The following is a 347,295-nucleotide window of genomic DNA, read 5'->3' as shown; positions in this document are numbered from 1 at the left end:
AGCTGTGACGTCAATCCGATCGGTGGTCAGCGCGCGAGTTGGGAGTCCTCGCCCACAGCCGTAGCCTGCATCGTTCATCTGTCCTCATGATGATCAGTGTCGGCTGCGCTTACGAACTCGAGCAGCGTCCTGAAGTAGCAAGACTCGGTCGAGCCAAGCGTTTGGTCGGGTGAGTCTCGCAATGACGAATTCTCGGAGAAGAACGTGAAGCGCACCTTTCAGCCCAACCAACGCCGTCGCTCGAAGAAGCACGGCTTTCGTGCTCGCATGAGCACCCGCGGCGGCCGCGCCGTGTTGAAGTCACGGCGCGACAAGGGCCGCGCCCGCCTCTCCGCTTGATCGATCGGATCCGCACGCGCGAGTCCTTCGAGCGGCTGCGCCGCGAAGGTCGAAGAGTGCGGGTCGGGCCCATTTGGTGTACCTACGTTCACGATCCTTCTGTGACGACGCCACGCGTGGCGTTCGCCATCAGCCGCGCCGTCGGCAATGCGGTCGTCCGCAATCGACTTCGTCGACGCCTTCGGGCCATCCTGGCCGATTCCGACGTCCCGAACGGGCTGCTGCTCATCGGAGTGCGCCCGCCGGTCGTCGAACTGTCGTTCGATCGTCTTCGCACCACGCTGGAGAAACTGCTGACGCAGCTGTGAGCAGCGAGGCGGCGCCGCGCTCGTGGTTCCAGCGCCGAGCGCTCGCCGTCATCGACTTCTATCAGCGTGCGGCCGAGGGCCGGCCGTCGCCGTGTCGCTTCTCGCCGTCGTGTTCGAGCTACGCCCGTGAGGCCTTCGAGGTGCACGGTGGTCGCCGTGGCTCCTGGCTGACCATGCGTCGCTTGCTCCGCTGCCGGCCGTTCGGCCCCTCTGGCTGGGACCCGGTCCCCGAGCCTTCCGCCGACCCGCACCAGATGCCGCACACCGCGTGCGCTGCTGGTGATCACGTCGACGATTCGTCCACCGCGTCTGCGGTGCCGTCGACGCATTCCCCTTCTTTCCGCCCTTCCTTCAAGGACTCGTGATCCATGTTTGAGATTCCCGCAAGTCTGCTGTCCTGGTTCTTCGGATTCACCGGCAGCTACATCATCTCCATCGCCTTCATGGCGGTGATCGTGATGGCCATCACCACGCCGCTCACGCTCAAGAGCACCAAGGGCATGCTCGAGATGCAGCGCATCGCCCCCGAGATGCGCAGGTTGCAGAACGAGTACCGCAACGACCGCACGAAGCTCAACGAAGAGATGATGAAGCTCTATCAGGAGCACAAGGTCAATCCGATGGCCTCGTGTCTCCCGATCTTCGCGCAGATGCCGGTCTTCATCGTCATGTTCCGCGTCCTGCGCGGCCTGACCTACCGGCCTCGTGGCGATGCCGACACGATCGCCGACGCCACCTTGCGAGTCGTGGGCAACGTCCACGAAGACCACGGCTTCATTCCTCGCTACCTCGCTCGCGATTCGGCCATCTTCCAGGACCTCTACGACAAGACGAAGATCCCCGAACTCGGTCTCGACCTCGGCCAGTCGCCGTTCGAGGCCATCACCAACAACCCGGCGACCGGCATCGTCTACGCCCTGCTGGTGGTCGGTCTCGGCGCGCTCTACTTCGGTCAGCAGCGCATGGTGGCTGCTCGTGCAGCGATGAGCCCGACGATGTCGCCGACGCAACAGAAGGTGATGCAGTACCTGCCGGTCGTGTTCGCCGTCTTCCAGATCTTCTTCCTGACGGCGCTGGTCTTCTACTACATCTTCCAGACGCTGCTGCGCATCTTGCAGCAGTACTACATCACCAAGAAGTTCTACGGCGACGACAACTCGCTCGGCCGTCAGGCACAGCGCGCCAGTGAAGCCGCTCGTGACGAAGCCAAGAAGAACGGTGAGTCGGGCGGCATGTTCAGCCAGATGAAGAAAGACCTGGCGGCGGGCCGTGACGACATCCGTGATGGCGCCGACAAGGCCGCCGGCGGAAAGGCCGACAAGCCGAAGAAGCCGGCACGCCCGGTGCCGCAGAGCAAGCGGGTCACGCCGCCGAAGAATCGCCCGACTGCGAAGAGCGCCGACACCGCGGCCGGTGGCAAGGGCCGCCCGACGCCGTCGCGCAAGCAGGCCGAGTCGAACCGCGGGAAGCCACCGAAGGGTTCCCGCCCGAAGTCAACTCGCCCCACCAAGGGCAAGAAGAAGCGCTGACGCCTGTCAGCGCACACCTCGAGTAGAGATCACAGAGAGAAGGAAGACGAGATGGAGTGGGTGGAAACCACGGCAAAGACGGTCGATGACGCCAAGAACGCGGCGCTCGACCAACTGGGAGTCGCCGCAGACGAGGCGGAGTTCGAAGTCGTCGAAGAACCGCGACAGGGACTGTTCGGGCGGACACGCGGCGAAGCCCGGGTCCGGGCACGCGTCAAGCCGGCGCAGGTGCGTCAGAAGAACGAGCGTCGCCGCAAGCCGGCACGCGATCGCTCCAAGCCCAAGGCCGACAAGCGTGACAACGGATCGAACGACGAGTCGACCCCCTCGACGTCCTCGAACGACGAGGTCGCCAGCACCGAAGCTGCAGACGCACCTGCCGAGCAGCGTGAACAGCCCAAGAATCGCAAGGGCGGTGGCGCCAAGGGCGGTCAGCGTCGCAACAACGGATCCCGAGACAACAACCAGGAGCGCAAAATGAATGACGAGAACGAGACCACGGTGGAGCCGCAGGAAGTCGGTGACGCCGCTGTCGCATTCATGGACGGGCTGGTCTCGGCGTTCGGCGCGGAATCCACGTGTGAGCTGACCATCGACGGAACCGAGCTCGACGTTGCCGTCACCGGCGAAGGCCTCGGCCTGCTCGTCGGCCCCGGCGGTCGTACCCTCAACGCCATCCAGGATCTGGCCCGTGTGTCGGCCCAGCGTCGTCTCGGTGATCACGAAACGCGCCTTCGTATCGACGTTGCCGGCTACCGCGTGCGGCGCAGCGAAGCGCTCACCCGGTTCGCACTCGATGTCGCCAGTCAGGTGCGTGAGTCGGGCGAACCGCGTTCGCTCGAGCCGATGTCGTCGGCCGATCGCAAGGTCATCCACGATGCGCTCAACGAGGAAGAGGGCGTCGGCAGTCGCTCCGAAGGCGACGATCCGAACCGTCGCATCGTCATCGTTCCCGCCTGATCCAGCGATCCGCCCACGGCGGAGTTCGAATCCAGCAGCCCGGCCGTCACGGCCGGGCTGCTGCCGTTTTCGGCCGCATGTGAGTCGACATGCGGTCGTGCGTGGTGATGTCGAGCCGGCGTGCCAGACTCATCGTCATGGATCTCGACGACTTGACCGCTGCGCTGACGCTGAGTCAGCGCTTGGGATTTCTCGGGGACCGCCCGATTCCCGAGGTCATCGAGCACGCCGGGGGATTCGTCGACGCACTGGACGATGTGCGTGGGCGGGTGGTCGATCTCGGATCCGGTGGCGGTGTACCGGGCCTGGTGATCGCGCAGCAACGTCCCGATCTCGCGTTGACCCTGGTCGACCGTCGTACGAAGCGGACCGACTTCCTCGATCGAATGGTGCACCGGTATCGCCTTCGTGATCGAGTGTCGGTCGAGGCGTGCGACACCGACTCCCTCATCGGTCGAGAAGGCGGCACCTTCGACGCGGCCGTCGCTCGCGGATTCGGTCCGCCGATGTTCACCTTGGAGACGGGTGTGAAACTTGTCCGTCCGGGTGGTGTGGTCGTCATCAGTGAGCCCCCAGATGGCGACCGGTGGGATGCCGATGCGGTCGCGGCCCTCGGCGTCTATCGCAGGGTGTCGGGGGCTGGTGTGGCGGTCTTCGAACGGCGCTGAAGCCGCATCGTCCCTGGTCACAGACTCGGGGCGGATGTTTCACGTGGAACACTGGACCCGTTGCGAACCCTCGCCCTCACGCGCGAGGTGAGCCCGCGCCACTCCACCGTCGTTTCACGTGAAACATCTGACGGCCCTCATCCTGCTGAGACGGTCGGCGTCGGCGAGTGCAGAATCCCGCCCGAAATGCTTGTAACGCGAGGCGGGATCAGGCACAGTACGTGGACTCATCCTTGCCCCATTTCTCGGGGCGTCTTGACGGGAGTTCACGTGTCAGACCACGACACCGCTACACCAGGCCCGGCCCACCCGCTGCCTCGAGTCATTGCCATCGCGAACCAGAAGGGCGGCGTCGGCAAGACCACCACCACGGTCAACCTCGGCGCGTCCCTGGCAGAGATGGGCCTGCGCACGTTGCTCGTCGACCTCGATCCGCAGGGAAACGCCTCGACGGGCCTCGGCATCGAGAATCGCGGGCTGGAACACTCCATGTATCACGTGCTGATGCACGACGAGCCGCTCGAGAACGTCATCGAACCGACCGACGTCAAGAATCTGTTCGTCGCTCCCGCCTCACTCGACCTCGCAGGCGCCGAGATCGAGCTGGTGCCGGCGTTCAGTCGCGAGCAGCGGTTGAAGCGGGCGATCGAAGCGGTGTTGGACGACTACGACTACGTCTTGATCGACTGTCCCCCGTCGCTCGGCTTGTTGACCGTCAACGGCCTCGCTGCCGCACGCGAAGTGCTCGTCCCGATCCAGTGTGAGTACTACGCACTCGAAGGTCTCGGTCAGTTGCTTCGCAACGTCGACCTGGTCAAGCGCAATCTCAATCCCGATCTCGAGGTCAGCACCATTCTGTGCGTCATGTACGACGCTCGTACCAAACTCGCGGCGCAAGTGGTCGACGAAGTTCGTGAGCACTTCGGCGACAAAGTGCTGCGCTCCGTGATCCCGCGAACCGTCCGTCTGTCGGAAGCCCCGTCGTTCGGGCAGCCCATCAACACATTCGATTCCAAGTCGCGAGGGGCACTCGCCTACCGCGACGCCGCCAAGGAGGTGCACCATGACGCGACGTAGCGGACTCGGAAAGGGACTCAGCTCGCTCATCCCGCAAGAAGCGACCGAAGGTGGTGGCTCGGACGCGCAGTTGCTCGAAGTCACCACGGCATCGGTCAGTCCGAACCCGAATCAGCCGCGCGAGCACTTCGACGAAGAGGCGCTGGTCGAGTTGGCGGCGTCGATCGCCGAGATGGGCGTCTTGCAGCCCATTCTGATTCGCCCGCTCGACGAAGAAGGCACCTACGAGCTGATCGCCGGCGAGCGCCGTTGGCGGGCCGCGCAACGCGCCGGTCTGGCCACGATCCCAGCGATCGTTCGCACGACGAGTGATCTGAGCTCCGTCGAGCAGGCCCTGGTCGAGAACCTGCATCGCCAGGATCTGAGCCCGTTGGAAGAAGCAGCGGCGTACCAGCAACTGCTCGAAGATTTCGGTCTGACGCACGACCAGCTCTCGACTCGCGTCGGCAAGAGCCGGTCAGCGATCACCAACACGATCCGTCTGCTGGGTCTGCCGCCCGCGGTGCAGTCACTGCTCAATGACGGGCAGCTCTCGGCGGGTCACGCGCGAGCGTTGCTCGGCACCCCCGACCGGGCACAGCAAGAAGCACTGGCTCGTCAAGCGGTCAGCGAAGGTTGGTCGGTGCGAGCGGTCGAGCAAGCGGTCCGCGGCGAGGTCGCTCCTGCTGCCGACGCCGATGGCGGGGCCGACGTCGACTCGGGGAGTGACGCCGATGGTTCGGGGTCGACGATCGACGGCGCTGGGCTCACCCCGGCGACCAAGCTCCGTCCGCCAGGGCTGCTCGAACTCGAAGAGCTCCTGGCCGAACATCTGCAGACACGGGTGTCGGTGAACCTCGGTGCAAAGCGCGGCAAGGTGGCCATCGACTTCGCAGATCTCGAGGATCTCGAGCGCATCTATCGACTGATGACGCAGTAGGCACGCGGCTGCTGCCCTCGACTCGCGCGTGAGAGTCGCGCGCGACCTCGCGCGTGAGGGTGAGAGTTAACACCTGTACACTCAGAGTTTACGCGCGGTTCGCGGTCGATTTGCCTGGCGAACACCACATGACGTGAGGGTGTCTTCAAGATGACGTTGAAGGAAACACACAACCTGGGCACAACCCTGTGGATAACCTCTCGATCCCAGGCTGAGCAGGGGTTTTCGACGTCAGTCGGACGCCGTGTCGGCAACGATGAACGGTGCGTCGCTCCACGCCACCACCGCTCGAATCAATGCGTCGGTGATCTCCTGTGAGGCACCGATCACGTCACGCACCGGGCCCATCGAGCACAGCACTGCGGGCATCCGGGTTTCACGGAGTACCGGGAGTCGCATCCCCGACAGCTCCGGAGGGCAGTCGAGTGCACCGTGGAGCGCATTGACGATCTGCGTCGCCAACGACCGCCCACCGATCGACTCGAAGGAGGGGACCGCGAAGTACGACACGGTGGACGCTCGCTCGGTGAGCGCCTCGAGTCCGAGATACACCGTGGCCCCGAACCGATTCGCCGCAGCGGCCTGCGCCGTGGCCTCGTACTCGTCGGTCGGCATGACGTTGGCGCCGGCTTCACGGAGGCCGCGGCGCACCGACCGCGCGATCGAGCTGAGCCCGCCGAACTGTCCGACCACCACACGCTGGGCCGACATGCTGGCCTGGACCCGGAACACCTCGGTTTCACGAATCGAGGCGACGCCCGGGCCCGTTCCGCTCTGACGGCTGACCAGCTGGATCGTGCGCACGGTCTGTTGCCCACAGATGCCGTCGGCCCGCAGGCCCGAGTTGCGTTGGAAGTCGTCGAGCGCGCGGCCCGTGGCGGGCCCGAAGATGCCGTCGGGGCGGCCGCAGTCGAAGCCGAGGTGGTTCAGCCCGTTCTGCAGTTCGGTGACGTCGTCGCCGCGCAGCATCGGCGCGGTGAGCATGAGGAGCCGTTCACCGAGCTTGCGGCCGGCCTCGATCAGCGCGAGCCAGGTCTGCTCGTCGCATTCACCGCTGGGGCGTAGGCCCCGAGTGGTCTGGAACGCCGTGACGGACTCGGCCGTGGACGCGAGAAAAGCGCCCGCCTCGGCACCGTCCGGAGCGAATCCGGCGGCACCGAGGCGGCGCTGTAGGTCTCTGATTGCTTCGCCTCGTTGACCGAGGGTCAGGGGGAAGTGAGAAATCCGTCGATCTCCTGGAGAAGGGCGCCCTTGCTGAGCGCACCGGTGACACGACCGGCGACTTCGCCTTCGTTGAAGACGATCATCGTCGGAATCGACATGACGTTGAACTTCATCGCGATGTCGGGATTGTCGTCGACGTTGATCTTGGCGATGGTGACGTCGTCACGCTCTCCGGCGATCTCTTCGAGGATGGGGGCAATCTTCTTGCAGGGCCCACACCATTCGGCCCAGAAGTCGACGACGACGGGCTTGCCCGCGCCGTTGACCGCTTCGTCGAACGTTGCCGTCGAGAGATCGGTGATTCCGTTTGCCATGTTGATTCCTTTCGGGGAGGTCAGACCAGTACAACCAGGCGGTCGTCCAGCTCATTCCCGACGGGCACTCTACTGCCTCGTCGCCGTGCTCTACGGTGTGCCGGCGGTGCTCAGTCGTGGTCGAGCAGCTCGAGAATGCGCTCGGGTGGACGGGCGATGATCGCCTTGCCGTCACGCACACCGATCGGCCGTTGCATGTCGGCGGGATCGGCCAGCAGCTGAGCGACGACCTCGCCGATCGTCGACGCGTCGGTGGAGGAGCGGACCATGTCGGTCGGGTCGCCCCCGACCATCGTGACGAGTTCGGCGAGCGTCGCCTCGTCGAGCGGATCTTTCACGTAGTCGTGGATCGTGTGCTCGACGCCGCGTTCGTCGAGCAGCGCGGCCGCGCCACGAGACTTACTGCAAGTGGGAACGAAGTACAGCGTGATCATGCGGCCAGTCTCGCAGCCGGGCAGCCCGAGACGCCGCGTTCAGTCGTGCTGGTCTTCGAGCCAGCGTTCGGCGTCGATCGCCGCCATGCAACCGCTGCCGGCGGCGGTGATCGCCTGGCGATACACCGAGTCCTTCACGTCACCACAAGCGAACACGCCGGGAATGTTGGTGTACGTCGAGTCGGGCTTGGTGATGAGGTAGCCGGTCGCCTCGTCCATGTCGAGCACGCCGCGGAACAGATCGGTGTTGGGCTTGTGGCCGATGGCGATGAACAGCCCGGTGATGTCGAGGATGCCGGTGGCGCCCGTGACGTTGTCGACGATGTGGGCACCCGCGAGCTTGTCGTCGCCGATCAGGTCGGTGACGCTGGTGTTCCACAGGATGTCGATCTTCGGGTTGTTCATGGCCCGGTCTTGCATGATCTTGCTGGCGCGCAGCTCGTCACGGCGCACGATCAGCGTGACCTTGTCGGCGAATTTGGTGAGGAAGTTGGCTTCCTCCACCGCGGAGTCGCCACCACCGACCACGCCGATGTTGTGGCCGCGGAAGAAGAACCCGTCACACGTTGCACAGGTGGAGAGGCCGTAGCCCATCAGGCGCTTCTCGGCTTCGAGGCCGAGCATCAGCGACTGGGCACCGGTCGACACGATCACCGACTGCGCCTTGTACGAGCCTTCACGGGTGGTGATCGTGAACGGTCGCTCCGAGAAGTCGACGTCGGTGACCTTGTCGGTGACGATCGACGCGCCGAAGCGTTCGGCCTGCTTGCGCATGTCGGCCATGAGCTCCGGGCCCATGATGCCCTCGGGGAAGCCGGGGAAGTTCTCGACGTCGGTGGTGAGCATGAGTTGCCCGCCCGGCTGGTCGGACGTGGACGACGGCTCGCCTTCGATGAGCAGCGGCTCGAGGTTGGCGCGAGCGGTGTAGATCGCGGCGGTCAGGCCGGCCGGGCCGGACCCGATGATGACGACCTCGCGAACGGCGTCGTTCGAGGCGGTGGTGTCAGACATGGAGATGCTCCTGGGGGTGATGAATCGTGTTCGGGCCGATCACCCCGGCATCGCCGCGGGCACGGGGCCCGGTCGGTCAGCTCGCGGTTTCGGCGTTGCGCTTCTTGAAGAGCAACAACCCGATGAGGCTCAATAATCCGCCGACGATGAAATAGCTGATGTAGACCGAGCGGTGATGGTCGACCACGGCGTCGAGCGCCGCTTGGATGCCGCGGGTGAGGCCGATCAGGACGAGGAGCAGTGCGAAGAGGCCGAGGAAGGCGGCCAGCAGGCCGAACACGAGACCGCGCGCAGCGAGCACCGCGGGCTTCGTGGTCTTGGCCTTGACGTTGTCGACGAAGCGGACCACCGTGTCGGTGGTCTCGGCGGCCCAGTTCGGGTCGGTCAGCGGATTGCCAGGCATGTGGCAGCACGTTAGCCGCGAACTGCCGCCAGGGCTCCAACGACCGCGACAACCGCGAAAACCGCGTCGTTCGCGTCATCCGGGTCATCGTCCCGTCCTCGGTGGTCGCGAGCGGTGAGTAGCTTCGCGACATGAGTGATGACGCACTGGTCCAGGTCGAACGGCACGGACACTGGTCGACGGTGACGATCGATCGCCCCGCCAAGCGCAACGCGTTGTCGGTCGCCGTACGTGAGGCGGTGGCCGATGCGCTCGATCGACTCGCAGCCGACGACGAGACGAAGTGTGTGGTGCTCACCGGGGCGGGGGAGTTCTTCTCGGCCGGCTTCGACCTCGCCGAGTTCGAACGAGCCTTTGCCGACGAGGACTTCGCGACGCAGCTCTGGGCATCGGCCGACCGGTGGCATCGCACACTGCTCTCGTATCCCGTTCCGCTGATCGCTGCGGTGAACGGGCCGGCGCTCGCCGGCGGCTTCGACGTGGCGGTGTGCTGCGACGTGCGTGTGGTGTCGACCACGGCGACGTTCAGCCACCCCGAGTTCACCTTCGGCGACGTCGTCTACGGCCCACTGCGCGAGTTGGTCGGCGGTTCGATCGCGCGTGAGCTCTGTCTGACCGGCAAGAAGATCGACGCAGCCGAAGCACACCGGATCGGGCTCGCCAACGAACTGGTGGCTCCCGACGAGGTGCTCTCGACGGCGGCCATCATCGCCGAGCGAGTCTGTGCGGCGCCGCGCGATCTGCTCGTGCGGACGAAGGCCAAGGTCGTGCGCTGCTCCGGCATCGAACCAGGGGCCACACTCGACCTCTGAGCTCGCTCCCTGATCGTGCGTCTGGTGGCGCAGGCCCGTGATCGCTGTCGCCCAGCTGCCGTGGGCGGTCGCAGGCGTCAGGTGTCGGGTTGCTCGTCGAGCGAACGTTGCTCGTAGGCCTCTTGGCTCGGCAACGGCGCAGAGGCGACGAACTCGCACTCCTCGCTGTAGGCGATGACGCTCGGCGGGTCGGCGGTGATGTCGACGGCGACGATGACCGGCGTTCCCTGATACAGCGCCGGCCCGGCGAACGTGTCGAACTCGAAGAGCCCGGCGAACTCCACGTCACACGTGTTGAAGGTCCGTTCGATGTCGTCGTCGGCTGGCGCGTTCGGATCGACGGGTGCATACGCCGCGGCTGCGCCGAAGTCGCCGAGGTCTTGCGACGTCTGCAACGGGAACAGGTCGATCTCCGGGCGTGTCGGGTCCTCGGTCGGGTCGGACGACTCCTCGGCGGGTGCCTCTTCTTCGGCGTCGGCGGGCGCTTCTTCGGCGGCGACCTCGGCACTGGCTTCTTCCTCGGCCGGTTCCTCGGCGGGTTCGTCGGCGGCGAGCTCGTCGAAGCGACCGTCTGCGCCCTCGACGTCGTCGCTGTTGACCTCGATCGGGGCGCTCTCGACCTCGTCGCCGACGAACTCGCTGGCGGCCATGTCGGACACGATCTCGTCTTCGCTCACGGCTTCGGCTGCGGGTGCCTGCTCGTCGCCGGCCTCGGAGGCGTCGCCGCTGTCGTCGTCGGAACCGAGGCCCTGCAGCACGATGCCCGCCCCGGCGAGGACGGCGAGACCGGCGGCGGCGCCGAGCAGCCACTTGGTCGAGCCACCACCCGAGCGGCGGTTGCGGCGCGAGTCGAGCGAGGTGGGCGATGGAGTCGAGATGGCGGCTGCGGCTGCCGCGTCCATCCCGGCGCTCGGGGTGACCTCACCCGCTCGTTCGCTCTCGGGCATGCGATCCCACACGTCGAGCGCGGCGGCGAGGTGCGCTTCGCGGACCGAGATGGCCGGCGGTTCGGTCGTGGCGCCGAGGACGGCGCGGACCTGGCGGAGGCGTTCGACCTCGGCGAGCAGTTCGGGGCTCGACTCGACCCGAGCGCGCTCGTCGGCGGTGACCTCGCTGTCGAGGTACGCGCTGGCCAGCAGCTCGTTGCCCGTGGGATCGGCGCCCTGGGTTCCGGTCGTGTCGCTCATGTCAGATCTGTTGGACGTTCGAAGTCGGCAGCGCGGTTCCCGATGTCTCTCGATGTTTCGGACGTCACATCGGCGACGAGGTCGGGAAGGTCCTCGAGACGCAGCCGATCGGCCAACTGTTTGCGGCCGCGCGCGATGCGCGACTTGACGGTGCCGACCGGGATCTCGAGCACGTCGGCGATCTCGGCATAGTCGAGGTCGGCGATGTCGCGCATGACCACCACGGTGCGGAAGTCTTCGTCGAGGTCGTCGAGTGCTTCGTCGATCGCGAGCCGGTCGGCAACGGCGTCGACGCGCATCGACGCGAGCTCGTCGACCGGGTCGACCGAGACGGGGCCGCCCGCGTCGTCGTCGCGATCATCGACCATGTGGAGTGCGGGCCGACGCTTGCGTTTGCGGAGTTCGTCGAGCGCAGCGTTGGTGGCGATGCGGTACGCCCAGGTGCCGAACGACGACCGACCATCGAACTTGGGGAGGTTGCGCACGATCTTGATGAGCGCTTCCTGGCAGGCGTCGTCGGCGTCGCGAGTGCCCCCGGCGATGCGCTTGGTGACGGCATGAATGCGGTCGTAGTGGCGTCGCAACAGCTGATCGAGCGCGAAGCGGTCACCGTTCCTCGCAGCTGCCACCAGCTCGTTGTCGTCGGTCTGCACAGCGATGTTTCGACACTACTGACGCCGCGCGCATCACACCGGTCATTGCCTCCAAATGCATGCACCCCGGACGCTTTGTCTCAGAGACAAACCGTCCGGTCAGTTGGCGAGGGCGATCTCGGAGATGCGGCCGCGGAACGGGTTGGTGTCGCTGCACCCGTCGTCGGGACCGAGCTGCTGAATCAGCACGAGCATGTGGCTCACCGGCTGGCTCGGGCTCGCCGATGTGATGGTCGTGCCCTCGGTGCCGAACGCGGTGTCGACTTCGGCACCCCAGTCACCGAAGGTGGTGGGAGCGTCGTCGCTGATCGCCCCGTAGAACGTGACGATGTACGGGCCGTGCTCGACGCCGACCTGGAGCGGACGAGCGACCGGCGTGTCGAAGCTGACCACGATGCCCACACCGCTCTTCGCGCCCATGAACTCGTTGGAGTAGCACGACGTGCGCCAGGTGGTCGAGGGGTCGCCGTCGGTGGCGAAGGCCAGCGTGTCGTCCTCCTCTTCGAAGTCGCCGTCGGGATCGAACGTGACGGTGGAGATGATCGACGCCTGGCTCGGATCGACGATCGGCTCGGGGTCGACGACGGGTGCGGGGTCGGGTTCGACCGCGACCGAGGCGATCGGTTCGTCGGTGACTGCCTCGTCGGCAGCCGGCGCGGACTCGGCCTCGACCTGATCGGCGGGCAGCACCGTGGTGGTCGTGGTCGGCTCGCCACCGCCGAACTCGAGCGCAGCCCACAGCACCAACACCAGGACGACTGCGACTGCGACGAGTCCGCCGACGAGTGCGAGCGACGGCCCCCACTTCTGATCCATGCCCTTGGCCGGCGCGCCGCGCAACGTGGCACCGGCGGGCGGCGTGTGGTCGCGTGACGATGCGGCGCCGGCCGGCGCGGGGGAGCGCGGCGCGGTCGGTGCGCCGGGCGAGGCGACGGAGGTGGTCGGCGAAGGCGGGGTGACCGGCGTGCGGCCGGTGATGTGCGGCGGCTCGCCGGGAATCGCGACGGGGCCCGAGAGCATCGGGTCGATCGGCTGACCCGGTGCCTCGGGTTGCATGCTCGGATGCGGAGCTGCGCGACCGGGACGGCGATCGCCGGGACGCGGTGTCGGCCGGCTCGGCGCGTCGCCGCGCTTCTGCTTGCCGCGCGGTGGTGTGGGTGTCTGACGACCGCGGTCGCGGTCTTTGGCTCGACCGCGGAGATCGGACGGCGCGCGCATCAGGCGGCCGGCCGAGAACGGTGCCACCGGTGAGCGCTCGGCGTCGGTGGGGTCGATCTCGGGCGGACCTTCGGCCGATGCGGCTTTGAGTTCGACGATCAGCGCGTCGCCGGTCGCGGGGCGCTTGTCGGGGTTGCGCGCCAGCAGATCGTGGATGACGTTGACGAGCCGTGTCGGCAGCGTGGCGCGCAACCGAGCGAGGTCGGTCGGGTCGCGCTGCAGTCGAGCCAACGCGGTGTCGGCGTCGGATTCGCCGAGGAACGGCACCCGCCCGGCGAGGCACTCGTAGAGCACGAGGCCCAGCGAGTAGAGGTCGGCGCGCCCGTCGAGCTTCTTGCCACGGACCTGCTCGGGCGACAGGTACTTCGCGGTGCCCATCATGATGTTGTCGCTGGTCAGATCGTCACCGGTGTCGCCGTGGAGCCCCTTGGCGATGCCGAAGTCGGTGAGCAGCACGCGGCCGTCGGGCGTGATCATGATGTTGCCGGGCTTGACGTCGCGGTGGACGAAGCCGGCTTCGTGGGCGTGGTCGAGTGCGGCCGCGACCGCCGAGCCGATGTGGCACGTGAGTTCGGGCGACAGGCGCTTCTGCGTGTCGAGCAACTGGCGCAGGCTCTTGCCGTCGACGAGCTGCATGACCACCGCTTGGCGCCCGTCGTGTTCGAACACGTCGTACACGGCGACGATGTTGGCGTGATCGAGGCTGGCGGCGGCCTTGGCCTCACGCCGGAAGCGTTCGGCGACGACTTCGTCGGTCGCGAGCGTGGGCTTCAGCCACTTGACGGCCACGCGCCGGTCGAGGGTGAGATCGATCGCCAACCACACCTCGGCCATGCCGCCCTGAGCGAGTCGTCGCTGAAGCTCGTAGCGCCCAGCAATGATCGTTCGAGTAGGCGCAGACATACGGCGTGGCCAAATCTAGTTGTGCCCGCTGCCCGATCCGGGGCAATGAGTTGGTTACATCGCTCCGGGAGCGATGTAACCAGGTTGGCCGGCGAGTGGGCCGGCGCGATGGCGCGGTTCAGACTCGTTCGTGGAAGGCGACGCCGATGGTGCCGCGGCCGCCGTGGCTGCCGATGACCGGGCCGATCTCGCCGACGACGATCTCGCCGTCGTAGTGCGGGCGCAGCATCTCGACGAACATGTCGACGTCGGAGCAGTCGGCGTGCAACACGGCGAGGTTCTCGATGCGACCTTCGTACGTGGTGACCTTGTCGACGAGGTGTTTGAGGGCTTTCGAGCGAGTGCGCTGCTTGCCACCCTGCTCGACGATGCCGTCGACGACCTCGATGATCGGTTTGATCGAGAGCGCGGTGGCCAGCAGCGCCTTGGCGTTGCCGATGCGACCACCCTTCTTCAGGTTGTCGAGCGTGTCGAGTGCACCGATGACGCGAGTGCGCTTGGCGAGGTCGGTGGCGAGGGCTTCGATCTCGTCGACCGTGCCGCCGGCCGCGGCCGCTCGGGCACACGCGATGGCGATGGTGCCGATACCGAGCGTGACCGTGCGGCTGTCGACGATGCGCACGTCGAGATCGATCGAATCGTCGTCGGCGATCGATCGTGCCGCGAGCTCGGCGCTCTGGATCGTGGCCGACAGTGCGCCCGACAGCGACACGACGACCACGCCGGTGGCGCCCTCGGCAGCGAGCTTGCGGTACGTCGACTCGAACTGGCCGGGCGCCGGTGCGGCGGTCTCGGGGAGCACCGGTGCGTTGACGCACCGGTTCCAGAACTCGGCGACCGTCAGCTGCTCACGGTCGATGAACTCCTCGTCGCCGAAGCGAATGCTCAGCGGGACGATCTCGATGCCGAGTTCTTCGGCGATCTCGGCAGGAAGATCGCAGGCGCTGTCGGTGACGATTCGAACGGTACTCACGCCGCGAGAGGCTACTGCCCGGATGGCGAGGCGTCGTCGGGTGCGGGCATCGCGTCGTCGCTCCGCGATCCGGCGCGAGCGTCTTCACCGTCGTCGGCGTCGGCGCGCCGCTTCTTGCGCCAGTTGGAGAACCACCAGCTCAGGAGGATCAGCACGAGTCCGGCGGTGAGCACCTGACCCAAGCCGGTGAGTGCGTTGACGCGTGATTTGAGCGTGACCGGTTCGATCAGCTGCGCGCACGGCGGACCGTCTTCGTCGAGGCACGACGGGGTGAGGATCTCGACCCGCACCGCAGAGGTGCCGTTGGTCCGAGCGATGACAGGGACCTCGACGACGCGCGACGCCGAGGCCGGCAGGGTGATCAGCCGGTCGCCGTCGGGGAACGTGAGACGTGGCGAACTGAGCCGCAGCACCACCGAGATCGGTTCGTCGAGACGGTTGCCGATCCGAAGATCGATGCTGCCCTCGTTGCCGGTGAGCGTGAACGAGATCGGGTCGGGTGGGATGACCGCGCTGCGGATCTCTTCGGCCTCGGCGACGATCTCACTGATCGCCACCTCGACGTCGTCGTCGTCATACGCCGTCGACACGAAGCTGTCGAGCTGGCGACTCCACTGCGGGAAGCGGTCGTCGTCGTCGGGGAGCATCGACGCAACCGACGCCAGCGACGCCTGGGTGAACGTGATGAGGTCGAGGCGTTCGGTCAGCGACGGGCCGGCCGCTTCGGGAAACGAACGGTCGTCGTCGAGAGGGAGTCGGGTCGTGACGCCGCTGAGCTCGGAGGCGGGCGAGAACCGGATCGCATCGGTGGTCGTGGCGAGGCGTTCGAGTTCGAGGAGCAGTCGCGGGTCGGGTGCCGACAGGTCGGGCGTGCCGAGGATCCGACTGCGCTCGTCACCGCGTTCCGACAGCGACGCGTCGTACTGCTCGAAGCGGAGGCGGGCGATGGTCTGGATCGACCATTCGGTTGCCGTCAGCTCGTCGAGGATCTCGTCGGTGGCTTCCTTCGTGAAGCTCTCGCCCAGGTCGTCGACGACGAGCACAGGCATGCTGTTGCCGTCGCCGATGTCGATGTCGATGAATCGGTCGGTCGCCGGAACCTCGTCGGAGATCGACTCGACGAACAGGGTCTCGGGCATCACGATGAAGCGCACCGACAAGGCGCGCAACTCGGCCGCCGCCTCGGCGCTGATCGGCGACGTGACCAGCCACGCGTCGCGTCGCACGTTGGTGCTGGGCAGTGCCGCCTGGAGCTGTTCTTCACCGAACGTCAACTGTCGGATGAACGCGTCGACGCGGTCGATCGCGGTCGCCGACGACACGTCGAACGGCGTGGCCGGCGCAGCGATGAGCTCGTCGTCGGCGAGCGCTTCGGGCAGGTTGTTGCTGGTGCTCGACTCCGACGCGACGCGGGCGATGTTCGGTGGCACCGACAGCGTGAGCGGTGACGCCAGCACCTCGGCGACGTCGGCGGTCCGATCGAGTGCTTCGACGCCGGCGAACAGTTGGCCAGCGGTGCCGGTGGGGCCCGGGTCGGCAATGTAAGTGAGCAGCGACAGGTCGATCGTCGGCAGGGTCCGATCGTTGGCGTCGCGGCGTTCGATGATCGTGCCGTGGTTGGCCACGACCTGGCCGGCGACCTTCAGTTCGACGACGATCGGGTGGAGTCCGATCTCGCGGAACTCCAGGTGATCGGCATCGGACGGGTCCTGATCGGTCGGGACCGAGAGCTCGAGGATCGCCGTGCCGGCGTCTTCACCTTCGCCGACGGTGATCATCGGACGGACGTCGGTGATCAGAACGCCGTCGATGACCGGGGTGAGCAGCGCGCTGCGAATGTCGGGGCCCACCGCTCGCTCCAGCGTCGAGAGACCGTCGATCGGTTCGTGGTTGGTGACCTGCACGTCGAGTTCGACCGGGGGCGGAGGAGGCGGTGGCGGCTCGGTGGTGGTCGTGGTCGTCGACGCCGGCGGTGGGGGAGCCGGTGTGGTCTGGGGGGCCGGTTCACCGGCGACCGTGGTGGGCGGCACCGTCGTGGTGGTCGTGGTGGTGGTCGTCGTGCTGGTGGTGGTCGTGGTCGTGGTGGTCGGCGGTGAGAGTTCGGCGAGGGTCTCGAGGTCGCCGGTCAGCCGGTAGGTCAGCTCGATGTCGGCACCGGGTTCGACGTCGAAGCTCTGGTCGATGAGCGTCATCGTGATGTCGCCGTCGGGGAGCTCGCGCAGCGTCGTCGGCGTCTCGTCGTCGGTCTGCGCAGCTGCCGGGCCGAGTGCGAGCAGCGAGAGTCCGACCCCGACGACGGTGGCGAGCGCGACGCCCGCCCGACGCCGCCGCCGGCCGTGCGACACGTCACCGAGCAGTGCGTCACTGGGCGACACGGTGCGCGCGGGCACGGTCATCGGGTGAACTCCATCACGACCAGTTGATCGGACCGACGACGGAATCCGCGGCCTTCGTACAGCGCCAGTGCGGCGGCGTTGTCGACGCCGGTGTTGACGAGCGCCGCGGTCGCGCCTCGTCGACTCAACCACCGGACCGCGTCGTCGACGAGCAGCCCGGCGACGCCGAGACGACGAGCGCTCGGGTCGACGGCGAAGCGTTGGAGGTATCCGGTCGGGCCGGCCTTGCCCGTGAGCGCGAACCCGATCGGACGGCGAGCGAGAGTGGCGATCCGAGCACGGGCGCGTGGCGTGGCGTCGATGATCTCGGCGAGCGACTGCGCATCGTTCTGCCAGCTCGCGGGGAACGCGTCACCGTCGATTCGTGCGGCGACCTCGAGGTCGCGTTGGCGCAGTCGCCTGGTGGCGAGCTGTGGCGTCGCCGGTGTCGGGGCGGGCACGGCTTCGGTCGGAGGGAGTCGCCGTTCGAGCAGCGCGAGGCGATCGCACACGCGGAACCCGCGCTCGGCGAACGCATCGGCAGCGTTGGGGAACAACGCACCCGTCCGGATCGAGCGGATCTCGGGTGTGAGCTCGTAGCTCTCGTCGATCCAGCGGTCGATGTCGGCGAGCGACGGCACCATGTCGACGTCGAGCAGGATGAGGTGGGCGATGGCGGTTTCGTGCGGCCAGGGTCGGATGTCGACCCGAGACCGAGTGTGCAGCGCTTCTCCCACCGGTGAGAATGTACGTGACCGGCCTGCTCGGAAGGAGCCAGCGGGCCGACGATTTCGCCACGTTGGCGACGGCCTGTTCTCCCTGATCGATGCTCCAATACGCTGGCTGCGTGATCCCCGAGCGTTTTGAACCGGTCCTGCGCGAGCTCGCTCCTCTCGCCGAGCGGTTCCGCGCAGCGGGCCACCGCCTCTATCTCGTGGGCGGAACGGTGCGCGATCTGCTGCTCGCCGACGGCAAGACCGACTTCGATCTCGATCTCACGACCGACGCTCGGCCGCCGCAGATCAAGGCGTGCCTCGAAGGTTGGGCCGACGCGGTCTGGACGCAGGGCGAGAAGTTCGGCACCATCGGTGCCCACAAGAAGAACCTCGAGACGGGCGACGTTCGGCCGTACGAGATCACCACGTTCCGGGCCGAGGCGTACACCGACGACTCGCGCAAGCCGCACGTGGTGTTCGCCGACGAGATCGACGCCGACCTCGGCCGCCGTGACTTCACCGTCAACGCCATGGCCTTGGAGTTGACCTCCGATGGCGACACGCCCGAGCTGGTCGATCCGTACAACGGTGCCGTCGACCTGCTGCAACGCGTGCTGCGCACCCCGCTCGGCCCCGACATCAGCTTCAGCGACGACCCGCTGCGCATGCTGCGAGCGGCGCGCTTCATCGCTCGGTATCAGTTCGAACCGACCGACGAGCTGCTCGCGGCGGTCCGCGAAATGGCGCCGCGCCTCGAGATCGTGTCGGCCGAACGCGTCCGCGACGAGCTCGACAAGCTGATCGTGGTCGACCACCCGGCAGCTGGGCTGTGGTTTCTCGTCGACACCGGGCTCGCCGACCAGTTCCTGCCCGAGCTGCCCAACATGCGCCTCGAGCACGATCCGATCCACCGGCACAAAGACGTGCTCACCCACTCGATCGCCGTCGTCGAGAACGTGCGGCCGCACGCGGAGCATCCGGCGATCGTGGCGGGGGAGCGTGAACCGTTCGACTTCCGCATCACCCGGCTGGCCGCGCTGTTCCACGACGTCGGCAAGCCGAAGACGCGTGGCTATCTGCCGGGCAAGGGAACGACGTTCCATCATCACGATGCCGTCGGCGCGCGCATCACCAAGAAGCGCATGACGAAGCTGAAGTACTCGAACGCCGACGTCAATGCGGTCACCGAGCTCGTTGCCCTTCACCTGCGCTTTCACACGTATTCGATGGGCTGGTCCGACTCGGCGGTTCGTCGGTACGTCCGCGACGCGGGGCCGCTGCTGCAGGAGCTCAACGTGTTGACGCGTTGTGACTGCACGACGCGCAACGAGAAGAAGGCGGCTCGCCTGTCGCGCCGCATGGACGAACTCGAGGAACGCATCGACGAACTCGAAGCCGCCGAAGAACTGGCGGCGCTGCGTCCCGAGATGGACGGCAACCAGGTGATCGAACACCTGGGGATCACGCCGGGTCGCGAGGTCGGTGAGGCGATGAAGTTCCTCATGGAGATCCGTCTCGAAGAGGGCATCATCGGCGACACCGAGATCCGCGAACGCCTCGACGCCTGGCACGCCGCCCGCTGACCGGACGGTTTGTCTCAGAGACAAACCGTCCGGGTCGGCCATCCGCGGGGGCGGTCGGGCGGCGTCGTATTCTCGATCCGTGAGTTCTGGCGGAATCATCGTGGTCGTCGCGTGCGGCGTTGCCGCCGCGCTCGCGATCGGGTTGGTCGCGTTCGATGCACGCCGCACCCGCCGTCGACTCGGCTCGTCGCACGACGACCTCGCCGCCGCACTCGGCGGGGTGCAGCGACTCCTCGATGGCCTCCCCGACGCGGTGTTGGGCATCGCAGAGAACGGGGAGATCAGTTCGGCCAACGCGAGGGCGTCGGCGCTGACGGGTCGCTCGGTCGACGACCTGCTGGGAAGGTCGTTCCTCGGCTTCGTCGCCGCCGACGATCAAGACGACATCACCGACCGCTGGGAGCGTCTCCGCCTCGGTGTCGACGCCGAACCCGACGAACCGGCCGTGTTCGAGTTGGTCGATCGCAGCGGGGTCGGACACCTCGTCGAAGCCACGTTGCACCAGCGCCACGACCCCGACGCCAACGGCGGCACCGTCGTGATCCTGCGCGACGTGTCGGATCGTGAGCGCAGCACGAAGGCACTCGAAGCGGCCCGTCGCCGATTCCAACTCGCCTTCCACTCGGCACCCACCGGCATGGCGCTCGTGCGTCTCGACAACAACAAGATCGTCGACGCCAACCAGTCGCTCGCCGACATGCTCGACCACTCGCGCCGCTACCTCCTCGGCCGTTCGATCCGCGAGATCACCCACCCCGACGACCTTCGTGCGGCGGCCGCCGAGCGCGCCCGGATCGAGCTCGGCATCGACGACGGCTACCAGGTCGAACAGCGCTACCTCCGGCGTGACGGCGCGTACGTGTGGGCGAAGACACGCGTTGCCGTGAGCGAAGACGACGGCGTGTCGTTGGCCATCACGCACATCGAAGACGTCACCGAACAGCGCAAGGCCGTCGAAGACCTGGCGCACGCGGCGACCCACGACAGCCTCACCCTGTTGCCGAACCGCGCGTCGATCGTGGCTCGCCTCGACGAACTCCTCGTCACGGCCGGCACCGACGAAGTCGCCGTGCTGTTCCTCGACCTCGACAACTTCAAGGTGGTCAACGACAGTCTCGGGCACGGGGTCGGCGACGAACTGCTGCGCCACGTCGCCAGTCGCTTCCGGTCGGTCATGCGCGAAGGCGACCAACTCGCTCGCTTCGGCGGTGACGAGTTCGTCGTGTTCGTCGACGGCACCTCACGTCAGACCGATGCGACCGGTGAGATCCGCCTCGGCCCGCTCGACCCGGCCTCGGTCGCCGAACGGTTGCAGCGGTCGGTGCAGGACGCCGTCGTGATCGGCGGCCACGAACTGGTCGTGACCACGTCGATCGGATTCGCCACCAACAAGCGCGCGGGCATGTCGGCCGAAGACCTGCTGCGCGATGCCGACACCGCGATGTACCGAGCGAAGGCCGCGGGTCGCGACCGCATCGCTGCGTTCGACGATCGCGACCGTCACTCGTCGGTGCTCGCCCTACAGACGGCCAACGACCTGCGCCGAGCGCTCGCCACCGACGAGATCGTTCCGTACTTCCAACCCATCACCGATCTGCAGACCGGCGACATCACCAGCTACGAGGTGCTCGTGCGGTGGCTGCACCCGGAGCAGGGGTTGCTCGGTCCGGGCAAGTTCCTGCCGACCGCCGAGGCCAACGGGATGATGGGCGAGATCGGCGAACGCATGCTCCGCGACGCGCTCGCGCAGCTCGCCCGCTGGCGGGTCGCCGATCACGCCGCGGGACGTGCGGCGATCTCGGTCAACCTCGCGGCGCAACAGTTGAGCGACCCGAACTTCGTCGCGGTCGTCGACGACGCGCTCGCGACGAGTGGTATCGAGGCCGACTCGCTGTGGTTCGAGATCACCGAGACGGCGCTGCTCACCGACGTCGGCGTGGCCACGACCGCACTGCGCGAACTGCGCGGACTCGGCGTGCACCTGTCGGTCGACGACTTCGGCACCGGCTACTCGTCGTTGACGTACCTGAAGAAGTTCCCGGTCGAAGCGATCAAGGTCGACAAGTCGTTCGTCGACGGGCTCGGCATCGAGGTCGACGACTCGTCGATCGTCGACGCCGTGGTGCGTCTCGGCCACTCGCTCGGCCTGTCGGTCATCGCCGAAGGCGTCGAGACGCCGCTGCAGCTGCGGATGCTCCGCGAACTCGGCGCCGACAAGGTGCAGGGCTACCTCTTCGGTCGCCCGATGCCGGCTCGCCTCGTCGGCCAGTCGACCTTCGCCGAACACTGACGAACGGCGCGTCGTTCAGGCGAAGCAGGAGGCGAAGCGGTCGCCGTCGGCGTCGGTCATCGCGTGGAGGATCACGCAGCCCGCGTCGACGATCGGCGTACCCGGGTCGAGACCGCCCGGTGTATCGCTGCCGGCCCAGACGTGGCCGAGTCCGGAGACGGCGAGCAGCGAGACCTCTGCCTGTCCGGCGCAGTCGCGCCATGCGGTGACCGAACTCGGGTCGGTGTCGCCGAACGTCAACTGCTCGGGTTCGGCGCACCCGGCGACCTCGGCCCAGCCGGCAGCCGATTCGGGCACACCGTCGAGTTCGACCGATGCGTCGTCGGAGACGGTCTGCTCGCCGCCGGTGAACGGAACGACGGGGTCGTCGACACCGTGCGTGATCTGGATCGACGTGTTCGCATCGGCGGGACAGATCGCAGGCGGCAGACCGCTCACCATCGCCAGACCACGGAACCGGTCGACGTGCGCGCACCCGAACACCCCGGTGTACGCCGAGCCGGCGCTGAACCCGGCGAGCCAGACGTTGTCGGGGTCGATGCACGGCGACGCGATCAGTTCGTCGACGAGTGCGCTCAGGAAGTCGACGTCGCTCGCGACGAGGGGGTCATCGGGTCCGCCGATGTGCCAGGTCGCCACGTCACCGATTCCCTGTGGCGCGGCGAGCACGACGCCGGCGGTCGGAGCGAGTGTGTCGAGTCCGGTCGCCGCCGTGAACTCGATCGCGTCGGCGGCGAACCCGTGCAGGAGGACGAGCAGTGGACTCTGCACGCCGGTCGGGTTGGTCGCGGTGCCGACCTCGTCGGGGAGGTGGAGCTCGAAGTCGCGGTCGGCGATGCGGTTCGCGCCGCCGGTCAGTCGGCAGTCGATCGTCATCACGGTCGCCGGTGGGGAACTCGTGGTCGCGTCGGCTGCCGTCGACGTCGTGGTGGAACTCGTCTGGTCGGGTGCCGACGTGGTGGCCGCATCGGCGGTGGTGTTCGTGACGCTCGTGTCGGCGTCGGTCTGGTCGATCGCCGTGTCCGATCCGGCGCAGGCGGTCGCGCTGGCGAGCAGCGCGACGAGTCCGATCGCGCGAATCGTCGTGCCGCCCATCATCGAGCCCGACGCGTCACGAGCCTTCTTTGCGAGCGCGAAGCACCAGCGTGGTGGGGATCGGTTCGGTCGGGCTGACGCCGAGTTCCTTCACCTGGTCGACGCGGAAGTTCGACCGGCCGAGGGCGGTGAACCAGTCGCCGATCGTGCGCGCCGTGGAGCCGTACGGATGCCCGGCGTTGACCTCGGCGAACGGGTGGGGCACGGCGATGACGAACGGCATCGACGGCTTGAGGATGCGGTGGACCTGGCGCAGCAGCCGACCGAGGTCTTCGACGTCGATGATGGTGTGTGATGCGACCACGACCTCGACCGTTGCCGACGTGATGTCGCCGAGGTCGGCGAGGTCGGCTTGGAGGCACTGCACCGTGAGCTCGGCGCGTTCGGCGCGATGGCGCATCTCGGCGATCTTCTCCGGGTCGGGATCGACCGCGATCGCCTTCGCCCCCGAGCCTGCGAACTCGAGCGAGTTGAACCACTCCGACACACCGAGTTCGACGGCGCGCTTCGCACCGCTCACATCGCCACAGAGGCGCAGTTCTGCGTCGCTCGGAATCCCGGATCCGTAACTGATGTTGGCTGCCACGCCGACCAGTCTGGCGTGTTCCGGTGCCATGGTGACGGACATCCGGTCTCGACACCTCGGTCGCGAGGCGCCGAGGCGGAGGATGGGGCTACGCTCGCCAGTCATGGCATTCACAGCCGGCGCTCTCCGAGGCGTCGATGGAGCGCGAGGGATCGTCGACCATCGACTCGCTCGTCGCATGCTGATCGCCGAGGTCCGACGAGGCCGAGTGCCGATGGACACCGTGTGCGATGCGCACCCCGAGTTGATCCGCGCGGCGAAGAACGTCGGCACCCTCACCAACACGATCTGCCCGATCTGTGAAGAGGTCAATCTGAGTCTCGTCACCTATGTGTTCGGGCACGGCATCGGTCCGCAGGGTCGATGCGTGTCGACGGCCAAGGAGATGCGCAGCCTCAACGCTCGTCCCGACGACCTCAACGCGTACGTGGTCGAGGCGTGCACCGAATGCCGATGGCACCACCTCCTGCGTGTGCTGCCCGTCGGCGGCCGCGCCTGATGTTCCGCGGCGTGGCCGTCGCGCTCGCGATGGTGCTCGCTGCGTGCGGGAGCGGTGACGACGACGCTGCGGTCACGCTGGAGCCGGTCGCGACGATCGATTCGGCGACCGACGATGTCGACGATCTCGATGTTGCGGTCGTTGCGGATGACGAACTGGTCGATGGGGGCATCACCACCTCCGCGGTGGCCGACGATGTCGCCGACCGATCGGAGATCCCTCCCACCAAGGGCGTGATCACGCGATCGCCTGACGCCACGGGCGACGGCTCACCGCCGCAAGATGTCGGCACGGCGATCGTTCGCATCACCGATGCCGACGGCAACGTGTGCGAGGTCTGCATGTGGCTCGCCGACGACGCGTCGGAGCGGTCGACCGGCCTGATGGGCGTGTACGACCTCGGCCAACCGATCGGCATGGCGTTCGCCTGGGACGCGCCGACGTCGGGCAACTTCTTCATGTTCAACACCCCGACGCCGCTCTCGATCGCATGGTTCGCGCCCGACGGGTCGTACGTGAGCGAGGCCGACATGGCCCCGTGCATCACCGACGACTCCTCCACCTGCGAGCGCTACGGCGCGGACGGTGAGTACATGTTGGCGATCGAGATGTTCCAAGGAGAGCTCGGCAAGGTCGGCATCGGCCCCGGCTCACGCGCCGAGGTCGTGAAGCTCGCCGACCCCGCCGACGAAGCCACCTGCCCGCTCCTCGGCTGACCGACTCGACTGACCGACCGCAGCCTGGCGCAAGGCACCGCGGTGCGAGTTCCAGCACAGGTGCGCACCTGGCTCGAGAACGTCGTTGACCTGGGCATTGATGCTTCGATGATGCTCGGACGGCCACGGTTCCCGCATGCACGAATCGCTGCCATTGACCACTCTCGGACGTCTGGGACTCATCCTGCTGCTCGGCGTCGGCGCGACCGCTTGCGATACGCCCGACGAATCGGGCGTGATCGACACGGCGTCACCACCAGCGTCCACCGACCCGGTCGTGACCGACGTCGCCGCTGCTCCCTCCGACCCGCCCGCGCTGGCGCCGGCCCCGGCACGGATGGTGTCGTCTCCTGACGGCCTGGTGACGCTCGATCTGCCAGCGGGTGCCGTCGCGACCGGCACCGAGGTCACCATCGAGCCGGTCGAGCCCGGCGAAGGCGAACTGTCGGCCTATTCACTCCTTCCCGACGGTCTCGAGCTGGCCTCGGACGCTCATCTCACGATCCAGGTCGACAACGACCTGCTCGGGAGTGGCGACCAGACGACTCGGACGGTCGTGCTCACCGCCGATGAAGCGACGACGGCTGAGGTCATCGCCGACCCGACGCTCGCCACCTTCACCGCATCCATCGGGACACTGCAGCGGGTCGGAGTCGGGGGCAGCCTCGAAGTCGACGGTCGTCAGATCGAACCCGCCGCCTCGACCCCGGTCGGTGACGGCTTCGTCGCCGACTTCGAGTTCAGCACCGTCGACGGCGAGCCGGTCGCGGTGAGGGACGGGCAGTGGTATCCGTTCGACGACGGCCTGGGTCCGCTCGAAGGTCGATGCGAGACGGCTGGGCCGTTCGAGCGGCGGGCCCTCTTCGCAATCGAGCAGATCGACCCGTCGCTCGACGCCGAACATCTGTCGCTCGCGTTGGTCAGCGTGCAGACCCTCTGCGAGGAAGCAGTGAACGTGTCGGCGCTCCAACTCGATCCGTCACCATTTGGTGTCCCCGCCTACGACGGCCCCATGTATGTCCGAACGGGTGTCGATGAGGTCGTCCATATCGGCTGGCCCACTGCGGACGTGCCCGCGGGTGGCACGATCGGGTTCACCGCTGTCGCCGACGACGGGTCGCTCTTCGCCGAGTGCCTGATCGAACGGCGTGAAGGCCAGCGCCAGGGGCCGCGGTGCACGCTGTACGACAACTCCGGAACTCAGCTCGACAACGTGCAACTCGAGGAGCGCGAGGTCGACGACGTGACGTACATCGAACTGCCACCGGCGATGTTCGATCTCGCGCTTCAACAGATCGTGTTCGCCACGTTGTTCTTCCGGCCCGCCGAGTTCGCGATCAACCGGTACGAGGCCGACGGTACCCAGTCGCAGTCGCTGGTGGACGTCGACCTGCTGATGAGCGCCATGAGCGTGTGATCAGCGACGACCCGCCGGGTCGGGTGACCGCAGCTCGCTCGCGCGAGGCGGTCACGCGATTCCCGCGATGGCGATAGCGTGGCGCGTTCTATATTGGCCCTGCCCCTCCGGGGGCTGCCGCAACGCTCGCCATCACGAGCCTGCGGTATCCGAAGGGAGGAAAAACACGTATGACACGTGCCTACGAATTGATGGTCATCATCGACGGAGATGTCGATGATCCGAAAGCCCAAGCCTGGCAGAAGAACGTGACCGACGGCGTCGAAGCCGCCGGTGGTTCGATCCACGGCAAGATCGATTGGTGGGGCAAGCGTCAGTTCGCCTACCCGATCAACAAGAAGCCTGCCGGCTACTACTTGGTCGCCGAACTGGTGGCTTCGCCGGGTGCGCTCGACGAGCTCGAGCGGACACTCCGTCTCGCGGACGACGTCGTCCGCCACAAGCTCATCCGCCTGCCGGACGCCGAGGCCGAGCGCCGCGGCATGGCCGTCGAGACGGCCTGAGCAACAGCCAACACGTACTAGGGGAACACCATGGCAATGGACAACACCGTCACACTGGTCGGGAACATCACTCGCGATCCTGAACTGCGCTACACCACGGGAGGCCGTGGCGTCGCAAGTTTCGGGCTCGCCGTCAACCGCCGTTGGCAATCCAACGGCGAATGGCAAGAAGCGGTGTCCTTCTTCAACATCGTCGCCTGGGCCGACCTCGGTGAGAACGCTGCGGCGTCGCTCACCAAGGGCTCCCGCGTGATCGTGACCGGTCGTCTCGAGCAGCGCTCGTACGACAACAAAGAAGGCCAGAAGGTGAACATCACCGAGGTGATCGCTGACGATCTCGGGCCGAGCTTGAAGTGGGCCCAGGCCCAGGTCGAGCGCATCGCCCGCGACTCAGCACCTCAGGGTGGTGGCGGTGGGGGCGGCGCAGCAGCCGCTCCGGATCCGATCTACGGCGACGAAGAGCCGTTCTGATCCGCCATTCCCTTTCGATCGAAGACCACTCTTTCCAGTAAGGAACCAGCCGCATGGCAAGCAAGAAGAACAAGGCCCGGTCAGCCCGGGATGCGAATCCTCGCAAATTCAAGAAGAAGACCAGCGTTCTCGTCATCGAGAAGGTGGAGTACATCGACTACAAGGACGTCGATCTGCTCAGCCGTTTCATGAGCGACCGCGCCAAGATCAAGAACCGCCGCGTCGCGGGCAACGACCTGCAGCAGCAGCGTGAAGTCGCCAACGCCGTCAAGGTCGCTCGCGAAATGGCGCTCCTGCCGTACGCGAAGCGCGTGGCATCGACCCGCACGGGTGGACGCCGCGGTGAGCGTGGCGAAGGCCGCGGCGACCGCGACACGTCGAACAACGAGAACGGCGCCGAGGGCAACGAGTCCGACGACGAGTCACTCGCACTCGACGCTCAGGTCGAGGGCGCCGAGGGCGCTGTCGACGAGGCCGGCTCGAACGACGAAAGCTCGGAGGACTGAACATGCAGGTCATTCTTCGTTCCGACGTGCAAGGCCTCGGCCTGCGCGGTGACATCGTCGACGTCGCCGACGGACACGCTCGCAACTACCTGTTCCCGAAGGGACACGCCATCAAGGCGTCGACCGGAGCGATCGAGCAGGCCAAGTCGATGCGTGCCGCACGCGACGCCAAGGATCACGAGTCGCGCGAGGCCGCGACCGCGGTGGCGAGCAAGCTCGTTCCGCAGACGATCACGATCACGGCCAAGGCCAGTGGTGAAGGAAAGCTCTTCGGTTCGATCCACGCCGGCGACGTCGCCGACGCGATCCTGGAGCAGACCGGCATCGAGATCGATCGCAAGGAGATCGAGGTCGACGGCGTGAAGACGGTGGGGTCGCACACGGCCACCGCCAGCCTCCACGCCGACGTCTCGTTCCCGATCACCCTCGAGGTCGTCGCCGCCGAGTGACGATCTCGCCGAATGATCGGCGTGACAGATTCCGTTCGACGGGCGTGTTTGCTACGGCAAGCACGCCCGTCGTCGTTTTCGCCCGCTCCGAGTCGTGCCCACCCCACCGGGTTTGTGTGACCGAAAGCGCGGCTGGCTCTCGAGTTCGGTCACACAAATCGGCGGGGTGTCACGGGGAGTGTGGGCGAACCCTGTGACAGGGCTGGTGCACACTGTTCACATGAACACATCCACGGGACGTCCACAGATTTCCACAGGCTGTACACAGCCGTATGCAGTTGATTTCTCGGCTTCTCTACAGGCAATCGGGTCTGGATATCCCCAGCGTGTGCGTGCTTGAGTAGACGCAGATGGCTGGTGACGAGAACTTCCCCTTCGATCCCGGCGCGAGCTCGGGCGGCGACTACGGCGACTACGGCACCGGCGGTGGTGGTTCCGGTGGTGGCGGTGGCGGCGAACCGCGCTGGTTCAGCGCGCCGCAGAGCGCAGGTTCCGGTCGGGTGCCCCCGCACAACCTGCAGGCCGAGGAGTCGGTACTCGGTGCACTGTTGTTGTCTCGCGATGCGATCGGCGCGGTCGGGGAGCTCGGTCTGGGGCCTCGTGACTTCTACAGTCCGGCCAACCAGAACATCTTCGACGTCATCCGGTCGATCTACTCCACGTCGGGCCCGGTCGACGTGGTCACCGTCGCCGACGGGCTCCGCAAGAACAACATGCTCGACGACATCGGCGGCATCGAGCGCCTGAGCGAACTGCAGAACGCGACCCCGTCGGTGTCGGGTGCCGAGCACTACGCCAAGATCGTGATGGACACGGCGCTGCTGCGTCGGCTCATCCACACCGCGAGCGAGATCACCGACATCGCGTTCTCCCAGCCCGACGATGCGGTCAAGGCCGTCGACATGGCCGAGTCGCGCATGTTCGAAGTCGCCGAAGGACGCAACGTCGACACGACGAGGCCGGTGCAAGACGTGCTCGCCGACACGATGGAGCATCTCGAAGCCACTTACGAGCGTGGCGACGACATGACCGGCGTCCCGACGGGGCTCGACGATCTCGATGCGATCCTCCATGGGTTGCAGCCCAACACGCTCAACATCGTCGGTGCTCGCCCGGCCATGGGTAAGACGGCGCTGGGGCTCGGCATCGCCACCAACGTGGCGAAGGCGACCAATCTGCCGGTCATCGTGTTCTCGCTCGAAATGGCGCACCTCGAGCTGTCGCAGAGAATCCTGGCGAGCGAGGCGCGGGTCGATTCGTCGAAGCTGCAGTCGGGTCGTCTCACCGAGTCCGACTGGTCGAAGGTCGGCTTGGCGATCGGTCGTCTCGAAGTGCCGCTGTTCCTCGACGACAACCCGCAGGTCACGGTGATGGAGATCCGTGCCAAGGCACGTCGTATCGCGGCGCAACACGGCGGCGTCGGCATGATCCTCATCGACTACTTGCAGCTCATGTCGGGGTCGGGACGCCCCGAGAACCGGCAGCTCGAAGTGTCGGAGATCAGCCGTAACTTGAAGGTGTTGGCCCGTGAGATGGAGTGCCCCGTCGTGGCGCTCTCCCAGCTCAGCCGTAACTTGGAGGCCCGTTCCGACAAGCGGCCGATGCTCGCCGACCTGCGTGAATCGGGCTCGATCGAGCAGGACGCCGACGTCGTGATGTTCCTCTACCGCGACGAGGTGTACAACGAGGAGTCACCCGACAAGGGCATGGCCGAGTTGATCATCGCCAAGCACCGTGCAGGCCCCACCGGCAAGGCGCGCCTCGTCTTCCAAGGCCACTTCACCAGATTCGACAACGCTGCCCGCCAGATGTAGTGATCAGGGGCGAACAACTCGCGTTTGCGGATCGTTGGCGCTTCGACATGCGGCGTCGCAAGCCGTGTCGTCAGACCGCAACGATCTCGATGAGGTGATCGAGGCCGACGAGGTCTGCGGCGTTGCGGGTGTACAGGCGTGCGTCGTGAGCGTGCGCTGTTGCAGCGATCAGCAGGTCGAAGACGCGCGATCGCGGTTGGCGTCCGACATGGACCACAGCAGCAGCGAGTCGCCCGTAGCTCGCGGCGACCTGGTCGTCGATGGGGAGCGAATCGAAGCTCCGTTGCAGCATCGTCAGCCTTCTCAGCCGTTCCGCTCGGGTTGCGTCGTCAGCGGTCACCATGACACCGAAGTGAAGCTCTGCGATCGACGCGGAACTGATGGCCAGTTCGCCGTCGAGGGCGGGAACGTCTGCCGCGATCAGCACGCTGGTGTCGAGCAGCGCCTTCACGCGTCGTCCCAGGGGTTCGTGATCGATTGATCGACGAGCTCCTGGTCGCTCTGCCAGTTCGGGTCGGGTGGCCCGTGGAACAGATCGGCGATGGCGTCCCAGGTCTGCCAACGCTTCGGCGTCACCGGGACGAGCCGAGCAGCGAGCCGCCCAGCGACCGTGATGTCGATCTGCTCGCCAGTCTCGACGCGTCGGATCAGTTCTGATGCGCCTTGACGAAGTTCACGAAGACCAACGGTGTCCATGGACCGAAGGGTAGCACATGTGCTACAAGGTTCCCGCCGTCCCGCATGCAGGAGCGGGTAGCGGCGCGAAGAGCGCTCGATCATGTAACCACGTTCGTCGCGAGCGACCAGGTGCCTGGCGGCGGCGCGATCCCTCACGTTGAGTCAAGTCACCTTGTCGGAAAGTCTCCTTGACATATAGACAATGACCCTTTACATTGGCGGCATGGCAAATCGAACCGAAGCTCAAGCCGGCCGCACCGGCCGCGGTCCTCGACTGAGCGCTGAAGACAAGCGTCAGCGCAACAGCTACCTCCGAGAGTTCATCCCTGCGATCGTGACCTTCTGGATCCTGCTCGCAATCGTGCAGAACCGCGTCGACGAGACGACAGCCGGGGCACGGCTCTGGGTCTTGTTGCCCGTCCTCCCGATGATCGGCGTCGCCGTTGCTCTCTATCGAGCAACCCAGCGGTCCGACGAATACGGCCGAATCGTGATGCTCGAATGCATGGCGCTGGGCTTCGGTGTCTCGATGATCGCCGCCATGGCCGTCGGATTCCTCGGGACGATCGGCGTCGCCTGGACCTACGGCGGATGGCTCGTCTTCGGCGCCGGGATGACGACCTGGGGGCTGGCTCTCGTGGTCCGGAACCTCGACTGATGGAGAACCGACTGAAAGAGCTCCGAGCCGTCAGCGGCTGGAGCCAGGCCCACCTCGCCGACCGACTCGGCGTCAGCCGCCAGACCGTCAACGCACTGGAGAAGGGCCGCTACGACCCCAGCCTCCCGCTGGCGTTCCGCCTCGCCCGAGTCTTCTCGACCACCATCGAAGAACTGTTCACCCCTGATGACGACGACCTCGGTCAAACCGACGGCTCCGTCACCTCACGAGTCTGACCTGGCCGGCCCTCGTCCGGCACGCTCGGTCGGTTCGTCGGCAACCAGCCGACCGAACGCCGGCTCCACACTTCACGCTCGCCGAAACCCGGTGATCGTCACCCAACGAAAGGCAACCCCATGGAAACCCACGACCAGATCGACCCGACGCACACGACCAGCGACCACGCGCACCAAGTCCGTGCGTTTCAGGTTCATGCCGGAGTGTTCGTCGCGACGATGGTGCTCATCTTCGCCGTGAACCTCGCCACGAATCTCGCTGCTGGCATCGCCGGTCAGTGGTCGGCCTGGTGGTCCGCCTGGGCCCTGATCGGATGGAGCCTGGGTCTCGCCGTCCACGGACTCGTCGTCTTTCTCGCGAACCCGAGAACAGGTCGTGAGTCCACCCGAACGAGTTGACGCATCATCCGGCGACGGCACGTTCCGAGCGCTCGGAGATGGGCTCGAGCTGTGTGACTTCCCCTTGACATGTACTGCGATGTCGTATTAGATACTACGACATCGCATTATATCGAAGGGAACGCGACCATGACTTCTTCATCACACCCGCCGGATCAGCCTGGTGGCAGGACCCAACACGCTCGCACTGACTCGATGGTGCGTTCACTCGGATCTCGGCGATTCTGGATCCCGAGTGCGGCGGTGTTCGTCGTGTTCGCGGCGATCTTCTTCCAGTCGTCGGCACCATTCTCGATCTCCGAAGTGGAATCCGTCTGTGGACAGGCGCCACCCGACGTCCAGAACTTCACCACCGGTGACGACGTCTCGGGATTCCTCGATGCCTGCGGTGCGGAGGGGAGAGCGGCCTATCGAAACATGCAGATCGCTGATCTGTTCTATCCCGCCGTGTATGGCCTCTTCGTCGCTTCATCGCTGGCGCTCAGCCTCGCCAAGATCTCATCGAGCAGCCGCTGGGTCTCACGAGCGGTCGCACTTCCCTTCGTGGGTGCCGGGTTCGACTACCTCGAGAACACCTTTGCGTGGATCGCGCTCACGAGCTACCCCGGCGACGCATCGACGAACTCGCTCCTCGGTCTCGCCGGGACCGCGAAAACCGCGACCTACTGGATCAGTGGCCTCGTGCTCATCGGAGCCCTGGTCGTCCTCGTAGCAAGACGCCTCCGTCGCCTGATCGGTGCCCGCAAGGCCGACCGCCACCGTGACCTGCACCGTGACCTCCACCAAGACCTGCACCACGGCGACGTGGTCGGTCATCGGGAATCTGCCCACGTCGGCGCAGGTGCACGTCGATGAGCAACCCGCCCACCACTCCCGACACCGCTGGCGCGAGCGGCTCGGGCCTCGGCAACGTCCTGTTCGACACCTGGCTGGTGTCGCGAGCGGTTCATTCACTCATCGACGACGCGATCAAACCAACGGGTCTCGACGCCGATGAGTTCGCGATCTACTCCGTCCTCTCGATGGGCGACGGCATGACCCCGTCCGAGCTCTCTCATTGGATGTCGGCGCCGGCGACCACGGTGTCGAGCTATGTCAAGCGGTTCGAGAAGCGGGGCCACATCGATCGGGTTCCAAGTACCGAGGATCGCCGTTCCTATCGTCTCGTCCTCACGCCGGAAGGCCGCACAGCGCACCGCGCTGCTGGCGAGTTGTTTCAACCAACGCTGGCTGCGGTCGACGAAGCGCTCGGCAAGGACGGGCCGAACGTTCATGTCCAACTCCTCGAGCTTCGCCGAATCATCGACGCGATCGCGGCGAGATGATGGCGGGATCCGTCGACGACGTTCATCGCCGACGACGTTCATCGTCAACGTCCTTCATCGCCGACTCTCGACCAACAACCCGACAGCACCATCGAACCAAGGACGAATCAGCAATGGCATCTCAACGCTCGACATCACCAATCAGTGGAGCCAGCCTCCGCGACATCGTGCCGGTCGTCGTATCGACCACGGGTGCTCGACTGTCGGTACGGGACTCCGGAGGGGACGGAACGCCGATCGTGTTCTTGTCAGGGGGCCCGGGGATGCCGGACTACCTCGGAGAGATCGCCGAACTCGTGCCAGGACGGCGTGTCGTGACGTACGACCAGCGGGGCACGGGCGGCTCGACCGTGACCGACGGCGACTACAGCACCGGTGCCCACGTCGCGGACCTCGAGCAGTTGCGTGAGCATCTGGGTGTCGAGCAACTCCACCTGTTCGGGCATTCGTGGGGTGGCATGCTCGCCCAGCTGTATGCCACCGCGCACCTCGGCTCGGTTGCGAGTCTCTTCTTGTGCAGTCCGACGCCCGGCGTGGGTGACGATTGGGTGGCGATGGAACGAGACGTCATGGCGTACAGCAAGAAGCGGTGCAGCTCGGGGGCATTTGCGATGATGGGTCTGCGTTCGCTGCTTGGCCGCATCCTGCGCGTCGGTCAGCGAAGCCTGCAGAAGATGTACGCGCAGGTCTGGTTGAACTACCAGAACCCCGACAGCGCGCTGCCTGCAGACAGGTCGTTGCTCGCGGGAATCGGACAGCAGACGACGTTCGCGACTCGGGCGTCCGCGGCGTCACTGCCAACCGACTTCCTCGACGCGGTTCTTCCCCAGGCCACGTTCCCGTTCTTCGTCATGTTCGGTGAGAACGACATCTACGGAGAACACACGCAGCTCGTCGTCGAGCGCTACCCCGACGCGACGGTCGAATTCTGGCCAGAGTGTGGTCACCTTCCTTGGCTCGACGTTCCGGCCCGTTTCGAGAACCAGCTCAGGTCGTTCTACGAGGTGAACGGCTACTCCTGAGCGGAGATGTCCCGAGATCGCGTGCTGTGCCGACGCACTCGACGCCCTTTCGACAGCCCCGCCCTTGGGCTCATTCCGGTCTACTCGACCGGTCGCGTTCCCGGGCGTCGGGCGTCAGAGCCCGAACGTGATGCGTGCGATTCGATCCCGGACGAACGTCGGAACGAGGTTCTCGGTGAGGCCGAGCGCCTGGGCATCGAGCCCCACCCGGTATCGAGCGCGCGGGTTTCCCTCGATCGTGTCGACGATCACGTCGGCGCACTGCTTCGACTCGATCATGATCGGTTGCCAGAGACGCGTGCTCGCCAGAGAGCGCCGATAGTTCTCGTCGAATCGTGACCCCGAACGCCGTTCGACCTCCCGTTCGGTCTCTTCCCAGATCGCGGTCTTCACGCCACCGGGCTCGACGAGCACGACCTTGATCCCATCCCGGGCGACTTCCATCCGCAGCGCGTCCGAGAGCCCTTCGAGGGCGTGCTTGCATCCTCGATACCAACCGGTCAACGGGGTCGTCGTTCGACCGTAGATCGACGACACGTTCACGATTCGGCCCCACTCGCGATCACGCATGTGCGGCACCGCGAGGCGAGCCAAGCGCATCGGCGCCAACACCATCGTCTCGAATGCGAAGCGGGCCTCGTCGTCGGAGACGTCTTCGATGGCGCCGGTGATCGCGAAGCCAGCGTTGTTGACCAGAGCGTCGGGGCGGTACTCGTCGACGACCGCAACCCCCGCCGCCTCGTCGGTCACATCGAGCAGCGCCGTCTCGACCGTGACGCCTGCTTCGTCCGCAGCCGCGTGTACGGCCTCCGCCTTCTCGTCCGACCGCACCGTGCCGATCGAGCGATGTCCGCGGTGAGCCGCTTCGATCACCGTTGCGAGACCGATGCCCGAGTTGGCGCCCGTGGTGATGATCGTTCGCGCCGTCGCTCGTCCGCTCATGCGATTTCTCCTCGGTCGTCGTGTGTGCCAAACCCTTGCACATCTGCGACCGGTGCGGCCGCGCTGAACCGGACGGCACTTCCGGCCAGGCACGGGATGCTCGTGGCGCGGTCGCCGGCTGTGATCACAGCTCGCCCGTCTGATCGGATCGGGTTCGGGCGTACGACCACATGTCTCGCGGGGTTCCACCGACGCGTTCCCAACTGCGCAGCAGGCCGTCGCGTCGGTAGCCGGCACGCTCGGCGGTCGCGATGGATGCGGTGTTCGACGGCTCGATGAAGAGTCCGAGTCGGTCGACGTCGAGGTGGTCGAAGGCCCAGATGCTCAACGCCTCGACAGCTCGGGATGCCGCGCCGCGCCCACGCCCAGAAGCGGCGATCCAGTATCCGATCTCGGCTCGGCCCTTGTGGAGATGGGAGATCCAGAGTCCGATCTGGCCGATGGCTCGATCGGAGTCGCGGTGGGCGATGGCGAGTGACCACCCTGCTCCTCCGGACTGCCGGGAGTGCTGGCGATCGATGAACGCCATACCTTCCTGTGGCGTCCACGTCCTGGGCACCGTCGTGATCAGGGGGATGAGGTCATCGCGCGATGCCTCCTCGACGAGGTGCAGGTCGTCGGATCGAAACGATCGCAGTCGGTATCGATCGCCGACGATCTCGATGGGCGGCAGTGGTGAGCCGTACTCGACGTCGATCGTCACGCGAACCAGATTGCCAGGCCGGCCGACTCGCGCCGCGCCGAGTTCGGCGCCAACGACCGTCGGCGCGGGCTACAGGGAGTAGAGGTCGGCGACGTTCGTGCGGGTGATCTTGTCTCGGGATGCAGGCGAGTACGTCTCGAACATCTCGTCGAGCACCTGGGTCGAGCACGGCCATGTCGAGTCGGTGTGCGGGTAGTCGGACCCCCACAGCAACGTCTCTTCCCCGATCATCTCGCGTGTGCCGAGCGCAGCGGTGTCGTCTTCGATCGTCGCGAAGAACTGTCGCTTCCACACTTCGAGCAGGTCGACGGGCCGGCCGATCGAGTCGTCTTTGGCGAACTCACGTGCCCACCCTTGCTGGGCCTTGTCGAGCCAGTGGGCGACCCAACCGGCGTTGAACTCCGCCAACACGAACCGGAGCCGCGGGAACTTCGCGCACACGCCGCGGACCATCAGCTCGACCATCGTGTCGTGGATGAGTGTCGGAGAGCCGGCGTACTGGACGACCGGGTCACGTGACCCCATGGCCTTGAGCCAGTCGGGCACGTGCGACATGCAGGCGACGTGGAACCCGATCGGCATGCCGGCCTCCTCGGCGAGCGACCACATCGGGTCGTAGTCAGCGTCGCTGTACTTGCGATCTCGCGGCGCGTTGCTCGGGATGACGATGCCCTTGAATCCGAGATCGATCGCGCGATGCAGTTCGGCCAGTGCAGCTTCCGGGTCTTGGACGGGCAGCGCGGCGAGTCCGACGAGGCGGCCACCGGACTTGACCTGCTGATCGGCCATCCAGTCGTTGTAGTTGCGTTGCGTGGCGATGAGCAGCTCGAGGTCGGGGAGGCTGAACATGGGGAACCAGCCGGGGTAGAGGACCTCGGCGGAGATGCCGTCGATGTCTTGATCGTCGGGGCGTCGCGCCCCGTCGCGCAGGCCGGGGCGCATCGCCGCGTACCCGCCGGTGAAGTACGCCTGGACTTCGGGATCGCTGATCGATCCGGTGCCGGGCTTCGTGGCGTGCTCGCGCGGCAGCGGCGTGGCGTAGTCGAGGCGAGTGCCGGCGAGGCACATCACCGCGACGTTGCGAGATCGCCTCGGCTGATTCGGGATCTCGATGTAGTCGCCCTGCTCACCCTTGTGCACCACTCGCGGCGCATCGTCGCCGAACTTCTCGGCCAGTCCTTCGTACGTCTCGGCGGTCTCGACCGCATGAGAATCGGCCGAGATCGGTCGGGGATCGTCGAGCAAGGTCATGAGTACTCCATGTCGGTGTTGGTGGTGGTGTTGGCGGTGCTGGTCGTGTGGGGAGGGATGCTGCGGTCACTCTAGATCATTAAATGAACGACGTTCACACAACAGCGCTCACCTGGTCGCTTGACGGCCCGCGAAGGAGGCGTCGAGCCCAGCGCAGCGACGTTGAGAGCACCGTGTTTGATGGCGACTCGGCGAGCGTGGTTAACTGACTCACGATCACGAAACCCGACCCACGAACGAGTCCGACGTCCCATGGCACGACCGGTAGCAACGGCAGCGCAACGAGCAGCACAGCGGCAACGCATCCGTGACGCGGCGCGCCACGTCTACGACGAGGGCGGCATCGACGCGGTCACCGTCCGGCGCGTCGCGGAGCAGGCCGGGCTGGCTCAGGGCACCATCTACAAGTACTTCCGAAACCACATCGATCTCGTCCGCTCGCTCTGGTTGGGGCCGATCCAGGTGGCGGGCGACGTGATCGAGAAGATCGCCGCCAGCGTCGACGATCCGGCCCAGCGACTCCGCGCCATCCTCACCTTCTACCGCGACTTCGTCATCGAGAACCCCGATGTGCATCGCGGTGTGTTGCTCCACGTCCGACGGCCGGGCGACCTGGAGCCCGACCCGCAACCGCTCGACGAACTCCCGCTCTACCGAACCCTTCGAACGACGCTCGTCGATCTGCACGATGCCGGCCGCCTCGTGAGTGGCGAGCCCGACCGTGTCGCGGAGTTGCTGTGGGCGGCGATGCACGGCTCACTCGGCCTGGCGGTCAACGCCGACATCTACGAGGTCACTCCCTCGGCGCAGCTCAGCGGCCAGATGCTCGACTTCCTGTTGGACGCGGTGGTCACCACCGGAGGCTCCACGCCGCTGTCGGAGTGATCACCGCACCGGCACACGGTCGTCGGTCGGCCAGCGCCATGCGGTGCGCGCGGCCAACAGCAACAGCGCGACCTCGACCGTGCTGCCCATGAGGTAGTAGATCCAGCTCTCGCCGATGCAGGTCACCGCGATCGACGCGGCGTAGACGAGGCTGACGCCGATGTTCAGCCGTCGGTTGACCGTGGCCCGCAGCATCAACGATGCCACCACCATCAGGCTCGGGATCACGATGTAGCCGGTCGCTCCGGCGAGGAAGGCCTGGTTGATCGTGATGCCCGGTCCGGGGACCTCACCGGCCAACGCCCCCTCGATCACGTCGGCGCGGAAGAAGCCGAAGATGTCGACGTACGCGAACAGGAAGAGCATCGCCACCCACAGCCCCGACAGCACGATCTTGACGTCGACCCGCGTGTCGCGAAGCTCGGCTCGGCCGGCGTTCGTGTCGGGGTCTGATGGTGTCGTGTGGGTGGGCATGGGTGCTCCTCGTGGCTCGGTTCGCGCGATCGACCTGCGATCGGTGGCTCATCGTCGTCGGCTCGGTCGGCAGCGGCGCCGAGCCTTCGGCCAGACCTCACCTGTCCGATCGGGCAGGACAGAACGAGCCGAATGTCGGGTCGGTCGTGCATGCCCGATCCCTACCGTTGGGTCGGTGCCGAATTCCATGACCTCTCTCTGGGCCGAGCCCGCCATCACCGAACGTCCCGCCAGGAGTTGGCGAGACGTTGCGCTCGCCGCGCTCGTTGCGCTCGGTTCGCTGGCCGAAGCCGTGTTCCGAACCGATCTCGTGTGGCCGGTGCTCGGTCCCGTGTTCGGTCTGGCGTTGGCGTACGCCGTGATGGTTCGCCGGCAGCACCCACTCGAAGTGGTCGTGTTCGGCTTCGGCGGCATGGTCGTGATCGATGTCGCAACCCTGATCGGCGGACGCGACCCGTTCGTGCTGTACAGCGCATCGGTGCTGCTCGTGCTGGCGTTCGCGCTGTTCCGTTGGGCGTCTGCCACCCACGCCGCACTCGGCCTGATCGCGATGGCCGCGTCGATTGCCTCGTCGTCGGTCGTCGACTACACCGGAGCGGGCGACATCGTCGGCGGGGCGGCGCTGCTCCTGTTCGTCGCGGTGCTCGGCTCGTCGATCCGATACCGACGAGCCACACGCGACCAGCACGTCGAGCGCGCGAAGTCGCACGAGCGTCAGCAGATCGCCCGCGAGCTCCACGACACGGTCGCGCACCACGTCTCGGCCATCTCGGTACAGGCGAGAGCCGGCCTGGTCGAGGTCGACTCGGGCTCGTTGACCGGCGCCGCCGAGGCGTTGCAGGTGATCGCCGACGAAGCGACGCGAACGCTCACCGAGATGCGGTCGATGGTGTCGGTGTTGCGTGACGACACGACGTCAGCGAACTCGGACGGGCAGCCGCGCCTCGCCGAGCTCGAACTGCTCGCCGAGCGCTCGACCGCCGGTACCGCGGTCGTCGTGCGTGTCGAAGGTGACGCGTCCGACGTCGCCCCCATCGTTGCGTCGGCGCTGTACCGCATCGCACAGGAATCGGTGACGAACGCGCTGCGCCACGCTCGCAACGCGTCGCTGGTGACCGTTGCCCTAGAGGCGACGTCGCGTGACGTGACGCTCACCGTCGTCGACGACGGCGACACGTCGAGTGTGAGCGCCCGATCGGGGTACGGACTGATCGGGATGAGCGAGCGGGTCGCACTCCTCGGCGGGGTTCTCCACGCCGGGCCGAGTGCCCCGGGCGGTTGGACGGTCCGGGCACAGCTGCCGAGATAGCGTGCCGACCATGACGATCCGCGTGGTGATCGCCGACGATCAGAGCATCATCCGTGCCGGACTCGCCACGATCCTCGACGCTCAACCCGACATCGAGGTGGTGGGCCAGGCCGCCGATGGGCGCGAGGCCATCGACCTCGCGCTGCGGCTCCGCCCCGACGTCTGCCTGTTCGACATCACCATGCCCGACGTCGACGGCATCACCGCCACACGCCAGATCGCCGGGCCTGACGTGGTCGACCCGATCGCCGTCGTCATCGTCACCACGTTCGACACCGACGAGAACGTGTACGGCGCGCTCCAAGCCGGCGCCCGCGGCTTCCTGCTGAAAGACGCGCCGCCCGATCAACTCGCCGCCGCGTTGCGCGCCGCGACGCGCGGCGATGCGCTGATCGACCCGGCGGTGACTGCCCGGCTCCTCGATCGCTTCGCCGCAACCGAACGCGCCGCCGCACCTCGGCAACCGGTCGACCCGTTGACCGGGCGTGAGGAAGAACTCCTGATCAGCGTCGCCCGCGGCCTCACCAACGCGGAGATCGCTACCGAGCATCACATCAGCGCGAGCACGGTGAAGTTCCACCTCAACGGCCTGATGACGAAGCTCCGCGCCCGGAACCGCGTCGAACTCGCCATGTGGGCCTACGAGACCGGCCGCATGCCGTCGACCGGCGCTGAAGCGACGAGGAGATAGCCGTCTTCGAGCGTCGGGGCGACCAGTTCGGCGCCCGGGGGAGGGTTGCCGAGACACCGATGTCGACCGTCGGCGCGTCGCCACGACGCTCGCACGTCGGGTGGCGGCAGCGCGTCCTGCACCCACGTCCGGCCGGCGGCCGACTCGGCGAGTCGGGTCGGTGATCCGGTGAAGCGGATGCGGTGATCGGCGAGCACCACCACGACGTCGCCGATCGCCGCGTCGTCGGTGAGGTGTGTCGACACGACGACCGTCGCAACCGACCGCCGCTCCGCGACGATCTCGCGCAGCCGCATCCGTTCGTCGGGGTCGAGACCGGCTGCGGGTTCATCGAGGACGAGCAGCGTCGGTGACCCCAGAATCGCCTGCGCCATTCCGAGCCGTCGCCGCATGCCACCGGAGAGCCGCGCGACCGGATCGCCAGCGCGGTCGCGCAACCCCACTCGATCGAGCACGTCGAACACCTGGCGGCGACGCGTGCGATCGTCGGCGATCTCCTTGAGCACGGCCAGGTAGTCGAGCGCATCGAAGACGGTGGACCCGTCGTTGAAGCCGAGGTCTTGCGGCAGGTAGCCGAGACGTCGGCGGATCTCGATCCGTTCGGCCTCTCGTCGAGCGTCGAGTCCGTCGATCGTGATCGTGCCACCGTCGGGTTCGAGGATCGTCGCGATGCAACGCAACAGCGTCGTCTTGCCGGCCCCGTTCGCACCGAGCACCGTGACGATCCCGCCTTGCGCGAGCAGGTCGACGCCGTCGAGCACGGTGCGGCTGTCGAAGCGCTTCTCGACCTGATGGAGATGGAGGTGTGCGGCGGTCACGCGTACTCCAGTCGGTCGAAGCTGGCGCGGCGCACGGTCGACAGCGTGGCGAACCCGATGGTTGCAGCGAGCGCCACCAACTGGCCGATCGGCGTGAACGCACCGAGGCGGTCGTCGCTCACACCGCGGGCGATCAGCGCGGCGAGCACCCACGCACCACCGGCGATGGCGGTGGCGAGTCGCGGCGGCACGAACGTCATCAGCGCGAGGCTGCCGGTGGTGACCGCGAACGCCGGCAGCAGCCACGCCGCGGCCATCGGGCGACTCACCTCGCCGAGCAACGCGATCGGCACGATCACCGCGATCGACACGCCGAGCACCGTCGCGGCGCGCATCGCGATGAGGCGGAGTCCGCGCATCGGTGTGGCGAGTTGGACTTCGTAGGCGGGGTCGGCCGCCGGACCGTAGGCCATCGACACGCCGAGCACGGGGACGAGTGGCGCGAGGACGAGCAGCACGAAGAGGCTCTGACGGGGCTCGTCGGGATCGATCGCGGCCAGACCGATGAACACCACCACGGCCACGGCGAGATACCACGCTCGGCGCAGCGCGGGCGTGGCGACGACCAGGCGGGTGACTCGCGTCGGCACGCGTGCGAAGCGCAGCAAACGTTCGATCCGCGAGGGCTGCGGAGCGTCGAGTTCGGCGGTGATCGCCGTCCAGTTCGCATCGAGGCGAGCCGCGTCGACCGGGCCGGACTCGATCGGGAAGTCGGTCATGTCAGGGCCTCCTGGAGTTGTCGGCGAGCGCGCATCAGTCGGGTCTTGACGGTGCCCTGCGCAACGCCGAGCAGCGCGGCGGCCTCCTTCGTGGAGAGCCCGTCGATGGCGGTGGCGACGAGCACGGCCTGCAGGTCGGCGGGGAGTCGATGCATCGCCGTGGCGAGATCACCGTACGCACCCCCGGAGAGGACCACGTCGTCGGCTGCGGGTTGATCGGCGCCACCAGCCGAGCGGTGGGCGCTGGCGATGAACGCCGGGTCGATCGGGGTCGCCTTGCGCTTTCGGAGCACGTCGATCAGTCGGCGGATGCCGATGCCCCAGATCCAGGCGCCGACATCGCCGTCGCCTCGGAACTTCTTCGCCGACTTCCAGACCGACAGGAACGTGTCTTGCACCGCGATGTCGGTCGACTCGGGGTCACCGCATCGAGCCTGGAGGCGGGTGGTCAACCATCCGGCGTGTCGGCGGTACAGCATCTCGAGCGCGATGCGGTCGCCGTCGGCGACTCGGGCGATCAGCGCGAGGTCTTCGCCGCGTCCCCCATCGCTCGCCGGTTGCATCATCACCATCCTTGTCGGATCGAACGGGTCGAACGGTTCATTCGATCTCGTGAACCGATCGCGCTCGTCGACACGACAGAGCGGTCATGACCATCACGTTCTCGACCTCGACGTCGACCTCGACCTCGCCCTCGTCACCGGAGCGGTCGTCGTCGCCGACCAGCGGGCCACGGCCGTCGCGAGTTCGGCGATGGCTCGCACCCGGTCTGGCGTTGGCATTGATCGGTGTGTCGATCGCACTCGACCTCGGCACCCTCGTGATCATCCCGCTGCTGTTCGTGCTGATCGTGCCGTTCGAGAAACTGTTCCCTCGCCATCGACAGCGCGTCCGCCGCCCGCAACTCGGCACCGACATGTCGCACGCCTTGGCGGCGCCGGCGTTGAACGTCGTCGGGCTCGCCGTGGCGATCGTCGTCGGCGTCGTGAGCCTCGCCTGGCTGCCCGGCCTGCTGATTCGCCCACTCGTGTCGATGATCCCGTCGGTGGCATTGCCGTTCGTCGGGATCGCGCTGTTCGACATGGCCATCTACTGGGTCCATCGTTGGTCGCACGAGGTGCCCGTCCTGTGGCGGTTCCATGCGGTGCACCACTCGACCGAGACCCTCGACTGGATCAGCGGCCTCCGCAATCATCCCCTCGACGGTGCGATCGTCGCGCCGCCGTTCTTCTTCCTGATCGCTGCCGGGTTCAGCGCGCAGTTCACCGGAGCGCTCGCCGCGATCCAGTTGCTGCTCGGACTCTTCCTCCACGCGAACGTGCGCTGGCGCCTCCGGCCGCTGCACCGGGTGGTCATCACCCCCGAGTTCCATCACTGGCATCACGCCAACGAGACCGACGCGCACAACTCGAACTACTCGGTGTTCCTTCCGCTGTGGGACATCGTGTTCGGCACCTACTACATGCCGCGCAACAAGCGGCCGCTCGTCTATGGCATCAGCGAGCACATGCCCGACGGGTTGGTCGCGCAACTCCGCCACCCGCTGCGCGGCACGGGCAACCCGCTGCGACTGTTCCGCCACCCGGTCCGCTCGCTGCGTTCGGGCTGGCGCTTCACGCGCACCCTCGCGCGAGACGTGTGGCACTCGACGACCCGACCGCGAACCCGTCGCCCCGCCGCGGGCGAGCCATGCCGTTGGGCTGCGGCGGCTCCCAGCAGCGACGCTCGGTGAACGCGATCTCGTCCGCTTGACGACGGGCGGGCGACGCTGGCTATCGTGCGTTCATACCGTTCACCGGGGAGTCGGAGAGTGATCCGGCTGAGAGGGTGGCTTGCAGCAAACGTTGCCGTGCCACCGACCCGCCAACCTGCTCTGGGTCATGCCAGCGAAGGGAGTTGCAATGATTGCTGAGATTCACGTGTCGCCGTCTCCGGCCGGCACGGCCGATGATCGCTACGCACACGTCGAGGCCGCGATCGGCGTCGTCGAGGCCAGTGGCCTGCACTACGAAGTCGGTGCGCTCGGCACCACGTTCGAAGGCGACCCGACGGCCGTGTGGGCGACGTTGCGTGCCGCTCACGAAGCGGTGCTCAGCTCGGGCGCCGACGGCCTGATCACCAACATCCGACTGGGTCAGCGTTCGGCTGACGACACGTCGATGGACGGCCTGACCGCCAAGTTCCGAACGTGACCGTGCCGACGTCAACACGGCGTCGGCTCACACATCTCACCACTCGACTCGTCGACGTCGCACCCGCGCTGGCCGCGCTCGTGATGCTGATCGTCGCGTGGGAGATCTGGGTGCGCGTACGCGACACCGCCGACTACATCCTGCCGCCGCCGTCTCAGATCTGGTCGGCGTTCGTGGCGAACCGCGACCTGCTCGGTGAGCACGTCGTGGCGACGCTGACCGAAGCGGGGCTCGGGCTGGCCGTCGGCGCGCTGCTCGGCATCGGCCTCGCCGTCGTCATCGCCGGATCGCAGTTCGCTCGACGTGTGCTGTACCCGCTCGTCGTGGCGAGCCAGACGATCCCGATGATCATCCTCGCCCCACTGTTCGTCTTGTGGTTCGGCTTCGGGCTCACGCCGAAGGTGTTGGTCGTCGCGCTCGTCACCTTCTTCCCCGTCGCCATCGCGACCGTCGGCGGACTCACCGGCGTCGACCCGGAGATGGTCGACGTGGTCCGCTCGATGGGGGCAACGCGCCGCGACATCTTACTCCACGTCCGCGTGCCACACGCGCTTCCCGCACTGTTCGACGGCCTCCGGATCGCCGCCGCGTACACCGTCGCCGCAGCGGTGATCGCCGAGTGGACCGGCGCGTCGAAGGGCCTCGGTGTCTACATCTCGCGGTCGCAAGCGTCGTTCCGCGTCGACCAGGTCTTCGTCGCGGTCGTCATCGTCGCGCTGCTGTCGACGGCGCTCTTCGTCGTGATCGGCGCGCTCGCCCGACTCGCCTCACCGTGGCGCTTCCCCTCCACCACGTCACCCGACCCGACTTCACCAATCCGAAGGACACCAGCATGAGAACCTCCACCGCAGCCCTGCTCGCAGCCCTGCTCCCGACCTCCGCACTGCTCGTCACCGCGTGCGGCGACGACGGCGGATCGAGCGAGGCGGCCTCCGACACACGCGACGTCACGCTCGTGCTCGACTGGACGCCGAACACGAACCACGGCGGGATCTACGCCGCCGACGCAGCCGGCTTCTACGACGAGGTCGGCATCGACCTCGAGATCATCCAGCCCGGCCAGACCGGAGCACTGCAAGCCGTCGCCACCGGCAACGCCGAGTTCGGCATCTCGGTCCAGGAATCGTTGGTGCCCGCACAGACACAGGGCGTGCCCGTCGTGTCGGTCGCCGCCATCGTGCAGCACAACACGTCGAGCCTCCTCGCGCTGGCCGAGTCCGGCATCGACGGCCCGGGCGACCTGGCCGGTCATCGCTACGGCGGATTCGGTGGGCAGCTCGAAACGGCCCTCATCAGCAAGCTCGTCGAGTGCGCCGGCGCCGATCCCGACGACGTCGACTACGTCGAGGTCGGCAACACCGACTACCGAGTCGGACTCGAGACCGGCGCCTTCGACTTCGTCTGGATCTTCGACGGGTGGGACAAGATCCGTCTCGAGCAGGCCGGCGTCGACGTCTCGACCGTGTCGTTCATCGACCACGTCGACTGCATTCCGGATTGGTACACGCCCATGATCGTCACCAGCACCGACCGGATCGACGACGACCAGGCGCTCGTCGCCGACTTCATGGCCGCCACCGCACGCGGCTACCAACTCGCCATCGACGACCCCACCGCGGCCGCCGACGCTCTGCTCGACGCCGCACCCGAGCTCGACGCCGACCTCGTCCGAGCCAGCGCCGAGTTCCTGGCCGGTCAGTACGCCCTCGACGCACCTCGGTGGGGCCACCAAGACGCCGACACGTGGACGACATTCGTCGACTTCCTCGTCGACTCGGGACTGCTCGACCAGCAGCCCGACGACGTCGCATCGCTCTACACCAACGAGTTCCTTCCCGAATGAGCGCCCCGGCCGTCGAGCTCCGCCACGTCACCCACACGTACGGGACGACCCCTGCGGTCGCCGACGTGTCGCTCGACGTGTCGGCGGGTGACTTCGTGAGCATCGTCGGGCCGAGCGGATGCGGCAAGAGCACCCTGCTCAAAGTGCTCGCCGGGCTGTTGGCCCCGACCTCCGGCACCGCCGCGATCCAAGGTGCGAGCACGATCGATCGTCCGGGTCTCGCCGGCTACATGCCGCAGCGCGACCTGCTGCTGCCGTGGAAGCGCGCCATCGACAACGCCACCCTCGGCGCCGAGCTCGGCGACCGACGCGCCACGAAGGCCGAGGCTCGGCAGCGGGCGCTCGAGCTGTTCGAACGCTTCGGTCTCGCCGGCTTCGAACAGAGCTGGCCGTCGGAGCTCAGCGGCGGCATGCGTCAGCGCCTCGCCCTCCTGCGGACGTTCCTCACCGGCTCGCGCGTGCTGCTGCTCGACGAACCGTTCGGGGCGCTCGACGCGATCACCCGCCGCGATCTCCACGACTGGCTGCAAGCACTCTGGATCGATCACCTCGGCGAATCGGTACCGCGCAGCGCACTGTTCATCACGCACGACGTCGACGAAGCGCTCGTGCTGTCCGACGTGGTGCACGTCATGTCGGCGCGGCCCGGACGGATCGTCGACACCGTCACCGTCGACGAGCAGCGCCCGCGCCCCGCGAGCGTCACGACCAGCGCCGCCTTCATCCGCAACAAGGCTCGCCTCCTCGACTCACTCGACCGAGGCCGGGCAACCACACACTGAGGCCGACCGGTTGGAGCGGACGCGAGGCTGCGTCGTACTGTGCGACGCCATGACGACACCATCGATTCCGGCGACGATCGCCGATGCCGACGCAACATGGCTGACCGACGTACTCCGAGGTTCGGGAGCGATCGACGCGGCCACCACCGTCACCTCACTCTCCACGCACCAGATCGGCGAAGGGGTCGGCCTGATGGGCGAGCTCTACGTCGCGACCCTCACCTACGACGGCGGCGACGGGCCGGCCAGCGTCGTGGTCAAGCTTCCGTCGACCCACGAGGAGAACCGCCAGCAGGGCATCAACCTCGGCATGTTCGAAGCCGAGTGCCGCTTCTACTCCGAGCTCGGTGAGGCGACCGGCACCGGTCTGCCTGCCATCCACCTGAGCATCATCGAGCCGGGCACCGCCGACTTCGTGATCGTCATGGAAGACCTCAGCCACCTCGAGATGGTGAGCCAGTCGGAGGGCATGCGCCTCGAACAAGCGCAGGCCTCGATGCGCGTGCTCGCCGACGTGCATGCCGCATGGTGGGGCAAGGTGCAGACGCCCGATCTGGAGTGGATCCCGTCGCTCGACGGCGAACGCATCCAGATGGTCGACCAACTGCTGCCACAGATCTACCCGGTGTTCACCGGAGGGTTCGCCGACCGACTCCCCGATGGCGGCGTCGAACTCGGCGAAGCGTGGAGCACGCGGTACTTCGAGCTGATGTCGGGCCTCGCGGCCCGCTCGCCGTGGACCTTGCTGCACCAGGACTACCGCGTCGAGAACATGCTCTTCGGTGATCCGGCAGCCGGCGACGACGTCGTCATCATCGACTGGCAAGGCCTCGGTCGCGGACCGGGCGCGTACGACGTGGCCTACATCCTCGGTGGGTCGATGCCGGTCGAACTGCGCCGCGAGCACGAACGCGATCTCGTCGCGATCTACCACGCCCGACTCGTCGAGCGTGGGGTCACCGACTTCAGCGCCGAGCACGCCTGGAACGACTACGTCTACGCCCACCTGCTCGGGGGTCTCGCCGTCAGCGTGTTCACCGGTGGCACGCTCGACCTGTCGAACGAACGCGGTCGCGACCTCGTCGGCGGCATGGCCGCACGCCACTTCACCGCGGCGCTCGATCACGGCGGTTTCGGCATCCTCGGCGAGTGAGGCGTCAGCCGCAGACGTCGACTAACCGCAGACGTCGTCGACGCCGGTGTGCCAGCGCTCGATCAGCTCATCGCTGACCAGATAGATCCAGAACTCGTCGTCGGGATCTGCCCAGAGTCGCCGGGCGTCGGACTCGTAGCCGGTGAAGACCACGCCGTCGGGCAGCACCGTCGTCGGGTCGGCCGGCGGATCGAGCGTGATCGTCTCCGCCCCGCGTCGGAGGTACGTGACCGACCCGCCGCTGTGGGTCTGTCGTTCGCCGATGACCGGCGCGGTCTGTATGTAGTGGCGCGTGGTCACGCCGCAATCGAGCGCGGCGGGGAGTCGTTCGGTCACGACGTCGACGCGAACTCGGCAACCGTCGCGGTACCAGTCGATCACCGGGCCGAACTCGGGCCACTGTGGCTCGTCGTCGACCTGCTGATCGACGTCGATGCACGCGTCGGGGTTGGTGGTCCGCACCCGCTGCAACGGTTCGCCGGGACTGTCGGCGTCGGGCTCGACAGTCACCGCGATCGTCTCGACCGGGGCGACCGACGTCGTTGCTTCGTCACCCGAATCGGTGCACCCGATCAGCGCGCCGGCGACCACCGCCGCAGCGATGAGTGTGCGTCGCGTCATCGCGCTCGCCACCTGACGCACGCTGCGGTCACGTCCTGGCTGAGGTCTCGTCGGTCGCGCTCCTGGTAGTCGCTCGTCGACCGGTTCATCCGCTCGGCGATGTCGTCGAGCGCGGCCGAACCACGTTTGCGGTAGGCCTGCGTCTCGTCGACATCGAGCACGATCGTCATCGAGTAGAACTGCCCCGACATGGGGCCCTGCGCCAGGATCTGCACGTCGAGCAACAGCGCGTCGTCATCGGCGCCATCGTCCTCGTCGTCTTCCAACAGCGTCCACACCCACGACGACTGCTCGACCACCCGCATCCCCAGACCGTAATCCCATCATCCGGTGTCAGACACCGGATGGCTCGGGTGGTCAGGTGAGGGTGGGCGGGGGAGCGTCGATGCCGTCGACGGCGACGAGCTTGATACGCGACGTCTCGCCGCGGCGGATGGTGACCGCCGACTTGCGCACCCCGCACAGCTTCGCGACGAACGCGACCAGTGCGGCGTTGGCCTGGCCCTCGACGGCGCGTGCCGCGAGTCGGATGCGGACGTGGTCGGGTCCGACCTCCATCACCGCCGACTGCTTGGCTCCCGGCGTGGCCCGAATCGACATCGTGATCCCGGTCTCGGTCGCCGACCACCAGTCAGATGCTGCCACGTCGTCGTCTCGCTTGTTTCCCTTGGACCAGGTCGAAAAGAAACAAGCGGGTCAGGACCAGAAGTCGTGGAGGCGGGCGACGAAGCGGTCGGGGTCGACCAGGTGCGGGTAATGGCCGTGGTCGGCCCACACCTCGGTGGTGGCGCCGGCGATGTGTCCGCTCAGCCAGTCGCCGTAGCCGGGGCCGGGATCGATGCCGAACAACGCCAGATACGGGAGATCGACACCGTCGTAGCCGGCGAGCGCAGCGTCGACGATGGCGGCGATCTCGTCGATCGGCAGCGTGAGGATCAGGTCCCACACGCCGAGCACGACGTCCTGGTCGGGGCGGCGCAGCGCGTTGACCCGTTCGACTTCGGATGCGGGCAGCATCTCGCCCGCCATCATCGCGAAGAGGCCGTCGATCACGAGTGGGAACGCGGCCGGGTCACGGAGTTGATCGGCGAACGGCATCAGCTGTTCTTTGAACGAGGCCAACTGCAGCGACTGGTCGACGTCGACCACCGACGACACCGGGAGCACGGCGCCGGCCGCCGAGACGACGATGCCGCCGAGCGAGTGGCCGACCAGATGAGGCCGCTCGAGTCCGAGCGCGCCGACCACGGCGGCGACGTCGCCCGCCATCGCTTCGAGGTCGTACCGCTCGGCCTGGCCCGAACGACCGTGGCCGCGCAGATCGAGCGTGACCACTCGGTGCTGGGTGGCCAGTCGTTCGGTGACGGGGGCCCAACTGTCGGACGACTCGGTGATGCCGTGCACCAGCACGACGGCCGGGCCATCGCCGTGGCCGTGCTCGTCGAAGTGGATGCTGGTGCCGTCTACTGCCTGCGTGGTCGCCATGTCGTCAGTGTGTCACCACAGCGACTGCGGCAACCAGGTCAGGAGTTGGTCTTGACGCCCCAGCGTTCTTGGAGTGTGGCGTACACGCCCTGGTCCCACGAGAACTCGACCATGTTGCCGTCGGGGTCGCGCAGCATCGTGATGTAGCCGATCGGCGGCGGCATCATCGTCGGCGGCATGCCGAGGCAGTCGTGTTCTTTGGCCAGCTCGGCCGTGGCGTCGATCGCTTCGCGGTTCGGCAGTTCCATGCCCAGGTGAGCGAACGGGGACAGCGTGGCGATCGGCGAATCGGCGAACGGGTCCTTGTCGGGGAAGAACTGCGCCATGACGAGGATGAACGGGTTGTTGGTCTCGCCCGGCATGCCGAGCCAGCAGCCGTAGCCGGCTTCGTCTTCGCGACGGTCGATCAGTTCGAGCGGCGTGAACTTCTCGTACCAGGCGATCGAGGCGTCCATGTCGCGAACGCGCAACGCGATGTGCGTCCAGCGCGGTTCGGACGGGTGCAGTTCGTAGTTCGGTTCGCTCACGGAGACTCCTCGTTCGGGGGATCGGTTCGATCCTCTCAGCTCCTCGTACGATACCACTTGGTCAGTTGGTCAGACCAGGATTCCTGGAGTCGGTGACGGTGAGATGGTACGTTGGTCGGACCAAGGAACCGAACGCGCGATCTCCCCGCGCCTTCCAGAAAGTCGACGGCGTCGATGACACAGGCACAACCATTCGCACCGATCTCACGAGAGACGGTCAGCTCGCAGATCCGCGCACAACTGCTCGAACGGATCACCACCGGCGAACTGGCCCCCGGCGCGCGCATGCCGTCGGAGCGCGAGCTGTCCGAGCGCTTCGACGTCGCCCGCACCTCGGTGCGTGAGGCGATGCAGGGGCTCGTGTCGATGGGTGTGGTCGAGCGTCGCGGCAATCGCTCGTACGTCGCCGAGCACCTTCCCGACGTGGTGGTCGAGCCGAACGGCGACGGCAAGTCGTTCGTCGCCGAACTGTTCGAAACGCGACGAGTGTTGGAGTTGCCGCTGTTCGAGATGGCCGCCGAGCGTGCCAGCGACGCCGACCGTCAGCGCATCGCCGCCATCGCCGCCAAGTTCGACGACGCGCTCGACATCACCGAGTTCCGTCGTCTCGACCGCGAGTTCCACACCACGATTGCGTCCACCTGCGGCAACCCGCTGCTCATCGAGCTCTACGGCAAGGTGCTCGATCAGCTGTTCCGCTCGGTCGAGTTCTTCACGTTGCTGTCGGCCGAGAGCAACCAGACCGAGGTCGAGCGCATCATCGCCGAGTCGGCCGAGGCGCACCGACACATCGCCCAGTCGTTCATCGAGCGCGACACCGACGCGGTGCGCAAGAGCGTCCACTCCCATCTCGACTCGGTCGAGCACTCGATGGTGAGCGACCTCGACTGACGCGGCGCCGCGGCGCCGGGTGAGTTTCGCGGCGCCCACCCACCACCTAGGATGACGCCAATGGTCAGTTGGTCTGACCACCAAGTGCTCGTCGAGACGTTCTCGGCGGGCCGTCCTGAAGGGAAATCGGCATGACGAACTTCGTACACAGCGAAGCACTCCGCACCGCGTGGTATCCGGTCGCACGCATCGACGACATCGGCGAGCAACCGTTCGCCGTTCGTCTGCTCGGCGACGATCTCGTGATCTGGCGCGGCCCGACCGGCGATCTGATCGTGGCACCCGACCGCTGCCCGCACCGGGAGGCACCCCTCTCGATCGGCAAGGTGTCCAACGGTGAACTGGCCTGCGCCTACCACGGTTGGGGGTTCGGCGCCGACGGCAAATGCGTGTCGGTCCCGTCGTCGGGACCCGACGCCGCGATCCCGCCGACCGCGCACCTCCCGTGCATGCAGGTGCAGCAGAAGTACGGCCTCGTGTGGGTGTGCCCGGGCGAGCCTGCCGCCGACATCCCGACCATCGCGCAAGACGACGACCCGGCATTCCGCCGGCTCAACACCGAGGTCGAACCCTGGGCGACCTCCGCACCGCGCATGGTCGACAACTTCCTGGACATCAGCCACTTCCCGTGGGTCCACACCGGAACCTTCGGGTCCGCGCAGGACCCCGACGTGCCGAAGCTCGACCTGAAGCAGCTCGACGACGACTTCTACGGCTACGCGTACGACGTCGACGCCGCGAACCCCGACGAAGGTGCGGCGTCGAGCGGGAGCACCGACGCCATCGTCCACCGCTCGATGAGCACCGGCTTCTTCCTGCCGCTGATCGTGCGCAGCACCATCCGCTACGACGACGGCCTCGAACACATCCTGCTGCTGTGCAGCACGCCGATCGACGACCTCAACACGCTGTTCACGTTCGTCGTGTGGCGCAACGACGACCACAGCATCGACCCGGAGGAGATTTTGCAGTTCGACCGGGCGATCGGTGCCGAAGACAAGGCGATGCTCGAACGCGTGCCGGGCACGTTGCCCTTGAGCCGCACCGGTGTGGTCAACGTGCAGTCCGACAAGCCGTCGGTCGAATGGCGTCGTCGGTTCGCGGAGCTCACCGGCCTGGGCTGACGAGCATGCACCGCACGATTCCCTTGGCAGACTCAGATCGCGTCTGTTATGGTCAGACCATCAGTCCACTACGGATGAAACGACTCACGACGGTCCACCCGTCGTCAGACCTGGAGAAACGATGAGTATCACCGGTATGAATCACGCCGTTCTGTACGTGCGTGACTCGGCACGCCACCGTCAGTTCTACGAAGACGTCCTCGGCTTCATCACCGTCATCGACGAGCCCGGCCAGTTCGCGTTCATGCGGGCACCCAAGTCCGACAATCACCACGACATCGCGTTCTTCAGCATCGGCAGCCAGGCGGGCGCCTCGGCCGCCGGTCGCGAGACCGTCGGCATGTACCACCTCGCGTGGGAAGTCGAGACGCTCGCCGACCTCGTCGAGATGCACGGCCGCATGAGCGCCGCCGGCGTGCTCAAGGGCGCCTCCGACCACGGCGCGAACAAGAGCCTCTACTGCATGGACCCCGACGGCTTGGAGTTCGAAGTGATGTGGCTCGTCCCGGCAGACCACTGGGGCGACGAAGCCGACAAGGCCATCGTGCGCCCGCTCGACCTCGACGCCGAAGTCGAACGATTCGCCGACCTGATGGACGCCTCGTGAATCTCGCGAACCAGTACTGCCACTTCTTCGAAGAAGACGAGTTCGTCGAGACCGACCGGCCCGGATTCCGGCGCCGCGTCCTCACCGGCGACAGCCTGCAGCTCTGCTTCTGGCGCATCGCCGGCGGCTCGACCGGTTCGTTCCTGCACAAGCACGACGACCACGAGCAGCTCGGCATCGTGGTGCGTGGCGCACTCGACTTCCGCATCGACGAAGACGAGTCCAGCCAAGAGCGCCAGGTCATCGCCGAACACCAGGCGTACCTCGCCCCCAAAGGTGTGTGGCACGGCGACAGCATCTTCGTCGGCGACGACGAGTTCGACGAATGCTGGATCCTCGACGTGTTCGCCCCACCCCGTGACGATCTACGAGACAACAAGGAAGTGCACTGATGGCTGATTGGAGATTGGCAGTCGACATCGGAGGAACGTTCACCGACGTCGTCCTGCTCGACGCCGAATCCGGACGCGTGGTCGTCGACAAGACGCTCACCACGCCGAGCGCACCGCTGCAAGGCGTGCGGACCGGCGTGACCCAGCTCCTCGCCAAAGCCGGCGTGAAGCCGGGCGAGATCATCGCCCCGATCGTGCACGCCACCACCCTCATCACCAACGCGCTGATCGAAGGCAAGACCGGCCGCGCCGGCCTCGTCACCACGCGCGGGTTCGGCGACACGCTGCTCATCCGCGACGAGCACCGCTACGACATGTACGACCTGCAGATCGAGTTCCCCGAACCGCCGATCTCCCGCGAGCTCACGTTCGAGATCGACGAACGCGTCGGCGCCAGCGGCCAGGTCATCACCGACCCGACCGACGCCGACCTCGACGCCCTCGCCGAACAGCTCCGCGCCGCGAACGTCGAGTCGGTCGCCATCTGTCTCCTCAACTCGTACGTCAACTCGGCGAACGAACAGAAGATCGCCACGCACCTGCGCACGGCGCTCGGCGTGCCGGTGTGCATCTCGGCCGAGATCTCGCCGCAGATCCGCGAGTACCCGCGCATGATCACCACCGCCTGCAACGCGGCGACCATGCCCGTGATCGGCCCCTACCTCGACGAACTGCAGAAGTGGCTCGCCTCCGAAGGCTTCGGCGGCTCGGTGCTGATGATGCTCTCGAACGGTGGCGTCGTGTCGGCCGACGACGCGGCGAGCGGCCCGATCCGCCTCGTCGAGTCGGGCCCGGCCGCCGGTGCGCTCGCCGGGAGTTGGTTCGCCAACCGCCTCGGCATCGACCGCCTGCTGTGCTTCGACATGGGCGGCACCACCGCCAAGGCCTGCCTGATCGAGCACGGCGAACCCGAACTCACCAACACGTTCGAAGTCGCTCGCGCCTACCGCTTCAAGAAGGGGTCAGGCTTTCCGGTCTCGGTGCCGTCGGTCGACCTCGTCGAGATCGGCGCCGGCGGTGGCAGCCTCGCCCGCGTCGACCAGTTCGGTCTGCTCAAGGTCGGACCCGAGTCGGCAGGCGCCGCCCCCGGCCCCGCCAGCTACGGACAGGGCGGCACGGTTCCGGCCGTCACCGACTCCGACGTGATCCTCGGTCTGCTCGACCCGGCGGCGTTCCTCGGTGGCGACATGCCGCTCGATCGTTCGCTCGCCGAAGGCGCAGCGCAGACCGTCGCCGACGGGCTCGGGCTCGAGATGCTCGACACCGCCGCCGGCATCCACGAAGTCGTCAACCAGAACATGGCCGCCGCGGCGAGCATGCACGGCGTCGAGATGGGCGTCGACCTGCGCGGTATCCCGCTCATCGCATTCGGCGGTGCCGGCCCGGTCCACGCCTGTGGCGTGGCCGAACTGCTCGAAGCGAACCAGGTCATCTTCCCGGTCAACGCATCGGTGTTGTCGGCGTTCGGCACGCTCGTGTCGCCGGTCCGCATCGACCTCGCCCGGTCGATGCCCCGCCTCATCGGCAAGGTCGAAGACGCCGAGCGCGACGCCCTGCTCGACGATCTCCGCAACGAGGGTCGCCGTGTGCTTCGCGCCGCGGGTGTGCCCGACGACGAGATCGTGTTCCGCTACGGCGTCGACGCTCGCTACGCGGGCCAAGGCAACGAGATCACCATCTGGGTCGGCGAAGGTGAGACCTGGCCGTCGTCGGCGGAGGAAGTCACCGCGGCCTTCGAAGCCGAGTACCGCCGCATCTACGGCATGACCATCCCCGACGTCGCCGTCGAGGCGATCACCTGGCGCCTGTCGGTGTCGGCCACCACCACGATGGTCGAACCCGACGACTCGATCGCCGCACACGTCGGCGACGTGACGCCCAAGAGCACGCGGCCGATGGTGTTCGCCCGCGGCGTCGCCGCGGTCGACGCACCCGTCTACGACCGGACCACACTCGGCGCCGGTGCGACGTTCACCGGTCCGGCCGTGGTCGAAGAACGAGAGACCACGTCGGTCATCCGCCCCGGATGGAACGTCGAAGTCGCTGCCGACGGCAGCCTGATCGCCACCCGGCAAACGGCCTGAAGCAAGAGAGCGTGAGGAGCGAAGCATGACCATCACCGAAGAACGGCCCACCGCCGACGGGTTCGACCCGATCGAACTCGAGATCCTCTGGCAGTCGTTGATCTCCACGGTCAACGAGCAGGCCCGTGCCCTGCAGCGTTCGGCGTTCTCGCCGATCGTGCGTGAAGCGGGCGACCTCGCCAACGCGGTCTTCGACCGCCGCGGCCGCATGGTCGCGCAAGCGGTCACCGGCACGCCCGGGCACATCAACTCGCTCGCCATCGGCGCCGCGAAGATGCTCGAGGAGTACCCGATCGACACGCTCGAACAGGGCGACGTGCTGATCACCAACGATCCGTACAAGACCGCCGGCCAGTTGCTCGACGTCACCGTGCTCGTCCCGGCGTGGCGCAACGGCAAGATCATCGCGCTGTTCGGCTCCACCATCCACCACACCGACGTCGGCGGCTACGGCATCGGTGCCGGCGGCCGTGACGTGTTCGAAGAGGGCCTGTGGATCCCGATCTGCAAGCTGATGAAGCAGGGCGAACGCAACGACGACGTCTGGAAGTTCATCCTCTCCAACGTGCGCCAACCCGACCACATGGCGGGCGACCTCCACGCACAGATGGCGTCGGGCGAGATCGGCGCACAGCGACTCAACACGCTGTGCGAAGCGCACGGACTCGACGACATCGAAGGGCTCGCCGACGAGATCATCGACCGGTCGGAGCAGGCCACGCGTGACAGCATCCGTGCGCTGCCGAGCGGCACGTACGAGGCGAGCGCGGTGCTCGACCTCGCCGACGGCGCGAAGATCGACATCGTGTGTGCGCTCACCGTCGACAGCGACGCCGGTGAGATCACCGTCGACTACGAGGGCACCTCCGAGGCCTCGCCGTGGGGCATCAACGTGGTGATGAACTACACCCACGCGTACACCACGTTCACGGTCCGCTCGGTGCTCAACCCCGACATCCCGAACAACCACGGCAGCCTCGGCCCGATCAAGGTCAAGGCTCCCGAGGGTTCGATCGTCAACGCCGTGTCGCCGCAGCCCGGCACCGCCCGTCACGTCGTCGGCATGTTCCTCCCCAACGCACTGCTCAAGGCACTCGCGCAGGTTCGTCCCGAAGCGGCCATGGCCGAAGGTTCGGGCGCGGTGTGGACCATGCAGGTCAACGGCAACCACCCCGACGGCAGTCCGTTCATCACCGCCATGTTCACCTACGCCGGCGGCGTCGGTGCCCGTGCGACCAAGCCCGGACTCAACGCCTGCTCGTACCCGACCGGCGTGTCGGCGGTGCCGATCGAAGTGGTCGAGGCATCGGCACCGATCCGGTTCCGCGAGAAGTCGCTCCGACCCGGGTCGGGCGGCGCTGGTGCCCAGACCGGCGGCCTCGGCCAGGCGATCGAGTTCTCGGTCGACACCGAACGCCCGTGGCAGCTCAACGCCGTCACCAGCCGGTTGGCCGAAGCACCGCTCGGCGTGTTCGGCGGCGAACCCGGCGCAACCGGCAGCTTCCTCGTCAACGGTGAGCAGGTCGAGACACAAGCTCGAATCAGCCTCACCGGCGACGACGTCATCCGCCTCGAGCTGCCGGGCGGCGGCGGCTACGGAGCGGCGGAGTAAGTCATGTCGGAGTGGCCCGACGCAACGACGTTCGCCCAACGCTGGGCCGACGCCGTCGTCGCGCGCTCCGACAGCCCGTTCCTCACCTTCGAAGCACCCGACGGTGCGGTCACCGACTGGACCTACGGCGCGTTCGACCGTGTCGTCGCACGCATGGCGACCGCATTGGCGAACCACGGGGTCGGCCCTGGCGCCACCGTGCACCTGGCGCTCACCAACTCGCCGACGTTCATCGCGGCGTGGATCGCCACCGTGCGCCTCGGCGGTCGGATCGTGCCGTCCGACCCGATGGGTCGCACCGCGGAGTTCGAGGATCACATCGAACGCACCGAGCCGGTCGTCGGTTTCGCTTCCCGCGACCGGCTCGATGCGTATCGACCCGCCGCCGGCGACATCGCGGTCATCGAGACCGACGAAGCCGACGCCGAGTTCGCCTGGTTGCCCGACGAGGCGTTCACCGACTGGCCGACGCCGGCGCTCATCGACACCGCCGCGATCATGTTCACCAGCGGTACGACCGGACGGCCGAAGGGCGTCGTCATCTCGCAGGCCAACTACGCGTTCGCCGGCAAGACCATGGCCGAAGCCGCCGAGCTCACCACCGCCGATCGCCACATCGTCGTGTTGCCGATGTTCCACGCGAACGCGCAGTACTACTCGTTCGCTTCGGCGATCTGGGCCGGGGCGTCGGTCGCCCTGATGCACACGTTCTCGGCGAGCGGATTCCTCCCGCAGGCCGCACGACACGGCGCCACGTGCGCGAGCCTCTTCGCCGCACCGTTGCGGATGATCCTCGCTCGCGGTGAACGGGTCGAGGGTGTCGAATTGCGTCACTGCTGGTTTGCTCAGAACATCTCCGACGAGCAGTACGCCACGGTGACCGACTGGTTCGGTTGTCGACCACGACAGTTGTACGGCATGACCGAGACGATTCCCGCTGTGCTGACCGACCGAGCCGATGATCCTCGCCCCGATTCGATGGGGTTCGTCACGGCGGGTTGCGAGGTCGAGATCCACGACGCGAACGGTCACTCGGTGCCCGTGGGCGAGGTGGGCGAGATCGTCGTGCGCGGCACACCCGGCACCACGTTGTTCACCGAGTACCTCGACGATCCCGACACCACGGCCGCCAGCTTTCGCGGCGCCTGGTTCCGCACCGGCGATCGCGCCTCGGTCGATGCCGACGGCCGGTTCTTCTTCGACGGTCGCCGTTCCGACGTGCTCAAGGTCGCCGGCGAGAACGTGTCGACGGTCGAGGTCGAAGCGGTGCTCACCGCACACCCCGGCGTGCTCGAAGCCTCGGTGGTCGGAGCCCCCGACCCGGTGCGTGACGAAGTGCCCGTCGCCTTCGTGGTCGCCAACGACCCGGCGTCGCCGCCGACGGTCGACGAACTGCTCGACTGGTGCAGCGCACGTCTGGGCAAGGCCAAGCAGCCGCGTGACATCACGCTGCTCGACGAGTTGCCGCGCACGAGCGTCGGCAAGATCCGCAAATTCCTACTGAAAGAAGAGGTGTCGTGAGCATGACGACCAGTACGAACGGGACCAACTTGAGCGACGAACTGTTGGCGAGTCTCGACGCGTCGATCGATGACGTGTCGACGGCGTCGACGCTTCCGCCCGAGCTGTACACGTCGCCCGACGTGCTCGCGTTCGAGACCGAGGCGCTGTTCATGAAGGAGTGGCTCTGCGTCGGTCGCGCCGAGCGCATCCCGAACGTCGGCGACTGGTTCACCGTCACGATCGTCGACGAACCGCTGATCATCGCCCGCAACAAGGAGGGCAAGGTCTGCGCGATGTCGGCCGTCTGTCAGCACCGCGCGATGCAGGTGTGCGAAGGCGAAGGCAACAACACCACCTTCAAGTGCCCGTACCACCACTGGAACTACGGACTCGACGGTCGCCTCCTCGGCGCGCCGGCGATGGAGCGCACCGAAGCGTTCGACAAGGCCGACTTCGGCCTGCCGCAACTCCGCGTGGAGGAGTGGCAGGGCTTCGTCTTCGTCAACTTCGACGCCGACGCAGCACCGCTCGCACCCACCCTCGAGCGCTACACCCCGTTCCTCGCCAACTACGACCTCGAGAACGCCATCTGTCCCGGCACGTTCACCTTGGAGAACATGCCGTGGAACTGGAAGGTGATGTTCGAGAACTTCAACGACGGCTATCACGCCAACCGTCTCCATCAGTTCGTCCAGGACTTCTGCCCGTCGAACATGTCGGAGTTCCCGGTGCCGTGGAGCGACGACTCCAACGTGATCTTCCGGACCGGTGGCTACACGCACATCGACGGCGGCTTCAACGCCACGCATCGCGTGATCATGGACGTGTTCCCCGACCTCACCGACGAGGAGCGCACCCGCTCGACGTTCGCGCTCATGCCGCCGACGCTCTGTTTCGGCACCGCACCCGATCAGTGCTTCTTCTTCCTCGTGCGTCCGACCGGACCCGAGACGATCGACATCGAGATCGGCTACATCTTCCATCCGTCGGCGCTCGACGATCCGCTCTTCGAGCAGAAGATGCTGCTGTCGGACGCCGGTGTGCAGGTCTTTGTCCAGCAAGACCAAGACGCCACCACCAAGGTGCAACAGGGCCTGCGGTCGCGGTTCGCTCCCCGTGGGCGGTACTCGTGGCAGGAAGAAAGCCACATCCAGTTCAATCGATGGCTCGTCCAGCGTTACCGCGGTGGCAGCACACCTGACGCTCGCGCGTAACACCGTCGAAACGAAGCGATGTCTACTATTCAATAAATGGACTGACCATCAGTCCACCTAGGGGAAGGAACCGAGCACATGCTCAACACATCATCCAAGCGACCGTCAACGGTCACCCGGGCGGTCGGAGCACTCGCTGCGCTGACGTTGATCGCCTCCGCATGCGGTAGCGACGACGAGCCGGAAGCAGAGCCGGCGACCACCGAAGCCGAAGCACCGGCCGAAGAGGAGACCGAGGCACCGGCCGAGGAAGAAACCGAAGCTCCGGCCGAGGAAGAAACCGAGGCACCGGCCGAGGAAGAGACCGAAGAACCGGCCGAGAGTGGCGACGTCATCGCCGACTTCGACGCCAACGGTGACGGCGAAGTTCGCATCGGCATCGCCGCTGCGGGCCCGCGTGACGACGGCGCCTACTACCAGGCCGTCGTCGATGCTGCAGAGTCGTTCTCCGCCGAGAACGGTTTCGGTGAGGTCATCGTCGTCGACAACATCCAGTCGGCCGACGCCGCGACCGAACTCGACAACCTCGCGCAGCAGCCCGTCGACATCCTGATCGTCGGCGCCAGCGAGATCGCCGAACCGATGGCCGACCTCGCCGAGCAGTACTCCGACATCTTCTGGTACTGCAACTGCGGCGCCGGGTTCCCGGAGAGCGAGTTCTACCTCCAGAGCCAGGACAACGGCGCAGCCATCGCCTACACCGCAGGCGCCGCCACCGGTATCGCCCTGCGCGACAGCGGCGGCACCGCGGTGACGATGATCGGTTGTTGTGACCTCGGCTTCGAGATCCAGCACTACCTCTCGTTCGAACTCGGACTCCACTCGATCGACGAGAACCTCCAGTTCACGTACATCCAGTCGGGTGACTTCCCGTTCGACTTCGACAACGTCCAGAACGCCACCGCGGCGTACGAGAACGCTGTCGCCGAAGGCTCGACCGCGATCTACCCGTACCTCGGCGGCGCACACGAGCCGCTGGTGCAGCTCGCCAACGAAGGTGGACAGATCGTGCTGTCGGCCGGCGCCTCCGACGTCTGCACCCGTGAAGGTGACCTCTCGTGGGACATCGCCGTGCGCTTCGACGGTGGCGACTACGTCCGTGAGATCTTCCCGCAGATCATCGACGGCTCCGCCTCGGAAGGCGACATCATCGTCTACTCGCCGGGCGGCGACCCGTCGATCAACGGTGCGGTCATCTGTGACGCAACGGCCGAACAGCAGGCCGAGATGGATGCCATCTACGAGACCATCGCCAGTGGCGAACTCGACGGCGAATTCGGTCGTATCGCAGGCGAGGCGTTCGGCGGAAGCTGAGCGACTTCATGAACGGTGGTGGCGTGGCGGGAGCCGAGTCGGTCGACTCGGCTCCCGCAGTGAAACTCGAAGGGATCACGAAGCGATACGGCTCCGTGGTCGCGTGTGACGAGGTCGACCTGACCTTGTCGCGCGGGCGAATCCATGGTGTGCTCGGTGAGAACGGCGCCGGCAAGTCGACGTTGATGAAGATCATGATCGGGTTGACGATTCCCGATGCCGGTCTCATCACGATCGACGGCGAGCGGTGCCAGATCACCGACCCCATCGACGCAGCGCGTCGCGGGGTCGCCATGGTGCACCAGCACTTCAGCCTGGTCGAGCCACTCACCGTCTGGGAGAACGTGGCGCTCGGCGACGTGGGTCGACTCGACCCACCCGCCGTTCGTCGCCGCGTCGGGGAACTGAGCGAGCACTACGGGCTCGCGATCGACCCCGACGCCATCGTCGGCGACCTGCCCGCAGGTCTCCGTCAACGTGTCGAGATCATCAAGTGTCTCCGACGCGACCCGGCGATCCTGATCTTCGACGAACCCACGTCGGTGCTCACGCCGGAAGAATCCGAGCAGCTGTTCTCGTCGCTGCGTGACGTGATCGCCCGTGAGGGTCGCGCGGTTGCGCTCGTCAGCCACAAGCTCGACGAGATCCTGCAGGCCACCGATGACGTCACCATCATGCGTCAGGGGCGTGTGGTCGAACGCATGAGCATCGCCGACGCCGACGCGTCGTCGTTGGCCAACGCCATGGTCGGACGCGAGGTCGCGCTGCGCTCCGAACGAGTCGCGCTGGGCGTGGTCGACACCGATCTCGCCGGCACCGAGATCGCCGATGTCGACGTCGAGCACGCCGAGTGCGTGCTGCGCGTCGACGACCTCACCATGACGAGCCGCGACGGACGAAAGCTGCTCGACGGCCTGAGCCTCCAAGTGCGAGCCGGCGAAGTGCTCGGCGTCGCCGGCGTCGAAGGCAACGGGCAACGCCACCTCGGCGACGTGCTGTCGAGCCTCATCAACCCCGACCGTGGCACCGTCCAGGTCGGCGACGAGATGGTCCCGGTCGGCACGCCCGGCGCGATGGCTCGTGCCGGGATCGGCGTGATCCCCGAAGATCGTCACGACTCCGGCGTCGTGCTCGGCATGACGGTCGCCGAGAACATGTACCTGGTCGACCCGTCGCGCGTGTCGACCGCCGGTCTCATCCGTCCGCACGAGGCGAGGAAGCGCGCCGAGCAGCTCATCGAGGAGTTCGGCATCTCGTGTACCGGGCCCGACGCACCCATGTGGTCGCTGAGCGGTGGCAACCAGCAGCGGGTGGTGCTCGCACGCGAGCTCGCGCAGGATCCGAAGGTGCTCGTCGCCGCACAACCGACGCACGGCCTCGACGTCGGCGCCATCGAGTACATGACCGATCGCATCCGCCGAGCGGCCGAGTCGGGTCTCGCCGTGCTGCTCATCTCGAGTGAGCTCGAAGAGATCCTCGACCTCGCGCACCGCATCGTCGTGATGCACGAAGGCCGGATCATCGGCGAGATGCGACGCGACGACGTCGACATCGAGCGTCTGGGTCGACTCATTGGAGGGCAACAGGTATGACCGACATCGCGCCCGACGCCGCGAGCGTCGACGACGCCGTCGCCGAAGCCAGCGGCGACGCACAAGGCCCCGGTGCCACCGACCTGGCGAGTGCCAGGTTCGCCGACCGGAGTCGCGCCGGCATCGAGATCGTGACGCTGTACGTCATCTCGGTGTTCTGTGCGTTGCTCATCTCGGCGGTACTCGTCGAGTCGACCGGAGGCTCGTGGAGCGAGGTGTTCAACGCACTCCTCGACGGCAGCATCCGCAAACCCGGCCGCATCGGCACGACGATCGGCGTTGCCATCCCACTGCTCATCGTCGCACTCGGCACGATCGTGAGCTCGACCGCCGGCCTGGTCAACATCGGCCAGGAGGGCCAGGTGTTCATCGGTGCGGCGGCCGCCACCTACGTGGGCGTCGAACTCGCCGGGCCGGGCCCGATCGTGATCGTGGCGGCGCTCGTCGCCGGTGCGATCGGTGGTGCGGCCTGGGCCGGGATCGCCGCGCTCCTGCGCTACTGGCGCAAGGTTCCCGAAGTGCTGACCACCTTGCTGCTCGTCACCATCGGCGCGCAACTCGTCGGCTACGGCCTCAAGAACCAGTCGCTGTTGCTCGCTCCGGCCGAAGGTCGCGCCAACCGTCAGCAGGTCAGTGAGCAACTCGCCGACGATCGCCGCATCCCGCGCGTCACGTGGTTCGGCAACGAGTTCCCGATCTCGGCGTTCCTCGCCGTGCTGCTCGCCATCGGCATGGCCGTGTTCCTGGCTCGCACCGTGTTCGGTTTCCGCCTGCGGATGCTCGGCGCCAACCCACGCACGGCTCGCCGTGCCGGTGCCGGCGAGGCTCGCTACGGCGGCACCGCACTGCTCGTGTCAGGCGGGTTCGCCGGGCTCGCGGGCGCGGCGATGCTGGCCGGCGGAGACTTCGGCAACTACACCCTCGTCCCCGGCTTCCCGGCCAACATCGGCTGGACCGGGCTGCTCGTCGCGCTCGTCGCTCGACAGAAGGCGGTGGCCGCCATCGGTGCTGCGATCGTCTTCGCCGGACTCCGGTCGGGGTCGGGTTTCGTGGCCGCCACCGGCGTCGAACGGCGTATCACCAACGTGGTCGAGGGGCTCCTCGTGCTCGCCCTGCTGATCCCACCGGCGCTGATCTTCCTTCGCAACCGACGACGCGCGTTGGCCGTCGCGAGAGGTCGTGTCTGACATGGGCGATTTCTTCAGTGCAGTCGTCGACGTCATCTCGTCGGAGACCGCGTACATCAACGCGTTGACGTTCGCGGTGTTCCTCGCGTTCGGGGCAACGGGCGAATGGGTGGCCGAGCGGTCGGGCACCTTGAACATCTCGGTCGAAGGCATGCTGCTGAGCGGCGCCTTCGCCGCCGCGGTCGGCTACGAGATCACCTCCAACGAGATCGCGGCGGTGGCGATGGCGGCACTCGCCGGCGTCGGCGTGTCGCTGATCCAGGCGAACATGAGTCACCGGCTCACCGCGAACCAGTTCGTGGTCGGCTTGACGCTGAACATCCTGGTGTTGGGACTGGCGAGCTTCCTCGACTCCGAGATCGACCCGGGCGGTCATCGCGCCGGCTCGCAGCGGATCCCGCTGCTGGCCGACATCCCACTCGTCGGCGAAGCGTTGTTCGACCGGTCGTGGATCTTCTACCTGATCCTGCCGGTCGGTCTGCTGTGCTGGTGGAGTGTGTACCGCACCCGCTGGGGCCTCGAGCTCCGGGCGAGCGGCGAAGACCCGCAGGCCGCCGACGTGTCGGGCATCGACGTCAACAAGCGTCGCCGTCAGGGCATCTACGTGGTCGGTTGCACGTCGGGCATCGGCGGTGCCTACCTCATGCTCGCCGCGGTCGGACAGTTCGAAGACTCACTCGTCGGCGGGCGCGGCTTCATCGCGCTGGCCACGGTGATCTTCGGTGGCTGGACGCTGCGCGGCACGCTCGCCGGGTGCCTGCTGTTCGGCATCGTGCTCTCGTTCCGCCTGTCGCTGCCGGCACTCGGCCACGAGTTGAGCGGCGACCTGCTGGCCTCCCTGCCGTTCCTGGTCACGGTGTTGGCGATGACGCTCTTCGCCAGCCGAGTGCGTGCACCCGCTGCGCTGGCACAACCCTTCGTACGCGGCCTCAAGTAGCAGGAGCCGTGACCTCACCCCGGCCGCCCTCACCTCGTCCTCCCGAGGTGGTGGGCGGTGCCGCGGCCTGGGTCGGCGAGCAGATCGCTGCCGACCACGACTGGATCCATCGTCTCGACGACGTCGATCTCGTGATCGAGCACGCACGTGGCCTCGCCGCGTCGATCCGTGACGGCGAGCGAGGTCTGCCCGACATCGGTCGAGCCGATGTCGACCTCGCCCCGGTCGCCGAACTCGCCGCAGGCATCCGCGCCGCGCTGGTCGACGGCCGAGGATTCGCGCTCGTCCGCGGCTTGCCGGTCGCCGACCTCGACGACGTCGAACACCAGGTGCTCGCCTGGATGATCGGTGTGCACGTCGGCGCTCCGCTGCATCAGAACGCCGCGCGCGACGTGTTGATCCACGTCCGCGACCAGGGCAAGAGCTTCGACGAGTTCGGCGTGCGGGCCTACGAGACCAACGCGGATCTCGACTACCACACCGACTCGTCGGACGTGGTGGCGCTCTACTGCTTGCGGCCGGCGATGGAAGGTGGCACCAGCACGATCGTGTCGTCGACGGCGGTGCACGACGAGATCGTCCGTCGCCGCCCCGACCTCGCCGCGCTGCTGCACGAGCCGTGGCCGATCGTCAACCCGGTCGACGGCAGCGTCACCCACACGCCGATCTGTGCACTCGCCACGGGTGGCTCACTGTTCACCCGGTACGGCCGCAAGTACACCGAACTCGCACCGATCGAATCGCCCGACGTCGCGCCGCTCACCACCGATCAGGTGGCCGTGCTCGACCTGTTCGACGAGGTGACCAGGTCACCCGGCATGGCGCTCGACATGAACTTCCAGCCGGGCGACATCCAGTTCCTCGACAACACGAAGATCATGCACGCCCGCACCGAGTACGTCGACTGGCCCGAGCCGAGCCGCAGACGCGAACTGCTGCGGATGTGGCTGGTGTACCGCGACGACATCGGGTTGCCCGGTGTGTTCCGCGACGTCGGCTTCGTGTCGCGCTCGATCGCGACCTGACCGAACGTGACGCTCGCGTCAGCCGAGGACTTGTTCGACGGAGAACTCGATGTTGTTGCCGTCGGGGTCGGTGACGATGCAGATGTAGCCGACCACTTCGTTGCGGTACATCGGCCCGAGCAGCAGGTTGCCCTCCTCCTTGGCCATGGCCGCGATCTCGTCGACCTCTTCGCGGGTGTTGCACGAGATGCCGAGGTGGCTGATCGAGGTGAGGAAGCCGTACTCCTCCTTGATGTCGCCGGTGATGGCGGTGGGCAGTTTGCCTTCGATGAGCACGATGACGAACCGGGCCACCTCGGAGTCGGCCACGTCGGACTCGTTCGCGAGCCACGCCGTGCGGAGGTCGGTCTCGGGGTCGTGACGCTCGTGGATGTTGACCAGCGTCGTGTACTTCTCGTAGAACGCGAGCGTGGCGGCGAGGTCACGCACCGGCAGCGCGATGTGGGTGAGAAGTGATTGCGGTGGTCGGTTCATGTCGCCTACTATAGAGATTGGTCTGACCATCAGTCCAGGGGTGAGTTCAGGCTCACCAGCAACTCAGGGGGGAACCGTCATTCGTATTCACGCCATCACCGCACTTCCGGTCACGTTCGGCACCGACCGCGAACGGATGTCGTTCCTCTTCGTGCGCGTCGAAGGCGACAACGGACTCGTCGGCTACGGCGAAGCCTGCGACAGCTACGGCTGCTCGTACGCATCGGTGTTGGCCACCGTGATCGACGACGTGCTCGCCCCGCTGCTGATCGGTGAAGAACTCGAGGCGGTCGGTCCACTCGCCGATCGGATGCGGCTGTTCACCCGTCGTCGACTCGGCGACCAGTGGGTCGGCCCGCAGGCTCGCAGTGCACTCGAGATCGCCATGTGGGACCTCCTCGCCAAGTCGAATGGTCGCTCCGTGAGTTCGCAGATCGGCCGAGTCCGCGACTCGATCGAGGTCTATGCCTCGTCGGGCTTCCTCGAAGAAGGGCCGGCGGCGTTCCACGCCGAGAAGCTGCGGCCGTTCCTCGAGGCGGGTGTGCGGATGGTGAAGGTTCGCACCGGTCCCGAGTGGCGCGACGACATCGCCACCATGACCGAACTCAAGGCGCTGCTCGGCGACGGCATCGAGATGATGGTCGACGGCAGTGAGACCTACACGCTGTCGACCGCGCTCGAACTCGCGCACGCGCTCGCCGACCTCGACGTGCGCTGGCTCGAAGAGCCGCTGCCGCAGGGCGCCCACGCAGGCATCGAAGAACTCGTGCGCCGGTCACCGGTGGCCATCGCCTACGGCGAGCACCTGTTCGGCAACGACGAGGCCATCGAGTCAATGCGCCGGGGTCGACTCAACATCCTGCAGCCCGATGCGTCGACCGCCGGCGGCCTGAGCGCAGCGCGAGACATGGCAGCCAGCGCCGCGTCGTTCGGCGTGCGTGTCGTGCCGCACGTGTGTGCCGGCCCGATCTCGCTCGCGGCGAACCTGCACCTCGCCGCCACGGTGTCGGCGATCCGCGCCATCGAATTTCCGCCGACGCTGCTGCCGGTGTGGAAGACCTTCGGCACCGGTGCCGACCTCGGGCTCTCCGCCATCACCGACGGCCATCTCGCCATTCCCGATGGCCCCGGCCTCGGCGTCGATCTCGACGAAGCCGCCGTCGCCGCTCATCCGTACGAAGCGCCTGGCGCCCGCGCCGCGGGCACCACGGGTGGCCTGCCCGACCGCTTCGTCGGCGACCGCTGAACGCGACATCCAGAACGTGACACCCAAACAGCACACCTTCTACCACTAGGGAGCAAGCAGATGACCACCACGGAGAACACCACCGACAATCCCGCCGAATACGACGGCGAGATCGGCACGGCGATGGCCGACTTCAGCGCCGACTACATGACCTACATCGAAGGTCACCTCGACGAAGACCTGACGAAGGTCCCCGACCGCATCCTCTCGATGTTGCGCACGCTCGAGGGCTACGTCCAGGGCTTCGCGGTCAACCAGCTCGAGCACTCGTTGCAGACGGCCACCCGTGCCGAACGCGCCGGCGCCGACACCGAGATGATCGTCACCGCGCTGTGCCACGACATCGGCAAGATCCTCAGCAACGCCAACCACCCGGCCGTCGGTGCCGAGATGATCCGCCCGTGGGTCAGCGAGAAGGCGTACTGGATCGTCAAGTACCACCAGGACTTCCAAGGCCGCCACTACTACGGCCGCATCGGGCTCGACCCCGAGATGCGCCGCAAGCACGTCGGTCACGAGTTCTACGAGGCGGCCGAAGAGTTCGTCGACGTCTGGGATCAAGAGGCGTTCGATCCCGACTACGACACGTTCCCGCTCGAGCACTTCGAGCCGATGGTGCGCGAGATCTTCTCCGCTCCGCCGCGCCGCGGGTGAGCTCCGCCAGCATCGGCCGCACCCTCATCCGAGGTGGCGATGTCGTCACGATGAACCCGCAGCGCGACGTGCTCGTCGGCGGGTCGGTCGTGGTCGAAGCCGATCGCATCATCGCGGTCGGATCGACCTCCGAACTCGAAGCGGCGCACGCCGACACGATCACCTCGACGATCGACGCCACGGGCTGCATCGTCACGCCCGGCCTGGTCAACGCACACCACCACCTCACCGGTGGACCATTGGTGCGCGGCTGCATCCCCGATCTGCTTCCGGCGGGTGCATCGATCTTCGAGTGGAGTGTGCCGCTGCACGGCGCCCACAGCCCCGACGACGACGAGGTGTCGGCCACGGTCGCCGCGGTCGACTGCGTCCGCAACGGCATCACCACCGTGGTCGAAGCCGGCACCATCGCCGACGTCGACCGCGTGGCGGTCGGGCTCGACGCAGTGGGCATCCGTGCCACGGTCGGCGTGTGGGGTTGGGACATCGAAGAAGGCCCCTTCGCCGCGCCTGCCGCCGAGGTGCTCGACCGACAGCGCCACGTCGTGTCGCAGTATCCGTCGGGCGGGTTGATCGAAGGCTGGGTCACCCTCGTCGGACACAACCTGGCGTCGGACGAACTCCTCGCCGGCGCCTCCGATCTGGCGCGCAGCGTCGGCACCGGGATGACGATGCACATGTCGCCCACGTCGTCCGACCCCGAGCAGTACCTGGCGCGCACCGGCCGCCGCCCACTCGTGCACCTGAACGACCTCGGCGTGCTCGGCCCGCACCTGCTCATCGCACACGGCGTGTGGCTCGACGACGACGAGATCGACGTGCTGCTCAGCACCGACACCGCGCTCGCCTACTGCCCGTGGGCGTACCTGCGCCTCGGACAAGGCGTGTGCGGTCACGGTCGACACGGCGAGATCGCTCGACGCGGCGGCCGCGTTGCGCTCGGCTGCGACGCCGCCAACGCCGGCGACAGCACCGACATCCTGCGTACCGCGGCCGTGGCTGCCGGCATCGCCCGCGACGCGCAACTCGACACGATGTCGTTCGGCGCGCACGACGCGTTCGAGATGGCGACGATCGGTGGCGCCAAGGCCATCGGCATGGACGATCGCATCGGATCGCTCGAAGTCGGCAAGCAGGCCGACATCGTGGTGCACGACACCTCGACCACCGCCTGGATGCCGCGCCGCGACCCCGGCCTCGAACTCGTGTGGGGCACCGACGGCCGGAGCGTCCGCGACGTGATGGTCGACGGCCGGATGGTGGTGGAGAACAGCCGTTGCGTCACCGTCGACGAACCGGCGCTGTACGAACAGGCGCAGCAGCAACACGACTCGCTGCTCGCCCGTGCGGGCATCACCGCACCGCATCGCTGGCCACACCACGACGCCCGCTGACACGACAGGAGACCTCATGGAACATCGCCCACTCGGACGAACAGGAATGCACGTCAGTCGCTTCGGCCTCGGCACCATGGTGCTCGGCGCCTGGGGCAACACCGACATGGCGGCGTGCCACCGCATCATCAACCAGGCGATCGACGGTGGGGTGAACCTCGTCGACACGGCCGACGTGTACGGCGCCGGCGAGAACGAGACGATCGTCGGCGCTGCGATCGCAGGCCGTCGTGACGACGTGGTGCTGTGCACGAAGTTCCACCATCCGGTCGGCGATCACGACGATCCGAACCGACGGGGCAACAGCCGTCGTTGGATCATGACCGCCATCGACGACAGCCTCCGTCGTCTCGGTGTGGACCACATCGACCTGTACCAAGTGCATCGCCCCGATCCCGACACCGCTATCGACGAGACCGTCGACGCGCTGACCGACCTGGTGCGCGCCGGCAAGATCCGTGCGTGGGGGACGTCGACCTTTCCGGCCGACGAGATCGTCGAAGCACAGTGGGCGGCGAGTCGCCGTGGGGCGGTCGGCCCGCACACCGAGCAGCCGCCGTACTCGATCTTGTGTCGCGGCATCGAGCGTGAGGTGCTGCCCGCCGTACGACGCCACGGCATGGGCACGCTGGTGTGGAGTCCGCTCTCGGGCGGTTGGCTGACCGGCAAGTATCGGCGCGATCAGGCGGCGCCGGCGGGCAGTCGTGCCGACACGAACCCCGACCACTTCGACGGGAGCAACGAGGCGAAGTTCACCGCCGTCGAAGCGCTCCAGCAGATCGCCGACGACGCCGGGCTTCCGCTCACGCACATGGCATTGGCCTTCGTCGTGCAGCATCCCGGCGTGACCTGCGCGCTCATCGGGCCTCGCACCGAAGAACAGTTGGCCGATCTACTCGGCGCCGCCGACGTCGTGCTCGACGACGATGTGCTCGACGCGATCGACACCGTCGTCGCCCCCGGCACCACCATCAACCCGGCCGACGTCGGCTGGGTGTCACCCGGTCTCGCCGCCGAACAGCGCCGTCGCTGAGTCGAGCCTGGGCCGGCCGGCCGGGTCGTCGGTTGTCAAGGAGCCGTCGGTTCGGCGCGTCGTGAGTGGAACGTTGTCGTTCGTCGTGACGCGTCGGGGGAGAGCGCTGTGGTCAGGCGGCGCTCCGTTGCTTCCGCCCGCCTTGAAGGACGGAGTGGAGTCGGTTGCCGCCAGGTGAGGTGAACACGAGGTGGGTCGATGTGCCCGAGAGGGTCCAGGCATGGTCGTGGAGGGCGTGGTGATGGTGATGGCACAGCAGCACCATCTCGTCGACATCGGTGAGCCCGCCACGGGCCGCGAATTCTCGAAGGTGATGGGCTTCGCACCACTCAGGTGGCCGGTCACAACCGGGATGCCGGCACCCGCCGTCGCGGGCGGTGAGCGCCAAGAACTGTTGCGGTGACGCGGTGCGACGGCCACGCCCGAAGTTCAGGACGGCGCCGTCTTGGTCGGCGACGTAGCGGTGGATCACCGCGTCGCAGCACAACCGGTCGATCTCCGACGATGTGAGCGTCTCGCCGAAGCTGCCGGTGGCGACGCCCGAGCGTGACTCGAGGTCATCGACCGTCATGGTGGCGATGATTCGAGGCAGGTTGCGTCCGCCGGTGACCTCGCCGCGTTCGAACGCCGACATCAGGTCGCCGAGCGCGTCGACGCGTCGTTGCTGTGTCGTCCGGTCGCTCTGATCGGTGCGTTGCTGATCGGCGAGGTGTTTCAGCGATCGACGCAGCGACTGTGCGATCCGGTTGGGGACGACACCGCTGATGTGGGTCATGCCGTCGCCCGCCGGGCGGAACGACAAGCAGCGGCCGTCCTCGGCTCGGCGCCGCCGTTCGGTGTCGTCTATCGGGTCGACGACAGCACGCCAGACCTCGACGTGTTGCTCGGCGCGAGTGGGCGTCATGCCGACCAGTTCGGCGATCAACTCCTCCGCGACGTCGCCGAACCCGTCATCGTCGAGGGCCGGCACGACCTTCAGCGCCGCAGCCGGGCTGAGTCGGCCGGCTCGTACCGCATCGTCGAGCGCCGGGCACTCGGCCATCGCCGATCCCAAGCCGATCGTGTCGCGAGCTCGGCCCCACGCCATGCCGGTCGCCTTCGACAAGAACGCGGCGGCCGACGTGGCCCCGGACTCCCGCCACTCGGCGCCCGACGCGACGTGATCGGCGACGCGTGCGATCTCGCCGTTCAACCGATCAGCGAGCCGCGCCAACTCGATCAATGTGCCGGGGGCCTCTCCCGCGGCGACCTCATCGAGTTCGAGTCGCGCCACAGAATCGACCGCAGCCGCCAGCCCCTCGACCACCCCACGTGGAGAGAGATCTGCAGCGACCATGAACACATCATACGCGGTCACCCCAGCTCAAACAACGTTGAATCGAACAAATGTTCGTCACGACAACACCACGATCGACGCGCTGATCCTGCGTCATTCGGTGTCTGACACCGGATGACGGGGGCGCTACCTGTCACGTGCGTGGCGTTCGGATTCGAATCGTTTCGCCCACTCGGTGTTCACGAGCGTGCCCACCTTCGCCGTCCCGGCGGCGGTCACGTCGGGCAGGTCGACGGGGCTCGCCCCGACATGGTCGAGCACGGCTCGGGTGCTTCCCGACGGGTCGGACGACAACGCCTCATAGGTGAGGCTGAACGGCACGATCGACTGCGTCGAGAACCATCGCAGCCAGCCTCGCTCTTCCCCCACGAGCATCGCCAGCGCGTCGGCGATCAGGTCGAAGTCGTAGCGAGGTCGCCGAGCCGGTTCGTGACCCTCGCGAACGGTTCCGTCGGCATGTCGATGCCAGAGGCCGGTCTGTGCCGCGATCACGAGCGAGACGGCCTGGGCCACCTTGTCGTGCCGCGAGAGATGCACGAACCGTTCCACCCCGAGGGCCGAATGCAGTCGCTCGCGGTCGTTGCCTCCGCCGGGTTCGACGTCGGCGAGTCGCTGCAGGAACGGCGGCATGTCGGTCCACATGATTCGCATCCCGAAGCGGGCGGTGTCGCCCGTGCCGTGGACGCGCACCGCCTCGAGATAGGAGTTGCCCCATCCGGCGCGCCCGCCGTCGCTGCCCCAGTCGTCGGCGTAGACGGGGATCGACTCAGGCCGGAAGTACGAGGCCGGGGCCCCAGCGACCCCGCTGCGCGTCAGCAGGTCGCAGAGCAGTGTCGATCCACTTCGTGGAGACGCGCACAGCAGATAGCCCGAGGTCGGAGCGGTCGTCATGGCGATGGCTCGCTCGTGCGGTCGCGCTCGTCCCGGTGGGTCGCAGGCCGACCCACCGCGGTGTTCAGAACCCGCGTCGCCATGCGGATCAACGTAGTGACGACGGCGTCGACGAGATGGTCGGATTCTCGGAAAGCCGACGCGACGGGCGGGCTCGTTCGTGCGAACTAGCGTGGGTGTGTGGCCACGCTCGACGACGCGATCGATCTGATCACGGTGCTGCCGGAGGTCGTCGAGGGCACTCGGTACGGCCGGCCGACCTGGTTCGTCGACGGCACGGGGTTCGCCTGGGAGCGGCCGTTCTCGAAGGCCGACATCAAGCGATTCGGCGACGACCCGGTGCCGCAGGGCCCGATTCTGGCGCTCGCCGTCGACGGCCTCGACGACAAGGCAGCAGCGCTCGACGCCGGGAACGACGGCGTGTTCACCATCTCGCACTTCGCCGACTACCCGGCGATCCTGATCCAACTCGACGTGGTCGACTCAGGCGTGCTCGCCGAAGCGATCATCGACGCCTGGTTGGCCTGTGCCCCCGAACCGCTGGCTCAGGGCTACCTCGCTCAGCAGCGCGCCGACTGAACCGCTCGGGCGGAGGCTCGACCAGCAGTCGGGCAATCGGTGCCCTCGCCCTGGCCGCATGGTCGTGGCCGGGCGAGGGCAGCGATGTCTCGGGGAAGTCCCTCCCGCGAGATCTATTCGATGGTCCAGCCGTCGGGCAGGGCTGCGTCACCGATGACTTCGTGCGTCTCTTCGTCGACTTCCACGCCGTCGAGGTGGGCCCAGAGCATGATCTGGTTGCCCCACGGGTCGACGAACGAGGCGTTGGCGCCACCGAACTCCGTCCAGAAGTGGTCACGCCACAGCTCGGTCGCGCCGAGGCTGACGGCCGTGTCGAGGATGCGCTCGAACGAGTCGTCGTCGCTCACCAGGATCCAGGCGCGCGTGCCGCGGCCACCCGGGTTGAGGTTGGTCGGCTCCTTCGGAGCGCTCGGCGGACGAGGGCGGTAGTCGGCGGCGTTGGAGATGCCCATGTGCAGGTTGCCGTTGGGGCCCTGCGTGCCGTCGTCGATCTTCTGGTTCTGGCCGGGCACGATCCGAGCGAACGTGTCGGCGATGCGGTCCTCGACCTCCCAGTTGAAGACCTCGGAGTAGAACTTGCGTGCAGCGTTGACGTCGTCAGATGCGAAATCGACGAAGACGAGCGTGTTTGGATACGACATGGTGCCCCCTTGAGCGAGTTGAGACCGTCAAACTAGCGTGAGCAAGAATCGGTTTGGACTGATGGTCTTACCATAGAGTGTGACAACGAGTCGATGCCAGAGCAAGGGGAACGCCGATGAAAGCCATGTTGTACAACGAGCCCGGAGGCCCCGAGGTCTTCGAGTACGTCGATGTCGCCGATCCCGAGCCCGGCCCGGGCGATGTGGTGATCGACGTCGCCGCCACCTCGCTCAACCGACTCGACGTCGTCCAGCGCAACGGCTGGTTCCAGATGCCCGGCTTCACGTACCCGCACATCGCGGGGATGGACGTCGCAGGCACCGTCTCGGCCGTCGGTGACGCGGTGACCGGCGTGAAGGTGGGCGACCGTGTCGTGGCCGACCCGTCACTCGCCGGCGTCGCCGACAACTCCAAGCTCGCCGGACGCGGCGACCTCTACGGCGACCTGGGCGTGATCGGCAGCACGGTCGACGGTGGCTACGCCGAGAAGTGCCTCGTGCCGGCCTCGCACGTCTACGCGATTCCCGACTCGATGTCGTTCGCCCACGCCTCGACCTTCCCGACCGTCTACCTCACCGCCGCCCACGCGCTCTTCGACGTCGGCAACCTCGTCGCCGGTGAAACCGTGATGATCCACGCCGCCGGATCGGGCGTGTCGACCGCCGGCATCCAGCTCGCCAAGAACGCCGGCGCCACGGTGCTCGCCACCGCCGGCACCGACGAGAAGTGTGAACGGGCGCTCGCCCTCGGCGCCGATCACGTCGCCAACAACCGCACCACCGACATCACCGCATTCGCCCGCGAGGTCACCGAGGGCGTCGGCGTCGACATGGTCTTCGACCACGTCGGCACCGCCCTGTTCGGCCCGTCGCTCTTCGCGCTCGCCATCCACGGCCGACTCGTCAACTGCGGCAACTCGTCGGGCGACGAGGCCACGATCCCGTCGCTCGGCCACCTGTTCCACTCGGGCATCAAGATCATGGGCTCCGACCCGTATCGCCCGGAGGAGTTCGGCCCCGTGTGGGACACCTTCTGCAATGGCGACTTCGAGGTCGTCATCGACTCGACCTTTGCGCTGGCCGATGCCGGTGCGGCGCAAGACAAGATGCTGCAGAGCGACTTCTTCGGCAAGATCATCCTCACCCCGTGACCGTCATGAGATGTTTCTTTTCGTCCCGGTCCAAGGGAAACAAGCGGATGTTTCTCGCCGTCCCGGTCCAAGGGAAACAAGCGGATGTTTCTCGCCGTCCCGGTCCGAGGGAAACAACCGGGCCGAGCGTCTGATCGTGTTCGAGCCTCGCGACGCTCCGTACCCGGAGCTGAAGAAGACCCACACGATGGCCCACGTCGGCCGCCCCTGGACCGACTACAAACCGCCGCCGGCCGCGCCGGTGTGGGCGGCGATCGAAGGGCTCGGCCGCTATTACATCCTCCTCGCCGCGCTCGAACTCGACGTGTTCGACACGATGCAGCGTCTCGGTCCGTCGACCGTCGACGTGATCGCCGACGCGCTCGACGCACCGGTCGACCACGTCCGATCGCTCCTCGACGGCGTGGTCGCACTCGACTTGCTCGACCAGTTCACCGACGTCTACGAACTCAACGACGCCGCCAAGCGCTACCTGGTGTCCGACGGCCCGGCGTCGATGGCGGGGCTCATCCCGATGGCGCCCGGACCGCACGAGAACTGGACGCAACTCGCCGACACGGTCCGCAGCGGTCGCCCGGCCACGCCGATCGAAGACGATCCTGTCGGCTTCTACGTGCCGCTCGTCGAAGGAACGTTCACCACGATGTTCCGCTGCGCGACCCGCGCGGATCTGAAGATCAGGTACTCGGCGATGCGCGCACCGAAGATCCTCGATCTCGGCGCCGGTGGCGCCCCCTGGTCGATCGCGATGCTCAACGGATGCCCCGACGGATCAGCGGTCGTCAACGACCTCCCCGGCGTGATCGACGTCGCCCAGGCCAAGACCGCCGAACACGGCGTGGCCGATCGCTGCGAGTTCCGGCCGGGCGACTTCCACACGATCGACATCGAGGCCGGCCACTACGACATCGTCGTGCTCGGCCACGTGTGTCGCACCGAAGGCGCCGACGGTGCCCGCCACCTGATCGAGCGCGCCTTCGAAGCGCTCAAACCCGAAGGCCGCCTCGTCCTCGCCGACTACTTCACCGACATCGAACGCAAGTTCAACCCACACGCCGTGATCATGGGCACCACGATGATGGCGAGCACCGAGAAGGGCTTCTGCTTCACGCATCAGGAGTTCTCCGAGTGGCTCCGCGACGCCGGATTCATCGACCTGCGGCTCGTCGAGCCCATCGGATTCCAGCAGAGCTTCGTTGCGAGCAGACCACGATGACCAGCCCCGCTGCGCGCTCGTCCCGACGACCCGCCTGCCGACCTTCACGCCCAGCACCCAGGAGCACCGTTTCATGATCGAGATCGACACCCTCATCGTCGGAAGCCACGTCGTCACGATGAACCCGACGCGTGACGTCATCCGCCACGGCGCGGTCGCCGTGCGCGGCAACGAGATCGTCGACGTCGGCAAGCAGAGCGACCTCGAAGCCATCTACGCCCCGAAGCAGACCGTCGGCAGCGACCGATTCGTCGTCACGCCGGGCATGGTCAACACGCACATCCACATCACAGGCGAACCGCTCACCCGCGGCTACGTCCCCGACGACACCCCGTTCGAAGAGAACGTGTTCATGTGGCTCTGCCCGCTCTACTCGGTGTTCACCGCCGAAGAGGAGCGCCTGTCAGCGCAGCTCGCCGCGGTCGAGATGCTCAAGTCGGGCACCACCACGTTCCTCGAAGCCGGCACGATCCGGTTCCTCGACGACGTGATCGACGGCCTCGTCGAGGTCGGCATTCGCGGACGTGTCGGCAACTGGGTCTGGGACCTCCCGCCCGAACCCGACGTCTACAAGCAGAACACCGATGCGGCGATCGACATGCTGCAGCAACAACTGGTCGACCACGCGTCGGTCGCCGACGGACGCCTCGGCACCTGGTCGATCCTCGTCGGCCACACCACCGCCTCCGACCCGCTGTGGAAGGCGGCGCGCGAACTCGCCGACGAGCACGGCACCGGCATGAGCTTCCACATGTCGCCCGCCAAGCTCGACCCCGAAGCTTTCGTCGCCGAGTTCGGTCACCGCCCGATGATTCACCTCGCCGAACTGGGCATCCTTCGCGACGACGTCGCCATCACCCACTGCGTCCAGGTCGACGACCAGGAACTCGCGATCATGGCCGAGGCCGGCGTGTCGGTCGCGCACTGTCCGACCACCGCGCTCAAGGTCAGCTACGGCGTCACCCAGATCGGCAAGATGCCCGAGATGGTCAAAGCCGGCGTCAACGTCAGCATCGGCACCGACGGCAACAACGCGTCGAACTACTCCGACCTGATGCGGGCGACCTATCTCGTCGCCGGGCTGTTCAAAGATGCTCGTCAGGACCCGCAGATGTTCCCCGCCGAGATGGCCTACGAGATGGCCACCCTCGGCGGTGCCAAGACGATGCGGATGCAGGACACGATCGGCTCGCTCGAAGTCGGCAAGCGCGCCGACATCGTGCTGCACGACACCGACCGTCCCGAGTGGCGTCCGCTCCTCAACGTGGCCAACCAACTCGTCTGGTCGGCCGACGGACGCGGCGTGCACACCGTGTTCGTCGACGGCGTCAAGGTCGTCGAGGCCGGTCAGATGACCACGATCGACGAAGGCACCTTCTACGACCGCTGCCAGCGCGCCGGCGAAGCGATCACCGCCCGCTCAGGCCTCCCCGACAAAGCCAAATGGCCCGTCCTCTGAGCCAGCCTGGTTACGCGGCTCCCGGAGCGATGTAATCAACTTGGTCAGATCTTGGGCCAGCGGCTGACGTCGTCGATGCCCGCGCGGGTGCGCAGGGCGGCGCCCGCGGCGACCGCGTCGTCGGTGAGCGCGTGCACGTCGATGGCGGTGATCTGCTTGTCGGCCACGACCTGTTCGCCGGCCACGTACACGTCGCGCACCGACCGACCGTCGGAGCCCCACACCAGCTGCAACACCGGGTCGGGGCTCTGCGGAATCCACTCGAGGCGTGACCGGTCGTGCACGACGAGGTCGGCCTGCTTGCCGACCTCGATCGACCCGACGCGGTCGTCGACACCCAGCGCTTCGGCGCCGCGGATCGTGAGGAGTTCGAGCGCGTCGTGGGCGCCGAACACCGTCGGGTCGAGGTCGCGTTCTTTGGCCATGCCGGCGAACAACGCGGCGGCGCGGAGCCCGTCGACCATGTCGCCGGCGTTCTCGGAGTCGCAGCCGAGCGCGAGACGTCCGCCGTCGCGCCACAGATCGAGATGGCGGAACTCGCGAGCCAGACCCTGCCCGAGTCGGAGGTACGCCCACGGGCACGAGATGACGCCGGTGCGGCTGCCGACGAGCAGGGCGACCTCGTCGTCGTCGAGGTGGACGCCGTGAGCGATCGCGAGGTGTGAACCGAGCACCCCGAGCGAATCGAGATGCACGACCGGTGCCCGACCGGTGCGAGCCAGGTAGCTCTCGGTGTCGCTGGTGCTGGGGGAGAGGTGGAACGTCATCCCCACCTGCCGTGAGCGGGCCAACTCGGTGGCGGCGACGACCAATTCGTCCGACATCAGATCGTGGCCGACCAGGCTCACCCAGCCCGACACGAGCGGCCCGGTCGGCAGGTCGAGCATCCGTCGCTGGCGGTCGACGACCTCGTCGACCGATCCGACGAACGGACCCTCTTCGATGTCCCATCCCCACGTGCCGATCGTGAGGCGCGCGCCGACTTTCTCCGCGGCTCGGGCGATGCGATCGGGATGCGCGACCGTGCCGGCCTCGAACGTCGTGGTGATGCCGTTGGTGAGCGACTCGGCCAGCGTGAGCGTGGCCGACAACTCGTCGTCGTCACCGGTGTGCTCGGCGTGGATGGGCACGACCCAGGTGAAGATCGACTCGCCAGGTGGCAGGTCGTCGGGAATCGACGACTGGATGAGCCGGTCGCCAGTGAGATGCTGATGGCCGTTGATGTAGCCGGGCGCGACGAGATCGGACGTGCTGCCGCTCACCTTGGCATCGGGCGATGCGGCGCGCACCTCGTCGAAGCGGCCGACCGCAGCGATCTCGGTGCCGTCGATCAGCACCGCACCGTTGTCGATGATCTCCCGACCGGGGTTCATCGTGACGACCGTGCCTCGGATGATCCGCATGAGCCGAAACTACCCGTGACTTCCCAGGTGTCCTCATCAGGGGCGATGCGCAGCGCGGACGATAGAACGTCGACATGGCCGACCTGCCGAATTGTCCGATCTGCACGATGCCCGACCCGCTGCTCGCCGCCGACGGCTACGAGTGCGCCACCTGCGGACACGAGTGGCTCGCCGCTCCCGACGACGGGCTCGACGACATTCGCGACGCCAACGGCAACCTGCTCGCCGACGGCGATGCCGTGTCGATCATCAAGGACCTCAAGACCGACGGCAAGGCCGGCGGCATCAAGGTCGGCACGAAGATCAAGTCGATCCGACTCGTCCCCGGCGACCACGAGATCGAGGCCCGCGTCGACGGTCGCCAACTGCTGATCAGAGCCGCATTCGTCAAGAAGGCCTGACGCGTCAGGGCGCCGCAGTCAGGCGCGGAGCGCGACGAGGAACTGACCGCCGCCCTCGTCGATGTCGGAGCGCACGTCGAGGCTGGGTTCGAGCCGCGAGATCCGATCGATCAACCAGTCGGCAGCCTCCTGCGCGTCGCTGCGCGTCGGACAGCGCGCCATCACCTCGCGACCTCCCTTGTTCGCCAAGCGCTCGACGCTGGGAATGATCGGCGACGGATCGACGACGAAGAGGTGCTCGGCCCACGGGACGACCGCGTCGACGTTGCCCTTGCCGGTGTTGCACGAGCGGTGCGCGAGCCGTTCGGTCAACTCGGCCGCACCCTTCTTCTTGCCCTTCGACTTGGCTTTGCGGTCGGTCATGCGACTGTCGACGCTCGGCCCGCGGTCGTCGTTGACCGACCGGTCGGCGTCGACCGGTTCGTCGCAGAGCCAGCAGCGCCAACCGTCTTGTTCACCGATGTCGTCGAGGCGGCCCATGCTCGCCACGGTACCGACCCGCTTGTTTCCCTTGGTCCCGGTCCAAAGGAAACATCCGCTTGTTTCCTTCGGTCCCGGTCCAAGGGAAACAAGCGGGTCGAGCGACGGCGGGGCAGACTCGTGGGGTGCGTGCTTCCGATGATGTCCCGATCTCGCTGCTCGGCGTCCCGCTCGACGCCAACTCGTCGCACCTCCTGGGAGCGGCAGCCGGGCCCGCAGCGATCCGCGCCGCGATGCACTCGGGGTCGGGCAATCACGCCACCGAGGCTTCGGTCGAGGTCGTGCCGCAGCTCGACGATCTCGGGGACCTGCCGGTGGCGAACGAGCGCGGTTCGACCGACGATGCCGACCGGATCACGGCGGCCGTCGCCGAGCAACTCGCAGCCGGCCGCCAGGTGATCACGATCGGCGGCGATCACTCGATCACGTTCCCGATCCTGCGCGCGTTCCGCGACGTGTACAACGTCGAGGGCGGCGCGTTGACGGTGGTCCACATCGACGCGCACCCCGACATCTACGACGACCTCGACGGCAACCCGCTGAGCCACGCATCACCGTTCGCCCGATCGCTCGAAGCCGGGTGCATGACGTCGCTGATTCAACTCGGGATCCGAACGGCAACGCCGCACCAACGCGAGCAGGGCGAGCGCTGGAACGTCACGATGCTCACCCCTCGCGAGCTCGATCGCTTCGACGCGGCGTCGCTCGCCGGGCCGATCTACCTGTCGGTCGACCTCGACGGTCTCGATCCGTCGGTCGCTCCGGGAGTGTCACACCACGAGCCGGGTGGACTCACGTTCCGCGAGGTGCTCGACGTGATCGACGCGCTGCCCGGCCCGCTCGTCGGCGCCGACGTCGTCGAACTGAACCCGTCGCGCGACCTGGTCGCCATGACCGCGATGGTCGGCGCCAAGCTGGTCAAGGAGATCGCCGGGGCGATGCTCGCCCGGCGCTGACGCTCGACGACGCTCACAACGCTCACAACGCACAACGGCGGAGCCGACGCAGGATCACCCGCGCCGGCTCCGCCGTTGCTCGTCGGTTCGTGTCGACGTCAGGCTCGACGGCGTCGGCTGAACAGGCTGGTGACGAAGCCGAAGCCGAGCAGCAGTGCGCCGATCAGACCGGTGCGTTGCGTGGTGTCGGAACCGGTGGCCGGCAGCGTCTGCGAGCTGACCACGACCTCGAAGTCCTGCGTGACCGTGCCCGACTCACCGACGGCGGTCACCGTGACCGTCGCCGTTCCCGAGCCGCCGGCGGCCGCCCGGACTCGCACCTCGTACTGCACTTCGGTGAGCTCAGCCGATCCGCGTGTGAAGGCGTTGCCCTGGCCGCTCCGCTGGACCGAGACGACCTCGAGGAGCCCAGGGTTGCTCGACTTGGCGCTGACGCCGACCTCTTCGTCGTCGCCCTGTTCGATGATCACCGTGAACGAGCTCTCCGAGCCACCGGCGACCGGCGGCGGGTTGTCGCCGTTGATCTGCAGCGGCGTGGTCGTCGTGGTCGTGGTGGCGTCGGGCACCGTCGTGCTCGGCGTCGTGGTGGGCGTGGACGAGGTCGGCACGGTCGTGGGTGTGGTGGTGGTCGGTGTCGTCGAGTCGGTGATCGTCACCTCGACGCTGGCCACGTCGATGGTGACGTTGTCGGCCTCCGACATGGTGACCGTGAGCGTCTCGTCGGGTTCGACGTCGTCGTCGCTGGCGATCAGCAGGTCGACCGTGGTGGTGGCCTGTCCGGCCGGCAGCACGACGACCTGGTCGAGCGCCGTGTAGTCGTCGCCGGCGGTCGCCGTTCCGTCGGCGGTCGAGACACGGACCGACGCATCGCCTTCGCCGTCACCGGTGCGCGTCACCGTGAGCGTGACGGTTCCGTCGGATTCGGCGACCGTTGCCGGATCGGCGCTGATCGAGATCGACGATGCCTGACGCTCGACCGATCCGATGTCACTGGCCTCGCCCGACGGACGGTCCTCGCCGCGCTGATCGATCGAGATCACGACCCCGGCAGCGCCGGCGTCGACGGCCGGCGAATCGAGGTCGGGCAGCATGGTCTCGGTCGGACCGCCGTTGTCGGTCAGTCGGCCGAGGCCGGGATCGTCGGCGAAGACGTTCGTGCCCTCGACGGGTCCGTACGCCGCCGGCAGGATCGAGTGGCTGGCGGTGATCGGCGACAGACCGCCGTCGAGGCTGGCTGCGTCACCGAGACCTGATGCGTCGGCGAGCCGCAAGCCGGCGTCGGGGTCGATCAGGGTCATCCCGTCGTTGTCGGTGACGATCGAGTGGTCGATGACGACCGACGAGGCTTCCACCACTGCCGGGGCGGGTTCCTCGAGCGGCGGCGGGCCGTACGGGAACTCGTCGGCCACGGCGTTGCCGGCGATCGTCGAGTGCAGGAGCTGGACTCCACTCAGGGTGTAGGGCTCGTCGGCGGAATCGAGGAAGTCGCCGGAGTAGCGCTCGAAGCTGCGGATGATGGTGCTGTCCTCGTGGATGTCGTTGTCGCTGATCGTGGTGTTGATGATGGTGACGGAGTCGTAGTCGCCTGGCCCGTCGAGGCCTGGGGCGTCGGCGGCGGCACCATCGAGGCAGAGGTCGAGGCATGGGAAGCGGCGCCCGTCGCCGCCGGCTTCGATGAGCGCAGTGCCGTACAGAGCGACGTTGTTGCTGATCGTCGAGTCGCTCAGGTGGAGGGGGACCCCGACCGAGTGGATCGCACCGGTCGACGAATCGGAGATCGTGCTGCTGGTGATGTCGAGCGACGAGGAGTAGTGCGCCTGGACGCCACCACCGTCGATGCTGACGGTGTCGATGTCGATGTCGCCGGCACCGGCGATGCTGACTGCGGCGCTGCGGCGCGGACCGAACGACCGTCCCACATACATGCCGTCGGACAGCTTCGTGACCGTGCTGTCGGTCAGGTCGACGTCGCCGGCGTAGCTGATCGCGAGGCCGCCGGTGTCGGAGGTGACCTCACTGTCGGAGACCTCGACGTCGCCGTCCACCCAGCGGAGCAACACGCCGTCGTAGGACGTGTCGGTCGTGACTCGGGTGAGGTCGATCGACGCAGCCCGTTCGACGATGAGGCCGAGTCGAGGCTCGGCGAACGGTGCGAACCCGTCGCCGACGATGGGGGCCTCGGCCTCGGTGATGTCGACGTCGGTCAGCGCCACGTTGCCGTAGGCGTTGTAGATGGCCGCGATGGGGCCATTGCCGCCTTCGCTGTTGGTCAGCGTCGAGTCGGTGATCGTGACATCGCCCGACACCGTCGAGATCGACACCGCTTCTCGGCGGGCCTCGATGTCGACGCCGCTCAGCGTGACCGACTCGATCATCGAGCCGTCGTAGTAGCCGTACGCCTCGATGCCGCTCCCCGTGGCCTCGATCGAGATGTTCGAGATCGACACGGCGACGTCGCCGTAGAAGTAGAACGCGGTGACGTCCTCGCCTTCCTCGCTCTCGTCGACGGCTCGGACCGTGAGTTGGTCGGCGCCCGGACCGGTGATCGTGACGTCGTGCGCAAAGGTGCGCAGTGTCGATCCGATCTCGATGACCGCCGGACCCCCAGCGAAGAGCGCCGGGGCGAACGTGATGGTGTCGGGCCCTGCGTTGCCTTCCGCGTTCGCCAGCGCTTCGCGAAGCGACGTGGTCGCATCACCGTTGATCTCGTCGTCGAGCGACGTGACCTCGGTCGGTCCACCGACCGGGTCGGCGCCGACCGGTTGTCCGTTGACCAGCACCGCGCCGGCGACGACGGTGATCGTCGCTCCGAGTGCGGCCGAAGTGGTCAGGCCGTCGCGAAGACGTTGGATCCCCGTGCGCGCAGGGTCGTCTGAATGATTGTGAAGTGTGCCCACTGATTGCTCCCGTGTGAAGTGTCGTACTGTCGTCGGCAGACGACCTGCCAAACTGTAGTTTTCGTTCGGGAGCCGACTCGCGGATGGTCGCAGGCGCGCTACCAGGTAAAACGCTTCGAGCCAAACACTGCAGTGACACTCACTGTCGTTGCGTGGGCGACTCTCCGTCCGCCTCGTCGGCCACCGCCGCCGACTCGCGCATCGCTCCGGCGAAGATGCCTTTGGCCATGAGCGAGGTCTCGGCCTGTCGACGCGCTCGGTAGACCTCGGCTCGCGTGCCATGCACACTTCGGTCGTCGGGCGCGGCCCACGCCGCCAGATCGGCCAGGTGTGACGCCATCCGGAAGTCACTCTCATCGGCGAGTTCCGACGCTCGCTGAGCGAGACGGTGCGCGCCGCCCGCCAGGTGTGCGATCTCGGCGGCGAGGGCGGCATCGGGCGACGGCTTCAACCGGCTCGGGGCGCCATCCCACCAGCCACCGAACTGGCGCCAGATGTTGCGGATGACGAACTCGGGCTCGTCGTACAGCGGCCGCAGGTACGGCTTGGCGAGCATCGCCGGGTCGACGCGCACCGAGTGGATGATCGTGTCGAGCACCTCCCCGGCGTTCATCATCGTGATGACATCGCTCGCCAGTTTCTCGAGCGTCGACGCGATCGTGGTGAGCATCTCCTCGATGCGGTCGGCGCCTCCGACCGGCAAGCCGTGCGCGGGAAGCAGGATCTCCGGTCGACGCGAGGCCATGTCGCGCAGCGCGGCGGCCCACTCGATCGGATAGCGCTGCACCTTCTGCGGATTGCCGGCGTTGGGGAAGTTCCAGATCACGAAGTCACCGGCGAACAACCACTTCTCGTTCGGCATCCATCCCCACAGGTGATCGTCGGTCTCGCCACGCGCGTGGTGCAGTTCGATCGTCCGGTCGCCGATCTCGATCGTGTCGTGATCGCCGACGACGTGGGTGGGCGCGAGGGTGTGCTTCGGGATGAAGTCGGGTTCGTCGGCGTCGCCCATCTCGAAGTCGCCGCGGACACCGCCGAACTGGCGAGCGTTGATGAGCACGTTCCAGGCGTTGGTGTCGCGATAGCGATCGAAACGCTGCTCGACGTTCTCGTGGCCGACCACGTTCATGTCGCCGTACGCCGCATCGAAGTGGACCGACCCGCCGACGTGGTCGGCGTGACCGTGGGTGTAGATCAACTGGCGGACCGGGTCGCTGCGCCACCCACCGATCGCCTCCACGACCGCGGCGCCCGTGTTGACGTGCGATGCGTCGAAGGCCACCAACCCGTCACCCGAGTCGACCACGACGCTGTGGCTGAACGACTCGACCACCGCGAGGCCGTCGGCCACCTCGGTGAGTTCGTTGGTGATGCGATTGAACGGTTTGTCGACGTCACCACTTTCGATGATCGCGGCCGAGAGTTCGAGCAGGTCGTCCATGTCGCGAAGGTAGTGCTCGTTCCGACCGCCGATGTCCATCGGGTAGACACAGTGCATGACCGCACCGAAGATCCGCGACGTCGACTTTCGCGACCTCATGCACCTCGAGCCGCACGGCCCCGACACCTACGTCGGCATCGTCGCTTGCTACCCGTGGGGTCAGCGGTTGTTCGGCGGTCAGGTGGTTGCCCAGGCGCTGCGCGCGGCGATCCACACGGTCGACACCGAGCGCCGAGCCCACTCGCTGCACTCCTACTTCATCCGGCCCGGATCTCCCGACGAGCCGATCCGCTTCGAGGTCGAACGGCTGCGTGACGGCCGTTCGTTCTGCACGCGCCAGGTGGTGGCTCGGCAGTCGGCCGGTGCCATCTTGAACCTGTCGGTGTCGTTCCAGGTCGCTGAAGACGAAGCCGACGTGCAGGCCAACTCGATTCCCGACACGCTGCCGGGTCCGACCGACCCGTCGTTGCTCGACTACTCGTGGGGTTCACTGCTCGAACGCAAGTCGGCCGACGCGTCCGACACCCGCCTCGGGTACTGGATCCGCCTCGACACCGAACTGGGCGACGACCCCGATCTGCACCTGTGCGGCCTCGCGTTCATGTCCGACGCGGCCCCGTCGCGAGCCGGGCGGTCGCTGCATCCCGACTTCACCAACGACCCGTCCGATCGCTTCAAGTTCATCGGAGCCAGCCTCGATCACTCCCTCTGGTTCCACCGACCGAGTCGCGCCGACGAGTGGCACTGGTTCGACCTCAAGTCGCACGGTCTGTCGGGAGGACGCGGCCTCGTGAGTGGCGACGCGATCACCGAGGCCGGTGTGCACGCGGCCTCGTTCACCCAGGAGGTGCTGCTGCGTCGTCGGCGTGACGAGAAGGCGCCCGAAGCGTGAGCGGCGCCGAACCGCGCCGTTGCGGCTGGCCGACCGGCGATGCGCTCTACCTCGAGTACCACGACGCCGAATGGGGCCGACCCACCACCGACGCCGACCTCCTGTTCGAGAAGATCTGTCTCGAAGGGTTCCAGTCGGGACTGTCGTGGATCACAATTCTGCGCAAGCGTGAGAACTTCCGCGCGGCGTTCGCCGATTTCGACATCGAGCGGGTGGCCCGGTTCGGCGAGCCGGATGTCGAGCGATTGCTCGGCGACGCGGGCATCATCCGTCATCGCGGCAAGATCGAAGCGACCATCAACAACGCACAACGTGCGATCGAGTTGATCGAGGCGGAGGGGTCACTGGTCGACTGGATCTGGAGTTGGGCGGTGACCGAACCCGATCGCACCGACGAGGGCGGCATCCCGGCCACCACGCCGCAGTCGGCAGCGCTCGCCAAGGAACTGAAGCGGCGCGGCTGGAAGTTCTTCGGCCCCACCACGGCGTACGCGTTCATGCAGTCGGAAGGTCTCACCAACGACCATGAACCCGACTGCTTCGTCCACGACGCCTGCGAAGCCGAACGGGTCACCTTTCTCGCCAACCGCTGACCGCCCGGTTTGTCTCAGAGACAAACCGTCCGGTCAGGCGGGGACCCAGTCGATCGTGGCGGTGCCGGGCGTGGACACGATCGGAATGCCGAGCCAGTGACGGAGGCTGTCGGCGGGCTCGGTGAACGGCACGAGCGGCGGGATCTCGTCGAGCGCGATCGGTGTGATCACCGTCGTCATCGTGTCGGCATCGAGGTCGATGCGGAGCGCTTCGACGCCGTCGAGGCTGCCGGTGAACGCACCGTCGAGCGGGTCGGCGATGCGTGACATGTCGTGGCGGCTGATCGCCAGTGCGACCGGACCGCTCGTCGACACCAACGCCCCCGAGGTGTAGGGCTCGGGGCTGTCGAGCGTGGCGAAGAACTCACTGCCGTTGCCGGCGGGCGATTGGATGCCGAATCCGCCGTCGATCGCGCGTGACGGCACCACCACGACATGGATGCGCTGCAACGTCGGGGCGATCATCGACGGCATCAGCCCGTCACCGATCTGGCGAGCGGTCGCCGGGCGAGCGAAGTGGAGGTGGTTGCCACCCACATCGGTGTCGAGCGCAGCATCCATGATCGCGATCACCTGATCGAGTTCGGAGCCGTCTGCGAGGTCGGGATACATGTTGGTGACGATCGACTCCAGTTGCCGGTCGAACTCGCTCGCGCACGGCCCGACGAAGCTGATCGCGCCCGCGTCGTCGAGGTGGAACATCAGATGGATCGGCCATTCCTCGACCGTCCCCACGCGGTATTGGCCGGTGCCGACGATCACTCGTTGGCCCACGACGTCGCCGTCGCTCTCGTCGGCCAGCTCGACCACGGCACCACCGTTGCGTCGGCTGATGAGTCGGAGGGTCGACGACGCGTCGAACGAGGGGAAGACACCGACGCGAGGATCATCGTCTCGACCGAACAGCACGTCGTCGATCTGCACGTCGGTCAGGTCGGCGATCACGGGCGCTGGTGCGCGATCACGGCGAGCGAACCCGTAGACGGGCCCCGTCTCCATCTCGATCGTGGTGGTGGCCGTGATCGTCACGTCGAGGAGGTGCGACGACTGCGCGAGGAGGTCGGGGAGCGGGCACACCTGCCAGTTGTCGGCGGGGTCGGCGGCATAGTCGGCAGGGTCGACCGGATCGAACGACTCCGATCCGTAGCTGCTGCACCCCGTTGCGATGCCCGCCGAGGCGACGAGCACCACTGCCACGATTCGCGTCCTCATGTCCCGATCGTGACACATCGCGACCCTCCTGGTGAGGCGGCTCGGAACATCGACCGGCACGTCGACGCTCGACGCCTCTTCGCCTCGGCACCCTCGAACGGGGTACCGTCGACACATGGGGAATGGAACAGTGTTACAGCATGTCGACGTTCTGATCGTCGGAGCGGGGCTCTCCGGCATCGGAATGGCGTGTCATCTGACGCGAGAGTGCCCGGGCAAGACCTACGCCATCGTCGAGGCGCGCCACGACCTCGGCGGCACCTGGGACCTCTTCAAGTACCCGGGCATCCGTTCCGACTCCGACATGTACACGCTCGGCTACGACTTCAAGCCGTGGAAGAGCGACCTCTCGATCGCCGACGGTCCGTCGATCAAGGCGTACGTCACCGAGACCGCCGAGGAGTACGACGTGATGCGCCACATCTCGTTCGCTCGCAAGGTGATCGGCGCATCGTGGGACTCCGACACGTCGACCTGGACGGCGACCCTCGACCATCTCGACGGCGACGGAACCTCGACCGGCGAGACCTCGACGATCACCTGCAACTGGCTGCAGATGTGCAGTGGCTACTACTCGTACACCAACCCGCACCGCCCCGACTTCCCCGGCGAGGACGACTTCCGGGGCCGCATCGAACATCCTCAGCAGTGGCCCGACGACCTGCAGTCGCGCGCCGACCTCGAGGGCAAGAAGATCGTCATCATCGGCTCGGGCGCAACGGCGGTCACGCTGCTCCCGTCGCTGGCCGAGCAGGGCGCACACGTCACGATGCTGCAGCGTTCGCCGACCTGGATCTTCCCCGCGCCCAACAAGAACCCGATCGTCTCCGGACTCCGCAAAGTGCTCCCCGAGACGGTCGCGTACAAGGCGATCCGCAAGCTCAACTCGGCGCGCACCGAGATGATCTACAACCAGTCACGCAAGAACCCCGAGAAGGTCAAAGCGGCGATCAACAAGGAGATCAAGAAGGCCCTCGGCGACGAGTTCCCGATGGACCCGCACTTCGCCCCGTCGTACAACCCGTGGGATCAGCGCCTCTGTCTCTCACCCGACGCCGACATCTTCGAAGCGATCAAGGCGGGCAACGCCACGGTGGTGACCGATCACATCGACACGTTCACCGAGACCGGGATCCGGTTGGTGAGCGGTGATCACCTCGACGCCGACATCATCGTCACGGCGACCGGCCTCGAACTCCTCGCGCTCGGCGGCGTCACCCCGAACGTCGACGGCGAGCAGATCGACCTGGCCGACACGTTCACCTACAAGGGGTTCATGTACTCCGGCGTGCCGAACCTCGGCACGACCTTCGGCTACATCAACGCGTCGTGGACGCTCCGGGCCGACCTGATCGCCCACTACATCTGTCGTCTGCTCAACAAGATGACCGAGAACGGCTCCACTCGCGCGGTGCCGGTCGTGACCGACCCCGACATGCCGCGCCGGCCGTACGTCGACGACTTCCCGGCCGGGTACATGCAGCGGAACATCAACTCGTATCCGAAGCAGAGCGACCGTGACCCGTGGACCGCGTCGCAGAGCTACAAGTATGACCGCAAGGTCTTGCTCGGGCCCGATGTCGACGTCGACGACGGGGTCATGGAGTTCAGCACGCCGGTCGCCGCCGCGACGCCGGTCAACGCCTGAGTCGCCGCCGATCCGACGAATTCGCGCCGCGACACATTTTCGGGAACCGGTCATGGGGTCGGCGACGTCCAACCTCCATGATCACCACGCGACTCCACACACGTTCACTCGTCGCCCTCCTCGCGGTCGGGTCGCTGGGCCTCGCGGCCTGCGGCTCCGACGATGCCGGCGACGAACTGCCCACCCCTGCCCCGGCCGAACAACCCGCCGATGAACCGGCCGATGAACCCGCAGACGACTCACCGGCTGACGAGCCCACCGACGAGCCCGCCGTCGAGGGTGACGTGATCGGCACGGCCAACATCGGTGGAACGATCGTCGATCCGAAGCCCCACCCGATCGACGACATCGCGATCGCCGAGTCGTACCCCGAGCAGTTGATGGTGCAGTTCACCTCCGGTGACGCCAACTGCCTCGCGGCCACGGCGACCGCCACCGCGTCGGGCGACGAGGTCGTCGTCTCCCTCGTGGTCGGCATCACCGAGGACGCCATGTCGAAGTCGTGCGTGGCCGGCGATGTTCAGCACACGCTCAACGTCGCGCTCGACGAGGGTCTCGACGGCCGTTCGGTCGCCGCCGCCGACGCCTGACTCACCAAGCGTCTGCGTCATCCGGTGTCTGACACCGTTTGACGCAGACACCGTTTGACGCAGCGGCAACTCGATCAGTAGCCGCGCTCGCGGTCGACCATTGCGTCGCTCGGCATCGTGCCGTCGGCGAGGAAGCGACGGATGTTGTCGGCCGCGATGATCGCGGCGGTGTCGGTGCTCGTCGGCCCCGAGATGTGCGGAAGCACGGTGACCGACGGATGCGACCAGAAGCGATGCGACTCCGGAAGCGGCTCCACGTCGAACACGTCGAGCACCGCGTGATCGAGGTGCCCGGAGTCGAGCGCGGCGAGCAGCGCGTCGTCGTCGATCGTCGGCCCGCGTCCGAAGTTCACGATCGACGAACCCGGTCGCATCGACGCGAACGCGTCCGTGCCCAGGAGGCCGACGGTTGCCGCCGTGTGCGGCAGAAGGTTGATCACGATGTCGGAGCGCTCGAGCACGGCGGTGAAACCGTCGGTGCCGTGGTGGCACTCGACGCCGTCGACGAGCTTCGGCGAGCGTGACCATCCGGCCACGTCGAACCGTTGATCGCGGAGCGTCGTCGCGGCAACGGTGCCGAGCGCTCCGAGTCCGAGCACGCTGACTCGGCGGCTGCTCGCTCGCACCGGCGGCTGTTCGATCCACTCCCGCGCCGTCTGCTGTCGCGCATAGCGCGGCATGTCGCGATGCAGGTACAGCGTCCACGCGAGCACGGCCTCGGCCATGGTGAGCGCGAGCTGCGGGTCGACCATGCGCGCCACGGCGACACCCTCCGGAACGGCGGGAAGAATCGCTTCGACACCGGCCCACGTGCTCTGGACGAAGCGCAGGTTCGACAGCGACGACAGTTGTTCGGCGCTGGGTCCGTCGACCACCGCGACGGTCGCCTCGCCGAGCCGCTCGGACGGAATGTCGGCGTGCACGACGACGTCGATCTCGGGCATCGCCGCGCGCAACTGCTCGACGAGTTCGTCGTGCGGTTCCCACTCGACGTTGCGAACGAACGGCACCAGCGGCTTCATCGACTCAGCATGCCAGCCACCCACCGATCCGAAGTTGATTACATCGCTCCCGGAGCGATGTAATCAACTTTGCTCGGACACGGGGGTCGGCGGGGAGGTCTAGTGTCCGCAGAATGATCGGTGTCGAGGTGTGTGATCGTTGCGGGTTCGAGCGAGCCGAGTGGAACGAACAGGACGCGCAGCGGACCCTGCTCCATGCCGACGACATGTTGAACCTCTGGTCGGTCGATGCGACCGGTCATCTCGACCGAAAGCTGCAGGCGCGTCGACTCGACGACCTCAAGGCGATCGCCGCCGCCGACGACCTGTTCGACAAGGTTCATCACCTGATGCACGGCCTGTGCTCGATCGCCGACGTGCGCCGTGCTGCGGGTGATGCGGTGTCGCTACAGCGCGGAACGATCGCTCAGATCAGCCGCTCCGGTGGTGGCGTCCCCAAGCTGGCCGTCGACGCGGCGGCGATCGGACGTCGCGGCGTCGACGGCGACGTGCAGCACACCCGTGTCCACCACGGTCGCCCGTGGCAGGCGTTGTGCCTGTGGAGTTCCGAGGTGATCGATGCGCTCGCCGCCGCGGGCCACCCGATCACGCCCGGCGCCGCCGGCGAGAACATCACCATCTCCGGTGTCGACTGGTCGACACTGCGCGGCGGCACGATCGTCGACATCGGCGAGGTGCGTTGTCAGCTCTCCGCGCCGGCGGTGCCGTGCTCGAAGAACGCCCAGTGGTTCACCGGCGGCGACATCAGCCTGATCGACCATTCGCTCCATCCCGGCCAGAGCCGCTGGTACGCCTCGGTCCTCCGCCCGGGCTCCATCACCACCGGCGACCCGGTCACCATCAGCCCCGTCAGCCCCACCTGACCAAGAGCACCGACCACCAGCCCGCCCCAAGCAGGTTCTGCCCCTCAGATCCGTCATCCGTGACGCTTGTCAGGGGCAAAACCGAGGAGGCAGGGCTTTGCCCCTTGAATCGGTCATGGGTGACGGATTGCCGGGGCAAAACCGGGTGGTGGCGCGGGGAGATCGCGGCGGCGGCGTCAGCGGCGCCAGTTGTAGGCGCGTTCGACTCTGGCGACGCGGAGTTCGTAGCCGTCGTACCAGCGGGCGCGACCGGTGTCGCGGGTAGCGGTGTGCTCGACGTCGGACTTCCACGCGGCGATGGCGTCTTCCGTTTCCCAGTACGACACGGTGATGCCGACGCCGACGTCGTCGGATGTCGACTCCACGCCGAGGAAACCCGGTTGCCGCGCGGCGAGCTCGACCATGCGATCGGCAGCCTCCGCGTACCCAGCAGCGTCGGTCGACGCGAGCCGCGTGAAGATCACCGCGTAGTACGGCGGATCGGGAGTCTCGGCGAACGCAGCCATGCGACAACGATGCCACGCCGCCCACGTCGAGACGCTGAGTGTTTCGAGACGCTGTGCGTATCGAGGCCGATGCGTCAGACTGGCGTCATGGCATGGGTCACCGGAGCTGAATCGAAAGCCGACCTGTTGATGGAGGCGGCGCGACGCGCCGCGGACTTCGTGTCGGTCGAGCGAGACCGACCCGTCGTGCCCACCGCCGAAGCGCTCGATCGGCTCGGTTCGATCACGTTCAACGCCACGCTCGACCGACCGCTCGACGCGCAGAACGTGATCGCGATGCTCGACGAGATCGGCAGTGCGGCGACGGTGAGCAACACGGGTGGGCGCTACTTCGGTTTCGTCACCGGCGGGGTCGAACCCGTCGGCCTCGCCGCCTCGGTGCTCGCCGGAGCGTGGGACCAGAACACCGCACTCCCCGTCATGTCGCCGATCGCAGCACACCTCGACGCGCTCGCTGCCGAGTGGATGGTCGACCTCCTCGGACTGCCGTCGCGTTCGATCGCGACGTTCTGTGCCGGCGCGTCGATCGCCAACCTCACCTCGATCATCACCGCCCGCGACACCCTGCTCCGCGAGGCGGGATGGGACACCGCAGCCGACGGGCTCATCGGCGCTCCGCCGCTCACGGTGGTTGCCTCCGAGGAGATCCACTCGTCGGCGATCAAGGCGCTCCGACTCGCCGGCCTCGGCTCCGGGTCGGTCGTTCCGATCCCGACCGACCGGTACGGACGAGCCCGCGCCGATGCCGTGCCGACCACGACCGGCCCCACACTCGTGCTGCTCCAAGCGGGCAACGTCAACACCGGGTACAGCGACCCGTTCGCCGACATCATCGACCAGCTCGACGCGACGCGGACGTGGGTGCACGTCGACGGCGCGTTCGGGCTGTGGGCCAACGCGGCACCCGAGCGGCGCGACCAGCTCGAAGGAATCGCACGCGCTGATTCGTGGGCGACCGACGGCCACAAGTGGCTCAACACGCCCTACGACTGCGGCGTGGCGATCGTCGCCGATCCCGACGCCCTGTCGCAATCGATGCGGATGGACGCGGCCTACGCGGCGGGAACGGGTGGGCGAGCACCGATGAACCTCAGCCTGCAGATGTCGCAGGGCGCGCGTGCGATTCCGGTGTGGGCCATCCTCGCCACGCTCGGTCGCGACGGTGTCGCCCAGGCGGTCGAGCGATGCTGCCGCCACGCCGAGCGCTTCGCCGACCTGCTCGGCGACGCCGGCATCGACGTGTTGGTTCCGCCGGTCCTCAACCAGGTGCTGGTCGCCTTCGGCGACGACGACCACACCGACGCGGTCATCGCGAAGGTGCAAGCCAGCGGCGACGCGTGGATGGGCGGCACCACCTGGCACGGTCGGCGAGCGATGCGGATCAGCGTTTCCGACACCAGCACCACCGCCGATGACGTCGACCGCGCGGTCGCGGCCATCGTCGCGGCGGCCTGACGGCCAACGCGAGCGCGCCAGCACCGAGCGAGCGTGCAGCCGAGCGCGCGCTTCGTGCACGACGGGGTCGTCGGTGACTGCTACGCAATGAGTATGGATCTGCTCACGGGGCACGCTGCGAACCAACCCGACAAGACGGCGGTGATCGACGACCGAGCCAACGGCGACGTCCGCATCTGCACCTACGCCGAGCTCGAGGATCGTGCCAACCAACTGGCGCACGTCATCACCGCGCACGGCGTCGAGACGGGCAGCAAGGTGGTGTGGTGCGGCCAGAACTCGATGGGGCTCGTCGAGATGATCAACGCCGCGCGCAAGGTCGGGGCCACGGCCGTGCCGCTCAACTATCGACTCTCCGACGAGGAGGCCGCATACGTCGTCGACCACTGCGACGCCACCGTGGTGTACGTCGACGCCGACTACGCCCCGCTGTTCGAACGGATCCGGAGCGATCTGCCCAAGGTCGAGCACATCCTCGTGTTCGACGGTGAGGCTCCGGACGGGATGATCGCCGTCGACCGGCTCGTTGCCGCGGCGAGCACCGAGACCTACGCCGTCGAGGGTGACGGCACCGACAACAGCACGACGATGATCTACACGTCTGGCACCACGGGCAAGCCGAAGGGTGCGTTGCGTCGCACGACCCGTGACCCTCAGCAGGGCGCGGCGCTCCTCCAACACATCGGCTACTCGCCCGACGACGTCTACCTCACCACCGGCCCGCTGTATCACTCGGGACCGGGTGGCTTCATGGCGATCGGACTGGCGATGGGGCAGACGATCGTGCTGCAGCGCAAGTTCGACCCGGTCGACTGGCTCCGGCTGCTCACCACCTACAAGGCGACCACCACGTTCTCCGCGCCCACGCCGATTCGCATGATCTGCAACCTTCCCGACGACGTGTTCGCGCAGTACGACACCTCGTCGATGCGGGTGATGATCGCAAACGCAGCTCCGTGGAGCTATGCGCTCAAGCAGCTCTACGTCACCAAGCTGCCGCCCGAATCGCTCTTCGAGGTGTACGGCTCCACCGAGCTGGGCGTTAACACGGTGCTGCGCCCGGAAGACCAGCTGCGCAAGCCGGGGTCGTGTGGCAAGGAAGCGCCGATGGTCGAGATCCGTCTCTACGACGACGCCGGCAACATCGTCACCGACACCGGGCCGGAGGCCACCGGGGAGGTGTTCGTGCGATCGGCGTCGGTGTTCTCCGACTACTACAAGCAGCACGACAAGTTCGAAGAAGACCATCGCGACGGTTTCCAGACCGTCGGCGACATCGCGTATCGCGACGACGAAGGCTTCCTCTACATCTGCGATCGCAAGAAGGACATGATCATCTCCGGTGGGATGAACATCTATCCCGCCGAGATCGAAGCGGCGCTCGAAGCGCACCCCGAGATCTACGAAGCCGCGGTGTTCGGGATCCCGAGCGAGGACTGGGGCGAGACGGTGCACGCGATCATCGTGAAGCACGATGGTTCGAGTCTCGACGACGCGGCGGTCACGGCGTTCGCTCGCGAGCATCTGGCGAGCTACAAGATCCCGCGGTCGTTCGGCTGGATGGACGAACTGCCGAAGACGGGGAGCGGCAAGGTGCTCAAACGCGATCTGCGCAAACCGTTCTGGGACGCCGCGGCGGGCAACGTCTGAGGCTTCCGACTCGGGTCTCGTCGGGCGCGGACCTCCCCGAGCCGGTCGTCGACCGGCTGACACGGTTCGACACGGTTCGACACGGTTCGAAATCGGCGAGGAGTAAGTCGGTTCGCGTCGGCCAGACTGTCGACCTATGAACAGCATGTCCACGTTGGACCGTCCCGACGACGCAGCGCGAGCCTCGGCCGGCCGACCCGGCGACGGTGGTGACAGCTCGAGTCCGTCGGCGTGGGCACGTCTCGGTGGCGTGGCGTACGACCGACGCGGTCGCGTCCTCATCGCCTGGCTGGCCATCTTCTTCATCACGTTCGGCGCCGTCGGGGCGATCGGCGCCTCGTCGGAATCGTCGTTCGAGAGCCCCGACTCCGAGTCGGCGCGCGGCTTCGAGATCCTGCAGGACAACTTCGGCAGCGCCGGCAGTTTCCTGTCGGGTTCGATCGTGTTCGAGAGCGACGCCGGTATCGCCGACGACGAGATCGCTACCGCCATGAGCGAGCTGTTCGCCGAGATCGATGCGTTCGACGAGGTCACCGTCACCAGCCCGTACTCGCCGCTCGGTGTGCAGCAGGGCCTCGTCTCGGAAGACGGCACCATCGCCTACGCGACGCTGGCGTTCACCGACGACACCGACGAGATACGAGCGAGTGAGATCGGTCGTGAGATCGAGCGGTCGGTCGAGGAGATCGAGGTCGAGGGGCTCAACGTCGAGATCGGTGGTGCTGCGCTCTCGGAGTTCGAGCCGCCCGAATCCGAACTGATCGGCGTCGCCTTCGCGATCGTCATCTTGATCCTGGCCTTCGGCTCGGTGCTCGCCATGGGCCTGCCGATCGGCGTGGCGTTCGTCGGCGTGGGTATCGGCATCGGCACCATCCAGTTGCTCACCAACGTCTTGTCGATCCCCGACTTCGCGACCTCTCTGGGCGCGATGATCGGCCTCGGCGTCGGCATCGACTACGCCCTGTTCATCGTCACTCGATATCGAGAGGGCACGCGCGCCGGACTCGATTACCGCACGGCTGTGGTCACCGCGATCGACACCGCGGGTCGCGCCGTGGCGTTCGCCGGAGCGACCGTCGTGATCTCGTTGCTCGGCATGTACATCATGGGCTTGGCGTTCATCACGGGGCTCGCCACCGGCGCAGCCGTCACCGTCACCATCACCATGGCCGCGTCGGTCACGTTGCTGCCGGCGCTCATCGGCTTCGCCGGACCACGGGTCGAAACGACGCGTTGGCGCGGCCTGATCATGGCCGGCGGGGCATCGTTCGCGCTGCTCGGCATCGGCATCGGCGTACCGCTCATGGGTGCGCTCGGTGCGGTCGTGCTCGTGGCCACGCTGCTGCTCTCGTTCGTCGTCCCGGGGTTGCGCGAGGCACTGCCGCCGCGAGCTGAGAAGGACCTGCGCGACACGTGGTCGTATCGCTGGAGCCGGTTCGTCCAGAAGCGGCCGTGGCCGATGGCGCTGGGCGTCACCGCCTTCCTGCTGCTCATCAGCGTGCCGGTGCTCGGCCTCCGCCTCGGCTTCGGCGACGAGAGCACCTTCGCCGAAGACACCACCACCCGTCAGGCGTACGAACTGCTCGCCGAAGGTTTCGGTCCCGGCAGCAACGGTCCGCTCCTGCTCGTCGCCGAGGTCACCGACCCGTCGCAGATCGAGACGATCGTCGGCGTCGTTGCCCGTCTCAACGAGACGCCGGGCATCTCGCAGGCGCTCGGCCCGATTCCGTCCGAGAGCCAGGAGGCGGTCCTCATCCGCGTCGTGCCGACGACCGGTCCGCAGGAGGAAGCGACCTCCGATCTCGTCGAGATCCTCCGCGACGACGTGCTCCCGGCAGCGACCGCGGGTACCGACGTGGAGGTCTTGGTGACCGGTTCGGTCGCGTCGAGCGTCGACTTCAGCTCGTACCTCGCCAAGCGGCTGCCGATCTTCTTCGTCGCCGTGCTGTCGCTCTCGTTCCTGCTCTTGATGATGGTGTTCCGCTCGGTGCTCGTGCCGCTCAAGGCCGTCATCATGAACCTGCTGTCGATCGGCGGCGCCTACGGCCTCGTCGTGGCGGTCTTCCAGTGGGGCTGGGGCGTCGAGTTGCTCGGCACCGGCAACGGGCCGATCGAACCGTTCCTCCCGATGATGCTCTTCGCGATCGTGTTCGGACTCTCGATGGACTACGAGGTCTTCCTGCTCTCGCGGGTGAAGGAGGAGTACGACAAGACCGGCGACGCTGCGAACTCCGTGGCCGACGGCCTGGCCGCCACGGCCCGCGTCATCACCGCGGCGGCGGCGATCATGGTCGTGGTGTTCGGCAGCTTCGTGCTCGAAGACCAGCGCGTCATCAAGATGTTCGGCCTCGGCTTGGCGTCGGCGGTGTTCCTCGACGCGACGCTCGTCCGCATGCTGCTCGTGCCGGCCACGATGGAGCTGCTCGGCGAGAAGAACTGGTGGCTCCCGAAGTGGCTCGACAAGGTGCTGCCGACCCTCAACGTCGAAGGCGGAAGCCATGATGCCGCCGGCGCGAGCCGGGACGCTGACGGCGCCAGCCGCGACGTCGAGCCGGCTTCGACGAGCTGACCGGCGCGTGTCAGCGGCGCTCTTTGCGCCACACGATGCGCAGCCCTGACCAGACCTCGCTGATCGCGCAGACCTTGTTGTCGACGAGGCCGAGCGGCAAGGCCACCTCGCGGACGACGTCTTCGGTCATGTCGGTCGGCACCTTCGATGCTCGCTTCGGCCACGCGATCCACAACCCGCCTTCGGGGAAGATCGTGCGGCCGAGGGAGTCGATGCGTCGCTGGAATGCGGCGCGCGACGTGGTGAAGAACACGACGACATCGGCCTTACCGCGAAGGTTGGTCGTGAACGTCACGTCGTCCGGGACCGGTGCGAGCAGGTCGCGGAACCCGTCGGGCTCGTCGATGATCGCAACATGTGTTCCGGGTCCGATTCCGAGCTTCTTGGCGAGCGGCGTGCCCGAGTATCCGGCTGGCATGCTCCGATGTTGCCACGTTGTACGGTCGACGCATGGCTGACGAACCGGGCCCGCTGATCGCAGCGGGGCGTGCTGCCGACGTCTTCGACGTGGGTGATGGCAAGGTGCTGCGTCGCTACCGAGGCACCCACGGCGACGTCGAGCACGAGGCGCGGATCATGGCCTACGTCGCCGAACGCGGCTATCCGGTACCGACCGTCCACGAGGCGAGCGGAGCCGACATCGTCATGGACCACGTCGACGGCACGACCATGCTCGCCTCGCTCGAGGCCGCGCCGTGGAAGGTTGTGTGGCATGCGCGTCTGCTCGCCAAGCTGCAACGCGACCTCGCGAAGATCCCGGCACCCGACTGGATGCTGGGGCCGTCGGTCGACCCGGCTCGCCGTCTCAGCGTGTTGCACCTCGACCTGCATCCGATGAACGTCATGCTCTCCAAACGGCACGGACCGATCGTGATCGACTGGACCAACGCCGGCGGTGGACCGGCGGCCTTCGACGCGGCGATCACCTACGTCGAGATCGCCACGTTCGAAACGAGCGGACCGCGCGATCAGATCGGTCAACGGGTGTTCGCCGAAGCGTTCAAGCGCTTCCGTCGAGTCCCGAACTTCGACGCGTTCGTCGAGACGGCCTGTGATCATCGCCTCGCCGATTCGGGCATCACCCCTGGTGAACGAGTCGCCGTCGCCGAGCTCCGCAAGAAGGTCAAGCGCTCCGACACGCCGTGACGGTTCCGGCGTGCCGGACTCAGGCGTGCCGGTCGAAGCCGCCTTCGGCGTCGATCACTTGTCCGCGGATCCACGCGCCGCGGTCGCCGACGACGAACTCGACCACGTCGGCGATGTCGTCGGGCGAGCCCCAACGGCCGTCGGGGAACCGTGACGCCACGCTCTCGTGGAGTTCTGCGTCGGCGTAACCGGTGTCGACCGGGCCCGGGTTGATGCAGTTGGCGATGATGCGACTCGGCGCCAGCGCGTGGTCGAGCGACGCGGTCATCTGGTGCAGCGCCCCTTTGGTGACCGCGTAGGCGATCTCGCCGTCCATCGGGCCGAGGTGCTGCCCGCTGGTGAACCAGACGAGCCGTCCGAGCGGTGGAGCGTCGGTCGGCGCGGGTTGGTGGACCTCGGCGAACCGCTGAGCGAGGAGGACGATCGATCGGACGTTGACCGCCCACGCGCGATCGAGTTCGGTGGCGGTGACGTCGGCGAGCGACGCCGACGAACTGCGGGCGTGCACCGCGGCGACGATGTCGAGTCGCCCGTGTGCGTCGATCACCTCGTCGACGAGCCGCCGCGGCGTGTCGGGGTCCTCCAGATCGTGGCTGAGCACCGGCACGCCGACGTCTGGTGGCTCCGACCCGCCCCAGGGCATCTCGTCGTCGTGTGGCGACCAGCCGGTGGCGACCACGGTGGCCCCGGCATCGTGGAGCCGACGGGCGACGGCAGCGGCGATGCCGACCCGCCGCGACACTCCGGTCACCAACGCCACGCGGCCAGACAGTTCGAGCGGAGCCATCGACCGAACTTAGCCCCCGCTTGTTTCCCCCGGTCCCGGTCGAAAAGAAACAACCGCTTGTTTCCTTTGGACCGGGTCGAAAAGAAACAACCGAACGAGACACGGGTCCGAACGATCGCGAAAGAACGTGGCGCACCGAGGCGCCCACGGCTTAAATGGTCGGATGGCCTCGCGATCGAAGTCCGGATCCGCACGCACCGCGCCGAAAGGACGCGCCACCGCGTCGCGCAACGAGGCTCGGAGCGGGCGGTCGTTCCTGTCGCCGACGATGGAGTGGGTGCTCGCCGTCGTCGTGTTCCTGTTGGTCCTCGCGGCGATCTTCTACTTCTTCGGCGACATCCGCTCGACGCTCGGCGGCACCACCTCGCCGGCCGACGTGTCGCGCGATGTGGCCGTCGCCGCGGCCACCGTCACCTGACGATCGGGCCGTCCGCGGCCGCCGCCGTATGATCGCAGGGTGAGTGATCTGCAACCGATCGTCGGTGTCGTGATGGGTTCGTCGAGCGACTGGCCGACCATGTCGAGAGCTGTCGGCATCCTCGAACGGTTCGGCGTGCCGCACGAAGCCGAAGTGGTGAGCGCCCATCGGATGCCCGACGAGATGTTCGCCTACGCCGAGGCGGCACGCGGCCGAGGCCTGCGGGCGATCATCGCCGGAGCCGGGGGCGCAGCTCACCTGCCCGGCATGCTCGCCGCGAAGACCGTGGTGCCCGTGCTGGGCGTGCCGGTCGCGTCGAAGCACCTGTCGGGGCAGGACTCGCTGTACTCGATCGTGCAGATGCCCGGCGGCATCCCGACGGCGACGTTCGCGATCGGCGAAGCCGGTGCCACCAACGCGGCGCTCTTCGCCGTCGCGTTGCTCGCCGCCGACGACGATCGTCTGCACCAGGCGCTGATCGACTACCGCACCGAGATCCGCGACATCGCCGCGTCGTCCACGCTGCCTCCCGCCGACTGACGATCGAGATGCACCGCACGATGCTGGAGCACGCCGTGACGCCGGGAGACCACCGATGACGAACGACGCCGCGACGGTGCCGTTGCGCGGTCCGATCGCTCCGCCCGCCACGATCGGGATGCTCGGTGGCGGTCAGTTGGGCAAGTACGCGCTGATGGCGGCCAACGCGATGGGGTATCGCACGCTCGTCCTCGATCCCGACCCGTCGGCGCCATCGGGCGTGGTCGCCAACGACCATCTCGTCGCCGCGTACGACGACCCGGCATCGTTGCGTCGCCTCACGATCGACTGCGATGTGATCACCACCGAGTTCGAGAACCCGCCCGCCGCCGCGCTCGCGACGCTGGCAGGTTCGACGCAGGTGGCGCCGCGTCCGTCGAGTGTGGGCATCGCACAGGACCGCGTCGCCGAGAAGGAGTTCCTGCTCGACAACGGATTTCCGGTCGGGCGCCACGTCGTACTCGACGACGCGATCCCGATCGCCGACGACGTGTTGGACGAGGTGGCCGATGGTGGTGCGATCGTCAAGACCGCACGCCTCGGGTACGACGGCAAAGGACAGCGGCGCGTCACCGGTCGCGCCGAGGCGCTCGCCGCATGGGCCGAGCTCGGTGGGGTCGTGTGTGTCGTCGAGGAGTTGCTCGACCTGCGATGTGAGGTGAGCGTGTTGGTGGCGCGCACCTCCGACGGTCGTGTCGACACGTGGCCGGTGGCCGAGAACGTCCACGTCGACGGCATTCTCGACGTGTCGATCGTGCCGGCCCGGATCGACCCGGTCCTGGCTGATCGAGCGGTCGGTCTGGCGATGGCGCTCGCCGACGCGCTCGACTACGTCGGCGTGCTCGCGGTCGAGATGTTCGTGGTGGGCGACGAGTCGGGTGCCGACACGATCCTGGTCAACGAGATCGCGCCGCGTCCGCACAACTCGGGTCACTGGACGCTCGACGTCAGCGTCACGAGCCAGTTCGAGCAGCAGATCCGAGCGGTGTGCGGGTTGGGCCTGGGCGACTCGTCGATGACCGCGCCCGCTGCGGCCATGGTCAACGTGCTCGGCGACATGTGGTTCGACGAGCCGTCCGACATCGCGGTCGAACCCGACTGGGCCGTCGTGCTCGACGAGCCTGCGGCAACGCTCCACCTCTACGGCAAGACCGAGCCGCGGCGCGCCCGCAAGATGGGCCACATCACGGTCAGCGCGCCGACCCCCGACCTTGCCGCTCGCAAGGCGCTGGCCCTCCGCACCGCCGCCGCCCACTGACCGTCATCCGGTGTCAGACACCGATTGACGAGCGGTGAACTCTGGACTGGGCGAGTTTCGTCGCGAGCGGGGGTGTGTGGGCGTGCCATAGATTGACGCCATGTTCTGGTCCGCACGCGACATCCCTGACCTGCACGGCAAGACGGTGGTGATCACGGGGGCCAACGGTGGGCTCGGGCTCGCTTCGGCCAAGGCCATGGCCGGCAAGGGCGCCCGCATCGTGATGGCTGCCCGCAACCAGGCGAAGGCCGTCGATGCGCGAGACGAGATCCTCGCCGCCCACCCGGACGCGTCGCTCGAGATCGTCGAGCTGGATCTGGGCTCGCTGGCCTCCGTCGCGTCGGCCGCCGAACAGATCGCCGCAGCGCACGACCGCATCGACGTGTTGATGTGCAACGCCGGCGTCATGGCCATGCCCCAGGGCACGACGGAGGACGGCTTCGACACGCAGATGGGGATCAACGTGCTCGGCCACTGGGCGCTCATCTCCCACCTCCTCCCGATGCTGGTCACGACGCCGGGAGCTCGGGTCGTGACGCTGTCGAGCACGGCGCAGCACACGGGCACGGCCATCGACCCGGACGATCCGCACATGCGCGAGAAGTTCGACGAGTGGCGGATGTACGGCCAGACGAAACTCGCGATGCGCCATCTCGCGGTCGGTCTCCAACAGCAGTTCGATGCGGCCGGCGTCGATGCGAAGGCGCTCTCGGCGCAACCCGGCCTGACGAACTCCGACCTGCAGACGACGACCCACTCGCACGGTGGTGCCGGATTGCTGGGGTCGATGTCGGTGAAGCTCGTCGAGACGATCGGCATGTCGACCGACCGTGGCGCGCTCAGCCAACTCCGGGCCGCGACCGACCCTGATGCGCCCGGCGCCGGTTTCTACGGACCGCTGTTCGCGACCAACGGCCCGCCCGTGCGCAAACCGTTGGTCCGCCCCGGCACCGAGTCTGCGATCGATGCGCTGTGGCGGGTCGGTGAAGCCGAGACCGGCCTCGAGATCGACGTCGCCGCCGCCCTCGCTGCCAACTGACGCCATAGGCGACGCCTCCCGAGGGTGATTTTTGGCCTGGGCGAAAATCGTCGCGTGAGGGTGATTTTTGGACTGGGCAGATGTCGTCGCGTGGGAGGATGGCCGCATGAGCGACGACTATGGGAACCGGTGGCGTGCCGCGGCCCGTGCTGCCGCGTTTGTGCCGTACGAGCCGGTCGGCGACACGATCGACGGCATCTGGCCGAGCGGATTCGGTGGGCCACCGGAGGCGACCGGACACCTCGCCATGGACGCACGGCGCGACGGGGCGGATCTGTCGGTCGACACCATCGCCACGCCCTCACACGGCGATCCGAACGTACGCCGCTCGATGCTCGTCCATGATCTGCTCGGCCGGCGCGTGCTCGACCAGAGCAAGATCGAACTGCCGTACTCGATCACCGTCGAGAGCGACGATCGCGACATCTCGGTGTCGGGGCGACCGACCACGTTCACCGGGGTCCGGACCGCCGGGTCATCTCGCTGGATCGGGGAGGCGACGGTCGACGGTCTGCTCATCCGAATCGAACTCGACGGCGCCGTCGACTTCGAGCTGCGCCCCTGCACCGACCCGAACGCCCTCGCTCCCGGACCTCCGGGTCAAATGGTGTCAGACACAGAATGACGGGCGGGTCGCAGCGATCGTCAGAGCGAGTTGGCGAGGCGGATCTGTGACGCGCTGGCGAGGAAGGTGCCGTCGGGGGCCCATGCGCTGAGGGATTCGTCGACCCATCCGTCGGCGGAGACGGTCGAGCGCGTGTCGAGCAGCATCCACGGCGACGTCGTCGTGTGGACGCCGGGCGCGGGACGAATCGACAACTCGACGGTCGGAAACGCGACCAGGTCGGTCATCGTGGCCGCCGCTGACGGTGCGAGCGCGTCGAGCAGGATGACGAGTCGCGCCAGGTCGACGGGTGCTGGATCGTCACGGAGTCGGATCCACGCCGCCAGGTGAGCGTCGTCGCCGCCGGCGTAGGGGCGCTCAGCGGTCGTCGGACGGATCTCGATGAACGCGCCGAACGGGACGAACTCGATCGGCATGGCGAACTCGTCGCACTCGGTCGGCGCCGCGTACGCGGGCATCGGTGGCGTGACGTCGCGGAGGGCGACCTTCGACCGCCCGAACAGCGCCGACATGGACACGCACTGCGTGCCTCGGCTGGTCAGCGTGGCGTGGGCGGTCGCGATCGTCCGGTCGTGGTCGGGAGCATCGACCGTCACCGCCACCTCGTCACGCACCGCTCGGGAGAACCGAGCCTGAATGCTGCGGACCTGCGTCTCGTCGAGACCGGAATCGAGTACCGCTCGCAGCGCGAGCGCGAGTCCGATCCCGCCGTGGAGCCCGCCGAAGCCGTGCAGCGCCGGTGACACCTCCGCAGGCCCGGCGATGTCGGCGACGGCGTCCTGCGGCGTCGACAGACGAGACGGGCGAGTGGCGGCGGATCGGGGCGTGTCGAACATCATGAGTTGCATCATAAGACTGACTGTGTCAATGTGTCCACATGACCTCTCAGACCGTCGATGAACCGACTGCTGCAAGCATCCGCCGTGCCCGTCGGACGCTGCTCGTGTCGGCGCTCGCCACCCTTGCGACCTTCCTCGACACGACCATCCTCTACGTGGCCTTCCCCGACATCGCGAGCACGTTCACAGGCGCCGGCACCACCGAGTTGTCGTGGGTGCTCAACGGCTACACGATCGTGTTCGCCGCACTGTTGGTTCCGGCAGGCAAGGTCGCCGATCGGCTCGGGCACCGCAAGGTCTTCTTGATCGGATCTGGCGTGTTCACGGCGACGTCGATGCTGTGTGGCCTCGCGCCAAACGTCGAGTTGCTCAACACGTTTCGACTCGCCCAGGCGGTCGGTGCGGCGATGCTCATTCCGTCGTCGCTCGCCCTCGTGATGGCGGCGTTCCCGCGGGAGCAGCTTCCGAGGGCGGTCGCGATCTGGGGCGCTGCGGGCGCGGTGGCGGGAGCGCTGGGACCGACGCTCGGCGCCGGCGTCGTCGAAGCGCTCGGCTGGCGGTGGGCGTTCTTCATCAACCTCCCGATCGGTGTGTTCACGATCGTCGCCGGGCGGCGGGTGCTCGCCGAATCGAGCGACCCGACCACTCGCATCCCGTCGTTCGTCGGTGTCGCACTCGTCGCCGGAGCGGCCGCAATCCTCTCCTACGGCGTGGTCGAGACCGACCGTTTCGGCTGGCTCGACCAGCGCACGATGATCGTCCTCGCGATCGGTCTGGCCACGCTCGCCGTCTTCATCGTGCATCAGCGGCACACGGTGGCGCCTGCCCTCGATCTCGAACTGTTCGGCATCGGCAACTTTCGATGGGGAAACCTCGCGGGGCTCGCGTTCGGCACCGCCTTCTCCGCGATGTTCCTCGGATCGATCCTCTTCCTCACCGAGGTGTGGGGCTGGTCGATTCTCGCTGCCGGCTTCGGCGTGGCCCCCGGACCGGCGCTCGTGGCGATCATCGCACCGCGCGCCGGTTCGCTCGCCGGTCGGATCGGGCAGCGACCGCTCCTCGTCGCCGGCGGATTGTTCTACGCATCGGGCGGCCTCTACCGGTATGTGTTCCTGAGCGACGATGTCGACTACGTCGTCGACTATCTGCCGTCGATGCTGCTCACCGGAATCGGCGTCGCCTTGTGCCTCCCACAACTCTCCAGCGTCGTGGCGCAGGCCCTTCCGCCCACTCGTATCGGTGTCGGCGGAGCGGTGCTGCAGGCAATCCGGCAGTTCGGTGGCACCCTCGGCGTGGCGCTCACCGTCGCGATGCTCGGCACCCCCGCGTCGCTCGCCGCCGCCCTCGCCGGATTCGATCGGATCTGGCTGGTGATCATCATCGGCGGGCTCGCCACCACCCTCGTCTCGCTACCGCTGCGAACCCGACCGGTCGTCGAGCCGCACACGGCCGCACCCGCCGGTGCGTCGACCTAGCCTCGTCTCATGCGCCGCAAGAGCTTCGCCGACATGAACTGCTCGGTCGCCCGCACCCTCGACGTGGTCGGCGACCCGTGGACGTTGCTGGTGGTCCGCGACCTGTTTCGTGGGATCGCGCGATTCGACGACCTGCAGGAGAGTCTCGGCATCGCCCGCAACACGCTCACCGCTCGCCTCACCCAACTCGTCGGCAACGGCATCGTCGAGCGAGTCGAGTATCAGCCGCATCCTCCGCGCTACGACTATCGCCTCACCCGGAAGGGGCGTGCGCTCGGCCCCGTGCTGCTCACGCTGATGGCGTGGGGCGACGAGTGGGGAGACATGGGCGAGCCGCTCGTCGTCACCGTCGATCGCACGACCGGCCGACGGGTCACCCCCGTCTTCGTCGACGAGGAGACCGGCCTGCCGCTCACCGATGGCCGCTTCGAGACGCGCGCTGCCGACGCCTGATGGTTGCGCGCCGCCGGGTCGGCGTGTGCGGCTGTCAGTAGGAAGCGCCGGCGGGGCCGGGCTTGCGGCGGCCGCCGCGGCGTTCGCGAGGCTTGGCGACCTGGCGGACCGCCGCCACCTCGACCTCGACGTCGGGGACCTCGATCTCGCCGTCGAGCACCTTGCGCATCATCGCGAGGTGCTCCGGTGAACTGCCGCAGCATGCGCCGATGATCTGGATGCCGGCCTCCCGCTGGCGGACGGCGTGGGCGGCCATCACCTCGGGGGAGCCGCTGTAGTGCAGTTCGGCACCGACCCACTGGGGCATGCCGGCGTTGGCCTTGCTCACGAGGAGGATGTCGGCGTTGGTGGCGCGCATCTCCTCGAGCGCCGCTTCGGTGTCGGCGAGGTTGTTGCCGCAGTTGGCACCGACCGCGTCGACGCCGATCTCGGCGAGCCGGGTGACCGCATCGGCGCCGGTGACGCCCATCATCGTGCGACCCGCGGTGTCGTAGCTGAGCGTTGCGCAGATCGGCAGGTTGCTGACCGATCGGGCGCCTTCGACGGCGGCGGCGATCTCGTCGAGGTGACTCATCGTCTCGATCCACAGCACGTCGGCACCGCCGGCGTCGAGCCCTTTGGCCTGTTCGGCGAACGCCGCCGCACACGTTTCGGGTGTCATCGAACCCATCGGTTCGAGCAGTTCGCCGGTCGGACCCATCGAGCCGGCGACGAGCACGCGGCGGTCGGCGGCATCGGCCGCAGCGCGAGCCACGCGGGCGGCGGCCTCGTTGAGTTCGAGGACGCGGTCGTCGGCCTGGTGCAGCTTGAGGCGGAAGCCGGTGCCACCGAACGAGTTGGTGAGCACGATGTCGGAGCCGGCGTTGATGTAGTCGGTGTGGACCGCGGTGACCCGGTCGGGATGCTCGACGTTCCACAGTTCGGGAGCCCCGCCCGACTCGAGACCGCGCGAGAACAGCTCGGTTCCCATGGCGCCGTCGATCAGCAACACGCCACGCTCGTCGATCAGGTCGTGCAGGATGGTCATCCGAACAGTCTGCCGGACAAATCCGCTTGTTTCCCTTGGTCCCGGTCCAAGGGAAACAAGCGGGTCGTCAGCTGGTGCGGCGGTAGCGGAGGTCGGTGATGGGGCGACCGGCGTCGAGGCCCCGCTGTTCGAAGCGGGTGAGCGGCCGCTCGTCGGGTCGCTCGACGATGCCGCCGGTGAGCCGCGGTTCGGCCTCGCACACCTCGTGCATCAACTCGGCGTAGTCGACGATGTCGGTCGCGAGTTGGAGTTCTCCACCGATCTCGAGGCGGTCGGTGAGCGCCGTGACCATGTCGTGGCGGACGAGCCGGCGGTGGTGCTGGCGCGGCTTCTTCCACGGATCGGGGAAGAACACGCGGACGATGCGCAGCGACTCGGGGCCGACGCGATGGAGGAACTGGATGACGTCGCCGTACACGACGCGCACGTGCGGGAGCGGGTCGTTCTCGATCGCGTCGAGGACGGTGACCACGCCGGGATCGTGCACTTCGACGCCGAGCACGTCGTAGTCGGGCTGGGCGCGTGCCATCTGGATCGTCGACTCGCCGTGACCGAACCCGATGTCGAGCACGACACCACGCTCGGGATCACGGCCGTCGGCGTTGGCGAACGTGTCGTTCCAGTCGAGCAGCGGGCCGTCGATCGGCACGCTCCACTTCTCGATCCACTCGTCGAACTCCGCTTGTCGTTTCGGCGAGAGCCCGCGACGGCGGACCTTGAACGTGCTCGCCGGTCGGGCCACCACGCGGGCGCCCGACTCGGAGTCGGTGAGGGTGCCGATGCCCCGCACTCGCTTTGGTTGCTCGTCGCTCACGTTCGTGGAACCTACCGAGGTCGGGTCAGTTGCCGGTCAAACCGCCGAGACCGGCCTGGAAGGCGCGGAGCCCTTCGATGAGCGACGCGGTGAGCGCTTCGAGTTCGGTGCCCTTCACGTCGACCGAGATCGGCACGTCGAGTTGGACGGGGACGTCGACGTCGATCGGGATCGTCTCGTTGATCGGGATGTCGACGGTGAGGTCGATCGGCACGTCGAGGTCGATCGGCACGGTGATGTCGAGGGGGATGTCGACGCCGAACGGTCCGTTGATCGTGATGCGCGTGTCGAACTCCTCGTCGATCGGGATGGAGGTGCTGATCGGCACGGCGATCGTCCTGTCGATCGCGAAGTCCTGCTGGATCGAGATGTTCTCGTCGATGTTGACGGTGAAGTCGATGGTCGACGACCCGAAGTCCTCCAGCCCGGTGACGGCCTGGTCGAGCCCGTCGTCGATCGACGGGCCGAGTTCGTTGACCTGCTCGACGAAGCCGTTGACCTGCGACGCGAAGATCGCTGCGCCGGCCTCGACGCGTTCCATGTCGTCGCGGGTGGTGGCGAGTTCGGCGCGCGTGTCGTCGAGTTCGTTCTGTGTGGCGTTGGCTTTGGTGAACATCACCGCCAGCAAGACGAGCGAGCCGAGTAGCGCGAGTGCGAACACGCTCATGACGGCGACGAGGTTGCGGTGGATCCAGCCGGCGCTGCTGAGCCGAGGCTCGTCGTCGATCGGCTCGTCGATCGGGACGGCGCCGTCTGACGCGGCCATGGCGATGACGGGCATCTCGTCGGTGTCGCCGATCGGCGGCGTCGCGTCGATGCGAGGGTTCTCGGCGGTGATCGGGTCGTCGTCGACTCCGTTCACGTCGCTCTCTTCGGGCGTGTTGTCGAGGGTGGGGTTGGTGGCGTTGTCGTCGGTGGTCATGGCGACCTCCTCTTCGGGTTGTTCGGGGTCGGGGGCACGGTTGGTGAGACGGTTGGTGGGTTCGGCGTCGGTGGGATCCGCCGCCGTGGCGGCGCGGCGTCGGAGCAGGGTGAGGCAGAGGACGAGGCCGACGCCGAGGGCGGCGGCGCTGGCGAGGAACGTGTCGGCGATCGACTGGGCGGTGAGGTTCTCGGTGGCCTCGGCGAGCGCTGCGGGAAACTCCGGGTCGGTGAGCGGTGGCAGGTCGAGGTCGCCGCGCAGCGCGTTGAATCGGGCGAGTCCCCATGCGGTGAGGGCCGAGAGGCCGACGCTGAGGCCGATCATCCGTACCACCATCACCACGGCAGCGGCCGCGCCTCGGGCGTCGGGATCGGCGTGGTCGACGACGGCCGAGGTGGTGGGTGCCACGGTGAGGCCGATGCCGGCGCCGAGCAGCGCGAGTTGCGCGGCGAGCAGCGGGTACGGCGTGTCGCCGCCCCACGTGAAGCCCATCAGCCCGTACGCGAGGGTGGAGGCCACGAGGCCGAGCACGATCGGCGGGCCGTACCAGGTGCGTTCGGTGACGCGGCCGCCGACGTACGAGGCGATCGCCATCGCCGCGGTGAGCGCGGAGAGGATCCACCCGGCGACGACCGCCGAGCGTTCGAGGTCGATCTCGACCGCGTTGATGAACAACGGCACGTCGACCATGGCGATGACGAGTCCGGCACCGACGAGGAAGTTGACGATCAGCGCAACGCGCACGTTGCGACCGCGGAACAGTCGAGTGTCGATGAGTTGATCGCGGCCCGCCGCGCGGAGGCGACGTTGCTGCCACACGAACGCGACGGTCGCCGCGAGGGCGAGCGGATACAGGAGGCGGAAGTCGGTGGAGTTGTTGCCGGTGAGCTCGTCGAGGCCCTGGACGCTCTGCACTTCGGCGCTGCCGAGCAGGGCGAGGTTGAGCGAGACGAGCGCGGTGGTGAGCAGTCCGGCGCCGAGCCAGTCGACACGCTGCACGCGAGCGGTCGAACGGTCGTGGTCGGCGAGCGCCCACCACACGGCGATCGCTCCGCCGATGGCGAGCGGCACGTTCAACCAGAACTGCCATCTCCACGACAGGAAGCGGACGAGCATGGCGCCGTACAGCGGACCCCAGACCCAGCCGAGCGTTTCGATCGCGCCGAGCGTGCCGAGCGCCCTGGCCCGCTTCTCGGCGGGGTAGACGTCACCGACGACGGCGAGCGCGACGGGCACCATGGCACCGCCGCCGATCGCCGTGAGCACGCGTCCGATCAGGAGCGGTCCGAGGGAGTCGGCGAGCGGAATCCAGATCGTGCCGACGGTGAAGATCGCGTACGCCAGCATGAAGGTGCGGCGGCGACCGATGACGTCGCTGAGCCGACCGGCGATCGGCATGATCGCGATGAACGCGATGAGGTAGGCGTTGACGATCCAGGCAGCGTCGTCGAGGCCGTCGGGGAGGACGAGCCCGAGGTCGCCGATGATCGGCCGCAGCATCGTCGACACCACGGTGAGGTCGTCGGCCGCGACGAACACGCTGAAGCCGACCGCCCACAGGATCGCCCGGGGCGAAGGTGACGATGCTGGTCGGTCGGTGCTGATCGCGTCGATCGTCATGACGAACCGTCCGTGAGGTTGGCCGGCGGGGAGATGTCGAAGTCGGCGCCGTAGTCGAAGAGTCGCAGGGTCCAGTCGATCGCGTCGGTGTCGTCGGCGCCGGGTGTGGCGGTCGAGAACTCGGCGCGGGTGACGAGCCCGCTCACCGGTTGGATCCAGAAGTCGATGTCGACGTCCTGGTTGCGTACCAGTCGGGCGGTGATGATCGCCACCTGCTCGGCGGGTGCCGTGCCGGTGATGTGGTAGCGGTCGTTGCCGTCGATCTGCTCGGTGCCGACGAACGACACGTCGGTGAGGTTGGCCATGAGCGGCTTCCACCCGTTCTCCGGGTCGAAGAAGAGCGACGGGTCGATGTCGTAGCCGGGCGGGAGGGTCTCGAAGTCGCCGGTGACCGGGTTGGAGAGCCAGATCTCGTCGTCGAGCGCGATCGCACCGAGTTCGGTCGTGAGGGAGCCGTTCACCTCCACTTCGAGGAGGGCTCGCGCCGAGCGCGGCACGGTGAACTGGCCGGTCGCCGTGTTGAGCGAGATCGATTCGAAGCTGTCGATGTAGACGGGCGCCCCGTCACGAGCGAGTTCGAAGGCGACGCTCTGCACGTCGCCCATCGCCGTGGAGGAGGCGGCGATGATCGACGCGGGGTCGGTCGGAATGGTCGGCCCGGTCGCCTCGTCGCTCGCTCCGCTCGACGACGAATCGCCACCGCACGCTGCGACGACGAGCGCGACGACGCTCACGGCGGCGAGCAGGGGCGCCGGGCGGCGCCGGGTCGGCTGCTGGTCGGTGATGTCGGTTGCGGCGATGCGGGTCATGGGAGTCCTCCGTGTGAAGCGACGCACAGAGCGCCGAACAGCAGTACAACCTTCCACGCCCGGCGATATTCCGCAGGTCGGGCTGCGGGTGGTGAACCGGTCAGACGCGCAGTTTCATCGTGACGTCGCGGCCGAGGGCGATCTGCAACGCGGTCGAGCACTCCTGGTTGAGCTTGCTCATGTTGCGGAGGTCGTCTTGATCCCAGCGGTGGAAGCGGACGGGGGTCGACGCGACGACGTCGGCGCTCGCCGGGTCGTGGGAGAAGAAGCTCATCTCGCCGATGAACGTCGGTGCATGCCGCTCGATGCTCACGCCGTCGGTTGCCTCGACGTGCACGTTGCCGTCGATGAGCAGCGCGAGGTGTTTCATCTCGACGCCTTCGGCGCAGAACTGTTCGCCCACCGGCGCGGAGTCGGTCCGTCCGATCGACCACAGCAGGAGGAAGTCGCGCCGGCTGAGCGACGGGAACAACTCGCGACGGATGTGCTCCTCCTCGGTGGAGAGCGCAACCGAGTTGCGTCGCACGATGCGGACCGCCCGCCAGATGTTGGCGCACGAGAACAGGATGTTCCAGACGATGGTGGTCGGGGTGCCGCTGATGATCGCCCACGTGATGAACATCAGGCTCTGGATGATCAATGCGACGCGCAGTTTCAGCCCGCCGGGCATGAGGCTGGCGACGACGTACGTCAGGTAGGCGAGGTTGAGCGCGACCGTCTCGAACTCCAACTCTCCGCCTCCTCGCGTTGCTCGTCACCGACTCGAGTGCCGTCACCTTAATCGTCACGAGGAGGTGGCTGGCCGTATCGTGCCAGGCGTGAGCGGCTCCGACGATCCGACAGCGGCTGTCGATCGATCGGCGACCGAGTCTCGTGCGGGTGCCGAGGCGAGATTGCGGCGGCGGATCAATCGTCAGGCGGCGTCGGTGACCGCGGCCGTCGCCCCGTTCGGCATCGTGTTCGGTGCCGCGGCAGCAACGGCTGGGCTGACGCTGCTCGAAGCCATCGGTTTCTCGGTGTTGGTGTTCGGTGGCAGTTCGCAGTTCGCGGCGGTCGAGATTCTCGGCGACGGTGGATCGGTCGCGTCGGCGGCGATCGCCGGGCTGCTGCTCAACGTGCGCTCGCTCGCGTTCGGGGTGATCATGGCCCCTGCACTGGCGGGAGCGTGGTGGCAGCGGGCGTGGATGTCGCAGCTGATGATCGACGAGTCAACAGCCGTCGGCACGGCACAGGACGAGCGGCGTTGGCGCCGCTACGGATACCTCGCAGCGGGGATCGGCGTGTTCGTGGTGTGGAACCTCACGACCATCGTCGGGTTCGTCGTGTTCAGCGAAGCCGGGGACCTCATCGACGATCTCGGTCTCGACGTCGCCGGCCCGGCCGCGTTCTTGGCGCTGCTGTGGCCGCGCCTGTCACAGCGTCCGCAACTCGCGGTCGCCGTCACCGGGGCGCTCATCGCCCTGGTCGTGGTGCCGATCGCACCGGCGGGCGTTCCGATCCTGGCCTCGATGGTCGCCGTGTTCGCCGCGCGGTTCGTGCCGGAAGGGGCGTCGGCCGATGAGTGACGCCGCGATCGTGTTGCTGGTGATGACGGCGGGGACGTATGTGCTCAAGTCGGCCGGCCCGCTGGTGCTCGGCACGCGGCGCCTGCCCGCATCGGTGCAGCAACTCGTCGACCTGCTCCCTGCGGCGCTGCTGGCCTCGCTCGCTCTGGTGTCGACGCTCGGCGACGGCCAGCGGTTGGTCGTCGACGCCCGGGTGGTGGGCCTGGCGGTCGCCGGTCTGGCGTTGTGGCGGCGTCTGCCGTTCGTCGTGGTGATCGTGCTGGCCTCGGCGGCAACGGCCATTGTCCGTCTCGTCTCGTGACGGTCGGTGGTCGTTTGTCTGGATCACGTCCAGGAAGTCTCACGACTCCGTAAAGTTCGTCATGTCGCCACCAGCGGAGGCCGACAACCTCTGTGATGAGGTACGCACCCCGCACGAAACGGCATGTCGTCGCTGCCGCCATCGCTGCCGTCGCGGTGGTCGCGCCACTCACGATCTCGTCCGCAGCGACGCCCGAGGTCGGCGTGGCCGAGATGGCCGCAGCACAGCGGCCGGCGTCGCGTACCGGTGTGGTCACCCGCACCGTCGAGACGACGACCACCACGACGCTCCCGCCGGCTCCTCCGTCGAGCGAGCAAGCGCTGGAGATACTGGCGCTCGTCAACCACGAGCGCACCTCGCGCGGGCTGCAACGATTGCAACTCGAAGTGAAGTTGAACAACGCGGCGCAGAAGCACACGGCCGAGCAGGCTGCGATCGGCGACATCTACCACTTCGCCGCCGACGGCACCGGCCCCGGTGACCGGATCACGGCTGCCGGCTACGCGTTCAGTTCGTGGGGCGAGAACGTCGCCGCCGGACAGCGTTCGTCCGAGCAGGTCATGGATGCCTGGATGGCGAGCCCCGGACACTGCCGCAACATCTTGAACCCGTCGTACACCGAGTTGGGTGTCGGCTACCTCGAGACCTCCAACAGCTACCGCACCTGGTGGACGCAGAAGTTCGCTCGCCCGCGCGGTGTGGATGCGCCGGCGGGCACCTACAACCCCGCCTGGTGCTGAGCCGTCACGGCCGGCTCAGGCCTTGGTGCGCTGCTTGCCCCAGTGGTCCATCGCACCCGTGCGCTGATAGCGCTCGGGACGATCGTCGGGGCCGAGCACGTCGGTCGCCAACCACAACCGCTTGAGCCACCTGATCGCTCCGGTGTCGGGGTCGTCGACGTACCGGCGACGTCCGTGGAGCACGTGGTAGTTGTTGATGAACTGCATCTCACCGGGATGGAGCAGCATCTCGACCTGATTGTCGGCATCGAAGATCAACGCGTCGTACGCGTCCATCGCAGCGCGCTGCAGATCGGTGAGGCGAGGTGCCTCGGCGTGTCGCTGTGAGGCTTCGATGAACGGCCGGATGTAGCGAATGAACAGACGGTCGCCGTGGCGGGTGAAGGTCGGCACCGAGTAGTAGGGCCGAGCGCCCTCGGCTTGTTCGCCGCGGAAGTCGTAGGGCAGCGGTTCGTAGAGCGCAGCCGCCAGGTCGGGCTGCGTGCGAACGAGCTCGTTGTGGGCGTACAACGCGTTGGCGACGAGGCTCTCGCCGCCGCTCACCCCCGAGTTCAGGCAGAGCAGCCCGACGAGGTCGGAGCCGTCGCTGTGGAACGTGAGCGGATGACCGCCGATCTCGTTGCCGCGAGCGGTGGGGTCGTCGGGGGCCTTGCCTTGGTCGCGCACGTCGCCGAGCAGATGGCCTCTGGCGTTCTGCGGCCACGGATCGCCGAGATGCATGCCGATGCCCCAGTAGATCCACGACGCGTCGTCGGGTCCGAGGCGGTCGACGTCGATCGTGCCGATGCGGCCGAAGCCGCGGCCGTCGACCAACTCTGCGGCGAACGCTTCGAGGCGGGCGTGCAGCGTGGGGAGCGGGAAGTCGTCGACCGTGATGTCGAGCACATCGTCGCTCACCGTGCGAGCGTGGGCGAGCGCCTGATCGAGTTCGCGCAGCTCGTCGTCGCTGAGCTGCAGCGTCCAGTCGGCCGGGTCGGCCACGTCGCGGGCGCGCCATTCGGCTCGTGGTTCGAGCGGCGCGACCGACGCTGGTGACATCGGTTCGGGCTGGATGTCACCAGGCTGCGTCATCAGGCCACGCTCGCCGGTGCGGGCTTGGCGCCGCGGACGAGGCGACCGGGCAGTGCGTCGGTGGCCTCGCCGCTGCGGTACGTCTCGTGACCGGCCACGATCGTGTGCAGCCAACCGTCGGCTCGCTGCAGGAGGCGTCGGCCTCCGGCGGGGAGGTCGTGGGCGATCGTCGGTTTGTGCAGTCGGAGGTTGGCGTGATCGAGCACGTTGAGGTCGGCGCGGTAGCCGGGGGCGATCACACCGCGGTCGAGGAGGCCGACGGTGCGAGCGGTCTGCTGGCAGTGGCGCTGGACCAGGAACGGCAGGTCGATGCGGTCGGTCTCGCGATCGCGGCCCCAGTACTGGAGGAGCGTGGTGGGGAAGCTGCCGTCGCAGATGGTGCCGACGTGAGCGCCGCCGTCGCCGAGCCCCGGCACGGTGTGCGGGTGCACGAGCATCTCGTGCACGGCATCGAGTCGACCGTCGACGTAGTTGAGGAACGGGATGTAGATGAGGCCGCGGCCATCGCCGTCGGCGCCGAGCATGACGTCGATCGTGAGTTCTTCGGGCGTGGTGCCCGAGGCCGCGGCCCGCGCGGCGAGTGACGAGGAGAGTGCCGGCTCGTAGTCGGGGTCGTCGCTCATCTCGAACAGCAACTCGAACTTGGTGATGAGTCCGCCGCCGAGCTTGTCGCGCTCGCGCGTGGCCATGCGGTGGCTGTCGACGAGGCGTGCGCGGAACGCTGGATCGCGCAGCGCAGCGACCTTCTCGGCGAGCGGGAGGTCGGCGATCTCGGCGAACACCGGGTTGTTGAGGAACGGGTTGAGCGTGCACTCGAGCCCGAGGATCAGCCCGACGGCGCGAGCGGCGACCTGCCCGGTCATCGTGAGTCCGTCGGCGTTGGCCGCGGTGATGTGGTCGAGGATGCCGCGGAAGGCGTCAGGCAGCATCGGGTTGCGGGCGACCGAGATCGACATCGGGCGGCCCGACCGTTCGATCATCGTGCGCAGCGTGCGGAACTCGTCGTCGACGTCGAGGAAGTCGGACACGACCTGCAGCACGCCGGTGCCGGCCGCGCCGACCCCTTCGGCGATGCCGATCAACTCGTCGGGAGCGGCGGTGAGCGTTGGCGTGTATGCGCCGGTCGAGGTCTTGTGGTTGCGGGTGCGGCTGGTGGTGAAGCCGAGTGCACCGGCTTCGATCGCCTCGCGCGCCAGCTCGGCCATCGCGCCGATGTCGGCCGGCGTGGCGTCTTCGTGGTTGGCGCCGCGCTCGCCCATGACGTTGAGGCGCAGGGCGCCGTGTGGCACCTGCGCGGCGACGTCGATGTCGTGCGGGCGGGCGTTGACGGCGTCGAGGAACTCGCCGAACGAGTTCCAGTTCCACGCCAGACCTTCGTGCAGCGCGGCGCCGGGGATGTCTTCGACGCCTTCCATCAGTTCGATCAAGGCGTCGTGGTCGTCGTCGTGCACCGGCGCGAACCCGACACCGCAGTTGCCCATGACCACCGTGGTGACGCCGTGCCACGACGACGGTTGCATGCGTTCTTCCCACGTGGCCTGACCGTCGTAGTGCGCGTGGATGTCGACGATGCCGGGGATGACCAGCGCGCCGTCGGCGTTAATCTCCTGCGCGCCGCGACCGTCGACGGTTCCGACGTCGACGATGATGCCGTCGCGCACCCCGACATCGGCGGGCCGCGCCTCACTCCCGGTGCCGTCGATGAGGCTCCCATTGCGGACGATCAGGTCGTACTCAGCCATGACAGCATCTTCCCATGTCGCCCTCGATCACCGAGAGGCGGGCCTTCTCCCTGCCAGCGGCCCCGGGTGCTCGACTGGCTCCTGATCTCAAGGAGCTCGGACAGATCGACGATCAGCGGGCGCCGAGATCGTTCGGGAACCAATGGACCAGGACTACGGTCTGCGCGACTGTGCGGTCAGGGACCCGGCCGGCAACCTGATCCGCATCCAGCAACGAACCTGAGAGGTCCACCGACATGGCAACCGACCACGGCAGCACCGGCGACGTGAAACTGCTCGCGGGTGGGAACCCCCAGATCCCCAAAGGTGACGGTGACGGCCCGGTGCAGGCGTACCTCGCCGCGATGCCGGACTGGAAAGGCGAGATCGGCCGTCATCTCGACGATCTCGTCAACGAGGTCGCCCCGGAAGCGCGCAAGGCGGTGCGGTGGAACTCGCCGTTCTATGGTGTCGAGGGCAACGGTTGGTTTCTCAGCCTGCACTGCTTCACGAAGTACGTGAAGGTCACCTGGCTCAACGGGGCGCAACTCGACCCGCCACCACCGGTCACGTCGAAAGACGAGCGGGTCCGGTACTCGAACATCGCCACGCTCGACGAGATCGACGACGACCAAGTCCGTGACTGGATTCGCCAGGCAGCGCAGGCCCCTGGCGATCCGTTGTTCTGACGATCGCCACTGACTGCCTACCGGTCACTCGGACAAGCGTGCCGATGGCCTGAGGATTCTTCGAAAAACTTGTGCCGCTGTGGTGGTCGGAGTGGCCGATGTGCGACTGCCTGATCGGCGTTCGCGTCCGTCGGCATCGGCCGGCCCGCGGCGTCGCGATCTCGTCATCGGCGGCTCGTCGACCGCTGCTCGGAGCCGTGGGAGCGCGGTGTCGAGTTGGCGTTCTCGTCGCCGCTGCAGAGCCCTTGTGCCCCTGTGAGATCGTAGTAGAATCGTACACATGTTCGATGAGGTGATCGACGAACTGGCCGAATGCTCGCCTCGCCGGCTCGATGCGGCGTTGGAGGCCGCCGAGCTCGCACGCCGTGATGCGGAAGCTCGGATCGCCGCAGTGACGGCGGTGATCGCGGCACGGGGCGGCTACCGAGATCACGGCTATCGGTCGATGCGGACGTACTTGAAGGGCAGGCTCAACTGCTCGGGCGCAGCGGCGAACAAGATCCGCAGACGTGCCGACCTGGTGAACCTCGACGTCGCTGTCGGCAACGGTCTGCTCGCCGGTCGCATCGGCTCCGACCAAGTCGACGTGCTCGCGAAGGCGGCGCTCCACCCGGTGGCCGGGCAGCGCTTCGCCGAGTTCGCCCCGCAGTTGCTCGACCATGCCGAGCACCTCGAATTCCGCGACTTCGACACCGTGGTGGCGCACTTCATCACGCAGGCCGACCCCGACGGTTCGTTCGACGATCAGCGGTTCCACGAGAACGAACGGACCGCCACCGTCGCCGATGTCGACGGCTCGATCGAGGTGCACGCGTCGGGTGGATCACCGCTGGCCGCAGCCGAGATGAAAGCGATCTTCGACCAGGCGGTCGAAGCCGAGTTCCACAAGGACTGCGCAGCGCGTCGCGCCGAACACGGCGAGGGTGCCCTCGGTGCTCCACTCCCGCGGACGGCGCAGCAACGCAGGTTCGACGCGCTGTACAACATCTTCATGGCCTCGGTGACGGCACCGGTCGGCGGCAGGGTCCCCGAGCCGCTCGTCAACATCGTGATCGACCAGGTCACCGCCGGCCGAGTGCTCGAAGCGCACGGGCTCGTCGAGTCCGCCGACATCTCGGGCATCGGACCGGAGGCATTCGCCGAGGCGGAGGCCGACCTGCTGGGCCGGCACTGTGCGGTCGAGGGCACTCCCGTGCATCCCGACATCGCCCTCGCAGCGATGATCGGCGGACGGATTCGCAGGGCGATCATCGACGCCGACGGCGTCACGATCGATCTCGGCCGCACGCAACGACTGTTCACCGGCAAGGCTCGCGAGGCCGCCCAACTCCTCGCGGTCACCTGCACGCATCGAGGATGCGACGTTCCCGCGAAGTTCTGCGACATCGATCACCGCATCGAATGGGCCGCAGCGTCCGGAGCCACCGACCAGCGCAACGCGATGACCCTCTGCGGAGTGCACGACAGATGGAAACACGCCAACTCGATCCGCAGCCGCCGAGCGGCGAACGGTCGGATCTACCTCATCAGACCTGACGGATCGGTGATCGCACCCGTTGGCGAAACCGAACCCGACTGGGCCGAACCAGTGCCAGCGTGAAAGGCGAGTCGAGCTCAGTCGTCGGTGCCGAACGAACCGACCACGTCGAGGAACTGGTCGATGTCGTCGTCGGTGATCTCGATGCTCAGCGCGATCAAGCCGCGGCGGGCGATGTAGTAGCCGTTCGCGAGGCAGTGGAAGTAGAAGAGCTCGCGGAGCCGGTCGTCCTGGTCGGCGAGATCGGCGGCGGTGCCGACCGGGCCGGCCGTGCCGTGCACGTTCATCAACGACCCGACACCGGTGGCGCACATCGGCAGCCCAGCGGCCGCGAACGCTTCGTTCAGCCGCACCCGCAAGCGCTCGCCGCGAGCGTGCACCTCGTCGAGCAGTTCGGGCGACAACACCTCGGTGAGCGCGGCGACACCGGCGGCCATCGAGGCGACGTTGTTGTTGAAGGTGCCCGCATGCGCGAGCGTGCCGCCTGCTGCCGGGTCGAAGTTGGCCATCACGTCGGCTCGACCTCCGAACGCACCGAACGTGAGCCCGCCGGCGAGGTACTTGCCGAGCGTCGTCATGTCGGGTTGCACGCCGAGCAACTGCTGCGCGCCGCCCGTCGAGAAGCGTGACGTCATCACCTCGTCGAACACGAGCAGCGCGCCGTGATCGTCGCACAGCGACCGGAGCCCGGCGAGGAACGCCGGTGTACCCGGGATGCAGCCGCCCGATCCCTGCATCGGCTCGACGAGCACCGCCGCGATCTCCACACCGTGCTCGGCGAACGCAGCACTCACCGAGTCGAGATCGTTGAAGTCGCACAGCACCCAGTCGTGCGGGACCGTGACCGGGCTCGGCTCAGCCCCGAAGGTGAGGACGCCGCCGTGGTAGCCGTTGCGGAACACGACGACCTTGCGTCGGCCGGTGTGGTGGGTTGCAACGGCCAACGCCATCATGTTGGCCTCGGTGCCCGAGTTGGTGAAGCGCACCTGATCGAGCGACGGGAAGCGCTCGACGATCAGCTCGGCGAGGCGCACCTCGTTCTCGTGCACCGCGCCGAGCGACCAGCCCGACTCGAGCGCTGCCCGAGCAGCCGCCAGCACCGGTTCGGGGGAGTGACCCAGCAGGCCGGCCGTGTAGTTGCCGAGCAGGTCGACGTAGCGGTGCCCGTCGAGATCCCAGAGGTGTTTGCCTTCGGCGCGATCGACCCGAATCGGGAACGGATCGACGTGCAGCACCGATCGGGTGTTGCCGCCGGGCTGCACGCGTCGGGCGCGATCCGACCACGTCGCCGCCTCCGGATGGGCGGCAACGAACGAGGCCCGAGCGGAGGTGACGGCGGCATCGAGATCCATGAGCGTGAGCATGTCACGAACGCTCACCGTCGGGACGGACGCTGGATCAGGCGGGCGTGAGCTCGCCGACGTCGGTGGCGTCGACGATGGCCTGTGCGGCGGCGAGCGCAGCTTCGGGGTCGACGTTGAGTTGGCCGGCGGCGATGACGGTCACGTTGGTGAGACCGAGGAAGCCGAGGAACGTCGTGAGCCACGTCGACGAGAGGTCCGCCGGCGAACCGACCGGAACCCCGCCGGAGGCGACGACGATGTACACCGGCTTGTCGTCGATCAGGCCCTGCGGACCGGTTTCGGTGTAGCGGAAGGTGGTGCCCGCGCGGGCGACGAGGTCGGCCCAGGCCTTCATGGCGGCGGGCGGGCCGAAGTTGTAGATCGGGAGTCCGATCACCACGGCGTCGGCGTCCATCAACTCGGCGATGTACTCGTCGGCCACGGCGAGCTCGGCGGTGTGCTCGTCGGTGCGCTGATCGGCAGGCGTCCACATGGCGGCGAGGGTCGCCTCGCTGAGCAGCGGCACGCCGGCGGCGAGGTCGCGGCTCTTGACGGTGACGTCGCCGGGGATCCGGTCGATGAGTCGGCTTGCCAACTGGCGGCTGACCGAGTCGCCGCGGCGAGCTGAGGAATCGATGCGAAGAATTGTTGTCATGGCAAGGATCGTACCGAAATAGTTCAAGGTGCAACTATTTCGGTCGAACGTCACAGTTCGGAATAGTCGCGCGGGACAGCGGGTTGTGCACCCGATTCGTCACCCGGTCGTAGCCTGAGTGGCGATGTTTCTCGGTGACGACCTCTTGGCGTATCTCGTGCTCGCGTTCGGCGGAGCCCTGTTCGTCGGCAACCTGCTCGCCGTCGTCAAGCCACCCGAGCGTCAACTCGACGATGCGAACCTCGAGGCCGCCCCGGTGGCGCGTAGCCTCGGCTTCGCGGCGATCGGTCTGGTGGCGGCGATCTGGGCGATCGCCACGCTGATCTCGGGCTGACCCCGATCCGCCGTCAGCTCTGGCCGATGGTCACGACGATCTGGCCGGTCACGCCCAGATCGCTGTACGAGCTGGCGACCATGATGCCGTCGCGCTCGTGGGTGTAGGTGACGGCCTGGTCGGACGTGTACGTCGCCGTCTCGGAGAACCCGGCGGCGACCAGCTGTGCCACGTAGTCGTCGAGGTAGGCGATCGGATCGCCCTCCGGGGTGCCGGCCACGACGACGTTCATCGACGTCGCGTCACCCATGAAGGTGCCGGTGGCGTCGCTGAGCCCGACGGGCTGCGGAATGTCGGAGGGCCACTGATCGGGGATGCCCGGACCCGACTCGAACGTCGATCCGTCGTCGCTCGAGATCACGACGCTGCCGCTGTCCTCGTCGATGTCGGTCACCATGGTCTCGCCGTCTTCGCCGGTGACGGTGAATCCGCCGTCGCCGTCGGCCTGGCCGGTGACGACCTCGCCGTCCTCGTCGGTGACGACGAAGCTGCCGTCTTCGCCGACCTGCACCGAGCCGCTGCCGTCGTCTCCTTCGAACTCGAGCGTGCCACCGGTGTCACCGTCGATGTCGAACGTGCCGCTGCCCTCGTCGCTGTCGAACACGACGTTGCCGTCGTCGTCGACGTTGATCGAGAAGCCGCCGTCTTCCGACTGCAGGGAGAAGCCGCCGTCACCGTCGAGATCGAGGTCGATCTCCTGGCCCGACTCGTTCTCGATGAGTCGTTCGAGCGCCGCCTCCTGGCTGGAGCTGCTGTCGCCGCACGCCGTGGCGGTGAGGGCGATGATCGCCGTCGTCGCGGCGAGGGTTCGGTTGCGAGGTGTCATCGGATGTCTCCAGGTCGAGCGGCGGAATGCCTTGCGTTGTAGCGGAGCGTAGATCGCTGCGATGGTCTGATGTCGGCAGATCGGACAGGGCACTTGACCAGGTTCTTCATCGGCTCGAGATCGTGTACGAGATGGTGCTGCCGCCCCGCAGTGTGTTGACGTCGGCGAGCACGTTGATCGAGTAGTGGTCGGTCGTGATCGTCACCACCTCCGACTCACCCCAGGTCTCCTCGACGACCTCGGCGGAACCGAACATCGAGGCGTAGGCCATGACCGCGTCACGAGGGGATGCGCTGACCGACCCGCCGGCGGTCAACCAGAGATGGTCGCCCGTCACCGATCCGGCGAACCACTCGTCGTTCTCGATGGTCGGGCGGGGAATGTCGGCGGGCCAGTCGTCGAACGACGCGAGCTGCGACGATGCCTGGAACGAACCGTCGTCGCCGGTGAGTTCGATGCCGTGCTCGTCGACCTGGCCGACGAACGATCCCTCGTCGGTGTCGAACACGATGCTCCCGTCGCCGCCGATCGAGAAGCTTCCGGCGTCGGTGTCGATGCTGAAGTCGCCGTCCGACAGGTCGAGGTCGATGTCGAAGCCGTCGAGTTCGTCGTCGACGCTCGATTCGATCAAGCGCTCCACCCCCTGCTCGGTGGCCTTCTCCGCCACGGCCCCGCAGGCGCTGAAGCCGAGCGCGGCAGCGACCGCCGCGGCGATCGTGACGGTTCGCATGCGGCCGGCGATGCCGGTGCCAGTGGTGATGTCGGTGGTGTGGTTCGTCATGGTGAGGTGCTCCGATGCTGTGGGGCGCCGGTGCGGCGCCGTCACCTTGCAAGAGCCACACGACGAGGCGATCTTGCACTTTTCGCGCTCGGTTCCCGACGGGCATCGCGCACGGCGAGCGCGAATCGCTGGGATACTCGACGCATGTCGAGTCCGCTCAAGTTGACGTTCGTCGAGTCGGCGAGCCGCGCCAAGACACTGCCGGAGTCGCCGGTGGAGGTCGCGTTCGTCGGCCGGTCGAACGTCGGCAAGTCGTCGCTCATCAACGCGTGTGCGAACCGCAAGCAACTCGCCCGCGTCTCCAACACGCCGGGTCGTACTCAGCTCATCAACATGTTCCGTCTCGACGAAGGGCCGGGTTCGCGCCAGCGGCCGAGCAACCCGTCGGCCGGTGACGACGCCGAACTCCTCGGCACCGTGGTCGACCTGCCGGGGTACGGGTTCGCCAAGACGTCGAAGAGCATCAAGGGTGATTGGCCGGCGATGATCGAGGGCTACCTCCTCGAACGCGAGGAGCTGGTGATGATCTTCGTGCTCGTCGACGGCGCGATCGGCCCGACCAAGCTCGACGTCCAGATGCTCGACTGGCTGCGCTTCAACGCCCTGCCGCACACGGTGGTCGCCACCAAGCTCGACAAGGTGAAGTCGTCGAAGCGCCCGGGCCGCAAGAAGGAACTCGCTGCCGGCTGCCAACTCGACCCCGGCGACGTCGTGTGGGTCAGCTCCACGAAGGGAGACGGCATCGACCGTCTCCGCAGCCTCGTGCGGACGCACCTCCTCGACTGAACGCGTCGAATCACCTCCCCACGCTGTGCTGGTTACCCGCGGGTAGTCGCCTAGCGTCGACGCGATGAGTCCTCAGCACGCCGTCGGCGTCTCGATCACCGGCACCGGTCTGTTCACTCCGACCGAATCGATCACCAACGCCGAGCTGGCGTCGTCGCTCTGCGCATCGGTCGAGAAGTGGAACGGCGAACACGCCGAGGCCATCGCCGCGGGCACCATGGTCGCTCGCGAGCTTCCCGATGCCGAGTTCATCGAGAAGGCGTCGGGGATCAAGGCGCGCTACGTGATGGAGAAGTCGGGCGTGCTCGACCCCGACCGCATGCGTCCGCACCTGCCGACGCGCAGCGAAGACGAGCTCGGCCTGCAGGCCGAGATGTCGATGCCGGCCGTGCTCGAAGCGCTGGCCCAGGCCGGACGCCGGCCCGACGAGGTCGACGCGGTGATCGTCGGCTGCTCGAACCTGCAACGCGCCTATCCGGCTGTGGCCATCGAGATCCAGAACGCGCTCGGCGCGGGCGGTTGGGCGTTCGACATGAACGTCGCCTGCTCGTCGGCCACGTTCTCGATGCAGAACGGTGTCGATGCGCTCCGCAACGGCACCGCCTCGTGCGTGGTGGTGGTCAACCCCGAGATCACCTCCGGTCACAACAACTTCGAGTTGCGCGACCACCACTTCATCTTCGGCGACGCGTGCACGGCCGCGGTGCTCGAACGCACCGACGACGTCGTCGCCGACGACCCGTCCGACCCGGCTCGGGCACCGCGCTGGGACGTGCTCGGCACGAAGCTCGCCACCCAGTTCTCCAACAACATCCGCAACGACTTCGGGTTCCTCAACGAGTCGGAAGACGACGAGCGCGACCCGCACGAACTCGTCTTCCGTCAGAACGGGCAGAAGGTGTTCAAGGAGGTGTGCCCGCTCGTCGTCAAGCACATCACCGGACACCTCGACGAGATCGGACTCGACGCGCACGGTGTGCGCCGCTTCTGGCTCCACCAGGCGAACCTCAAGATGAACCAGCTCATCGCGAAGGGCGTGCTCGGCCGGGTTCCCGACGAGGACGAGGCGCCCGTCATCCTCGACGAGTACGCCAACACCTCGTCGGCCGGGTCGGTCATCGCGTTCCACAAGCACCGTGACGACCTCGACGCCGGCGACCTTGGCGTGATCTGTTCGTTCGGTGCCGGCTACAGCGTCGGCAGCGTCGTCGTCACCCGCGCCTGACGTCGACCCGGCCCGGACCCGTGTTCAGGCGTCGGCAGCGGGAAGAATCGCCGTGGCCGTGAGGGAGTCGGCGGCGAAGACCGTCTCGCCGGTCGCCATGTCGACCACCCCGGTGCGAGTGGGGAAGTCGAACTCGTCCTTCGTGCAGCACGACGCCGACGAGTAGGCGTATCCGTCGATCTCGGCGTAGGCGGTGAGCGTCACCGTGCCGGCGGGGAGCATCGCTTCGATCGGCGTGCCGACCGGCTCGACCTCGAGCGGCGCGACCGGGTCGCTCGGATCGGATGCGTTCGACGGCTCGACCATGACGGCCCGATCACCGAACGTCTTCAGCACACCGGTGCGGGGCAGGGTGCCCTCGCCGATGGGGGTGCCGTCGAGCGCGTACTTCTCGTAGGTGTCGGCCTCGCTGGTGTTGCTCGAGGCGACCACCACCCACAGTTCGTCGCGGACGATGTGCACGCTGTGGAGCTGCAGGTAGTTGCCGATCTCGGTGACGTCGCCGGTGACTCGATCGATCAACTGCACGGGGATGCCGGGTGCGTTGTCGTACGCCGCGGCGACGTGCGTGTCGTTGCTGGCGATCGTGTACAGGGCGACCGCAGGAGCGGTGAAGTCGATGGTGTTGCGAACCGTCGCCGCATCGGGATCGACCTCGGCGACGACGCTGTCGCCGCCGCGCATCGACGCCAGTACGAAGATGCCCTGGGCGTCGCCCGTGATGTCACCGAACGAGCCGCCGGGCACGACGTCGTCGACCGGGATGCTGGCCGTGATCGTCCCGTCGGCGAGTGCCACGCGGTGGAGCGCGGTCTGGGCGCTGACCCAGACCGAGTCGCCGATCACGACGCCGGTGTCGACCGTGCGGTTGGCCGACTCGGAGTTGTTGAGCGGCTCGGGAACGGGTGTCGAGAACGCCTCGGCCACGCCACCGAACGCATCGGGATCGATCACTTCCAGCCGCGCGTTGCCCGAGGTGGAGAGCACGCGGACGCCTTCCCACGGTGCGGGTGCATCGTCGTCGGCGTCGTCGCTGAACTCGTCGCCGAGTCCGTCGACCACGTCGTCGATGAGCTCGATCTGACCCTCGTCGAGCCCGTCGGTGTCGATGCCGTCGATCTGCTCGTCGATCTGCTCGATCACGTCGTCGGCGGTCTCTCCGGCGGGCGCGGTGGTGTCGTCGCCTCCACCGCATGCGGTGACGGCGAGTGACCCGACGGCGAGGGCGGCTGCCAGCCGGAGTCGGGCCGGGTGCTGGCGGGTCGAGCGGTGGTTCGGGGTCATGAGGTTCTCCTTCGGCGCTGAAGCGAGCGGTTCTCGCTTCACCATGCAGGAGCACAGCCGCACTGCAATCTTGCACTTTTCGCGTCGTGCTCGCTCGAAACTCAGTGAGGTTCTGTGGGTCGCGGTTGGAAGACTGTCGCCCGTGAGTTCCGATCTGGCAGTACAAGCACATGGGCTCGTCAAAGCCTTCGGCACGACGCGGGCGGTCGACGGCGTCGACCTGGAGGTGCCGCGCGGCGTCGTCTACGGGTTGCTCGGCCCGAACGGTGCCGGCAAGACCACGACCGTGCGCCTGCTCACCACCCTCTTGCGCCCCGACGGCGGCACGGCGTTGGTCGACGGCATCGACGTCGTCGCGCAGCCCGGGCTCGTCCGGTCACGCATCGGTCTCACCGGCCAGTACGCGGCGGTCGAAGAGCGGCTGACGGCCAACGAGAACCTCGATCTGATCGGCCGGCTCTACCACCTGCCCCGCAAGGAGGTCCGCGCCCGATCGAAGGAACTGCTCGACCGGTTCGACCTCGACCAGGCCGCCGACCGCGTCGTCAAGGGCTTCTCCGGTGGCATGCGCCGTCGCCTCGACATCGCGATGAGCCTCATCGCCCGCCCGTCCGTGCTGTTCCTCGACGAGCCGACGACGGGTCTCGACCCCCGCAGCCGCCTCGCCATGTGGGAGCTGATCGAAGAACTCGGCGACGACGGCACCACCGTGCTGCTCACCACGCAGTACCTCGACGAAGCCGACCGACTGGCCGAGCGCATCGTCGTGATCGACACCGGCAAGGTCATCGCCAACGGCACCGCCGACGAGTTGAAGAACGACATCGGCGGCGATCGCTTGTCGGTCACCATCGCCCGCGCCGAGAACTCGGGTCGGGCGATCGAGGCGTTGCAGCCGCTGTGCACGGGCACCGTCGTGGTCGATGCCGACAGCGACGGGCGGCACCTGCTGGCGTCGATTCGCAGCGGGGACCGAGTGGTGCCGCGAGCCATCCGAGCGCTCGATGACGCCGACGTCGACGTCCTCGACGTGGAGGTGCGTCGCCCGACGCTCGACGACGTGTTCCTGCAACTCACCGGCAAGCGTGCCGACGCCGACGAACAGACGGAGGAGCCGTCATGAGCCCCACCAACACCACGACCACCGCCGGAAACGGCATCGAAGACCCCACCGCAGCGCATCCAGGCGGCGGCGTGGTGTGGGCGCTGCGCGACACCTGGGTCGAGGCAACCCGGCACCTCCGTGTCGTGCCGCGCAACCCCGAGTTGCTGATCTTCGCCACGATCCAGCCGATCATGTTCGTGCTCTTGTTCAGCTTCGTGTTCGGTGGGGCGATCGAGATCCCAGGCTTCGCCGACTACGACCAGTTCCTGATGCCGGGCATCTTCGCCCAGTCGGTGGTGTTCAACTCGGCGTTCACGTCGTTGGGCATCGCCGAAGACATGCAGAAGGGCTACATCGATCGGCTGCGATCGCTCCCGATGTCGCGTGCCGCCGTGCTGATCGGTCGAACCGTGTCGGACTTCGTTCGCAACTGCATCACGTTCGCGATCATGCTGCTCGTGGCGTTCTTGCTCGGCTTCCGGTTCGAGGGGTCGCTGTTCGAAGCGGCGTTGGCCACCGGCCTCCTGCTCGTGTTCAGCTTCTCGCTGTCGTGGGTGCAGGCACTGATCGGCCTGAGCGTGAGCTCGGTCGAGGCGGCGAACTCCGGCGGCTTCATCTGGATGTTCCCGTTGACGTTCGTGTCGTCGGCGTTCGTCGACACGTCGCAGCTGCCCGGCTGGTTGCAGCCAGTTGCTCGCAACAACCCGTTCACCATCGCGACCAACGCATGTCGCGGTCTGTACAACGGGCTCCCCATCGGCAGTGACGGATGGATCGCGATTGCGTGGTCGGTCGGCATCACCCTCGTGTTCGCGGCGATCTCGATCCGCAAGTTCTCCCGCTCGACGGTGGGTTGACGTTCCGCATCCGTTTCGTGGTTCGCAACACCCTGGTTCACCCGGGGTCGTAGCGTCCGCAGCATGAACTGGATTCGCAACAACCTCAAGGTCGCCGTTCCCGGCGCCGTCGTCGGGCTCGCCGTGGTTGCGTACCTCGCGTTCGGTGTGTTCGGCATCCACACGAAGTTCATCGACGACGAGGTGTCGGAAGACGTCCCGGTCTTCGATTCGGGCGCCGCGTCGGCCATCGTGTCCGACGAGGTCGACCAGGCCACCACCGACGAGATGAACGAGGTGATGGAAGCCGAGCAGACCCCGGTCGAGGTGGTCGCCGACGAACCGATGCCCGACATGGACGACGAGCCCGAAGCCACTCCGACGATCACCACGGTCGTGGAGGGCCAGTTCGTTGCTCGGAGCCACCCGGGATCGGGAACGGCCACGGTCATCACCGACGGCACCACGCAGCGCTTCCTGCGCTTCGAAGACTTCGAGACCGACAACGGCCCCGACCTGTTCGTGTACCTCACCACGGCGTCCGCCGACGCCCCAGCCGACGACTTCGGCGTCGACGGCGAGTTCGTGAACCTGGGCCGTCTCAAGGGCAACGTCGGCCCGCAGAACTACGAGATTCCGGTCGACGTCGACCTCGCTGCGTTCGACACCGTCGTCGTGTGGTGCGACCGCTTCTCGGTCGCCTTCACCGCCGCCGACCTGGTCTGACGCCGGAGCTGCACCGGCTCAACTCCGTGATGCAACGCCTGGCTGACCTCGGGAATGAGCGAGCGCTGAGGCGGCGATGAGCTCGAGTCGCTCGGGATGGATGAAGCTGACGTAGCCCATGTCGAGGCGCTCGCAGAGCGGCGGTCGATATTTGCCGACTGGCGCAGGTGGCGGGCCCGTCACGGGCTCGGGTCTCGGGCCATCGAGGCACACGTCGATGCCGTGTTCGTTGGTGATCGTCAGCCCGCCAGCGATGTCGGCGTTGCCCGTCACGTCGAGCTTCCCGTGATGGTGCATGCGGTGGTGGTGGCCGCACAGCGCGACCAAGTTCCAGGTGTCGGTTCGTCCGCCGTCGGCCCAGTGCACGACGTGGTGGACCTCGAGGTGTTGTGTTGCACCGCAGCCGGGAACGCGGCATCCGCCGTCGCGGAGCAGCACGATGCGGCGGGTGCGGTCGGGGACGATTCGGTGGCTCCTGCCGACGGAGACTGGCACACCGTGCTCGGTGAACACGGGCGACACCAGCCCATCGCACGAGATGTGCCTCGCCATGACATCGGGAAGCGTTGCGCCGAGTTCGTCGGCGGTGACGCCATCGGTGCGGACGTGGAGATTGATGCGAAACCGATCTCGCCGGCTCGCATCGTCGATCGCGTCGAGCGAGCGATTGGCCACGTCAGCGAGCGCCTCGGCATCAGACACCATGCTCCCCGTCGATCGGAAGGCACGGTCTCGTGCCTCGCGCAATGCCGCGTCGATCACCATGCCGACATCGGGGCTGGTCTCGAGGTGGAGCCGCCAGCGACCGTCGTCGCCGACGCCCACCCAGCAGCGATCCTTCGGCATCGTCGACCGAGCGTGCTCGGTGTCGGCCGGAACCGTCGATGCCGATGCCGATGCCGATGTCGAGGTGTTCTCGGTGCTGGCATCTGCTCGCGCAGCGTCGATGGTGGCGATCAACTCCGCCTCGTCAGCGGCTTGGTCGTCGATGACCGGGGCGTGGCGCTCGGCGGGCGGCCCGGAGCGTTCGAAGTCGTACTTGTTGATGACCGCGTTGATCTGTCCGACCGTGAGCTTCTTCGAGAGCCGCAGGACCTGAGAGTCGGCCCACGCCGGAACTCGCCGCACGATCGGCATCAGTTGGTCGAGGCACAACTCACCGCGTCGCAACGCGCCGATCGACTCGGGAAGCTCCTCGGCGCGCGCGGCAACCTGCACGTACCGGCGCGCCGAGGCCGGGCTCAGTCCGCATCGGAACGCGAGGAACTGCTCGGGCTTTCGCAACCCCGTGCCCTTCCATCCATCGTTCGCGAGCAGCCAGATCGCGACATCGACCAGGCGCCCGTCGAGCGCGTTGCGATGCCCGGCCACCAGGTTGATCTCGGCGGCAACATCATCGAGCCCATTCAGCACCACCGCCGCTGCAGTCGTGGAAAGTGGCTCTACAACCATGCTTCCATCGTACATGTGTTCGATGTGAGGTGTCAACCCGTACGGAAGGAACGTGATCGGAAATCTCGGGCCGAACCAGGTTGGACGCGGCGAGCAGGTTCCGCCCCGAACTGTCAGGTCGCGTCGAACGAGCCGACCGTGGCGGCTGATCCGCGAATCGCTTCGAGCGGGTCACGCGTGTCGTCGATGTAGCCGAGTGCGTAGGCGCCGATGCGGTAGCCCATCAGCTTGAGTAGGTCGTCGTCGAGCGTCTCGGCCACCTCGGGTGGGCACGAGAGATACTGGTTCTCCTCCTGGCGGAGCCACGCCACGTTGTAGGTGATGTTGAGGCCCATTCGGGTCGTGTCGGAGCGGTTCGCGCCGCCGCCGTGGTACACCTTGCCGGTGTAGAGGAGGCACGACCCCTTGGTCATCTCGGCCGGCACCGACTCGTCGACCGTGTGGCCGAGGTCGTTCTCCCAGTCCTGGCTACCGGGGATGAGTCGGGTCGCGCCGTTCTCCTCGTTGAAGTCGGTCATCGCCCAGATCGTGTTGCACTGCACGTGATAGTCGGCCGGGAACTCGAAGAAGTCGAATGCCCATTCGTCACGATGAATCGACTGGCTCGGCGAGTCGGGTCCGATGGCGATGATCTGCGTGAGGTGGAGTTGAAAGTTCTGGGCCCGGCCGAGCAACCGGCCGGCCACGTCGAGCACGAGTGGATGCTGGACGAGTTGGCGGCTGCTCGGCGAGCGGGCGACGAGAGCCCCGGTTCGTTTCGTCGAGCGGCCGGTGAAGTCGTCGGCTCCGTTCGGCGTCGCCGCGATGTGCGGCGCCATGTCGGTGCGCACGGCGTCGATCACCTCCGGTGCGGAGAGGCGGTCGATGATCACGGCGCCGTCCCGGAGCAGGATCTCGTGAACTTCCTCCGGGGAAGCGGCTGCCGACAGGTGCGTCACGGTCATGGCGCGACCGTAGTGGTCGTGGCGGACTGCGAGTACGCCGTCGGGATGACCCAGACCATCCCACGGGTGGACCCACGACGACGAGATCGCTGCGACACTGACGATGTGAGCGCGATCATCGAAACCCGGGGGCTCGTCATGCAGTTCCCGTCCACCAGGGCGCTCGACGGACTCGACCTCGTCGTGCCTCCGGGGGTGACCGGCCTCGTCGGTGCGAACGGTGCGGGCAAGACGACGCTCATCTCCCTCGTGCTCGGCCTGCTCAAGCCCACCTCGGGAGCGATCGAAGTGCTGGGTCTCGATCCGGCCACCGACGGGCCGCGACTCCGAGCGATGATCGGCTACGGCCCGGAGCGCAACGTGCTGCCCGATGACATGCGGGCCTACGACTTCGTCCGACACTTCGCCGAGGTCAAGGGCTTGCCTCGCGACGAGGCACGGTCGAGGTCGAGCGACTCGCTCTACCTCGTCGGGCTCGGAGAAGAACGCTTTCGAGCGCTGGGAACCATGTCGACCGGTCAACGACAACGCGTCAAGCTCGCCCAGGCGATCGCCGCCGACCCGTCGTTCGTCGTCCTCGACGAGCCGACCGACGGCCTCGACCCGATGCAGCGCGACGAGATGTTGAACATCATCGTCGAGGTCAATCGCAAGTTCGGGATCGACGTGATGTTGTCGTCGCACGTCCTCGAAGAGGTCGAGCGCATCTGTGATCACGTGATCGCGCTCGATGCGGGCAAGCTCGTCGCTCAAGGCACGATGGGCGACCTCGCCGGAGCATCCGGTGGTGTCGAGGTCGAGCTGGTCGAACTCGACGATCGACCGGGCTCCGTCGACGACGTCGTCGAGCGGCTGACCGAGGCAGGGCTCACGGTGCAGCGCGCGCTCACCACGCTGACCGTCGGAGGTCGCCCCGATGACGAACTCTTCGATCAGGTGACCGTGGCGATCGCTGCGGCGGAAGCGCGGGTCAAGCGACTCGGGGTGCGTCGGCGAACGCTCGACGACGTGTTCACCGACGACGTGGTCACCGCCGAGTACGCAGGCAGAGTCGGAGGCGACGCATGACCGGCATGAGCCGACCGACCAACGGCGCGCAGATCGTGGACCGCGGGTTCCAGCGCTACGACGGCCCACGTGTCGGGCTGCTGCGTTCGATCTGGAGCGTGACGTGGCAGAGCATCCGCGCGACGCTCGGTCTCGGGCGACCGGCCCGTCACAAGATCTTCCCGGTGGCGGCCGTGGTCATCGCCTACCTGCCCGCCGTGGTTTTCGTCGGGGTGTCGATTCTCATCGGCGACGTGCTCGACCCGAACGAGGTCGCGGACTACGCGAGCTACTACGGCTTCATCACCGCCGCGATCCTGCTGTTCGCCGGCCTCGTCGCCCCGGAGGTTCTCGTCGGCGACCGACGCAACGGAATGCTGGCGATGTACCTGTCGACGCCGCTGCACCGCGGCACTTATCTGGCGGCCAAAGCCCTGGCCGTCGGGCTCACGCTCGCGCTGGTCACGCTCGGCCCGCCCCTCCTGGTGCTCATCGGCTACACGCTCGACAACGCCGGGCCCGACGGGTTCGGCAACTGGATGGTAGTGCTCGGCCGTATCTTCCTGTCGGCGGTCGGCGTGTCGGCGGCGCTCACGGCGGTGTCGATGGCGGCCTCGAGCATCACCGATCGGCGAGCATTCGCATCGATCGGTGTGGTTCTCCTGGCATTGGCCTCGCCGGCGGTCGCCTCGGCGCTCGTCGACGGCGCCGAGCTCTCCCCGAGCTGGCGCTTGATCGACGTGTTCTCGATGCCCTTCGAGTTGGTGTTCCGCATCTACGGCGAGCCGGGCAACTTCCCCGAGGTCTCCACGGCCAACATCCTGCTGGCCAACGCGGCGTGGACGATCGGTGGGCTCCTCGTCGTCGCCGTCAAGTACTCCCGCATGGTGGTGGCGCGATGACGCAGCTCCCACCCCCGGCAGTGCCCACGACGCCCCACGATGCTGTCGCCGTCGCGACGACGCTCGACGGGATGATCACCGTCGACAACGTCTCGAAGTTCTTCGGGTCGGTCGTGGCGGTGAGCGATGTGAGCTTCGCGATCGACGCCGGTGTCACCGCGCTGCTCGGACCGAACGGCGCCGGCAAGTCGACGCTGTTCCGCATGATGTGCGGTCTGACGCCTGCGTCGCGCGGCGAGTTGCGTGTGCTCGGCGCCGACCCGCGAGCCGATCTCGATGTGCGCGGTTCGATCGGCCTCGTGCCCCAGCAAGACGCGTTGTTCGATCACCTGAGCGCGCGCCAGTTCGTGTCGCTCGCGGCCGAGACGCAGGGGTTGTCGGGCGATGACGTCGCCGCCGCCGGCGACTGGGCGCTCGAACAAGTCGACTTGGCCGCCGTTGGATCGAAGACGGTCGGACAGTTCTCGAAGGGGATGCGGCAGCGCGTGAAGGTCGCCGCCGCGCTCGTGCACGATCCGAAGGTGCTCATCCTCGACGAGCCGCTCACCGGCCTCGACCCGGTGCAGCGCCGACGGATGATCGCCCTCTTCCACTCGCTCGGCGATCAGGGCCGCTGCGTGCTCGTGTCGAGTCACGTGCTCGACGAGGTGGCCCGCCTCGGATCGAACGTGCTCGTCGTGGCACAGGGGCGCCTCATCGCCCGCGGTGACTATCGCGACCTCCGCGAACTGATGGACGATCGTCCGCACCGGATCCGGATCGGGTCGAACGAGCCTCGACGACTCGCCACGGTCCTCGTCGATCGCGGTCTCGTGACAGCGCTGTCACTCGATGACGGTGAGGTGATCGTCGACACGCTCGACATCGACACGCTCGGTCGCCAGATTGCGACGATCGCACTCGAACTCGGCGTGCGTCTCACCGAGATCAACCCGCTCGACGACGATCTCGAATCGGTGTTTCGCTACCTCGTGGAGGGACGATGAGCTCGGACACGCAACCTCCCACCCTGACCCCGTACCCCGACGTGAGTCGCTCGCCATCGGTGGCGCCTCGCGTCGCACTCGCCCTGGCCTACCGGGTCGTCGTGCGTCAATTGATGAGCCCCGGACGCATCACCGCGCTGGTCTTGCTGTCGCTCACCGTCTGCATCGCCGGGTTCGCCGTGGGGGCATCCGACACGGCCGACATCGACGATGCCGCGCAGGTCATCTCCGGGCTCGGCCTCGCCGTCGTGCTCCCGGTCGTGGCCCTCGTGTTCGGTGGCGGTGCGCTCGGTGACCTGCGCGACGACAAGACCCTCGTCTACCTCTGGCTCCGCCCGATGCAGCGACTCCCGATCGTCGTCGGCGCCACCCTCGCCGCACTGACGCTGGCGGCGCCGATCACGTTGCCGCCGGTGTTGGCCGGCGCGGCGCTGACCGGTGCCGGCAACGGCCTGGTGGGTGCCACGTTGCTGGCGTCGGCGGTGGCGCTTGTCGCGTACTGTGCGATCTTCACCTTGTTGGGCGTCGTGCTGCGGCGATTCATCGTGTGGGGCCTCGCCTACATCCTCATCTGGGAGGGGTTCGTCTCGCTGGGCGGCGCGGGGGTCGCGCAGTTCGCGATCCGCAAGTACACCCGCTCGATCCTGGCCGACCAGACGGGTGCCGATCTTCAGCTCGGTGACTTCTCCACGGCGACGGGCGTCGTCGTACCGCTGGTGGCGACAGTGCTGGCGGTGGCGATCGCCTCGTGGCGCCTCGCTCGCCAAGACATCGATTGACCCGCTTGTTTCTTTTCGACCGGGTCGAAGAGAAACACGCCGATGTTCAGGCCTTGGCGCGGGTCTTGCGGAGGATCGGGTCGGCGAGGCCGAGGCCCTTGTCGGCCATCCACATCACCTTGCCGGCCGCGCCGGGGGTCGTGTTGTCGACCAGGTTGCCCATGACCGCGAGGGTGATGTTGGCGATCGCGTCGGTGCTCACCGACATCCGCAGCCCGGTCTTCAGGATCCACGGGTGGCCGATGAGGAACGAGAAGCGGCGTCCGGTGCGCAAGAACGCGTCGAAGCGCTCGCCCACCAGTTCGTCGTAGCGATCGGGAGCCGTGGCCGGGTCCGCGACGAACAGGTCGGCGGCCAACATGCCCGACTCGAGGCCGTAGTCGATGCCTTCGCCGTTCATCGGGTTGACGAGGCCGGCGGCATCGCCGATCGCGACCCAGCCGGGTCCGTGGCGCTTCTGTGCCGACATCGGGAGACGCCAGGCGCGGGGCCGTTCGAGGTTCGGGCCGAGTTCCCACTCGTCGCCCACGACCGCTCGGTACATGTCGATCAGCTTGTTGAGGTTCAGCTTCTTGAACCCCTTCATCGTCGACAGCGCACCGACACCGATGTTGACCGTGCCGTCGCCGGCCGGGAACATCCAGCCGTAGCCGGGCACCGCCGTGCCGCGATCGTCTTTGAGCGACAGCATCGCTTCGAGGTGCTCGTCGGCGTGGCGAGGCGTCTCGGCGTAGGTGCGGATGGCGAGCCCGAACGTCTCGCCCTCGACCCGGTTCGCGCCGAGCATGCGGGCGACGGCGCCGGGCGGGCCGGATGCCGCGACGGTGAGATCGGCCGTGACCTTCTCGACGGGGGTGGCGCCGCCGTTGTCGCCGGCGGGCGACGCCTCGACACCGATCACGCGGTCGCCGTCCATCATCGGCAACGCCTCGCGCTCGAATCGGATGTCGGCACCGGCGGCTGCGGCGGCGTCGATCAGCGCGGCATCGAGACGACGCCGCGGCCAGACCGCTCCATGGTTCGGAAACCGGTCGGTGGTGGGCCAGTCGAGCTCGCGGACCTTCTTGCCGGCGATCATGCGGAGCCCGCGGATGCGGTGCGCGTCGCTCATGTCGATGTCGAGTTCGTCGAGGGCGCCGACCGCACGCGGCGTGAGCCCATCGCCACACACCTTGTCTCGCCCGTGCGCGCCCTTTTCGAAGACGATCACCTTCGCGCCCTGACGAGCTGCACGAATGGCGGTCGCCGCACCGGCGGGGCCACCACCGATCACCGCGATGTCAACGTGTTCCACTCCACCACGGTGCCTCGGATCGCGCCGAAAAGCACGCTCGTGCGCGCAGGTCGTTGGGCACGACCACGACGGCTAGTCTCCACCTCGCTCGTTCGACGACACGGAAACGGAGACAACATGGCTGGCGGTCTGGCCGGATTGCTCGATGACATCGCCGCATTGGCGAAACTGGCCGCTTCGTCGATCGACGATGTCGGCGTCGCCGCGGGCAAGGCGAGCGCCAAGGCCGCGGGTGTGGTCGTCGACGACGCCGCCGTCACCCCCGCCTACGTCCGCGGGCTCGCCGCCGACCGCGAGCTCCCCATCATCAAACGGATCGCCACCGGGTCGCTGCGCAACAAGCTGCTGCTGATCCTGCCGATCGCGCTGATCCTCAGCTCCATCGCCCCCACCCTCGTCGAGATCATCCTCATGCTCGGCGGCACCTACCTCTGCTTCGAAGGTGCCGAGAAGATCTACCACCGCATCACACGCAACGACCACAAGAGCAAGGTCCCCGCCACGCTCAAAGGCCCCGAGGCCGAAGAAGCCACCGTCCAGGGCGCCATCCGCACCGACCTCATCCTGTCGGCCGAGATCATGGTCATCTCGCTCAAGGAAGTCATCGACGAGCCGATCGTGCAGCGAGCGATCATCATGATCATCGTCGCCATCCTCATCACCGTCGTCGTCTACGGCGCCGTCGCCCTCATCGTGAAGATGGACGACATCGGCCTCGCCATGGCCGAACGAGAAGCCCCCACGTCACAGAAGATCGGCCGCTGGCTCGTCAACGCCATGCCGAAGTTGCTCGCCGGCCTCACCGTCGTCGGCACCGCCGCCATGCTCTGGGTGGGCGGCCACATCCTCCTCGTCGGTTCGGAAGAACTCGGCTGGCACGCCCCGTACGACTTCGTCCACGACATCGAGAAGGGCGTCGACGACGTCGGCGGCATCGGCGGCCTCCTCGCCTGGCTGATCAACACCGGCATCTCGGCCATCATCGGCCTCGCCGTCGGCGCCCTCGTCGTCGCCGTCGTCTCACGCTTCCACGGCTCGTCCCACGACGACGACGCTCACGCTGCGGCGCACTGAGCGTCAGGCCTCCAGAGCGGCGGCGAGACGCTCGAGGGTCGCTTCCATGCCGGCCCGGTTGTGTGCATGGCGATCGGCGACCCCCGACATCGACGTCGACATCCCTCTGGCCTCCTCCGGGCGCAGGTCCTGGCTGTACTCGGTCACCCGGCAACCCGACTCGGTCGGCTCGATCGCATACCCCCACTTCGCGAACACGAACCCGCGGAAGTTGCAGTCGAAGAAGAAGCGCTCGTCGGCGACCAGCTCGACGATCTCGGCTTCGGTCGTCCACTCCTTGTCGCCGTTGCGGTTGTGCCCGCTGAACCTGGCGCCCACCGCGGGGCCGTCGAAGCCGTCGTTCCACTCGGCACGGATGGTCTCGGGCGACCACTCGCCCATGCGGGTGATGTCGGTGATCGCGGCGAACACGGCGGAGGGCGAGGCAGCGATCTCGCGGGACACTTCGAGGTCGGGAGTCATGCGCCGACACTAGATCGCGGTCGACCAGGCGCTCGCCCGGCACCGGATTCGGCGGCGCGGTGGAGCAAGATGGTCGTGGCCCCGCCTCGACGCGGCGGCCCACGACCTGGAGCCCGATGACGAACGACACGCAACACCAGCATCCGCACACGCACGATCACGGCCATCAGCGACCGCCGAAGCAGGAGCAGGAAGACGCGTCGACCGACATCACCGAAGTCGCTCCCGGCATTCTCCGCAGCCAACTGCCGATCGCCATGCCCGGCCTCGGACACGTCAACTGCTACCTCATGGAAGACGAGCGCGGTGTCGCCGTCGTCGATCCCGGCCTCCCCGGCGAGGACTCGTGGGTCCACCTCGTCGATCGGTTGAAGCGCGCCGACTACGAGGTCGCCGACGTCCACACGATCGTCGTCACCCACTCGCACCCCGACCACTACGGCGGCGCGATGCGGCTGCGCTACGAGACCAACGCCGACATCGTCACCCACGAGACGTTCCGCACGATCTGGGACGCCGCCGAGATGGACGACGACGAAGACTCCTCCAACCTGGAGATCAACTCCGCCGACGACCAGGCGGCAGCCTTGGAGCGCTACTTCTCTCGGCCGAGCCCGTGGGGTGGCAAGCGCGCCGGCCCGTCACCGGAGTTTCTCGAGCGGCTCCGCAAGGCCGGCGAATCCGCCGGTGGGTCGTTCTCGATCCCGGCCCCGACCGTGCCGCTCGCCGACGGCCAGACGATCAAACTTGCCCGTCGAGAGTGGGTCGCCATGCACACCCCCGGCCACACCTACGACCATCTCTGTCTGTTCGACCCAGAACACGGGGTGGTGCTCACCGGCGACCACGTGCTCCCGTCGATCACGCCGCACATCAGCGGCCTCACCCCGCAGTCGGACCCGCTCGCCGAATTCTTCGCCTCCCTCGTGCGCATGGAAGATCTCGGCGACGTCACCGTGGCGCTGCCGGCGCACGGCCATCCGTTCGCCGATCTCGGCGGCCGCGCCCGACACATCATCGACCACCACGAAGAACGACTCGACACGATCCGCAACGCCACCCACGACCTGCCCAACGGCACGGTCAGCGACTTCATGCGCGTGCTGTTCCGTGAACGGTCGTGGGGCGACATGGCCGAGAGCGAGACCTACGCGCACCTCGAACACCTCCGCGAGTTGGGTGAACTCACGCGCTCGGAGTCGGACGGCTTCGCGAGCTACGCCACCACCGAATGACGGCGTACGCCCACCTCGACTACGACCCCGACGACGTCGCGATCCGCCACGCGGCGACGGTGATGCTCGTCGACGACCTGCCCGATCTGCACGTCTTGATGCTCAAGCGCACGGCCAAGGTCGTGTTCGCGTCGGCCAACTGGGTGTTTCCCGGCGGGCGTGTCGACCCCGACGATCACCTCGGCGACTTCGATCGGGTCACCTCCGGGCTCACCGACGCCGAGGCCTCCGAACGCCTCGGCGTCGACAGCGGCGGCCTGGCGTGGTGGCTCGCCGCCTGCCGCGAGACGCTCGAGGAATGCGGCATGCTGCTCGCCGCCAACGAGCCACTCGATGCCGACGAGACCCAACGCAGCGTGCTGGCGATGCGCCAACGAGTGCAGCGCGACGAAGGCGTCTTCGTCGACGAACTCGTCCGCCACGGCTTCCTGATCGACGCGACCGCGATCGAAGAGGTCGCCCGCTTCATCACGCCGCTCGGCCCACCGCGACGTTTCGACGCCCGATTCTTCGTCGCTCGCGCTCCGGCCGGGCAGACGCCGCAGCACGACGACTCCGAGATCGTCGACTGGGAGTGGGTGCGACCCGCCGACGCGCTCGCACGCTGGCGCGCCGGCGAGTTCGAGATGATGTCGCCGACCGTGCGGATGGTCGACTGCCTCAGCCGCTACGGCTCGGCCGACGAGGTGATGGACGCGGCCCGCCTGCGCAGCGCGTATCGACGCGTGCGAGTCATCGACCCCGACGGCGAGTACCGCGTCGTCCTCCCAGGCGAAGCGGGTTACGAGCACGCCGATCTCGAGGTCGAATCGGGCTGGGTCCGCCTCTGGGACCCAGCGCTCACCGAGTGATCGCCAGTGACGCGGCCTGCGCCCCCATCCGTCGCGGCGCGACGAGGAGTCGGAGGATCGCGAGGGCGACGAGTGACATCGACCCGGCGGTGAGGAACGCGACCCGGTAGTCGAAGCCGACGACGATGAGCCCGACGGCCGGCCCGATGATCGCGTTGGCGAGGTCGAAGAAGCCGGTGTAGGTGGCCAACGCCGACCCTCGCTCGCGATCGCTGACCCCTTCGATCGCCAGCGTCATGAACGATGGCGACTGCAACGACAGACCACAGGCGAGCAGCGCGGCGCCGACGTACAGGCCGGCGGGTTCGGCCCAGAACGCCACCACCGCGGCAGCGAAGGCGGTCAGGACGAGCGCCCACGACCCGGCGCGGATCGGGCCGACCATGTCGGGAACGCGACCGAACACCAGGCGAACGAACACGATCGTCAGCGACGCGATCGTGAACACGATGCCGACGTCGTCGAGGCCGATCTCGCGCGCGTAGAGCGGAGCGAACTGCAGCAGACCGTTGAACGCGCACACGCCGAACAGCGTGACGAGGCCCGGCAGGATCGCCGAGCGGTGCACCAGCGGGCCGGGCGGCGTGTCGTCGATCGGGCGTCGGCGGTTCGGGAGCGCCAACGCGATCACGAAGCTCACCGCCGCGAGCGCCGACACGATCAACCACACCGTGCGATACGACGTGGCGTCGAGGATCGGCTCGGCGCCGATCGGACCGACACCGAGCCCGACGTGGAACGAGATGAGGATGTACGCACCGGCCTGCGCCCGCCGACTCTCGGGGGCGATGTCCATCGACAGCATCATCGACCCGGTGAACGTGCCGGCGCCCGCTGCGCCCATGACGAGACGCGAGGCGAACGCGCCGGCGAGCGACGAATCGATTGCGAGGATCAGCACCGAGAGGCAGGCGAGCGCGGCGCCGATTGCGATGATGTCGCGAGCACCGCGCCGGTCGGCCATCCGCCCGAACCACGGCCGAGCCAAGAGCGCGGTGACCGCCATCGAGCCCATGACGAATCCCGATGTCGCCTCGGAGCCGCCCAACTCGTCGACGACGTACGTGGGAACGAGGACGTTGAGCGAGCCGATGCCGAGGAAGTAGACGCTGGTCGACGCGGCGAGGATCCAGAACTCCGGCGTGAGGAGGCGCGTCGGCGCGTCAGCAGGCGGAGGAACCACGGTCACGCTTCATTGTGGAGCACAACTATCGCGTGGGGCAAAGCGGGATGTCAGGCGACGGCTCGACGGACCTTGCGGAGCGTCGACTTCTTCTTGCCGTTGGTGACCTCGCGCTTGACGAACTGCGAGCTCGGCTTCTTGCCGTCGACCACGATGCGCAGCAGCTCTTGGCGGTCGCGCTTCGACTTGAGCTTGGCGAACACTCGCGGATCGTCGGAGTCGACGTTGGCGACGACGACCGAGCCCGAGCAGATGCCGACGCACTTCAGCTCGACCACGTCGCACCGTTCGGACAGCGCGTCGTGCATCTTGGCGAACTCGCAGCGCTTCTTGCAGTCCTTGCCGGCGCAGAGGGCGACGCGTGGGCGGTCGTGGTCAGCCAATGGTGTAGTCCCTCAGGAGCTTGTTCATCTCGATGACGTGCAGTTCTTCCTGACCGATCTGCGTGCGGGCGTACTCCTCGAGGTACACCGAGCGGTTCTCGGAGAGCGACAGCAACTCGCGGTAGAGCGCCAGGGCTCGCCGTTCGTGGGCGATCGATTCGCGCAGGATGTTCTCGATCGTGTGGTCGTGCGACTCCTCGATCGCGCCGATGCCCTGCGTCGGGTGGCCGCCGAGCCCGGTCAGGATCTCGCCGGCCTGACGAGCGTGGACCAACGATTCGTCGGCCTGCTCTTGCATGAAGGCGACGAGCGGCAGCCGGTTGGGTCCGGTGATGACAAGGGAGTAGTGGGTGTAGCGCACCACGCCGGCGAGTTCGGCCAGCATGACCTCGTTGAGCACGGGGTTGATGTCGCTGGTGTCGATGAAGGTGTCGTCCATGAGCGCAGTTCCTCGGTTCGTGTCGTCGGACCAGGCGCTGACGCGCTCGCCCTGTCGGTGGTAAAGCATACCTAACTGTTGCTGTGAGGAGAAACTCGTCTCCTTGCTGATCAGGCGTCGGCGGCCTGCTCGGCCATCCACTGGCGCTTGATCTCGCGCCACGCCTCGTCGGTGTGGCCACGACGCCAGTATGGCGAGATCGAGGCGCCGTCTCGGTCGATGCCGCGATCGGCGATGAGATGCTGGCGAACCGAGCGCACCTCGGCGGCCTCGCCGTGGACGAACACGTCGACCGTTCCGGGTCGCCAGTCGAGTGCGGTCACGGCATCGAGGGCGAGTGTCTCGGGTACCGCGGCAGTGCAGCGATGCAGCCACCGCACGTCGACACCGGCGGGTGCCGTCAGTTCGAACTCGTCGTCGGGTCGGTCGACCACGACGATCGCCACGCCGGACGCGGTCGGCGCGAGTGCGTCGAGCGAGGCGGCGATGGCCGGCAGCGCGCTCTCGTCGCCGACCAGGAGGTGCCAGTCGGCGCTCGGGTCGGGGCGGTAGTTGCCGCTGGCGTTGGAGATCTGGAGGCGATCGCCGACCGCGGCGCGCTGCGCCCATCGTCCGGCGTATCCGACGTCGCCGTGCGCGACGAAGTCGATCGTGAGGCGGCGCTGCTCGGCATCCCAGTACCGCACGGTGTAGCGGCGGTTCCTCGGCCGGAACGCGGCGTCGACGGCCTCGATCGTCTCGTCGTCGAACGGCACGCTGTACGGCGCTCCATCGGGAACGAAGCGAGCGTTGACGTACTGGTCGGTGGCGTCGCTCGCCTCGAAGTGATCGAGTCCTGCGCCACCGAGGACGATGCGCACCATCGAGGGGCTCAGCCACTCGACCTGTTCGACGGTTCCGTAAACGGGGTTCATGTTGCTCTCCAATAGCCGGTCATCGAGACCTGTTCGGCCGCGAGGCCGACGTGGTCTCGCAGGTGATTGCGGATGGCGGTGATGCGCCGTGACTCGGCGGCCCCGAACGCATAGGTGTCGGTCGAGATCTCGAGGCGCTGGACGGCGTCGAGCAGGCCGATCGTGGTGCCGGGCGCGGCGCCGGCCCGATCGACCCAGGTGGTCGTGACGTTCGGCCCGGCGGGGAACTCGACCCGGCCGGCGTGCCCGTCGCTCTCGGCGAGCACGCGCACGTCGACATCGGGGTCGGCGGCGAGGAGTTGGTCGAGTACGGCGGCCACGGCGCCGAACCCGGTCTCGTCGACGACGAGGAGATACGAGCCGGTGGTGGTCGGTGGGTAGAAGACGCGCCGAGGTCCCCACAGCCCGACGGGCTGGCCCGGCTCAGCGCGGCTCGCCCACGCCGACGCGTCGCCGGCATCGCCGTGCAGCACGAACCACATGTCGAGTTCGCCGACGTCGGCGTGCCAGTGGCGAACCGTGTAGTACGCCCCGGTCGGCCGCTCGGCTTCGGGCATCTGCTCGTACGCCTCCCACGCGAAGTCGGTGCCGAACGTCAATTCCGTTCGGCCCTTGGGCGGCAGCAGGACGTAGAGGAACTGGTCGCCGTCGAGCGGCTCGAAGTCGTCGAGCCCGCCGCGAAAGGTGATCTGCCGGAGGGTCGGCGTGATGTCGGTGACCGCGGCGACCTCGGACAGGAACGTCCGGAGCTGGGTGCGGGGGAGCTCGCGTTTGGGTTCGGCGACGTCGCGCGTGGCGTTCAGATCATCGAGCATGGGGAGATGTTAGGTCGCCCTAACAGGTTTCCCACTGTTCGGGCCACTCGAAGCCCGACTTGTGACCTTTGTTGTGAGGCTTGCCTACCGATCGCCGTTACGCGAACCTCATCAGGTGAACAGAACGAAACGAATCGCCACCCTCGCCGTTGCCTCCTGCCTGGTCATCGCCAGTTGCGGAAGCGACGACCCGGCCGACACCGAGGCCACCAGCACCACGGAAGCCGAGCCGGTCGCAACCGAGGCGCCCGTTGTGACCGAGGCACCCGTCGCAACCGAGGCGCCGGTCACGACCGACGCGCCGGTCGCAACCGACGCGCCGGTCGCAACCGACGCGCCGGTCGAGACGGTGCCGGCGGTGTTCCCGCGCACCGTCGAGCACGCTCTCGGCAGTACCGAGATCGCGGCGGAGCCGATGCGCGTCGTGTCGCTCGACCGGTCGCTCACCGACCCGGTGCTCGCCCTCGGGCTCGACCTCGTCGGCTACACCACCTATCAGGACCCCGACGGTGACCTGCCCGCCTACTTCGGCGACGCGCTCGCCGACCACGCCGCCGAGGCTGAATGGGTTGGCGACCTGCTCTCGCCGAACCTCGAAGCCATCCTCGCGCTGCAACCCGACCTGATCGTCTCGTCGATGGTGCGCCACGAGGCGATCTACGCCGAACTCAGCCAGATCGCGCCCACCGTCATGTCGGAGTCGGGCGGCGGCGGCTGGAAGGACAACATGCGTCTCGTCGCCGAAGCGACCGGCCGCGAAGACGTCGCCGAACAGGTGCTCGGCGACTACGAAGCGCGCGCCGCCGAGATCGGTGCAGCCATCAACGAGGTCGCCGATTCTCCGACGATCTCCGTCGTCCGGTTCCTCGGCGAGATCCGGCTGTACCAGCCGGTGAGCTTCAGCGGCACCGTCCTCGAAGACGCCGGCCTCGCCCGGCCCGAGAGCCAGCAGGACCGCGAGGACTTCATCCTCCAGATCAGCGAAGAGGAACTCCAGCTCGCCGACGCCGATCACCTCTTCTTCACCGTGTACGACCGCGAAGACGCCGAGGAAGCGTTCGCCGAACTCGAAGCGCGGCCGCTGTGGCAGACGCTCGGCGCAGTGCAGAACGGCAACGCGCACCCGGTGGTCGACGACCTCTGGATGAGCGGCGTCGGTGTGTTCGGCGCCCACGCGATCCTCGACGACCTCGCGGTCACGTTCGGGGTCGGCTGACGCTGCGACGGAGCGCCGCCCCGAGCTGGTCGGTGGCGATCGCCAGCACGATCAGCACGACGATCACACCGGTCACCGCCTGGAAGTCGCGGGCCGCCAGATCGTCGCGGAGCAGCTGGCCGAGCCCGCCTGCGCCGACCACGCCGATGACGATGGTCTCGCGCACGATCACCTCGGCGCGATACAGCGACAACGACACCAGTCGCAGATGGGCCTGCGGCAGCACGCCGTAGGCCCATCGGGTCGGCCCGGTCGCTCCGGCGAGCACGACGCCGCGCTCGGCCTGCTCGGGTTGCGTCTCGATCGCCTCGGCGAAGAGTCGGCCGAGCACACCGGCGTTGTAGATGCCGAGGGCGACCGCTCCGGGCCAGAGCCCGGGGTACAGGATCAACACGAACAGGAACGCCCAGATCGGGGCCGGAACCGCGCGGAACAGCAACACGACGATGCGGCTGGCCGACCGGGCGAGCCGGTCGGGCCAGGTGCGCTGCCGCATCCTCGACATCCACGGTGACGGACGACGGATCGCGGCGGCGCCGAGCAGCCCGACCACCACGGCGACCAGGAGCGACAGCGCCGAGAGCGCCACCGTGTCGAGGGTCGCCGACCACAAGCCACTCCACCCGCCGGGTCCGAGCCGGGGTGGCAGGAGATCGTCGACGAACTCGGGCACGCGGCGGCGGGTGCGCTCCGACCAGAGCGACGACGGGGCGATGCCCACCTGCCAGAACGACCAGGCCACGGCGACTCCGGCGGCGCCGAGGATCCAGCGCAACGACACGCGACTGCGCACACGTCGCACCGACGACGACACGGCGTCGGCCCCGCCGCTGAGCAGCATGAGCGCGAAGATGAGCGTCCAGATCTCGCGGTAGCGCAGGCTCTCGAAGCTGAGGTCGAGCTGGAAACCGAGGCCGCCCACGCCCACGATGCCGAGCACGGCGGCCGAGCGGATCGCGCACTCGAACCGGTAGAAGCCGTAGGCGACGAACTCGGCGCGTACGAGCGGCCCGATGCCGTACAGCACGGCGCCGACGCGGTTCGCGCCGGTCGCGCGGAGGGCGTCGAACCCGGCGCTGTCGGCATCGTCGATGGCGTCGGCATAGACCTTGGCGGTGACGGCTCCGAAGGGAATGCCGATGGCCAGCACCGCCACGAGCGGATCGAAGCCGAGGATCTGCACGAGGAGCAGTGCGACCAGGATCTCGTGGACCGCTCTCGGCAGCGCCGCGCACGACGCGGCCACACGATGAGCGACGCGTGAACCGATGACCCGTCGGCTCATCAGGAGCGACCCGAATGCGCCGAACAACAAGGCGACCGTCGAGCCCAGCACGGCGAACGCAAGCGTCTGGAGCGCCGCGTCCCACGTGAGCCGCAGGAACTCGCCGGCCAGTTCGGGGTCGACCGCCGTCGTCCAGAATCGAGAGAAACTCGACCACCCGCCGGCGTTGACCACCGTCGACCAGCCGGCGCGAGACGCCGACCAGACGATGACGACCAGCGCGACGACGAGCACGCGAACGCGCCGAGGCCTCAGCAGGCTGTTCATCAGCCGGATGGTGTGATTCGGTACAGGTCGTCGATCCGACGATCCGACACCTCGTCGACGGGCAGGTCGAAGTGGACGATCCCGTCGCGCAGGCCGACGATGCGATCGACGTGGCGCCGTGCGAGGCCCGGGTCGTGCAAACTCACGAGCACCGCCGGGTCGCCGTCGGCAGCGCGGAGCAGGCGCAGGACGTCGTCGCTGAGCTTCGGGTCGACGGCCGACACCGGCTCGTCGGCCAGCAGGAGCCGACGCTGCTCGATGAGCGCGCGTGCGACGGCGACGCGCTGCTGTTGACCTCCCGACAGGTCGCCGGTGAGGCGGTCGGCGAGCCCGGCGAGCCCGACCGCGGCGAGGGCCGAATCGACCTCCGCACGGCCACGCGGTCGAACCAGCGACGTCAAGGCCCGCCACGTCGACCAGGTGCCGAGCCGCCCGGCGTTGACGTTGTGCACCACGCGCAGCGACTCGGGCAGGCCGTGCTGCTGACGCACCACGCCGATGTCGGCTCGGTGCCTGCGCAGTGCTCGTCCACGGAGTTCGTCGATCGCCGCGCCGAGGACCTCGACCGAACCCGACGTCGGCACCGTGAGTCCGGCGACGACGTCGAGCAGGGTCGACTTGCCGGCGCCGCTCTCGCCGAGCAGCGCCACGCGTTCTCCTGGCGCGATCGTCAGGTCGACCTCGTGGAGGGCTCGAACACCAGCGGTGTTCGAGCCGACCACGTAGTCGACGGTGACAGCGGTGAGCCGAAGTGCCGCTTGGTCAGCGGATGAGGCCGGCATCGCGCCCGACCGCTTCGATGGCGTCGTAGTTCGAGTTCTCGGTCGCGATGAACGCGCCCGCTCCGAACAGGTCGAGGATCTCGGCGTCTGCCGGATCGGACGCGTCGAGCGACTCGAACGCCGCGAGGAGATCGGCCGAGAAGCCGTCGCCGAAGCGCTCGTCGAGATCGGGTTGCCCGACCCAGTGGTAATCGAAGTACGGCGGGGTGCGGAAGACCTCGACGACCTTGTCGGCGTCGACGACGCCTTCGGCGACGCGATCGTCCCACACCTGGGAGTTGAGCGCTCCGGCCTCGAAGGTTCCGGCAGCGACGACTTCGATCGTCGCGTCGTGCGATCCGGAGAAGCCCGGCTGGCCGCGGAAGTCGTCGAGGGTGACGCCGGCTTCGCTGAGGAACGACTGCGGCATCAGACGGCCGGAGGTCGACGTCTCGGAACCGAACGTGAACGACCGGTCGGCGAGGACGGAGAGTCCGGCGACGTCGGCGATCGGTTCGATCCCCGAATCGGGTGAGGCGACGAACACCGAGGTGAAGGCTTCGTCGATGTCGCGCTGAGCGATCGCCTGGGCGCCTTCGACTTCGAGACGGGCCTGGACGCCGGTGAGTCCACCGAACCAGACGAGGTCGAGGTCGCCGATCGCGAAGCCGGTGACCGCTCCTTCGTACTCGGTGACCGGCACGTACTCGACGTCGATACCAGGGGAGACATCGGCGAGTTCGGCTTCGAGGAAGTCGGCGATCAGGCCGTAGGTGCGCTGGAGCCGCTCGGGCTCCTGGTCGGGGATGGCCCCGATCCGGAGGGTGGCCGCTTCAGTGGGCGTCTCAGTGGGAGTCTCGGCGGGAGCTTCGGCGGGTGCATCGGCACCAGCCGTGTCGGCCGGACTGCTCGTCGAGTTGCTGTCACTGCCACACGCTGCGGCGGTGACCGCCAGAACGGTCAGTGGGATGAGTGCCCGCCAACTGGCGGGCCGAGTGAAGGCGCTCATTGTGCGCGCCTCGTGCTGGGTGTGTATGTCATGTCGGTGAGTGTGGCCGGGCCGACCCGCCGTGCCCAACTCAGAGCGATGAACCATCTGACAACGCTGGTGATCGGTTGGCCTTCGTGGAGTTGGAGCTGATCGGCACGACGAGTGGTGTGCCACTGATCGGGTCGTCGATCACGACCGACTCGAGCCCGAACACGGCGCGCACGGTGTCGGCGTTGATCACGTCGGCCGGGCGACCTGCCGCGACGATGGCGCCGTCGCGCATGGCGACGATGTGGTCGGCGTAGCGGCACGCGAGGTTGAGGTCGTGGAGCACGACGACGACGGTTCGTCCGCGTTCGGTGTTCAGCTTCTCGACGAGGTCGAGCACGTCGATCTGGTGTGCGATGTCGAGGAACGTCGTCGGCTCGTCGAGGAGGAGCAACTCGGTCTCCTGCGCGAGCGCCATGGCGATCCACACGCGCTGACGCTGGCCGCCCGACAGTTCGTCGATCGACCGGTCGGCGAGGTCGGCGGTCGAGGTGGCGTCGAGCGCAGTACGAACCGCTGCTTCGTCGGCCTGCGACCACTGGTGGAACAACCGCTGGTGCGGGGTCCGGCCACGCGCGACGAGGTCGACGACCGTGATGCCCTCCGGAGCGATCGGGGTCTGCGGCAGCAGTCCGAGGCGGCGGGCCACCTCCTTGGTCGGGAGCTTGTGGATCAGTTCGCCGTCGAGCACGACCTGGCCGGTCGATGGCTTGAGCAGGCGGGCGAGCGCTCGCAGCAGCGTCGACTTGCCGCAGGCGTTGGGGCCGATGATCGTGGTGACCTTGCCGTCGGGGATGTCGAGGTCGAGGCGATCGACGACGAGGTGGTCGTCGTACGACAGCGAGACGCCGTTGGCGCTGAGTCGTGCCGGGGTCGGGTCGGTCATCAGAGTGCTCCGGTTCGGGCTTGGCGGGTGAGCAGCCACAGCAGGTACGGGGCACCGATCAGCGCGGTCATGATGCCGACCGGCAACTCGATCGGGGCGAGGAGTCGTCGTGCGGCCAGGTCGGCGACGACGGTGACGAGGGCGCCGACGAACGCGGCCGGAACGATGCATGCACGCGGAGAGTCGACGAGGCGTCGAGCGATCGGCGCCGACACGAACGCCACGAAGGCGACGGGACCGGCGGCGGCCACGCCCAGCGCGGCGAGGCCGACGCCGACCAGGACGAGCATCAGTTTCGCTCGGCCGACGTCGACACCGAGGCCGGCTGCGGTGTCGTCGCCGAGGTCGAGGCGGTCGAGGTTGCGCTGCATCAGCACGGCGAGCGGCCCGAGAATCGCGAGGGCGACCACCACGATGCGCACCTCGGCCCAGCTGCGGCCGTTGAGTGAACCGGTGAGCCAGACCGCAGCGCGCTGCACGTCGTTGATGTCGGCGCGCGTGACCATGTAGTCGATGGCGGCGTTGATGGCGAAGCCTGCACCGATGCCGACGAGCACCAACCGGTAGGCCTGCACGCCGCGTTTCCACGCCAGGAAGTAGACGGCGACGGCGGCGATGAGTCCACCGACGACCGCGCCGAGCGAGACCTGGAACGCGCTCGCGTCGACGTAGACGATCATCACGACCGCGCCGAGCGCGGAGCCGCCGGTGAACCCGATGATGTCGGGAGACCCGAGCGGGTTGCGGACGAGTGACTGGAAGATGGCGCCAGACATGCCGAACGCTGCGCCGACGCCGGCGCCGACGAGGACGCGGGGGAGACGCAGCGTGCCGACGATGAACTCCGAGTCGTCGGTCGGGTTGCCCATGAGCGTGGCGATCACGTCGGAGATCGGGATCGGGAAGTCGCCCACGCTGATCGACCAGAGTCCGACCGCCACGAGGAGGACGGCGAGCGCGCTGCACACGGTGATCGCTCGCGGGTCGAGGCGCACCGAGAACGAGCGGGTGCGGATGACACGTCCGCTGATCGGAACCGGTGCAGGCGGAGGCGCGTCGACGATCACTCGCTCGGCGGTGTCGACCGGCGGGCGGTGCAGGATGTCGGTCACAGTTGAGCCATTCGGGTTCGACGGACGAGCAGGACGAAGGCGGGGCCGCCGATGGCGGCGGTCATGATGCCGACCTGCACCTCGCCCGGGCGGGCGACGACGCGGCCGATCGTGTCGCAGAACAGGAGCAGGGCCGCACCGGCGAGTGCCGACATCGGGATGAGCCACCGCTGGTCGGGGCCGAACCACGCTCTGACCGCGTGCGGGACGACGAGGCCGACGAATCCGATCGGCCCGGCGGCGGCGACCGCACTGCCGCACAGCAGGGTGATGCCGAGCACGCTGACGAGACGGGTGGTCTGCACCTTGGTGCCGAGCGCGCGGGCCGCTTCCTCGCCGAGTGCCAGTGCGTTGAGTTGTCGGGCTGCGCCGATGGCCAGCACGGCGCCGACGATCATGAACGGTGCGACCTGCCCGGCCACGTCGGTCCCGCGTCCGGCCAGCGACCCGACCGCCCAGAAGCGGAACTGGTCGAGGGTTGCTCGGTCGAGCAGGGTGACCGCTCGGGTCAGCGCGAAGAGCAGCGCCGCCAAGGCCGCGCCGGCGAGCGCGAGGCGCACGGGGGTGGCTCCGCCGCGACCAGCCGTGCCGAGCACGTACACCACCACCGACGTCACGCCGGCGCCGACGAAGGCGAACCACACCAGCCCCGACACGGTCGTGATGCCGAACAACCAGATCGCGAGCACGACGGCGAACGCGGCGCCTGCGTTGACGCCGAGCAGGCCGGGGTCGGCCAGCGGGTTGCGGGTGACGCCCTGCATCAGGGCGCCGGCCATGCCGAGGGCTCCGCCGACCAGGATGCCGAGCACGGTGCGCGGCAAGCGCAGTTCGCGCACGATCAGGTGATCGGTGATCGAGACGTCGTACGAGAAGACGGCGTCGACGACCGTGCCCCACGGGATCGACTTGGCGCCGACGGCGAGCGAGAGCAGCACCCCGAACAGGGCGCACGCGGTCAAGATCGCCACACCGGTCATGCGGCGCGTCAACGACCACACCTTCCGGGCCCCGACGCCGTCGACCGGAGTCGACGGCGCGGGATCCAGGGACGATTCCACCAGCGCGGTCATGAGAACAACGGAAGGTTAGGGGTTCTTAACGCTGAACAGCAAGGTCGCCGCTGGTGCGGCGGTTCACGGGCAGCCGACCCGAGCCGATGCCATGAACGAGCAGAACTCGTCGCGGCTCACGGTCCACACGCCGTCGACGAGCTCGATCGACCCGATCTGATCGGTGTAGGCCGGGTTCGCTCCGAAGTTGACGTCGTAGGTGACCTCGGCGGCCTCGCCATCGATCACGACGTCGGTCGGCACGAGGCTGATCCCGTCGAATCCGTCGCCGGCCGCGGCGTACGCCTCGATGGTCTCTTCCAGCGCCTCGGCGTCGGCCAGATGAGGTGCCTTGTCGGCGAACGCGACCGTCGAGTCGAACACCGTGGCCCAGGCCGCGCCAGCCGCAGTGGCAGCGTCGTCGGCAGGTGCGTCGACCGCGCCGACCTCGACGGCCGATGGAACCGGCGTCGACGGGTCGCCGTCGGCCGCGGCTTCGATCTCGGGGACGAGTGCCTCGAGCGCGTAGTCGAGGCTCAGCGGACTGCCGTGGGAGAACGCGCCCGACAGCTCGATGCCGGCGAAGATCTCTCGGCCTTCCTGCACCGCGGTGAGCGCCGGTCGGGTCGGCAGCTGGTTGAGGATGCCGTCGATGGCTTCGAAGGCACCGGCCACCCACACGAGCACGTCGACGTCGAGTGGCGTGATGTCTTCGGGGCTCATCTCGAGGTAGAACGAGCCGTCGCCGCCCGAGTCGTTGATCTCGGGGATGACGAAGCCGAGGTCTTGCATGATTCGGCTGCGGGTGTCTTGCGACGTGTACGCACCCGGCCCCTCCTCGGTGACGAACGCGACCGAGGCCGTCTGTCCGATCCACTCGGGGTGCGCATCGCGAGCGGCGGCGAACTTCGCATCGAGTTCGTCGACGATCGCTCGGGCCTCGGCTTCACGGCCGGTCGCTCGACCCAGAATCAGGGTCTGCTCCTGCCACGGCGTGCCGTAGTCCTCGTAGGTGTCGGGCTGCGCGACGGTGGGAGCGATCGCCGAGAGCAACTCGTAGTCGCTGTCGGAGATGCCCGACCACACGCCGGTGATCAGGTCGGGTTGCAACGCGGCGATCTGCTCGAAGTTGAGCTCGGTCACCGGCAACACGTCGGGCGTGGCGTCGCCCAGTTCGTCCTGCGCCCACGGCCACACCGAGTTGGGCTGTTCGCCGTACCAGTCGCGCAGCGCGACCGGCACCACACCGAGCGCCAGCAGGAAGTCGTGTTCGTTGTAGCCGATCGACACGACCCGTTCGGGCTCGGCGTCGATCGTGGTGGCGCCGAACTTGTGCTCGATCGTCACCGGAAACTCGGCGTCGTCGGTCGAGACGTCGTCGGTCTCGGGAGCGGCGGTGTCGCTCGGCGCGTCGGTAGCGGGAGCGGCGCTGTCGGCCGGGGCGTCGATTGCCGGGGCGGCGTCGTCGTCTGATCCGCAGCTCGCGGCGACGAGTCCGGCCACCACGAGTGTCGCGAGGAATCGGCGCGTCATGCTGCACCTCCGCTCCGCTGGCTGCTGCGCACCGAATCGGCGGGGCGTTGCAGCAGTTCTTCGACGATCATCGACGTCGCGGCCTGCGCGGCGATGTCGTCGAGGGCGTGGCTGTAGCGCAGGTCGGTCGACGTGACCACCAGGAGCGTCACGCCGAGTTCGCAGTCGGGCTTGAGACAGCCGTGCATGGCGTCGGCCGGCACGGTGTCGAGACCGACGAGGTCGAGCAGGTCGCTGATCGCATCCGGGTGCAGCGTCGAGGCGATCCACCGCTGCTCGATGCCATCGCGCTCGACGCGGTACACGCCGCCACCGAGGTCTTCGAGCGAACCCCCGACTTCGATGTCGACGATCTTCGCCGAGTGGTCGGGCACGTTGGGCCACGACGACGCGATGGCGACGCGGCGCATGACGCACGGGCTGATGGCGCCGTGCGGTTCGGAGGCGACGACGATCTGTTCGTCGTCGACGGTGCGCAGTCGCAGTTCGGCGCCGGGTACGGCGTGGCCGAGCGCAACGGCCAATCGGAGTCGTTCGAGTGAGGTCACAGGGTTCCTTGGTGAGATGTGGGGTGGGGTGGGTGAATGGTGAGGTGTGCGGCCGGTTCAGCCGGCCTGCTCGCGTGCTCGCCGGACGAGTTCGACCGAGGCGGCGCGCACCTGGTCGGGTGACGTGAGCGGTTCGGGGAACGCGACGCGGCCGATGGCGATCTGGGTGCCGTCGGGGCCGCCGAACACGTCGAAGGTCATGCCGTACCGGTCGACCGCGGTGACGGTGGCGGAACTGGCTGCCTCGATGCCGGCGAGATGCTGGACGATCTGTGTGCAGGCGTCGGCGTGGTCGGCGTTGAGGTGTTCGATCATCGGGCGCGCGTGATCGATGATCGGGTCGACGGTGGCCGAGGCGTACTCGTCGGCGCTCGCCCAACCCATGAAGCCGAAGCCACCGACGTAGCGGAGATTGAGGGTGTCGAACCGCCACCACGAGAAGTCGTCGAAGCCGACGTAGTGCCGAGCGAACGGATGGACGACGAGGTGTGCTTCGATCTCGGTCGAGGTGGGTGCGTACGGCACGAACGCGCCGATGAGCGTGACGCGGGCGAGCGACAGCGGGTCGATCTCGTCGGGCGTCGCCTCGCCGACGAGCATGCTCGCTCGCGGATCGCGGCGCAGGTTCTGGGTGTGTTCGGCGAGCGACGAGACGCACACGAGTGCCGCTCCGTCGGCGAGCACCGAGTAGGGAGCGATCGACGAGTACGGATGGCCCGAGTCGGTGAGCGTCGACAACGTGGCGATGCCCCCGTTGCCGACGAGCGTGCGGGCGAGTTCGGCGTGCGACGGGATGCTGCGGGTGTCGCCTCGAAGCGGCGGACCGGCGGTCTCGTGTGGGCCGGTGTCGGGCTTGTCGCTGGTGGGTGTGCTGGTGGTCATCAGATGTCTCCGTGTAGGTCGGTGATCAGTTGGTCGAGGAACTGTCCGGTGCGCGGCCCGTTGCCGAGCAGGTACTGGTCGTCGTAGGCGACGACCCGTCCGGTCTGGCCCGCCGGGGTCTCGGCGATGCCGGGGAGTTCGAGCAGGCCGTCGATGCCGCCGACCGACTCGAGGCCGCGCTCGGGGATGATCAGCACGTCGGGTGCTGCGGCGACGAGGCTCTCGGCGTTGATCGGCGCGTTGTCGACGATGCCGAGTTCGTCGGCGATGTCGATCGCCCCGGCGGCCTCGATCATCCAGTCGACGCCGCCACCTTCGCCGAGCAGGAGTTGCACGTTCTTGCCGCGCACGTAGAGGACGCCGACCTTCAGCGACGGGGTGACGTCGTCGACTCGGGCCGAAGCGGCGGCGATCTCGGCGTCGACGGTGTCGGCGAGTGCCTGCCCGGTGGCGTCGACGCCGAGCGCCGCGGCGACCGCTCGGATCTTGTTGCCCGGGCCGTCCGACGAACTCTCGTTGGGGATCATCACGACCTCGACGCCGAGTCGCTCGAGGTCGTCGAGTGTCTCGACGGGTCCGGCGATGTCGGTGGCCAGGACGATGGTGGGGTCGAAGGCCACGATCGGCTCGGCGGCCAGTGCTCGTTGGTAGCCGATCTCGGGGAGCGCGTCGGCGGCGGCCGGGTGCGTGGCCGAGATGTCGGTGGCCACGACCTGCTCGCCGAGTCCGAGTGCGAAGACGATCTCGGCGAGGTCGCCGTCGACGGGGATGATGCGCTCGGGTGGGGCGAGCGCGGCGGTGGTCGGGGCCGTCGTGCCGATGGCGCCCGCCTGCGTGTCGTCGACGCCACACGCCGTCGAGGCGAGCGCCAGACAGCTCAGCGCGGAGAGGTACGAGAGGAGCGTTCGCTGTGCCACTCCGAGGATGTTAGGCGCGCCTTACAGATGACGCAAGCGCGTCATAACGAGCAGCTCGCGCGGTGGACCCAGCGGGTGAATCGCTTCCGCTTGAGCACCGGCACCACCTCCACGTCGTGATACCCCGCATCGGTCAGCCAGTCGGTGATGTCGCGGTGCGCCACGAACACGCCGAGCGGTGCCGCCGTCGCGGCGCGTTGGAGGATGCCCCGCACGACCGCCTCGTCGCGTGTGATCGCCTGGCCGTACGGCAGGTCGGTGACCACCGCGTCCGCCTGCGCCATCTCCTGGCGAGAGTCGGCCTTCACCACCGACGGCTCGTGGCCGAAGTGTTCGAGGTTCTTCGTGGTCATGCCGACCATCGCCGGTTTCCAGTCGGCTCCGAACGCGGTGAGGCCGAGCGACGCCGCTTCGAGCACGATCGAGCCGGCACCGCAGCACGGATCGACGATCGACCGCGCGTCGGGCACGAGGTTGACGAGCGCACGCGCGAACTGGCTGGTGAGCGACGACGACGTGGTCCACGGCTTGTCGTCGTGCACGCGATGGGAGTTCTCCGACTCGGCGACCACCTCGCCGAAGCGGAACGCGCCGTCGGCGACGGTGACGACGAACCGGCGGACCGGGTGCTTCAGGTCGGGGCTGAACGGGATGCCGTCGGCGAGCATCATCGACATGTCGGCGGTCGGCCACGATGCGAGCCGATACGGATCGTGGATGTCGATGCGGAAGCGGTGCGCGTCGAAGTCGGTGGCGGCGACCCGTTCGATCAACTCGTCGAACGACGACGCGGCGGCGATGGTGCGGAGGCCCTGCTGGACGTAGGCGCCTCGCTCGACCCGATCGGTTCGGTCGCACACGGCGACACCCGAGAGGTCGGGAGAGCCACCGGTGAGGCTCCGGCACTCGGCGCCGACGAGTCCGTTGTCGGGGAACCGCGCGCACAGCGCGAACCGTTCGTCGGCGAGGTCGGTCGGCTCGGGCACTCACACAGCATGGCGTGCCGCCCACCCTCCGACAGGAAGATCGCACGGCCGGAGTTCTACCGTCTGGACAGCGACCCATCAGCGGGTGGCCAGATGGAGGAACCATGAAATTCGGACTTGCATTCGCCAGCAGCATCGGTATCGAACACCAGGACGCGCTCGACATCTGTCGCACCGCCGAGGCGGCCGGCTTCGAATCACTGTGGGGCGGTGAACACGTCATCATGCCCAGCACGATCGACTCGGCGTACCCCTACACGCCCGACGGCAAGATCCCGGCCGAGCCCGAGACGCCGATTCCCGACCCGCTGATCTGGCTCGCCTTCGCGGCCGCCGCTGCCCCCACCATGCGCCTCGGCACGTGCATTCTCATCGTCCCGCAGCGCAACCCGCTGATTCTCGCCAAAGAACTCGCCACCCTCGACCGCCTGTCGGGCGGCCGCGTCGAACTCGGCCTCGGCGTCGGGTGGATGAAGGAGGAGTTCGATGCCCTCGGCGTGCCGTGGGAGCGCCGCGGCAAGCGCAACGACGAGTACATCGAGGCGATGCGCGCCCTGTGGGCCGGCCCGCACGCCGAGTTCCACGGCGACTTCGTCGACTTCGACCCGGCCACGTGCAGCCCGCGTCCGATCCAGGGTGCCGACATTCCGATCCTGGTCGGCGGCGACAGCGAAGCCGCACTCTCTCGTGCCGTGCGCCTCGCCGACGGCTACTTCCCCGGCGAAGGTGATGCCGAACGACTCGGTGCGCTGATCACCCGGCTCCGTCAGGGTGCCGAGGACGCGGGCCGCGACCCCGACAGCATCGAGGTCAACGCGATGTTCGGTGTGCAGATGGCCGACCCGGTCGCCGGCGTCGAGCAGATGGCCGAACTCGGCGTGGGGCGCATCATGGTCCCTGCCTTCTTCTTCGCCGGCGACGGTGGCATGGAACGCCTCGCCGCGTTCGGCGAGACCGCGATCGGAGCAGCCGATGCAAGCGTTTGATCTCACCGGAACCGTCGCCGTCGTCACCGGCGGCGGCCAGGGCATCGGCGAGGGAATCGCCAAGAACCTCGCGGCGGCAGGCGCTGCGGTCGTCGTGGCCGCGCGCCACCAGGAACGGATCGATCGCGTCGCCGCCGAGATCAACGACACGGGAGCGAAGGCGCTCGCCGTCGTCACCGACGTCACCGACAAGTCGGCGCTGGTGAACCTGGCCGACGCGGCCGTCGAGACCTTCGGCGGGTTGCACACGTGGGTCAACAACGCGGGCGGATCTCCGGTGCGTCAACCGCTCAGCGAACTCTCCGACGACGACTGGGACGCGTGTTTCACGCTCAACCTCAAGGCGCTGTGGCAAGCGTCGATCATCGCCGCCGAACGGATGACCGACCGCGGCAGCATCATCAACATCTCGTCGCCGGCCGGCGATCGCGGCGTGCCCGGAAGCGGCCACTACGCGGCAGCGAAGGCGGGCGTCAACTCGCTCACCAAGACGCTGTCGCTCGAACTCGCTCCGAAGATCCGCGTCAACGGCATCTCGCCGGGCTACGTGCCGACCGAGGTGATGATGACCGCGCTCGACACCGACGAAGCGGCGCTCGAGAAGATGGCGCAGAAGCGCGTGCCGCTGCAGCGTCTCGGCACGCCCGACGACATGGGCTCGACCGCGGTGTACCTCGCATCGCAGGGCGGCAGTTGGATGTCGGGTCAGACGCTGATCGTCGCCGGCGGTCTCTGAGCGAGCGGCGATCGTGTCACTCCCGGGCGAGTGACATGATCGCCTCGTTGCCGCGTCGCCACCACACGGTGAGCGTGACGGCATCGACGCGCCAGCGCCCGGCATCGTCGAGCACCAGGTGGTCGTCGTAGAACCCGCCGATCGTGAACTCGGGGTCGGCGCTACCGGTCCGCTGCTCGAGATCGTCACGCCACAGGAAGTGCGCGGCCTGCATGTAGACGCGACACTGCGCCGCCGAACCCGACGGGTCGATCTCGACGATCGGGTTGCTCATCGAGTGCTGCGTCGCATCGAGCCCGGTGAACAACGGTGTGACCGCGCCGAGCCAGGTGTCGACCGACATCGCCGATGCCGGGCGGCCGTGGTACGACTCGTAGTCGAACACGATCTCGGTGGGGGAGGGGACGAACACCTCGCGGTAGTTCGCCCAGTCGCGCTGGTCGATGCCGTACGCGAACGCGTAGACCGTCTGGGCGACGTCGATCCGTGGGTCGTGCATGAAATTCTTCTCCGTCAGTCGAGGTGAAGGTGCGGGGCGAGCAGGGGCAGCGACTCGTCGGTCATCCCGGTGATCGAGGCGGCCGACACGCCCATCGTCTCGAGCCAGTCGAGGCCCTCGGCGACGTGCTCGGGCGACCCGAAGAACCGCTCGAACAGCCGCTCGTCGCTGCTGAGCCCGCCGCTCGCGAGCGCCTTCGCCACACCCTTGGTGCGGGGGTCGTCGCCGACGCTGCACAGCACGAACATCGAGATCTCGATGTCGGGGTTGACGGCGCGGACCTGCTCGATCATGTCGGTGATGCGGCTCGCCGGGATCGACGCCATCACGCCGAGGTCGAGCGCGCCGCCGCGGGTGGCGGCGCTCTGCACCTTGAGTTCGACTCGGTCGAGATGCGGCGTGACCTCGCGCATCGTGCGCGGCCCGCCGACCGAACCGATCAGCGGCGGCGGGGTGACGGCGGGGCCGAGCACCGGCACGTCGACCGTGTAGTGCTCGCCGGCGAACGTGCACGCGTTGGTGTGCAGCAGCGTGCGGACGATGTGCGCGGCCTCGGCATACCGACCGGCGCGCACGCCCGGCGCCGGGTACTCGATGCTCGCCCCGATCGCTTCGCTCTTCGACCAGCCCGCGCCGAGACCGAGTTCGAACCGGCCGTCGCTCACCACCTGCAACTGCAAGGCGGCCTGCGCGACCTCGACGGGGCTGCGGAACAGGTTGTTGGCGAACGCCGTCGAGATCGTGGCGCGAGTGGTGGCCGCCGCCATCGCCGCTGCGCTCACCCACACATGGGGGTAGGCGCGGGTGTCGGTGAAGAAGTGATCGGCGACCGAGAGGCCGTGCCACCCCTCGGCTTCGCGCTCTGCGGCCCACGCTCGTGGGTCGACGTCGGCATCGACGAGGTTCACGGTGTAGCGCACCTTGCTGAGAGTAGATGTGTGCTCCGACGATCCGGGAGGCGGACCGACTTCGTACTGTCGACGCATGGATCTGCATCTCGACGGCACACGCGCACTCGTCTCCGGCGGCCACAAGGGTCTCGGTCGCGCCATCACTCGACGACTGCTCGAGGAGGGAGCGTCGGTCGCGATCTGCTGCCGCCGTCGAGACGAACTCGACGAAGCGGTCGCCACGCTCGGTGAACTCGGCACGGTGGTCGGCCACATCTGTGACTTCTCCGATGTCGACGCCGTGCAGGCATGGGTCCGTGACGCGGCCGAGGCGCTCGGGGGCATCGACATCTGTGTCGGCAACGCGAGTGCGAGCGGCCAGCGCGGCGACGGGCCCGAACCGTGGAAGAACAGCTTCGCCGTCGACATCCTGGGCACCGCGATGTTCTACGAGGCGGCGCATCCGTTTCTCGCCGAGTCCGACGCCGCGGCGATCGTGCAGATCGCGACCATCACGGCCATCGAGCATCACGACGTGCCGATCAGCCCGAGCTACGGGGCCAGCAAGGCGGCGGGCATCAACCTGATCGCCCAACTCGCACAGCGATGGGGCGCCGAAGGCATTCGCGCCAACACGGTGTCGCCCGGCCCGATCCTGATCGAGAACGGTCGGTGGGACGACATCCGCGAACGCCTCCCCGAGTTGTACGAGCGCGACCGCCTGATGCATCCGCTCGAACGCATGGGCACCGACGACGAGGTCGCCGACGTCGTCGCCTTCCTCGCGTCGTCGCGAGCGAGTTGGGTCAACGGCGCCAACGTCGTGGTCGACGGCGGCTACACGAAGCAGGTCGGCTTCTGATCTCGGCGACGGTTCGCGACAGACTGGCGCGATGAGCGATCTTCCCGAGGTTCCGCAGTTCGGTGCGTTGTTGCGCGGTCACATCTCGAGCGTGCCCGACGAAGCTCGTCCCGTGTTCCTGTCGGGTCTCGAACGGTCGGCGGCCGAGCGCTACCGCCAGTGGGCCGAGCAGCTTCCGGAGTACGCCGACGAACTGCTCGGTTGCGCTCGCCGCGAAGACGAGATCGCAGAGCTGGTGGCCGACCTGTTTCCGGTCAGTGCCGAACTCCAGCAGCAGGTCGACGAGGCCATGCCGGCGGCGGTCGCGCTCTACTACGAGGTGTTCGCCCCGCACCCGCCGCTGCATCAGCTGTACCTGCAGTCCGAAGCCGAATTGCAAGGTGCGATGGCGTGGGTCGGCATGGCCGAAGCGGTCACCGACGACGCGACGCGCTCGACCCTCGAGCGGTGTACGGCGCTCGAACGTGAGTCGTCGGTCGTGGTCAAGCAGCTCCTCGACGGCGTGCTCACCTGAACCCCTGTACCTCTTTGGAACAATGTTCTAAGCTTCGGCCATGACGGACACAGCCGAGCCCACGGTCTTCTTCAACCCGCTGGAGCCGGGCTACACCGAGAATCCGTGGCCGCACTTCGCCGAACTGCGCGAGCACGACCCGGCACACTTGTCGCCGATCGAGCGCTGGTTCCTCTTCACCTACGACGACTGTGCTCGCCTGCTGCGTGACCCGGCGCTGAGCGTCGACGACGTCAACATCGAGTTCCACGACGAAGCGCGCGTGGCGATGTTCGAAGCCGCGTTCGATCCGGAGGAGGCGACGCGGTCGATGTTGGGGCTCGACGCCCCCGACCACACCCGGCTTCGACGTCTGGTGAGCAAGGCGTTCACCCCGTCGGCGATCGCCGCGCTGCGTCCGATGATCGAGGAGCGCGTCGACGCCGCCCTCGACGCGATGGAAGCGCGCGGGAGCGCCGAGGTGATCGGCGAACTCGCGTTTCCGCTGCCGTTCGACGTGATCTCCGAGATGCTCGGCATGCCCGAGGCCGACGCCGACCAGATCGCTCAGTGGTCGTCGGCGCTCGTCAAGACGCTCGACCCGATCATCAGCGAAGAGGAGGTCAACGCCGCCGCCGACGCCGAGCGGAAGATGGGCGTGCTGCTCGACGAGGTGATCGCCTGGAAGCGCGCCAACCCCGCCGACGATCTGCTCACCGCGCTGATCCAGGCCGAGGAAGACGGCGACCGACTCACGTCTCGCGAGCTGCGCGCGCAGGTGCAGTTGCTGTTCGTGGCCGGCCACGAGACCACGGTCAACCTGATCGGCACCGGCATCTACGAGCTGCTCCGCCACCCGGAGCAGGCCGAACTGCTACGCAACGATCCGACGCTCGACGCGAACGCCATCGACGAACTCTTGCGTTTCGTGTCGCCCGTGCAGTTCTCGCGTCGGATCACCCTCGACGACATCACCTTCCGCGACGACACCGATCAGCCCAAGACGATCAAGAAGGGCATGTTCGTCATGGCGAGCCTCGCGTCGTCGAACCACGACCCGGCCAAGTGGGGGCCGACGGCGGAGGAACTCGACCTACGGCGCGAGGGCGCGGGTCAGCATCTGTCGTTCGGCAGTGGCTCGCACTACTGCCTCGGCGCCTCGCTCGCGAAGCTCGAAGCGCAGGCCGCGATCGGTCGCTTCGTTCGTCGGTTCCCGAACGCCGCGGTCGCCGGCGAACCGGTGTGGAACGGGCGGATCAACCTGCGCGGTCTCGAACGACTCGACGTCACACTCTGAGTCGACGTCGGCGCGGTCAGCCGACGGGCGCCGACCAACTGTCGGCCGGAGGCGCCGGGGGAGCCGGCGGCGAGGGTGCCGGCATCGGCGGCGCGCTCATCGGGGGAGGCGGCGGCATCGGTGTCGACATCGGAGCGGGCGTCGGAGTGTGCGGCGTCGGTGCCGACAGCGGCTCGATCGGCGGGGCCGGAGCGGGTGCCGGAGCCGCGGGTGGCGCGGGTGGTGCAGGCGGCGCGGGCGGAGCGGGTGGCGCAGCGACGGGCGGCGCAGGAACGGGCGGCGCGGGAACATGGATCGCCGGAGCGGCGAACGGCACCGGGGTCGCCGGGGGAGCCACGGGAAGCGGCGTCGGTGCGGGGCGCTGAGCGCGCGGTGCGGGTGCCTTCGACCCGGCCTCGAACGACTCGCGCAGATCGGCCATGCGCTTGTCGGCGTTGAGCACCGAGATCACCGAGGGGCGACCGTCGGCCATCGCCGCGAGCCGAGTCATCGAGATGTAGCCGACGCGGCGAGCGCGCGCGTCGGCGCCCACACCCACCACCAGGGCGGGGGTCTCCCACCCCTTGTAGCTGTGCATCGTGCACCCGGTGACGGCGTCGACTCCCGGCCAGAAGCGGTGCTTGCGTCGGCGACGGGGTGCGTCGGGGTCGCGGCTGAAGATGTGGTGGACCGGGATGCCCGCCCCTTCGATCACGCGCACTGCCGCCACGCCGTCGTGGTGGTAGTCGCACAGGAAGGTGATGTCGGCCGGAGTGAGCGACGGGTTGTCGTTGAGCATGCGGACGACTTCGAGGCCGACGGCTCGACCGAGGTCGTTGACGCGGTCGACGTTGGTCCATCGGCGGACCGAACCGCTGGCCGTCAGGTCGCCGACGACCGATGCGTGATCGTCGGCCTTCGAGATCGGCAGCACCTCGCCCTCGAGATCGGTTGCCGCGAAGCCGTTGGCGAAGTCGACGAGGTCGTCGGGGAGGCGGTACGAGCCGGTGAGTTCGCCCCACGGCCCCGACAGGCCCGTGCCGCCGATCGAGTCGTCGACGTCCCACTCGTAGCGTCCGTACACGTCCTGTGTCGGGTCGGCGACCAGCAGCATCTCGCCGCCGGGAGCGAGCACTCGGCTGCGCAGGAGTTGCCACCAGTCGGCGGAGAAGTCCTGGCCTTCGTCGATGAGGATCGCGTCGTAGGTGCGGGAGAATCCCTGGGCGAACGCTTCCTCGACCTTGGCGACGATGGCGACGGTCCACGCGGCGCCGGACGGTCCCTTGAGGTGGAGGCCGGCGACTTCGGCGTCTTGCACGACGCGCGTGCAGAAGGTGTGGAAGTTGGCGCAGGTGATCAGCGTCGGGTTGGCGCCGACCTCGTTGCAGCGTTCGGTCGCGAGCGCGCGAAGACGGTTGGCGAGCGTGACGTTGAACGACAGCAGCAGCACGTTCTTGCCCTCGGCGGCCAGACGGGCAGCGCGCGCCGTGACGCCGAACGTCTTGCCCGAACCGGCCGCGCCGCGGAAGCGACGGGCGCTGAGTCCGCTCGGGTTGGTGGCGATCTCGGTCACACCGGCGCTCATCGGTACTGCGGTGGCAGCGTCAGCGGTGATCCTCTCCGACACGACGACGTGTTCGCGCAGCCGTCGCATCGACGACGGGTTGGGCGGCTGGCTGCCGAATCCCTGTACGGGTTCGGCGATGCGGTCGAGCACGTCGCTGCCCCACACGCCGACGAGTTGTTCCTCGTCGGTGATGCCGGGACGATCGAAGAGGTGCATCGCCTGCTCGGTGGTGAAGTACGGCAGCACGACCATCGCTCGGATCTCGGGCGGCGTGGTGCCGCCGTCTTCGGGCAGCGCGAAGAACTGGTCGTAGATAGTCAGTCGGTAGCGGCTCGCTTCGAAGCGCGGCTGATCGGGCGACGGTGTCCACCCGCCGGTCTCGGTCGAGAACTCGAATCCGTCGGCTTCGCTCTGGCGGACGGCGTGCGGCAACCAGGCGCGCACTTCGATGGCGCACACGCCGTAGTGGTCGTGGATCGCCACGAAGTCGGGCCGGTCGAGACCGATGCGCGGCTTGATGTAGACGGTCCAACCCTCGCCGAGTCGGCTGAGCGCGCGGGCGACCTGGCTCTCGGCTTCGTTCAGGGGTTCGACGAGTTGGCCGAGATCGCTCAGTGCAGGCCGCATCCTCGTCATCACACCGACTCCAGTCATGTCAGAGGTATCGGCACGTCCTCACGAGATCTTGACACTTCACTTCGGTCGACATCGACCCGGTCGGACCAGGTGTACGGTCACGAAATGCTCGAGACCGACTACCTGGTGATCGGTGCCGGGGCGATGGGCATGGCCTTCGCCGACGTGCTGCTGACCGAGACCGATGCCCGGGTCGTGCTGGTCGACCGCCACGCCAAGCCCGGCGGACACTGGAACGACGCCTACCCGTTCGTGCGACTCCACCAGCCGTCGGCGTTCTACGGGGTCAACTCGCGACCGCTCGGCGCGGATCGGATCGACACGCACGGCTGGAACGCCGGGCTCTACGAGTTGGCGTCGGGTGCCGAAGTGCTCGCGTACTACGACCAGGTGATGCACCAGCAGTTCCTGCCGTCGGGGCGAGTCGAGTACTTCCCGATGTCGAGCTACGAGCCCGACGCCGACGGTGGAGACGTCCACGAGTTCCGGTCGCTGGTGACCGGCGAGGTGCACCAGGTGCGAGCTCGCACGCTCGTCGACGCGACCTACATGAACGTGTCGGTGCCGTCGCAGCGTCCGCCCGCCTATGACGTGGCCGACGGCGCGTTCTGCGCGCCGCTCAACGCGCTGCCGTCGACGCGGTCACCCCACGACGGCTTCGTCGTGATCGGTGCCGGCAAGACCGGCGCCGACGCGTGCCTCTGGCTGCTCGCCAACGGCGTCGACCCCGACACGATCCGCTGGATCATGCCGCGCGACTCCTGGTATCTCGACCGAGCCGTCATCCAGCCCGGTGACGGGTTCGACGAATCGACCGCCGCCTTCGGCCGCAGCTTCCAGCACGCCGCCGAGTCCACGTCGATCGACGACCTCTTCGATCGCCTCGAAGCCGACGGCGCACTGCTGCGCCTCGACCCCGAGGTCGAGCCGACGATGTACCGCTGCTCGACCGTCACGCAGGCCGAACTCGAACAGCTCCGGCGCATCGAGCACGTCGTCCGCCTCGGTCGGGTGCGCTCGATCGGCGTCGACGAGATCGTGCTCGACGAGGGCACGATTCCGACCACGCCGAACACGTTCCACGTCGACTGCTCCGCCGACGGTCTCGAACGGCGGCCGCCCGTCGCGGTGTTCGACGCCGCATCGAGCCGGATCACGCTGCAGACGGTCAGGCACTGCCAGCAGGTGTTCAGCGCGGCGTTCATCGCGCACGTCGAAGCCGCCTACGACGACATCGAGAAGAAGAACGCGCTGTGCACCGTGGTGCCGCATCCCGACACCGCGCTCGACTGGCTGCGCACCATGCACGGCAACATCATGAACATGGCGACCTGGTCGGCTGAGCCGGAGCTGATCGAGTGGCTGGCCAACGCCCGACTCGACGGATTCTCACAGCCCGGCGAGCCATCGGCCGCAACGGTCGCGGCACGAGAGACGGCGATGGGATTCGCCCTGCCCGCACTCGAAAAGCTGCAGGCGTATCTTCAGCGCGGGGTGGCGACGATCCAGTAGTGGTGCTTGTTGATGCCGTCGAACTCTTTGATGCTGGCCTTGTAGCCGGTGATCTTCGACTTCGGGTTGCGCCACACCTCGACGTCTTTGAGCAGCGGCGACAGTGGGCCGATGATCTCGTCGGGCGTGAGGCGGTTGGCCTGCCAGCCGAGCCGAGCGAAGAAGCGCCGACGTGCCAGCCACGACCCGAACCCGGGGATGCGGAACAGGGTGCGCACGAACTGACCGATCGGAAGCACCACGGTGTCGATGCGGCTGCGACCGCGGTAGTTGAGCGCGACCTTCCCGCCGGGCTTGGTGACGCGGACGGCCTCGGAGGTGAGCTCCAACGCATCGTCGGGATCGCAGTGCTGGAACGTGATGTAGCTGAACGCCAGGTCGACGGAGTTCGGCGGCATGTCGAGCGAGCGGCCGTCGGCGACGTGGAGCGTTTCGAGGCGGTCGACCTTGCCGAAGCGGCTCACCGTCTCGTGGCAGCGTTCGAGGAAGCCGGCGTCGAGGTCGGAGCCGATGACCGATCCGAACTCACGAGTGAACGCGCAGGTCATCCGGCCGATGCCGCAACCGATCTCGATCATCGATTGCGTCTCGGTGTCGGGGCTGCGCAACCCGAAGATCGTGAGGTACGACGGCACCTCCTGGTCGCCGGTGGCCACGAACTGTTCGAGCGTGAGCGACGAGCCGGTTTCGTTGTTGAACACCCACCCGGTGGTCTGCACGACCTCGTCTGCGCTGGTCTCACGCTCGGTGATACGACCAGCTGACTTCCAGGGGACGAGTTGACCGCGACGACTCACGCCACCGATTCTGCCAGGTACGCGAACGATTTGGTCAACGGCACCAAACCTCCGGCGATCGCGCCCGCCTCGACCGTTAGCCTTCCGGCATGGCACAGATCTCCTCAACGGGGTTGAACGTCGGCATCGTGGGCGCCACCGGTCAGGTCGGCAGCGTGATGCGACGGCTCCTCGCCGAACGCAACTTCCCCGTCGCCGAACTCCGGTTCTTCGCCTCTGCCCGCTCGGCCGGCAGCACCCTGACCTGGGGTGACCACGAGATTGTCGTCGAAGACGCCGAGGTCGCCGACCCGTCGGGCCTCGACATCGCGCTCTTCTCGGCGGGCGCCACGTCGTCGCGTGCCTACGCCGACAAGTTCGCCGCCGCGGGCGCCGTCGTGATCGACAACTCCTCCGCGTTCCGCATGGACCCCGACGTGCCGCTCGTGGTGCCCGAGGTCAACGGCCATCTGGCGCACAACCCGCCGAAGGGGATCATCGCCAACCCGAACTGCACCACCATGGCGTGCATGCCGGTGCTCAAGCCGCTGCACGACGAGGCCGGCCTCACCCGCCTCATCGCCTCGACCTACCAGGCCACGTCGGGCTCGGGTCTGGCCGGTGTCGAAGAACTGCACGAGCAGGTTCGCAAGGTCGCCGACCGTGCCGACGAACTCACCCACGACGGTTCGGCGCTCGAGTTCCCCGAGCCGTCGAAGTTCGCTCGCACGATCGCGTTCAACACGCTGCCCATGTGCGGTTCGGTCGTCGACGACGGCCTCGGCGAGACCGACGAGGAGAAGAAGCTCCGCAACGAGAGCCGCAAGATCCTCGACATCCCCGACCTGCTCGTGTCGGGCACCTGCGTGCGCGTCCCGGTGTTCACCGGGCACTCGCTGTCGATCAACGCCGAGTTCGCCAACCCGATCTCGGTCGAGCGGGCCTACGAACTGCTCGACGGAGCCCCGGGTGTGGTCGTGTCGGAGATCCCCAACGCGCTCGAAGCCGCAGGTGCCGACCCGAGCTACGTCGGTCGTATCCGTGCCGACGAAGGCGCTCCCGGCGGTCGTGGCCTGGCGATGTTCGTCAGCAACGACAACCTGCGCAAGGGCGCCGCACTCAACGCCCTCCAGATCGCCGAAGTCATCCAGCAGGCCCGCTGATTCAGCAGGCGCAGGGGATGGCGTCGCACTTCGGGCAGCCATCGGCGAAGCGCTGGATCGCCTCGTTCAGATCGACGCCCTGCTGATTGGCGAGCGTCGCCACCCACGCGACGACGTCCCCGAACTCGTGCAGTTGCTGCTCCGGCGTGCCTTTGCGCACGGCCTGGGCGAGTTCGCCGATCTCTTCGGCGAGCCACGCCACGGTCGCCGACACGCCTCGCTCCCGATCGCGATCGCCATACGTCCGCTCGATCACGTCCTGCAACTCAGCGAAGTCCATCCGCCCGAGCGTACGCAGCGCTCAGAGGAGCGAGGCGCGGAGTTCGACGGCGAAGGTCGGCAGCTCGTCGGCCCACTGCGACGCGAACACCTCGCGGATCGACCAGCCGAGGCGGCTCAGCTCGAGGTGCCGGTCGACGTGCGCGTCCGGGCCGTCGGGGTGCACGCCGCAGATCAGCCCGAGAGTCCGGTCGCCGTTGCCGACGACGGCGTCGATCTCGTGGCGGCCGACGGGGTAGCGGGTGCGGACGTCGATCCCGGCGTCGCGGAGCTCGGTCACGACGCGCGCCGACCACGACCGAGCATCGGGTGCGACCGTGGTGCCGCTCGCAGTGGGCGCGTCGGCATGGCGGAGGTACGCGGCGAACAGATCGGGAAACTCGCTGCGCAGGCTCGACACCACGGTGACGTTGTGGCGAGCGCGCGTCACCATCACGTTGAACAGTGCCGGGTCGTCGACGAACGATCGGCTCCCGGTGGGAGCGTCGTCGTCGAGGCACATCGACAGGTAGGTGGTGTCGCGCTGGCAGCCCTGGAAGCCGTGGACCGTGCCGACGCGCAGGTCGAGCTGTTGGATCTGCGACAGATCGAACTCGTCGCGCAACGCAGTCTCGAGTGCATCGGCCTGCGCCCGGAACGGGGTGATCACCCCGACCGAGCGCTGTTCGCCGACCAATTCGCGCGTGCGCAGGAGGTCGATGATCGTGTCGATCTCGGCGACGTTGATTCCCGACTCGTCGCGTCGTCCGTCGACGTCGACCACGTCGATGCAGTCGTCGCGTTCGTTGCGCGGATGGCGAGTGGCTACGCCGACCTTGCCGTCGTAGAAGCGCTGCGCCGAGAAGTCGATCAGGTGCGGCGCGCTGCGGTAGTGCTCGTCGAGCAGCATCGGCGGTTGCACGCTGGCCGCCGCGTCGAACAGCGAGTTGCGCTGGACGTCGAGTTGCGCGGCGACGGGACGACCGGCGAGCGCGTGCGCCGCGAGTGCCTCGTCGACGCGGGTTGCCGCCACGAACGAGACGTGTCGGAGCTGGCGCGGGTCGCCGACCACGAGCGCCGACGAGGCGCGCAGGAGCGCCGGTGCGGCGCTGATCTGATCGATGTGCGAGGCCTCGTCGATGATGACGAGGTCGAACATGTCGGCGCGCATCGGCAGGAGGTCGTCGACGTCGCGCAGCGTCGACACCCAGAGGGGGAGCGGCTCGAGGAGTTCGCTGGTGTCGACCTCGGCGAGCAGTTCGCGGCGACGTTCGCGCCCGGCGCGCAACGCCGCGGCGACGGCGGCCACGGCCCGCTGCGATCTGCGGTCGCTGCGGTCCCGCCGGTGGGTGACGGCGTGGAGGAGCGCACCGTTCGCGTGTCGCAGGCGGTCGGTCGCGTCGCTGAGCGAACCCCAGAGTGCGGCGAGGTCGAGCCCGCCCGACGACTGCAGTTCGGCGCTGCGACGGCGCGCGGTCGCCAACTCGACGTGTCGTGTGAGCGTGTCGAGCGCTCGATCGTCGCTCGAACGGCAGAGTCGGTGCAGCCGTTCGAGGTCCTTGCGTGCACGGCGACGGCACCACCACGAGCGGTCGCGGCGCTCGGCGTCGGCGGCCGACAGCGCGAGGTCGCGAGCTCGGTCGAGGTCGGTGTGCTGTTCGAAGAGACCGGGGGCTTCGACGCGGGCGAGCATCAGCTCAGCCGGGTCGATGTCGGCGGCCGACTCGGCGGCGAGGAGTTCGGCGATGGCGGACCGCCGACGGGTCGCGTCGTCGAACGCCTGCTCGCGCACGGCTGTGCGGCGTTCGACTTCGTCGTCGCCGTGGACGTTGCTCGAGTGTTCGGTGAGTTGGTTGGCGACCTGCACGCGGTGCGCGGTCGAACCGAACACGACCGGGTCGGGCCCGGGCGTTTGTTCCATGAGCGCGGTCAGTGCCGAGACCGACGCGTTGGTCGGCGCGACGACGAGCACCGATCGGCCGTGCCGCACCTGATCGAAGGCCACGGCGGCGACGGTCTGTGACTTGCCGGTGCCGGGCGGCCCCGACAGCACGGTCACGCGTTGGCGGGCGACGGCGTCGACCGCGGCCCGCTGCGCGGCGTTGAGTTCGAATGGACTCGCTGTGGCAGGCGTCGGATCGTGCGCCGTCGATGGCGTAGCGGTGCCGTCGACGTAGAGCGCACCGAGCGCCGTGTCGTCGATGGGCTGATTCGCCCACGAACGCAACGTTGCGGCCTGCGTGACCGGGCGTCGTCGACCTCGCGGCGTGACGTAGAGGGCCACGCCGGCGACCACGACGAGGTCGGTCGACTGCTGGAACTCGCCGGCCGGTCGGTCGGCGGCGACCACGGTGGCGGTTGCGCAACCGGCGGCAGCCGACGCGTCGCGCGTCCACGCCGGAATCCCGGTGACGCGCTCGTCCGAGAACGATGCCGGGGACGCCGTGATCGCCGCGTCGTCGCGCCACGTCGGGTCGAGATCGACGTAGGCACCGAGTCGGAGCCGGTCGCCCGGTTCGGTGATGAGTTCGCTCAGTTCGGGTTCGGCGAGTGCGACGACGTCAGCACCGACCGGCAGCGACACGAGCGGCGTCAGTATCCGGCCGTGCTCGGGGTGTTGCCCGGCGAGCCACAGCCAACCGACGCGCAGCACCCCCTCGTCGTCGTTGCCGCGGAGCTTGGCGGTCTTGAAGATCCGGCGGGCGAGGTCGTCGGCGTCGAACCCGCTCCCGTCGGATCGCCGCCCGGACTCGCCACGGAGGAGGTTGGTGTAACTCAGCGGGAGCCAACGCATCAGGTCGGGGTCGACCGACGTGATCGAGCGGCGCTGGCCGGAGGTGTCGGCGAGGTCGGCGAGCACTCGGACGACCTGCGCCGCGGTGACGCTCATCGGCAGCTCCTCGGCACGACGCCGAGGCTAAGCGATGGCGACCGGAAAAAGCAGAAAGCCCCAGGTGCTCACGCCGAAGCGTGATGCCTGAGGCCTCTGTGGTCGGGGTGACAAGATTTGAACTTGCGACCTCCACGTCCCGAACGTGGCGCGCTACCAAGCTGCGCTACACCCCGAATGGTGAGACGGCATTCTATCCGGCGTCGACCGTTTCTGACTCCGACGATTCGGACTCTGTGGAATCGCCGGTGTCGATCATCGGTTCGACCGGTGCCGCGTCGGCGGGAAGGCCTTCGGTGTAGCCCTCTCCGGCGAGGATCGCCTTCGTGGCCCGCTTGAGGCGCAGCGAGTCGAGCGGCTTGATGAGCCAGCCTTCGGCGCCGCAGCGACGGGCGAGGTGGAGGTCGGCGACGCGATCGACGAGCATCAGCACGGGCACGTGCGGGAGGGCTCCGGCCGATTCGTCGAGGCGCAGCGACATCGTGATCGCCATGCCGCCCATCGAGCCGACCTGCAGGTCGAAGATGGCGAGATCGGGCGTGCGCTCCTTGATTTGATCGGTCACCGCGCGTCCATCGCGGCACACGGTGAACGTGTCACCGGTGCCGCCGAGCGCGTTCGTGACCTCGTCGACGATCCAGTCAGCGTCCGTGGCGAGAAGAATGTGCACGCCAAGAAGCTACCCCTTTCGAGTTGCCGACACCCACGGCGCCGACCGGCTCAGTCGGTCGAATCGGTGATCCGTTCGCCGGTGGCGGCGTCGAAGAGGTGGACGTGGCGGGCCTCGATCGAGACCGCGACGTGGTCGCCGAGCCGGACCGTGGTGTCGTCGTCGTGGAGCTTGGCGAGCACGCGGGTGCTCGTGGCCGCGTTCTCGTCGTGCGGGGCGCCGTGGAGGTCCATGCCGTCGATGTTGAGGTGGACGAGATGCTCGGAGCCGAGCATCTCGACGAGGCGAACGGTGGCGGCTGCGCCACCGGCCGTGCCGGCCGGGTCGAGTCGCACGTGTTCGGGCCGGAAGCCGGCCACCACCGGGCGCTCGTCGATCGTGGCGAGCGCCGACTCCGGTCGAGCGGTGTCGCCGGCGATGGTGAATGCGGCGGTGCCGGTGATCAGCTGACGGTCGCCACTGTCGGAGGTGGCGACTCGCGCGTTGACGAGGTTCATCGGCGGCGAGCCGATGAACCCGGCGACGAACGTGTTGGCCGGTGACCGGTACAGCTCCTCGGGCGGCGCCACCTGTTGCAGCACGCCGTCACGCATCAGCGCGACGCGGTGTCCCATCGTCATCGCCTCGACCTGGTCGTGGGTGACGTAGAACATCGTGGTACCGAGATCGTGCTGGAGTTCGGCCACTTCGGAGCGCATCGTGACGCGCAGCTTGGCGTCGAGGTTCGACAGCGGCTCGTCCATGAGGAACACCTTCGGCTCGCGCACCATCGCCCGGCCCATGGCGACGCGCTGGCGTTGGCCGCCCGAGAGTTGGCGCGGCTTGCGGTCGAGGAGTTCGTCGAGTTGCAGTTGGCCGGCGACCGTGCGCACCCGCTCCCGCAGTTCCTGCTTGGGCATCTTGGCGAGGCGGAGCGGGTAGCCGAGGTTCTCGCCGACCGTGAGGTGCGGGTAGAGCGCGTAGCTCTGGAACACCATGGCGATGTCGCGTTCCTTCGCACTCAGGTCGTTGACGACCTGGTCGCCGATCTTGACTTCGCCCGCCGTGATGTCTTCGAGCCCGGCCAGCATGCGCAGCGTCGTGGTCTTGCCGCAGCCCGACGGGCCGACCACCACGAGGAGTTCGCCGTCGGCGACGTCGAGGTCGAGGTCTCGGACGGCGTAGACGTCGGTACCGAACCGCTTGGTGACGCCGCTGAACGTGACCGAGCTCATCGCGCCGCTCCCGTCTGTGCCGCCCTGGATTCGGGTTCGGGGCCCGGGTCGATGATCGAGTTCGAGGCCACCACACCCGAGAACCAGTCGGCGCTGCGCTTGGGGGTGCGCCGCTGCGTCTCGAAGTCGACCTCGACGATGCCGAAGCGGCTGGTGTAGCCCCACGCCCATTCGAAGTTGTCGAACAGCGACCACACGAGGTAGCCGACCATCGGCACGCCGTCGTCGATCGCGCTGTGCACTTGCGCGAGATGTCGCTGCACGTAGTCGAGTCGGTCGAGGTCGTCGACCTGGCTGCCGTGCGCGCTGTCGATGCGAGCGTCGTCGGGCATCGCGCAGCCGTTCTCGGTGATCATCATCTTCGGGAACGAGTAGCGCGAGTCGAGCCAGCGCAGGAGTCGGCCGAGCGAGGGGGGATGGATCTCCCACCCCATCGCCGTGGTCGCGAACTCCTTGGGCCGGTCGTCGTCGCCGTCGGTCGGCGCGGCGACGACCTGGCGGGTGTAGTAGTTGATGCCGAGCAGGTCGATCGGCTGCGAGATGAGTTCGAGGTCGCCGTCGAGGACCTCCGACTGGTCCCAGCCGAGCGCTTCGGTCGTGTGCACCGGGTAGCCGTAGCCGCCGATCGGGTCGGCGTACCAGCGGTTCTCGACCTCTTCGCGGATCGCGCACTCGGCAAGGTCGGCCGGGTCGTCGCTGGCGGGTTCGGTCGGCGTGAAGTTGAGCACGATCGCCAGGTCGGCGTCGGGGGCGAGCGAGCGGATCTGCTGCGCGGCCAGGCCGTGGCCGAGCAGGAGATGGTGCGAGGCAGCGAAGCCGTCGCGCACCGACGTGTGTCCCGGGGCGTGCTCGCCGGTGACGTAGCCGTGGTTCGCCGACACGAACGGTTCGTTGAGCGTGGTCCAGGTGGTGACGCGGTCGCCGAGGCGACGCACGACGGCGCCGGCGTAGTCGGCGAAGGCCGACGCGGTGTCGCGTGACAGCCAGCCGCCGCGGTCTTCGAGCACCTGCGGAAGATCCCAGTGGTAGAGCGTCGGCATGGGCGTGATGCCGGCGGCGAGCAACTCGTCGACCAGTCGGTCGTAGAAGTCGAGCCCGGCTTCGTTCACCTGGCCGGTGCCGTCGGGGATCACGCGGGTCCACGCGATCGAGAACCGGTAGGCCTGGAGACCCATTCGGGCCATGAGCGCGACGTCGTCGCGGAAGCGGTCGTAGTGGTCACAGGCGACGGTGCCGTCGCTGCCGTCGACGATGTTGCCGGGGACCGAGCAGAAGCGATCCCAGATGCTCTCGGACTTGCCGTCGGCGTCGTGGGCGCCCTCGATCTGGAACGACGAGGTCGCCGATCCCCACGTGAATCCGGCGGGGAAGGTGAGCTCGGCGCCGGGGGTCGAGTCGGTTCGTCGGTGTCGATGCGCGTCGTTGGAAGCGGTTTCGTGCGTACGTGAAGGTGTCGTGGTCACAGAGAGTCCTGATGCGGTGATTGGGTAAGAGACTTTGAATAACGCCTGGTCAGAGTGATAATCGGCGATTCGGCAACGATTATCTTGACGTTGACATCGGTCACATGCTTACATGGAAGCGCTTCCGAACGCAAGAAGTTGTGTCGGAATTCGGGGACGACGAAGGGGGTGAACCGAGTGGGTCGAACGACCACCGACAGCATGCCGGCCACTGCCGTGCCGCCCGTGACGCTCGACGACGTGGCACGCGTCAGCGGGGTGTCGCGAGCCGCTGCCTCCCGTGCGCTCAACGGACGCGACGGCGTTCGTGACGACGTTCGTCAGCGGGTGCAGCACGTCGCCGAGTCGCTCGGCTACCGACCCAACCGCGCCGCCAAGACCCTCGCCAGCGGGCGCACCTCGGTCATCGGGCTGGTCATGCCGTCCGACGAACTCCGCGTCGACCCGTACGGCGCATCGCTCGTGCAGGCGGTGGCCAACGCCGCCAACCGCCACGACGAAGGCCTGATGCTCCTGCTCGCGCAGAAGGAGCCGAGCCGAGCCGTGGCCGACACGATCCGCGACGGTTTGATCGACGGTGTCGTCGTGAGCGCCATCGCCATCGGTACTCGCTGGGTCGAAGAACTCATTGACGCGCAGATCCCCACCATGCTCATCGGTGCGCACCCCGACCGCCCCGACGTGCATCGTGTCGAGGTCGAGAACCACGACGCGATCGTCAGCGTGGTCGAGCACCTCGTCGAGCAAGGGTACGAACGCATCGCCCACGTCCACGGCCCGCTGCATCGCGTCGACGCACAAGAACGCCTCGCCGGCTTCCGCGCCGCGCACGACAAGCTGGGGCGCGCGATCGACGAGTCGCTGATCGTCGCCGGTGACTACACCCGGACGACGGCTCGCCGAGTCGGTGCCGAACTGCTCGAGCATCGACCCGACGCGATCGTGGCCGCCAACGACGAGACCGCCATCGGCATCATGACCGCCGTCGAGCGGGCGGGGCTCTCGATGCCCGACGACGTGGCGGTGACCGGCTTCGACGGCACGGCGGCGCTCGACGTGCTCGACCCGACGCTCACCACCCTCCGACAACCCTTCGACGAGATGTGCGAACTGGCCGTGGCCTCGCTCGTCTCCATCCTCGCCGGCGACGACGTGCCGACGCTGCAGGTGGTTCATCCCACGCTGCAGGTCGCTGCCTCGTCACTGCGAATCGGCGGTTCGCCGCCATGAACAACTCATCAACACCACCGAGACGGTGTGCGACGTCGTTCGTCATGAACGTGTCGTAGACCAATCCGGTGGGCGGGGGTTGCACCCCCCGCTCACCGGCTCTCCCGGCTCTTGCTCTTACCCAATCACCGAAGGAGATCCCAGAATGATAATCAAGCAACACCGTTCGCGGCGCCTGCGTGTCGTAGCGAGTACCGCGACGGCACTGGCGCTCGTCGCCGGAGCGTGCGGAGGCAGCGACGACGCCGCCGACGAACCGGCCGAAGAACCCGCAGCCGACGACACCGCGGCCCCGGCGGAAGAACCCGCCGCCGAACCGGCAGCGGAGCCCGCGGAAGCATCCGACAGCGACGGCCGCGTCGACATCCGCTGGTTCATCGGCCTCGGCACCGGCTCGCAAGACGAGCAGATCGACGGCCAGGACGCCATCGTGGCCGCCTTCAACGACAGCCAGGACGCGATCCGGCTGATCCCGGAGTACGTCGACAACACCACGGCCGCCGACGTGCTCGCCACCCAGATCGCAGGCGGCGACGCTCCCGACCTCATCGGCCCCGTCGGTCTCGCAGGCTCCAACGCCTTCGCCGGCCAGTACCTCGACCTCGACCCGCTGGTGGCGTCGTCGGGCTACGACATCGACCAGTTCGGTGAAGCCAAGGACGTGTACCGCAGCGAGGAAGGGCTGCTCGGCATCCCGTTCGCCGTGTTCCCGTCGGCGCTGTTCTACAACACCGAACTCTTCGACGAGGCCGGGTTGCCCTACCCGCCGGCCGAGTACGGCGAGGGCGGCATCACGATGTACGGCGAAGGCACCGAGTACGAAGGCGAGTGGAACTTCGACAAGCTGCAAGAGATCGCACTGATCCTCTCGGTCGACGCGAACGGCAACGACGCCACGAGCCCCGACTACGACACGTCGGCGATCGAACAGTTCGGCTACGTCAACCAGTGGACCGAGGACCCCGCCGCGCAAGGCACGTTCTTCGGTGCCGGCTCGGTCGTGGCCGACGACGGCTCGGCGAAGATCCCCGACCAGTGGGTCGCCGAGTGGAAGTGGTACCAAAACATGGTGCACGAACTCGGCGCGACGCCGAGCGCCGACTACCAGGACTCCGACGCCCTCGCCGGCAACGCGTTCAACAGTGGTCGCGTCGCCATGGCCAACACGCACCTCTGGTACACGTGCTGCCTCGCCGACGAAGACGGCAACGCTCGCACCAACTTCGACCTCGCTGCGCTCCCGAACTACGAGGGCACGGTCACGTCGAAGCTGCACGGCGACTCGTTCCGGATCCACAAGGACACCGAGCATCCCGACGAGGCGTTCGCCGTGCTCCAGTACCTGCTGGAGGAAGGCGCACTCGATCTGCTCACCGTGTACGGCGCCGCCCCGGCCCGTGAAGACATCCGTGACGATTACTTCGCGGCGCTCGACGAGCGCTTCACGCAAGGCGTCAACTGGGACGTGATCATGGCCGGCCTGGCCTTCCCCGACGTGCCGAACCACGAGGCGAACATGCCGAACTTCCTCGAAGCCGATGCACGGATCAAGGAACTCGTCACCCCGCTCATGAGCGACCCGGGCTTCGACATCGACGCCGCGGTCGCCGAGTTGGAAGCCGACCTGAACACCATCTTCGGCAGCTGACTCGACCGGGTGCGGGGCCACTCCCCCTCTGGCCCCGCACCCGTCGCACCCGTCGCACCCGTCCCCGGATCGGAACTCTCACATGGCCAGCACACTCTTCGCCGGCGCCCCCGACGACATCGACGACAGCGTCGACGCGGGCGACGGCACCCTCGCTCGACGCGAACGTCGACGCGGACTGCTCTTCGTCTCCCCGTGGCTGCTCGGGCTCAGCCTGTTCTTCCTCTTTCCCCTCGTCGCGTCGCTCGCGATGAGCTTCACCGACTATCGACTCGTCACCGGCGAGGGCGAGACCACCACGTTCGTCGGCCTCGACAACTGGCGCACGATGCTCGGCGACGACAACGTCCGCAACGGGCTGCTCGTGACCGCGAAGTTCGGGCTGCTGTTCGTGCCGATGTCGATCTTCGTGCCGCTCGGCTTCGCCTATCTCCTCACCTCCGAACGGCTGTGGGGACGCAGCTTCTTCCGGGTGATGTTCTACCTCCCGTCGATGGTGCCGTTCGTGGCCGCGGTGATCGTCTGGCGGTTCTACCTCAACAGCCAGTCCGGCTGGCTGCCCCGTCTGCTGCGCGCCGCCGGATGGGACGGCACGCCCAACTTCCTGAACGACCGCAACTGGGTGTTGCCGGCGTTGGTGTTCATGGCGATGTGGGGCGTGGGCAACTCGATCATCATCTTCATCGCCGCGCTCAACGGTGTGCCGACGCAGCTCTACGAAGCGGCGAAGATCGACGGCGCGAGCAAGTGGCGGCTGTTCCGCGACGTCACCTGGCCGATGATCAGTCCGATCACCTTCTACAACGTGATCATCAGCCTCGTCGGGCTCGGTCAGTACTTCCTGGTGCCGTTCGTGCTGCTCGGCCCGGAAGGTCCGCCCGACGGGGCGAGCAAGTTCTACACGATGGTCTTCTTCCGTGAGACCTTCAAGTTCTTCAAGGGCGGCTACGGCGCGGCTCTGGCGTGGGGCATGTTCGTCGTCGTCTTCGCCATCACGTCGTTGCTGTTCTGGTCGGCGAAGTACTGGGTCCACTACGAATACGAGGAACGCTGATGAGTATCGGTTCGATCGCGCTCGCCAAGGAGCCGAAGCAACGATTCCGCGACCTCGACGGTCAGACCCGCCGCTTCATCGGCAAGGCCGGCGTGACCCTGTTCGCGGTGATCCTCATGGTCGGGTTCCTGTTGCCGCTGGTGTTCATGGGGGTCACGTCGCTCAAGACCGAAGACCAACTCGCCAACCAGCAGATCCTGCCCAAGACCCAGGCGACGGTCACCATCACCTCGGGCGAGTTCGCCGGCGACCACGACCTGCTGACGGTTCCCCTGCCCGATGGCACGTCGTCGTCGCTGGCGTTGGTGCAGCCGGGTCGCGAGTCGAGTGGCTTCGTCGACCCGGCCGACCCCGACGTACTCATCGAGTGGGAAGGTCGTTGGCGCACGCTCGAGCCGAGCTACGCGATCGACCCGACGTTCGAGAACTTCGGTCGAGCCTGGGATCGCCTCGAGTTCCTCCGCCTGCTGCGCAACACCGGCATCATCGCCGGGCTCGGCATGGCGGGCACGGTCATCTCGTCGACGTTGGTCGCCTACGGGCTGTCGCGTTTCCGGATGCGGTTCAAAGGGCTGATCATCGGTTCGCTGGTGGCGACGATCATCCTGCCGCGCTTCGTCACGCTGATCCCGACGTACGCGCTGTTCTCGAAGATCGGTTGGGTGGGGACGTGGTGGCCGCTGATCGTGCCGCACTTCTTCGCCAACGCGTACAACGTGTTCCTGCTCCGCCAGTTCTTCCTGACGATCCCGCGCGACCTCGACGAGGCGGCGGAGATCGACGGGGCCGGACCGCTGAAGACGCTGATCACGGTGATCCTGCCGCAGGCGAAGGGGGCGATCCTGGCGATCGCGCTGTTCCACTTCTTCTTCGCCTGGAATGACTTCCTCGAACCGCTGATCTACCTGTCGGGTCGTCGTGACCTGCAACCGATCTCGGTGGGGCTGTACGAGTTCCTCGGTCTGTACGACACGGCGATCCCGCTGGTGCAGGCGGGTGCGATCCTGTCGATGGCGGTGCCGATCCTCGTGTTCTTGTCGTTGCAGAAGATCTTCCTCGGCGGCATCGACCTGTCCGGTTCGCTCAAGTAGTCGGCGGCGTGTTGAATGCTGCGATGCGGTATCGCGTCGACGGCAGCTGGACCCGGGTCGGCCCGACCGGCGACGTGCTGCTGGCGGGCTCGCCGTATCGCGTCGTCCACTTGTCGCCTGGCGAGGTCGAGATCGTGGCGCAGGTCGAGGAGGGTCACGATGTCGCCGACTCGGCACTGATCGACGAGCTCCTCGACGGTGGGATGATCCATCCGGTCGTGTCGGCGCCGGCGCGCTGCACGCTCGCCGACGTCACCGTCGTCACGCCGCAGCTCGGCGGTGAGGTGCGTCGCGACGGCCGCGTCACGATCGACGACGGGAGCGTTCCCGCGCTGGCCGGTGCGACCGAGCGGCTCGACGTGAACGCCGGTCCGGCCGCGGCGCGCAACGCCGGTCGTCGCCACGTCGACACCGAGCTGATCGCGTTCGTCGACGCCGACGTCGACCTGCCCACCGATGACGCGTGGTGGGCGCCGCTGCTCGCGCACTTCGACGACGACCGTGTGGGTCTCGTCGCGCCGCGGGTGCTGGGCGACGACGGCTCGTCGCTCGACCTCGGCGCGGAACCGGCGCGGGTGCGGGCGGGCACGCGGGTGGCGTACGTGCCCGCCGCGATGATGCTCGTGCGCGCGTCGGCGTTCGACGAGGTGGGGGGCTTCGACGAGGCGCTGCGCTTCGGTGAGGACGTCGACGTCGTGTGGAGGCTCGACGAGGCGGGGTGGCGATGTCGCTACGAACCGTCGGTGACGGTCAGCCATCCGCCGCTGCCGACGTGGGGTGCGCGGCTGGCGCGGCAGGTCGACTACGGCTCGTCGTCGGCACCGCTGTCACTGCGTCACGCCGGTGGTGTCGCGCCGCTGCGGTCGAACGGGTGGACGGCCGGCGTGTGGTTGCTCGCGATCGCCGGTCGGCTACCAGCGGCGCTGGCGTTGGCTGCCGGAAGTTCGGCGGCGCTGATCCCGAAGTTGCCCGGCGTGCCGCCGAAGCTGTCGGTCGAGTTGGCGCTGCGCGGTCACCTGGCGGGTGGGCGTGAGCTGGCGCTCGCGTTTCGCCGAGCGTGGTGGCCGCTGGTGCTGGCGGGATGCCTCGTGTCGCGCCGCGTGCGGCGCGCCGCCGCGCTGGCGATGCTGGTGTCGCCGCGCACGTTGCCGGTCGACGTCGCCTTCGGCACCGGCATCTGGAAGGGCATGTTCGAGCTCCGCACCTGGCGTCCGCTCGCCCCGTCGCTCACCCCGTGGCCACCGCGCCGCTGAGTGGTTCGCCCTGGATGGTGATGCGGTGCATGAGGCGGCGGTGGCCGTCGTAGTCGTTGAGCGCCCAGTGCCAGGTGGAGCGGTTGTCCCACATGGCGATCGAGCCGGGCTTCCAACTGAACTGGTGGCTGAACGGGCCCGAGGCCGTGTGGCCGAGCAGGAAGTCGAGCAGCGGCTTCGACTCCTCGACGGTCCAGCCGACGAAGTGCGTCGTGAACGCGCCGTTGACGTACAACAGCTCCCGGCCGGTGTCGGGGTGACGAACGACGACGGGATGGGTGGTGCCGCCGACGCCTTCGGGGTTGCCGATTCGGCCTTCGGCGTCGCGTGCTGCGAGGCCGCCCTTGCCGAAGATGTGCTCGTTGCTGTGGTGGGCGCGCAGGCCGCGCAGCGTCTCCTTCAGCCCGTCCGACAGGGCGTCGAACGCGGCGGCGACGCTGAGGAAGCAGGTGTCGCCACCGGTCGGGGGTACTTCGTGAGCGAGGAGGATCGACCCCTTGGCGGGGATCTCGTCGTAGCTGTGGTCGGTGTGCCAGCCGCCGCCGATGTTGGTGGTCTGGTCGGCTTCCTTCAGCACCTGGGCGATCTTCGGGTAGCCGTCGACGGGCGTGAAGAACTGGTTGATGTCGATGTCGGCGAAGCGTTCGGCGAACTCGATGTGTTGGTCTTCGGTGAGGTGCTGGTCGTGGAAGAACAGCACGCCGTACTGAGCCCACGCCTCGCGGATCTCGGCGACCTCGGCGTCGGACAGCGACGACAGGTCGACGTCGGAGAGTTCGGCGCCGACGTGTTCGGTGATTTCGGTGATGATCATCCAGTCCCCATTTCTTCGGTGGGCGCGACTGTAAACGAACGCGGTCAGTCGACTCGCTCGGCGCGGCGTAGCGCGCTCGCCAACTCGGTGATCGAGAAGCCGTTCGGTGTCGTCGGCACGTCGAACACGACGACGAGGGGCGGGCGGTCGTACGTGCCGACCTGGCCGGCACCGTCGAGCGCGAGGTAGAGGGTGGAGGTCGCCGGGTCGAACGATCCACCGATGATGCCGTGGCGGCCGCCGTCGTCGAACGGCACCGACCACTCGCCGTACGCGTAGGGCTGCGGCAGGTGGACGTCGTCGGCGGCGAGGATGTCGTTGACGTCGAACAGCCAGTAGGCGTTGCTGTAGTCGTCGGCCGCGTAGGCGCAGTAGCCGCCGCACAGGTTGTCGTTGTCTTGGGTGATCTTGTAGCCGATGCCGCTGTCGACGCCGCCGGTGCTGCCGAGCACGACGAACGTCGAGGTGCCGGGCGCGATGAATCCGTAGCGCGCTCGCGACAGGTGGTTCCAGAGTGGCGACGCGCTGCCGGGCTGGGTGTCGAGCGCATCGGGGGTGATCCAGCGTTGCCCGGCGTACGGGAAGTCCATGTGGACGTCGGTGCTGATCGTCGGGTCGATCGTGGCGTCGCGGTCGGTGAGGTCGTCGGGGTCGAAGGTGAAGAGCGTCGGGCCGATCGAGTGGCGGCTGATGATCGACGTGTTCGACGCCCACCCGGTGAGCAGGCGGTTGCCGAGCGCGTCGCGCCATTCGTCGGGCACGTCCGACATGTAGCCGCCGGCGTGCGTGCGGCCGTCGAGTTCGAAGTAGCCGCTCACGTCTCCGTCGAGATCGTCGGCGTCGAGGACGAGGGTGGTGTCGACGGCGGTGCCTGCCGCGTCGTACCAGCGCTCGGCGTTGACGATCAGCGATCCGTCGTCGACGTGGAGGCCGTTGATGCGGTCGATGCCGTCGGGATTGCCGGTGGGTGCGTCGCCGAGGAAGGCGGCGAACGGTTGGAGCGACTCGGCGACGGGAAGGTCGTCGACGTCGTTGCCGGTGCCGATCGGGGTGGGGATGGCGAACTCACCGACCGCGTTTTGCTGTGCGTGGCCGGCGATGAAGATCGAGTCGTTGGCGGGGTGGTGGGCGAGCGTGCCCACGGCGTAGTTGGTGCTCGACTCGCCGAACGTGCCGCTCGGGAGTCGGAACGCACCGCGGTAGGTGAGGTCGCTGATGGCGAGGCGCGCGTGGGGGAGTGGCGCCGCGGCGTGTGAGGTGTCGCCGTGATCGGGCCGTGGGATCGACAGCGAGGCGATGCTTGCGACGGCGGCGACCAGCGCGACGGGTCCGGCGGCGCGTCGCGTGTCTCGTCGTCGGAGGGTCATCTCCGAAGTATGTCGATCGGGGCGGAGGTCGTCGGACATGGTCGGGTCGGGGCCTTCGGTTCGGAGTCGGTTGGTGGTGATGTGCCAGGCTCGCGCCATGACTCACCCTCGACCTTTCCGATTCGGCGTGATGGCAGCCAACGCTGCGTCCGGAGCCGAATGGACCGACACCGTGAAGAAGGCCGAAGACCTCGGCTACTCGGCGCTGCTCATGCCCGACCACTTCGGCAAGCAGTTGGCGCCGATCTCGGCGCTCTCGACCGCGGCGGCCGTGACCACGTCACTGCGCGTGGGCACGCTGGTGTTCGCCAACGACTTCCGTCATCCGTCGGTGCTGGCGAAGGAGACGGCGACGCTCGACCTGTTGAGCGAAGGTCGCCTCGAAGTGGGCGTCGGTGCCGGCTGGATGACCGATGACTACGCGACGACCGGCATCGCGCATGACCGGGCCGGTGTGCGCATCGACCGGATGATCGAGGCGATCGAGGTGCTCCGCGGTCTGTGGGGTGAGGGTGCGTTCTCGTTCGACGGCGAGCACTACAACATCACCGAGATGGACGGCCTGCCCAAGCCGGTGCAGGCGGGCGGCCCCCCGATCGTGATCGGTGGCGGCGGCAAGCGCGTGCTGTCGACCGCGGCGCGTCTCGCCGACATCGTCGGTGTCAACCCGAACGTCGGCGAAGGCAAGTTCGGCCCGGAAGCCGTTGCGTCGATGTCGGCCGACGCCACCGAGGAGAAGCTCGGTTGGGTGCGTGACGCTGCCGGTGATCGCTTCGACGACATCGAGATCAGCCTGTTGAAGTTCGTCACGATGGTGACCGATCAGCGCGAAGCCGTCGCCGAGAAGGTCGGCGCCGGCATGGGCATGGACGCCGCGTCGCTCATCGCCAGCCCGCACACACTCGTCGGTTCGGCCGAGCAACTGGCCGACGAACTCATCGAGCAGCGCGAGCGCTGGCAGGGCTCGTACGTCACCGTGCAGTCCGACGCCCTCGAGTCGTTCGCCCCCGTCGTCGCCGCCCTCGCCGGCACCTGAGCCCGGCGGGGCGGGCACGGCTCAGCCGAGGATGTCGGCCTTGAGCTGCACCAGTTCGGGGTAGTCCTCGAAGAAGGCGACCTTCTCGGCTGCGAGCGTGCCGTCGGGGACCACATCGAGTTCGCCGTCGTCGTCGGCGTCACCGGCGTATTCGGTGTCGGCGTAGACGAACATCGCCCACGACTCGGCGATGTCTTCGCCGCCGTCGTCGACGCTGGCGGCGTATTCGGTGACGAAGTCGTCAGGGGTGTACTCGGCGCCGGGAGGGAACATCTCGTTGAAGGCGATGAAGTAGTCGGATGGCTCGCCACCCGGCTTGCCGAAGATGAGGTGCCCGGTCTCGTGGACGATGGTGCGCTCCAACTCGGTGCTCGAGCCGGAGATGTCGAGTGCGATGTAGCGGTCGCCGGTCGGTTCACCGTCGGGGCCGATGACGTCTTGGAGTGCGCCGTCGGTGCCGCCGCTCTCCTCCTGGTCGATGGCGACGAACGCGATGACGCCGTCGCGGTACTCGGCGGGGATCAGGTCGGTGTAGAGCTCGAAGGTGGCGACGGCCGCCGGGTCGGGCGGGCCGTCGATGCCGTCTTCGAGGGTGTCGCCGTCGATGTCGTACGAACCGAGGACGGCCATGGTGTCGTCGCCGATCTCCTCGGTCGTGAGGCCGGGCTCGTCATCGGTTGCAGCTTCGCCGGACCCGGAATCGCTGCCACCGCACGCCGCAAGGACGAGAACGGCAACTGCGGCGAAGGTGGTCGTGGTCTTTTTCATTGCGCAGGTCTACTGCCTTTCGACCGCGCTTTGACACGGTCGACACGAGTTGTTTCACGGACCTCCCGGAGCGATGTAACCAACTGGGCACGTGTCGACCCGCGAACTCTGTGACAGGGCTCGCGTACCATGAGTTTCGTAATCATCCAGATGACTTGAGAGACCCGGCTCGTCGAGAGTCAGGCAACCGGTTTGCCATTCGGCGACCACGGTGCCAACGCCGGGAACGATGAGGAGGAGATCATGTTCGAAGCCAGTGACGAGGCGTGGGTGCGCGCCCAGAAGTCAGCTCTGCGAGACGAGATCGATCGGCTGATCGATGCGTCGCAAGACCGGATGCTCGGTCATCAGCCGCGTGAAGCGGTGGAGCTGGCGCGAGAAGCGCTCGCACTCGCCGAGGCCAACAGCGAGGTGATGCCGAGCGATGCGATGCTGCATCTCGGCTACGCGCTCAGCGATCTGTACGAGAGCGAGGCGGCGCTCGACTGCTATCGGCTCGTTCGCGATCGGTTCGTCGTGGAGAACGACGTGGCGGGTCTCGCGCACGTCGACATGAACATGGCGATCGCGCTCGGTCAGCTCGGGCGTCACGACGAAGCGGTCGAGTTGCTCGAACGGGCGAGTGTCGTGTTCGAAGAGCGTGGGATCGGCCACGAGATCGACGCGTGTCGCATCAACCTGGTGCCCGCGCTGCGTTCGGCCGGGCGTCACGACGATGCGATGCGAGTCGGTCGTTTGGCGGTCGACGATCTGCGCGAGGTCGAGGAGCCGCGCCGACTGGCTGATGCGCTCACGAACCTCGCTCACTGCGAGCGTCGACACGGAGACGTGGAGGCGGCTCGGGTGGCGCTCATCGAAGCGCTCGATCTGTACCGCAAGCTCGGCTTGCCGACCGAGGAAGCCGACTGTCTCGACGCGCTCGGCGTGATCGCTCGCAACGAGGGGTTGCTCGACTTCGCGGCGTCGATGCACACGCAGGCGATCTCGATGTACGAAGGCCGTGATCACGATGTCGATCAGGCGGTCGCTCGCTACAACCTGGCGATCACCGAGGTGTGGCGTGGCAACCACGCCGCAGCGCTCGATGCCGCGCGGCTCGCGACCGGCGTGCCGGGCTCGTCGCTCGATCCGGCGATGGTGGAGGCCGCTGCGCTCGACGGATTGGGCCGCCGGGTCGAGGCTGCGGAGGCTCGCGCCGGGTTCATCGAGCGGCAGACCGAGGAGTGTGTCGCCGACGAGCTGACGCTGCTGCCGTGAGCGCGTCGTGTTCGGCGGGGCTGCTCGACGCGGCGTTCGGTGAGCATTCGCAGATCCTCACGCCCTGGCCGCGAGCGCCGCGCACCAAGCATCGGCCGCTGTTCGATGCGGCGGCAGTCGAGGAGTTCGTCGCTCAGCCGCCTCGTCTCGTCGACGTCGATCCGGCGGATCTGTACTGCACGCAGAACTGGGTGCTGCGCGGGCACGTGTCGTACTACCTGTCGGGGGAGTGGGAGGCGACGGGCCGCACGTCGGCCGACATGCATCGTCGGGCGAACCGGTATCCGCTCGTGTACGTCGATGCGCGGGGCCGCCAGATCATCCTCGCCGGGCACCATCGTTCGATGGCAGCGCGACTCGAAGAACGGCCGGTGCGAGCGAGAGTGGTCGGGTCATCGCCGGCCGGTCGAGTGGTGGTGACCCCGACGCTCGAGGTCGACGGTCCGACGCTCACGGCAGTCGAGGTGGAGGGGTTGGTCGCGGAGTTGGCATCACGCGGCCTCGCCGATGACGAGTGCCGTGAGCGGATCCGCTTCACGCGCCTCCCGGTGGAGGAGTAGCGCTCAGACGGCTTCGAACTTGTCGTCGTCGAGTTCGGCCTCGCCGCTCCACCGGTAGGCGACCAGCGGTCCGCCGTTCACGGCGCTGTAGTCGACGCAGGCGGTGGTCGGACTGCACCGTTTTGGCCTGCCGTTGAACCAGTAGTGGCCGAACAGGACGGGTGGGGCGTCGGCCGGGTAGGTCGGCGTCGAGTGAGCGATGTCAGACAGCGGCGTGGCCGGCAGTCGGTCGGCGGCGTTGCCGTCCCCGTCGGAGAGCTTCCATTTCGAGTCGATGCGGACGAGGTCGCGCAGTGTCGTCGCCTCGGTCTTCCACCATTCGGCGCGACCCTGATCGCGCTCGTGGCCGTCTTTGTCGATGTAGGTGTAGCCCTCCATGGCGATCTCGGGACCCTTGAGCACGGTCTCGATCGCGTGGTAGGTCTCACTCTGCTTGTCGGTGCCGGCGCGGACGATCTCGTCGGTCAGGTTGTCGTCGGGTCCGACGAGCGAGCGGAGGTGCTGGATCGATTCGTCGTGCCAGCAGGCGTGGACGACGCGGACCCGGTTGCCGTTCTGTTCGAGGTCGAGCCAGAGCGGGAGCGACATGAACCAGTCGAGGAGGCTGCGATGTGTCGTCGACCCGAACTCGATGGCATCGACGAAGGCCTGGTGCTGGTTTCGGTTCTTCGGGGTGTGCGGGCGGCACCAGTCGGTGTCGTCGGCGTTGCGCGTGGCGAAGGCGACCGCGTTGAACTCGTGATTGCCGATGACCATGTGCGCGGTGCCGTGGTCGACCATCGCCCGAGGAATCGCCACCGATTCGAGTTGAAACAGACCGCGATCGATGAGGTCGCCGACGAACACCGCCTGCCGTTCGGCGTGCCGGTACGCGCCGTTGCGGTTCTCGTAACCGAGCTGCTTCAGCAAGGTCTCGAGCTTGTCGGCACACCCGTGCACGTCTCCGATGATGTCGTATCCCGTCACGGTCGGAGTATGCCTGCCTGTGCAGTCAGGCCGCGAGGTGGCGGAGTCGAGTGCAGCGCGCAGTGAGGTGCGGTCGGACGATCGAGACGGCCAGCGCTCACGTGGTGGCGCCGAGCAGCTGCGGTCAGGCTGGCGGGAGTGGCAGCGTCGGTTGGGTCGGTGGGGCGAGGCCGACCAGGGGTGGTCGCAGTATCTGCGACGTGCCGTGTGGTGAGTTCAAGGTGAAGTGACCGCCCCCGAGGGGCTCGATACTCCAGTGCTGCTCGTGGAGGAGATGATGGTGGAACCAGCAGAGCAGCACCAGGTTGTCGGGCTCTGTGTCACCGCCGTCGAGCCAGTGTTGGGCGTGGTGGGCGTCGCAGGAGCCGGCGGGAATCGAGCAGCCGGGCCACCGGCAGCCGTGGTCACGAACGAGCAGCGTGTCGAACAGCGGGTCGCTGACGACTCGTTGGGAACGTCCGTAGTCGATGACGGTGCCGAGCGGGTTGGTGATGTAGCGGTGCACGTTGCAGTCACACGCCATCCGCCGGATCGTTTCGGCCGGCACGACGGTCGTATCCAGGTCGGTGTCGATCACCCCGCCACCGGTGCCATCGTTGAGGTCGTTGTAGGCGATGGTGGCGATGACTTTGGGCTTGCGGCGCTTCTTGCCGGGAACGATCTCGAGGTTCGCGAGTGCGATGCGCGCCATTTCGGTGAGGGCGTCGGCGCGGCGTTGGCTCGCCGTGCGGGTCTCACCGTCCGACGGCTGGGACAACGCGCGGATCGCTTCGCGAACCAAGGCGAGTGCTTCGGGGTCGAGGGTGCCGTCGAGGCGTCCCATCCCGTCGAGCAGGCTCGACAAGTGCAGAGCGCGTGAGTCGAACTGCTCTTGGCTGGTGCGTTCTTCACGGTCGGGATCCGCGCGCATGCGCCAGGTGTCGAGCACGAAGCGGAAGTCCTTGTGCGGCAGGTCGACCGCCCATGACCGCAGCATCGTCTCGTCGCGTTCGAACACGTCGGCCACATCCAACGTCCAGGCGTCGGCGAGTGAGCGCAGGTTGGTTTCGGGGATGTGTCCGGCGGCGAATGCCGTCTTGATGAGTGGCATGTGTTGGATGCGTTCGGCCAGTTGCAGGGTGACTTTGCAGTGGCCGATGCCTTCGCCGGTGGTTTGGTAGAGCCAGTCGGTGGCCGAGCGGTAGCCGAGTGTGTAGAACTCGCCGCGCCGAACGATGGCGTCGACTTCGTCGAGTTGCTCGGCCCGCTGCGCGCGTATTGCGCGGGTGGCGGCGGTGACCGCGGGTGTGGGGTCGGCGAGCCGGTCGAGCTCCTCCACACACTCGGCGATCAACGAACCTGTCATACGAACAAGTGTACGACAGGGGTGCCTCAGAGTTGGGACGATGCGAGCAACAATCAGAAAGATCTCGAAGAATATCTCTGTTGCGTCGGCTCGTTCGGTCGTCTCTCGGCCGATCGATCTCGACCGGTGGCCGGAGCGGCCTGAGCGAACTCCTAGTGTCGGTCTGATGCTGCGGCGGTCGAAGAAGTCGGCGGAACTGATGGTCGCCGCGCGCCGAGACGCACTGGTGGTGAGTGCGCTGCCCGGTGCGCGCTCGATGGACGACGCACCACCTGAAATCGGTGACGACGACGAGAGCGGTGGGCTGTGATGCCCGAGGGTTGGATCGACACCGGTGACTTGTTCGGCCGGTTGCCCGTCGACGCGAAGCTGATTCGGAAGTACGTCCGCCTCGACTTCCTGAACGATCCGGAGACACCTGAGGCCATTCCGCTTCACCAGGCGGTGGCGGTGGCTGCGGCGGCACAGGCCAAGGCACGCAACGTCACGTTCGTCAAGCGGGTGTTCGAGACGGTCGTCGACAACGCTGCGAAGCAGGCGACCCACGTGCTGGTCGTCCGACCCAAGGTGCCGTTGCAACTCGTTCCGGTCGACGGGTTCGAGCCGGTGCCGGCCGTCGTGATCGACCTACCCGAACTGCTCGAACAGGTCGTGTCGGGCGACCCGATCCCCGGTTGAACAGGAGCGATCGGCTCGGGGCGTCTGACGCAGGATCCGCATAGAGTCGCAGTATGGACGGTATTTCAGGTGGCGAATCTGGTGGCGGCGAGCAGTTCTTGGAAGCCCAGACGCTCGGGTCGAAGAATGAGCTGGCTGCCCTGCTCTCAGACTGGATGGCCGGCCCGGCGGCTCCCACCATCGGCGACATCGAGGGGTTCGGCCGGCGACCGCTGCTGCGCATCGATCTCGGCGGTGGGCACACGGCGGTGCTGAACGCCGACACCAAACGTGAAGCGGTGGTCGAGTATCTGCGTGCCGTTGCGGAGCGAGGCGCAGACCACGACTGGCAGGTGGTCTCGAACGCCCGAGGCCGGTTCAACAAGGTGGTGTTCACCACCGACGGAACTGCGACGCCTGGGTGGTACTGCTATCTCATCGATGAGGTGCGATCAGCGCAGGTCGTCTGACGGGCACCGACGTCAGCGCTGTCGAGCGACCTGACTGAGCCAATCGATGAGTGGCTGGCGGTCTTCGGAGCGGAATCCGCGGGCGGCCTGACGGTTCATCGAGGTGCCCACGTAGCGGACTCCGTCTCCCTCGCCGATTCGGAGCTTGTACGTCCTGTCGGCGTCGGAGAAGTGGCCGACTCCCACGTCCTCGAAGTCGGTGAGTCCGAGCGCGCGGAGTTGCTCCCACATGCTTGCTCCGTTCACGTAGACGGTTCGGATCGATTCCGAGCGGAGTTGCCGGCTGAGGAACTCGGCGCCTTCGTCGAGCAGGGCGGTCTTCTGGGCAGAGGTCAGCCCACCCCAGATCGGGTCGGTCGCTCGGGGCGACAGGTCGAGGTGGCAGGCCGTGCCGTCGTAGTAGCTCGCTCCGAGGCCCGGATGGATGAGATCCTCGAGCTTGCTGAACCAACCGAACGGGCGCCGTTGGAAGTAGCCGTAGCAGTCGCGGACGACCTCCTCGACCTGCTCGTCGTTCATCTCCGTCGAGCTCGCGGCACCCACGGACTCGAGCGTGGCGAGGCGACGTTCGGCACCGGTCAGCAGCACGCCCTTCTGGTTCGCGAACTCGGCCCACGACGGATTGATACCGAGCGTTGCGACGCGAGCTGTGGAGGCGTCGCCGAAACTGACCACGGGCGTCGATCCGGCCAGGACGCCCACCCCTTCGGGTGCCGGCGTGCGGATCATGTCGGCCACGTACTCAGGGACGTTCATGACGGGCCACCTTTCGGGGAACATCGGAGATCACGTGGTTGCGACGACCATTCCGCAGCTTTGCTAGTCCGCCCATCATCGCGCTGCGAGCGGGACCATACCGAAGACCGGACCCTGAAGTCGACGGCACCACTTCGGTGACCGTCGCCGCCCGGCCATCGAGTATCGGACCTCGGTGCAGAGGATTGTGAGAAACCCGCCGCTGGAAACCACTCGGAGAACTCAGTCTGAGACATGGTTGAGATGGGTTCGATGTTGGGCGAGGACGAGTCGGGTCGGGACGCGCTGGAGTCCGACGGGGAGCGGTTCGAGTTCGCTCGGTACATCGTCAACACAGCCCCAGATGTTCGGACCAAGATCTCGGAGTCGGATGCGGCAGCGGCTCTCGACTGGATGAGACGGCAGGACTGACACGTGAGTCTCGCCGGGCGTAAGCCCTACCGTTGGCGGCAGAGGTCGGTTGGGAGGCCGGCATCGTCCAGAAAGGCCCGGCGGATGATCGATCTCGCGGGCGCTGCTTTCGCTCGAAGGTGAGTCGTGTAGTCGCCCCACACGTGAGATCGCGAGAATGTGACGATCCCGACGCCCAGTTCGTCAGCGGCCCACAGGATCCGCTCCCATTCCTCCTCTTTCATCTCGCGTTCGCACGCAAAGGCCCATGAATAGTGGGCGTGTCGGCGAATCGCACGCGGGTCAATCTGCATTTCAAGGTCGTCGCGGCCGAGAGGTGATCGTGTCCTTCGCTTGGTGTCGAGTAGGTGAAGGACCGCCGTGAACTCGACCATCGAGGTCGTCATCTGACGTGGTGGGTGTAGTAACCATGTCGCCGATGAATGGCGCGACGGAAATCGATGGACTCGGCGCAGCCCAGGTGGATATTCAGACGCTCGACGAGCACGTACCGCTCGGCAAGCAGATTTCTGGGCTCCAGCATCTCTCCGGGAGGATCAGAGAGTCGGCGATTCCGACGTCCTGTCGGCTTGCGGTCAGCACGAATGCTCCTTCCTGGGAACAGCTGCGAGCGGTGACGCCGCGAGAGGTGTTCGACTGGCGTGGTGTCGGTTCGCGACGGGCCACGCAGATCCTGATGTTCGCCGCAGCACCCCACGGCGACGAAGAGCTGGCTGCGGCCGACGATGTGCGGCTCGGAGACACCTATCCGAGCCTGCAAGAGCTGAGTGGCCTGATCGATCCACCGCTACTCCCCAGTCTCTGTCGACGGGCGGTGCAGAAGTACGCACCGACATGGGAAGAGCTATGCGATTCGACACCGGCGAGCATTTCGAACTGGCAAGGGGTCGGGACCCAGAAAGTCTCGGTGTTGCTCGATTTCGTCAGCGACATGTCGAGCGCGAGTTCGGATGTGTCGACCGATGAAGACAGCAGTGAGTTCGCCCGTGCCGCCTCGGTCGTTGCGGCATGGGCGCTCGCCAATGGGGTGCGAACGGGTATGGGTGCGGCGTCTGAGCTCGCTCGTCGTCCAGATGCTCCGCTCGAGGTTGCCTCGGCGGTCGACTTCCTCGACTACGTCGATCTGGCGGTGCTGACGAGCTCCGAGCTGCGGTCGCGATTCGATCCGATCGAGGCGGCCCGGTTGTTGGTGGGGCAGTTCACCGGCCGGGAGGAGGACATTCTCGAGAGGCTGCTGGCGAAGGGCGTCAGGCGCGTCCCCACGTTGGCCGAGCTCGGGGAGCGCCATGCAGTGACCGGCGAAGCGATCAGAAGAATGGAGAGCCGGATCAAGGAGCGACTCGATTCGGCGCTGCGTACGCCCGCCTTCGAGAGCGTCACGGCGCATGCGCGGACCCTGCGAGAAGAGCTGGGAACGGCGTTTCCTGCTCGGGTCGCGCCTCCCGAGTTTCAACCGGTCGCCGAGGGTGATCTCGTCGACGAGTTGTTCGCCTATCTCTCGGGGCCGTTCGTATTGGTCGACCAATGGTTCATTGACGAGTCTCTCCCTGGCGATCTCGACGGGATCGTCTTGGCTGCCTTCGAACAAACTGCCGACGGATACGCCGCTCCACTCGACGCGCTGCTCGACGAGCTGGAATCGATGGGCTTGAGTCGGACGAGTGCTGAGTCGTTGACGATGGAGGCTCCGAAGTTCCGAGTGCTCGGCTCGCACGTGGTGAGGTGGCGATTCCTCGAAGACAAGATCGGTGGAGTGTTGGCCGCGACAGGTCGCCCGCACTCGGTCACCGAGTTGGTCGACGCCATCGGGGCGGACAGTGAGCGATCGGTCAGGAATCATCTCCACGAATCGAGCTATACGAAGCGACTGGGCAAGGATCGTTGGGGCCTTGCCAACTCCGATGGCGAGGAGTATCGGAGCATCGTGGAGCACATGCTCGACGAGCTGAGCGGAGGGTCGCAGGAGATCGGTCGACTCGCGCATTCGTTGCACGAGGCCTACGGCGTGTCGATGAACTCGATCAACATGTACGCAACGATGCACCCTGCCTTCATCGCCGATGGCGGAGTCGTTCGGGTCCGCCCGGAAGACGATCCCTACGTTCCTGACGTCAGTCTCGAGCTGACCGGTGGTTGCTACGTCATCGACGGCGTGTGGGCGTGGTCGACCGTCGTGGACAGCGATCTGCTCCGCGGCAGCGGGCGGGCTATCCCGGAAGCGTTCGCAGTGCACCTCGGTGTTTCGCCCGGACGAGAAGGTTCGATGATGACGGGGGATCGGCCGACTCGATTTGGCTGGTCGATGAGGCCCTATATCGGATCCTTGAAGTGGGTGGCCGACGAGCACAGACTTGTCGAAGGAGACCGACTCCTCGTTCGCCGAGCAACGCCGTCGACCCTCGACGTTCGTGTCGTCAGGTCCGCCGCCCTCGTTGGCCGGGGGCCAGAGGCGCAGCTGAGGCAGCTGGCAGGCCAGAGTGAGACGAATTCGAGCCTCGAGCAATGGCTCGGCGCGGCGCTGGGCTTGGGTGGGGCCTCGATGCCGTCTCGGCAGCAGGTGGTCGGCCGGCTCGAAGCGCGCGGCGAACAGGAACTCCTCGATCTGATCGCTCAGATCGACGCTGAGGAACGCGCGCGATTCTGGTCGACCTGAGTCGACTTGTTCGTAGGAACGGACGGTGAGCCAGCGCCCGTTGGTGATCGATTCTCCGAGAACTGATCTCGCTTGGCGTTGAGGGCACTCAAATGCGGAACGGCGTCCTTGATTTGTCCCACGTAGTGGCGAACCATCGGCCGGTAGCCGCAGATCCTGGCCACGTGCCGGACAATCTGTGTCGATCGATTCCTTGCCGAGTGGGTCTCGCGAGACCACGATCTCCTGAACCGGTGAGGAGCAGTCACTACTCACGAGCGGTTCCTGGACGCTCGCCGTGAACGCTCAGATCACTACGAGCACTTCGTCCACTTCTACAATCACCACCGAGCACACGGCGCACTTGGATGGTCAACACCGATGTCAACGCTCAAGGGACAACGTCCCCGGTCATCACACCTAGCGGATCGGCGTGCACCGATCGGCTGCTTGACGCCCGCGCCGGGGACGTGGAGGACATGCGCCGGAGCGCAGCCTTGTGTTCGTTCGTGGAGCGTGCGGAGACGGCCTAGAGGAAGTGTTCCTACGCCCCCTACGGACTCAGAGTCTGCAACATCGGCAATCGCCGGGCGGATCATCCGAGCGGTGATCAGCGATGGCCGCCTTCAGGTACGGTCGAGGTCCTGTAGGAGGTCGTTCTCCTCGAGAGGTCGGCTGCTCGTCACCTCGGGGTCCTGGGTGAAGTTGTCGATCATTGCTTCGAAGTCGTCGCGCAACCCGCCGGAGCTTGCGGAAACGCGTGCAATCTCCTGTCGGAACCCCCGGCTTGTCGTGAGGTAGATCACCTCATCGGAGCGGTCCTGCAACCGGTAGATCCTTGTTGCGCCACTGCCGAACTGATCACTCACCTCGAGGTGAGTGCCAGCGTGAAAGGCGATCTCTTGCGACCGATTGAGCCGGACCTCACATTCGAACTCCTCCGTGGGGATTTCGCTGAGGTACCAATCCTCGAGTTGCGTGAGCGCACATGCTCGAGCACTCGGCCTCGCCACGAGCGCCTGACTCGACTGGCGCCCCACCATCGGATCCTGCCAGACAATACGGCCGGCGCTGCCGAGCTCGATCCCAAGGCCATGCCTCTGCTGTGCTCCGACCCAACCGGCGAAGTCATCGAACCGGGGCAGGCGTTCGAAGGAGAGGTACGCACCTTCGTCTGTGAGGTGGCGACTCGCCACACCAGCGAGATCGCTTGTCTCGGATTCGAATCGACGTCTCCCCCGCGCGAGCGTGCTGAAGTCGAAGCTCTCCTGATCGGTACTGCGACTGAAGTCGACCTCTGTCAGCGCGAGCGTCGACACGGCGCAATCGAATCGCCTTCCGAGATCGACATCTCGGAGATCGCCCTGCTCGAACGCAACGTTGGTGAGCCCCATTTCGCGGGCCAGTTCTCGTCCGCGATCGACTCCGGCTGCGTTCAACTCGATTCCGACGACCTGCGATGCAGGCCGCCGCATCGCGTAGAAGCAGGTCAGGAGACCTGCGCCGCTGCCCAGATCGACAATATCCCCCTCGGGGACTTTGGCAGCGGCGAAGTGGGTGAGCCAGTCGAATGCCATCGGATTGAGGATGGGCGCGGTCCTCTTGACGGTCTCGACGTCGCGATACATGAGGTCGTAGACGGCAGCGTCAGACTCGTCCTGCTCCCGGCGCTCGATGGCAGCCTCGAAGTCGTCAGCAAACCGCTTGCCGAGCGATTGCTCGAGCTGGGCCCAGAACTGGGGTGCGGTCATCCGGTGATTGATGGCGAGTCCGGATAGGTAGGAGCGTGCTGCCCGCTCAGCGTCAGATCGCAGACGCCCGATCGGGTCCTGCTGTCGCTTCTTTCGTGCCTGTTTACCCATGCTCCAGCTCCTCTCGTTAGGGATGTGGCGGTCGAACCAAGCTTCGCTCGTGACGATGATGGGCGGGTTCGAGTGGCCAGAGCACTGTCGCGGCAGCGTAGCGATCGGCGGGGGCGTGAGTCGTGCGACTGACGGTGCATCGCAGTCCGACCGGCACGATGCTGGTGACAGATAAATCGGGCGCCGTTCGATCATGGTATTGATGGGGTGATGAGCTGGCACGACGACCGGGCGACATCGCCCGCCACTGCGGACAACCGGCAACCGTTCGGTTCAGCGGTCGAGCGCATTCAGGCTGGGTGGAACCAGTACATCGAACGATTCCTCTCCGGTGGCGGGGCCGTGCCGCCTGATCTGGAGCGTTGGGCGGAGAGTTACCAGGGGACGGGAACGGGCGCGGTCGAGTGGGACGCGCTGCCCGAGCCGTACCTCGGTGATCTTCGAGGCGATGTCCGTGGCGTGTTTCTCGCGCTCAATCCCGGCGAAGCCGTCCTCGAGTTCCAAGGCCGCGACGGTGTGTTCGCCGACGAGATCCGTGGATTCGGCTCGTACAGCGACTGGGCGTCGAGTTGGGCGTACCTGCGCGACCCGTGGGTCGAAGTGGTCGGGCCCAATCGGCATCATCGGAGCCGGCTGAAGTTTCTGAGGCGTTGGGTTGGTGAACCCACCCTTCCTGCGAGCGCGATGGTCGGCTTCGAGTTGTATCCGTGGCACAGCAAGGCGGTGAAGGGCGCCATGCGGCCGCCGGCTGCGTACGTGCGTGAGTGGGTGTGGGAACCCATTGCAGAACTCGACGCGCCGGTCTTTGCGTTCGGAGCCGCCTGGTTCGACGTGCTCGAGCACGGTCTTGGTCTTCGGGTGGTGGCACGCCTGGGCCCGGGTGGAGAAGACTACGGATCGGCCGTCGAGTCACGAGCCGTGCTGGTGCTGCGCGACGAACAGACCGGGGTGACAGTCATCGCGGAGAAGCACATGGGAAGTGCCGGCCCACCGAACGCCGACGAAACGGATCTACTGCGTGCTGCGGTAGGTCGATATACCGCCACGTAGCGAGCGGCGCTCGGACCGCTGCATGCGCGGAAACGGAACTGCGGTGAAGGTCGGCGCTGATCCAGTGCATGCCCGGGTGTCGGCGTGCACCATGTGAGCGCTCTCGACTTTGCGAGCCCGTTCAGAGAAGTGGCATTGTGAGGTCAATGGTGGGCGCCATCGACCTTGAAGGTCAACTCAGACGGTTACTGCGCGATGTCGATCTCGTTTGTGATGCGGCGATCCCGTCGGAGATGCTCGATGCGGCGGAGCAGCAGGTGCGCGAAGCCAGCAACAGTGACACCATCACCGAGTTCGGGCGTCGCCGACCGGCGACGCTTGTCGCCTACTTTGCTTTGCGCGGTCCAGAGCGCTACCAAAGGAACTCGATCTGGTCAGAGCTCGGTGTCGTCGGGAACACTTCGCTGGCGGGTGCTGCATTCCTCCGAGCACTCGTCAATCTTGGTCTACGCACGTTCCAAGACGAAACCACGATGGCCAATGCTCGTCGCTACGTCGCTCCGCTCTTGATTCATGGAGCGATCCCGTCGTCGAAGGCGCGAACGCTTGTCGAGCGGCTCGAGATGTCGCTACGGCGCGGCGTCGTTGATGCGTCTGAAGCTCGAGGTCGGCTCGAGCGTGACCCCTATCTCGTCAAGGACCTCGGACGACCAGCGAGCCGCCTCATCCAGTGGGCTCCGGAATATGCGGAGTCCCTCATCGAGACGGTCTTCGAGTACATCGAAGACCCGTCGGGTGCGGCGCTCGGTGCACTGCCCCACCACATTCGACAAGCATTGAACGAACGACCAGCTGAGCGCACCAAGCTCAAACGGATTCGGCCGCCCGAAGTGTGGTTCGAGTACTGGACCGGCTTCGGTCCCGAGATCACGATCAACGATCCCGATACGTATTGGCGCATTCGAATCGGTGGCAAGGAGGTACGCACATCGGGGACTGAACCCGTCGAGCTGACACCGACCGATCGGGCAGAGACAGAGGCGCGTGATCGGCGATTCGAGCTCTGGAAACCGGCGCCCGCCTGGTTCTTCCATGCGGACGGTCGCCCCCTGAAAGTTGGCGAACTTGTCCCCACCGACTGCGTTGTCTTGCTGCCCCTCGGATTCGGCGTCTGTGACCCCACGGGCCAGCCAATCCGTGTGATTGAAGAGGGCGTCCCGCTCAGCGGGAGCTGGAGCAAGCATCATGCCGTGCGCATCGATCTCGTCGGCGTGACAGAACTCCTCGTCGCCCCTCGAGCTGGTGGCGAGCCGGTCGTGCGGCGACAGGTCAATGTTCGGGTGGCGCCGGAACTGGCTGGCGAGGTCGTCCTCGACGCCATCGGCGCTGACGGTCGCCACGTGTTCGCGTCCAACCCCTCGATCAGGGCACCTCACTCAGCGAACGAAGCGATCCAGGTCCGCTATTCGGCCGACGATGGAACGATCAACAGAGCCACGCTGGTGGTGGGCGCCGACGGCGTCGTCTCGATGTCGAGCGTGTTTCCGGCGGGTGCCCATTCCGGTCGCCTAGAAGTTCGTGGGGCGGGGGAGACCCTGGTTGAACACGTCACTGTCGTTCCCGGCCTGATCGTCGACGTCGACCGGCAGTTCTTGCGGCCGGATCAGGAGTCGGTCATCGAGATCGCCGCCGACGAGGGGGTGTTGGACCAGAGCGGAACCATCCCCGTGCAGCGCGAGGTGAGCATGGTTCCGTTGTCAGTCAACGGTTTGAAGTTCGGTGTCGTGTCGGCTCGTGTGCCCCGGGTCCAGTGGGGTATTCGGTCGGATGCTCATCGGCGACTCGAACTTGCACCGGGACTCATCCGTACGAATGTCGACAGTCTTACGGCCGGTCGTATCGAGCTGCTTGTGCGGCTGAATACGCCTGCAACGGTTTCGCTGATCTTGAGCGTCGACGGCGACGAAGTGCAACGGACCCCAGCGCGAAAGACGAGCGCCATTCATGACGTCCACCACAACGTCTCGGTCGATCTCGCTGTATTCCGAGACACCTTGCGGCATCAGCACACCTCGTATGTGACACTCGATCTCGATCTCGACGGTCAGCGCATGACGGCCATCGAGTGTGGTGATCGACCAGCGTCCGCTGCAGTTGCAGCCAGACAGTTTCCGCTCGCACCTGCGCCTCCGGTCCGAGAACGCCAGGAGGCGCGACGTCGAGCAGCGATCGAGGCTGGCCTCGGCGACCACAGCATGGCGGTCGAGTTCCTGGTCGAGGGTGCGGCCGGATTCTCGATGTTTCTTCGAGCTCTCGGCGAAGTCTCACGGTCGCAACCCGATCAAGTGTCGACCGATGCTGGCTCGGCTGAATGGACAGAGCTGAACGAAGCTGCTCGGCAGGCCTGGAACATGAACGGTATTCGCCTGCGTGACTTCGTGGAGAGGAGTGACCTTGGACGGTCCCTTGCCATCTGGGCCGTGAGTCACCACCGTCGAATCCTGCGGATGTCTGATCGCGAAGCTCGGGTGCTCAGAGAGTGGCTGGTCGGCAACACGATCTCCTCTGCAGCGACCCAATCCTGGGCACACAGGGGCTGGGTCGAAGCGTGTCTCCCGACGGCCTCGGACGCACCTGAGTTGTTGTTTCCGGCGACGGTGCTCTACCACTGTGTGCGACTCGCGGCGGGGGACGAGACTTCAGCTGCCGCTGTTACCCAGGCGGCCGAGATCGACCAGGTCGTCGTCATCGGTGCGGGTGCGTTCCTGACGGAGGTTGTACGTCGCCGAAACTCGCTCGAAGCGATCGATTCCAGCACCGAGGCGCTCGCAGCGGTGGAGAGCGCCGACGCGGGTGATGACGAGGAGGAACTCGACGAGCTCGCAAGCTTGGATGAGTGCGTTCTTGACATCGATGGACGAATGATCCAACTACTCCCGGACCGTCCGGTGCGGCCCCCGAGCGTTCGTCTTCTCCGACGGAATCGAGCAGTTGCCGTGCTCAAGCTGACGCAGGATGACGATATGTACGTGGCCGAGTTGCCCACGGATCTCGCTGGCTGTCTGACTCCGGAGCTCGTCACCGGGGACCTGTCTGCGCCGCGGCGACCGCGCTCGGATCTGGCCTTGGACGTCAGCTCTGGACCGGGGTCTGCAGGCAAGCCACAACGCGTCGAGACGCTGAGTGAACTGGCGACGGCGATGACTGACCAGCTTGTCGACCGAATCGTCGACTCGATCACGGCGGGTGCTGCGTTCGACGATCTGATCGAAGCGCTCTTCGAGGATGAGCAGGCAGCAGCGGCAGCGCTTGTTCGCCTCGCCGATCGGATCGAAGACCCTGCGATCATGAATCTCGTTGCCGCCGCGACAGCGCCGTCTCTGTTCCTCTTCTCGTGGCTCGGAGTCTCTCAGGCCCGGCTCCACGAGTTGAGAGACCGGCGCCTGCTCTACGTTTGTCTCGCCCCACGGACTCCCCATGAGTGGGCGCCGGTCGGGTGGCCCGCGGCGGCCCCGTTCGAGCCCACGGCCTCCACGCTGGGGACCTTCGTGTCATGGGCCCTACAGCAGTCGGATGGCCTGGAGATCACATCTCAGACGTGGACGTATGCCGCAGGCCCGCCTCACAGCCATCCTCTCGTCGGCGTGGCGAGAGAGAGGTTGCTGTCGCACGGCGTCGACACGGCGTTCATCAACGTCGCTCTCGCAACGGAGCGAATGCTCGCAGACGACATTCTCGCCGTGGAGGCCCGGCGCATGGTGCTCGCTGCGCTTCGGGCGAATCCTGCGGCTGCGAGAAATGCAGCGATCGTCGGGATCGCGCTACACCTGATCACCAGAGGATGAGGACCACAACGTGAAGAAGATTCTTGACCCGCTCGCGGCGTCGGAGCGAATCGACGCCGACTACCGCTCCTACCTGTCCACAGCGTTCGCTCCTGCCGACACGTCACTCCGTCAGGAGTTCGAGGCGCAGCTCTCGCTTCCTGGTCGGACGAGGAAAGGTCCGATCGTCCAAGCGACGCCTCCTTACACCCCTGGCGCATCGCTTGCCGACCTCGTCGCCGAGCAGGTACTCAACCCAGCGATCTTGCAGCTCGATCCGGAGTCATTTCCGCCGAGGCGAGCGCTGTATGCCCATCAGGAGAATGCCATCCGCCAGTCGAGTGCCGGCAACAATCTCGTCATCGCGACCGGCACGGGCAGCGGTAAGACCGAGTGCTATTTGCTTCCGATTCTGAATCACTTGCTCGAAGAGCGGGCCGCCGGCACGATCTCGAAACCGGGCGTTCGAGCGCTGCTGCTGTACCCCATGAACGCCTTGGCGAACGACCAGATGAAGCGAATCCGGTCGATGTTCGCGCCATTCCCCGACATCACGTTCGGTCGGTACACCGGAGAAACCAAGCACCGCCGCAGTGACGCGCTGGAGCGACACCGCCAGCAGGTGGGCGCCGACCCGATACCGGGCGAACTCATCGACCGGGAGACCATGCAGACGCGACCTCCGCATGTGCTGCTCACCAACTTCGCGATGCTCGAGTACCTACTCCTGCGGCCTCAGGACAGCACGCTCTTCGACGGGCCGACCGGGCGCCACTGGAAGTTCTTGGTGCTCGACGAGGTGCACGTCTACGACGGCGCGAAGGGAGCAGAGATCTCCATGCTGCTCCGGAGGGTCAGAGATCGAGTCAACGAAAGCCGTCGAGGTTCGCTTATGTGCTTTGGAACATCAGCAACCCTGGGACGCGGGGTGGCCGATTCTGACAATGTTGCGAACTTCGCAAACGCGTTGTTCGACGAGAAGTTCGACGCGGCGAACGTGGTCCATCCCCAGCGGCAGTCACTACGCCGCAGTGACGCCACGTGGGAGATGACCGAGAGTCAGTTGAGCCGTTTGCACCAAGCGTGGCTCGAGGGCGAAGCTCCAAGCCGACTCGCGGAGTCGTGTGAACGGACGACTCACGCAGCCACGGTGAGCCGCGCACTGTTTGAACTACTTCATCGCGAAGCACATGTGGTCGAGTTGCAACGAGCGCTCGAGAACGGCAGTGCCGACCTCGACGAACTCGCGGGTGTGCTGACCGGATTCGCCTCGCCCCAGCGTGCCACCACCGAACTCATTGACTTGTGTATCGCCGCCAAGGAGGACGAGTCGTCGGCGCCGCTGATCCCTGCGCGCTATCACTTGTGGCTTCGAGCCTCGGAAGGATCGTTTGCGTGTTTCCACCCTGACCACGACGCCACCACCAGCCGGTTGCTCCTCGACCGCCACGAACGATGTCCGTCGTGCGACGGCGTGGGTCGAACTTCGCAGATGTTCGAGATCGGCGTGTGCCGGCATTGTCGACAGCACTACTTGGTCGGAGCGCTCGAGGGGAACCAGTTCGTCTCCGCTCCGTCGTTTCAACGTGAACTCGTACACCTTCTGATCGACGAACTCACGTTGAGCGAGATGGACTTCGACGAGGACGAGGAGGCCTTGTCCAGCAGTGGCGACATCGGTGCTCGTAGCGGTTCGTTGTGTGTTTCTTGCGGCCGCCTCGGCGATGGAAAAGGGTGCGATTGCGACGAGCCACGCTTCGTCGTCGTCACCCAGGCGGGCAAAGACAGCGCGGGTGAGGTCCTCAAGCGTTGCGTCGCCTGCGAACGCCAATCCCCGACCGGCGTCGTCCAGCGGTTCCTGTCGGGTTCTGAAGCACCCGTCGCGGTCGTCGCGACCAGCCTGTACCAGTGCCTTCCCCCCGTCACAGAGCAGGGCCGCCGGATTTCGGCGGCCGGTCGCAAGTTGCTGATGTTCTCGGACAGTCGCCAGGACGCCGCCTTCTTCGCTCCGTACCTCCGACGCACCTACAACCGGGCGGTCGAGCGACACATGATCTGGCAGCGGCTGAGCGCGGATCCTGAGCCGTTCTTGTTCAACGATCTCGTCCAACCACTGCGACGGGATGCGGAACGAGCGGGCCTGCTCGATGACGAAGCGGGGCGAGGGAACGCCGCCACCGTGTCGAGCTGGATTCTCGCCGAGATCCTGTCCACTGATCGACGACAGAGTCTCGATGGTCTCGGCCTAGCGGAAATTGCGCCAAAACTCCCGCGAGCGTTCGACCCGCCGAGCGTTCTCACCGCGGCCGGCTTCAACGAGGAGGAGGCGCTCGCAGTGACGCGAGTGCTGCTCGACAGTCTGCGTCACGGCGCAGCCGTCTCGGTCCCCGACAACGTCGATGTCAAGGAAGACCCGCGGTTCGGGCCTCGGAACACCACGACCGCGATGAGAGGTTCGAAATCGGAACCGGGTGTGCTCGCTTGGACTCCAGGACGCGGAAGAAATCGCCGACTCGACTATCTCGAAAAGCTCTTCAAGGCTCGATCCGTTGATGTCGATCCGCTGTCAGCGCTCGAAGCGATCTGGGACGACATCACCGAACCGGCCGGCCCGCTCGCCGACCTCGTACTCCCGACCACCCACAAACAATGGGGCACCGTCTTCGTGCTCAACCACGAACGGTTCGTCTTCAGGACAGCCGAAGACGGTGCAGTGGCATTCACCTGTTCGGTCTGTCAACAGATCACATGGACGTCGGTCAGCGACGTCTGCCCCACGTTCCGATGCAACGGCAGGCTCAGTCCAAACACTGCGCATGATGTGAACCACTACTCGTCGCTATATCAACGACTGAGCCCTCTCCCGTTGGCAATCGAGGAACACACCGGGCAACTCGCATCGGACCAGGCGGCCATTCTGCAAGAGCAGTTCACGCGCGGGGAGCTGAACGCTCTGAGCTGCTCGACGACCTTCGAGCTGGGCGTCGACGTCGGAGAGGTCCAGGCGGTCCTGATGAAGAACGTTCCGCCGTCCCCAGCGAACTATGTGCAGCGTGCTGGTCGGGCCGGGCGACGGCTCGGAAGCGCGGCGCTCGTTGTCACATTCGCGCAGCGGCGGAACCACGATCGCAGCTACTACGACAACCCCGAGAAGATGGTCGATGGCGTGATCAGCCCGCCCATCGTCGTCTCCGACAACGAGGCGATCGTGCGCCGACATGTTCACGCTGTTGCCTGGGCGGAGTACGACCGAGCCCGGGTCGACCGTGGTGGATCGATCGTGAAGAGCATGTTCGATTTCCTCGAAGGCGATCCAGATTCGGTGGCCGATGGATTCAGCGAATGGCTGCGCAGCCATCCGCAATCGCTTCGCGACGCTCTCGAACGCCTTGTCCCAGTTCTTGCGGCCGAGTCGATCGGCCTTCGTACGTGGGACTGGGTCGAGCGCCTCCATGAGCCGAACAGCGAGGGCTTCGGAGGCTGGCTCGCTCTGCTCGTTCGCGGTGCTCGTCGAGATCACGAGGAACTCACCGAACTCGAAGCTGAGGCGTCGGAAGCGAAGAACTATCGCCGCGCGCAGGCGTTCAAGCGGACACGGACCACGCTCGACCGTCAGCTCCTTCTCAACAAGCTGGCGCAGCGCGGAGTTCTTCCGAAGTACGGATTTCCGGTCGACGTGGTCGAACTCGACGTTTCTCGGTCTGCGAGTTCGAGCGCGATCGACCTGAGCCGAGATCTTCGTTTGGGGATTCTCGACTATGCGCCTGGCGCGAAGGTCGTCGCATCGAACCGCCTCTGGGAGTCGAAAGGCATCAAGCAGGTGCAAGGGCGAGATCTTCCGCTCTATGAATGGGGCATCTGCGATGGATGCGGCGTGCTGAGAACGCAGATCACGATCGCTGGCACAGACCCCGCTGAGGTGTTCAAGGAACCCTGCGAGCACTGCAAGAGCGAAGATTTCGCACGGGGGAAACGTGGTCGATTCATCATTCCGCTGTTCGGGTTCGTCGGCGATCTCTGTGACGAGAAGCCAGGCGACAGCCGGCCGCCGCGCGAGGGGCATCTGGAGACCCACTTCGCTGAGTTCGACGGTCCCCCTCCGGAGATCGAGATCGAAACGGTGGGTGGACGAGACCTCGCATTGCGGTCGAGTCGTCGTGGTTGGATCACAGTGTTCAATCGCGGGAAGTCCGGACGAGGTTTCTCGTACTGCAGCTGGTGTGGTTACGCCACGAATCCCAACGAACAGCGTCGCACGCGCAGAAGTGGCCCACCACCGAAGCACGCGAAGCCGTGGAGTGGCGATGTGCAGTGCGAAGGGAGTCTGCGCCCGGTCGATCTCGGGCATCGATTCATCACGAACGTCATCGAGCTACACCTTCCGTTCGCGGGGCTCCCCTGGACGCCTGAGCAGGCGGCGCTCAGTGCGTTGCACGCGCTCATTGGCGCAGCGCCAGCACTCGGTATCGCCAACGGTGACATCGGTGGCAGCCTCTCCGTGGGCCCGCACGGTGACCTTGTTGGCGTGATCTTTGACGACGTGCCAGGTGGTGCCGGGCACACCCGCTTTCTTCGTGAGAACCTTGAGGAGTTCGTCAGAATCGCTCTCGAACGGGCTTCGAGTTGCACCTGCGGTGCTGAAACCTCCTGCTACGGATGCTTGCGGAGCTATCAGAATCAGCACCAACACGACCTCCTCGTCCGGCAAGCTGCCATCGACGTGTTGAGCCAGTTCGCCGACGCGGCGAGCCCCCGCATCTCTCACTAGGGGCAGGTCGGCAGCTTCGCTTCTACTCGCTGATGTCCCAGCAGGGACGCGCCATTCTCCGCCGGCTGCTCAGGAACGGGTGCCGACGTAGCGCCGGACTCGGTCGCATCGTTACCATCTTCCCAACGACTCGGTTCTGATGTGGAGGGCGATGTCATTCGCCACAACGTCGGGTGTCTTCATGCACTCCCACGAGGAGTATCGGAGAACCGTCCAGCCGAGCTCTGAGAGAATCCGGTCGCGTGCGATGTCTCTGCGTCGTTGGCGTCCGCGTTTATCGCGATGCTGCGATCCGTCAACCTCGATGTTGAGTTTGATCGACGGAGTGATAATGGCGAAATCGAGTTCGAAACCTTCTTCGTACGGTTTGACCGCAGGAGCGAGGCCGGCCTGATGTAGCGCGTCGTAGAGGCGAGCCTCCGATTCGCTATGCAGTGCCCAGGACGCGTCCTGCGTTGGGGGCCCGTCGATCGCTGCACGTCGCAACGATGAGAGCGTCGGGTTGTGTTCGTCTGCGGCAGTTGGATGGCCGAAGACGACAAGGGCTCTGCGTGCACGACTCGCAGCCACATTCAGCAGATTGCGCTCCCGCTCGACCCAGCGGGCGCTGCGCGGAGGAGCTCCCGGTGCGATGACTGTGGAGAATACGACGACGTCGCGTTCGCTGCCCTGGAACCGATGTGCGGTTCCCACGGTGAAGTCGGCTTCCGCGAGACGTTCGCGGTCGAGCCGCTTGTGGGCGAGACTCTCGATCAGCCTCGCCTGGGCGGCGAAGGGGGTCACCACGCCGACCGTGGATGAGCCATCGAGGAGTTCGTCGAGTTGCTCCACGACCTGCTCAGCTTCAGATCGATTGATGAGGCTTCCTTGGTTTGGTCGTTCGACCGTGCCGCACGTGTCGATCCACTGAAGCCCACGTTGGCCCGTCGGCCAATGGCTCGGGTCGGTCAGCACTGTCAAGCGACCTCCGTAGAACGTGGAGTTGAACCATCGTGCAATCAATGGGTGGCACCGAAAGTGCTCGTCGAGGAGTTGAACGTCGTCAGGACCGACAGCCTCGGCATATGCGGCGAAGGCCGACCCGTGGAGGTGGTCGAGGCCGCGCCGAACGAGGTCGTTGTGTTCGAATCCACTCGATTCGGCGACGTCTCGGCCCAACGACTCGTTCAGCTTCACGATGGGGTTGAGTTGGTTGGGGTCTCCAACCATCGTCAGGCGTCGTGCCCGATAGGCGGCTGGCAAGATCGTTGCGAGTGAACACTGGCTTGCTTCGTCAACGATCACGTGGTCGAACAAGCCGGCCTTGAGCGGAAAGTTCGGTTTCAGCGCCAATGCGGTGCAGGCCCATGATTTCAATCCATCGAGCGATTGGCCGATGGCGTTCGCCAGTCCAGGCCCGCCATCTGGAGCGGTGCACAACCGCGAGATCTTCGAATCGTTCGCGTCGATACTCGCTGCGATGCGCGAACGAACCAGTGCGGTGCTCAACTCGTTCCATTCAGCGTCGAGAGCGGCCAAATCCACCGAGACCACACGGCTTGAGATCTCGGCGTGTTCGTCCCTCTCTGCCTCGAACTCGATCGACTGACGTGCCCACAGTGCCACGATGTCGACGGTGGCACCCGGCTGGGTGTTGAGGGATTGAAGAAACCGTCGGTGTCGATAGCGGCGGAAGAACCGGATGCGAAACATCTTCTCGGCTCTCGGTGCGATGACGTCTGGACTGGCCGAAGGAGGAGCGTCGGTCGAACCCCAGATCGAACTCGATGCACCCTCGATCTGCACGATGCGATCGATCAAGGAGACGTCGAGCTCTCGAAGCCGAGCGAAGCTTTCCAGAGCGTCGGTGCGACGGGCGATGACGCTGGCCAGGTCTCGGCGAATCGTGGCTTCGTCGCCGTGTTGGCGCCGGGAGTACTCGATCGCGTTCGACACGAGCGTCGGGAGCCCCGTTCGAAACGTCTTGTTCCCTGTTCGCATGATCATTGGCGGTGCGATCGTGGCGGCGCGTTCGACGGCGACGTCCACTGCGGCGTTGTTGGTCGAGACGAGCAGGGTCGATTCGCTACGAACCCAAGAGTTGGAGACGGCTGCCACCACCATTTGGCTCTTGCCAGTTCCTGGCGGACCGGTCGCCACCGTCATCGGAGCGCTGGCGGTTCGTGCAGTGAGAGCTTCCTGCGAGTCGTTCAACGCGAGTGGTGCGAGTAACGGAGGATCAGACGTGTACTCGCGCGGTGCCGGCTCGCTCCATGCCTCGAACAGGTGGGCGGCGCCTGTTGCACGCCAATCGGTTCGGCCTTCGAGTTCCGTGAGTTCTTGGAGCAGCGACCTTGTGATTGCCGAGTTCTGCGTTCGAATGACCACCGCGACGTTGTGGACCCCCTCCTCGTTCGGAACGGTCATTTCGAGTCGAGTGCGGTTGACCCCATACGACTGCAGCCCGAGGGCTTCGGCCGTGCGGTCAAGGAGCGCTGCGAGGAGGTCTGGCTGATCGGTGGGTATCCCGTCGTCGAACTCGGCGACGACAGCGTCGACATCAGCAGGATCGAAGCGACTACTCGAAAGAAGTGAGGGATTGAGATACGGATCGTCGGCAGCGTGCAGCGCAGAAGCATCGGCTTCCGATGCCTCGAGTTCGGTGACCAGTAGTGGGGCGAGACGCTGGACGCCGCTCTTGTCGATGACCACGACGGTTGGCCAGCCGTATTGAAGGACCTCGCCGGGTCGGAGGCTCTCTGAGATCTCCCGGAGTTCCTTCGACACTTGGAGTGCGGAGTCGGCACCGCTGATGAGGGTCTCGGTGCCGATTTTCATCGATATCCATCGAGCGTCGGAACGGTCGACCAGCCCATCTGCCGCCTCCAGAGCGACGCAGCGTTTGAGATAGGAGACCAGTCGTCGCCACTCGGCGTTTGGATCGCCTTCAGGAGCGACTGCTTCCGCATGGTTGGTCGTCGCCGGGTGCGAACAGTGCGTGTCGAGCACTTCTCGCGTCGATCTGGACCAGAAGATCGCCGATCCGGCCGGGATGAACGAACCACAACGCCTGCAGGAGTCGTCGTACTTCGACCGTGGAATCAAGGTGTATCCGGCGGGTGGGTTCATCCGAGTGATACCGCCTCGATCGAGCAGGAGCGCCGTGCATCGAATGGCACGGCGACGTCAGCAGGCGTTGTCTCGTTCGCCTCATCACCGATCACCACTGCCATGGAGCCAACATCGGCAGGTCTTGGGAAGATCTTGACGATTTCGGCACAAGCAGCGGTGTCAACTCGGCGTCGACGGTGCCCTCCTCAGGCTTCGGCGGTGTCGATGGGCGCGTCGGCGATGAGCTCGCACGACTTCCGGTCTCGAAGGCGGCGCACTGCGATGTCTTCGACCAGTTGGGGTGGCAGGACCCGTTCGAGTTTCAATGCCCCGCTCACGGTTCCGGCGAGCTCGGCGAGTTCCTCCGGTGGAGTCGGCTGACTGATCGCCGCTCGAACCTGTTCCTTCGACACGTCGTCGTCCAATGTGATGTAGAGGTTGTCCTTCTGGCTGACGTGGGTGCGAAGGTTGGTGAGACGTGCGGCGAGTTCGAGGTTGGCCTTGAGCCCACCGAACGTGTACCACCGCTGGCCCTTGCCGCTCCGGATGATCACGCTGCGGCCGAGTCGGGCGCCAGGGATCTCGCCGCGGGCGTCGTCGAGCGCTTCGATGGCACGCCCAGTGAGCGTCGCCGGCTCGAGTGACGCGCCGTCGAGCACTGCTGCGATCGATTGGCACAGCTCGTAGCCGAGCGATTGGGCGCCTCCTGAGAAGCGGACGCTCGATCGTTGGTCGGTGGGTTCAACTCGGACGATTCTTCGTTTCCAGTCGACGTCGTTGATCTTCCACGACCGGCCGCCGAGCAGCAGCGCTGGCGGGCCACTCTTCTGTGAGAACGCGGCCGTGATCGCTATGTCGGGCACCTGTCCCAACTCGTTTCGCCCGTGTCGAACAGAGAGCAACGGGTCGGCGACGAACACCGAGGTCAGTTCCAGGAAGTTCTTCTTGCCGACCGTTCGCTCGGCTTCTTGCCCGGGGCTCAACACGCCATCATCGCTGTGGATCCACCCGGTTTCCTTCAGGTGGCTCAGCAGCGCCGGGGCCTCGGCCATTGCATCAGCACCGAGAGCCGGCGGGTCGCCGAGCCATTCGGTCCAGGTCGCTTCCCCGATGCCGAGAGCGGCTTCCTGCAGGGTAAGCGCGAGCAACTGCTGAACGAGGAGGTGCGCTGGGAACTCGGGTGGAGTTGCGGGCTCGACGTATCCGGTCGCCCAGAGCCGAAGGAGGCCGGCCGCGGTGAGTAGCGACTCGTGTGAGGTGGCGAGGAACAGCGCATTGCGGCTCGAACCGGGTCGCCGCCCGGTACGGCCGATGCGTTGGAGAAATCCGGCGACCGTCGGCGGGCTGTCGATCTGAATGACTCGGTCGAGGTCGCCGACGTCGATGCCGAGTTCGAGTGTGCTGGTGGCCACGATCACGCAGTTGGTGGCTTCGGCGAATGCTTCCTCCGACCGGCGGCGTTCGTCCCGTCCGAGTGACCCGTGCGAGAGGTACGTGGTGACATCGAGCGCTCGCAGCGCCAGAGCAAGCTCTTCGGCGCGTTTGCGGGAGTCGACGAAGACGAGCCGCTTCTCTCCTTGGTGAAGTCGGCTGATGACCGTGGCTGCATTGTCGAGCGTGCCGACGTAGTCGAGGGTCACCTCCGGTTCGGCGAGCACTTCGGCTAGCGGATTGACGATGCGGCGCGGCGCGGTGCTCGATCCGCACAGCCATTCGAGGAGTTCGTCGGGGTTTCCGACGGTTGCGGAGAGCCCGATGCGTTGCAGATCTCGACCGGCGACATGGGTGAGTCGTTCGAGCACCGCCCGGAGGTGCCAACCTCGGTCGGCGCCGGCGAACGCGTGAACCTCGTCGACGATGACGGTGTGCAGGTTCGGGAACAGCCAGTCTTGGTCGACGCGCCGTGAGATGAGCATCGCCTCGAGAGATTCGGGCGTGGTGAGCAAGATGTCGGGCGGGTCGGCGATCATCCGTGTTCGCTCCCCGGGCGTGGTGTCACCGTGCCACAGCCCGACGCGCAGCCCGACGAAACTGCAGTACAGCTCGAGGCGGGGACGCAGGTTGTTGAGCAGTGCCCGCAGCGGCGCCAGGTACAGCACGCTGACGGGCTTCCAGCCATTGTTAGCCACCGTGGTTAACACGGGGAATGTTGCGGCCTCGGTCTTGCCGCCGGCTGTTGGAGCGAGGAAGATGCCGTGCTCGCCGTCGAGCACGGGGGCGATGGCCTCCTCTTGCAGCGGGCGAAGCGCCGGCCAGCCGAGTGTGTTGACGATGTGGTGGCGGATGGACGGATGGAGGCGATCGAAGTCGCTCACCGGCTACAGCTCCAGCTCGATGTCGTCGGGCGATGTTGCGGCCCGGGCGTTTCGTTCGACGACGGTGAGTTCGGTGTCGGCCACGGTCAGCTTGTAGTCGCGCCGTGGGTCGAAGTCGTCGAACAGGTCGACCCGGTCGAGCACTTCGCCGACGAGCTTCTTGACGTAGAGGCGTGGTGCGATTCCGACCTTGGCCCCGAGTTCTCCGGTCACGGCCTGGGCAAGCGCCAGGAGGTAGGCGTCGTCGCACAGTTCGTTGACTCGTTCGGGGTGGGCTGCGCCGGCAGCGAACAGGTCTCGGACTCGGGCGCCAACACTCACGAGTGCATCGAGGTCGAACCCTTGCAGTCGAACCTGAACCGCCCGCGGGTTGTCGAACTTCGGGTCGCCTCCGAAGTCGGTGTGCATGCGTTGCGCGAGCGGGGTGAGACGTTGCACGCCTTGGGCCCCGTCGTAGAACGCGGGTGTTCCGGTGATGACCAGGTACAAGCCGGGGAATCGGCCTTCGTACAGATCGTCGATGAACTTGCGGAGCGCTTCGAGGCCCTTGTCGCGAGTGTCGGAACGCATGCGTTGCATCGTCTCGACTTCGTCGAGGACGAGGACGAGCCCGCCGAAGCCGGCGTCGCGCAGGATGGTCAGCAGGCCTGCGAGGAACGACAGCGCTGCGTCGTGATCGAGGTCGCCTTTGACGCCGGCCGACTTCTTGACGGCCGCAGCGACATGCGGTTGGCCGCCGAGCCAGGCGATGAGCCCATCGGCGGTCGGCCGGTCGTCGGCGTTTGTTGCAGCGAGGTAGGCGCGCAGCACCGCGGAGAATGCCGGTGCTGTCCGCGTCACCGAGCCGAGTCGTTGCTCCATGAGCTCGGTGGTGCGGGCGGTCAACAGTTCGGCGTTGTTGGGGTCGACGTCGCCACCCGCGAGCACCTCGTCTTCGAGCGCGAAGAACCAGGAGTCGATGACGGTTCTGAGCCCGCCGGTCCGCACGGTCGACGTGGAGAGTTGTTCGACGAGTCGCCGATAGATCGTTTGGTAGCGATGCATCGGGGTGTCGGTCTCGGAGATCTGTACCTCCGACGTGGCGAGCCCGCGAGCTTTGGCCCGCTCGGCGAGCCATCGGGTGATGAATGTCTTGCCGGCGCCGTACTCACCGCGGATTGCCTTGAACACTCCGGCGCCAGATGCCACGCGATCGAGTTCTTCGTCGAAGGTGTCGACGAACCGATCGAGCCCGACGGCGAGCGCATCGAGGCCTTGGGCCGGCACGGTGCCGCGGCGGAGGGCGTCGAGGATTTCGGTGCGGCGCTGTGGCGAGATTTCGATCATCAACCCGGACCCCCGGACGGACGAGACTGCACTGGTCCGAAAAAGGAGACAGGCCCTCTGCCGAAGCGGAGGGCCGTCTGGACCGGCAGACCGGGAGTGAACACGGTATGTCCGGCGGTGATTGACATACATTTAATCACATCGTTGAACGAATGGAAACAACGAAGCGCCGCACCACGGTCTACATCGATGGTTTCAACGCGTACAACGGGATGAAAGCCGCAGGGCTTCGCAACTGTCGTTGGCTGGATTGGGTGGCCTACGTATCGGGTCTTGTGGGCGACGACGTGTTGACGGTCCGCTACTTCACCGCGGTGGTGAACTCTCCGCTCGACGCCCGTGAACGGCAGAGCCATTACCTTCGTGCTCTGCGGGCGAACGGAGGCTTGGACATCATCGAGGGGAGCTTTATGGCGCGGAGCATGAAGTGTCCTGACTGCGGGCACTCGTGGAAGCGCCCAAAGGAGCAGTTCACTGATGTGAACATCGCTATAGCGATGACGCATGACGCCCGGGAGGGGTCGCTCGACCGCGCGATGTTGATCTCCGGAGACTCTGACCTCGTGCCCGCGGTGCGGTACGTCCAGGACTTGGGGATTGAGGTGGTCAATGTTGCCCCTCCGCGGCGGAAGGGCGACGAGTTGGCGAGTGCTTGCGATGGTCTCTTGCACATGGACGACGTAGCGATGCGGAAGGCCCAACTTCCGAACCCGGTGATGGAGTCCTTTCGGGGAGGTCGGAAGCAACGTCCGTTGCATGCACCCGAGGGGTGGACGTAGAGAGGCTGCAGCCATCACAACCCCAGTTGTCGTTCGAGGAGGGCCCGGTCGAACTTGATGTGGCCGTTGCTGGTTTCGATCACTGGATACCCGTCGATGTTGAGGAGCCGTTGCATCTGCGTGATGATTCGGCCGATTCGGACCTTCGGCACCGATGCTCGTTCGGCGACGCGGTCTTCGGCGAGTGAGGTTCCGCCGGTGCCGTCGAGAACGCTGAGAATGGTGGTGACGACCGCTGCGTCGAGGCGGAGTGCGGCGAGGTTCGACTGCACGTGGTCGCTTGCCATGACGGCCTCGATGCCCGTGGTGGTGGCCGCCGGCTCGGGCTCGGGGTCGAACAGCGACGGCACGACGACTTCGGGTGCCTTCTTGCGTGGGGCGGCCTTCGGCGCCACATCGTCTGAAGCGGGCGCTACGGGAGGAGCGGCGTGCCACCAATCGGGTGGGGTGATCGACGTGGGTTCCCAACCTTCGATGTCTTCGGTGCTGAGCACAGCGAGGGGAACGGTTGCCTCGGCGAGTGTGAGGCCGCCGTGGTAGCCGTTCTTGCTCGGCCCGTAGCGGAGTTGTTCGATCCAGGGGAGCACGACGGCGTGTTCGTCGTTGACGACGCGGGGTCCGCTGACGAGGATCTCGCCGTCGGCTGCGGGGCCGGTGTCGGTGCCTCTCCACCGCTCGCCGCCGCCACCCACTCGCGACTCGGACTTGCGTTCGAGAATGTGTCCGTGATCGCTCGTGAGCACGATGGCCCGCCCGGCGCTTCGTGCCGCTTCGAGAATCTCACGGAGCGGTGACAGCTCATCGAGCCCCCAACCAGATGGTGGGTGTGCGACGTCTTTCAACCGCTCATCGATGTTGTTGAGGACGATGCCCACAACGCGCACTCGCGGGTCGCTGATCGTTGCGAGCTGTTCGTGCGGGATCGTGTCGAGCCCGCCCGAACGAAGGTCGGTCTTGTGGAAGAGCGTTGGGGGATGTTCGGCGTCGCTGGCGGCGACGAGGCTCGGGTACTTCGTGAAGGCTCGCGTCTCGCTGCTCTTGTCGCCGCTTCGGAGGGTGCCGCAGAGCAGGCTGGTGCGGCTGAGTTCGGTGACAGTGGGGAGGGCAGCGACGACGGGTTTGGCGACGACCGCGTCCTCGTCGATGTAGGGGGCCCAACCCTGCCGGCTGAGGGCGTCGAGCACGTCGGTGAAGTTGGGCCAGCTCATTCCGTCGAGGACGACGACGAGTGTTGGAGCGGTTGCCGCGAGCGGGGCGACGACAGTGTCGAGCACGTCTTCGATTCCGATGAGGCGGTCGCCGAGAGCTTGTGCTGCTCCGGCCAGCATGGGCGCCTGCGCGCCGGCGTTGGCGAGCACCGCGGCATCGGTTTCGGCGCTCAGTGCTGCGTACAGAGCGGCCGCGGCCGGCTCGGTGTCGCTCTGCGACAGGGCGATTCGTGCTCGGTCGAGCCATGCGCCGTCGAGGGTGTAGTCGATGAACGCGTCGGCCGTCGTCGTTGCGGTCTGCATCTCGAAGCCGCGGCGGATGACTCGTTGGGCCATGCGGAGTCGCTCCACTCGACGCGGTTCGGCGCGTGCGGCGACGTGGTCTTCGACGGCCACGATTGAGCGGTCGGCCTCGGCTTGGAGCGAGGGGTTGGCAGACTTTGCCTTCCACGAGGCGAGTGCGGTGGCAGCGAGACCGATGCGGGCGGTGAAGCCGCTTGGCAGAACCGATGACCGGGTGGAACTCTCAGCGAGGCCCCACTGTTGGACCAGTCGGTCGCCTGCTGTGAGCCACGAGGCGGTCCGCGCTTCGTCGGTGCGTTGCCCGGAGATGTAGCTGACCACGGCCTGCGCGGCGTTGCGGTACATCTCGTCGGTCAGACCGGGTTCGCCGAGTTCGAGTTCCAACCGGAGTCGAGCGTCGGGTGCCGGGGTGTCGGTGCTGAAGATGACGTCGGCTGCCAAGCAGAGTGCCATCAGTTCGGCGCTCTTGCCGGCCCGGAGCGCGGCGAACACGACGCTGATGCCGGGTCCGTACTGCGTGGCGAGGTGTTGTTCGAGTTGCTCGATGACGTCGTTAGATGATTCGCGGACGGCTCGTGCGGCGGTGGAGTGGGTGCCCCAGAGCAGTACGTCGGCAAGCGATGTGGCGACGAGCCCGAGGTGCGGCTCGATCAGCGCTTCGAGCGCAGTTTCGAGGTCGAGCATCTTGTTGGTGATGGCCGGATAGCCGACGAGTGGACGGGCTTCGATCAGCGCATCGGCGAGGTACTTGTGCTGGGCGAGCGACTGCGAAACGTGCTCGGCGCCGAACAGTTGCGAGACGGTTTCCCAACGGTTGACGGTGTGCAGCTTGCGTCGGACGGCGCGGGCGAGCAGGTCATCGCCGAGTGTTGTGGTGTCGCACCCGGTCAGCACCACGAGCGGCTGGTCCCGCTGTCGCGAAGCGTGGGCCCGGATCTCGAGCGGCGATGAGCTGGCAACGATGCGGACGGTCTGTCCGCCTGCTGATGCTTCGGCGGGGGCTGATTCCGGGTCGGCGCGTACGAGTACGAGCGGCGCGGGGTCGTCGGCGACGTCGATCAACCGATCGAGCAGGGGCTCGAGTTGTGCCCGCGTAACGACAGGAAGTGTCACGTGGCGTCCTCGACCGTCCAGGTCACGGTGATCGTCTTGTTGGCCTGCACCTGTTGGCGGACTTCATCGAAGACGTCGTTCAGATCGGCCTCCGACGCAATCGTTCGTGATGTCGCGCTCGGTGTCGGCGTCGTCGTCGGGACCGGAGCCTCGGCTGGTGGCTGTGTCGTGATGGTCGACACGTAGCGCGTGGCTTGGGCTTCGATCGTCTGTTCGGCGGGCTCGAATGCCGTGACGATTTCGTCCGACGTGAGCGCATCGGTCGCGGCCGTTTCGACCGCTGGGCGGGCGGTGTTCCACAGCGACAGGTTCGCCCTGCTGAGCGCTGCAGCGACGGTGCGAGCGTTGCTCAGGCTCTTGGCGATCGCCTCGCGGCTTGTCGGGGCCGAGAACGAGGCGAGCAGTTCGACCACGTGTGCGTCGTCGGCCGACTTGAGGCCGAGAACGAGGTCGCGGGCGGCCATGGCGGTGTCGAGCCGATCTCCGGAGGGGAGGCCCCACGTGGAGTACGCCTCGCTGCATCGAGCGACGAGTTCTTCGGCGGGCGTAGCGAGGTCGTTGGCCTTGGCTTTTGCCTGCCGTGCGAGCGAGGCGACTTCGGGGCCGTTGACTCGTTGGCTCACGGTGATGCCAAAGATGATGGCTGCTTGTTCGGCTGCCGCTGCCCACCGTTCTTTGGTGGGCAGTTCTTCGCGAACGATGCGCGTGTCGGAGGGGAGCGGACGCGAGAAGTCTGGTTCGACGGCGGCTCCGTGATCGGTGAGCCGGTGGTCGGACTGTGCGGCGACGGTGGCGATCACGAGGTCGGCGACCTTGGCGTCGAGTCCCCGTGGTCCGCCCGGAACAGCATCGATCCAGGCCCGCATGTCGCCGACGGTTGCCGTGCCATCGTTGGAGGTGGCGTCGGCGAGGTGGCGGTCGAGCTTGTTTCGCCAGAAGTCGTCGAGCTGGAAGTGCGACTCGTGCATCGTGCCGAGTTGCAGTGCGTTGGCAACGTTGCGGAGCGCGGGACGGTTGCCGCTTTCGACGACGACGCGGCCGTCATCGTCGGCGAGGGCGCGCTTGGCTTCGGCCCACGTCGTGCGGAGTTGGGCGGTGGTGACCTTGGAGTCGAAGTGCGGGTGGCCGGGATACAGGGCGGTGAAGATCTGGTCGCAGAGTTGGCCGAGCGCGCCACTCATCGACGGTTCGGTCGTCGGCCTGACCGACACGGCGGGGGCGAGACTGCGGTAGTGCTGCGTGAGCGAGTGAGCGGTGTCGACGAACGAGCTCGGTGTGTTGACCACGCCGTATGCGGAGAGGATCGCTTCGCTGAGCTGGGCGGCCAACTGGTTGCGGAGGTTCTCGATGATCGGTTTGGCTTCGGCGCGTTGGCTGGCCGACAGGTGGCTCGTGTGCTGTTCGAATCGGTCGAGCTTGAGTACCTCGTCGACGGCGACGTAATTGCGGAGCGCCGTGAGCCCCTCGTTGTTGAAGAACGACGGCAGCCAGCACACGGTGTGTGACGGGTCGTGGGCGTCGGTCCAGGCGTCGAGGCGTTCGAGGTCGTCGTCGGGCGATTTGCCGCTCTGGTCGAAGGGGAAGTCGATGACGAGTTTCGGGCGGTCGGCTTCGGCGGCGAGGGCGTGATCGGCGATCTCGGCGGTGTCGCGCACGTTGCCGAACACGACGTCGACCTGACGTTCGCTGCCTCGCCAGATGTGGTTGAAGGTTCCGCGGAGGTCGGCACCGATGCGGTCTTGGAGCGACCGGGCGATCAGCTCACGGAGTTTGAGTTTGCGGGTGCCCTGGTTGTCGAAGCTGTCGGTGGCGCGCTTGATGATGTCATCGGTGTCGACGTTGGCGAGGCGGAGGCCGACGGTCGGGTTGCTGATGTCGTTGCTGAGGATCAGTTCACCGACGCGACCGTTGATGCGTCGAAGCTTGGCGGCGACGTCTTGCCCTTCGGTGCCGGGGATGGGGGTGTTGATGCTGCCCCAGTTGAGTGCGGCAAGCCGTTCGGCGTCGAGGCCGCGGAATGCTTCGACTTCCGGAACGAGCGACGCGAGCAGGACGGTCTTCATCAGTCGAGCGTCGGTGGCGAGTGCCCGCCGTTCGAGCGCGTCGGCTGGAGTGGAGTCGTCGATGTTGTTGATGGCCCGCAGTGCCGGTTCGAGCTTCTCACGCCACAACTTCTTGGCGGTTTCGAACAGCGTCTTGAGTTCGCTGGAGAAGGGCTCGTCGCGTCCGGCAACGACGTCCCAGAGGTCGCCGACCGGAATGATCTGTCCAACTTCGAGGTCATCGCGCTGATCGACGAGCAGTTGCAGCATCACTTTGAGCGCGGTGCGTTCGCGTTGCAGCGCTTCGGAGACGTCGACGAGGGCCTGGACGAGTGCCGGCGAGAACGGGTAGACGGTCCGGAACATCTCGATGTCGGCGTCGGAGCCGAGCAGCATCCGTTTGACGTCTTCGCGTCCGGCGAGCGATTGGTCGACCGCAGCGCGCAACGCGTTCGAGGCTTCGTCGTCAACGGGTCGGAGCAAGCGTTGGCGGGCGACGACGGGAAGGTTGCCGGAGGCGAGTTCGATCTTGCCGAAGCGGCCTTGCTGGAGTTCGAGGTTGTCGGAGAAGCTCTTCTGCTGCTCGCCGCCGATGTTGGCGCCGACGAGGTCGCGCAGGTCGCGCTGGCGGGCGATGAAACTGATGATCGGCACGGGCCGGCCGGCGTCGGTCGCTTCGACCAGTTTCGTGAGCTTCTGGGATTCACGTTGGACGAAGTCGAGGTTGCCGATGTTGGAGGCGAGCCACAAGATCAGTTCGTCGAGGAAGAGGACCACACCGGCGTAGCCGAGTGATTGGGCGTGGGTGCTGATGGCGGCGAGCCCACGGTCGAGGTCGATGAAGCCGCGTCCGGTCGATGCCGACTCGAGCACGGTTCCTTGGCGGAACGCGGCGATGTACGCGGCGACGAGGTCTTGGCGTGCTTCGGCGGTGGCGGGTGCGGCGAGGGCTGCATCGAGTGTGGCGGTGGTCCAGGTGCTGCCGAAGTCGCCCCATTCGTCGTCGCTGCCAGCGGTGCCGTTGAGGAGTTCGAGGAACTTGTCGTCGCCGTGTTGCTCGCGTGTCTTGGGGAGTTCGGTCGAGACGATCTCGTCGCCGAGGTACACACCGGGCAGCGACGAGTCTGGGTGTGCGGTCTGGATGATGTCGACGTAGCCGCCGAGGATCTTCTGTTCCATCGAGGTGGCGTCGAGGAAGTGGACGGGCACGAGGAGGAAGTTCTTGCCGTCGAGCACGTGGCTGTGTTTGGCGACGGCGCCGTGCAGTTCGGCTTTGGAGCGGGCGTGCGTGTTGTGGCTGAGCAGCAGGTGCAGCATCGCCATGAAGTGCGATTTACCGGAACCGAAGCTGCCTTGGAGGAAGGTGGCTTTCGACGACGAGTCGCTCACTGCCGATGCAACGAGGCCGAGTGCCTGGTCGAAGGCTCCGGCGAGTTGGTCGGTGACGACGTAGTTGTCGATGGTTTCGTTGGCGGAGTTGTCGCCGATGCCCTGGGTGAGCTTGAGAACGAAGTCGCCGTCTTGGACTTGGGTGGGGATGTCGATGAGGTCGCGGATGAGGGTCATGTGGTTGCCTTCTTGTTGCGGCCGCGGGTGGTGGTTGGTGGGCGCCATGTGGTGAGTTGTTCGGTGGTGGTGTTGTTGCGTTGGAGTTCACCGGCGAGGTAGTTGGCGAAGTAGTCGCCGAGGCCTTGGCCGCGGAGTGGGTCGATGTCGTTGTGCCATTGGCGGAGCCAGGGGATGAGTTCGTTGAGTCCGGCGAGGATTGGTGTGAGTTGTTCGGGTTGCCAGGCTTCTTCGTTGCGGCGTGTGTTGTAGAGGGTGGTGAGGGCTTGGGCTTGTTGGAGGTGGTCCCAGCCGGCCCATCCGATGATGGGGGTGTTGTCGGTGTCGCGTTCGAGTCCGGGGTAGCTGATGAAGCGTTCTTTGGGGACGTCGAGTTTGCCGCGGAGTTTCCAGTACACGGTGTTGCGGAAGTCGCTGGAGGCGTATTTGGGTGGGACGGCGATTTTGCCGACGTTCTCGCCTGCGTCTTCGCGGCGTTGGAGGTCCCAGGTGCGTTCCCAGACGGAGCGTTTGCGGAGGCCGGAGTCTTTGTAGCGCCATGCGGCGAGGTAGGGGACAGCGTCGGCTTTGGTGAGTTCGGCGATGAGTTCGACGAGGTCGACGTCGGTTGTGTCGCGGTAGAGGGCGGCGACTTGGACGAAGTCGGTGTCTTCTCGTGCGATGTCGGCGAGTTGGGCGATGGATTGGGGTGTGTTGTTGGCCCAGTAGCGGTTGTCTTCGAGGCGGGTGAGTAACCATTTTTGGAGGGCGTCGTGGGCGAGGTCGTCCCATGATTCCCAGTTCCAGCGTCGTTTGTATTCGGGTCGTTCGAGGAGGTTGATGAACTTGTCGTTCTCGATCAACTCGAGACGCTGCTCAACACGCTCGCGATACCAATCCGGCCAATGCGCAGGCGGCTCAGTGATCGGTGTCGAACCATGCCGCTCAAACCAGGTGGACGTCGCGGTTCCCGCGGCGACGCGACGGGCAAGGGCGATCTCGAAAGCGCGTTCACCCTTGGCGAGTTCGAAGACTTGGTCTGGCGAGAACGACAGGTCGGCATCGGTGATGCCGTACGAATACAGGCAGTGCCAGTCCAGTTCTTCCTGACTCCACCGCATCTCATTTCGGATACGGGCAAGGCGACGTTCCAGCGACTGCACCTGCTCGCGGCTCAGGGCACGCAAAGATCCCAAGTCAGTGCAGATGGAAGCGATTTCCTGAGCGCCAACGGTCAGGTCCTTCACCCATTGCTTGTCTGGTGCAGCCGATAGAGGAAATTCCTTCATCTTGGTGCTGTCAATTTGTATGTGATTGTCCCACGACTCGGCGCCACTAATTCGCGCTCCTGCCGAGTCGGTCGAGGAACCCTTGTTGTGAAATGTCTGCTTCATCCAAAAGGCGCAGATGGAACTGTTGAGCAGTCCAAGTAAATCGTCTCTTGTGAATCGAGCGTCCCGCGAATGAAGCGTGACAACCGGCGCTGTCATCTGCGGCAAAACCCCCGGAGATAGCGGTGCGAACTCGTTGGCGGTGCAGACGTTTGCGAAAGCGATGGCCCGCCCTACCTCCCGGAGGCGGTCTTGGATCACGACTGCGTAATCGAGCCACCTCAAGCCCCGCTGAGTCTTTGTCTTCGCGAAGAAGAGGCCCGAACGTAGCGTGGTTCGCAGAGGCCAGAGGTATCGATCAACCGCAGGATCGTCGCTCGGTAGTCCATCGTCGGTGTATGGGAATAGAAGAAGTGACTCAGCTGTGGAGCACCAGGACCGAATTCCTTCACCGGAAACGGCGGGACGGATCATCGTGGCGGGAATTCCCATCCGGCGGGCGTGGGCAGCGGAATGGACTGTGAAGGCGTCGTCCTCGCCAGTGATAAATGGATACCCTACTCCGCTCACTTCTTCACCAAGTGAGGAGGTAGACATCGATGCAATCCGTGCACGAACGTCCGGAGATGCGCCGCCTTGAAGTGACCACGGGTGACTAGAAAAATGAACTCGTTTAAGATCAGAGCAACTGGTATATTCGTTTTCTGAACCTGGGTTGTCGATCTGCCTTTGGATCGAGGACCATACACGGCCGAGCCTTGGATCGTCTGGCTTGTTCGGCTCACCGCCGATACCGAGTACTGACCGGATTTGCAGTTGGATCGGGGACCTGTTGCGGCCGAAGAGGATGACGGTGGGTGTGCCGTGGCCGGGGATGTAGGCGCCGCTGGTGTCGACGACGTGAGTGAGGTCGATGTCGTTGGCGAGGTAGTTCTCGATGAGTTTCTTGCCGAACTCGCGCTTCATGAATGAGTTCGCAGTGATCTGCCCGACAAAGCCTGCCGGATGGCCATTCGTGCCTCGTTCGGCGAGGTCGAAGAGTCGTTCCATGAACGGAACTGACAGCGAGTACTTGCGATGGCAAGTTGCGTACCTGTCTCGGTATGCGGCGTTGGCGGCGGGGTCTTTGGGGGTGATGTACGGCGGGTTGGCGACTACGGCGTGGTAATGCTGGGAGAGGTAGCGGTTGATGCGTTCGGGGTCTTCGGTTTCGTAGAGGTGTTTGGATGCTTCGCTTTGGCTGTCGATTTCGTCGAGCAGGCTGGTGAACTGCCCGGGCCGTGGTCCGTGGAGGAGGCTGTCGCCCACGGCGACGTGGACGTTGAGTGCTGGTGCGTCGGCGAGGGTGTTGACGTCGGCGAAGCGGAGTGCGGCGGTGAGGAGTCGGAAGCGGGCGATGGATGCGGCGAAGGGGTTGATGTCGACGCCGTAGACGGAGTCGAGTGCTTTGGCGGCGGCTGAGCGTCGGCCTGCTTCGGGTTCTTTGGTGAGCCAGCGGTTGGCGAGGCGGTGGAAGGCGCCGAGGAGGAAGTGGCCGGATCCGCAGGCGGGGTCGATCATGCGGAACCCGGCGTTGTCTGGTCCGTTGAGTCCGAATTCTTCGATGGCGGGGTCGAGGGTGCGGTCGAGGATGAACTCCTCGACAAAGTCTGGGGTCTGCAGGAGCGCGAACGTTTTCTTGGCGTGTTCGGAGAGGTCTTGGTAGAGGTCGCCGAGGAAGCGGGTGTTCCAGTCGGGGTCGGTGAAGTCCCAGATGAGCTGGTTGGTGTCGGGGTCGGTGGCTCGCCAGATGTTGATGAGGTGGCGGGCGGCGTCGTCGGAAGGTCCGAATTGCCACAGTGGGTTGTGGGTGCCGAAGACTTCGTCGAGGCCAGGGACCTGCGCTGCCTCTTGGAAGACGTGGGTGAGGTAGCGGCGTTCGCCGGCGTCGGTGTGTTCGCGGAAGTAGTCGCGTTGGTTGTCGGTGGCCCAGCGGCGCCAGTCGCCTGGTCCGGAGATCATGGGGTCGGTAACGAGGGCGTTGTCTTCGCAGAACCGGATGAACACACAGCCCAACACCCACGAGACGGCGACTTGTGCGAGGAGGCCTTCGCGCCACACATCAACATCATGCGCGGTGCGCTCAGCGTTGAACGCCGTCTGCCACTGGGTGTGGATCAGGTCGCGGACTTCCTCGACCTCATCGGCGCGGACACGCAGATCGTCGATCAGCGACACGACCTCGCGCTGCAACGCAGACGTCAACTCCAAACGATCAATCATGCAGACACAACTCCTGTGCGGTGAGCATTGCGGAGCCAATCAGCGGGAATCTGGCTCCATTCGTTCCGAGAAATCACGGGCACGGCGCGCCCATCGAGCAACGGCACTTCGGTCGCCGACGCCGACGGCATCAACAACCAGACCGCCGACAACGACGTCGACTTCGAATGCAACAGGTCACGCCACTCGGCAACCACGTTCAATCGCTCGTACCGAGCAAGCAGACCCAAGTTGGTGACCAACACCGTGCCTTCGAGCGCAGCGAGTCGAGCGGTGACCTTGGTGAGCGCAACGTCGACCATCTTCTTCACGTTCGCCCACGCCGAACCGCCGTCGCCGGCAGCATCGGCAGCAGCGAGTGTCGTCCACGGCGGTTTGCCATCGGCGGTCAACGCCTCGAGTTCTTCGACCAGCCACACATCGAGATTCACCGTCGACGTTGCCAACCGTTCGAGCTGGCGTTCGGCGTGCGCAAGCCCACTCGCCGACTGCACCAACACCATCAACCCGCCACTCGTGCGCGCCTTGCGCAACCGATCTTCGAACTCGGCCGCATTGTCGACCTCCACCGCAGGGACCGGGCCAGGCGCAGCAGTGTCGTACCGGGTGATCGACGCGCTGTACGCACTCGTGCCGTGCGGCGTGTACTGCGGGCTCACATACGCCTTCGCCGCGTCATCCCATTTCAGGTCGACACCGGCATCGCTCAACGACGTGTCGAGCTGCGGGCGGCCAGGCAAACTGTTCGCCTCGGGGAAACGAGCCGCGATCTTCTTGGCAATCGCCTCGACCGTCATCGGCTCATTCGACACGAACGAACGCCGCGCAGCACGCAACGCCGGCACCGGCGCAAGCCCCACCCTGTAGAGCTCCAAGCGAGCGTTGACCGCAGCGCCATCACACAGATCGGCAACAAGATCGGCCAGATGACTGTCGGTGAACGGTTGTGCCTCGGCCGGCGGATCGACCGTGCGAAGCGCATCGACCAGCTCGCGACGGGCGATCACCTCGTGGCGTGCCATCAACGCCTCGGTCGCGGTGTCGAGTGCCGACGCGTAATCGGCAAGCTCCTGCGCCAGATCGGCGCCGCCCGTGCCCTGCATCGTCGACAACACCACCGAACCCTGGCGTCGCCGCACCATCCAGCCCGGCTCACTCAACTGCTCCTCGGTCAGCGTTGCCACACGCAACAAACCCGACGCCAGTCGAACCGATGACTCGTTCAACTCGTCAGGAGCGGTGCGCAGCAACCGAGCAGCGAGCTGCGGTGCACTCGCCACCTGCAACTGCCGCAGATCGTCACGAACCACATCACGCAACTCGGTGATGCGCGACACCTTCGACCACGCCTGGCGCAATTTGCTCACCAACTGCGACACACGAGCCGGAGTCACATCGAGCCACTCCGCCAACTCGCTCTGCGATGCCCACGGATCACGGTCGACTTCGAGCCCCGCCAAGATCCGAGCGAGACCTGCTCGCGTCTGCAGATCTTTCGTGCGCGCGGGCGGCGCGATCAGCGCAGCCAACGCCGCCAACGAATGGTCGGCCGGATCGGGCTCGGTGCTCACCACACCTGCTGCAGGTGTCTCGTCGGGGCTCGACTTCAGCGGACCGAAGTGGTTGCTGAGCACATCGAACGCTTCACGAATCTCGCCCCGAGTCTTCGAGCCGACATTGGTGAGCGACGACAACTGCATCAACGGGAACGCCAACAGCTGCTCGATGGTGACCACGTCGGCTGTTTCGAGCGCACTGACCGCACGCTTCGACAGCGGAAGCGAGAGCAGCGGCGACGACAAGGTCGAACCGTCGGGAATCGTGAAATCGTCGTCAGCCTCCGGATGAGTCGACGGCGTCGACGGAGCGGCAGACGCACTGAACGCTTCATGCCACGCGAAGTACATCTCGTCGGCCGTGTCGAAACGATCGGCAACGTCAGCCTGCAACGCCTTCGTGAAGAAGCTCACCAACCCCGGTCGGGCAGCACTGTCAAACAGATCGGGGTCGACGTTCGGCGGCGCATCGACCATCGTCGGGTCGACGCTGCCATCGCCGTAGCGAGGCTTCGTGCCCGTCGTGAGCATGTAGAGCGTGACCGTCGCCGCATAGCGATCGGCTGCCGTGTCCCAGCGGCCGCGGCGTTCCAAGAACGGGTCGACGTAGCCAGGCGTGCCCGCCTCGATCCGGTCGATCGGCACCAACGACAGCGAGAAATCGAACAGCACCAAGTGCAACACGTTGTTCTCGCCGAGCGGTGCCACACCCAAGTTCTCGGGCTTGATGTCACGATGCGCCCGACCCGCATCTTCCAAATAGCGGAGCGCATCGAGGAGGTCGAGACCCCAACGCTCGGCCAACTCGGCACCGACAGGCCCGCCCGTGAGACGGCTCGCCAGCGTGCGGCCCTGCCCCTCGACCGGCTTGTCGGTGTTGACCTTCGGGCCGGCATAGCTGATCAGAATCGCGGCGTGCCCGCTCACATCGATCTGCGCATCGAGCAGCGACACGATCGTCTGATGCTTGATGCCGTCGAGCGCCAACGCCTCGTCGGTGATGCGATCGTTGTTTGCCGGATCTTCCGCAACCTTCAACACACACAACTGGTTGTGATTCGCGCTGTCTTTGACCAGCAGCGCAATCGCCGTCGACCCGCGACCGAGGCGCTGCACGACCTCGAAACGATCGTCGACGAGCCGATCGCCTCGCCGAGCCTCGAGCGGGCTGATCTCGGCGCTCGACGGAAGACTCCACTGCTCCTCGGCGAGATCGAGGTGGGCGATCAGATCTTCGACCGACGTCGGGCGTTGCGCCGGGTCGGCCTGTGTCGACGAGATGACCACATCGGCCAACGTCGGGTCGACGCCGTCGGCCACCGTGCTCGGATCGAGGAAACCAACGTGGCTGAGCACGGCCCGGAACTGCCGAATACCCGCAGCCGGCGGCTTGCCGGTCAACACGAACATGGCGAGCGCACCAAGGCTGAACACATCGAGCAACGGCGGGCGAGCGTTCGGCTGATTGAACTCCGGCGCCCGATACAGATCGGCATCGCCGGCGGCCAACGCCTCGACGTGATGATGAATCGTGCCGGTGAACTGCGTGGTCGTTCCACCCTCCACGACCCGAGCGCCCGTGTGCCAGTTGGTCACCCGAACCCGCGGCGAGCCGCCCTCGACCGTCGACGGACGAACCATCACTCCCGACGGACTGATCGAACGATGGAACACGCCCTGCCGATGCGCGTAGGCGACCGCCTCGGCGATGTCACGAACCATCGAGAGTCGGTGGTCGACCGACAGCGACGCGTTGGCCGGATCGGCCAAGAACTCGGGCAACGTGACCTCGTCGGGGTCGTAGCCGAAGAACAGCGTCGGGCCGCGATCGCTGATCGTGAAGTCGAGCGGCTTGATGATGCCCGGATGCTCGAGCTTGCTCAGCAGTTCGAACTCGCGCCGCGCCGCCCGCTCCGCCGTTTCCCGCTGCTCGGCGGTGGCGTTGTGCTCCAGCGGATACACCCGCAACCGGCGCTGCACGTCGTCGGCGCTGCGATGAGTGCCGAGGAAATCTTGATACGTAACGGCAGTCGTCGGGTCGGACTCGACGTCGCTCAGCAACGCTCCGACCTCGTAATCGCCGATCGTGCGACGACTCGACCGCTCACGAATGCCGATCTCGCCGATCGCCTTGACCAGCTTTGCAGCGACCGGACGCGGCAGTCGCTTGCGGGCCCGGCCCGAATCGTCCGGGTTGAGCGAAACGAGGTGGTCGACGATGCCACCCAGCGACTTGCGTTCAGGCGGCAGCTCACCCTTGCCGTCGGCATCACGGCCGAACACCTGATGTCGGCCCTGCGGGTTGAGTCCGCTGATCAGCTTCGGATCAGACAGGAACACACACTCCGAGAGATACGGCACCTCGTTGCGGCGACCCTTGAACGTCTTCGTGTTCTCGATGAGCGACTTGAGCGCCTTGGCCTTGCGGTTCGCGAGCTGGCGCGGGTTGTCGATCTGGCGGAACTTGCCATCGGGCCGACGCCACTGCCAGGTACCGCCGTCACCGTCGATGCGACCCGGGTACGCCTTGAACTCGATGAGATGTACGCCATTGTCGGTGATGGCCAACGCATCGACCTCGTACATCTGGCCGTTGTGCGTCGTGAACTCGAAGTTGGTCCACACGTGATACGGCTCGCGGTCGGGCAGCCGGCTGCGCAGCCAGGCCAAGGCCTCGCGCTCATGGTCATGCGGAGAATCGGAAACAGTCACCCATCGGGGCGCGCTTGTTGTCACTCTGTTACTTCGCCTCTCGAAACTGTGCTGACCAGGGACCGACAGTACCGGACGTGGCCCGGACATCTGTCGTTCAATCGGTGCCCTGCGGCGTTTGCCGTAGGAATTTCAGCAAGATCGACGAGGCCCGGATAGCGCTGAGGCAGCGGGTGATGCAGCTTCCACGTGAAGTTCATCGGGTGTTCGCCTTCCCTTCACGACATTCGTGTGTGGTAGTTCAGGCCCTGGCTAGATTGCGCCATCGCTATGGAGCACACGAACGATGAACCAGCCTCGAACCATCCGTGATCACCATCACGGTCGAACCCGGAGCCGACCGAGGCGTCTGGATTCGACGAGTTCGAGACGGAGATCATCACCCGGGACTCCTCGGGTGACTTCGTCACCGACTCTGCGTAGCACTGCTCGCACTGCCCACACGCCAGAACCATGAGGAGATTCGAATGAGTGACCAGAAGATTCCCGGATTCGTCGCCATGCCCGAGACACAGGTGTCCGGACGTTTGGCAAGCTCGCTGGGCACCAGTGGCTCGATGGTGCCGTGTGTGCTCGTCGCGCACTACATGCCGACGCATAGAGCCCTCGGATCAGCGGTCTACGTGATCGGAGCGGTTGGTCCCAGCGACAGCTCGTTCCCGTTTTGGCCTGTGGGCGGTGTGATCGTTGGTGACGGTTCGATGCAGTCGGTCATCACCGTCGACGACAATTTCTACAACTTCGAGAGCTACGGCGAACCCCTGGTATTCAAGGACTTTGAAGACCTCGACTTCGACTTCAACGAGGTCGATGATGCGGCGAGCCTGATTGACGCCACGCTGAGAATGGCGGCGGACCAGCTCGAACTGCACCCCTGGGACGACGAGGCGACGCAACAGTGTGTCACCGCTTCCGAGGGCTGGGACTTCTTCGACGAATTCATGGCCCTCGACCTGCAGGAGTTCCCCGACAAGTAGCGCTTGTTATTCTTCCTCGGCTTGCGTGGAGCGTCGGAACCACTTCTATAGTCGGCCCGTGGCGGGTTCTTGGGCACTGTTCGTCGACGCCGGCTGGTTCTTCGCGGCCAGCACGATCGAGATCGCTCCCGACGCACCTTGCCCGTACTGCGACACCGTCCACTGACACCACGCGAAACGACCTTTGCTGAGCTCGGGCGCGCTGACCTCGCGGTTGCTGCCCCTATCGGTCCGAAGCGGCGGAATCGCCGTCATCAAGAACCTGGAGGCGGAGTTCTTCAGCTGTACCCGAGAATCCCTGACACCAGACGCTGGTGTTGGCTTCGTCGAAGTTCGGGTCTCGACTCCCTACGGCGGCGACAAGATCCATCATTGCGCCCGGAGCGAGGCTGTCGCACTCGACGGACCAGGCCGTGTAGTCGCAGTCGGTGTAGTCCGTGGAAAGCAGCTCCCACAAGTAATCAACCGCATTCTCTCCGACGGACGGGGGACGACCGAAGAAGACGGTGGCTCGTTCTGCGAAATCGCCCCACAGGCACCCAAAGTCGTCGCTCCGAATCACGATGCCGGTGTAATCGGACGCGATTGTGAGCCAGTCCCTGGCAGGTATGAGGGCTGGTCCTGTGCCCCACAAGTCATGATCATCGACGCTGAAGCACCACATCTCGCCGTCGACCCAAACCTGCCAGTCGCCGTTCTCGTCGTACGGTTGGATCGCACCGACCCAACTCTCCGCGTTGATGTGCAGTGGCGGCGCAGCGTCATCGAAGCATTCCTCCCAGATAGGACCAATCAGCTTCGTCTCCCGGGATAGATGGAGACTGGGATCTTCGAAGACCTCAACCCATGGTCCGGTCTTGACCCCGGCCGAATCATCGATGATCGCAACCGTTCCATTGTCGGTGACGTTGGCCGGGTTCGGGCCGAGCTGCACGATTGCAACCCAGCCGTCGCTTGTTCTCTGAAAGCCGATGCTGTCGCTCGCTACCCCGCAAGACGCGGCAATGGCTGCCGACGCCCGTCGCGAAGCACCCTCCCACTTGGAGTCCATCTCACGCATGTACTCGGCAACGTCCGCTGCCGTTGCGGAGTCGACCTGGGGAGCACCTTGACTCGCTGACATTTGCAACTCCTCTTCGTGTCCATTGGCCGTGCGAATGCCAATGAATACTGCCAGAAGGATCGTCACGTGCTCCGGTCACGAGTGACCATGCGGTGGCCCGGCACTGGCGCGAGATGAGAGCCTGGCCTGAGCCGGTTGGCTAGCGCGTCGGCGGTGTCGGACGGGTTACGTCGTCGAACGCCGATCGGGCGTCCGAAAGGTTTGCTCCCAGCGAGCTTTCGCTGAAGACCACGCGGCAATTCGCCGCCGTAGAGCCTGGATGATCTGTGTTGCCTCGGCTACAACGGGTGTCAACCCTGTGACACCCGATGGGTACCGTGTCGAGTCCGACCCATCGCCTGGTTCGGAACCCCACGAACCATGAACCACGACGACACCATCACCGACGACACCGCCCCCGACGACGGCACCGAGGCGCTTCCGCCATCGACCGACCCCGCGTGGCGCGTCGTCACCGAGGCGTGGGACCCGGCGCACGGCAGCTCAGGCGACTTCGAGCTCGACGGTTCGGACTCCGTCACACGTGCTGAGCCCGGCGACCTCATCGTCGCTCGTGGTGCCGCCACCTCGGTTCCGCTCGCGTTCGTCGATGGGACTCGCCGTGTGGAGTTGACCATGTGGGCAGAGCATGCGACGACCGGTGATCGTGTCCCTGGTGTCGCCGGCGCCTACGCGGTTGGCGCGGCAATCGTCCGACCGAACGGAACCGCAGGCATCGCGGGGATCAGGGTCGGTCGCATAGCAATCTGGGGTGGCGGACACACCGGCGACATCGACGCACCGCGCAGCAAGTACCGGTGGGCCTCCACTCCGATCGCTGCACTCGACCTCGAGTCGTGCGCTGCGCACCTTCAGAACAGAATGCGGTTGGCCGAAGGCGACCTCGCTCTCCATGCGGCAGCAAATGGTTGGAACGTCATCTTGGACGGCCCGCTGAATCGCATCCGATCGCCGCACGGCAACGTCACCGGCTACGTGAAATCGCATCACCGGCGTCTTCTCCCGCCCGATGAACACGCACGGGTACCAGGCCTCGGCGTGGGAGAGCGCACTCGCGTGTTCGCAGCCGGAACCGACCGCTACACGTGCTACATGCGGGTCGGCAATCCAGCCCCGACGACCTCGCCGTGGACAGGAATTGCCCGCCTCGAGTTCCCCACCAACGAGGGCCTCGACGCCGTCGTTGCGCGCGCATCGCAATTCGCGTCGCTCATCCCCACCTATGCCGGCGTCCCGCACCGAGACCCAAGAGCGCCCGTCAACCTGACGCCGGTGCGCAACCTCGAGATGCGGCTCGCCCGTGAACTCGGACGATCCTCGCTTGCCGAGCGTGCAGCGCGAGAAGCAGTCGCTGGCCGAACGCGGCCGACCAACACACCGAACGGACAGGCAGCATCGTGACCGACAACGACTTCCCCTCAGCAGGCCACGACGTGCCTGCGACCGACAACGGCGAACGTGAAGTGGTGCCGCTGTCGACAGTTGATGATCTGACGGGTAGCGACCGGCGCAACCTGCTCGATGGACTGGAGGGCATCCCCGCAACGAACCGGGTTGGGCTCATCGACGCGTCCACCGACGCGTCGACGCAGACAGCCAACGTGCTCATCGACGAGAGCTGCGATCTCGCACTCGACACTTTTGTCGTCTCGGCACAGCGCCTCGTCGACGGCAGCGTCCTGTTCCACTACGGGATCATCAGCGAGGTGTCCGGGCGCATCGAAGGCGCCGAGATGACCACCGACACGGCCCGCTTCGCCGCCGCCACGCTGCCCGGGCAGCGCTTCCGGCGCGCCGAGGTCACCTGGATTCGCACGCACCCTGAGAAGTACCTGCCGCCGGCTTCGGGTTCGCCGATCTGGATCGCCGAGGACCTGCATCGGCGCCGCGCCCTTTTCGTCGACAAGATGGACGCCAACGAAGCCATTCCGATCGGCCTCGACATGAACAACCAGCCGGTGTTCCTCCCGTACAGCTTCCTCAATGGAGATCGCGGCGCGCATGCGTCGATCTCGGGCAAGTCGGGCGTCGCCACGAAGACCAGTTACGCGCTGTTCCTGCTCTACATGCTGTTCGAGACGAACAACGGCGTGACCGCCCGAGCCGGCAACCCGCACGACCGAGCCCTCCTCTTCTCGGTGAAGGGCTCCGACCTGTGCGTCATCGACAAGGCGAACAACCGCTTTCACGCCGACGACGAGATGGGCGCAGAAGCGATGGACCAGTGGGAGGCCCTCATCGGCACCCGCAACCCGGCGCCGTTCTCCGATGTCGGCGTGTTCGCTCCCGCCCAGGACGCGGCGCCTGGTGCGGAAGCCGTCGCCGAGATCTCGGTTCGCGACCGACGCGACACCCACGCGTACGGGTGGTCCCCCGCTTCGTTCGTCACCCAGGGGCTGCTCGAGTTCGTCTTCGACGACCTCGAGTCGGGCCAGTTGTCGTTCATCGAACAGGTCGTGCGCCTCCAACTACTGCGGTGGGCGTGGCCGCTCGCCGGAGACACACAGGGTCGGATCGTCTTGGCGAACCCCGACCTGCAGCCCGGCGATCCCGTCCCCTCCACCTGGGAGTCGGCTTCTCGCCACTGGCGCACCGTCAAGCGTGACGGCCTCCCGGCCGGTGATGGCCTCGTGGTCACGTCCCTCGACGACATCGTCGAATTCGTCGCCGATCGTGTCCTCGATTCTTCCGCAGCATTCGACCCTGCCTGGGTTGGTGGAGTGAGCCAGGGAACGTGCCAGGCATTCGTGCGTCGGCTGTGGAAGTCGACTCCTCGGTTGCGTCGCCTGATCCGCGCTGGCCTCACCGAAGTCGAACTCGAACAACAGGTGTCGGTCATCGACGTCCACGTCCTGCACACCGACGCGCAACGGTTCGTCGTGGCCGCAGTTCTCGCACGGGTCTGGTCGCAACACGAGAACTCCACGGCACCGGGGCGGACGTTCGTCGTGCTCGACGAGTTGAACAAGTACGCGCCACGCAACAGTTCGTCGCCGATCAAGTCGCTGCTCGTCGACGTCGCGGCGCGCGGCCGCAGCCTCGGCGTGATCCTCATCGGCGCGCAACAGAACCCGTCGGGCGTCGACCGCGACATCACCAACAATGCCGCGCTCGAAGTCGTCGGGCAGATCAAGGCGTCGGAAGCATCCGAGCTGGGGTTCCTGCCGCCGACGATGCGCGCTCGCGCCCAGATCATCGCGCCGGGAACGATGATCACGAACCAGCCGCTGCTCCCCGCTCCCGTTCCGATCCGGTTCCCCTACCCGCCATACGCGACGCGTTACGCAGAAGTTCTCGGCGGCGCTGACGATGCCGAACGGGCCGAATCGTTGCTGGACGGCATGTGATGAACACGAGCAGCGACATCACGCCGCGGCCCGACGCCGCGACACGCATTCTCCACACATCCGACTGGCATCTGGGCGTCACCGTCCGGAACGAGTCTCGCCACACCGACCACGACGCCGTCGTCGATGAGATCGTCGCCATCGCGGCGCGAGCACAGCCCGACCTGATCGTGCACACCGGCGACCTCTTCCACGGCGGGCGTCCGGGCATGGCGGACTTCGGTCGGGCGATCAGAGCGCTCCGAGCGCTCGGCGACATCGCACCGGTCGTCGTCCTCGCCGGCAACCACGACTCGGCGATCGCACTCGAGACGCTCGGCACCGCGGTGAGCGACCCCGTTCCCGAGCTCGCAGCCGAGGGTCGCTACGACCCGAACGCACCCAGCCCGGCCCGGATCCGCGTGGTTGCCCGAGCAGCGAACGCATCCAACGGTGGCGTCGCCACGTATCCGACCGCTGCCGGCGGAAAGCTGCGCTTCACGGGCCTGCCCTTCGTCCACCAGAACCGGATCGTCGGAGATTGGGCTGACATCCTCGCCCAACACGCGACGTACACCGACGGCATCCGGAAGATCTGCGACCTGCTTGCGAACAGCGCCTTCGAATCGTTCGACACGGCCAACGACGTAGCGGTCTTCGCCTCGCACATCCACGTCGACGGGGCACGAACATCGAGCGAACGAGAAGTGCACGTGTCCGACGCCTATGCGACCGACCCAGCGCACCTCGAAGCTCGCTACGGCTACCTGGCGTTCGGGCACATCCACATTCCACAGGCCATCGCTGATGGCCGAGGTCGCTACGCCGGGTCGATCATCCAGGTCGATTTCGGGGAGGCCGGTGAGACGAAGCAGGTCGTCGTGGCCGATCTCACGCCGGGGCGACCGACGCGTATCCACGACGTCGAGCTGAGCGCAGGCCGCCGACTTCGTCGCGTGTCCAGCCCCATCGGCTCGCTCGCCAAACTGTCCGACGATCTGGGCGATGCGATCGTCGAGGTCACCGTCACCGCCGAACCCGACAGCACCGCTGTGGTGTTCAACCCCAATGCTGAGCTCGGAGAACACGACTCATTGTCCAGTGCTGTCGCCGCGGCATTGCCCGACGCGACCATCGTCGGTGTGATCGATGCACGACGTCCACGGTCTGACACGGCCGACCAGATCGAGATCCCCGAGAACACCGAGACCGTGTCCGAGATGTTCCGAGGGTGGCTGCACGACAGCGGCGGACCACTGTTCGAGCGGCATGCCACGACCGGCGCCGCCTCCGGCGAACGGGTGGCGGAACTTTTTGACGAGATCCACCACGCTGTCGGCACCGACACCGACATCGCCATCGCCGAACTCGAGCAGATGCGCGCCCTCGACGCGGAACTGGGGAACTGAGATGCGCCCGGTCAAACTTCGCTTCTCCGGCCTCCGTTCGTACCGTTCGGATGCCGAGATCGACTTCGCCGACCTCGACCTGTTCGCCATCATCGGCGACACCGGCGCCGGCAAGTCGACGATCATCGAGGCACTCTGCCTCGCTCTCTACGGGAAGAAGTCGTGGTCCGGAGGCATCAGCACCACCGACTTGATCGCGGACGGTCAAGACGTGATGCGCATCGAGCTCGAGTTCGTCGCTGACGACCACCCGTGGAAGGTCACCCGCGCTCGGCAACGCAACGGATCCTCGCCAGTCGACAAGCTCGAATCGCTCGATCGATCGGCGCCGAACGTCGACCAATCCCGGCCGGTCACCGACAAGATCGAAGAGCTGATCGGGTTGAACCTGCAGCAGTTCACCCGCGCTGTCGTCATGCCGCAAGGCCGTTTCGACGAACTACTCCAGGCGACGGAAACCGAACGCAACAAGATCCTCGCGTCGATCCTCGGCCATGGCGACCTCGAAGCGGTGCAGCGCGAGGCGCGAAACATCCGCGACGTCGTCGCGCCCCGAGCAGATGTTCTCCAGGGTGCTCGAAGTCAACTGCCGGCCGACCCGACGGCCGCTCGCGACGCGGCTCGGATGGCGGTCGATGACGCTGAGGCCCGTCGAGCTTTTCTCGCTGAACGGTCCGGTCGGCTCGCTGAACCAGCGGGACGCGCCAGCGCGCTCGCAGCAGCGCTGCCGACATTGGCCGCTGCTCTTGCCGCAGTCCCGGCGTTCTCCGTCGACCCGGCTGCCGAAGTCACGGGACTGGCAACGCGTTGTGGTGAACTCGAGGTCCAGCTCACCGATGCCCGTCGAAGGGCAGAGACCGAGCGCACACGCGTGAGCTCATGCGACAGCGAGATCACCGAAGCGCTTGCCGGGTTCAGCGATCGTGACGTCGTTCTCACGACCAAGCTCCGACTCGATGAGGCAGCCCGAGATCTCCCCGGCGATCTCTCGCACCTTGCCGATGCGGAGCGAGTCGTGGCTGAACTCGAGGCTGACCCACCGTCGCCGACGGTCGACCCGGAGCTCGCTGTCGAGCTCTCTGAAGCCACAGCCAAGCGCACAACCGCTGAAGCCGCCCTGCAGACCGCTCACCATGACGTGGCAGCGGCCCGAGCGTCGTGGGAGAACCTGGTGCAGGCCCGCAGCGATGAGGCGACCGCGGCCGCAGCGGCGACCGAACTCGATGCCGACGAGGCAGCCAAGGCCGAGACAGCGGCAACGTCGCAGCGGGAGGTCGAGCGGTGCGCAGGGCTCGTCGAACGCGCTCGCACGGCTGTTTCGCACGCCGAGCAGGCGAACCGCGTGGCAGCGATCGCTGGCGATCACCGACCGGGTGACGACTGTCCGGTGTGTTCGCAGGAACTGCCCGAGGGCTTCCACGTCGCCGGCGCGGCGGACCTCGACGCAATCAAGCTGGAACTCGCCGACCTGGTCGGGGCGCACCGCAACGCAGACGCGGCGGCGCGTGCTGCCGTCGCCGATCACGTGGCCGCCGTGGAACGTGCGTCGAACGCCTCACGGCGACAGGCCGACGCGTCTCAGGCCGTGACCGCAACGCTCGAGCGGGCCGAGTCACTCGGTGTGGACACGAGCGCCGAGACCGAGGACGAGGCCCTGCATCGTCTGCTCACCGAGGTGTCGGCGTCGCAAGCGCTTGTCGACGCCGCTGCAGAAGCAGAGCGGGTTGCTCGCAGTGCTCTCGACGGCGCTGAGGGGGAACGGAAGCACCGCGTCGAGAGCTACCAACAGGAACTCGCTCGCGCTCGGAGCGCGGTGGCCGCGGCCGAAGAACGCGTGGCACGTCACACACAACGATGTGAAGGACTGCCACTCCGATGGGCGCCGAGCGACTCGGACCGTCTCGATGCTGAGATGCTCGCAGCGATCGCCGGACGGCTCGACGACACGCTGGTGGAGATCGATCGCCTGAGCGGGGAACGAGACGAGGCGCAGGCAGCAGTGGTCGCTGCCGAGAGCGACGCATCGCGGATCGCCGCCGAGATGACCGAGCACGTCGTCCGACCGGCAGAACGCTCGGTGCGCTCCACGGTCGACCATGTCGCTGCTGTCGCCGCCGCCTGCCGGACCGCGAACTCTGCTGCCGCCGCTCTCGAAGTCGATGCGATCGACGTTCCCGGCACCGCCGGACTCCCGGCCGATGTCACGCCGTCGGCGATCCCGACACTCCCACCAGCGGTGGCCGCCGTCCTGGAGCGCGCAACGTCGGCGCTCGACTCCGCCCGGGACCTCGCACAGCGAGCCCGTGTAGCCCATGACGATGCGGCAGCGGCCGTGACCGCAGCCCTCGATGCAACCGACTGCGCGTCTGCCGGTGAGCTGCACACGGCGCTCTCGCTTGCCGAGAACCACCTCGAACGCCGACGCGACGAGTTCGACGCCATCGATGCTCAGGCCACCGAGGCCGAAGCGATCGACGCCAAGCTGGCCGTGGTCGTGCCGCTGCGCGAGAACCTCGATGTGCTCGTCGCGTCGCTCGCCAACCGTCAGTTCGTCGACCACCTACTCAACCTGCGCGAGGCCGAACTGCTCGCCGAAGCATCTCGCCGCCTACGCGACATCTCGGGTGATCGATTCGCGTTCGCGCCGGAATTCGGTGTCGTGAGCACGGCCTCAGGGCAGGTGCGAAGTCCCGACGCGCTCTCTGGTGGGGAACGGTTCCAGGCGTCCCTTGCACTCGCGCTTGCGCTCGTCGAAATTGCATCTCGTGGCGGCGGCCGCCTCGATGCCGTGTTCGTGGACGAAGGATTCGGGTCACTCGATGCGAACGCGCTCGACGACGCGCTCGATGCGCTCGGCAAGGTGGCTGGCGGAGGCAAGATGGTCGCGCTGATCTCCCACCTGCGTTCCGTGGCCGAGTACGTCGACACCGTGATCCACGTCAGTCGTGACGACGTTCTTGGATCCTCACTCACACTGCTCACCGAGGGCGAACGAGATGCTCTGCTCTCCGACGACATGCAGGCAGGCCTGACGACCTAGCGACACGGCGAGCGCTGTGCAGCTGATGCTCGGCGGGGTCTACACGGCCGTCGTGACGGTGAAGTCTGTCGTTTCGCCAGACTTCTGCCACGCCACGCTCGCTCCGACGTATGCACAGAGAGCGATCAAGTCGTCGTGGGGTTGGCGCGGAAGCAGCACACCGATCGACCACTCTCCAACAGCGTGGCGTCGATAGTCGAACAGTTGGCCGATGGCGAGCCGGACCGCGTTCCGCCCGACCTCGCTCTTTGCTTCCCAAAGCGTGGTCGTCGTGGTGTCGACCAGGTCCGATCGGAGCTCGCTCGACTCCAGCTCGTAACGGTGGCTGCCGACCTCATGCCCCTGTGCGCGAAGCCAGGAACCGAATCGCTGGACCAGCGCAGCTTCACGCCGGGTAGCCGTGCGCACGGCCGAGTCAACGGACACCTGGAAGTCGTGACCGGACGACTCTTCGAGCGGGAACAGCGGCTGGGACCCAGGACTGTTCGTCGCGGGGAGTTTGACCAGAGCTCGATCAGCGGCGCTGGCCAGCGCATCAGTGTCTCCGCTGTACTGGTTCCACGTCTCCACGTCACCGCGACTGCCCCGCTGCATTCCGACGCCGACATGCTCGGGATCGAGCGCGGCGAAGTTGGCGAGCTTGAGCGACACGCCAGTCGGGTTGCGAAAGGTCTCGCTAACGGCACCGGTCGCAGCGAGGTGTGCATCGCGAAGGCGTTCCGACAACGCGATCAGTTCAGGATCGCGTTTCGACACCATCCCGCGCCGGAGATACAGCTCCAGGGCAAGGATGCGTTCGGACTCAGACCACGGCGGGTTGGCGTGCTTCGGCAGGACGGCCTCCGGGGCGTCGTTCGGGCGTTGATCCCATCGACAGTACGTCCCGATTTCGATCGATGACGAGGCGCGTCGGGCCTCAGCTCGCAGCGCGATCTGCGGTGGCGCCCGTTCTCGCACGACCGGGTTCGAGGGGTATGCCAGGATAGCGTCATGTTGCGGACAGAATCTGTGGTCTGGGAGCCGGATAGCTCCGTCGGATGGATCGACGTCGATCGAGACGAAGCGCGCCGAGTTCGAGAGATGCTCGGCATGCTCACCGCTCCCGAAGCGGTCGACCCTCACGGCATCTTGCCCATCCTGATTGCACTGTCCGATCGACTGTTTCCAGGTGTGACCACCCAGCACACGCGAGCGAAATACGTCCTCTTCTGCGGTTGGCATCTCCAGCGGATCGCTGCCACAGGTGGGTCGGCCTCGCTGTCGGCGCGCCTCCGGCACGATGAACTCGAACTGATGCGCTCGCTCCTCGACAGCGACGACCACCGAGGGCTGTTCGGTCGGCGCAGTCGCGAGAACATCCGAACCACACCGATCTCGGTCTACTGGTCGACGCTCGACCGCTGGGGCCTCATCCCCAACGGGTTCCGACTCGACGACCTGAGCGCGCTTGCGCCAGGAGTTTCCTCGGGCCATGCCGCGCAATTGAGTGACGACGCGCGACTCATGGCGGAGTCGAAGGCGGTGGGGATTCTCCCGTCGGACTTTCCGCCAAGCTCCGCCGGTTTCCCGGGCGCCGACCAAGAATTGGGCCTGACACGCGAACAGGCGGACTACCTCGTCGACCGTGTTGCAGCGACGTGCGGTGGAACTGCTCTTCATGCAGCCCTGACCGACGAGCGGCTTCGCCACGGCCGCCGCCCATGGTCGGTCGACGAAACCATCGGTGGTCAAGCCATGACCGACGCCCGCTGCTTCAGCGAACTCATCCATCCCGCACGGCTCGCCTACACCAAGTTGCTGATCGACGACGCCCGCAGCGCCGAAGGCCTCGAGTTGGGCGACATGGAAACGCAGCTGAACGATTCCTTCGCCGCATGGCGCGACGAAACCGATTCGCGTCTCGACCAACTTCGGGAGTGGGCAGGCGAGCCACTCGATCGCTTGCTCGCCGATCCCGAAATTCGGCTCGAACCAAGGCGACGGAGATTCGTCAGATCGGCGATCGATCGCGTCGTCGCCGACCCCGACGGGTGTCTCGACGACCCAGAACTGCACCGTCTCGTCCGTGGCATCGAAGGGGCACTCAAGAAGAACAAGGCACGACTCGGCGGAGGTGAGCCGTTCAGGCGTTGGATGAAACAGCCGACCATGCTCGCGTCGAACCGACTCGACTACCGCTGGGGACGCGTCCGCGGCTTCGCCGACGACATCGCGGAGGCGTCCTGATGTTCGCTCCCAACGAACGGTTGCTGCTGCTCGACGCACTCCGCCCGCCAGCAGGCTTCCAGATCGACGCCGCGATCGGAATGACCTACACCCTCTCGCTCGACGCGCTGCTGATTCCGCCCGCTGCGTGGGTGACCCAACACGAGAGCGACTCCTTGGCAGCAGCCGACCCGATTCTGCTCGCCGATTCGCTTCGCCGATTCGCCGAACGAACGATCGTGTTCCATCAGGCGGGGGCAGCCACGCCATTCACCGTCGGCACCGAAGAACTCACCTCGTTCCTCGATGAAATGGTCATTCCAGTGCGAGTGCCACGGAACTCGACCTTCCATCCGAAGGTGTGGATCCTCCGGTTCCGAGAGCCCAGCGGCGGGACCGGGATCCGCGTTCTCGTGGGCAGTCGAAACCTCTCCCTGGGCTCGTCATGGGACGTGCTCGTTCGCCTCGACTCGACCGATGCCTCCGAGGGCACGGCTTCTGGTCAGCCGTTGGCCGGGATGCTCCGCTCGCTGCCGTCGAGGTCGATGATCGCTGTCGCCGAGCAACGCCAACAGCTCATCGATTCGATCGCCACAGACCTCGACGCCGCATCCTTTGCCGCTCCGCCGGGATGCGACACCGCGGAGATCGTGTGGCTCTCGGGCCAAGACTCGCTCGTCGACCGCTTCCCGCCGAAGTGCGATCGCCGCCTGGTGATCTCGCCGTTCCTCGGGGCCGATGCGCTACGCAAACTACCGCCAGCCTCCGGCGACTCCTTCCTGGTGTCGCGGTCGGCATCGCTCGACGACGAGCGTGCCAAAGGCTTCGACGCCTTCACCATGAACACCGACCTGTCGGGTATCGAATCGGGAGAAGACGCTCGATTGGGAGCCGACCTGCACGCCAAAGTGTTCGCCTTCGATGTTGGCGATGTGGCATCGCTCTGGCTCGGCTCAGCGAACGCGACAGGTGCAGGGCTCGCTCACAATGACGAAGTGCTCGTCAGGCTCGGCGGCTCACTCGACACGCTCGGGGTTCACGCTCTGCTCGGACAATCGGTCGCCACCGAGGCCACCGACGACGACTCCGACGAACTCGTTCTGCGCGACATGCTCGAACCCTGGATCGGGGGAGCGGCCGACGACGATGATGCCGACGCCGACAGCAGGTTGTTCGACGACACGGTGCACAACCTGTCGAGCGCTCGCCTCTCCGGGAGCGCAGCGGTGGCCGACGACGATGGCGAACTCTTCGCCGTGCAACTCGAGTTCGCTCGCCCGATCGACAGGTGCGGGTACGACATCAGCTTGCGATGGCTGACCCGACACGAACCGCTCTCGAACGAACTGCTCGACGGTGAGCCGGTCACCACCCAACTCCACCTTGGTGACGTCACGAGGTTCGTCGTGGCACGCGTCAGTGACCCGACTGGCCGCCTCGACGCGATCGACGTCGTTCTGGTCGGCGACATCGACATGCCCCAGGGGCGCCAGCGGCGAGCGCTTCGGTCGCTGCTCACCGACGAGGAGAAGTTTCGACGGTTCCTCCGCTTCCTCCTGGAGAACTCGCGAGAACCGTTCGTGGTCCCAGATGGCAACGAGGTGAACACCGCAGTGCCCAGCAAGCGCCGGTCGCGCTCATCCCGGCTGCACGACGGGCCGATCCTCGAACAGCTCCTTCGGCTGCTGGCCCAAGACCCCGCCGAGCTCCGGCACCTCGATGCCGTGCTCGCCGACCTCGTTGCCGATGACCCCGACGTGCTGCCTGCCGGTTTCGGCGAACTCTGGGCAGCGCTCCAGCCGTACATCGACCAGGAGGTCGCGTCATGACACCGACATGGGACGATGTTCGCCCGACACTCAAGCCGTTCCAAGCCAACACAGTCGAGGCCGTGTTCGACGGGTTGTTCCGCGAGTCGTCCAGCTCTCGGTTCCTGGTTGCCGACGAAGTCGGACTCGGCAAGACCCTCGTGGCGAAAGGCGTGGTTGCCAAGACCATCGAGCACCTGCACGACCTTGGCGATCGACGGATCGACATCGTCTACATCTGCTCGAGCCAATCGATCGCACGTCAGAACCTCCGCAAGTTCCGTGACTTCGCCGATGGCGCCGAGGAGTCCGCCGACCGACTGACCAAGTTGATCGCCGCATCTGGCCTTCGGAAGAAGGGTGTCAATGTCATCTCGCTGACGCCGGGCACCTCGTTCAAGTTCGGTCATCGGAGCGGCAGGTTCAGCGAGCGAGCCCTCCTGTATGCGGTGGTCAGGCGTGTTTGGCCGCAGGGTGCCGACGTTCTCCGCCTTGCCGGTGGCAAGCGCATCTTCTATTACGGCATCAATGACGACGACCGGGAGCACGCCCGCCGGCGCCTCGTGAACTTGGCAGACGAGTACGACGAGCGGCTGGCCGACGAAGGCGTAGCGATAGCTCGACAGCTCATCTCGCAGCGAAACACCGAGCTTGTCGGCGCGGGCGAGCGCACGCTCTGGCAATCGATTCGGGCTCTCGAAAAGCCGTTCAAGTCGACCGCTTCGCTCTCGAGCAACGACTGGAATCTGCGTCAGCGCGTGATCGGCGAGCTCCGGCAGATTCTCGCCGAAGCGGGCGTGAAGTTGCTCCGGCCCGATCTCGTCATCATGGACGAGTTCCAACGATTCGGAGATCTACTCGACCCGACGAGCACCGCCCGGGCGGCGGAGCTGCTGCGAACGTTCATCTCAGCCGAACATGGTGAGAACTTCGCCAAGACCAAAGTGCTGTTGCTGTCGGCCACGCCGTATCGCTGGTTCGACAACGAGGCGTCGCACCACGACGACTTCATCTCGACGCTCCGCTTCTTGCACGACGACGAGCCGGAGCCGGTCGAGCGGACCACCGCGGCGCTCGCTCGGCTTCGAGCGGCGATGCGAGCATCCACCATCGATATCGCAGAGTGCCAAGCGGCGGTCGACGACGCGACAAACGAACTGCAACCCGTCATGGTCCGCACCGAGCGGCTCAGCTCGACGAGCGATCGCAGCGGAATGCTCCGGTCCGAAGAGTGTCCGACTCCCATCGCCGCGGGCGACGTTGCCGGCTACGTCGACGCACAACATCTCGCCGAAGACCTCCAGGCTCCATCGATCGTCGAACTCTGGAAGACCGCACCGTGGATCGCAAACATCGGCGACGGCTACGCGATGACCAACGCGCTCGAGGCGCGCTGCGGGGACGGGTCCTATCGGTGGCAGGCCGACACGCTGCTCGACATCGATGCCGTCGGGGAACTTCGGCAACTCGACGTGCCGAGTCCGCGATTGCGTTGGCTCATCGACCGCACGGTCGGCAACGACTGGCATCGCCTGTTGTGGTTGCCCTCGGCCCGGCCGTTGTACGCGACCGACAATGAGTTCGACCGCGTAGCGCGGGCAGGCATCACGAAACAGATGATCTTCTCGTCGTGGCGTGTTGCCCCGAAGGCCATTGCGCTCGGGGTGACGTATGCGGCGGAACAGAGCATCCTCGGCTCGGCCGAGATCTCGTCTCGACGCCGCTCCGAGTCAACTTCTTCCAACTGGGATGACTCGCTGTACCGATCACAAGATCGAAGCTTGCTCGACCTCAGCTTGCGTGATGACGTCGCCGACAGCTTGACGACGTTTCTGCTCATTGCCCCGTTCAGCGGATTGGCCGACCTGGTCGATGTCGTCGCACTCGGCAGCGGTTCAGGCGGGATGCGGACCATCGGCGAGGTGCGAGCCGAGGCGGCGGAGTTGATCACAACTGGGCTGTCGGAGTTGGGCATCACGCCTGGCACGAGGGCTTCAGGCGGCGTCGAATGGTACGGCTACTGCGCCCGCCTCCTGAGTCCATCTGACAACGACTGGTGGGGCTCGGTGCGAGCCGCCGACTTCGCAGGGGATGACGACCGAGAACGGCGTGGGCTCCGCGCCCACATCGACGCGTTCCGGTCGCCGAGCCGCCCCGACGGTGACCCACCGGCAGACCTGATCGAGATGCTGACGGGACTCGCATTGGCGAGCCCCGCAATCTGTGCCCAGCGGTCGTTGGCGCGCGTGGTCGACGAGACCTCGCACTCGGCGCCCGAGGTGCTGACGGCATCGTCGCGAGTCGGCTGGGGCTTCCGTTCGTTGTTCGACTCTCCTGACTCGATTGCGATCGTCGAGCACCGAGTCGGCGACTACTGGCGCTCCGTGTTGGACTACAGCGCGGAAGGCAACCTTCAGGCGGTGATGGATGAGTACCTCCACATGCTGCGCGAGTGGCGCTTTGGAGGACACATCGAGAGCGACAAGTGCATTGCGATCGCTGACGCTGCTGCCGAGGCACTTTCGTTCCGGACGGCGAACCTCGACGTGCGAATTCCAGGAGCAGATGGTGCTGGCAAAGTCACCCGATCACTCCGATCGAGATTCGCCGTGCGGTTCGGCGACAAATCCGGTGACGACGACGGCGACCGCAAGGACGTGACCTCAGCGGCGTTCAACTCTCCGTTCTGGCCGTTCGTCATGGCGACGACCTCCATCGGCCAGGAGGGCCTCGACTTCCACCTGTACAGCCATGCGCTCGTCCACTGGAACCTGCCACCCGACCCCGTCGCGCTGGAGCAACGAGAGGGGCGTGTGCATAGATACAAGGGTCACGCCGTGCGCAAGAACATCGCGTCGAAGTTCGGCGATCTCGATGTCGGCCTGGGTGAAGACAGCTGGGACAAGATGTTCGCCAGCGCCGAGGAGTCCGTTGCGCCAACCGACGGAATCACTCCCTACTGGGTGTTCGAAGGCGACGCTTGCGTCGAGCGCGTCGTTCCGATGCTGCCGATGTCGCGTGAGCACGGGGATCTCGAGCGACTCCAGCGCTCCGCCGCGATCTACCGGTCGGCATTCGGTCAACCACGCCACGGAGACCTTCTCGCGATCCTCGACGGGCACGACACACTTCCGTCGATCGATCTCTCGCCGTAGCCCAATCGTTCAGCCGCGACGCGGACTCAGGCAGATCGAGAGTCGTCAGTCCTCGGTAGCGGCCACGCCGAACGCGGGGACGAGACGATCGAGGGTAAACCGGTTGCGGAGCTTGCAGGCCGAGTTTTGGTTGGCGAACATTCCTTGCTCCCAGACGGCATCTTCGACGCCGACCGTCTTGATCCACTTGACCCGTACGACGTACTCGAGGTCGTCGGGAGCAGTGGACCCGTGGTCGTAGACGGCGTGGAGATCGAGCGAGCTGAGTTGAACTGCTTCGCCGTCGAGGTCCACCGTGGCGTTGGGGAATGGCATCGCTTCCCCAATGACCTCGCCAACCCCGACATATCCCGACTTCGGAACGCACACCCACACCCTCGCCCCGATCTCGAGACCGCGGATCGTGCGCGTGAACCACTTCCCGCCGCCCGCTGAGACGAACCCGTACTTGCGGGCATCGTCCCACGATCGCGAGTTCGAGTCGAGGCCGAACGACACGTACCAGTCGACGCCGTTCCACGTTTCCTTCGTTCGTTGCTTCGACTTGGAGATGCTCGAGACGCGTGTGTCGTCGACCAGCCAGGTGCGCGCGAGATACTTGCTCGGGCCGTCCTCGAAGTAGCGAAAGAACATGACATTGATCGGCAAGCCGTAGTCGACGAGATAGTCGACGATCCGCTCGGTCGCAGGATCCACCTCGGAGGCAACGATCGTGAGCGTGTGCCCTTCGTTCAGCTCCTCAGGCGGATTGGCCCCGAAGCGTTCCGCGAACGCGGTCTCAAACGAGACGCCGGCGCGAGCGTGGTTGTTGAAGATGGTCAGCACGTCGTCGTGCGAGAGGTCTTTGACCCACGATCCGTAGTCGAGAAGTTGGGCCACGACGTCGCGCGGGGTTCGATCGCGCTTCAGTTCCAGCACGTGGATCGTGCCATCCGCGTCGATGCCGAGCAGGTCGATGAACTTGCCGTGAGCCGTTGGCACCTGCCGCCCGATGATCATCACCGGGTCATCGAGCATCAGTGGGTCGTTCTCGATGATGGCTTCGAGTGTCGACTCCAAGTCGATGCGTTTCGGGGTCACGCGTTCCGGCGTTCCGTCAACTCGCCAGAGGCCAATCTCGCGGCTCACGATCCGGAACTGAACAAATTGGTCGGCATACCCCGACGATAGTGGCGGCTTGACGAGGCAACTTCGGCGGCTGGCTAGGGTCCAGGGCGTGACGGGACGATCAGTGCAGGCCGCCGGTCGAGGACACCTGTGCGAGTGAGCCCGAAGTACGGACCGCTCGCAGCCTGGCTGAGCGCTCAGACCGATACGCGGATCGAGTTGACGTTCGCGGAGTTCAGCGCGATCGTCGGGTCGTTGCCGACGTCGGCGACCACCTATCCGTCCTGGTGGGGCAACACGGCGGGAAATCCTCAAGCAAGTGCTTGGCTCTCATCCGGATGGATGGTCGACTCGGTCGATCTCAACACGGCGCGGGTGGTGTTCCGTCGAGGAACGCCAGCTTCGCGTCGGCGGTCGGGAGGAAGTGGGAAGGCGCCGATTCTCGACGGAACCGCAGCGCTCGCAACGTTCTGCGAGCGAGCCGGCTACCCGTCGATCGAAGCTGCCGTTGCCGAGCAAACCGTTTTCCTCGACCCGATCACCGTTGCGCAGACCCACGGCGGAGCGCTGTTCCCCGTTGTCCGGGACCAGGCACGCCGCGGCCAAGACGCAACACTTCCAGATGGTCGGCGAGTCGTGTGCTGCGACAACGCAACCCCGACGCGGGCGTTCCTGTGGGCGGCCGATCGGATCAACGGCAGCGACACGCAGTTCAACCACGTCTGGAACACGTCGAACGACCCCGACGCGTACACCGCGCTGTGGAACCTGTGCTGCACGCCGGCGTTCCTGGCGAAGGCCACTGACACACACGACGGTGTGAAGGCGATGCTTCGCTACCGGGCGTTCGATCTGTTCGGATTCGTGCCCGCTGGCGTCGAAGCGCCGGACGTCCCGGACGGCTACGAGTCACTGGTCTGGGGCGCTCCGCCTCCGGCGACCGACCAGTTGGAAGCTCGGTTGCGACGTCGTCTCGCTGCGAGTCCAAAGAGTCGCGCCGCCCACGCAGCTCGGACCATCGGCTGGCTCTTCTCCGACGGTCCCGACTCGTCGCTCATTGCGCCGGCCTGATCCGACGACCGAACCGTCCGGGGCGAAGCGGATGCGAACGCTGGACACCTCGTCGGAGCCGTCCAAGTCGCTTCGTGGACGGAGATGAGATGCTCGTGTTCAGTGCTCCGGGAAGGCGCGCTCGATGATTGCCTTGAGCGCGAGCGCTGCACTGCGATCAAGCTGAATCACCTGGCTCACCTTGCCGGGCACCGCCCGATCGGCGGAGCCGTAGGTCTCGATTTGCAGAACACGGTCAGCACCAAGTTCCACGGCCTTGTAGCCACACACGACAGGCGAGTGCAGCTTCGTGGGCGTAAGGGGGCGTTCCTCAAACGTCTTGATCAGTGCCATCGTTCGATTGTCGCACGAGCTTCTGACGTAGGCGAGTTTCGGACGATCAGGTGCGTCGCGATCTGAGGAGCTCCGGCGCCCATCGGATCGGGATACTCGAGCCGGACCTCGAGGTTGTCCTTCCATTGACGAAATGCTTCACCGGGTGCGGCAAGATCATCGGATGGGCATCTTGCTACCCGAGAACTTTCCGATGGAGTCGCTCGTCAACGATGCCGAGCGCGAGGTGGTCGCCACGCTCGTCGATCGACTGACCGATGGGTGGCACATCATCCCCGACGTCGGAATCCGCGGTGCTGGCCAGGAGTATCAGATGGACATCGTCGTGGCGCACGAGCGCGAGGGCGTCGCCGTGATCGAGGTGAAGGGCCACACCCGGGCGACCCTCGAGCAGGGGGTGTGGATGAGCGACGGCCGACCGCTCCAGCCTCAACCGCTGGCGCAAGCGTCGAAGAACGCGTACGAACTCCGCGACAGGCTCCGGCGCGCGCACCCGTCACTCGAGCGGTTGACGGTGGACTACGCCGTCGCGTTTCCGAACATGAACGAACTCACCGGGCAACTCCCAACGGGTTCCGATCGAGCGCAATTCCTCCTCGCCGGTGAACTCGAGAACCCAACTGATGCGATCGATCGACTCCTCGGTCTGAGCTGGGGCGGGAACATCGGCTCTGACGGATTTCGGGCGATCATCGAGACGATCTGCCCCGACGCCTCGCTGGTGTTCGACCCCGAAGCACGCGCACGCCTCGCTCGCATACGACTCGAGTCGATCTGCGCTAACCATGTGCAGGCTCTCGAAACGCTCGATGCGAACCGCCGAGTGATGGTGACGGGCGGGGCCGGCAGTGGCAAGACCCGCCTCACCCTGGCGTGGGCGCGACGCGCAGCACAGCGCGGCGAGCGCGTGCTACTCACCTGCTACAACGACCCGCTCGCAGCATTCGTCTGGGATCGTTACGGCACCGACGACCTCGTCACCATCGACTCGTACTTCACCGCAGCGTTCGGGCTCGAAGGCATGCCGCCGCTCGAACAGCCGGACGATGCCGATGCCGACTGGTGGAGCGTCACCGCGGTCGGACATCTTGCCGAACACTGGGACGAGGTCACCGAGCGGTTCGACACGATCATCGTCGACGAAGCTCAAGACTTCGACCCGGCGTGGATCGACCAACTGCAGCGACTGCTCGATCCGGACGGACCGATGCGCATGTTCATGGTGGCCGACCAGGCGCAGACGATCTACTCGAGAGGCTTCACGACACCGCGAGCAGATGATGGCTGGGTCCGCTGCCAGTTGGTCAGCAACTGTCGGAACACCCACCAGATCGCAACCATCTTGCATCGGCATCTCGACGGCGCACCACCGCCGGTGGGCGGGCCCGAGGCCCTTGGCGTCAGGTGGATCGAGGCCAACGACGTCGATGCAGCAGCTGCTGCTGTGGGTGATGAACACGACCGGATTCTCGACGACGACGATCGGACCCCCGACCGGCTGCTGGTCGCCACCGTGAAGCGATCGGTGAGAGATCACCTTCGCGATCAGTTCGGGTTCGCCGCGTACGACGACGCCGATCCGATGGACGTCGTGTGCGAAACGGTCCAGCGGATGAAGGGCCTCGAGTTCGATCACGTGATCCTCGTCATCACCAACGACGACGTGGCCGACGCTCTGCTCTACATCGGCGTCAGCCGGGCGATCTCCGGACTCAGCGTCATCGCTCCCGAAGCAGTCGCTCAACGGCTGGGCCTGGCCGAAGGCTCCTAGCGGGCACCGCACCGGAACCGCCCCGGGCGCATCGAACGCTCGTCTTGGCCGGGCGTTCGAGCAGCCACGCCGGCCACACACGTCGGCACCGAGGCGGGTGAGGCCCGCGCCTACCTCGCCCGGTCGTCGTACAACTCCCGGGGCCAGTAGCGGGTCGGGGTGATGGCGTCGGGTTCGATCAGTTCGGCCTTCACGCGGTCGTAGTCGTAGCAGTTCAGCTCGTACTGGTTGCCCCACGGGTCGGTGAGATCGAACGCCCAGCACATGTCGAAGTCGATCACGTCGCTCGGCACCAGCGGCCGGCCGAGCGGGCTGCGGATCTCACCCGGCAACGACCGGGCGAACTCGCAGAACGTCTCCACGTCGACGCTGAACGCCACCCCCGTCTGCTGCGGCACCATCGGATGCGACTCGGTCGCCTCGAACAGCGCCAGCATCGTCTCACCACCATCGGCCGAGATCTGCAACGGCCCACCCTCGAACCCGGTCGCCCAGAAGTCGAACTGCTCCACCGCCTCGAACCCCAGATGCTCCTCGTACCACGCCGCCGCCTCGGCCCGATCGGGCACACGAATGTGCACGTGATCGAGCCTCCCCATTCGAAACCTGCGCGCCGCTGCCATGCGCGAACCCTAGAACAGGCCCACCGACACGCCAGACGACAACCGGCCCGCCGGACGAACGCACGCCCGGCCGACCAGGCCAGCCTGACAACCCGACCTAGAAAAGTCGACTATCCGGCCGGCTCGGAGGCCCGGCGGGTCAGGCACACGACCACCACGTCGTCCTCGCGGTCGTTGCCGTCGAACATCGCGTCGACGAGGCTCGGAGCGTCGAGCCCGCCCGTCGCACCATCGGCCTCACTCACCAACTCACGCAGCCGTTCGAGCCCTTCGTCGACCACCAGGCCGCGCCGCTCGATCAGACCGTCGGTGTAGACCACGATCGACGTCCCCGGCTCCATGTGGAACGTGGCGTCGGTCGTCTCGGTCTCGACCACACCGAGCAACGGCGACCGGCCGCCGTCGAGCAGTTCGGTCGAGCCATCGGGCCGGCGCAACACCGGATACGGGTGCCCGGCACACGAATAGCGGGCAGCGCCATCGGCCAGCACCTCCACGCAACACACCGTCGAGAACCGCACCCCCGGCGTCACCCGAGCGAACTCGTGCAACCCGTGGATCACCTCGGCCGGACTCGACGCGACCAGCGCCTGCATCTTCGCGGCACTCCGCAACAACCCCATCGCCGCAGCAGCCGCGAGGCCGTGGCCGACCACGTCGCCCACCACCAGCATCAGCCGTCCGTCGTCGAACGACGTCACGTCGAACAGGTCGCCACCCACCTCGAGCAGTTCGCTCCACGGCTCGTGCGACGTCGTGACCAACCACTGCTCGTCGACGTCGCCGATGCTCGGGAGCAGACTGCGCTGCAGCGTGGTCGCCACGTCGTGATCGGAGTCGTGCTCGCGGGCCCGAACGAGCGCGACGTTGGTTTCGGCTGCCAGACCCGACAGGGCCGAACGGATGCTCGCCGACAGCGCGTCGGGCCGAGCGAAACTCATCAGGATCAACCCGAGGGGATGCTCGGCCACGCGCAACGGCAGCACCGCCGCCGCGCCTCGCCGCCGTGTGCCGAGCGTCGCGTCGAGCAGGTCGTCGAACTTCGACGGGCCGTCGACGAACCGCGGCGACGGCTTGCGATCGAGCAACTGCACCAACTGCCCGTCGATCGCGATCGTCTGCGCCGCGGCGACCGTCGACTCCTCGAGGCCGCTGTGCGTTTCGAGATGCAACACCGACGGGTCGTCGGGATCGAGCACGAAGAAGGCGATCGCCGTCGCGTTGAACGCGGCGCGACCCTGCAACGTGATCGAACGACCCACGTCGGCGATCGTCGTCGCCCCGTTGAGCGCCGCCGACACCTCGTTGCGAACATCGGCCTGCGCACGAGCGAGCGCCTCGGTCTCGTGCAGCGCCGCGCGCTGCGTCGCCTGACCGGCCTGCTCGGCGAACAACCCGAACACTGTCAGATCGACAGCACCACCCGGACCCGAATCGCTGTCGGCGAGCACCCACGCGCCGAGCACCTCGTCGCCACGCCGCAACGGCATCGCCACCACACGCCCAACGTTCGGATGATCGAGGATCGGGCTGTCGGGATACAGATGCGCGAGCTCGTCACGCGACTCGACCGACACCGGGAAGTTGATCCTGATCGCCTCGCAGCCGATCGACCGGCGATCGAGCGACAGTTCGAGATCGGGGTGGCCGTTGGAGCCAGCGGCACCACTCCGCACGAACCGCACGGTGTGCCCCGTCGCGTCGAGCAGCGCGAGTCGCGACCCCGTCGCCCCGAGGAGTTCCTGCCCGCGATCGACGATCGTCGCGATCACCTCGTCGAGGGTCAGCGCCGCCGACAGCAGCTTCGTGAACTCCAGCAGGCTCTCGAGATGCCGCTTGCTGCGCCGCTCCGCTTCGAGCACACGCGCCCGCTCCAACCCCTGCTCGGCCTGATTGGCGAGCGCCATCGCCGCCCTGATCTCGGCCTCGTCGAAGTCGTGCGCATGGCCGTACCCGAACGTCATCGCGCCGGTCAACCGGCCGTTGGCGAGCAACGGAGCGATCGCCGCCGACTTCATGCCCGCCTCGCTCATCCACTGCGAGATCAGCGGATAGTCGACCGCACCCGACTCGAGATCGCCGATCACCACGACGCCGCCAGCTGCGAGCTGATCGAGCGCCGGACCACCATCGGGAAAGTCGAGTTCGTCGGGCGGCCCACCCTCGTCGTCGGGGATCGTCCCACCGCGCGCCGCGGTGCCGCGCGCCGCGTCGATCAGCCAGATCGCGCACCGAGCCTCGTTGATCGATCGCGTGGCCCGCGCCGTCACCACCGAGATGACCTCGTCGACCGTCATGGCCTCGGCCAGACCCGACGCCACGTCGTACATCACCTGGAGGCGAGCTTCGGAACGCTCCGCCAGCTCGCGCCCGCGCAACAACTCGCGCTCGTACTCACGCCGCTGGGTCGCATCGACGACGAACGTCTCGATCGTCTCGACACCCGTCTCGTCGTCGATCCGCAGCGACGCGTTGATCAACACCGACAGCCGGCGATCGTCGGCGCACACCAACTCGAGCGCGATCTCCTTTGCGAGATGCCGCATGTGCACCATCGGCCGAACGTGCGTGTCGTAGTAGATGCGACCGCCCGCCGAGAGCAGCTCTTGGAACGTGCGCTTGCCGACGAGTTCGTCTCGCGACCGCCCCAGCCAGTCGAGCAGGGTGGTGTTGACCCACTCGATCACTCCTGACTTGTCGGTGATGACGAATCCGACCGGACCGCTGTCGAGCACGCGGGTCAGATCGTCGTGCGTCGACGTCGCGAGGTGATCGGCGGCCGCCTCGCCGTCACTGGGAGAATCGGTGCCGCTCACGGTCTCGGGAGCCCAGAGAGGAATGCCTTGAGCGCCTCGGTCGTCTCGTGGGGCGCCGACATGTTTGGGCAGTGGCCGGCCACGTCGAGGACGCACAGTTCACTGCCGGCGATCTGCTCGCTCACGTACGTACCGACGACGGGCGGCGCGATCGCGTCGAAAGCGCACTGCACGACGAGGGTCGGCACCGTCACCTTCGGCAGGTCGTCACGATTGTCGGACAGGAACGTCACGCGGGCGAACTGCAGAGCGATCGTCGGGTCGAGACGGCAGAAGCTCGCGGTCAGCTCGTTGGTCAGCGCAGGGTCGTCTTGCTCGCCCATGATCACCGGGGTGATCGACTGCGACCAGCCGAGGTAGTTGCTGTCGAGCGAGAAGAACAACTCGGTGATGTCGCTCTCGCTGAACCCGCCCACGTAGCCGCCGTCGTCGATGTAGCGCGGCGACGGGCTGACGAGCGCGAGCGCGGCGAAGCGGTCGGGCGCCGCGAGGTGCGCGAGCACACCGATCATCGAACTCACCGAATGGCCGACGAAGATCACGTCGGACAGATCGAGTTCTTCGACGATCTCGACCACGTCGCTCGCGTACCTGTTGAGCGTGCTGTAGAGCAGCGGGTTGTACGCCGACGTGTCGGACCCGCCACAGCCGACGTGGTCGAACAGGATGACGCGGTGATCGTCGGCGAAGGCCGGCGCGACGTGACGCCACATCTGCTGGTCACAGCCGAAACCGTGAGAGAACATGATGGGTTGTCCGTCGGGACGCCCGAACACCTGCACGTTGTGCCGATCGACCGCGGTCATGGCGTGAAGCTACCCCACCCCGCCGCGTTCCGTTTCAACGTGCTCGACCCGAATTCGGCACGTGCCCGAAGGCACTCGGAAGCTGTTTCCCGTCGTCGTTCAGCAGGTTGCGCGACCGGTCAGCGTCCGGTGCCGAGCGACAGCGGATCAGCCGATTTCTGGAACCGAAGATCGAGCTTGAGGGTGCCGAGCATGATGCCCGGCTGATGCAACCAGTCGTTGTCGTCTCCGTACTCGATCGTGTCGAGCCGATCGAGCAGCACACCCCACGCGATCTGCTGCTCGATGCGCGACAGGTTGGCCCCCGGGCACACACGCGGCCCCGCCGAGAACGTGACGTGACGGGTCACCCCCGACCGCTCGACGTCGAGATCGAACGGGCACTCGAACTCGTCGGCATCGACGTTGGCCGCCCCGAACCGCAGGTGCAGCAACGACCCGGCCGGGACCTCGACACCCTGGAACACCTCGTCACGCGAGGTGATGCGCGTCGACAGGCCGTGCGTCGGCGAGCGCATCCGCATCGCCTCCTCGACGAACCCGCGCAACTTCCCGCGGTCGGTGCGCAGGCTCTCGAACGTGCCCGGATGCTCGCACAGCAGTTGCGCCTGCTCTTCGAGCGCGTACTGCGTCGTCTCCAACCCGCCGATGATCATCGCGTAGACGATCCCGGCGATCTCGAGGTCGGTCAGCTTGCGGTCGAGCGCTTCGTAGTGCACGTCGCACAGGAAGCTGACCATGTCGTCTTGCGGGTCGGCACGCTTCGCCGTGACGTGGTCGTACACGTACTCCTGGAACCCGTCGAGCCGGGCGATCATCTCGGTCGCCTGCTCCGGCGTGAGCTCGTGCTTGAGGCCGGTGCCGTGCACGAACGGTGTCACGATCGCATCGCCCCACTCGGCGAGCTGCGGAATGTCGGTGTGCGGGAAGCCGAGGATGCTCGCCATCACCCGCTGGGGGAGTGGCCGGGCGAATCGGGTGATGAACTCGACCGACGGCGGGTCGTTGTCGATCCACTCGTCGAGCAGGTCGTTGGCGTGCTTCGCGATCATGTCGCGGTGGCGCAGCGCTCCCGGGCCGACCCACGGATCGGTGAGCTCCTTGCGATGCCGGATGTACAGCTCCTGCGTCGGCCGCAACGACACCATCGACGCGGTCATCAAGTTGTTGATCTTCGCGTACGTCTCCTCGGGCGACAGGCCCTCCGCGACGAACTGACCGACGCGCTGCGTGGTCAGGCTCAGGAACCGCTCGGGATCGCGGATCACCATCGACACGTCGGCATGCTTCGTGAGCACGAACGCGTCGGTGCCGGGCGTGATCCCGCCACCCTCGATCCGCAACACCGGCGACTCCCGGTGCAGGATCTCGTAGGCCTCGTACCAGTGCTCCTGTGCCCCGTCGCCGAACAGGTCGACGTCACTGAGATCGACCGGACACCCCATCGGACTGAGCTCGTGGTTGACGTGCTTCGGATACGACATGTCGAGAACCTCCTCGGCCAGCGACCCCTTCGACGCTGCCTTCGATCAGGTGTATCAGGTCGCCGTCGCCGAAATCGTGGCGGCCGACCACGCTCGCGTCAGGCGCCGACGAGTGCCTCGTCGGTGGTCTTGCGGAGGCGAACGGGGATGGCACTCATCACCGGCAGACCGGTCACCCGGTCGGTGCCGGCATCGCTGGCGACGAGGCGATTGGTCGGCGTGCCGATCTCGCGCACCTTCTCGTCGGTCAACGACGCGCCGCCCCACGAGTGCGACATCGCGACCACACCGCGCTTCAGGTCGGGATCGGGCTCGACGACGCCGACCACCGCCGACCGCACCGACGTGATCTCGAGCAGATCGCCGGCTTCAACGCCGAGCGTGGCCATGTCGTCGGGGTGCACGTAGGCGTAGTTGGTGGTGGCCACCCGAGCGAGGCCGGGCAGCTCACCGCCGAGTGAGTTCAACGCATGCTTGAGGCGTCGGCCGATCAGCCGGAACGGGAACTCCTCGGCGTCGTAGCCGGGGAGGATCTCGACGCCGGCGTGCTCGGCACGTACCTCGGCCAGCTCGGCCACCACGTCGGCGGGCGCGATCGAGAACTTCGCCGACGCGTCCGGGTCGGCGGCAACCACGCGGATCGCCCGGTCGTGATGGATGACGCCGCGCTGCGCCCGCCACTCGTCCATCGGCAGCCGCGCCTTGGCGAAGACGTGGTCGATGATGTCGTGGTCGGTCAGGTCGCCGACCCTGCCGTCGAGCGGCAGTCGCCCACCCGGCAGGTCGATCGGCGTGCCGTTGCGCGCGGCGATCCCGGCGAACACCTCCCACTCGTTGAGCACGTCGTCACCCGAGTCGATGACCGCATCGGTGTAGTTGGTGTACGGCGCCGGGAAGCGGCGATCCATCACGTTCGGAACGTCGGCCCGTTCGAGTTGACCGCGCGGGGCGATCACGTAGTCGGCGACCTCGGCGGTGGCGGTCATGCGGTGGTCGATCACCACGAGCAGGTCGAGCGCGGCCATCGCTTCGAGCGTCTTGGCCTGATCGGGGAACGCCTGCACCGGGTTGCCGCCGCTCACGATCAACGCCTTCACCTGCCCCTCACCCTCGAGCAGGATCTCGTCGTTGAGCGCGTTGGTGAGCATCTCGTCGGGCAGACCACGCAAGCCACGCACCCGCTGCGGCGTGCCCGGCGTCGGATCGCTCGGCGCGATCACCTGGGCCCGGCGCGTGTCGCCGGGGAACAGCATGTACGGGCTCTCCAGCACATCGCCCTCACGGTTGACCCGACCGCACAGCACGTTGAGCGTCAGCGCGAGCGACTCCATGAGCGTGCCGTGCGGCGCCATGTTGGGCCCGGTTCCCGACCCGGCGCTGCCACGCTCGGCCTCGGCGAACATCACCGCGGCGGCCTCGATGTCGGCCGCCGACACGTCGCAACGCGCTGCCGCGTGGTCGAGCGTGAACGGAGCCACCGACGCGGCCAGCGCGTCGAGATGGCCCGGCTCGACGTGGGCCTCGCAGAACTCGGCATCGTGCAGCCCGCGGGCGAGCACGACGTTGATGATCGCCGCGAGCAGCGTCGGATCCTCGCCCGGCTTCACCTGGAGCCACACGTCGGCCTGGGTCGCCAACTCGCTGCGACGCGGATCGATGACGATGAGCTTCAACCCGCGAGCCTTGGCCTCGCGCAGCTTGACGAACGGGTTGGTGCCCTGCAAACCGCCGCCCGCTGCGTAGCTCGACACCATCGGGTTGTACCCGACGGCCAGCGACACGTCGGAGTCGGTGAAGTTGTGCCACCCGGCCTCCCATGCGCCGAGCCGCAGCAGCGACGAACGGTGCGCCGGCTGGTCGATCGTGAGCGACGTGTAGATCGACGGCGAGTCGAACCCCTTGTGCCAGGCCATCGCCATCGGCACGCCGACACTGTTCTGATACGCGCCGGTGCCGGTGTAGCTCGCCACCGCGCGCGGGCCGTGCTCGCTGACGATCGCCGCGATTTTCGCCGCGATCTCGTCGAGCGCCTCCGACGACGAAACCGACTCGAACGTGCCGTCGGGGCGCCGCCGGAGCGGGCCGCGGAGGCGCGCCGGGTCGTGATACTGGTCGCCGAGTTGGCGTCCTTTGATGCACGTGTAGCCCTCGAACAACGGGTCGGTCCGGTCGCCACGAACGGCCACGATCTGCTGACCGTCCTCGACGTCGATCTCCATCGGGCACGCCGCGTGGCACACCCGACAGAAGGTCTTCTTCGTCTCGATCATGTGTCGACAGTAGCCATCGCCCTCGCGCCCACGGCCGGTCGGGCGACGCACAACGGCCGCACTCCGAACCCGAACCGAACCGGCCTCGGTTACGCGGCAGGGCCGCTCGCGGCGGCACGTCGCCGCCGTCGAATCCACACTCGCCGACCGATCGCACACGCCACGAGCACGACGATGATCGCCCGCCGCGTGGCGGTCGACATGTCGGCGAGCGCGTCGAGCAGCCCACCACCGGCGACGACGAACAGCACCACGCCCGGAACGATCCCGATGCCGGTGCCGATCACGAACGTCCGCGTCGACACCCGGGTGACGCCGAGCATCCAGTCGGCAGGCGGGAGTTGCCCGAACACGAGACGAAGCAGCACCACCGGCCACAACCCACCCGTTTCGAGCCGGTCGTAGAACACGCCCATGCGCGCCGGGATGCGCTCGCTCACCCAGTCACGAGCGAACCATCTGGCGAACGTGAACGCGAGGTAGCTCGCGCCCATGTTGCCGACCCACGCCAGGGCGACGGCCGTCGGCGCGGGCCACACGATGCCCGCCGGCGCCATGTAGACGAAGCCCGGCACGCCGAGCGGCTGCGTGAGCCACATGACCCCCACGAACACGAGCGGGCCGACGATGCCGGTCTCGGTGAGCAACTCCTCGACGTTGCCGTCGCCGCGCACCCACGAGTACCCGCCGCCGACGAAGAACGCTGCGACGACGGTGATCACCGCGAGTGCCGCCAACAGCTTTCGTCGTCTCGCCGGCGCCACCCGCCGACAGTACCGCCGCGACCATCGCCGCCCCAGTGGCGGGACCGAAGCGCCCGCATACGAAACGCCGTCGCGCGCATGCCAGGGTGGCTGCATGAAGGTGCGATTCGGCGTGACGATCGGCCCCGAGGTGGGCACCGACGACTTCCCAGCGATCATCGACGACCTCGAACGGTTGCGGTTCGACTCGGTGTGGATCCCGGAGGTCTGGCTCCAATCCACCCTCGACCCGATCGTGGCGCTCACGTTCGCCGCGGCGCGCACCACCCGCCTCAAGCTCGGTTCGCACCTCGTCATCCCCGGCAAGAACCCGGTGCTCCTCGCACGCCAACTCGCCCAACTCGATCGTTTGTCGGGCGGTCGACTGCTCATCGTCGGCGTGCTCGGCCTCCCCGACGAAGCCGATACCGGCGCCCAGGTGCTCGCCCGCTCCGAACGCTCCGCCGCGCTCGCCGAAGTCGTTCCGCTGCTCCGCCGGCTCTGGTCGGGGGAGACGATCGACCACGCGGGAGATCGCTACCCGCTCTCGGGCGTGCGGGTCACACCCACGCCGGTGCAGCAGCCGTTGGAGATCTGGCTCGCCGGACAGGTGCCCGGAGCGCTCCGTCGGTGCGGCCAACTCGGCGACGGCTGGATGCCCGGTCTGCTGCTGCCCGCCGAAGCCGCCGAACTCCGCGTGGAGATCGAGCGAGCGGCCGACGCTGCCGGCCGCACGGTCGACCCGGAGCACTACGGCGTCAACCTCTACTACTCGACCGGCCCACTTCCCGACGCGGTCGCCGAGCGACTCGCTGCGCGCCGCCGCTCCGGCTCGGTCGACGATCTCGTCCCGATCGGGATGGACGCGCTGCGCACGCGCATCGACGACTGGCTCGACGCCGGCTTCTCGAAGTTCCTGCTCCGCCCGCTCGCTCCGCCGGCCGATTGGACGGCCGAACTCGAGATGCTCGCCACCGAGATCCTCCCCCTCACCACCTGACCAGCGTCACGACGTGGCCGACCCGCCGACCGGTCGGCTCAGCTCGGGTCGGGGAGCGGCGACCAGAACTCGATGCGGTTGCCGGCGGGGTCGTGGATGAAGAACTGATGGGCGCCCCACCGCATCGTCGGTGCCGGCACGTCGATGCCCGTCGAGTGGAGCCACGCGCGAGCGGCCGCGATGTCGTCGACACCCACACTCAACGTGACGCCCTGGCCGGTACCCGCAGCCACCGTCGCCCGGCTCGCGTCGGCGACGCTCACGCGCGCTCCCGGATGCAGTTCGAACTCGACGAACCAGTCGCGCTCCATCGTCGTGCGCAAGCCGAGCCGGTCGCGGTAGAAGGCCACCACGTCGAGCCACGCGTCGCAGTACAGGATCGTGTTCGACGATCGAATCGGCGGCGCCGACGCAGGCGGATCGAGATCGTCGACGAGGTGCGCCCAGCACGGAGCCTCACCGCCCTGATCGGCATCGGTGGCCATGTGCTCATGTTGTCACCTCCGGCCCGCATCTGCCTGGCGATTCCGTCACCGAGTGACGACCCGCTCGGTGGCGATGGCTACCGTCGGCGCATGAATCGGATGGAGATCGAGATCAAACTCAACCGCGACCGCGCCTGGTTGATCGAGCGACTCGGTGCCATGTCGGAGGCGGAACTGTCGGCACCGCGCACCTTCAGCGAGCACGACCCCGACAGCCGCTGGTCGTTCGCCGACCACTTCGTGCACACCACGCTCATCGAGCGGAACTGGAATGCGATGTTCCGCCGGCACGTGTCGGGCGAAGACGGCCTGGAACCCCGTCTGCGCGGCGACGGCTCGCCGCAGTCGATGGACGAGATCATGGCGTCGATCCACGAGTGGACGGAGGAATGGAAGGCCGAGCACAGCGGCAAACCGTTCATCGAACTCGTGCGCATCGGTCAGGAGGTGCGTGCCGACACGATCGCGCTGCTCGCCGAACTGTCGGACGAGCAACTCGAGTCGAAGATCCCCGGAGCGCCGTGGGCCGACGGCACCGTCGGTGGGATCATGGCCGCCAACGCCGACCACGGCCGCATGCACTACGCGTGGGCTGAAGAAGATCCGGTGTCGTCGGCCGACTGACGCCGCCGAGCGGAGTTGCGAGCCGAGCGGCGGGCCGAACCCGAGCGGGTTCGACTACTGCGAGCAGGCGGCGGTGATGATCGGTCCGGTGGGCCGGACCGGCCGGGGGATGTGCGTGCCCTCGGGAGCGTGAGCCGGGGCCGGGTTCGGCAGGGCGACGTCGTGTCGTCCCGCCAGCCGCTCGGTCGCGTTCCACAGGCAACGCAGCACTCGCGGATTCGTAGCGTCGACCAGCTCGTTGTGCACCATCGGCCCTGCCGACCGACGCGGGCGGGACGCGAAGAACGCGCCGTTGATCTCGGAACCGAAGTTCGCTGCCACGAGGTAGCGGCCCGCCGCAGCGGCCACCGGCTGGGTCGACCGGGGAATCAACCACATCACCGAAGTCGCGATTCGGCGAGACAGCATGGGGGTGTCGTCGAACCCGTTGGTTTCGGGCGTGCTGCCTGGAGCGATGGCGTTGACCGTCATGCCGGCGGGGAGACGGCGGGAGAGCGCAGCGGCCCACCAGGCAGCGAACAGCTTCGTGGTCGCGAACTGTGCGATGGCGTTGTACCGGATGGGGGATTCGACGCGCATGATCGCTTCGATCAGCCGCTCGAGGTTGCCGTCGTAGTACTTCTTCGCCAGCCGATCGACGTCGAGTGGCTTCACGATCGGGAGATCGCCCCGCAGCGATTCGGAACCGGCGATCATGATCCGCGCCGACGGCGAGAGCCCACCCGTTTCGAGGAGACGCATGGTGAAGCGGTGATGCCCGGTGAGCGCCGCAGCGTGCCGTTCGATGCCGGCGCTGGAGCGCACGAGCTTGCGGCGCGGCAGCCCCCCGGCGTTGAGGACGAGCACGTCGGTGGTGCCGCTCTCGACGAGCGTGTCGGCGGCAGCGTCGATCGACGCACGGTCGTCGAGATCGAGTGTGAGCGGGGTGAACACCGTCGTACCGCTCCTCGCGACGAGCGCGGTGACAGCCTGCTCGGCCTTGGCGTCGGTGCGGGCGGTGACGACAACCCGCCCGAAGCCGGTGTTCGCGAACTGGACCGCGGCCTCGAAGCCGATTCCGGAGTCTGCGCCGGTGATCACGACGGTTCGAGTTCGGTTGGACATGAGTGAGCGCTCCTTCGTTCCTGGATCGCCCCATTGCGCTTCCACCAATTCGATACCGAACGGTATGGAGTTCGTCTGGACATTGCAACCGATTGGTTCAAAACAGACGTTGCCCTTACAGTGTCAATATGGCAGACACCAGCACACTTGGTAGGCCGCGCTCGTTCGACGAAGCGCTCGTGCTCGACCAGGTGACTGCCCTCTTCTGGCGCCAGGGCTACGCGGCGACATCGATGAGCGACATCGTCGAGGCAACGGGCGTCCACAAGCCCAGCCTGTACCGCACCTTCGGTACCAAGGAAGAACTGTTCGCCACCGTGCTGCGTCGCTACCTCGACGTTCGCCTCGATGCGTTCGCGCGGTTCATCGAGTCGGCGGGTACCGGTGTCGAGGCCGTCCAGTACTTCTTGGACCTCTTCGAAGACAATGTCGTCGAGGGCGCGGGGCGAGACGGCTGCCTGCTCGTCATGGCGAGCAACGAACTGCATGGAACAGCGCCAGGGTTCGAGAACTTCGGGTCCCAGTCCCGTGGTGCGTTGCGCGCCGCACTCTCCATTCTCGTCGAACGGGTGCAGCCCGATGGCGAATCGAGCGATGAGCTCGTCGCGAGTCGCAGCACCTTGCTCCTCACGTGTCTGCAAGGCCTTCAGGTGATCAGTCGATCGGGCGACCTCGCCGAGATCCGTCGACACATCGACGCCGTGCGCGACCTCGTCGACACCTGGCGCTGACGAGTCGGTCTCGGTGCGCGATGCTTCGATCGTGACCTCATCGCCATTCACGAAACGCAACCGGCCGGCAGGACTGGTGCTCACTCCGGGAGCGAGCGCCGACCGCGATCACCACACCCTCGTCGCCATCGACGAGGCGCTGACCGACCTTCCCGTGCTCCGGCTCACGCTCGGCACCAACCGCGTGCCGAGCGCCGTGAAGAAGATCGTCGCCGCGAGCGAAGCGTTCGCCGCCGAGCTCGGCGTGTCACTCGACCGACTCGCGTACGGCGGTCGCAGTTTCGGTGGGCGGTCGTGTTCGGTCGCCGTGGCCGAAGGCCTGCCCGCCGCGGCCCTGGTGCTGCTGTCGTATCCGTTGCATCCGCCGGGCAAGCCCGACAACCTGCGCGTCGAACACTTCCCCGACATCGCCGTCCCGACACTCTTCGTCTCGGGCCGCAAGGACCCGTTCGGCACGCCCGACGAGTTCGGCGAACACGTGCCAGCGGTTGCCGGCCCGACCACGGTCGAGTGGGTCGACGGCAACCACGCACCGAAGAACGACGCTCCGGTCATCGAGCACGTCAGCGCGTTCCTCGGCTACTGATGGCGTAGCGCCGGCGTCGTCGGGTCAGCCGCCCGATCGAAGCCGACGCCGCTCGACCGCGCGCTGCCACTTGTTCTGACGGCTGCGACACGCCTTGCGGCAGTACCGCTGGTTCGCCGTGCGTCGCTCGAACAGTTCGCCGCAGCGCCAGTACGCGCACACCGACAGACGATCGGGATCGACCTCTGCACCGTCGTCGTCGACATGGTCGTCGACAAGGAGATCAGGATCGAGACCGGAATCGCGGTGGCCGGGGTCGGGTCGTCGTGCTGCGCTGATACGACGAGTCAACCAGATCCGGTCAGGCGACGGGACGGCCGAGGAAGTCGTCGCTGATGCTCACGCGCACCGTGCCGCTCGCCGAACGAGCGCCGCCGCGAGCGAACTCGGTGTCCTTGTCGGCGTAGTACGCCTCACGGAAGTCGCCGCGACTCGCCGCGTTGTACGTGAGGTACAGCGCTCGGCGCGGGTGGTTGGTCGTGTTCGTGTCGCTGCGATGCGGCGCGTACGAATCGAACGCGAGCAACTGCCCCGGCCGCACCTCGATCGGCTGCCAGTCGAGGCTCGCCACCGCGGCATCGGTGAGACGCCCACGCTCGTCGGTGTCGAGTTGGCCGTGCGTGTGCCCGGGGGCGAACCACAGGCAACCGCTCGCCACCGTGGCCGGATCGATCGGCACCATGACCGACACGTGGTGGTCGACGAAGCGGTAGGCCGGAGCGTCCTGGTGCGGGGCGAAGCCGCCGCCACCCGGATGCTTGTAGTTGACCTTCTCCTTGAACAGCACCGCCGGCTCGCCCAACATCGCGCCGACCACGTCGGTGACGATGCCGGAGCGCACGAACGCGCCGAGGCGCTCGTGCACGTCGGCGAATCGCTCCGATCGAGCGAGCGCCGGCCCGCTGTCGGTCTGCTCGAAGTGGTGGAGGCCCGGGCCGTCGTTCGACGCCCACGCCGTGAGTTCGTCGATCGCCTCGCGGAGTTCGGCGAGGCCGCGTTCGTCGACGGCGTCGTCGACGAGGAGCCAGCCGTTTCGGTTCCACTGCTCGGTTGCTTCGGTCGAGGTCAACATGACGCCGACGCTAAGCGCGCACTCTGCGCGGTGGACTCGTGGCACCGAGTGTTCAGGCAGGCTTCACCCGCGCGTCGCCGTCCCGTCGTGTTCCCCACACCTCGTCTCGCGACGCTGAGCACGTGAGTTCACCGACGGTCCAGCCCACCAACATCGATGCCATGACCTCGACCGTCGAACGGGTCCTCGATGCCGCGACGCTCGAACGATGGCGGCGACACGGCTACGTCCACCTGCCCGATCTGCTCACCCCCGAGGTCCGCGAACGCCTCGCGACCTGGGCCGACGACGTCGCCCACTCCGACGACGAGCGACTCCTCCAGCACCACGAGATGACCGACCACGGGCCGGCACTCGCACGAACCGAACACTTCGCCACCGTGCACCCCGAACTCGGCGCACTGATCCTCGACGGACCGATCAGCCGAGCTGGCGAGCAATTGCTCGGCGAACCCGTCGTGCTCTACAAGGAGAAGATCAACCACAAGCTGCCGGGCGGCGCCGGGTTCGCCCCGCACCAGGACGCCGCCGCCTACCGCTTCGTCGGAACGCACCTCACCTGCATGGTGGCGATCGACGACGCCACGATCGACAACGGCTGCCTCGACGTCGTCGCCGGGTGTCATCACGAACTGATCGTCGACGACGGCGACGGCTGCCTGCCCCCGTCGGCCGAGCGAGCGCTCACATGGCAACCGGTCGAGATGCGCGCCGGCGACGTGCTCTGGTTCCACAGCCGCACACCCCATCGCAGCGGCCCGAACACCTCGACGTCGTCGCGGCGGGCGCTCTTCCTCACCTACAACGCGGCGGCCGACGGTGACCTGCGCAGCGCGTACTACGCCGACAAGATCGACCGGCTGCGCCATCATGTGGGCGACGACCGAGCGCGCGTGAGCACCATCGGCCACTTCCTCGGGCGAGCGGTGAGCGACGACCAGCCCCGGAACGACGAGCACCGCAACGACGAGCACCGTGACGACGAGCACCGGAACGACGAGCAGCCTGACAGAGGACACGACGCCATGACCGAACAGCACGACATGGACGAACAGCGCACCGTGAACCAAGAGCGCGGTGCGGGTGGCGCTCCCGTTCCGTGGATGCACCTGCGCACCGCCTCCGACGTGGCGGCGGCCATCGTCGACCTCTACGAGCGTCGCGGCGACAGCCATTACGACGAAGTCGTGAGCCAACTCGCCCACGCGCTCCAGTCGGGCGGCCAGGCGATGGACCACCGCGCCTCGGCCGACGCGATCGTCGCTGCCTTCCTCCACGACATCGGTCACCTGCTCGTCGACGAACACGACGGCAACGGCGACTTCCTCGCTCGCGACCTCCACCACGAAGACGTCGGCGCTCGCTTTCTCGCCAACTGGTTCGGCCCCGCCGTGACCGAACCGATCCGGCTCCACGTGCCGGCCAAGCGGTACCTCTGCGCCGTCGATCCCACCTATCGAGACGGGCTCTCGGAGGCCTCGAAGCGCAGCCTCGAGGTGCAGGGCGGGCCGATGACCGACGACGAGGTCGCCGAGTTCGAAGCGCTCGACGGGTTCGAGACCGCCGTCGATCTGCGTCGATGGGACGACCTGGCAAAGGTCGACAACGCGCCGACGGTGTCGCTCGACACCTTCCGCACGCTCATCGAGTGCGTCGTCAAGCCGTCGGCAGCGTGACCAGCCGCGGCTGACGCGGCGGGCGAGTCAGCGGCGTTCGATCCAGTCGACGATCGCCGGACGCAGCCACAACCGAGGGCGGCCCGTACCGAGATCGACCACCGGGCGCGGCATGTCGGCGTAGCGACGCTGGTACAGGCTCACGCTGTTGGGATGCGCGAGGCCGAGCATCGACGCGAGCTCTCGGGAGTCGATCAGTTCGTCGGTGTTCACCATCGGCGCCACGACGTCAGCATACCCACGCGTCTCCACCCGTAGACATCGAGCGTCTACGCCCATAGACTGCCGCGATGGCAACGATGACGCGGATGAAGCTCAAGGCGAACGACCGGTGCTGGTGCGGCAGCGGTGGCAAGTACAAGCGCTGCCACGGCGACCAGCGGGCGCTCGACCTCGCGCCCGTCGAACTCGGCACCGTCTCGCCGCCGCGGCCCGTCCCCGACACGATCGCGCGGCCCGACTACGTCACCAACGGCGTGGTCGGCACGTCGCGCGCCCCGCAGATCCACGACGCCGACTCGCTGGCGCGACATCGACACGCCTGCGCCGTCGCTGCCGAAGTGCTCATCCGCACCGGGGAGCACGTCGCCGTCGGCGTGACCACCGACGAACTCGACGCGATCGCGCACGACATCTACGTCGAACTCGGCGCCTATCCGAGCGACCTGCACTACAAGGGCTACACGAAGTCGATCTGTACGTCGGTCAACGGCGTCATCTGCCACGGCATCCCCGACGACCGTCCGCTCGCCGACGGCGACATCGTCAACATCGACGTCACCGCCTACATCGATGGCATGCACGGCGACACCTCCGCCACGTTCCATGCGGGCACCCCCGTCCCGGCCATCGCCGGCTTGGTCGACACGACCCGCGAGGCGACCTTGCGCGGCATCGCCGCCATTCGCCCCTTCGACCGTCTGCAGCTGATCGCCGAAGCGATCGAACCGTTTGCTGCGTCTCGCGGCTACTCCGTCATCCGTGAGTACGGCGGCCACGGCATCGGAGCGACCTTCCACGCCGACCCGCACGTGTCGCACCACATCGACCGCTTTGACGACGTCATCGTCGTGCCCGGCATGACCTTCACCATCGAACCGATGCTCACGTCCGGTCGCCCCACCTTCCATCAGGCTGCCGACGGCTGGACCGAGCACGCCGACGACAACCGCCCGTCGGCGCAGTTCGAACACACCGTGCTCGTCACCGACTCCGGTGCCGAGATCCTCACGGTCACCGCCAGCGGCGAGTCGGCCGCCGGCACCCTCGACTCACTCGCGTAGCCACCACGCACGCGCCGCGCCGCTTGTTTCTTTTCGACCCGGTCCGAAGGAAACAACCGCTTGTTTCTTTTCGACCCGGTCCGAAGGAAACAAGCGGCGGGAACGGGGGTGTCGACGACTGTTCGCAGCATCGCCCTCTGCTGTCCGCCTGCACGCAACCTTGCGTTCAAGTCGGGTGCTTAGACACTGAGTCGTGAACAACTCTGCCAACCACACTCCCCGCCGCCGCCTGGTTCAGGCCACCGGTGCCATCGCCTCTCTGGCCCTGATCGCCGCCGCGTGCGGCAGCGACGACGAGGCCGCCGCCCCGGCCGATGCCGAGGTCGCTCCCGTCGCGGCCGCCGCCGACGAGCCGGCAGAAGCGCCCGCCGAAGAAGCGCCCGCCGAAGAGCCGGCAGCAGCACCCGCCGAGGAGGCGCCCGCCGAAGAGCCGGCAGCAGCGCCGGCCGAAGAAGCCGAGCGTCCCGCCGACTGGCCGACCTCGCTCTCGTTCGGCGCCGTGCCGGCCGAGAACGCGTCGAGCCTCGAAGCCGACTTCGCCACCACCAAGGCCATCCTCGAAGACGAACTCCAGCTCGACGAGATCGAGTTCTTCCAGGCGACCGACTACGCCGGCGTGATCGAAGGCATCATCGCCAACCGCATCGACGTCGCCCAGTTCGGTGGCTTCTCGTACGTCATCGCCACCAGCAACGGCGCCGACATCAGCGTCGCCGGCGTCATGACCGAAGGACCCGACATCGAGCCCGGCTACCGCAGCTACGCCCTCACCCAGGCCGACAACGACGAGATCAACTCGATCGAAGACTTCGCCGGCAAGAACATCTGCTTCGTCGACCCGGGCTCCACCTCGGGCTTCCTGTTCCCGTCCGAAGGCCTCCTCGCCGCCGGCATCGACCCGTCGGAGACCTCGACCGACATCAACCCCACCTTCGCCGGTGGACACGATGCAGCAGCGATCTCGGTCGCCAACGGCGACTGCGACGGCGGGTTCGCCTACGACTCGATGGTGACCACCCAGCTCATCGACAACGGTGACATCTCCGGCGTCATCGACACCCTCGAAGACGAGACCGTCAACGAAGCCGAGGCCGAACTCAAGATCGTGTGGAAGAGCCAGACGATCTCCGGCGCCCCGATGGCGATCAGCAACGCGCTGCCCGCCGACTTCATCGCCGCCTACCAAGAGGTCGTCACCACCAAGGTCAACGCCGACTGGGCGATCGCCAACGGCTACTGCTCGGGCACGCTCGAAGAGAACGACTGCGCCTTCGCCGACGAAGCCGACACCTGGGGCTTCGTCGCCAAGGACGACTCCTTCTACGACGGCATCCGCCAGGTGTGCGAGATCACCGGCGCCTCCAAGTGCGAGAGCTGAGGTTCGTCGTCACCACTCGGTGACACCCCTCGGCTCCAGTTCCGGCGCCCGCGATGGTCCTCTCCCCCGGCCATCGCGGGCGCCGCAAGCCGTCACGGCAGCCACCCTCCGGCACGGCGTTCTTCCCGCCCGCCAGCCCGACTCTCTTCCCGCCCGCCGGCCCGACTCTCTTCCCGCCCGCCAGCCCGATCCAGAACACACCACTGCAGGAGCACCCCATGAACCAGACCGAACGTCCCGATGTCGTCACGGTGAGCGGCCTCCGCAAGGAGTTCGACGGCGGCGGCGTCGTCGCCCTCGACGACGTGAGCTTCACCGTCCCCGAAGGACAACTCCTCGTCATCATCGGCCTCTCCGGATCGGGCAAGTCGACCCTGCTCCGACATCTCAACGGGCTGCACCAACCGACCGCCGGATCGGTCGAGGTGCTCGGCACCGACGTGGTCGCCGCGTCGGGCCGAGACCTCCAACACCTCCGACGCGACGTCGGCTTCGTGTTCCAGCAGTTCAACATCGTCGGACGACTCAGCTGCATCGAGAACGTCCTCACCGGAGCGCTCGGCACGCTCCGGGGCCCGCGCTTCGGGGCCCGCATGTATCCCAAGGCGCTCCGCCGCCGAGCGATCGAACAACTCGACCGTGTCGGCCTCGCCGATCGCGCCTGGCAGCGCACCGACACGCTCTCGGGAGGTCAGCAGCAGCGCATCGCCATCGCCCGCACGCTCATGCAGCAACCCCGCATCGTCCTCGCCGACGAACCCGTGGCATCGCTCGACCCCGAGATCTCGGGACAGGTGATGGACGTGCTGTTCCGGTGCTGCGTCGAAGACAACATCACCGTGCTGTGCAGCCTGCACCAGGTCGACCTCGCGATCGACTGGGCCCACCGACTGCTCGGGCTCCGCGACGGGAAGGTCGTCCTCGACAGCCCGGTCGACGGCTCGGTCGATCACGCCCGCATCATGGAGGTGTACCGGCGCCTCGACCCGACCGGCGCGAAGCTCGACGAGTACGCCATCGAACAGCTCCCGGCGCGGATTCCGGCCTGATGTCGCTCACCGCCGACGTCGTCCACGCCGACCCGACCCGAGCGCTTCGGGAGGTCCCCCTCCGCGCCCCGTGGACACGACGCCGGATCCTGCTCAACCTCATCGCCGCGACGTTCGTGATCGGCGCCATCTGGGGCCTCCGACGCGTCGAGATGTCGCTGTTCGCACTGATCGACGGCTGGCCCGAGACGTGGAGCCTGCTCCAGCGGATGTGGCCGCCGTTCATCCCGGCCGAAGATCGTCGCCAGGTCCTGACACTCCTGCTCGACACCTTCTTCATGGCGTTCCTCGGGACCGTGATCGGCGTCGTGCTGTCGGTGCCGCTCGGGCTCCTCGCGTCGCGCAACGTCGCGCGCAACCCGATCGTGAGCGGCGTCGCCCGCGCGATCATCGCGTTGGCGCGAGCGGTCCCGTCGCTCGTGCTCGCCCTCGTGTTCGTCCGCGTCTTCGGTATCGGGCCGATCGCCGGTGTGCTCGCACTCGGCCTCCACTCGATCGGGTTCTGCGGAAAACTGTTCTCGGCGGCCGCCGACAACATCGAACTCGGCCCGCGTGACGGCGTGGCCAGTACCGGCGCATCGAGGATGCAAGAACTCCTCTCCGGCGTGTGGTCACAGATGACCCCGTCGGTCATCGCCACATCGCTCTACCGCGTCGAGATCAACTTCCGTGAAGGATCGCTCATCGGCCTCGTCGGCGGTGGCGGCATCGGGCTCGCCATACGCGGCTACCAGGGCAGCCTCCGCTATCAGGAACTGCTCGGCGTCACCCTCGTCGTGGTCGTGGCGGTCATCGCCATGGAACTCCTCTCGCAAGCTGCGCGCCGCACGATTCTCGGCGACAGCGACCCGTTCGGGAAGCGCGCAGCCGGCGCCGGCGGTCGCTTCGCCATCACCACCATGTTGGCCAAGGCGCTGCGTCCCATCCGCCGCCGCCTCGACGGCCGCAACGACTCGCCGAACACCGTGACGACGACGACACCACCGAGCACGAGCGTGCCGACCGGCCTCGATCAGGTCACGGCGATCGCGGCGAGCGACGTGCCGCTCACCCCGCCGTGGACCCCAGAGCGAATCAAGCTGTCGTTGCTCGCGGCCGGCGTCGCGCTGTGCACGCTGCTGTCGTTCGTGCTACCCGACATCGACGTCGGGCGGTTCTTCACCTCGCTCGTCGATCTGCCGTCGACCCTCTGGAAGCTGGTGCCCAGCAACCTCGACTTCTGGACCGAACGGATCCGCAGCGACCTGATCGACACGATCGCGATGGGGCTCGGAGCCACCTTCATGGCGATGCTGTTCGCGCTGCCGCTGTCGTTTCTCGCTGCCTCGAACGTCGCACCGAACCGGTTGGTGTTCCGAGCGACGCGCTTCGTGATGATCGTCGTTCGCGCCACCCCCGAACTCGTGCTGGCCGTGCTGTTCGTCGCAGCGCTCGGGCTCGGGCCGCGAACCGGCACGCTCGCTCTGGCGGTCGGCATCTTCGGCTTCTCCACCCGGCTCTTCGCCGACGCCATCGAAGAAGCCCGATCGGGCCCGCGCGAAGGCGTCGTCTCGGCCGGCGCGACCCGGCTCCAAGACACCGCGGCCGCCGTGACGCCACAGGTGTGGCCGGCGCTGGTGAGCCAAGGTCTCTACATCTTCGACATGAGCCTGCGCGCCTCCACGGTGCTCGGCATCGTCGGCGCCGGCGGCATCGGCTTCATGCTGAGCAACTCGATGCGAACGCTCAACTTCGAGGTCACCGGCGGCATCATCCTCTGCATCTTCGTCATCGTCGGTGCGATCGAAGCGGTGTCGAACTGGGTCAACCGCCAGATCACCTGACGCGACGTGGCGCCCGACGACCGGGCGCCGACGGAGCGCTCAGTCGTGCGCGGCGGCGACCATCGACGGTGCGGTGCCGCGCGTGAAGTTCGAGACGAACCGGTACCGGCCGCCGCGGATGAGCGTGGTGCGCCACTCGATCGGTGTGCCGTCGGCCGTGCCGAGACGTTCGAGCGAGAACGCCGCCTCGCCACGCTGCATCGAGAGCAGCTTGCGCTGTTCGGGTGTGGGCAGGATCGGCGCGATGCGTTCCCACCCGGCATCGGGTGACACGCCGACCCGCGCCGCGAGTTCGTCGTACAGCGCCGTGCGTCCGAAGTCGCTCGTCAACAACGGCTCGGCCAGGCTCATCGGCAGCCACGACCGATCGAGCGCCAACGGCTCGTCGTCGGCGCAACGGATCCGCTCGAGGAAGAACAGGGGAGTGTCGGGGTCGAGCCCGAGGTGCTCGGCGACCGCCGGGTTGATGTCTTCTCGCAACTCCAGCACGTGACTGCGCTGCGTCGCACCCGACGCCTCCACCGACTGGAACAGGCTGTAGAGCGCACCCAGCGGCTGCTCGAACTCGCTCCGGTTCACGACGGTGCCGCGGCCGCGCTCGCGACGCAGGATGCCCGAGATGTTGAGGTGGCGGATCGCCTCGCGCACCGTGTGGCGGCTCACCTCGTACTCGGCGACCAACTCGGCGTCGGTCGGGAAGCGATCGTCGAATTCGCCGGTGTCGAGGCGCTTCTTGAGATCGGCTTCGAGTTGTGCCCAGAGGGGCATCGGGCTGTCGCGATCGAGGGTCACGGGGCTCCTTGTCGGCCGAGCGCCGGCCACCGGATCGGGCGAGCCGACTGGGTGCGACCGGGCGAACGGCTTTGGTACGGACAAACAGACTCTATGACGTCATTCCGCCGATGCCGCATCGGGCGTCCAGCGCAGTCCGACGATGCTGGAGATGATGATGACGGCGAACGTCGCGCCGGCCATCTGCGGGATCGTGACGAACCCGAACGCTTCGACCCACTTCGCGGTGCACGGGTTGGTGATGGCGCACGAGTTCGAGCCCTGGTCGGGGAACAGCTGGAGCTGGATGTGATAGATCGAGATCGCCGCGCCGATCGAGCTCAGCACGAGTGAGTACCGCAGCGCCGCTCGGTCGCGGAAGATCAGCGCCGCCACCGTGATGGCAGCGATCGGATACATCGCGATGCGCTGGTACCAGCAGTACTTGCACGGGAGGTAGTCGGCCACCTCCGAGAAGTAGAGGCTTCCGAGGGTCGCCCCGCTGGCCGCCACGGCCACCAGGACCGGGGCGATCCGGCCGAGTTCGTGGCGGCCGCGAGCGAAGGTCATGGCGCCGATCACGCCGGCGAGTCCGACCACCAGTGCGATGGCGAACAGGTTGCTGACGTCACGTGGGTCCATGGGTTGCGTCCATTCGAAGAGAGAGGGGCCGACCGCCGCGACGGCCGAGGTTGCTATTTGTACGTACATATTGTACGGTCATTTGTGATCAGTATGCGTTTCTCGAACCAGATTCTCGTCGCCACACTCGTCGCCGCAACGTTCGGCGCCTCCTGTGCCTCGGACGATGATGCCTCGCCGACCACCGAGATCGTCGTCGCGGGCGCTCCGCTGACCATGTCGGGACCTGCGCTCGTCGGCGCCGCCGACGGATCGCTCGCCGTGATCGGCACCCTGTCGAACGTCACCGACCGCACCATCGAAGTCGTCGGTGCGACCAGCACGGTCGGCGGAGCGTCATTCGAGTCGGAGACCGGCTCGATGAACTCGGTCGTGATCGAACCGGGCGACACGCTCGAACTCGAGCTGGCCGGCACGCACCTCGTGCTCGACGAGGCGCCCAACGGCACCGACACCGCCACCATCACCCTCGAACTCGACATCCAAGACGAGTTCACCTTCGACGCAGCGCTCGAGACGGGCGGCGAGACGTGACCGGAGAGATCATCGCCATCGCGCTCGGACTCGTCGTCGGCTTGTCGCTCGGCGCGCTCGGCGGCGGCGGCTCGACGCTCGCCGTGCCGATCCTCGTGTTCGTGGCGGGCTTGCAGGCCCAGGACGCGACGACCGCCTCACTCCTGGTGGTCGGCGTCGACTCCGGCATCGGCGTGATCAGTCACTTCCGCAACGGCAACGTCCGGCTCGGAGCCGGAGTCGCGTTCGGCGTCGCCGGAATCGCCGGGTCGCGACTCGGTCTGCTCGTCAACCGCTCGCTCGACGAGAACGTGCTGCTGCTCGCCTTCTCGGCGTTGATCGTGTTCGTCGCGATCCGCATGTACCGCAGCGCGCAGCCCTCGGCCTCCGACCCCGATCCCGCGCCGGCGAACAGCACTCCGCACCCCGACGCCGACGACCGACCCGACCCCGCCAGCGGAGTGGCGATCAAGGAACGCGTCGCCACCACACCGAAGCTCGACCTGTCGCCGGCCGCACTCGCCAAGCTCGCCGGCGCCGCCACGCTCGTCGGCGTCCTCACCGGGCTGTTCGGTGTCGGCGGCGGCTTCGCCGTCGTCCCGGCGCTCACGCTCCTCCTCGCCTTCCCCGCCAAGGAAGCCATCGGCACCTCGCTCGTCGTCATCGCCATCAACGCCGCCATCGCGCTCACCATGCGCTCGGGCGACATCGGCTTCGACTGGGCGGTCGTCGCCCCCTTCCTCGCCACCGTCACCGTCGGCGTCGTCGTCGGCACTCGCATCGCCAAAGACATCGACGCCGGCCGCCTCACCCGCAGCTTCGCCCTGATGCTCGGCGCCGTGGCCATCTACACCGCCGCCTCCACCCTCCTCACCGCCTGACACTCACCGACCCGACCATCCCTTCGACTTACCAACCCCCTCACACAGCGAGAAACACATGACCAACACCGCAACACCAACCACCACGCAATCGACCTCCACCACGTCAGCCGGGTTGCCCGGCACCGATGTGATCGATGCGCAGACCCTGCGCGACCTGGTCGCCGCCGACCCGCTCGTGCGCATCCTCGACGTGCGTACCGGCGGCGAGTTCGACTCCGTGCACGTGCCCGGTTCGTACAACGTCCCGCTCGACACGCTGTCGGAACACGCTCGCGACCTCGCCGACCTCGAGCACCCCGTCGTGCTCGTGTGCAAGTCCGGAGCGCGAGCCGACCAGGCCCACACCAAGCTCACCGGAGCCGGCAAGCAACGCCTCCACCTCCTCGAAGGTGGCCTCGACGCCTGGATCGCATCCGGCGGCGACGTGGTCCGCGGCACGAGCGAGACCTGGGCGATGGACCGTCAGGTCCGCCTCGTCGCCGGCACGATCTCCCTCGTCGGGATCCTCACCTCGATCTTCGTGCCCAAAGCAAAGTGGCTCGCCGGTGGCGTCGCCGCCGGACTCACGTTCTCGGCCGTCAGCAACACCTGCGCCATGGGCAACGCGCTCGCTCGCCTGCCCTACAACAAGGGGCGTGGCTGCGACGTCGGCGCCGTCCTCGACGAGATGAGGAACGGGGAGGCGTCATGACGCATCGCAACCATCCGGTCGTCGACCACGCCACCGTCGTCGACGCCGACACACAGTTCGTCGATGTCCGCGAACCGGACGAATACGCCGGCGGCAGCATCGACGGGGCGGTCAACATCCCGCTCTCCGAACTCGCCGATCGACTCGACGAACTCGACCCCGCTCGTCGCACGGTGCTGCTGTGCCGGAGCGGTCAACGCAGCGAACGAGCCGCACGGTTCCTGACCGACAGCGGCTTCTCCACAGTGATCAATCTCTCAGGCGGCATGCTCGCCTACAACGGAAAGGTGACGTCATGAAGTTCACTCAGTACTACCTCGACTGCCTGTCACAGGCGTCGTACCTCATCGGCGACGAGACCTCCGGGCGCGCCGTCGTCGTCGACCCGCGACGCGACATCGACGAGTACGTCCGCGATGCCGAAGCCGCCGGTCTCACGATCGAACTGATCATCGAGACCCACTTCCACGCCGACTTCCTCTCCGGTCACCTCGAACTCGCCGCCGCCACCGGTGCAACGATCGCCTACTCGAGCATCGCCGCGACCGAGTTCGAGTCGCGCAAGCTGGCCGACGGCGAACGCATCGAACTCGGCGACGTCGTGCTCGAGATCCGCCACACGCCCGGACACACGCCCGAATCGATCAGCATCGTGGTGTGGGAACACGCCGGCGACGCCGAGCCGTACGGCGTGCTCACGGGCGACACGCTCTTCATCGGCGACGTCGGTCGCCCCGACCTGCTGTCGTCGATCGGCTTCACCCGCGAAGAACTCGCCAAGCAGCTCTATGCGAGCCTGCACACGAAGCTGCTCACCCTGCCCGACACCACCCGTGTCTTCCCGGCGCACGGTGCCGGGAGCGCGTGCGGCAAGAACCTCTCGACCGAGACGTCGTCGACGATCGGGGAGCAGCGTCGCAGCAACTATGCGCTGCTCGCCGAAGACGAGCAGACCTTCTTCGACCTGGTCACCGAAGGGCAGCCTCCGGCACCCGGCTACTTCGTGTTCGACGCGATCCTCAACCGCCAGGACCGCGAACTGCTCGACGAGACGGCCGACCCCGATGCGCTCGACCTCGACGGCTTCGATCGGCTCGTGGAGGGTGGCGCGATGATCATCGATGGTCGTGACCCCGAAGAGTTCGCCCACGGCCATCTCGCCGGATCGATCAACGTCGGCCTCAACGGCCGCTACGCGGAGTTCGCCGGATCGGTCATCCACAGCGACGTCGACATCGTCCTCGTCGTCGACCCCGGATTCGAGCGCGAGGCCAAGAACCGCCTCGCACGCATCGGATTCGACCGGGTGGTCGGGTTCTTGCGGGCACCGCTCGCCGTCATGGCCGACCATCCCGCTCGGGTTCGTCAGGCATCGCGCCTCACCGCCCGCGAGTTCGACCAGCGCTCAGCCGAGATCGAACGGCTCCAGGTCGTCGACATCCGCAATCCGGGCGAGGTCGAACACGGCACGATCGGCGACGCCGTCACCATCCCGGTCGGTCAGCTTCCGTCGCGGCTCGGCGAGCTCGATGCCGCCGCGCCGACCGTCGTGTACTGCGCCGGTGGATACCGGTCGTCGGTCGCCGCGAGCGTGTTGCGCCAAGCGGGGTTCGACGACGTGTCCGACATCCTCGGTGGGTACGGCGCCTGGGTCGAGGCCCAGGCAACGGCGAGCTGAGGGGTCAGCCGGCGACGACCGGGAGACCGGCGTCGATCCAGCTCACGATGCCACCGTCGACATCGTCGACCGAGGTGAACCCGAGGTCGGCCATGATCGCCCGAGCCTGGCTGCTCCGGTTGCCCGAGCGGCAGTACAGGACGTAGGGGACATCGGGATCGAACGTCGCCAACTCCTCGGCGAAGTCGTCGCGGTAGAAGTCGAGCAGCACGGCGCCCTCGATGTGGGCCTCGTCGAATTCCTCTTGCGTTCGCACGTCGAGGATCACGAGATCGTCGGGAGCATCGGCGATCGTGGCGGCCGCATCCTGCGGCGACACCACCGTGATCCCCGTCGCGCTGTCGGCGGCGGCAGCGGCGGGCTGCTCTTGTGCGGCAGCAACCGAGGTGTCGGCGCTGTCGGAATCGCTCCCGCCGCAACCGGCGAGCGTGACGACGGAGACGAGCGTGGCAGCGACGAATGAGCGAGTCGACATCATGCGCCCAATTGTACGGTCATTTCCGTGCGCGCGACCTCGGCCCGCTGCGCGTTGGCTTGTTTCCCTCGGACCAGGTCGAAAAGAAACAGGCGGTTGTTTCCCTTGGACCGGGTCGAAAAGAAAGGTCGAAAAGAAACAAGCGGGGCGGTCGGGGTCAGGCGGGGAGCTGGATGGCCTTGGTCTCGAGGAACTCGTCGAGGCCGGCCCGACCGAGTTCGCGGCCGTTGCCCGATGCCTTGTAGCCGCCGAACGGGGCGAGCGGGTTGAAGCGGCCGCCGTTGACCATCACCTGTCCGGTCCGGAGCCGACGAGCGGCGGCGATGGCGTTGTCGTCGGTGTCGGCCCACACCGCACCCGACAGCCCGAACGGCGAGTCGTTCGCGATGGCGATCGCATCGTCGTCGCTGTCGGCCGGGATGATGCACAGCACCGGGCCGAAGATCTCCTCTTGGGCGATCACCATCGAGTTGTCGACGTCGGCGAAGATCGTCGGCTGCACGTAGAAGCCGACGTCGTAGCCCTCGGGATCGTCGGGTCCACCCGCCACGAGGCGAGCACCTTCGTCGATGCCCGTGCGGATGTAGTCCTGCACCGTGGTCTTCTGTGACGCCGACACCATCGGGCCCAGGAAGTGCTCGTCGCTCGTCGGGTCGCCCATCGACAACGAGTTCAACGCCTCGACGGCGAGATCGACCACCTCGTCCTGCCTGCTGCGCGGCACGATCATGCGGGTGAGCGCGGTGCAGGTCTGGCCGCAGTTGAGCATCATGCCGGTGATGCCGGCGGGCACCGCCTTGGAGATGTCGGCGCTCTCGAGGATGACGTTGGCCGACTTGCCGCCGAGTTCCTGGCAGATGCGCTTCACGGTCGGCGCACCGAGCTCGGCGATCCGCGCGCCCGCCTCGGTCGACCCCGTGATCGAGATCATGTCGACGTCGGGATGCACGCACAGGGCTTCGCCGACCGTGCGCCCGGCACCGGTGACGAGGTTGAACACGCCGGCCGGCACCCCGACCTCGTGCATGATCTCGGCGAGCACGAACGCGTTGAGCGGTGTCTCCGAACTCGGCTTGACGATCATCGTGCAACCGGCGACCAGCGCCGGCGCGACCTTGCCGACGATCTGGTGCAGCGGGTAGTTCCACGGCGTGATGAACGTGCACACACCGATCGGCTCCTCGACGACCATCGAGTTGCCGACGCGCTCGGGTTCGGCGGCGGCGTACTCCCGGCCGATGCCGACGTAGCTCTGCATGACCATCGTGGGCAGTCCGGCCTGCACGCGTCGCGCGTTGGCGATCGGCATGCCCTGCTCGGCCGAGACCAGCGCAGCGATCTCTTCGGAGCGCTCGGCCATCGCCGCGGCGATCTTCTCGACGTAGTCGGTGCGCTCGTCGATCGACAGTTGCGACCACGACTCGAACGCTCCGCGGGCCGCGGCCACGGCGGCATCGGCATCGTCTTTGGAGGCGGCGGGAACCGACGCGAAGACCTCCTCGGTCGACGGGTTGACGACCTCGATGACGTCGGTTCCGGTGGCGGCGACCCACTGGCCGCCGATGTAGAGATCACTGTGTACGCGCATGGGCTCACACTATGAATCGCCCTGCGTGCGGCCCGTACCGAGCGGACCGCGCGCCGTCAGCCGAGCGCGTACTTCTCGGGGTCGGTGACGAAGTCGGCGTGGCCGTAGGTGTCGAGCAGTGCGGCGAGGCGACGGTTGAGACGAGCGTCGACGCGCTGCGACACGACCGGCAGTCGGAGCCCAAACCGGTAGAACGCCGTCTTCGCCGCGATCGTCGCCGCGGCGAGACCAGCGGCCACCTTCTCGCCGCGCCCCATCGTGATGCCGATCGAGGCAGCACGATCGGTGTCGCCGTCGAGGAAACTCTTGATCAGCACGAACTTCGAGAAGCCGTTCTCGAGCCAGGCGTGCGCTCGCCCGCGTAGCGACGACGTGTCGAAGAGTTCGGCGACCATCGTGCCGCGAACGAGCGCGCCGCACGTCTCGTCGTCGTAGCCCTCGCGCAGCGAGATGTGGCGGGCGATCAACAGGTCGACGATCTCCTGTGGCGTGTCACCGAGCAGGTTCTCGGGAAGCCCGAGCAGGAAGCACCGATACCGCGAGAGTTCGACGCTGGCCCGCTGTTCGGGCGTGAACTCGGTCTGACCCTTGCGGAGGAGTTGCGCCGACATCAAGAACACGCCGATCAACCCGGCGGGCATCTGATCGGCCTGCGGAATCGGGATGCCGTAGGTGCCGACATCCCACCTGCCCGATTCGAGGAGGTGGTAGCGCACCATCGAGTGCATCAGCCGGACCTTCGCCGCTGCTTCGAAGCCCTTGCCCGACCGGTCGAGTGCGCCCGGCAGCGTGGTGGCGGTGAAGAAGCTCGCGGTCTCGAACACGCGCTTCGCTGCGGCCTCGTCCGACAGCGTGCCGGTCATCGTCATCGGGAGCGCGGCGTACTTGTTGAGAAACGTCGCGAGGAACGCGCCGCGGATGGCCAGCGGCGTGGCGGTCGCCATGGGGATGCGCTCGGCGCGGGCGCCCTGCTCGACGAGCGACATGTCGACCCAGTCGGGCGTGTGCTCCATCGCTTCGATGAAGGCGACGAGTTCGGGCGGCGCGTCGTCGACGTGCTCGACGCCGTGCTCGCAGGCCTGTTCGAGCATCTCGACCAGGGTGCGGAACCCGCGCTCGGGGATCAGCGCGGCGTACGCGTCGGCGATCCGATCGCCGGTCATCGTCGCGTTGCGCAGTCGCTCGATCAGGTCGGGCTGCTCGAAGACGCGAGCGACGGCGTCGCGGCTCGCCGCGAACCGCTCGTCGTCGATCGAGGCCGTGGCGTCGAGGCGTTCGGGCACGACGCTGAAGTCGACGCCGCCGTAGATGCCCGGGAGGTCACTCCGTTGCCGCAGCACGTTGTCGGCGTAGGCCTGTGTCTGCATCTCGATCCCTGCTCCTTCTCGAGGTGTCGAACCGCCAGGGTACGTCGCGGTCGAATGCAGGTTCGACACGCACGGTGCGCGAACCCTCGCTTGCGTTGCTTATTGCAATAAAGCAGACTTAGAATCATAAGGTGCTCACCGAACGGGAAGAACAGATCGTCGAGCTCCTGCGACGCGACCCGTTGATCGGCACCGACGCACTCGCCGCCGCACTCGGCACCAGCCGCGCGTCGGTCAACGTGCACCTGTCGAACCTCGGCAAGAAGGGCGTCATCCTCGGGCGGGGCTACGTGCTCGCCGAACAGCCGAGCGCTGTCGTGATCGGCGGCGCCAACGTCGACTTCAAAGCGCGCAGCACCTCACCGGCCACGCCGAAGACGAGCAACCCGGGGCACGGGTCGATGACGCCGGGCGGCGTCGGCCGCAACATCGCCGAGAACATCGCACGACTCGGCGACCGAGTGCACCTGATCAGCGTCGTCGGACGTGACCCGATGGGCGAGAACCTGCTCGACCACACCGCCGCATCCGGCGTGCGCGTCGAACACGTCGTGCGCACCGACCGCTCGACCGGCACGTACACCGCCGTGCTCGACGCCGACGGCGAGCTGATCGTCGCCATCGCCGACATGGAGGCGACCACCGAGCTCGGCCCCGAACAACTCGACGACGCACGCGACGTCATCACCAACGCGGGCGTGCTGGTGGTCGACGGCAACCTCGGACTCGACACGCTCGACTATGCGCTCGACCTGTCGCACGGTGTGCGCACCGTGTTCGAGCCCGTCAGCGTGCCGAAGGCGATGGGCCTCAAGAACGCGATCGATCATCGCGTCGACGTCATCACCCCGAACCGCGACGAACTCGCGGCGCTCACCGACGCACCCACCCGCACCGACCGTCAGGTGCGCTCGGCGGCTCGCGTGTTGCACGACCGAGGCGTCGAGACCGTGTGGGTCCGGCTGGGGGAGCGGGGCTCGCTGCTCAGCACCGCCGACGACCAGGTCGAGATCGCGGCCGTGCCGACCGAGGTCGAAGACGTCACCGGTGCCGGCGATGCGATGCTCGGCGCGTTCTGTCACGTGCTGCTCGCCAGCGGCACATCCGAAGAAGCCGCACGATTCGGGCACGCAGCGGCCGCCCTCACCATTGCCAGCGCGCACACCGTGCGCCCCGATCTGACCCCCCGGCTCGTCCGAGCCGCCCTCTCCAAGGAGACGTCGACATGACCGACTCGCAGACCACCCCGCACCCCGATCTCGTACTCACCGACGAAGTCGCTCAGGCGCTGCACGACGGCACGCCGGTCGTGGCGCTCGAGAGCACCATCATCAGCCACGGGATGCCGTTCCCGCAGAACGTCGAGATGGCGACCGAGGTCGAGCGGATCGTCCGCGACGGCGGCGCCGTCCCCGCCACGATCGCCGTGCTCGACGGCCGGCCCCGGGTCGGGTTGTCGCAGGACGACCTCCACCTCCTCGCCACCAGCCCCGACGTCGCAAAGGTCAGCATCCGTGACCTGCCGTACGTGATGTCGCAACGCACCCACGGAGCGACCACCGTCGCGTCGACGATGCGGCTGGCGCAACTCGCCGGCATCTCGGTGTTCGTGACCGGCGGCCTCGGCGGCGTGCACCGCGGCGCAGAGACGACGTTCGACATCAGTGCCGACCTGACCGAACTCTCCCAGACCAACGTCGCGGTCGTGTCGGCCGGGGTGAAGTCGATCCTCGACATCGGGCTCACGCTCGAAACCCTCGAGACGCTCGGCGTGCCGGTCGTCGCCGTCGGCACCGACGACTTCCCGTCGTTCTTCTCGCGCAACAGCGGACACGCAGCCCCGGCGCGACTCGACACGCCGGCGGAGATCGCCGCGCTGATGGACGCCAAGTGGCGCCTCGGCCTCGACGGCGGTGTCGCCGTGGTCAACCCGATCCCGGTCGCCGACGAGATCCCGGCCGACGAGATCGGTGTGATCATCGAGCAGGCACTGGCCGACATGGACGCACTCGGGATCCACGGCAAGGAGGCAACGCCCTTCCTGCTCGGTCGCATCGTGGAGATCACCGACGGTGCCAGCCTCGTCGCCAACATCGCCCTCGTGAACAACAACGCCCGGCTCGGCGCCCGGATCGCGACCGAGTACGCCGCGCTGTAACCGCGTTTGCTGTAGCCGGCGCGTACCGAAGCCGCGCGCACCGCAACTCGTGTCAGACACCAGTTCCGGCGTCGGTGGTGGCGTTCGCCTCTTGTGTGTCTCCGCAATTGGTGTCGGACACGATTTGCGGCGTCGGTGTTGACGGTTGAAAAGAAATCTTTGGGATTGTGCATCCGAATGGGGTGGTCATTTCGTACTAAATGACATCACCCCTACAGAGAGACCTCGGAGGTCCCCGATGAAATCCCGCACGAAGAAGATTCTCCCGGCGCTCGTCGCCGCCAGCATGGTCGCCGCCGCGTGCGGCTCCGACTCCAACGACAGCGTCGCCACCGATGCGCCTCCCGCCACGGAAGCCGAAGAAGTCGCAGAGGGCCCGGGCACGATCGTCGACGTCGCTGTCGAGGCCGGCAGCTTCACGACCCTGGTCGCCGCGGTCGAAGCCGCCGGACTGGTCGAGACGCTCAGCGGCGAGGGTCCGTTCACCGTGTTCGCCCCCACCGACGAAGCGTTCGCCGCACTCCTCTCGGACCTCGGCATCACCGCCGAAGAGCTGCTCGCCGACACCGACCTCCTGACGTCGGTGCTCACCTACCACGTCGTCCCCGGCGCAGTGCTCGCCGAAACCGTCGTCACCCTCGACGGTGAGTCGGTCGAGACCGTCAACGGCGCATCGGTCGAGATCAGCGTCGACGGCGACATCGTCAAAGTCAACGACGCCAACGTCACCGCCACCGACATCGAGGCCAGCAACGGTGTGATCCACGTGCTCGACGCCGTGCTGCTGCCGCCCGCCGACGATGCCATGGAGGAAGACGCCATGGAAGACGATGCCATGGAGGAAGACGCCATGGAAGAGGACGCGATGGAAGAAGATGCCATGGCCGATGAGCCGGGCACGATCGTCGACGTTGCTGTCGAGGCCGGCAGCTTCACCACGCTGGTCGCTGCCGTTCAGGCCGCCGGTCTGGTCGAGACGCTGAGCAGCGAAGGCCCGTTCACGGTGTTCGCTCCGACCGACGACGCCTTTGCGGCGCTGCTGTCGGATCTTGGTCTGACCGCCCAGGAACTGCTCGCCGACACCGAGCTGCTGACGTCGGTGCTCACGTACCACGTCGTTCCCGGTGAGGTGCTCGCCGAGACCGTCGTGACCCTCGATGGTGAGTCGGTCGAGACCGTCAACGGTGCCTCGGTCGAGATCAGCGTCGACGGTGACGTCGTGATGGTCAACGACGCCACGGTCACCGCGGTCGACGTCGACGCCAGCAACGGTGTCATCCACGTCATCGACAGTGTCCTGCTCCCGCCGGCGGACGACGCCATGGAAGAGGACGCGATGGAAGAAGATGCCATGGCCGATGAGCCGGGCACGATCGTCGACGTTGCTGTCGAGGCCGGCAGCTTCACCACGCTGGTCGCTGCCGTTCAGGCCGCCGGTCTGGTCGAGACGCTGAGCAGCGAAGGCCCGTTCACGGTGTTCGCTCCGACCGACGACGCCTTTGCGGCGCTGCTGTCGGATCTTGGTCTGACCGCCGAGGAACTGCTCGCCGACACCGAGCTGCTGACGTCGGTGCTCACGTACCACGTCGTTCCGGGTGAGGTGCTCGCCGAGACCGTCGTGACCCTCGATGGTGAGTCGGTCGAGACCGTCAACGGTGCCTCGGTCGAGATCAGCGTCGACGGTGACGTCGTGATGGTCAACGACGCCACGGTCACCGCGGTCGACGTCGACGCCAGCAACGGCGTCATCCACGTCATCGACACCGTGCTCATCCCGAGCAGCTGAATCCCCCCACGCACGTGACGGGCGCCGGCTTCTCCCCTCCGGCGCCCGTCACCGGCGCGATGACCTCCAGAGTGTGAGTGCATCCGAACGCACTCGTCGCTCCGTATCCCTTGTCAACCCTCCCCTCGATGGACACCATGAACGCTGCAGCGCTGATCGACTCCCCACGTTCCGAGATTCGTCTCGACCCGTGCCGATACGATCAGCCCGTGCCCCGAGTTCGCCAACGAGCCCAGGCCGAGACACCCGCCAGCGCCTTCGCTGCCGGGGAGACCGCGCTCCGAGACGCCTACGACGCTCACGGATCGCTCGTCTACTCGATCTGTCGCCGGTCGCTCGGCGCCGAAGCCGCCAAGGAAGTCACGCAAGATGTCTTCGTGAGCGCCTGGCGGGCTCGTGACCAGTTCGACCCGACCCGCGGCTCGCTGCCGGCCTGGTTGGTCGGGATCACGAAGCGGCGGGTCATCGACCACCTGCGAGGTGAGCGCCGTCACGCCGACCGCCGAGCGGACGAACTGCCCGAGTGGTCGAGCGACGGTGCCGAACCCCCGGTCGATCGCCTCGCCGATCGCTTGCTCGTCGCCGACGCACTCGGCGCACTTCCCGAGCGAGCCCGGGAAGTCATCGAACTCGCCTACATCCACGACCTGACGCACAACGAGATCGCCGAACGCACCGGGCTCCCGCTCGGCACGATCAAGAGCGACATCCGACGGGGTCTGTCGAAGATCCGTGAACGCCTGGAGCCCAGCAATGTCTGACAACTCGATCGCCGGTGACAGCGAAGAACTTGCCGACATCGAAGCGCTGCTCCGTGAGCTCGATCCCGCCGACCTGGAACTGATGGAGCCCCCCGCCGATGTGTGGGCCTCGATCTCGACCGCCGTCGCGGCCGACACGACCGCCCCGGTCGTGTCGCTCGACGAACGACGCAACCGGCGCCGATCGATCCTCTCGGTCGCCGCGGCCGCCGTCGCCGTGGTCGGCCTCGGCGGTGTCGCGCTGGTCTCGATGCAAGACGACGGCGACGACGATGTGGTCGCCACCGCCGTCCTCGAGTTCGACCCCGTGAGCTTCGACCCGCTGGGCAACGGCACCTCGGCCCAGGTCTCGCTCGTCGACGACGACGCCGGACCCGCCATCGTCGTCGACGAGGCGAGCCTGCCCGCCGACATCGGCACCGATGCCGACCTCGAGTTCTGGCTGATCGAAGCCGACGAAACCGGCGCGGTCGTCGACCTCGTGTCGCTCGGCGAATACGAACCCGGCACCGACGCCCCCCTCGTCGTGCCGGACGGCTACGACCCGAGCGTCTACTCGGTGGTCGACATCAGCATCGAGCCTCGTGACGGCGACCCGACGCACTCCGGCCGCTCGATCCTCCGCGGCCAGCTCACCACCGCCTGACCGGACGAGCCGGTCGCCGCGTTGAGTCGGCGCGAGTCGGCGAGCGCGGCCGAACGGCGTCAGCCGAAGACGTCGTCGCCGGCGGGGCTGCCCGATCCGAAGTCGCCGTAGAGCTCGTCGAAGTCGGCGAAGATCGCGTCGAGCGGAAGATCGTCGTAGCTGCCGCGCTGCTCGACGTACTCCATGTGCCGATGGCCCGCCTCGTCGTACGGGTGCATCAGCGCGTCGTCGGTGCCGTCGAAGTCGAGCACCTTTGTGCCGACCTTGCGGCACAGTTCGATGTTGAACGCTGAGCTGACCTTGAACCACCGCTCGCCGAGCAGGAGCTCGCTGTAGCCGTGCCAGGCGAACAGGTCGGTGCCCATCGTGTCACTCAGCTTCTCGCTGGTGAGGTGGTTGCGGACGTCGGCGAATCCGAGTCGGGCCGGGATGCCGACGTGACGTGCCGCCGCCGTGAGCAGCACGGCCTTGGGCACGCACCAGTTCGGTGATCCGCCGGCGATGGCGCTCGCTCGGTAGTCGCCGGGCTCCCTCGACACGTCGTACGGGTCGTAGCGGATGCCGTCACGCACGGCGAGGAACAGGGCGACGGCCCGCTCCGTCGGGTCGTCGGCAACCGGGCCGAGGGCGGCGTCCTTGCGATTGAGGGTTCGTTCGACGAACGTCGCGACCTCGGGGCTCTCGGAGTCGATGAACCAGGTCGGAGAGGTCAACGCGTCCATCGACGCATTCTGTCGCGTGCCGTCGGTCGAGCCCGATCCGGCGTGTTCGCCGGTTGATCAGTCGGCAGGCGTGAGACGCCAGCGGGCGATCTGGGCGCGCACCGAGTCGGCCATCGCCTCGACCGTGTCGGGGCCGAGTCGACCGCGGGCCGCGGCGTTGATGCCGAGAATGGCGGTCGTGAGCAACTCGATCCGCTCGGCGACGGTGTCGGCAGGAATGAGACCCGCGTCGACCGCCCGTTCGAGCGTGTCGGTGAGCTCGCTGCGAAGTGCCGCCATGTAGGCGTCGGTGTGCGCGGTGAGCGCCGGGTCGCGCGCCGCGTTCTCGGTGAGCAGCGACACGATCAGACAGCCCGATCGATGTTCGCCGTCGATGCCGATCGACACGGCGTGGATGAGTTGATCGAGGCCGTCGAGCGGGTCGTCGGCGGTGCGCAGTGGCGTGAGAATCTCGCGATCGAGGCGCTGGAGGTACTGGGCGACCGCAGCGTCGAGCAGCTCGCCCTTCGACCCGAACGCGTTGTAGATGCTCGACGCCTTGAGGCCGAGTTCGTCTTCGAGCAGCCGGGTGGTCGTGTCGGCGTACCCGTGCTCCCAGAAGACGTCGAGCGCCTGACCGAGCACGACGTCGGGATCGAAGGTCTTCTTGCGTCCGCCTCCGGGTGCGCGCCGACGTGTCGCGCTGCGCTCGTCGGCGGTCACGGTGTCGGCGTTGTTCTGCATCTCGTGTTCCAGTTTAGGTGGCGAGGGCTGATCGGTGCGCCGAGGTGACGTGAGCGACGTCGTTCGTCGCGGGTTGGTTATTTGGAAACGCTTGTTACAGTATCACGCATTCCAAAATAGATCGAACGACGTCGACAAGGCCGACGTCATCGACAACGACCACGTCACCGTCGTTCGACTCGACCACGACTCACCCGGAAGCAGAAGGACACCCCCCCATGACCGAGTTCACGCACCACACGATCGACACCGCCCCCGAAGGCTCCAAGGAGCTCCTCGAAACGTCGCTCAAGAACAACGGCCGCATCCCCGGACTGCACGCCGTGATGGCCGACGCCCCCGGCTTGCTCGCCACGTACAACTTCGCCCACCAGCAGTTCATGGCGACCACGCTCACCGACGAGGAGAAGACCGTCGTGTGGCAGACCGCCAACGTCGAGCAGAACTGCCACTACTGCGTCCCGGCGCACACCGCCATCGCCAAGATGATGAAGGTCGACGACGCGATCACCGACGCACTTCGCAACGAGACGCCCCTCCCGACCGCCAAGCTCGAAGCGCTCCGCACCTTCACCCTGAACGTCATCCGTCACCGTGGATTCGTCAGCGATGCGGATACACAGGCCTTCCTGGACGCCGGCTTCACGCAGACCAACATCTTGGAAGTGATCCTCGGCACCGCACAGAAGCTGATGTCGAACTACACCAACCACTTCGCGAAGACCCCGATCGACCCGGCGTTCCAGAAGTTCGCCTGGGAGCGAGCCGCCGTCGACGCGTGACCGCTCGCGGCTCGGGGCCACCGCCCCCCCCGGGCTCCGAGCCGCGACCGCGTCACCATGCATCAACACCGCACGACCATTCATCAACACCGCACCGCCGCCACCACCACCACCATCGCCGCCTCGCCAGTCGTTGCCGACCACGAAGGAACTCACATGACCACGCCACTGCGAATCGACATCGTCTCCGACGTGATGTGCCCCTGGTGCATCATCGGCTACCGCCAACTCCAGCAGGCCCTCGACGACACCGGCACCGACCACGTCATCCACTGGCATCCCTTCGAACTCAATCCCGAGATGCCGGCCGAAGGCCAGGACATGACCGAGCACATCGCCGAGAAGTACGGCTCGACACCAGAGCAGTCGGCGCAGAGTCGCCGGCAGATGACCGACCTCGGTGCCGACCTCGGCTTCGAGTTCCGCTTCACCGACCACACGCGCATGCACAACACGTTCAACACGCACCAGTTGCTGCACTGGGCCGACGAACAGGGCCGCAAGCACGACCTGAAGATGGCGCTGTTCACCGCCCACTTCACCGACGGGCGTGACCTGTCGGACGTCGCCGTGCTCGCCGACATCGCCGGGGAAGTCGGCCTCGATGCGTCGGAAGCGCGAGCCGTGCTCACCGACCAGCGTTTCGCCGCCGACGTCCGCGCGCAGCAGAACTTCTGGATCGAGCAAGGCATCCGTGGCGTGCCGTCGATGGTCTTCGACCGCCGGCATCTCGTCACCGGAGCGCAGGGCGTCGAGAACTACACGGCGATACTGCGCGAACTCGCTGCTCAGCCAGCCTGAGCCGGCTCCAGCCGACACCACGTCGCTCGCCGTTCGAGCGACCGGTCTCCGTTCGAGCCGGTGAGCATATGCTCAACCTGTGAGCATTGGCTTGCCCTGACGAAGGTCGTTTCCGTATGTTCGTCCCCGCAACGGCGAGCCATCGGGGCGCGCCGGCCAGCGGTCGAGGGGAGACCCATGGAACGAACGGAGCAGGACGCCGCCCCGCGGCTCCGCGTCGACGGCGTCTCCAAGTCGTTCGGAGCGGTGCACGCGCTGCGCGGCGTGTCGTTCGACGTCCAGGCCGGCGAGATCCACGCCCTCGTCGGAGAGAACGGCGCCGGCAAGTCGACGCTCGTCGGGATCATCACCGGCATCCGACCCGGCGACGCCGGTGTCGTCTCGGTCGACGGTGTCGCCACCAAGTTCAAGACGCCGCTCGACGCCCGCGCCGCCGGCATCGCGGCGATGTACCAAGACCCCAACCTGTTCCCGCACCTGTCGGTGGCCGAGAACATCATGACGGGGCAGTTTCCTCGCCGCGGCCCCTTCATCGACCACGCCGCCATGAAGACGCGGGCTCGCGAACTGCTCGCCGACGTCGGCTTCGAGATCGACGTCGACCAGATGGTGGCCGGGCTCACCGTCGCCGAAGCGCAGTTCGTCGAGATCGCCCGCGCCCTCTCCTCCGATCTCCGCGTGCTGATCCTCGACGAGCCCACCAGCGCACTCACGCCGAGCGAAGCCGAAAAGCTCTACGAAGTCGTCCGGCGCCTGCGCGACACCGGCACCGCCATCATCTGGATCTCGCACCGGATGGAAGAGATCCGGGCGCTCGCCGACACGATCACGGTGCTGCGCGACGGCCAGCACGTCATCACCTCGCCGTCGGCCGACCTGTCGGACGACGAGATGATCCGCCAGATGGTCGGACGCTCGGTGGTGCTCGAGAACGTCGCACGCACCGAACCGCTCGGCGACGTCTGCCTGAAGGTGAGCGGTCTCTCCCTCCCCGGCGTGTTCGACGAGATCGACTTCGAGATCCGCGAAGGCGAGATCGTCGCGATGGCCGGACTCGTCGGCGCCGGCCGATCCGAGATCGCCCAGGCGCTGTTCGGCTTGAGCAAGGGCGTCGAGGGCGAGGTCGAGATCCACGGTGAGACCGTCGCACCCCGATCGCCTCGCCAGATGGCCGACCTCGGGCTCGTGTACCTCCCCGAGAACCGCGACGCCGAGGGAATCATCTCGACGATGCCGATCGTCGACAACATCGCGCTGCCGAGCCTCAAGTCGCTCGGCCGAGGCGGCATCGTCGACAGCGCCGGCGAACGGCGCCTCGCCGAAGACCAGCGCAGCGCACTGAGCATCAAAGGCGAGATCGGTGACCTCGTCAGTTCGCTGTCGGGCGGCAACCGCCAGAAGGTCGCCATCGCCCGGTGGCTCGCGAAACAACCGACGGTGCTCCTGCTCGACGAACCGACACACGGCATCGACGTCGGCACCAAAGCGCAGGTGCACGACATCATGCGCGAGCTCGCCCGCAAGCAGCGCATGGGCATCCTCATGATCTCGTCCGACATGCTCGAGGTGCTCGCGGTGAGCGACCGCGTGCTCGTGCTGTCGCGTGGCCGCATCGTCGTCGATCTCGAGACGGCGACGGCGACCCAGGAGTCGATCCTGGCGGCGGCCACACAACGGGCAACGAAAGCGACCGTGGCATGACCACCACCGATCTCTCGACCGCACCCCCGACCGGTTCGTTCCTCGACCGGTTCGGCACTACGAGTGGCGCCCTCGCCCTCAAGGTCCGATTCCTCGGCGTGCTCGTCTTCCTCCTGCTGCTCGTCGTGACCTTCACGATCACGGCACCGCGGTTCCTCACGCTCGACAACGGGCGCAGCATCCTGTTCAGTTCGGCCATCCTGATGATCGCCGCTGCCGGGCAGACGCTCGTCGTGCTCACCGGCAACCTCGATCTCTCGGTCGGATCGATCATGGGGCTCACCGCCTACGTCGTGTTCGACCTGAGCGGCGAGACCACCGCACTCCAACCCTTCGTGATCCTGATCGCGGTGCTCATCGGCGCGGTGCTCGGCTTCATCAACGGGGTGCTCGTGTCGTTCCTCGAGATTCCGTCGATCGTCGCCACCCTCGGCACGCTGTCGATCTACCGCGGCTCGGTCTCGTTCTACGCCGACGCCAAGGAGGTCACGAGCGGTCAACTCCCGCAGTACATGCGCGACCTGGCGATGGCGAACTGGTTCGGGCTGTCGGCCTACGTCTGGCTGGCGGCCGGCGTGGTCGCGCTGGTCGGCCTCGTCCTGCGCAAGACGCCGGGCGGCCGGTCGCTGTACGCCCTCGGCTCGAACCCGAAGGCGGCCGAGTACTTCGGCCTCAGCAGCAACCGGATCATCCTCGGCGCGTACACCGGCGCCGGTGTGGTCGCCGCCATCGCCGGTCTGCTGCTCGGCGCTCGCGTCGGCAACATCAACTCGCTGCTCGGTTCGGGCATCGAACTGCAGGTGCTCGCCGCCGTCGTCATCGGCGGCGTCAGCATCTGGGGCGGCAGCGGCAGCGTCTTCGGTGCCGCCGTCGGAGCGATCGTGCTCGCCACGATCAACAACGGACTCGTGCTGCTCCAAGTACAGGAGTACTACCGACTGCTCATCCAGGGTGCGGCCATCGTCGCCGCCGTCGGGGTCGACGCCATCGTGCGCAAGAAGGTGCTGAGCGCCACGACGCGCCGCCGGATCATGGAGGTCGACGCGTGAGGCTCGCTCGCCGCTACTCGTGGGAACTGCTGCTCGTCGTCCTGATCGGACTCGCCTTCGTCTGGTCGAGCCGTCTCTCGCCCTACTTCCTCAACCGAGACAACCTCGTCTCGTCGGCGGAGTTCTACGTGATCTTCGGGCTGATGGCGTTCGGTCTCCTGCCCGTGATCCTGCACGGCGAGATCGACATCTCGCTGGCATCGACCCTCGCGGTGGGCAGCGTGCTCTACGCCAAGCTCGCCGACGACGGCGTCCCCGTGATCGTGGCGATGCTCGCCGTGCTCGCCGTCGGCGCGCTGCTCGGTCTCGTCAACGGTGCGCTCGTCGCCGTCGCCGGCCTGCCATCGCTCGCCGTCACGCTCGGCACCCTCGGAGCATTCCGCGGCATCGCGTTCCTCATCGCCGGCGACCAGGGCAGCGTCATCAGCGAGGACCGCTACCTCGTTCTCGGCGACGGCGAGATCGGGCCCGTTCCGGTCTCGATCATCGTCCTGCTCGTGGTCGGCGCAGGAGCCGCAGCGCTGCTGGCCTACACCTCGTTCGGCCGTTACAGCTACGCCGTCGGCAGCAACCCCGAGGCCTCGCGCATGGCGGGCATCTCGGTCATCGGCACGAAGGTCATCGGCTACGTCCTCGCCGGCGTGCTGTCGGGCCTCGCCGGCATCATCTGGGTCGGCCAGTACCAGAGCGCTCGCGGCGACAACGCCGACGGGAGCATCCTCTTCGTCATCACCGCCGTCGTGCTCGGCGGCGTCTCGATCAAGGGCGGGAGCGGACGTGCGGTCGGCGTGCTGCTCGCACTGATCCTGCTCGGCACCATCCAGACGGGCATGAAGCTCGCCAACGTGCCCGGGACGAGCCAGACGCTCGTGGTCGGTCTGTTGCTCATCGCCAGCATCGGCGTCCCGAAGCTCGTACAGATCGTGCGCGGCCTCCAACGGACTCCGGTCATCACACAGTCGGGACGTTCCGACGCTGCTGAACCTGCAGCGTCAAACGCTTCGTAAGGAAACAACCGGCTGCAACCGCAGCCACGACATATCAAGGGGAAGAAAATGTTGCAACAGCGAACGTTCAGGAAACTGATCGCTCCGGTCCTGGTGGGTGCCATGGCACTCGCCGCGTGTGGATCGGACGACGACGCAGAGGAAGCATCCGACGACTCCGTCGCCGAGGCGGAAGCACCCGCTTCGAGCGACGCTCCGGAAGAAGCCGGTTCGTCGGAAGGCGCCAAGATCTTCATGGCACCGAAGTTCACCGGCCTCGCCTACTTCGAAGTGGCCCGCGAGGGCGGCGAGCAGGCAGGCGAAGATCTCGGTCTCGACTTCCAGTACATCGGTTCCGACAAGCCCGAAGCGACCGAGCAGATCGCCACGCTGACCAACGCCATCCCGCAGAGCCCCGACGCACTCGTCGTGAGCGCCATCGACGGCGACGCCATCGCTCCGGCGTTGAACGACGCTCGCGATGCCGGCATCAAGGTCGTCACGTACGACGCCGACGCCAACGTCGACGCCCGTGACCTCTTCATCAACCAGCTCAGCTACGAGCTGGCGGCACGCACGATGCTCGATGCAGCGCTGCTCAACTCGCCCGACGGCGGCCTGGTGGCATTCATCTCGGCTTCGCCGACGGCACCGAACCACACGGCACACGTGAACTTCATGAAGGAGTTCATCGACGGTGACCCGGCGTACTCGTCGCTGTCGTACGTCGACGAAGTGCAGTTCGCCGGTGACGATGCGGCCAAGAGCCAGGAGATCGCGCTCAACCTCATCCAGGCGAACCCCGACCTCAAGGTCATCATCTCGTCGTCGGCCGTCTCGGCTCCCGCAGCGCAGCAGGCGATCGTCAACGCCGGCATGTCGGGCGAGGTCTGGGCAACCGGCTTCGCACTGCCGAGCTCGGTTCGCGACTTCATCAACGACGGCTCGAGCGCAGCGTTCGCCCTGTGGGACCCGGCCGAGCTCGGCTACGTCGCCACGGTGGCAGCAGCGCAGCTCGTGAGCGGTGAGATCACGGCCGAAGAGGGCCAGGTCATCGACGCCGGTGAGGCCGGCACCTACACCGTCGGCGCCGACGGCGAAGTGCTGTACGACAAGCCGCTCATGTTCACCGCCGACAACATCGCGGACTTCGACTTCTGATCTCAGAGCTCGATGTCTGAATGGAAGTGAGGGGGCGCGCCGGGCCTCCCCCACGTGCGCTCCCTCGCTTCCCGAGTACCCCCCACCGACCGCCTCCGCCACCTCAGGGATCTTTCATGTCTCACTTCTCCATCGGTCTCGACTACGGAACGAGCTCATGTCGCGCCGTGATCGTCGACCTCTCGGATGGTTCCGAGGTGGCGGAGGCTGTCGCTCCATATCCGAGCGGCGTCGACGGCGTCGTCATCTCGACCGAACTGCCCGACCTCGCACGCCAAGAACCGGCCGACTACCGATCGGGCATGGAGCACACCCTCCGCGAGAGCCTGGCTCGAGCGAAGGAGACACGCGCGGACTTCGACCCCGGCGACGTGGTCGGCGTCGCGTTCGCCACCACCGGATCGACGCCGATTCCCGTCGACATCGCCGGCGTCGCGCTCGCCGACCATCCACGATTCGCCGACCGCCCGGCCGCGAAGGCGTGGCTGTGGAAAGACCACACGGCGCACGAGGAAGCGGCGCGCATCACCGAGCTCGCCTGGGAACACCGGCCCGAGCTCATCCGGGCCTGTGGCGGCACCTACTCGGCCGAGTGGTTCTGGGCGAAGATCCTGCACTGCCGCGAGGAAGACCCGGAGGTCTTCGAAGCGGCCTACTCGTGGGTCGAGCTGTGCGACTACATCGTCGGCGTGCTCACCGGCACGTCGGCACCGAGCGAACTGCGCCGCACCGTCACAGCTGCTGGGCACAAGGCGATGTACGCCGACAGTTGGGGCGGTCTGCCCGACGTCGAGTTCCTCGCCATGCTCGACCCGGCGCTCGCCGACCTGCGCGAGCGGCTCTACGACACGGCCTGGCCCGCCGCCCGAGTCGCCGGACACGTCACCGCTGAATGGGCCGAGCGCACCGGACTCGTCGCCGGCACGCCGGTCGCCGTCGGGCACTTCGACGCCCACGCCGCCGGCATCGCCGCCGGCGCGAAGGTCGGCACCTTCGTGAAGGTCATGGGCACCTCCACCTGCGACGTCACGGTCATCGAAGAACCGGCACCGGGCGAACTGCCAGACATCCCCGGCATGTGCGGCGTCGTCCGCGACAGCGTCGTCCCCGGATTCATCGGCGTGGAGGCCGGACAGTCCGCGGTCGGCGACATCTTCAACTGGTTCGCGCAGACCGTTCTCGGCGCCGACGAACCGGCTCGCGCTCTCACCGAACTCGGCGAGCGGGCGGCGTCGATGCGCGCCGGCGAGCACGGCCTGCTCGCCCTCGACTGGTTCAACGGCAACCGCTCGGTCCTCGTCGATCAACGCCTCAGCGGACTCATCGTCGGCCTCACGCTGCGATCGGAACCGCACCACATCCTGCGGGCGCTCGTCGAAGCGACAGCGTTCGGTGCGCGCCGAATCCTCGAGACCGTCGAAGCCAACGGCACGCCGATCGACACCGTCGTCGCGGCCGGTGGCCTCCCGACGAACGCGCAGTGGATGATGCAGGTGTACGCCGACGTGTTCGGCCGTGACATCACGATCGCCAGCACCAGCCAGGGCAGCGCACACGGCGCGGCGATCGTCGCCGCGGTCGCGGGCGGACACTTCGAGTCGATCGAAGCGGCGCAGGGCGCGCTCGCCCCGGCCGGCACCGACGTCGTGCGTCCCGACACGGCGAGCGCTGCCGTCTACGACGAGCTGTACGCCGACTTCACCACGCTGCACGACACGTTCGCAGCGAGTGGCGCGCTCGGCCCGATCATGAAGCGGTTGCTCGACATCCGCGATGGCGCCAGTCGATGACCCGGTCATCGCTGCGACGATCGGTGAGGCCGTGAACGCGACCGAAGAACGCCAGGCCACACCCGGCCCACTCAGCGCGCTGATCGAGCGGAGCAATCGGCTGGGCGCCGACACGCGCAACACCAACGAAGGCGGCGGCAACACGTCGGCGAAGGGCGTCGCCGTCGACCCGGTCAGCGGCGACGACGTCGAACTCCTCTGGGTGAAGGGGTCGGGAAGCGACCTGGCCACGCTCACCGCCGGGGACATTGCCGTGCTCGAACGCCAACGCATCGTCGCCATGCAGCGCGTCTACCGAGGACCCGACCACGAAGACGAGATGGTGCCGCTGTTCACCCGATGCTGCTTCGGCGAACCGGGCCCGGCGCCGTCGATCGACACCGCCATGCACGCGCTCGTCGACGCGCCGCACGTCGACCACCTCCATCCCGACGGTGTGATCGCGATCGCAGCGAGCGTCGACGGCCCCGAACTCACCGAGCGCATCTACGGCGGTCGAGTGCTGTGGGTCGACTGGCGGCGGCCCGGGTTCGAACTCGGCCTCCAGATCGCGCGTCTCCACCGCGAGCACCCCGAGGCGGTGGGCGTGGTGCTCGGCGGCCACGGCACCACCGCGTGGGGTGCCACCAGCGCCGAGTGCGAAGCCAACTCGCTCTGGATGATCCGCACCGCCGAGGAGTTCCTCGAACGCGAGGGCTGCGCTGACCCGTTGGGCGCCGTCGTCGACTCGCGCCGCCCACTCGACCCCGACCGGCGGGCGGCCGTCGCCCGTGTGATCCACCCGATGATCCGCGCGTGCGCATCGCACGACGAACCGATGGTGGGGCACTGGGACGACAGCGACGTCGTGCTCGACTTCGTGTCACGCGAGCGGGCCGAGGAACTCGCCGCGCTCGGCACGAGTTGCCCCGACCACTACCTCCGCCTCAAGGTCGCGCCGATGTTCCTCGACGTCGATCTGGACGTCGATCCGGCCGTCGATCCGACTGTCGATCGGTCGGCGATCGCGGCGACGCTCGACGAAGCCCATCGCCGCTACCGCGACGAGTACGCGGCGTACTACCGGCGGCACGCGACCGACGACTCGCCGCCCATGCGCGGCGCCGATCCTCGGATCGTGCTCGTCCCCGGAGTCGGGATGTTCAGCTTCGCCGCCGACGCCCGGACCGCACGCGTGTGCGGTGCCTACTACGTCAACGCGATCAACTCGATGCGCGGCGCCGAGTCGGTGTCGACGTACCGGCCGATTCCCGATTCCGAGAAGTTCCGCATCGAGTACTGGAGTCTCGAAGAAGCGAAGCTGCGCCGCAAGACGGTGCCGATGCTCAGCGGGCGCGTCGTCGTGGTCGCCGCCACCGAGCCCGCGTTCGCCGACGGACTCGTCGCTCGACTCGCCGCCGCCGGTGCTCACGTCGAGACCGCGGAGCACGACATCGTGGCGACCATCGAGCGCTGTGCCGAACGCTTCGGTGGCGTCGACACGGTCGTGGCGACGAGCGCGGCCGTCGCCGAAGCAGCACCGTTCGCCGCCGCATTGGCCGACGTCGCGCTGACCGACGCAGGTGGTCGCATCGTGGTGATCGACGACGAGCAACAGGGCGATGCCACGGGCTCGCCCTCCGCACCGTTCGCCGGGCACGCCGTGGCGTCGGTCGAACTCGTCGAAGTCGGCGTCAGCGACGCCATCCGACATCTCGACGTCGTCTCGAGGACGGTGGCATCGATCGCCGCCGGTGCACTCGACCCGGCGTCGGACCTGAACATCCGTCGCATCGACCGGGCGGTTCCCGGAACGGTGCCGACACCCAGCACGCACAGAGGAGAGCAATGACCCCCAGCGAGGAAGTCGAACTGTACGGCCCGGAGCTCGGTGAGCTGCGCGACGAAGTCGCCGCGCTCCACCTCGAGCTCCTGCGGAACGGACTCGTTGCCTGGACCGCGGGCAACATCTCGGCGCGCGTCCCCGGACACGACCTGTTCATCATCAAGCCGAGTGGCCTCGACTACGACGACCTGAGCGGTGACGACATGGTGCTCTGCACCCTCGACGGGGTGCCCGTCGAGGGGAGCCTCGGCAGCCACCGCAAACCGTCGAGCGACACCGGCACGCACGCGTACGTGTATCGCGAGATGCCGCACGTCGGGGGAGTGGTGCACACCCACTCGACGTACGCCACGGCGTGGGCCGCACGCGGCGAAGAGATCCCGTGTGTGCTCACGGCGATGGCCGACGAGTTCGGCGGCCCGGTTCCGGTCGCTCCGTTCCACGTCATCGGCGACGCTTCGATCGGTCAGGGCATCGTCGAGACCCTCACCGGACACCGCTCGCGAGCGGTGCTCATGCAGAACCACGGACCCTTCACCATCGGCAAGAACGCACGCGATGCGGTCAAGGCGGCCGTCATGGTCGAAGACGTCGCGCGCACCGTGCATCTCGCCCGCGAGCAGGGCGACCCGTTGTCGATTCCGAACGAGGCGATCGACTCGCTCTTCGACCGTTATCAGAACGTGTACGGCCAGTCGCCGCAATCGATGGGTGAGACCGTCGACGACCGCACTCAGCCGTGACGGGCAGGCAGCAGCAACCCGCGGGCCACGTCTTCCGACGTGATCAGCGCGTTGACGCAGCCACCGTTGAGCGCAGCGCGGATCGCTTCGAGCTTGTCCATGCCACCGGCGACCGCGATGACGTTGCTCATCGACTGCAGATCGCTCACCGCCACACCGATGCGGAGCTGTTGGAACTCGCCGTCGATGACCCGACCCGCGGGGTCGTACCACTCGCCCAAGATGTCGCCGACGGCGCCGTGATCGCGCAGCGTGGTCAACTGCTCGTCGGAGACGATGCCGTTCTGCAGGATGGTGGCGTTGCGGTCGACCGCGCCGATGCCGATCAGCGACGCGTCGGCCGTCTTGGCCAACTCGATCACGTCGGTCACGGCGCGTTCGCGACGCAACATGCTCGCCGCCTCGGGGCTCGACGCGAGGAACGGCGACGGGATGAAGCGGATGAAGTCGGAGAGCGCCGCATTGCCGATGCCGGTGACCTTCGGCGTGTACGCATCGATGCCGCCGGTGAGCGTGACGAGCGATGCGTCGCGGAACGCTTCCCGCTTGAGCACCTGCATCGCGCGCATCACCGTGTCGCCCCAGCCGACGCCGATGGTGGCGCCCGGCTTGAGGTAACGCGACAGGTAGTGCGCTGCTTCGAGCGCGAGCCGCGAGTTGGTGGCCTGTCCCGACATCGACGGCTCGTCCTGCGGAATGATCACGACGTCGTCGAGTCCGTAGCGAGCGCAGATGCTCTCCGCGAGTTCGAGGCCGCCGACACCCGACGTGTCGATCTCGATGGTCACCACGCCCGTCTGGCGGGCTCGATCGAGCAGGCGCCCGGCGGTGGCTCTCGACACGTGGAGTCGCTTGGCGATCTGCGCCTGGGTGAGGTTGTCTCGGTAGTAGTACCAAGCCACTCGAACGAGTGTCTCGCGGTCTCCGGGCTGGGTGTTGGTGCTGTTCACGGTCGAGATTCAGATCCTCGGAACAGGCGTCGTCACGGGTTCGATGTTACTGCAGGCGTGTTGCGTCGAGGTGAACTCCCGGGCCTCGTGCGCCACGAACGAGGAGGTCAGACATGACGCGACGCACCATGCTCGCCATCGGCGACAGCTATCTGCCGGTCGCGCAGATGGCCGAACACCTCGACGGGTGGGACGGCGACGTCGAGTACCGGTCGGTCACCGTGGTCGACGGCCCACCGATCGAGCGGATCAGAGAACACCAGGGTGATCCGGCACAGATCTCGGACTGGCTCGGCGCAACCCCGATCCTGCTCGTACACGCGGCTGCGGTGCCGGCGATGATCTTCGAACAGCACCCGACGCTCGAGGTCGTCGCATGCGCTCGGGGCAACCCGGTCAACGTCGACCTCGCCGCCGCACACGAGCACGGTGTGACGGTCTTGCACACCCCGGCCAAGAACGCCGTGGCGGTGGCCGACCTCACGATGGCGTCGACCCTGCTGCTGCTCCGTCGAGCCGTGCCCGCCGCTCGCTGGTTGACCGACCGAGCCGCCAGCGGCGAGCGGCACCTCGACTCGACGTTCGCCGGAGGCGCCTGGATGGCGACCGAACCGCGAGGGCTCACGATCGGGATCATCGGATTCGGTGCGGTCGGACGAGCCGTCGCCGAGCAAGCCGAGCGGTACGGCATGCGCGTCCTCGCCTTCGATCCGTTCCAGTCGGGCGACGATCGCCTCGTCGAACTCGACGAACTCGTGGCGACGAGCGATGTCGTCTCGATCCATGCGCCGGCCGTCGACGAGACCCGCCACCTCGTGAACCGCGACCTGCTGGCCGCCATGCGTCGCGGCGCCCACCTCATCAACACGGCGCGCGAATCGCTGCTCGACGAAGCGGCCGTGCTCGACGCGTTGAACGACGGACACCTCGCAGGCGCGGCCCTCGACGTGTGTGAGCCGACCGGGCGCTGGCCGGAACTGGCGGCGCATCCGAACGTGCTCGTCACTCCGCACATCGGTGGCGCAACACGTCAGACCCAGGACCGGGCGATGTCGATGCTGCTCGACGACCTGGCACGGATCGAACTCGGCGAACCACCCCTCCGAGTCAAACGCCCCTGACCCAGCTCGCTCACCAACCCCATCCAGCAACGCGACTCTCCAACCCCGGCCTCCGACGCCACGCTCCTCGAACACCTCACCGCAACTTCTCCACCACACCCCCGACACAGCAAGGAAGCACTCATGACCACCTACACACCCGACGCTCCACAACTCGTCCTCGCCATGGACCACGCTCGCCTGATGGGCGTCGTGCCCGGTCTGGAAGATCCGGGCGAGACCATCGAGATGGCGATCGAAGCCGGTGTCGACGCGATCATGACGAGCTACGGCGTGATCAAGCGCTACCGCGACCAACTGATCGGCCGAGTGCCGACGCTGCTCCGCGTCGACGGTGGCCCCAGCGTCTACCGCGAGGACTGGCTCGCCAACACCCAGTGGCGGCTGCTGCACACCATCGACGACGCGCAGGCACTCGGCGTCGACGGGTTGTGCTCGATGGTCTTCCTCGGTTCGGAGGTCGAGATGGACACGCTCGCCATCACCGCCGAGATCGCCCGCCACGCACTCGACGCATCGCTGCCGCTGATGGTCGAAGCGCTGCCGTGCCCCGGCGCACGCATCCCCGACCCGAACGACGCCCAGGCGATGGCCGACGCCTGCCGACTCGCCTTCGAACACGGTGCCGACGTCGTCAAGACCTACGCGACGGGCGACGCCGAGAGCTTCGCTCGCGTCACCGGCGGCTGCCCGGTGCCGGTCGTCGTGGCCGGAGGCCCGAAGATGGACACCGAGACCGCGATGCTGCAGGTGGTGAAAGAGACGCTCGACGCCGGTGGTCGAGGCGTGGTGTTCGGCCGCAACGTCTGGCAGGCACCGAACCCGGCGGCCGTGATCGGCGCGCTGCGCAACCTCATCCACGACGGCGGCACCGTCGAGTCGGCATCAGCGTTGCTCGCCTGAGGCACGCTGATGGCTGTGCGTGAACCGCTCCTCCTCGGCGTCGATGCAGGGACCTCGCGCGTGCGCGCGCTGGTGTTCACGCTCGACGGCGAGGTGGTCGGTCGCGGCGAAGCGGTGGCACCCACTCACTCCAGCCGGCCGGGCCGGTCCGAACAGACCGCCGACGGGCTGTGGACGGCGTGCTGCACTGCGATCACGTCTGCCATCGCCGACCCCGACATCGCGGCGCGCGTACGCGGGCTGTCGGTGGCGAGTTGCGGTGAGGCGTTCGTTCCGCTTGACGAGCACGGCGAGCCGACGCATTCGGTGATCGCATGGTTCGACGACCGGACCGTGCCGATGGCCGACGAGGTCGCCCGCCGGCTCGGCGCCGACGAACTGTTCGCGGTGACCGGGTTGACCACCGACCCGACCTTCTCGGTCATGAAGCTGCTGTGGATGCGCGACCACGCCGCGGCTGCGCTGGCACGGACCCGTGTGGTGCTGCCCGTCGCGCACTACCTCACGTGGCGGCTGAGCGGCGAGATCGCCGCCGACCTCACCCTGGCGTCGCGAACCCTCGCGCTCGACATCCACCGTCGGTCGTGGGCGACCGACCTCGTCGCCGACCTCGGTCTCGTCCCCGAGATCCTGCCGCCGCTGCAGCCGCTCGGCACGCTGCTGGGCTCGGTGCGCCGTGACGTGGCCCACGACCTCGGGCTGCCTCCCGACTGCTCGGTGGCGGTCGGCGGACACGACCACGTCATCGGCGCCCTCGCCGTCAACGGACTCGCCGCCGGGAGCACCATCGACTCGCTGGGCACCGCCGAAGCGATCACCGTCGGCCTCGACCGCACGATCTCCGACCCGGCGGTCGGGCGGCTCGGGTTCAACCAGGGCATCGGCACCGTCGGCACCGACGGCTTCCAATACGTGCTCGGCAGTTTCCTCGCGTCGGGCGCCTCCACCGAATGGGCACGCCAACTCTTCGGCCCCGACACCGCACACGCCGAACTGATCGCGTCAGCGGTGAACGTGCCCCCGGGCGCGAACGGTGTCGCCTTCGTCCCCGACCTCCGCGGCAAGCTCATTCCGACGCAAGACCCCGCTGCTCGCGGTGCCTGGCTCGGGCTCACCGCCGAGACCGACCGGTCGAGCATGTACCGAGCGGTGCTCGAAGGCGTGGCGCTCGAAGCGAAGCAGTTGCTCGACTCGTTGGGCTCGGTGGCGCCGCTTCCCGACGTGGCGTCGATCCGTGCGATCGGGGGCAACACGCGCAACCGACTTCTGCTCGAGATCAAGGCCTCGGTCTACGAGACGCCCGTGGAGTACTCGGTGATGCCGGAAGCGACGTCGTTCGGTGCCGCCCTCCTCGGCGGGTTGGCGGCCGGGCTCTTCACCAACTTTGCAGCTGCGGCGATCCGCGGCGTCGGCGACACGGCGATCGTGCAGCCGAACCCCGAATGGTTCGAGGTGTACCGGCACCGGCTGAGCGAGGTCCACGTTCCCGCCTACCGAACGCTGAGCGAGATCAATCATCGGCTGACCTCTTCGCGGCCGGCATCGACGCCCGACGGCTGACCGGAGCGGATCCGGCGTCGACACTCGTGATGTTGGATACTGCCGTATGACCACTGCTCCCGTCGATGGCGTGACGGAGATCGTCGACCCAGCCGACCCGCGTGTCGACGACTACCGCGAGCTCAACAGCATCGCGGTGCGCGCCGAGATGGAGGGCGACGAGTTCTTCATGGGGGAGGGGTACGTGCCGATCGACCGGATGCTCGACTCCGGGCACCGCATGCGGTCGGTGCTGCTGCACCCGAAACGTCTCAAACGATTCCTCCCGACGATGGAACGCCCCGAGATGGCCGGCGTGCCGGTCTACGTGGCCGAGCAGGAGGTCATCGCCGAGATCGTCGGCTTCAACATGTACCGCTGCTGCCTCGCGTCGGCTTACCGAGCGCCGATGCCGACCGTCCGCGAACTCGCTGAGTCGTGCCGGCGGATCGTCGTGCTCGAAGCCCTCAACGACGACCAGAACGTCGGTGCGATCGCCCGCGCCGCGCGCGCTTTCGAGATCGACGGCATCGTCATCAGCCCGACGTGCAACGACCCGTACCAACGCCGCACGGTGCGCGTGAGCATGGGCGAGATCCTGCACATGCCGGTCGCGCGAGCCGCCCCCGAGGACTGGCCCGCCGCCATCGAGACGTTGCACGAGAGCGGCTTCGAGACCTGGGCGATGACGCCGGCCGACGACGCGGTCGACCTGTGGGACCTCGAGGTTCCCGACAAGGTGGCGATCGTGTTGGGCGCCGAAGGGCACGGTCTCGAAGCTGCCACGATGCGTGCCACCACGCATCGCGTACGCATCCCGATCTCGCCCGTCGTCGACTCGCTCAACGTCGGTCACGCCGCCGCCGTGACGTTCGCCGCGGTCGGCCGACCACGCGGAGTGCGAACGACCGCCTGACCGTCACGCCCTGTTCACAATCGACCTGGTCCGAGGCAAACAAGACTCTCTACCATGGTCGGCATGGTCCCGAACGGCCGCGCACTCACGGCCACGAAGGTCACCCGCCCGAGCCCGCCGATCCGGTACCTCGATCGACCCCGCCTGGTCGAGCGGCTCGACGCCTCGCTCGGACACAGGTGCGGGCTCGTGCTCGTCAGCGCACCCGCCGGCGCCGGCAAGTCGACGCTGGTGAGCGGATGGCTGTCGAATCGTTCGGGCAGCGTCGCCTGGGTGCAGATCGACGAGGCCGACGCCGACCCCGCCCGGTTCTGGAGTTACGTGGCGTCGTCGCTCGCCGAGACCGTGCCGGCGATCACCGGCGCGGTCGCCACGGCGATGAGCGCCGGATACGACGAGGTCGTGACCGCCGTGGTCAACACGGTGACCGAGCATGCCGACGAGGTGGTGCTCGTGCTCGACGACTATCACCTCATCGACAACGCCGCGGTCCATCAGACGGTCGAGCAGCTCATCGGTTTCCGACCGTCGAACCTCGTCCTGGTGGTGTCGACGCGGGTCGATCCTCCGTTCCGCCTCGGCCGACTCCGAGTCCGCAACCAGGTCGCCGAGATCCGCGCCGCCGACCTGCGCTTCGACGAGGACGAGGCGAGCTGGCTGCTCGACGCCGAGGCGCTCGGACTCGATCGGACGGCAGTCGACCGGCTGTGCGACCGCACCGAAGGCTGGGCGGCCGGACTCGTCCTCGCCGGGCTCTCGCTCCCGACCGAGGGGAACGTCGACGAGTTCGTCGCGTCGTTCCACGGCGACGACCAGCTGATCGCCGACTACCTCGCGGAGGAGCTGCTCGACTCGCTCGATGACGACGAGCGGGCCCGTCTGCTCGACGCGTCGGTCCTCGAACGCATGTCGGGGCCGCTCATCGACGCGGTGTGCGGCACCGACGACGGTGCCGACTGGCTGCGCACCATCGCCGGCACCAACCAGCTGGTGATCGCACTCGACCGAACCGGCACGTGGTTCCGGTTCCATCACCTCCTTCGAGATCTGCTGCGCCTCGAACTCGAGCGGAGCGCACCCGAGCGACGTCAGGAGCTGCACGCCGCCGCGGGAGAATGGCACCGCGACGACGGCGACCTCGAGGACGCGATCGAGCACTTCATCGAGGGTGGACGCCGCGTCGAGGCCGCCGATCTCGTCGCCGACAATGCGACCACGCTGCTGAACAAGGGCAGGACGTACACCGTGCTGCGATACATCGAACGCCTCGGCGACGTGCTCGACGAACACTCGGCGCTCGCCGTCGTGCACGGCTGGACCACGTTCGTCACCGGCCGGTTCGGTGAAGCCGAACGGGCGCTGGCACTGGCCGAGCGGCTCGACGTCGACGGGATCGACGCCGGGCTGATCTGCGGCCTGTCGGCCATGATCCAGCTCGCTCAGGGCGACGTGTCGTCGGGGTTGGCGATCGTTGAGGATTCGCCGGAGGTGAAGCTGCCGACCCACGCGATGGTGCTGGGCGGTGTTCGGGTGATGGCCGGCCTGTTCGACGAGGCTCGGCCGTACCTCGCCCGCGCCGACGAGATGGCGACCAGCGCCCCCGACCACTTCTCGGCGGCGGTCACGCCGGTCTTCTCGGCCATCGCCGACATCGAGACCGGACAGACCGCCATCGCTCGCGAGACCGCCGAGCGCGCGATCGCCTACGCCGACGAGCATCGCTTCACCGAGGCTGCGCAGCTCGCACTCGCGCACAGCGTCGTCGCCCGCACCACCGACGATCCCGACCAGGCGCTCGCCGCAGCGCGACGCGGCGTACAGCTCGCCCGTCGCTCGCCCGAAGCCGTGATGCTCTCGTATGCGCTCGCCTCGGCCGCCGACGTCGCGTTCGACCACGACGACCCCGACGCCGAGAGCATGCTGCTCGAAGCGCGCTCGATCATCGACCGCTGTCCCGACCCCGGCATCGCCGGTCGCTACCTCGCCCGCGTCGAGTCACGCCACGGCAAAGCCGAACGCCCGGCCGCGGTCGGCGAGCTCGTCGAGGAGCTCAGCGATCGGGAGTTGTCGGTCCTTCGCTACCTGCCGAGCCGGCTGAGCCAACGCGAGATCGCCGGCGAGTTGTACGTGTCGCTCAACACGGTCAAGACGCACTGCCGGTCGATCTACCGCAAGCTCGCCGTCGACGGTCGCAAGCCGGCCGTGCAGGCAGCGCGCGATCTCGGTCTGCTGTAGCGCGAGCGCTCACCCGGGTGAGCGGTGCGTTCGGGCGAGGCGTGCTCACCCGAACGATCGGAATCATGAGCGTCGTCAACCCGACACGCAACCCGATCGGAGCTCTCCCGTGCAACATCTCGTCGACAACACCTGGTACGCCATCCACCGCAGCAGTGCGCTCGGTCGTCGGCCCGTCACCGTCGAGCGACTCGGCCGACGACTCGTCGTCTGGCGCACTCGCGACGGCGTCCACGCCGCCCCGGCCCAGTGTCCGCATCGCGGCGCCGACCTCGGTGCCGGCAAGGTGGTCGACGGCTGCCTGACGTGCCCGTATCACGGCATCGGCTACACCGCCGATGGCAGTGTCGCCACGCGACCCGCCATGGGAGCGAACGACGACGTCCCCGCCGACGCCAACCTGCGCACCCTGCCGACCGTCGACGCGCACGGCTACATCTGGGTGTGGCACGGCGACCTCTCGCCGCTCGACGGCCCGGAGTGGTTCGACGTCGAGGAACCCACGGCCACGGTCGGCGACGACCAGGTGTGGGACGTCCACTACTCGCGGTTCATGGAATCGGCGCTCGACTTCCACCACGTGCCCTTCGTCCACGGTGCGTACACGCCGGGCATCGGACGTGAACTGACCGATGTCGAGCTGATCGACGACGGCACACGTCTGTCGATGACCGCGAAGCTCACCAACGCGTCGTCGGGTCGATCGATCGCCGTCGCCGGCGAGGTCGTGATGCCGTGTGCACTGCGCGTGCGCATCGGGTCGACCGAGTTCGTCGCGGTCGGGACCCCCGTCGACGACGACCGCACCTGGGTGGCGGCCAACTATCACCCGTCGTACACCAAGCGCATCCCCGGACTGCGCGTGGTCGAGGCATGGCTGGCGATGTTCGTCGACTTCAAGCTCTTCCAGCGACAGGACCGGAGCATCTTCGAAGGCCTCGGATCGGCACCGAGCCCGCTCGAACGGATGGCATTGATGCCCGCCGACACCGGCTCCGAACTCTGGATCCGTCGCTGGCGCGAGATGCTCGGCGGCGATGGTTCCGACGGTTCCGACCGTTCCGACCGTCCTGGACCGGCGCCCGCCGTGTCCGGTCTCTCCGCCGGAGCCGAGGTGGACCAGCCGGTGGCGGTGCGCTAGCTGCGGTCGAGGTGAACGCTGTCGGCCGTGCCGACGAACGGGAGCCCGGCGGAGCCGAAGGCGTAGGTGATCAGGCCGACGTACACCGTCGGGCCGAAGGCGGCGGTGGGCCCGGGCAGGTTGCCGGTGCCCCGGTAGAGCTGCCAGTCGTCGGCGCCGCCGTCGAGGTTCGGTGTCTGCCAATACACGGTCAGGGTCCGGTCGGCATTGCCGACGATGCGGATGTCGGCGCGGCCGGCGGGAGCCGTACCGGCACCGATGTCATCGACGCGGGAGTGACCGGCGACCGTGTTCTTGCCTTCGATCGTGAACTGGGTGCCGCCTCGGTGTCCGACCACGACGTGGGCGCTGTCGGCGGCGTCGAGGTCGGCCGAGTGCACCTGCACGCCGGCGAAGATGTAGGCCGCTCCGGGTGGGTCGGGCGCGACCTGCGAGTCGGCCAGCGTGCCGATGCCGACGTTGCGAGCGATGTACACGAACGGAAAGGTCGCCGGCACGGCGTCGAGACGCCCCTGCGCATCGTGGTAGTGCAGCGTCTTGTCGTCGGCGTTGTCGGTGAGTTCGGCGCGATAGCGGCCGTCGACGCGGCCGACGGTCGGCAAGACCTCGGCATTCGTGGTGGTGTACCCGATCAGCGGTCCGGTGCCGTCGAAGTCGTCGGAGAACGAGGCCACGTCGTCGGGGTCGGATTCCGGCGGCGTCGTCCGCTCGGCTGGTTCGAACGCCTGACCTCCTGCGAGTCCGACGATCGTCGACGGTCCGTCGGCGCCCTGCGCGCTGATCGAGCCACCGACGATCACGGCCGTCACGATCGTCGCGGCGAACGCGCGGCGCGAGCGTTGACCAACCGGAGTCATCCGGCCGCTCCGGCGGCGACGCGCCCGGCGACCCGACGTCGAAGGGGATGACGATCGAAAGCCACACGCATGTATCGGCTCGGCGGCGTCGATTCTGAACCGAACCGCGCACTCGCGCCGCCGAGGTCGCGGGCAACGTCGATGCCGGACGGCCGGTCGAGGTGACCTACTCGTCGTAGGTCGGCGGGTAGGTGCGCAGGTCGCCTCGCCACTCGTCGACGTGGACGACCGAGTCGTAGCCCACTCGTTTGAGCGGCCCGAACTTCTTGCCGGGCCAGCCGACGGGGATGACGCAGCCGATGTGGACGTCGTCGGGAATCGACAGCGTCTCGCGGATCGTCGGTTCGGCCGTGCCCTGGAACGTGGTGAACACCGTGCCGAGGCCGAGCGCTCGCGCAGCGACGATGAGGTTCTGCGCGGCGGGGTAGATCGACGACCACACGAACGACTCGCGAGGCGCCGCATAGGGATACACCGCCTTGCCGCACACGAGGATCAACACCGGACACGACTTCAGGGTCTCGATCAGGTGCGCGGTGCCGTCGAGCATGAGACGGTGCGTGCGATCGGGGCGTTCCATCGCGGCGACCGGACGGGCCATGACGGCTTCGATGGCATCGCCGATCCGACGCTTCTTGTCGGCGTCCTTCACCACGACGAAGTCGCGACCCTGCGAGTTGCCGGGGCTCGGCGCCCACGTCGCCGCCGTGATGATCTGCTCGATCAGTTCGTCGTCGACCGGGTCGGGCTCGAGGTAGCGCATCGCCCGGCAGGTGCTCATTGCTTCGAAGACATCCATGGTCGTATTCCAGTACGTGTGTGTGCGATCGGCCGTGTCAGACGGTGTCGGCGAACAGCGCGTCGACCATCCGGTCGACGAGTTGGGCGATCGCGTCGGGCGACGTGTCGAGTGGGGTGAGTGAGTCGATCTGTGCCAGGCCGAGGAGCAAGAGGTAGAAGACCTTGATCTGCTCGACGGAGTCGGCGCGTGTGGTCTGCCACACGGCGGTGCGTTCGAGGTGCCAGTCGGTGAGGAGCGAGGCGAGGTCGGTTTCGCGCCCGGCGGCGACGTGGAGTTCGAGGAGCAGCCGGCGTGTCGGTGCGAAGTCGTCGGCGAGCCAGCGGCGGGCGATGTCGTGCGGCGATCGTGATGGGGTCGCGATCGTGCTGAGGGTCTGTTCGAGGCTGTGGCGCGCGGCGTGGATGAGCAGGTCGGCCTTGCCGGCGAAGTGCTTGTAGACGGCGGGCCCGGAGATGCCCGCCCGCTCGGCGATCCGGGTGAGGCTGGCCCGGCTGAACCCGCGCTCGACGAACTCGTCGACCGCAGCAGCGATGAGTCGTTCGCCGGTGGCGACCACGTTGTCGTCCTTGGCCGGTCGACCGATCCGGGCGCTCGACCGGCGCTGGGTGGGTCCACGTTGCGCCGCCATCGAGCGAAAGGTTAATCTGCATTCACTTATTCGGCAAACGGTCGGCTTCCCGGGGGACGGGTGGCTCGGACGACGAACTCCTCGGGGGACGAGATGGACGACTTCGACTTCTTTTCGGACGCGTTTCGCGCCGATCCGCACAGCGCCTACGCCCGCATGCGTGGCGAGTGCCCGGTCGCGCACGCCAGCGAGCCGTACGACTGGTGGGCGGCCACACGCGCCGACGACGTCAGCCAGATGCTGCGCAAGTACAAGTTGTGGAGCAGCGCCGAGGGCCCGGGCCTGGCGTACGCCGGAGGGAGTGCGCTCGTCAGCGTCGACCCGCCGCAGCACACGTCCGACCGGCGGCTCGTGCAGCAGGCGTTCAACGCCGAGACCCTCGAAGCGATGGAGCCCGACATCCGCACGCTCGTCGGTGCCGAGATGGACACCTGGCAGGCCGGCGGTGAGGGGGATCTCATGGCACTGCTGGCCACGCCCGTGCCGCTGATCGTCATCGCCTGGCTGCTCGGTCTCGACGTCGACTACTGCCGCGAGATCCGTCCACGCGCCGACGCGGTCGTCGCCCGCAACGCCGACATCCAGTCGGCCAAGCCCGACTCGCGCAACCGTGATCGCGAGGAGGAGACCACCTACTTCCTGCGGATGATCGCCGAGCGTCGCCAGATGATGGCCGACGGCGCCGAACTCCCCGACGACACGCTCACCGCCCTGATGACCGCCGAGGTCGATGGTCGGGTGCTCACCGACATCGACGTGCTCGGCTTCATGGGGTTCCTGTTCATCGCGGGCAGCCAGACCACCACGCAGCTCATCGGCAACATGGTCTGGCGCCTGCTCCAACATCCCGATCAGTTGGAGTTGGTGCGCAACGACCGGTCACTCATCCCGAACTGTGTCGAGGAGAGTCTTCGCTTCGACGCCCCGGTGCACGGTCTGTTCCGCACCAACACCGAACCGACCGAACTGCGCGGTGTGGCGATCCCGGAGAACTCGAAGGTGATGTGTTCGTTCTTCTCGGCGAACATGGACCCCGAGATGTGGGATGAACCCGAGCGGTTCGACATCACGCGCGATCTCGACACGCTGAAGAAGCACTTCGCGTTCGGCAAAGGCATCCACTTCTGCATGGGTGCACCGCTCAGCAGAGTCGAGGCGTCGGTGGCACTCGACGCGATCCTCGATCGGCTGCCCAACCTCCGCCTCACCGGTGAACCGACCTTCATCTCGGCACCCGTACTCCACGGCGTCGAGACGCTGCCGGTCGCCTGGGACATGGCGTGAGTTACCCCAACGTCTTCCAGCCGCTGACGATCGGCGGGTGCACGATCCCGAACCGGATCGTGCGTACCGCGCACTCGACCGGGGCGACGGGCGACGGGCTGATCGCCTATCACGAGGCCCGAGCGAAGGGTGGTGTCGGTCTCGCGATCATCGAGATCGCCGGGGTCAACACCGACTCACCGACCGGCATCCCCGTGTATTCCGACGACGTGCTGGCCTGGTACGAGCAGTTGGCCGAGCGGATGCACACGCACGGCACCAAGGTCTTACAGCAGCTGTGGCACGGCGGCATCACGGTGCAGCGCGTGCCCGGCAAGCGGCCGGTCGGACCGAGCGCGATCCCCAACGCGATGGTCGGCGTGACACCCCGAGCGATGACCACCGGCGAGATCGCCGACGTCGTCGCCGACTTCGCGGCAGCAGCCCGGCGCGTCGAGCGCGGCGGCCTCGACGGCATCGAGCTGCACGCGGCGCACGGCTACCTGCTCGGTTCGTTCATCTCGCCGGCCACCAACCAGCGCGACGACGAGTATGGCGGATCGCTCGCCAATCGGGTCCGCTTCGTGCGCGAGGTGCTCGCCGCGATCCGGTCGGAGGTGAGCGACGGGTTCCCGGTGGGCATCCGCATCTCGGGCGACGAGTTCATCGACGGTGGCATCGATCACGTCGAAGCCGAGGCGATCGCTCGCGAACTCGAAGGAGACATCGACTTCCTCGACGTGTCGATGGGGACCTACTGGCGGTTCCACAAGTTCTTGTCGACGCTCGACGACCCGCTCGGCTACGAACTCGACAACAACCAGCACGTCACGAAGGTCGTCGACGTGCCGACGATCGTGACCGGTCGGATCATGACCCTCGACCACGCCGACCACATCGTCGGTTCGGGCATGGCCGACATGGTGTCGATCGTGCGGGCGATGATCGCCGACCCCGATCTGGTGGTGAAGGCGAGCGAGGGTCGCGAGAGCGAGATCCGGCCGTGCATCGGCACGTCGATGGGGTGCGTCGCGCAGTTGATGACCACCGGCAAGATCCAGTGCGTCGTCAACGTCGCCGCCGGCGCCGAGACGAAGGTGCCGTTCGAGACACCGGGACCGGCCGACGTGATCAAGAAGGTGATCGTGGTCGGCGGTGGCCCCGCCGGAATGGAAGCAGCGCGCACCGCGGCGCTTCGCGGGCACGAGGTCGACCTGTACGAGATGACCGGTGCGCTCGGCGGGCAGGTGCGGATGGCCGCCTCGGTGCCGCCGCGCTCCGACCTCGAAGCGATCACCCGGTGGCAGGCCGACGAGATCGATCGGCTCGGCGTGCGCGTCCACCTGCGCACACCCGTCGACCCCGACCTGATCGTGGCGGCGGGTGCCGACGAGGTCATCGTCGCCACCGGGTCGACGCCGAAGTCGCCCGGCTTCCAGCTGTCGTCGCCGTCGATCGCGGTGCCGGGCGCCGATCTCCCACACGTCGCGACGAGCTGGGAGGTCCTCGGTTTCGGCGGGCGCGCCACGGTCGGCACGAAGGCGGTCGTGTACGACGACACCGGCACCTTCGAAGCGATCTCGGTCGCCGACAAACTGCTCGCCGCCGGTGCCGACGTCACGATCATCGGTCGCCACGAACAGCTCGGCGCGAAGATCCCGTTCCCGCCCGCGACCGTCGCCGCGAGCCGCGAACGGCTCTTCGCTGCGGGCGTCACGTTCGTTCCGACCATGGCACTGTCGCGCATCACCGAGACCTCGGTGGTCGCCGTCGGACTCGGCTTGGGCCACGAGCAGACCATCGAGGCCGACACGGTGTGCATCGTCACCTATCACGACCTCAACGACGAACTCGCCACGCACCTCTCCACACACCACGCCACACACCACGCCGGCGACGCGACGTCGTTCGGCGTCCACCTCGTCGGCAACGCCAACGGCACCGACACGATCCAAGCCGCCATCCACAGCGCCGCGGCCGTGACCCGCACCATGTGACGCGAGCCGCTTGTTTCCTTCGGACCTGGTCTGAGGGAAACAAGCGGTTGTTTCCCTTGGTCCCGGTCTGAGGGAAACAAGCGGTCACCGTGTGTAAGGCATGGTTAATCAGATGTTGTAAGTAGCGCGAACAGCGGGCTAGCTTCTCGGCGTGCTCAACTCATCACGCCGTCTCCGTCGTCTGGCCGTTCCGGTCCTGCTGTCGCTCGTCGCCGCTTCGTGCGGAAGCGACGGCGCCGACCAGGCCGACACCTCGGCTGATTCGCCCAGCGTCACCGCCGACGTGTCGGCGACCGAAGCCACCGACGGTCCCGACACGACCGAGGCTCCCGAGTCGGCCGAGTCTGAAGCCGCCGACGAGTCGGCCGTCGACCAGGTGAACGACGCGGCGTACCCGGTCACGATCGAGCACCGTTTCGGTTCGACGGTCATCCCCGAACGACCCGAGCGCATCGTGACGCTCAACGTGCAATGGACCGACGCCGTGCTCGCCATGGGCGAGACGCCCGCCGCCTACATGCTGACCAGCACCGTCGGCGAGACCGACCCGTACCCGTGGCAGACCGGTCTGCTCGACGGTGTCGAACGAATCGATTCCGCCGGTCAGATTCCGTTCGAGATGGTGTCGGCACTCGACCCCGACCTCATTCTCGTCACGTTCGCCGTCGCCGAGGAGGCCGACTTCGACCTGCTCTCCGACATCGCCCCGACCCTCGCCTTCCTCAGCGATCTCGAGGTCGAGCCGTGGGCCGACCAGGTGGCCGCGCTCGGTGAGGCACTTGGCGAACCCGAACGGGCGGCCGAGGTGATCGCCGGGGTCGACGCCCAAGTGGCCGAACTCGCGGCCGAGCTGCCCGGCCTCGCCGGCAAGACCTACACCTTCGCCAACCTCGTTCCCGGTGACACGATCTACGTGATCGCCGACCCCGACGACGGCGCGAGCCGCGTCTTCAACGCACTCGGTATGGAGCTCGACCCGGAGATCGTCGCCATCGACGAAGGAGCCGTCGGCCGTGTGCAGATCAGCTACGAGCAAATCGGCCTGCTCCAGGCCGACCTCGTCGGCGTGTTGCTGAACGGCGCCGAGCCTGACTCGATCGTCGGCCTGTCCGAACTGCCGTCGGCCGAGAGCGGTGCGCTCATCGACTTCACGCTGCCCGACATCGTCGGCCTGAACACGCCGACGCCGCTGTCGGTCCCGTACCTGCTCGACCTGATGCGTCCGCAACTCGAACTCGTCGCCGGCGACGCCTGACATGGCCGAGCGCGCCGGTGGCGGCGGGTATGCGACCGGCGGTCGGGTCGGCTCGGGCGAGCGAACGCTGCCGCCGGGGTTCGTCACCGGCGTCGGTCGGGTCGTCGCTGCCAGCGACGTCGGACCGCGCCTGCGACGAGTCGTCGTGCAGGCACCGGAGTTCGAGACTCTCGACTGCGGTGACGGGCCGGCGCCGGGCTTCCGAGTGCTCATCCCGTCGTCCGGTCACCCGGTGGTGATGCCGACCGCCTCGCTCGAAGCCGGCCTCACGTATCCAGACGGAGTCGAACCGTCGACTCCCCGAACCATCACCGTTCGGCGCCACGATCCGGTCGCCGCGACGATCGAGATCGATGTCGCGATGACGCACGACGGTGTCCTGGTCGACTGGGCCTCCTCGGCTGCGGTTGGTGGCGAGGTCGGGTTCGCCGGGCCGCGTCGGTTCCCTCCCTTGCCCGATGGTCCGCTCGTCTTGCTCGGCGACGAGTCGGCTCTGCCTGCCATCGCGGCCATCATCGAGACATCGTCGAGGGATCGGATACCGCTGTTCCACGTGGGCGTCGAAGTGGACACGAGCGCCGACGAGATCGAACTCGGTGTGCCGGTCGCGTGGTATCGACGCGACGGTCAGACGCCCGGCGCGGCGCTCGTCGCCGGTGTGGCGGCGCTCGCGCTTCCGGCGGGAGCGGTCGTGTGGGTGGCCGGTGAGGCGCGAATGGCCCGCGGCGTGCGCCGACTGCTGGAGCAGACGAGTCCTCCGCCGCAGCACATCAGAGCATCGGGCTACTGGCGCGCGAACACGGCGTCGGACGAACTCGACGAGAAGATCCTCGAACTGACCCGGGAGCTGGTCGCCTCGGGTGACTCGATGGAGTTGCTCGACGAGTTCGCGCTCGCGTTCGAAGAACGCGAGGACTGACTCGCGTCGGTATGACGACGTCTCGCTGACGTCGTGGGCCTAGCGGACGACGATCGACTCGTTGCCCCAGGGTGACACCGCAGCGGGAGCGACGTCGTCGGAGCGGAACGCGTCGGGCAGTTCCTCGACCATGTGGAGCACCGCACCCAGCCGTCCGATGCCGACGAACAGCGCGGCGTTGAACGCGAGTTCGAGGATCTCGCCTTCGCTGAAGTGCTCGTGCAGGCGCTCGAAGAGCTCGTCGTCGATGTCGAGATGGTTGGTGGCGAACAGCTCACCGAATCGGATGGCGGCCTTCTCGGCCTCGCTCAGATCGGGTGCCTCGTAGGGCTTCTCGAGCGAGCAGACGGCGTCTTCGGTCAGCCCGTCCTGGAGCGCGTCGTCGTAGCGAATCGCCATGCAGCTTCGGCACTGATTGTGGAATGCGACGCGCAACCTGACGAGCTCGACGAGGCGCGGACTCAGCGTGCGGTTGCGTTTGAGGCTCCCCGAGAACGACATCAGCCCTTTGGCGAGATCGGGGCGATGCGCGAAGTAGCGCATCAGCCCGTTCTCCAACGGCGTTCGGTTCTCTGGATGGATCGCGTCCTTGAGTTCGGGATCCCAATCCTGCGGATCGATCGACGACAGTCGCGTCATGGCTGCGTTCCTTTCGCACGTGGAGTACGCCACCGACACTATGAAGCGGTCGGTGCGTCGTGCTCATCGGAGCGCGTCGGGTTCCTCGCGTGCACGTCGCTCGAGTGCGATGAGCGGACCGATCGTGGTGGCGATCCACAACGCGAGCGGCCACGCCGACGAGTCGGTGACGACGATGACCGCGGCCCACACGGCCGACAGCGCGAGCCACGCCCACGGCAGCACGCGCCGCAGCGTCGAGCGTCGCCCCGACGGCCGAGCGGGATGATCGATCGTGCTCATCACTCGCCGTCGTCGGCGACGCGGATGACGGTCTTGCCGCGCGCCGTGCCGGTCTCGAACTGACGCATCGCGTCGCGTGCCTGATCGAGCGGGAAGCGGTTGGAGACCGCCGGGACGACCGCCCCCGACTCGAGGTGCTCGGCCAGACGTTCGATGAACGAGTGCGCTTCGGTGCTCATGAACATGGTGAGTCGTTGGTGGACGAAGGGCGACAGCGCCGTGGCGCGGATCTGCCGACCGACACCGCCGGTGATGCGGTTGCCGTCTTCGCCACCCACGATGACGAGCGTGCCCGAGCGGGTGAGGAGGCGGCGCAGCTTGCGCACCGGGTTGCGGCCGCCGATGTCGACGACCAGGTCGTAGGGATCGGCCTGTTCGGCGATGTCGGCGATGTCGGTGGTCCGATGGTCGTACACCCGCTCGGCGCCGAGCGAGGCGACGAGTTCGAGGTTGTCGGTGCCGGCGACCCCGTCGACGATGCCGCCGAGGGCGCGCGCCAACTGCACCGCGAAGCTGCCGACGCCACCGGACGCGCCGATGACGAGGACGCGTTGGCCGGGCTCCAGGCGGCCGACGTCGGTCAGCGCCTGGAGCGCCGCGATGCCCGACACGCTCGACGCTGCTGCGTGCTCGAAGCTGAGCCCGGCGGGCTTCTTCGCCAACTTGCTCTCGGCGGCAGCGGTGAACTCGGCGAGCGAACCCTTCGCGATGCCGAACACCTCGTCGCCGACCTCGAAGCGGGTCACGTCGTCGCCGACGGCGCGGACGATGCCGGCGACGTCGAGACCGACGACCGGCTGCTTCGGGCGACGGAACCCGTAGCCGACGAGGCGGATCAGCCACGGACGGCCGGTCATCAGGTGTTCGGTGCCGCGGTCGACGGCGGCGGCGACGACCTCGACGAGCACCTCGTCGGCGCCGATCGTGGGCCGATCGATCTCGGCGAGTTCGAGCACGTCGGTACCGCCGTAGCGGTGTTGGACGACGGCACGCATGCGCGTGCCCGAGAGTGTCGTGGGGCTGCTCTGTGTGCGGTTGATGGTCTGCATGGGTGTCTCCGAGTTTCGATTCGTACTTTGTACGAGACACTGTAGTCGTACAATGTACGAAGTCAACTGATTTTCTGGCTCGGCCCGTGAGCGCAACCGTTCGCGCCCGAGCCGCGGTGCGTTCGGGGGCGAGCTGGGCTGGCATGATCGGGCGATGAGCACCCCCGGTTCCGACGGCAACTCCCGACCCCTCGACGGCAACTGCCGACCCCTCGACGGCGCTGGCGGCGCCGACGAGGATGGCGGCGGCGACGTGGTCGATCGAGCCGTCGGGCGTCTGGCCGCTGCCGCGGCCTCCGGCGTGCCGTGCGCTCCGGTCCGCGATCTGATCGGCTCCGACGCGTCGAACGCGTACGAGGTTCAAGAGCGCGCGACGCAGCTCCGGATCCGAGACGGTGCGACCATCGTCGGTCGCAAGATCGGGCTCACGTCGCAGGCGGCGCGCGATCAGTTCGGCGTCGACGAACCCGACATCGGCGTCCTGTTCGACGACATGTCGCGGCCCGACGGCGCCACCGTGTCACTCGACGAACTGATCCAACCCATGGTCGAAGCCGAGGTGGCCTTCGTGCTCGGCGACGACCTCGTCGACGGTGAACTCGACGTCGCTCGCGTGCGCGCCGCCGTGCGCGAATGTCGGGCTGCGTTCGAGATCGTCGACAGTCGGATCGCCACGTGGGACATCACGATCGGCGACACCATCGCCGACAACGGATCGAGTGGGTTGTTCGTGTTGAGCGAGACGGGGCGGACGCTCGACGAGGTCGAACCCGCCGAGGTGGAGATGGAGGTCCGGCGCGACGGCGAGGTGGTGTCGTCGGGGCGTGGCGACGCGTGTCTCGGCGATCCGCTCAACGCGCTGGTCTGGTTGGCGCAGACCGCCCGCGAACTCGGTCGGCCGCTCCGCTCCGGCGAGGTCGTGTTGTCGGGTGCGCTCGGGCCGATGGTGGTTGTAGCCGGCGGTGAACACTTCGTCGCCGAGATGACCGGGCTCGGCACCGTCTCGGTGTCGTTCGACGTTCGCGGCGAGGATGCCGCGACCACGACGCCGTAGTGCCGATGTCAGCCGGCGTTCACCAGGTGCACATCCCGCCGGTGACGTTGAGCGCCTGACCGGTGAGGTACCCGGCCCCGTCCGACGCGAGGTGGGCGATCAGCGACGCCACGTCGCCCTCGCTCGCGAGCCGGCCGAGTGGACTCTTCGCCGTCCATGCTGCGACGTCCTGCGGACTCCGCGTGTCGGCACCCATCTCGGTGAGCACGTAGCCCGGGCAGATCGAGTTGACGGTGATGTCGTGCTCGCCGAACTCCATCGAAGCGATCCGGCTGAGCGCGACGACCGCAGACTTCGACGCGGCGTACGCGGCCTCACCGGGCGTGCCGAGCTTGGCCGCCATCGAGGCCATGTTGACGACGCGACCACCGCCCGCGGCGATCATCGCCGGCACGACCGCCTGCATCGTGGTGACCATCGAACGGACGTTGATCTGTTGCACGCGATCCCAGTCGTCGATCTCCATGTCGAGAATCGACGAGCGGAAGAAGACGCCGGCGTTGTTGACCAGGAGCCAGAACGCCTCGTCGTCGGCCAGCGCGGCCAACTGCCCGCGCACGTCGTCGGACGCGGTGAGGTCGGCGACGATCGAGGTGGCTCCGAGTCGGTCGGCCACCTCGGTGACGCCGGGGTCGACGTCGAGCAACACGAGGCGCATGTCGATCGTGGCGAGGTGCTCGGCGACCGACCGTCCGATTCCCTTCGCCGCGCCGGTGACGAGGGCGCGGCGGCCTGCGAGCGTGGTGGTCACGCCGTCACGCCTGGCCGAGCACCTGCGCGCGCAGCGACTCGTCGCGGAACAGCTCCTGCACGGCGTGCATGATCGTCTGGGTCTGTGCGTCGACCTCGATGTTGATCCGTGTGCCGGGCTCGGCGCGACCGAGGGTGGTGCGCTCGAGCGTCTCGGGGATCAGGCTGACGGCGATCCGGTTGGCGTCGCGGTCGACGCGCGAGATCGTGAGGCTCGCGCCGTCGAGCGAGATCCACCCCTTCCACAGCAGGTTGCGCATGTGTTCGGGTTCGACGTCGAACCACATGGTTCGGTTGTCGCCGTCGACCTCGATCTCCGACACGATGGCCGTGCCCGACACGTGGCCCGACAGGATGTGTCCGCCGAGCTCGTCACCGAACTTGAGTGACCGTTCGATGTTGACGCGGTCGCCGACCTCGACGTCGGCGAGGTTGGTGAGACTGAGCGTCTCGCCGATCACGTCGAAGCGCACGATGCCGCCGTCGATCTTCGCGGCGGTGAGGCACGCGCCGTTGTTGGCGACGGAAGCGCCCAACTGCAAGCCCTCGGCATGGTCGCCGAGGTCGACCGTCATGCGGCAGACGCCGTCGACGATCTCCTTCTCGATGACCTCGCACTGGTCTTGAACGATTCCGGTGAACATGGCTGATCTCGGCTTTCTCTTCGGTTGTCTGTGGTTCTCGGGGGAGGAATGTCGTGAGTTGTCGTGGGCGTGACGTCGGTGCCGGATGTTGCGACCTGGCGTTCGGTCCGGTGACATCGATACATCGCTCGATGGTCGCTTTCGTCATATTCGCGCACGTGTTCACATGGCGTTCACAGTCGACGTCGGCCGTGTGCCGGATGCGGTCCGAAGGCGACGTTGTGCCTGCAAACACTGAGGTTCCGAGGCTGCAACGGCGTCCACCTCCGAGATCTTGCCACGATGAACGCTGGATTACCAGCAAGTCGTCAGACTGCATTGTTACGGACCGTGGGCTAGCTTGCCCGCCCATGAACATCGTGTGGACCTTCCGGAGAACCGCCCGACGCCACGGCGCGCGCACGTTCCTGATCGACAGTGAGACCTGCCTGAACTACGCCCAGGCCGACCGCATGACCGACGCGATCGCGGCCGATCTACAGGCGCGCGGCATCGAGCGAGGGGATCGTGTCGGTCTCTGTGCGCCCGATCAGGTCGGACTCTGGTTGGCCATCATCGGCACGTGGAAAGCGGGAGCACTGCCCGCGCTGCTCGACCCGCAACTGGGTCCCGATGCGCTGCCGTATTTCATCGACGACATCGACGCGAAGGTCGTCGTCGCCGTTCCCGCCCGCCACGACGACCTCCGCGCCGCTGGAGCCGCATCGGTCATCGCCCTCGGCGAGCTCGGTCGGGCCGACGAGGCGCCGATCGACTGTCACGACGACGACGCGCCGCTGTACCTGTCGTACACGTCGGGTACGACCGGTGCGCCGAAGGGCGCCGTGCTCCGGTCGGGTCCTGTCACCCTGGCAACGGCGTGCATCGGCGAACGACTCGGGCTGACGAGCGACGACGTGCTGCTCGCCACCACGCCGATCGCGAGCAGCTTCCAACTGGTCGCGGCGCTGATGCCGGCGATCCACGCCGGTGCTGCGGTGGCCTTGGTCGCCGGCCGTCCGGTCGACGAGATGTGGGAGGTCGCGCGTACCTCCAATGCCACGGTCATGGTCGGCTACCCACTGACGCTGGCCGACATCGTCAACGCTCCCGGTGCCGAGGACAGTTCGTTCCGCATCGCGATGTCGGGAGGCTCACCGCTCGCGCCTCGGATCAAGCGTGACTACCGCGACCGGATGGGCATCGCGCTCATGGAGACCTACGGGCAGAGCGAGATGGGCGGGTTCATGGCGATGGGCAGCCCGAGTGACGGCGACCGAGCGCTCGCCGGATACGTCGGCCGCCCGTTGCCCGACCGCGTGGCGTACGTCGGTGGTCGTGACCATGCCGAACTCCCGGCCGGTGAGATCGGCGAGGTCATGGTGACGCACGGCTACTTCGACTCGTACCGGAACAAGCCGGGCAAGTTCGACGAGGCGACCGCCGGTGGCGTGCTCCACACCGGCGACGTCGCGGTGAGCGACGCCGACGGCTTCCTCAAGGTCCTCGGTCGCACGCGTGAGACCGAGGCGGCCGTCGAGCGCGGCGGGTTCCTCCGCGAGCTCGAAGATGCGCTGTACGAACATCCCGCGGTGCTCCACGCTGCCGTCGTCGAGACCGACGACGGTCGGCTGGCCGGGTTCTTCCAGACGCTCGACGGCGAGCCGCTCGACCCCGATGCCCTGCTGGCGCACGCCGCCGAGCTCGTCGCCCCGGCACTGCTTCCGGCCTCGATGACGCAGCTCGACGAGATGCCCCGAACGTTCAGCGGCAAGGCCGACCGCCTGCGCATGGCCGCCAGCGTGAGCGAGTGAACCGATGACCTCCACCGCACACGAGCTCCTCTCGTCGTCGACCCTCGCGCACGCCGATCGAACGGCACTGCACTGGGTCGATCGCGATCGCACGCTCACCTACGCAGCGGCGAGCGACGCGATGGCGCGGGCCGCTTCGACACTCGACGCGTTCGGCGTCGCCCCCGGCGGACACGTCGGCGTCTTCGCTCACCCTGGTCTCGACTACGTGGTGGCGATGCTCGGCTCGTGGTCGCTCGGCGCCGCGGCCGCGCTCGTCGACCTCGCTGCGAAGCAGTCGTTCGGAGCGCAGATGTCGAGTGTCGCTCCCGACGCGATCATCTACACCAACGATCACTTCGACGACGTCCGGCCGGCGATCGACCAGCTCCCGACCGTCCGCGCCTACGCCGGGATGGACGGTCCGCAGGCCGGCAACGTCGGTTGGCTCGAGGCGCTGGCGACCGCCACGCCGCGCTCGGCCGACGGATCGATCTCGGTCGACGGCGAGGCGACGGCCATCGTCACGTTCGGCCCCGACGATGCGCCCGTCGCGGTTCGTCATCGAGATCTCGTCGATGGGGCCGAGCGCTTCGTCGAGCGCGTCGGGTTGACCGTCGACGACGTGACGCTGTGCGCGGTTCCGCTGGCGACTCGCTTCCATCTCGAAGCGAGCGTGCTCGCCGCGTTCTCGGTGGGGGCGACGGCCGGAATGCTCAAGACGTGGGACCGCGAATCGGCGTGGGAAGCAATGGACCGGCACGGCACCACCGTGCTCTGCGCCGATGTGATGCACTGTCGCGATCTGTTCGACGAGTCGTCGGCGCGAGGGCGAACGCCAGCGGCTCTGCGTGCGGTGGTCGCGGCGGACGTCGACGCAGCTGCCATGCTCGGACTTCTGCAGGAACGTTTCGACCTCGAGGTGTACGACGCATGAAAGACAATCGCGACATCACGTCCGCCGTCCTGCGGCTCTGGCGCGGCGCGTTGGCGTCGGGACTCGGCATGCCGTCGGAGGCCGAACTCGCCGAGCAGGCAGGGGCCAGCCGTCCGGCGGTGCGTGAAGTCCTCATCCGCATGGAGGAGGACGGACTGATCGTGCGGCGTCACGGATCGGGCACGTACCCGAACCCGGCGGCGCTCGAGGTGCCGACGCGGCTCGACAAGGCGGCCGACTTCGCCGACCGACTCGCCGCCGCCGGCTACGAGTCGCGTGTCGAAGTGATGCGCGCCGACGTGCTCGTCGTCGACCCAGACGACGTGCCGCGCTTCGCCACCACCGAGCCGATCCGACTGCTCCGCACGACCAAGCGCTGGTGGGCCGACGACGCGGTGGCCGTGGTCGCGGTCGACCAGGTGCCGCTCGCTCCGAACGTGTCCGACGACGAGGCCACGGCCCGTGCCGCCGACGCGATGACGGTGCTGGCGGAGTCGATCGGTCGCGGCACCGCCGACTGGATGTTCACCTGGCCGGCCGCCGCGGTGCTCGACGCCGAGACGGCCGAGTTGTTGCAACGCTCCGACGGTGACGCGGTCCTGCGGATCGAGAACCTCGGCGTCGACCGTCGAGATCGCCGCGTGTTCCATGCGCTCGAGTACCACTGCCCCGGCATCGTCGAGTACGGCCTGATCCACACGTTGCAGTAGCGAGCGGGTCGGAGACCGACCGACGGCGTGCCTGCCTCGGACCGGTCGTCACCGACGCGACCCTCGTGCGTAACGCGACGGAAACAAAGACGTATTACCTTTCCGATATGCCACTGCTGCCGACCGGTCGTCGTTCCGACGCCCCCGATGAGCTCTCCGACCAACGGTCGGTCGCCATCTCCGGAGTCCACAAGGTGTTCCGGAGCCGTGGAACTGCGGTGGAGGCGTTGCGTTCGGTCGACCTCCACATCCGCGGCGGCGAGTTCGTCAGCCTGCTCGGCCCATCGGGTTGCGGCAAGTCGACCTTGCTCCGTGTGATCGGCGGACTGGTCGAACCCGACGCCGGCATCGTCACCGTCGGCGGACTCACCCCCAACACGGCGCGGCGGATGAAGCGCTTCGGCCTCGTCCCGCAGGCGTCGTCACTCGTGCCGTGGGCGACCGTCGACAAGAACGTGCGCTTCCTCTCGTCGCTCGAATCGCGTCGCGACGTCGGGCACTCCGCGCTCTCCGACGACGAGATCGACGACCTGATCGACACCGTCGGGCTCAGCAAGTTCCGCAACTCGTACCCGCACGAGCTGTCGGGCGGCATGCAGCAGCGCGTCTCGCTCGTGCGTGGCTTCGCCCTCGGCGCCCCCGTGCTGCTGATGGACGAACCATTCGCCGCGCTCGACGAGATCACCCGCTCCGACATGCGCTACCTCCTGCTCGAACTGTGGGAACGCACCGGTACAAGCGTCGTGTTCGTGACGCACTCGATCAGCGAATCGGTCATCCTGTCCGACCGGGTGGTCGTCATGGCGGCCCGCCCGGGACGCATCGCCGCCGTCGAAGAGATCGGGCTGCCCCGTCCGCGCACGCCCGAGATGGAAGATGCCCACGAGTTCCACGAGCACGCACGCGTGCTGCGGACACACCTGAAGGAGCATCACTCGTGACGACCAGTCTCGGACCCGACGCCGAACCGGCGGTGGTCGACGCGGACACCGGCGCGGTCGATTCACCGCTGCCCGCGCTCGAGACCGTCGACGTGGGCGCCCTGCTCGCGGCCGACGGCCGTCGCACCCGACGCGAGCGCATCCTGCACATCGTCGCGCCGGTCGTCGGCGTGGTCGGTTTCCTCGGTCTGTGGGAAGCGCTCGTCGCGATCTTCGACGTGCGACGATTCGTGCTGCCCGCGCCATGGGCGATCGTTCGACACATCGCCAGCGACCCGTCGTTCTACATCAGCAACGCGCGGGTCACGATCTGGGAGGCGTTCCTCGGCTTCTCGATCGCCGCGGTGCTGGCGATGATCGCGGCGACGATCATGGCGCACTCGCGATTCATCGAGCGAGCGGCGCTGCCCCTGGCCGTCATCATCCAGGTCACCCCGATCATCGCCTACGCGCCCGCCGTCGTGGTCTGGTTGGGGTTTGGCCTCAAGCCGATCCTGGTCATCACCTCGATGGTGTGCTTCGTGCCGTTCCTCATCAACGCGATCGCCGGGCTCCGCTCGGTCGATCCGAACCTGCTGGAGTTGGCCCGATCGGTCGACGCCCGCAAGCGGGTCATCTTCTGGAAGCTGCGCTTCCCCTCGTCGTTGCCGCACCTGTTCTCGGCGGCTCGCATCGCCGTCGGACTCGCGCTCATCGGCGCGGTGCTCGGCGAGTTCTTCGCCGGCACCACCGAAGGGCTCGGCTACGCCGTCAAGACCGCGCAGGCTCGACCCATCCAGCTGCTCGAACAGCTGTGGGGGAGCATCTTCGTGCTCGGCTTCATCGGTGCCGTCGCCACGTCACTGATCGCTGCGGTCGAACGCGTCGCCCTCCGTTGGCACCAGTCGAACCGACCCTGACCCGCCGCGGGTCCTCGTCGACACCAGACCCATCCACCAGTCCCACCCCGCCGAACCGTCTCCACAACGCACCCGGCAACCCAACCAACCACCCACCCACCCACCAGCCACCAGCACCACCAACCCAGAAGGATCCCCAATGAGCACCGTGAACCCCATTGCCCGTCCTCGCATCCGCCGACTCGGTGCCGCAGCCCTCGCGCTCGGCCTCGTCGCCACGGCTTGCGGCAGCGACGACGACGCCGAACCGGCCGACGACACCGCGGCGCCGGTCGACACCGACGCCGCCGAGTCGACCGACACCGAAACGGAGACCGAGACCGAGACCGAGACCGGCACCGAGACGGAGACCGAGGAGCCTGCCGCCGAGGGTGCGACGCTCGCCGAGCTCGATCCCGAGCGCTGTGAGGCCAACCGAGCGGCCGGCACGGTGACCTACCTGTCGAGCTTCGACTTCGCGGCAGCCGCCTCGATCATCGAAGTCGTCGTCGCCGACGAGTCGGGCTACTTCGACGACATGTGTCTCGACGTCGAACTCCGTCCGAGCTTCTCGACCGCCAACTACACGCTCATCGGCAGCAACCAGGCACAGTTCGGTTCCGCCGGTGGCTACACCGAGGTGCTCAACTTCTCCGGTGAGGGCGCCGAATTCCTCATCACCGCCGACTTCGGCAAGTCGTCGATCAACGGACTGGTCGTGCCCGAAGGTGGCGCCGCCAGCCTCGCCGACCTCGAAGGCGCCACGATCGGCGTGAAGGGCGACATCCCACCGTCGCTCGTCGCGATGCTCGCCGACGCCGGCCTGACCCGCGGCGAAGACTACGACGAGGTGCTCCTCGACGGCTTCGACCCGCAGGCGCACCTGGCCACCGGCATCGATGCCCTGCCGGTCTACAAGTCGAACGAGCCCGGTCAGCTCGACCGAGCCGGTGTCGGCTACACCCTCTTCGACCCGACGGCCGAAGGCGTCTCGGGCACGTTCGGTCTGCTCTACACGTCGCCGGGCTTCGCCGCCGAGCACCCGACCGCGGTCGAGGACTTCATGCGTGCTGCGCTGAAGGGCATGGAAGACGCGATCGCCGACCCGGTGGCCGCTGTCGAGAAGTCGATCGTCCGCATCGACGCCGCCGGCAACAGCGCCTTCCTCACGATGGAAGGAGAGCTGTTCCGCTGGGAGAGCGAACTCGCCGAGATCCTGGCCTCCACGCCCGAGGGACAGCACGTCGGTGAGATCGACCCCGAGCTGTTCGCCGCCGAGTACGAGTCGTACGTCGCCGCCGGCGTGTGGCCCGACGGTGCCCCCGACGACACGAGCCCGTACGACGCCTCGATCGTCGCAGGCCTCTACGGCGACGACGGCAAGGTCATCTGGCCCAACTGAACATGGTGAGCCTCGATCACATCGAGCTCTCGGCGACGGGGGAATCCGCACCTGTGTGCGGGTTCCCCCCGGTTCCGGACGAGCTGATCTCCGCATGACCACCGCCCACACTCCATCTCGTCGGGCGACGCGTCGACTCGCCGACACCCCGGCCACCGTCGTCGACGCCGCCATCACCGAGCGGTCGATCCTGATCGTGCCGATCGGGGCGACCGAGCAGCACGGCGACCACCTTCCACTCGGCACCGACACGTTCCTCGCACAGTCGTTCGCCGACGCCGCAGCCGAACGATTCGGCGACGAACTCGACCTCTGGGTGCTGCCGACGCTCGCGGTCACCAAGTCCGACGAGCACGCCTGGTCGGCCGGCACGCTCTGGCTCAGTGCCGACACGATGCTGTCGACCATGCGTGAGATCGGCAACTCGGTCGCCATGCTCGGCGCTCGCAAACTCGTCCTGCTCAACTCCCACGGCGGTAACTCCGGTCTGCTCGACGTGGCCTGCCGCGAAATCCGCCGCGCGACCGGGCTGCAGACGTTCCTCGTCCATCCGGTGCTTCCACCCGATCACGGTGGCCACGGTGCCGACGACGAACACGGCTTCGGCATCCACGGCGGCATCGACGAGACGTCGCTGATGCTGCACCTCCATCCCGACCTCGTCGACCTCGACGCAGCCGTGCGCAACGTGCCCGAGTGGATGGGGGAGTACGAACACGTCCGCTTCGGCGGCACGGTCGGATTCGGCTGGACCTCCGACGACTTCGGCCCGGCCGGCGTGATCGGCGATGCCACACTCGCCACCGCCGAGCACGGTGAGCACCTGTTCGAAGCGTGTCTGCGAACGCTCGCCGACGGGTTGCGCGAAGTCGCCCGGTTCGACTTCCCCGACAGCGCGTCCGCTCCGTCACCCGACCTCACTCACGATCTGTAAGGAAGCCCCGCCATGCTCGTCACCGAGGTCCCCGCATTCCGATCGTTCTGGTATCCCGTCGCGTTCGTCGACGACCTCGCCGACGGACCGTTGCGACGCACCGTGCTCGGCGAGCACCTCGTCGTGTGGAAGGTGTCGGACGACGAGATCGGCGCGGCGCACGACGTGTGCCCGCACCGGTCGTCGGCGCTGTCGAAGGGCTGGGTCGAGAACGGCTGCATCGTCTGCCCGTACCACGGGTGGCAGTTCGGGCAGAGCGGCAAGGCCCAACTCATCCCGCAGCTCGACCCCGGCGTTCCCATCCCGCCCAAAGCGGTGCTGCGGTCGGTGCACGCCACCGTCCGGTACGGCGTCGCGTGGGTCGCGCTCGAAGAACCGGTGGGCGGTCTCCCCGACATTCCCGAGTGGTCCGACCCCGGCTACCGACACATCCGCGAGTTCGACGAGACGTGGGACGTCGCGGCGCCGCGGCTGGTCGACAACTCGTTCGATCCGGCGCACGTCGCGTTCGTCCACCGCCGTACGTTCGGCGCCGAGGCCGACGCCAACATCGACCCGCCCGAGATCACGATGACCGACGAAGGTCTCGAAGCGCGCACTGAACTCGTCGTGCAGAACCAACTCGACGTGTCGCAGCGCGCGAACCGCATCAGCGATCCGACGACGGTGCGCACCACCGTCAGCCGGTTCGTCGCGCCGTTCCTGCGCGTGATGGGGATCACGTATCCCAACGGGCTGCACCACATCCTCGTCACCGGTATCTGCCCGGTCGACGACGGCACGATGCGGTTGGTGCAGTGGGCGATTCGCAACGACACCGAAGACGACGTCGCGGCCGCGGACGTCGTCGCGTTCGACCGGGCCGTCACGTTCGAAGACAAGGACCTGCTCGAAGGGACCACGAACGACTACGAGCTCGACCTCGTCGACCTGGTGCACCTCAAGGTCGACCGCGGGACGATCGCGCTCCGCAAGATCTACCGCGAGATCGTCGACGGCACTTGGCCGGGGCTCGCCACGCCCGACTCCGAACCTGCGAACGCCACGACGTGAACCCACGCACCGACCACCACCAACCGACCACCAGCACTGCACACGACGAAACTGAATGGTGAACAAGATGACGAACAACGCTGTGACGAACAATGCGGCGATCGACCGCCCGGATCCCTACGCCGTGCCCGATGCCGAGGTCCCGATCGTCGACCTCTCGACGTTCGACACCGACCCCGACGGACTGTCGAAGGCGCTGTGTGACGCATGCGCGACCGTCGGCTTCGTCTCGGTCGCCGGCCACGGCGTCGATGCCGACCTGATCCAGCGCTTCTTCGCGATTTCCGAAGAGTTCTTCCGGCTGCCGCTCGAGGAGAAGCTGAAGTTCCGCTCGCCGAACGACCTGCTCTTCCAGGGCTACGCCTGCCCCGGCACGGGCCCCGGATTCCACACCAGCGAGCGCCAGTCGTTCAACGTGTTCAAGTTCGACACCGTCGCCGACGCGATCGCCAACGGCTACCCCGCCGACGTCGGCGCCGTGTTCTACGACGCGATCTGGCCGGAGCGCCCTGCCGAGTTCCCCGCGATCTGGCGCGAGTACTACGCCGCCATCGAGCACATCGCCAGCCGGCTGCTCCGCGCCTTCGAACGCGGGTTGGGTCTCGCCGACGGTTGGTTCGCTCCGCACGTGAAGTTCTCGCCGTCGACGCTCGCGGCCAACTACTACTCCAACGACATCGACTCGGGCCACGAGCCGTCGCCGTTCCGTTTCCCCGCTCACACCGACGAAGACATCTTCACCATCCTCTATCAGGACGAAGGGCCGGGCTCGCTGCAGTTGCATCAGCGCGGCGAGGGCTGGCGGAACGTCGTGCCGGTGCCGGGAACGTTCGTCGTCAACATCGGCGAGCTCATGGCGCGCTGGACCAACGACAAGTTGCGCGCCACGCCGCACCGCGTGCTCGCCCCGAAGAATCCGGCGGAGGAGCGGCCGCGCATGTCGGCGCCGTTCTTCTTCAAGCCCGACCTCGATGCCGTGATCGGACCGATCCCCGAGTTGCTCGACGCCGGCGAGGAGCCGCGCTACGAGACCTACACCGGTCGCGGTTGGCTGCGTCGTGCGCAGGAGAACATCGACTCGGGCTACGACACCAGCAAGCAGTTCGCCGAGCGCGAAGCGGCCGACCCGACGCTGCGCTGATCCCGGTCGCCGCAGCGGGAGCGGGCCGCCAGCGAGCTCGTCGCCGCTCGCGATCAGTCGACGGCGATGCCGGAGTCGGTCGCGTTGTCGAAGCTGTCGTCGATCAGCACGACGTCGTGTCCGGCGCGGTCGAGGAGCGAGGTGGCGATGCTGGCGCGGTAGCCGCTCTTGCAGTGGACGTACACCACGCCGTCGGGGACCTCGTCGAGTCGACTGAGAAGTTCGTGCAGCGGGATGTGTGTTGCACCTCGCAGGTGGCTGTCGGCGTACTCGCCGTTGCGACGTGTGTCGAGCACGGTCGGCTCGTCGAGGTCGCGGAGGTCGGCGAACGTGACGACGCCGAACGAGCTCCGGTCGGCGTCGGGTGACCACGAGCCGATGCCACCGTCGGCTGCGCCGGTCGGTCGGTCGATGCCGATGCGGGCGAGCTGCTGCTGCGCTTCGGTGATCTCGTCGCGGGTGTCGGCCAGGAGCGTGACGGGCATGCCCCAGGGGAGCAGCCAGCCGAGGTAGGTCGAGAAGCCGTCGGCGAGTTCGATGCCGATCGTGCCGGCGAGGTGCGACTCGGCGAAGTCACGTCGCTTCCGGAGGTCGACGACCCACTCGCCGCGGTGGATGCGGCGGGCCAGTTCGACCGGGTCGACCTCGGCCGGTGGCGACAGGTCGATCGCCGTGGCGCCGGCGGTGTTGAGCGGACCCATCTGCGCGTAGTACTTCGGGAACGCGTCGAGTCCGGCGACGAGATCGCGCACGAAGGCGTCCTCGTCGGATGCGGTGAGCGCGATGTTGGCGTGTCGTTCGGTGCCGAGGGTGCCGTCGGATTCCTCGTCGCTCGACACCGAGGCGCAGAAGCTGCCGAACCCGTGCGTCGGGTAGATCATGGTGTCGTCCGGGAGCGTGTCGGCGAGGGCGTGCACCGACCGGTACTGCGCGTGTGCGAGTTCGTCGGTCGACTCCGGTCCGATCAGGTCGGTGCGGCCGACGGTGCCGTAGAGCATCGACCCGCCGGTGAACGCGGCGGGCGGCGTGCCGTCGGTGGTGACGATGTACGAGAGATGGTGCGGGGTGTGGCCTGGCGTGTGGCGAACCTCGACGCGCATCGACCCGACGTCGACGACGTCACCGTCGGCCACCTCGTGATAGTCGAACCGGAGCGGCTCGGCGGCAGCGTGGAGGTAGGTCGCACCGGTGACGCGAGCGAGGGTCAGCCCACCGCTGACGTAGTCGTTGTGCACGTGCGTCTCTGCGACGTGGGTGATCTCGACGCCTGCGTCTGCGGCGTGCGCGAGCACGCGATCGATGTCGCGTTGCGGGTCGACGACGAGTGCGACGCTGCCGTCGTGGACGATGTACGACCGGTCGCCCAGCGATGCGGTTTCGATGGTGATGACGTTCATCGGGCTCCCCTCTGTCTCCGACGAACAGTACCGAATGTGAGCGCGGGCGTCGCTCGCAGTTGGCTTGTTTCCCTCAGACCCGGTCCAAGGGAAACAAGCGCTTGTTTCTCTCAGACCTGGTCAGGGGGAAACATCCGGGACGTGGGTCGTCCATTCGGCGATGTCGATGCGGATGGTCGGGACAACTGTCGATGCGTCGTCGCCGTACTTCTCGGCCAGCAGTTCGGCCACTCGGTCGAGTTCCCATTCGGGGTCGTCGACCACCGACGCCGCGCCCTGGATGCGCGCCCACGCGAACCTGTGGGCGCCAGCAGGCCCGGCGTCGGGTGCGGTGATCAGCAGGCTCGCGTCGGGTGCGGCTGTCAGGTGCTCGATCGGTTCGGCGGTGCTCGGGTACACGTAGACCTTGGAGCCAGCGAACGCGAAGCGGCAGGGAGTCGGGAGCGGCACCAGATCGTTGCTCAGCGTGACGACGACGCCGTGGCGCGTCTCGATCGCTTGGAGTTGCGGAGCGAGGTCGTCGAGCAGGTCGTCGTAGAGGCCGTCGTACCCCTCGAACCATTCTTCGCCGCGACGGCGGATCTCGTGCAGCGAGAAGGTTCCGCCGACGCCTTCGTGGCCGCGCCGCGGCCAGTCGTCGGGCCCGTCTTCGAGGTAGATGTCGCCGTTGCGCCACTCCAGGTCGATGTACCGGCCGGGAGCGGAACGGCGCCATCTGGCTGTCATCCCGTCGACTCTACGAGCGACCGCTTGTTTCCTTCGGACCGGGTCCAAGGGAAACAAGCGGTCAGCTCAGGGCGGTGTCGGGCACCCAGCTGCCGTGTGCGCCGTACGGAATGCGCCGGGGGAGATGGACGGTGGCGACCGGTGCGGCGGAGAAGTCCTGCGCGTCGATGATCACGAGTCGGGACTCGTCGGAGTTCGTGTCGTGGACGAGGCTGATGACCCAGCCGGCGTCTTCGTCACCAGCTTCGCCGCCATTCCCGTCGGCGGGAGCGAACACCGGCTCCGCGCCGCGTACGCCGGTGCCGAGGTGATGCTCGACGCACGCGCCGCTGCGCAGGTCGTACTTCCACAGCGCCGACCCGTAGACCGGCTCCTCGGCGTTGCCTTCACCGGCCATTGCCATGACGTAGCCGTACTGCGCGTCGAGCCCGACCATCCGGTCGTTGACTCGACCGAAGTCGCCGGGGCGGTCGTCGACCTGTTCTTCGGTCACCACGCCGGCGTCGAGATCGATCGTCCACTTCCACAGGCGGCCGACCTCGGTGTAGTCGTCGTTGCTCGCGCCGAATGCCTCGCGCTGGCGCGAGACGTGGAGCACGATCTTGTTGCCGTCTTCGTGTGCGTTGACGGGGTGGAACACGTAGCACGGGTCGATCTCGAACCAGCGCACGTCGGCGTTGGTGCCGTTGCGGGGCATCACCCCGAGGCGGGCGCCCGCGTCGCGGTCGAACTGGAACGGCACGCCGGACTCGAGCGCACCGAGGTTGAGGCACACCGGCAGGTCCATGAAGACCACGTGGTGTTGCGTGACGTTGAAGTCGTGCATCATCACCATGTTCGGAATGTCGATGCCCTCGAGTTGCAGCAGTTGGCCGTCGGCGCTGATCCGGATGTAGTTGAGGTATGGCGGCTCGGGGCTGGTGTAGCTGAACGCGAGCAGTTCACCGGTGACGGGGCAGATCTTGGGGTGCGCGGTCATCGAGCAGGTGAGCGCGCCGCCGTAGTTCTGGTAGCCGAGCGTGTTGAGTTCGCCGTCGACCATCCACGGCCAGTGCCCTTCCTCCAGGCACAGCAGCTGCTTGTTGTGCGCCATGACGTGTGTGTTGCCCGTGCCGCGCGTGAGGTCGCCGAAGCCGCCCATCGGATCGTCGAGCGGGTCGGTGATGTTGGGCGTCTGGATGAAACGGTTGCGATACCACTCGGCCTTGCCGTTCGCGAGGCGGACGCCGTGCAACATGCCGTCGCCGAAGAACCAGTGGTCGGATTCGCCCGACGCTGGGTTCGGGCCGGTGCGGACGTAGGTGCCCTGCAGCTCGGGTGGGATCACGCCCTCGACACGGAGGTCGAGATCGGTGCGCTCGTCGAGCACGGGCGCCCAGTTGTTCCGAAGGTGCCAGGGCAGCGCGTCGGTCGGTGCGAGCGATTCGGTCGGCATGTGACGACGGTAACACCGCGGTGTCGGCGGCTGATGGCCGGGCGACGTCGCTCGTCAGTGGTCGCGTTCGGGCGTGTCGTCGTGGTCGTCGTGGTCGGGCCCGTCGGTCTCGGCTCGGGGCCGCTCGGGTTCGGTTCAGGTCCCGGTGTCGGCCTCGGTCTCGGACCCGACCTCGGTCCCGGACTCGGTCTCGGCCTCGGTCTTGTTCGTGGTCTCGGACTCGGGGGAGCGGTCGCGGAGTCGGGGCGACGAGATGCCGGCCACGATCGCGGCTTCGACGTATTCGGCGAACGCGGTGTCGCCGATGAGGCCGGGCTGCAGCACTTCGAGGTGCGACAGCCCCATGGCGACCACGACGAGCAGGCTCGCCGCGTGTGCCGGGTCGAGATCGTCGGGCAGGTCGTCACGCTCGATCGCGGCGCCGATCTGTTCGGTGAGCTGCGCGTGTGCGGTCGACTGCAGGTCGACCAGTTGCTCGCGGGTCTCGTCGTCGTGGACGGCCGCGTCGTGCATCAACACGGCGATCCCGCGCAGCGGCCCGAGTTGTGGGTTGGTGTAGTCGGCGACCACGTCGCGGATCGGTGACCACGGCGAGGTGCCGGGATCGTTGCGTCGGGTGCGCATCGTCGAGAGCGCGGTGTCGATCGCGACGCTCAACAGGTGGGCCTTGTTGTCGAAGTGTCGGTAGATCGTGCCGCTCGTGACGCCGGCGCGGGTGGCGATCTCCTTGATGGAGGCGCGCTGGTAGCCGACGTCGAGGAACACGTCGATCGCGGCGCTGATCAGGCGGCCGCGGGTCTCGTCGGGAGTGCGCTGCGACGTTCGGGGCCGACCGAGGTCGGAGCGCGTGGCCGTCGACGATCGTGCGGGCGGCTCGTGGCCGTGCGGTGGGCGTTCGGTGCGAGTGGTGTGGTCGGTGCGAGTGGAGTGCTCGGAGCGGGAGGGTTGCTCTCCCGTGTCGCCCGCTGCCATCGACTCATCATAATTGACAGGTTGTAATCGGTCGATTACTTTTCGACATGTCATCGGTGAATCACTTCCGAGTCGTCGGCGCAGCCGCCGACCTCGCGGTGGTCACCTCGCAGCGACTGGAGCCGTCATGACCGTCACCGAGCACAACGACAGCAGCGCACCCGGCGCGGCGCGAGAGATCGGGCCGTCGCTCTACGACCAACTGCGCGCCGATCCGGCCCCGCCGCCCGCACCGCTCCTCGAGGAGTCGTACGAGTTCCGCGGTGACGACGACATCCCCTGGACCGTCTACACATCGGAGTCGTACGCCGAGGCCGAGTACGAGAAGATGTGGGCGCGCACCTGGCAATGGGCGTGTCACGTCGACCACATCCCCGAAGCGGGCGACTACTACGTGTACGACGTCGGGCCGCACTCCGCACTGATCGTGCGGGGCGACGACCTCCAGATCCGTGCCTTCTACAACGCGTGCATGCACCGCGGCACGCAGCTCAAGCCGCCGGGGTCGTGCGGGTTCAGCAACACGCTCCGGTGCCCGTTCCACGGGTGGACGTGGGAGCTCGACGGCGACATCAAGGAGATCCCGGCGAAGTGGGACTTCCCGCACGTCGGCGAGGAGACGCATCGCCTGCCCGAGTTGTCGGTCGACGCGTGGGGTGGATTCGTCTGGGTCAACTTCGACCCGCAGGCCGAGCCGCTGCACGACTACCTCGGCGTGCTGCCCGAGCACTGGGCCGACTGGGGGCTCGAAGATCGCTACATCGACACGCACGTGCGCAAGCGCCTGCCGTGCAACTGGAAGGCCGCGGCCGAGGCGTTTCTCGAGGCGTACCACGTGCGCGAGACGCACGCGTCCGGCCAACTCGGCGACGAGGTCACCACGGCGTACGACGTGTTCGAACCCAACGTGTCTCGCTTCATCCACACCACCGGGCTCAACAGCCCGCTGCGCAACCCGCCGCGCACCGAACAGGAGTTGATGGACCGACTCGTCGTGCGGCGCGGCGCCGATCCGGTCACCCTCGACGAGGGCGAGCGGGCGCGCGACCGGCACGCGCGGATGGTGCAGGAGCAGATGAGCAAGGCGCACGGACTTGACTACTCCGGGTTGAGCCAGGCGATGACGCTCGACTCGATCGAGTACTTCGTCTTCCCCAACACGTTCCTGTTCCCCGGCCTGCAGTTGCCGATGGTCTACCGATTCCGGCCCGACCCTGACTCGATCGATCACAGCTACTTCGACCTGCTGATGATGCGGCCGCGACCGGTCGACGGTCCGGCACCGATGCCACCCGAGGTGATCGAACTCGACATCGACGACAGCTACACGATCGCCGAAGGGCTCGGCGGCCTGGGACGCGTGTACGACCAGGACACTGCGAACATGGCCGCGCAGACTCGGGGTTTCCGGTCGAGCAACAAGCGCGGGCAGACGCTGGGCAACTATCAAGAGGTGCGGGCGCGACACCTGCAAGAGCGCGTGCGCGACCACGTGGGCGCCTACCCAGACGCCTGATCGCGGTGCTCGGACGCGGGGGTGACGTCGACGATTGACCGCGAGACCTGACGTCGACGCTCCACTTCGACGCCTGTTCGCGGTGCTCGGACGCGAGACCTGACGTCGACGATTGACCGCGAGACCTGACGTCGACGCTCCACTTCGACGCCTGACCGGCCCGGGTCGGGCTCGTTGCCGCTCTCCGGGGTGGGGTGCTGGCGTGTCTGTCGCGGCGTGAGGTGTCGGCGACGGGCTGCGCTGGTGATCGCGCCGTCTGCGGCGTGCCCGGCTCGACGGCCTGGTCAGCCTGGACGGTCTGGGCGCTCTGGACGGTCTGGACAGTCTGAACGGGCAGGTCGGCTTGGTCGGCCGGTCGGCCGGTCGGTCTGGTGGGTCTGGTCGGCTTGGTCGGGCCGGTGGATCTGGTCGGCTGGTCGGCCTGGTCAGTCTGGACGGTCTGGACGGTCTGGTCGGCTTGGTCGGTGTGTTCGGCTTGGTCGGTGTGTTCGGTGGGCGGACGGCCCGGATCGCTTCGCGAGATGTCGCGTCTCGGTGACCTGTCGCCCTCGTGTCCAGGGAGTCGAGCGTCGACCGGCCGTTCCCGACAACTGTGATACACCCCTCTGCTTTGATGGGCAGTACCGACTCCCCCGATCTCGTTCACCCACAGATCGGAGACAACCCATGATTCCCGAGAGCACTCGAGCGGCGTGGTCCGCTCTCGGTGCCGCCGACCCCGACTCGATGTCTCGCGACGAGACGCTCGAGTTGCTCGACGCAACCAAACGGGTTCGGGCGTGGCTCGACTCGATCGAGTTGCGAGCAGCGCGCCAGCTCCGCCGGCTCACTGAACAGGGGCGTTCCGAGGCGCCCGAGTCGGCGCTCGTCAACTCGGCCGGTCACAGCGGTCGCGACGCCCGTGACGTGACCACCCGTGACGAGTTGTGCGACGACCAACCTCACCTCGAAGACGCGCTGGCGACCGGTGACCTGACGGCGAAGCATCTCGACGCGATCAGCGCTGCCGGACGGGGTCTGCCTGACGAGGTGCGGGCGGAGTATCTCGCTCATTCCGACGATCTCCTGGAACGCGCCCAGCAGGTGTCGTTGGAGCAGTTCGGGCGGGAGTGCCGTGAGCTGGCCAAGCATCTGCTCGCCCAGTCACGTCGCGGGCTCAGCGATGCCGAGGAGCTCAAGGCGCAGCGTGCCGCTTCCAAGGTCACGCGCTGGGTCGACAAGGCGACCGGCATGCACAACACCCGCGTCGAACTCGACCCGATCCGCGATGCGAAGTTGAACGCCGCGATGAACCGGGCGCTCGCCCGGATCCGAACAGCCGTGCAGTCGGCCGAGGTCCCGTGGCAGCAGATGCAGGTCGATGCGTTCGTCGCCGCCGTCACCGGGGATGTCGTTGGTGCTCGTAGCGACTCGGCCGATCGTGGCCCGGTCGAGCGTGTCGCGGTCGATCGTGTTCCCGAGATCACCGTCGTCGTCGACCACGACACGCTCGTGCGTGGGGCGGCCTCGATCGGTGCGATCTGCGAAACCGAGAACGGTGTGCCGCTTCCGGTGTCGACCGTTCGCCGGCTGTGCTGTGACGCCGAGGTGTTGCCGGTGGTGCTCGACGGTGGCGGGCGAGTGCTCGACGAGGGCCGGTCGAAGCGCACGGCGACGCGTGAGCAGCGGCGGGCGCTGCGCGTGCTGCACCGCAGCTGTGCGCATCCCGATTGCACGGTCGGGTTCGATGCCTGCCGGATCCATCACGTCGTCCACTGGGCGACGCAACACGGGCCGACCGATCTCTCCAATCTCGTGCCGCTGTGCGAGCGGCACCATCACCTCGTTCACGAGGGAGGCTGGGGACTGGCGATGACGCCTGAACGATCCGCCACGTGGACCCGCCCCGATGGCACGGTCCACCACATCGGCCCGGCCGCCGATCGCCCACGCCCGGCTCCGGAACTCGTCACGGTCTGACGTCGAGCCACCGGGCATCGCCCAGCCATCCGCGCCGACAGGTTCGGCAACAGATCTCCCGTCGAGACCGACGACCCGATCGCCGACGACGTAGTGCTGCCGGGACCTCCTGGCGCACGTCGCCCGAACATCGACGTCCACCGACGTGAACCATTCACCGGCTGCTGCCCGTGAGGCAGTGGCCTCGACCGTCGTGTCTCGCCGACGACGACGCATGCAGTGGTGTCCGTGCGAAAGGGAGCAGCCGTCTGCCTGAACGCCAGCGAGTGAACGCTGGTCCGTCGTCGCGCCCCGTCACGCCCCGCCAGGCCTCGCCGCCCTGTCGTCGATGCACTGGCCATCGCCTCCGTCGAAGCGCAACTGGCCACGACCGACCGACTCGAGGCGCAGTCGGCATGAATGCGAACTGTCGGTGCGAGGCATCCGGGTAGTCGGGGATGACGATCGCACAGACCACGATGGGAACATCGTGCGCGTTGGCGCGTTGGATCGCATGTTCGAGCGCCGGGTTCTGCTCCGCCCGCTGCGCGGCCTGCATCCAGTACACGACGTATCGCCCGTCGGCGTCGACGTCGGCATCGTTCAGGGTCCGAACGCGTTCCGGTTCGACCGTCGCCGTGCTCACGGAATCAGTGCTCCCCCGACATCGCCGACAGGGAGACGCTCACCGCGTGGCCTCGAGCGGCTCACGCCGAGCGCAACTCGGATGCCGACTTGAGGACCTCGCTGCCGTCCTCCTGTTCGACCAGGTACGCCGGCTCGTCGTCGGTCGCGTTGCGGGTGACCTCGGTTCCGTCGAGCGTTCGGCTCACTTTCGAAGTGAAGCGCTCGGTCACCTTCCCGCTCGCCGTGCCGTTGCCCCAGTCCCATTCCACGGAGTCACCGATGTGGATTTCGTAGCTCATGGTTCGATTCTGCACCCGCGTCCGACGCCGTGAGAGATCCAGCTCCCGTCGCGCCGACCTCAGGGTCGCCGCGACGACGGCTCGGCGATCTCGCGTCCTCGGCGATCGTTCGTCCTCGGTGATCCTTCGCGTCCTCGCGTCGCAAGGTCGCAGCACAGCCGGGTCGTCGTGACGCCGGATCGTCGCGACGTCGGGTCGTCGTGCCGCCGGATCGTCGCGACGTCGGGTCGCTGCGACCTCGGTGCGGGCGGGGTGAGCGCACGTCAGAGGCGCTTGTCACGCGGTCGGCCGACCAGCGTGCCGAGATCGAAGCAGCGTTCGAGGGCTCGACCGATTCGAGCTGCGAGCGATTCAGGCGGGGGAGCCGTCGACCAGGATCTCGGCTCGGTTGGCGAAGAAGGCGACGTGTCCGGCGATCTCTTCGGCACCTTCTTTGGGCTGTTCGTAGCTCCAGGCGATGGCGTCGTGGGTGCGACCGCCGGCGTCGATGGTCCAGTACGAGGCGTCGCCCTTGAACGGGCAGTGCGTGCTCAGTTCGATGGGGCGGGCCTCGACGACGAGATCGGACTTCGGGATGTAGTACGTCGTCGGGAGGCCGGTCTCTTCGAGCAGGACGGGCCGCTGAGCACTGGCGACCACCTCACCGTCGAGGCGAACCTCGACGTGAACGTCTTCGGCGTGCGTGGTGATGGTGTGTCCCTGCGTCATGGTCGGTCCAACAGGCACCCCCACCCACCTATTCCGTCACCCACCCGGCCTCACCCAATCCGTCCAGTCACCACCCACGAGGATGATTTCTGCCCAGGCTCAAAGTGTCCGCGTGAGGGTGATTTTCGCCCAGGCTCAGAATCGTCGCGTGAGGGTGATTTCTGGCCTGGCTCGGAGTGGTCGCGTGAGGGTGATTTCTGGCCTGGCTCGGAGTGGTCGCGTGAGGGTGATTTCTGGCCTGGCTCGGAGTGGTCGCGTGAGGGTGATTTTTGCCCAGGCTCGAGATCGTCGCGAGGGGGTGATTTCTGGACTGGCTGAAAATCGCCTTCGGGATGGGCTGGCGTGGACTGGATGATGGCTGGTTCACGGCGGGAAGGGAAGATGACCTCATGGCCTGCGCTCCCCGACCCCTTGCCGCCACGCTCGCGGCCGCCCTCCTCCTCGCCGCGAGTGCGTGCGGGGGCGGCGATGATTCGTCGACGTTGACACTGACCGCACAGTCGTCGTCGGGAGAGGCCGAGGTGTCGTACCAGCTCGACAACGATGCGCGAGTCACCGAGACCGTGACGACGCCGTGGGAACAGACGGTCGACGTCAGCGGCGTCTTCGAGCTCGATCTCGGGATCACCAACCTCGGCGAGACCGGCACCGTCGCCTGCGGTATCGAGTATGCGGCGTCGTCGCTGTCGAACCCGTCGGCCACCGGTCAGGCCGCAGCCGACTGCATCGTGTCGGGATCTTCTCGAGGCGGCACGTTCACCATGTCGTCATCGTCGTTCGGCACGCCGTTTGACGACGCGGCGCCCGACGTCGCGGCGCCCGACGACGCGGCGCCCGACGACGATGAGACGGACGAATCAGGCGATGAGACCGATGACGGCGCGACTGCCGATGGCGGTGTCACCGCCGACGATGGCGCGGCCGACGATGGCGCGGCCGACGGTGACGCCGCAGATGATGATGCGTCCGATGGCGAGATCGCCGACATTCCGGACGGCATGTCGGCGGCACTGCTCTTCACCGACCCAGACGGCAACCCGATCGAGCCGGCGCAGTTCGATCGCGTGTGGGTGTCGATCGTGGTCGAGGGTGCGCTCGGCGCCGACGACGTGCAGGTCTTGGTGGAAGGGGAGATCGACGACGGCGAGTCCGTCATCAGCCTCAACGACCGTGAACGGCACGACGCCGACGACGTCGACTCGAACGGCCGACTGGTTCATGTGCTGCGCTCGTTCGATCTCGATCAGCCGGGGACGTTGCGCGCCGAGTTCGCCGGCGAGGTCAAGATCGACGACGTCGTCATCCCGGTCGACGATCGCGTGGAGATCGACATCGCCCCGACCGAGGTGGTCGTCGAGGCCCGCGAGCTGAGCGGTGGGTTCGTGATCCTCGATGTCGCGTCGGTCGCTGAGACCCTCGAGGACGTGCCTGCACAACGCTCGTCGGCCATCGCCGATCCGGAACCAGTCAGTGTCGGTGATCTCCGGGGGATCGCCGGCGTCGGGGTCGGCGACAGCGATGTGGCCGTGTTCCAGGTGGTGTCGTCGCAGTCGACCACGGTGGAGGAAGTGGCCGACGTCATCGAGGCGTTCCTCAGCGAAGCGGCCGACGTCGAGCGCTCGGCGGCAGAGATCGACGGCCGCGAGACCATCCGGCTCACCTTCGAGGCAGCGGGTTCGGGCACTGGCGACGTGCTGGCGATCGACGGGGAGATCGTGTTCGTGCAGGCTCGATGGTCGACGGGAACGGACGCCCAAACGATTCGTGACTCGATCCGCTTCGACCCCTCGCGACTCCTGCCAGCCGACGAGTAAACCGCTGCGCCCGCCCGCGCCGCCCGAGCGATGCCACCCACCCCACCCGTGAGGGGGGGGGATCTTTGGCCTGGGCAGAAATCGTCGCGAGCCCGGTTTGGGGGTGATTTTTGGCCTGGGCAGAAATGGTCGCGAGCCCGGTTTGGGGGTGATTTTTGGCCTGGGCAGGAATCGTCGCGGGTGTGGCTTGCTGGGTGGTCTCGCGGTCGTTGGATTCGGTGGCGGTCTCGCCTGGGGATGGCGACACGGACCACGACATTGACGACTAAGAACTTGACTAGAACTTCGCAGAACGGGGTACTCCTCTCTCGTCCCACGAGCGAGAGGAGCACCCATGCCCAGCAACACGACCAAGAACGCAGCCAAGAAGAACGCGGCCAAGAAGAACGCGGCCAAGAAGAGCGCGGCCAAGAAGGCACCGAAGAAGCAGAGCGCGGCGAAGAAGAACGCCCCCAACCAGACGTCGAAGAAGCAGACGGCCGAGCAAACGGCAAAGAACACCACAGGCCCGAGCGATCGACCGAGCGACTCCGCCACGCATCAGACCGCCGGGGACGGCGTCGCCACCATGACGACGCAGCAGGGCGTCGCGATCGCCGACGATCAGAACAGCCTCACCGTCGGTACGCGCGGACCGGTCTCGCTGGAGGACTTCCAGCTCCGTGAGAAGCTCTTCCACTTCGACCACGAGCGCATCCCCGAGCGGGTCGTCCACGCCCGCGGGTATGGCGCCAAGGGCTACTTCGAGAGTTACGACGACCAGTCGCAACTCACGGCCGCCGCACCGTTCAGCGAAGCCGGAAAGCGCACCGAGGTGTTCGTCCGGTTCTCGACGGTGGCCGGCAGCGCCGGTTCGCCCGACCTCGCACGCGACACCCGTGGGTTCGCCGTGAAGTTCTACACCGATGCCGGCAACTGGGATCTCGTCGGCAACAACATCCCCGTGTTCTTCATCCAGGACGCCATGAAGTTCCCCGACCTCGTCCACTCCGTCAAGCCCGAACCCGATCGCGGGTTCCCGCAGGCCCAGTCGGCGCACGACAACTTCTGGGACTTCGTGTCGCTGATGCCCGAGTCGATGCACCACCTCATGTGGGTGATGTCGGATCGCGGCATCCCGCGATCGTTCCGGATGATGGAAGGGTTCGGCGTGCACACCTTCCGCTTCGTCACGGCGTCGGGCGAGTCGTCGTACGTGAAGTTCCACTGGAAGCCGAAGCTCGGCGTCCAGTCGGTCGTGTGGAACGAAGCCGTCAAGATCAACGGCGCCGATCCCGACTTCCACCGCCGCGATCTGTGGAACGCGATCGAAGCGGGCGACTACCCGGAATGGGAGCTCGGCGTGCAGGTGTTCGACGACGCGTTCGCCGACGAGTTCGACTTCGACATCCTCGACGCCACGAAGCTGATCCCCGAGGAACTCGTTCCGGTGACCCCGCTGGGTCGCATGGTGCTCGATCAGCGGGTCGACAACTTCTTCGCCGAGACCGAACAGGTCGCGTTCTGCACGCAGAACGTCATCCCCGGTATCGACTTCACGAACGACCCGTTGCTCGCCGGTCGCAACTTCTCGTACCTCGACACGCAGCTGAAGCGCCTCGGGTCGCCGAACTTCACGCATCTCCCGGTCAACGCGCCGCGCTGCCCGGTCGCGCACTTCCAGCAGGACGGCCACATGGCGATGCAGTCGCTGTCGGGCCGGGCCAACTACGAGCCGAACTCGTGGGGCGACGACGGCGGACCCCGGGAGAATCCCGACACGGGGTACCGCTCGTTCCCGGCCGAGGAGGGCGGTGAGAAGCGCAAGCTCCGCCCCGAGTCGTTCGCCGATCACTACAGCCAGGCGCGGATGTTCTACCGGAGCCAGACCGAGATCGAGCAGCAGCACATCGCCGACGCGATCGTGTTCGAGTTGTCGAAGGTGGAGACACACGCGATCCGCACTCGGATCGTGGCGAGCCTCCTCAACGTCGACAACGACCTGGCGCAGCAAGTGGCCGATGGCCTGGGTATCGACGAGATGCCCGACCCGCTCGAACCCGAAGCGACGCCGATCGACGTGGCGACCTCGCCGGCGCTCAGCATGCTGGCCGACGACCTCGAGTCGTTCGCCGGTCGCCGCCTCGGTGTGCTCGTCTCGAACGGTGCCGACGCGAAGACGCTCCGGATGCTGCGCAAGGCCGCCGAAGCCGAAGGCATGATGGTCGAACTCGTGGCCGCCACTCGCGAGGGTGTCAGCGACAGCGACGGCAACAGCTTGCAGATCGCCGAGAAGATCGACGGTGGTCCGTCGGTGCTCTTCGATGCCGTCGCCGTGGTGACCACCGAGGAGGGTGCGAGCAAGCTCGCGGCGATGCCGCCGGCTCGGGACTTCGTCTCCGACGCTCACGCTCACGGGAAGTTCGTTGCTCACGTCGGCGCTGCTGCGGCGATCTTCGACAGCGCCGGCGTCGACACCGGCGCGGCCGGGTACACCTCGCTCGACGGGAGTCGCAAGAACGCCGATGCGTTCATCGAGTCGTGCCGCAGCGTGCGTGCCTGGGACCGTTCGACGGACTGAACCGCCGTCGGTCAGCACGAAAGACGTCCGGCGATGACGCGGTGGAGCGAGGTGCGAGAGCGCGCCGAGACCGATCGCGTCATCGCCGGTCGACGTTGGCGGGTCAGCGATCCGGCGCTCGACGACGACCTGCGTACCGAGCTCGTCGCCGGATTGATGAGCGCCCGGCGAGCGGTGAAAGCTGCGCTCGCAGCCGACGACGACGAGGCGCTGCGCCGTGCCCGCGACGCAGTGCACGACGCCAAGGTCGCGCTGGGGGAGCGTGGCCCGAAGTGGTGGGAGCCGACCACGCCAGCCGACGACGCGTTCCGTCTCGCCGCCGCGACGCGCACCCTGTCGGCGCGCGACGGCTCGGACCCCGCTCCGGCCGAGCTCCGACCCCGCCTCGGTCTCCCCGACGAACACGCCTGACTCGCCGGGACCGCGTTCATCGAGGCATGGACCGTCGAGGCGTGGATCCGACGAGGCGTTGTCCGTCGATGCCGGCCGTCGATGCTGGGTCGTCGATGCTCGAGCGTCGACACCGGGTGCGCGACCTGCCGAATCCACGCTGCTGGTGCAGCGACGTGCCCAGGTCGTCGGCCTGCACCTTCGACTCCTGACACGACGACACCGGATGCTGCGCCGACTGGGCGCCGGCCAGCGTCGGCCTCAGTCGGGTCTCTTGCCGGGAACTGCGGGTTCGCTCCGTGGTGTGCACGGTGGTGCGACGGGGTGACGAGCGTCGCTTCGAGCTCCCGGTGGAACAGGTCGATCTGACCGGCCTTGGGGACGTGGTACGCCGGGATGCCGAGTAGTGGCATCGGCAGAAGGGCCGACGACATCCCCGGTCGAGGAGTTCGTCGTCCGCTGCCGGCCGCAAGCTCCGTCGTCGTGGGTCCGGTTCGAGGCGCCTCGGCAGCGGCGGTTCGAGGCGGTGCCTGCGGTCGGGTCGGCGAGGTCGACGAGTGCCGACGAGTGTCGATGAGTGCCGACGAGTGCCGATGAGGATCGACGTGTGACGACCGAGACGGATCGAATCGTGCCCATCTGGGTACCACTCCCTCATGACACAGGAACTCATGCCCGAACAGACCGATGACGTGTCGGCGCGTACCGCTGGCGTGTCGAACCACACCGACGGAACGGTGCGCGGACGCCTCGGGTCGGTGTCGTCGCGGTTCGCGGCGGCCGTATCGACCGGACTCTCCCGAGCCGCTGACCGTGTCGGTCGCCTTGCTTCGGAACGCGGCGACGGATCGAACGACGACCCCGCCGACGAACTGTCGCTGGAGCAGCTCATCGCGCGCGCCGGCGACATCCGGACCGTCATGGTCACGACCGTCGACGAGCGCGGCACGCTGTCATCGCGACCGCTCACCGTCCAGCGGATCGCCGACGACGGCGACCTCGCGTTCATCGTCGACCGGAATGCCGAGTGGGTGACCCAGGCCGTCGAGCCGATCAACGTCGCCTTCGTCGACGGCTCACGGACGTGGATCTCGGTCGCCGGACGAATGACCCTCGACGACGACCGAGCGGCACTCGACGAACTCTGGGATCCGATGACCGATGCCTTCTTCCCCGACGGCAAGAACGACGGACCGATCGTCCTTCGCGTGCTGTCCGATCGATGGGAGTACTGGACCGCGCCGAACCGTGCGATCCAGTTGATCGAAGTCGTGCGGGCGAAGTTCGGCGACGGCTCGACCGACCTGGGTGACTCGGGAGCCGTCGAGACCTGACCGCGAGGCCCGACGCGGATACTCGACGTCGCGACCCGGCGCCGACCACCCGAGAGCGGCACTCAGCGCCGCATCCTGGTGCTGACCCCGAGAGCGATGCCGACACGCCGGATTCGGTCGCTGACCGTCGACGTCGCGTGCAGTTGCAGGTTCCGGCGTCGAGTCGTGCGGTCGAGTCGTGACGGCGGGTCGGGTTGTTCCAGGGCACTGCGCAGTCGGGCTCGGGTCGCGGGACGTCGACCTCGAGCAGGGAGCCCGGCCCGGGCGAGAGCGTCACCGCTGCGTCGGCTTCGTCGCGCCGTCGCTCCCGGCCCGACACCGGACGTCGCATCCAGACGTCGACACGCGGTGGCGAGACATCGGATCGCCGGCGCGCTCAGTCCCTCGGCCCGGAGTCAGCGTCGCGTGCGGGGAGTCGTCAGTCGGTCTTCGAGCCGGTCTGCTCCGGTGACGAGCTGTCGGCACCGGTGAGGTCGACCTGTTCGAGGACGGCGGTGTCGATCTCGTTGGCGTTGGGGCCGTATCCCAGCGTCACGACGCCTCGCCGTGAGCACGACGGGCACACGGTCCAGAGCACGAGCATCAGGTCGGCTGCGTCGCTCGCGCCTTCGAGGCGCCGCTCGCGGGTGACCTCGAACTCGGTGGCCGGTCGTCGCTGGTCGCACGCCGTGCACTCGATGGCGCCTTCGTCGCGAGCGATCTGTTGGACGTCGTAGCCGTGGGCGGCTGCTTCGTCGAGCACGTCGAGCAGCGTGTCGGCGCCGGTCGCCGCTCGGTCGCCGGCACCCGGGGTCGGCTGGTTCGGTCGTGGAGTCGAGTTCTCGTTCATGTTGCTCCTCTCGTGGGGGTTGTGATCTGGTCTGGTCTGGTCTGGCTGGTCTGTTCTGTTCTGGCTGCGCATCGCCGACGCATCGTGACGTGCTGATCACGGTCGTCGGCGCCGTTGGCAGTGCGCCGCCTGGGTACACCGCGTCAGATGTCGAGCGTCGACACCGTCTTCGTGATGCCGCTCGCGGTCTTGTGCAGCGCGACCATCTCACCGAACTCGATGGTCGACCATTCGGAGGCGTCGTCGGTCAACGGTTCGGACGCGAAGATCGCCGACATCGCCTCGTCGACCGGTGTGACGTCGACGCCGTACGAGTTCTCGTGATCTTCGAAGTTGCGGCCGGTGAGCAGATACATCGGCTCGAGCAGCATCGACCGCGCGTGGTCGTCGGTGCCGGGCTCGGCCTCGCGGAGCTCACGCCAGTCGGCGGTCGCCACCGTGGCACCGTCGTGATCTGATCCGTAGTTCGCGCCGATGATCCGGTTCGGTGCCACCAGCGCGAGCTTCAACTTCGTCAGTTCGACTCGGTCGAGGCGCTTCATCGCCCGCAGGATCAGACGCAACATGGTTTCGAAGCCGCGTTGCACGTCGTCGTCCTCGTCGCCGTCGAGCAGCGACAGCAGGAGCACGTAGAGGAACTCGGTGTCGGTGGTCCCTCGCATCTGTTCGAGGTAACGGTCGTCGCAGTGCTCGAGCAGGTCGCGTTGGAGCACCTTCCAGTTCGGCAGGGCGCCGTTCTGGGCCATGATCCACGGTGTTCCCTCGTACGAGAACGGGTGGCAGTTCTCGTCGGTGAGGACCGTCGTGGAGTCGTACGCCGCGGCTCGAACATGCGCGAGCAACGTGCTCGCCTGCAAGCTCGGGATCACGCTGCGCGCGTTGTCGTCGTAGAACGCGGCCATCGGCCGGCGGTACAGCAACGGCTTCTCGGGCTCGAGCAGGTGGTCGCTCCACGCGCCGAAGCCCCAACCCGCGAGCTGGAGCAGCGGGTGGAGTTCGGGGTCGAGCGTCTGGTTGATCAGGCTGTTCTCGGGTGTGAGCAGCAGGCTCTCGAGTGGTATCTCGGGCCCGATGTAGGCCAGCACCCGGCACATGATTTGGCTCCTCGTTCGGTCTCGGCGATGCACACCCGCTCATCGGGTCGCTGCAGAGAGGGTCCCCGATCCGCGCCAGACGAAACCCAGACGAAGCTGTCCCGGAGTCCCGGAGTCCCGGGTGTCCCGGGGTCACGGGGCCACGGCGAGAGCCTCCCGACCTCAGATGACGCCGTCGGCGCGGAACTGGGCGAGCGTCTCGTCGTCGAAGCCGAGTGTTCCCTTGAGCACTTCGTCGTTGTGCTCGCCGAGCTCGGGGCCGACCCACTCGACGGCGGCGGGCGTCTCGGAGAACTTCGGGAACACGTTCTGCATGGCGAACGTGCCGAGCCGCGGGTGGTCGACCTCGACGATCGATTCACGGTCTTGGAAGTGCGGGTCGGCGAGCATGTCGGGGGCGCGGTACACGCCACCCGCCGCCACCTCGTGTTCGACCATGAGTTCGAGCACTTCGTCGGCGGTCATGGTCGCGGTCCATTCGGCGATCAGACCGTCGAGTTCGGCCTGGTGGGCGCCGCGGGCGAGGTGATCGACGAAGCGGTCGTCGGTGATCCACTCGGGCTTGCCCATCGCGTTGCAGAGGCGACGGAACAGCGTGTCTTGGTTGGCGGCGATCAGCACCCATTCGCCGTCGATCGTCGGGTAGAGGTTCGACGGTGCGACGTTGGGCAGCATCGGTCCGGTGCGCTCGCGCGTGAAGCCGCCGACGGTGTACTCGGGCACGAGCGATTCCATCACGGCGAGCACGGATTCGTAGATCGACGCATCGACGACCTGGCCGCGGCCGGTGATGTTGACGTGATGCAGGGCGGCCATCGCACCGAGCGTGGCGTAGATCGCGGCGAGTGAGTCACCGATCGAGATGCCGGCACGGCTCGGCGCGCTCGACGGGTCGCCCATCACGTAGCGCAGGCCGCCCATCGCTTCGCCGATCGAGGCGTAGCCGGGTCGCTTCGCGTACGGACCCGTCTGGCCGAAGCCCGACACGCGCACCATCACGAGCTTCGGGTTGATCGCCGAGAGTTCTTCCCAGCCGAGACCCCACCGCTCCATGGTTCCGGGGCGGAAGTTCTCGAGGAGGACGTCGGCGTCGGCGACGAGGCGGCGGACGATGTCTTGCCCGCGCTCGTCGCGCAGGTTGCACGTGACCGACCGCTTGTTGCGTGCCGCGATGGGCCACCAGAGGGTCTCGCCGTCGACGCGCTCGCGACCCCACTTGCGCAGCGGGTCGCCGACCTCGGGTTGTTCGAGCTTGATGACCGTGGCGCCGTAGTCGGCGAACAGTTGGCCGCAGTACGGCCCGGCGAGGAGTTGTCCGAGCTCGATGACCTTGATGTCGCTCATTGGGCCGTTCATGATGCGTCCTTCGTGTTCAGGGGGGTGGTGGTCGGGGTGTGGGTGCCGTTGGCCACGGCGTCGTAGAACTCGTTCAGCATGGCGTCGAACTGGATCTTCTGGTCTTTGCCGGCGATCACGTGGGCGATCTCGGGCCACAGCACGCCGCGGGCGTTGGGCATGGCGTTCTCGATGATCTGGGTCATGTCGGGTCGAGTGATCATGTCGCGTCCGGCGTGGACGATGAAGGTCGGACACGTCACCGACGGCAACTGGTCGAGGACGTCGTGTGACAGGCAGGCATCGACCAGGCGCGAGTGCGCGGCGGCGCGGCCGTCGAGGTCGCCCCACGCGCCGGTCGGACCGAGCAGCCGGTCGCGGTTCTCGTTGTAGAACTCCGACGTGAACGAGAAGGAGGCGACGAGCAGTTGGAAGGTCTCGAAGCCGGCTTCGAGGTGTGCTCGACGCAAGCCGTCGATCTGATCGTTGAAGGTCGGGTCGGGCTGCGCCCACGTTCCGGTCATCACGAGCGACCGCACGAGGTCGGGTCGGTGGATGGCGATCTGCTGACCGACGCAGGCCCCGAGCCCGACGAGCCCGACGATGTCGATGTTGGTCAGGCCGAGGTGGTCGAGCAGCGCGATGGCGTCGTGGGCGAGTTGCAGGGTGGTGGAGTCGCGGTCGGCGCCGTCGCTCGACTGGCCGACACCGGGGTAGTCGAACACGATCACTTCGCGGCTCGATCGGACTGCACGCGGCACGGCGCCGAGGCCACCGTGGCAGAACGTGCCCCAACCGCCCATCGCCAGCGCGGGTGCGCCCTCGCCGTGTCGTTCGTACCAGAGTTGGTGGCCGTCGATGTCGAGAATCGTCACTGTGTGTCCTTGGTGGTTCGAGGGGTGGTGGTTCGAGGGGT

316 protein-coding genes, 1 tRNA gene, 3 pseudogenes and 1 riboswitch (1 of these 321 running past the window's edge) are annotated in these 347,295 nt (G+C 67.1%); of the genes and pseudogenes, 180 read left to right on the top strand and 140 right to left on the bottom strand.

What is annotated here, in order from left to right; all coding sequences use genetic code 11:
• Nucleotides 1-204: 204 nt before the first annotated feature.
• From rpmH to YM304_RS21495, 8 genes are all read left to right on the top strand, one after another.
• Nucleotides 205-339: a 50S ribosomal protein L34 gene (gene rpmH / locus YM304_RS24435; protein WP_015443852.1), complete on the top strand. Its 135-nt coding sequence runs from the start codon at nucleotides 205-207 to the stop codon at nucleotides 337-339.
• A complete protein-coding gene (rnpA, locus tag YM304_RS21525; RefSeq protein WP_051071540.1) occupies nucleotides 336-647 on the top strand; it encodes a ribonuclease P protein component in 312 nt (103 codons plus the stop codon). The genes rpmH and rnpA overlap by 4 nt, the downstream gene beginning before the upstream one ends.
• On the top strand, nucleotides 644-1,012 hold the full coding sequence (gene yidD, locus YM304_RS25715) for a membrane protein insertion efficiency factor YidD (protein ID WP_015443850.1): 369 nt from the start codon (nucleotides 644-646) through the stop codon (nucleotides 1,010-1,012). The genes rnpA and yidD overlap by 4 nt, the downstream gene beginning before the upstream one ends.
• A 3-nt stretch (nucleotides 1,013-1,015) precedes the next feature.
• Nucleotides 1,016-2,176 carry a membrane protein insertase YidC gene (yidC, locus tag YM304_RS23365; protein ID WP_015443849.1) on the top strand — a complete coding sequence of 387 codons (1,161 nt, stop codon included), beginning with the start codon at nucleotides 1,016-1,018 and terminating at the stop codon, nucleotides 2,174-2,176.
• Nucleotides 2,177-2,227: 51 nt separating this feature from the next.
• Nucleotides 2,228-3,136, top strand: coding sequence for an RNA-binding cell elongation regulator Jag/EloR (gene jag / locus YM304_RS21510; RefSeq protein ID WP_015443848.1), 909 nt, complete (start codon nucleotides 2,228-2,230; stop codon nucleotides 3,134-3,136).
• Nucleotides 3,137-3,273: 137 nt separating this feature from the next.
• Nucleotides 3,274-3,804, top strand: a complete 531-nt coding sequence (locus YM304_RS23360) for an RsmG family class I SAM-dependent methyltransferase (protein WP_162142134.1) — start codon at nucleotides 3,274-3,276, stop codon at nucleotides 3,802-3,804.
• 186 nt (nucleotides 3,805-3,990) lie between these two features.
• The gene (locus YM304_RS21500; protein ID WP_083908537.1) at nucleotides 3,991-4,881 is read left to right on the top strand and encodes a ParA family protein; all 891 of its coding nucleotides are present in this window, start codon (nucleotides 3,991-3,993) and stop codon (nucleotides 4,879-4,881) included.
• Nucleotides 4,868-5,800: a ParB/RepB/Spo0J family partition protein gene (locus YM304_RS21495; protein WP_015443845.1), complete on the top strand. Its 933-nt coding sequence runs from the start codon at nucleotides 4,868-4,870 to the stop codon at nucleotides 5,798-5,800. The genes YM304_RS21500 and YM304_RS21495 overlap by 14 nt, the downstream gene beginning before the upstream one ends.
• 231 nt (nucleotides 5,801-6,031) lie before the next feature.
• Here YM304_RS21495 and YM304_RS21490 read toward each other — a convergent pair whose 3' ends face one another.
• The 6 genes and pseudogenes from YM304_RS21490 to YM304_RS21470 all read right to left on the bottom strand — a co-directional run bounded on the left by YM304_RS21490 (nucleotide 6,032) and on the right by YM304_RS21470 (nucleotide 9,186).
• A complete protein-coding gene (locus tag YM304_RS21490) occupies nucleotides 6,032-6,784 on the bottom strand; it encodes a peptidoglycan-binding protein (RefSeq protein ID WP_015443844.1) in 753 nt (250 codons plus the stop codon).
• A gap of 48 nt (nucleotides 6,785-6,832) precedes the next feature.
• Nucleotides 6,833-6,982: pseudogene (locus YM304_RS25820) on the bottom strand (peptidoglycan-binding protein); the annotation flags it as partial.
• A gap of 23 nt (nucleotides 6,983-7,005) precedes the next feature.
• The gene (gene trxA, locus YM304_RS21485; RefSeq protein WP_015443843.1) at nucleotides 7,006-7,338 is read right to left on the bottom strand and encodes a thioredoxin; all 333 of its coding nucleotides are present in this window, start codon (nucleotides 7,336-7,338) and stop codon (nucleotides 7,006-7,008) included.
• A 110-nt stretch (nucleotides 7,339-7,448) separates the two neighbouring features.
• Entirely contained in the window at nucleotides 7,449-7,772 is a 324-nt protein-coding gene (locus YM304_RS21480) for an arsenate reductase family protein (protein WP_015443842.1), read from the bottom strand.
• 39 nt (nucleotides 7,773-7,811) lie between these two features.
• Nucleotides 7,812-8,783 carry a thioredoxin-disulfide reductase gene (gene trxB, locus YM304_RS21475; RefSeq protein ID WP_015443841.1) on the bottom strand — a complete coding sequence of 324 codons (972 nt, stop codon included), beginning with the start codon at nucleotides 8,781-8,783 and terminating at the stop codon, nucleotides 7,812-7,814.
• 76 nt (nucleotides 8,784-8,859) lie between these two features.
• Entirely contained in the window at nucleotides 8,860-9,186 is a 327-nt protein-coding gene (locus YM304_RS21470) for a hypothetical protein (protein ID WP_015443840.1), read from the bottom strand.
• Nucleotides 9,187-9,317: 131 nt separating this feature from the next.
• Here YM304_RS21470 and YM304_RS21465 point away from each other — a divergent pair, with 131 nt between their 5' ends.
• Nucleotides 9,318-9,998 (top strand): enoyl-CoA hydratase/isomerase family protein, encoded by a 681-nt coding sequence (locus YM304_RS21465; protein WP_015443839.1) that lies wholly within the window; start codon nucleotides 9,318-9,320, stop codon nucleotides 9,996-9,998.
• Between the two features lie 77 nt (nucleotides 9,999-10,075).
• On the opposite strand, the gene YM304_RS21460 is transcribed toward YM304_RS21465, so the two are convergent.
• From YM304_RS21460 to YM304_RS23350, 6 genes are all read right to left on the bottom strand, one after another.
• The gene (locus YM304_RS21460) at nucleotides 10,076-11,185 is read right to left on the bottom strand and encodes an anti-sigma factor (RefSeq protein ID WP_015443838.1); all 1,110 of its coding nucleotides are present in this window, start codon (nucleotides 11,183-11,185) and stop codon (nucleotides 10,076-10,078) included.
• Nucleotides 11,182-11,814 (bottom strand): RNA polymerase sigma factor, encoded by a 633-nt coding sequence (locus YM304_RS21455; protein ID WP_162142133.1) that lies wholly within the window; start codon nucleotides 11,812-11,814, stop codon nucleotides 11,182-11,184. The genes YM304_RS21460 and YM304_RS21455 overlap by 4 nt, the downstream gene beginning before the upstream one ends.
• Nucleotides 11,815-11,937: 123 nt before the next feature.
• Entirely contained in the window at nucleotides 11,938-13,959 is a 2,022-nt protein-coding gene (locus YM304_RS23355; protein ID WP_015443836.1) for a serine/threonine-protein kinase, read from the bottom strand.
• A 118-nt stretch (nucleotides 13,960-14,077) separates the two neighbouring features.
• On the bottom strand, nucleotides 14,078-14,932 hold the full coding sequence (locus YM304_RS21445) for a DegV family protein (protein WP_015443835.1): 855 nt from the start codon (nucleotides 14,930-14,932) through the stop codon (nucleotides 14,078-14,080).
• Nucleotides 14,933-14,943: 11 nt separating this feature from the next.
• Complete coding sequence (locus YM304_RS21440; RefSeq protein ID WP_015443834.1) at nucleotides 14,944-17,328, bottom strand: hypothetical protein; 2,385 nt, start codon at nucleotides 17,326-17,328, stop codon at nucleotides 14,944-14,946.
• A complete protein-coding gene (locus tag YM304_RS23350) occupies nucleotides 17,325-18,044 on the bottom strand; it encodes a GNAT family N-acetyltransferase (RefSeq protein WP_015443833.1) in 720 nt (239 codons plus the stop codon). The genes YM304_RS21440 and YM304_RS23350 overlap by 4 nt, the downstream gene beginning before the upstream one ends.
• A 110-nt stretch (nucleotides 18,045-18,154) precedes the next feature.
• On the opposite strand from YM304_RS23350, the gene YM304_RS21430 reads away from it, so the two are divergent.
• Nucleotides 18,155-19,606, top strand: a complete 1,452-nt coding sequence (locus tag YM304_RS21430) for a CCA tRNA nucleotidyltransferase (RefSeq protein ID WP_041298514.1) — start codon at nucleotides 18,155-18,157, stop codon at nucleotides 19,604-19,606.
• A 79-nt stretch (nucleotides 19,607-19,685) separates the two neighbouring features.
• Nucleotides 19,686-21,896, top strand: a complete 2,211-nt coding sequence (locus YM304_RS21425; RefSeq protein ID WP_015443831.1) for a putative bifunctional diguanylate cyclase/phosphodiesterase — start codon at nucleotides 19,686-19,688, stop codon at nucleotides 21,894-21,896.
• Nucleotides 21,897-21,911: 15 nt separating this feature from the next.
• On the opposite strand, the gene YM304_RS21420 is transcribed toward YM304_RS21425, so the two are convergent.
• Together YM304_RS21420 and YM304_RS21415 are read right to left on the bottom strand one after the other, a co-directional pair.
• Nucleotides 21,912-22,994, bottom strand: coding sequence for an alpha/beta hydrolase family esterase (locus YM304_RS21420; RefSeq protein WP_015443830.1), 1,083 nt, complete (start codon nucleotides 22,992-22,994; stop codon nucleotides 21,912-21,914).
• 13 nt (nucleotides 22,995-23,007) lie between these two features.
• Nucleotides 23,008-23,577 (bottom strand): class I SAM-dependent methyltransferase, encoded by a 570-nt coding sequence (locus YM304_RS21415; RefSeq protein WP_162142132.1) that lies wholly within the window; start codon nucleotides 23,575-23,577, stop codon nucleotides 23,008-23,010.
• A 103-nt stretch (nucleotides 23,578-23,680) separates the two neighbouring features.
• On the opposite strand from YM304_RS21415, the gene YM304_RS25175 reads away from it, so the two are divergent.
• The 8 genes and pseudogenes from YM304_RS25175 to dnaB all read left to right on the top strand — a co-directional run bounded on the left by YM304_RS25175 (nucleotide 23,681) and on the right by dnaB (nucleotide 29,952).
• Entirely contained in the window at nucleotides 23,681-24,076 is a 396-nt protein-coding gene (locus YM304_RS25175; RefSeq protein ID WP_015443828.1) for a DUF5318 family protein, read from the top strand.
• Nucleotides 24,031-24,792 (top strand): DUF192 domain-containing protein, encoded by a 762-nt coding sequence (locus YM304_RS23345; RefSeq protein WP_162142131.1) that lies wholly within the window; start codon nucleotides 24,031-24,033, stop codon nucleotides 24,790-24,792. The genes YM304_RS25175 and YM304_RS23345 overlap by 46 nt, the downstream gene beginning before the upstream one ends.
• A gap of 136 nt (nucleotides 24,793-24,928) precedes the next feature.
• Complete coding sequence (locus YM304_RS21400; protein ID WP_015443826.1) at nucleotides 24,929-26,209, top strand: hypothetical protein; 1,281 nt, start codon at nucleotides 24,929-24,931, stop codon at nucleotides 26,207-26,209.
• Between the two features lie 170 nt (nucleotides 26,210-26,379).
• Complete coding sequence (gene rpsF, locus YM304_RS21395) at nucleotides 26,380-26,712, top strand: 30S ribosomal protein S6 (protein ID WP_015443825.1); 333 nt, start codon at nucleotides 26,380-26,382, stop codon at nucleotides 26,710-26,712.
• Between the two features lie 30 nt (nucleotides 26,713-26,742).
• The gene (locus YM304_RS21390) at nucleotides 26,743-27,183 is read left to right on the top strand and encodes a single-stranded DNA-binding protein (protein ID WP_015443824.1); all 441 of its coding nucleotides are present in this window, start codon (nucleotides 26,743-26,745) and stop codon (nucleotides 27,181-27,183) included.
• 53 nt (nucleotides 27,184-27,236) lie between these two features.
• Nucleotides 27,237-27,485 (top strand): annotated as a pseudogene (gene rpsR, locus YM304_RS25815) (30S ribosomal protein S18); the annotation flags it as partial.
• 206 nt (nucleotides 27,486-27,691) lie between these two features.
• A complete protein-coding gene (gene rplI / locus YM304_RS21380) occupies nucleotides 27,692-28,138 on the top strand; it encodes a 50S ribosomal protein L9 (protein WP_015443822.1) in 447 nt (148 codons plus the stop codon).
• Nucleotides 28,139-28,488: 350 nt separating this feature from the next.
• Nucleotides 28,489-29,952 carry a replicative DNA helicase gene (gene dnaB, locus YM304_RS21375; RefSeq protein ID WP_015443821.1) on the top strand — a complete coding sequence of 488 codons (1,464 nt, stop codon included), beginning with the start codon at nucleotides 28,489-28,491 and terminating at the stop codon, nucleotides 29,950-29,952.
• Between the two features lie 70 nt (nucleotides 29,953-30,022).
• Here the strand turns inward: dnaB and YM304_RS21370 are convergent, their stop codons facing one another.
• Both YM304_RS21370 and YM304_RS21365 read right to left on the bottom strand, forming a co-directional pair.
• The gene (locus YM304_RS21370; protein ID WP_015443820.1) at nucleotides 30,023-30,403 is read right to left on the bottom strand and encodes a type II toxin-antitoxin system VapC family toxin; all 381 of its coding nucleotides are present in this window, start codon (nucleotides 30,401-30,403) and stop codon (nucleotides 30,023-30,025) included.
• Nucleotides 30,400-30,648 (bottom strand): type II toxin-antitoxin system Phd/YefM family antitoxin, encoded by a 249-nt coding sequence (locus YM304_RS21365; RefSeq protein WP_015443819.1) that lies wholly within the window; start codon nucleotides 30,646-30,648, stop codon nucleotides 30,400-30,402. Before YM304_RS21365 ends, YM304_RS21370 begins: the two co-directional genes overlap by 4 nt.
• A gap of 205 nt (nucleotides 30,649-30,853) precedes the next feature.
• On the opposite strand from YM304_RS21365, the gene YM304_RS21360 reads away from it, so the two are divergent.
• From YM304_RS21360 to YM304_RS21335, 6 genes are all read left to right on the top strand, one after another.
• Nucleotides 30,854-31,288 carry a hypothetical protein gene (locus tag YM304_RS21360; protein WP_015443818.1) on the top strand — a complete coding sequence of 145 codons (435 nt, stop codon included), beginning with the start codon at nucleotides 30,854-30,856 and terminating at the stop codon, nucleotides 31,286-31,288.
• Complete coding sequence (locus YM304_RS21355) at nucleotides 31,288-31,524, top strand: helix-turn-helix transcriptional regulator (RefSeq protein WP_015443817.1); 237 nt, start codon at nucleotides 31,288-31,290, stop codon at nucleotides 31,522-31,524. The genes YM304_RS21360 and YM304_RS21355 overlap by 1 nt, the downstream gene beginning before the upstream one ends.
• Nucleotides 31,525-31,644: 120 nt before the next feature.
• The gene (locus YM304_RS25810; protein WP_015443816.1) at nucleotides 31,645-31,923 is read left to right on the top strand and encodes a 2TM domain-containing protein; all 279 of its coding nucleotides are present in this window, start codon (nucleotides 31,645-31,647) and stop codon (nucleotides 31,921-31,923) included.
• Between the two features lie 195 nt (nucleotides 31,924-32,118).
• A complete protein-coding gene (locus YM304_RS21345; protein ID WP_015443815.1) occupies nucleotides 32,119-32,778 on the top strand; it encodes a hypothetical protein in 660 nt (219 codons plus the stop codon).
• A complete protein-coding gene (locus tag YM304_RS21340; protein ID WP_015443814.1) occupies nucleotides 32,775-33,248 on the top strand; it encodes a MarR family winged helix-turn-helix transcriptional regulator in 474 nt (157 codons plus the stop codon). The genes YM304_RS21345 and YM304_RS21340 overlap by 4 nt, the downstream gene beginning before the upstream one ends.
• A complete protein-coding gene (locus tag YM304_RS21335) occupies nucleotides 33,245-34,270 on the top strand; it encodes an alpha/beta fold hydrolase (protein ID WP_083908532.1) in 1,026 nt (341 codons plus the stop codon). The genes YM304_RS21340 and YM304_RS21335 overlap by 4 nt, the downstream gene beginning before the upstream one ends.
• A gap of 114 nt (nucleotides 34,271-34,384) precedes the next feature.
• Here YM304_RS21335 and YM304_RS21330 read toward each other — a convergent pair whose 3' ends face one another.
• The 3 genes from YM304_RS21330 to YM304_RS21320 form a co-directional block, all read right to left on the bottom strand.
• Nucleotides 34,385-35,212, bottom strand: a complete 828-nt coding sequence (locus YM304_RS21330; RefSeq protein ID WP_015443812.1) for an SDR family NAD(P)-dependent oxidoreductase — start codon at nucleotides 35,210-35,212, stop codon at nucleotides 34,385-34,387.
• Nucleotides 35,213-35,336: 124 nt separating this feature from the next.
• Nucleotides 35,337-35,915, bottom strand: a complete 579-nt coding sequence (locus YM304_RS21325) for a GNAT family N-acetyltransferase (protein WP_015443811.1) — start codon at nucleotides 35,913-35,915, stop codon at nucleotides 35,337-35,339.
• 69 nt (nucleotides 35,916-35,984) lie between these two features.
• Nucleotides 35,985-37,166 carry an amidohydrolase family protein gene (locus YM304_RS21320; RefSeq protein ID WP_015443810.1) on the bottom strand — a complete coding sequence of 394 codons (1,182 nt, stop codon included), beginning with the start codon at nucleotides 37,164-37,166 and terminating at the stop codon, nucleotides 35,985-35,987.
• Nucleotides 37,167-37,418: 252 nt separating this feature from the next.
• Here YM304_RS21320 and YM304_RS21315 point away from each other — a divergent pair, with 252 nt between their 5' ends.
• On the top strand, nucleotides 37,419-38,051 hold the full coding sequence (locus tag YM304_RS21315) for a TetR/AcrR family transcriptional regulator (RefSeq protein ID WP_015443809.1): 633 nt from the start codon (nucleotides 37,419-37,421) through the stop codon (nucleotides 38,049-38,051).
• Here YM304_RS21315 and YM304_RS21310 read toward each other — a convergent pair whose 3' ends face one another.
• The gene (locus YM304_RS21310; RefSeq protein ID WP_015443808.1) at nucleotides 38,052-38,525 is read right to left on the bottom strand and encodes a DUF6326 family protein; all 474 of its coding nucleotides are present in this window, start codon (nucleotides 38,523-38,525) and stop codon (nucleotides 38,052-38,054) included.
• Between the two features lie 175 nt (nucleotides 38,526-38,700).
• Between YM304_RS21310 and YM304_RS21305 the strand changes: the two genes are divergently transcribed.
• Both YM304_RS21305 and YM304_RS21300 read left to right on the top strand, forming a co-directional pair.
• Nucleotides 38,701-39,834 carry a sensor histidine kinase gene (locus YM304_RS21305; RefSeq protein ID WP_162142130.1) on the top strand — a complete coding sequence of 378 codons (1,134 nt, stop codon included), beginning with the start codon at nucleotides 38,701-38,703 and terminating at the stop codon, nucleotides 39,832-39,834.
• 10 nt (nucleotides 39,835-39,844) lie between these two features.
• Complete coding sequence (locus YM304_RS21300) at nucleotides 39,845-40,525, top strand: response regulator (protein WP_015443806.1); 681 nt, start codon at nucleotides 39,845-39,847, stop codon at nucleotides 40,523-40,525.
• Here the strand turns inward: YM304_RS21300 and YM304_RS21295 are convergent.
• The 3 genes from YM304_RS21295 to YM304_RS21285 are packed head-to-tail and all read right to left on the bottom strand — an operon-like array spanning nucleotide 40,474 to nucleotide 42,634.
• On the bottom strand, nucleotides 40,474-41,343 hold the full coding sequence (locus YM304_RS21295; RefSeq protein ID WP_015443805.1) for an ATP-binding cassette domain-containing protein: 870 nt from the start codon (nucleotides 41,341-41,343) through the stop codon (nucleotides 40,474-40,476). The genes YM304_RS21300 and YM304_RS21295 overlap by 52 nt on opposite strands.
• On the bottom strand, nucleotides 41,340-42,062 hold the full coding sequence (locus YM304_RS21290) for a hypothetical protein (protein WP_015443804.1): 723 nt from the start codon (nucleotides 42,060-42,062) through the stop codon (nucleotides 41,340-41,342). The genes YM304_RS21295 and YM304_RS21290 overlap by 4 nt, the downstream gene beginning before the upstream one ends.
• Nucleotides 42,059-42,634, bottom strand: a complete 576-nt coding sequence (locus tag YM304_RS21285) for an RNA polymerase sigma factor (RefSeq protein WP_015443803.1) — start codon at nucleotides 42,632-42,634, stop codon at nucleotides 42,059-42,061. The genes YM304_RS21290 and YM304_RS21285 overlap by 4 nt, the downstream gene beginning before the upstream one ends.
• A gap of 77 nt (nucleotides 42,635-42,711) precedes the next feature.
• Between YM304_RS21285 and YM304_RS21275 the strand changes: the two genes are divergently transcribed.
• The 6 genes from YM304_RS21275 (at nucleotide 42,712) to YM304_RS21250 (ending at nucleotide 48,032) form a co-directional block, all read left to right on the top strand.
• Nucleotides 42,712-43,794: a sterol desaturase family protein gene (locus YM304_RS21275; RefSeq protein WP_083908528.1), complete on the top strand. Its 1,083-nt coding sequence runs from the start codon at nucleotides 42,712-42,714 to the stop codon at nucleotides 43,792-43,794.
• Nucleotides 43,795-43,963: 169 nt separating this feature from the next.
• Entirely contained in the window at nucleotides 43,964-44,254 is a 291-nt protein-coding gene (locus tag YM304_RS21270) for a thiamine-binding protein (RefSeq protein WP_041298509.1), read from the top strand.
• Nucleotides 44,251-45,090, top strand: coding sequence for an ABC transporter permease (locus tag YM304_RS21265; protein ID WP_197536912.1), 840 nt, complete (start codon nucleotides 44,251-44,253; stop codon nucleotides 45,088-45,090). The genes YM304_RS21270 and YM304_RS21265 overlap by 4 nt, the downstream gene beginning before the upstream one ends.
• Nucleotides 45,087-46,097: an ABC transporter substrate-binding protein gene (locus YM304_RS21260; protein ID WP_015443798.1), complete on the top strand. Its 1,011-nt coding sequence runs from the start codon at nucleotides 45,087-45,089 to the stop codon at nucleotides 46,095-46,097. The genes YM304_RS21265 and YM304_RS21260 overlap by 4 nt, the downstream gene beginning before the upstream one ends.
• The gene (locus YM304_RS21255) at nucleotides 46,094-46,879 is read left to right on the top strand and encodes an ABC transporter ATP-binding protein (protein ID WP_015443797.1); all 786 of its coding nucleotides are present in this window, start codon (nucleotides 46,094-46,096) and stop codon (nucleotides 46,877-46,879) included. The genes YM304_RS21260 and YM304_RS21255 overlap by 4 nt, the downstream gene beginning before the upstream one ends.
• A 49-nt stretch (nucleotides 46,880-46,928) precedes the next feature.
• Nucleotides 46,929-48,032, top strand: a complete 1,104-nt coding sequence (locus YM304_RS21250; protein ID WP_015443796.1) for a phosphotransferase — start codon at nucleotides 46,929-46,931, stop codon at nucleotides 48,030-48,032.
• A gap of 21 nt (nucleotides 48,033-48,053) precedes the next feature.
• On the opposite strand, the gene YM304_RS21245 is transcribed toward YM304_RS21250, so the two are convergent.
• From YM304_RS21245 to YM304_RS21225, 5 genes are read right to left on the bottom strand one after another with little or no spacing between them, the layout of a single operon-like run.
• Nucleotides 48,054-48,653: a hypothetical protein gene (locus YM304_RS21245; RefSeq protein WP_154723591.1), complete on the bottom strand. Its 600-nt coding sequence runs from the start codon at nucleotides 48,651-48,653 to the stop codon at nucleotides 48,054-48,056.
• Entirely contained in the window at nucleotides 48,650-48,958 is a 309-nt protein-coding gene (locus YM304_RS21240; protein WP_015443794.1) for a hypothetical protein, read from the bottom strand. The genes YM304_RS21245 and YM304_RS21240 overlap by 4 nt, the downstream gene beginning before the upstream one ends.
• Before the next feature lie 52 nt (nucleotides 48,959-49,010).
• A complete protein-coding gene (locus YM304_RS21235) occupies nucleotides 49,011-49,298 on the bottom strand; it encodes a DUF167 domain-containing protein (protein ID WP_015443793.1) in 288 nt (95 codons plus the stop codon).
• A 51-nt stretch (nucleotides 49,299-49,349) separates the two neighbouring features.
• Complete coding sequence (locus YM304_RS21230) at nucleotides 49,350-50,138, bottom strand: alpha/beta fold hydrolase (protein ID WP_015443792.1); 789 nt, start codon at nucleotides 50,136-50,138, stop codon at nucleotides 49,350-49,352.
• Between the two features lie 38 nt (nucleotides 50,139-50,176).
• Complete coding sequence (locus tag YM304_RS21225; protein ID WP_015443791.1) at nucleotides 50,177-50,665, bottom strand: VOC family protein; 489 nt, start codon at nucleotides 50,663-50,665, stop codon at nucleotides 50,177-50,179.
• Between the two features lie 174 nt (nucleotides 50,666-50,839).
• Here YM304_RS21225 and YM304_RS23340 point away from each other — a divergent pair, with 174 nt between their 5' ends.
• From YM304_RS23340 to YM304_RS21160, 13 genes are all read left to right on the top strand, one after another.
• Complete coding sequence (locus tag YM304_RS23340; protein WP_015443790.1) at nucleotides 50,840-51,556, top strand: FadR/GntR family transcriptional regulator; 717 nt, start codon at nucleotides 50,840-50,842, stop codon at nucleotides 51,554-51,556.
• Between the two features lie 131 nt (nucleotides 51,557-51,687).
• Nucleotides 51,688-52,680 carry an aromatic ring-hydroxylating oxygenase subunit alpha gene (locus YM304_RS21215; protein ID WP_015443789.1) on the top strand — a complete coding sequence of 331 codons (993 nt, stop codon included), beginning with the start codon at nucleotides 51,688-51,690 and terminating at the stop codon, nucleotides 52,678-52,680.
• Between the two features lie 121 nt (nucleotides 52,681-52,801).
• Nucleotides 52,802-53,287 carry a VOC family protein gene (locus tag YM304_RS21210; protein WP_015443788.1) on the top strand — a complete coding sequence of 162 codons (486 nt, stop codon included), beginning with the start codon at nucleotides 52,802-52,804 and terminating at the stop codon, nucleotides 53,285-53,287.
• Entirely contained in the window at nucleotides 53,284-53,679 is a 396-nt protein-coding gene (locus tag YM304_RS21205) for a cupin domain-containing protein (protein WP_015443787.1), read from the top strand. Before YM304_RS21210 ends, YM304_RS21205 begins: the two co-directional genes overlap by 4 nt.
• Nucleotides 53,679-55,763 (top strand): hydantoinase/oxoprolinase family protein, encoded by a 2,085-nt coding sequence (locus YM304_RS21200; RefSeq protein WP_015443786.1) that lies wholly within the window; start codon nucleotides 53,679-53,681, stop codon nucleotides 55,761-55,763. The genes YM304_RS21205 and YM304_RS21200 overlap by 1 nt, the downstream gene beginning before the upstream one ends.
• Nucleotides 55,764-55,788: 25 nt before the next feature.
• Nucleotides 55,789-57,375 carry a hydantoinase B/oxoprolinase family protein gene (locus YM304_RS21195; protein ID WP_015443785.1) on the top strand — a complete coding sequence of 529 codons (1,587 nt, stop codon included), beginning with the start codon at nucleotides 55,789-55,791 and terminating at the stop codon, nucleotides 57,373-57,375.
• A gap of 3 nt (nucleotides 57,376-57,378) precedes the next feature.
• Nucleotides 57,379-58,896, top strand: coding sequence for a class I adenylate-forming enzyme family protein (locus YM304_RS21190; protein ID WP_015443784.1), 1,518 nt, complete (start codon nucleotides 57,379-57,381; stop codon nucleotides 58,894-58,896).
• A 2-nt stretch (nucleotides 58,897-58,898) separates the two neighbouring features.
• Nucleotides 58,899-60,092, top strand: a complete 1,194-nt coding sequence (locus YM304_RS21185) for an aromatic ring-hydroxylating oxygenase subunit alpha (RefSeq protein WP_015443783.1) — start codon at nucleotides 58,899-58,901, stop codon at nucleotides 60,090-60,092.
• A gap of 78 nt (nucleotides 60,093-60,170) precedes the next feature.
• The gene (locus YM304_RS21180) at nucleotides 60,171-61,406 is read left to right on the top strand and encodes a BMP family ABC transporter substrate-binding protein (protein WP_015443782.1); all 1,236 of its coding nucleotides are present in this window, start codon (nucleotides 60,171-60,173) and stop codon (nucleotides 61,404-61,406) included.
• 23 nt (nucleotides 61,407-61,429) lie between these two features.
• A complete protein-coding gene (locus tag YM304_RS21175; RefSeq protein ID WP_197536911.1) occupies nucleotides 61,430-62,998 on the top strand; it encodes an ABC transporter ATP-binding protein in 1,569 nt (522 codons plus the stop codon).
• Complete coding sequence (locus YM304_RS21170; protein ID WP_015443780.1) at nucleotides 62,995-64,185, top strand: ABC transporter permease; 1,191 nt, start codon at nucleotides 62,995-62,997, stop codon at nucleotides 64,183-64,185. Before YM304_RS21175 ends, YM304_RS21170 begins: the two co-directional genes overlap by 4 nt.
• A gap of 1 nt (nucleotide 64,186) precedes the next feature.
• A complete protein-coding gene (locus YM304_RS21165; protein WP_015443779.1) occupies nucleotides 64,187-65,122 on the top strand; it encodes an ABC transporter permease in 936 nt (311 codons plus the stop codon).
• Between the two features lie 8 nt (nucleotides 65,123-65,130).
• Nucleotides 65,131-66,147, top strand: coding sequence for a TauD/TfdA family dioxygenase (locus YM304_RS21160; RefSeq protein WP_083908527.1), 1,017 nt, complete (start codon nucleotides 65,131-65,133; stop codon nucleotides 66,145-66,147).
• Nucleotides 66,148-66,165: 18 nt separating this feature from the next.
• On the opposite strand, the gene YM304_RS21155 is transcribed toward YM304_RS21160, so the two are convergent.
• The gene (locus YM304_RS21155) at nucleotides 66,166-66,621 is read right to left on the bottom strand and encodes a VOC family protein (protein ID WP_015443777.1); all 456 of its coding nucleotides are present in this window, start codon (nucleotides 66,619-66,621) and stop codon (nucleotides 66,166-66,168) included.
• Here YM304_RS21155 and YM304_RS21150 point away from each other — a divergent pair.
• From YM304_RS21150 to YM304_RS21135, 4 genes are read left to right on the top strand one after another with little or no spacing between them, the layout of a single operon-like run.
• Nucleotides 66,587-67,867 (top strand): mandelate racemase/muconate lactonizing enzyme family protein, encoded by a 1,281-nt coding sequence (locus YM304_RS21150; protein ID WP_154723588.1) that lies wholly within the window; start codon nucleotides 66,587-66,589, stop codon nucleotides 67,865-67,867. The two genes, YM304_RS21155 and YM304_RS21150, sit on opposite strands and share 35 nt — an antisense overlap.
• Before the next feature lie 60 nt (nucleotides 67,868-67,927).
• Nucleotides 67,928-68,521, top strand: coding sequence for an HD domain-containing protein (locus tag YM304_RS21145; RefSeq protein WP_015443775.1), 594 nt, complete (start codon nucleotides 67,928-67,930; stop codon nucleotides 68,519-68,521).
• On the top strand, nucleotides 68,518-69,915 hold the full coding sequence (locus YM304_RS21140; protein ID WP_015443774.1) for an amidohydrolase family protein: 1,398 nt from the start codon (nucleotides 68,518-68,520) through the stop codon (nucleotides 69,913-69,915). The genes YM304_RS21145 and YM304_RS21140 overlap by 4 nt, the downstream gene beginning before the upstream one ends.
• Nucleotides 69,916-69,931: 16 nt before the next feature.
• Entirely contained in the window at nucleotides 69,932-70,948 is a 1,017-nt protein-coding gene (locus tag YM304_RS21135; protein ID WP_015443773.1) for an aldo/keto reductase, read from the top strand.
• Between the two features lie 112 nt (nucleotides 70,949-71,060).
• Here YM304_RS21135 and YM304_RS23335 read toward each other — a convergent pair whose 3' ends face one another.
• The gene (locus tag YM304_RS23335; protein WP_015443772.1) at nucleotides 71,061-72,284 is read right to left on the bottom strand and encodes an HNH endonuclease signature motif containing protein; all 1,224 of its coding nucleotides are present in this window, start codon (nucleotides 72,282-72,284) and stop codon (nucleotides 71,061-71,063) included.
• A 126-nt stretch (nucleotides 72,285-72,410) separates the two neighbouring features.
• Complete coding sequence (locus YM304_RS21125) at nucleotides 72,411-73,175, bottom strand: Stf0 family sulfotransferase (protein ID WP_015443771.1); 765 nt, start codon at nucleotides 73,173-73,175, stop codon at nucleotides 72,411-72,413.
• A gap of 180 nt (nucleotides 73,176-73,355) precedes the next feature.
• Here YM304_RS21125 and YM304_RS21120 point away from each other — a divergent pair, with 180 nt between their 5' ends.
• Complete coding sequence (locus YM304_RS21120) at nucleotides 73,356-73,754, top strand: MmcQ/YjbR family DNA-binding protein (protein WP_015443770.1); 399 nt, start codon at nucleotides 73,356-73,358, stop codon at nucleotides 73,752-73,754.
• Between the two features lie 113 nt (nucleotides 73,755-73,867).
• Here YM304_RS21120 and YM304_RS21115 read toward each other — a convergent pair whose 3' ends face one another.
• A complete protein-coding gene (locus tag YM304_RS21115) occupies nucleotides 73,868-74,395 on the bottom strand; it encodes a VOC family protein (RefSeq protein WP_015443769.1) in 528 nt (175 codons plus the stop codon).
• A 116-nt stretch (nucleotides 74,396-74,511) separates the two neighbouring features.
• Here YM304_RS21115 and YM304_RS21110 point away from each other — a divergent pair, with 116 nt between their 5' ends.
• The 3 genes from YM304_RS21110 to YM304_RS21100 all read left to right on the top strand — a co-directional run bounded on the left by YM304_RS21110 (nucleotide 74,512) and on the right by YM304_RS21100 (nucleotide 78,221).
• The gene (locus tag YM304_RS21110) at nucleotides 74,512-75,546 is read left to right on the top strand and encodes a quinone oxidoreductase family protein (protein WP_015443768.1); all 1,035 of its coding nucleotides are present in this window, start codon (nucleotides 74,512-74,514) and stop codon (nucleotides 75,544-75,546) included.
• 136 nt (nucleotides 75,547-75,682) lie between these two features.
• Entirely contained in the window at nucleotides 75,683-76,762 is a 1,080-nt protein-coding gene (locus YM304_RS21105; RefSeq protein ID WP_015443767.1) for a class I SAM-dependent methyltransferase, read from the top strand.
• 73 nt (nucleotides 76,763-76,835) lie between these two features.
• Nucleotides 76,836-78,221 (top strand): amidohydrolase family protein, encoded by a 1,386-nt coding sequence (locus YM304_RS21100; protein ID WP_015443766.1) that lies wholly within the window; start codon nucleotides 76,836-76,838, stop codon nucleotides 78,219-78,221.
• 44 nt (nucleotides 78,222-78,265) lie between these two features.
• Here YM304_RS21100 and YM304_RS21095 read toward each other — a convergent pair whose 3' ends face one another.
• On the bottom strand, nucleotides 78,266-79,624 hold the full coding sequence (locus YM304_RS21095) for an amidohydrolase family protein (protein WP_015443765.1): 1,359 nt from the start codon (nucleotides 79,622-79,624) through the stop codon (nucleotides 78,266-78,268).
• 74 nt (nucleotides 79,625-79,698) lie between these two features.
• Here YM304_RS21095 and YM304_RS21090 point away from each other — a divergent pair, with 74 nt between their 5' ends.
• The gene (locus YM304_RS21090; protein WP_015443764.1) at nucleotides 79,699-80,025 is read left to right on the top strand and encodes a zinc ribbon domain-containing protein YjdM; all 327 of its coding nucleotides are present in this window, start codon (nucleotides 79,699-79,701) and stop codon (nucleotides 80,023-80,025) included.
• Between the two features lie 18 nt (nucleotides 80,026-80,043).
• Here the strand turns inward: YM304_RS21090 and YM304_RS21085 are convergent, their stop codons facing one another.
• Nucleotides 80,044-80,505: a hypothetical protein gene (locus tag YM304_RS21085; protein ID WP_015443763.1), complete on the bottom strand. Its 462-nt coding sequence runs from the start codon at nucleotides 80,503-80,505 to the stop codon at nucleotides 80,044-80,046.
• Between the two features lie 125 nt (nucleotides 80,506-80,630).
• Here YM304_RS21085 and YM304_RS21080 point away from each other — a divergent pair, with 125 nt between their 5' ends.
• Nucleotides 80,631-81,461, top strand: a complete 831-nt coding sequence (locus YM304_RS21080) for an arginase family protein (RefSeq protein WP_015443762.1) — start codon at nucleotides 80,631-80,633, stop codon at nucleotides 81,459-81,461.
• A 98-nt stretch (nucleotides 81,462-81,559) separates the two neighbouring features.
• On the opposite strand, the gene YM304_RS21075 is transcribed toward YM304_RS21080, so the two are convergent.
• Together YM304_RS21075 and YM304_RS21070 are read right to left on the bottom strand one after the other, a co-directional pair.
• Complete coding sequence (locus tag YM304_RS21075; protein WP_015443761.1) at nucleotides 81,560-84,358, bottom strand: choice-of-anchor Q domain-containing protein; 2,799 nt, start codon at nucleotides 84,356-84,358, stop codon at nucleotides 81,560-81,562.
• A 139-nt stretch (nucleotides 84,359-84,497) separates the two neighbouring features.
• A complete protein-coding gene (locus YM304_RS21070; RefSeq protein WP_015443760.1) occupies nucleotides 84,498-85,799 on the bottom strand; it encodes an alkyl sulfatase dimerization domain-containing protein in 1,302 nt (433 codons plus the stop codon).
• Between the two features lie 55 nt (nucleotides 85,800-85,854).
• Between YM304_RS21070 and YM304_RS21065 the strand changes: the two genes are divergently transcribed.
• Complete coding sequence (locus YM304_RS21065; protein WP_015443759.1) at nucleotides 85,855-86,691, top strand: acyl-CoA thioesterase; 837 nt, start codon at nucleotides 85,855-85,857, stop codon at nucleotides 86,689-86,691.
• A complete protein-coding gene (locus YM304_RS21060) occupies nucleotides 86,688-87,284 on the top strand; it encodes a DNA-3-methyladenine glycosylase I (protein ID WP_015443758.1) in 597 nt (198 codons plus the stop codon). The genes YM304_RS21065 and YM304_RS21060 overlap by 4 nt, the downstream gene beginning before the upstream one ends.
• A gap of 33 nt (nucleotides 87,285-87,317) precedes the next feature.
• Here YM304_RS21060 and YM304_RS21055 read toward each other — a convergent pair whose 3' ends face one another.
• On the bottom strand, nucleotides 87,318-88,496 hold the full coding sequence (locus tag YM304_RS21055; protein WP_154723586.1) for a hypothetical protein: 1,179 nt from the start codon (nucleotides 88,494-88,496) through the stop codon (nucleotides 87,318-87,320).
• A gap of 115 nt (nucleotides 88,497-88,611) precedes the next feature.
• On the opposite strand from YM304_RS21055, the gene YM304_RS21050 reads away from it, so the two are divergent.
• Together YM304_RS21050 and YM304_RS21045 are read left to right on the top strand one after the other, a co-directional pair.
• Complete coding sequence (locus tag YM304_RS21050; protein ID WP_041298506.1) at nucleotides 88,612-90,144, top strand: flavin-containing monooxygenase; 1,533 nt, start codon at nucleotides 88,612-88,614, stop codon at nucleotides 90,142-90,144.
• 77 nt (nucleotides 90,145-90,221) lie between these two features.
• Nucleotides 90,222-90,734, top strand: a complete 513-nt coding sequence (locus YM304_RS21045) for a hypothetical protein (RefSeq protein ID WP_015443755.1) — start codon at nucleotides 90,222-90,224, stop codon at nucleotides 90,732-90,734.
• Nucleotides 90,735-90,808: 74 nt separating this feature from the next.
• Here the strand turns inward: YM304_RS21045 and YM304_RS21040 are convergent, their stop codons facing one another.
• A complete protein-coding gene (locus tag YM304_RS21040; RefSeq protein ID WP_041298505.1) occupies nucleotides 90,809-91,756 on the bottom strand; it encodes a 2-hydroxyacid dehydrogenase in 948 nt (315 codons plus the stop codon).
• A gap of 113 nt (nucleotides 91,757-91,869) precedes the next feature.
• On the opposite strand from YM304_RS21040, the gene YM304_RS23330 reads away from it, so the two are divergent.
• Entirely contained in the window at nucleotides 91,870-92,619 is a 750-nt protein-coding gene (locus tag YM304_RS23330; RefSeq protein WP_015443753.1) for an MOSC domain-containing protein, read from the top strand.
• A gap of 176 nt (nucleotides 92,620-92,795) precedes the next feature.
• Here YM304_RS23330 and YM304_RS21030 read toward each other — a convergent pair whose 3' ends face one another.
• Nucleotides 92,796-93,125, bottom strand: a complete 330-nt coding sequence (locus tag YM304_RS21030; RefSeq protein WP_015443752.1) for an antibiotic biosynthesis monooxygenase family protein — start codon at nucleotides 93,123-93,125, stop codon at nucleotides 92,796-92,798.
• Between the two features lie 87 nt (nucleotides 93,126-93,212).
• Between YM304_RS21030 and YM304_RS21025 the strand changes: the two genes are divergently transcribed.
• The 3 genes from YM304_RS21025 to YM304_RS21015 all read left to right on the top strand — a co-directional run bounded on the left by YM304_RS21025 (nucleotide 93,213) and on the right by YM304_RS21015 (nucleotide 98,799).
• Nucleotides 93,213-94,580 carry a pyridoxal phosphate-dependent decarboxylase family protein gene (locus YM304_RS21025; protein ID WP_051071535.1) on the top strand — a complete coding sequence of 456 codons (1,368 nt, stop codon included), beginning with the start codon at nucleotides 93,213-93,215 and terminating at the stop codon, nucleotides 94,578-94,580.
• Between the two features lie 93 nt (nucleotides 94,581-94,673).
• Entirely contained in the window at nucleotides 94,674-96,230 is a 1,557-nt protein-coding gene (locus YM304_RS21020; protein ID WP_015443750.1) for a class I adenylate-forming enzyme family protein, read from the top strand.
• A 145-nt stretch (nucleotides 96,231-96,375) separates the two neighbouring features.
• On the top strand, nucleotides 96,376-98,799 hold the full coding sequence (locus YM304_RS21015) for an MMPL family transporter (protein WP_162142129.1): 2,424 nt from the start codon (nucleotides 96,376-96,378) through the stop codon (nucleotides 98,797-98,799).
• A 10-nt stretch (nucleotides 98,800-98,809) separates the two neighbouring features.
• On the opposite strand, the gene YM304_RS21010 is transcribed toward YM304_RS21015, so the two are convergent.
• Nucleotides 98,810-99,217 carry a hypothetical protein gene (locus YM304_RS21010; RefSeq protein WP_015443748.1) on the bottom strand — a complete coding sequence of 136 codons (408 nt, stop codon included), beginning with the start codon at nucleotides 99,215-99,217 and terminating at the stop codon, nucleotides 98,810-98,812.
• Between the two features lie 32 nt (nucleotides 99,218-99,249).
• On the opposite strand from YM304_RS21010, the gene YM304_RS21005 reads away from it, so the two are divergent.
• The gene (locus tag YM304_RS21005) at nucleotides 99,250-99,945 is read left to right on the top strand and encodes a phosphotransferase (RefSeq protein ID WP_015443747.1); all 696 of its coding nucleotides are present in this window, start codon (nucleotides 99,250-99,252) and stop codon (nucleotides 99,943-99,945) included.
• 19 nt (nucleotides 99,946-99,964) lie between these two features.
• Here the strand turns inward: YM304_RS21005 and YM304_RS21000 are convergent, their stop codons facing one another.
• Complete coding sequence (locus YM304_RS21000) at nucleotides 99,965-100,732, bottom strand: SDR family oxidoreductase (protein WP_015443746.1); 768 nt, start codon at nucleotides 100,730-100,732, stop codon at nucleotides 99,965-99,967.
• A gap of 163 nt (nucleotides 100,733-100,895) precedes the next feature.
• Between YM304_RS21000 and YM304_RS20995 the strand changes: the two genes are divergently transcribed.
• The 5 genes from YM304_RS20995 (at nucleotide 100,896) to YM304_RS20975 (ending at nucleotide 104,612) form a co-directional block, all read left to right on the top strand.
• The gene (locus YM304_RS20995; RefSeq protein WP_015443745.1) at nucleotides 100,896-101,150 is read left to right on the top strand and encodes a hypothetical protein; all 255 of its coding nucleotides are present in this window, start codon (nucleotides 100,896-100,898) and stop codon (nucleotides 101,148-101,150) included.
• Between the two features lie 48 nt (nucleotides 101,151-101,198).
• On the top strand, nucleotides 101,199-101,690 hold the full coding sequence (gene purE, locus YM304_RS20990; RefSeq protein WP_041301028.1) for a 5-(carboxyamino)imidazole ribonucleotide mutase: 492 nt from the start codon (nucleotides 101,199-101,201) through the stop codon (nucleotides 101,688-101,690).
• A gap of 55 nt (nucleotides 101,691-101,745) precedes the next feature.
• The gene (locus tag YM304_RS20985; RefSeq protein WP_015443743.1) at nucleotides 101,746-102,948 is read left to right on the top strand and encodes a 5-(carboxyamino)imidazole ribonucleotide synthase; all 1,203 of its coding nucleotides are present in this window, start codon (nucleotides 101,746-101,748) and stop codon (nucleotides 102,946-102,948) included.
• 100 nt (nucleotides 102,949-103,048) lie between these two features.
• Nucleotides 103,049-103,987 (top strand): SDR family NAD(P)-dependent oxidoreductase, encoded by a 939-nt coding sequence (locus YM304_RS20980; protein WP_015443742.1) that lies wholly within the window; start codon nucleotides 103,049-103,051, stop codon nucleotides 103,985-103,987.
• Between the two features lie 106 nt (nucleotides 103,988-104,093).
• Nucleotides 104,094-104,612 carry a hypothetical protein gene (locus YM304_RS20975; RefSeq protein ID WP_015443741.1) on the top strand — a complete coding sequence of 173 codons (519 nt, stop codon included), beginning with the start codon at nucleotides 104,094-104,096 and terminating at the stop codon, nucleotides 104,610-104,612.
• A gap of 20 nt (nucleotides 104,613-104,632) precedes the next feature.
• Here YM304_RS20975 and YM304_RS20970 read toward each other — a convergent pair whose 3' ends face one another.
• Nucleotides 104,633-105,451, bottom strand: a complete 819-nt coding sequence (locus YM304_RS20970) for an acyl-CoA thioesterase (protein ID WP_162142128.1) — start codon at nucleotides 105,449-105,451, stop codon at nucleotides 104,633-104,635.
• Between the two features lie 38 nt (nucleotides 105,452-105,489).
• On the opposite strand from YM304_RS20970, the gene YM304_RS20965 reads away from it, so the two are divergent.
• Both YM304_RS20965 and YM304_RS20960 read left to right on the top strand, forming a co-directional pair.
• Nucleotides 105,490-106,926, top strand: a complete 1,437-nt coding sequence (locus YM304_RS20965; protein WP_015443739.1) for a DHA2 family efflux MFS transporter permease subunit — start codon at nucleotides 105,490-105,492, stop codon at nucleotides 106,924-106,926.
• Between the two features lie 9 nt (nucleotides 106,927-106,935).
• Entirely contained in the window at nucleotides 106,936-107,379 is a 444-nt protein-coding gene (locus YM304_RS20960) for a winged helix-turn-helix transcriptional regulator (RefSeq protein ID WP_015443738.1), read from the top strand.
• Nucleotides 107,380-107,413: 34 nt separating this feature from the next.
• On the opposite strand, the gene bmt is transcribed toward YM304_RS20960, so the two are convergent.
• From bmt to YM304_RS20935, 5 genes are all read right to left on the bottom strand, one after another.
• On the bottom strand, nucleotides 107,414-108,406 hold the full coding sequence (gene bmt, locus YM304_RS20955) for a betaine--homocysteine S-methyltransferase (RefSeq protein ID WP_015443737.1): 993 nt from the start codon (nucleotides 108,404-108,406) through the stop codon (nucleotides 107,414-107,416).
• Nucleotides 108,407-108,473: 67 nt separating this feature from the next.
• Complete coding sequence (gene trmB, locus YM304_RS20950) at nucleotides 108,474-109,220, bottom strand: tRNA (guanosine(46)-N7)-methyltransferase TrmB (protein ID WP_083908522.1); 747 nt, start codon at nucleotides 109,218-109,220, stop codon at nucleotides 108,474-108,476.
• 25 nt (nucleotides 109,221-109,245) lie between these two features.
• The gene (locus tag YM304_RS23325; RefSeq protein WP_015443735.1) at nucleotides 109,246-111,762 is read right to left on the bottom strand and encodes an MFS transporter; all 2,517 of its coding nucleotides are present in this window, start codon (nucleotides 111,760-111,762) and stop codon (nucleotides 109,246-109,248) included.
• On the bottom strand, nucleotides 111,759-112,571 hold the full coding sequence (locus tag YM304_RS20940; protein ID WP_015443734.1) for an LppX_LprAFG lipoprotein: 813 nt from the start codon (nucleotides 112,569-112,571) through the stop codon (nucleotides 111,759-111,761). Before YM304_RS20940 ends, YM304_RS23325 begins: the two co-directional genes overlap by 4 nt.
• A gap of 100 nt (nucleotides 112,572-112,671) precedes the next feature.
• Nucleotides 112,672-113,301, bottom strand: a complete 630-nt coding sequence (locus YM304_RS20935; RefSeq protein WP_015443733.1) for a Crp/Fnr family transcriptional regulator — start codon at nucleotides 113,299-113,301, stop codon at nucleotides 112,672-112,674.
• An 88-nt stretch (nucleotides 113,302-113,389) separates the two neighbouring features.
• Between YM304_RS20935 and YM304_RS20930 the strand changes: the two genes are divergently transcribed.
• The 3 genes from YM304_RS20930 to YM304_RS23320 all read left to right on the top strand — a co-directional run bounded on the left by YM304_RS20930 (nucleotide 113,390) and on the right by YM304_RS23320 (nucleotide 115,177).
• A complete protein-coding gene (locus YM304_RS20930) occupies nucleotides 113,390-114,136 on the top strand; it encodes an AzlC family ABC transporter permease (protein ID WP_051071534.1) in 747 nt (248 codons plus the stop codon).
• Nucleotides 114,129-114,437, top strand: a complete 309-nt coding sequence (locus YM304_RS20925) for an AzlD domain-containing protein (RefSeq protein WP_015443731.1) — start codon at nucleotides 114,129-114,131, stop codon at nucleotides 114,435-114,437. The genes YM304_RS20930 and YM304_RS20925 overlap by 8 nt, the downstream gene beginning before the upstream one ends.
• A gap of 95 nt (nucleotides 114,438-114,532) precedes the next feature.
• Nucleotides 114,533-115,177: a CAP domain-containing protein gene (locus YM304_RS23320; protein ID WP_051071533.1), complete on the top strand. Its 645-nt coding sequence runs from the start codon at nucleotides 114,533-114,535 to the stop codon at nucleotides 115,175-115,177.
• Nucleotides 115,178-115,192: 15 nt separating this feature from the next.
• Here YM304_RS23320 and YM304_RS20915 read toward each other — a convergent pair whose 3' ends face one another.
• Complete coding sequence (locus tag YM304_RS20915) at nucleotides 115,193-116,248, bottom strand: TauD/TfdA family dioxygenase (RefSeq protein WP_197536910.1); 1,056 nt, start codon at nucleotides 116,246-116,248, stop codon at nucleotides 115,193-115,195.
• A complete protein-coding gene (locus tag YM304_RS20910; RefSeq protein WP_015443728.1) occupies nucleotides 116,248-117,990 on the bottom strand; it encodes an N-acyl-D-amino-acid deacylase family protein in 1,743 nt (580 codons plus the stop codon). The genes YM304_RS20915 and YM304_RS20910 overlap by 1 nt, the downstream gene beginning before the upstream one ends.
• A 109-nt stretch (nucleotides 117,991-118,099) precedes the next feature.
• On the opposite strand from YM304_RS20910, the pseudogene YM304_RS25805 reads away from it, so the two are divergent.
• The 3 genes and pseudogenes from YM304_RS25805 to YM304_RS23315 form a co-directional block, all read left to right on the top strand.
• A pseudogene (locus YM304_RS25805) lies at nucleotides 118,100-118,213 on the top strand (VOC family protein); the annotation flags it as partial.
• A gap of 13 nt (nucleotides 118,214-118,226) precedes the next feature.
• Entirely contained in the window at nucleotides 118,227-118,658 is a 432-nt protein-coding gene (locus YM304_RS20905) for a DUF1801 domain-containing protein (RefSeq protein ID WP_015443727.1), read from the top strand.
• Between the two features lie 280 nt (nucleotides 118,659-118,938).
• Entirely contained in the window at nucleotides 118,939-120,258 is a 1,320-nt protein-coding gene (locus tag YM304_RS23315; protein ID WP_015443726.1) for a DUF222 domain-containing protein, read from the top strand.
• A gap of 14 nt (nucleotides 120,259-120,272) precedes the next feature.
• Here YM304_RS23315 and YM304_RS20895 read toward each other — a convergent pair whose 3' ends face one another.
• Nucleotides 120,273-121,559 carry an aspartate aminotransferase family protein gene (locus YM304_RS20895; RefSeq protein WP_015443725.1) on the bottom strand — a complete coding sequence of 429 codons (1,287 nt, stop codon included), beginning with the start codon at nucleotides 121,557-121,559 and terminating at the stop codon, nucleotides 120,273-120,275.
• A gap of 34 nt (nucleotides 121,560-121,593) precedes the next feature.
• Nucleotides 121,594-122,193: an FMN-dependent NADH-azoreductase gene (locus YM304_RS20890; RefSeq protein ID WP_015443724.1), complete on the bottom strand. Its 600-nt coding sequence runs from the start codon at nucleotides 122,191-122,193 to the stop codon at nucleotides 121,594-121,596.
• 124 nt (nucleotides 122,194-122,317) lie between these two features.
• Between YM304_RS20890 and YM304_RS20885 the strand changes: the two genes are divergently transcribed.
• Nucleotides 122,318-122,527, top strand: coding sequence for a hypothetical protein (locus YM304_RS20885; RefSeq protein WP_154723584.1), 210 nt, complete (start codon nucleotides 122,318-122,320; stop codon nucleotides 122,525-122,527).
• A gap of 13 nt (nucleotides 122,528-122,540) precedes the next feature.
• Here YM304_RS20885 and YM304_RS20880 read toward each other — a convergent pair whose 3' ends face one another.
• Both YM304_RS20880 and YM304_RS25170 read right to left on the bottom strand, forming a co-directional pair.
• Nucleotides 122,541-123,353, bottom strand: coding sequence for a hypothetical protein (locus YM304_RS20880; RefSeq protein ID WP_015443722.1), 813 nt, complete (start codon nucleotides 123,351-123,353; stop codon nucleotides 122,541-122,543).
• Between the two features lie 106 nt (nucleotides 123,354-123,459).
• Nucleotides 123,460-124,134 carry a hypothetical protein gene (locus YM304_RS25170; RefSeq protein WP_015443721.1) on the bottom strand — a complete coding sequence of 225 codons (675 nt, stop codon included), beginning with the start codon at nucleotides 124,132-124,134 and terminating at the stop codon, nucleotides 123,460-123,462.
• Between the two features lie 144 nt (nucleotides 124,135-124,278).
• On the opposite strand from YM304_RS25170, the gene YM304_RS25165 reads away from it, so the two are divergent.
• Entirely contained in the window at nucleotides 124,279-124,920 is a 642-nt protein-coding gene (locus YM304_RS25165; protein WP_015443720.1) for a GTP-binding protein, read from the top strand.
• Nucleotides 124,921-124,984: 64 nt separating this feature from the next.
• Nucleotides 124,985-126,145, top strand: a complete 1,161-nt coding sequence (locus YM304_RS20865) for a beta-ketoacyl-ACP synthase III (RefSeq protein ID WP_015443719.1) — start codon at nucleotides 124,985-124,987, stop codon at nucleotides 126,143-126,145.
• A gap of 24 nt (nucleotides 126,146-126,169) precedes the next feature.
• On the opposite strand, the gene YM304_RS20860 is transcribed toward YM304_RS20865, so the two are convergent.
• The gene (locus YM304_RS20860; RefSeq protein ID WP_015443718.1) at nucleotides 126,170-127,429 is read right to left on the bottom strand and encodes a hypothetical protein; all 1,260 of its coding nucleotides are present in this window, start codon (nucleotides 127,427-127,429) and stop codon (nucleotides 126,170-126,172) included.
• A gap of 142 nt (nucleotides 127,430-127,571) precedes the next feature.
• On the opposite strand from YM304_RS20860, the gene YM304_RS20855 reads away from it, so the two are divergent.
• The 3 genes from YM304_RS20855 (at nucleotide 127,572) to YM304_RS23310 (ending at nucleotide 130,096) form a co-directional block, all read left to right on the top strand.
• Nucleotides 127,572-128,552, top strand: a complete 981-nt coding sequence (locus tag YM304_RS20855) for a daunorubicin resistance protein DrrA family ABC transporter ATP-binding protein (protein WP_015443717.1) — start codon at nucleotides 127,572-127,574, stop codon at nucleotides 128,550-128,552.
• Nucleotides 128,549-129,391: an ABC transporter permease gene (locus tag YM304_RS20850; RefSeq protein ID WP_015443716.1), complete on the top strand. Its 843-nt coding sequence runs from the start codon at nucleotides 128,549-128,551 to the stop codon at nucleotides 129,389-129,391. Before YM304_RS20855 ends, YM304_RS20850 begins: the two co-directional genes overlap by 4 nt.
• A gap of 63 nt (nucleotides 129,392-129,454) precedes the next feature.
• A complete protein-coding gene (locus YM304_RS23310; RefSeq protein WP_015443715.1) occupies nucleotides 129,455-130,096 on the top strand; it encodes a DM13 domain-containing protein in 642 nt (213 codons plus the stop codon).
• An 18-nt stretch (nucleotides 130,097-130,114) separates the two neighbouring features.
• Here YM304_RS23310 and YM304_RS20840 read toward each other — a convergent pair whose 3' ends face one another.
• Both YM304_RS20840 and YM304_RS20835 read right to left on the bottom strand, forming a co-directional pair.
• Complete coding sequence (locus YM304_RS20840) at nucleotides 130,115-131,548, bottom strand: HNH endonuclease signature motif containing protein (RefSeq protein ID WP_015443714.1); 1,434 nt, start codon at nucleotides 131,546-131,548, stop codon at nucleotides 130,115-130,117.
• A 113-nt stretch (nucleotides 131,549-131,661) separates the two neighbouring features.
• A complete protein-coding gene (locus YM304_RS20835) occupies nucleotides 131,662-132,492 on the bottom strand; it encodes a phytanoyl-CoA dioxygenase family protein (RefSeq protein ID WP_015443713.1) in 831 nt (276 codons plus the stop codon).
• A gap of 105 nt (nucleotides 132,493-132,597) precedes the next feature.
• Between YM304_RS20835 and YM304_RS20830 the strand changes: the two genes are divergently transcribed.
• Genes YM304_RS20830 through YM304_RS20815 form a run of 4 tightly spaced genes read left to right on the top strand, consistent with a single transcriptional unit; the run spans nucleotide 132,598 to nucleotide 136,206 of the window.
• Nucleotides 132,598-133,560, top strand: coding sequence for an ABC transporter ATP-binding protein (locus tag YM304_RS20830; protein WP_015443712.1), 963 nt, complete (start codon nucleotides 132,598-132,600; stop codon nucleotides 133,558-133,560).
• 5 nt (nucleotides 133,561-133,565) lie between these two features.
• Nucleotides 133,566-134,441, top strand: coding sequence for an ABC transporter permease (locus tag YM304_RS20825; RefSeq protein ID WP_154723581.1), 876 nt, complete (start codon nucleotides 133,566-133,568; stop codon nucleotides 134,439-134,441).
• Nucleotides 134,438-135,427, top strand: coding sequence for an ABC transporter ATP-binding protein (locus tag YM304_RS20820; protein WP_051071531.1), 990 nt, complete (start codon nucleotides 134,438-134,440; stop codon nucleotides 135,425-135,427). The genes YM304_RS20825 and YM304_RS20820 overlap by 4 nt, the downstream gene beginning before the upstream one ends.
• Nucleotides 135,424-136,206 carry a hypothetical protein gene (locus YM304_RS20815; protein ID WP_041298502.1) on the top strand — a complete coding sequence of 261 codons (783 nt, stop codon included), beginning with the start codon at nucleotides 135,424-135,426 and terminating at the stop codon, nucleotides 136,204-136,206. The genes YM304_RS20820 and YM304_RS20815 overlap by 4 nt, the downstream gene beginning before the upstream one ends.
• Before the next feature lie 46 nt (nucleotides 136,207-136,252).
• On the opposite strand, the gene YM304_RS20810 is transcribed toward YM304_RS20815, so the two are convergent.
• Entirely contained in the window at nucleotides 136,253-137,500 is a 1,248-nt protein-coding gene (locus tag YM304_RS20810; RefSeq protein ID WP_015443708.1) for a geranylgeranyl reductase family protein, read from the bottom strand.
• Nucleotides 137,501-137,617: 117 nt separating this feature from the next.
• Here YM304_RS20810 and YM304_RS20805 point away from each other — a divergent pair, with 117 nt between their 5' ends.
• A complete protein-coding gene (locus YM304_RS20805) occupies nucleotides 137,618-138,574 on the top strand; it encodes a DUF808 domain-containing protein (protein ID WP_015443707.1) in 957 nt (318 codons plus the stop codon).
• A 3-nt stretch (nucleotides 138,575-138,577) separates the two neighbouring features.
• On the opposite strand, the gene YM304_RS20800 is transcribed toward YM304_RS20805, so the two are convergent.
• Complete coding sequence (locus YM304_RS20800) at nucleotides 138,578-139,036, bottom strand: SRPBCC family protein (protein ID WP_015443706.1); 459 nt, start codon at nucleotides 139,034-139,036, stop codon at nucleotides 138,578-138,580.
• A 116-nt stretch (nucleotides 139,037-139,152) separates the two neighbouring features.
• On the opposite strand from YM304_RS20800, the gene YM304_RS20795 reads away from it, so the two are divergent.
• Nucleotides 139,153-140,271, top strand: a complete 1,119-nt coding sequence (locus YM304_RS20795; protein ID WP_015443705.1) for an MBL fold metallo-hydrolase — start codon at nucleotides 139,153-139,155, stop codon at nucleotides 140,269-140,271.
• The gene (locus YM304_RS20790; RefSeq protein ID WP_015443704.1) at nucleotides 140,268-141,122 is read left to right on the top strand and encodes an NUDIX hydrolase; all 855 of its coding nucleotides are present in this window, start codon (nucleotides 140,268-140,270) and stop codon (nucleotides 141,120-141,122) included. Before YM304_RS20795 ends, YM304_RS20790 begins: the two co-directional genes overlap by 4 nt.
• Here YM304_RS20790 and YM304_RS20785 read toward each other — a convergent pair.
• The 5 genes from YM304_RS20785 to YM304_RS20765 form a co-directional block, all read right to left on the bottom strand.
• Nucleotides 141,112-142,311, bottom strand: a complete 1,200-nt coding sequence (locus tag YM304_RS20785) for an MFS transporter (protein ID WP_041298501.1) — start codon at nucleotides 142,309-142,311, stop codon at nucleotides 141,112-141,114. The two genes, YM304_RS20790 and YM304_RS20785, sit on opposite strands and share 11 nt — an antisense overlap.
• A gap of 44 nt (nucleotides 142,312-142,355) precedes the next feature.
• The gene (locus YM304_RS20780; protein WP_015443702.1) at nucleotides 142,356-142,688 is read right to left on the bottom strand and encodes a hypothetical protein; all 333 of its coding nucleotides are present in this window, start codon (nucleotides 142,686-142,688) and stop codon (nucleotides 142,356-142,358) included.
• The gene (locus tag YM304_RS20775; protein ID WP_041298500.1) at nucleotides 142,681-143,127 is read right to left on the bottom strand and encodes a ferritin-like domain-containing protein; all 447 of its coding nucleotides are present in this window, start codon (nucleotides 143,125-143,127) and stop codon (nucleotides 142,681-142,683) included. Before YM304_RS20775 ends, YM304_RS20780 begins: the two co-directional genes overlap by 8 nt.
• Nucleotides 143,128-143,237: 110 nt before the next feature.
• On the bottom strand, nucleotides 143,238-144,041 hold the full coding sequence (locus tag YM304_RS20770; protein WP_015443700.1) for a siderophore-interacting protein: 804 nt from the start codon (nucleotides 144,039-144,041) through the stop codon (nucleotides 143,238-143,240).
• The gene (locus YM304_RS20765) at nucleotides 144,038-144,856 is read right to left on the bottom strand and encodes a siderophore-interacting protein (RefSeq protein WP_015443699.1); all 819 of its coding nucleotides are present in this window, start codon (nucleotides 144,854-144,856) and stop codon (nucleotides 144,038-144,040) included. The genes YM304_RS20770 and YM304_RS20765 overlap by 4 nt, the downstream gene beginning before the upstream one ends.
• Before the next feature lie 115 nt (nucleotides 144,857-144,971).
• On the opposite strand from YM304_RS20765, the gene YM304_RS20760 reads away from it, so the two are divergent.
• Nucleotides 144,972-146,072 (top strand): ABC transporter substrate-binding protein, encoded by a 1,101-nt coding sequence (locus tag YM304_RS20760; RefSeq protein ID WP_015443698.1) that lies wholly within the window; start codon nucleotides 144,972-144,974, stop codon nucleotides 146,070-146,072.
• On the opposite strand, the gene YM304_RS20755 is transcribed toward YM304_RS20760, so the two are convergent.
• The 11 genes from YM304_RS20755 to YM304_RS23305 all read right to left on the bottom strand — a co-directional run bounded on the left by YM304_RS20755 (nucleotide 146,053) and on the right by YM304_RS23305 (nucleotide 157,340).
• On the bottom strand, nucleotides 146,053-147,624 hold the full coding sequence (locus YM304_RS20755; RefSeq protein WP_015443697.1) for a PhnE/PtxC family ABC transporter permease: 1,572 nt from the start codon (nucleotides 147,622-147,624) through the stop codon (nucleotides 146,053-146,055). The two genes, YM304_RS20760 and YM304_RS20755, sit on opposite strands and share 20 nt — an antisense overlap.
• On the bottom strand, nucleotides 147,624-148,406 hold the full coding sequence (locus YM304_RS20750; RefSeq protein WP_083908517.1) for a phosphonate ABC transporter ATP-binding protein: 783 nt from the start codon (nucleotides 148,404-148,406) through the stop codon (nucleotides 147,624-147,626). Before YM304_RS20750 ends, YM304_RS20755 begins: the two co-directional genes overlap by 1 nt.
• Nucleotides 148,387-149,394, bottom strand: coding sequence for a putative selenate ABC transporter substrate-binding protein (locus YM304_RS20745; RefSeq protein WP_015443695.1), 1,008 nt, complete (start codon nucleotides 149,392-149,394; stop codon nucleotides 148,387-148,389). The genes YM304_RS20750 and YM304_RS20745 overlap by 20 nt, the downstream gene beginning before the upstream one ends.
• A gap of 70 nt (nucleotides 149,395-149,464) precedes the next feature.
• The gene (locus YM304_RS20740) at nucleotides 149,465-150,310 is read right to left on the bottom strand and encodes an ABC transporter ATP-binding protein (RefSeq protein WP_015443694.1); all 846 of its coding nucleotides are present in this window, start codon (nucleotides 150,308-150,310) and stop codon (nucleotides 149,465-149,467) included.
• Entirely contained in the window at nucleotides 150,310-151,422 is a 1,113-nt protein-coding gene (locus YM304_RS20735) for a FecCD family ABC transporter permease (RefSeq protein ID WP_015443693.1), read from the bottom strand. The genes YM304_RS20740 and YM304_RS20735 overlap by 1 nt, the downstream gene beginning before the upstream one ends.
• Nucleotides 151,419-152,495 carry a FecCD family ABC transporter permease gene (locus YM304_RS20730; RefSeq protein ID WP_015443692.1) on the bottom strand — a complete coding sequence of 359 codons (1,077 nt, stop codon included), beginning with the start codon at nucleotides 152,493-152,495 and terminating at the stop codon, nucleotides 151,419-151,421. The genes YM304_RS20735 and YM304_RS20730 overlap by 4 nt, the downstream gene beginning before the upstream one ends.
• Before the next feature lie 63 nt (nucleotides 152,496-152,558).
• Nucleotides 152,559-154,007: an iron-siderophore ABC transporter substrate-binding protein gene (locus tag YM304_RS23505; RefSeq protein ID WP_015443691.1), complete on the bottom strand. Its 1,449-nt coding sequence runs from the start codon at nucleotides 154,005-154,007 to the stop codon at nucleotides 152,559-152,561.
• Nucleotides 154,004-154,555, bottom strand: a complete 552-nt coding sequence (locus YM304_RS20720; RefSeq protein ID WP_015443690.1) for a hypothetical protein — start codon at nucleotides 154,553-154,555, stop codon at nucleotides 154,004-154,006. The genes YM304_RS23505 and YM304_RS20720 overlap by 4 nt, the downstream gene beginning before the upstream one ends.
• Nucleotides 154,556-154,612: 57 nt before the next feature.
• Nucleotides 154,613-155,437: a HugZ family pyridoxamine 5'-phosphate oxidase gene (locus tag YM304_RS20715; protein ID WP_015443689.1), complete on the bottom strand. Its 825-nt coding sequence runs from the start codon at nucleotides 155,435-155,437 to the stop codon at nucleotides 154,613-154,615.
• A complete protein-coding gene (locus YM304_RS20710) occupies nucleotides 155,437-156,354 on the bottom strand; it encodes a heme/hemin ABC transporter substrate-binding protein (protein ID WP_015443688.1) in 918 nt (305 codons plus the stop codon). Before YM304_RS20710 ends, YM304_RS20715 begins: the two co-directional genes overlap by 1 nt.
• A 41-nt stretch (nucleotides 156,355-156,395) precedes the next feature.
• Nucleotides 156,396-157,340, bottom strand: a complete 945-nt coding sequence (locus YM304_RS23305) for a TRM11 family SAM-dependent methyltransferase (RefSeq protein ID WP_015443687.1) — start codon at nucleotides 157,338-157,340, stop codon at nucleotides 156,396-156,398.
• Nucleotides 157,341-157,444: 104 nt separating this feature from the next.
• Between YM304_RS23305 and YM304_RS20700 the strand changes: the two genes are divergently transcribed.
• Together YM304_RS20700 and YM304_RS20695 are read left to right on the top strand one after the other, a co-directional pair.
• Nucleotides 157,445-158,326: an LLM class F420-dependent oxidoreductase gene (locus YM304_RS20700; protein WP_015443686.1), complete on the top strand. Its 882-nt coding sequence runs from the start codon at nucleotides 157,445-157,447 to the stop codon at nucleotides 158,324-158,326.
• Nucleotides 158,313-159,062, top strand: a complete 750-nt coding sequence (locus tag YM304_RS20695) for an SDR family NAD(P)-dependent oxidoreductase (RefSeq protein ID WP_015443685.1) — start codon at nucleotides 158,313-158,315, stop codon at nucleotides 159,060-159,062. The genes YM304_RS20700 and YM304_RS20695 overlap by 14 nt, the downstream gene beginning before the upstream one ends.
• A 16-nt stretch (nucleotides 159,063-159,078) precedes the next feature.
• Here the strand turns inward: YM304_RS20695 and YM304_RS20690 are convergent, their stop codons facing one another.
• Together YM304_RS20690 and YM304_RS23300 are read right to left on the bottom strand one after the other, a co-directional pair.
• Entirely contained in the window at nucleotides 159,079-159,561 is a 483-nt protein-coding gene (locus tag YM304_RS20690; protein WP_015443684.1) for a nuclear transport factor 2 family protein, read from the bottom strand.
• A gap of 14 nt (nucleotides 159,562-159,575) precedes the next feature.
• Nucleotides 159,576-160,547 carry an LLM class flavin-dependent oxidoreductase gene (locus tag YM304_RS23300; protein WP_162142127.1) on the bottom strand — a complete coding sequence of 324 codons (972 nt, stop codon included), beginning with the start codon at nucleotides 160,545-160,547 and terminating at the stop codon, nucleotides 159,576-159,578.
• Here YM304_RS23300 and YM304_RS20680 point away from each other — a divergent pair.
• Genes YM304_RS20680 through YM304_RS20670 form a run of 3 tightly spaced genes read left to right on the top strand, consistent with a single transcriptional unit; the run spans nucleotide 160,546 to nucleotide 163,103 of the window.
• Nucleotides 160,546-161,313 carry an SDR family NAD(P)-dependent oxidoreductase gene (locus YM304_RS20680; RefSeq protein ID WP_015443682.1) on the top strand — a complete coding sequence of 256 codons (768 nt, stop codon included), beginning with the start codon at nucleotides 160,546-160,548 and terminating at the stop codon, nucleotides 161,311-161,313. The genes YM304_RS23300 and YM304_RS20680 overlap by 2 nt on opposite strands.
• A 31-nt stretch (nucleotides 161,314-161,344) precedes the next feature.
• Nucleotides 161,345-161,827, top strand: a complete 483-nt coding sequence (locus tag YM304_RS20675; RefSeq protein ID WP_015443681.1) for a hypothetical protein — start codon at nucleotides 161,345-161,347, stop codon at nucleotides 161,825-161,827.
• Nucleotides 161,828-161,867: 40 nt separating this feature from the next.
• A complete protein-coding gene (locus YM304_RS20670; RefSeq protein ID WP_015443680.1) occupies nucleotides 161,868-163,103 on the top strand; it encodes a cytochrome P450 in 1,236 nt (411 codons plus the stop codon).
• A gap of 16 nt (nucleotides 163,104-163,119) precedes the next feature.
• Here YM304_RS20670 and YM304_RS20665 read toward each other — a convergent pair whose 3' ends face one another.
• The gene (locus YM304_RS20665; RefSeq protein ID WP_041298498.1) at nucleotides 163,120-165,276 is read right to left on the bottom strand and encodes a nuclease-related domain-containing DEAD/DEAH box helicase; all 2,157 of its coding nucleotides are present in this window, start codon (nucleotides 165,274-165,276) and stop codon (nucleotides 163,120-163,122) included.
• A 114-nt stretch (nucleotides 165,277-165,390) separates the two neighbouring features.
• Here YM304_RS20665 and YM304_RS20660 point away from each other — a divergent pair, with 114 nt between their 5' ends.
• Nucleotides 165,391-166,797 (top strand): NAD(P)-binding protein, encoded by a 1,407-nt coding sequence (locus tag YM304_RS20660; protein ID WP_015443678.1) that lies wholly within the window; start codon nucleotides 165,391-165,393, stop codon nucleotides 166,795-166,797.
• Here YM304_RS20660 and YM304_RS20655 read toward each other — a convergent pair.
• The gene (locus YM304_RS20655) at nucleotides 166,770-167,594 is read right to left on the bottom strand and encodes a class I SAM-dependent methyltransferase (protein WP_015443677.1); all 825 of its coding nucleotides are present in this window, start codon (nucleotides 167,592-167,594) and stop codon (nucleotides 166,770-166,772) included. The two genes, YM304_RS20660 and YM304_RS20655, sit on opposite strands and share 28 nt — an antisense overlap.
• A gap of 89 nt (nucleotides 167,595-167,683) precedes the next feature.
• Between YM304_RS20655 and YM304_RS20650 the strand changes: the two genes are divergently transcribed.
• The gene (locus YM304_RS20650) at nucleotides 167,684-168,736 is read left to right on the top strand and encodes an aspartate-semialdehyde dehydrogenase (protein WP_015443676.1); all 1,053 of its coding nucleotides are present in this window, start codon (nucleotides 167,684-167,686) and stop codon (nucleotides 168,734-168,736) included.
• 1 nt (nucleotide 168,737) lies between these two features.
• On the opposite strand, the gene YM304_RS20645 is transcribed toward YM304_RS20650, so the two are convergent.
• The 6 genes from YM304_RS20645 to YM304_RS20620 form a co-directional block, all read right to left on the bottom strand.
• Nucleotides 168,738-169,016 carry a MazG nucleotide pyrophosphohydrolase domain-containing protein gene (locus YM304_RS20645; RefSeq protein WP_015443675.1) on the bottom strand — a complete coding sequence of 93 codons (279 nt, stop codon included), beginning with the start codon at nucleotides 169,014-169,016 and terminating at the stop codon, nucleotides 168,738-168,740.
• Between the two features lie 21 nt (nucleotides 169,017-169,037).
• A complete protein-coding gene (locus YM304_RS20640) occupies nucleotides 169,038-171,884 on the bottom strand; it encodes an AAA domain-containing protein (protein WP_015443674.1) in 2,847 nt (948 codons plus the stop codon).
• 99 nt (nucleotides 171,885-171,983) lie between these two features.
• Nucleotides 171,984-172,060, bottom strand: a tRNA-Pro gene (locus YM304_RS20635).
• Between the two features lie 17 nt (nucleotides 172,061-172,077).
• Nucleotides 172,078-172,554 carry a response regulator gene (locus YM304_RS20630; protein ID WP_015443673.1) on the bottom strand — a complete coding sequence of 159 codons (477 nt, stop codon included), beginning with the start codon at nucleotides 172,552-172,554 and terminating at the stop codon, nucleotides 172,078-172,080.
• Nucleotides 172,555-172,604: 50 nt separating this feature from the next.
• Nucleotides 172,605-173,768, bottom strand: a complete 1,164-nt coding sequence (locus tag YM304_RS20625) for an ABC transporter ATP-binding protein (RefSeq protein ID WP_015443672.1) — start codon at nucleotides 173,766-173,768, stop codon at nucleotides 172,605-172,607.
• Entirely contained in the window at nucleotides 173,765-175,231 is a 1,467-nt protein-coding gene (locus tag YM304_RS20620) for a GH1 family beta-glucosidase (RefSeq protein ID WP_015443671.1), read from the bottom strand. The genes YM304_RS20625 and YM304_RS20620 overlap by 4 nt, the downstream gene beginning before the upstream one ends.
• Nucleotides 175,232-175,432: 201 nt before the next feature.
• On the opposite strand from YM304_RS20620, the gene YM304_RS20615 reads away from it, so the two are divergent.
• From YM304_RS20615 to YM304_RS20595, 5 genes are all read left to right on the top strand, one after another.
• Nucleotides 175,433-176,461 carry a LacI family DNA-binding transcriptional regulator gene (locus YM304_RS20615; RefSeq protein WP_015443670.1) on the top strand — a complete coding sequence of 343 codons (1,029 nt, stop codon included), beginning with the start codon at nucleotides 175,433-175,435 and terminating at the stop codon, nucleotides 176,459-176,461.
• 145 nt (nucleotides 176,462-176,606) lie between these two features.
• Complete coding sequence (locus YM304_RS20610) at nucleotides 176,607-178,109, top strand: ABC transporter substrate-binding protein (protein ID WP_015443669.1); 1,503 nt, start codon at nucleotides 176,607-176,609, stop codon at nucleotides 178,107-178,109.
• Between the two features lie 82 nt (nucleotides 178,110-178,191).
• The gene (locus YM304_RS20605) at nucleotides 178,192-179,163 is read left to right on the top strand and encodes a carbohydrate ABC transporter permease (protein ID WP_015443668.1); all 972 of its coding nucleotides are present in this window, start codon (nucleotides 178,192-178,194) and stop codon (nucleotides 179,161-179,163) included.
• Nucleotides 179,163-180,254, top strand: a complete 1,092-nt coding sequence (locus YM304_RS20600) for a carbohydrate ABC transporter permease (protein ID WP_015443667.1) — start codon at nucleotides 179,163-179,165, stop codon at nucleotides 180,252-180,254. Before YM304_RS20605 ends, YM304_RS20600 begins: the two co-directional genes overlap by 1 nt.
• A 23-nt stretch (nucleotides 180,255-180,277) precedes the next feature.
• Nucleotides 180,278-181,507, top strand: a complete 1,230-nt coding sequence (locus YM304_RS20595; protein WP_015443666.1) for a glycosyltransferase — start codon at nucleotides 180,278-180,280, stop codon at nucleotides 181,505-181,507.
• On the opposite strand, the gene YM304_RS20590 is transcribed toward YM304_RS20595, so the two are convergent.
• Nucleotides 181,482-182,321 carry a TauD/TfdA dioxygenase family protein gene (locus tag YM304_RS20590; protein WP_015443665.1) on the bottom strand — a complete coding sequence of 280 codons (840 nt, stop codon included), beginning with the start codon at nucleotides 182,319-182,321 and terminating at the stop codon, nucleotides 181,482-181,484. The genes YM304_RS20595 and YM304_RS20590 overlap by 26 nt on opposite strands.
• Before the next feature lie 44 nt (nucleotides 182,322-182,365).
• Nucleotides 182,366-183,787: a hypothetical protein gene (locus tag YM304_RS23295; RefSeq protein ID WP_051071529.1), complete on the bottom strand. Its 1,422-nt coding sequence runs from the start codon at nucleotides 183,785-183,787 to the stop codon at nucleotides 182,366-182,368.
• On the opposite strand from YM304_RS23295, the gene YM304_RS20580 reads away from it, so the two are divergent.
• Complete coding sequence (locus YM304_RS20580) at nucleotides 183,726-184,724, top strand: TIGR03621 family F420-dependent LLM class oxidoreductase (protein ID WP_407927664.1); 999 nt, start codon at nucleotides 183,726-183,728, stop codon at nucleotides 184,722-184,724. The genes YM304_RS23295 and YM304_RS20580 overlap by 62 nt on opposite strands.
• Before the next feature lie 21 nt (nucleotides 184,725-184,745).
• Here the strand turns inward: YM304_RS20580 and YM304_RS20575 are convergent, their stop codons facing one another.
• The gene (locus tag YM304_RS20575; protein WP_015443662.1) at nucleotides 184,746-185,492 is read right to left on the bottom strand and encodes a hypothetical protein; all 747 of its coding nucleotides are present in this window, start codon (nucleotides 185,490-185,492) and stop codon (nucleotides 184,746-184,748) included.
• 139 nt (nucleotides 185,493-185,631) lie between these two features.
• A riboswitch (SAM riboswitch) is annotated at nucleotides 185,632-185,728 on the top strand.
• Nucleotides 185,729-185,735: 7 nt separating this feature from the next.
• Between YM304_RS20575 and YM304_RS20570 the strand changes: the two genes are divergently transcribed.
• Together YM304_RS20570 and YM304_RS20565 are read left to right on the top strand one after the other, a co-directional pair.
• Nucleotides 185,736-186,749 carry a tetratricopeptide repeat protein gene (locus YM304_RS20570; RefSeq protein ID WP_015443661.1) on the top strand — a complete coding sequence of 338 codons (1,014 nt, stop codon included), beginning with the start codon at nucleotides 185,736-185,738 and terminating at the stop codon, nucleotides 186,747-186,749.
• Nucleotides 186,746-187,309: a hypothetical protein gene (locus YM304_RS20565; RefSeq protein ID WP_015443660.1), complete on the top strand. Its 564-nt coding sequence runs from the start codon at nucleotides 186,746-186,748 to the stop codon at nucleotides 187,307-187,309. Before YM304_RS20570 ends, YM304_RS20565 begins: the two co-directional genes overlap by 4 nt.
• A 3-nt stretch (nucleotides 187,310-187,312) precedes the next feature.
• On the opposite strand, the gene YM304_RS20560 is transcribed toward YM304_RS20565, so the two are convergent.
• Both YM304_RS20560 and YM304_RS23290 read right to left on the bottom strand, forming a co-directional pair.
• Nucleotides 187,313-188,275, bottom strand: a complete 963-nt coding sequence (locus YM304_RS20560; RefSeq protein WP_015443659.1) for a metallophosphoesterase — start codon at nucleotides 188,273-188,275, stop codon at nucleotides 187,313-187,315.
• Between the two features lie 124 nt (nucleotides 188,276-188,399).
• Nucleotides 188,400-189,620: an HNH endonuclease signature motif containing protein gene (locus tag YM304_RS23290; RefSeq protein WP_015443658.1), complete on the bottom strand. Its 1,221-nt coding sequence runs from the start codon at nucleotides 189,618-189,620 to the stop codon at nucleotides 188,400-188,402.
• 40 nt (nucleotides 189,621-189,660) lie between these two features.
• Between YM304_RS23290 and YM304_RS24940 the strand changes: the two genes are divergently transcribed.
• Genes YM304_RS24940 through YM304_RS20545 form a run of 3 tightly spaced genes read left to right on the top strand, consistent with a single transcriptional unit; the run spans nucleotide 189,661 to nucleotide 190,747 of the window.
• Nucleotides 189,661-189,930, top strand: coding sequence for a hypothetical protein (locus tag YM304_RS24940; RefSeq protein WP_015443657.1), 270 nt, complete (start codon nucleotides 189,661-189,663; stop codon nucleotides 189,928-189,930).
• On the top strand, nucleotides 189,930-190,298 hold the full coding sequence (locus YM304_RS20550) for a hypothetical protein (protein WP_041298495.1): 369 nt from the start codon (nucleotides 189,930-189,932) through the stop codon (nucleotides 190,296-190,298). Before YM304_RS24940 ends, YM304_RS20550 begins: the two co-directional genes overlap by 1 nt.
• A 53-nt stretch (nucleotides 190,299-190,351) precedes the next feature.
• Nucleotides 190,352-190,747 (top strand): hypothetical protein, encoded by a 396-nt coding sequence (locus tag YM304_RS20545; RefSeq protein ID WP_015443655.1) that lies wholly within the window; start codon nucleotides 190,352-190,354, stop codon nucleotides 190,745-190,747.
• 12 nt (nucleotides 190,748-190,759) lie between these two features.
• On the opposite strand, the gene YM304_RS20540 is transcribed toward YM304_RS20545, so the two are convergent.
• Complete coding sequence (locus tag YM304_RS20540; RefSeq protein WP_041298493.1) at nucleotides 190,760-191,503, bottom strand: hypothetical protein; 744 nt, start codon at nucleotides 191,501-191,503, stop codon at nucleotides 190,760-190,762.
• A gap of 829 nt (nucleotides 191,504-192,332) precedes the next feature.
• On the opposite strand from YM304_RS20540, the gene YM304_RS20530 reads away from it, so the two are divergent.
• Nucleotides 192,333-194,567, top strand: a complete 2,235-nt coding sequence (locus YM304_RS20530; protein ID WP_154723579.1) for a hypothetical protein — start codon at nucleotides 192,333-192,335, stop codon at nucleotides 194,565-194,567.
• A gap of 605 nt (nucleotides 194,568-195,172) precedes the next feature.
• On the opposite strand, the gene YM304_RS20525 is transcribed toward YM304_RS20530, so the two are convergent.
• Nucleotides 195,173-196,408: a class I SAM-dependent methyltransferase gene (locus tag YM304_RS20525; protein WP_015443650.1), complete on the bottom strand. Its 1,236-nt coding sequence runs from the start codon at nucleotides 196,406-196,408 to the stop codon at nucleotides 195,173-195,175.
• A 210-nt stretch (nucleotides 196,409-196,618) separates the two neighbouring features.
• Here YM304_RS20525 and brig1 point away from each other — a divergent pair, with 210 nt between their 5' ends.
• The 3 genes from brig1 to YM304_RS20505 all read left to right on the top strand — a co-directional run bounded on the left by brig1 (nucleotide 196,619) and on the right by YM304_RS20505 (nucleotide 205,990).
• On the top strand, nucleotides 196,619-197,458 hold the full coding sequence (brig1, locus tag YM304_RS20520; RefSeq protein WP_015443649.1) for an anti-phage DNA glycosylase Brig1: 840 nt from the start codon (nucleotides 196,619-196,621) through the stop codon (nucleotides 197,456-197,458).
• Nucleotides 197,459-197,604: 146 nt separating this feature from the next.
• Nucleotides 197,605-201,243 carry a hypothetical protein gene (locus YM304_RS20510; protein WP_015443648.1) on the top strand — a complete coding sequence of 1,213 codons (3,639 nt, stop codon included), beginning with the start codon at nucleotides 197,605-197,607 and terminating at the stop codon, nucleotides 201,241-201,243.
• A 10-nt stretch (nucleotides 201,244-201,253) separates the two neighbouring features.
• Nucleotides 201,254-205,990 carry a DEAD/DEAH box helicase gene (locus YM304_RS20505; RefSeq protein ID WP_015443647.1) on the top strand — a complete coding sequence of 1,579 codons (4,737 nt, stop codon included), beginning with the start codon at nucleotides 201,254-201,256 and terminating at the stop codon, nucleotides 205,988-205,990.
• A gap of 111 nt (nucleotides 205,991-206,101) precedes the next feature.
• Here the strand turns inward: YM304_RS20505 and YM304_RS20500 are convergent, their stop codons facing one another.
• From YM304_RS20500 to brxD, 3 genes are all read right to left on the bottom strand, one after another.
• Entirely contained in the window at nucleotides 206,102-209,098 is a 2,997-nt protein-coding gene (locus YM304_RS20500) for an AAA domain-containing protein (protein WP_015443646.1), read from the bottom strand.
• A gap of 188 nt (nucleotides 209,099-209,286) precedes the next feature.
• Complete coding sequence (locus tag YM304_RS20495) at nucleotides 209,287-211,395, bottom strand: DEAD/DEAH box helicase (protein WP_015443645.1); 2,109 nt, start codon at nucleotides 211,393-211,395, stop codon at nucleotides 209,287-209,289.
• 3 nt (nucleotides 211,396-211,398) lie between these two features.
• Nucleotides 211,399-212,721 (bottom strand): BREX system ATP-binding protein BrxD, encoded by a 1,323-nt coding sequence (gene brxD, locus YM304_RS20490; RefSeq protein ID WP_015443644.1) that lies wholly within the window; start codon nucleotides 212,719-212,721, stop codon nucleotides 211,399-211,401.
• Nucleotides 212,722-212,873: 152 nt separating this feature from the next.
• On the opposite strand from brxD, the gene YM304_RS20485 reads away from it, so the two are divergent.
• Nucleotides 212,874-213,500, top strand: coding sequence for an NYN domain-containing protein (locus YM304_RS20485; protein ID WP_015443643.1), 627 nt, complete (start codon nucleotides 212,874-212,876; stop codon nucleotides 213,498-213,500).
• Nucleotides 213,501-213,514: 14 nt separating this feature from the next.
• On the opposite strand, the gene pglZ is transcribed toward YM304_RS20485, so the two are convergent.
• The 4 genes from pglZ to pglW are packed head-to-tail and all read right to left on the bottom strand — an operon-like array spanning nucleotide 213,515 to nucleotide 227,572.
• A complete protein-coding gene (gene pglZ, locus YM304_RS20480; protein ID WP_015443642.1) occupies nucleotides 213,515-216,124 on the bottom strand; it encodes a BREX-2 system phosphatase PglZ in 2,610 nt (869 codons plus the stop codon).
• Entirely contained in the window at nucleotides 216,121-219,732 is a 3,612-nt protein-coding gene (locus YM304_RS20475) for a hypothetical protein (protein ID WP_015443641.1), read from the bottom strand. Before YM304_RS20475 ends, pglZ begins: the two co-directional genes overlap by 4 nt.
• Nucleotides 219,729-223,304, bottom strand: a complete 3,576-nt coding sequence (pglX, locus tag YM304_RS24935; RefSeq protein WP_015443640.1) for a BREX-2 system adenine-specific DNA-methyltransferase PglX — start codon at nucleotides 223,302-223,304, stop codon at nucleotides 219,729-219,731. The genes YM304_RS20475 and pglX overlap by 4 nt, the downstream gene beginning before the upstream one ends.
• Nucleotides 223,301-227,572: a BREX system serine/threonine kinase PglW gene (gene pglW, locus YM304_RS20455; protein WP_162142126.1), complete on the bottom strand. Its 4,272-nt coding sequence runs from the start codon at nucleotides 227,570-227,572 to the stop codon at nucleotides 223,301-223,303. The genes pglX and pglW overlap by 4 nt, the downstream gene beginning before the upstream one ends.
• A gap of 467 nt (nucleotides 227,573-228,039) precedes the next feature.
• Between pglW and YM304_RS20445 the strand changes: the two genes are divergently transcribed.
• Nucleotides 228,040-228,549, top strand: coding sequence for a hypothetical protein (locus tag YM304_RS20445; RefSeq protein WP_154723577.1), 510 nt, complete (start codon nucleotides 228,040-228,042; stop codon nucleotides 228,547-228,549).
• A gap of 223 nt (nucleotides 228,550-228,772) precedes the next feature.
• On the opposite strand, the gene YM304_RS20440 is transcribed toward YM304_RS20445, so the two are convergent.
• Nucleotides 228,773-229,738 (bottom strand): hypothetical protein, encoded by a 966-nt coding sequence (locus tag YM304_RS20440; RefSeq protein WP_041298481.1) that lies wholly within the window; start codon nucleotides 229,736-229,738, stop codon nucleotides 228,773-228,775.
• Between the two features lie 294 nt (nucleotides 229,739-230,032).
• Between YM304_RS20440 and YM304_RS20435 the strand changes: the two genes are divergently transcribed.
• From YM304_RS20435 to YM304_RS20420, 4 genes are read left to right on the top strand one after another with little or no spacing between them, the layout of a single operon-like run.
• Nucleotides 230,033-231,073 carry a hypothetical protein gene (locus YM304_RS20435; RefSeq protein WP_015443635.1) on the top strand — a complete coding sequence of 347 codons (1,041 nt, stop codon included), beginning with the start codon at nucleotides 230,033-230,035 and terminating at the stop codon, nucleotides 231,071-231,073.
• The gene (locus YM304_RS20430) at nucleotides 231,070-233,019 is read left to right on the top strand and encodes an ATP-binding protein (RefSeq protein ID WP_015443634.1); all 1,950 of its coding nucleotides are present in this window, start codon (nucleotides 231,070-231,072) and stop codon (nucleotides 233,017-233,019) included. The genes YM304_RS20435 and YM304_RS20430 overlap by 4 nt, the downstream gene beginning before the upstream one ends.
• A complete protein-coding gene (locus tag YM304_RS25620; RefSeq protein ID WP_051071527.1) occupies nucleotides 233,019-234,407 on the top strand; it encodes a metallophosphoesterase family protein in 1,389 nt (462 codons plus the stop codon). The genes YM304_RS20430 and YM304_RS25620 overlap by 1 nt, the downstream gene beginning before the upstream one ends.
• A 1-nt stretch (nucleotide 234,408) precedes the next feature.
• Nucleotides 234,409-237,447: an AAA family ATPase gene (locus YM304_RS20420; protein WP_015443632.1), complete on the top strand. Its 3,039-nt coding sequence runs from the start codon at nucleotides 234,409-234,411 to the stop codon at nucleotides 237,445-237,447.
• A 39-nt stretch (nucleotides 237,448-237,486) separates the two neighbouring features.
• Here the strand turns inward: YM304_RS20420 and YM304_RS23285 are convergent, their stop codons facing one another.
• Nucleotides 237,487-238,404: a hypothetical protein gene (locus tag YM304_RS23285; RefSeq protein WP_015443631.1), complete on the bottom strand. Its 918-nt coding sequence runs from the start codon at nucleotides 238,402-238,404 to the stop codon at nucleotides 237,487-237,489.
• Between the two features lie 33 nt (nucleotides 238,405-238,437).
• On the opposite strand from YM304_RS23285, the gene YM304_RS20405 reads away from it, so the two are divergent.
• From YM304_RS20405 to YM304_RS20395, 3 genes are read left to right on the top strand one after another with little or no spacing between them, the layout of a single operon-like run.
• Nucleotides 238,438-239,673, top strand: coding sequence for a DUF6361 family protein (locus YM304_RS20405; RefSeq protein WP_154723576.1), 1,236 nt, complete (start codon nucleotides 238,438-238,440; stop codon nucleotides 239,671-239,673).
• The gene (locus YM304_RS20400; RefSeq protein WP_015443629.1) at nucleotides 239,673-241,481 is read left to right on the top strand and encodes a phospholipase D family protein; all 1,809 of its coding nucleotides are present in this window, start codon (nucleotides 239,673-239,675) and stop codon (nucleotides 241,479-241,481) included. The genes YM304_RS20405 and YM304_RS20400 overlap by 1 nt, the downstream gene beginning before the upstream one ends.
• On the top strand, nucleotides 241,478-244,615 hold the full coding sequence (locus YM304_RS20395; RefSeq protein ID WP_015443628.1) for a DEAD/DEAH box-containing ATP-dependent helicase: 3,138 nt from the start codon (nucleotides 241,478-241,480) through the stop codon (nucleotides 244,613-244,615). Before YM304_RS20400 ends, YM304_RS20395 begins: the two co-directional genes overlap by 4 nt.
• Before the next feature lie 45 nt (nucleotides 244,616-244,660).
• On the opposite strand, the gene YM304_RS20390 is transcribed toward YM304_RS20395, so the two are convergent.
• Nucleotides 244,661-245,743 carry an endonuclease NucS domain-containing protein gene (locus YM304_RS20390; RefSeq protein WP_015443627.1) on the bottom strand — a complete coding sequence of 361 codons (1,083 nt, stop codon included), beginning with the start codon at nucleotides 245,741-245,743 and terminating at the stop codon, nucleotides 244,661-244,663.
• 129 nt (nucleotides 245,744-245,872) lie between these two features.
• Between YM304_RS20390 and YM304_RS23280 the strand changes: the two genes are divergently transcribed.
• The gene (locus YM304_RS23280) at nucleotides 245,873-246,793 is read left to right on the top strand and encodes a DUF7662 domain-containing protein (RefSeq protein WP_015443626.1); all 921 of its coding nucleotides are present in this window, start codon (nucleotides 245,873-245,875) and stop codon (nucleotides 246,791-246,793) included.
• A 99-nt stretch (nucleotides 246,794-246,892) separates the two neighbouring features.
• Here YM304_RS23280 and YM304_RS20375 read toward each other — a convergent pair whose 3' ends face one another.
• Nucleotides 246,893-247,126, bottom strand: coding sequence for a hypothetical protein (locus YM304_RS20375; protein WP_041298479.1), 234 nt, complete (start codon nucleotides 247,124-247,126; stop codon nucleotides 246,893-246,895).
• A 163-nt stretch (nucleotides 247,127-247,289) separates the two neighbouring features.
• Here YM304_RS20375 and YM304_RS20370 point away from each other — a divergent pair, with 163 nt between their 5' ends.
• Nucleotides 247,290-248,897, top strand: coding sequence for a nuclease-related domain-containing DEAD/DEAH box helicase (locus YM304_RS20370; protein ID WP_015443624.1), 1,608 nt, complete (start codon nucleotides 247,290-247,292; stop codon nucleotides 248,895-248,897).
• A 110-nt stretch (nucleotides 248,898-249,007) separates the two neighbouring features.
• Here YM304_RS20370 and YM304_RS23275 read toward each other — a convergent pair whose 3' ends face one another.
• The 6 genes from YM304_RS23275 to YM304_RS20340 form a co-directional block, all read right to left on the bottom strand.
• Complete coding sequence (locus tag YM304_RS23275) at nucleotides 249,008-249,478, bottom strand: VOC family protein (RefSeq protein WP_051071525.1); 471 nt, start codon at nucleotides 249,476-249,478, stop codon at nucleotides 249,008-249,010.
• A 152-nt stretch (nucleotides 249,479-249,630) separates the two neighbouring features.
• Nucleotides 249,631-252,336 carry a GAF domain-containing SpoIIE family protein phosphatase gene (locus tag YM304_RS20360; RefSeq protein WP_015443622.1) on the bottom strand — a complete coding sequence of 902 codons (2,706 nt, stop codon included), beginning with the start codon at nucleotides 252,334-252,336 and terminating at the stop codon, nucleotides 249,631-249,633.
• Nucleotides 252,333-253,142 (bottom strand): alpha/beta fold hydrolase, encoded by an 810-nt coding sequence (locus tag YM304_RS20355; protein WP_015443621.1) that lies wholly within the window; start codon nucleotides 253,140-253,142, stop codon nucleotides 252,333-252,335. Before YM304_RS20355 ends, YM304_RS20360 begins: the two co-directional genes overlap by 4 nt.
• A 119-nt stretch (nucleotides 253,143-253,261) precedes the next feature.
• The gene (locus YM304_RS20350; protein ID WP_015443620.1) at nucleotides 253,262-254,626 is read right to left on the bottom strand and encodes a cytochrome P450; all 1,365 of its coding nucleotides are present in this window, start codon (nucleotides 254,624-254,626) and stop codon (nucleotides 253,262-253,264) included.
• Between the two features lie 98 nt (nucleotides 254,627-254,724).
• A complete protein-coding gene (locus tag YM304_RS20345; RefSeq protein ID WP_231897613.1) occupies nucleotides 254,725-257,034 on the bottom strand; it encodes a molybdopterin-containing oxidoreductase family protein in 2,310 nt (769 codons plus the stop codon).
• Nucleotides 256,986-257,660: a TVP38/TMEM64 family protein gene (locus YM304_RS20340; RefSeq protein ID WP_015443618.1), complete on the bottom strand. Its 675-nt coding sequence runs from the start codon at nucleotides 257,658-257,660 to the stop codon at nucleotides 256,986-256,988. Before YM304_RS20340 ends, YM304_RS20345 begins: the two co-directional genes overlap by 49 nt.
• A gap of 94 nt (nucleotides 257,661-257,754) precedes the next feature.
• Between YM304_RS20340 and YM304_RS20335 the strand changes: the two genes are divergently transcribed.
• The gene (locus YM304_RS20335) at nucleotides 257,755-258,639 is read left to right on the top strand and encodes an LLM class flavin-dependent oxidoreductase (RefSeq protein WP_015443617.1); all 885 of its coding nucleotides are present in this window, start codon (nucleotides 257,755-257,757) and stop codon (nucleotides 258,637-258,639) included.
• A gap of 38 nt (nucleotides 258,640-258,677) precedes the next feature.
• On the opposite strand, the gene YM304_RS20330 is transcribed toward YM304_RS20335, so the two are convergent.
• Complete coding sequence (locus YM304_RS20330; RefSeq protein ID WP_015443616.1) at nucleotides 258,678-259,124, bottom strand: VOC family protein; 447 nt, start codon at nucleotides 259,122-259,124, stop codon at nucleotides 258,678-258,680.
• 90 nt (nucleotides 259,125-259,214) lie between these two features.
• On the opposite strand from YM304_RS20330, the gene YM304_RS20325 reads away from it, so the two are divergent.
• A complete protein-coding gene (locus tag YM304_RS20325; RefSeq protein ID WP_154723572.1) occupies nucleotides 259,215-259,748 on the top strand; it encodes a DinB family protein in 534 nt (177 codons plus the stop codon).
• Between the two features lie 54 nt (nucleotides 259,749-259,802).
• Here the strand turns inward: YM304_RS20325 and YM304_RS20320 are convergent, their stop codons facing one another.
• Nucleotides 259,803-260,852: an SDR family NAD(P)-dependent oxidoreductase gene (locus tag YM304_RS20320; protein ID WP_015443614.1), complete on the bottom strand. Its 1,050-nt coding sequence runs from the start codon at nucleotides 260,850-260,852 to the stop codon at nucleotides 259,803-259,805.
• Nucleotides 260,853-260,980: 128 nt separating this feature from the next.
• Between YM304_RS20320 and YM304_RS20315 the strand changes: the two genes are divergently transcribed.
• Together YM304_RS20315 and YM304_RS20310 are read left to right on the top strand one after the other, a co-directional pair.
• Nucleotides 260,981-261,583, top strand: a complete 603-nt coding sequence (locus tag YM304_RS20315) for a TetR/AcrR family transcriptional regulator (RefSeq protein WP_015443613.1) — start codon at nucleotides 260,981-260,983, stop codon at nucleotides 261,581-261,583.
• Nucleotides 261,584-261,614: 31 nt separating this feature from the next.
• Nucleotides 261,615-262,169 (top strand): alpha/beta hydrolase family protein, encoded by a 555-nt coding sequence (locus tag YM304_RS20310; RefSeq protein ID WP_041300955.1) that lies wholly within the window; start codon nucleotides 261,615-261,617, stop codon nucleotides 262,167-262,169.
• A gap of 24 nt (nucleotides 262,170-262,193) precedes the next feature.
• Here YM304_RS20310 and YM304_RS20305 read toward each other — a convergent pair whose 3' ends face one another.
• Both YM304_RS20305 and YM304_RS20300 read right to left on the bottom strand, forming a co-directional pair.
• Nucleotides 262,194-262,460, bottom strand: coding sequence for a hypothetical protein (locus YM304_RS20305; protein WP_015443611.1), 267 nt, complete (start codon nucleotides 262,458-262,460; stop codon nucleotides 262,194-262,196).
• A gap of 10 nt (nucleotides 262,461-262,470) precedes the next feature.
• Complete coding sequence (locus YM304_RS20300; protein WP_015443610.1) at nucleotides 262,471-263,241, bottom strand: phytanoyl-CoA dioxygenase family protein; 771 nt, start codon at nucleotides 263,239-263,241, stop codon at nucleotides 262,471-262,473.
• A gap of 122 nt (nucleotides 263,242-263,363) precedes the next feature.
• Here YM304_RS20300 and YM304_RS25455 point away from each other — a divergent pair, with 122 nt between their 5' ends.
• Nucleotides 263,364-264,917, top strand: coding sequence for a phytanoyl-CoA dioxygenase family protein (locus YM304_RS25455; protein ID WP_197536909.1), 1,554 nt, complete (start codon nucleotides 263,364-263,366; stop codon nucleotides 264,915-264,917).
• 27 nt (nucleotides 264,918-264,944) lie between these two features.
• Here YM304_RS25455 and YM304_RS20285 read toward each other — a convergent pair whose 3' ends face one another.
• Complete coding sequence (locus YM304_RS20285) at nucleotides 264,945-265,133, bottom strand: hypothetical protein (RefSeq protein ID WP_173401490.1); 189 nt, start codon at nucleotides 265,131-265,133, stop codon at nucleotides 264,945-264,947.
• A gap of 74 nt (nucleotides 265,134-265,207) precedes the next feature.
• Here YM304_RS20285 and map point away from each other — a divergent pair, with 74 nt between their 5' ends.
• From map to phnE, 4 genes are all read left to right on the top strand, one after another.
• Nucleotides 265,208-266,200 (top strand): type I methionyl aminopeptidase, encoded by a 993-nt coding sequence (gene map / locus YM304_RS20280; protein WP_197536907.1) that lies wholly within the window; start codon nucleotides 265,208-265,210, stop codon nucleotides 266,198-266,200.
• 193 nt (nucleotides 266,201-266,393) lie between these two features.
• Nucleotides 266,394-267,578: a phosphate/phosphite/phosphonate ABC transporter substrate-binding protein gene (locus YM304_RS20275; RefSeq protein WP_015443606.1), complete on the top strand. Its 1,185-nt coding sequence runs from the start codon at nucleotides 266,394-266,396 to the stop codon at nucleotides 267,576-267,578.
• Nucleotides 267,579-267,796: 218 nt separating this feature from the next.
• Nucleotides 267,797-268,627, top strand: a complete 831-nt coding sequence (gene phnC / locus YM304_RS20270; RefSeq protein ID WP_015443605.1) for a phosphonate ABC transporter ATP-binding protein — start codon at nucleotides 267,797-267,799, stop codon at nucleotides 268,625-268,627.
• Nucleotides 268,627-270,450: a phosphonate ABC transporter, permease protein PhnE gene (phnE, locus tag YM304_RS20265; protein WP_015443604.1), complete on the top strand. Its 1,824-nt coding sequence runs from the start codon at nucleotides 268,627-268,629 to the stop codon at nucleotides 270,448-270,450. Before phnC ends, phnE begins: the two co-directional genes overlap by 1 nt.
• A gap of 39 nt (nucleotides 270,451-270,489) precedes the next feature.
• Here phnE and YM304_RS20260 read toward each other — a convergent pair whose 3' ends face one another.
• Together YM304_RS20260 and YM304_RS20255 are read right to left on the bottom strand one after the other, a co-directional pair.
• The gene (locus tag YM304_RS20260; RefSeq protein ID WP_015443603.1) at nucleotides 270,490-271,242 is read right to left on the bottom strand and encodes a GntR family transcriptional regulator; all 753 of its coding nucleotides are present in this window, start codon (nucleotides 271,240-271,242) and stop codon (nucleotides 270,490-270,492) included.
• A 99-nt stretch (nucleotides 271,243-271,341) separates the two neighbouring features.
• A complete protein-coding gene (locus YM304_RS20255) occupies nucleotides 271,342-271,863 on the bottom strand; it encodes a disulfide bond formation protein B (RefSeq protein ID WP_015443602.1) in 522 nt (173 codons plus the stop codon).
• 93 nt (nucleotides 271,864-271,956) lie between these two features.
• On the opposite strand from YM304_RS20255, the gene YM304_RS25160 reads away from it, so the two are divergent.
• From YM304_RS25160 to YM304_RS20230, 5 genes are read left to right on the top strand one after another with little or no spacing between them, the layout of a single operon-like run.
• Nucleotides 271,957-272,397, top strand: a complete 441-nt coding sequence (locus YM304_RS25160; protein ID WP_015443601.1) for a copper chaperone PCu(A)C — start codon at nucleotides 271,957-271,959, stop codon at nucleotides 272,395-272,397.
• A complete protein-coding gene (locus YM304_RS20245) occupies nucleotides 272,394-273,257 on the top strand; it encodes a sulfite exporter TauE/SafE family protein (RefSeq protein WP_015443600.1) in 864 nt (287 codons plus the stop codon). Before YM304_RS25160 ends, YM304_RS20245 begins: the two co-directional genes overlap by 4 nt.
• 58 nt (nucleotides 273,258-273,315) lie before the next feature.
• Nucleotides 273,316-273,951, top strand: a complete 636-nt coding sequence (locus YM304_RS20240; protein ID WP_083908508.1) for a rhodanese-like domain-containing protein — start codon at nucleotides 273,316-273,318, stop codon at nucleotides 273,949-273,951.
• Nucleotides 273,948-274,250: a rhodanese-like domain-containing protein gene (locus tag YM304_RS20235; protein WP_015443598.1), complete on the top strand. Its 303-nt coding sequence runs from the start codon at nucleotides 273,948-273,950 to the stop codon at nucleotides 274,248-274,250. The genes YM304_RS20240 and YM304_RS20235 overlap by 4 nt, the downstream gene beginning before the upstream one ends.
• Nucleotides 274,247-275,629: an MBL fold metallo-hydrolase gene (locus YM304_RS20230; RefSeq protein ID WP_015443597.1), complete on the top strand. Its 1,383-nt coding sequence runs from the start codon at nucleotides 274,247-274,249 to the stop codon at nucleotides 275,627-275,629. The genes YM304_RS20235 and YM304_RS20230 overlap by 4 nt, the downstream gene beginning before the upstream one ends.
• Nucleotides 275,630-275,633: 4 nt before the next feature.
• Here the strand turns inward: YM304_RS20230 and YM304_RS20225 are convergent, their stop codons facing one another.
• From YM304_RS20225 to YM304_RS20215, 3 genes are all read right to left on the bottom strand, one after another.
• Nucleotides 275,634-276,107 (bottom strand): rhodanese-like domain-containing protein, encoded by a 474-nt coding sequence (locus YM304_RS20225; RefSeq protein ID WP_015443596.1) that lies wholly within the window; start codon nucleotides 276,105-276,107, stop codon nucleotides 275,634-275,636.
• A 154-nt stretch (nucleotides 276,108-276,261) separates the two neighbouring features.
• A complete protein-coding gene (locus YM304_RS20220; RefSeq protein ID WP_015443595.1) occupies nucleotides 276,262-277,692 on the bottom strand; it encodes an aldehyde dehydrogenase family protein in 1,431 nt (476 codons plus the stop codon).
• Between the two features lie 56 nt (nucleotides 277,693-277,748).
• Nucleotides 277,749-279,059 (bottom strand): oxygenase MpaB family protein, encoded by a 1,311-nt coding sequence (locus YM304_RS20215; RefSeq protein WP_015443594.1) that lies wholly within the window; start codon nucleotides 279,057-279,059, stop codon nucleotides 277,749-277,751.
• 131 nt (nucleotides 279,060-279,190) lie between these two features.
• Here YM304_RS20215 and YM304_RS20210 point away from each other — a divergent pair, with 131 nt between their 5' ends.
• The 5 genes from YM304_RS20210 to YM304_RS20190 all read left to right on the top strand — a co-directional run bounded on the left by YM304_RS20210 (nucleotide 279,191) and on the right by YM304_RS20190 (nucleotide 284,410).
• Nucleotides 279,191-280,288, top strand: coding sequence for a carbohydrate kinase (locus YM304_RS20210; RefSeq protein WP_015443593.1), 1,098 nt, complete (start codon nucleotides 279,191-279,193; stop codon nucleotides 280,286-280,288).
• Nucleotides 280,285-281,217 (top strand): pseudouridine-5'-phosphate glycosidase, encoded by a 933-nt coding sequence (locus YM304_RS20205; protein ID WP_015443592.1) that lies wholly within the window; start codon nucleotides 280,285-280,287, stop codon nucleotides 281,215-281,217. The genes YM304_RS20210 and YM304_RS20205 overlap by 4 nt, the downstream gene beginning before the upstream one ends.
• A 145-nt stretch (nucleotides 281,218-281,362) precedes the next feature.
• Nucleotides 281,363-283,003, top strand: a complete 1,641-nt coding sequence (locus YM304_RS20200; protein ID WP_197536906.1) for a fasciclin domain-containing protein — start codon at nucleotides 281,363-281,365, stop codon at nucleotides 283,001-283,003.
• A 128-nt stretch (nucleotides 283,004-283,131) separates the two neighbouring features.
• A complete protein-coding gene (locus YM304_RS20195; RefSeq protein ID WP_197536905.1) occupies nucleotides 283,132-283,764 on the top strand; it encodes an RNA polymerase sigma factor in 633 nt (210 codons plus the stop codon).
• A complete protein-coding gene (locus tag YM304_RS20190; RefSeq protein WP_015443589.1) occupies nucleotides 283,757-284,410 on the top strand; it encodes an anti-sigma factor in 654 nt (217 codons plus the stop codon). Before YM304_RS20195 ends, YM304_RS20190 begins: the two co-directional genes overlap by 8 nt.
• 59 nt (nucleotides 284,411-284,469) lie before the next feature.
• Here YM304_RS20190 and YM304_RS20185 read toward each other — a convergent pair whose 3' ends face one another.
• On the bottom strand, nucleotides 284,470-285,132 hold the full coding sequence (locus tag YM304_RS20185; RefSeq protein WP_015443588.1) for a transglutaminase-like domain-containing protein: 663 nt from the start codon (nucleotides 285,130-285,132) through the stop codon (nucleotides 284,470-284,472).
• 57 nt (nucleotides 285,133-285,189) lie between these two features.
• Nucleotides 285,190-285,855 carry a TetR/AcrR family transcriptional regulator gene (locus YM304_RS23270; protein WP_015443587.1) on the bottom strand — a complete coding sequence of 222 codons (666 nt, stop codon included), beginning with the start codon at nucleotides 285,853-285,855 and terminating at the stop codon, nucleotides 285,190-285,192.
• Nucleotides 285,856-286,073: 218 nt separating this feature from the next.
• Between YM304_RS23270 and YM304_RS20175 the strand changes: the two genes are divergently transcribed.
• The 9 genes from YM304_RS20175 (at nucleotide 286,074) to YM304_RS20135 (ending at nucleotide 296,693) form a co-directional block, all read left to right on the top strand.
• Entirely contained in the window at nucleotides 286,074-286,637 is a 564-nt protein-coding gene (locus YM304_RS20175) for a carboxymuconolactone decarboxylase family protein (RefSeq protein ID WP_015443586.1), read from the top strand.
• 156 nt (nucleotides 286,638-286,793) lie between these two features.
• Nucleotides 286,794-287,438: a DsbA family oxidoreductase gene (locus YM304_RS20170; protein WP_015443585.1), complete on the top strand. Its 645-nt coding sequence runs from the start codon at nucleotides 286,794-286,796 to the stop codon at nucleotides 287,436-287,438.
• Between the two features lie 177 nt (nucleotides 287,439-287,615).
• Nucleotides 287,616-289,139, top strand: a complete 1,524-nt coding sequence (locus YM304_RS20165) for a sugar ABC transporter ATP-binding protein (protein ID WP_015443584.1) — start codon at nucleotides 287,616-287,618, stop codon at nucleotides 289,137-289,139.
• Nucleotides 289,136-290,188, top strand: coding sequence for an ABC transporter permease (locus tag YM304_RS20160; RefSeq protein ID WP_015443583.1), 1,053 nt, complete (start codon nucleotides 289,136-289,138; stop codon nucleotides 290,186-290,188). Before YM304_RS20165 ends, YM304_RS20160 begins: the two co-directional genes overlap by 4 nt.
• Nucleotides 290,185-291,195 (top strand): ABC transporter permease, encoded by a 1,011-nt coding sequence (locus tag YM304_RS20155; protein ID WP_015443582.1) that lies wholly within the window; start codon nucleotides 290,185-290,187, stop codon nucleotides 291,193-291,195. The genes YM304_RS20160 and YM304_RS20155 overlap by 4 nt, the downstream gene beginning before the upstream one ends.
• A gap of 48 nt (nucleotides 291,196-291,243) precedes the next feature.
• On the top strand, nucleotides 291,244-292,335 hold the full coding sequence (locus YM304_RS20150) for an autoinducer 2 ABC transporter substrate-binding protein (protein WP_015443581.1): 1,092 nt from the start codon (nucleotides 291,244-291,246) through the stop codon (nucleotides 292,333-292,335).
• A gap of 116 nt (nucleotides 292,336-292,451) precedes the next feature.
• Nucleotides 292,452-294,125, top strand: a complete 1,674-nt coding sequence (locus YM304_RS20145; RefSeq protein WP_015443580.1) for a ribulokinase — start codon at nucleotides 292,452-292,454, stop codon at nucleotides 294,123-294,125.
• Complete coding sequence (locus YM304_RS20140; protein WP_051071523.1) at nucleotides 294,109-295,956, top strand: class II aldolase/adducin family protein; 1,848 nt, start codon at nucleotides 294,109-294,111, stop codon at nucleotides 295,954-295,956. The genes YM304_RS20145 and YM304_RS20140 overlap by 17 nt, the downstream gene beginning before the upstream one ends.
• A complete protein-coding gene (locus YM304_RS20135) occupies nucleotides 295,953-296,693 on the top strand; it encodes an L-ribulose-5-phosphate 4-epimerase (protein WP_015443578.1) in 741 nt (246 codons plus the stop codon). The genes YM304_RS20140 and YM304_RS20135 overlap by 4 nt, the downstream gene beginning before the upstream one ends.
• On the opposite strand, the gene YM304_RS20130 is transcribed toward YM304_RS20135, so the two are convergent.
• A complete protein-coding gene (locus YM304_RS20130) occupies nucleotides 296,684-297,595 on the bottom strand; it encodes a sugar-binding transcriptional regulator (RefSeq protein ID WP_162142125.1) in 912 nt (303 codons plus the stop codon). The genes YM304_RS20135 and YM304_RS20130 overlap by 10 nt on opposite strands.
• Nucleotides 297,596-297,756: 161 nt before the next feature.
• On the opposite strand from YM304_RS20130, the gene YM304_RS23265 reads away from it, so the two are divergent.
• The 6 genes from YM304_RS23265 (at nucleotide 297,757) to YM304_RS23260 (ending at nucleotide 305,498) form a co-directional block, all read left to right on the top strand.
• Nucleotides 297,757-298,764 (top strand): NAD(P)-dependent oxidoreductase, encoded by a 1,008-nt coding sequence (locus YM304_RS23265; RefSeq protein WP_051071522.1) that lies wholly within the window; start codon nucleotides 297,757-297,759, stop codon nucleotides 298,762-298,764.
• 123 nt (nucleotides 298,765-298,887) lie between these two features.
• Nucleotides 298,888-299,667: a class I fructose-bisphosphate aldolase gene (locus tag YM304_RS20120; RefSeq protein WP_015443575.1), complete on the top strand. Its 780-nt coding sequence runs from the start codon at nucleotides 298,888-298,890 to the stop codon at nucleotides 299,665-299,667.
• A 15-nt stretch (nucleotides 299,668-299,682) separates the two neighbouring features.
• The gene (locus tag YM304_RS20115; RefSeq protein WP_162142124.1) at nucleotides 299,683-301,227 is read left to right on the top strand and encodes an FGGY-family carbohydrate kinase; all 1,545 of its coding nucleotides are present in this window, start codon (nucleotides 299,683-299,685) and stop codon (nucleotides 301,225-301,227) included.
• 46 nt (nucleotides 301,228-301,273) lie between these two features.
• The gene (locus tag YM304_RS20110; RefSeq protein WP_015443573.1) at nucleotides 301,274-302,122 is read left to right on the top strand and encodes a TrmH family RNA methyltransferase; all 849 of its coding nucleotides are present in this window, start codon (nucleotides 301,274-301,276) and stop codon (nucleotides 302,120-302,122) included.
• 63 nt (nucleotides 302,123-302,185) lie between these two features.
• On the top strand, nucleotides 302,186-304,357 hold the full coding sequence (locus YM304_RS20105; RefSeq protein WP_162142123.1) for a LuxR C-terminal-related transcriptional regulator: 2,172 nt from the start codon (nucleotides 302,186-302,188) through the stop codon (nucleotides 304,355-304,357).
• A gap of 109 nt (nucleotides 304,358-304,466) precedes the next feature.
• On the top strand, nucleotides 304,467-305,498 hold the full coding sequence (locus YM304_RS23260) for an aromatic ring-hydroxylating oxygenase subunit alpha (RefSeq protein WP_015443571.1): 1,032 nt from the start codon (nucleotides 304,467-304,469) through the stop codon (nucleotides 305,496-305,498).
• On the opposite strand, the gene YM304_RS20095 is transcribed toward YM304_RS23260, so the two are convergent.
• From YM304_RS20095 to YM304_RS23255, 3 genes are all read right to left on the bottom strand, one after another.
• Nucleotides 305,495-306,355 (bottom strand): hypothetical protein, encoded by an 861-nt coding sequence (locus tag YM304_RS20095; protein ID WP_015443570.1) that lies wholly within the window; start codon nucleotides 306,353-306,355, stop codon nucleotides 305,495-305,497. The genes YM304_RS23260 and YM304_RS20095 overlap by 4 nt on opposite strands.
• A 166-nt stretch (nucleotides 306,356-306,521) precedes the next feature.
• The gene (locus YM304_RS20090) at nucleotides 306,522-307,154 is read right to left on the bottom strand and encodes a nitroreductase family protein (RefSeq protein WP_015443569.1); all 633 of its coding nucleotides are present in this window, start codon (nucleotides 307,152-307,154) and stop codon (nucleotides 306,522-306,524) included.
• A 37-nt stretch (nucleotides 307,155-307,191) separates the two neighbouring features.
• Nucleotides 307,192-307,785 carry a TetR/AcrR family transcriptional regulator gene (locus YM304_RS23255; protein ID WP_015443568.1) on the bottom strand — a complete coding sequence of 198 codons (594 nt, stop codon included), beginning with the start codon at nucleotides 307,783-307,785 and terminating at the stop codon, nucleotides 307,192-307,194.
• Between the two features lie 93 nt (nucleotides 307,786-307,878).
• Between YM304_RS23255 and YM304_RS20080 the strand changes: the two genes are divergently transcribed.
• The 4 genes from YM304_RS20080 (at nucleotide 307,879) to YM304_RS23250 (ending at nucleotide 313,219) form a co-directional block, all read left to right on the top strand.
• Nucleotides 307,879-309,069, top strand: coding sequence for a cytochrome P450 (locus YM304_RS20080; protein WP_015443567.1), 1,191 nt, complete (start codon nucleotides 307,879-307,881; stop codon nucleotides 309,067-309,069).
• Complete coding sequence (locus YM304_RS20075; protein WP_015443566.1) at nucleotides 309,066-311,045, top strand: oxidoreductase; 1,980 nt, start codon at nucleotides 309,066-309,068, stop codon at nucleotides 311,043-311,045. The genes YM304_RS20080 and YM304_RS20075 overlap by 4 nt, the downstream gene beginning before the upstream one ends.
• A gap of 151 nt (nucleotides 311,046-311,196) precedes the next feature.
• Nucleotides 311,197-312,300 (top strand): ABC transporter substrate-binding protein, encoded by a 1,104-nt coding sequence (locus YM304_RS20070; protein ID WP_015443565.1) that lies wholly within the window; start codon nucleotides 311,197-311,199, stop codon nucleotides 312,298-312,300.
• A 1-nt stretch (nucleotide 312,301) separates the two neighbouring features.
• Complete coding sequence (locus YM304_RS23250) at nucleotides 312,302-313,219, top strand: siderophore-interacting protein (protein ID WP_015443564.1); 918 nt, start codon at nucleotides 312,302-312,304, stop codon at nucleotides 313,217-313,219.
• A gap of 39 nt (nucleotides 313,220-313,258) precedes the next feature.
• On the opposite strand, the gene YM304_RS20060 is transcribed toward YM304_RS23250, so the two are convergent.
• From YM304_RS20060 to YM304_RS20050, 3 genes are all read right to left on the bottom strand, one after another.
• On the bottom strand, nucleotides 313,259-313,858 hold the full coding sequence (locus YM304_RS20060; RefSeq protein WP_015443563.1) for a carboxymuconolactone decarboxylase family protein: 600 nt from the start codon (nucleotides 313,856-313,858) through the stop codon (nucleotides 313,259-313,261).
• 63 nt (nucleotides 313,859-313,921) lie between these two features.
• Nucleotides 313,922-314,140, bottom strand: coding sequence for a hypothetical protein (locus tag YM304_RS20055; protein ID WP_041298478.1), 219 nt, complete (start codon nucleotides 314,138-314,140; stop codon nucleotides 313,922-313,924).
• Nucleotides 314,140-315,135 (bottom strand): NAD(P)-dependent alcohol dehydrogenase, encoded by a 996-nt coding sequence (locus tag YM304_RS20050; RefSeq protein WP_015443561.1) that lies wholly within the window; start codon nucleotides 315,133-315,135, stop codon nucleotides 314,140-314,142. The genes YM304_RS20055 and YM304_RS20050 overlap by 1 nt, the downstream gene beginning before the upstream one ends.
• A gap of 307 nt (nucleotides 315,136-315,442) precedes the next feature.
• Here YM304_RS20050 and YM304_RS20045 point away from each other — a divergent pair, with 307 nt between their 5' ends.
• Entirely contained in the window at nucleotides 315,443-316,243 is an 801-nt protein-coding gene (locus YM304_RS20045) for a 2-keto-4-pentenoate hydratase (protein WP_015443560.1), read from the top strand.
• Between the two features lie 19 nt (nucleotides 316,244-316,262).
• On the opposite strand, the gene YM304_RS20040 is transcribed toward YM304_RS20045, so the two are convergent.
• Both YM304_RS20040 and YM304_RS20035 read right to left on the bottom strand, forming a co-directional pair.
• Nucleotides 316,263-316,994: an SDR family NAD(P)-dependent oxidoreductase gene (locus YM304_RS20040; RefSeq protein ID WP_015443559.1), complete on the bottom strand. Its 732-nt coding sequence runs from the start codon at nucleotides 316,992-316,994 to the stop codon at nucleotides 316,263-316,265.
• A gap of 4 nt (nucleotides 316,995-316,998) precedes the next feature.
• Entirely contained in the window at nucleotides 316,999-317,637 is a 639-nt protein-coding gene (locus tag YM304_RS20035) for a riboflavin synthase (RefSeq protein WP_015443558.1), read from the bottom strand.
• Between the two features lie 350 nt (nucleotides 317,638-317,987).
• On the opposite strand from YM304_RS20035, the gene YM304_RS20030 reads away from it, so the two are divergent.
• The 9 genes from YM304_RS20030 (at nucleotide 317,988) to YM304_RS19990 (ending at nucleotide 327,405) form a co-directional block, all read left to right on the top strand.
• Nucleotides 317,988-319,430: a class I adenylate-forming enzyme family protein gene (locus tag YM304_RS20030; RefSeq protein ID WP_015443557.1), complete on the top strand. Its 1,443-nt coding sequence runs from the start codon at nucleotides 317,988-317,990 to the stop codon at nucleotides 319,428-319,430.
• A gap of 4 nt (nucleotides 319,431-319,434) precedes the next feature.
• Nucleotides 319,435-320,346, top strand: coding sequence for an AMP-binding protein (locus YM304_RS20025; RefSeq protein ID WP_015443556.1), 912 nt, complete (start codon nucleotides 319,435-319,437; stop codon nucleotides 320,344-320,346).
• Nucleotides 320,343-321,056, top strand: coding sequence for a GntR family transcriptional regulator (locus tag YM304_RS20020; RefSeq protein ID WP_015443555.1), 714 nt, complete (start codon nucleotides 320,343-320,345; stop codon nucleotides 321,054-321,056). Before YM304_RS20025 ends, YM304_RS20020 begins: the two co-directional genes overlap by 4 nt.
• Nucleotides 321,057-321,163: 107 nt before the next feature.
• The gene (locus YM304_RS20015; protein WP_015443554.1) at nucleotides 321,164-321,997 is read left to right on the top strand and encodes an ABC transporter ATP-binding protein; all 834 of its coding nucleotides are present in this window, start codon (nucleotides 321,164-321,166) and stop codon (nucleotides 321,995-321,997) included.
• Nucleotides 321,994-322,896 (top strand): ABC transporter permease, encoded by a 903-nt coding sequence (locus tag YM304_RS20010; RefSeq protein ID WP_051071521.1) that lies wholly within the window; start codon nucleotides 321,994-321,996, stop codon nucleotides 322,894-322,896. Before YM304_RS20015 ends, YM304_RS20010 begins: the two co-directional genes overlap by 4 nt.
• Nucleotides 322,897-323,035: 139 nt before the next feature.
• On the top strand, nucleotides 323,036-324,277 hold the full coding sequence (locus YM304_RS20005) for an ABC transporter substrate-binding protein (protein ID WP_041298477.1): 1,242 nt from the start codon (nucleotides 323,036-323,038) through the stop codon (nucleotides 324,275-324,277).
• Between the two features lie 94 nt (nucleotides 324,278-324,371).
• Entirely contained in the window at nucleotides 324,372-325,211 is an 840-nt protein-coding gene (locus YM304_RS20000; RefSeq protein ID WP_015443551.1) for a creatininase family protein, read from the top strand.
• A 12-nt stretch (nucleotides 325,212-325,223) separates the two neighbouring features.
• Nucleotides 325,224-326,264 (top strand): aromatic ring-hydroxylating dioxygenase subunit alpha, encoded by a 1,041-nt coding sequence (locus tag YM304_RS19995; RefSeq protein ID WP_015443550.1) that lies wholly within the window; start codon nucleotides 325,224-325,226, stop codon nucleotides 326,262-326,264.
• Between the two features lie 67 nt (nucleotides 326,265-326,331).
• On the top strand, nucleotides 326,332-327,405 hold the full coding sequence (locus YM304_RS19990) for an isopenicillin N synthase family dioxygenase (RefSeq protein WP_162142122.1): 1,074 nt from the start codon (nucleotides 326,332-326,334) through the stop codon (nucleotides 327,403-327,405).
• A gap of 53 nt (nucleotides 327,406-327,458) precedes the next feature.
• On the opposite strand, the gene YM304_RS19985 is transcribed toward YM304_RS19990, so the two are convergent.
• The 4 genes from YM304_RS19985 to YM304_RS19970 form a co-directional block, all read right to left on the bottom strand.
• Nucleotides 327,459-328,802 carry an MBL fold metallo-hydrolase gene (locus YM304_RS19985; protein ID WP_015443548.1) on the bottom strand — a complete coding sequence of 448 codons (1,344 nt, stop codon included), beginning with the start codon at nucleotides 328,800-328,802 and terminating at the stop codon, nucleotides 327,459-327,461.
• Nucleotides 328,803-328,922: 120 nt separating this feature from the next.
• Entirely contained in the window at nucleotides 328,923-329,528 is a 606-nt protein-coding gene (locus YM304_RS19980) for a pyridoxamine 5'-phosphate oxidase family protein (protein ID WP_015443547.1), read from the bottom strand.
• A 61-nt stretch (nucleotides 329,529-329,589) separates the two neighbouring features.
• Nucleotides 329,590-330,963, bottom strand: coding sequence for a carotenoid oxygenase family protein (locus tag YM304_RS19975; RefSeq protein ID WP_015443546.1), 1,374 nt, complete (start codon nucleotides 330,961-330,963; stop codon nucleotides 329,590-329,592).
• Nucleotides 330,964-331,098: 135 nt separating this feature from the next.
• On the bottom strand, nucleotides 331,099-331,935 hold the full coding sequence (locus YM304_RS19970; RefSeq protein ID WP_015443545.1) for a TetR/AcrR family transcriptional regulator: 837 nt from the start codon (nucleotides 331,933-331,935) through the stop codon (nucleotides 331,099-331,101).
• A 127-nt stretch (nucleotides 331,936-332,062) separates the two neighbouring features.
• On the opposite strand from YM304_RS19970, the gene YM304_RS19965 reads away from it, so the two are divergent.
• Together YM304_RS19965 and YM304_RS19960 are read left to right on the top strand one after the other, a co-directional pair.
• Nucleotides 332,063-333,451, top strand: coding sequence for an aromatic ring-hydroxylating oxygenase subunit alpha (locus tag YM304_RS19965; RefSeq protein WP_015443544.1), 1,389 nt, complete (start codon nucleotides 332,063-332,065; stop codon nucleotides 333,449-333,451).
• 666 nt (nucleotides 333,452-334,117) lie between these two features.
• Nucleotides 334,118-335,410 (top strand): HNH endonuclease signature motif containing protein, encoded by a 1,293-nt coding sequence (locus YM304_RS19960; RefSeq protein WP_015443542.1) that lies wholly within the window; start codon nucleotides 334,118-334,120, stop codon nucleotides 335,408-335,410.
• 686 nt (nucleotides 335,411-336,096) lie between these two features.
• On the opposite strand, the gene YM304_RS19950 is transcribed toward YM304_RS19960, so the two are convergent.
• Together YM304_RS19950 and YM304_RS19945 are read right to left on the bottom strand one after the other, a co-directional pair.
• Nucleotides 336,097-336,315, bottom strand: a complete 219-nt coding sequence (locus YM304_RS19950) for a hypervirulence associated TUDOR domain-containing protein (protein ID WP_041298476.1) — start codon at nucleotides 336,313-336,315, stop codon at nucleotides 336,097-336,099.
• A 351-nt stretch (nucleotides 336,316-336,666) separates the two neighbouring features.
• Nucleotides 336,667-337,023: a DUF427 domain-containing protein gene (locus tag YM304_RS19945; protein WP_041298475.1), complete on the bottom strand. Its 357-nt coding sequence runs from the start codon at nucleotides 337,021-337,023 to the stop codon at nucleotides 336,667-336,669.
• Nucleotides 337,024-337,412: 389 nt separating this feature from the next.
• On the opposite strand from YM304_RS19945, the gene YM304_RS23245 reads away from it, so the two are divergent.
• From YM304_RS23245 to YM304_RS24400, 4 genes are all read left to right on the top strand, one after another.
• Nucleotides 337,413-338,837, top strand: coding sequence for a hypothetical protein (locus YM304_RS23245; RefSeq protein WP_015443537.1), 1,425 nt, complete (start codon nucleotides 337,413-337,415; stop codon nucleotides 338,835-338,837).
• A gap of 334 nt (nucleotides 338,838-339,171) precedes the next feature.
• Nucleotides 339,172-341,397, top strand: a complete 2,226-nt coding sequence (locus YM304_RS19930) for a catalase (protein ID WP_015443536.1) — start codon at nucleotides 339,172-339,174, stop codon at nucleotides 341,395-341,397.
• A 33-nt stretch (nucleotides 341,398-341,430) separates the two neighbouring features.
• Nucleotides 341,431-341,808, top strand: coding sequence for a hypothetical protein (locus YM304_RS19925; RefSeq protein ID WP_015443535.1), 378 nt, complete (start codon nucleotides 341,431-341,433; stop codon nucleotides 341,806-341,808).
• Between the two features lie 635 nt (nucleotides 341,809-342,443).
• Nucleotides 342,444-343,121 carry a pyridoxamine 5'-phosphate oxidase family protein gene (locus YM304_RS24400; protein WP_051071519.1) on the top strand — a complete coding sequence of 226 codons (678 nt, stop codon included), beginning with the start codon at nucleotides 342,444-342,446 and terminating at the stop codon, nucleotides 343,119-343,121.
• Nucleotides 343,122-343,539: 418 nt separating this feature from the next.
• Here YM304_RS24400 and YM304_RS19910 read toward each other — a convergent pair whose 3' ends face one another.
• The 5 genes from YM304_RS19910 to YM304_RS19890 form a co-directional block, all read right to left on the bottom strand.
• Complete coding sequence (locus YM304_RS19910; protein WP_015443531.1) at nucleotides 343,540-343,950, bottom strand: hypothetical protein; 411 nt, start codon at nucleotides 343,948-343,950, stop codon at nucleotides 343,540-343,542.
• Between the two features lie 143 nt (nucleotides 343,951-344,093).
• On the bottom strand, nucleotides 344,094-345,044 hold the full coding sequence (locus YM304_RS19905; RefSeq protein ID WP_015443530.1) for a class II glutamine amidotransferase: 951 nt from the start codon (nucleotides 345,042-345,044) through the stop codon (nucleotides 344,094-344,096).
• Between the two features lie 162 nt (nucleotides 345,045-345,206).
• On the bottom strand, nucleotides 345,207-346,400 hold the full coding sequence (locus YM304_RS19900) for a CaiB/BaiF CoA transferase family protein (protein ID WP_015443529.1): 1,194 nt from the start codon (nucleotides 346,398-346,400) through the stop codon (nucleotides 345,207-345,209).
• Entirely contained in the window at nucleotides 346,397-347,254 is an 858-nt protein-coding gene (locus YM304_RS19895; RefSeq protein WP_015443528.1) for an alpha/beta fold hydrolase, read from the bottom strand. The genes YM304_RS19900 and YM304_RS19895 overlap by 4 nt, the downstream gene beginning before the upstream one ends.
• Nucleotides 347,251-347,295, bottom strand: partial view of a MalY/PatB family protein gene (locus YM304_RS19890; RefSeq protein WP_083908503.1) — the end only. 1,290 nt of this gene lie beyond the right edge of the window; 45 of the gene's 1,335 nt are visible here — the last part of the coding sequence; its start codon lies off the right edge, out of view; the stop codon is at nucleotides 347,251-347,253. The genes YM304_RS19895 and YM304_RS19890 overlap by 4 nt, the downstream gene beginning before the upstream one ends.

It is taken from the genome of Ilumatobacter coccineus YM16-304 (assembly GCF_000348785.1).
Lineage (GTDB): Bacteria > Actinomycetota > Acidimicrobiia > Acidimicrobiales > Ilumatobacteraceae > Ilumatobacter_A > Ilumatobacter_A coccineus.
The sequence above is the reverse complement of the archived record's forward strand: the minus strand, read 5'-3'. Positions and strand labels throughout refer to the sequence as shown.

Bases quoted from the DNA above. Each gene is read 5' to 3' on its own strand.
- yidC (WP_015443849.1), top strand. From the start codon at position 1,016: ATGTTTGAGATTCCCGCAAGTCTGCTGTCCTGGTTCTTCGGATTCACC.
- jag (WP_015443848.1), top strand. From the start codon at position 2,228: ATGGAGTGGGTGGAAACCACGGCAAAGACGGTCGATGACGCCAAGAAC.
- YM304_RS23360 (WP_162142134.1), top strand. From the start codon at position 3,274: ATGGATCTCGACGACTTGACCGCTGCGCTGACGCTGAGTCAGCGCTTG.
- YM304_RS21500 (WP_083908537.1), top strand. From the start codon at position 3,991: ATGCTTGTAACGCGAGGCGGGATCAGGCACAGTACGTGGACTCATCCT.
- YM304_RS21495 (WP_015443845.1), top strand. From the start codon at position 4,868: ATGACGCGACGTAGCGGACTCGGAAAGGGACTCAGCTCGCTCATCCCG.
- YM304_RS21490 (WP_015443844.1), bottom strand. From the start codon at position 6,784: ATGCTCACCGCGCCGATGCTGCGCGGCGACGACGTCACCGAACTGCAG.
- trxA (WP_015443843.1), bottom strand. From the start codon at position 7,338: ATGGCAAACGGAATCACCGATCTCTCGACGGCAACGTTCGACGAAGCG.
- YM304_RS21480 (WP_015443842.1), bottom strand. From the start codon at position 7,772: ATGATCACGCTGTACTTCGTTCCCACTTGCAGTAAGTCTCGTGGCGCG.
- trxB (WP_015443841.1), bottom strand. From the start codon at position 8,783: ATGTCTGACACCACCGCCTCGAACGACGCCGTTCGCGAGGTCGTCATC.
- YM304_RS21470 (WP_015443840.1), bottom strand. From the start codon at position 9,186: ATGCCTGGCAATCCGCTGACCGACCCGAACTGGGCCGCCGAGACCACC.
- YM304_RS21465 (WP_015443839.1), top strand. From the start codon at position 9,318: ATGAGTGATGACGCACTGGTCCAGGTCGAACGGCACGGACACTGGTCG.
- YM304_RS21460 (WP_015443838.1), bottom strand. From the start codon at position 11,185: ATGAGCGACACGACCGGAACCCAGGGCGCCGATCCCACGGGCAACGAG.
- YM304_RS23355 (WP_015443836.1), bottom strand. From the start codon at position 13,959: ATGTCTGCGCCTACTCGAACGATCATTGCTGGGCGCTACGAGCTTCAG.
- YM304_RS21440 (WP_015443834.1), bottom strand. From the start codon at position 17,328: ATGACCGTGCCCGCGCGCACCGTGTCGCCCAGTGACGCACTGCTCGGT.
- YM304_RS21420 (WP_015443830.1), bottom strand. From the start codon at position 22,994: ATGATGGGCGGCACGACGATTCGCGCGATCGGACTCGTCGCGCTGCTC.
- YM304_RS25175 (WP_015443828.1), top strand. From the start codon at position 23,681: ATGGCATTCACAGCCGGCGCTCTCCGAGGCGTCGATGGAGCGCGAGGG.
- YM304_RS23345 (WP_162142131.1), top strand. From the start codon at position 24,031: ATGGCACCACCTCCTGCGTGTGCTGCCCGTCGGCGGCCGCGCCTGATG.
- YM304_RS21400 (WP_015443826.1), top strand. From the start codon at position 24,929: ATGCACGAATCGCTGCCATTGACCACTCTCGGACGTCTGGGACTCATC.
- rpsF (WP_015443825.1), top strand. From the start codon at position 26,380: ATGACACGTGCCTACGAATTGATGGTCATCATCGACGGAGATGTCGAT.
- YM304_RS21390 (WP_015443824.1), top strand. From the start codon at position 26,743: ATGGCAATGGACAACACCGTCACACTGGTCGGGAACATCACTCGCGAT.
- rplI (WP_015443822.1), top strand. From the start codon at position 27,692: ATGCAGGTCATTCTTCGTTCCGACGTGCAAGGCCTCGGCCTGCGCGGT.
- dnaB (WP_015443821.1), top strand. From the start codon at position 28,489: ATGGCTGGTGACGAGAACTTCCCCTTCGATCCCGGCGCGAGCTCGGGC.
- YM304_RS21365 (WP_015443819.1), bottom strand. From the start codon at position 30,648: ATGGACACCGTTGGTCTTCGTGAACTTCGTCAAGGCGCATCAGAACTG.
- YM304_RS21360 (WP_015443818.1), top strand. From the start codon at position 30,854: ATGGCAAATCGAACCGAAGCTCAAGCCGGCCGCACCGGCCGCGGTCCT.
- YM304_RS21355 (WP_015443817.1), top strand. From the start codon at position 31,288: ATGGAGAACCGACTGAAAGAGCTCCGAGCCGTCAGCGGCTGGAGCCAG.
- YM304_RS25810 (WP_015443816.1), top strand. From the start codon at position 31,645: ATGGAAACCCACGACCAGATCGACCCGACGCACACGACCAGCGACCAC.
- YM304_RS21345 (WP_015443815.1), top strand. From the start codon at position 32,119: ATGGTGCGTTCACTCGGATCTCGGCGATTCTGGATCCCGAGTGCGGCG.
- YM304_RS21340 (WP_015443814.1), top strand. From the start codon at position 32,775: ATGAGCAACCCGCCCACCACTCCCGACACCGCTGGCGCGAGCGGCTCG.
- YM304_RS21335 (WP_083908532.1), top strand. From the start codon at position 33,245: ATGATGGCGGGATCCGTCGACGACGTTCATCGCCGACGACGTTCATCG.
- YM304_RS21330 (WP_015443812.1), bottom strand. From the start codon at position 35,212: ATGAGCGGACGAGCGACGGCGCGAACGATCATCACCACGGGCGCCAAC.
- YM304_RS21320 (WP_015443810.1), bottom strand. From the start codon at position 37,166: ATGACCTTGCTCGACGATCCCCGACCGATCTCGGCCGATTCTCATGCG.
- YM304_RS21315 (WP_015443809.1), top strand. From the start codon at position 37,419: ATGGCACGACCGGTAGCAACGGCAGCGCAACGAGCAGCACAGCGGCAA.
- YM304_RS21310 (WP_015443808.1), bottom strand. From the start codon at position 38,525: ATGCCCACCCACACGACACCATCAGACCCCGACACGAACGCCGGCCGA.
- YM304_RS21300 (WP_015443806.1), top strand. From the start codon at position 39,845: ATGACGATCCGCGTGGTGATCGCCGACGATCAGAGCATCATCCGTGCC.
- YM304_RS21290 (WP_015443804.1), bottom strand. From the start codon at position 42,062: ATGACCGACTTCCCGATCGAGTCCGGCCCGGTCGACGCGGCTCGCCTC.
- YM304_RS21285 (WP_015443803.1), bottom strand. From the start codon at position 42,634: ATGGTGATGATGCAACCGGCGAGCGATGGGGGACGCGGCGAAGACCTC.
- YM304_RS21275 (WP_083908528.1), top strand. From the start codon at position 42,712: ATGACCATCACGTTCTCGACCTCGACGTCGACCTCGACCTCGCCCTCG.
- YM304_RS21270 (WP_041298509.1), top strand. From the start codon at position 43,964: ATGATTGCTGAGATTCACGTGTCGCCGTCTCCGGCCGGCACGGCCGAT.
- YM304_RS21260 (WP_015443798.1), top strand. From the start codon at position 45,087: ATGAGAACCTCCACCGCAGCCCTGCTCGCAGCCCTGCTCCCGACCTCC.
- YM304_RS21255 (WP_015443797.1), top strand. From the start codon at position 46,094: ATGAGCGCCCCGGCCGTCGAGCTCCGCCACGTCACCCACACGTACGGG.
- YM304_RS21250 (WP_015443796.1), top strand. From the start codon at position 46,929: ATGACGACACCATCGATTCCGGCGACGATCGCCGATGCCGACGCAACA.
- YM304_RS21245 (WP_154723591.1), bottom strand. From the start codon at position 48,653: ATGACGCGACGCACACTCATCGCTGCGGCGGTGGTCGCCGGCGCGCTG.
- YM304_RS21240 (WP_015443794.1), bottom strand. From the start codon at position 48,958: ATGCGGGTGGTCGAGCAGTCGTCGTGGGTGTGGACGCTGTTGGAAGAC.
- YM304_RS21230 (WP_015443792.1), bottom strand. From the start codon at position 50,138: ATGGCGACCACGCAGGCAGTAGACGGCACCAGCATCCACTTCGACGAG.
- YM304_RS23340 (WP_015443790.1), top strand. From the start codon at position 50,840: ATGACACAGGCACAACCATTCGCACCGATCTCACGAGAGACGGTCAGC.
- YM304_RS21215 (WP_015443789.1), top strand. From the start codon at position 51,688: ATGACGAACTTCGTACACAGCGAAGCACTCCGCACCGCGTGGTATCCG.
- YM304_RS21210 (WP_015443788.1), top strand. From the start codon at position 52,802: ATGAGTATCACCGGTATGAATCACGCCGTTCTGTACGTGCGTGACTCG.
- YM304_RS21200 (WP_015443786.1), top strand. From the start codon at position 53,679: ATGGCTGATTGGAGATTGGCAGTCGACATCGGAGGAACGTTCACCGAC.
- YM304_RS21195 (WP_015443785.1), top strand. From the start codon at position 55,789: ATGACCATCACCGAAGAACGGCCCACCGCCGACGGGTTCGACCCGATC.
- YM304_RS21190 (WP_015443784.1), top strand. From the start codon at position 57,379: ATGTCGGAGTGGCCCGACGCAACGACGTTCGCCCAACGCTGGGCCGAC.
- YM304_RS21185 (WP_015443783.1), top strand. From the start codon at position 58,899: ATGACGACCAGTACGAACGGGACCAACTTGAGCGACGAACTGTTGGCG.
- YM304_RS21180 (WP_015443782.1), top strand. From the start codon at position 60,171: ATGCTCAACACATCATCCAAGCGACCGTCAACGGTCACCCGGGCGGTC.
- YM304_RS21170 (WP_015443780.1), top strand. From the start codon at position 62,995: ATGACCGACATCGCGCCCGACGCCGCGAGCGTCGACGACGCCGTCGCC.
- YM304_RS21165 (WP_015443779.1), top strand. From the start codon at position 64,187: ATGGGCGATTTCTTCAGTGCAGTCGTCGACGTCATCTCGTCGGAGACC.
- YM304_RS21150 (WP_154723588.1), top strand. From the start codon at position 66,587: ATGTGGGTGAGAAGTGATTGCGGTGGTCGGTTCATGTCGCCTACTATA.
- YM304_RS21155 (WP_015443777.1), bottom strand. From the start codon at position 66,621: ATGAACCGACCACCGCAATCACTTCTCACCCACATCGCGCTGCCGGTG.
- YM304_RS21145 (WP_015443775.1), top strand. From the start codon at position 67,928: ATGACCACCACGGAGAACACCACCGACAATCCCGCCGAATACGACGGC.
- YM304_RS21135 (WP_015443773.1), top strand. From the start codon at position 69,932: ATGGAACATCGCCCACTCGGACGAACAGGAATGCACGTCAGTCGCTTC.
- YM304_RS23335 (WP_015443772.1), bottom strand. From the start codon at position 72,284: ATGGTCGCTGCAGATCTCTCTCCACGTGGGGTGGTCGAGGGGCTGGCG.
- YM304_RS21125 (WP_015443771.1), bottom strand. From the start codon at position 73,175: ATGACGACCGCTCCGACCTCGGGCTATCTGCTGTGCGCGTCTCCACGA.
- YM304_RS21115 (WP_015443769.1), bottom strand. From the start codon at position 74,395: ATGTCGTATCCAAACACGCTCGTCTTCGTCGATTTCGCATCTGACGAC.
- YM304_RS21110 (WP_015443768.1), top strand. From the start codon at position 74,512: ATGAAAGCCATGTTGTACAACGAGCCCGGAGGCCCCGAGGTCTTCGAG.
- YM304_RS21100 (WP_015443766.1), top strand. From the start codon at position 76,836: ATGATCGAGATCGACACCCTCATCGTCGGAAGCCACGTCGTCACGATG.
- YM304_RS21095 (WP_015443765.1), bottom strand. From the start codon at position 79,624: ATGCGGATCATCCGAGGCACGGTCGTCACGATGAACCCCGGTCGGGAG.
- YM304_RS21090 (WP_015443764.1), top strand. From the start codon at position 79,699: ATGGCCGACCTGCCGAATTGTCCGATCTGCACGATGCCCGACCCGCTG.
- YM304_RS21085 (WP_015443763.1), bottom strand. From the start codon at position 80,505: ATGGGCCGCCTCGACGACATCGGTGAACAAGACGGTTGGCGCTGCTGG.
- YM304_RS21070 (WP_015443760.1), bottom strand. From the start codon at position 85,799: ATGGACGACCTGCTCGAACTCTCGGCCGCGATCATCGAAAGTGGTGAC.
- YM304_RS21065 (WP_015443759.1), top strand. From the start codon at position 85,855: ATGACCGCACCGAAGATCCGCGACGTCGACTTTCGCGACCTCATGCAC.
- YM304_RS21055 (WP_154723586.1), bottom strand. From the start codon at position 88,496: ATGAGGACGCGAATCGTGGCAGTGGTGCTCGTCGCCTCGGCGGGCATC.
- YM304_RS21050 (WP_041298506.1), top strand. From the start codon at position 88,612: ATGGGGAATGGAACAGTGTTACAGCATGTCGACGTTCTGATCGTCGGA.
- YM304_RS21045 (WP_015443755.1), top strand. From the start codon at position 90,222: ATGATCACCACGCGACTCCACACACGTTCACTCGTCGCCCTCCTCGCG.
- YM304_RS21040 (WP_041298505.1), bottom strand. From the start codon at position 91,756: ATGAAGCCGCTGGTGCCGTTCGTTCGCAACGTCGAGTGGGAACCGCAC.
- YM304_RS23330 (WP_015443753.1), top strand. From the start codon at position 91,870: ATGATCGGTGTCGAGGTGTGTGATCGTTGCGGGTTCGAGCGAGCCGAG.
- YM304_RS21030 (WP_015443752.1), bottom strand. From the start codon at position 93,125: ATGGCTGCGTTCGCCGAGACTCCCGATCCGCCGTACTACGCGGTGATC.
- YM304_RS21025 (WP_051071535.1), top strand. From the start codon at position 93,213: ATGGCATGGGTCACCGGAGCTGAATCGAAAGCCGACCTGTTGATGGAG.
- YM304_RS21020 (WP_015443750.1), top strand. From the start codon at position 94,674: ATGGATCTGCTCACGGGGCACGCTGCGAACCAACCCGACAAGACGGCG.
- YM304_RS21015 (WP_162142129.1), top strand. From the start codon at position 96,376: ATGTCCACGTTGGACCGTCCCGACGACGCAGCGCGAGCCTCGGCCGGC.
- YM304_RS21010 (WP_015443748.1), bottom strand. From the start codon at position 99,217: ATGCCAGCCGGATACTCGGGCACGCCGCTCGCCAAGAAGCTCGGAATC.
- YM304_RS21005 (WP_015443747.1), top strand. From the start codon at position 99,250: ATGGCTGACGAACCGGGCCCGCTGATCGCAGCGGGGCGTGCTGCCGAC.
- YM304_RS21000 (WP_015443746.1), bottom strand. From the start codon at position 100,732: ATGGCTCCGCTCGAACTGTCTGGCCGCGTGGCGTTGGTGACCGGAGTG.
- YM304_RS20995 (WP_015443745.1), top strand. From the start codon at position 100,896: ATGGCCTCGCGATCGAAGTCCGGATCCGCACGCACCGCGCCGAAAGGA.
- YM304_RS20985 (WP_015443743.1), top strand. From the start codon at position 101,746: ATGACGAACGACGCCGCGACGGTGCCGTTGCGCGGTCCGATCGCTCCG.
- YM304_RS20980 (WP_015443742.1), top strand. From the start codon at position 103,049: ATGTTCTGGTCCGCACGCGACATCCCTGACCTGCACGGCAAGACGGTG.
- YM304_RS20975 (WP_015443741.1), top strand. From the start codon at position 104,094: ATGAGCGACGACTATGGGAACCGGTGGCGTGCCGCGGCCCGTGCTGCC.
- YM304_RS20970 (WP_162142128.1), bottom strand. From the start codon at position 105,451: ATGATGTTCGACACGCCCCGATCCGCCGCCACTCGCCCGTCTCGTCTG.
- YM304_RS20965 (WP_015443739.1), top strand. From the start codon at position 105,490: ATGACCTCTCAGACCGTCGATGAACCGACTGCTGCAAGCATCCGCCGT.
- YM304_RS20960 (WP_015443738.1), top strand. From the start codon at position 106,936: ATGCGCCGCAAGAGCTTCGCCGACATGAACTGCTCGGTCGCCCGCACC.
- bmt (WP_015443737.1), bottom strand. From the start codon at position 108,406: ATGACCATCCTGCACGACCTGATCGACGAGCGTGGCGTGTTGCTGATC.
- YM304_RS23325 (WP_015443735.1), bottom strand. From the start codon at position 111,762: ATGACGATCGACGCGATCAGCACCGACCGACCAGCATCGTCACCTTCG.
- YM304_RS20940 (WP_015443734.1), bottom strand. From the start codon at position 112,571: ATGACCCGCATCGCCGCAACCGACATCACCGACCAGCAGCCGACCCGG.
- YM304_RS20925 (WP_015443731.1), top strand. From the start codon at position 114,129: ATGAGTGACGCCGCGATCGTGTTGCTGGTGATGACGGCGGGGACGTAT.
- YM304_RS23320 (WP_051071533.1), top strand. From the start codon at position 114,533: ATGAGGTACGCACCCCGCACGAAACGGCATGTCGTCGCTGCCGCCATC.
- YM304_RS20915 (WP_197536910.1), bottom strand. From the start codon at position 116,248: ATGACGCAGCCTGGTGACATCCAGCCCGAACCGATGTCACCAGCGTCG.
- YM304_RS20910 (WP_015443728.1), bottom strand. From the start codon at position 117,990: ATGGCTGAGTACGACCTGATCGTCCGCAATGGGAGCCTCATCGACGGC.
- YM304_RS20905 (WP_015443727.1), top strand. From the start codon at position 118,227: ATGGCAACCGACCACGGCAGCACCGGCGACGTGAAACTGCTCGCGGGT.
- YM304_RS23315 (WP_015443726.1), top strand. From the start codon at position 118,939: ATGTTCGATGAGGTGATCGACGAACTGGCCGAATGCTCGCCTCGCCGG.
- YM304_RS20895 (WP_015443725.1), bottom strand. From the start codon at position 121,559: ATGCTCACGCTCATGGATCTCGATGCCGCCGTCACCTCCGCTCGGGCC.
- YM304_RS20890 (WP_015443724.1), bottom strand. From the start codon at position 122,193: ATGACAACAATTCTTCGCATCGATTCCTCAGCTCGCCGCGGCGACTCG.
- YM304_RS20885 (WP_154723584.1), top strand. From the start codon at position 122,318: ATGTTTCTCGGTGACGACCTCTTGGCGTATCTCGTGCTCGCGTTCGGC.
- YM304_RS20880 (WP_015443722.1), bottom strand. From the start codon at position 123,353: ATGACACCTCGCAACCGAACCCTCGCCGCGACGACGGCGATCATCGCC.
- YM304_RS25170 (WP_015443721.1), bottom strand. From the start codon at position 124,134: ATGACGAACCACACCACCGACATCACCACTGGCACCGGCATCGCCGGC.
- YM304_RS25165 (WP_015443720.1), top strand. From the start codon at position 124,279: ATGTCGAGTCCGCTCAAGTTGACGTTCGTCGAGTCGGCGAGCCGCGCC.
- YM304_RS20865 (WP_015443719.1), top strand. From the start codon at position 124,985: ATGAGTCCTCAGCACGCCGTCGGCGTCTCGATCACCGGCACCGGTCTG.
- YM304_RS20860 (WP_015443718.1), bottom strand. From the start codon at position 127,429: ATGACCCCGAACCACCGCTCGACCCGCCAGCACCCGGCCCGACTCCGG.
- YM304_RS20850 (WP_015443716.1), top strand. From the start codon at position 128,549: ATGAGCCCCACCAACACCACGACCACCGCCGGAAACGGCATCGAAGAC.
- YM304_RS23310 (WP_015443715.1), top strand. From the start codon at position 129,455: ATGAACTGGATTCGCAACAACCTCAAGGTCGCCGTTCCCGGCGCCGTC.
- YM304_RS20840 (WP_015443714.1), bottom strand. From the start codon at position 131,548: ATGGTTGTAGAGCCACTTTCCACGACTGCAGCGGCGGTGGTGCTGAAT.
- YM304_RS20835 (WP_015443713.1), bottom strand. From the start codon at position 132,492: ATGACCGTGACGCACCTGTCGGCAGCCGCTTCCCCGGAGGAAGTTCAC.
- YM304_RS20825 (WP_154723581.1), top strand. From the start codon at position 133,566: ATGAGCCGACCGACCAACGGCGCGCAGATCGTGGACCGCGGGTTCCAG.
- YM304_RS20820 (WP_051071531.1), top strand. From the start codon at position 134,438: ATGACGCAGCTCCCACCCCCGGCAGTGCCCACGACGCCCCACGATGCT.
- YM304_RS20815 (WP_041298502.1), top strand. From the start codon at position 135,424: ATGAGCTCGGACACGCAACCTCCCACCCTGACCCCGTACCCCGACGTG.
- YM304_RS20805 (WP_015443707.1), top strand. From the start codon at position 137,618: ATGGCTGGCGGTCTGGCCGGATTGCTCGATGACATCGCCGCATTGGCG.
- YM304_RS20800 (WP_015443706.1), bottom strand. From the start codon at position 139,036: ATGACTCCCGACCTCGAAGTGTCCCGCGAGATCGCTGCCTCGCCCTCC.
- YM304_RS20795 (WP_015443705.1), top strand. From the start codon at position 139,153: ATGACGAACGACACGCAACACCAGCATCCGCACACGCACGATCACGGC.
- YM304_RS20790 (WP_015443704.1), top strand. From the start codon at position 140,268: ATGACGGCGTACGCCCACCTCGACTACGACCCCGACGACGTCGCGATC.
- YM304_RS20775 (WP_041298500.1), bottom strand. From the start codon at position 143,127: ATGGACGACACCTTCATCGACACCAGCGACATCAACCCCGTGCTCAAC.
- YM304_RS20770 (WP_015443700.1), bottom strand. From the start codon at position 144,041: ATGAACCCCGTTTACGGAACCGTCGAACAGGTCGAGTGGCTGAGCCCC.
- YM304_RS20765 (WP_015443699.1), bottom strand. From the start codon at position 144,856: ATGCTCGATGATCTGAACGCCACGCGCGACGTCGCCGAACCCAAACGC.
- YM304_RS20755 (WP_015443697.1), bottom strand. From the start codon at position 147,624: ATGAACAGCCTGCTGAGGCCTCGGCGCGTTCGCGTGCTCGTCGTCGCG.
- YM304_RS20750 (WP_083908517.1), bottom strand. From the start codon at position 148,406: ATGCCGGCCTCATCCGCTGACCAAGCGGCACTTCGGCTCACCGCTGTC.
- YM304_RS20745 (WP_015443695.1), bottom strand. From the start codon at position 149,394: ATGAGCGCCTTCACTCGGCCCGCCAGTTGGCGGGCACTCATCCCACTG.
- YM304_RS20740 (WP_015443694.1), bottom strand. From the start codon at position 150,310: ATGACCGACCCGACCCCGGCACGACTCAGCGCCAACGGCGTCTCGCTG.
- YM304_RS20730 (WP_015443692.1), bottom strand. From the start codon at position 152,495: ATGACCGCGCTGGTGGAATCGTCCCTGGATCCCGCGCCGTCGACTCCG.
- YM304_RS23505 (WP_015443691.1), bottom strand. From the start codon at position 154,007: ATGACGCGCCGATTCCTCGCGACACTCGTGGTGGCCGGACTCGTCGCC.
- YM304_RS20715 (WP_015443689.1), bottom strand. From the start codon at position 155,437: ATGACCACCAGCACACCCACCAGCGACAAGCCCGACACCGGCCCACAC.
- YM304_RS20700 (WP_015443686.1), top strand. From the start codon at position 157,445: ATGAAATTCGGACTTGCATTCGCCAGCAGCATCGGTATCGAACACCAG.
- YM304_RS20695 (WP_015443685.1), top strand. From the start codon at position 158,313: ATGCAAGCGTTTGATCTCACCGGAACCGTCGCCGTCGTCACCGGCGGC.
- YM304_RS20690 (WP_015443684.1), bottom strand. From the start codon at position 159,561: ATGCACGACCCACGGATCGACGTCGCCCAGACGGTCTACGCGTTCGCG.
- YM304_RS20680 (WP_015443682.1), top strand. From the start codon at position 160,546: ATGGATCTGCATCTCGACGGCACACGCGCACTCGTCTCCGGCGGCCAC.
- YM304_RS23300 (WP_162142127.1), bottom strand. From the start codon at position 160,547: ATGCGTCGACAGTACGAAGTCGGTCCGCCTCCCGGATCGTCGGAGCAC.
- YM304_RS20675 (WP_015443681.1), top strand. From the start codon at position 161,345: ATGAGCGATCTTCCCGAGGTTCCGCAGTTCGGTGCGTTGTTGCGCGGT.
- YM304_RS20670 (WP_015443680.1), top strand. From the start codon at position 161,868: ATGACGGACACAGCCGAGCCCACGGTCTTCTTCAACCCGCTGGAGCCG.
- YM304_RS20665 (WP_041298498.1), bottom strand. From the start codon at position 165,276: ATGCGGCCTGCACTGAGCGATCTCGGCCAACTCGTCGAACCCCTGAAC.
- YM304_RS20660 (WP_015443678.1), top strand. From the start codon at position 165,391: ATGCTCGAGACCGACTACCTGGTGATCGGTGCCGGGGCGATGGGCATG.
- YM304_RS20650 (WP_015443676.1), top strand. From the start codon at position 167,684: ATGGCACAGATCTCCTCAACGGGGTTGAACGTCGGCATCGTGGGCGCC.
- YM304_RS20645 (WP_015443675.1), bottom strand. From the start codon at position 169,016: ATGGACTTCGCTGAGTTGCAGGACGTGATCGAGCGGACGTATGGCGAT.
- YM304_RS20640 (WP_015443674.1), bottom strand. From the start codon at position 171,884: ATGAGCGTCACCGCGGCGCAGGTCGTCCGAGTGCTCGCCGACCTCGCC.
- YM304_RS20625 (WP_015443672.1), bottom strand. From the start codon at position 173,768: ATGAGCTCGGTCACGTTCAGCGGCGTCACCAAGCGGTTCGGTACCGAC.
- YM304_RS20615 (WP_015443670.1), top strand. From the start codon at position 175,433: ATGCCGGCCACTGCCGTGCCGCCCGTGACGCTCGACGACGTGGCACGC.
- YM304_RS20610 (WP_015443669.1), top strand. From the start codon at position 176,607: ATGATAATCAAGCAACACCGTTCGCGGCGCCTGCGTGTCGTAGCGAGT.
- YM304_RS20605 (WP_015443668.1), top strand. From the start codon at position 178,192: ATGGCCAGCACACTCTTCGCCGGCGCCCCCGACGACATCGACGACAGC.
- YM304_RS20600 (WP_015443667.1), top strand. From the start codon at position 179,163: ATGAGTATCGGTTCGATCGCGCTCGCCAAGGAGCCGAAGCAACGATTC.
- YM304_RS20595 (WP_015443666.1), top strand. From the start codon at position 180,278: ATGCGGTATCGCGTCGACGGCAGCTGGACCCGGGTCGGCCCGACCGGC.
- YM304_RS20590 (WP_015443665.1), bottom strand. From the start codon at position 182,321: ATGATCATCACCGAAATCACCGAACACGTCGGCGCCGAACTCTCCGAC.
- YM304_RS20580 (WP_407927664.1), top strand. From the start codon at position 183,726: ATGGTCGGGTCGGGGCCTTCGGTTCGGAGTCGGTTGGTGGTGATGTGC.
- YM304_RS23295 (WP_051071529.1), bottom strand. From the start codon at position 183,787: ATGGCGCGAGCCTGGCACATCACCACCAACCGACTCCGAACCGAAGGC.
- YM304_RS20575 (WP_015443662.1), bottom strand. From the start codon at position 185,492: ATGAAAAAGACCACGACCACCTTCGCCGCAGTTGCCGTTCTCGTCCTT.
- YM304_RS20570 (WP_015443661.1), top strand. From the start codon at position 185,736: ATGTTCGAAGCCAGTGACGAGGCGTGGGTGCGCGCCCAGAAGTCAGCT.
- YM304_RS23290 (WP_015443658.1), bottom strand. From the start codon at position 189,620: ATGACAGGTTCGTTGATCGCCGAGTGTGTGGAGGAGCTCGACCGGCTC.
- YM304_RS24940 (WP_015443657.1), top strand. From the start codon at position 189,661: ATGCGAGCAACAATCAGAAAGATCTCGAAGAATATCTCTGTTGCGTCG.
- YM304_RS20550 (WP_041298495.1), top strand. From the start codon at position 189,930: ATGCCCGAGGGTTGGATCGACACCGGTGACTTGTTCGGCCGGTTGCCC.
- YM304_RS20545 (WP_015443655.1), top strand. From the start codon at position 190,352: ATGGACGGTATTTCAGGTGGCGAATCTGGTGGCGGCGAGCAGTTCTTG.
- YM304_RS20540 (WP_041298493.1), bottom strand. From the start codon at position 191,503: ATGAACGTCCCTGAGTACGTGGCCGACATGATCCGCACGCCGGCACCC.
- YM304_RS20530 (WP_154723579.1), top strand. From the start codon at position 192,333: ATGAATGGCGCGACGGAAATCGATGGACTCGGCGCAGCCCAGGTGGAT.
- YM304_RS20525 (WP_015443650.1), bottom strand. From the start codon at position 196,408: ATGGGTAAACAGGCACGAAAGAAGCGACAGCAGGACCCGATCGGGCGT.
- brig1 (WP_015443649.1), top strand. From the start codon at position 196,619: ATGAGCTGGCACGACGACCGGGCGACATCGCCCGCCACTGCGGACAAC.
- YM304_RS20510 (WP_015443648.1), top strand. From the start codon at position 197,605: ATGGTGGGCGCCATCGACCTTGAAGGTCAACTCAGACGGTTACTGCGC.
- YM304_RS20500 (WP_015443646.1), bottom strand. From the start codon at position 209,098: ATGAACCCACCCGCCGGATACACCTTGATTCCACGGTCGAAGTACGAC.
- brxD (WP_015443644.1), bottom strand. From the start codon at position 212,721: ATGATCGAAATCTCGCCACAGCGCCGCACCGAAATCCTCGACGCCCTC.
- YM304_RS20485 (WP_015443643.1), top strand. From the start codon at position 212,874: ATGGAAACAACGAAGCGCCGCACCACGGTCTACATCGATGGTTTCAAC.
- YM304_RS20475 (WP_015443641.1), bottom strand. From the start codon at position 219,732: ATGACCCTCATCCGCGACCTCATCGACATCCCCACCCAAGTCCAAGAC.
- pglX (WP_015443640.1), bottom strand. From the start codon at position 223,304: ATGATTGATCGTTTGGAGTTGACGTCTGCGTTGCAGCGCGAGGTCGTG.
- YM304_RS20445 (WP_154723577.1), top strand. From the start codon at position 228,040: ATGAGTGACCAGAAGATTCCCGGATTCGTCGCCATGCCCGAGACACAG.
- YM304_RS20435 (WP_015443635.1), top strand. From the start codon at position 230,033: ATGAACCACGACGACACCATCACCGACGACACCGCCCCCGACGACGGC.
- YM304_RS25620 (WP_051071527.1), top strand. From the start codon at position 233,019: ATGAACACGAGCAGCGACATCACGCCGCGGCCCGACGCCGCGACACGC.
- YM304_RS20420 (WP_015443632.1), top strand. From the start codon at position 234,409: ATGCGCCCGGTCAAACTTCGCTTCTCCGGCCTCCGTTCGTACCGTTCG.
- YM304_RS20405 (WP_154723576.1), top strand. From the start codon at position 238,438: ATGTTGCGGACAGAATCTGTGGTCTGGGAGCCGGATAGCTCCGTCGGA.
- YM304_RS20400 (WP_015443629.1), top strand. From the start codon at position 239,673: ATGTTCGCTCCCAACGAACGGTTGCTGCTGCTCGACGCACTCCGCCCG.
- YM304_RS20395 (WP_015443628.1), top strand. From the start codon at position 241,478: ATGACACCGACATGGGACGATGTTCGCCCGACACTCAAGCCGTTCCAA.
- YM304_RS20375 (WP_041298479.1), bottom strand. From the start codon at position 247,126: ATGGCACTGATCAAGACGTTTGAGGAACGCCCCCTTACGCCCACGAAG.
- YM304_RS20370 (WP_015443624.1), top strand. From the start codon at position 247,290: ATGGGCATCTTGCTACCCGAGAACTTTCCGATGGAGTCGCTCGTCAAC.
- YM304_RS20355 (WP_015443621.1), bottom strand. From the start codon at position 253,142: ATGACCGCGGTCGATCGGCACAACGTGCAGGTGTTCGGGCGTCCCGAC.
- YM304_RS20350 (WP_015443620.1), bottom strand. From the start codon at position 254,626: ATGTCGTATCCGAAGCACGTCAACCACGAGCTCAGTCCGATGGGGTGT.
- YM304_RS20335 (WP_015443617.1), top strand. From the start codon at position 257,755: ATGAAGGTGCGATTCGGCGTGACGATCGGCCCCGAGGTGGGCACCGAC.
- YM304_RS20330 (WP_015443616.1), bottom strand. From the start codon at position 259,124: ATGGCCACCGATGCCGATCAGGGCGGTGAGGCTCCGTGCTGGGCGCAC.
- YM304_RS20325 (WP_154723572.1), top strand. From the start codon at position 259,215: ATGAATCGGATGGAGATCGAGATCAAACTCAACCGCGACCGCGCCTGG.
- YM304_RS20320 (WP_015443614.1), bottom strand. From the start codon at position 260,852: ATGTCCAACCGAACTCGAACCGTCGTGATCACCGGCGCAGACTCCGGA.
- YM304_RS20315 (WP_015443613.1), top strand. From the start codon at position 260,981: ATGGCAGACACCAGCACACTTGGTAGGCCGCGCTCGTTCGACGAAGCG.
- YM304_RS20300 (WP_015443610.1), bottom strand. From the start codon at position 263,241: ATGTTGACCTCGACCGAAGCAACCGAGCAGTGGAACCGAAACGGCTGG.
- YM304_RS20285 (WP_173401490.1), bottom strand. From the start codon at position 265,133: ATGGTGAACACCGACGAACTGATCGACTCCCGAGAGCTCGCGTCGATG.
- map (WP_197536907.1), top strand. From the start codon at position 265,208: ATGGCAACGATGACGCGGATGAAGCTCAAGGCGAACGACCGGTGCTGG.
- phnC (WP_015443605.1), top strand. From the start codon at position 267,797: ATGAACCAGACCGAACGTCCCGATGTCGTCACGGTGAGCGGCCTCCGC.
- phnE (WP_015443604.1), top strand. From the start codon at position 268,627: ATGTCGCTCACCGCCGACGTCGTCCACGCCGACCCGACCCGAGCGCTT.
- YM304_RS20255 (WP_015443602.1), bottom strand. From the start codon at position 271,863: ATGGACCCACGTGACGTCAGCAACCTGTTCGCCATCGCACTGGTGGTC.
- YM304_RS25160 (WP_015443601.1), top strand. From the start codon at position 271,957: ATGCGTTTCTCGAACCAGATTCTCGTCGCCACACTCGTCGCCGCAACG.
- YM304_RS20240 (WP_083908508.1), top strand. From the start codon at position 273,316: ATGACCAACACCGCAACACCAACCACCACGCAATCGACCTCCACCACG.
- YM304_RS20235 (WP_015443598.1), top strand. From the start codon at position 273,948: ATGACGCATCGCAACCATCCGGTCGTCGACCACGCCACCGTCGTCGAC.
- YM304_RS20230 (WP_015443597.1), top strand. From the start codon at position 274,247: ATGAAGTTCACTCAGTACTACCTCGACTGCCTGTCACAGGCGTCGTAC.
- YM304_RS20225 (WP_015443596.1), bottom strand. From the start codon at position 276,107: ATGATGTCGACTCGCTCATTCGTCGCTGCCACGCTCGTCTCCGTCGTC.
- YM304_RS20220 (WP_015443595.1), bottom strand. From the start codon at position 277,692: ATGCGCGTACACAGTGATCTCTACATCGGCGGCCAGTGGGTCGCCGCC.
- YM304_RS20215 (WP_015443594.1), bottom strand. From the start codon at position 279,059: ATGCAGACACAGGCCTACGCCGACAACGTGCTGCGGCAACGGAGTGAC.
- YM304_RS20205 (WP_015443592.1), top strand. From the start codon at position 280,285: ATGACCGACTCGCAGACCACCCCGCACCCCGATCTCGTACTCACCGAC.
- YM304_RS20195 (WP_197536905.1), top strand. From the start codon at position 283,132: ATGGACACCATGAACGCTGCAGCGCTGATCGACTCCCCACGTTCCGAG.
- YM304_RS20190 (WP_015443589.1), top strand. From the start codon at position 283,757: ATGTCTGACAACTCGATCGCCGGTGACAGCGAAGAACTTGCCGACATC.
- YM304_RS20185 (WP_015443588.1), bottom strand. From the start codon at position 285,132: ATGGACGCGTTGACCTCTCCGACCTGGTTCATCGACTCCGAGAGCCCC.
- YM304_RS23270 (WP_015443587.1), bottom strand. From the start codon at position 285,855: ATGCAGAACAACGCCGACACCGTGACCGCCGACGAGCGCAGCGCGACA.
- YM304_RS20175 (WP_015443586.1), top strand. From the start codon at position 286,074: ATGACCGAGTTCACGCACCACACGATCGACACCGCCCCCGAAGGCTCC.
- YM304_RS20170 (WP_015443585.1), top strand. From the start codon at position 286,794: ATGACCACGCCACTGCGAATCGACATCGTCTCCGACGTGATGTGCCCC.
- YM304_RS20165 (WP_015443584.1), top strand. From the start codon at position 287,616: ATGGAACGAACGGAGCAGGACGCCGCCCCGCGGCTCCGCGTCGACGGC.
- YM304_RS20160 (WP_015443583.1), top strand. From the start codon at position 289,136: ATGACCACCACCGATCTCTCGACCGCACCCCCGACCGGTTCGTTCCTC.
- YM304_RS20150 (WP_015443581.1), top strand. From the start codon at position 291,244: ATGTTGCAACAGCGAACGTTCAGGAAACTGATCGCTCCGGTCCTGGTG.
- YM304_RS20145 (WP_015443580.1), top strand. From the start codon at position 292,452: ATGTCTCACTTCTCCATCGGTCTCGACTACGGAACGAGCTCATGTCGC.
- YM304_RS20140 (WP_051071523.1), top strand. From the start codon at position 294,109: ATGGCGCCAGTCGATGACCCGGTCATCGCTGCGACGATCGGTGAGGCC.
- YM304_RS20135 (WP_015443578.1), top strand. From the start codon at position 295,953: ATGACCCCCAGCGAGGAAGTCGAACTGTACGGCCCGGAGCTCGGTGAG.
- YM304_RS23265 (WP_051071522.1), top strand. From the start codon at position 297,757: ATGACGCGACGCACCATGCTCGCCATCGGCGACAGCTATCTGCCGGTC.
- YM304_RS20120 (WP_015443575.1), top strand. From the start codon at position 298,888: ATGACCACCTACACACCCGACGCTCCACAACTCGTCCTCGCCATGGAC.
- YM304_RS20110 (WP_015443573.1), top strand. From the start codon at position 301,274: ATGACCACTGCTCCCGTCGATGGCGTGACGGAGATCGTCGACCCAGCC.
- YM304_RS20105 (WP_162142123.1), top strand. From the start codon at position 302,186: ATGGTCCCGAACGGCCGCGCACTCACGGCCACGAAGGTCACCCGCCCG.
- YM304_RS20095 (WP_015443570.1), bottom strand. From the start codon at position 306,355: ATGACTCCGGTTGGTCAACGCTCGCGCCGCGCGTTCGCCGCGACGATC.
- YM304_RS20090 (WP_015443569.1), bottom strand. From the start codon at position 307,154: ATGGATGTCTTCGAAGCAATGAGCACCTGCCGGGCGATGCGCTACCTC.
- YM304_RS23255 (WP_015443568.1), bottom strand. From the start codon at position 307,785: ATGGCGGCGCAACGTGGACCCACCCAGCGCCGGTCGAGCGCCCGGATC.
- YM304_RS20080 (WP_015443567.1), top strand. From the start codon at position 307,879: ATGGACGACTTCGACTTCTTTTCGGACGCGTTTCGCGCCGATCCGCAC.
- YM304_RS23250 (WP_015443564.1), top strand. From the start codon at position 312,302: ATGGCCGAGCGCGCCGGTGGCGGCGGGTATGCGACCGGCGGTCGGGTC.
- YM304_RS20060 (WP_015443563.1), bottom strand. From the start codon at position 313,858: ATGACGCGACTGTCGTCGATCGATCCGCAGGATTGGGATCCCGAACTC.
- YM304_RS20055 (WP_041298478.1), bottom strand. From the start codon at position 314,140: ATGAGCACGATCGATCATCCCGCTCGGCCGTCGGGGCGACGCTCGACG.
- YM304_RS20050 (WP_015443561.1), bottom strand. From the start codon at position 315,135: ATGCGTGCCGTCGTCCAACACCGCTACGGCGGTACCGACGTGCTCGAA.
- YM304_RS20035 (WP_015443558.1), bottom strand. From the start codon at position 317,637: ATGTTCACCGGAATCGTTCAAGACCAGTGCGAGGTCATCGAGAAGGAG.
- YM304_RS20030 (WP_015443557.1), top strand. From the start codon at position 317,988: ATGAACATCGTGTGGACCTTCCGGAGAACCGCCCGACGCCACGGCGCG.
- YM304_RS20025 (WP_015443556.1), top strand. From the start codon at position 319,435: ATGACCTCCACCGCACACGAGCTCCTCTCGTCGTCGACCCTCGCGCAC.
- YM304_RS20020 (WP_015443555.1), top strand. From the start codon at position 320,343: ATGAAAGACAATCGCGACATCACGTCCGCCGTCCTGCGGCTCTGGCGC.
- YM304_RS20015 (WP_015443554.1), top strand. From the start codon at position 321,164: ATGCCACTGCTGCCGACCGGTCGTCGTTCCGACGCCCCCGATGAGCTC.
- YM304_RS20005 (WP_041298477.1), top strand. From the start codon at position 323,036: ATGAGCACCGTGAACCCCATTGCCCGTCCTCGCATCCGCCGACTCGGT.
- YM304_RS20000 (WP_015443551.1), top strand. From the start codon at position 324,372: ATGACCACCGCCCACACTCCATCTCGTCGGGCGACGCGTCGACTCGCC.
- YM304_RS19995 (WP_015443550.1), top strand. From the start codon at position 325,224: ATGCTCGTCACCGAGGTCCCCGCATTCCGATCGTTCTGGTATCCCGTC.
- YM304_RS19990 (WP_162142122.1), top strand. From the start codon at position 326,332: ATGACGAACAACGCTGTGACGAACAATGCGGCGATCGACCGCCCGGAT.
- YM304_RS19985 (WP_015443548.1), bottom strand. From the start codon at position 328,802: ATGAACGTCATCACCATCGAAACCGCATCGCTGGGCGACCGGTCGTAC.
- YM304_RS19980 (WP_015443547.1), bottom strand. From the start codon at position 329,528: ATGACAGCCAGATGGCGCCGTTCCGCTCCCGGCCGGTACATCGACCTG.
- YM304_RS19975 (WP_015443546.1), bottom strand. From the start codon at position 330,963: ATGCCGACCGAATCGCTCGCACCGACCGACGCGCTGCCCTGGCACCTT.
- YM304_RS19970 (WP_015443545.1), bottom strand. From the start codon at position 331,935: ATGGCAGCGGGCGACACGGGAGAGCAACCCTCCCGCTCCGAGCACTCC.
- YM304_RS19965 (WP_015443544.1), top strand. From the start codon at position 332,063: ATGACCGTCACCGAGCACAACGACAGCAGCGCACCCGGCGCGGCGCGA.
- YM304_RS19960 (WP_015443542.1), top strand. From the start codon at position 334,118: ATGATTCCCGAGAGCACTCGAGCGGCGTGGTCCGCTCTCGGTGCCGCC.
- YM304_RS19950 (WP_041298476.1), bottom strand. From the start codon at position 336,315: ATGAGCTACGAAATCCACATCGGTGACTCCGTGGAATGGGACTGGGGC.
- YM304_RS19945 (WP_041298475.1), bottom strand. From the start codon at position 337,023: ATGACGCAGGGACACACCATCACCACGCACGCCGAAGACGTTCACGTC.
- YM304_RS23245 (WP_015443537.1), top strand. From the start codon at position 337,413: ATGGCCTGCGCTCCCCGACCCCTTGCCGCCACGCTCGCGGCCGCCCTC.
- YM304_RS19930 (WP_015443536.1), top strand. From the start codon at position 339,172: ATGCCCAGCAACACGACCAAGAACGCAGCCAAGAAGAACGCGGCCAAG.
- YM304_RS19925 (WP_015443535.1), top strand. From the start codon at position 341,431: ATGACGCGGTGGAGCGAGGTGCGAGAGCGCGCCGAGACCGATCGCGTC.
- YM304_RS24400 (WP_051071519.1), top strand. From the start codon at position 342,444: ATGACACAGGAACTCATGCCCGAACAGACCGATGACGTGTCGGCGCGT.
- YM304_RS19910 (WP_015443531.1), bottom strand. From the start codon at position 343,950: ATGAACGAGAACTCGACTCCACGACCGAACCAGCCGACCCCGGGTGCC.
- YM304_RS19905 (WP_015443530.1), bottom strand. From the start codon at position 345,044: ATGTGCCGGGTGCTGGCCTACATCGGGCCCGAGATACCACTCGAGAGC.
- YM304_RS19900 (WP_015443529.1), bottom strand. From the start codon at position 346,400: ATGAACGGCCCAATGAGCGACATCAAGGTCATCGAGCTCGGACAACTC.